This is a genomic window from Actinoallomurus sp. CA-150999 (assembly GCF_050942425.1).
Classification (GTDB): Bacteria; Actinomycetota; Actinomycetes; order Streptosporangiales; family Streptosporangiaceae; genus Actinoallomurus.
Genome location: NZ_CP192063.1, coordinates 5,719,168 through 6,167,866 on the forward strand (window position 1 = coordinate 5,719,168; position 448,699 = coordinate 6,167,866).

445 protein-coding genes and 3 pseudogenes (1 of these 448 cut by a window edge) are annotated in these 448,699 nt (G+C 71.1%); 238 read left to right on the top strand and 210 right to left on the bottom strand.

What is annotated here, in order from left to right:
- Positions 1–566, top strand: the 3' portion of a protein-coding gene (locus ACQP2O_RS26360; protein ID WP_433190470.1) for a VWA domain-containing protein. 382 nt of this gene lie to the left of the window's left edge; 566 of the gene's 948 nt are visible here — the last part of the coding sequence; the start codon falls outside the window, past its left edge; it ends in the stop codon at positions 564–566.
- A 272-nt stretch (positions 567–838) separates the two neighbouring features.
- Positions 839–1,024 (top strand): hypothetical protein, encoded by a 186-nt coding sequence (locus ACQP2O_RS26365; RefSeq protein WP_433190472.1) that lies wholly within the window; start codon positions 839–841, stop codon positions 1,022–1,024.
- Positions 1,025–1,088: 64 nt separating this feature from the next.
- On the opposite strand, the gene ACQP2O_RS26370 is transcribed toward ACQP2O_RS26365, so the two are convergent.
- Positions 1,089–2,459, bottom strand: a complete 1,371-nt coding sequence (locus ACQP2O_RS26370) for an ABC transporter ATP-binding protein (RefSeq protein ID WP_433190474.1) — start codon at positions 2,457–2,459, stop codon at positions 1,089–1,091.
- Between the two features lie 20 nt (positions 2,460–2,479).
- Positions 2,480–4,231 carry an ABC transporter permease gene (locus ACQP2O_RS26375; protein WP_433190476.1) on the bottom strand — a complete coding sequence of 584 codons (1,752 nt, stop codon included), beginning with the start codon at positions 4,229–4,231 and terminating at the stop codon, positions 2,480–2,482.
- A gap of 304 nt (positions 4,232–4,535) precedes the next feature.
- On the opposite strand from ACQP2O_RS26375, the gene corA reads away from it, so the two are divergent.
- Positions 4,536–5,507: a magnesium/cobalt transporter CorA gene (gene corA / locus ACQP2O_RS26380; RefSeq protein WP_433190478.1), complete on the top strand. Its 972-nt coding sequence runs from the start codon at positions 4,536–4,538 to the stop codon at positions 5,505–5,507.
- A 64-nt stretch (positions 5,508–5,571) separates the two neighbouring features.
- Positions 5,572–6,309, top strand: a complete 738-nt coding sequence (locus tag ACQP2O_RS26385) for a PP2C family protein-serine/threonine phosphatase (RefSeq protein ID WP_433190479.1) — start codon at positions 5,572–5,574, stop codon at positions 6,307–6,309.
- A 197-nt stretch (positions 6,310–6,506) separates the two neighbouring features.
- On the opposite strand, the gene ACQP2O_RS26390 is transcribed toward ACQP2O_RS26385, so the two are convergent.
- From ACQP2O_RS26390 to ACQP2O_RS26405, 4 genes are all read right to left on the bottom strand, one after another.
- Positions 6,507–6,956 (bottom strand): hypothetical protein, encoded by a 450-nt coding sequence (locus ACQP2O_RS26390; protein WP_433190481.1) that lies wholly within the window; start codon positions 6,954–6,956, stop codon positions 6,507–6,509.
- A gap of 122 nt (positions 6,957–7,078) precedes the next feature.
- Complete coding sequence (locus ACQP2O_RS26395; protein WP_433190483.1) at positions 7,079–9,112, bottom strand: intein-containing Rv2578c family radical SAM protein; 2,034 nt, start codon at positions 9,110–9,112, stop codon at positions 7,079–7,081.
- 113 nt (positions 9,113–9,225) lie between these two features.
- A complete protein-coding gene (locus ACQP2O_RS26400; protein WP_433190485.1) occupies positions 9,226–11,304 on the bottom strand; it encodes an ATP-binding protein in 2,079 nt (692 codons plus the stop codon).
- Between the two features lie 6 nt (positions 11,305–11,310).
- Entirely contained in the window at positions 11,311–13,626 is a 2,316-nt protein-coding gene (locus ACQP2O_RS26405) for a LuxR C-terminal-related transcriptional regulator (RefSeq protein WP_433190487.1), read from the bottom strand.
- Positions 13,627–13,747: 121 nt separating this feature from the next.
- Between ACQP2O_RS26405 and ACQP2O_RS26410 the strand changes: the two genes are divergently transcribed.
- The 3 genes from ACQP2O_RS26410 (at position 13,748) to ACQP2O_RS26420 (ending at position 16,354) form a co-directional block, all read left to right on the top strand.
- A complete protein-coding gene (locus ACQP2O_RS26410) occupies positions 13,748–15,088 on the top strand; it encodes a purine-cytosine permease family protein (RefSeq protein WP_433190489.1) in 1,341 nt (446 codons plus the stop codon).
- Between the two features lie 94 nt (positions 15,089–15,182).
- On the top strand, positions 15,183–15,677 hold the full coding sequence (locus ACQP2O_RS26415; protein WP_433190490.1) for a sigma-70 family RNA polymerase sigma factor: 495 nt from the start codon (positions 15,183–15,185) through the stop codon (positions 15,675–15,677).
- Positions 15,674–16,354: a hypothetical protein gene (locus tag ACQP2O_RS26420; RefSeq protein WP_433190492.1), complete on the top strand. Its 681-nt coding sequence runs from the start codon at positions 15,674–15,676 to the stop codon at positions 16,352–16,354. Before ACQP2O_RS26415 ends, ACQP2O_RS26420 begins: the two co-directional genes overlap by 4 nt.
- An 82-nt stretch (positions 16,355–16,436) precedes the next feature.
- Here ACQP2O_RS26420 and ACQP2O_RS26425 read toward each other — a convergent pair whose 3' ends face one another.
- Positions 16,437–17,300, bottom strand: a complete 864-nt coding sequence (locus ACQP2O_RS26425; RefSeq protein ID WP_433190494.1) for a hypothetical protein — start codon at positions 17,298–17,300, stop codon at positions 16,437–16,439.
- Between the two features lie 93 nt (positions 17,301–17,393).
- Between ACQP2O_RS26425 and ACQP2O_RS26430 the strand changes: the two genes are divergently transcribed.
- The gene (locus ACQP2O_RS26430; protein ID WP_433190495.1) at positions 17,394–17,996 is read left to right on the top strand and encodes a DUF4865 family protein; all 603 of its coding nucleotides are present in this window, start codon (positions 17,394–17,396) and stop codon (positions 17,994–17,996) included.
- A 193-nt stretch (positions 17,997–18,189) separates the two neighbouring features.
- On the opposite strand, the gene ACQP2O_RS26435 is transcribed toward ACQP2O_RS26430, so the two are convergent.
- A complete protein-coding gene (locus ACQP2O_RS26435; protein ID WP_433190497.1) occupies positions 18,190–18,747 on the bottom strand; it encodes a dihydrofolate reductase family protein in 558 nt (185 codons plus the stop codon).
- A 78-nt stretch (positions 18,748–18,825) separates the two neighbouring features.
- Complete coding sequence (locus ACQP2O_RS26440) at positions 18,826–19,698, bottom strand: LysR family transcriptional regulator (RefSeq protein WP_433190499.1); 873 nt, start codon at positions 19,696–19,698, stop codon at positions 18,826–18,828.
- Between the two features lie 107 nt (positions 19,699–19,805).
- Between ACQP2O_RS26440 and ACQP2O_RS26445 the strand changes: the two genes are divergently transcribed.
- Entirely contained in the window at positions 19,806–20,762 is a 957-nt protein-coding gene (locus tag ACQP2O_RS26445) for a DMT family transporter (RefSeq protein ID WP_433190501.1), read from the top strand.
- Here the strand turns inward: ACQP2O_RS26445 and ACQP2O_RS26450 are convergent.
- Positions 20,707–21,810, bottom strand: a complete 1,104-nt coding sequence (locus ACQP2O_RS26450) for a site-2 protease family protein (RefSeq protein ID WP_433190502.1) — start codon at positions 21,808–21,810, stop codon at positions 20,707–20,709. The genes ACQP2O_RS26445 and ACQP2O_RS26450 overlap by 56 nt on opposite strands.
- 77 nt (positions 21,811–21,887) lie before the next feature.
- Here ACQP2O_RS26450 and ACQP2O_RS26455 point away from each other — a divergent pair, with 77 nt between their 5' ends.
- From ACQP2O_RS26455 to ACQP2O_RS26480, 6 genes are all read left to right on the top strand, one after another.
- Entirely contained in the window at positions 21,888–23,453 is a 1,566-nt protein-coding gene (locus ACQP2O_RS26455; protein ID WP_433190504.1) for a glycoside hydrolase family 10 protein, read from the top strand.
- Between the two features lie 127 nt (positions 23,454–23,580).
- Entirely contained in the window at positions 23,581–23,784 is a 204-nt protein-coding gene (locus ACQP2O_RS26460) for a DUF3040 domain-containing protein (protein ID WP_433190506.1), read from the top strand.
- 394 nt (positions 23,785–24,178) lie between these two features.
- Positions 24,179–24,754 carry an RNA polymerase sigma factor gene (locus ACQP2O_RS26465; RefSeq protein ID WP_433190508.1) on the top strand — a complete coding sequence of 192 codons (576 nt, stop codon included), beginning with the start codon at positions 24,179–24,181 and terminating at the stop codon, positions 24,752–24,754.
- The gene (locus ACQP2O_RS26470) at positions 24,741–25,529 is read left to right on the top strand and encodes a methylated-DNA--[protein]-cysteine S-methyltransferase (protein ID WP_433190509.1); all 789 of its coding nucleotides are present in this window, start codon (positions 24,741–24,743) and stop codon (positions 25,527–25,529) included. The genes ACQP2O_RS26465 and ACQP2O_RS26470 overlap by 14 nt, the downstream gene beginning before the upstream one ends.
- A gap of 108 nt (positions 25,530–25,637) precedes the next feature.
- Positions 25,638–26,756, top strand: a complete 1,119-nt coding sequence (locus ACQP2O_RS26475) for an acyltransferase family protein (protein ID WP_433190511.1) — start codon at positions 25,638–25,640, stop codon at positions 26,754–26,756.
- Positions 26,757–26,840: 84 nt separating this feature from the next.
- Positions 26,841–27,635 carry an SDR family NAD(P)-dependent oxidoreductase gene (locus ACQP2O_RS26480; protein WP_433190513.1) on the top strand — a complete coding sequence of 265 codons (795 nt, stop codon included), beginning with the start codon at positions 26,841–26,843 and terminating at the stop codon, positions 27,633–27,635.
- Positions 27,636–27,674: 39 nt separating this feature from the next.
- On the opposite strand, the gene ACQP2O_RS26485 is transcribed toward ACQP2O_RS26480, so the two are convergent.
- The 3 genes from ACQP2O_RS26485 to ACQP2O_RS26495 all read right to left on the bottom strand — a co-directional run bounded on the left by ACQP2O_RS26485 (position 27,675) and on the right by ACQP2O_RS26495 (position 30,224).
- Positions 27,675–28,430, bottom strand: a complete 756-nt coding sequence (locus tag ACQP2O_RS26485) for a nuclease-related domain-containing protein (protein ID WP_433190515.1) — start codon at positions 28,428–28,430, stop codon at positions 27,675–27,677.
- A gap of 316 nt (positions 28,431–28,746) precedes the next feature.
- Positions 28,747–29,352, bottom strand: a complete 606-nt coding sequence (locus ACQP2O_RS26490) for a MarC family protein (protein ID WP_433190517.1) — start codon at positions 29,350–29,352, stop codon at positions 28,747–28,749.
- 332 nt (positions 29,353–29,684) lie between these two features.
- Positions 29,685–30,224 carry a MarR family winged helix-turn-helix transcriptional regulator gene (locus ACQP2O_RS26495; protein WP_433190519.1) on the bottom strand — a complete coding sequence of 180 codons (540 nt, stop codon included), beginning with the start codon at positions 30,222–30,224 and terminating at the stop codon, positions 29,685–29,687.
- Positions 30,225–30,329: 105 nt separating this feature from the next.
- Here ACQP2O_RS26495 and ACQP2O_RS26500 point away from each other — a divergent pair, with 105 nt between their 5' ends.
- The 3 genes from ACQP2O_RS26500 to ACQP2O_RS26510 are packed head-to-tail and all read left to right on the top strand — an operon-like array spanning position 30,330 to position 34,340.
- Complete coding sequence (locus ACQP2O_RS26500; RefSeq protein WP_433190520.1) at positions 30,330–31,820, top strand: MFS transporter; 1,491 nt, start codon at positions 30,330–30,332, stop codon at positions 31,818–31,820.
- The gene (locus tag ACQP2O_RS26505; protein ID WP_433190522.1) at positions 31,813–33,795 is read left to right on the top strand and encodes a DEAD/DEAH box helicase; all 1,983 of its coding nucleotides are present in this window, start codon (positions 31,813–31,815) and stop codon (positions 33,793–33,795) included. The genes ACQP2O_RS26500 and ACQP2O_RS26505 overlap by 8 nt, the downstream gene beginning before the upstream one ends.
- Positions 33,795–34,340 carry an SWIM zinc finger family protein gene (locus ACQP2O_RS26510; protein WP_433190524.1) on the top strand — a complete coding sequence of 182 codons (546 nt, stop codon included), beginning with the start codon at positions 33,795–33,797 and terminating at the stop codon, positions 34,338–34,340. Before ACQP2O_RS26505 ends, ACQP2O_RS26510 begins: the two co-directional genes overlap by 1 nt.
- A 76-nt stretch (positions 34,341–34,416) precedes the next feature.
- Here ACQP2O_RS26510 and ACQP2O_RS26515 read toward each other — a convergent pair whose 3' ends face one another.
- Both ACQP2O_RS26515 and ACQP2O_RS26520 read right to left on the bottom strand, forming a co-directional pair.
- Positions 34,417–35,232, bottom strand: a complete 816-nt coding sequence (locus ACQP2O_RS26515; protein WP_433190526.1) for an alpha/beta fold hydrolase — start codon at positions 35,230–35,232, stop codon at positions 34,417–34,419.
- 67 nt (positions 35,233–35,299) lie between these two features.
- Complete coding sequence (locus ACQP2O_RS26520) at positions 35,300–35,680, bottom strand: ArsR/SmtB family transcription factor (protein ID WP_433190528.1); 381 nt, start codon at positions 35,678–35,680, stop codon at positions 35,300–35,302.
- A 119-nt stretch (positions 35,681–35,799) separates the two neighbouring features.
- Here ACQP2O_RS26520 and ACQP2O_RS26525 point away from each other — a divergent pair, with 119 nt between their 5' ends.
- On the top strand, positions 35,800–37,035 hold the full coding sequence (locus ACQP2O_RS26525; protein ID WP_433190530.1) for an MFS transporter: 1,236 nt from the start codon (positions 35,800–35,802) through the stop codon (positions 37,033–37,035).
- A gap of 14 nt (positions 37,036–37,049) precedes the next feature.
- Here ACQP2O_RS26525 and ACQP2O_RS26530 read toward each other — a convergent pair whose 3' ends face one another.
- A complete protein-coding gene (locus ACQP2O_RS26530; protein ID WP_433190532.1) occupies positions 37,050–39,617 on the bottom strand; it encodes a hypothetical protein in 2,568 nt (855 codons plus the stop codon).
- Positions 39,618–39,708: 91 nt separating this feature from the next.
- Here ACQP2O_RS26530 and ACQP2O_RS26535 point away from each other — a divergent pair, with 91 nt between their 5' ends.
- The gene (locus ACQP2O_RS26535; RefSeq protein ID WP_433190534.1) at positions 39,709–40,686 is read left to right on the top strand and encodes an EamA family transporter; all 978 of its coding nucleotides are present in this window, start codon (positions 39,709–39,711) and stop codon (positions 40,684–40,686) included.
- Here ACQP2O_RS26535 and ACQP2O_RS26540 read toward each other — a convergent pair.
- Both ACQP2O_RS26540 and ACQP2O_RS26545 read right to left on the bottom strand, forming a co-directional pair.
- Positions 40,667–41,404, bottom strand: coding sequence for an ABC transporter permease (locus ACQP2O_RS26540; RefSeq protein WP_433190536.1), 738 nt, complete (start codon positions 41,402–41,404; stop codon positions 40,667–40,669). The genes ACQP2O_RS26535 and ACQP2O_RS26540 overlap by 20 nt on opposite strands.
- A complete protein-coding gene (locus tag ACQP2O_RS26545) occupies positions 41,394–42,326 on the bottom strand; it encodes an ATP-binding cassette domain-containing protein (protein WP_433190537.1) in 933 nt (310 codons plus the stop codon). The genes ACQP2O_RS26540 and ACQP2O_RS26545 overlap by 11 nt, the downstream gene beginning before the upstream one ends.
- 73 nt (positions 42,327–42,399) lie before the next feature.
- Between ACQP2O_RS26545 and ACQP2O_RS26550 the strand changes: the two genes are divergently transcribed.
- The 4 genes from ACQP2O_RS26550 (at position 42,400) to ACQP2O_RS26565 (ending at position 47,455) form a co-directional block, all read left to right on the top strand.
- A complete protein-coding gene (locus ACQP2O_RS26550; RefSeq protein WP_433190539.1) occupies positions 42,400–43,035 on the top strand; it encodes a TetR/AcrR family transcriptional regulator in 636 nt (211 codons plus the stop codon).
- A gap of 198 nt (positions 43,036–43,233) precedes the next feature.
- The gene (abc-f, locus tag ACQP2O_RS26555) at positions 43,234–44,844 is read left to right on the top strand and encodes a ribosomal protection-like ABC-F family protein (RefSeq protein WP_433190541.1); all 1,611 of its coding nucleotides are present in this window, start codon (positions 43,234–43,236) and stop codon (positions 44,842–44,844) included.
- Positions 44,845–45,002: 158 nt separating this feature from the next.
- Positions 45,003–45,605, top strand: a complete 603-nt coding sequence (locus ACQP2O_RS26560) for a TetR/AcrR family transcriptional regulator (protein ID WP_433190543.1) — start codon at positions 45,003–45,005, stop codon at positions 45,603–45,605.
- On the top strand, positions 45,602–47,455 hold the full coding sequence (locus ACQP2O_RS26565) for an alpha/beta fold hydrolase (RefSeq protein ID WP_433190545.1): 1,854 nt from the start codon (positions 45,602–45,604) through the stop codon (positions 47,453–47,455). Before ACQP2O_RS26560 ends, ACQP2O_RS26565 begins: the two co-directional genes overlap by 4 nt.
- A gap of 76 nt (positions 47,456–47,531) precedes the next feature.
- Here ACQP2O_RS26565 and ACQP2O_RS26570 read toward each other — a convergent pair whose 3' ends face one another.
- Positions 47,532–48,443 (bottom strand): LysR family transcriptional regulator, encoded by a 912-nt coding sequence (locus ACQP2O_RS26570; RefSeq protein ID WP_433190547.1) that lies wholly within the window; start codon positions 48,441–48,443, stop codon positions 47,532–47,534.
- Positions 48,444–48,686: 243 nt separating this feature from the next.
- On the opposite strand from ACQP2O_RS26570, the gene ACQP2O_RS26575 reads away from it, so the two are divergent.
- Complete coding sequence (locus ACQP2O_RS26575; RefSeq protein WP_433190549.1) at positions 48,687–49,118, top strand: tautomerase family protein; 432 nt, start codon at positions 48,687–48,689, stop codon at positions 49,116–49,118.
- Positions 49,119–49,185: 67 nt separating this feature from the next.
- On the opposite strand, the gene ACQP2O_RS26580 is transcribed toward ACQP2O_RS26575, so the two are convergent.
- Positions 49,186–49,584 carry a hypothetical protein gene (locus tag ACQP2O_RS26580; RefSeq protein ID WP_433190551.1) on the bottom strand — a complete coding sequence of 133 codons (399 nt, stop codon included), beginning with the start codon at positions 49,582–49,584 and terminating at the stop codon, positions 49,186–49,188.
- A 263-nt stretch (positions 49,585–49,847) separates the two neighbouring features.
- Entirely contained in the window at positions 49,848–50,258 is a 411-nt protein-coding gene (locus ACQP2O_RS26585) for a RidA family protein (protein WP_433190553.1), read from the bottom strand.
- A 209-nt stretch (positions 50,259–50,467) separates the two neighbouring features.
- Between ACQP2O_RS26585 and ACQP2O_RS26590 the strand changes: the two are divergent.
- Together ACQP2O_RS26590 and ACQP2O_RS26595 are read left to right on the top strand one after the other, a co-directional pair.
- A pseudogene (locus ACQP2O_RS26590) lies at positions 50,468–50,797 on the top strand (IS982 family transposase); the annotation flags it as partial.
- 187 nt (positions 50,798–50,984) lie between these two features.
- Complete coding sequence (locus ACQP2O_RS26595) at positions 50,985–51,863, top strand: arylamine N-acetyltransferase family protein (RefSeq protein WP_433190555.1); 879 nt, start codon at positions 50,985–50,987, stop codon at positions 51,861–51,863.
- A 58-nt stretch (positions 51,864–51,921) separates the two neighbouring features.
- Here the strand turns inward: ACQP2O_RS26595 and ACQP2O_RS26600 are convergent, their stop codons facing one another.
- Positions 51,922–52,389, bottom strand: coding sequence for an SRPBCC family protein (locus tag ACQP2O_RS26600; RefSeq protein ID WP_433190557.1), 468 nt, complete (start codon positions 52,387–52,389; stop codon positions 51,922–51,924).
- Positions 52,386–52,706, bottom strand: a complete 321-nt coding sequence (locus tag ACQP2O_RS26605) for an ArsR/SmtB family transcription factor (protein ID WP_433190559.1) — start codon at positions 52,704–52,706, stop codon at positions 52,386–52,388. Before ACQP2O_RS26605 ends, ACQP2O_RS26600 begins: the two co-directional genes overlap by 4 nt.
- Positions 52,707–53,044: 338 nt before the next feature.
- Here ACQP2O_RS26605 and ACQP2O_RS26610 point away from each other — a divergent pair, with 338 nt between their 5' ends.
- Entirely contained in the window at positions 53,045–54,670 is a 1,626-nt protein-coding gene (locus tag ACQP2O_RS26610) for an MFS transporter (protein WP_433190561.1), read from the top strand.
- Positions 54,671–54,758: 88 nt separating this feature from the next.
- On the opposite strand, the gene ACQP2O_RS26615 is transcribed toward ACQP2O_RS26610, so the two are convergent.
- Positions 54,759–55,523 carry an SDR family NAD(P)-dependent oxidoreductase gene (locus tag ACQP2O_RS26615; RefSeq protein WP_433190563.1) on the bottom strand — a complete coding sequence of 255 codons (765 nt, stop codon included), beginning with the start codon at positions 55,521–55,523 and terminating at the stop codon, positions 54,759–54,761.
- A 230-nt stretch (positions 55,524–55,753) separates the two neighbouring features.
- On the opposite strand from ACQP2O_RS26615, the gene ACQP2O_RS26620 reads away from it, so the two are divergent.
- Complete coding sequence (locus ACQP2O_RS26620; protein ID WP_433190565.1) at positions 55,754–56,803, top strand: phosphodiester glycosidase family protein; 1,050 nt, start codon at positions 55,754–55,756, stop codon at positions 56,801–56,803.
- Between the two features lie 54 nt (positions 56,804–56,857).
- Here the strand turns inward: ACQP2O_RS26620 and ACQP2O_RS26625 are convergent, their stop codons facing one another.
- On the bottom strand, positions 56,858–57,310 hold the full coding sequence (locus ACQP2O_RS26625; RefSeq protein WP_433190567.1) for an Lrp/AsnC family transcriptional regulator: 453 nt from the start codon (positions 57,308–57,310) through the stop codon (positions 56,858–56,860).
- Positions 57,311–57,421: 111 nt separating this feature from the next.
- Between ACQP2O_RS26625 and ACQP2O_RS26630 the strand changes: the two genes are divergently transcribed.
- The 3 genes from ACQP2O_RS26630 (at position 57,422) to ACQP2O_RS26640 (ending at position 59,494) form a co-directional block, all read left to right on the top strand.
- Positions 57,422–58,039 (top strand): LysE family translocator, encoded by a 618-nt coding sequence (locus ACQP2O_RS26630; protein ID WP_433190569.1) that lies wholly within the window; start codon positions 57,422–57,424, stop codon positions 58,037–58,039.
- Positions 58,040–58,078: 39 nt separating this feature from the next.
- Complete coding sequence (locus tag ACQP2O_RS26635; protein WP_433190571.1) at positions 58,079–58,534, top strand: PaaI family thioesterase; 456 nt, start codon at positions 58,079–58,081, stop codon at positions 58,532–58,534.
- A gap of 168 nt (positions 58,535–58,702) precedes the next feature.
- Entirely contained in the window at positions 58,703–59,494 is a 792-nt protein-coding gene (locus ACQP2O_RS26640) for an isocitrate lyase/PEP mutase family protein (protein ID WP_433190573.1), read from the top strand.
- A gap of 71 nt (positions 59,495–59,565) precedes the next feature.
- Here ACQP2O_RS26640 and ACQP2O_RS26645 read toward each other — a convergent pair whose 3' ends face one another.
- Positions 59,566–60,912 (bottom strand): aminotransferase class I/II-fold pyridoxal phosphate-dependent enzyme, encoded by a 1,347-nt coding sequence (locus ACQP2O_RS26645; RefSeq protein ID WP_433190575.1) that lies wholly within the window; start codon positions 60,910–60,912, stop codon positions 59,566–59,568.
- Positions 60,913–61,042: 130 nt separating this feature from the next.
- On the opposite strand from ACQP2O_RS26645, the gene ACQP2O_RS26650 reads away from it, so the two are divergent.
- From ACQP2O_RS26650 to ACQP2O_RS26670, 5 genes are read left to right on the top strand one after another with little or no spacing between them, the layout of a single operon-like run.
- Complete coding sequence (locus tag ACQP2O_RS26650; RefSeq protein WP_433190577.1) at positions 61,043–61,987, top strand: hypothetical protein; 945 nt, start codon at positions 61,043–61,045, stop codon at positions 61,985–61,987.
- Complete coding sequence (locus tag ACQP2O_RS26655) at positions 61,984–62,775, top strand: nitrilase-related carbon-nitrogen hydrolase (RefSeq protein ID WP_433190579.1); 792 nt, start codon at positions 61,984–61,986, stop codon at positions 62,773–62,775. The genes ACQP2O_RS26650 and ACQP2O_RS26655 overlap by 4 nt, the downstream gene beginning before the upstream one ends.
- Before the next feature lie 12 nt (positions 62,776–62,787).
- The gene (locus ACQP2O_RS26660) at positions 62,788–63,726 is read left to right on the top strand and encodes an ABC transporter substrate-binding protein (RefSeq protein WP_433190581.1); all 939 of its coding nucleotides are present in this window, start codon (positions 62,788–62,790) and stop codon (positions 63,724–63,726) included.
- A 7-nt stretch (positions 63,727–63,733) separates the two neighbouring features.
- Positions 63,734–64,684, top strand: a complete 951-nt coding sequence (locus ACQP2O_RS26665; RefSeq protein ID WP_433190583.1) for an amino acid ABC transporter permease — start codon at positions 63,734–63,736, stop codon at positions 64,682–64,684.
- 29 nt (positions 64,685–64,713) lie between these two features.
- Entirely contained in the window at positions 64,714–65,466 is a 753-nt protein-coding gene (locus tag ACQP2O_RS26670) for an amino acid ABC transporter ATP-binding protein (protein WP_433191171.1), read from the top strand.
- Between the two features lie 35 nt (positions 65,467–65,501).
- Here the strand turns inward: ACQP2O_RS26670 and ACQP2O_RS26675 are convergent, their stop codons facing one another.
- The gene (locus ACQP2O_RS26675) at positions 65,502–65,978 is read right to left on the bottom strand and encodes a MarR family winged helix-turn-helix transcriptional regulator (RefSeq protein ID WP_433190585.1); all 477 of its coding nucleotides are present in this window, start codon (positions 65,976–65,978) and stop codon (positions 65,502–65,504) included.
- A gap of 58 nt (positions 65,979–66,036) precedes the next feature.
- Between ACQP2O_RS26675 and ACQP2O_RS26680 the strand changes: the two genes are divergently transcribed.
- Entirely contained in the window at positions 66,037–66,591 is a 555-nt protein-coding gene (locus tag ACQP2O_RS26680) for a carboxymuconolactone decarboxylase family protein (RefSeq protein WP_433190587.1), read from the top strand.
- Positions 66,592–66,600: 9 nt separating this feature from the next.
- Here the strand turns inward: ACQP2O_RS26680 and ACQP2O_RS26685 are convergent, their stop codons facing one another.
- Positions 66,601–67,254 carry a response regulator gene (locus tag ACQP2O_RS26685; protein WP_433190589.1) on the bottom strand — a complete coding sequence of 218 codons (654 nt, stop codon included), beginning with the start codon at positions 67,252–67,254 and terminating at the stop codon, positions 66,601–66,603.
- A complete protein-coding gene (locus tag ACQP2O_RS26690) occupies positions 67,242–68,366 on the bottom strand; it encodes a sensor histidine kinase (RefSeq protein WP_433190591.1) in 1,125 nt (374 codons plus the stop codon). The genes ACQP2O_RS26685 and ACQP2O_RS26690 overlap by 13 nt, the downstream gene beginning before the upstream one ends.
- 131 nt (positions 68,367–68,497) lie before the next feature.
- On the opposite strand from ACQP2O_RS26690, the gene ACQP2O_RS26695 reads away from it, so the two are divergent.
- Both ACQP2O_RS26695 and ACQP2O_RS26700 read left to right on the top strand, forming a co-directional pair.
- A complete protein-coding gene (locus tag ACQP2O_RS26695; RefSeq protein WP_433190592.1) occupies positions 68,498–68,875 on the top strand; it encodes a DUF6069 family protein in 378 nt (125 codons plus the stop codon).
- The gene (locus tag ACQP2O_RS26700) at positions 68,872–70,020 is read left to right on the top strand and encodes an alpha/beta hydrolase (protein WP_433190594.1); all 1,149 of its coding nucleotides are present in this window, start codon (positions 68,872–68,874) and stop codon (positions 70,018–70,020) included. Before ACQP2O_RS26695 ends, ACQP2O_RS26700 begins: the two co-directional genes overlap by 4 nt.
- A gap of 68 nt (positions 70,021–70,088) precedes the next feature.
- Here ACQP2O_RS26700 and ACQP2O_RS26705 read toward each other — a convergent pair whose 3' ends face one another.
- Both ACQP2O_RS26705 and ACQP2O_RS26710 read right to left on the bottom strand, forming a co-directional pair.
- Positions 70,089–70,937, bottom strand: coding sequence for a MerR family transcriptional regulator (locus tag ACQP2O_RS26705; RefSeq protein ID WP_433190596.1), 849 nt, complete (start codon positions 70,935–70,937; stop codon positions 70,089–70,091).
- Positions 70,938–71,008: 71 nt separating this feature from the next.
- A complete protein-coding gene (locus ACQP2O_RS26710) occupies positions 71,009–71,617 on the bottom strand; it encodes a TetR/AcrR family transcriptional regulator (RefSeq protein ID WP_433190598.1) in 609 nt (202 codons plus the stop codon).
- Between the two features lie 87 nt (positions 71,618–71,704).
- Here ACQP2O_RS26710 and ACQP2O_RS26715 point away from each other — a divergent pair, with 87 nt between their 5' ends.
- The 6 genes from ACQP2O_RS26715 to ACQP2O_RS26740 all read left to right on the top strand — a co-directional run bounded on the left by ACQP2O_RS26715 (position 71,705) and on the right by ACQP2O_RS26740 (position 78,126).
- Positions 71,705–72,130 (top strand): nuclear transport factor 2 family protein, encoded by a 426-nt coding sequence (locus ACQP2O_RS26715; protein ID WP_433190600.1) that lies wholly within the window; start codon positions 71,705–71,707, stop codon positions 72,128–72,130.
- Entirely contained in the window at positions 72,127–72,975 is an 849-nt protein-coding gene (locus tag ACQP2O_RS26720) for an NmrA family NAD(P)-binding protein (protein ID WP_433190602.1), read from the top strand. The genes ACQP2O_RS26715 and ACQP2O_RS26720 overlap by 4 nt, the downstream gene beginning before the upstream one ends.
- Complete coding sequence (locus ACQP2O_RS26725; protein WP_433190606.1) at positions 72,963–74,165, top strand: alpha/beta hydrolase family protein; 1,203 nt, start codon at positions 72,963–72,965, stop codon at positions 74,163–74,165. Before ACQP2O_RS26720 ends, ACQP2O_RS26725 begins: the two co-directional genes overlap by 13 nt.
- A 176-nt stretch (positions 74,166–74,341) precedes the next feature.
- The gene (locus ACQP2O_RS26730) at positions 74,342–74,980 is read left to right on the top strand and encodes a PadR family transcriptional regulator (RefSeq protein WP_433190608.1); all 639 of its coding nucleotides are present in this window, start codon (positions 74,342–74,344) and stop codon (positions 74,978–74,980) included.
- 191 nt (positions 74,981–75,171) lie between these two features.
- Positions 75,172–76,374: an FAD-dependent monooxygenase gene (locus tag ACQP2O_RS26735; RefSeq protein ID WP_433190610.1), complete on the top strand. Its 1,203-nt coding sequence runs from the start codon at positions 75,172–75,174 to the stop codon at positions 76,372–76,374.
- A 198-nt stretch (positions 76,375–76,572) separates the two neighbouring features.
- A complete protein-coding gene (locus tag ACQP2O_RS26740; RefSeq protein ID WP_433190612.1) occupies positions 76,573–78,126 on the top strand; it encodes an IPT/TIG domain-containing protein in 1,554 nt (517 codons plus the stop codon).
- Between the two features lie 16 nt (positions 78,127–78,142).
- Here ACQP2O_RS26740 and ACQP2O_RS26745 read toward each other — a convergent pair whose 3' ends face one another.
- Positions 78,143–78,910: a TetR/AcrR family transcriptional regulator gene (locus tag ACQP2O_RS26745; protein ID WP_433190614.1), complete on the bottom strand. Its 768-nt coding sequence runs from the start codon at positions 78,908–78,910 to the stop codon at positions 78,143–78,145.
- A gap of 84 nt (positions 78,911–78,994) precedes the next feature.
- Here ACQP2O_RS26745 and ACQP2O_RS26750 point away from each other — a divergent pair, with 84 nt between their 5' ends.
- From ACQP2O_RS26750 to ACQP2O_RS26760, 3 genes are read left to right on the top strand one after another with little or no spacing between them, the layout of a single operon-like run.
- A complete protein-coding gene (locus tag ACQP2O_RS26750; RefSeq protein ID WP_433190616.1) occupies positions 78,995–79,939 on the top strand; it encodes an ATP-binding cassette domain-containing protein in 945 nt (314 codons plus the stop codon).
- The gene (locus tag ACQP2O_RS26755; protein WP_433190617.1) at positions 79,936–80,754 is read left to right on the top strand and encodes an ABC transporter permease; all 819 of its coding nucleotides are present in this window, start codon (positions 79,936–79,938) and stop codon (positions 80,752–80,754) included. Before ACQP2O_RS26750 ends, ACQP2O_RS26755 begins: the two co-directional genes overlap by 4 nt.
- On the top strand, positions 80,751–81,302 hold the full coding sequence (locus tag ACQP2O_RS26760) for a DUF1707 SHOCT-like domain-containing protein (protein ID WP_433190618.1): 552 nt from the start codon (positions 80,751–80,753) through the stop codon (positions 81,300–81,302). Before ACQP2O_RS26755 ends, ACQP2O_RS26760 begins: the two co-directional genes overlap by 4 nt.
- 48 nt (positions 81,303–81,350) lie before the next feature.
- Here the strand turns inward: ACQP2O_RS26760 and ACQP2O_RS26765 are convergent, their stop codons facing one another.
- Both ACQP2O_RS26765 and ACQP2O_RS26770 read right to left on the bottom strand, forming a co-directional pair.
- Positions 81,351–81,521 (bottom strand): DUF397 domain-containing protein, encoded by a 171-nt coding sequence (locus ACQP2O_RS26765; RefSeq protein ID WP_433190619.1) that lies wholly within the window; start codon positions 81,519–81,521, stop codon positions 81,351–81,353.
- The gene (locus ACQP2O_RS26770; protein ID WP_433190620.1) at positions 81,518–82,372 is read right to left on the bottom strand and encodes a helix-turn-helix domain-containing protein; all 855 of its coding nucleotides are present in this window, start codon (positions 82,370–82,372) and stop codon (positions 81,518–81,520) included. Before ACQP2O_RS26770 ends, ACQP2O_RS26765 begins: the two co-directional genes overlap by 4 nt.
- A 151-nt stretch (positions 82,373–82,523) precedes the next feature.
- On the opposite strand from ACQP2O_RS26770, the gene ACQP2O_RS26775 reads away from it, so the two are divergent.
- Together ACQP2O_RS26775 and ACQP2O_RS26780 are read left to right on the top strand one after the other, a co-directional pair.
- On the top strand, positions 82,524–82,781 hold the full coding sequence (locus tag ACQP2O_RS26775) for a hypothetical protein (protein ID WP_360886687.1): 258 nt from the start codon (positions 82,524–82,526) through the stop codon (positions 82,779–82,781).
- Complete coding sequence (locus ACQP2O_RS26780) at positions 82,778–83,185, top strand: ATP-binding protein (protein WP_433190621.1); 408 nt, start codon at positions 82,778–82,780, stop codon at positions 83,183–83,185. The genes ACQP2O_RS26775 and ACQP2O_RS26780 overlap by 4 nt, the downstream gene beginning before the upstream one ends.
- On the opposite strand, the gene ACQP2O_RS26785 is transcribed toward ACQP2O_RS26780, so the two are convergent.
- Positions 83,172–84,026 carry an NAD(P)H-binding protein gene (locus tag ACQP2O_RS26785; protein ID WP_433190622.1) on the bottom strand — a complete coding sequence of 285 codons (855 nt, stop codon included), beginning with the start codon at positions 84,024–84,026 and terminating at the stop codon, positions 83,172–83,174. The two genes, ACQP2O_RS26780 and ACQP2O_RS26785, sit on opposite strands and share 14 nt — an antisense overlap.
- A gap of 118 nt (positions 84,027–84,144) precedes the next feature.
- Between ACQP2O_RS26785 and ACQP2O_RS26790 the strand changes: the two genes are divergently transcribed.
- The gene (locus tag ACQP2O_RS26790; protein WP_433190623.1) at positions 84,145–84,591 is read left to right on the top strand and encodes a MarR family winged helix-turn-helix transcriptional regulator; all 447 of its coding nucleotides are present in this window, start codon (positions 84,145–84,147) and stop codon (positions 84,589–84,591) included.
- 175 nt (positions 84,592–84,766) lie between these two features.
- Here ACQP2O_RS26790 and ACQP2O_RS26795 read toward each other — a convergent pair whose 3' ends face one another.
- Positions 84,767–86,638, bottom strand: coding sequence for a protein kinase domain-containing protein (locus tag ACQP2O_RS26795; RefSeq protein WP_433190624.1), 1,872 nt, complete (start codon positions 86,636–86,638; stop codon positions 84,767–84,769).
- A gap of 183 nt (positions 86,639–86,821) precedes the next feature.
- Here ACQP2O_RS26795 and ACQP2O_RS26800 point away from each other — a divergent pair, with 183 nt between their 5' ends.
- Positions 86,822–87,757: an ornithine cyclodeaminase family protein gene (locus tag ACQP2O_RS26800; protein WP_433190625.1), complete on the top strand. Its 936-nt coding sequence runs from the start codon at positions 86,822–86,824 to the stop codon at positions 87,755–87,757.
- Positions 87,758–87,841: 84 nt separating this feature from the next.
- Here the strand turns inward: ACQP2O_RS26800 and ACQP2O_RS26805 are convergent, their stop codons facing one another.
- Positions 87,842–88,597: an SDR family NAD(P)-dependent oxidoreductase gene (locus tag ACQP2O_RS26805; RefSeq protein WP_433190626.1), complete on the bottom strand. Its 756-nt coding sequence runs from the start codon at positions 88,595–88,597 to the stop codon at positions 87,842–87,844.
- A 29-nt stretch (positions 88,598–88,626) separates the two neighbouring features.
- Positions 88,627–89,802 carry an MFS transporter gene (locus ACQP2O_RS26810; protein ID WP_433190627.1) on the bottom strand — a complete coding sequence of 392 codons (1,176 nt, stop codon included), beginning with the start codon at positions 89,800–89,802 and terminating at the stop codon, positions 88,627–88,629.
- Positions 89,803–89,985: 183 nt separating this feature from the next.
- On the opposite strand from ACQP2O_RS26810, the gene ACQP2O_RS26815 reads away from it, so the two are divergent.
- Positions 89,986–90,339 (top strand): winged helix-turn-helix transcriptional regulator, encoded by a 354-nt coding sequence (locus tag ACQP2O_RS26815; RefSeq protein WP_433190628.1) that lies wholly within the window; start codon positions 89,986–89,988, stop codon positions 90,337–90,339.
- A gap of 27 nt (positions 90,340–90,366) precedes the next feature.
- Here the strand turns inward: ACQP2O_RS26815 and ACQP2O_RS26820 are convergent, their stop codons facing one another.
- Positions 90,367–91,263: an AraC family transcriptional regulator gene (locus tag ACQP2O_RS26820; RefSeq protein WP_433190629.1), complete on the bottom strand. Its 897-nt coding sequence runs from the start codon at positions 91,261–91,263 to the stop codon at positions 90,367–90,369.
- A 293-nt stretch (positions 91,264–91,556) separates the two neighbouring features.
- Between ACQP2O_RS26820 and ACQP2O_RS26825 the strand changes: the two genes are divergently transcribed.
- The 4 genes from ACQP2O_RS26825 to ACQP2O_RS26840 all read left to right on the top strand — a co-directional run bounded on the left by ACQP2O_RS26825 (position 91,557) and on the right by ACQP2O_RS26840 (position 96,510).
- The gene (locus tag ACQP2O_RS26825; RefSeq protein ID WP_433190630.1) at positions 91,557–92,777 is read left to right on the top strand and encodes a cytochrome P450 family protein; all 1,221 of its coding nucleotides are present in this window, start codon (positions 91,557–91,559) and stop codon (positions 92,775–92,777) included.
- Positions 92,778–92,829: 52 nt separating this feature from the next.
- Positions 92,830–93,855 (top strand): hypothetical protein, encoded by a 1,026-nt coding sequence (locus ACQP2O_RS26830; RefSeq protein ID WP_433190631.1) that lies wholly within the window; start codon positions 92,830–92,832, stop codon positions 93,853–93,855.
- Positions 93,856–94,064: 209 nt separating this feature from the next.
- Positions 94,065–95,258: a YncE family protein gene (locus tag ACQP2O_RS26835; RefSeq protein ID WP_433190632.1), complete on the top strand. Its 1,194-nt coding sequence runs from the start codon at positions 94,065–94,067 to the stop codon at positions 95,256–95,258.
- Between the two features lie 106 nt (positions 95,259–95,364).
- Entirely contained in the window at positions 95,365–96,510 is a 1,146-nt protein-coding gene (locus ACQP2O_RS26840) for a PucR family transcriptional regulator (RefSeq protein ID WP_433190633.1), read from the top strand.
- An 81-nt stretch (positions 96,511–96,591) separates the two neighbouring features.
- Here ACQP2O_RS26840 and ACQP2O_RS26845 read toward each other — a convergent pair whose 3' ends face one another.
- Together ACQP2O_RS26845 and ACQP2O_RS26850 are read right to left on the bottom strand one after the other, a co-directional pair.
- Entirely contained in the window at positions 96,592–97,641 is a 1,050-nt protein-coding gene (locus tag ACQP2O_RS26845) for a LacI family DNA-binding transcriptional regulator (protein WP_433190634.1), read from the bottom strand.
- 48 nt (positions 97,642–97,689) lie between these two features.
- On the bottom strand, positions 97,690–99,837 hold the full coding sequence (locus ACQP2O_RS26850; RefSeq protein ID WP_433190635.1) for a hypothetical protein: 2,148 nt from the start codon (positions 99,835–99,837) through the stop codon (positions 97,690–97,692).
- A 244-nt stretch (positions 99,838–100,081) separates the two neighbouring features.
- On the opposite strand from ACQP2O_RS26850, the gene ACQP2O_RS26855 reads away from it, so the two are divergent.
- The gene (locus ACQP2O_RS26855) at positions 100,082–101,089 is read left to right on the top strand and encodes a nucleoside hydrolase (protein WP_433190636.1); all 1,008 of its coding nucleotides are present in this window, start codon (positions 100,082–100,084) and stop codon (positions 101,087–101,089) included.
- The gene (gene add, locus ACQP2O_RS26860) at positions 101,086–102,015 is read left to right on the top strand and encodes an adenosine deaminase (RefSeq protein ID WP_433190637.1); all 930 of its coding nucleotides are present in this window, start codon (positions 101,086–101,088) and stop codon (positions 102,013–102,015) included. The genes ACQP2O_RS26855 and add overlap by 4 nt, the downstream gene beginning before the upstream one ends.
- Before the next feature lie 43 nt (positions 102,016–102,058).
- Here the strand turns inward: add and ACQP2O_RS26865 are convergent, their stop codons facing one another.
- On the bottom strand, positions 102,059–102,826 hold the full coding sequence (locus tag ACQP2O_RS26865; RefSeq protein WP_433190638.1) for an SDR family NAD(P)-dependent oxidoreductase: 768 nt from the start codon (positions 102,824–102,826) through the stop codon (positions 102,059–102,061).
- Positions 102,827–102,982: 156 nt separating this feature from the next.
- Here ACQP2O_RS26865 and ACQP2O_RS26870 point away from each other — a divergent pair, with 156 nt between their 5' ends.
- Both ACQP2O_RS26870 and ACQP2O_RS26875 read left to right on the top strand, forming a co-directional pair.
- Positions 102,983–104,206: an SLC13 family permease gene (locus tag ACQP2O_RS26870; RefSeq protein WP_433190639.1), complete on the top strand. Its 1,224-nt coding sequence runs from the start codon at positions 102,983–102,985 to the stop codon at positions 104,204–104,206.
- 6 nt (positions 104,207–104,212) lie between these two features.
- Positions 104,213–104,695, top strand: coding sequence for a universal stress protein (locus ACQP2O_RS26875; protein ID WP_433190640.1), 483 nt, complete (start codon positions 104,213–104,215; stop codon positions 104,693–104,695).
- Positions 104,696–104,702: 7 nt separating this feature from the next.
- Here ACQP2O_RS26875 and ACQP2O_RS26880 read toward each other — a convergent pair whose 3' ends face one another.
- Positions 104,703–105,446, bottom strand: coding sequence for a DedA family protein (locus ACQP2O_RS26880; RefSeq protein ID WP_433190641.1), 744 nt, complete (start codon positions 105,444–105,446; stop codon positions 104,703–104,705).
- A 104-nt stretch (positions 105,447–105,550) separates the two neighbouring features.
- Here ACQP2O_RS26880 and ACQP2O_RS26885 point away from each other — a divergent pair, with 104 nt between their 5' ends.
- Together ACQP2O_RS26885 and ACQP2O_RS26890 are read left to right on the top strand one after the other, a co-directional pair.
- On the top strand, positions 105,551–107,020 hold the full coding sequence (locus ACQP2O_RS26885) for an AlkA N-terminal domain-containing protein (RefSeq protein ID WP_433190642.1): 1,470 nt from the start codon (positions 105,551–105,553) through the stop codon (positions 107,018–107,020).
- Positions 107,021–107,039: 19 nt separating this feature from the next.
- On the top strand, positions 107,040–107,618 hold the full coding sequence (locus ACQP2O_RS26890) for a methylated-DNA--[protein]-cysteine S-methyltransferase (protein WP_433190643.1): 579 nt from the start codon (positions 107,040–107,042) through the stop codon (positions 107,616–107,618).
- A 246-nt stretch (positions 107,619–107,864) separates the two neighbouring features.
- Here the strand turns inward: ACQP2O_RS26890 and ACQP2O_RS26895 are convergent, their stop codons facing one another.
- Entirely contained in the window at positions 107,865–109,487 is a 1,623-nt protein-coding gene (locus ACQP2O_RS26895; protein WP_433190644.1) for an alpha/beta fold hydrolase, read from the bottom strand.
- A gap of 135 nt (positions 109,488–109,622) precedes the next feature.
- Positions 109,623–110,480 carry a helix-turn-helix transcriptional regulator gene (locus tag ACQP2O_RS26900; protein WP_433190646.1) on the bottom strand — a complete coding sequence of 286 codons (858 nt, stop codon included), beginning with the start codon at positions 110,478–110,480 and terminating at the stop codon, positions 109,623–109,625.
- A gap of 103 nt (positions 110,481–110,583) precedes the next feature.
- Between ACQP2O_RS26900 and ACQP2O_RS26905 the strand changes: the two genes are divergently transcribed.
- Positions 110,584–111,318, top strand: coding sequence for an SDR family oxidoreductase (locus ACQP2O_RS26905; protein ID WP_433190648.1), 735 nt, complete (start codon positions 110,584–110,586; stop codon positions 111,316–111,318).
- On the opposite strand, the gene ACQP2O_RS26910 is transcribed toward ACQP2O_RS26905, so the two are convergent.
- From ACQP2O_RS26910 to ACQP2O_RS26940, 7 genes are all read right to left on the bottom strand, one after another.
- Complete coding sequence (locus tag ACQP2O_RS26910) at positions 111,306–111,626, bottom strand: YciI family protein (protein ID WP_433190650.1); 321 nt, start codon at positions 111,624–111,626, stop codon at positions 111,306–111,308. The genes ACQP2O_RS26905 and ACQP2O_RS26910 overlap by 13 nt on opposite strands.
- A gap of 67 nt (positions 111,627–111,693) precedes the next feature.
- Complete coding sequence (locus ACQP2O_RS26915; RefSeq protein WP_433190652.1) at positions 111,694–112,548, bottom strand: LysR family transcriptional regulator; 855 nt, start codon at positions 112,546–112,548, stop codon at positions 111,694–111,696.
- Positions 112,549–112,732: 184 nt separating this feature from the next.
- Entirely contained in the window at positions 112,733–113,425 is a 693-nt protein-coding gene (locus tag ACQP2O_RS26920) for a response regulator transcription factor (RefSeq protein WP_433190654.1), read from the bottom strand.
- A 308-nt stretch (positions 113,426–113,733) separates the two neighbouring features.
- Positions 113,734–114,579 carry a TIGR02452 family protein gene (locus tag ACQP2O_RS26925; protein ID WP_433190656.1) on the bottom strand — a complete coding sequence of 282 codons (846 nt, stop codon included), beginning with the start codon at positions 114,577–114,579 and terminating at the stop codon, positions 113,734–113,736.
- A gap of 66 nt (positions 114,580–114,645) precedes the next feature.
- Positions 114,646–115,212, bottom strand: a complete 567-nt coding sequence (locus ACQP2O_RS26930) for a GNAT family N-acetyltransferase (protein WP_433190658.1) — start codon at positions 115,210–115,212, stop codon at positions 114,646–114,648.
- A 78-nt stretch (positions 115,213–115,290) separates the two neighbouring features.
- Positions 115,291–115,719: a nucleoside deaminase gene (locus ACQP2O_RS26935; protein ID WP_433190660.1), complete on the bottom strand. Its 429-nt coding sequence runs from the start codon at positions 115,717–115,719 to the stop codon at positions 115,291–115,293.
- A complete protein-coding gene (locus ACQP2O_RS26940) occupies positions 115,716–116,585 on the bottom strand; it encodes an LLM class flavin-dependent oxidoreductase (RefSeq protein WP_433190662.1) in 870 nt (289 codons plus the stop codon). Before ACQP2O_RS26940 ends, ACQP2O_RS26935 begins: the two co-directional genes overlap by 4 nt.
- Before the next feature lie 93 nt (positions 116,586–116,678).
- Between ACQP2O_RS26940 and ACQP2O_RS26945 the strand changes: the two genes are divergently transcribed.
- Complete coding sequence (locus ACQP2O_RS26945; RefSeq protein ID WP_433190664.1) at positions 116,679–117,137, top strand: Lrp/AsnC family transcriptional regulator; 459 nt, start codon at positions 116,679–116,681, stop codon at positions 117,135–117,137.
- 171 nt (positions 117,138–117,308) lie between these two features.
- On the top strand, positions 117,309–118,358 hold the full coding sequence (locus ACQP2O_RS26950) for an aldo/keto reductase (RefSeq protein ID WP_433190666.1): 1,050 nt from the start codon (positions 117,309–117,311) through the stop codon (positions 118,356–118,358).
- Between the two features lie 19 nt (positions 118,359–118,377).
- Here the strand turns inward: ACQP2O_RS26950 and ACQP2O_RS26955 are convergent, their stop codons facing one another.
- Positions 118,378–119,298, bottom strand: a complete 921-nt coding sequence (locus ACQP2O_RS26955; protein WP_433190667.1) for an SDR family oxidoreductase — start codon at positions 119,296–119,298, stop codon at positions 118,378–118,380.
- A 124-nt stretch (positions 119,299–119,422) separates the two neighbouring features.
- On the opposite strand from ACQP2O_RS26955, the gene ACQP2O_RS26960 reads away from it, so the two are divergent.
- Both ACQP2O_RS26960 and ACQP2O_RS26965 read left to right on the top strand, forming a co-directional pair.
- Positions 119,423–120,007, top strand: coding sequence for a TetR family transcriptional regulator (locus tag ACQP2O_RS26960; RefSeq protein WP_433190669.1), 585 nt, complete (start codon positions 119,423–119,425; stop codon positions 120,005–120,007).
- A gap of 226 nt (positions 120,008–120,233) precedes the next feature.
- The gene (locus tag ACQP2O_RS26965) at positions 120,234–120,977 is read left to right on the top strand and encodes a Clp protease N-terminal domain-containing protein (protein ID WP_433190670.1); all 744 of its coding nucleotides are present in this window, start codon (positions 120,234–120,236) and stop codon (positions 120,975–120,977) included.
- Between the two features lie 270 nt (positions 120,978–121,247).
- On the opposite strand, the gene ACQP2O_RS26970 is transcribed toward ACQP2O_RS26965, so the two are convergent.
- A complete protein-coding gene (locus ACQP2O_RS26970; protein WP_433190672.1) occupies positions 121,248–123,755 on the bottom strand; it encodes a tetratricopeptide repeat protein in 2,508 nt (835 codons plus the stop codon).
- 81 nt (positions 123,756–123,836) lie between these two features.
- Between ACQP2O_RS26970 and ACQP2O_RS26975 the strand changes: the two genes are divergently transcribed.
- Entirely contained in the window at positions 123,837–124,016 is a 180-nt protein-coding gene (locus tag ACQP2O_RS26975) for a tyrosine-type recombinase/integrase (protein WP_433191173.1), read from the top strand.
- Here the strand turns inward: ACQP2O_RS26975 and ACQP2O_RS26980 are convergent.
- Positions 123,947–124,732 carry a MerR family transcriptional regulator gene (locus ACQP2O_RS26980; RefSeq protein WP_433190674.1) on the bottom strand — a complete coding sequence of 262 codons (786 nt, stop codon included), beginning with the start codon at positions 124,730–124,732 and terminating at the stop codon, positions 123,947–123,949. The two genes, ACQP2O_RS26975 and ACQP2O_RS26980, sit on opposite strands and share 70 nt — an antisense overlap.
- A gap of 140 nt (positions 124,733–124,872) precedes the next feature.
- Between ACQP2O_RS26980 and ACQP2O_RS26985 the strand changes: the two genes are divergently transcribed.
- The 11 genes from ACQP2O_RS26985 (at position 124,873) to ACQP2O_RS27035 (ending at position 135,053) form a co-directional block, all read left to right on the top strand.
- Complete coding sequence (locus ACQP2O_RS26985) at positions 124,873–125,067, top strand: hypothetical protein (protein WP_433190676.1); 195 nt, start codon at positions 124,873–124,875, stop codon at positions 125,065–125,067.
- Positions 125,068–125,077: 10 nt separating this feature from the next.
- Complete coding sequence (locus tag ACQP2O_RS26990; protein ID WP_433190678.1) at positions 125,078–125,263, top strand: hypothetical protein; 186 nt, start codon at positions 125,078–125,080, stop codon at positions 125,261–125,263.
- The gene (locus tag ACQP2O_RS26995; protein WP_433190680.1) at positions 125,260–126,225 is read left to right on the top strand and encodes a pyridoxal-phosphate dependent enzyme; all 966 of its coding nucleotides are present in this window, start codon (positions 125,260–125,262) and stop codon (positions 126,223–126,225) included. Before ACQP2O_RS26990 ends, ACQP2O_RS26995 begins: the two co-directional genes overlap by 4 nt.
- Positions 126,226–126,467: 242 nt before the next feature.
- Entirely contained in the window at positions 126,468–127,718 is a 1,251-nt protein-coding gene (locus ACQP2O_RS27000) for an MFS transporter (protein ID WP_433190681.1), read from the top strand.
- Between the two features lie 131 nt (positions 127,719–127,849).
- The gene (locus ACQP2O_RS27005; protein WP_433190683.1) at positions 127,850–128,443 is read left to right on the top strand and encodes a TetR/AcrR family transcriptional regulator; all 594 of its coding nucleotides are present in this window, start codon (positions 127,850–127,852) and stop codon (positions 128,441–128,443) included.
- Complete coding sequence (locus ACQP2O_RS27010; protein WP_433190685.1) at positions 128,440–129,267, top strand: alpha/beta fold hydrolase; 828 nt, start codon at positions 128,440–128,442, stop codon at positions 129,265–129,267. The genes ACQP2O_RS27005 and ACQP2O_RS27010 overlap by 4 nt, the downstream gene beginning before the upstream one ends.
- A gap of 182 nt (positions 129,268–129,449) precedes the next feature.
- Positions 129,450–130,556 carry an NAD(P)/FAD-dependent oxidoreductase gene (locus ACQP2O_RS27015; RefSeq protein WP_433190687.1) on the top strand — a complete coding sequence of 369 codons (1,107 nt, stop codon included), beginning with the start codon at positions 129,450–129,452 and terminating at the stop codon, positions 130,554–130,556.
- 14 nt (positions 130,557–130,570) lie between these two features.
- Entirely contained in the window at positions 130,571–131,506 is a 936-nt protein-coding gene (locus ACQP2O_RS27020) for an LLM class flavin-dependent oxidoreductase (RefSeq protein ID WP_433190689.1), read from the top strand.
- Positions 131,507–131,540: 34 nt separating this feature from the next.
- Entirely contained in the window at positions 131,541–131,999 is a 459-nt protein-coding gene (locus ACQP2O_RS27025; protein WP_433191174.1) for a helix-turn-helix transcriptional regulator, read from the top strand.
- A gap of 5 nt (positions 132,000–132,004) precedes the next feature.
- Complete coding sequence (locus ACQP2O_RS27030; RefSeq protein WP_433190691.1) at positions 132,005–132,412, top strand: VOC family protein; 408 nt, start codon at positions 132,005–132,007, stop codon at positions 132,410–132,412.
- Positions 132,413–132,656: 244 nt separating this feature from the next.
- Entirely contained in the window at positions 132,657–135,053 is a 2,397-nt protein-coding gene (locus ACQP2O_RS27035; RefSeq protein ID WP_433190693.1) for an ATP-binding cassette domain-containing protein, read from the top strand.
- Positions 135,054–135,069: 16 nt separating this feature from the next.
- Here ACQP2O_RS27035 and ACQP2O_RS27040 read toward each other — a convergent pair whose 3' ends face one another.
- A complete protein-coding gene (locus ACQP2O_RS27040) occupies positions 135,070–135,951 on the bottom strand; it encodes an SDR family oxidoreductase (RefSeq protein WP_433190695.1) in 882 nt (293 codons plus the stop codon).
- A gap of 133 nt (positions 135,952–136,084) precedes the next feature.
- Here ACQP2O_RS27040 and ACQP2O_RS27045 point away from each other — a divergent pair, with 133 nt between their 5' ends.
- Positions 136,085–136,615, top strand: a complete 531-nt coding sequence (locus ACQP2O_RS27045) for a TetR/AcrR family transcriptional regulator (RefSeq protein WP_433190697.1) — start codon at positions 136,085–136,087, stop codon at positions 136,613–136,615.
- Between the two features lie 85 nt (positions 136,616–136,700).
- Here ACQP2O_RS27045 and ACQP2O_RS27050 read toward each other — a convergent pair whose 3' ends face one another.
- Complete coding sequence (locus ACQP2O_RS27050; protein WP_433190698.1) at positions 136,701–137,099, bottom strand: MerR family transcriptional regulator; 399 nt, start codon at positions 137,097–137,099, stop codon at positions 136,701–136,703.
- A 247-nt stretch (positions 137,100–137,346) separates the two neighbouring features.
- Here ACQP2O_RS27050 and ACQP2O_RS27055 point away from each other — a divergent pair, with 247 nt between their 5' ends.
- Positions 137,347–138,162 carry an MBL fold metallo-hydrolase gene (locus tag ACQP2O_RS27055; protein WP_433190700.1) on the top strand — a complete coding sequence of 272 codons (816 nt, stop codon included), beginning with the start codon at positions 137,347–137,349 and terminating at the stop codon, positions 138,160–138,162.
- Positions 138,163–138,257: 95 nt separating this feature from the next.
- On the opposite strand, the gene ACQP2O_RS27060 is transcribed toward ACQP2O_RS27055, so the two are convergent.
- From ACQP2O_RS27060 to ACQP2O_RS27075, 4 genes are all read right to left on the bottom strand, one after another.
- Positions 138,258–139,403 (bottom strand): RNA polymerase sigma factor, encoded by a 1,146-nt coding sequence (locus ACQP2O_RS27060; protein ID WP_433190702.1) that lies wholly within the window; start codon positions 139,401–139,403, stop codon positions 138,258–138,260.
- Positions 139,400–139,807 carry a YciI family protein gene (locus ACQP2O_RS27065; protein WP_433190704.1) on the bottom strand — a complete coding sequence of 136 codons (408 nt, stop codon included), beginning with the start codon at positions 139,805–139,807 and terminating at the stop codon, positions 139,400–139,402. Before ACQP2O_RS27065 ends, ACQP2O_RS27060 begins: the two co-directional genes overlap by 4 nt.
- 164 nt (positions 139,808–139,971) lie before the next feature.
- Positions 139,972–140,472: a pyridoxamine 5'-phosphate oxidase family protein gene (locus tag ACQP2O_RS27070; protein WP_433190706.1), complete on the bottom strand. Its 501-nt coding sequence runs from the start codon at positions 140,470–140,472 to the stop codon at positions 139,972–139,974.
- 75 nt (positions 140,473–140,547) lie between these two features.
- Entirely contained in the window at positions 140,548–140,973 is a 426-nt protein-coding gene (locus ACQP2O_RS27075) for a VOC family protein (protein ID WP_433191176.1), read from the bottom strand.
- Positions 140,974–141,363: 390 nt separating this feature from the next.
- On the opposite strand from ACQP2O_RS27075, the gene ACQP2O_RS27080 reads away from it, so the two are divergent.
- The 6 genes from ACQP2O_RS27080 to ACQP2O_RS27105 all read left to right on the top strand — a co-directional run bounded on the left by ACQP2O_RS27080 (position 141,364) and on the right by ACQP2O_RS27105 (position 144,693).
- A complete protein-coding gene (locus ACQP2O_RS27080; protein WP_433190707.1) occupies positions 141,364–141,723 on the top strand; it encodes a DUF2089 domain-containing protein in 360 nt (119 codons plus the stop codon).
- The gene (locus ACQP2O_RS27085; protein ID WP_433190709.1) at positions 141,723–141,974 is read left to right on the top strand and encodes a hypothetical protein; all 252 of its coding nucleotides are present in this window, start codon (positions 141,723–141,725) and stop codon (positions 141,972–141,974) included. Before ACQP2O_RS27080 ends, ACQP2O_RS27085 begins: the two co-directional genes overlap by 1 nt.
- Before the next feature lie 19 nt (positions 141,975–141,993).
- On the top strand, positions 141,994–142,425 hold the full coding sequence (locus tag ACQP2O_RS27090) for an SHOCT-like domain-containing protein (protein ID WP_433190711.1): 432 nt from the start codon (positions 141,994–141,996) through the stop codon (positions 142,423–142,425).
- Between the two features lie 31 nt (positions 142,426–142,456).
- Positions 142,457–143,260 carry an ABC transporter ATP-binding protein gene (locus ACQP2O_RS27095; RefSeq protein ID WP_433190713.1) on the top strand — a complete coding sequence of 268 codons (804 nt, stop codon included), beginning with the start codon at positions 142,457–142,459 and terminating at the stop codon, positions 143,258–143,260.
- Between the two features lie 2 nt (positions 143,261–143,262).
- Positions 143,263–144,018 (top strand): ABC transporter permease, encoded by a 756-nt coding sequence (locus tag ACQP2O_RS27100; protein WP_433191178.1) that lies wholly within the window; start codon positions 143,263–143,265, stop codon positions 144,016–144,018.
- A 75-nt stretch (positions 144,019–144,093) separates the two neighbouring features.
- The gene (locus tag ACQP2O_RS27105) at positions 144,094–144,693 is read left to right on the top strand and encodes a DUF1707 SHOCT-like domain-containing protein (RefSeq protein WP_433190715.1); all 600 of its coding nucleotides are present in this window, start codon (positions 144,094–144,096) and stop codon (positions 144,691–144,693) included.
- Positions 144,694–144,908: 215 nt separating this feature from the next.
- Here the strand turns inward: ACQP2O_RS27105 and ACQP2O_RS27110 are convergent, their stop codons facing one another.
- The gene (locus tag ACQP2O_RS27110; RefSeq protein WP_433190717.1) at positions 144,909–146,075 is read right to left on the bottom strand and encodes an erythromycin esterase family protein; all 1,167 of its coding nucleotides are present in this window, start codon (positions 146,073–146,075) and stop codon (positions 144,909–144,911) included.
- A gap of 90 nt (positions 146,076–146,165) precedes the next feature.
- Here ACQP2O_RS27110 and ACQP2O_RS27115 point away from each other — a divergent pair, with 90 nt between their 5' ends.
- Positions 146,166–146,891 carry a TioE family transcriptional regulator gene (locus ACQP2O_RS27115; protein ID WP_433190719.1) on the top strand — a complete coding sequence of 242 codons (726 nt, stop codon included), beginning with the start codon at positions 146,166–146,168 and terminating at the stop codon, positions 146,889–146,891.
- A gap of 215 nt (positions 146,892–147,106) precedes the next feature.
- Here ACQP2O_RS27115 and ACQP2O_RS27120 read toward each other — a convergent pair whose 3' ends face one another.
- On the bottom strand, positions 147,107–148,351 hold the full coding sequence (locus tag ACQP2O_RS27120; protein ID WP_433190720.1) for a hypothetical protein: 1,245 nt from the start codon (positions 148,349–148,351) through the stop codon (positions 147,107–147,109).
- A 282-nt stretch (positions 148,352–148,633) separates the two neighbouring features.
- On the opposite strand from ACQP2O_RS27120, the gene ACQP2O_RS27125 reads away from it, so the two are divergent.
- Together ACQP2O_RS27125 and ACQP2O_RS27130 are read left to right on the top strand one after the other, a co-directional pair.
- Entirely contained in the window at positions 148,634–149,053 is a 420-nt protein-coding gene (locus ACQP2O_RS27125) for a hypothetical protein (RefSeq protein WP_433190722.1), read from the top strand.
- Entirely contained in the window at positions 149,050–149,502 is a 453-nt protein-coding gene (locus ACQP2O_RS27130) for a MarR family winged helix-turn-helix transcriptional regulator (protein WP_433190724.1), read from the top strand. Before ACQP2O_RS27125 ends, ACQP2O_RS27130 begins: the two co-directional genes overlap by 4 nt.
- A 63-nt stretch (positions 149,503–149,565) precedes the next feature.
- Here the strand turns inward: ACQP2O_RS27130 and ACQP2O_RS27135 are convergent, their stop codons facing one another.
- Together ACQP2O_RS27135 and ACQP2O_RS27140 are read right to left on the bottom strand one after the other, a co-directional pair.
- Entirely contained in the window at positions 149,566–150,213 is a 648-nt protein-coding gene (locus ACQP2O_RS27135; RefSeq protein WP_433190725.1) for a TetR/AcrR family transcriptional regulator, read from the bottom strand.
- Complete coding sequence (locus tag ACQP2O_RS27140; RefSeq protein ID WP_433190727.1) at positions 150,210–151,715, bottom strand: FAD-dependent monooxygenase; 1,506 nt, start codon at positions 151,713–151,715, stop codon at positions 150,210–150,212. Before ACQP2O_RS27140 ends, ACQP2O_RS27135 begins: the two co-directional genes overlap by 4 nt.
- Positions 151,716–152,109: 394 nt before the next feature.
- On the opposite strand from ACQP2O_RS27140, the gene ACQP2O_RS27145 reads away from it, so the two are divergent.
- Together ACQP2O_RS27145 and ACQP2O_RS27150 are read left to right on the top strand one after the other, a co-directional pair.
- Complete coding sequence (locus tag ACQP2O_RS27145) at positions 152,110–153,312, top strand: serine hydrolase domain-containing protein (protein WP_433190729.1); 1,203 nt, start codon at positions 152,110–152,112, stop codon at positions 153,310–153,312.
- A gap of 100 nt (positions 153,313–153,412) precedes the next feature.
- A complete protein-coding gene (locus tag ACQP2O_RS27150; RefSeq protein WP_433190731.1) occupies positions 153,413–154,315 on the top strand; it encodes an aminoglycoside phosphotransferase family protein in 903 nt (300 codons plus the stop codon).
- 3 nt (positions 154,316–154,318) lie between these two features.
- On the opposite strand, the gene ACQP2O_RS27155 is transcribed toward ACQP2O_RS27150, so the two are convergent.
- The 3 genes from ACQP2O_RS27155 to ACQP2O_RS27165 all read right to left on the bottom strand — a co-directional run bounded on the left by ACQP2O_RS27155 (position 154,319) and on the right by ACQP2O_RS27165 (position 156,936).
- Positions 154,319–155,629: an FAD-binding oxidoreductase gene (locus tag ACQP2O_RS27155; RefSeq protein WP_433190733.1), complete on the bottom strand. Its 1,311-nt coding sequence runs from the start codon at positions 155,627–155,629 to the stop codon at positions 154,319–154,321.
- Positions 155,630–155,813: 184 nt separating this feature from the next.
- Entirely contained in the window at positions 155,814–156,239 is a 426-nt protein-coding gene (locus ACQP2O_RS27160) for a DUF4267 domain-containing protein (protein WP_433190735.1), read from the bottom strand.
- Positions 156,240–156,294: 55 nt separating this feature from the next.
- The gene (locus tag ACQP2O_RS27165; protein ID WP_433190737.1) at positions 156,295–156,936 is read right to left on the bottom strand and encodes a hemerythrin domain-containing protein; all 642 of its coding nucleotides are present in this window, start codon (positions 156,934–156,936) and stop codon (positions 156,295–156,297) included.
- Between the two features lie 119 nt (positions 156,937–157,055).
- Between ACQP2O_RS27165 and ACQP2O_RS27170 the strand changes: the two genes are divergently transcribed.
- A complete protein-coding gene (locus ACQP2O_RS27170) occupies positions 157,056–160,319 on the top strand; it encodes a BTAD domain-containing putative transcriptional regulator (RefSeq protein WP_433190739.1) in 3,264 nt (1,087 codons plus the stop codon).
- 115 nt (positions 160,320–160,434) lie between these two features.
- On the opposite strand, the gene ACQP2O_RS27175 is transcribed toward ACQP2O_RS27170, so the two are convergent.
- Positions 160,435–161,343 carry a LysR family transcriptional regulator gene (locus tag ACQP2O_RS27175; protein ID WP_433190741.1) on the bottom strand — a complete coding sequence of 303 codons (909 nt, stop codon included), beginning with the start codon at positions 161,341–161,343 and terminating at the stop codon, positions 160,435–160,437.
- Here ACQP2O_RS27175 and ACQP2O_RS27180 point away from each other — a divergent pair.
- The 3 genes from ACQP2O_RS27180 (at position 161,329) to ACQP2O_RS27190 (ending at position 163,649) form a co-directional block, all read left to right on the top strand.
- Positions 161,329–162,270, top strand: a complete 942-nt coding sequence (locus ACQP2O_RS27180; RefSeq protein ID WP_433190743.1) for an SDR family NAD(P)-dependent oxidoreductase — start codon at positions 161,329–161,331, stop codon at positions 162,268–162,270. The genes ACQP2O_RS27175 and ACQP2O_RS27180 overlap by 15 nt on opposite strands.
- A gap of 81 nt (positions 162,271–162,351) precedes the next feature.
- Entirely contained in the window at positions 162,352–162,567 is a 216-nt protein-coding gene (locus ACQP2O_RS27185; RefSeq protein WP_433190745.1) for a hypothetical protein, read from the top strand.
- An 89-nt stretch (positions 162,568–162,656) separates the two neighbouring features.
- Positions 162,657–163,649: an aldo/keto reductase gene (locus ACQP2O_RS27190; RefSeq protein WP_433190747.1), complete on the top strand. Its 993-nt coding sequence runs from the start codon at positions 162,657–162,659 to the stop codon at positions 163,647–163,649.
- On the opposite strand, the gene ACQP2O_RS27195 is transcribed toward ACQP2O_RS27190, so the two are convergent.
- From ACQP2O_RS27195 to ACQP2O_RS27205, 3 genes are all read right to left on the bottom strand, one after another.
- Complete coding sequence (locus tag ACQP2O_RS27195) at positions 163,646–163,831, bottom strand: hypothetical protein (RefSeq protein WP_433190749.1); 186 nt, start codon at positions 163,829–163,831, stop codon at positions 163,646–163,648. The genes ACQP2O_RS27190 and ACQP2O_RS27195 overlap by 4 nt on opposite strands.
- A gap of 224 nt (positions 163,832–164,055) precedes the next feature.
- A complete protein-coding gene (locus tag ACQP2O_RS27200; protein ID WP_433191180.1) occupies positions 164,056–164,508 on the bottom strand; it encodes a winged helix-turn-helix transcriptional regulator in 453 nt (150 codons plus the stop codon).
- 211 nt (positions 164,509–164,719) lie between these two features.
- Entirely contained in the window at positions 164,720–165,466 is a 747-nt protein-coding gene (locus ACQP2O_RS27205) for a TetR/AcrR family transcriptional regulator (protein ID WP_433190751.1), read from the bottom strand.
- 147 nt (positions 165,467–165,613) lie between these two features.
- Here ACQP2O_RS27205 and ACQP2O_RS27210 point away from each other — a divergent pair, with 147 nt between their 5' ends.
- The 5 genes and pseudogenes from ACQP2O_RS27210 to ACQP2O_RS27230 all read left to right on the top strand — a co-directional run bounded on the left by ACQP2O_RS27210 (position 165,614) and on the right by ACQP2O_RS27230 (position 170,533).
- The gene (locus tag ACQP2O_RS27210; RefSeq protein WP_433190752.1) at positions 165,614–166,747 is read left to right on the top strand and encodes an FAD-dependent oxidoreductase; all 1,134 of its coding nucleotides are present in this window, start codon (positions 165,614–165,616) and stop codon (positions 166,745–166,747) included.
- Between the two features lie 158 nt (positions 166,748–166,905).
- Positions 166,906–167,559: pseudogene (locus ACQP2O_RS27215) on the top strand (ABC transporter ATP-binding protein); the annotation flags it as partial.
- 80 nt (positions 167,560–167,639) lie between these two features.
- Positions 167,640–168,431, top strand: coding sequence for a hypothetical protein (locus tag ACQP2O_RS27220; RefSeq protein WP_433190754.1), 792 nt, complete (start codon positions 167,640–167,642; stop codon positions 168,429–168,431).
- Between the two features lie 33 nt (positions 168,432–168,464).
- On the top strand, positions 168,465–169,877 hold the full coding sequence (locus ACQP2O_RS27225; protein WP_433190756.1) for a sensor histidine kinase: 1,413 nt from the start codon (positions 168,465–168,467) through the stop codon (positions 169,875–169,877).
- On the top strand, positions 169,874–170,533 hold the full coding sequence (locus ACQP2O_RS27230) for a response regulator (RefSeq protein WP_433190758.1): 660 nt from the start codon (positions 169,874–169,876) through the stop codon (positions 170,531–170,533). The genes ACQP2O_RS27225 and ACQP2O_RS27230 overlap by 4 nt, the downstream gene beginning before the upstream one ends.
- 297 nt (positions 170,534–170,830) lie before the next feature.
- On the opposite strand, the gene ACQP2O_RS27235 is transcribed toward ACQP2O_RS27230, so the two are convergent.
- Entirely contained in the window at positions 170,831–171,409 is a 579-nt protein-coding gene (locus ACQP2O_RS27235) for a TetR/AcrR family transcriptional regulator (RefSeq protein WP_433190760.1), read from the bottom strand.
- Between the two features lie 81 nt (positions 171,410–171,490).
- Between ACQP2O_RS27235 and ACQP2O_RS27240 the strand changes: the two genes are divergently transcribed.
- Together ACQP2O_RS27240 and ACQP2O_RS27245 are read left to right on the top strand one after the other, a co-directional pair.
- Positions 171,491–172,264: an oxidoreductase gene (locus ACQP2O_RS27240; RefSeq protein ID WP_433190762.1), complete on the top strand. Its 774-nt coding sequence runs from the start codon at positions 171,491–171,493 to the stop codon at positions 172,262–172,264.
- 33 nt (positions 172,265–172,297) lie between these two features.
- Positions 172,298–172,666: a VOC family protein gene (locus ACQP2O_RS27245; protein ID WP_433190763.1), complete on the top strand. Its 369-nt coding sequence runs from the start codon at positions 172,298–172,300 to the stop codon at positions 172,664–172,666.
- Here ACQP2O_RS27245 and ACQP2O_RS27250 read toward each other — a convergent pair.
- Positions 172,621–172,917, bottom strand: a complete 297-nt coding sequence (locus ACQP2O_RS27250) for an HAD family hydrolase (RefSeq protein WP_433190765.1) — start codon at positions 172,915–172,917, stop codon at positions 172,621–172,623. The two genes, ACQP2O_RS27245 and ACQP2O_RS27250, sit on opposite strands and share 46 nt — an antisense overlap.
- Positions 172,918–173,268: 351 nt before the next feature.
- Between ACQP2O_RS27250 and ACQP2O_RS27255 the strand changes: the two genes are divergently transcribed.
- The gene (locus tag ACQP2O_RS27255) at positions 173,269–174,441 is read left to right on the top strand and encodes an ROK family protein (RefSeq protein ID WP_433190767.1); all 1,173 of its coding nucleotides are present in this window, start codon (positions 173,269–173,271) and stop codon (positions 174,439–174,441) included.
- On the top strand, positions 174,438–175,661 hold the full coding sequence (locus ACQP2O_RS27260; protein WP_433190769.1) for an MFS transporter: 1,224 nt from the start codon (positions 174,438–174,440) through the stop codon (positions 175,659–175,661). Before ACQP2O_RS27255 ends, ACQP2O_RS27260 begins: the two co-directional genes overlap by 4 nt.
- A gap of 67 nt (positions 175,662–175,728) precedes the next feature.
- Here the strand turns inward: ACQP2O_RS27260 and ACQP2O_RS27265 are convergent, their stop codons facing one another.
- From ACQP2O_RS27265 to ACQP2O_RS27280, 4 genes are all read right to left on the bottom strand, one after another.
- Complete coding sequence (locus ACQP2O_RS27265) at positions 175,729–176,790, bottom strand: acetate/propionate family kinase (RefSeq protein WP_433190771.1); 1,062 nt, start codon at positions 176,788–176,790, stop codon at positions 175,729–175,731.
- A 5-nt stretch (positions 176,791–176,795) separates the two neighbouring features.
- A complete protein-coding gene (locus ACQP2O_RS27270) occupies positions 176,796–179,156 on the bottom strand; it encodes a phosphoketolase family protein (protein WP_433190773.1) in 2,361 nt (786 codons plus the stop codon).
- 184 nt (positions 179,157–179,340) lie between these two features.
- Positions 179,341–180,090 carry an HAD family hydrolase gene (locus ACQP2O_RS27275; RefSeq protein WP_433190774.1) on the bottom strand — a complete coding sequence of 250 codons (750 nt, stop codon included), beginning with the start codon at positions 180,088–180,090 and terminating at the stop codon, positions 179,341–179,343.
- 121 nt (positions 180,091–180,211) lie between these two features.
- Positions 180,212–180,415 carry a DUF1918 domain-containing protein gene (locus tag ACQP2O_RS27280; protein WP_433190776.1) on the bottom strand — a complete coding sequence of 68 codons (204 nt, stop codon included), beginning with the start codon at positions 180,413–180,415 and terminating at the stop codon, positions 180,212–180,214.
- 327 nt (positions 180,416–180,742) lie between these two features.
- Between ACQP2O_RS27280 and ACQP2O_RS27285 the strand changes: the two genes are divergently transcribed.
- Both ACQP2O_RS27285 and ACQP2O_RS27290 read left to right on the top strand, forming a co-directional pair.
- Positions 180,743–181,936: a sensor histidine kinase gene (locus tag ACQP2O_RS27285; protein ID WP_433190778.1), complete on the top strand. Its 1,194-nt coding sequence runs from the start codon at positions 180,743–180,745 to the stop codon at positions 181,934–181,936.
- Complete coding sequence (locus ACQP2O_RS27290; RefSeq protein ID WP_433190780.1) at positions 181,933–182,616, top strand: response regulator; 684 nt, start codon at positions 181,933–181,935, stop codon at positions 182,614–182,616. Before ACQP2O_RS27285 ends, ACQP2O_RS27290 begins: the two co-directional genes overlap by 4 nt.
- Positions 182,617–182,848: 232 nt before the next feature.
- Here ACQP2O_RS27290 and ACQP2O_RS27295 read toward each other — a convergent pair whose 3' ends face one another.
- Positions 182,849–183,223, bottom strand: a complete 375-nt coding sequence (locus ACQP2O_RS27295) for a nuclear transport factor 2 family protein (protein WP_433190782.1) — start codon at positions 183,221–183,223, stop codon at positions 182,849–182,851.
- A gap of 136 nt (positions 183,224–183,359) precedes the next feature.
- On the opposite strand from ACQP2O_RS27295, the gene ACQP2O_RS27300 reads away from it, so the two are divergent.
- A complete protein-coding gene (locus tag ACQP2O_RS27300; RefSeq protein WP_433190784.1) occupies positions 183,360–184,358 on the top strand; it encodes a helix-turn-helix transcriptional regulator in 999 nt (332 codons plus the stop codon).
- Between the two features lie 88 nt (positions 184,359–184,446).
- Here the strand turns inward: ACQP2O_RS27300 and ACQP2O_RS27305 are convergent, their stop codons facing one another.
- The 7 genes from ACQP2O_RS27305 to ACQP2O_RS27335 all read right to left on the bottom strand — a co-directional run bounded on the left by ACQP2O_RS27305 (position 184,447) and on the right by ACQP2O_RS27335 (position 190,897).
- The gene (locus ACQP2O_RS27305; protein WP_433190786.1) at positions 184,447–185,370 is read right to left on the bottom strand and encodes an RNA polymerase sigma-70 factor; all 924 of its coding nucleotides are present in this window, start codon (positions 185,368–185,370) and stop codon (positions 184,447–184,449) included.
- Between the two features lie 65 nt (positions 185,371–185,435).
- A complete protein-coding gene (locus ACQP2O_RS27310) occupies positions 185,436–185,819 on the bottom strand; it encodes a DoxX family protein (protein WP_433190788.1) in 384 nt (127 codons plus the stop codon).
- A gap of 123 nt (positions 185,820–185,942) precedes the next feature.
- Positions 185,943–186,926 (bottom strand): NADPH:quinone reductase, encoded by a 984-nt coding sequence (locus ACQP2O_RS27315; protein WP_433190790.1) that lies wholly within the window; start codon positions 186,924–186,926, stop codon positions 185,943–185,945.
- Positions 186,923–188,104: an alpha/beta fold hydrolase gene (locus tag ACQP2O_RS27320; RefSeq protein WP_433190792.1), complete on the bottom strand. Its 1,182-nt coding sequence runs from the start codon at positions 188,102–188,104 to the stop codon at positions 186,923–186,925. Before ACQP2O_RS27320 ends, ACQP2O_RS27315 begins: the two co-directional genes overlap by 4 nt.
- A 44-nt stretch (positions 188,105–188,148) precedes the next feature.
- A complete protein-coding gene (locus ACQP2O_RS27325; protein ID WP_433190794.1) occupies positions 188,149–189,105 on the bottom strand; it encodes a LysR family transcriptional regulator in 957 nt (318 codons plus the stop codon).
- Positions 189,102–190,238, bottom strand: a complete 1,137-nt coding sequence (locus tag ACQP2O_RS27330; RefSeq protein WP_433190796.1) for a sensor histidine kinase — start codon at positions 190,236–190,238, stop codon at positions 189,102–189,104. Before ACQP2O_RS27330 ends, ACQP2O_RS27325 begins: the two co-directional genes overlap by 4 nt.
- Complete coding sequence (locus ACQP2O_RS27335) at positions 190,235–190,897, bottom strand: response regulator transcription factor (RefSeq protein ID WP_433190798.1); 663 nt, start codon at positions 190,895–190,897, stop codon at positions 190,235–190,237. The genes ACQP2O_RS27330 and ACQP2O_RS27335 overlap by 4 nt, the downstream gene beginning before the upstream one ends.
- A gap of 183 nt (positions 190,898–191,080) precedes the next feature.
- On the opposite strand from ACQP2O_RS27335, the gene ACQP2O_RS27340 reads away from it, so the two are divergent.
- From ACQP2O_RS27340 to ACQP2O_RS27350, 3 genes are read left to right on the top strand one after another with little or no spacing between them, the layout of a single operon-like run.
- Positions 191,081–192,016 (top strand): ABC transporter ATP-binding protein, encoded by a 936-nt coding sequence (locus tag ACQP2O_RS27340; protein WP_433190800.1) that lies wholly within the window; start codon positions 191,081–191,083, stop codon positions 192,014–192,016.
- Positions 192,013–193,530: an ABC transporter permease subunit gene (locus ACQP2O_RS27345; RefSeq protein ID WP_433190802.1), complete on the top strand. Its 1,518-nt coding sequence runs from the start codon at positions 192,013–192,015 to the stop codon at positions 193,528–193,530. Before ACQP2O_RS27340 ends, ACQP2O_RS27345 begins: the two co-directional genes overlap by 4 nt.
- Positions 193,527–194,285, top strand: coding sequence for an ABC transporter permease (locus tag ACQP2O_RS27350; RefSeq protein ID WP_433190804.1), 759 nt, complete (start codon positions 193,527–193,529; stop codon positions 194,283–194,285). Before ACQP2O_RS27345 ends, ACQP2O_RS27350 begins: the two co-directional genes overlap by 4 nt.
- Before the next feature lie 10 nt (positions 194,286–194,295).
- On the opposite strand, the gene ACQP2O_RS27355 is transcribed toward ACQP2O_RS27350, so the two are convergent.
- The 3 genes from ACQP2O_RS27355 to ACQP2O_RS27365 form a co-directional block, all read right to left on the bottom strand.
- Positions 194,296–194,796, bottom strand: a complete 501-nt coding sequence (locus tag ACQP2O_RS27355) for a hypothetical protein (protein WP_433190806.1) — start codon at positions 194,794–194,796, stop codon at positions 194,296–194,298.
- An 11-nt stretch (positions 194,797–194,807) separates the two neighbouring features.
- On the bottom strand, positions 194,808–196,085 hold the full coding sequence (locus ACQP2O_RS27360; RefSeq protein ID WP_433190808.1) for an RNA-guided endonuclease InsQ/TnpB family protein: 1,278 nt from the start codon (positions 196,083–196,085) through the stop codon (positions 194,808–194,810).
- 84 nt (positions 196,086–196,169) lie between these two features.
- Entirely contained in the window at positions 196,170–197,036 is an 867-nt protein-coding gene (locus ACQP2O_RS27365) for an IclR family transcriptional regulator (RefSeq protein WP_433190810.1), read from the bottom strand.
- Between the two features lie 140 nt (positions 197,037–197,176).
- Between ACQP2O_RS27365 and solA the strand changes: the two genes are divergently transcribed.
- From solA to ACQP2O_RS27425, 12 genes are all read left to right on the top strand, one after another.
- Positions 197,177–198,310: an N-methyl-L-tryptophan oxidase gene (gene solA / locus ACQP2O_RS27370; RefSeq protein WP_433190812.1), complete on the top strand. Its 1,134-nt coding sequence runs from the start codon at positions 197,177–197,179 to the stop codon at positions 198,308–198,310.
- A 21-nt stretch (positions 198,311–198,331) separates the two neighbouring features.
- A complete protein-coding gene (locus tag ACQP2O_RS27375) occupies positions 198,332–199,333 on the top strand; it encodes a hypothetical protein (protein WP_433190814.1) in 1,002 nt (333 codons plus the stop codon).
- 138 nt (positions 199,334–199,471) lie between these two features.
- A complete protein-coding gene (locus ACQP2O_RS27380; RefSeq protein ID WP_433190815.1) occupies positions 199,472–200,581 on the top strand; it encodes an ABC transporter substrate-binding protein in 1,110 nt (369 codons plus the stop codon).
- Entirely contained in the window at positions 200,574–201,707 is a 1,134-nt protein-coding gene (locus ACQP2O_RS27385) for an ABC transporter ATP-binding protein (protein ID WP_433190817.1), read from the top strand. Before ACQP2O_RS27380 ends, ACQP2O_RS27385 begins: the two co-directional genes overlap by 8 nt.
- A gap of 3 nt (positions 201,708–201,710) precedes the next feature.
- Positions 201,711–202,631, top strand: a complete 921-nt coding sequence (locus tag ACQP2O_RS27390) for an ABC transporter permease (protein WP_433190819.1) — start codon at positions 201,711–201,713, stop codon at positions 202,629–202,631.
- Positions 202,628–203,488 (top strand): ABC transporter permease, encoded by an 861-nt coding sequence (locus ACQP2O_RS27395; protein WP_433190821.1) that lies wholly within the window; start codon positions 202,628–202,630, stop codon positions 203,486–203,488. Before ACQP2O_RS27390 ends, ACQP2O_RS27395 begins: the two co-directional genes overlap by 4 nt.
- Positions 203,485–204,876: an aminotransferase class III-fold pyridoxal phosphate-dependent enzyme gene (locus ACQP2O_RS27400; protein WP_433190823.1), complete on the top strand. Its 1,392-nt coding sequence runs from the start codon at positions 203,485–203,487 to the stop codon at positions 204,874–204,876. Before ACQP2O_RS27395 ends, ACQP2O_RS27400 begins: the two co-directional genes overlap by 4 nt.
- Before the next feature lie 22 nt (positions 204,877–204,898).
- On the top strand, positions 204,899–205,879 hold the full coding sequence (locus tag ACQP2O_RS27405; RefSeq protein ID WP_433190825.1) for a succinylglutamate desuccinylase/aspartoacylase family protein: 981 nt from the start codon (positions 204,899–204,901) through the stop codon (positions 205,877–205,879).
- Positions 205,876–207,348, top strand: a complete 1,473-nt coding sequence (locus ACQP2O_RS27410; RefSeq protein ID WP_433190827.1) for an aldehyde dehydrogenase family protein — start codon at positions 205,876–205,878, stop codon at positions 207,346–207,348. The genes ACQP2O_RS27405 and ACQP2O_RS27410 overlap by 4 nt, the downstream gene beginning before the upstream one ends.
- Positions 207,345–208,316 carry an aldo/keto reductase gene (locus ACQP2O_RS27415; protein WP_433190829.1) on the top strand — a complete coding sequence of 324 codons (972 nt, stop codon included), beginning with the start codon at positions 207,345–207,347 and terminating at the stop codon, positions 208,314–208,316. The genes ACQP2O_RS27410 and ACQP2O_RS27415 overlap by 4 nt, the downstream gene beginning before the upstream one ends.
- Before the next feature lie 20 nt (positions 208,317–208,336).
- Positions 208,337–209,002 (top strand): haloacid dehalogenase type II, encoded by a 666-nt coding sequence (locus ACQP2O_RS27420; protein WP_433190831.1) that lies wholly within the window; start codon positions 208,337–208,339, stop codon positions 209,000–209,002.
- 15 nt (positions 209,003–209,017) lie between these two features.
- Positions 209,018–210,301 (top strand): NAD(P)/FAD-dependent oxidoreductase, encoded by a 1,284-nt coding sequence (locus ACQP2O_RS27425; protein WP_433190833.1) that lies wholly within the window; start codon positions 209,018–209,020, stop codon positions 210,299–210,301.
- Positions 210,302–210,362: 61 nt separating this feature from the next.
- Here ACQP2O_RS27425 and ACQP2O_RS27430 read toward each other — a convergent pair whose 3' ends face one another.
- Genes ACQP2O_RS27430 through ACQP2O_RS27440 form a run of 3 tightly spaced genes read right to left on the bottom strand, consistent with a single transcriptional unit; the run spans position 210,363 to position 213,917 of the window.
- The gene (locus ACQP2O_RS27430) at positions 210,363–212,528 is read right to left on the bottom strand and encodes a xanthine dehydrogenase family protein molybdopterin-binding subunit (protein ID WP_433190834.1); all 2,166 of its coding nucleotides are present in this window, start codon (positions 212,526–212,528) and stop codon (positions 210,363–210,365) included.
- Positions 212,528–213,478 (bottom strand): FAD binding domain-containing protein, encoded by a 951-nt coding sequence (locus ACQP2O_RS27435; RefSeq protein ID WP_433190836.1) that lies wholly within the window; start codon positions 213,476–213,478, stop codon positions 212,528–212,530. The genes ACQP2O_RS27430 and ACQP2O_RS27435 overlap by 1 nt, the downstream gene beginning before the upstream one ends.
- Positions 213,465–213,917 (bottom strand): (2Fe-2S)-binding protein, encoded by a 453-nt coding sequence (locus ACQP2O_RS27440; protein ID WP_433190838.1) that lies wholly within the window; start codon positions 213,915–213,917, stop codon positions 213,465–213,467. Before ACQP2O_RS27440 ends, ACQP2O_RS27435 begins: the two co-directional genes overlap by 14 nt.
- 285 nt (positions 213,918–214,202) lie before the next feature.
- Between ACQP2O_RS27440 and ACQP2O_RS27445 the strand changes: the two genes are divergently transcribed.
- Positions 214,203–214,778, top strand: a complete 576-nt coding sequence (locus tag ACQP2O_RS27445; protein WP_433190840.1) for a TetR/AcrR family transcriptional regulator — start codon at positions 214,203–214,205, stop codon at positions 214,776–214,778.
- A gap of 72 nt (positions 214,779–214,850) precedes the next feature.
- Here ACQP2O_RS27445 and ACQP2O_RS27450 read toward each other — a convergent pair whose 3' ends face one another.
- Positions 214,851–216,344, bottom strand: coding sequence for an MFS transporter (locus ACQP2O_RS27450; protein WP_433190842.1), 1,494 nt, complete (start codon positions 216,342–216,344; stop codon positions 214,851–214,853).
- Positions 216,345–216,529: 185 nt separating this feature from the next.
- Here ACQP2O_RS27450 and ACQP2O_RS27455 point away from each other — a divergent pair, with 185 nt between their 5' ends.
- Complete coding sequence (locus ACQP2O_RS27455; protein ID WP_433190844.1) at positions 216,530–216,901, top strand: YciI family protein; 372 nt, start codon at positions 216,530–216,532, stop codon at positions 216,899–216,901.
- Positions 216,898–218,109 carry an RNA polymerase sigma factor gene (locus tag ACQP2O_RS27460; protein WP_433190846.1) on the top strand — a complete coding sequence of 404 codons (1,212 nt, stop codon included), beginning with the start codon at positions 216,898–216,900 and terminating at the stop codon, positions 218,107–218,109. Before ACQP2O_RS27455 ends, ACQP2O_RS27460 begins: the two co-directional genes overlap by 4 nt.
- A 52-nt stretch (positions 218,110–218,161) precedes the next feature.
- Here ACQP2O_RS27460 and ACQP2O_RS27465 read toward each other — a convergent pair whose 3' ends face one another.
- From ACQP2O_RS27465 to ACQP2O_RS27490, 6 genes are all read right to left on the bottom strand, one after another.
- The gene (locus ACQP2O_RS27465) at positions 218,162–219,124 is read right to left on the bottom strand and encodes a sigma-70 family RNA polymerase sigma factor (protein WP_433190848.1); all 963 of its coding nucleotides are present in this window, start codon (positions 219,122–219,124) and stop codon (positions 218,162–218,164) included.
- Positions 219,125–219,314: 190 nt separating this feature from the next.
- The gene (locus ACQP2O_RS27470) at positions 219,315–220,022 is read right to left on the bottom strand and encodes a hypothetical protein (RefSeq protein ID WP_433190850.1); all 708 of its coding nucleotides are present in this window, start codon (positions 220,020–220,022) and stop codon (positions 219,315–219,317) included.
- A 60-nt stretch (positions 220,023–220,082) separates the two neighbouring features.
- Positions 220,083–220,898 (bottom strand): SDR family NAD(P)-dependent oxidoreductase, encoded by an 816-nt coding sequence (locus ACQP2O_RS27475; RefSeq protein ID WP_433190852.1) that lies wholly within the window; start codon positions 220,896–220,898, stop codon positions 220,083–220,085.
- On the bottom strand, positions 220,895–221,653 hold the full coding sequence (locus tag ACQP2O_RS27480) for an SDR family oxidoreductase (protein WP_433190853.1): 759 nt from the start codon (positions 221,651–221,653) through the stop codon (positions 220,895–220,897). Before ACQP2O_RS27480 ends, ACQP2O_RS27475 begins: the two co-directional genes overlap by 4 nt.
- Positions 221,654–221,799: 146 nt before the next feature.
- Positions 221,800–222,573 (bottom strand): dienelactone hydrolase family protein, encoded by a 774-nt coding sequence (locus tag ACQP2O_RS27485; protein WP_433190855.1) that lies wholly within the window; start codon positions 222,571–222,573, stop codon positions 221,800–221,802.
- A 163-nt stretch (positions 222,574–222,736) separates the two neighbouring features.
- Positions 222,737–223,993, bottom strand: a complete 1,257-nt coding sequence (locus ACQP2O_RS27490; RefSeq protein WP_433190857.1) for an MFS transporter — start codon at positions 223,991–223,993, stop codon at positions 222,737–222,739.
- Positions 223,994–224,054: 61 nt separating this feature from the next.
- Between ACQP2O_RS27490 and ACQP2O_RS27495 the strand changes: the two genes are divergently transcribed.
- A complete protein-coding gene (locus tag ACQP2O_RS27495; RefSeq protein ID WP_433190859.1) occupies positions 224,055–224,645 on the top strand; it encodes a TetR/AcrR family transcriptional regulator in 591 nt (196 codons plus the stop codon).
- A 17-nt stretch (positions 224,646–224,662) separates the two neighbouring features.
- Here the strand turns inward: ACQP2O_RS27495 and ACQP2O_RS27500 are convergent, their stop codons facing one another.
- From ACQP2O_RS27500 to ACQP2O_RS27510, 3 genes are read right to left on the bottom strand one after another with little or no spacing between them, the layout of a single operon-like run.
- Positions 224,663–226,141 (bottom strand): NAD-dependent succinate-semialdehyde dehydrogenase, encoded by a 1,479-nt coding sequence (locus ACQP2O_RS27500; RefSeq protein WP_433190861.1) that lies wholly within the window; start codon positions 226,139–226,141, stop codon positions 224,663–224,665.
- Complete coding sequence (locus tag ACQP2O_RS27505) at positions 226,138–229,038, bottom strand: FAD-binding and (Fe-S)-binding domain-containing protein (RefSeq protein ID WP_433190863.1); 2,901 nt, start codon at positions 229,036–229,038, stop codon at positions 226,138–226,140. The genes ACQP2O_RS27500 and ACQP2O_RS27505 overlap by 4 nt, the downstream gene beginning before the upstream one ends.
- Positions 229,035–230,294 carry an aspartate aminotransferase family protein gene (locus ACQP2O_RS27510; RefSeq protein ID WP_433190864.1) on the bottom strand — a complete coding sequence of 420 codons (1,260 nt, stop codon included), beginning with the start codon at positions 230,292–230,294 and terminating at the stop codon, positions 229,035–229,037. Before ACQP2O_RS27510 ends, ACQP2O_RS27505 begins: the two co-directional genes overlap by 4 nt.
- A 265-nt stretch (positions 230,295–230,559) precedes the next feature.
- On the opposite strand from ACQP2O_RS27510, the gene ACQP2O_RS27515 reads away from it, so the two are divergent.
- From ACQP2O_RS27515 to argG, 3 genes are all read left to right on the top strand, one after another.
- Entirely contained in the window at positions 230,560–232,212 is a 1,653-nt protein-coding gene (locus ACQP2O_RS27515; protein WP_433190866.1) for a PucR family transcriptional regulator, read from the top strand.
- Positions 232,213–232,307: 95 nt separating this feature from the next.
- Positions 232,308–233,336 (top strand): tyrosine-type recombinase/integrase, encoded by a 1,029-nt coding sequence (locus ACQP2O_RS27520; RefSeq protein WP_433190868.1) that lies wholly within the window; start codon positions 232,308–232,310, stop codon positions 233,334–233,336.
- A 159-nt stretch (positions 233,337–233,495) separates the two neighbouring features.
- A complete protein-coding gene (argG, locus tag ACQP2O_RS27525; RefSeq protein ID WP_433190870.1) occupies positions 233,496–234,944 on the top strand; it encodes an argininosuccinate synthase in 1,449 nt (482 codons plus the stop codon).
- Between the two features lie 80 nt (positions 234,945–235,024).
- Here argG and ACQP2O_RS27530 read toward each other — a convergent pair whose 3' ends face one another.
- The gene (locus ACQP2O_RS27530; protein WP_433190872.1) at positions 235,025–235,888 is read right to left on the bottom strand and encodes an ArsR/SmtB family transcription factor; all 864 of its coding nucleotides are present in this window, start codon (positions 235,886–235,888) and stop codon (positions 235,025–235,027) included.
- A gap of 365 nt (positions 235,889–236,253) precedes the next feature.
- Here ACQP2O_RS27530 and ACQP2O_RS27535 point away from each other — a divergent pair, with 365 nt between their 5' ends.
- Positions 236,254–236,691, top strand: a complete 438-nt coding sequence (locus ACQP2O_RS27535) for a hypothetical protein (RefSeq protein WP_433190874.1) — start codon at positions 236,254–236,256, stop codon at positions 236,689–236,691.
- A 105-nt stretch (positions 236,692–236,796) separates the two neighbouring features.
- Here the strand turns inward: ACQP2O_RS27535 and ACQP2O_RS27540 are convergent, their stop codons facing one another.
- Both ACQP2O_RS27540 and ACQP2O_RS27545 read right to left on the bottom strand, forming a co-directional pair.
- The gene (locus tag ACQP2O_RS27540) at positions 236,797–237,234 is read right to left on the bottom strand and encodes a MarR family winged helix-turn-helix transcriptional regulator (RefSeq protein WP_433190875.1); all 438 of its coding nucleotides are present in this window, start codon (positions 237,232–237,234) and stop codon (positions 236,797–236,799) included.
- A 28-nt stretch (positions 237,235–237,262) separates the two neighbouring features.
- On the bottom strand, positions 237,263–237,715 hold the full coding sequence (locus tag ACQP2O_RS27545) for a VOC family protein (RefSeq protein ID WP_433190877.1): 453 nt from the start codon (positions 237,713–237,715) through the stop codon (positions 237,263–237,265).
- 21 nt (positions 237,716–237,736) lie between these two features.
- On the opposite strand from ACQP2O_RS27545, the gene ACQP2O_RS27550 reads away from it, so the two are divergent.
- Together ACQP2O_RS27550 and ACQP2O_RS27555 are read left to right on the top strand one after the other, a co-directional pair.
- Positions 237,737–238,354, top strand: coding sequence for a CGNR zinc finger domain-containing protein (locus ACQP2O_RS27550; RefSeq protein WP_433190879.1), 618 nt, complete (start codon positions 237,737–237,739; stop codon positions 238,352–238,354).
- Positions 238,351–239,559 carry an epoxide hydrolase family protein gene (locus tag ACQP2O_RS27555; protein WP_433190881.1) on the top strand — a complete coding sequence of 403 codons (1,209 nt, stop codon included), beginning with the start codon at positions 238,351–238,353 and terminating at the stop codon, positions 239,557–239,559. The genes ACQP2O_RS27550 and ACQP2O_RS27555 overlap by 4 nt, the downstream gene beginning before the upstream one ends.
- 7 nt (positions 239,560–239,566) lie before the next feature.
- Here ACQP2O_RS27555 and ACQP2O_RS27560 read toward each other — a convergent pair whose 3' ends face one another.
- The 7 genes from ACQP2O_RS27560 to ACQP2O_RS27590 all read right to left on the bottom strand — a co-directional run bounded on the left by ACQP2O_RS27560 (position 239,567) and on the right by ACQP2O_RS27590 (position 245,940).
- A complete protein-coding gene (locus ACQP2O_RS27560; protein WP_433190883.1) occupies positions 239,567–240,079 on the bottom strand; it encodes a GNAT family N-acetyltransferase in 513 nt (170 codons plus the stop codon).
- Positions 240,076–240,660 carry a helix-turn-helix domain-containing protein gene (locus ACQP2O_RS27565; RefSeq protein WP_433190885.1) on the bottom strand — a complete coding sequence of 195 codons (585 nt, stop codon included), beginning with the start codon at positions 240,658–240,660 and terminating at the stop codon, positions 240,076–240,078. The genes ACQP2O_RS27560 and ACQP2O_RS27565 overlap by 4 nt, the downstream gene beginning before the upstream one ends.
- Before the next feature lie 40 nt (positions 240,661–240,700).
- Complete coding sequence (locus tag ACQP2O_RS27570) at positions 240,701–241,588, bottom strand: sigma-70 family RNA polymerase sigma factor (RefSeq protein ID WP_433190887.1); 888 nt, start codon at positions 241,586–241,588, stop codon at positions 240,701–240,703.
- A gap of 166 nt (positions 241,589–241,754) precedes the next feature.
- The gene (locus tag ACQP2O_RS27575) at positions 241,755–243,245 is read right to left on the bottom strand and encodes a PLP-dependent aminotransferase family protein (protein WP_433190889.1); all 1,491 of its coding nucleotides are present in this window, start codon (positions 243,243–243,245) and stop codon (positions 241,755–241,757) included.
- 22 nt (positions 243,246–243,267) lie between these two features.
- On the bottom strand, positions 243,268–243,750 hold the full coding sequence (locus tag ACQP2O_RS27580) for a MarR family winged helix-turn-helix transcriptional regulator (protein ID WP_433190891.1): 483 nt from the start codon (positions 243,748–243,750) through the stop codon (positions 243,268–243,270).
- 71 nt (positions 243,751–243,821) lie between these two features.
- Complete coding sequence (locus ACQP2O_RS27585; protein ID WP_433190893.1) at positions 243,822–244,649, bottom strand: pentapeptide repeat-containing protein; 828 nt, start codon at positions 244,647–244,649, stop codon at positions 243,822–243,824.
- Between the two features lie 97 nt (positions 244,650–244,746).
- Complete coding sequence (locus tag ACQP2O_RS27590; RefSeq protein WP_433190895.1) at positions 244,747–245,940, bottom strand: thiolase family protein; 1,194 nt, start codon at positions 245,938–245,940, stop codon at positions 244,747–244,749.
- 146 nt (positions 245,941–246,086) lie between these two features.
- Here ACQP2O_RS27590 and ACQP2O_RS27595 point away from each other — a divergent pair, with 146 nt between their 5' ends.
- The 4 genes from ACQP2O_RS27595 (at position 246,087) to ACQP2O_RS27610 (ending at position 248,960) form a co-directional block, all read left to right on the top strand.
- Entirely contained in the window at positions 246,087–246,524 is a 438-nt protein-coding gene (locus ACQP2O_RS27595; RefSeq protein WP_433190897.1) for a winged helix-turn-helix transcriptional regulator, read from the top strand.
- A gap of 75 nt (positions 246,525–246,599) precedes the next feature.
- Positions 246,600–247,700: an LLM class flavin-dependent oxidoreductase gene (locus tag ACQP2O_RS27600; protein WP_433190899.1), complete on the top strand. Its 1,101-nt coding sequence runs from the start codon at positions 246,600–246,602 to the stop codon at positions 247,698–247,700.
- Positions 247,697–248,320, top strand: coding sequence for an FMN reductase (locus tag ACQP2O_RS27605; protein ID WP_433169990.1), 624 nt, complete (start codon positions 247,697–247,699; stop codon positions 248,318–248,320). Before ACQP2O_RS27600 ends, ACQP2O_RS27605 begins: the two co-directional genes overlap by 4 nt.
- Before the next feature lie 40 nt (positions 248,321–248,360).
- Complete coding sequence (locus ACQP2O_RS27610; protein ID WP_433169991.1) at positions 248,361–248,960, top strand: hypothetical protein; 600 nt, start codon at positions 248,361–248,363, stop codon at positions 248,958–248,960.
- A 44-nt stretch (positions 248,961–249,004) separates the two neighbouring features.
- Here the strand turns inward: ACQP2O_RS27610 and glgC are convergent, their stop codons facing one another.
- Positions 249,005–250,240 carry a glucose-1-phosphate adenylyltransferase gene (glgC, locus tag ACQP2O_RS27615; protein ID WP_433169992.1) on the bottom strand — a complete coding sequence of 412 codons (1,236 nt, stop codon included), beginning with the start codon at positions 250,238–250,240 and terminating at the stop codon, positions 249,005–249,007.
- Positions 250,241–250,311: 71 nt separating this feature from the next.
- Between glgC and glgA the strand changes: the two genes are divergently transcribed.
- A complete protein-coding gene (gene glgA, locus ACQP2O_RS27620; protein ID WP_433169993.1) occupies positions 250,312–251,493 on the top strand; it encodes a glycogen synthase in 1,182 nt (393 codons plus the stop codon).
- 51 nt (positions 251,494–251,544) lie between these two features.
- On the opposite strand, the gene ACQP2O_RS27625 is transcribed toward glgA, so the two are convergent.
- Positions 251,545–252,735 (bottom strand): hypothetical protein, encoded by a 1,191-nt coding sequence (locus ACQP2O_RS27625; RefSeq protein ID WP_433169994.1) that lies wholly within the window; start codon positions 252,733–252,735, stop codon positions 251,545–251,547.
- The gene (locus ACQP2O_RS27630) at positions 252,728–253,318 is read right to left on the bottom strand and encodes an RNA polymerase sigma factor (RefSeq protein WP_433169995.1); all 591 of its coding nucleotides are present in this window, start codon (positions 253,316–253,318) and stop codon (positions 252,728–252,730) included. The genes ACQP2O_RS27625 and ACQP2O_RS27630 overlap by 8 nt, the downstream gene beginning before the upstream one ends.
- 117 nt (positions 253,319–253,435) lie before the next feature.
- On the opposite strand from ACQP2O_RS27630, the gene ACQP2O_RS27635 reads away from it, so the two are divergent.
- The 3 genes from ACQP2O_RS27635 (at position 253,436) to ACQP2O_RS27645 (ending at position 256,019) form a co-directional block, all read left to right on the top strand.
- Positions 253,436–254,365, top strand: coding sequence for a helix-turn-helix domain-containing protein (locus ACQP2O_RS27635; RefSeq protein ID WP_433169996.1), 930 nt, complete (start codon positions 253,436–253,438; stop codon positions 254,363–254,365).
- Positions 254,366–254,405: 40 nt separating this feature from the next.
- Complete coding sequence (locus tag ACQP2O_RS27640; protein WP_433169997.1) at positions 254,406–254,696, top strand: hypothetical protein; 291 nt, start codon at positions 254,406–254,408, stop codon at positions 254,694–254,696.
- A 195-nt stretch (positions 254,697–254,891) separates the two neighbouring features.
- The gene (locus tag ACQP2O_RS27645) at positions 254,892–256,019 is read left to right on the top strand and encodes an MFS transporter (protein WP_433169998.1); all 1,128 of its coding nucleotides are present in this window, start codon (positions 254,892–254,894) and stop codon (positions 256,017–256,019) included.
- 12 nt (positions 256,020–256,031) lie between these two features.
- Here the strand turns inward: ACQP2O_RS27645 and ACQP2O_RS27650 are convergent, their stop codons facing one another.
- Entirely contained in the window at positions 256,032–256,901 is an 870-nt protein-coding gene (locus tag ACQP2O_RS27650; protein ID WP_433169999.1) for an ADP-ribosylglycohydrolase family protein, read from the bottom strand.
- Positions 256,902–257,077: 176 nt separating this feature from the next.
- Positions 257,078–258,361 carry an MFS transporter gene (locus ACQP2O_RS27655; protein ID WP_433170000.1) on the bottom strand — a complete coding sequence of 428 codons (1,284 nt, stop codon included), beginning with the start codon at positions 258,359–258,361 and terminating at the stop codon, positions 257,078–257,080.
- Between the two features lie 85 nt (positions 258,362–258,446).
- On the opposite strand from ACQP2O_RS27655, the gene ACQP2O_RS27660 reads away from it, so the two are divergent.
- The gene (locus tag ACQP2O_RS27660) at positions 258,447–258,788 is read left to right on the top strand and encodes an ArsR/SmtB family transcription factor (RefSeq protein WP_433170002.1); all 342 of its coding nucleotides are present in this window, start codon (positions 258,447–258,449) and stop codon (positions 258,786–258,788) included.
- Positions 258,789–258,795: 7 nt separating this feature from the next.
- Here the strand turns inward: ACQP2O_RS27660 and ACQP2O_RS27665 are convergent, their stop codons facing one another.
- The gene (locus tag ACQP2O_RS27665) at positions 258,796–259,461 is read right to left on the bottom strand and encodes a GntR family transcriptional regulator (RefSeq protein ID WP_433170003.1); all 666 of its coding nucleotides are present in this window, start codon (positions 259,459–259,461) and stop codon (positions 258,796–258,798) included.
- A gap of 68 nt (positions 259,462–259,529) precedes the next feature.
- On the opposite strand from ACQP2O_RS27665, the gene ACQP2O_RS27670 reads away from it, so the two are divergent.
- Together ACQP2O_RS27670 and ACQP2O_RS27675 are read left to right on the top strand one after the other, a co-directional pair.
- Positions 259,530–259,961, top strand: coding sequence for a VOC family protein (locus ACQP2O_RS27670; protein ID WP_433170004.1), 432 nt, complete (start codon positions 259,530–259,532; stop codon positions 259,959–259,961).
- Between the two features lie 156 nt (positions 259,962–260,117).
- Positions 260,118–260,951, top strand: coding sequence for an NAD(P)H-binding protein (locus tag ACQP2O_RS27675; protein WP_433170005.1), 834 nt, complete (start codon positions 260,118–260,120; stop codon positions 260,949–260,951).
- 21 nt (positions 260,952–260,972) lie between these two features.
- Here the strand turns inward: ACQP2O_RS27675 and ACQP2O_RS27680 are convergent, their stop codons facing one another.
- A complete protein-coding gene (locus tag ACQP2O_RS27680) occupies positions 260,973–261,374 on the bottom strand; it encodes a hypothetical protein (RefSeq protein WP_433170006.1) in 402 nt (133 codons plus the stop codon).
- Between ACQP2O_RS27680 and ACQP2O_RS27685 the strand changes: the two genes are divergently transcribed.
- From ACQP2O_RS27685 to ACQP2O_RS27695, 3 genes are all read left to right on the top strand, one after another.
- The gene (locus ACQP2O_RS27685; protein ID WP_433170007.1) at positions 261,349–261,780 is read left to right on the top strand and encodes an Rrf2 family transcriptional regulator; all 432 of its coding nucleotides are present in this window, start codon (positions 261,349–261,351) and stop codon (positions 261,778–261,780) included. The genes ACQP2O_RS27680 and ACQP2O_RS27685 overlap by 26 nt on opposite strands.
- A gap of 119 nt (positions 261,781–261,899) precedes the next feature.
- Positions 261,900–262,316: a nuclear transport factor 2 family protein gene (locus ACQP2O_RS27690; RefSeq protein ID WP_433170008.1), complete on the top strand. Its 417-nt coding sequence runs from the start codon at positions 261,900–261,902 to the stop codon at positions 262,314–262,316.
- Positions 262,317–262,411: 95 nt separating this feature from the next.
- Positions 262,412–262,846: a MerR family transcriptional regulator gene (locus tag ACQP2O_RS27695; RefSeq protein WP_433170009.1), complete on the top strand. Its 435-nt coding sequence runs from the start codon at positions 262,412–262,414 to the stop codon at positions 262,844–262,846.
- Between the two features lie 85 nt (positions 262,847–262,931).
- Here ACQP2O_RS27695 and ACQP2O_RS27700 read toward each other — a convergent pair whose 3' ends face one another.
- A complete protein-coding gene (locus tag ACQP2O_RS27700; RefSeq protein WP_433170010.1) occupies positions 262,932–263,924 on the bottom strand; it encodes an aldo/keto reductase in 993 nt (330 codons plus the stop codon).
- 120 nt (positions 263,925–264,044) lie between these two features.
- Between ACQP2O_RS27700 and ACQP2O_RS27705 the strand changes: the two genes are divergently transcribed.
- From ACQP2O_RS27705 to ACQP2O_RS27720, 4 genes are all read left to right on the top strand, one after another.
- Positions 264,045–264,647, top strand: coding sequence for a TetR/AcrR family transcriptional regulator (locus ACQP2O_RS27705; protein ID WP_433170011.1), 603 nt, complete (start codon positions 264,045–264,047; stop codon positions 264,645–264,647).
- An 889-nt stretch (positions 264,648–265,536) separates the two neighbouring features.
- The gene (locus tag ACQP2O_RS27710; RefSeq protein WP_433170012.1) at positions 265,537–266,331 is read left to right on the top strand and encodes a hypothetical protein; all 795 of its coding nucleotides are present in this window, start codon (positions 265,537–265,539) and stop codon (positions 266,329–266,331) included.
- 561 nt (positions 266,332–266,892) lie between these two features.
- Positions 266,893–267,183, top strand: a complete 291-nt coding sequence (locus ACQP2O_RS27715) for a hypothetical protein (RefSeq protein ID WP_433170013.1) — start codon at positions 266,893–266,895, stop codon at positions 267,181–267,183.
- 57 nt (positions 267,184–267,240) lie between these two features.
- Positions 267,241–267,645 (top strand): helix-turn-helix domain-containing protein, encoded by a 405-nt coding sequence (locus ACQP2O_RS27720; protein ID WP_433170014.1) that lies wholly within the window; start codon positions 267,241–267,243, stop codon positions 267,643–267,645.
- A 247-nt stretch (positions 267,646–267,892) separates the two neighbouring features.
- Here ACQP2O_RS27720 and ACQP2O_RS27725 read toward each other — a convergent pair whose 3' ends face one another.
- Entirely contained in the window at positions 267,893–269,188 is a 1,296-nt protein-coding gene (locus ACQP2O_RS27725) for an alpha-amylase family protein (protein WP_433170015.1), read from the bottom strand.
- 31 nt (positions 269,189–269,219) lie between these two features.
- Positions 269,220–269,696 carry a MarR family winged helix-turn-helix transcriptional regulator gene (locus ACQP2O_RS27730; protein WP_433170016.1) on the bottom strand — a complete coding sequence of 159 codons (477 nt, stop codon included), beginning with the start codon at positions 269,694–269,696 and terminating at the stop codon, positions 269,220–269,222.
- 65 nt (positions 269,697–269,761) lie between these two features.
- Here ACQP2O_RS27730 and ACQP2O_RS27735 point away from each other — a divergent pair, with 65 nt between their 5' ends.
- Complete coding sequence (locus tag ACQP2O_RS27735) at positions 269,762–271,318, top strand: FUSC family protein (protein WP_433170017.1); 1,557 nt, start codon at positions 269,762–269,764, stop codon at positions 271,316–271,318.
- Positions 271,319–271,436: 118 nt separating this feature from the next.
- Here ACQP2O_RS27735 and ACQP2O_RS27740 read toward each other — a convergent pair whose 3' ends face one another.
- Complete coding sequence (locus ACQP2O_RS27740; protein ID WP_433170018.1) at positions 271,437–271,643, bottom strand: hypothetical protein; 207 nt, start codon at positions 271,641–271,643, stop codon at positions 271,437–271,439.
- A gap of 229 nt (positions 271,644–271,872) precedes the next feature.
- Here ACQP2O_RS27740 and ACQP2O_RS27745 point away from each other — a divergent pair, with 229 nt between their 5' ends.
- On the top strand, positions 271,873–272,493 hold the full coding sequence (locus ACQP2O_RS27745; protein WP_433170019.1) for a YigZ family protein: 621 nt from the start codon (positions 271,873–271,875) through the stop codon (positions 272,491–272,493).
- Between the two features lie 79 nt (positions 272,494–272,572).
- Positions 272,573–272,953, top strand: a complete 381-nt coding sequence (locus ACQP2O_RS27750; RefSeq protein ID WP_433170020.1) for a VOC family protein — start codon at positions 272,573–272,575, stop codon at positions 272,951–272,953.
- 197 nt (positions 272,954–273,150) lie between these two features.
- On the opposite strand, the gene ACQP2O_RS27755 is transcribed toward ACQP2O_RS27750, so the two are convergent.
- Entirely contained in the window at positions 273,151–273,573 is a 423-nt protein-coding gene (locus tag ACQP2O_RS27755; RefSeq protein WP_433170021.1) for a universal stress protein, read from the bottom strand.
- A gap of 204 nt (positions 273,574–273,777) precedes the next feature.
- Here ACQP2O_RS27755 and ACQP2O_RS27760 point away from each other — a divergent pair, with 204 nt between their 5' ends.
- Positions 273,778–274,263 carry a cyclic nucleotide-binding domain-containing protein gene (locus tag ACQP2O_RS27760; protein WP_433170022.1) on the top strand — a complete coding sequence of 162 codons (486 nt, stop codon included), beginning with the start codon at positions 273,778–273,780 and terminating at the stop codon, positions 274,261–274,263.
- Positions 274,264–274,299: 36 nt separating this feature from the next.
- Here the strand turns inward: ACQP2O_RS27760 and ACQP2O_RS27765 are convergent, their stop codons facing one another.
- The 3 genes from ACQP2O_RS27765 to ACQP2O_RS27775 form a co-directional block, all read right to left on the bottom strand.
- Entirely contained in the window at positions 274,300–274,959 is a 660-nt protein-coding gene (locus tag ACQP2O_RS27765) for a response regulator transcription factor (protein WP_360894184.1), read from the bottom strand.
- A gap of 373 nt (positions 274,960–275,332) precedes the next feature.
- Entirely contained in the window at positions 275,333–275,899 is a 567-nt protein-coding gene (locus ACQP2O_RS27770) for a dihydrofolate reductase family protein (protein WP_433170023.1), read from the bottom strand.
- A 25-nt stretch (positions 275,900–275,924) separates the two neighbouring features.
- Positions 275,925–276,524: a dihydrofolate reductase family protein gene (locus ACQP2O_RS27775; protein ID WP_433170024.1), complete on the bottom strand. Its 600-nt coding sequence runs from the start codon at positions 276,522–276,524 to the stop codon at positions 275,925–275,927.
- A gap of 80 nt (positions 276,525–276,604) precedes the next feature.
- Between ACQP2O_RS27775 and ACQP2O_RS27780 the strand changes: the two genes are divergently transcribed.
- On the top strand, positions 276,605–276,745 hold the full coding sequence (locus ACQP2O_RS27780) for a hypothetical protein (RefSeq protein WP_433170025.1): 141 nt from the start codon (positions 276,605–276,607) through the stop codon (positions 276,743–276,745).
- A 33-nt stretch (positions 276,746–276,778) separates the two neighbouring features.
- Here the strand turns inward: ACQP2O_RS27780 and ACQP2O_RS27785 are convergent, their stop codons facing one another.
- Positions 276,779–277,783 (bottom strand): ArsR/SmtB family transcription factor, encoded by a 1,005-nt coding sequence (locus ACQP2O_RS27785; RefSeq protein ID WP_433170026.1) that lies wholly within the window; start codon positions 277,781–277,783, stop codon positions 276,779–276,781.
- Between the two features lie 56 nt (positions 277,784–277,839).
- On the opposite strand from ACQP2O_RS27785, the gene ACQP2O_RS27790 reads away from it, so the two are divergent.
- The 7 genes from ACQP2O_RS27790 to ACQP2O_RS27820 all read left to right on the top strand — a co-directional run bounded on the left by ACQP2O_RS27790 (position 277,840) and on the right by ACQP2O_RS27820 (position 285,393).
- Positions 277,840–279,147: an MFS transporter gene (locus ACQP2O_RS27790; protein ID WP_433170027.1), complete on the top strand. Its 1,308-nt coding sequence runs from the start codon at positions 277,840–277,842 to the stop codon at positions 279,145–279,147.
- Positions 279,148–279,673: 526 nt separating this feature from the next.
- Complete coding sequence (locus ACQP2O_RS27795) at positions 279,674–280,357, top strand: M15 family metallopeptidase (protein WP_433170028.1); 684 nt, start codon at positions 279,674–279,676, stop codon at positions 280,355–280,357.
- Between the two features lie 10 nt (positions 280,358–280,367).
- Positions 280,368–281,420 carry a tyrosine-type recombinase/integrase gene (locus ACQP2O_RS27800; protein WP_433170029.1) on the top strand — a complete coding sequence of 351 codons (1,053 nt, stop codon included), beginning with the start codon at positions 280,368–280,370 and terminating at the stop codon, positions 281,418–281,420.
- 431 nt (positions 281,421–281,851) lie between these two features.
- Positions 281,852–282,523, top strand: coding sequence for a response regulator (locus ACQP2O_RS27805; RefSeq protein ID WP_433170031.1), 672 nt, complete (start codon positions 281,852–281,854; stop codon positions 282,521–282,523).
- A gap of 120 nt (positions 282,524–282,643) precedes the next feature.
- Positions 282,644–283,396: an SDR family NAD(P)-dependent oxidoreductase gene (locus ACQP2O_RS27810; RefSeq protein ID WP_433170032.1), complete on the top strand. Its 753-nt coding sequence runs from the start codon at positions 282,644–282,646 to the stop codon at positions 283,394–283,396.
- A gap of 11 nt (positions 283,397–283,407) precedes the next feature.
- The gene (locus ACQP2O_RS27815) at positions 283,408–284,610 is read left to right on the top strand and encodes an FAD-dependent monooxygenase (RefSeq protein WP_433170033.1); all 1,203 of its coding nucleotides are present in this window, start codon (positions 283,408–283,410) and stop codon (positions 284,608–284,610) included.
- Positions 284,611–284,622: 12 nt separating this feature from the next.
- Positions 284,623–285,393, top strand: coding sequence for a cyclase family protein (locus tag ACQP2O_RS27820; protein ID WP_433170034.1), 771 nt, complete (start codon positions 284,623–284,625; stop codon positions 285,391–285,393).
- 54 nt (positions 285,394–285,447) lie between these two features.
- On the opposite strand, the gene ACQP2O_RS27825 is transcribed toward ACQP2O_RS27820, so the two are convergent.
- Positions 285,448–286,887, bottom strand: coding sequence for a class I adenylate-forming enzyme family protein (locus ACQP2O_RS27825; protein ID WP_433170035.1), 1,440 nt, complete (start codon positions 286,885–286,887; stop codon positions 285,448–285,450).
- A 104-nt stretch (positions 286,888–286,991) separates the two neighbouring features.
- On the opposite strand from ACQP2O_RS27825, the gene ACQP2O_RS27830 reads away from it, so the two are divergent.
- Together ACQP2O_RS27830 and ACQP2O_RS27835 are read left to right on the top strand one after the other, a co-directional pair.
- Positions 286,992–288,620 (top strand): FAD-dependent monooxygenase, encoded by a 1,629-nt coding sequence (locus tag ACQP2O_RS27830; RefSeq protein WP_433170036.1) that lies wholly within the window; start codon positions 286,992–286,994, stop codon positions 288,618–288,620.
- Positions 288,608–288,889, top strand: coding sequence for an antibiotic biosynthesis monooxygenase family protein (locus ACQP2O_RS27835; protein ID WP_433170037.1), 282 nt, complete (start codon positions 288,608–288,610; stop codon positions 288,887–288,889). Before ACQP2O_RS27830 ends, ACQP2O_RS27835 begins: the two co-directional genes overlap by 13 nt.
- Positions 288,890–289,249: 360 nt before the next feature.
- On the opposite strand, the gene ACQP2O_RS27840 is transcribed toward ACQP2O_RS27835, so the two are convergent.
- The 7 genes from ACQP2O_RS27840 to ACQP2O_RS27870 are packed head-to-tail and all read right to left on the bottom strand — an operon-like array spanning position 289,250 to position 296,315.
- Positions 289,250–289,885, bottom strand: a complete 636-nt coding sequence (locus ACQP2O_RS27840; protein WP_433170038.1) for an antibiotic biosynthesis monooxygenase family protein — start codon at positions 289,883–289,885, stop codon at positions 289,250–289,252.
- Between the two features lie 52 nt (positions 289,886–289,937).
- Positions 289,938–290,714 (bottom strand): NAD-dependent epimerase/dehydratase family protein, encoded by a 777-nt coding sequence (locus ACQP2O_RS27845; protein WP_433170039.1) that lies wholly within the window; start codon positions 290,712–290,714, stop codon positions 289,938–289,940.
- Positions 290,715–291,710, bottom strand: coding sequence for a Gfo/Idh/MocA family protein (locus ACQP2O_RS27850; RefSeq protein WP_433170040.1), 996 nt, complete (start codon positions 291,708–291,710; stop codon positions 290,715–290,717).
- A 59-nt stretch (positions 291,711–291,769) separates the two neighbouring features.
- On the bottom strand, positions 291,770–292,942 hold the full coding sequence (locus ACQP2O_RS27855; protein ID WP_433170041.1) for a nucleotide disphospho-sugar-binding domain-containing protein: 1,173 nt from the start codon (positions 292,940–292,942) through the stop codon (positions 291,770–291,772).
- A 44-nt stretch (positions 292,943–292,986) separates the two neighbouring features.
- Complete coding sequence (locus tag ACQP2O_RS27860; RefSeq protein WP_433170042.1) at positions 292,987–294,120, bottom strand: nucleotide disphospho-sugar-binding domain-containing protein; 1,134 nt, start codon at positions 294,118–294,120, stop codon at positions 292,987–292,989.
- A 31-nt stretch (positions 294,121–294,151) separates the two neighbouring features.
- Complete coding sequence (locus ACQP2O_RS27865; RefSeq protein WP_433170043.1) at positions 294,152–295,297, bottom strand: nucleotide disphospho-sugar-binding domain-containing protein; 1,146 nt, start codon at positions 295,295–295,297, stop codon at positions 294,152–294,154.
- 4 nt (positions 295,298–295,301) lie between these two features.
- Positions 295,302–296,315 carry a methyltransferase gene (locus ACQP2O_RS27870; RefSeq protein ID WP_433170044.1) on the bottom strand — a complete coding sequence of 338 codons (1,014 nt, stop codon included), beginning with the start codon at positions 296,313–296,315 and terminating at the stop codon, positions 295,302–295,304.
- Positions 296,316–296,679: 364 nt separating this feature from the next.
- Between ACQP2O_RS27870 and ACQP2O_RS27875 the strand changes: the two genes are divergently transcribed.
- Positions 296,680–297,747, top strand: a complete 1,068-nt coding sequence (locus ACQP2O_RS27875; protein ID WP_433170045.1) for a MupA/Atu3671 family FMN-dependent luciferase-like monooxygenase — start codon at positions 296,680–296,682, stop codon at positions 297,745–297,747.
- 5 nt (positions 297,748–297,752) lie between these two features.
- Positions 297,753–298,301, top strand: coding sequence for an NADPH-dependent FMN reductase (gene ssuE / locus ACQP2O_RS27880; protein ID WP_433170046.1), 549 nt, complete (start codon positions 297,753–297,755; stop codon positions 298,299–298,301).
- A 57-nt stretch (positions 298,302–298,358) separates the two neighbouring features.
- Here ssuE and ACQP2O_RS27885 read toward each other — a convergent pair whose 3' ends face one another.
- Genes ACQP2O_RS27885 through ACQP2O_RS27895 form a run of 3 tightly spaced genes read right to left on the bottom strand, consistent with a single transcriptional unit; the run spans position 298,359 to position 301,174 of the window.
- The gene (locus ACQP2O_RS27885) at positions 298,359–298,646 is read right to left on the bottom strand and encodes a phosphopantetheine-binding protein (protein WP_433170047.1); all 288 of its coding nucleotides are present in this window, start codon (positions 298,644–298,646) and stop codon (positions 298,359–298,361) included.
- Between the two features lie 21 nt (positions 298,647–298,667).
- The gene (locus ACQP2O_RS27890) at positions 298,668–300,152 is read right to left on the bottom strand and encodes a class I adenylate-forming enzyme family protein (RefSeq protein ID WP_433170048.1); all 1,485 of its coding nucleotides are present in this window, start codon (positions 300,150–300,152) and stop codon (positions 298,668–298,670) included.
- Positions 300,149–301,174, bottom strand: a complete 1,026-nt coding sequence (locus ACQP2O_RS27895) for a ketoacyl-ACP synthase III family protein (protein ID WP_433170049.1) — start codon at positions 301,172–301,174, stop codon at positions 300,149–300,151. Before ACQP2O_RS27895 ends, ACQP2O_RS27890 begins: the two co-directional genes overlap by 4 nt.
- 189 nt (positions 301,175–301,363) lie before the next feature.
- Here ACQP2O_RS27895 and ACQP2O_RS27900 point away from each other — a divergent pair, with 189 nt between their 5' ends.
- The 10 genes from ACQP2O_RS27900 to ACQP2O_RS27945 all read left to right on the top strand — a co-directional run bounded on the left by ACQP2O_RS27900 (position 301,364) and on the right by ACQP2O_RS27945 (position 312,957).
- Positions 301,364–302,293, top strand: coding sequence for an ABC transporter ATP-binding protein (locus ACQP2O_RS27900; protein ID WP_433170050.1), 930 nt, complete (start codon positions 301,364–301,366; stop codon positions 302,291–302,293).
- The gene (locus ACQP2O_RS27905; protein WP_433170051.1) at positions 302,290–303,006 is read left to right on the top strand and encodes an ABC transporter permease; all 717 of its coding nucleotides are present in this window, start codon (positions 302,290–302,292) and stop codon (positions 303,004–303,006) included. Before ACQP2O_RS27900 ends, ACQP2O_RS27905 begins: the two co-directional genes overlap by 4 nt.
- 146 nt (positions 303,007–303,152) lie before the next feature.
- Positions 303,153–304,373, top strand: a complete 1,221-nt coding sequence (locus ACQP2O_RS27910; RefSeq protein WP_433170052.1) for a sensor histidine kinase — start codon at positions 303,153–303,155, stop codon at positions 304,371–304,373.
- Positions 304,303–304,908, top strand: coding sequence for a response regulator (locus ACQP2O_RS27915; protein WP_433170053.1), 606 nt, complete (start codon positions 304,303–304,305; stop codon positions 304,906–304,908). Before ACQP2O_RS27910 ends, ACQP2O_RS27915 begins: the two co-directional genes overlap by 71 nt.
- Positions 304,909–305,026: 118 nt before the next feature.
- Positions 305,027–305,974 (top strand): ABC transporter ATP-binding protein, encoded by a 948-nt coding sequence (locus tag ACQP2O_RS27920; protein WP_433170054.1) that lies wholly within the window; start codon positions 305,027–305,029, stop codon positions 305,972–305,974.
- The gene (locus ACQP2O_RS27925) at positions 305,971–306,813 is read left to right on the top strand and encodes an ABC transporter permease (RefSeq protein ID WP_433170055.1); all 843 of its coding nucleotides are present in this window, start codon (positions 305,971–305,973) and stop codon (positions 306,811–306,813) included. The genes ACQP2O_RS27920 and ACQP2O_RS27925 overlap by 4 nt, the downstream gene beginning before the upstream one ends.
- Positions 306,810–309,836: an amino acid adenylation domain-containing protein gene (locus ACQP2O_RS27930; RefSeq protein WP_433170056.1), complete on the top strand. Its 3,027-nt coding sequence runs from the start codon at positions 306,810–306,812 to the stop codon at positions 309,834–309,836. Before ACQP2O_RS27925 ends, ACQP2O_RS27930 begins: the two co-directional genes overlap by 4 nt.
- Before the next feature lie 2 nt (positions 309,837–309,838).
- Complete coding sequence (locus ACQP2O_RS27935; RefSeq protein WP_433170057.1) at positions 309,839–310,603, top strand: SDR family NAD(P)-dependent oxidoreductase; 765 nt, start codon at positions 309,839–309,841, stop codon at positions 310,601–310,603.
- A gap of 15 nt (positions 310,604–310,618) precedes the next feature.
- Positions 310,619–311,803: a nucleotide disphospho-sugar-binding domain-containing protein gene (locus ACQP2O_RS27940; RefSeq protein ID WP_433170058.1), complete on the top strand. Its 1,185-nt coding sequence runs from the start codon at positions 310,619–310,621 to the stop codon at positions 311,801–311,803.
- A complete protein-coding gene (locus ACQP2O_RS27945) occupies positions 311,794–312,957 on the top strand; it encodes a nucleotide disphospho-sugar-binding domain-containing protein (RefSeq protein ID WP_433170059.1) in 1,164 nt (387 codons plus the stop codon). The genes ACQP2O_RS27940 and ACQP2O_RS27945 overlap by 10 nt, the downstream gene beginning before the upstream one ends.
- A 97-nt stretch (positions 312,958–313,054) precedes the next feature.
- Here the strand turns inward: ACQP2O_RS27945 and ACQP2O_RS27950 are convergent, their stop codons facing one another.
- Entirely contained in the window at positions 313,055–313,657 is a 603-nt protein-coding gene (locus ACQP2O_RS27950) for a dTDP-4-dehydrorhamnose 3,5-epimerase family protein (protein WP_433170060.1), read from the bottom strand.
- A gap of 109 nt (positions 313,658–313,766) precedes the next feature.
- On the opposite strand from ACQP2O_RS27950, the gene ACQP2O_RS27955 reads away from it, so the two are divergent.
- Positions 313,767–314,684, top strand: coding sequence for an NAD-dependent epimerase/dehydratase family protein (locus ACQP2O_RS27955; RefSeq protein WP_433170061.1), 918 nt, complete (start codon positions 313,767–313,769; stop codon positions 314,682–314,684).
- Positions 314,685–314,876: 192 nt separating this feature from the next.
- Here ACQP2O_RS27955 and rfbB read toward each other — a convergent pair whose 3' ends face one another.
- Genes rfbB through rfbH form a run of 3 tightly spaced genes read right to left on the bottom strand, consistent with a single transcriptional unit; the run spans position 314,877 to position 318,206 of the window.
- Complete coding sequence (rfbB, locus tag ACQP2O_RS27960) at positions 314,877–315,830, bottom strand: dTDP-glucose 4,6-dehydratase (RefSeq protein ID WP_433170062.1); 954 nt, start codon at positions 315,828–315,830, stop codon at positions 314,877–314,879.
- The gene (locus ACQP2O_RS27965; RefSeq protein WP_433170063.1) at positions 315,827–316,879 is read right to left on the bottom strand and encodes a glucose-1-phosphate thymidylyltransferase; all 1,053 of its coding nucleotides are present in this window, start codon (positions 316,877–316,879) and stop codon (positions 315,827–315,829) included. The genes rfbB and ACQP2O_RS27965 overlap by 4 nt, the downstream gene beginning before the upstream one ends.
- 16 nt (positions 316,880–316,895) lie before the next feature.
- Positions 316,896–318,206, bottom strand: coding sequence for a lipopolysaccharide biosynthesis protein RfbH (rfbH, locus tag ACQP2O_RS27970; protein WP_433170065.1), 1,311 nt, complete (start codon positions 318,204–318,206; stop codon positions 316,896–316,898).
- Positions 318,207–318,339: 133 nt separating this feature from the next.
- Between rfbH and ACQP2O_RS27975 the strand changes: the two genes are divergently transcribed.
- The 9 genes from ACQP2O_RS27975 (at position 318,340) to ACQP2O_RS28015 (ending at position 327,963) form a co-directional block, all read left to right on the top strand.
- Positions 318,340–319,344 (top strand): methyltransferase family protein, encoded by a 1,005-nt coding sequence (locus ACQP2O_RS27975; protein ID WP_433170068.1) that lies wholly within the window; start codon positions 318,340–318,342, stop codon positions 319,342–319,344.
- Between the two features lie 3 nt (positions 319,345–319,347).
- On the top strand, positions 319,348–320,178 hold the full coding sequence (locus tag ACQP2O_RS27980; protein WP_433170070.1) for an aromatase/cyclase: 831 nt from the start codon (positions 319,348–319,350) through the stop codon (positions 320,176–320,178).
- Complete coding sequence (locus ACQP2O_RS27985; protein WP_433170073.1) at positions 320,175–321,581, top strand: NDP-hexose 2,3-dehydratase family protein; 1,407 nt, start codon at positions 320,175–320,177, stop codon at positions 321,579–321,581. Before ACQP2O_RS27980 ends, ACQP2O_RS27985 begins: the two co-directional genes overlap by 4 nt.
- Positions 321,582–321,660: 79 nt before the next feature.
- A complete protein-coding gene (locus ACQP2O_RS27990; RefSeq protein WP_433170075.1) occupies positions 321,661–322,920 on the top strand; it encodes a beta-ketoacyl-[acyl-carrier-protein] synthase family protein in 1,260 nt (419 codons plus the stop codon).
- Positions 322,917–324,119, top strand: a complete 1,203-nt coding sequence (locus ACQP2O_RS27995; RefSeq protein WP_433170077.1) for a ketosynthase chain-length factor — start codon at positions 322,917–322,919, stop codon at positions 324,117–324,119. Before ACQP2O_RS27990 ends, ACQP2O_RS27995 begins: the two co-directional genes overlap by 4 nt.
- A gap of 89 nt (positions 324,120–324,208) precedes the next feature.
- Positions 324,209–324,466 (top strand): acyl carrier protein, encoded by a 258-nt coding sequence (locus ACQP2O_RS28000; protein ID WP_433170079.1) that lies wholly within the window; start codon positions 324,209–324,211, stop codon positions 324,464–324,466.
- Between the two features lie 3 nt (positions 324,467–324,469).
- Positions 324,470–326,137, top strand: a complete 1,668-nt coding sequence (gene accD, locus ACQP2O_RS28005) for an acetyl-CoA carboxylase, carboxyltransferase subunit beta (protein WP_433170081.1) — start codon at positions 324,470–324,472, stop codon at positions 326,135–326,137.
- An 11-nt stretch (positions 326,138–326,148) separates the two neighbouring features.
- The gene (locus ACQP2O_RS28010) at positions 326,149–326,595 is read left to right on the top strand and encodes an acetyl-CoA carboxylase biotin carboxyl carrier protein (RefSeq protein ID WP_433170083.1); all 447 of its coding nucleotides are present in this window, start codon (positions 326,149–326,151) and stop codon (positions 326,593–326,595) included.
- A gap of 18 nt (positions 326,596–326,613) precedes the next feature.
- Positions 326,614–327,963: an acetyl-CoA carboxylase biotin carboxylase subunit gene (locus ACQP2O_RS28015; RefSeq protein ID WP_433170085.1), complete on the top strand. Its 1,350-nt coding sequence runs from the start codon at positions 326,614–326,616 to the stop codon at positions 327,961–327,963.
- A 146-nt stretch (positions 327,964–328,109) separates the two neighbouring features.
- Here the strand turns inward: ACQP2O_RS28015 and ACQP2O_RS28020 are convergent, their stop codons facing one another.
- From ACQP2O_RS28020 to ACQP2O_RS28030, 3 genes are all read right to left on the bottom strand, one after another.
- Positions 328,110–328,910, bottom strand: coding sequence for an AfsR/SARP family transcriptional regulator (locus tag ACQP2O_RS28020; RefSeq protein ID WP_433170087.1), 801 nt, complete (start codon positions 328,908–328,910; stop codon positions 328,110–328,112).
- A 320-nt stretch (positions 328,911–329,230) separates the two neighbouring features.
- Complete coding sequence (locus tag ACQP2O_RS28025) at positions 329,231–330,166, bottom strand: aromatase/cyclase (protein ID WP_433170089.1); 936 nt, start codon at positions 330,164–330,166, stop codon at positions 329,231–329,233.
- A gap of 20 nt (positions 330,167–330,186) precedes the next feature.
- On the bottom strand, positions 330,187–330,975 hold the full coding sequence (locus ACQP2O_RS28030) for an SDR family NAD(P)-dependent oxidoreductase (RefSeq protein WP_433170091.1): 789 nt from the start codon (positions 330,973–330,975) through the stop codon (positions 330,187–330,189).
- Between the two features lie 129 nt (positions 330,976–331,104).
- Here ACQP2O_RS28030 and ACQP2O_RS28035 point away from each other — a divergent pair, with 129 nt between their 5' ends.
- Complete coding sequence (locus tag ACQP2O_RS28035; RefSeq protein ID WP_433170093.1) at positions 331,105–331,593, top strand: nuclear transport factor 2 family protein; 489 nt, start codon at positions 331,105–331,107, stop codon at positions 331,591–331,593.
- A 20-nt stretch (positions 331,594–331,613) separates the two neighbouring features.
- On the opposite strand, the gene ACQP2O_RS28040 is transcribed toward ACQP2O_RS28035, so the two are convergent.
- Together ACQP2O_RS28040 and ACQP2O_RS28045 are read right to left on the bottom strand one after the other, a co-directional pair.
- Complete coding sequence (locus ACQP2O_RS28040) at positions 331,614–332,363, bottom strand: ABC transporter permease (RefSeq protein WP_433170095.1); 750 nt, start codon at positions 332,361–332,363, stop codon at positions 331,614–331,616.
- Positions 332,353–333,234 (bottom strand): ABC transporter ATP-binding protein, encoded by an 882-nt coding sequence (locus ACQP2O_RS28045; RefSeq protein ID WP_433170097.1) that lies wholly within the window; start codon positions 333,232–333,234, stop codon positions 332,353–332,355. The genes ACQP2O_RS28040 and ACQP2O_RS28045 overlap by 11 nt, the downstream gene beginning before the upstream one ends.
- A 60-nt stretch (positions 333,235–333,294) precedes the next feature.
- Between ACQP2O_RS28045 and ACQP2O_RS28050 the strand changes: the two genes are divergently transcribed.
- The gene (locus tag ACQP2O_RS28050) at positions 333,295–333,825 is read left to right on the top strand and encodes a TetR/AcrR family transcriptional regulator (protein ID WP_433170099.1); all 531 of its coding nucleotides are present in this window, start codon (positions 333,295–333,297) and stop codon (positions 333,823–333,825) included.
- 60 nt (positions 333,826–333,885) lie between these two features.
- On the opposite strand, the gene ACQP2O_RS28055 is transcribed toward ACQP2O_RS28050, so the two are convergent.
- Together ACQP2O_RS28055 and ACQP2O_RS28060 are read right to left on the bottom strand one after the other, a co-directional pair.
- Positions 333,886–334,419, bottom strand: coding sequence for a YkgB family protein (locus tag ACQP2O_RS28055; RefSeq protein WP_433170101.1), 534 nt, complete (start codon positions 334,417–334,419; stop codon positions 333,886–333,888).
- A 27-nt stretch (positions 334,420–334,446) separates the two neighbouring features.
- Positions 334,447–334,635: pseudogene (locus ACQP2O_RS28060) on the bottom strand (DUF5999 family protein); the annotation flags it as partial.
- 173 nt (positions 334,636–334,808) lie between these two features.
- On the opposite strand from ACQP2O_RS28060, the gene ACQP2O_RS28065 reads away from it, so the two are divergent.
- A complete protein-coding gene (locus ACQP2O_RS28065) occupies positions 334,809–335,462 on the top strand; it encodes a sigma-70 family RNA polymerase sigma factor (RefSeq protein ID WP_433170103.1) in 654 nt (217 codons plus the stop codon).
- Positions 335,459–335,680, top strand: coding sequence for a hypothetical protein (locus ACQP2O_RS28070; RefSeq protein ID WP_433170105.1), 222 nt, complete (start codon positions 335,459–335,461; stop codon positions 335,678–335,680). The genes ACQP2O_RS28065 and ACQP2O_RS28070 overlap by 4 nt, the downstream gene beginning before the upstream one ends.
- Positions 335,681–335,772: 92 nt before the next feature.
- Here ACQP2O_RS28070 and ACQP2O_RS28075 read toward each other — a convergent pair whose 3' ends face one another.
- The 7 genes from ACQP2O_RS28075 to ACQP2O_RS28105 form a co-directional block, all read right to left on the bottom strand.
- The gene (locus ACQP2O_RS28075; RefSeq protein WP_433170107.1) at positions 335,773–336,612 is read right to left on the bottom strand and encodes a patatin-like phospholipase family protein; all 840 of its coding nucleotides are present in this window, start codon (positions 336,610–336,612) and stop codon (positions 335,773–335,775) included.
- Between the two features lie 180 nt (positions 336,613–336,792).
- Positions 336,793–338,223 carry a PLP-dependent aminotransferase family protein gene (locus tag ACQP2O_RS28080; protein ID WP_433170109.1) on the bottom strand — a complete coding sequence of 477 codons (1,431 nt, stop codon included), beginning with the start codon at positions 338,221–338,223 and terminating at the stop codon, positions 336,793–336,795.
- A gap of 58 nt (positions 338,224–338,281) precedes the next feature.
- Positions 338,282–339,403, bottom strand: coding sequence for an ABC transporter ATP-binding protein (locus ACQP2O_RS28085; RefSeq protein WP_433170111.1), 1,122 nt, complete (start codon positions 339,401–339,403; stop codon positions 338,282–338,284).
- 40 nt (positions 339,404–339,443) lie between these two features.
- Positions 339,444–340,472: an NAD(P)-dependent alcohol dehydrogenase gene (locus ACQP2O_RS28090; protein WP_433170112.1), complete on the bottom strand. Its 1,029-nt coding sequence runs from the start codon at positions 340,470–340,472 to the stop codon at positions 339,444–339,446.
- An 8-nt stretch (positions 340,473–340,480) separates the two neighbouring features.
- Complete coding sequence (locus ACQP2O_RS28095; RefSeq protein ID WP_433170114.1) at positions 340,481–341,425, bottom strand: carbohydrate ABC transporter permease; 945 nt, start codon at positions 341,423–341,425, stop codon at positions 340,481–340,483.
- Positions 341,422–342,354, bottom strand: coding sequence for a carbohydrate ABC transporter permease (locus tag ACQP2O_RS28100; protein WP_433170116.1), 933 nt, complete (start codon positions 342,352–342,354; stop codon positions 341,422–341,424). Before ACQP2O_RS28100 ends, ACQP2O_RS28095 begins: the two co-directional genes overlap by 4 nt.
- A complete protein-coding gene (locus ACQP2O_RS28105; RefSeq protein WP_433170118.1) occupies positions 342,355–343,818 on the bottom strand; it encodes an extracellular solute-binding protein in 1,464 nt (487 codons plus the stop codon). It abuts the gene before it with no gap.
- 177 nt (positions 343,819–343,995) lie between these two features.
- On the opposite strand from ACQP2O_RS28105, the gene ACQP2O_RS28110 reads away from it, so the two are divergent.
- Positions 343,996–344,997 carry a zinc-dependent alcohol dehydrogenase family protein gene (locus ACQP2O_RS28110; RefSeq protein ID WP_433170120.1) on the top strand — a complete coding sequence of 334 codons (1,002 nt, stop codon included), beginning with the start codon at positions 343,996–343,998 and terminating at the stop codon, positions 344,995–344,997.
- A 25-nt stretch (positions 344,998–345,022) separates the two neighbouring features.
- Here ACQP2O_RS28110 and ACQP2O_RS28115 read toward each other — a convergent pair whose 3' ends face one another.
- The 5 genes from ACQP2O_RS28115 to ACQP2O_RS28135 form a co-directional block, all read right to left on the bottom strand.
- Positions 345,023–345,355, bottom strand: a complete 333-nt coding sequence (locus ACQP2O_RS28115; RefSeq protein WP_433170121.1) for a hypothetical protein — start codon at positions 345,353–345,355, stop codon at positions 345,023–345,025.
- A gap of 116 nt (positions 345,356–345,471) precedes the next feature.
- Positions 345,472–346,218, bottom strand: a complete 747-nt coding sequence (locus tag ACQP2O_RS28120) for an ANTAR domain-containing protein (protein ID WP_433170123.1) — start codon at positions 346,216–346,218, stop codon at positions 345,472–345,474.
- Positions 346,215–347,015 (bottom strand): GAF and ANTAR domain-containing protein, encoded by an 801-nt coding sequence (locus ACQP2O_RS28125; protein ID WP_433170125.1) that lies wholly within the window; start codon positions 347,013–347,015, stop codon positions 346,215–346,217. The genes ACQP2O_RS28120 and ACQP2O_RS28125 overlap by 4 nt, the downstream gene beginning before the upstream one ends.
- A gap of 271 nt (positions 347,016–347,286) precedes the next feature.
- Positions 347,287–347,913 carry a LysE family translocator gene (locus ACQP2O_RS28130; protein WP_433170127.1) on the bottom strand — a complete coding sequence of 209 codons (627 nt, stop codon included), beginning with the start codon at positions 347,911–347,913 and terminating at the stop codon, positions 347,287–347,289.
- 67 nt (positions 347,914–347,980) lie between these two features.
- Complete coding sequence (locus ACQP2O_RS28135; RefSeq protein WP_433170129.1) at positions 347,981–348,772, bottom strand: hypothetical protein; 792 nt, start codon at positions 348,770–348,772, stop codon at positions 347,981–347,983.
- A gap of 127 nt (positions 348,773–348,899) precedes the next feature.
- Here ACQP2O_RS28135 and ACQP2O_RS28140 point away from each other — a divergent pair, with 127 nt between their 5' ends.
- From ACQP2O_RS28140 to ACQP2O_RS28150, 3 genes are read left to right on the top strand one after another with little or no spacing between them, the layout of a single operon-like run.
- The gene (locus tag ACQP2O_RS28140; protein ID WP_433170131.1) at positions 348,900–349,904 is read left to right on the top strand and encodes an AAA family ATPase; all 1,005 of its coding nucleotides are present in this window, start codon (positions 348,900–348,902) and stop codon (positions 349,902–349,904) included.
- A complete protein-coding gene (locus tag ACQP2O_RS28145) occupies positions 349,901–350,857 on the top strand; it encodes a DUF58 domain-containing protein (protein WP_433170133.1) in 957 nt (318 codons plus the stop codon). The genes ACQP2O_RS28140 and ACQP2O_RS28145 overlap by 4 nt, the downstream gene beginning before the upstream one ends.
- Positions 350,854–351,801, top strand: coding sequence for a VWA domain-containing protein (locus tag ACQP2O_RS28150; protein WP_433170135.1), 948 nt, complete (start codon positions 350,854–350,856; stop codon positions 351,799–351,801). Before ACQP2O_RS28145 ends, ACQP2O_RS28150 begins: the two co-directional genes overlap by 4 nt.
- A 169-nt stretch (positions 351,802–351,970) precedes the next feature.
- On the opposite strand, the gene ACQP2O_RS28155 is transcribed toward ACQP2O_RS28150, so the two are convergent.
- Positions 351,971–352,936 carry a PLP-dependent cysteine synthase family protein gene (locus ACQP2O_RS28155; RefSeq protein WP_433170137.1) on the bottom strand — a complete coding sequence of 322 codons (966 nt, stop codon included), beginning with the start codon at positions 352,934–352,936 and terminating at the stop codon, positions 351,971–351,973.
- Positions 352,937–353,022: 86 nt separating this feature from the next.
- Here ACQP2O_RS28155 and ACQP2O_RS28160 point away from each other — a divergent pair, with 86 nt between their 5' ends.
- The 3 genes from ACQP2O_RS28160 (at position 353,023) to ACQP2O_RS28170 (ending at position 355,677) form a co-directional block, all read left to right on the top strand.
- A complete protein-coding gene (locus ACQP2O_RS28160; protein WP_433170139.1) occupies positions 353,023–353,721 on the top strand; it encodes a winged helix-turn-helix transcriptional regulator in 699 nt (232 codons plus the stop codon).
- Between the two features lie 66 nt (positions 353,722–353,787).
- Positions 353,788–353,940, top strand: a complete 153-nt coding sequence (locus ACQP2O_RS28165; RefSeq protein ID WP_433170141.1) for a hypothetical protein — start codon at positions 353,788–353,790, stop codon at positions 353,938–353,940.
- 318 nt (positions 353,941–354,258) lie between these two features.
- Positions 354,259–355,677 carry an amidase gene (locus ACQP2O_RS28170; RefSeq protein ID WP_433170142.1) on the top strand — a complete coding sequence of 473 codons (1,419 nt, stop codon included), beginning with the start codon at positions 354,259–354,261 and terminating at the stop codon, positions 355,675–355,677.
- 139 nt (positions 355,678–355,816) lie between these two features.
- On the opposite strand, the gene ACQP2O_RS28175 is transcribed toward ACQP2O_RS28170, so the two are convergent.
- Positions 355,817–356,269, bottom strand: a complete 453-nt coding sequence (locus ACQP2O_RS28175) for a hypothetical protein (protein WP_433170144.1) — start codon at positions 356,267–356,269, stop codon at positions 355,817–355,819.
- A 100-nt stretch (positions 356,270–356,369) separates the two neighbouring features.
- Between ACQP2O_RS28175 and ACQP2O_RS28180 the strand changes: the two genes are divergently transcribed.
- A complete protein-coding gene (locus ACQP2O_RS28180) occupies positions 356,370–356,975 on the top strand; it encodes a class I SAM-dependent methyltransferase (protein ID WP_433170146.1) in 606 nt (201 codons plus the stop codon).
- A complete protein-coding gene (locus ACQP2O_RS28185) occupies positions 356,972–357,511 on the top strand; it encodes a TrmH family RNA methyltransferase (protein ID WP_433170148.1) in 540 nt (179 codons plus the stop codon). Before ACQP2O_RS28180 ends, ACQP2O_RS28185 begins: the two co-directional genes overlap by 4 nt.
- A 15-nt stretch (positions 357,512–357,526) precedes the next feature.
- Here ACQP2O_RS28185 and ACQP2O_RS28190 read toward each other — a convergent pair whose 3' ends face one another.
- Positions 357,527–358,435 carry a DMT family transporter gene (locus ACQP2O_RS28190; protein WP_433170150.1) on the bottom strand — a complete coding sequence of 303 codons (909 nt, stop codon included), beginning with the start codon at positions 358,433–358,435 and terminating at the stop codon, positions 357,527–357,529.
- Between the two features lie 73 nt (positions 358,436–358,508).
- Here ACQP2O_RS28190 and ACQP2O_RS28195 point away from each other — a divergent pair, with 73 nt between their 5' ends.
- Positions 358,509–359,090, top strand: a complete 582-nt coding sequence (locus ACQP2O_RS28195) for a TetR/AcrR family transcriptional regulator (protein ID WP_433170152.1) — start codon at positions 358,509–358,511, stop codon at positions 359,088–359,090.
- Between the two features lie 90 nt (positions 359,091–359,180).
- Here the strand turns inward: ACQP2O_RS28195 and ACQP2O_RS28200 are convergent, their stop codons facing one another.
- On the bottom strand, positions 359,181–359,393 hold the full coding sequence (locus ACQP2O_RS28200) for an EF-hand domain-containing protein (RefSeq protein WP_345429658.1): 213 nt from the start codon (positions 359,391–359,393) through the stop codon (positions 359,181–359,183).
- A 234-nt stretch (positions 359,394–359,627) separates the two neighbouring features.
- On the opposite strand from ACQP2O_RS28200, the gene ACQP2O_RS28205 reads away from it, so the two are divergent.
- Both ACQP2O_RS28205 and ACQP2O_RS28210 read left to right on the top strand, forming a co-directional pair.
- Entirely contained in the window at positions 359,628–360,419 is a 792-nt protein-coding gene (locus ACQP2O_RS28205; RefSeq protein WP_433170154.1) for a glycerophosphodiester phosphodiesterase, read from the top strand.
- Positions 360,420–360,451: 32 nt separating this feature from the next.
- A complete protein-coding gene (locus ACQP2O_RS28210; protein ID WP_433170156.1) occupies positions 360,452–361,813 on the top strand; it encodes an MFS transporter in 1,362 nt (453 codons plus the stop codon).
- 54 nt (positions 361,814–361,867) lie between these two features.
- On the opposite strand, the gene ACQP2O_RS28215 is transcribed toward ACQP2O_RS28210, so the two are convergent.
- Genes ACQP2O_RS28215 through ACQP2O_RS28245 form a run of 7 tightly spaced genes read right to left on the bottom strand, consistent with a single transcriptional unit; the run spans position 361,868 to position 371,014 of the window.
- Positions 361,868–362,998, bottom strand: coding sequence for a Gfo/Idh/MocA family protein (locus ACQP2O_RS28215; protein ID WP_433170158.1), 1,131 nt, complete (start codon positions 362,996–362,998; stop codon positions 361,868–361,870).
- A complete protein-coding gene (locus ACQP2O_RS28220) occupies positions 362,995–363,897 on the bottom strand; it encodes a sugar phosphate isomerase/epimerase family protein (RefSeq protein WP_433170160.1) in 903 nt (300 codons plus the stop codon). Before ACQP2O_RS28220 ends, ACQP2O_RS28215 begins: the two co-directional genes overlap by 4 nt.
- The gene (locus tag ACQP2O_RS28225) at positions 363,894–366,869 is read right to left on the bottom strand and encodes a glycoside hydrolase family 2 TIM barrel-domain containing protein (protein ID WP_433170162.1); all 2,976 of its coding nucleotides are present in this window, start codon (positions 366,867–366,869) and stop codon (positions 363,894–363,896) included. The genes ACQP2O_RS28220 and ACQP2O_RS28225 overlap by 4 nt, the downstream gene beginning before the upstream one ends.
- Positions 366,862–367,767, bottom strand: coding sequence for a carbohydrate ABC transporter permease (locus tag ACQP2O_RS28230; RefSeq protein WP_433170164.1), 906 nt, complete (start codon positions 367,765–367,767; stop codon positions 366,862–366,864). Before ACQP2O_RS28230 ends, ACQP2O_RS28225 begins: the two co-directional genes overlap by 8 nt.
- Positions 367,764–368,699: a carbohydrate ABC transporter permease gene (locus ACQP2O_RS28235; RefSeq protein WP_433170166.1), complete on the bottom strand. Its 936-nt coding sequence runs from the start codon at positions 368,697–368,699 to the stop codon at positions 367,764–367,766. The genes ACQP2O_RS28230 and ACQP2O_RS28235 overlap by 4 nt, the downstream gene beginning before the upstream one ends.
- Complete coding sequence (locus tag ACQP2O_RS28240) at positions 368,700–369,995, bottom strand: extracellular solute-binding protein (RefSeq protein WP_433170168.1); 1,296 nt, start codon at positions 369,993–369,995, stop codon at positions 368,700–368,702.
- A complete protein-coding gene (locus ACQP2O_RS28245) occupies positions 369,992–371,014 on the bottom strand; it encodes a carbohydrate kinase family protein (protein WP_433170170.1) in 1,023 nt (340 codons plus the stop codon). The genes ACQP2O_RS28240 and ACQP2O_RS28245 overlap by 4 nt, the downstream gene beginning before the upstream one ends.
- A gap of 125 nt (positions 371,015–371,139) precedes the next feature.
- Here ACQP2O_RS28245 and ACQP2O_RS28250 point away from each other — a divergent pair, with 125 nt between their 5' ends.
- Genes ACQP2O_RS28250 through ACQP2O_RS28265 form a run of 4 tightly spaced genes read left to right on the top strand, consistent with a single transcriptional unit; the run spans position 371,140 to position 377,518 of the window.
- Complete coding sequence (locus ACQP2O_RS28250) at positions 371,140–371,892, top strand: DeoR/GlpR family DNA-binding transcription regulator (RefSeq protein WP_433170172.1); 753 nt, start codon at positions 371,140–371,142, stop codon at positions 371,890–371,892.
- Positions 371,889–373,244 carry a 6-phospho-beta-glucosidase gene (locus ACQP2O_RS28255; protein WP_433170174.1) on the top strand — a complete coding sequence of 452 codons (1,356 nt, stop codon included), beginning with the start codon at positions 371,889–371,891 and terminating at the stop codon, positions 373,242–373,244. Before ACQP2O_RS28250 ends, ACQP2O_RS28255 begins: the two co-directional genes overlap by 4 nt.
- Entirely contained in the window at positions 373,244–376,393 is a 3,150-nt protein-coding gene (locus ACQP2O_RS28260; protein ID WP_433170176.1) for an alpha-mannosidase, read from the top strand. The genes ACQP2O_RS28255 and ACQP2O_RS28260 overlap by 1 nt, the downstream gene beginning before the upstream one ends.
- 3 nt (positions 376,394–376,396) lie before the next feature.
- On the top strand, positions 376,397–377,518 hold the full coding sequence (locus tag ACQP2O_RS28265) for a glycoside hydrolase family 76 protein (protein ID WP_433170178.1): 1,122 nt from the start codon (positions 376,397–376,399) through the stop codon (positions 377,516–377,518).
- Between the two features lie 122 nt (positions 377,519–377,640).
- Here ACQP2O_RS28265 and ACQP2O_RS28270 read toward each other — a convergent pair whose 3' ends face one another.
- The gene (locus ACQP2O_RS28270) at positions 377,641–378,594 is read right to left on the bottom strand and encodes an alpha/beta hydrolase (protein WP_433170180.1); all 954 of its coding nucleotides are present in this window, start codon (positions 378,592–378,594) and stop codon (positions 377,641–377,643) included.
- 208 nt (positions 378,595–378,802) lie between these two features.
- Between ACQP2O_RS28270 and ACQP2O_RS28275 the strand changes: the two genes are divergently transcribed.
- The 3 genes from ACQP2O_RS28275 to ACQP2O_RS28285 all read left to right on the top strand — a co-directional run bounded on the left by ACQP2O_RS28275 (position 378,803) and on the right by ACQP2O_RS28285 (position 380,682).
- Positions 378,803–379,465 carry a TetR/AcrR family transcriptional regulator gene (locus ACQP2O_RS28275; protein ID WP_433170182.1) on the top strand — a complete coding sequence of 221 codons (663 nt, stop codon included), beginning with the start codon at positions 378,803–378,805 and terminating at the stop codon, positions 379,463–379,465.
- Between the two features lie 422 nt (positions 379,466–379,887).
- Positions 379,888–380,148 carry a hypothetical protein gene (locus tag ACQP2O_RS28280; protein ID WP_433170184.1) on the top strand — a complete coding sequence of 87 codons (261 nt, stop codon included), beginning with the start codon at positions 379,888–379,890 and terminating at the stop codon, positions 380,146–380,148.
- Positions 380,149–380,232: 84 nt separating this feature from the next.
- Positions 380,233–380,682 (top strand): DUF6220 domain-containing protein, encoded by a 450-nt coding sequence (locus ACQP2O_RS28285; protein WP_433170186.1) that lies wholly within the window; start codon positions 380,233–380,235, stop codon positions 380,680–380,682.
- A 45-nt stretch (positions 380,683–380,727) separates the two neighbouring features.
- Here the strand turns inward: ACQP2O_RS28285 and ACQP2O_RS28290 are convergent, their stop codons facing one another.
- The 3 genes from ACQP2O_RS28290 to ACQP2O_RS28300 all read right to left on the bottom strand — a co-directional run bounded on the left by ACQP2O_RS28290 (position 380,728) and on the right by ACQP2O_RS28300 (position 382,565).
- Positions 380,728–381,576, bottom strand: coding sequence for an alpha/beta fold hydrolase (locus tag ACQP2O_RS28290; RefSeq protein ID WP_433170188.1), 849 nt, complete (start codon positions 381,574–381,576; stop codon positions 380,728–380,730).
- A complete protein-coding gene (locus tag ACQP2O_RS28295; RefSeq protein WP_433170190.1) occupies positions 381,573–381,824 on the bottom strand; it encodes a hypothetical protein in 252 nt (83 codons plus the stop codon). Before ACQP2O_RS28295 ends, ACQP2O_RS28290 begins: the two co-directional genes overlap by 4 nt.
- Positions 381,825–381,914: 90 nt before the next feature.
- Positions 381,915–382,565, bottom strand: coding sequence for a hypothetical protein (locus ACQP2O_RS28300; RefSeq protein ID WP_433170192.1), 651 nt, complete (start codon positions 382,563–382,565; stop codon positions 381,915–381,917).
- A gap of 145 nt (positions 382,566–382,710) precedes the next feature.
- Between ACQP2O_RS28300 and ACQP2O_RS28305 the strand changes: the two genes are divergently transcribed.
- The 3 genes from ACQP2O_RS28305 to ACQP2O_RS28315 are packed head-to-tail and all read left to right on the top strand — an operon-like array spanning position 382,711 to position 385,285.
- Entirely contained in the window at positions 382,711–383,367 is a 657-nt protein-coding gene (locus tag ACQP2O_RS28305; protein WP_433170194.1) for a hemerythrin domain-containing protein, read from the top strand.
- A gap of 36 nt (positions 383,368–383,403) precedes the next feature.
- Positions 383,404–384,258, top strand: a complete 855-nt coding sequence (locus ACQP2O_RS28310; protein WP_433170196.1) for an NAD(P)H-binding protein — start codon at positions 383,404–383,406, stop codon at positions 384,256–384,258.
- A gap of 37 nt (positions 384,259–384,295) precedes the next feature.
- Positions 384,296–385,285: a haloalkane dehalogenase gene (locus tag ACQP2O_RS28315; protein WP_433170198.1), complete on the top strand. Its 990-nt coding sequence runs from the start codon at positions 384,296–384,298 to the stop codon at positions 385,283–385,285.
- A gap of 36 nt (positions 385,286–385,321) precedes the next feature.
- Here ACQP2O_RS28315 and ACQP2O_RS28320 read toward each other — a convergent pair whose 3' ends face one another.
- The 4 genes from ACQP2O_RS28320 to ACQP2O_RS28335 all read right to left on the bottom strand — a co-directional run bounded on the left by ACQP2O_RS28320 (position 385,322) and on the right by ACQP2O_RS28335 (position 388,255).
- Positions 385,322–385,843, bottom strand: a complete 522-nt coding sequence (locus tag ACQP2O_RS28320) for a hypothetical protein (protein ID WP_433170200.1) — start codon at positions 385,841–385,843, stop codon at positions 385,322–385,324.
- A 17-nt stretch (positions 385,844–385,860) separates the two neighbouring features.
- On the bottom strand, positions 385,861–386,526 hold the full coding sequence (locus tag ACQP2O_RS28325) for an NAD(P)-dependent oxidoreductase (RefSeq protein WP_433170202.1): 666 nt from the start codon (positions 386,524–386,526) through the stop codon (positions 385,861–385,863).
- Positions 386,527–386,628: 102 nt separating this feature from the next.
- Positions 386,629–387,126 (bottom strand): MarR family transcriptional regulator, encoded by a 498-nt coding sequence (locus tag ACQP2O_RS28330; RefSeq protein WP_433170204.1) that lies wholly within the window; start codon positions 387,124–387,126, stop codon positions 386,629–386,631.
- A gap of 121 nt (positions 387,127–387,247) precedes the next feature.
- A complete protein-coding gene (locus tag ACQP2O_RS28335) occupies positions 387,248–388,255 on the bottom strand; it encodes a helix-turn-helix domain-containing protein (protein WP_433170206.1) in 1,008 nt (335 codons plus the stop codon).
- Between the two features lie 592 nt (positions 388,256–388,847).
- Here ACQP2O_RS28335 and ACQP2O_RS28340 point away from each other — a divergent pair.
- Complete coding sequence (locus ACQP2O_RS28340) at positions 388,848–389,921, top strand: hypothetical protein (RefSeq protein WP_433170208.1); 1,074 nt, start codon at positions 388,848–388,850, stop codon at positions 389,919–389,921.
- 108 nt (positions 389,922–390,029) lie between these two features.
- On the opposite strand, the gene ACQP2O_RS28345 is transcribed toward ACQP2O_RS28340, so the two are convergent.
- Positions 390,030–390,884, bottom strand: coding sequence for a LuxR C-terminal-related transcriptional regulator (locus ACQP2O_RS28345; protein ID WP_433170210.1), 855 nt, complete (start codon positions 390,882–390,884; stop codon positions 390,030–390,032).
- 106 nt (positions 390,885–390,990) lie between these two features.
- On the opposite strand from ACQP2O_RS28345, the gene ACQP2O_RS28350 reads away from it, so the two are divergent.
- Positions 390,991–392,628, top strand: a complete 1,638-nt coding sequence (locus ACQP2O_RS28350) for an AMP-binding protein (RefSeq protein WP_433170212.1) — start codon at positions 390,991–390,993, stop codon at positions 392,626–392,628.
- Positions 392,629–392,636: 8 nt separating this feature from the next.
- Here ACQP2O_RS28350 and ACQP2O_RS28355 read toward each other — a convergent pair whose 3' ends face one another.
- Together ACQP2O_RS28355 and ACQP2O_RS28360 are read right to left on the bottom strand one after the other, a co-directional pair.
- Complete coding sequence (locus ACQP2O_RS28355) at positions 392,637–394,823, bottom strand: SpoIIE family protein phosphatase (RefSeq protein WP_433170214.1); 2,187 nt, start codon at positions 394,821–394,823, stop codon at positions 392,637–392,639.
- Positions 394,824–394,939: 116 nt separating this feature from the next.
- Entirely contained in the window at positions 394,940–397,636 is a 2,697-nt protein-coding gene (locus ACQP2O_RS28360) for a glycoside hydrolase family 2 TIM barrel-domain containing protein (protein WP_433170216.1), read from the bottom strand.
- 407 nt (positions 397,637–398,043) lie between these two features.
- Between ACQP2O_RS28360 and ACQP2O_RS28365 the strand changes: the two genes are divergently transcribed.
- Entirely contained in the window at positions 398,044–399,126 is a 1,083-nt protein-coding gene (locus tag ACQP2O_RS28365) for a LacI family DNA-binding transcriptional regulator (protein ID WP_433170218.1), read from the top strand.
- 339 nt (positions 399,127–399,465) lie between these two features.
- Here the strand turns inward: ACQP2O_RS28365 and ACQP2O_RS28370 are convergent, their stop codons facing one another.
- Positions 399,466–400,455, bottom strand: a complete 990-nt coding sequence (locus ACQP2O_RS28370) for a LysR substrate-binding domain-containing protein (protein ID WP_433170220.1) — start codon at positions 400,453–400,455, stop codon at positions 399,466–399,468.
- Positions 400,456–400,579: 124 nt separating this feature from the next.
- Here ACQP2O_RS28370 and ACQP2O_RS28375 point away from each other — a divergent pair, with 124 nt between their 5' ends.
- From ACQP2O_RS28375 to ACQP2O_RS28405, 7 genes are all read left to right on the top strand, one after another.
- A complete protein-coding gene (locus ACQP2O_RS28375; RefSeq protein WP_433170222.1) occupies positions 400,580–401,932 on the top strand; it encodes an MFS transporter in 1,353 nt (450 codons plus the stop codon).
- Positions 401,929–403,290, top strand: a complete 1,362-nt coding sequence (locus tag ACQP2O_RS28380; RefSeq protein WP_433170224.1) for an acyclic terpene utilization AtuA family protein — start codon at positions 401,929–401,931, stop codon at positions 403,288–403,290. Before ACQP2O_RS28375 ends, ACQP2O_RS28380 begins: the two co-directional genes overlap by 4 nt.
- Positions 403,287–403,625, top strand: a complete 339-nt coding sequence (locus tag ACQP2O_RS28385; protein ID WP_433170226.1) for an AtuA-related protein — start codon at positions 403,287–403,289, stop codon at positions 403,623–403,625. The genes ACQP2O_RS28380 and ACQP2O_RS28385 overlap by 4 nt, the downstream gene beginning before the upstream one ends.
- On the top strand, positions 403,622–405,199 hold the full coding sequence (locus ACQP2O_RS28390; protein WP_433170228.1) for a tannase/feruloyl esterase family alpha/beta hydrolase: 1,578 nt from the start codon (positions 403,622–403,624) through the stop codon (positions 405,197–405,199). Before ACQP2O_RS28385 ends, ACQP2O_RS28390 begins: the two co-directional genes overlap by 4 nt.
- 109 nt (positions 405,200–405,308) lie before the next feature.
- Positions 405,309–406,511: an acyl-CoA dehydrogenase family protein gene (locus ACQP2O_RS28395; protein ID WP_433170230.1), complete on the top strand. Its 1,203-nt coding sequence runs from the start codon at positions 405,309–405,311 to the stop codon at positions 406,509–406,511.
- Positions 406,508–407,599 (top strand): phosphotransferase family protein, encoded by a 1,092-nt coding sequence (locus ACQP2O_RS28400; RefSeq protein WP_433170232.1) that lies wholly within the window; start codon positions 406,508–406,510, stop codon positions 407,597–407,599. Before ACQP2O_RS28395 ends, ACQP2O_RS28400 begins: the two co-directional genes overlap by 4 nt.
- Positions 407,600–407,625: 26 nt before the next feature.
- On the top strand, positions 407,626–408,384 hold the full coding sequence (locus ACQP2O_RS28405; protein ID WP_433170234.1) for an SDR family NAD(P)-dependent oxidoreductase: 759 nt from the start codon (positions 407,626–407,628) through the stop codon (positions 408,382–408,384).
- Between the two features lie 139 nt (positions 408,385–408,523).
- Here ACQP2O_RS28405 and ACQP2O_RS28410 read toward each other — a convergent pair whose 3' ends face one another.
- The 15 genes from ACQP2O_RS28410 to ACQP2O_RS28480 all read right to left on the bottom strand — a co-directional run bounded on the left by ACQP2O_RS28410 (position 408,524) and on the right by ACQP2O_RS28480 (position 421,765).
- Positions 408,524–410,020: a class I adenylate-forming enzyme family protein gene (locus ACQP2O_RS28410; protein WP_433170236.1), complete on the bottom strand. Its 1,497-nt coding sequence runs from the start codon at positions 410,018–410,020 to the stop codon at positions 408,524–408,526.
- 48 nt (positions 410,021–410,068) lie between these two features.
- Positions 410,069–410,389: an EthD domain-containing protein gene (locus ACQP2O_RS28415; protein WP_433170238.1), complete on the bottom strand. Its 321-nt coding sequence runs from the start codon at positions 410,387–410,389 to the stop codon at positions 410,069–410,071.
- A 16-nt stretch (positions 410,390–410,405) separates the two neighbouring features.
- A complete protein-coding gene (locus ACQP2O_RS28420; protein ID WP_433170240.1) occupies positions 410,406–410,783 on the bottom strand; it encodes a nuclear transport factor 2 family protein in 378 nt (125 codons plus the stop codon).
- Positions 410,780–411,181: a hypothetical protein gene (locus tag ACQP2O_RS28425; protein WP_433170242.1), complete on the bottom strand. Its 402-nt coding sequence runs from the start codon at positions 411,179–411,181 to the stop codon at positions 410,780–410,782. The genes ACQP2O_RS28420 and ACQP2O_RS28425 overlap by 4 nt, the downstream gene beginning before the upstream one ends.
- Positions 411,182–411,479: 298 nt before the next feature.
- Positions 411,480–412,106 carry a TetR/AcrR family transcriptional regulator gene (locus ACQP2O_RS28430; RefSeq protein WP_433170244.1) on the bottom strand — a complete coding sequence of 209 codons (627 nt, stop codon included), beginning with the start codon at positions 412,104–412,106 and terminating at the stop codon, positions 411,480–411,482.
- Between the two features lie 160 nt (positions 412,107–412,266).
- Positions 412,267–413,076 carry an enoyl-CoA hydratase-related protein gene (locus ACQP2O_RS28435; protein ID WP_433170246.1) on the bottom strand — a complete coding sequence of 270 codons (810 nt, stop codon included), beginning with the start codon at positions 413,074–413,076 and terminating at the stop codon, positions 412,267–412,269.
- The gene (locus ACQP2O_RS28440; protein ID WP_433170248.1) at positions 413,073–413,846 is read right to left on the bottom strand and encodes an SDR family NAD(P)-dependent oxidoreductase; all 774 of its coding nucleotides are present in this window, start codon (positions 413,844–413,846) and stop codon (positions 413,073–413,075) included. Before ACQP2O_RS28440 ends, ACQP2O_RS28435 begins: the two co-directional genes overlap by 4 nt.
- Positions 413,843–414,619 (bottom strand): SDR family oxidoreductase, encoded by a 777-nt coding sequence (locus tag ACQP2O_RS28445; RefSeq protein ID WP_433170250.1) that lies wholly within the window; start codon positions 414,617–414,619, stop codon positions 413,843–413,845. Before ACQP2O_RS28445 ends, ACQP2O_RS28440 begins: the two co-directional genes overlap by 4 nt.
- On the bottom strand, positions 414,616–415,845 hold the full coding sequence (locus ACQP2O_RS28450; protein WP_433170252.1) for an acyl-CoA dehydrogenase family protein: 1,230 nt from the start codon (positions 415,843–415,845) through the stop codon (positions 414,616–414,618). The genes ACQP2O_RS28445 and ACQP2O_RS28450 overlap by 4 nt, the downstream gene beginning before the upstream one ends.
- A 66-nt stretch (positions 415,846–415,911) precedes the next feature.
- Positions 415,912–416,886, bottom strand: a complete 975-nt coding sequence (locus ACQP2O_RS28455) for a phosphotransferase family protein (RefSeq protein WP_433170254.1) — start codon at positions 416,884–416,886, stop codon at positions 415,912–415,914.
- Complete coding sequence (locus ACQP2O_RS28460; protein ID WP_433170256.1) at positions 416,883–418,085, bottom strand: acyl-CoA dehydrogenase family protein; 1,203 nt, start codon at positions 418,083–418,085, stop codon at positions 416,883–416,885. The genes ACQP2O_RS28455 and ACQP2O_RS28460 overlap by 4 nt, the downstream gene beginning before the upstream one ends.
- 12 nt (positions 418,086–418,097) lie before the next feature.
- Entirely contained in the window at positions 418,098–419,243 is a 1,146-nt protein-coding gene (locus ACQP2O_RS28465) for a thiolase family protein (protein ID WP_433170258.1), read from the bottom strand.
- Positions 419,240–419,641: a Zn-ribbon domain-containing OB-fold protein gene (locus tag ACQP2O_RS28470; RefSeq protein WP_433170260.1), complete on the bottom strand. Its 402-nt coding sequence runs from the start codon at positions 419,639–419,641 to the stop codon at positions 419,240–419,242. Before ACQP2O_RS28470 ends, ACQP2O_RS28465 begins: the two co-directional genes overlap by 4 nt.
- Positions 419,626–420,414 (bottom strand): enoyl-CoA hydratase/isomerase family protein, encoded by a 789-nt coding sequence (locus ACQP2O_RS28475; RefSeq protein ID WP_433170262.1) that lies wholly within the window; start codon positions 420,412–420,414, stop codon positions 419,626–419,628. The genes ACQP2O_RS28470 and ACQP2O_RS28475 overlap by 16 nt, the downstream gene beginning before the upstream one ends.
- Before the next feature lie 205 nt (positions 420,415–420,619).
- Positions 420,620–421,765 (bottom strand): acyl-CoA dehydrogenase family protein, encoded by a 1,146-nt coding sequence (locus tag ACQP2O_RS28480; RefSeq protein WP_433170264.1) that lies wholly within the window; start codon positions 421,763–421,765, stop codon positions 420,620–420,622.
- Between the two features lie 189 nt (positions 421,766–421,954).
- Between ACQP2O_RS28480 and ACQP2O_RS28485 the strand changes: the two genes are divergently transcribed.
- A complete protein-coding gene (locus ACQP2O_RS28485) occupies positions 421,955–422,995 on the top strand; it encodes an NAD(P)-dependent alcohol dehydrogenase (protein WP_433170266.1) in 1,041 nt (346 codons plus the stop codon).
- A 91-nt stretch (positions 422,996–423,086) separates the two neighbouring features.
- On the top strand, positions 423,087–423,842 hold the full coding sequence (locus tag ACQP2O_RS28490; RefSeq protein WP_433170268.1) for a glucose 1-dehydrogenase: 756 nt from the start codon (positions 423,087–423,089) through the stop codon (positions 423,840–423,842).
- Between the two features lie 60 nt (positions 423,843–423,902).
- Here the strand turns inward: ACQP2O_RS28490 and ACQP2O_RS28495 are convergent, their stop codons facing one another.
- The 4 genes from ACQP2O_RS28495 to icmF form a co-directional block, all read right to left on the bottom strand.
- Positions 423,903–425,141: an MFS transporter gene (locus ACQP2O_RS28495; RefSeq protein ID WP_433170270.1), complete on the bottom strand. Its 1,239-nt coding sequence runs from the start codon at positions 425,139–425,141 to the stop codon at positions 423,903–423,905.
- 328 nt (positions 425,142–425,469) lie between these two features.
- On the bottom strand, positions 425,470–426,636 hold the full coding sequence (locus ACQP2O_RS28500) for an acyl-CoA dehydrogenase (protein WP_433170272.1): 1,167 nt from the start codon (positions 426,634–426,636) through the stop codon (positions 425,470–425,472).
- On the bottom strand, positions 426,636–427,502 hold the full coding sequence (locus ACQP2O_RS28505; protein WP_433170274.1) for a 3-hydroxybutyryl-CoA dehydrogenase: 867 nt from the start codon (positions 427,500–427,502) through the stop codon (positions 426,636–426,638). The genes ACQP2O_RS28500 and ACQP2O_RS28505 overlap by 1 nt, the downstream gene beginning before the upstream one ends.
- An 11-nt stretch (positions 427,503–427,513) precedes the next feature.
- Positions 427,514–430,750, bottom strand: a complete 3,237-nt coding sequence (gene icmF, locus ACQP2O_RS28510) for a fused isobutyryl-CoA mutase/GTPase IcmF (RefSeq protein ID WP_433170276.1) — start codon at positions 430,748–430,750, stop codon at positions 427,514–427,516.
- Between the two features lie 172 nt (positions 430,751–430,922).
- Between icmF and ACQP2O_RS28515 the strand changes: the two genes are divergently transcribed.
- The gene (locus tag ACQP2O_RS28515; protein ID WP_433170278.1) at positions 430,923–431,447 is read left to right on the top strand and encodes a MarR family winged helix-turn-helix transcriptional regulator; all 525 of its coding nucleotides are present in this window, start codon (positions 430,923–430,925) and stop codon (positions 431,445–431,447) included.
- Between the two features lie 118 nt (positions 431,448–431,565).
- Here the strand turns inward: ACQP2O_RS28515 and ACQP2O_RS28520 are convergent, their stop codons facing one another.
- Positions 431,566–432,048: a GbsR/MarR family transcriptional regulator gene (locus ACQP2O_RS28520; RefSeq protein ID WP_433170280.1), complete on the bottom strand. Its 483-nt coding sequence runs from the start codon at positions 432,046–432,048 to the stop codon at positions 431,566–431,568.
- Between the two features lie 92 nt (positions 432,049–432,140).
- Here ACQP2O_RS28520 and ACQP2O_RS28525 point away from each other — a divergent pair, with 92 nt between their 5' ends.
- The 8 genes from ACQP2O_RS28525 to ACQP2O_RS28560 all read left to right on the top strand — a co-directional run bounded on the left by ACQP2O_RS28525 (position 432,141) and on the right by ACQP2O_RS28560 (position 439,542).
- Positions 432,141–432,956 (top strand): class I SAM-dependent methyltransferase, encoded by an 816-nt coding sequence (locus ACQP2O_RS28525; RefSeq protein WP_433170282.1) that lies wholly within the window; start codon positions 432,141–432,143, stop codon positions 432,954–432,956.
- Between the two features lie 47 nt (positions 432,957–433,003).
- The gene (locus tag ACQP2O_RS28530) at positions 433,004–433,399 is read left to right on the top strand and encodes a GNAT family N-acetyltransferase (protein WP_433170284.1); all 396 of its coding nucleotides are present in this window, start codon (positions 433,004–433,006) and stop codon (positions 433,397–433,399) included.
- Positions 433,400–433,544: 145 nt separating this feature from the next.
- Complete coding sequence (locus ACQP2O_RS28535) at positions 433,545–434,315, top strand: hypothetical protein (RefSeq protein ID WP_433170286.1); 771 nt, start codon at positions 433,545–433,547, stop codon at positions 434,313–434,315.
- 147 nt (positions 434,316–434,462) lie between these two features.
- Complete coding sequence (locus ACQP2O_RS28540) at positions 434,463–434,867, top strand: hypothetical protein (protein ID WP_433170288.1); 405 nt, start codon at positions 434,463–434,465, stop codon at positions 434,865–434,867.
- Between the two features lie 288 nt (positions 434,868–435,155).
- Positions 435,156–436,421: a four-carbon acid sugar kinase family protein gene (locus ACQP2O_RS28545; RefSeq protein ID WP_433170290.1), complete on the top strand. Its 1,266-nt coding sequence runs from the start codon at positions 435,156–435,158 to the stop codon at positions 436,419–436,421.
- Positions 436,418–437,437, top strand: a complete 1,020-nt coding sequence (gene pdxA, locus ACQP2O_RS28550) for a 4-hydroxythreonine-4-phosphate dehydrogenase PdxA (RefSeq protein WP_433170292.1) — start codon at positions 436,418–436,420, stop codon at positions 437,435–437,437. The genes ACQP2O_RS28545 and pdxA overlap by 4 nt, the downstream gene beginning before the upstream one ends.
- A gap of 16 nt (positions 437,438–437,453) precedes the next feature.
- Entirely contained in the window at positions 437,454–438,749 is a 1,296-nt protein-coding gene (locus ACQP2O_RS28555) for an MFS transporter (RefSeq protein WP_433170294.1), read from the top strand.
- Positions 438,750–438,762: 13 nt separating this feature from the next.
- Positions 438,763–439,542, top strand: a complete 780-nt coding sequence (locus ACQP2O_RS28560) for a DeoR/GlpR family DNA-binding transcription regulator (protein WP_433170296.1) — start codon at positions 438,763–438,765, stop codon at positions 439,540–439,542.
- A 117-nt stretch (positions 439,543–439,659) separates the two neighbouring features.
- Here ACQP2O_RS28560 and ACQP2O_RS28565 read toward each other — a convergent pair whose 3' ends face one another.
- The 5 genes from ACQP2O_RS28565 to ACQP2O_RS28585 are packed head-to-tail and all read right to left on the bottom strand — an operon-like array spanning position 439,660 to position 445,851.
- Positions 439,660–440,556 (bottom strand): carbohydrate ABC transporter permease, encoded by an 897-nt coding sequence (locus tag ACQP2O_RS28565; protein WP_433170298.1) that lies wholly within the window; start codon positions 440,554–440,556, stop codon positions 439,660–439,662.
- The gene (locus tag ACQP2O_RS28570) at positions 440,556–441,455 is read right to left on the bottom strand and encodes a carbohydrate ABC transporter permease (RefSeq protein WP_433170300.1); all 900 of its coding nucleotides are present in this window, start codon (positions 441,453–441,455) and stop codon (positions 440,556–440,558) included. The genes ACQP2O_RS28565 and ACQP2O_RS28570 overlap by 1 nt, the downstream gene beginning before the upstream one ends.
- An 8-nt stretch (positions 441,456–441,463) precedes the next feature.
- A complete protein-coding gene (locus tag ACQP2O_RS28575; protein WP_433170303.1) occupies positions 441,464–442,768 on the bottom strand; it encodes an extracellular solute-binding protein in 1,305 nt (434 codons plus the stop codon).
- 32 nt (positions 442,769–442,800) lie between these two features.
- Entirely contained in the window at positions 442,801–443,874 is a 1,074-nt protein-coding gene (locus ACQP2O_RS28580; protein ID WP_433170305.1) for a pectinesterase family protein, read from the bottom strand.
- Positions 443,875–443,886: 12 nt separating this feature from the next.
- Complete coding sequence (locus tag ACQP2O_RS28585) at positions 443,887–445,851, bottom strand: glycoside hydrolase family 28 protein (RefSeq protein WP_433170307.1); 1,965 nt, start codon at positions 445,849–445,851, stop codon at positions 443,887–443,889.
- A 242-nt stretch (positions 445,852–446,093) separates the two neighbouring features.
- On the opposite strand from ACQP2O_RS28585, the gene ACQP2O_RS28590 reads away from it, so the two are divergent.
- Positions 446,094–447,527 carry a glycoside hydrolase family 5 protein gene (locus ACQP2O_RS28590; protein WP_433170309.1) on the top strand — a complete coding sequence of 478 codons (1,434 nt, stop codon included), beginning with the start codon at positions 446,094–446,096 and terminating at the stop codon, positions 447,525–447,527.
- Positions 447,524–448,531 (top strand): LacI family DNA-binding transcriptional regulator, encoded by a 1,008-nt coding sequence (locus tag ACQP2O_RS28595; RefSeq protein ID WP_433170310.1) that lies wholly within the window; start codon positions 447,524–447,526, stop codon positions 448,529–448,531. Before ACQP2O_RS28590 ends, ACQP2O_RS28595 begins: the two co-directional genes overlap by 4 nt.
- Positions 448,532–448,699 lie beyond the last annotated feature (168 nt).

Here is a 448,699-nt window from a genome sequence, read left to right on the forward strand (position 1 = left end):
TGGGCTTGATCGGTTTCTGCGGCGATGCCTCCGCGGTCGTCGCTCCGACCATCGATCGCGATGCCATCGCGCACGGGATCGACGGGCTTCAGTTGTGCAAGAGCACCGCGATCGGCGAGGCGGTGTTCACCGCCCTGCAGTCCATCCGATCCTTCGACGCGCGCGCCGGTCAGGACCCGCCGCCCGGCCACATCGTGCTGATGTCCGATGGTGACAACACCAGCGGGCGTTCCACGATCGAGGCGGCCGCCGCGGCGAAGGCGGCGAAGATTCCGGTGTCGACGATCGCTTTCGGAACACCGGGCGGCACCGTCACCATCGACGGGGAGACCGTTCCGGTGCCGCCGAGCAAGACCACCCTGCGCAATCTCGCCGTCGACACCGGCGGCAAGGCGTACGAGGCCGAGGCCGGATCGGAGCTGTCGCAGGTCTACAAGCACATCGGCAGTTCGCTCGGCTTCCGTACCGAACGTCAGGAGTCGACCTCGGGCTACTTCGGCATCGCGCTCGTGCTCGCGCTGACCGGCGGTGTTCTTTCGCTGGCATGGTTCGCGCGCCTGCCATGAGCGGTGGGTAGCTAGTTGCTTATTTGCGCAATCGCTTGACAAGGCGCCGATCGCGGGGTCTAGTGGAGATGAAGCCGTGGGCCCACTGGGCCATGACCGCGAGGAGGTGAGCGGAATGAGTCCTGACGCAAGTAACGATCATCGACCGAATTCCGCTGCACCCGACATGCGCGGCCTGCGGCTCGCGGGCTGACCGCCGCGCTGGAACCGGCTCGCCCGGTGCCGACGGGTGCACATTGCGCCATCTCGTCGGCGCGGACGGGAGGTCCATCATGACGATCACGATCAGCATTCCCCAGCTTGCCCTGCCCACGGGTCTGTCCGATGCGCTGCGGTCCCTGCTCCCGTTCCTGGAGCCGGTCGCGGTCGCGATCGTGGGAGCCTGCGGAGCCGGGATCCTGGTGCAGATCGGGCTGGACATCGGGCTGAGGCTCATCCGGAGCACGGTGCAGGCCTGACCGTAGTCGTTGAGTCATCGGTGTCCTCCTCTGCGCAGTCCGCCCGCAGGGGTTTCGCGGTCGTTCAGGTGGACATTCCGGGTTCGTCGTCGTGGCCGAGGCTCGTGGCGCGGGAAGGGTCGAGCATGTATTCCTCGTGGTTGGCGTCGTAGGAGTACAGCTCGGCGTAGCGGCCCCAGTCGGTGGCGACCTCGAGCTGGGTGGTGACCTGCTCGCTGGTGTAGTGGTGGGCGAGCAGGTCACGGAAGAACCCGTATCGCAGACCGCCGTCGACGCTCTTTTCCAGGCTGGTGGTGATGAGCCGTACCAGGGGCACCTCGAGTGCGGCGGCGGCGAAGATCTTCTTCGATTCCTGGACGTCTGCGGCGGAGAACGCCAGCCCTTCGTCGGAGAGGGCGAGGTGCCCGCCGTCCAGCGTGGCGAATCCGAGCAGTTCCAAGGCGTCGACCAGGGACAGCAGGTCGTCGACTTCGAGGCCGAGTTCGTCGGCGAGGGCGGCGATGTCGAGGTGACCATCGTGGCGCTGCAGGATTTCGGCCAGCCCGGCCAGCCCGTCCACTGAGGCGGCGGGGAGCGGGGAGTCGGCGAGCGTGGGCCTGGGGCGCGTGGTCTCCACGCCGTGCGGCGGAAGCGGGGCGGCCTGTTCGCCGCGGCCGGTCATGGTGCGGTAGATCTCGTTGATGAGGGTGGTGAACTGCCGTGCGTCGCGGTCGCGAGGGCGGTCCAGGGTGACGTCATAGCTCGCGCGGATGGTGCCGTAGGGGCGGGAGCCGAGCACGATCACGCGGTCGGCCATCAGCACGGCCTCTTCGATGTTGTGGGTGACGAGGACGATCGCCTTGGTGGGGAACTCTCCGGACTCCCACAGCTCCAGCAGCTCACCGCGCAGGTTCTCGGCGGTCAGCACGTCCAGGGCGGAGAACGGCTCGTCCATCAGCAACACGTCGGGTTCGACGACCAGGGCGCGGGCGAACCCGACGCGCTGGCGCATCCCGCCGGACAACTCCTTGGGATAGGCGGACTCGAACCCGTCCAGGCCGATCAGATCGATCGCCTTCAGCGCCCACCCCCGCCGCTGGGCGGCACCGATGCCCTGGGCCTCCAGACCGACCTCGACGTTCTGCTGCACGGTGAGCCAGGGCAGCAGCGCGAAGGTCTGGAACACCATCGTGGTGCCGGGGTTCGCGCCCTTCAACGGAGCGCCCCGAAAGCTCACGGTGCCCGAGCTCGGCGGGATCAACCCCGCGAGGCAGCGAAGCAACGTGGACTTGCCCGATCCACTCTTGCCCAAGAGCGCGACGATCTCGCCCTCGCGGATCGTCAGGTCGATACCGGCCAGCACGGGCAGTTCCCCGTCGGCGCCGGCGTAGCTCTTGGTCAATCCCCGTACCGAGAGCAATTCGGCCCCGGTACGGGTGCCGATGGTCGTGGTCATCGTCTTCGTCCTCCACGCCCTCACAACGAGTATCGGTTCTCGGCCAGCCGGTACAGCCGCCGCCACACGAGGCGGTTCAGCCCGACGACGTACAGGGACATCACGGCGATCCCGGCGAGGATCTTGGGGTAGTCGCCGTGTTCGGTGGCGTGGGCGATATAGGCGCCCAGCCCCGTGGCGGTCAGGGTCGTTCCGCCGAAGGTGACGATCTCCGCCACGATCGAGGCGTTCCAGGCCCCGCCGGAGGCGGTGATGCCGCCGGTCACGTAGGCGGGGAAGATGCCGGGGATGATCAACCGGCGCCAGCGCTGCCAGCCGCGTACCCCCAGATCGTCCATGGCCTCGCGCAGGTCGGTGGGGATCGCCATGGCGCCGGCGATGGAGTTGAACAGGATGTACCACTGGGCGCCGAGCGCCATGAGCAGGATCCCGCCGATGTTCAAGCTCAGGCCGGTCTTGAGGAAGAACCAGGTGGCAAGCGGGAACAGGAAGTTGGCGGGGAAGCTGGCCAGGATCTGCACCACCGGCTGGGCGATCCGGGTCAGTCGAGGGGAGAATCCGATCTTCACGCCGATCGGCACCCATACCAGCGTGGCCACCGTCACCAGCACGACGACCCGGGTCAGGGTGGCCAACCCGAGGAGCAGCGGCTGAGCGAAGACACCCAGCCCGGTCTGGCCGTGCAGGTAGCCGAGCAGATCCAGCAGACCCCAGCCGATCAGCCCGCACACCACCAGCGCGAAGGCCAGGTCTCCGGCGCGCCGGCGCAGGGGGTCTGCCTGCAGCGGCCGGTCATCGACGCCGAAGACACGCCCGGCCCGGTTGGCGGCCTCCCGCAGCGGGGCCGTGACGCGGCCGAGCGCGCGTGGCCAGTGTGAGCGGCGCAGGAAGTCCAGCACCAGCGACCGCTGTACGTGGACCGCCTCGGATTGTTCGACCTTGAACCGTTCGGCCCAGGCCACCAGAGGCCGCCAGAACAAGAAGTTCACCCCGACGACCATGACCGCCATCGTGATGATCGCCCACCCCACCCGGCCAAGGTCACCGGCGGCGATCGCGGTGCCGGCGTAGGAACCGACCCCGGGCAGCACGTAGTGGTGGTTGGACACGCTGATCAGTTCGGAGGCGACCAGGAAGAACCAGCCGCCGCCGAAGCTCATCATCCCGTTCCACACCAGGTTGATCGCACCGGAGGGCAGCTCGATCTTCCAGAACCGCATCCATCGCGAGAAGCCCATGCTGCGCGACAGCTCATCCAGCTCACGCGGCACCGTGATCAACGAGTGGTAGAACGCGAACGTCATGTTCCACGCCTGGGAGGTGAAGATCGCGAACACCGACGCGCACTCCAGCCCGAACAGCGAGTGCGGGAACAACGCGATGAAACCGGTCACCAAGATCGTCAAGAACCCCAGGATCGGCACCGACTGCAGAATGTCCAGCGCGGGAATCAGCACACGCTCCAGCCGCCGCGAATGCGCCGCCGCGTACGCCCAGACCAGCGTGAAGGCCAGCGACAGTCCCAGCGCGGCGAACATCCGCAACAGGCTCCGGGCCGCGTAGTACGGCAGGCGCGCTGGATCGGTATCGATGCCGCTCACCTTCGACGGAACGAACGACACCGTCGTCCCGCCGCCGACCCGTACCACCACGTACAACCCCACCAGCACCGCGGCGGCGACCACCACATCCACCCAGGAGAACTCCGCCATCCGGCGAGCGACCCGCGCACTCAAAGACGCACGCCCCGGCTCCAGGCGCGGCACACTCATCACGAACCCCCTCGATCATCAGACCAGGAACACAGTGAGGGCAGCTCGCGGGCACACCGTCCCCACCGAGGCGACAACGCCCGGCAGCGAGGGCTCACGACGCGGTGAGACCGATCAACTCGGCAATGGCGACGTCAGCGGTGACTCGCGAGACAGCCGGGACTATGCGGATCGCCACCCATGGCTGCCTCCCTTCCCCTGCAGACGCCGAACCGAGGCCAAGTCTGCACCTTGTTGCGCGAATATGCAAATAGTTCCGGATGCCTGCTCGGGCGCCCGGTGATCGGTCCTAGTGTTAACGCCCATGCCTCGTACTCGTCTGTACCGCAATGGCGTGCTGGAAGCCGAAGGGTTCCCGATCGCCGACGTCTCGGATTACATCGAAGATTCCGCCGTCACGGTCTGGTTCGACCTGTGCCGGCCCACCGCCGAGGATCTGGCCTCCATCAGCGAGGAACTCGGATTGCACCCGCTGGCCGTTGAAGACGCCATCCACGAGCACCAGCGACCCAAACTCGACCGGTACGACTCGCACCTGTTCGTCACCGCGTACGCCGTGCGCCTCAACGCCGACACCGGCGCGCTGGGCACCAGCGAGGTCGCCGCGTTCGTCACCCGCAACGCCCTGGTGACCGTCCGCAAGGACGAGGACTTCGACATCGACCAGGTCATCGACCGCTGGGACAACTCCGCCGACCTGGCCAAGCACGGTGTCTCGTTCCTGTTGTACGGGCTGCTGGACTATGTCGTCGACGGGCACTTCGACGCGGTCCAGCTGCTGGATGAACAGATCGAGGCGCTGGAGGACGAACTGTTCTCCGCCAGCGCCAAGGACAGCGACATGGAGCGCCGGACGTTCGAGCTTCGCAAGAGCCTGGTGATGTTCCGGCGAACCGTGCTGCCGATGCGCGAAGTCGTCAACTCCCTGCTCCGCCGCGATCTCCACATCGTCGACGATGCCATGAGCCCGTACTTCCAGGACGTCTACGACCATGTCCTGCGGGCCACAGAGTGGACCGAGTCACTGCGCGACCTGGTCTCCACCATCCGCGAGACCCACCTGACCATGCAGGGCAACCGGCTCAACGTCATCATGAAGCAGGTTACGAGCTGGGCCGCGATCATCGCCGTCCCGACCGCCGTCACCGGGTTCTACGGTCAGAACGTCCCCTATCCCGGGTTCTCCAAGCCCATCGGATTCTGGGAATCGACCATCATCATGATCGTCTTGTCGATCGGCCTGTTCGCCTGGTTCCGCAAGAGGGACTGGATCTGACCCACGCACACGCCGACCGTGCGATGTCGGCATCCCCGTGAGCGAGATCTGTAGGGTTGCGCGCATGACGATCGGGATCCGCTACGCCACGCGGTCAGATGTCGGGATGCTGCGTGAGGGAAACGAGGACTCGGCGTACGCGGGCCTGCGCGTGCTCGCCGTGGCCGACGGCATGGGAGGCCACACCGCCGGCGAGATCGCCAGTGCGACCGTGATCGAGGAACTGTCCGCGTTGGACGTCGAGATTCCCCCGGATCAGCTCCTCACCACGTTGGAGCAGGCGGTCAACCGAGCCAACCAGAAGGTGCACGGTCTGGCGGAGGCCGATCCGTCGCTGCAGGGCATGGGGACGACGCTGACCGCGATGCTCTGGTCCGGGTCGCGGCTGGCCCTCGTACAGGTCGGGGACTCGCGGGCATATCTGCTGCGCGACGGCGACCTCTTTCAGATCACCCATGATCAGACCCTCGTTCAGGCCCTGCTGGACGATGGAAAGATCAACCAGGAGCAGGCCACCACGCATCCGTACCGGTCGATGCTGCTGCAGGCGTTGGATGGACGCGCCGGCATCACCCCGGATCTGCAGTCGCGTAGCGCGCTGGTCGGTGACCGGTACCTATTGTGCTCCGACGGCCTGTGGAGCGTGGTCACCGCCGAGGCGATCCACAAGGCGCTCACCGGCATCACCGATCCGGAAGAGGTGGTCGGCAACCTCATCGCAGCCGCCAACGCCGGCGGCGGCCCTGACAACATCACCTGCATCGTCGCCGACGTCGTCGACACCGGCTCAGCGCAGGATTGAACGTCTCGCCGTCGATGGTGACGGTGCCGTACGGGTGCTGTTGAGACGGAGATCTCAACGGCCCTGGCCACGGGGGCTTCGATGGTGGATGGAAACCACGCATCGTGGACCCGTGACGCCCGGCCGAGGCCCGGTGACCGGGTTACCGGTGGGGCGATCGACCGGGGCGGACATCACGGATGCCCGCCCCGGTCGTTTCAGGAGGAGTCGCTGGGCAGGGTGTTCCGTACGGCGCGGGCTGCGGCGGCGAGGTTCTCCAGGGAGGCGCGGACTTCGGGCCAGCCGCGGGTCTTCAGGCCGCAGTCGGGGTTGACCCATAGCCGTTCGGCCGGGATCGCCTGTAGGGCTTCCCGGATCAGGTCGGCGGCCTCTTCGGCGTTCGGGGCGCGGGGGGAGTGGATGTCGTAGACGCCAGGGCCGACCTCGCGGGGATATTCGGCGTCGGCGAGTTCCTCGGCGATACGCATGTGGGAGCGGGCGGCCTCCAGCGCAGGTGCCGGCGGGGAGCGGCCTTCTAAGCGCCTCCGCTGGAGCTTGGCGACGTCATCGTTGATGATCGCCTGATCGGCTGCATCACCAAGCCGAACGCCGCTCCCGACTCCGCGAGAAAGGCGGGTACACCGTCCGCTGGCTAACGCAACGCTCACCGTTTCTATAGGCGGGGTGAGGTCGCGTCTAACGGGTTCATAATGGATGAATCTGTGGTGCAGAGTCGTGGGCGGATATTCAGTGCTGCGTTCTGCGCCTCGTGAGTGAGTTCTCCGGTGGTTCAGAGCAGGGTGAGTTGTTCGGGGTCGGGAGGCCGGGTGGGGGAGGGCGTCGGGGTGGGCATGTGGCGGACGTTGTGGTGTCCGCCGATGCGGTATTTGTTGGCGAGGTCTTTGACGCGCTGGGTGATGCGGTGCTGGTAGTCCTTTGGCGCATAGGCGCCGCGGCCGTACAGGCGGGCGTAGGGGGCGATGAGCTCGGGGTGGTGTTCGTGGAGCCAGGCGGTGAACCATTCGCGGGCGCCGGGGCGTAGGTGCAGGACGATCGCTGAGATGGAGGTGGCGCCGGTCTCGGCGATTCGGCGTACGGCGGCTTCGAGTTGGCGTGGGCTGTCGGTGAGGTAGGGGACGATGGGTCCCATGAGCACGCCGCATCCGATGCCGTGCTCGTTGAGTGTCGTGCAGACCTCGAGGCGTTTGAGCGGGCTGGGTGTGCCCGGCTCGAGCAGCCGCCACAGATCCTTGTCGACGAAGCCGACGGAGACCGCCGCGCCGACCTCGGTGCGGTCGGCGGCCTCTTCCAGCAGCGGCAGGTCGCGCAGGATCAGCGAGCCCTTGGTCAGGATCGAGAACGGGTTCGCGGCGTCCCGTAGCGCCTCGATGATGCCGGGCATCAGCTGGTAGCGGCCCTCCGCGCGCTGGTAGCAGTCGACGTTGGTGCCCATCGCGATGTGCTCGCCGGCCCACTTCGGCGTGGCGAGCTCCCGGCGCACCAGCTCCGGGGCGTTCACCTTCACGACGATCTGCGAGTCGAAATCCCGCCCCGAGTCGAAGTCCAGGTATTCATGGGTGCGGCGGGCGAAGCAGTTGTGTGATACGACGCCGTTGGCGATGAAGTCTCCGGTGCCGGTGGTGATGTCGTACATCGGCAGGTCCAGGCCGGTCGCTTCGATGGACCTCACACCCAGCCGGGCGTTGGTCTTGATCGCGAGACCTTCGATGTTCTGCTTCCGGGTGATCGCCGGATCCACGGTATGGAAGAAGCGGAGACGCTCGGCGATGCCGCCCAGAAGCCGGATCACAGTGATCGGCAGGCCCACAGCATTCTTAGGCTGCTCAATCCTGTATTCGAACTCCAGGCGATCGAGGCTTTCCCTGAGGTGCCTGATGATTTCCTGGTCGGTATTCGATATTCGGAGAACGCCGTAGGAGCAGCTTCCTTCTGCATCGAAAATTCCGGCAAGAAAACCTTTGTGCCACGCCGTTGTCGCCTCGGCAGGCCATGCGATGATTCGCCTGATGGCCGAGTTGCCCGCCTTGCTCTGGTTGCAGATGGCGGAAATCTGCCGACGTCCCAACTTGGCGCTCTGGAACGTGAACTCGACCGTCGGAACGCCGAGGCCGTCAAGATAGATGCGTGAGCGGTCCAAGGCCTCCCGGTCTACCAGGGCCAGCCGAAATCGGTGAACATCGCCACTGAGATAGGAATACGAGCCGAGTTGACCGTCGCCTCGGATCATCCCGCAAAGGTAACCGGCCCGGTAATCCGCGTCCTTCTTAGGCGGCTCGGCGAACGACCCGACGCCCATCAGTTTGTTGTTGCGCGTCAGGTGTGGACGCCGGCCGGCACCGCGCTCGGTGCCTGTGACGTACTTCCAGCCGCGATCGCTCAGAAATCTGTGATCGCCGCTCGCGACCAACTCCGTCCCGTCCTCGAGACGGATCCGGTATGCGGGCTTGACCGTGCTCCAGTGTGCGAGGACCTTGGTGACGACATAGCGGCGGTAACTTCCGACCACTTCGGTGCCGTACACCTCGTCGCCGACGCGAATGTCGCGGAGTGGCTTCGTGCGTCCGTCCGCCATGAGGATCGGGGTGTCGCCGGACAGGCAGTACACACATGCATGGCTGCAGCCCCTATAGGGGTTGATGGTCCACTGGAATGGCACGCGGGAGGCGCCGGGGACCTTGTTGATGATCGACTTGGCTCTGATCTCGTGGAAGGTGATCCCGCGGAACTCGGGCGTGTCGATCGTCACGGGGCTTCCGAACAGACCCGGCTCCTCGCCGTCCAGCGACAACGCATCCCAACGCATGCCCCCACCTTAGAACATGCGTTCGATGATCGCCTGTCGGCGGGTCGGGCCGGCAGCGGCACGCGGACGGCCACAGTACGCGCGGTGTCACTTCGGCCCGGGTGTTGATCCGCTCACCTGGGGTCGGCGAGTGCGTAGGTGACGGCTTGGTCGATGGGGAGCCTGGTGCCCTCCTCGAAGGCCTTGCCGAAGGTCTCGTCTCCCAGTGCGGCGCGGGCGCGCTGCTCACAGAGCCGGTGGCCGGCGGCCAGATGCCGCTGGGTCAGGGGCGCGGCGGTGAAACGCCAGATGGCGTGGGCGCAGCCGAGCAGTCGGGCGGCGCGTTCCGGATCACGCTCGCCGGCGTCCCAGGCGAGGACTTCCAAGCAGTGGGCGATGCCCCACCCGTCGATGTAGGGGGAGACCCGCAGCCTCTCCCGGACCAGTTCGATCGCCCGTTCGCGGTCGCCGATGAGCCACTGGGCGATCCCGTACAGCCCCAGCGAGCGTGCGCGGGTCAACGGCGCGGCGGCCGTTTCCGCGACCTCCAGGGATTGCTCGCCGAAGGCAAGGGAACGGTCGGCGTCGCCGAGGAGCGCGGTGGCGTAGGTCAGGTAGCGGAGGGTCATCCATACGTCCGCGCGGTCGTCGAGGGCCCGCAGCCGGGCGAGTGCGTCCTCGAAGAAGGTCACGGCGCAGTGCAGGTCGTCGCAGAAGAACGCGTGAATGCCGCGGAGCATGACGGTGTGGGCTCGGGCCGGCTCGTCGTCCAGGTGTTCGGCGAGCGTGAGGCACTGGTCGATCCGCGACAGCCCCGCGTCCCATTCGGCCAGGAGAAGGGCCGTCCATCCGTCGATCCAGAGGGCCTTGGCGCGGGCCGGACTCGGCTCCGGATTGAGGGTCAGCGCCCGATCGAGCCAGTACCGTCCCTCGCGATGGCGGACCGACATGGTCCAGTAGTGCCGCAGGGAGCCGGCGATCCGTAGTCCGGAGTCCGCCTGGCCGGGCTCGCTGAGGCAGAATTCCAGCGCGGCTCGTACGTTGGCGTAGTCGCGCTGCAGCAGGTCGAACCCCTCGACCTCTCCCGGGCTCAGGAACTGATGCTCCGCTTGCCGGGCGACCTCGGCGAAGTGGTCGCGGTGGCGCGTCCTCACCGCCGTGGCCTCGCCGGACCGAGCGAGGTGCTGGGCGCCGTACTCGCGGATCGCCTCCAGCATCCGGTAGCGGGAGACGCCCTCGGACGTCGTACGGGTCAGCACGGACTTGTCCAGCAGCCCGTCCACGAGCGCGAACACGTCCATGCTCTCGATTCCGGCGCCGGAACAGACCTGCTCGGCGTCGTCGAGGTCGAAGCCGCCGCTGAAGACCGACGCCCGCGCCCACAATCGCTGTTCGGGCGCCGAGCACAGGTGGAAACTCCAGTCGATCGCCGCCCGCAGGGTCTGTAGCCGTGGCATGGCCACCTGCGCGCCCGCGCCCAGGACCTCCAGAGAGTGCTCTTCCAGGCGGGTCAGGATCGCCTCGACGGGCATCGCCCGCACCCGTACCGCGGCGAGCTCGATCGCCAGGGGGATGCCGTCCAGGCGCCGGCAGATCCCGGCCACCTTCGTACGGTTGTCGTCGGTGATGGCGAAGCCCGGGAGCGCGATCGCCGCGCGTTCGGCGAACAACCGCACCGCGTCATCGTGCGCCGGCGGCTGCTCTTCCTGCGGCACCGGCAGCGGCGCCAGCTCCACCAGCCACTCCCCGGTCACGCGCAGCGCCTGCCGGCTGGTCGCCAGGATCCGTACCTGGGGCGCGGCCCGCAGGAGGTCGGTGGCCAGGCACGCGCAGAGGTCCACCAGATGCTCGCAGTTGTCGAGTATCAGCAGCAGATTCTTATCCGCCAGGAACCATGCGAGGGCCTCCGGCGCGGCGGTCCTCGACTCGCCGGGCATCCCGACCGCGTCCCCGATCGCGCGGGCCAGGAATCGCCCGTCCGCGAGTGCGGCGAGTTCCACCAGCCGCACGCCGTCGGTGAATCTGCGTCTCAGCTGCCCCGCCGCCCGTTGAGCGAGCCGTGTCTTGCCGACCCCCGGCCCGCCGGTCACGGTCACCAGCCGGTTGTGCCGGAGTAGCCGTTTGATGTCGCCGATCTCGCGCCTGCGCCCCACGAAGCTGGTCTGCTCCACGGGAAGGTTCCCCGCCGAGGACATCGAGTCCGAACCGGCCATGGCGGCTCACCTCCCCTCTGCCACGGTCCAGGCCGCGATCTGGACCCGGGAGGTGAAGTCGAGCTTGGTGAGGATGTGCTCGACATGGCCTTCGACGGTGCGCTGAGCGATCATCAGGTTGGTGGCGATCTCCTTGTTGCTCATGCCCTGGGAGATGAGTTCGGCGATCTGGGTTTCGCGGTGAGTGAGGGGTGACAGGCGGCGAACTTGTGGTTCCGGCGCGTGAGGCGCCTCTTCCAGCGCGTCGCCGAGCAGGTCGGTGTACGACATCGCCGCCCCTCGTGCGAAGGCGGAGCGGTAGGCGGCGGGGCCGAGGGCGGAGCGTACTCGTGTCTCACACTCGTCGTGGAAGCCCCGCAGGTAGAGAAACGGCTCGCCGCCGAACGAACGCCACAGTCCGTCCAGCGCGCCGAGGAGGGCGGCGGCCCTCTCGGCCCGTCCGTCGGTGGCGGCGACCCAGGCGAGTACCTCCAAGGCGCGGGCCAGGGCCATGGGGTCATCGAACGGCAGGGCGAGCCGGATGCTCTCCCGTTCCGCCGCGACGGCTCCGGTGGTGTCGCCGCATCGCCAGCGCAGGATGCCGAGCACCCAGAGCAGGTTCGAGCTGAGGGTGCGCACACCGGTGCGTTCGCACCATTGGAGTGCCTCCCGGCAGTGGTCGATCCCCGCCTCGATGTCCATGGTGAGCACGGCCAGGATCGCCATCCGGGTCAGGGTGAGCACCACGGCGGGCTCGTCGTGCAGGGCGCGGTGGACCGAGAGCGCCTGCCGGTACAGGGGTCCGCACTCGGCGAGCCGGCCCTCGTTCATGTCGGCGTAGGCGGTGAGCTGGGTCACCCAGGCGCTGCCGCTCTCGTCGTGCAGCCTCTCGGCCAGCGCACCGCCTTCCTTCAACAGCAGGCGCGCGGTGCTCAGCTCTCCCTGCAGGAGCGCGAGCCAGGCGTCGGCCCACAGAGCACTCACGCGCGTGCGGGTCGGGCGGATGTCGAGCGCGAGCGTCTGGTCCAGCCACCGACGCCCCTCGCCGTGGAGGCCCGTCACCTGCCAGTAGTAGCTCAGGCCCGCGGCCATCCGCTGCGCGGTCTCCACCCGATCGGGGTCGGTCAGGCCGTACTCCAGCGCGATGCGGAGGTTGGCGTTGTCCTGGCGAAGCCGGGAGAGCAGGATCAGCTGGTCGGGCCCGAACGATCCTTCTGCCACCTGCCGGGCCAGACGCCGATACCAATCCCAGTGCCGTCTCCGCACCTCATCGGTGTCACCGGACTCGGCGAGGCGGCCGAGGCCGAATTCGCGCAGGGTCTCCAGCATCCGATAGCGGCTTCGGCCTCGGCTCTCCTGCCGGGACAGCACCGATTTGTCGATCAGGCCGCTCAGCGCCTCGAGCACCATGTCCGGATCCAGGTCGCCGTCCGAGCAGACCGCCTCCGCGGCCTCCAGCTCGAACCCGTCCCGGAAAATGGAACACCGCGCCCAGACGCGCTGCTCCGGCGGAGTGCACAGCTGGAAGCTCCAGTCGACGAGCGAGTACAGGGTCCGCTGGCGGGGAGGGACGCCAGGCCATCCGGCCGCGTGCAGCCGGAAGCGGTCCAGCCTGTACAGCAGCTCCTGCGGCGACATGGCACGGAGCCGGACCGCCGCGAGCTCGATGGAGAGGGGGATCCCCTCCAACTGCCGGCAGATCTCGCTCAGCAGCGCGCCGTTGCTCTCGTCGACGGTGAATCCCGCGCTCACCAGCGCCGCCCGGTCGACGAGAAGCCGAACGCTGTCGTACTTGGCGAGGGACCTCGGCGAGACCGGTGGACCGTCCCGGTCCGGGAGCGACAACGGCGGCAGCGGGACGATCCGTTCTCCGGCGACCCCGAGCGCCTCTCGGCTGGTGGCGAGTATCCGCACGTTCTGAGTCCGCCGTAGTACGGCGGTGACGAAGGACGCGCAGGCCTCGAGCAGGTGCTCGCAGTTGTCCAGGACGAGGAGCAGGTGTTCGTCCTCCAGCCGGGCCACGAGCGCGGGCAGGTCCCACCCGCCGGCCTCGTCTCGTAGCCCGAGGGCGGCCGTGACCGTGTGGAGGAGCAGGTCCGGGTTCTGGAGCCGGTCCAGGGCGACCAGCCGGACCCCGTCAGGGAAGCGTCGGCTCAGGTCTTCCGCGGTCTGGAGGGCGAGACGGGTCTTCCCGACACCCCCGACGCCGGTCAGTGTCAGCAGCCGGTGAGCCGCGAGCTGGCCCTTGACGTGCGCCAGTTCGTCCCGCCGACCGATGAAGGTCGTCAGATGCTGAGGAAGGTTGCTTCGATGGCCTCGGCCCCCCGAATCTGCCCGGCCCATGTCGCAATCATAGGCTTGCCGGATAGTGCCCAGTCCGTACGTGAACTGCGGAAACGTCGATAAGGCGGCGGGCGCCACGTGGCCGGTCCGGAGTGATCGGCCCTGCGGCGGGAGGACGGTGATGAAACCCGCGGCGCACCTCGACGAGTCGGCCGCTGCCGAGGATTACTCGCTCCACCGGGTACCGGTCTCGGCCCGTTACTCCTGGTGGTCGGTGGCGACCCAGCGGTTCGGTCAGCTCTCCGCGCTCTCCCAATTCCTGCTCGGGGTGACCTTGGGGCTGGGGATGACCTTCTGGCGAGCCGTGCTCGCGATCGCTCTGGGCTCGGTGCTGCTGGAGATCGTCTCGATCTTCGTCGGCATCGCGGGAACGCGCGAGGGCCTGTCGACGTCCGTGCTCGCACGCTGGACGGGATTCGGCAACAAGGGTTCCGCGATCGTCGGCCTGACGATCGCGGTCAGCCTGATCGGCTGGTTCGGTGTGCAGAACGCGGTGTTCGCCGAAGGGCTGCATTCTCTGCTGGGCGGTCCGTCCGTGGTGGCCTGGTCGCTCATCGGTGGCCTGGGCGTCACCGCGATCGTGATGTACGGCTTTCACGGCATGGCCTGGACGGCGTACGTCACGGTGCCCGCGTTCGTCGCCCTGGCGGTCTGGGCGGTCGGGCGCCAGTTGGCCAGGTTCTCGCTGCATGACCTCATCTGGTCCCAGCCGGCCGGCAGGCCGCTCTCGCTCGCGGCCGGTGCCACGCTCGTCGCCGGTGGGTTCATCGTCGGAGCCGTGATGACGCCGGACATGACGCGCTACAACCGCACCGCAGGGGACGTCATCAGGCAGACCCTGGTCGGGGTCACCGTGGGAGAGTTCTTCATCGGACTCATCGGCGTGCTGCTGGCCCACGCACTGCACACCGTCGACGTCGTCGCGATCATCACGACGACGAGCGGCCTCTGGGGCACCGTCGTCCTGACCGCATCCGTCTTGAAGATCAACGACTGGAACCTGTACTCCTCCACGCTCGGGCTGGTCAACGTCGTCGACGTCCTGGCCGGCCGGTGCGTCAGCCGCCGTCTGCTGACGGTCGTGATCGGCGCCTTGGGGTCGGCCCTGTCGGCGACCGGGCTCCTGCATCACTTCATCGGCTTCCTCACCCTCCTCGGCATCCTGATCCCGCCGGTGGCCGGCATCATGATCGCGGAGTACTACGTGGTCCGTACCTGGCGCGCGGAACTGGACTCGTCCCGGATCCGAGGACGTCTTCCCGCCGACGCTCCCGAGTGGGTTCCGGCGAGCCTGATCTCCTGGGCCGGCGCCGGTGCCGCCGGCTACTTCATCCACGTGGGGATCCCCGCCCTCAACGCGCTGGTGGTGGCCTTCGCCGGCCATATCGCCCTCAGCGAGATGGGTCGGACGCGCCCAAGAGCGCGAGTTCGCGAAGCGCGGAACGCATCGTCTCGACGGTGACACCCGCGCGCTGCCGGGTGGGCATGCCGCGGACGCGGTGAAAGATTCTCGGCACGAAGGTAAGCGGATCGGGCGCTGGAAGCGTGTAGCGGGTGTGAAGCAGCTGGAGTTCCAGGAGTTCTATCGAGCCAGCCGGGACGTGTGCCTGCGGGCGGTTCTGGCCGGCGTGGGCGATCGGCAGCTGGCCGAGGACCTGGTCGCCGAGGCGTTCACGCGGGCCTGGGTGTCGTGGCACCGCGTCAGCCGGCATCCCGCGCCGACCGCCTGGATCGTTCGTACGGCGCTCAACACCCGGGTCTCGTGGTGGCGCCGTCGGCGGCGGGAGGTCGCGCTGGAGCGCGATCACGAGGTCGCCGACGTCTCGGCCGGTGAGGCGGGCCTGGATCCCGCGCTGCTCGCCGTGCTGCGCCGGCTGCCGCAGCGGCAGCGGGAGGTGATCGCGTTCCGGGTCTTCCTCGACCTCGACACCCAGGCGACCGCAGAGATCCTCGGCATCGCCCCGGGAACGGTCACCGCCCACCTGTCGCGGGCCGTCACGACGCTTCGCGGCCATCTCATCACCGTCGACGACCGGGAGGTCGGAACATGAGCAGTCAGGACAAGGACACCGCTGCGGTGCTGGACGAGCTGAAGGGTTCGTTCGAGCAGGTCAGCATGCACACCCCGGTCGAGCGGATCGTGGCGGCGGGGCGCGTACGGCGTCGTCGGCGCGTCGTCGTCGGTGCGGCGGCGGGCGCCACGGCGGTGGCCGGTCTCGCGCTCGGAGTGCCGGCGCTCAGCCACCCGTCGACCGCGCCGCCGCAGGCGAGGCTCACCACCGGCGCCGGGTCGGTGCACATCCGCACCGCCGCGTTCACCCTGGACAGCGACGGACACGGCACCGTCCGCGTGACCTGGGACAAGGCGCGGTACTTCCAGGACCACCAGGGCCTCGAACGGGCCCTTCGCCAGGTCGGCTTCCCGGTGATCGTCAAGGAGGGCGTCTTCTGCAAGGGACCGCAGGACGACGGACGCCTCGATCCCAGCGGTGACGGGCCCGGCGTCCGCCGCGTCATGACGGGGGAGCGGCGGAGCGACGGCAGGGTCACCTTCGTCTTCGACCGCTCGGCGATGCCCGCCGGGAAACAGCTCTTCATCGGCTACCTCACCCCGTCGCAGCTGGCCGTCACGCACGGACGGCCGGGCTCCGTCGAGCGCCTGGTCCCGGTGGGGGTTCCACTCACGTGCACGACCCAGGCACCGCCGCCGGGACACCCCGGGGACTGAGCTCGCGGCTGAGCGGTGCGCATACCGCCGTCGTACGGAGAGGTGAGGGGCGCCCGTGGGGACGGCGTCCCTCACTCCGCGCTCAGGTGAGCTCGCCGTCGGACGTGCGTGGCGGTTCGATGGCGACGGAGGCGAACCGGTCGTCGGCCGGAGCCTCGCGGTAGAGGAACAGCCCGGCGTCGGGGACGTGGACGGAGCCGGCGTGGTGGACGGTGTCCAGACCGAGCTCGCCGAGTAGCCACAGGACGTCACCTGCGGTCTCGCCGAGCAGGTCGATGCCGTCGAGCTCGGCCCGTACGGTGGGGGAGCCGCCCCACCCGGGCGGCCGCATGGCGTAGATCTGGCCGATCCGTTCCACGCCGTCGCCGTGGCGAACGGTGCAGATCGACACCTGGCCGCGGCCGATCCGTACGGACCGGTGGTCCGCCCAGCCGCAGATGAACGACGCGTGCGGCCGGCCGCCCAGGCGGTCCGCGACTCGCGTCAGCACGGACCAGGCACGCGCCGCGGGGGTCTCGAAGAGCAGGTCCGTACCGTCGACGTCCGCGCCCCGGCCGGGCAGGAGACGCACGACGAACGGCGGGACGCGTCCGGGGAAACGGCCCGGGTCCGGCGGGACCAGCGTGACCGTGCCCTCCCACGGTCCGCTCTCGCCGCCCGTCGACCGCCACTCGATGGACGCCTCCATCTGGAACAGGTCGAAGCAGCGGTCGGTGACGCGGAGGTCGAGGTACTCGCGAAGGTGCGCGGCGACCTGGGCGTTCGCCGCGTCCCACCATTCCGGGTCGTGACCGCGGCGGGTGGCCGGCGGCCATCGGCTCGCCGCCATTTCGCCGAGGTCCACGTGCTCCTCGGCGCCGGACCGGTCGGTGATCGTGTACTGCCAGCCGTCCGGTCCGCCTCGCAGGGCGACGCGGACCGGGAGGCGATCGGCCCGGGCTGCCATTCGCCAAAGGTTACGCGGGGTCCCCGCACGATGGATGACGAACGCCTTCTGTACCTACTAGTCTGTACGGGCAGACGATCTGAAGGACGGCTCATGTACGCGATGCAGTACGCGTTCCCCCTGCCCGCCGGCTACGACATGCCCGGTCTCCGCGACCGGATCGGTCTTGCCATGCACAGCCTCGACGACCGGGCCGGATTGGGCCTCAAGGCCTATCTCTTCCGGGAACGCGGGGCCGGTGGTTCGCCGGTCGACGAGTACGCCTGTTTCTACCTGTGGAACGACACCGGCTCGATGGCCGACTTCCTGGTCACCGGCAGCGGCCGGTTCCAGAACATCATCCGCTTCTTCGGCCGCCCCGCCGTCGACCACTGGACCGGCATCGCCACTGTCGCCGGTCCGGCCCGTGGCACCGCGCCGAAGGCCGCTTCACGCCGCCTCACCGTGGTCCCGCCGGCCCCCGCCGCGGATGAGACCGGCCTCGACCTCGCCACCCGCATCGAGCACGAGGTCGCCGAACTCCGCGCCCTCGCGAGCCGCGACGGGGTGCACACCGCCGCCCTCGGCCTCGATCCGCGAGACTGGCGACTGGTCAGGTTCGTCCTGTGGCAGGACACCGTGCCCGCCGACGAGGACGCCACCGAGCGGTACGAGGTGGTGCACATCTCCACGCCCGGCCTGGCCGATCTGCCCTAGGGCCTGTCTCGAAGTCCCCGTCCGTAGCGAGCGGTGTCCAGGCGGTGCCTCGCAAGGCGGAGGAGGGAGTCAGCCTGGTGTTGGCTGGCGACCGACGACAACGCGGCGAGGCGCCGCCTGGGCGCCGCGCAGTAGGACAGCGGGGCTTCGAGACAGGCCCTAGAGGCGCCGCCCGGCGCCGGGCGGCGTGGTGTCATCGTGCCGCTCTCACGTATTGCGTGAGGACGGCGGCGCCGGACTGCTCGGCCGACCGGCACTCGAGGTGCGCGGGCGGGCCGTCGGTGGGAAAGAGCCGGTCGCCGGTGCCGAGGATCGTGGGGAAGGTCAGGAGCCGGTACTCGTCGATCAGGTCCTCGGCCATCAGCGCGCGTACGACGCCGAGGCTGCCGGTAATGATCATGTCGCGCTGCTCGTGCTTGACGACGTCGACGAGGTCGCCGTCGATGACGCGCGAATTCGTCCACGCCGACGCGTCGCTCAGCGTACGGGAGGCGACGAGCTTCGGTACGGCGTTCATCCGCGCGGAGAACGGGTCGTCGCGATTCGGCCAGAGCCGGGAGAACAGCTGCCAGGTCGTACGCCCCAGCAGCATCACCCCTTCGTCCAGCGTGCTCCCGAGCTGGAACTTGTCCCCGGCGACCGTCTCGGGGCCGTGCCGGAAGGCCCAGCCGCCGGTCGGCGTGCCCCCGGAACCGTCCGGATCGGACACGATCCCGTCCAGGGTGATGAACTCGATGACGATGACGCTCACGATGGTGTCCCTTTCGCTCGGTGCTCGCCTGTACATACCGGCGGGATCGGCGGGATTCATCGCGTCCGGCGAAAATCTCTAGCGAATCCCCTCGGCGAATTCCGGGACCGCGGTCACGAGGGCGGTGGCGGCCGGGTGCCAGGGCCGGTCGGCCGGACCGGTGAGGACCAGCCGCCGGGCGATCGGCGGATCCACCGGCACCATCACGAGGCGGGGGACGAGCATCGCGACGGTCAGGCCGGGCACGATCGTGACGCCGATCCCGGCGCGGACCATGGCCAGCAGGGTGCCCACGTCCCGGATCCGGTGCGTCGGCCGGAACGGTACGCCCGCCCGGCGGTACAGCTCGCGGATGTGGCCCTCGCATCCGCCGCAGGAGAGCAGGAAGGGGTCGTCTTCCAGGTCGGCGACGCCGATGGTCTTCTCCTCGGCGAGCGGGTGGTCGTCGCGCAGCAGGGCGTGGAAGGCGTCGTCGGCGAGGGTGACGCCGGGGCCGGGCGGCGGGTCGACGAGGACGGCCAGGTCGACGGTGTCGCCGGTGAGCCAGTCGGCGACCTCGTCGTCCTCCCCTTCGAACAGCGCCACGTCGACCCGGGGCAGGTCGGCCTTCCACCGGGCCATCAGGTCGGGCAGCAGGCCCTGGCAGACGGTCGTGGGGGCCGCGAGCCGTACGGTCCCGGTGGGCAGGCCGTCCTGCTGGGCGGCGAGGTCGGCGATCGCGGTGGTGGCGGCGAGGGCGGCGCGGGCGTGGCCGAGGATCCGCTCTCCGAACGCGGTGGGGCGCGGGCGGCCGTGGCGTGTCAGGACGGCGCTGCCGAGGGCGCGTTCCAGTGACGCGACGGAGTGGGAGACCGCCGACTGGCTCACCCCGAGCCGGTCGGCGGCGGCCCCGAAACCGTCGTGGTCGAGCACGGCGACGAACGCCCGCAGCTGGCTGATGTTGAGGGTCATGAGTTCTTCTCATGGGTCTGGTGCGGTCACTTGTTGGACTCATCTTGCCTGCCGCACCGAGGATTCCGGTGACCGGTGTCCGAATCCGAACGGTGAGGTGGGAGACGATGACGGAGCGGCCTGGGGAGACCGCGCGATGGGTGCCCGGCTTCGTGGTCCTGTCGGTCATCTGGGGGGCGAGCTTCGCCCTGATCAAGGTGGCGATCGAGGCCGGGGTCGCGCCGATGTGGGTGGCGTTCTGGCGGTGTCTGTTCGGCCTGGTGGCGCTGGGCGTGGTCTGCGTCGTCCGGCGGGAGGCACCGCCCCGCGACCGGCGGCTCTGGGCGCACGCGCTGGTGGTGGCCGCGCTGTTGAACGCCGTCCCGTTCACGCTGTTCTCGTACGCGGAGACCCGGGTGAGCTCGGTGGTGGCCGGCGTGTGGAACGCCACGACGCCGTTGACCACGCTGCTGTTCGCGGTCGCCCTGATCCCCGGTGAGCGGCCGACGCTCCGGCGGTCACTGGGGCTGCTGACCGGGTTCGGCGGCGTGCTCCTGGTCCTGGGGGCCTGGCGGGGGCTCGGCGGCGCGACGGCCGGCAGCCTCGCCTGCCTCGGCGCGACCGTGTGTTACGGCGCCGGCTTCACCTACACCCGGCGCTTCTTCTCGGGCCGTACGGAGTCCGCCGCGGTGCTGTCGGCGGTGCAGATCCTGTGCGCGACCGCGGAGCTGGCCGTGGTCACGCCGCTGTGGGCCGGCCCGCCCGCCTGGCCCGGGGCGGGCGCGGCCACGGCACTGGTGGTGCTCGGAGCCGTCGGCACCGGGCTGGCGTACATCCTCAACCTGGGCGTGATCCGGGCGGCCGGGCCGACGGTCGCGGCGACGGTCACCTACCTGACGCCGCTGTGGTCCACGCTCCTGGGCGCGGTGCTGCTGTCCGAACCGCTGGGCTGGAACACCCTCACCGGCGGCCTGGTGATCCTGACCGGGGTGATCGTGGCCCGGTCGAGGCGGCGTCCGGATGTGGGCGTCAGCGCGCCGGGAAGCCCGGAACCTCGCGCGCCAGGTGTTCGAGTTCGCGGGTGAGGTCGTGGGGCGTCACGATGCCGACGAGCCGGTCGCCGTCGAAGACGAGGAGGCGTTCGCGGGTGAGCCGGGGCAGCAGTTCGGTGAGCGGCGTCTCGGCCGTTGTGCGCTCGGCGTCCTCGACGAGCGTGCCGACGGGCGTGTCGGGCGGCTCCTGGCGGATCCGTTCGGCGGTGACGACGCCGCGGACGAGGCCCTCGTCGACCACCGGGTAGGCGGCGTGCCGATGCCGGGGCAGCATCTCCCGCAGGAACTCGGCGACCGGCATCGCGCTCGGCACGGTGAACGGATCGGGGGTCATGATCCGGCGGATCGGGATGCCGTCGAGCCGCGCCCGGAGCCGGGCCTGCGCCGCCTCCAGCCCCGCCGCCGTGATCAGGAACCAGCCGACGAGCGTGAGCCACAGGCCGTCGGCGGTCCACATGGAGAGGTAGAAGCCGGCCAGCATGGTCACCCAGCCGAAGGCGCGTCCGACCTGGGTCGTCTGCAGCGTCGCCTTCACCCGGTCCCCGGACATCCGCCACAGCAGGGCGTGGACGAGCCGGCCGCCGTCCAGCGGCGCGGCGGGGATGACGTTGAAGGCCGCCAGCAGCGCGTTGATCGCCGCGAGCCAGGTGACGCATCCGGCCACCAGGCCGTCGGCCCCGGTGACCAGCAGGCCGGCGGAGACGATGCCGAACGCCGCCGCGAGCAGCAGGCTGACCAGCGGACCCGAGCCGGCGATGCGCAGCTCGGCGCCCGGAGTGGGAGGCTCGCCCTCGTACCGCGCGACGCCGCCCAGCAGCCACAGGGTGATCCCCGTGACGGTCAGGCCGTTGCGCTGCGCGACGATCGCGTGCGCCAGCTCGTGGGCGAGCAGCGAGACGAGGAACGCCGTCGCGGTGAGCAGCCCGCCGAGCACGTACATCAGCGGATGCAGGCCCTTGTAGGTGTGGGGCAGTTGCTCGCCGGCCAGGCCGTACGTGATGAGCGCGAAGACCACCAGGACGGTCCAGTTGACGCCGACGCGCACGCCGCCGATCCGGCCGAGCCGGAGGGTGTCGTTCATAGCCGCCGCCTTGTTGTCGTCCCTGAAGAATGGATACCCGCCAAAGCACACCGAAGTCTCAGGCAGAATGCCCTCTCGTGGGTTCTTCCATCGCCAAGAGGAGCATCGTGGCACTCGCGGCCCTGGCCGTCACGGCCGGTTGCGGCGGCAACGATGATCCGTCCAGGCACTTGCGGTCGCGGGCGGCCGAATGCGGCCAGGTGTCGATGGCGCGTACGGACACGGAGCGGCAGACCCGGGCGATGTGGATCGTGACGGTCGGCAACGGCGACTGGCCCGCCCGGCCGGGGCTGCCGGCGTCGGCGCAGCAGGCGCAGTACCGCGCCCTGCTGGACATGGCCGTGCGGCAGAACCTCAACACCGTCTACGTGCAGGTCCGGCCGACCGCCGACGCCTTCTACCCGTCCCCGTACGAGCCGTGGTCCCGGTATCTCACCGGCAAGCAGGGGCGTGACCCGGGCTACGACCCGCTGAAGTTCCTGGTCGACGAGGCGCACAAGCGGGGGCTGGAGTTCCACGCCTGGTTCAACCCCTACCGCGTCAGCACCGGGCCGAGCCGCAAGGCGCTGGCCGCCGACAACCCGGCACGGCAGCATCCGGACTGGGTGTACCGCTACGGCGACGCGCTGTGGTACGACCCGGGGCGGCCCGAGGTCCGGGACCTGGTGAGCAAGGTCGTCCTGGACGTGGTGCGCAAGTACGACATCGACGGTGTCCACTTCGACGACTACTTCTATCCGTATCCGCTGCCGGGGGAGGAGTTCCCCGACAAGGCGACCTTCAAGAAGTACGGCGCCGGTTTCAAGAGCGTCGCCGACTGGCGCCGGCACAACGTCGACATGCTCGTGCAGGGCCTGTCGGCCGGGATCCACCAGGCGAAGCCGTGGGTGAGGTTCGGCATCAGTCCGTTCGGGGTGTGGCGGAACAAGTCGGAGGACTCGGGCGGCTCGGCGACCCACGCGCTGCAGAGCTACAACGACATCTACGCCGACACCCGTAAGTGGATCAAGAGCGGGTGGATCGACTACGTGGTGCCGCAGCTGTACTGGCCCATCGGCTACCCGCCCGCGGACTACCGGACGCTCGTCGCCTGGTGGTCCCGGCAGGTGGCGGGCACGCGCGTGCAGCTGATCATCGGGCAGGCCGGCTACCAGGTCGGGCACGGCGGCCCGTGGAACGCCGCGGCGGAGATGTCCCGGCATCTGGCGCTCGACGCGAATCACCCCGAGGTCACCGGCGAGGCGATCTTCAGCGCGACCGATCTGCGGCAGGATCGGCGGGGGTTCGCCTCCCGGCTGGTCCGCGATCACTTCGCCCGCCCGGCGATCGCCCCCGCGAGCCCGCGCGCCACCGGTGAGCCGCCGTCGGCGCCCACGCGTCTGGAGGCCAAGGACCGCCGGCTGAACTGGAAGGGCTCCGGGGCCACGGCGTACGCCGTCTACCGCTCGCCGGCCAAGGGCCCGGCCTGTACGTCGCCGGACCCGCGCGAGCTCCTCACGGTCGTTCCCGGGCAGACGACCCAGATCACCGACCACACCGCGAAATCCGGTCACGTCTACACGTACTACGTGACGGCCCTGGACGGACGCCACCGGGAGAGCCCTCCGACCAGGGGCGCCCACATGACCACCGAAGGCGGCTGAGCTGGGACTTCGCCGCGACGCTGCCACATGTGGCCGTAAAAGGCGAGGCTCGATAGCCTTTTGAGGTTTCCCAGGCTTAACAAACAGGGGATGATTCCTGGAAATCGTGACCCCCTGGAGGTGCGGCGTGGCGCTCTCAATGGAGGAGGAGCGAATCCTCACCGAGATCGCATCTCAACTCGGCCAGGAAGACCCTCGCCTGGCCGACCGGTTGTCCAACTTCGGGCGTCTGCGCAGGCGGCGGCGCATCCGTGCCGCCGTGGCGATCGTGGTCGCCGTGCTCGTGATCGCCTCGTTGCTGGCCGCGGCCCTGGCCACCGTACCGGTCTGACGAACGACAACGCCCCCGCGGAGATCCTCCGCGGGGGCGGCGCACGTCTGGGCCGGTGTGGTGGTCGCCTCTCGGCGAAAGGCACAACGCGGCTCCTGCTCCGACCGTAGGCCGGACGGTATTCCACGAAGGCGGAAGGTGCGGCCCGGGGACACATGCCACACCGGCCCCACCAGCCTAACCGATCCCAGCGGCCTGCTCATCCGGTGGTTCGGTCGTGTCGAGCATCTCCCAGGCGCATGGCGAGGGCGGCCGGGTCCAAAGACCATGCGAGCCGCCCGCGTCACTCCTCTTCGCCCTGCCCGCCGGCGTCGTGTAGTGATCTACAATGTAAAGGCGGCAGGATGAGAGCGATGGCCCGCAACCCGATGACCCTGACCGGTGTTCTACGAACGTGACCGAAACCGATATCCGCCTTCCGATCGTCACTGCGCTCGCGGAGGACCTCGACACCGGATTCGTCGCGCTGTTCGACGGCTACCGCAACGTCGTGTTCTCCGCCGCGCTGCGGCTCTGCGGTCGGTGGGCCGACGCGGAGGACCTCACGGCGGAGGCGTTCCTGCGCGCCTACCGCGCCCTGGCCGGCTATGAGCCGCAGCGCATCGCGACGCTGCAGCCGCGTCCCTGGCTCATGACGATCCTGGCGAACCTCTGGCGCAACACCGCGCGCTCGGCCGCCCGGCATCCGCCACCGGCACCGCTCGACGACGCGCCTGAAGCGGTCGACCCAGGGGAGCCGACCGAGCGGGTCGCCGAGCGGTCGGAGACGGGCCGGGAGCTCGCCGCGTTGCTCGGCGAGCTCCCGGAGGAACAGCGGCTCGCGGTCGTGCTGCGGCACGTCGCGGACCTGCCGATCGCCGAGATCGCGTCGGTGCTCGGCGCCCCCGAAGGAACGGTCAAGTCCCACATCTCGCGGGGTCTGAAGCGACTCCGCCTGCTCTACCCGGGGAGGTACGATGAGCGCTCTTGAGCCCACCGATCCGCAGGGCCTCGACCGAAACGACCCGCTGGTCGCCGGCCTGTCCGCACTGGCCGCCGACGCGCCGGCGGGCCTGCTCGACCGGGTCGCGGCGCGCTGGGTGCGCGTCGACGCCGCGATCGGCGGCGTGTACGTCGCGATGACCGACCAGGGCGTCGCCTACCTGCGCACCGGACAGGACGAGGAGGACTTCGTCGCCTCGTTCCGCGGCCGGTTCGGCCGGCCGCTGCTGCCGGGCGGCACGCCGCCTCCGGCACTGCGACGGGCGCTGGAGACCGGGCGTCCCACCGGCGTCCGCCTCGATCTGCGCGGGCTGCGGCCTTTCGAGGAGTCCGTGCTGCGCGCCGCCGCGGACATCCCCCGAGGGGAGCTGCGGCCGTACGCCTGGATCGCCGAGCGGATCGGCCGGCCCAAGGCCGTCCGCGCCGTCGGCACGGCGCTCGGCCACAACCCGGTGCCGCTGCTGATCCCGTGCCATCGGGTGGTCCGTTCCGACGGGCAGATCGGCCAGTACGTCTTCGGCGTCCCCGCCAAGGAGCGGCTGCTGCGCATGGAGGACGTCAACCTCGACGAGGTCGGCACGCTGGCGGCGAAGAAAATCCACTTCGTCGGCAGCGACACGACCGGGATCGTGTGCTTCCCCACCTGCCGCGACGCGCGGCGGATCACCCCGGCGCACTGGCACGGCTTCCGTACCCTGGCACAGGCCGAGAGCGCCGGCTACCGGCCCTGCCTGCACTGCCGTCCGGGAGCCGCCGTGTCCTGAGCGCCCGCCGTGCTGGGCGCGGGCCGTTCAGTCGGTCTTGAGCCTCTGTTCAGAAAGACCATGTTGACTGATCCGGTCAGCCATTGTCCCCGACCAGGGTTACTCGTTTTGAACCTCCGCACCGACGCCGCCCGCACCCGCACCGAGCCTGTCCGCAGCGACCCTGCCGGCCCCGCGTCCGCCCGCCACGATCCGGCCCGCGCCGACCGCGACCCCTACTTCGACAACGCGAAGTTCCTCGCCGTCGTGCTCGTCGTCATCGGCCACGCCTGGGAGCCCCTTCGCGGGGCGAACGTCGGCGGTCGGCTGCTGGAGGCGGCGCAGACGTTCATCTACGCCTTCCATCTTCCCGCCTTCATCGTCATGTGCGGGTACTTCTCGCGCGGCTTCCCGGCGGCCCGCGGACGCACCCGCAAGCTCGTCGCCGCGATCGTGGTGCCCTACGTGCTGTTCAGCGTCGCGTACCCGCTGTGGGCCGGGCTGCTGTCCGGCGGCCACGTCGGCTGGGATCCCCTGGAGCCGTACTACCTGACGTGGTTCCTGCCCGCTCTGCTGCTGTGGCGGCTGTCCACGCCGCTGTGGCAGCAGATCCGGTACCCCGTCGCGGTCGCGACGGCGATCTCGATGCTCGCCGGGTTCGTCACCCTGCCGAGCATGCTCAACGCGGCGCAGGTCCTGTCGTTCCTGCCGTTCTTCGTGCTCGGGCTGACCCTGCGGTCACACCATTTCGCTTTCCTGCACCGCCGGGCCGTCCGTGTCGCCGGCGTGGCCGTGCTCCTCCTCGGCGGCCTCACGGCCTACCTGCTCGCGCTCAACGTCGACCCCGAGTGGGTGCACTGGCGGCGCAGCTTCGGCCAGCTCGGCGTCGGCGCGTCGGCGGGCGTGGGGTTCCGGGTCGTCGCGATGGCCGCGGCGCTGATCCTGACCGTGGCGTTCCTGGCGGTCGTGCCCGCCCGGCGCACGTGGTTCACCCGGCTGGGCTCGGCCACGATGTACGCCTATCTGCTGCACGGCTTCGTCACGCTGTACCTGTCCTACCAGGACTGGTACTACGGCATCTCCGGGGAACAGGTCGCGCTGGTGACGGTCGGGTGCGCGCTGCTGGCGGTCGTGCTGTCCGGCGGCACGGTGCGCCGGGGCTTCCGGTGGGCGGTGGAGCCGCGCCTGGACTGGCTGTTCCGCACGGCCACCGCCCGGCGGCCGGCGGCGGACGGCCGGCCGGACTGAGGCGCGGGCGAGGTCACGAGCACCGGGAGCGGCGGCGCCCGGCCCGACCGGGTTGAGGGGCGGCGGTCGGGAAAGGATGAAGCGATGAACATCGATCTGTCGGGCCGCCGGGCCCTGGTCTCCGGGTCCAACCAGGGCATCGGCCTGGCCATCGCCACCGAGCTCGCCCGCGCCGGTGCCGCCGTCGTCGTGAACGGGCGCGGGAAGGGCAGGACCGAGCAGGCGGCCGCCACCATCACCGATCAGCTACCGGACGCGCAGGTGACCGTCGTGGCCGCCGACCTGTCGACCGCCGACGGCACGGCCGAGCTGCACGAGCAAGTGCCCGAGGTGGACATCCTCGTCAACAACCTCGGCATCTTCGGCGCCAAGCCGGTGCTGGAGGTCGACGACGAGGAGTGGCGGCGCTACTTCGACGTCAACGTCCTGTCGGCGGTCCGCCTGACGCGCACCTACCTTCCCGGCATGATGGACCGAGGCTGGGGGCGGGTGATGAACATCGCGAGCGATTCGGCGGTGGTCATCCCGGTGGAGATGGTGCACTACGGCATGACCAAGACCGCGCTGCTGGCGGTCTCGCGGGGTTTCGCCAAGGCCGCCGCCGGTAGCGGCGTCACGGTCAACTCGGTCATCGTCGGTCCTACGCACACGCCGGGTGTCGAGACGTTCGTCAGTGAGCTCGTCGGAGAGGACCTGCCTTGGGACGAGGCCCAGCGCAGGTTCATGCGGGAGCACCGCCCCGACTCCCTCATCCAGCGGCTGATCGAGCCGGCCGAGATCGGCGCCATCGTCGTCTACCTCGGTTCGGAGTACGCCTCGGCCACGACCGGCGGAGCCGTCCGCGCCGACGGCGGCTACGTCGACTCGATCCTGCCGTGAACACGACCGGCAGGGCGGAGGCGCCCTGCGGGCCGGGGGTCAGCGGACGACGATTGCCTGGCTGCTGATCGGCAGCCGATGAGCCGCTTCAGCGATGGTCGCCACCTGCTCGGGGGAGAAGCGGATGCGCTGGCGCCGGATCCAGCTCGGCAGACGGTGCAGGCGGATGAGTGTGACGCCCTCGGCCTCGACGAGGCCCTTGACGAGGTTACCGCCGTGGATGACGGCGACGGCCTCGACGACGACCTCGCCGCCGAGCCGGTCGGCCAGCATCGCGGCGGTGGCGTCGGCGCGTTCGCGGAGCGCGGCGGCCATCTTGGTGCCGGACCGTTCGTCGACGAACAGGGTGTCCTGGTACGCGGCGATGTCCGTGTCCGGGGAGACGGCCTGGTTGTCGATCAGCAGCACACCGGTCGGGCCGATCACCAGATGGTCGATCTGGCCGCGCCCGGGGATGTTCCTGCCTTGTAGGACGCGATATCCGCGCAAGTCGAGGGTGAGGCGCATGACGGCGGAGGTGCGGCGCTCGCCGCGCTGCCCCTTACGCCAGACGCTGGACCCCATCCGCTGACGCAGGTAGTAGAGACTGTCCGCCAGGGCGATCACCGCGGCGGCCACCAGCCCGAACCAGACGTCGACGAAGACCGTGCCGACCACCAGGCCGAGGGCGGCGAGCCCGCCGCGTACCTGGAGCCGCCGTCGCTTCCCCTGCGCCCAGAGTTGCTCGTGCACCGCCTGGGGCGACCCGCCGATCAACGCCGGGTTGTCCGGAACATAGATCGACCGACCGAACATGGCGCGACCCTTTCGCTCGTGGGAGTTTATTATCCCGTGATCTGGGTGCGCGAACTAGGTAGGTGACAACGTTCAACACAAAAGTAACAAATGAAAATTGCATGAAAGCGTGCGGGTGGGCTTGCATGCAACCTGCAGCTCAGGTTCCAGCTGCGGGGACGGGTGTCGCGGCGTCGATTGCGGTACGGTCCCGAACGGTCGCGACGGACGATGAAGACGAAAGCATACTGCCATTCTGCCCGGCGAATGCAGTGGTCCCGAGATCAGCGGAATATCGCCGTATCTTTACGCCGTCCGCCGCAGATTCGGCGGCCGCTCAGGGGTGAGCCGATCGCGCGATGACGCCCATTCCCTCCAGGCCGACGATCAGCAACTCCACCCCGACGGCCGCCAGCAGCAGCCCGAGAAGACGGCCCGCGACCTCGATCCAGGTGCGCGGCACTCGGTGCAGCACGTACGTCAGGGCCAGCATCGTGAGGAGGTTGCTCACGGCGACGGCCAAATAGGCCAAGGCGACGAGCGCCGACCAGAACCATCCCTTGTGGGTCACCGCGAGCACGATGATCGACGTCATCGCGAGCGGGCTGACGACATAGGGGAGCAGCAGGGCCATGAAGCCGTCGGCCGACGACCCGGCGGGCGTTTCGGTGTGGCCGTCGAGGACGAGCCGCAGGGCGTACACGAAGAAGATCGCGCCGCCGGCGATCTCGACGTCCGCATGCCCGATGTGGAACAGGTGCAGCAACGGGTCGGCCGTCATGGCCACCACGACGCCGCACAGCATCGCGGTGACGGTGGTCCGTACGGCCAGGTGACGCAGTGCGCGGCGATCGTGGCCTTCGGCGAGGCGGGCGAAGCTCAGGATGACCTTCGGGGGCCCGGCCACCGCGATGAGGACGGCGAAGACGTCCCAGAGATCCAAGCGCCACATCCCGGCGTCATGCCTGGTCAGGGATGTGCGCAAACCTTGAAGGCAACCGCCGCGCCGCGCGGACCGGCAACCCGCACCGACCGGCGAGCCACGCGGACCGGTAACCCACGCGGACCGGTAACTCGCACCGATCGGTAACCCGCACCGATCGGCAAGCTGCGCGGACCGGCAGGCCGCTGCGGGCCATTACGGCGAAATCCGCTGGCCGGTCCGCGCGTCGACCGCCAGCCGTTCGGTGAGCGCTCGCGCCCACAGCGGTGCCGGGCCGCGCCCACACCTCGTCACGGCCGGTGGCCGCGCGAGGACGGGTCACGCCTTCATCGTCACTCGCGGGCGTCCGGAACAGAAGACCCCGGCCCGCCTCGAGGCCGGCGAATGTCCGCCCGCAACCTGGCGACCTCGGCTCGCGCGCTCTCGCGTCCCGCCTCGACGAAGGTCAGCAGGGAGTGCAGTTGAGCCTCGTCGAAGGTCGCCAGCAGTTCGTGGGTGCGGTCGGTCAGCCCGGCGTAGTAGTCGGCGATCCGTTTCAGGCCTTCCGGGGTCGGCTCGATGAGCACCTTGCGCCGGTCTCGGCGGTCGGGGCTCCGCCGTACGCAGCCGGCGGCGTCCAGCCGGTCGATCATGCGCGAGACCGACCCCGGTGTCAGGCCGACCCGCTCGGCGAGGACGGCGGCGGTGGTCGGCCCGCCCCGGTTGAGGGCGTGCAGGCAGTGGAGGTCGCTGGCAACGACGCCCATCCGCTCGGCGATCAGGTCGTTGAGCTGGACGATCGCGTCCACCCAGTCCGGCAGGGCGTGCACGATCCGTTCGGCCGGATCGGCGCCGTCCGTCTCGCTGCCGCGGTTCGGTTCCCGCTTGGTCATTTGAAAGCGACTCGATTCTTCGGCTATGTTGCGCGACGCAATCATTGTGCGGCGCAACATGTGTGCGACGCACGCCCATGCTCTCATCCCACGAGGAGCCGGCTCATGCCGACCACGACCGCCCCCGCCCCGCCCCGGGGCGCGCAGGGACGGACCCTGGCCCTGATCGCGCTTCTGCTCGCGGCGTTCATGGACCTCATCGACGTCACGATCCTCAACGTGGTGCTGCCCTCGATCGAGAAGGATCTCGGCGCGAGCCCGGCGCAGCTGCAGTGGATGCTCAGCGGCTACAGCCTGGCTCTGGCGCTGGGCATGATCACCGGGGCTCGGCTCGGCGACATCCTCGGGCACAAGAAGATCTTCCTCATCGGCGTGAGCGGATTCGCGGCCGCGTCGGCCCTGTGCGGCATGGCGCCCGGCCCGGACCTCCTCGTGGCGGCGCGGGTGCTCCAAGGTCTCGCCGCGGCGGTGATGATTCCGCAGGTCCTCTCGCAGATTCAGGTGATGTACGCGCCTCATGAACGGGGTGGCGCGATGGCGGCGTTCTCCGCGCTCTCCGGGCTGGCCGCGACAGTGGGGCCGATACTCGGGCCCGCGCTGCTCGCCTGGAACCTCGCAGGTTTGGGATGGCGCCTGGTGTTCTGGGTGAACGTTCCGGTGGGAGTCGTCACGGTCATCGCGTGCCTCAGGTCGCTGCCCGAGAGCCGTGCGCGTCACGCGGTGCGCATCGATGTCACCGGCGTCATCGTCTCGACCGTCGGACTGATGCTGGTGCTCTACCCGCTCATCGCGGCCTCCGACCGGGGAGACCGGCCGGTCTGGACGTATCCGTCGATCACGGCGGGCGTGCTCACGCTGGCGGGCTTCTGGGCGCATCAGCGCCGTGTCGGCGCGCGCGGCGGAGATCCACTGGTCCAGGTCTCCCTGTTCCGGTTCCGTTCGGTGTGCGGCGGCCTGCTCGTGCAGGCGCTCTTCTTTGTCCCGACCATGGGCTTCTTCCTGGTCGTCACGCAGTTCCTCCAGGTGGGGATCGGAGCCGGGCCGATGACGGCCGGGCTGACTCTCCTGCCGTGGTCGGTCACGGTCGCGGTCCTGGCCGGCGTCTCCGCGGCGGTGCTCCTGCCGAGGATCGGGCGCGCCACGGTGCAGATCGGGCTCGTCCTGCTGGCTGGGGGATTCGCGGCGATCGCCGTCGTGGCCGGCGGGGCCACGGCCCATACCGGTTGGAGCGACCTCATCTGGGGCGTCCTGATCGGTGGCGCCGGCATGGGAATGATCGTCGCGCCGCTGGCCCAGCTGACGCTGGGCGACGTGCCCGTCGGCGACGCGGGGTCGGGGTCCGCGCTGTTCAACACCGTGACGCAGTTGGCGGCGGCCGTGGGGGTGGCGATCATCGGCACGTTCTTCTTCGCCCGTGTCCGCGGGCTGAACGGCGCGAGTCCACGTGCCGTTCTCGCCGAGCGCTTCGGCGACGCGCTGGCGGCCTCCCTGTGGCTGGCGACGGGCTTGCTGGCCATCGCGTTCGCCGCCACCTTCCTGCTGCCGCGCCGGCCGATTGGCGTGGCTCCGAGCGGAGGTGCGCCGTCCGATGACTGATCCGGTGGCCGGCGCGACACGGCGCCCCGACGCGCCCGCGCGGGAGGCGGGTCGTCCTGGCGTCCTCCAGGCGACCTTCATCCCTGAAGAGAGCGCCATGGCGTGGTGGGGCGTGCGGGAGCCGACGGACCTGCTCGCGGAGACCGGACTGCCGCCCGGGCGGCCGGCGGTCGGCCGGTTCGCCGTCCCGGTCACGGACGGCGCGGCGGAGGCGATCGCCCCGCGGGAGGTGCCCGTACGCCTCGCCGACCTCGAGGGCGCGCTTCCGGCGCTGCGCGCGCTCGATCGGCGGCACCGGGCCGAGACCGCTCTCGGCGCGTCCGTATGGGCGTGGCGGGAGGCGGCGCTGCTGGCCGGCGACGACCGGGGCGAGGACGACGCCGGAGTGCCGGGCGGCGACGACCGGGGCGAGGATGCGTTCGGAGCGCTCGCCGCCCGCATGCCCACGGCGGCGCACTGCGTGCTGGACGCGGACGGCACCGCGATCAGCTCGGCGGCGGCCCTGCTCCGAAGGTTCCGGCAGATGGTCCTCACGCACCGCGAGCTGGGTGCGGCGGCGGTGCGGGCGGACCTGCGGCCGTACCAGGTCACCGGCGTCTCCTGGCTCCGGGCGCTGCCCGAGAACGGCGGGGGAGGGGTCCTGGCGGACGAGATGGGGCTAGGCAAGACCCTGCAGGCCATCTGCCTGCTGGCGACCCGGCAGGGACCTCGGGCGACCGGCCCGCACCTGGTCGTCTGCCCGACCTCGGTCGTCGGCAACTGGGCGCGCGAACTGGCCCGTTTCGCGCCGGAGATCCCGGTCATCGGCCACCACGGTCCCGGGCGCGGACTGCCGGATCCGCTCCCGCCCGGCACGGTGGTCATCACCAGCTACAGCGTCCTGCGCGCCGACGCCGCGACGCTGACGGAGATCTCGTGGGACGTCGCGGTGTTCGATGAGGCGCAGCAGATCAAGAATCCGGAGGCCCTCGCGACGAGGACCGCCGCCCGGACCCCGGCCAGGCTCCGCGTGGCGATGACCGGCACTCCGGTCGAGAACCGTCTCGACGAGCTGTGGTCGATCCTCAACGTGACCAATCCCGGGCTGCTGGGCGGCCGGGCGCGGTTCCGGCAGCGGTTCGGCGTGCCGATCGAACAGCGCCGCTCGGCGACGGCCGCCAAGAGGCTTGGCGCGCTGGTGGCGCCGTACGTCCTGCGGCGCACGAAGTCCGACGTCGCCGCCGATTTGCCGCCGAAACAGTTCGTCACGGTCGCCTGCTCGCTGACCGGGGAGCAGGCGCGCCTGTACCGGGACGCGGTGGACCGGGCGTTCGCGGACGGCCTGGGAACGGGGGCGGCGCGCCGGGGCCGCGTGCTGGCCCTGCTCACCTCGCTCAAGCAGATCTGCAACCATCCGGCGCAGTTCCTCGGCGACGACGGCGAGCTGGCCGGCCGGTCCGGCAAACTCGACCGGGTCACCGAGATGCTGTCGGAGATCGTCGAGGACGACGACCGTGCCCTGGTCTTCACCCAGTACCGCGTGATGGGCGAACTCCTTGCCCGTCACCTCGCCGACGTGCTCGGGACACCGGTTCCGTTCCTGCACGGTGGCCTCGGCGTCCGGCGGCGCGACGCACTCGTCGACGCCTTCCAGACCGACGACGCCGCGCCGCCCGTCCTGCTGCTGAGCCTGCGGGCCGCCGGCTTCGGGGTGAACCTGACCCGGGCCGGGCACGTCGTCCACTACGACCGATGGTGGAACCCTGCGGTCGAGGACCAAGCCACCGACCGGGCCCACCGCATCGGCCGGCGCGGACCGCTCACCGTGCACACGCTCGTCACCGGAGGCACCGTCGAGGAGCACATCGCCCGCCTGCACGACGCGAAGCGCGCGCTCGCCGGCGCCGTGTCCGGGGACGCCGCGGCGGCCCTCGCCGAGCTGCCCGACGAGCGCCTCCGGGCCGTGCTGGCGCTCGGCGAGGAGGGGGTGCTCTGATGCCCGCCGAGTTCGGCGCCACCCTGTGGGGAAGGGCCTGGCTGCGGACGGTCGAGCCGACGACGGTCTCCCGGCCGAACCCGCTGCTGCCGAAGGCCCGCAGCCTCGCGCGGAACGCCGCCGTCACCCTTCGTACGGCCGAGGCCGGCCGGCTCGACGCGGAGGTGAGCGCCCGTGGCGTCGTCCACCGCGTCGCGATCGAGTTCCCCTGCTGGAGCGACGAACTGAGCGCCGAGGTCACCGGTCTTGTGGCCGACGCGGCACCGGTGCCCGGGGACCTGCCCGACGGACTCGAAGCCGCCTTGACGAGGCGGGGCACGGACATCGCGGCTCCCGTCGGCGAACGGGTCGCCGACTGCGGATGCGGGGCGGGCGACGGCCCGTGCGCGCACGTCCTGGCGGTCCTGTACGCACTGGTCCAGCGTATCGACGAGACACCCGCGCTCGCCGTCGAGCTGCGCTGCCGCGCGCCCTTCCGCGCGGCGGCCGATCCGGACTGGATCCCACTGAGCGACGTCCCGGTCGAGGGCTTCTACGGCACCTGAGCCGACCGACCGGAGCCGCCCTCCAACAGAACCTGAGCGGGTCAGCCGGAGCCGCCCGGCAACGGACCTGAGCGGGTCAGCCGGCGCTGCCTTCCAGCGGGACCTCGGCCGGCTGGCCGGAGCTGCCCTCCAGGAGCACTCGGGCCACCACCTGCGGGTCGTCGGACATCGGGACGTGCCCGCACCCCTGGAGCCAGACGAACCGGGCGTGCGGCAGCGTCTGCTGGGCGCGGACGGCCTGGCCGGCCCGCAGGAGACGGTCCCGGGTTCCCCAGGCGATCGTCACCGGGACGTCCTGGACCTTGCCGCGGAACGTCGACCGGCGGCCGGCGCGCAGGGTCGGTTCGAACCCGGTCGCGCCGCGCAGCGCGGCGGCGTCAGCCAGCAGCGTGTCGATCGCGATGAGGTCGGGCCGCCCGTAGAGCATCCCGAACATCAGGGTGCGCAGCCGCGGCGAGCGCGCCAGCAGGCGCATCGTCGCGGCGGGAACCCCGGCGCCGAGGCGGCACGCGCGCAGCACGAGCGCCGCGTACCGGAGCTCGAGGGGCGTGAAGAACCCGGCGGGGGACAGCGCGGTCACCGAGCGCGCGAGCCCGCGGTCGGCGGCCTCCAGCGCGAACAGCCCGCCGAGGGAGTTCCCCGCGACGTGCGGGCGGTCGAGGCCGAGCCGTTCGGTGAACTCCCGCAGCACGGTGATCACGCTGTCGAGGTCGTACGGGGTGCCGGGTGGGAGCGGCGGCGACGCGCCGAAGCCGGGCAGGTCCACCGCGATGACGTCGCGTTCCTTGGCGAGCAGGTCGATCACCGGCTCCCAGGCCTGCCAGCGGTGGCCGATGCCGTGCATGAGCAGCAGGGGCGGGCCGTCGCCCCGTCGTTCGAAGACGATGTCCACGCGCCGAGCGTAAGCCCGAAGTTACCGCTTGGTCACTATGACGACGCTCACGTCTAACCAAGTCCGCTCAGCCGGACTCCGGGGTCCAGGCGATCACCAGGTCCACCAGACCGGGGAAACGGGCGTCCAGGTCCTCGACGCGGACGTGGCTGCGGCGTTCGAGGCCGTACTGGCGCTGCCTGATGACGCCGGCCTCGCGCAGCGCCCGGAAGTGATGGGTGAGGGAGGACTTCGGCCGGTCCAGGCCGAACCAGCCGCAGGGGTGGTCGAACTCCTCGCGGTCGAGCAGGAGCTTGCGGACGATGCGCAACCGCAGCGGGTCGCTCAACGCGCCCAGCACCGTCTCCAGGCGCAGGTCGTCGACGGCGGGTTCGGGCAGTGGCGGTGGCGTGCCGGGCGGCTCCGGCATCACCGTCACGGCCGGCCTCGCCTGCGCGGTCACGGACATCGATGGTTCCCCCTTCGTCACGACCGCTTGTACGAGTTGAATCGTACAGCCTGCTAAGTTCGACTCCGTTCGTACAAGTACGACTTAACTCGTACTGATGCTCGGCGAGAGGAATCCCCATGGCAAGGACCCATCCGGAACGCGTCGACGCGGCCCCCGCCCAGGGAACGTCCGGGGGCCCTCCGACCTGGTGGGTGTGGCCCGCGGCGTGGCCGGTGACCGCGGTCTTCGTCCTGTCGAACGCGGCGACGCCGCTGTACGTCCTGTGGCAGCGCGACATCGGCTTCTCCAAGGGCACGCTGACGGTGATCTTCGCCTTCTACATCGTCGGCCTGCTCGGATCGCTGCTGATCTCGGGCGTGCTGTCCGACCGCGTCGGCCGCAGGCCCGTCCTGCTGCCCGCGCTCGCCCTGGCGATGGCGGCGTGCGTGATCTTCGCGACCGCCTCGACGGTGGCCGCGCTGGTCGTGGCCCGGCTGTTCACCGGCATCGCGGTCGGCGCGGTCGTCTCCGCCGGGATGGCCGCGGTGACCGACGTGGCCGGACCACACCGCAAGCGGCTCGCGGCGCTGCTCGCCTCGACCGCGATGGTGTTCGGCGCGGGCCTCGGCCCCTTCCTGGCGGGTGTGCTGTCCGAGACCCTGCCGGCGCCGACCGTCACCGTCTTCATCGTCGAGGCGGCCCTGCTCGCGACGGCGTTCCTCACGGTGCTGCGGATGCCGCTCCGCCGCCCCGCGGCCCCGGCGCCGGGCGCCCGCGCCTGGATACGCGTGCCCGGGGTGCCGCGAGGCGACGGTGTCCGGCTGATGCTCGGCGTCGCCGTGTTCGGCCCCGGCATCACCGCGACGTCCTTCGTGCTGTCCCTCGGCCCGTCGCTGCTCGGCGGGCTGCTGCACACCACCGACCGGGCGCTCGCCGGTGCCATGGCCTTCGGGATGTTCCTGGCCGCCACCGGGGTGCAGTTCGCGGTGCGGAGCCTGCGCCGGCCCACGATCCTGCTTCTCGGAGCGGTGAGCACGACCGCCGCGATGGCCGCGCTCGTCACGGCGGTGCACACCTCATCGGTCCCGCCGCTCATCGCCGCGGCCGTGCTCGCCGGGATGGGTCAGGGCGCGGGTCAGCTCGGCGGCCTGTCACTGCTCAACTCGAGCGTCCCGCCCCAGCGGCTGGCCGAGGCGAACGCGGCGCTCAACGTGGGCGGCTATGTCCCCGCGGGCGTCCTCCCCGTGGCGGCCGGCTACCTCAGCGACGCCATCGGGCTGACCGCCGGCGCGACGCTCTTCGGCGCCGTGCTTGCGGCCCTGGCGACCGCCGGAGGCCTCACCGTCCTCGCCGGCCGCCGCCGGATCCGGTGACCCGGCCACGCACGTCAGGGCTCGAGCTCGGCGGCGACGCCCTGGAAGTCCTCGATGGACAGGGTCAGGGTGTTCTGGCCCTTGAACATGTGGGTCTCCTCACCCGCCTGGCTGAGGTGGTGGTTGCAGGCCCGGTCGAGGTAGGCCTCGACGAGCCGGGCGTTGGTGAGCCGACCACGCCCGCGCAGCGCGGCCAGGTCTCGCCGGGCGACCTGCCAGGCCTCCGGCGCGAGCTTCAGGCGGCGTTCGCCGGCCAGCAGCGCCGCGAGGTGGACGCGAAGCCCGGGGTCGGACAGGTCGGGCAGCCGTACGGTGCGGAAATCGGTGATCAGCTCGGGGATGGCGTCGGTCAGCTCGCGCAGCCGGCCGGGCGCGCAGGTGGCCGCGAGGGTGGTCTCGCTGACGCCCTCGACCCGCGCCCGATACAGCGCGGAGGCGTACGCCGCGCCGCGGTCGTCGTCGAGGACGACCGTGTCCAGACCTTCGATGAGGAGCGTGTGGCCGTTGTACTCGGCGATGCGCTCGCGGAGCCGCCGGGGGTCGATCTCGGCGAGTTCGTCGGCGAGCAGCGTGTGGACCTCGCCGCTGCCCACGCCGGCCTCGGCCAGCGCACGGGCGATCATGCGGGTGAGGCGGCGCTGGCCGCTGGACAGCTCGCCGACCAGAAGCACCGACGGCCACGACGCGCTGGAGACCTCCTGCCCCCGGAGGCTGAGCGCCCAGCTGCCGCGCCGCCGCAGCTCCGTCAGCAGCCGCTCGACGTCGTCGGGGCCGGGCAGGAAGCTGATGCCGTACGCCTCCACCAGCTGGGGGCCGGGATCGGGCCGGTACGCCGCCGCGTCGGGCCACGGCGGCGGCGTCGATCCACGGGCCGCCTGATCACCCGGAGAGATCGAGGTGGGCGGCACCGGATCCGGCGTGATCGAGGTGGGCGGCACCGGGTCGGGCGTGATCGAGGTGGGCGGCGCGGCCGAGAAGGGAGCCGTGGGGTCGGGCGCGACCGCGGTGGGCTCGGGGACCGGGCCCACGGCAGGAGAGGCCGGCGCGACCCCCGGACCGGGTGTCCCGGGATTGGAGGAAGGGCCGGACACCCCGGGATTCGAGGTCGGAGGGTTGGACGACGGACCGGAGGCCGAGGGGAGGGGCTCCGAGGAGGGCCAGGCCGTCGTCGCCGGCTGTGCCGGGGGAGGAGAGTCGGCCTTGCGCTGCTCGGCGAGGTGGGCGCGGGCGGCCTCGATGATCTCCCACGGCGTGAGGGACTCACCGGGGCCCGGATCCGGCCCGGCGGCGATCGTCGTCATCAGCGCCGCCGGGACGGCGAGCCCGGGCCGGGGCGGCGCCACGCCCGCGAGCCGGCACGATGACAGCGCGGCCGCGTAGGACGCGGCCAGCAGACTCCGCAGGATCTGCGGGTCGGCGCCGGAGACCGAGCCGGGCAGCGTGCCGTCGGCCGGCCACAGCTCCCGGAGCGGGTGGCCCGGCTGCCCGATCGTCTGCAGGGTGCGGACGCCTTCGGGGTCGAGCCAGGGCAGCACCGCGGCCGCCGTACCGGGGGCGGCGTCGAGGTCGGCGGCCAGCAGGGCGAAGGCGACGCGCCGGGCCTCCGCCGGCCCGGCCGCGGCGGCGGGCAGCGCGGCCGCGGCGGCGGCGAGGTCGTAACAGGCGAGCCGGAAGTGGTCGCCCGGCGCCGTGTCGCGCAGCAGCGTCACCCGCAGCTCCGGCGGGCAGCGGCGCAGCCACTCCTGCACGATCGCCTGGTCGCCGAACCGCACGCCGGCGTGGTCGCTGGGGACCATCCGCAGGGTGGTGCCGGCCATCGCCGCGAGGGCGTCGGCGCGGGGCCGGAAGGCGGGCTCGCCGCGCAGGGCCTCGGCGGTCTCCCACAGGGCACGCGCGACGTACGAGGCGCCCATGGGGTCGTTGGCACGCAGCCGTTCGGTGTAGGCGCCGATGATCAACGCGAGTGGAGGCTCGAGGAACCAGCGCGGGCCGTGCGCGGCCGGCGACAGGTGACGGGCGAACAGCCCGACGAGGGGATGGTCGGTGTCGGAGGCGGGAGCGCCCGCGCACCACAGCACCGCGAAGAACGACGCCGCCACGGGACTGGGGGTGCCCGGCGCGAAGAGAGGATCCTGCATCGGGAACTGGGCGGGATTCGCGCCCCCTGCCGCGGCCACGGTCTGCTGGAGCCGGCCGAGCACGGCGGGGGCCGGCGGCGCGCCGAACAGGCCGTCGCCGGCCAGCGGACCCGGGGTGAGGTCCGGGCCCGTCGTCAGCAGCGAGGGCGGGGCCGGCGGCCGGCCGGCGCCCGGCGGGGCGGGCATGACCGACTGGCGTGCGGTGGGGTCGAACGGGGGCGGGCACAGGTGCCAGTTGCCGTCCAGTCCGCAGCGATACCAGCGGCCCCAGGCCCCGAACAGCCACCACTCGCCGGCCCCGGCGAGCATCCGCGACGTGATCGCCTCGGCACGCGCTTGTGGCGGCGCGCCCATCCACCAAGGGGAGGAGGTCATGCCGCGCACGTCTGTCTCGATGGCCGCGAACGGGTCGTTCGGGGGTGCGGCCGGGGCCTGCCAAGTCACGATGCGCATCGTAGTGCGTCACATACGACACCTTTGCAGCGCGTAATGACCGTAATGTAGATTGACTCCTGAAATGGAAGGGGGTGGGCGTGTGAACGCTGCGCGACTCAAGGCGTCCGGACTGGGCTTCGCGATCGTGTCGTCGATCGCCTTCGGCACGTCGGGGCCGTTCGGCAAGGCACTGATCAACGCCGGTTACTCGCCGATGCAGGCGTCGTGGACACGGGTCGCCGGCACCACGTTGATCCTGGTGCCCCTCGCCCTCCTGCTGCGCGGCCGTGCCGCCGGGCGCGCCGTCCGGGGCCGATGGCCGCTCCTCCTGCTGTACGGGCTGATGGGCGTGGCGGGCTGTCAGTCGCTCTACTTCGTCGCGGCGTCCCGGCTGCCCGTCGGCGTGGCCATCCTCCTGGAGTTCACCGGGCCCGTCCTCGTCGTCGGGTGGCTGCGGTTCGTCCGGCGGGCCCGGGTGCCCCGGACCGCCGCGGTCGGCGTCGTGATCGCCCTGGTCGGTCTCGCGTGCGTCGTGCAGGTCTGGTCCGGCCTGAGCCTCGACCTGCTCGGGCTGCTCGCCGGGCTCGGAGCGGCGGCCTGCCAGGCCGCCTACTTCCTGATCATCGACCGGGTCGGCGACGAGGTCGATCCCCTCGTCATGACGGCCGCCGGTTCCGCCGTCGGCGCGGTGGCGCTTGCCGTGGTCGCGCCGCCGTCGGGGATCCCGTGGCACGTGCTCACCAGCGGCGTGCCGTTCGGCGACCGCCTGGCCCCCGGCTGGTTCCTGGTGGCGTGGATCATCCTGGTCAGCACGATCGTCGCGTACCTCGCCGGGGTCGCCGCCGTCCACCGCCTGTCGGCCCCGGTCGCGGGCGGCGTCGCCTACCTCGAGGCGGTGGCGGCGGGCCTGTTCGCCTGGATCACCCTCGGCGAGCGGCTGAGCCCCGCGCAGCTCGCCGGAGGGGCGATCGTGCTGGTCGGCGCGTTCGTCGCCCAGCGGTCGGTCGCCCCCGACGAGCCCGTCATGGAACACGTGCCCGCCCTGGAGGGCGCGGGCGTCAGGAGTGCTGACGCGTGAAGGTGCGGGTGCCGACCGCCAGGGCGGCCACGGCGAACGCCGCCGAGACGCCGAGACCGGCCGCGAGCGTCACCGACGCGTAGTGCCCGGCGAACGCCGCCCGCAGCCCCTCCACGCCGTACCGGAAGGGCGTGGCGCGCGACACCGCGTCGAGCCAGCCCGGCGCCGCCGACATCGGCAGCAGCGCCCCGGACAGCAGCAGTAGCGGCACCACGACCGAGCTGGACAGCGGCGCGAACAGCTCCTGCCGCCGGAGCGTCAGCGCGAACGCGTACGAGAGTGCGGCCAGGCCGGCGGCCAGCGGAACGAGCAGCGCCAGGCCGATCAGCAGCCCGGCGAGGGGAACCCGGAAGCCGAACGCGACGCCGACCGCGATCACGATCACGGCCTGTCCGAGGAGGACGACCGTGTTGGTGAGCACCCGGCCCAGGAGCAGGGCCAGCCGTGAGGCCGGCGTGACGCGGAGCCGTTCGAGGACGCCGAACCGCGCGTCGAAGACGATCCCGAACCCGGCCAGCCCCGCGCTGAGCAGGGAGAGCTGGATCAGCACGCCGGGCACGAAGATCTGCCAGCTGTCGTGCCCGAGATAGGTCCCCAGCAGCGGTCCGAACAGGGCGAGGTTCAGGACGGGCTGCAGGACGCCGAAGATCATCCCGAGCCACCCGCCCAGGGTGAGCCGCAGCTGGTGGCGGAAGATCAGCCAGATGTCACGCGGCACGGGCGACCGCCTTTCGCTCGGTGAGGGCCAGGAAGACGTCGTCGAGGGTCGGGCGCGTGTGCTGGATCGACAGCGGCTCGACGCCGGCCGCGTCCAGGGCCCGCGTCAGCTCGATCAGGATGCGGTCGCCGGGCTCGACGGTCAGCCGCAGCGTCCGCCCGGTGACGCGCACCTCCCGGACGTAGGCCAGGTCGGCGAGCGCGGTCCTGGCCAGCCCGGGGTCTCCGGCGATCTCGGTGGTGACGACGTCGCCGGCCAGCCGGGCCTTCAGGTCGTCCGGTGAGCCCTCGTCGACGATGCGCCCCTGGTCGATGATGAGGATCCGGTCGCACAGCGCGTCGGCTTCGTCGAGGTAGTGCGTGGTCAGGAAGACCGTCGTGCCGTGCCGGTCGCGCAGCCGCCGGATGTGCTCCCACAGCGCGCTGCGGCTCTGCGGGTCGAGGCCGGTGGTCGGTTCGTCCAGGAACACCACCGCGGGCCGGTGGACGACGCCGAGCGCGATGTCCAGGCGCCGTTTCTGCCCTCCGGACATCGCTCCGATCGCCCGATCGGCGAGGTCGAAGTCCGCGAGCAGATCGCGGGAGCGGGAGGGCGCGTCCGGTACGCGGTAGAGCCGGGCCTGCAGCACCAGCTCCTGCAGGGCGGTGCACGCGGGATTGGTGCTGCCGCCTTGGGCGACGTAGCCGATCCGGCGTCGTACGCCGGCCGGATCGGCGATCAGGTCGTGCCCGGCCACGGTCGCGGTGCCGGCGGTGGGCCGCAGCAGCGTCGTGAGCATCCGCAGGGTCGTCGTCTTGCCCGCGCCGTTCGGCCCGAGGAAGCCCACGATCTCCCCGGGTCTGACGGCGAGGTCGACGCCACGTACGGCGTCGGCGCTGGAGAAGGACTTGGCGAGGCCGTGCGCCTCGATGACATGGTCCATGCCCGATAGAGTAGCCACAAAATTAGAGTCACACCAAAATTTGTGTGACACCAGCGCGGATACGATGACGGTCATGGCGGAGGAGCTCGGACTACGGGAGCGCAAGAAGCGCGAGACGCGACAGCGCATCGCCGACGTCGCCATGGGGCTGTTCATGCTCCGCGGCTTCGACCAGACGACGGTCGCCGACATCGCCGAGGCCGCCGACGTGTCCGTCAACACGGTCTTCAACTACTTCAAGACCAAGGAGGACCTGTTCTTCGACCGCCAGGACGCCGCCGTCCAGAGCCTCGGCCGCGTCGTGGCGTCCCGGCGCGAAGGGGAGTCGGTCGTCGACGCGCTGCGCCGCGACTTCTATGAGGCGCTGGACGAGCGGGACTGGCGTTACGGCATCGTCAACGGCGCCGACGACTTCTTCGAGATGGTCGTCGAGAGCCCGTCGCTGCGGGCGCGGATGCGCGAGATGGGCGAGCTGCGGAAGGAGTACCTGGCTCAGGTCCTGGCGGAGGAGACCGACGCCGACCCCGACGACCCCACGCCGCGCGTCGTCGCCGCGCTGGTGGTCGCGCTGACACACGCGATCTCCATGGAGTACCTCCAGCGGCTCCGCGCCGGCGAGAGCCACGCGGCGATCCTCCCGGCGGTGCGGACCGCCGTCGAGCAGGGCTTCGAGCTGCTGCGGTCCGGCATCGGCGACTACCCCGCCTGACCCAGGGCACCAGCGCGGGCGGAGTCGGCCGCCCGGTCGGCGGCCGCCGTTGATCGTCATCGGGAAATCCTGTTGCGCTCGGGGAGACCGGTCTGCCATTCTCTTAATGCAACAGATGTTGCGATTAGCCGTGATGGAGGAGAGCAGCAGCCATGGGCCTGGCCCCGAACACCGCGATGTCCGTCTGGAACCCACGCCGTGTATCGGAGGCTCTTCTTGTCAACTCAGCTCACCCTGCGGGGCGTCGCCAAGTCCTACGGTGACCACCGCGTCCTCGCCGACGTCTCCTTCTCCGTACGGCCCGGCGAGCGCGCCGGCCTCGTCGGGGAGAACGGCTCCGGCAAGTCCACGCTCCTCCGGCTGATCGCCGGTGCCGAGCGGCCCGACGACGGTGAGGTGACCGTCATGGCCGACGGCGGAGTCGGTCACCTCGGCCAGACGCGGGAGCTGCCGCCCGGCGGCTCCGTCCAGCAGGCGATCGACGCGGCCCTCGCGGACCTGCGGGCGATGGAGCGCCGGATGCGCGATCTCGAGGCCGACCTCACTGAGGACCGGTTCGAGGAGTACGCCGCGCTGCAGGCCGCGTACGAGGCGCGGGGCGGCTACGAGGCCGACGCCCGCGTCGACAAGGCGATCCACGGCCTGGGACTCGCGCACCTGGACCGGGATCGCGCGCTCGGCAGCCTCTCCGGCGGCGAGGAGGCTCGGCTGGCGCTCGCCTGCGTGCTGGCGGCCTCCCCGGAGATCCTCCTGCTCGACGAGCCCACCAACCACCTCGACGAACCGTCGATGACCTGGCTGGAGGACCGCCTCCGCACCCACCACGGCACCGTCGTCGTGGTCTCCCACGACAGGCTGTTCCTCGACCGCGTCGCCACCGTGATCTACGAGGTGGAGGACGGCTCCGTGGGCCGCTTCGGGGGTGGCTACACCGGGTTCCTCGCCGAGAAGGCGGCGGCGCGCGTCCGCTGGGAGCAGGCGTACGCCGCCTGGTGCGAGGAGATCGAGCGGGTCGAGACCCACGCCGCGACCACCGCGCGCCGGGTCGCGCCCGGCCGGGCGCGCAAGGACGGCAACAAACTCGCCTACGACCGCGACGCGGGCCGGGTGCAGAGCTCGATCGCCGGGCGGGTCCGCCAGGCGCAGGAGCGACTGCGCAGGCTGCGGGAGAACCCGGCGCCCAAGCCGCCCGAGCCGCTGCGCTTCGACGGGCTGTTCCGCGAGGGCGACCACGACGGGACGCTCGCCGAACTCCACGAAGTGACGGTCGGCGACCGGCTGCGCGCGGTGTCCCTCACGGTGGCCGCCGGCGATCACCTGCTGGTCCACGGGCCGAACGGCGCGGGCAAGTCCACCCTGCTACGGGTCCTCGCGGGGGAGGAGCCCGACTCCGGGACAGTGTCTCGGCGCGGCCGCGTCGGCTACCTGCCCCAGGAGGTCGAGTTCCCCGATCCGCGGAGATCCGTGCTGGCGGTGTTCGCCCAGGGCCGGCCCGGTCATCCGGAGGAGCACCGCGCGCGGCTGGTGTCGTACGGGCTGTTCCATCCCGACGCCCTGGCCACGCCCGTCGGCGCGCTGTCGGTCGGCCAGCGGCGGCGCCTGGCCCTGGCCCGGCTGGTGGCGTCGGAGAGCGACCTGCTCCTGCTCGACGAACCCACCAACCACCTGTCGCTGGTCCTCGTCGAGGAGCTGGAACAGGCGCTTGACGACTTCCGGGGCGCGCTGGTCGTCGTCTCCCACGACCGGGCGCTGCGGCGCCGTTTCCCAGGCCCGCGGCTGGAGATGCGCGACGGGCGCATCGCCGCCTGATCGCCCGCTGTTCGACCCTTCTGCCCGGGTGACGGGCGGCTCGCCGCGGGGTGCCGGGCAGGTCCCGGCGTCCCGCGGCGACCGTGCGGCCCGCCGGGAACTTACTTTGTAAAGGGCGTCGGCTGGCGAAAATCTGTAGACCAGTCTATTCTTCCCTCGTGATCACCAAGGGAGAGCGGACCAGCGCCCGGCTGGTCGAGTCGATGCTCGAGCTGATGCAGGCGCGCGGTTACAGCGGCACGGGTCTCAACACGGTGGTGGAGCACTCCGGGGCCCCGAAGGGGTCGCTCTACTTCCACTTCCCGGAGGGCAAGGAGGCGTTGGGGGAGAAGGCCGTCGAGCTGGCGGCCGACCGGTTCCGCACCCTCTTCGCCGAGACCGCGGGCGACGCCGCGAGCCCCGGCGAACTTCTCCGGCGCGTCGTCGACGTCCTGATCGAGCTCCTCACCGACAGCGATTTTCAGCTCGGTTGCCCGGTCTCCGTGGTCGCCCTGGAGATGGGCGCACACAGCGAGCGGCTGCGCACGGCCTGCGCGGTCGCGTTCGAGTCGTGGATCGGGCCGGTGACCGAGTACCTCGTCGGCCGCGGTCACCCGCGTCCCGCAGCGCGCAGCCTGGCCACGGCCGTGGTCAGCGGTCTGGAGGGCGCGATGATCGTGTCCCGTGCCCGGCGTGATGTGGAGGCGTTGCACAGCGCCGCCCAGGTGCTCGGCGATCTCGTCGACCAGCCGCCCGCCGGTGTCGCGAAGGGGAACTCATGAACGGACCGCACGCTCTCGTCTTCGGGGCCACCGGATTCGTCGGCCGGCACCTGATCCTGGCCTTGGACCAGGCCGGGGTCCGCGTCACCGCGGCGATCCGCGAGAGCGGCTCCGCCGCCGGCCTGCGGGCCTGGCTCGCCGAGCGCGGGTGCCGGGCCGTTCCCGCCTGCGTCCGTGTCGACTTCGACGCTCCCGCGTTGCTCGAGGGCGACGCGTCGGATCGATCGGATCGGGCGGATCCGTCGGATCGGTCGGATTGGGAGGACGTCACCGACGTCTACAACTGTGCGGGGGCCTACCGGTTCGGCATGACGGTCGCGGAGGCACGTCATGCCAACGTCGACAGCGTCCGGGCGATCGTGGCGTTCGCGGCGCGGCTGCCTCGCCTGCGGCGCCTCGTGCACGTCTCGGGCTACCGCGTGGGAGGGCAGGACCCCGCGACGGTGCCGTGGAGCGAGGAGGTCGTGCGGCGTACGTATGAGCGCCTCGGCGCGTACGAGGCGTCCAAGGTCGAGTCCGACGCCGTCGTCCAGGCCACCGCCGACCGGCTGGGCGTGCCATGGTCCATCGTCAGTCCCTCCAGCGTGATCGGGGTCAGCGCGAGCGGCGAGTCCGACCAGCAGCTCGGGCTGGCCGCGAGCCTGCGGGACATCTGGCACGGTTCCGTCGCCGCGCTGCCCGGAGACGCGCGAACGTTCGTCCCGGTCGTTCCGGTCGACCACCTCGCGCGTTTCATGACACTGCTCCCGGAGGATCCGGCCGCTCAGGGGAAGGCGTTCTGGATCCTGGACGACGACACCCCGCCGCTGCCGGACCTTCTCTCGCTCGTGGGCCGGCACTACCAGGTGAAGGTCCCACGGCTGAGGATCCCCGTGTCGCTGGTCCGGCGCCTGCCGACCGCGCTGACCAAGGCGGACAAGGAGACGCTGACCTTCCTGTCGTCCGACCGGTATCCCACCGGACCGGCCCACGCGTTCGCCGAACGTCACGGGCTCGAACTCCCCGACACGACTAACTCGATCCTGCGGTGGGCGGACCACCTGGCCGCCCACCGGTTCGGCGCCGTGTCCGCCCGGCGACCCGCGCGGCGGTTCACCCGGCACGCGGGCGTGCGGACGTTCGGCATCGGTGAGCCGGGTGCACGGACCCTGGTGCTGCCCGGTCTGCCGGTCAACGCCGACACCTGGGCCACGGTCGGCGACGCGCTCGGCGACGCACGCGTGGTCGACCTTCCGGGCCTCGGAATGAGCGCGGGCCGCCCGGATGACCTGTCCGCCTGGTCGGCCGCTCTGGTCGAGGAGACCGGCCCGGTGCACCTGGTGGGCCATTCCATCGGCGCCGCCGCCGCTGTACAGGCCGCCGTGGCGCACCCGGACCTGGTCGAGCAGCTCACTCTGGTGTCGCCCTTCTTCCTGCAGGCACGCGCAGGGTTCGCCGCCCGAGTCGTCCCGGTGAGCCGTTGGTATCTCGGCCGGGTCGGCCCCGAGGCCCTGTCGCGGCTGCTCACCGGCGACACCGCCCACGCGGAGAAACTCGCCTCCAGCGTCGAGGACCTGCACCGCGGGCGCGTCGCCGCCCACGTCGCGCGACTGCTGGCCGACGCCGCCCGCGAGCGGTGGCGCAGCGAACTTCGCGCCGGGCTCGAGCGCTACCCGGGGTGCGTGTACGTGGTCGTGGGCGCCGAGGACCCACTGACCGACGAGGGCCGGGCGCTGGTGGACCGGCTCGGCGCACGGGCGAGGGTGACGACGATCGACGGAGCGGGTCACCATCCTCAACTCACCCACGAGGCGCGGTTGGTCCAGGCGATCCAGGACCACGCCCCGACGCGTACCGGCGCGCGCGGATGACCCTTCGCGCAGGCCGTGCGGCAGCGGCCTGCGCGGGGACGCCGGCGGCTGTTCGTATGTCCGGGACGGGGACGGTTCAGTCGGCGAGGTGGGCGGCTTGCTGGCGCAGGGCGCGTGCCAGCGCCTGCCGGGGTGTCCCGAGGGGACCCGGCATGCGCACCAGGCTGACGCGTCGTACCTCCTCCGCGACGCCTTCGACGGGCACGACGCGTACGCCGGGCGGGACGGCGGGCAGCAGCGCCGGCGTGGCTGTGGTGATGCCGGCACCGGCCGCGACCAGGTGCAGCTTGGTCAGCCAGTCGCGGGCAGTGTGGTGGACCGTGGGCCGCCCGGGCAGACCGGGCCAGACGCCGAGCAGCGGCTCGTCTGCGGTGCCGGGGCTGGCGATCCATGGTGCGCCCGCGATCTCCTCGACGCTGACGCTGCCCCGTTCGGCGAACGGGCCGCCCGCCGGCACCGCCACGGCCAGGTGCGCTTCCAGCAGCGGCTCGACACTCAGGGGCGGATCGTCCGTGTCGGGCGAGCGGTGCGGTGGCCGGGAGGAGAGGAGTGCGAGATCCAGGGTGCCGGCGCGCAGCGCGCGCACCAGTGAGGGAGTGGTCCCCTCACGCGTCGTCACCCGCAGGTGCGGGTGGTCCTGGCGCAGCATCGCCAGGGCACCGGGCACGATCACCGCTCCGGCGGTGGGGAAGAATCCGAGCCGGACACGGCCCCTCTCGACCTCCTCCGCTCCGCGCAACTCCCGGTCGGCGGCCTCCAGGGCGTCCAGGGCGACGACGGCGTGCCGCAGCAGGGCACGGCCCGAGCCGGTCAGCCGGACACCGCCGGGGTAGCGGTCGAAGAGCCGGGCGCCGGTCGCCTGTTCCAGCGCGGCCATCTGCCGGGAGACGGCCGACTGCGTGTACCCGAGCGCGTCTGCTGCGGCCGTGAAGGTACCCCGCTCCGCCACTTCGCGCAGCACCCGCAGCCCGACCAGCGTCATCTCCATGAGCTCCCCATGAGTAATCGGCATATCCATTATGCCGAACATTCGCTGGCGGAATGCCCTCCGTATTCCTAGCGTGGAGGGCATGAACGAGCACCCCGCCAACGGAGCTTCCGGATTGGGAGGCCGGTTGCCCCTCCTCCCGCCCGACGCCCTCGATGAAGCACCGCGCGCACTGCGCTGAAGCACCAACGCGTCAGGCGTCACTGGTGACCGACACAGAAAAGAAAAGGAAGGCAAGAGATCATGCCTCTGATCAACATCTACCTGCGCCAGGGGACCACCCCCGAGTACCGCCGGAATGTGTCCCTGGGCATCCACACGGCCATGGTCGACGTGCTGAAGGTCCCCCAGGACGACCAGTTCCACGTCTTCCACGAGGTCTCGCCCGACAACTTCCAGATGCAGCCGGTCGTGTTCGGCCTGCGCCGCAGCGAGCGCGCCATGCTCATCCAACTGTCCTTCAACCACCGCACCCCTGAGCAGAAGGCCGAACTGTTCCAGGCGATCGTCGACAGCCTCCGGCTGTACGCGGACGTCCCCGAAGAGGACATCCTGATGACGATCATCGAAACGGCCAGCGAGAACTGGTGGGCCGCCGGCCGCGTCGTCAACCCCACCACCGGCTACGACGAGCGCATGAACGACGCCTTCACCGGCGCCGAGGCCACGAGCTGAGGCCGGCGCCGACGTCGGCCGTCGTCCCTGCCCAGGAGATCATTAGGGGATCCGATGATTCCGCCCATCACGCCCCGTTATGGGTGTCAGAGGACTCGCGCTCGCGACGGACGTAGTCGAGGTATTCGTCCTGGACCACGGCAAGGTTGACCCAACGGCCTCGCACCGCCGAGGTGAGCTCTTCGGCCAGCGGCATCGCCGCCACAGCATCAGCAGCCCGGCCGATCTGACGGCCGAACTCACCGTCTGGATCAGCCGGAGGAAACTCCCAAAGATCAGCGAAGTGCTCGCCACCTACATCCTCAGCGACATGGAGTACGATCGCGAAGCCGTCCTTGACGAGGTGAACCTCCACCCAACTGATCACCACCCGGCGATCCTTGGCACGACTCGACCCCAGGAACTGCGCGATCGCCTTCCCGCGCCGCAACGCCCCCAGAGCAAACGAGTCCGTCAAGTGCCGCATCGGGATATCGTAATGATCAACGCCGACAGCCCCCACCCGCACCTCATTACCTAGATGATTGATTCCAAGGGATCGCCTGCGCGCGTGTCCTTCGACACTGAAGCCAGTCGTTGTGTCATTCAATCCAGTCGACTGGCAGTTGAGTCGACTGGCGGTTCATGTAATGAGCCGAAGGGCGGCAACGCTCACAGAGGCGGGCTCATCGTTGCCAGGCCTCTTCCGGTCCACGGCCGTGCTCGGCCGCCATGGGATATCAGCGGGTCTCAAGAATCGAGTACGGCGGCGATGGCCTCGATCTCGACGAGTTGGTCCTTGTAGCCGAGCACGGTGACGCCCATCAAAGTGCTGGGGACGTCGTGGTCGCCGAACGAGTCCCGGACTACCTCCCAGGCAGCCACCAGATCCTCCCGCCGGGCTGACGCGACGAGGACCCTTGTACTGATGACGTCCTGGAGTGACGCACCGGAGGCAGTGAGGGCAGCCTGCATGTTCTCGATGGCTTTCGCTGCCTGGCCCGCATAGTCCCCGGTCGCTGCCGTAGAGCCGTCATCGTTCAGCGGGCACGCCCCGGCGAGAAAGATCAGGCGTGACTCGACGGGTGTCGTGGCCGCGTAGGCGTACTCTGCGACGTCGGAGAGGGAGGCGGAGCGGATCAAGGTGATGGCACGAGTCACGGTCATCGTGTCCTTTCGCGTCGGACGTGGAGCGCAGACATCCTGCCAACGCCGCGTTGGTTCCCGCATCCTCTTTTCTTCGCCGACCCACCACGCAATGACTGCCGGCGGAGACCGACCGCGAGGCGACTGCGTTGGATGGCACAACGACTGGCTTCGCTGATCAATGACGGCGCGTGAGGCGAGGCGAGAGAGCCCAAAGTCGTGCTGTGACACCAGATTTGGACTCCCTCGCCACCGCACTGTACGCGCGGATCGACGACCTGTTGAAGCAGTCGCCGCAGTTGACTCCCTACCGGCCGGAGATCGGAATCGAGCCTCAGCTCAGCGATGCGGAGCTGGTCACGCTCTCGGTGATGCAGGCCATACTCGGCTTCACCTCCGAGCGCAGGTGGATCCGGTATGCCCGCTCCCACCTGCGGCATCTGTTCCCGTACCTGCCCAAGCAGCCGGGCTACAACAAGAGGCTGCGTAAAGCAGTGATGGTCCGTGTCCTGCAACGCATCCTCGCACTGACTGCCGCAATCTGGCACAACGACCAGACCGGACAACCCACCATGCGCTCATTGACCGCCTACGACCACTGACCCCTTGGAATCAATCATCTAGGGTCACCGCGAGGTTGGAGAGCGGGACTCAACGGGCGACAGTCGGATACGCGAGCTCACCAGTACGCCCGTCGAGTGATCGGTCGTCGAGTTATGATGCGCGGCGGGGGTGCGTGATATGGCCGGTTTCGACGCGTCGGGATATCTCCGTCGGCTCGGTCTGGCCGACCTCGGGCCGCCGAGCGTCGCCGGCTTGCGGGCCCTGCACGCCGCGCAGGTCGAGCGCGTCGCCTATGAGGCGCTGGACGTTCAGCTCGGCCGGCTCACGTCCATCGACCCGTACGACTCCGCGGAGCGCATCGTGTCCGGCCGCGGCGGTTACTGCTACCACCTCAACGGCGCGTTCTCCCTCCTGCTGGGCGCGCTCGGGTACGACGTGTCCTGGCATCGGGCGGGTGTGCAGGCCCGGCACGCCCCTGAGCCCCCGGGCGTGGAGCTCGCCAACCACCTGGCGCTCACCGTACGCGGGCTGCCCGCCGAGGACTGCCCGGAAGGGGAGTGGCTCGTCGACGCGGGGCTGGGCGATGGGCTGCACGAGCCTCTTCCGCTGCGCGCGGGGGAGTACGTCCAGGAGCCGTTCCGGTTCCGGCTGCGTCCGTCGGACGTCGAACCCGGTGGGTGGCGGCTGGACCACGATCCTCGCGGCACGTTCATCGGCATGGACTTCGGTCTGCGGACGGCGGTCGTGGGGGAGTTCCTCGACCGGCATCACCACCTGTCGACGTCGCCGGAGTCGGGATATGTGCGCACGTGCACGGTGGTGCGGCGGGACGCCGACGGCGTCGACGCGCTCACCGGGTGCGTCCTCCGGCGGATCGGCTCCGGTCCGGATCAGCGGCGCGTGCTGGATTCCCAAGAGGAGTGGTACGCCGTGCTCGCCGACCTGTTCGGCCTGGCGCTGACCGACCTGGACGCCGTCACCCGGGAGGCCCTGTGGGGTCGCGTCCGCCGCGCCCATGAGGACTGGAGCGCCGACCGCGACCTCGTGAACGACTGACCTATATCGAACTTACTATGTAAAGGTCGCGGCCTGGTGGCGATGACGATTCCGTCGATCAGGCGAACGCCTCGTCGATGGCCGTGGTGATCCCGGCGAGGACGCCCGGCCAGCCGCTGCCCATGAACCGGTGCGAGACCATCTGGTAGGGGCTGTCCGGGGCGAATCCGTCGTGCACGAGGAAGAGGCGGGTGCCGGTGCCCTCGGGCTCGAGCGTGAACGTGACGGTGGACTCCAGGTCGCTGGGGTCCTCGGGTGCCGCGCACCAGCTGATCCGCAGCATCTTCTCCTCGACGAAGTCGAGGACGGTGCCGTGGCCGACGCCACCGAATCCGGCCTGCGGGATGGGGTGGGCGTGGAAGGTGAAGGCGTGGCCGATGGCCAGCTTGAAATCGTTGGGCATGAGCCAGCGGGCCATCAGGTCGGGATCCGTCAGCGCTCGCCACACCCTGGCGGGCGGGTGCGGCAGGTATTCGTCGACGTGGATGGCGTACGGGTCGTTCGGGTCGTGCTCGGTGTGGTTCACGGATTCTCCTCGTCCAGGACGTTGCGCAGGGCCGTCAGCCGCTCACGCCAGAACCGCTCGTACGGGTGGAGCCAGTCCTGGAGCTCGACGAGCGGCTCGGCCTCGAGCCGGTAGTGGCGTTCGCGGCCGTTCTTGCGCTCGCTGACCAGCCCGGCCTGCCGGAGCACCCGGAGGTGCTCGGAGACGCTGGGGCGTCGCATCGCGAAGTGTGAGGCCAGGTCGTTGACCGTCCTGGGTCCGTCGAGCAGCAGCCGGAGGAGTTCCCGGCGTACAGGGTTGGCCAGGGCGGCGAACACGTCATCGGTCAGAACAGCCACAACACGTAGGATATCTCCTACCTGTTATAGGTAGGAAGCCCCCTACGCTTTTTGATCGGCCAGGGGCCGAAGGCAGAGCGCTGTGTTAGGCTCCGGGCCGACTTCTCACCGTTGGGCTTCGCGCCTCGCCAACCAGCTTCACCCGGGTCCCGACGACACGGGGAAGGTGGAAGTCGCTCACCACACCGGGAAAAGGGTGTTCTGTGGTGGTGGCGACGTGCTTCGGCCCTCCGGTTCTTTCCGGGCCCACGGGGATCTGCCAGGGACCGCGTTCTGGCGTCAGCGGCCACGTCCGCGTCACCATCCAGCACAGCCGGTTCCTCAGGGAGGTCTCCGGAGTGCCGGAAGTCAAGTCCGCCGAGATACCCGCCACGCAGCGTCCGTGGCCGGTTCTCGTGATCATGTGCATCGGCTTCTTCATGTCGTTGCTCGACGGATCCATCGTCAACGTCGCCATCCCCACGCTGATCCACGGCATCGACGCCTCGTACGACCAGGTGCTGTGGGTCGTCGACGGCTACCTGCTCGTCTTCTCGGTGCCGCTGATCACCACCGGGCGGCTGGGGGACATCTTCGGATACCGCCGGCTGTACGTGATCGGCATCATCACCTTCACCATCGCTTCGGCGCTGTGCGGGCTGGCCGACTCACCGGCCTGGCTGCTGACCGCCCGGGCGCTGCAGGGGCTGGGCGGGGCGCTGCTGTTCCCCCAGGTCATCTCGTCGATCCTGACGATCTTCCCTCCGCAGCTGCGCGGCCGCGCGTTCGGGCTGTTCGGCGCGATCGTGGGCTTCGCCCCGATCGTCGGCCCGGTCGCCGGCGGCCTTCTCCTCACCCACCTCGGCTGGCGCTGGATCTTCTTCATCAACGTCCCGATCGGGATCGTCACCGCCGTGCTGGCGCTGACGCTCGCGCCGCCGATGCGCTCGGGCCGCACCCACCGGCTCGACCTGGTCGGCGTGGCGCTGGCCACCGCCGGGCTGAGCGGCGTCGTGTTCGGCCTCATCGAGGGAGAACGCTATGGCTGGGGCACCATCGCCGGGCCGATCAGCATCGCCTCGGTCATCGTCGCGGGCGTCGTGCTGCTGGTGGTGTTCGTGCTCTGGCAGCACCGGCAGCGGGACGAGCCCCTGATGCCGCCGGCCCTGTTCGGCGCGCGCAACTTCGCGGTCGGTAACGGGGTCGGGTTCGTCTTTCAGCTCGGCATGATCGGCATCATGTTCGTGCTGGTGCTGTACCTGCAGATGGCGCGCGGGTACTCGGCGCTGGAGACCGGCCTGATCGTGCTGCCGAACGCCGTGCTCACCGCGGTCGGCTCGGCGTACGCGGGGCGGCTGTCGGACAGGTTCGGCGGCAAGTACATCCTGATGGCCGGGATGACGCTGCTGGCCGTCGGTCTGCTGGTGCTGGTCGCCATGGCCGGCCCCACCAGCAGTGCGTGGGGCCTGCTGCCTGGTCTGACCGTCATCGGGATCGCCGGTGGCGCCACGTTCGCGCCACTGCAGCAGGCCACCATGGACGGCGTCGATCCGCGGCTGGCCGGGGCGGCCTCCGGCGTCTCCAGCACCACCCGGCAGATCGGCGGCGTCCTCGGCACCGCCGTGCTGGGCGCCCTGCTGTCGGCCCGCCTCTCCTCCACCCTGCGCGGCGAGGCCGAGAAGCGCGCCGGCCGGCTCCCGGAGAACCTGCGCGCCCGGTTCATCGCCGACAGCACCGCCGCCGCCCGGCACTACCGTCCGCCCACGCCGCCCGGCGGCCTGAACCCGGCCACGACCAGCCTGTACGAGCGCGTCACCACCGATGCGTTCGCCGCGGGCTTCGTCCACGCGATGCACACCGCCTTCGCGGCGTGCGCCGTGGTCCTCGTGGCCGCGTCCCTGTTCTGTTTCCTGTTCAGCCCGTCCAACCGGCCGACGAGCACGCGCGCTCCGAGGAGGCCGGCCGAGACCATGCCGCAGGACTGACCCCCGGTGGTCGCGGCCACCCGGCCGCGACCACCGCCCGGCTCCCGTCGGCGACGGTCGGCGGCATCGCCCAGCGATCCCGGCATCGTCACCAGGTCTGTTCGGCGGCGCGGACGAGGACTTCGTTGACCGCCACCCGCCGGTCACGGGTGACGATGTAGGTGACGGCGTCGGCGATGTCCTCGGGGCGGAGCATCTCCATGTCCTCGGTCATGCGGGCGATCTGTTCGCGGATTCCGTCGCGGACGTGCGAGCCGAGTTCGGTGTCGACGGTGCCCGGTTCGACCACGCTGACCCGTACGCGCTCGCGCATGACCTCCTGGCGCAGGGCCTCGGTGAAGCCGTTGACGCCGAACTTGGTGAGGTTGTAGACGGCCGTGCCGGGGCGTGCGACACGACCGGCTGTCGAGCTGATGTTGACCAGGTCCGCGACGCGGCGCGGGGAGTCCTGGGCGGCTTCGCGGAGGTGGGGGAGGGCCGCTCGGGTGACCTCCAGCAGCGCGTTGACGTTGATCGCCAGCATGCGCTCCCACTCGTCGGCGGGGGCGTCCGCGACGGGCCCGGTCAGCATGAGCCCGGCGTTGTTGACGAGGGTGTCCAGGCGTCCGAGTTCGGTCACCACGCGCTGGACCGCTCCGGCGGCCTGGGCCGCGTCGGTGAGGTCGGCCTGGACCGTCAGGGCCGCACCGCCGGCCGCGGTGATGCTCCCCGCCACCTCGTCCAGCCGGTCACGGCGCCGTCCCACGACCGCGACCGCGGCACCCTCCGCTGCCAGGGCGCGCGCGGTGGCCGCCCCGATGCCGCTACTCGCGCCGGTCACCAGTGCGACCGTGCCACTGAGAATGCTCGACATGTTCCTGCCTCACTCACAGCCCCTGAAGGCTCTCGACCGCTACTCCTCACGCTGAGATGCCGCCCTGACCTGCGAACATCTCGAATCGGAGGACCCTCCGGTCAAGAGTAAGCGGAGAATCCTCCGATTAGCAAAACGGGGACTCCGGAGAGCGATGGGCCCGTGAGCGGCGCGATCGCGCCGTGATGTTCGCCTGGTTCCAATACGCCTTGTCTGGCATGATCCACCGGATGGCGGGGGAGCAGTCGGAGCCGGGCCGTCCCTGGTGGGGGATCCTGCGACCGTGGCGGTGGCCGCGACGATGGCGGTGGCTCGTCGCGCTGGCCCTGGTGCCGATCCTGATGGCGTTGTCGGCGGTGACGGTGGCGTACGGGGAGGGCGGCTGGTACGGCGTCAACGTGATGCTGCGTCGCGGCGCCAGCATCTGGGTCGATGTCGCTCCGGACGACCGCCGGCTGTCTCCGGGGATCCGGTTGTCGCTGGCCGGGCAGCGTACGCCCGACGCGGCCGAACCGGTGCGCTGGCGCCGGGTCGCCGTCGGGTTGGATGTCGCCGAACTGCCCGTCCGGGTGGGCGGGCGGCCGGTGGACGCCCTGTTGCTCAGCCGGGTCGACCCGGCCCGTTACCGGTTCCGGGTGCTCAACCGCGCGGCCGGGGACCGGGACGTCGGTGGCTGGATGGCCGCCACGGGAGCGTCGCTGGTCGTCAACGGCAGTTACTACGCCCACGACGGGCCCCCGGACACCCCCGTGGTCAGCGACGGCCGTCGGCTCGGCCCCGCGTCGTACCAGGCCACACACGGGGCGTTCGTGGTCGGCGGGCCCGGTGACCCGGGCGGTGCCCGGTTGGTGGACCTCGCCGGCCTCGACTGGCGGCAGGTCACCGACGGCGCGAACCAGGCGATGGTGTCCTACCCGATGCTGCTGGGAGCCGACGGACACGGCCGAACCGGGGGAGCGGGCGAACGATGGCTGGCCAACCGCAGCTTCCTCGGGCAGGACGGCGCCGGGCGGATCATCGTCGGCACCACCCGTGACGCCTATTTCTCCCTGCCTTCGCTCGCCGCGTTCCTTCCCCGTGCCGGGCTCGACCTGCGTCTGGCCTTGAACCTGGACGGCGGGCCGGTCGCCTGCCAGAAGGTGTCGGCCGGCGGGTACCGGCGGGACTTCTGCGGGCGCTACGAGATGGCCGTGCACGGCGGCCGGCTTCAGCTGCTGCGGTCGCTGGTCGACTTCCGGCGCTGGGCCCTGCCGATGGCGCTGGTGGCCGTCCCGCGCTGACCTGGTGAGCGCCTGGCGGCACGGCCGCAGGGCGGCATCCCATCGGTGGACCGGCTACTCGGGAAGCGGGCGGTCGTGGACGACGTTCTTCATGACCAGGGTGGACGTCAGGCGCTGGACGCCCGGCAGCTTGGCCAACTGATTGTCGTAGAGCTGCTGGAAGGCCACGAGGTCGGCGGTGGTGACGCGCAGGAGGTAGTCCGGTTCGCCGAACAGGCGCTGAGCCTGGATCACGTGGGGGACCGCGGCCACGGCCTCCTCGAAGGCGTCGACGGTGTCGCTGTCCGACCAGCGCAAGGTGGCGAAGACCAGGGCCTCGAACTCCAGGCCGACGGAGGCCGGGTCGACGACCGCGCGGTAGCCGCGGATCGCTCCCTCTCGCTCGAGGTCACGCAGGCGGCGGTGGCAGGGCGAGACGCTCAGCTTCACGCGGGCGGCGAGCTCGGTCACCGTCAGGCGGCCGTCCAACTGCAGTTCAGTAAGGATCTTCCGGTCAAGGGCGTCCATGGAGAAGATTCTCCCTCATACAGCCTGATCAGCGAGTAAGAAGAGCAACACTTTCTGGCGGATCGCGCCTAATCTTCCCTCTTGGAACATGAACGTGAGAGGGATCGATCCATGAACACGACCACGGTGGCCGCTTTCCTGGCGGTGGACCTGCTGCTGGTGTTCACCCCCGGCGCGGACTGGGCCTACGCGATCGCCGCGGGGCTGCGGGACCGGTCGGTCGTCCCCGCGGTCGCCGGGCTGATAGCCGGATACGCGGGATACACACTGCTCGCCGTGGCCGGCCTGGTGGTGATCGTGGCGAGCTCGGCAAGCGTGCTCACCGCGTTGACCGTTCTTGGGGCCGCCTACCTGATGTGGCTGGGCTGGGGGGTACTGAGGAAGCCCGCCGCTCTGGCCGCGGCCGCGGAGGACGCGGGCTCCTCGCGCTGGCAGATCATGCTCAGGGGAGCCGGGATCAGCGGCCTGAACCCCAAAGCGCTGCTGCTGTACTTCTCGCTGTTCCCGCAGTTCATCAACCCGGCGGCCGGCTGGCCCGTCGCGGCGCAGACCGGACTGCTCGGCGCGCTCCACATGACGGCCTGCGCGGTCGTCTACCTCGCCGTCGGCGTCCTGGCCCGCACCGTGCTGACGACCCGGCCCTCGGTGGCCAGGGCGGTCACCCGCGCCTCCGGTGTCATGATGATCGTCATCGGCGGGCTCCTGCTGGTGGAACGCCTGGCCGGCTGACGAACCCGCCCATCCGCTCACTGCCGTCAAGGAGAGCACGTGGAAGACCAGACGCAGCAGGAACAGGCGAGCCCTGAGATACAGAAGCGCATCCGGGCGAGCTTCGATCGCCAGGGGCTGATGGGCCACCTCGGTGCACGCATCTCCCGCATCGCCCCCGGCCGCGTGCAGATCGTGCTGCCCAGCAGGCCCGAAGTCACCCAGCAGCACGGCTACTTCCACGCCGGCGCCACCAGCGCCATCGCCGACAGCGCCGGCGGCTACGCGGCCTTCACGCTGTTCCCCGAGAACACCGACGTGCTCACCGTCGAGTACAAGATCAACCTCCTCGCGCCCGCCGTCGGCGACCACCTGGAGGCGATCGGAACCGTCGTGAAGTCCGGGCGCACGCTGACCGTGTGCCGGTTGGAGGTGTTCGGCGTCCAGGACGGCGAGCGGTCGCTCGTCGCCAACGGTCAGCAGACACTGATCCGTATTAACGGGCGCGAGCAGTGAGTCCGCAGTCGCTTGAATTGGCCTGAACTTACTATGTAAAGGCCATCGGCTGGATAACTTCCAGCCTCTTTTAGGGGAAAATCCTCCGCAGCCCGCCAGGACGTTTCGCCGCACGTCGAAATGTTCCGGCATTAGCGTCGTGGTCATGACGACGCTGGAGGTGATCGCATGACCGTGGACCGTTGTGCCGAGTTCCGGGCGCTGCACCACGCCGCCGCTCCGCTGCTGCTGCCGAACGCCTGGGATCACGCGTCGGCCGCCGCGCTCGCCGACGCCGGGTTCGCGGCGGTCGGGACCACGAGTCTGGGTGTGGCGGCGGCCGCCGGGCTACCGGACGCCGAAGGCGCCACCCTGGCCGAGACGCTGCGGCTGGCGCGTTCGGCGTCCCGACTGCCGTGTCCGCTGAGCGTGGACATCGAGGGCGGCTTCAAGGCCGACCCGGAGGGCATCGCCGCCGTCGTCGGTGAGCTGGCCGATCTGGGAGTCGCCGGAATCAACCTCGAGGACGGCAGGCCGGACGGGACGCTGGCGGATCTGTCGCGGCAGGCCGAGGTGATCAGGGCGATCCGGGCACGGGCTCCCGGCGTGTTCGTCAACGCGCGTACCGACGCGTTCTGGCTGGGGGTCGCCGAGCCGCTGGAGGAGGCGTTGCGCCGGTCGTCGGCGTTCATCGAGGCGGGGGCCGACGGGGTGTTCGTGCCGGGGGTAGCCGCGGAGGAGGACATCTCGGCGCTCGTCGCCGGCAGCGCCGCTCCGGTGAACGTCCTGTTCCTGCCGGGGCGGCACACGGTCGCGGGGCTGGCTGATCTCGGCGTCCGCCGTATCAGCCTGGGGTCGCTGCTGTTCCGTGCCGCGCTGCACGCGACGGTGGAGACGGCACAGGCGATCCGAGCCGGTGAACCGGCGGGCACCGGCCTGCCCGGTTATGCCGACGTCGTCGAGTTGATCAGCCGGTTTTAACGACTGAAACTTACTATGTAAAGGCCGCCGGTTTGTTGAAAAAACCCGAATAAAAAAACCGATAATTTTCCTCAAGGACGGCCAGCCGCGAGAACGACCAGGTCGGCGAGGCGGCGAAGGGATTCCGGGTCGTCGGGGAGTTGGCCGGTGGCGATGCGGATGTGCGGGGCGGAGGGCCGTACCTGGTAGCGGCTGCCGGGGGCGGCCGCCACGCCGTGCGCGGCGAGGGTGACGAGGGCCGCGGACTCGTCGGCGACCGGCACCCACAGCATCAGCCCGTCGTTGTTGTGGGTCACCACGCCCTGGGCGGCCAGTGCCTCGGCCATGCGTTCGCGGCGTCGGGTGTAGACGGTACGGGCGTGGTCGACGGACGCGCGGGCGTCGGGATCTTCGAGGAGATGGGCCAGGGCGTCCTGCAGGATGCGGCTGGTCCAGCCGGTGCCGTAGCTGCGGAGGACGCGGACCCGCTCGATGGTCTCCTCGGCGCCGCCGAGGACGGCGACGCGCAGGTCGGGTCCGTGGGACTTGGAATATGAGCGGATCAGGACGGTCTGGCCGGGCAGGTGCTCGCCGACGCTGACCGCCGGTGTGGTCGAGGCCTCGCCGAGTCCGTCGTCCTCGATCGCGAGGGTGCTGGTGGGGGCGAGCAGCGCGGCGAGTTCGGCGGCGCGTTCCCGGGTCAGGGCGTGGCCGCAGGGGGTGTGGGCGCGGGGCTGGTAGACGAAGGCGGCGGGGTTGGTCGCCAGGGCTTCGGCGAGGGCGTCGGGGATCGGGCCCGCCTCGTCGCAGGCGACCGGGATCACTTCGGCGCCGAGGGCCTCGAAGATGTCGAGCAGGCGTGCGCCGGTGGGGTCTTCGACGGCGATGCGGTCGCCGGGCAGGGCGGCGGTCTGGCAGGTCAGCTGGACGCCTTCGTAGCCGCCGCCGGTGACGAGCCAGGCGCCGGCGGGGAACGGCCAGGTGGGTTCGACGGCGCGGCGCAGGCGCGGGGTGATGGTCTCGCGGGCGTAGTCGTTGAGGCGTTCGGCGTGTGCGGCGGCGGCGAGGGCCTTCTCCAGCGGGGGGAGCAGGGCGGGGTCGGGGGAGGCGATCGCGAGGTCGACGGCGAGGTGTCCGCCGAAGTGGCCGATCCGTTCGTAGCGGACGGGGTGGGGGACGCTGGGCGGTCCGACGACGATCGTGCCGCGGCGGCGTTGCGCGCTGATGGCGCGGTGCCGGCGGAGCGTCGCCCACGCGTCAGCGACCGTGGCGGGGCTGACGCCGAGTTCGGTGGCGAGGCCGCGGACGGTGGGCAGGCGTGTCCCGGCGGGCACCTGTCCGCCGCGGATGAGGTCGGTCACGGCGGAGGCGATGCCGCGGGCGCTGCGGTCGCCGATGTGGTCGGCGAGCCATTGGGCGTCCACCGAGGGCTCGGGCATGGTCCCTACCTGCCGTTCTGTCGATTTCGTTGTGGTAAATCTTTGTGCAGTAACAAAGTGAGTATTGTACTTGCTTCTGACTGAACATATCGTCGGTCGCCATCGAGAGATGTCGAGCGAATGGAGCGATGTGTCGGTTCCACGGATTCGCCTGGCCCTGCGCGACTGGGATCATCTGGTCCCGCTCGTGACCGGCCGGGTACGCCCACGGGACTTCGAGCTGGAGGTGGAATCCCGGCCGGTGACGCCGGACGTGCTCGCCGAGCCTGAGCTGGACGGCGGCGAGACCTCCTTCAGCCGTTACGCGCTGGGGCGAAGCGGCGGCGACGACCGCCTGGTCGGGCTCCCGGTGTTCGTCATGCGCGGGTTCCGGCACCGGTGTGTCCTCGTCCGGCGCGACAGCGACCTGGCGTCGCCGAAGGACCTGGCCGAGGCGCGGATCGGGCTGACGGGCTGGCCGGACTCGGGTAACACCTGGACGCGGGCGCTGCTGCGCGCGGCCGGGGTGGACCTGGACGGCATCGCCTGGACGGTCGGGCCGCTGGTCGCGGGCGAGACGGGCAAGGACCGGGTGGGGCCGCGGCCGCTTCCGCCGAACGTCGCGGTGGCGGCGGAGGGCGAGTCGCTGGTCGAGGGGCTGGCGGCGGGGCGGTTCGACGCCGTGTTCACGCCGTTCATGCCGGATGAGCTGTTCACCGCGGACAGCCGGTTCCGTCACCTGTACGAGGATCATCGCGGCGCCGAACTGGACTATTTCCGTACGACCGGGTTCGTGCCGGGGATCCACCTTCTGGCGGTCAAGCGCGCGGTGGTCGACCGGTACCCGTGGCTGCCGGCGGCTTTGGAGGAGGTCTTCGAGGAGTCCAAGCGCGTCTGGGTGGCGCGGCGGCGGCTGCTGGCCGACACCACGCCGTGGCTGCTCGCGGAGCTGGAGGCGGGCGCGGAGATCTTCGGGCCGGACTGGATGCCGTACGGGACGGCCGCCAACGCCGCGATGACCGCCGCGTTCTGCGACGAGCTTCACCTGCAGGGCATCAGCCCGCACCCGATCGACGCCGAGGAGCTGTTCGTATGAGGATCGCCGTTGGGCAGTTCGCCGTCGCCGAGGACTGGGCGGCCAACCTGAAGGCCTGCCAGGCGCTGGTCGATGAGGCCGTGGCCGGGGGAGCGGACCTGCTGGTGCTGCCGGAGGACTCGATGGCGCTGTTCATCGACGAGCCGATGCGGATCGTCGAGGCGGCCCAGTCGCTGTCCGGACCGTTCCTGAGCGGCCTGCTGGAGCACACCGTCGGGTCGTCGACGACGGTCGTCGTCGGCATGCACGAGCCGGCCGGGGACGGAAAGGTCCACAACACGCTCGCCGCGCTGCGCGACGGCGCGCTGGTGGCGTCGTACCGGAAGGTGCACCTGTACGACGCGTTCGGCGCGCGGGAGTCGGACCGGGTGCGCCCGGGTGGCGGTGAGCCGGTGGTGTTCGAGTGCGCGGGCTGGCAGGTCGGGTTGATGACCTGCTACGACGTAAGATTCCCGGAAATGGCCCGGCTGCTGGTCGACCGGGGTGCCGAGTTGCTGGTGCTGCCGGCGGCCTGGGTGCGCGGGCCGGCCAAGGAGTGGCACTGGGAGGTCATGGTGACCGCCCGGGCCCTGGAGAACACCTGCTACGTCGCGGCGTCCGGCGAGTGCGGCCGCCGCAACATCGGCGCGAGCATGGTCGTGGATCCGCTCGGGATCGTTCGCGGCCGGCTGGCCGACGGGCCTGGGCTGTTGTGGGCCTCCGCGGACCGCGAGGAGCTGGCCGCGGCCCGCCGGAAGCTGCCCGTGCTCGCCAACCGGCGATTCTTCGTCGACCCGTCAATGCGTTAAGGAGTAGATATCGTGTCGAAACGGATCGTCGCCGCGCTGGCCGCGGCAAGTGTTCTCACGGTGGCCGGCTGTGGTGCGAACCCGAGCGAGGTCGACGGCGGCAGCGGCGGCAAGGCGCAGGGTGCGAACGCCGTGGACCTGAAGCAGACCCTGAACAAGGATCTGAACGCGAAGCTGCCGGCGAAGGTGAAGGCCGCGGGCAAACTGATCTCGGTGAACAACGGGTCGTTCCCGCCGTACGAGATCGCCGGTTCGGACGGGAAGACGCTGTCCGGCGCGTCGGCCGATGTCGCGACGGCGCTCTCGCAGATCCTGGGCGTGAAGATCGAGCACGCGACGGTGGACGGGCTGCCGAGTGAGCTGAGCGGAATCAAGGCGGGCCGGTACGACTTCGCGATCGGGCCGATCGGTGACTTCCCCGAGCGGGAGACCGCGAACGACTTCGTGGACTGGGTGCGGGAGTTCGTGGTGTTCGCCGTGCCGCAGGGGAACCCGAGGCACATCAACTCGATCACGGACACGTGCGGGCTGCGCGTCGCGGTGATGGCGGGCGGTTCGGCGGAGGATGTGATCAAGAAGCAGGCGCAGACGTGCGTGCAGCAGAAGAAGCCGGCCGTGCAGGTGCAGTCGTACAAGGACCAGCCGACGTCGATCCTGGCGGTGCGGTCGGGGCGCGCGGACGCGTTCTTCTCCTCGCAGGCGCCGCTGACGTACTTCGTCAAGGAGGCCGGTAAGGCGCTGGAGCTGGCGGGCACGGGTAAGCCCAACGGGTTCGCCGACCTGTACCAGGGCGCGGTGGTCGCGAAGGGGTCGCCGCTGCGGGACGTGCTGTTGGAGGCGCTGCGGGAGTTGGTGTCGAACGGCACGTACAAGAAGATCATGGACAAGTGGGGTCTGTCGGCGAACGTGCTGGGCAAGCCCGGCGTGAACCTCGCACCGAGGAAGGGGTGAGGCTTTCGTGGCTGTGACCGATAAGACGTCCCGTGAGGCGGCGGGTGAGGTGGACGTCGCCGGTGCGGCGCGTACGCGGCATCCGTTGCGGTGGGTGGCGTCGCTCATCCTGCTGGTGCTGGCGGCGCAGCTGGTGCACCTTCTGGTGACCAACGACAACTTCGAGTGGGGCGTCGTCGGCCGGTACTTCAACGCGTCGATCATCGGGCAGGGGATCGCGACGACGCTGGAGCTGACGGTGATCGCGATGGCCGTCGGTGTCGTGGGCGGGGTGCTGCTGGCGGTCGGCCGGCTGTCGGACAACCGTCTGCTGCGGACGACGTGCGGGCTGTACGTGTGGTTCTTCCGCGGGATCCCGGTGCTGGTGCAGCTGGTGTTCTGGTACAACCTGTCGGCGCTGCTGCCGCGGGTGTCGTTCGGAGTGCCGTTCGGTCCGGAGTTCGTCAGCGGGGAGACCAATCACCTGATCACACCGTTGTTCGCGGCGATCCTGGGCCTGGGGTTGAACGAGGCGGCGTACATGGCGGAGATCATCCGTGGTGGGCTGCTGGCGGTCGATCCGGGTCAGACGGAGGCGGCGCAGGCGCTCGGCATGAGCGATGCGCGGACGTTCCGGCGGATCGTGCTGCCGCAGGCGATGCGGTTCATCGTGCCGCCGACGGGCAGCCAGGTGATCAACATGTTGAAGGCGACGTCGCTGGTGAGCGTGATCGCGCTGGCGGACCTGCTGTACACGGTTCAGTCGATCTACAACCGGACGTTCCAGACGATCCCGCTGCTGATCGTCGCGTGCCTGTGGTACCTGCTGATCACGTCGGTACTGTACGTGGGGCAGTCGTTCATCGAGCGTCATTACGCGCGGGGGGCGACGCGGAACGCTCCGCAGGGTTTCTGGGACTTCGTGCTGATGCGCCGCCGGGCGCAGTTGCCGCCGACCACTCCGGAGGTGCCGTCGTGACCGCCGTTCCGCTGACCGACGCGCCGCCGATGGTGCGCGCCCGTAACGTCCGTAAGAGGTTCGGGCATCTGGAGGTGCTCAAGGGCATCGACCTGGACGTGGCGGCGGGGGAGGTGGTCGTCGTACTGGGCCCCTCCGGGTCGGGCAAGTCGACGTTCCTGCGCTGCATCAACCATCTGGAGACGATCGACGGTGGTTCGATCCATGTCGACGGTGAGCTGATCGGGTTCCGTGCGCACGGGGGCCGGGTCCGGCACCTGCACAAGCGGGAGATCACCCGGCAGCGCCGGGAGATCGGGATGGTGTTCCAGCAGTTCAATCTGTTCCCGCACCTGACGGTGCTGCAGAACATCATGGAGGCGCCGACGGGCGTGCGCCGGGAGCCACGCGGGCCGGCGCGGGAGCGGGCGCTGGAGTTGCTGGCGAAGGTCGGGCTGGAGGAGAAGGCCGCGAGTTATCCGCGGCAGCTGTCCGGAGGGCAGCAGCAGCGGGTGGCGATCGCGCGTGCGCTGGCGATGCGGCCGAAGCTGATGCTGTTCGACGAGCCGACGAGCGCGCTGGATCCGGAGCTGGTGGGTGAGGTTCTGGCGACGATGAAGGGCCTGGCGGAGGAGGGCCTGACCATGGTGGTGGTGACGCACGAGGTCGGGTTCGCGCGGGAGGTCGCCGACCGGGTGGTCTTCATGGACGGCGGCGTGGTCGTGGAGTCCGGGTCGCCCGCTTCGGTGCTGGACGATCCGTCCAACCCGCGTACCCGGGCGTTCCTCAGCCGGGTGCTGTAGAGACGGGGGCCGCCGGCCAGGCGGCCCCCAGGTGTTCAGGGTGCGAACCAGCTGACGGTGTCGACGCCGAGGGCGGCGGGGGCGACCACCGAGCGCAGGGTGTCCTCCAGGCCGGCGAGGCGGTCGGCGCCGACGGTGGCCGCCCACCGGGAGCGCAGCTCGTCGAAGATCGCCGCTGACCGGGTGAGTGAGTCGACGCCGCGGGCGGTGAGGCGTACGAGCTTGCGGCGGCCGTCGGCGGGGTCGTCGACGCGCTCGGCGTAGCCGAGTTCCTCGAGCCGGTCGATGGTCTTGCCGGCGGCCTGTTTGGAGACTCCGAGGCGGCGGCCGACCTCGCTGGCGGTGGCGCCGCCGGGGCCGATGGCCTGCATGGCGAACCCGTACGCGGGCCGTACGTCGGGGTGGCCCTGGCGTGCCAGTTCGGCGTGGAGTTCGTCGATGAGCGTGCGGAATCCGGCGATGAGGAGCAGGGGCAGCTCATAGCCCGGCCGGTTGTCAGCCGTTGCGGACATCGTCAACCTGGTTTACTGTTTCGACAACCACGTTGCCGATTTTAGGGGATGATCCCTCATGGCGTTCACCGAGCACACGATCGAGTCCGCACCGCCCGCCGCCCGCCGCTCCATGGAGGCCGCCGCCAAGAAGCTGGGATACCTGCCCGCGGCGGTCGCCCGCCTCGCCACCTCCCCGCAGACGCTGGACGGCTTCCTGCGGGCGAACGCGCTGTTCGAGACGACCACCTTGAGCCCGCTGGCCCGGGAGGTCCTCGTCATGACCATGGCCACCCGCAACGGCTGCCACCTCTGCGTGGCCATGCACACGGCCGGCCTGACCGCGCACGGCGCTGACCCGGACCTGATCGCCGCCCTGCGCGAGGGCCGGCCCCTGAACGACGCGCCGCTGGAGGCGATGCGGCGGTTCGTCCTGGAGGTCCTGGCCACCACCGGCGCGGTCTCGGCCGAGGCCATGGAGGACTTCCTCGGCCACGGCTACACGCGCCAGAACGCCCTGGAGGTCGTCCTCGGCATCGGCGTCTACACCATGTCGACCCTGGCCAACCGCATGACCGGCGCGCCCCTGGACGAGCGGCTGGAGCCGTTCGCCTGGACCGGGCACGCCGCCTGACGCCCTAGGTCAGGCCAGGCCCGCGTCGTGCGCCAGGAGCGCGATCTGGGTGCGGTTGTCCAGGTCGAGTTTGGTGAGGATGCTGGAGACGTGGGCCTTGACCGTCGTCAGGCCCATGGCCAGTTCGGCGGCGATGTCGGCGTTGGTCCGGCCCCGGGCGATCGCGAGGGCCACCTCGTGCTCGCGCGGGGTGAGGGCGGCCAGCGTGGCGCGTGCCCGTTCGTAGGCGCCGGCCTGCGTGACGGTGCGGTCCATGAGCCGCCGGGTGATGCCGGGTGACAGGATCGGCTCCCCCGCGGCGACCCGGGTGACCGCCTCGACGATCTGCTGGGGCGAGGCGTCCTTGAGCAGGAACCCGCTCGCGCCGGCGCGCAGCGCGTACAGGATGTTCTCGTCGGTGTCGAAGGTGGTCAGGACGATCACCTCCGGCGGGCGGGCGCGGGCGCGCAGCCGGCGGGTGGCGGTGATGCCGTCCACGCGCGGCATGCGCAGGTCCATCAGCACGACGTGGGGGGCGTAGGCGTCGGTGGCGGTGATGGCCTCCTGGCCGTCGGCCGCCTCGGCGACCACGGTGATCCCGGCGGCGCCGTCCAGCATCATGGACAGGCCCGCGCGCACCATGGCGTCGTCGTCGACCAGCAGTACGCGGATCACGCGGGCCATGGTAGCCAGGCCAGGAGACGGAACTGCCCGTCGGTGATCTGATGGTCCAGCCGCCCGCCGGCCAGCCGTACCCGCTCGGTGAGGCCGACCAGGCCGAGGCCGCTGCCCGGCGCGATCGGGGCCGGTTCCGCCGCGGGCATCGGGTTGCGGACGTCGATCACCAGGCGGGTGCCCGGGGTGCCGTGCAGCAGCATCTCGACCGGCAGGCCGGGGGCGTGCTTGCGCGCGTTGGTCAGCCCCTCCCGTGCGACGCGGTACGCGGTCCGGGCGGCGCCCGCCGGGAGGGCCGCGGCATCGGTGACCTCGTCGCGGAGCCGTACCGGCTGGCCCGCCTGACGCGCCTCGGCGACCAGGCGGGGCAGGTCGGCCAGCGTGGGCTGGGGTTCCATGCCGTCGCCGGTGTCGTCCTCCTCGCGCAGCAGGCTGATCACCTGCCGCAGCTCCTCCAGTGCCTGGTGCACTCCGGTGCGGACCACCCCGGCGGCCCGGGCGAGCTGTTCGGGGGAGGCGTCCGGTCGGTACTCCAGCGCTCCGGCGTGGGTGGCCACCAGGGACAGCCGGTGGGCGAGCACGTCGTGCATCTCCCAGGCGAGCGTGCGCCGCTCGGCCATTCGGGCCTCGGCGATCCGTCTGCCCTGCTCGGCCTCGGCGCGCAGGGCGCGTTCGCGCAGTGAGAAGAGCAGTGCGCGGCGGGAGCGGGCCAGCGCGCCCCAGCCGACCAGCGCACCGTACGCGGCGCAGATCAGCACCAGCCACCAGCCGAGGGAGATGCCGGAGTTCGGCCGCCACAGTCCTTGGACCACGTGGGCCGCGACGCCCGCCGCCCCGACGGCCACCGCGACGGAGAACCGTCTGCGCTGGGCCACCTGCAGCGCCCCCATCGTCGCCGCCGTCGTGGCCACCGGAAAGGCCACGGCCAGCAGGGTGGCGGTCAGCGTCCCGGCGACCGGCCACCACAGCTGGGCGATCGCCGCGAGCAGGCTCACGACCGCGACGGCGACGTCCAGCCAGGACGTGGAACCGTGTCCCCACATCGACACGCCGGTCAGCGTGCCCACCCCGAGGGTCACGCTCGCCACCGCGACCGGATGCGGGGAGGGCAGCTCGTTCACCGCGCCAGGTTAATCGCCGGTGTGACGGAGCTGGTACCTACTTAAGTCGGACCCGCCCCCCGCCGGAGCAGGACAGGACGCGACCGCGCGCCCGATGCCGCGGCCCCGGCGGCCGGGCGAGGCTGACCGGCATGAACACCTCCATCAACAGACTCCTCCTCACCGCGTTCGGCGCGCCTGCGGCGGCCCTGGTCGTGTGGGCGCTGGCGGTGCCGTTGGCCGGGACCACGCTGACCGTGCGGGCGGGCGGCGGCACCAGCACGGTCGGGCCGGTGCCGGTCGCGGTCGCGAGCCTGCTGGCCGGGCTCGCGGGCTGGGCGCTCCTGGCCGTCCTCGAGCGATCGGCCACCCGGCCGCGCCGGATCTGGACGATCACCGCCGTGGCCGTGCTCGTCCTGTCCCTCACCGGCCCGCTCACCGGTGCCACCGGTGCCGGAACGGCGCTGGTACTGGTCCTGTTGCACCTTGTCGTCGGCACCGTTCTCGTCCTCGGGCTGGCGCGGCGATGAACCTGCCCTACGGGTACCTGGCCGTTCTGGTGCCGATCGCGGCCTGCGCCGTGTTCACGCTGGCCGCGCCGGGCCGGCCCCGGACACTGGCCAGGCTCGCCTTCTTCATCGGCGTGGTCGTGGGCGAGCTGCCCTTCGTGGCGTTCGCGTGGCTCCTGGCCGCCACGGTCCTGGCCGTCGTCCAGGGCGACCTCACCTCGCCCCTCCTCGCCGGGGCGGCCGTGACCACGGCGGGCCTGGGACTGGTGGCCTGGCGCGGCCACCGGGCGCTGCCCGCCGTGCGACGCGCCATGGGGGCGGTGCCGGTCTCGCGCCGTCTGCCGTACGGGCGCATCCTGTTCCGGCCCTTCTTCCGTCGCCGCCGCGGTGTGGAACGGATCCCGGACCTGCCGTACGGCCCGGCCGGCCGGCGCAATCTCCTGGACCTGTACCGCCACCGCTCGCGGCCCGCGGGCGTCCCGGTCCTGATCCACCTGCACGGCGGCGGTTACACGGGCGGCAGGAAGAACAGCCAGTCGCTGCCTCTCCTGTACCGGCTGGCGGGCCAGGGCTGGGTGTGCGTCAGCGCGAACTACCGTCTGCGGCCGCAGGCGACCTTCCACGACCATGTGGTGGACGCCAAGAAGGTGATCGCCTGGGTCCGGGAACACGGCCCCGCCTACGGCGCCGATCCCGACCGGATCATCCTGGCGGGCAGCTCCGCCGGCGCGCACATGGCGGCCCTGGCCGCGCTCACTCCCGCCGACCCTGCCTTCCAGCCCGGTTTCGAGCACGTGGACACCTCGGTCGCAGCGGTGATCGGCCTCGGCGGCTACTACGGCGCCTACTACGACGCGGACGCCCAGACCTCGCCTCTTGCCCATGTCCGGCCCGACGCGCCGCCGTTCTTCCTCGTCCACGGCGACCACGACACCGTCGCCCCCGTCGAGGGCGCCCGGCTCTTCGCCGAACGCCTCCGCGGCCTGTCGACCCGGCCGGTCGTCTACGCCGAACTGCCCGGCGGGCAGCACGCGTTCGACCTGTTCCACTCACTGCGCTTCGAAGCCGTCGTCAACGCCGTCGACGCCTTCGCCGCACATGTCCTGCCGCCCGGTGCCCGGGCGCGCGCCGCCGCGCCGGACCGCGAGATCCTGGACGGCGCGTGACTCCGGCCGTACTCCCGGGGCCATGGCCCGACGAGTGTCGGCACAGACGAGCCGGTGGCGTCGCGCGGTCACTCCCAGATCGCGGACTCCGGGTCGACTCCGTGGGCCGCGGCGTTCGCGAAGATCGCGTCGCGCAGCCAGACGGCCAGGCCCGGTGCGGCCGTGTCGAAGTATTCGGCGTACCCGGGATCGTCGACGAACATCCGCCCGATGCACGCCTGCATCGCGTGCGTGCAGTCGAAGTACCGCGAGAGCAGTGCGCGGTGCCGTTCCGCGAGGGCGTTCGCCTCGCCGGAGCCGGGTGCGAGGCCGGCGCGCTTGGCGGCGGCGAGGTCGGTGTTCAGCGCGTCGGTCGTGGCCGCGATGCCCTTCCAGTCCTCCGGTGTCATCCGGTGGGCCCGCTCGGCGTACTGCGCCCACTGCGCGCTGTCGCCCCAGCGGTCCTCGGCCTCCTCGACCCAGGCGGGCTGCCAGTCGTCGCCGAAGATCTCGACCTGCTCCTCCGGAGTGAGCCGCATCCCCGTCTTCGACGCCTCCAGCATGCGATCGACCGCGCCGACCATCTTCTGCAGGCGGTCGATGCGTTCCATCAGCTGTGACCGCTGCCGGCGCAGGTGGTGGCGCGCGTCGGTGCCCGGGGCATCGAGGATCCGGCCGATCTCGGCGAGTGGAAAGCCCAGCTCCCGGTAGACGAGGACCCGGTGGATCCGGGCGACGTCGTCGCCCGAGTACACCCGGTACCCGGCCCAGGTGCGCTCGCTCGGGCGTACGAGGCCGATCGCGTCCCAGTGGTGCAGCGTCTTCACGCTGACCCCGACGAGAGCGGCCGCCCGGCCGACGGTGAGGCCACCGGGTCCGGCCGGGTCGGCGTCCTCCCCGGCGCGGATCGATCCCTGCTCGGGGGCGTCACTCGTCACCGGCTCAGTATGGCCGGTGGGAAGCAGCGGATGTGCCGGCCGAGGAACAGGGCCGCGTGGTCCATCGGCAATCAGTCCTCGGCGGTCAATCCCTGTAGTGGGTGAGGATCCAGGGTCCTGGTGGTGAAGCTCGTTAGTTGCGCCCGCATTCTTTCGCGCGGCACGCACTCTTGACCGGCCAGGTGTTCGACGAGGTCGGCTCGGGTGGCGGCGAGCAGTGCATGGGCGATGAAGTCGCAGTCGGCCAGACCGGGAATCTGCTCCAGCATGGCTTGGAGCAGGCTGTGCCATCGCTCATAGTGCTCTGCTTGGTATGGGCTGACACTCCCGGTTTCTTCCAGTGCCAGTGCGAGACGGCGATTGTCGAGTTTGAAGCACAGGAGGGCGTCGAGTAGGGCGGGTATGCGCTGAAGCGGCGGGGTGGCGGGCCCTAGGGGCGGCGGACCCGCGTCGACGGTTTCCATGATCGGTTCGAGCCGTGCTTCGTACAGTGCGCGGATCAGCCCGGTGCGGTCTCCGAAGGCGCGGAAGAGCGTTCCTTTGCCGACGCCGGCCGCTGCGGCGATGTCGGCCATGGTGACGTCCTCGGGGCTCTGACAGCGAGCGAAGAGGGTGTCGGCGGCCGCGAAGACGGCCATCCGGTTACGGACGGCATCCTTGCGAGGCTTGCGCTCGGGCACGCGGGTCCTCCTGTTGCGATACGGACTGTGGGTCCGTATTGTGAATCCCGGACCAAGGGTCCGGATTTAATGAGATGGAGGATACCCGTGTCCGCACACACCACCGCGTCGGATCTGTACCGCCACAGCCTGCGACTGCTGCTGGAGAAGAACGTCCCCGGCTGGGTCGACCTGTGGGCCGAGGACGGCGTCATGGAGTTCCCCTTCGCCCCCCAGGGCTGGCCCGGGCGGTTGGAGGGCAAGGAGGCCATCGCCGCCTACATGCGCGGCTACCCCGACCACATCGACCTGCACGACTTCCCCGACGTGCGGATCCACCAGACCACCGATCCGGAGACCATCGTGGTCGAGATGCGCGGCGTCGGCCGCCTGGTGGAGACCGGCAGACCCTTCGACATGACCTACATCGCCGTGGTGACCGTTCAGGACGGGCGCATCGTCTCCTACCGCGACTACTGGAACCCCCTCGCCGTGGTCGAACCCGGCGTCGACTTCGTTGGGAGCACCCGATGACCGCCACCGGCACCACTTTGGTCATCGGTGCCACCGGCACCACCGGTAGCCGCACCGCCGCGCAGTTGGTAGCCGCCGGCCACCGTGTCAAGGCAGCCGGCCGTCACGCCACCCCGGTCTCCGGCGCGGAGCCGGTCCGCTTCGACTGGTACGAGCCCGCCACCCACGTGGCCGCCCTTGACGGAGTCGACCGCGTCTACCTCATACCGCCCCTGGGCGACTCCGACCCGGCCGCGGTCATGCTGCCCTTCCTCCAGCGGGCCCGCACCGCCGGCGTGCACCGCGCGGTGCTCCTCAGCTCCTCGGCCATACCCGAGGGCGGCCCGGCGGTGGGAACGGTGCACCAGGCCCTGCCCGGCCTGTTCGAGCAGTGGGCGGTGCTGCGGCCCTCCTGGTTCATGCAGAACTTCACCGGCACGCACATCCACGCCCTCAGCATCCGTGAAGACGGCACCATCTGGACCGCCACCGACAGCGGCCGTGTCGGCTTCGTCGACGCCGGGGACATCGCGGCCGTCGCCGTCCACGCCCTGACCGACGAACATGCCCCCAACACCGATCTCGTCCTCACCGGACCGGAGGCGCTCAGCTACGACGACATCGCCACGGTCATCACCGAGGTCACCGGCCGACCGGTGGTCCACCGCCATCTGTCCTACGAGCAAATGCGCGATCGCCTCGCGGCGCTGATGCCGGCGGAGTTCGCCGCGATGCTGACCGGCATGGACCGTGCCATCGCCGCGGGTGCCGAGGACCGCGTCACCGACGCGGTCCAGCGCATCACCGGTCGGCCGCCGCGCGCCTTCCGCGCCCTCCTTGAGAAGGAGACGCCATGGAGCAGTTGATGTTCCCAAGCGATCAGCAGTTCTGGTTCGAGACCCTGCGCAATCTCGGCTTGGCCGTCTACGGCGGCTCGGACGTCGGTGAAGTCATCGCCACCGCCGCCCGCGTCGCCCCCGGCGACTACGACGGCTGGCACGACGCCTGGCTGTCCACCGCCAAGCGCTTGGAGACCGAGGCCCGCGCAAGCCACCCTGTCAGCGCGCGCGACGGACTCCTGCGCGCCTCCACCTACTACCGGGCCGCCGAGTTCTTCCTGCACGGCAACCCCGACGACCCACGCATCGACCACGCCTACGAGCGCGGCGTCGCCTGCTTCCGCGACGCCATCGCCCACATCCCCGGCATCGCCCCCGTGGAGATCCCGTATGAGGACACCGCGCTGCACGGCTACTTCTACCGGGCGGCGGGCGAGGACCCGAAGCCGACACTGGTGATGCACAACGGATTCGACGGCGCCGCCGAGGAACTGCACTTCTTCGGCGCCGTCGGCGGACAGGAACGTGGATACCACGTCCTGACCTTCGACGGCCCCGGGCAGCCTGCGGCCATCCACCGCGACGGGCTGACCTTCCGGCCGGACTGGGAGAACGTGGTCGGTCCCGTCCTGGACTTCCTCGCCCAGGACCCGGGCGTCGATCCAGCCCGCATCGCGCTGCTCGGCGTCAGTCTCGGCGGTTACCTCGCGCCCCGCGCGGCGGCCTATGAGCCGCGCCTGGCAGCCGTCGTCGCCGTCGACGGTGTCTTCGACGCCGTCTCCGCGCTGACCGCGCACCTCCCGCTGCCACACGACGAGGCGGTCCAGCGCGCGGTAGCGGAGCACGACCGGGAACTGGACCGGATGATCGCCGAGGCCCGTGAGCAGAGCCCGACCCTGCGCTGGGCCTGCGACCACGGGCGCTACGTCACGGGGACCTCGACCGACCGCAAGTTCCTGGCCGAGTACGCCCGCTACAACCTGGGCGACGGAAGCGCGGAAAAGATCACCTGCCCCGTGCTGGTGTGCGAGGCGACCGCCGACCTGTTCTACTCCGCCACCGAGGAGCCCGACCCGCGCAAGCTGTACCGGCACCTCACGGCGCCGAAGAAACTCTTGAGCTTCACCGAGGAAGAAGGCGGCGACGCCCACTGCCACCCTGGCGCCCTTCGCCTTGCGGTGGCGCGCATCTTCGACTGGCTCGACGACACGATCTGATCTGGCGTATTCCGGCCCCACCTCGACCGGAGACGCCCCGATCCGGGTTCCAGGCGAAATAGCCCGGCTCCCCCGCACACGGTTCGGCGAGCCCTGCGCAGCCTTCAGCCACTGGATGCTCATCACCGATATCCGGATATACTCGTAGGCGAGTATTCGGATGCGAGGTGAGGGCGATGGCGAAGCGGCGGAAGGTCGGCAACCTGCTGGCGCTCGCCGTCCTGTCGGCGGTCGTCCAGCGGCCGATGCACCCGTACGAGATGGCCTCCGCTCTGCGTGCCTGGGGCAAGGACCAGGACATGAAGATCAAGTGGGGGTCGCTGTACACGGTCGTCCAGAACCTGGCCAGGCACGGTCTGCTGGAGGCCGCCGGGAGCACACGGCAGGGCGGCCGTCCCGAGCGCACCGTCTACCGGATCACCGACGCCGGCCGAGAGGAGCTGACCGACTGGGTGCGTGAGCTGGTCTCCACCCCGGAGCCGGAGCAACTGCGGTTCACCGCCGGCCTGTCGGTGCTGGCGGTCCTGCCGCCGGACGAGGCCGTACCTCTGCTCGAACGCCGTCTCGCGCTGCTGGAGGAGGACCTCGCCGGGCGGCGCGAGGACCTGGCGCGTTACGGCCGGGAGGTTCCGCGGCTGTTCCTGATCGAGGGGGAGTACGAGCTGGCCGTACGGGAGGCGGAGACCGCCTGGGTCCGCTCGCTGCTGGAGGAGCTGACGTCCGGGACGTTCCCGGGCCTGCAGGAGTGGCGGGCCTGGCACGAGGCCGGCGGGATGTCGCTCGAGGCGGGGGAGGGAAGCGACACGACGACATAGGAACGGCCCCGGCGAGGTGCGGCAACACCACGCCGGGGCCGTCATCCTCGAACCGAAGCCCACGGAAGGCCCGGCCACGAGGTGGCACTCGAAAGGATAGTCGGGTTCCTCTGTGGGAGCCGGTTCGGACGCACAAGATCCGGATCGATCGGCCGGAGGCCGGGATCGCCCGGCCCCGGCATGGAGGAACCATGACGAAGGTCAAGAGCGCACTCGTCATCGGCGGCGGGATCGCCGGGCCGGTCGCGGCGGTGGCGCTGCGCAAGGCGGGCATCGAGGCCACCGTGTACGAGGCGTACCCGAACACCGCGGACGGCGTCGGCGGCTCGCTCGCCCTGGCGCCGAACGGCGTCGCGGCGCTCCGCATCGTCGGCGCCGACGAGGCCGTCCTGGCCGCCGGCCGCCCGCTACACCGGATGATCATGGCGATGGGCGCCAAGCGGCGCTTCGACGTGCCCATGGTGGCGCCCCTGCACCTGTTGTGGCGCGCCGACCTGCACCGGGCCCTGCACGACCACGCGGTCGCGCACGGCGTCCCGGTCGTCCATGGCAAGCGCCTGATCGGCGCGGAGGAGACCTCCTCGGGGGTGACCGCGCGGTTCGCCGACGGCACCACCGCCACCGCCGACGTCCTCATCGGCGCCGACGGCGTCCGCTCGACCGTCCGCGGGCTCATCGACCCGGACGCGCCCGGCCCGAACTACACCGGAATGCTCGGCTTCGAGACCGCCGTGGACTGCGAGGTGCCCGGCGGTCCCGACAGCATCACCTTCGCCTTCGGCAAGCGCGCGTACTACATCTACCGGCCCCGCCCCGGCGGCGGCGCGGAATGGGGTGCCAACCTGCCGTGGCGCACACCCCTGCCGCTCGCCGAGGCCCGCGCGGTGTCGGCCGAGGAATGGCTGCGCCGGCTCCACGACGCGTACGGCGACGACGACCCGGGCCGGCGGCTGCTCGAGCACACCAGCGCGGACCGGCTGCAGGTCATCGGAGCTCTGCAGATCATGCCGAAGGTCCCGCACTGGCACCGCGGCCGGATGGTCCTGGTCGGCGACGCGGTGCACGCCCCGTCCAACACCTCCGGCCAGGGCGCGTCCCTGGCCATCGAGAGCGCCGTCGAACTCGCCCGCTGCCTGCGCGACCTGCCCGACGCGCCGAGCGCCTTCGCCGCCTACGAGCACCTGCGCCGCGACCGGGTGGAGATGATCGCCGCACGCGCCGCGAAGATCAACCACGCCAAGGCGCCCGGCCCGGTGGCCCAAGCCGTGATGCCGCTGCTCATGCCGATCCTGACCAGGACGGTCATGAACCCGGAGAAGACCACCGGCCCGGTGTACCGCCACCGGATCGACTGGGACGCCCCCGTGGAACCGGCCCTCGCCCACGGACGCTGATCGACCCCCTCGGCTCCGCGCCCCGGCGCGGAGCCGAGGGGGCCCAGCGGTGACCGCGATCCGCGGCCTGGACGACTCCCCATCGTTTGTCACCGTCGGTAGCGGGAACGCTACGGTCCGACGTTTCCGGGCGTGCAAGGTGTGCGCTTATGGATACGGCCAAATTCGGCTCGGTCGCGCGAGCCCGGGGGAGTGAGCATGCCGAACGAACCGCTGCAACCGACGGTGCCCCAGGTGGCCATGACGCTGGCCGCGATCGCGGCGACCGCAGCCACCCCGCGCCCGTCGGGGGAGACGCCGGCGGAGCAGAGCAACAGGATCTTCCTGGGCATCAACCAGCAGCTGGCCGACTCCTGCCTCGCGACCCAGGGCACCTGGATCCTGCAATGGGTCGGGCTGAGCGCGGACAACGCGAACATGGCGTACCTCGCGCAGAACAACGACGGCTCCAACGAGTTCGCCGTGGTCATCCGTGGCACGGTCGCCAACGTGACCGACATCCTCGAAGACCTCGACGTCGGCACGACGGTCCCGTTCACCGCCGTCTCCTCGCCGCCGAAACCGGTCCCGGTCTCGGTCTCCAAGGGCGCGATGGAGGCGTTCACCCAGGTCATCACCATGAGCGCCGTCGATGTCACCCTCGTGCAGGCACTCAGCGACGCGCTCCACCAGGCACCGCCGAACCCGACGGTCTACGTGATCGGCCACAGCCTCGGCGGCTGTATCGCGACCATGGTCGCGCCCTACCTCCAGGCACAGACCTGGCCCGATACGACCCCGCAGTTCGCGCTCCACACCTTCGCCGCGCCCACCGCCGGCGGCCCGGACTTCGCGGCCTACCTCAAATCCGTCTCCGTGGACTGGGTCGCCAACGAGCGCTACTACAACGTCTGGGACCTGGTGCCGCAGGCCTGGGCCGGCCTCGACGAAGTCATCACCCAGAAGTGGTACCCCGATCCCGGCCCGGCGGCCGACGACGATGTCACCGGGGTCCTCTCGGCGATCGCCGGCCTCCCCGGCCCCAACGTCTACGAGCAGCCGGGCAACGCCCTCCCGCTGAACTGCAGCACCTACCAGAACGGGACCTACGACCCGAGCCTGGTCAAGAAGTCACTCCAGGACTTCATGGGCCAGGCCGCCTTCCAGCACGCCAACTCCACCTACCTTGGCCTGCTCGGCGCGCACGATGTCCCGCCAGGTCCGGTGGTGACCACCATCAGCCCCAACGTCGGCGCGGCGGGCACTGAGGTCACCATCACCGGCAGCGGCTTCGGCGCCGACACCGCGGTCGACTTCGGCACGGTGCCGTGCCCCCGGTTCGGCGTCAGCGACGACGGCACCCAGATCACCGCCTACGCGCCCGAGGGTGTCGGCGTCGTCGCCGTCCGCGTCACCACCAACCTGGGCACCTCCCCGGCCGTCCCGTTCGGCCAGTTCGCCTACGGCGGCCCCGCGCCCGTGGTGGTCACCGGCATCAGCCCGGACAGCGGATGGACCGATACCCCGGTCACCATCACCGGCGTGAACTTCAACTCCGGCGTTCCCTGCGGACCGCCTCCCACGGTCTACTTCGGCGACAACGCCGCCGAGCCCGTCCAGCTCACCCCGTCCGGCCAGATCACCGTCACCGCGCCCGCGCCCACCATCGGGTTGGGCAAGCCCATGACCGTGAACGTGACCGTACTGTCGGACGGCTACTCGTCCCCCGCGAGCCCGGCGGACGAGTTCAGCTACCAGAAACCGTCGCAATAGAGATCGCCGGCCGTCGCTAGTCGCGGTCCTGCCGTCCCTGACGGTGCGCCGCCGCCACAGGCTCGGCCGCTGCCGGGAGGGCCGCGGCGATGCAGTCGAGGACGCGCTTCAGCCCGTACCGGAACTGGTCGTCGCGGCTCAGGCGCGGCCCGCGCGCCTTCATCGCGATCTTGCTGAAGATCGGATACTCGTTGCTCTTCAGCAGCTGGGCGAAGTACGGGTCGTTCCGCGCCATCCATTGCGACTCGCTGAGCCCGCTGCGGCGTACCTCCTCGGCCCAGCCGGCCTCGTCGCGGGCGGCGCCCTCGACGTAGCTGTTCAGGATGGCCATGAGGCCGAGGTTCTCGTCGATGGAGACGCGGGCGTCGAGCACTCCCATCACCCGTTCGATCACCAGCAGCTGGTTGGGGCCGAAACTGGGGCGCACCCCGTTCACGGCGGCGATCCACGGGTGCCGCAGCCACATGGCCCGCAGCTGGTCGGCGTAGCGCGATAGGTCCGCGCGCCAGTCGCCGGAGGGAATGCCCTCGACGTCGATCTCGCCCATCAGCCGGTCGGCGATGAGCTCGATCAGGTCGTCGCGGCTCGGGACGTACCGGTAGAGGGACATCGCGCCCGCGCCGATCTCGGCGGCGATCCGCCGCATGGTGGCGGCCTCCAGCCCCTCGGCGTCGGCGATCCGGACCGCCGCCTCGGTGATCTGCGCGCGGCTGTAGGTCGGCTTCGGTCCGCGGGCCGGGCGCTCGGGCCGCATCCAGATGTTCACGTACTCGGCGTCGGTCACCGCTCCACCCTACTTGCGTACGCAGTACCCGGTAACTTAACCTGGCCGCCATAACCGCGTACAAGGTACCCAGTGGAGGAGATCATGGCGGATCCGATCGTGGTCGCCGAGGGGCTGCACAAGTCCTTCGGCGACACCCATGCGCTGCGAGGCCTGGACCTGAGCGTCCCGAGAGGAAGGATCTGCGGCGTGCTGGGGCCGAACGGCGCGGGGAAGACGACCGCGGTGCGCATCCTGGCGACCTTGTCCGATCCCGACGCCGGGCACGCCCGCATCGCCGGATACGACGTCGTCCGCGAGGCCGGCCGGGTGCGGGACAGGATCGGGCTCGCGGGCCAGTACGCCGCCGTCGACGAGAAGCTCACCGGCCGCGGCAACCTGCGCATGTTCGGGCGCCTCTACCACCTGCCCCGGCGCGAGGCCCGCCGGCGGGCCGACGAACTGCTCGAACGCTTCGGGCTGACCGACGCCGCCGATCGTCCCGTCGCCGGCTACTCCGGCGGCATGCGGCGCCGCCTCGACCTGATCACCAGCCTCATCCTGCGCCCCGAGGTGCTCTTCCTGGACGAGCCGACCACCGGCCTGGACCCGCGCAGCCGCGCCGAGATCTGGGACAGCGTCCGCGCACTGGTGGCGGACGGCACCACGGTGCTGCTCACCACGCAGTATCTGGACGAGGCCGACCGGGTGGCCGACGACATCGCCGTCATCGACCACGGGCGGGTGATCGCCACGGGCACCCCCGACGAGCTGAAGGCCACGATCGGAGACCGCCTCGACGTCGCTCTCGAAGACCCCGCCGCGCTGCCTTCGGCGGCGACCGTGCTGAACGCCCTGGCCGGGACCGATCCCACGACGACGGGCACCGACCGGCTCAGCGTCGCCCTGCCCCGCGGCGGTTTCCGGCTCGCCGACGTCGTGCGCGAACTCGACCGCGCCGGGATCGCCGCGGCCGACGTGAGGCTGCGCCGCCCCACCCTCGACGAGGTGTTCCTGCGCCTCACCGACCGTAAGGAGAACGTCCGATGACCGCCCTCACCCCGCCACTGAGCCGCCTGCGCTGGACGTTCATCGACGGCCTGACCCTGGTCGGCCGCGAGCTGGGACGGCTGCGGCAGGAGCCCGGGCAGATCATCGCCGCGCTGATGTTCCCCATCATCATGGTGGTGCTGTTCGGGTACGTCTTCGGCAGCGCGATCGCCGTTCCGGGCGGCGGCGACTACCGCGCGTACCTCATGCCCGGGCTGTTCTCGATGGTGGCCTTCACGGCGGTGCAGGGGGTCATGGGGCGGATGGCCGCCGACGCCTCCCGCGGCGTGATGGACCGGTTCCGCTCCATGCCGATGGCGCGGTTGGCGGTACCGTTCGGGCAGACCGGCGCCGACTCCCTGATCAGCGTGCCGCTGCTGGCCGCCATGGTCGGGACGGGCCTGCTGGTGGGCTGGCAGCCGCACCGCGGCCCGCTCCCCACGGCCGAGGCGTTCCTGCTGATGCTGCTGCTGCGGTACGCGCTGAGCTGGGTGGGCGCCTACCTGGGCCTGGTGGTGAAGAACGAACAGGTCGTCGACCAGTTGGCGCCACTGTTCCTGCCGCTGACGATGCTGTCCAACTCGTTCGTCCCGACCGACGGCATGCCGGGCTGGCTGCGGTTCCTGGCCGACTGGAACCCGGTGAGCGCGACCACCGCCGCCTCCCGGAAGCTGTTCGGCAGTCCGGGCGCGACATCCGCGCACGCGGCCTGGCCGCTCGCGCATCCGGTGGCCGCCGTCCTGCTCTGGTCGGCCGCGCTGCTGGCGGTGTTCGTCCCGCTGTCGGTCCATACCTTCATGCGCAGGGGACGGTGAACGCCCAGGCCGGTGGGCCGGACCACCGGCCGCCACCGATCAGCGACGACGACCGCGACACGGCCGTGCGACGCCTCCAGGAGGCGTACGCCGAAGGGCACATCACGCACGAAGAGCTGGACGACCGCCTCCACCAGGTGCTCACCGCCAAGACGCACGGCGAGCTCGCGTCGGCTCTGGCCTCACTCCCGGAGGAGAACGCCGGCACCACGTCCACGATCGCCGCCGTCGGCGGACGGATCCAGCGGCGCGGCGCATGGCGGGTACCCCGGAGCCTCACGGTCGCGTCCGCACTGGGAAGGGTGCACTTGGACCTCTCCCGGGCGGTCATCGACCACCCGGTGGTCGACATCGAGCTGCGACTCGGCACCGGCGGAGCCAAGATCACGGTGCCCCGCGACGCCATCGTCGACATCGAGGGTCTGCACACCGAGTGGAAGGCCCCGCTCTACACCACCCGGCGCCGCTCCCGCCCCAGCGGGCCGAGGATCCGGATCTCCGGGACCCTGGGCCTCGGACGGTTGAAGATCCGCCACGCGCGGCATTAACGCTGCCCGCAAGGGCGGCTTTCCCGCTGGCCTCCTACCAGGCCGACCTCAGCCACCGTCCGAGGCCGAGGTGACAGCCATCTGAACGCAGTTGCCTTCGTTGCCGCCGCTGCGGCTGCTCTTGCGCCAGACCGCGGCGAGTTCGACGCAGTTGCCTTCATAGCCGCCGCTGTAGGGGCTCTTGCGCCAGACGGCATCGGTCAACTCAGGGATGCTCATACTCGGGACGCTAGCCGTTTGATGAGCTTCAGAGAAGCGTCTTTGTCCAGCGACGCGTTCAACAGCAGGGAGAAGATCTCCTCGTGCAGCGCGATCTCCTTTTCATCCTCGACGAATAGGCTTTTGGTGAGTTGCTCGATGACCGAAACGGTCAGGTTTCCCGGCGGCCGTAGTGACAGAAGATGGAACGGCCCTGCCAGCCACAGGTAGGCGGCGGCTGAGTTCGGCAGAACGTGGAGGGCCACATTGTCCAGCTCGGCCGCCTCGGAAAGCTTGCCGAACTGGGCGCGCATGAGCGCAGCTCCGCCGATCTCGTGGTGGAGCACTGACTCGCTGATCACTGCCACGTAGCGCGGGGGATAAGGGCGTGTCAGCACCTTCTGCCTGGCCATCCGGAATGCCACCAGCGTGCTGGTGTTGCGAACCGGCCGGGCTGGCCCGACCCTTGTGAGGGCTCGAGCGTAATCCGGAGTCTGCAGCAGGCCCGGTACCACGCACGGTTCGAAGTTGTGGATGAGTTCCGTGTCCTCCTCAAGGCCGGCCAGGTCGAGAGCGGCGGCCGAGATACGCCCCTCATACGCGCGCTCCCAACTCTTCCCCGGCTTGTGGGAGGCCAGGTGGAGAAGGGACTCCCATAAGGGGCCGTCCGGCACGCCGTAGAAGTCGAGGAGGTCGGCCAGCTCCTGGCGGTCGACGGAGTGCAGGCCGTTCTCCAGTGTGCTGAGCCAGCCCGTGGACCGGCCGTACCGGCGGCCGGCCGTCTCGATGGTCATGCCGCGGTCCTCGCGGGCCTGGCGCAACGCCGAGCCGATCCGGCGCAGGCGGGCGGACGGGATGTTCCGGGAGGGCATCCGCCCACGATGTCACTTTCCGTGTCTTCGTGTGTACGGAATGACAATGGTTGAAGGTTCATTCGGAGAAGATTCGACCCAGGTCAGCGGGTGTTGCGGCCTGCCGCGGCAGGTCAGGAAGGTGGCTCCGACGAAGCGAAGGGAGCCGTCGGTGCAGATGTCCAAGACGCGGTACGCGCTGCTCGTGCGGTTGGCGTGGGAACTGCGGGCGACGCCGGTGACGTCGTTGCTCGTCGTGCCCGGTCACGGCGAGGCGGTGCTGTGGGTGCTGGGCCGGGGTGGCCGCAAGGAGGCTGTGCTGGCCGTGCCGCGTCCGGACCGGTGGCGGTTGCTGTGGCGCGGTGTCGAGCTGGACGCCGCGTCGGTGCCGGAGGCGGCCCGGCGGATCGCGGCGGCGGTCGCGGCGTGACCGAGGAGGCCGTCGTCCTCGGCGAGATCACGCTGCCGGGCGTGCGCGGTTCGGTCGCGCACGCCCGGGCCTTCCTGCGGGAGTTGTTGCCGTACGACGATCCGGTCCTCGACGACCTGGTCACCGTGGGCAGTGAGACGGTCTGCAACGCCGTCACCCACACCGCCTCCGGGCAGGCGGGCGGGCGGGTGACGGTCGTACTGCTGGCGCGCGGCGGCGCGTACCGGCTGGAGGTCACCGACGACGGCGCCGTCGGGGCCCGCCCGCGTCTCAAGGCGGAGAACGGGGGTGAGAGCGGGCGGGGGATGCGGATCGTCGACGCGCTGGCGGACTGCTGGGGCTACCGGGAGGACGGCGCCCGTACGGTGGTGTGGGCCGAGTTCCCCGCCGCTACCGGGCGGTGAAGGCGGCGGTGTTGCGGGCGCACCAGTCGGCGAAGGTGCCGGGCGCGCGCCCGAGCAGCCGCCGTACGGTGTCGGTGCGGAATCCGGTGGTGTCGGCGCGCATGAGCGTGAACCCTTCGATGATGGCCTCGGCGAGTGCGGGAGGCGCTCCGTGGGGGAACCGCGCGCGTACGACCTCCTGCGGCGTGGCCACCTCGCGGACCTCGAGGGGGCGGCCGATCGCCTCCGCCAGGATCCGGGCCTGCTCGGTGACGGTGAAGGTCTCCTCCCCGGTGAGGACGTACTCCTGGCCCTGGTGGCCGTCTTCGGTGAGGGCGAGGGCCGCGACCGCCGCGATGTCGGCCGGATCGATCGGCGCGAAGCGGCCGGGGCCGGCCGGGTCGAGGATGAAGCCCTCCTCGTGGATGGTGGGCAGCCAGTCGAAGGCGTTGGTCATGAAGCCCCCGGGCCGCAGGATGGTGGCGGGGATGCCGGAGGCGCGGATCGCCTCCTCTCGTTCGTGGTGCCAGCGGCCCATGGCCGGCATCGGATCGCCGAGGACGTTGAAGGATGACAGGTGGACGATGCGGCTCACTCCGGCCGCCCGGGCGGCGGCGATGGCGCGGGCGGTCTGCTCGGTTCCGATGCCGGGCGTGAGCAGGAACAGCCGGTCGACCCCGGCAAAGGCGGGCGTCAGGGTCGCCGGGTCGTCCAGGTCCGCGACGACGCGCTCGGCACGGGCGGGCAGCGCGGCGGCGCGGGCGGGGTCGCGGACGAGGATGCGGACCTCGGCGTCTTGGGCGGCGAGTTGCCGGACGAGCTCTCGGCCGACGTTTCCGGTGGCGCCGGTGACCAGTATCATCGGGATTCCCTAAGGTCGTTTGCCGTCTAACGATTACGCCGCAAGACGTTAGCCGGGAAATGATTAGCCGTCAATCGATCTGTTCGCGGGTCCGCTCCGCGATGCCCCTGGAGGCCCGATGCCCGAGTTCCTGGACCTGCACGGCAGGACGAACAAGGTGGTCCGGGCCGCGGCCGACGCCGCCCTGCGACGCCATGGCCTGCACCTCGGCCAGGACCATCTGCTCGCGGTGCTGTGGGAGCGCGACGGCAGCACCCCCGGTGAGGTCGCCGCCGCGCTCAACGTCACGACCCCCACGGTCGTCAAGATGGCCACCCGCATGGCCACGGCCGGGCTGCTCACCCGGCGCCGGGACGACCGGGACAGCCGCCTCGTACGGCTCTGGCTCACCGAGGCGGGACACGCGCTGCGCGAGCCGATCGAGGCCGAACGCCGGCTCCTGGAAGAGAAGATCACCGCGGACCTCACCGAGACCGAGCGCCGTCACCTGATGAGCGCCCTGGCCAAGATCCACCGGTCGGCGAACGACCTGCTGGAAGGCGCGCCCACCGACACCGCCGGCTGACATGGGGCGTTGACGAGCATCGGAACTGGCGCCTACAACTTCCTCCTGCCGGACCTGGCCCCTGGCAGTGCCGCTTTGCAGCACATCATCGACCACAACGCGTCCGATCCGGCCCAGCGAGGATGAGGAGGTCTCCGCCCACCCGCCCTACGTCCCCGGTTCCGTCGTCACCGGGTCAGACCGGGAGCTGTTTGATGACTTCTTGGGCCATGGTGATTGCTTCCGCCTTGGTCTTGGCATAGGTGAAGTTGGTGCCGTGCAGGGCATCGGAGCCGCGAACCGAGGACGGATAGTCCGCTCCACTCCATTCGATGTCGATGACCACGTTGCGGACCATGACCACGACCTCGGCCCCCGCTATGTAGTACCTTTTCCGGCGCCGCTCGCCCGGGCCCATGTCGACGTAGTCGGTGGTGCGTGCGGCCAGGGCCTTGTCGCCGAGGCCGGACACGGTCTCCTTGCCGCTGTGGAACTTGCGATTCTCGAGGAACTTCTCGTCGGCGGAGAACTGGCTGCCGGCGTCGGCGACGGCAGCGTCCCCGGAGCCGCTGCCGGTGTCGATATCCAGCCTGAGGTAGCGGCCGGTCGAGGTGTTGATGTCCTCCCACTGGCAGTGCTGATGGCCGGCCACGGAGTCCTTGTCCTTCATCGTGATCGAGCGTGCCTCGGACGGCACCCCCGCACCGATCTTGCTGCACATCCCGGACAGATCCGAGACGGTCCTGACCGTCGAGGCGGGGGTCGGCGAGGCTGCCCTGGTCGGTGGCGTGGCGTGGTGCCGGTGGTCGTCGTTGGTGGAGAACACCATGCCGAGCAATGCGATCAACGCGACGACCACGATCGCCACCGGCCCGCCGACCCAGACGAGGACCAGGCCCGACCGGCCCTTGCGGCGGCCCTGCGAGGGCTGTCCCGGCATCTGGCCGGCGGCGCCCTGCCACGGAGACTCAGGTGCGATGGCCGCCCCCATCGGCGCTGCCGGATACCCGCCCGAGTAGGGGAACCCGGGCGGTTGGGTCACCGGCCCCATCGGCGGGATGAGCGTCGGGGGGGTGTAGCCGGACGTGGCGTACTGGGTCGAAACACCGGGCATCGGAATGCCTGCCCCCGGCCCGTACTCCGGTACCGTTCCCAGCGGCCCGCTCTCAGCGGCCTGCGGCGTGCCCTGTGGCAGCGGGGAGACGAACGTCTGCGCTGGCAGCTTGGACGCCCACTGGGCCTCGACCATCTGGCTGACCGCGGTCTCCGGGTCGGTCTCGCCGATGAGGCCGACGAGCAACTGCTCGGCGCCGGGCCGCCGCGCCGGGTCCGCCTCCAGCGCGGCTGTGACCAGTGGGCGCAGGTCGTCGGGTATGCCCGTCAGGTCGTGCTCGCCCTGGTGGGCCCGGACGGCGCGCACCATCAGGGTGCCGTCCCCGTACGGGTGGCGGCCGGTGGCGGCGTAGGCGATGAGAGTGCCCCAGGCGAACACGTCCCCGGCCGTACTGACCTGGTTCTCGAAGACCTGCTCGGGCGGGATCCAGCCGGGGCTGCCGACGATGAAACCGGTCTGGGTGTGCTTGGCGTCGCCGTCGAGGGCCCGGGCGATACCGAAGTCGATGACCCGGGGCCCGCTGGCCGAGAGGATCACATTGGCCGGCTTCAGGTCCCGGTGGACCAGCTTGGCCATGTGGATGGCGGCCAGCGCGGTGGCGATCCCGACGGCCAGCGCGTGCAGCGGCTCGGCGGGCAGCGCACCGTGCTCGGCGATGTAGTCCGACAGTGACGGGCCCTCGATGAACTCGGTGACCAGGTACGGTCGGCCGTCTGACTCGCCGTAGGTCAGCACCTTCGCCGTACAGAACGAGGCCACCCGCTGCGCGTTGGCGATCTCGCTGGCGAACCGGGCCCGGAACCCGGGGTCGATCGCCAGCTCACGGCGGATGACCTTGACCGCGACCGGGCGGCGCAGGCGCAGATCGACACCCCGCCACACCTCACCCATACCGCCCTGGCCCAGAGGCGCCTCCAGCCGATACCGCCCGGCCAGCTCCAGACCACTACGCATCAACTCCTCCCGGCTTGGAAGGCGTGCGCTAGATAGACATATGTGTTCACTTGACCAGCATAGGCACCCGGCGGCATTTCCCAGTCCTTCAGATCCCCTGAGGAGCATCACCAAAGGCTCGGTCTTTCGGCCGAGCAGAACTCAGACCCGTGACCGATGCGCCATCGACCGCCGTTCGCCACTGTGGAACCCACCTGGCGAAAGGTCCTTTTAGTGGCACCGCTGTTGTTCGATGACGATGACGTCCGCGCTCGGCTCGACGCCGTGACAGCGGTCAACGCGATGCGCGCTGCGCTGGTGGCCCACCACGTCGGCGCGCTTCAGGCGCCGGCGCGGGTACGCGCCGACCTGGGGGACACCCGCCTCGTTTTCACCGCGGGTGCGGCGCAAGACCAGGGTGTGTTCGGTTTCCGTGCCTATGACACCGCCGTCGGCGCCGAACAACTGGTCGCCGTCTGGGACTCCATGACCGGTGAGCTGCGGGCACTGGTCCATGGCGACGAACTCGGAATCCGCCGCACCGGAGCGATCGGCGCGGTCGCCATCGACACCGCGGCCAGACCCGGACCGTTGCGTGTGGGCCTGATCGGATCGGGCCGGCAGGCGTGGGCGCAGCTATGGGCGCTGTGCGCCGTACGGCCGGTGGAACAGGCGGTCGTCGCCGCCCGCCGGAAAGAGCACGCCGATACCTTCACCGAACGCTCCGACCGAGAGTTGGGGGTACCGGCACGCGCGGCCGCCACAACCGAAGAAGCAGTCCGCGAGCAGGACGTCGTGATCGTCGCCACCGACAGTGCGACGCCGGTTCTGGACGTCGGCTGGATATCCGAGGGAACCCATGTCACGACGCTCGGCCCCAAAACGATCTCTCGCCACGAGGTGCCGTCCGCTCTGGCCGACCGCGCCGACATCATCCTCACCGACTCCCGCGCCCAAGCCGCCGGATACGGCGAACCGCATGTCCTTCCTTCCGACCAGATGGTCGAACTCGGCGCCGTGCTGGCCGGGGCTGCGGTAGGCCGGTCCGATGCCGACCAGATCACCGTCTTCTGTTCCGTCGGACTGGCCGGCACCGAGGTCGCCGCCGCGGCCGCTCTGCTGCGGGCGACCGACCGGTGAACGATCTCAAATCGAACCACCGCCCAGCGATCCCGCAGCCACGCGTCGGACGATTACGAGACTTCACCATTTTCACCTGCGGGATCAGGCCAGGTAGCCGCCGTCGATGGTGAGGACGGCACCGGTGACGAAGGACGCGCCCGGACCGGCCAGGAACGCGATCCCCGCGGCGATCTCCTCCGGCCGCCCGAAACGCCCCATCGCGTTGGCCGCCCGCTGCACGTCCGCGAACGGCCCGTCGGCCGGGTTCATGTCGGTGGCGACGGAACCGGACTGGACGACGTTGACGGTGATGCCCCGAGGGCCCAGGTCACGGGCCGCCGCCTTGCTGTAGCCGACGATCGCGGCCTTGGTCGCGGCGTAGTCGGCGACCCCCGCGAATCCGGCACGGCCGGCGAGGTGCGACCCGACGGTGACGATGCGCCCGTCGTCCCCGATGACCTGGGCGGCGGCCCGGATCCCCGCGATGACGCCGCCCACGTTGACGGCGAACTGCCGGTCGAAGGCGGCGGCATCGCGATCGGGCTCATCGACTCGGCCGGTGACGTACGCCGCGGCGTTGTTCACCAGGACGTCGAGGCGTCCGAAGTCGGCCGCCACCGACCGTACGAGGTCGCCGACCTGGCGGGGATCGGCCTGGTCGGCCCGGTACGCGGCGGCGCGGACCCCGGAGCGTTCCAGGTCGGCCACCACCGACCCGGCCTTCTCCCTGGAGGCGACGTAGCCGATCGCCACCGCCGCACCGTCGGCCGCCAGCGCCCGTGCGGTCGCGGCGCCGATCCCGCGCGAACCGCCGGTCACGAGGGCGACCTTGCCTTCCAGAGGGCTGCGTGAGGTCATGACGAACTCCTGATCAGAGGTCGGTGGAATCAGGCGGGGACGTGGTCGGCCGGGGCGGCGGCCGCGCGGCGGTCCCGGCGCAGCAGGAGCGCCGCGATACCCAGGCCGGCCACGGTGAGGAGCGCGCCGACGAGGGGGATCGCCCGCAGGCCCGGCCCGCCGTCGATGATCCGCCCGCCCAGCCAGCCGGCGAACGCGGCGGCGAGCTGGAAGCCGGAGGCGTTGACCGCGACCGCGAGCGTGGGCGCCGTACCGGCCGCGGTCACCACGCGCGTCTGCATCCCGGGGATGATGGCGAAGGCCAGCGCCCCGATGAGGAACGTCAGGACCACGGCGGGCGCCTTGAGGCCGCCGACCAGCCAGAACGCGGCCAGGACGCCCGCGAGCACGGCGAGCAGCCCGGCCAGCGCCGGCATCAGCGCCCGGTCCGCCAGGCGGCCTCCGGCGAAGTTCCCGACGACCGCGCCGGCGCCGTAGCCGAGGAGCAGGACCGGGACCATGTCCGCGGCGAACCCGCCGACGTCGGTGAGCAGGGGCGTGATGTAGGTGAAGACCGTCACGACGCCGACGTTGCCCACCGCGGTCAGCGCGATGGCGAGCTGAAGGTCGCGGTTCGCGAACACCCGGAGCTCACCGCGGGCCGACCCGGTCGTGGCCGGGGGCTGGGCCGGGACGAACCGCAGCACGAGCAGCAGGGCGACCGCGCTGAACGCCGCGACCGCGAGGAAGGTCGCCCGCCAGCCGAGGTGCTGGCCGATGAACGTGCCGATCGGCGTGCCGAGGATGATTCCCAGGTTCATCCCCAGGGCCACCTTCGCGACGCTGGACGCCTGCCTGCCGGCGGGGGCCATGGAGATGACCGTGGCGATGGCGACCGCGAAGAACGTGGCGACGACCAGGCCCGCGACGAACCGCGACAGCAGAAGGACGACGTGGTTCGGCGCCGCCGCCGAACCCAGGTTCCCGAGCACCGAGACCGCGATGAGGCCGGCGATGAGCGGTTTGCGGGCGGCCCGCGCCGTGAGCACGGTGACGACCGGACCGCCGACGATCATGCCTGCGGCGTAGGCGGTGACCAGCAGGCCGGCCGCCGGGATGGACACCGACAGGTCGGCGGCCACGTCGGGCAGGATCCCAGCGATCACGAACTCGCCGGTCGTGAGCCCGAAGACCACGAGCATGAGGGAGAACACGGAGACAGGCATGGCAGAACTCGTTCTGTCGGCATGAGGTGATCAGTGACAAGGCGGCGGGCGGGGGAGTGCGCCGCACGCGACGGCCGCCCGCACCGCGGTCAGGCGCGCGTCCGTCACGTGACGATCATCGATGCGATGGTTACGATGCCGCAAGTACCTACCTTTTAGTCAGGTACTTACCTGGAGGTGTGCATGTCAGGGCGCAGGTGCCAGACGTTCGTCGGCGGGCTGGACGCCGCCATCGACGTGGTCGGCGGCAAGTGGAAGGTGCTCATCCTGTGGACGCTGAGCAGCGGCCCGAAGCGGTTCGGTGAGCTCAAGCGCTCGCTGGACGGGGTGAGCGAGAAGATGCTGATCCAGCACCTGCGCGAGCTCGAACGCGACGAGGTGGTGAACCGCGAGGTGCACAACGTGGTCCCGCCGAAGGTCGAGTACTCCCTCACCGCCATCGGCACGACCCTCATCGACGCCCTGCGTCCGCTCGGCGACTGGGGCTGCGAGCACAAGACGCGTCTGGAGGACATCAGGAACACGATTCCGGCCTGATCCCCCGGACGCTGTCGATCAGGCGACTCAGAGCGGGGGTGAAGGGTTCGGCGTACCTTCGGGGTCGGAGGTTTCGGCGAGTCTGCGGCGGCGGAATTCGCGTGGGCTCTCGCCGTAGCGGCCTTTGAACGCCGAGGAGAACCAGGTGGGAGTGAGGCCGGCGCGGGCGGCGATGTCACCGATGCTGAGGTCGGCACAGACGGGGTCCTGGAGTAGGTCCCGGGCGGCTCGCAGCGTTTCCTCGTTGCGTAGATCGCGGTAGGTCGTACCGGCTTGATGGAGAGCGTTGCGCAGGTGGCGCGGCGACCAGCCGAGCGCGCGTGCGACGGTGGTGAGCGGCAGTTTGCCGGCGCCGAGTTGCTGCCGCACGTACCGCCGGACGACCTGGGTGACCTCGGTGAGTTGGGTTTCCGGTGGCCGCGTGTCCTTGAGCGCGGCCATGCAGAGCAGTTCGGCTATCCGATCGCATATCGCGTGGAACTCATGGTCGGACAGGTTGCCCTGTTCGGCATGGGCGCTGCGTACCAGGGCGCTGAGGATGCGGCCAAGACCGGTGTTCAGGTCGAGGACGAGGCGCAGCGGTGCGGGCGCCCCGATGTTGTTGTCGATTTCGGCGCGCGGTGCCTGGAGCGCGTACGCCTGCGACTCCGGGACCGAGAGCAGGCAGGCTTCGTCCATGCCCACCGCCGAGGCGTACCCCGGTGGCGTCCGCGTCTCGTGCTGCCCGTGCGTGACGGTGTACACGCCCTGTTGCGGCAGGACGATCCAGTAGTACTCGTCGGCGGGGACCTTCCGCACGTGCGAGGGCGTGCGGATGCCGATCCGGTCTCCGCTCTGGATCCAGCGCAGCAGCCGGTAGGTGCTGCTCTCCTGGACGGTGAGGTCCGCACGCCATTTTCCCGGGTTCCGGAACCGGTGGTCCATCGGGAGGATGCTGTCCGAGAGATCGCGCCAGGTCTCGGTGTCGTCCGCGGTCCAGGAGTGATACCTCAATGGGCCTGCCTTCAGTGTGAACCCGCCCCTCAGAGGTATGCCCCGTCCACGACGAATGTCAACTCTTGTCCGCCGGCCCAACGGACCTTTGTTTTCGTGACATCCGACTTCTGGTTCGGGGCAGGATCGGCCGGCGGATCTGTCCGGGCGGGCAGCGCCCGGCGATACTCGGGCTCGGCTGCACCCGGAGAGCCGCCAGCGGGTGTGACACGAAGGGAAATCCGATGACGACGAGCCTTCCCCCGTTCCCTGCCATGGACGAGAGTCCACTCGACACCTGCATCCGGCTCCGCGAGATCGCGCCCGTGGTCGAGGTGGAATTCCCCGGTGGCGTGCCGGCCTACCTCGCGCTGACCCACAACGCCGCGCGCGAGATCCTCGCCGGTGACAACAGGACGTTCGTCCGTGATCCCAAGCACTGGCCCGCCCTGCACGACGGATCGATCCCGGAGGACTGGCCGCTGCGTGCCATCGTCCAGGGCGACCATCTGTCCACCAAGGACGGTGACGACCACCGGCGGTTGCGGGGCCTGGTCGGCAAGGCGTTCACCCCCGGCCGGGTGGAGGCGATGCGGTCACGGATCCAGGAGATCGTTGACGGGCTGCTGGACGGAGTGGTGGCCGCCGGCGACGGCGTCGACCTGGTCCCCACCTTCACCGAGGCGCTGCCGATGGCGGTGATATGCGAGCTGTTCGGCGTGCCGGAGCCGGAGCGGGCCCGGCTCCGGAAGTGGACGGCCGCCCTGCTGGCGCACACCACCCCGCCGGAGGAGGCGTTCGCGACCCAGAAGGCGCTCATGGCGTACCTGTACGAACTGGCGGAGCGCAAGCGGCAGGAACCCGGCGACGACCTCACCTCCGGCCTGGTCCAGGCTCGCGACCAGGACGACAAGCTCACCACCGACGAACTGGTCGCCGTGCTGTGGCTGATGCTGGTCGCCGGCCATGAGACCACGGTCCACCTGCTGGGACACGCCATCGTGGCGCTGTCGGCGCATCCGGACCAGCTGGCACTGGCCAAGGCCGAGTACCGCTGGGCCGACGTGGTCGCGGAAACGCTGCGGTACCGCCACTCGGTGATGATGACCAGCTTCCGCTTCACGCTCACCGACGTGACCATCGCGGGCGTGACCATCCCCAAGGGCAACGCGGTCGGCGTCGTGTACCAGGCGAGCGGCATCGATCCGGAGCGGTACGGCGAGACCGCGGACCAGTTCGACATCACCCGCGAGCGGACCGACGGCATCGGCTTCGGCCACGGCCCGCGGTACTGCATCGGCGCCCCGCTGGCCCGCCTGGAGAGCAGGCTCGCGCTCGCCTCGCTGTACCGGCGGCTGCCTGATCTCAGCCTCGCGATCGACCCGGACGACATCCCCTACTCGCCGTCGTTCTTCACCATCGGCCCGCTGTCACTCCCCATCAGGCTCGGCAACGACCGGCCCTGAGCCGTCGGCCTGGCGGCCGCCGTCCACCACATCGCCCCAGGAAGAACCTGAAATGACAACGGTGAAGCCAGGTGTGCACCTGTGCGGCAGTGTGCTGCTCGCCGACGCCGAGACCGTGTTCCGCGCGATCGCGACCGCGCTCGACGGCCGCGTGCGGCGGATCCCGGACGGCGAGCGGGACGACTGCGTCGTCTGGCAGTTGCCGAAGCTGGTGGCGAACCCGGATCTGCAGCTGTCGCCGCCGCCCAGCCCGGAGTACGGGCCGAGCCTGCGGGTCCGTCCGAAGCCCGGCGTCGACCCGGCATCGGTGACCTTTCCACTGCTCGGGTATGCGGCGGCCGCCTTCGACTCGTGGCGGGTGTTCTCGCGCCTGCGCGCGGACGGCGTCATCGCACCGGACGTGCGGTTCCAGGTCAGCCTGCCGACACCGATGGCCGTGATCGCCGCGTTCGTCGGCACGCACCATGCGGAACTGGAGGCGGCGTACGAGGCCCGGCTGCTCGCCGAGCTGGACGAGATCCTGGCCGTGATCCCGCCCGCGGATCTGGCCGTCCAGTGGGACACCGCGGTCGAGTTCGCCGTCTTCGACGGGGTCTTCCCGGCCTGGTTCGGCACCGACTACCCGTCCCGGCTGGCCGAGACCGTGACCCGGCTGGTACGGCTCGGCGCCGCGGTGCCGAGCGACGTCGAGCTGGGCTACCACCTGTGCTACGGCGACTTCGAGCACAAGCACTTCGTCGAGCCCGCGGACACCTCCAGGCTCGCCGCCGTCGCCGGCCAGGTCGCCGCCGGCCTCGGACGGCGCCTGGACTGGGTGCACATGCCGGTACCGCGAGACCGTACCGACTACGCGTACTTCGCGCCGCTGGCCGACCTGTCGCTGCCGGCGGAGACCGCCCTGTTCCTCGGGCTGGTGCACGCGACGGACGGTCTCGACGGCGCCCGCGCGAGGATCGACGCGGCACGCACAACGGTGAAGACGTTCGGCATCGCCACCGAATGCGGCATGGGCCGGCGCCAGGCCGAACAGATCCCCGGCCTGCTCGACCTGCACGCGGCAGTGGCCGACCTGCTCTGACGGCTGGATTCGCGCCGAGTTCCACCACCCCGCGCCCGGCGTACCGGACGTCACGGCTTCGGTCTGAGAGGCCGGCACGGCCGGGCCGGTTGTCGATGGGCGACATCGGAGTCTCGTGACGTTGGCTCCGGTGCTCTGTGCGGCCGCCCGCACCGTACTCAGACTGGACGCGGTGTCGTACCGATGACGGCGGTTCGTGAGGAGACGAGATGTCCGGCAGGAGACTCAGGGCCCTGGTGATCTGCGCGGCGACGGCCGCGGTGCTGTCCGTTCCGGTGGGCCCGGCGGGCGCCGCCGGACTGCGGGACGTGTTGTTGGTCGGCAACAGCCAGACCGGCAGCGTCAGCTTCATCGACGGGCGCACGTACCAGAATCTCGGGTCGTTCGACGTCATCGGCGACCTGCAGCAGCGGCTCGACGAGATGGACCCGATCCAGCGGGCCGGGTACGAGACGGTCAAGCAGATCGAGGGCGGCGACCGGTTCGTCGACGACGTGCAACTGTCTCCGGACGGCAGGACGCTGTACGTCTCGCGCGGCAACCTCGACGACGCGGCGGCCTACGACCTGGTCGCGAAGCGGCAGCTGTGGCACACCCGGCTGGACGGCTTCCACGCCGACCACGCGGCGCTGTCCCCGGACGGCACGAGGTACGTGATCTCGGCGACGACCGCGCAGGTCGCCGAGGTGCTGGACACCGCGACCGGAGCGGTGGTCGGGAAGTTCGCCACCGGCACGTACCCGCACCAGAACGACTACACCGCCGACGGCAAGTACATCTACAACTCCAGCATCGGGGTGACGTCGCTGCCGCAGGCGCTCGAGGGGCTCAAGGGCACCTTCCAGCTGACGAAGGTCGACGCCGCCACCCTCAAGGTCGTCAAGACCTGGAGCTTCCCGCATGGGATCCGGCCGAACCTCATCGCGCCGGACGGCAACACCTTCTACGCCCAGCAGTCCTACCTCAACGGCTTCATCAAGTACGACCTGGCCCAGTCGAAGATCGTCGCGACGGTCACCATGCCGTACAGCGACCACGGCAAGTCGCTCAAGCCGGACGACTACCCGCAGAACTCCGCGCACCACGGCCTGGCGCTGTCCGGGGACGGCTCGAAACTGTGCGACGTCGGCACGATCGACGACTACACCGCGATCGTGAACACCGCGGACCTGTCCACCAAGGGCACCGTCACCTACCCGACGAACAGCCTGCCCTACTGGGGGACCAGCAGCGTCGACGGCAAGCGCTGCTTCGTGTCCCTGAGCAAGGCGAACGCCGTGTCGGTCGTCGACTACGCGACGGCGACGGAGGTCGCCCGCGTCCCCGTCGGGGTCTTCCCCCAGCGGGAGCGGATCGGCCAGGCCGCCCCGGAGGCCATCGCGGCCCTGACCCCGGCGGGCTGATCCGGTCCACACTGGGCGTCACGGGAAGACCTCCCGCGACGCCCAGTGCCAGGGCCGGTCTCGACGTCCCCGGCGGGACTTCGACACCGGCCCTTAGGAGACGAACATGACGGAACGCGCCGTCCTCCGCCGTCTCATGGAGAAGATGCGCGCCGACCCGGGAACCCTCGAAGCCGTCGTCGAGGCCGCCCGCACCGAATCCCCGCCGGTCGCGGCGCTGCCCGTGCAGGAGGTCCGGCGGCACATCGCGGCGCTGCTGGCGGTGGTGTCGGCGGCGTTCATCGACGAGTCGGGGCTGAACGAGGACGACGCCCGGGTCGCCGACCGGCTCGCCACCGACCGGGCGCTGCAGGGGATTCCCCTCGCCGCGCTGCTGGACGGGTTCCAGGCGGCGCGGTCGTACATCCTGAAACGGCTGCTGAACGAGGCCCGTTCGGCGGGGGTGTCCCTCGACGGGCTGATCGAGGAGCTCATGGAGCTCGACGCGTACGCGAACGGGCTGCAGAACCGCCTCATCCACGCGTTCCGGGAGACGGAGCTGAGCCTGGCGCACTCCGCGCACGCCGCCCGCGTGCAGGCGCTGCGGGACCTGCTCGCCGGCGGGCCGGTGTCGGGCGCCGCCGACGCCGGGCTGGACGTACGGCGCCGCTACCACTGCCTGGTCACCGACATCGGCGACCCCCGGGAGGCCCGGCGGGTGGAGGCCGCGCTGGGCCTGCCGGACGGCGTGTCGGGGCTGGTCGACGGGCGGCTGTGCGCGGTGACGACCCGGCCGCCCGCCGAGGCCGCGATCCTGGTGGTGGCCGGTCCGGCGGTCCCACCCGGCGAGCTGGCCGAGGTGTACCGGCTGTGTCGTACCGCGCTGGCGTCGGCACGGCGGCGTGGGCTGGACGGGCTGTGGGAGCTGACGGCGCTGGCGGTCCCGATGGCCCTGGACGCTCATGCCAAGCTCGGCGAGCTTCTCGCCCGGGAGCGCCTTCCGGGACTGGAGGCCGAAGACGAGTTCCACCGGCTCCTGGCCGAGACGGCCCTGGCGTACCTGGAGCACGGCGGGCGCGTCGATCGGACCGCCGCCGCACTGCACGTCCACCCGAACACCGTCAAGCACCGGCTGCACCGCCTGGCCGCGCTGACGTCGTTCGGCGAGCCGCTGCCTCCGGCGGAGACCCTGGCCGGCGCGCTCCGCTGGCACTGGGCGCTGCGGACCTGGCTCGGCGATCGTCCGGCCCAGCGTCGCGGCGATCGCGGATGAGATCCCGGCCCAGCGTGGCGATCGCGGATCGAGATTCCGGCCCGGCGTGGCGATCCCGGACTTAGATTCCGGCCCGCGGCCTCACCGCGGCATCGGCGACCCGCAACCGCAGCTGGCGCGCCGGATCAGCGAGACCGGGAGGATCTCCGTGCCGCCCGGTCGCTCCTGACCCTGCCATGCCCGATCGAGGCTCGCGATGGCCGACCGCGCCATGCGCTCGGCCGGCACGCCGATCGTCGTCATCGACGGATTGGTGAACTCGGCCTCCGGTACGCCGTCGAAGCCCACCAGCGCGATGTCGCCGGGCACGCGCAGGCCGGCTTCGGCGATGGCGTGCAGAGCGCCGACGGCGAGTTCGTCCGTGACGGCGAAGACCGCGGTCGGCCTGTCCTCATGCTCGAGGAGTCTCCGCATGCCCGCGTGGCCGCCGGCCCGGGTGAGGGCGCCACGGGACTCGATCCGCCGGTCGTCCGGGACACCGTGTTCGGCCAGCGCCCGCTGCCATCCGGCGACCCGCCCGCCTACCGGCCCGGCGTCGTCGGGGCCGGCGAGCACGGCGACGCTCTCATGACCGTGGTCGAGCAGGTGCGTGGTCGCCAGCTGCCCGCCACCGTCGTTGTCCGCCAGGACCGCGGCCGAGGGGGTGCCCGGCGGCGCGTGGTGGACGTACACGGCCGGGACCGGTGCCGAGGCGAGGGCGTCGACGGCGCGCGGGCTGTGCCGGGTGCTCACGACCACCAGCCCCTCCGCCCGGGAATCGAGGAAGGCGTGCACGTACGCCTCTTCGCGGTCGGGGTCGAAGCGGGCGTTGCCCACGACGACGAGCCGCCCCGCGTCGAAGGCGGCGGCCTCGATCGCCTGGCCCAGCGACGCGAAGAACGGGTTGGCGGTATCCGGTAGGAGGACGCCGATCACCCCGCTGCGCTTCGCCCGGAGCGCCCGCGCCACTCGATCGGGGCGATAGCCGAGCTCCGCGATCGCCTGCAGGACGCGTTCGCGCGTCGACGCGGCCACCGGGCGCGGGCCGTTGTTGATGACGTAACTCACCACCGCCGTCGACGTCTGCGCGCGGCGGGCGACGTCCGCCAGCGTGACACCCAACGTTCCCCCTGACTTTCGGCGCTCAGGCATCCGATCTCCCAGCGTCGCATCCCGGGCAGGCGTCCGCCAGCCTGACCCTCATCCGACGGCGTGGGCGTTGAGCATGTCCCGCACCCGCGTGACCTCCCACGGGGCGTCCTCCACGGGCCAGCTCGCACTCAGCTCCTCAAGCATGGCGCGATGATCCTCGATGACCTCTTCCCACATCAGCCCCCATGCCGCAGCGGCTTGAACCGCTACCTCGGGGCAGCGTGTCGCCCGGACGAGCGCGTCCACGGCGTTGGTCCCAGGGGACTCGTCCAGCAGTTCCAGTGCCCTGACGCGGTCATTCAACGGCACGGTCTCGTCGCAGGCGACATTCCCAAGCGCTTCGACGAGCCGTAGGTCAGCCTCCTCCGCATCCTTGAACACCGCCTCCACCGCATCGAGAGCCCGCCGGCGCACGTGATCGCCGGCAGCGGCCTCCACGACCTCGGCCAGCAGGGACGACTCTTCCGCTGCCACGACGTCCAGCGCCGACAGTGCGGTGAAGTGCTTGGCCTCGGGCCCGTACGTGCGGCTGAGCGCGGCCGGTGAGGGAGGCTGCCGCAGCGCCTCCCGGATGCGGTCCAGGACGAGTGCCCTTTCTGGTTCACGTGCTTCCTCGCCGCCCCGCTTCACGGCGCCGTCGGGACTCCACCAGTGGTCGAGGGCGATGCCCACGGCCGCCTGGTCGTCGCTTTCGAGCAGCGTGCGAAGCGCCTGGTGATACGACTCGTCCACCGTGGGGGCCCGCAGCCTCTTGTGGGCGCGATACAGGTCCGGGTCCGCCAGCCGGTGTCCTTCCCAGTGGACGCTGTGCGGCTTGCCGAAGATCAGCTCAATGGGGTTCTGGCCCCAGGGGTACTGAGGAGGCTGGTCGTCCCAGCTCTCGGCGACCTCCTCCAGGACGGCGCGGTGCCGATCCAGGCCTCCGGTCCTGACCAGGAAATAGGACGCGTGGGCCTGCACCTTCGGCTCACCCTCGCGGAGCGCTCGGAGGAGAATGTCGTCCGCGTCCGCGCCGAGGCTGTCGGCCAGGACGCGGATCGCCGTCTCCTTCGTGATGTAGAAGCCGACGGACGGGTCGAAGATCAGGTCGCCCAGGGCGGCGATGAGCCTCTCGTTCTTCGCCTCGGCCTCGTCGAGCACGCCGTAGGCCATCCAGATGGCCTCCTTCCGCACCGCGTCCGAGTCCGTACGCGTGAAAACGTCCAGCAGGAGGTCGGCGTCGCCGGGCTCAGCGTGCCGCGCACCGATCACGTTCAGGGCGCTCACCTCGGCCGGAGACATCGGCCGCCGGAGCACGTCACGAGCGCGGGCCAGCACCTCGGGCAGGTAGGCCTCGGCACGTTCCGCGTCCTCCAGGACACGACGCAGCCCGTCCGAGGATTCGTAATGGTCGAGCGCGATCCCCACGGCGACCGGGTCCTCGCTGCGGAGCAGGGTGGCGAATACTCGCAGGCATTCCTCGTCGCTGAGCGGGAATCTCAGCTCGTCATGGGCCTTCCGGAGTACCGGATCGTCCAGCTCGGTGTCTTTCCAGTAGGTGCTGTGGAAGCCCTCGACGGCTTCACGAATGTGCTCGGCCTCCCAACCCGCGTCCTCCGGCCAGGACTCCGCGAGCCGCATGACCCGGTCGCGGTGGACGCGGAGCCGCAGGGGCGTCGCCAGATATCCCGCCGCGTACACCTGGAGTTCCCGTTCGGGCGACTCACTGATGCGAACGATGAGGTCCTCGACCTCCGGGAGATCGAGATCGTCCAGGGCGCGCATGGCGTCCCTGCGATCCCGCACATCGAGGCCCTCGTCCAGCACCATGGCCGTGATCAGAGCCAGCAGCCGCCGGTTCGGCGTCTCGCCCTCCGCGAGGGCGGTGCCGGCCGCGAGAAGCGCGTTCTCCCGCACCTCGTCGTCCGGAGCGCCTACGAGGACGTCGGCGATCAGGTCCGAGTCCTCCTCCTCGGCGAGATGCCACATCACGGTGAGAGCACTCGCGTGGCTGTGGCCGGACGGAGGTTGCCCGAGGAGGTCTCGGGCAGCGAAGCGCACCTCGTTGGCCAGCGGCCAGTAGGGGTTGTCCACACCCCACCGGGTGTCCGCCTGCGCCGACTGGTAATCGTCCAGAGCCCCGCGTACGACGTCGATGTCGTCGCTCTCCAGCCGGGCGCTGAACTCGCCGAGGCGGGACTTCACGTCGTCGCTCACGAGACCTCCTTCGTGATCATCACTTCAGGCTGGCAGAGATGCCCGGGCCGCGCCTCCGCATTTTCCGATCGCCCCACCCTGACACCACATGCCGGAGCCTCCTCGCCCTGGACCTGCGAGAACCCCGCGAACGGCGGTTCCGATCCGATTCATCCCGAGCCCCGGCTGGTCCGCCCACGCTGCCCTCTTCCGTTTCCGCTCCTCGCTCCTCTACCGTATCTAATCGATTAGACAAGGAGATCGGATGAACGCTGATGACGGGACGCCGCGACGGGCGGCCGACCCCCTTCGCCTGGTGATCGACACGGACACGGCGTCGGACGACGCCGTCGCCCTGCTCCTCGCGTGCGCGGAGCCGATGACGGAGATCGAAGCCGTGACGACCGTGGCCGGGAACGTGCCGCTCGACATGGCGACCCGCAACGCCCTGATCGCTCTGGACATCGGGGGGCGAGGCGACGTGCCGGTGTATCCCGGCTGCGAGCGGCCCCTGCGCCGTCCGCTGGAGACCGCGCAACACGTCCACGGCGTCGACGGCATGGGAGACGTGGGTCTTCCCGATCCGGCGCGGTCCGCGCAGTCCGCGCACGCGGTCGAGCGGCTCCTCGAACTCGCCCGCTCCAGGCCCGGGGAGCTCACCCTGGTCACGCTGGGACCCCTGACGAACGTCGCCGCCGCCCTGGTGCGAGACCGTGATCTCCTGCGGAGGTTCCGCCATGTCTACAGCATGGCCGGGGCCGCCGACGCTCATGGGAACGTCAGTCCGGTCGCGGAGTTCAACGTGTGGGCGGACCCGGAGGCCGCCGCCATCGTGCTCGACGCCGGTGGGCCCATCACGTTCGTCGGCTGGGACGTGTCCCGGCGGTATGCCGTGATGGACGCCGACGATCAGGCCAGGCTGCTCGCGATGGGCACCGTCCGCGCCGACTTCGCACACCGGATCAACCGGAGCGTCGCGGAGTGGGCGGCCACGGTGACCGGTCTGAAGGGATACGACCTTCCCGACCCGGTCGCGATGGCGGTCGCCCTGCGCCCCAAGATCACGCGCGAGACCGAACGCGTGCACGCGACCGTGGCAGTCGGAGACGAGGCACGCGGGGCTCTTCTCGTGGATCGGCGGGCGAACGCGCCCGCCGCCAACGTGGACCTCGTACGCGTCGTCGACTCGTCGGCGTTCAAGGAGATGCTCTTCGGGGCCTGCGCGGATGGGGCCCTCCTGGCGGACACCCTGGCATGCGAGGCGGGCCGGTGACCGGGCGAATCGAACTGCACTGCCACCTGGACGGCTCGGTCCGGCCGGCGACCATCCGCCGGCTGGCCGCGGCCCAGGATCTGACGCTGCCGGGGCCGGTGGAGAGCCTCGCGGTGGCCCCGCCCTCGTGCAAGACGTTGCCGGAGTACCTCGGGTACATCGATGTCGCCCTCGACGTGCTGCAGCGACCGGAGGCGCTGCACGAGGTGGCGATGGAACTGGTCGAGGACTGGGCCGGCGACGGTGTCGGCCACGGGGAGGTGCGCTTCGCCCCGCAACTGCACCAGCGGGCCGGCCTCCGGCCCGAGGAGGTCCTGGACGCCGTGGCCGAGGGCCTGGCCGAGGGGAGCCGCCGATGGGGCGTGACCACGAGCCTGATCCTGTGCTGCCTTCGGCACCAGCCGCCCCGGATCAGCGCCGAGGTCGCCCGGCTCGCCCTCGACCGCCGCGATGTCGTCGCGGGACTGGACCTCGCCGGGGACGAGACGATCCCCGGAGCACCGCACCGGGAGGCCTTCGACGCCGCCCACGCCGCCGGTCTTCCCGTGACGATCCACGCCGGTGAGGCCGCCGGCGCCGACAGCGTGTGGGAGGCACTCGACGTGCTCGGCGCCCGGCGCATCGGCCACGGCGTCCGCAGCGCGGAGGACCCGGCGCTGCTGCGCCGGCTGCGCGAGGACGACATCGTGCTGGAGATGTGCCCGACGTCGAACGTGCAGACCGGCGCGGTGCGCGCACCGGCCGCCCATCCCATCGACACGCTCCTACGGCAGGGGATTCCCGTCACCGTCAGCACCGACGCTCGCACCGTGTCGAACACCACCTTGGGCCGAGAGTTCGAGAGGCTTCGCGCGGTGTTCGGGTGGACGGCCGCCCAGGAACGCGAGTGCCAGGACAACGCCGGCCGCGCAGCCTTCCGCACCTGATCACTAGGGGGTCGTATCCGGTCTTCTGGGATCGGACGCCTGGTCAATGGGCGGAGAAGCCTCCGTCGACGAAGATCGCCTGGCCGGTGACGTAGGCGGACGCGGCGCTCGCGAGGAACACGGCCGCGCCGGCGAAGTCGGCGGGCTCGCCGTTGCGGCCGATCAGGGTGCGCTCGGCCATCGCGTCCTGCTTGTCGGCGGGGATGTGGGCGGCCAGCGGCGTCACCACGAAGCCCGGCACGAGGGCGTTGACACACACGCCGTGCGGCGACCAGGCCTCGGCCTGAGACCGGGTCAGGGCGACCAGCCCTCCCTTGGAGGCGCCGTAGGCGCCGCTGTTGCTGAAGGCGCGGAAGGACTGCTGGGAGGCGATGTTGATGATGCGGCCGTGGCCGCGCCGGGCCATGCCCGGGCCGAACCGCCGGCCGAGCAGGTGGGGGGCGTCGAGGTTGACGGCCATCGTCCGGTCCCAGGCGTCCTCGTCCAGGTCGTCCATCGGGGGCCGCAGGTTGATCCCGGCGCAGTTGACGAGGATGTCCGGCTCACCGAACGGCCGGGCGGCCTCCTCGGCGGCCCGCTTCACCGCGGCGCGGTCGGCCAGGTCGGCCGGGACGTACGCGGCGGGGCGGCCGTGGGATTCCAGTTCGGCGGTCGTCTCCCGCAGCTCGGCCTCGCGGCGGGCGACGAGGACCACCCGTGCCCCGGCCCGGGCCAGGGCGGTGGCGATGGCCCGGCCGATGCCGGAGCTGCCGCCGGTCACCACCGCGACGCGGGTATCGAGGGAGAAGAGGTCGTCCAGGAAACTCGTCACGGGCCGCCACCTTAGTGGACGCCAGGGCGGGCGAATTGTGGCGATAACAGCGGTGAGATGCTGATATCTCCAGACTGAGGCGGTTCGCCGGCGGGCCGTACCGTTCCACACCGGGAGGGCGCGCTGCACACCGTCGTCGCCGAGATCGTCTCCGTCGTGCTGCTGGTGGCGGTGCTGGTGTTCGCCGTCGCCCGCCCGCGCGGGCTGCCGGAGGCGGTCGCTGCGGTGCCGGCGGCCGGTGTCCTGGTGGCCGCCGGCGCGGTGTCGCCCGCACAGGCGTGGGCGCAGACCCGCACCCTGCTCCCGGTGGTCGGGTTCCTGGCCGCGGTGCTGGCGCTGGCGCAGCTGTGCGACGACGAGGGACTGTTCACCGCGGCCGGCGACCTGGTGGCGCGCGCGTGTCACGGGCGGCCGGTGCGGCTGCTGGCCGGGGTGTTCGCCGTCGCGTCGCTGATCACGGCGGTGCTGAGCCTGGACGCGACGGTGGTGCTGCTGACACCGGTGGTGTTCGCGACCGCCGCGCGGGTCGGGGCGCGGCCCCGCCCGCACGTGTACGCCTGCACCCACCTGGCCAACTCCGCGTCCCTGCTGCTGCCGGTGTCGAACCTCACGAACCTGCTGGCGTTCGCGGCCAGCGGACTGTCGTTCGCGCGGTTCGCCGGCCTGATGGCGCTGCCGTGGCTGGCTGCCATCGGCGTGGAGTACGCGGTGTTCCGGTGGTACTTCCGGGGCGACCTGGCCGTCGTACCGGCAGGGTCGCCGCCGGTCGGGCGGCCGCGGGTGCCGGTGTTCACGGTGGTGGTGCTGGCGCTGACCCTGGCGGGGTTCGCGGCAACGTCGTTCACCGGGGTGAACCCGGCCTGGGCGGCCCTCGGCGGCGCACTGGTGCTGGCGGTACGGGCGCTGCGGCAGCGGCGGACCACGGCGCGGCAGCTGGTGGCGGCGGCCGGGCCGCTGTTCTGCCTGTTCGTGCTCGCCCTGGGCATCGTGGTCAAGGCGGTCGTGGTGAACGGCCTGGACCGGGGCGCGGACCTGGTGCTGCCGCACGGGTCGGGCCTGCCCGCGCTGCTGGCGGTGGCCGGGCTGGCCGCGCTGCTGGCCAACCTGATCAACAACCTGCCCGCCGTGCTGGCGATGCTCCCGCTGGTGGCCTCCGGCGGGCCCGGGCCGGTGCTGGCGGTGCTGATCGGAGTCAACCTCGGACCGAACCTGACCTACGTCGGTTCGCTGGCCACCCTCCTGTGGCGGCGGATCCTGCGCGAGCACGACGCCGAACCCGGGCTGGGCGACTTCACCCGGCTCGGCCTGCTGACCGTACCGGCCACGCTGGTGGCCGCGACCGTGGCACTGTGGGTGGTGTTGGCGACGATCGGAGGCTGACCCGCCGTGAAAGTGATCATCTGGGTCGCGGAGGGCACCTGGGAGGCCGCCGTCGACGCGGCCCGCGACCTGATCCCCGAAGACGCCGACCTGACACTCCTGCACGTGACCGGTGACGAGATCGCCGCGGCCGCCCACCAGGCGTTCGCCGGCCTCCTCGGCCGGGGCCGCCGCGACCGCGACCCCGGCGCCCGGCTCGAGGCGCTGTCCCAGACCGCCGCCGCGGACCTCCTGGAGGCCGCCGCCGACCGCCTCGGACGCCCCGCGACGCGGCAGGCCGACCACGGCCGGATCGAACGCGAGGTCGTACGGGCCGCCGAGGACGCCGACCTGCTCATCTGCGCGCGCGACGGCGCCCGCGACCGGCTGGGTCCCCGCAGCCTGGCCCCGCCGACGCGATTCGTCGTCGACCACGCGCCCTGCCGTGTACTGCTGGTGTGGCCGGAGCCGCCCCCGGGCCTCGACTCCATCCCGCCCCCGCCCGGCTGAGGGAGGATCAGCCGTCCGCGGCGACCTCGGGCCGGTCGGCGGGCGCGGTGTCCTCGGCGGCGGCGGCCGGTTCGGTACGGGCGTCGCGCCGCCCGCGCACGCTCCGTACGGCCAGGACGGCGACGACCAGGCCGATCGCGATCCAGGTGCCGTACTGAGAAATGGTCTTGGCGACGTCGACGGCGTCCTGTCCGAGGTAGTAGCCCAGGCCGGTGAGCATGCCGATCCACAGCAGCGCGCCGAGCACGTCCAGGATCACGAACGTCACCAGGCGCATGCCCGTCCACCCGGCGATGACGAACAGCAACGCCGCCGGAACCGGCACGTAGTAGGCCAGGACGACGCCGACCCAGCCGAGCCGGTGGCCGAGACGCTCGGCGCGGGCCATCAGCCGCGCGCCCCGGGCGCCACGACCGGCCGCGAGCGTGAGCATCCCCCGGCCCCACAGCCGTCCCGCCCACCAGAAGAACGGGTCGAACATGATCATGCCGGGCACGGCGGCGACGACCGCCAAGGGCAGGGACACCTCCCCGACCCGGGCGAACGCGCCCGCGGTGACGATCGAGGTCATGCTGCCGGTCAGCAGCTCCAGCAGCACCGGGTTCTTGCCGATCAGCAGCGGGCGCAGCGGGATCAGCGCCAGGCCGTACAGGCCGCTCAGCGCGATCCCGGCCCAGCAGATCAGATCCGCGCGCCGCGGCCGCCCTGTCCAGGGCAGACCGGGCTGTGGGCTTCCCCCCGTGACCGACATCCTCCGATGGTAGGCCGTAGACGCTGGCCCCCGGCCCGGCGGCTCGCAGGGTGATGTCGGATTCTCGCGAGCAGAACACGGTGGCCACCGGGGATGCTAGTCGTATGCATGAGGACGTGGAACGCTGCATACGCGCCGTGCAGTCAAAGGACGCACGGTTCGACGGATGGTTCTTCACCGCGGTGATCACCACCGGGATCTACTGCCGCCCCAGCTGCCCGGTCGTGCCGCCGAAGCCGGAGAACATGCGGTTCTTCCCCAGCGCCGCGGCCGCCCAGCAGGCCGGATTCCGGGCGTGCAAGCGATGCCGCCCGGACACCAGCCCCGGCTCCCCGCAGTGGAACGAACGCGCCGACCTCGTCGCCCGCGCCATGCGGCTGATCGCCGACGGGGTGATCGACCGGGAGGGCGTGCCGGGCCTGGCCTCCCGGCTCGGGTACAGCACCCGCCAGATCGAACGCCAGCTGAACGCCGAGCTCGGCGCCGGCCCGCTCGCGCTCGCCCGCGCCCAGCGCGCCCAGACGGCCCGGCTGCTGATCGAGACCAGCTCCCTGCCGATGAGCGACGTCGCGTTCGCCGCCGGGTTCGCCAGCGTCCGGGCGTTCAACGACACCGTGCGGCAGGTGTTCGCGATGTCCCCGACCGAGCTGCGCGACCGGGTCGCCCGCGGGCACCCCGCCGCGACCTCCGGCGCCCTGTCGGTGCGGCTGCCGTTCCGCGCGCCGCTGTGCCCCGACAACCTGTTCGGGCACCTGGCGGCGACCGGCGTGCCCGGCGTCGAGGAGTGGCGCGACGGCGCGTACCGGCGCACCCTGCGCCTGCCCCACGGCCACGGGGTCGTCTCGCTGCGGCCGGCCCCCGATCACATCGCCTGCCGCCTGCACCTGACCGACCTGCGGGACCTGTCCATCGCCATCAGCCGCTGCCGGTGGCTGCTGGACCTGGACGCCGACCCGATCGCCGTCGACGACCTGCTGCGCGCCGACCCGCTGCTGGCCCCGCACGTCGACAAGGACCCCGGCCGCCGCGTGCCGCGCACCGTCGACCCCGCCGAGTTCGCCGTACGGGCCGTGCTCGGCCAGCAGGTGTCGACCGCCGCCGCCCGCACCCACGCCGCCCGGCTCGTCACCGCCCACGGCGAGACCGTCGACGACCCCGAAGGCGGCCTGACCCACCTGTTCCCCGGCATGGACGCCCTGGCAGCACTGGACCCAGAGACACTGGCGTTCCCCCGGACCCGCCGTACGACGCTGACCACGCTGATCGGCGCGCTGGCCCGCGCGGAGATCGACCTGGGGGCGGGAAGCGACTGGGGGCGGGCGCGGGAACTGCTGTCCGCGCTGCCGGGATTCGGGCCGTGGACCATCGAGATGATCGCGATGCGGGCGCTCGGCGACCCGGACGCGTTCGTCCCCACCGACCTGGGCGTGCGCACCGCGGCGCGGGAACTGGGCCTGCCCGTCACCCCTGCGGCCCTCACCCGGCACGCCGCGGCCTGGCGGCCGTGGCGCGCGTACGCGGTGCAGTACCTGTGGGCGACCGGCCAGCACGCGATCAACCGGCTACCCGCCTGACCTCGAAGAAGGAGCACCGATGAAGCACCGGTCGTACACGGTGATGGACAGCCCCGTCGGCCCGCTGACCCTGGTCGCGGCCGACGGCGTCCTGACCGGCCTCTACATGGACCGGCAGCGGTACCGGCCCGAGGAGCACACCTTCGGAGAACGGGATCCCGCGCCGTTCGGCGCGGCCGTCCGGCAACTGGAGGAGTACTTCGACGGCCGGCGGACGGCCTTCGACCTGCCGCTCGCGCTGGCCGGCACGGCGTTCCAGCAGCGTGTCTGGGCGGCGCTGTGCGAGATCCCCTTCGGCGAGACCGTCTCCTACGGCGAACTCGCCGAGCGGATCGGCCGCCCCACCGCCGCCCGCGCCGTCGGCCTGGCCAACGGCAAGAACCCCGTCGGGATCATCGTGCCCTGCCACCGCGTCGTCGGCTCCTCCGGCGACCTGACCGGGTACGGCGGCGGTCTGCACCGCAAACGGCACCTGCTCGCCTTCGAGCAGCGCGCCGGCGCGCACGCCGAAGATCGCGCGCCGATGGTTCTTCTGCCCTCCGAAGCCGACCGGTACGGCCCCGAACCGCTGTTCAGCGTCCACCATCCGGCTCCGTGAGGCCAGAGGAAGAACGGGCCCTGGGCGGTCTGCGAAATCCGGTCCGGCAGAGACGGCTCACCCCGACAGCCTCACGCTCGCCCGCGTCCTGGACGTCCACGGAATCCCGGCCACGGTCTACGAGGCGGAACCCTCCCCGACGGCGCGCACCCCGACGACATGGAGGCCGCACTCGCAGAGTACGAACACACCATGTTCACGCGCGCAGCCGCTGAAGCAGGAGACGACGACATCTACCAGGTTCAGTCAGCTGTACCGTTGCAGCAGTCCGTCCACGTACGCCTCCAGCCGTTCTCCCAGCACCTCGGACGTCAGATCGTCCCGCCCCAGGTCACGCCACGGCCCGGCCAGCTTCGCCGCGTCGGGGCAGTAGTGCAGGGCGTCGAGCAGCCGCCAGTACAGGTGGTCGGGGTCCTCGGCGAGGTCGCGGCCGCCGTTTGCCTCGTACGACTCGCGGAAGTCCAGTCCGTACGCCGGCCCGTGCAGCAGCGCAAGCGCGGTCGAGCAGTGCGCCACGTCCAGGTCGGCAGGTCCCCACGAGGTCTCGACCCAGTCCACGACACCGGTGATCCGCAGCTTGGGTCCGGCTCCCGTGAAGAGCACGTTCCCGGGGTGGAAATCGCGGTGCAGAAAGCAGCCTTCGTACGGCGGCGGGTCACGGCGGATCACGTCCACGGCCCGCTCCCACAGGGGACCATCCGGGGTGCGGACGCGCTCCGGGGACGTCCACGCCTCGTACGTGCGCGGTCTTTCGGACGGTACGACGCCGTGGACGCGGACGAGCTGGGCCGCGAGCAGATCCAGGCGCCGGTCGAGGTCGTCCTCGTCCACGCGGACGCGGCCCGGCAGCGCCGACATCAACAGGGTCGGGTGGTCGCAGTGTTCGGCCGTGGCGTCCACAGCGACGAACCCGGGAGCCGGGATGCCTTCCTGCCCGGCGAGCAGCGCCAGGACGGACGCCTCGCGGGCCAGCAGCCCGGGTCCCTGGTGGCGGAAGAACGGTTTTACGAAGGTCCGTTGCACCAAGGCCGTGCCGTCGTCGAGCGTGAGCCGCCGCATCTGGGAGCTCCAGCCACCGGACAGGAGGCGCAAGTCGGCGACCGAGCGGCCGTTGCCGAGCTGCTTGGCCACCCACGCGCGCGTCGCCGTCCATCCCCGGTCGTCGAAGCCGGTCAGCACCGCCTCGACGAACTCCCGCCGGTCGTCACCGTGATCACGGAACCACATGCCCAGCTGGTGCTGTGCGTTCGGAAGGTCGAACCGCGTGTACTGGGTGCGCGCGGCCAGTGCGTCCTGTACGGCCTCGGTCACCGCGGGCGGGATCACCGTGTCCGTGCCCGGCACGGCGAGCACCGCCCGGCCCTCGTACGCCCGCAGCACCTGAAGCACGGGCGACTCCTGCCAGCTGTCCGGCTGCCGGATGATGCCGCTGAACCGGCCGTTCCCGTCCTCGAAGGGCACGTCCCACGCCTTGGCGGTGTACACGGCGGGCGCGCACAGCCCCAGCGCCGCCACTCGATCCCCGTAGTACGCCACGAGATCGGCCACCGTCTGGCCGCTCATGCTGAAACCCACCAGGGCCAGCGGCCTGTCCGCCCCCGCGTATGCGTCGATCACTGCTACGGCCTGCTCGAACCGTCGCCGTAGGCTCAGCTCACTGAGCTTCCCGGTGCTTTCGCCGTGCCCGGAGAAGTCGAAGGCGATCCCGCGACAGCCGTGGGCGACGAACTCCCGCACCAGCGGAAGCAGCCGCTCCGTGCTGCTGGTGCCTGCGCCATGCAGCACCACGGCGGTGATCCCGGAAGGATCACCGCCGTACACACCACTGAGCCGTTCACCGTCGTGGTCGTGAATGAAGTCGAAAAGCATGCGCCCTATTCACTCACGAAGTGGCCTCCGTCTTTCGGGAGTGGTGACTGCCGGTATCCGACCCCGGCCGTCATCTGTGGTTGTAGAGCGTGCCTGGGGAGATGCCCAGCAGTTCAGCGATCGAAGTGACGGGATTCAAGCCTCCCGGGCGCTCAGGTCCTGGGTGCCGACCACTCTGAGCAGGCGCAACGCCTCATGCGACGGCGTTCCCGGCGCGGCCGTGTAGAAGATCGTCCACTGGTCGCGGTGCGGGTCGTGCAACCCCTCGCAGTCCAGGTCCAGCCACCCGACGAGGGGATGGCGCAGCCGCTTGCTCGCCGAACGGCGGACCTGGACATCGTGCTCGGCCCACAGCTCACCGAACTCCGGGCTGGCCGCGCGAAGCCGCCCGACCAGGCGGCGGATGCCCGCGTCATGGGGGTAACGGGCCGCCGCCGCGCGCAGGTCGGCGACCGACTCCCGGGCGAACCGCCGCGCGCCCTCCTCGTCATGCCGGGCGCGGGCCTCCGGGTCGGTGAAGAACCGCCAGATCAGGTTGCGCTCGCCCGGCGGTAGGCGGGAGAAGTCGCCCAGCAGGGCGGCCGCCATCGCGTTCCACGCCAGGACCTCGTAGGTGGCGTCGCACACCAGCGCCGGGGTGTCGTCGAGCCGGTCCAGCAGGTGCAGCACCCCGGGCCGTACGTCGCGGGCCGGCCCCGCCGGCGGACCGGGCACCTCCCCGCCCAGGTGGTACAGGTGGTCGCGTTCGTCGTCGGACAGGCGCAGCGCCCGGGCGATCGCGGCGAGGATCTGCCGCGACGGCCGCGGGCCCCGGCCCTGCTCCAGGCGGATGTAGTAGTCCACCGACATACCGGCCAGCTGCGCGACCTCCTGTCGGCGCAGGCCGGGGGTGCGCCGCCGCGGCCCGCTCTCCAGCCCGACGTCGGCCGGGCGGACCCGGGCGCGACTGCGCCGCAGGAACGCGGCCAGCTCCACGCGGTCGAGTTCGCTCACGCCCCCAAGCGTGCCCGACCGGCGACGCCGTGACCATGGGACCGCCGGTACCAGCCTCGGCGGGTCTCTCCCGGCCACGCCGAATGGCGGCGACGGTGAGGGCATGACCGACAACAAGATTGTTCTGATCACCGGCGCGAACAAGGGCATCGGCTTCGCCACCGCACGCGAGCTCGCCCGGGCCGGGCACACCGTCCTGCTGGGCGCCCGCGACGACGGGCGCGGGACCACGGCCGCGGACGAACTGGCCGGGCAGGGCCTCGACGTCCGCTTCGTGCACCTCGACGTGACCGACCCGGAGACGATCGCGGCGGCGGCGCGGTTCATCTCCGGCACCTACGAGCGGCTGGACATCCTGGTCAACAACGCCGGCATCAGCCGCGACCGGCCGCACCCGCCGGCCGAAATGCCCGCCGCGGCGTTGCGCGAGGTCTACGAGACCAACGTGTTCGGGGTCGTGGCCGTCACGAACGCGATGCTGCCGCTCCTGCGCAGGTCCCCGGACGCCGTCATCGGCAACGTCTCCAGCGGGCTGGGCACCGTCGCGTTCCTCACCGACCCGGACTCGCCGCTGTGGCAGTACGCGAACCTGCTCGCCTACAACTCCTCCAAGGCAGCCCTGAACGCGATCACCTTGATCTACGCCAACACGCTGCGCGAGACCGGCATCAAGGTCAACGCCCTGTCCCCGGGCTTCTGCGCGACCGACCTGAACGGCCACACCGGTCACATCAGCGCCGAGGAAGGCGGAGCCCACATCGCCCGCCAGGTCACCCTGCCCGACGACGGCCCGACCGGGGTTTTCCTGAGCGAGAACGGCGGCACCTACCCCTGGTGACGCGAGGGATCGCGCGGCGGCGCCGAAGGGGCGAGGCCGGGCAGCGCCCAGCGGGTCGGCTCGATCTCGATCACCTCGTAGGAGACCGCGCCGGTCTCCAGGAACGGATCCTCGGCGATGATCTGCTCGACCGCCGTACGGGAGGCGGCACGGGCGAGGATGACCCCTCCGACGCGGGGTACCCGGCGACCGGTCAGCAGGAAGGTGCCGGCCGCGACGTGCCGGTCGACGTACGCGTAGTGGTCGGGCAGGACCCGGTCGAGTCGGTCCAGGGCCCCATCGCGGTAGTTGAGCATCAGCAGGAACATGCGGCCAGGTAAACCGACGCCGTCGCGGGCGTCCACGAGGCGCCGCCTCACGCGGATGAGGCGGCGCCTAACGGGCCAGGCGGCGGGCGATGCCGGCCGGTCCGGAGTGAGGGACGTCACCCGGCCACGCCAGCGCGTACCTCAGCCGCGGCGGCTCGTCGGCCAGCGGCCGCCACCCGAGCCCGGGCCCGGTGTCCCAGGCCGGCCGCAGCGCGACGACCGGGTCACCGCAGGTCAGCTCGGCGAGCACGATGGCACGGCGGGCTCGTACGATCCGCGGCCGCGGCCGCCACCCCGCGCGATGGCAGGCGGCCAGGACGTCGTCGTGATAGCCGGGCGCCAGGTCCCGCTGGAACCACAGCAGTTCCTGTCCGTCCAGATCCGCCCAGTCGATCACCGTACGGGCGGCGAGCGGGTGCTCGGCGGCCATCAGCACGCCGAGCGGTTCGTCGTGGATCACCGCGGTGACCAGCCCGCCGGCGTCCTCGGCGGGCAGTGTGAGCAGGCAGCAGTCCAGGTCCCCGTTCCGTACGCGGGACGGCTGGTCGCCGCTGGGCAGGTCCTCGAACCGCAGGGGAGCGCCACGAGCGGCCTCTCGGATCCGGCGCGGCAGATCCGGCGGCACCCCGGGCGGGACACCGATCACGCACGCGCGGACCGGCGCCGTGGCCTCGCGGACCGCACGGGCGGCGCGCGCGGCCGCGGCGAGGGTGCGGCGTGCCTCCGGCAGCAGCGCGTCACCGGCCGGGGTGAGCGACATGCCGCCCGGAGTCCGGTGGAACAACTGCGCGCCGAGCTCGCGTTCAAGCGCGCGGATCTGCTCGCTCACCGACGGGGAGCGCAGGCCCAGCCGTTCGGCGGCGCGCCCCAGATGCTGCTCGTCGGCGACCGCGCAGAAGTATCTGAGCTGCCGCAACTCCACGCGGCGAGGGTAGCCGACCCGCCGTCGGCCGAGGTCGGAGCCCGGGTGCCGATGTGTCCGGAGAAGGACGCCGGAGATGTCCACATGAATTCGATGTTCTCGAAATAGTGACGGTGCCTTCTGCGGGGATTTCCGGCCCCTGCCCTCAGTGCTCTTGTCACAGCCTCACGGTGGTTGCGGAGCATCAATTCCCTGATTCCTCGCCTCCCGCGTCTGCTCCGGTGTCGATGCGGTAGCCGACGCCCGGCACGGTGGCGATGATCCAGGGTTCGCCGAGCCGTTTGCGCAGTGCCGAGACGGTGATGCGTACGGCGTTGGTGAACGGGTCGGCGTTCTCGTCCCACGCGCGTTCCAGGAGTTCTTCGGCGCTGACGACACCGCCTTCGGCGGCGACGAGGACTTCGAGCACGGCGAACTGCTTCCTGGTCAGCGCGACGTAGCGGCCGTCTCGGTAGACCTCTCTGCGGAACGGGTCCAGCCGCAGACCTGCGATCTCTCGCACGGGAGGCCTGTTGTGGGCGCGTCTGCGGTCGAGTGCCCTGAGCCTGAGCGCGAGTTCTCGGAGTTCGAAGGGTTTCGTGAGGTAGTCGTCGGCGCCGAGTTCGAACCCGGAGGCCTTGTCGTCGAGACGGTCGGCCGCGGTGAGCATGAGGATCGGCATGCCGCTGCCGGAGGCGATGATGCGTTTGGCGATCTCGTCGCCGGAAGGTCCGGGGACGTCGCGGTCGAGGACGGCGATGTCGTAGGTGTTGACGCTCAGCAGTTCCAGAGCGGTGTCGCCGTCACCTGCGATGTCGGCCGCGATCGCCTCCAGGCGTAGGCCATCGCGGATGGCTTCCGCCATATAGGGCTCGTCCTCGACAATCAGCACACGCATGCTATCGATGCTACGAGTCGGCGCATATCGTCGGCGTATCGGAAACCGCATACGTGCCGGCAACACCATGCCGCCTTGCCGGGAAGCATGAGCGAAAGCGACAAAATCGAGTTCTTTAGCGGCCGGCGTTCCCCCGGAGTACCAAAATCATCTTTTCCGCGAGGCGGTCTCCAAGCACGTCCACCCATGTATGCCGACCCTGTCCAGGCCCCGGGGACGCGGCAGCGACCACCTGCCGGTGGCGGCCGGAATCAGCTGGTGAACCCCGAGAGCCGATGCCTTCCGCCGCTGACCGCGTCACGAGGCGCTCAGCCCGGATGCGGTGTCTCGGCCGCGAAACGCGCGGCGAACGCCGCGCGGTTGGCCGAGTCCGGCTTACGGTCCCAGACCGCGAAGACGACGTGGTCGAACACGGCGCGGAACTCCCCGCCCGCGCTCAGATGCGCGTGGAACGCCGCGGCGACCTGATGCGGATCGTTGCGGAACACCCCGCATCCCCACGCGCCCAGGACCAGCCGGCGCGCGCCATGGTGGGCGGCCACGGCCAGCACCCGCCGCGCCCGGTCGTGCAGCACCTGCGGGAGCCGCTCCCGTACGGCCGGATCCCGGCGCACCGCCTCACCGGCGTTGGGGGCGGGACAGGTCAGGAACGACACCGGATACGGCTCGGCCAGCAGCTCGCCGTCGCCGCCCCGGTGCACCGGCACGTCGGGGGACCAGATGACGCGGTGACTGTAGAGCAGGTCAGGGGACGCGCGGTGCGCCTCGTAGTAGTCCGGGGCCCGCAGCAGGCACGGGTACAGCAGGGAGTGACGGCAGAGGTCCTCCTCCTGCGCGCGGGCGCCGCCGAGGTAGCCGCCGCCGGGGTTGCGGGCCGAGGCGAAGTTCAGCACGGCGATCCGGCCGGCGCCGGCGAGGTGAAGCCGCCGGGCCGCCTGCAGGCTGCCCTCGGCGGTCACCTCGACGCGCGTCCCGTCACCGTCCCGCGGGGGAGGAGGCACGATCCGCGCGTCGGCGGGATGACTCACCGTGCCCGCCATCGCCGCCTCCAGCGCGGGACCCACGGCCACGACCGTGCCGTCCGCCGTGGTGTACCGGCCGTCGGCGGCGATGTGCGCGTTGTCCGTCGCGTACCGGCGCAATCTGCTACTCACGGTCGGTGATCGTACGGCGTGGAGGCAGGCGCGATCGAACCGTTTTCCCGTCGGACGCCCCGCGCGCTACCCCGCCTGGCGGACCCGCCACTCGTCCTCGAGCATCGCGTAGATCACCTCGTCGGTCCACTCGCCCTTGACCATCTCGTTCTGCACCAGGTGCGCCTCGCGGCGCATGCCGAGGCGTTCGAGGACGCGTGCCGAGGCGGCGTTGCGGCCGTCGAGGCGGCCCACCACACGGTGCAGACCCAAGCCCTCGAACCCCAGACGCAGCATCACCACGGAGGCCTCGGTCGCGTAGCCGCGGCCACCGTGGTCGGGGTGAAAGATGTAGCCGACCTCGCCCTGGCGGTGTTCACGGCTGGTCCAGAACAGCACGACGTCCCCGACGAGCGCGCCGGTCTCCGGCAGGACCACCGCCAGCTGCAACGCGTCGCCCTCGTCGGCGAGCACCGACGAGCGGATCTTCTTCTCCAGGGCCTCGCGGACCTCGTCGGGGTCGCGGGCGCCCCAGTACAGGTAGCGCGCCACCTCCGGACGCGAGTGGATGTCATAGAGGGCGTCGAAGTCGTCGAGGGTGTAGGGGCGCAGGTGCAGACGCTCGGTGAGGATCGGGTAGTCGGGTTTTAGCACCACTCGATCTTAGGAGGGCCCTCCCGCCGAATGGACCACCGCCGTGGCTTGGGAACAACAGTGCCGCGCCCGGGGGCGTCATCCGGGGTAGAAGCCCTCGATCGGCACACGGGCCTCGTCGTACAGCGCCGGGCCCTCCTGCGGCACCTGCGGCCAGGCGCCGCCGGGATTGAGCCCATCGAGCTGCTCGGTGGACAGCGCGAACACCACCCGGCCCAGGCCGGAGCGCTGAATGGCGCCGTAGCACATCCCGCAGGGCTGGCAGCTGGTGTACATCGTGGTGGCCGTCGCGGTCGCCGCGTCGAGTTCGCGGGCCGCCCACCGGGCCAGCTTCAGCTCCGGGTGGGCGGAGATGTCGCGGTCCCTCGTGACGGTGTTGTGGTCCTCGGCGAGGACGTCGCCGTCCGGGCCGACCAGCAGCGATCCGTAGGGGGCGTCGCCACCCGCGCGGGACCGGGCGGCGAGCTCGATGGCCCGGCGCAGGAATCTCTCGTTGTCAGGTGTCACGGTCTCTCCGTTTCGTGAGGAGTGCTCAGGTCCCAGCGGTCGGCCACGGTCGCGAGCGCCCGCCATGCCGTCTGCGGATGCAGCGTCTCGGCCGGGTCTCCGCCGAACGGATCGAGGACGACGGTGTCGGCGCCGAGTACGCGCAGTTGTTCGAGGTCGTCGACGATCTGCTCGATGGAGCCCTCCCCGGCGGCGCGGTCCGGGGCGGTGACGGGGGAGTCGGTGAGGCGCAGGAGGATCCGCGGGGTCAGCGCGGGCACCGGGCGGTCCAGCTCGTCGGCGAGGGCCTTCATCCGGTCGGCCGCGTCGCGCAGCCGCGGGACGGTGAGGTCGCGCAGCGGGTGCCACGCGTCGCCGAGCAGGACCGCCCGGCGCATGCCCGCATCGCTGTTGCCGCCCACCCAGATCGGGATCGGGCCGCTGCGGTAGTCGTCCTGGTCCGCCCAGGCGGCGCGCAGGGCCCGCAGGTGATCGTCGGTCAGCCGGCCGCGCCGTTCGAAGGGCACCCCGAGCGCCGCGAACTCCTGGCGCGCCCAGCCCACGCCCACCCCGAGGACGAGCCGTCCTCCGCTGATCCGATTGAGGTTGGCCGCCATTCGGGCGACGAGCAGCGGATGCCGGTACGGCACGATGAGGACGGAGGTCCCGAGCCGGACCCGCTCGGTGACGCCCGCCAGCCACGACAGCGTGGTGAACGGCTCGTAGAACGGCGCCGGATACTGCTCGGCGACGTCCGGCGTCACCGCCACGTGGTCGGAGATCATCAGCAGGTCGAAGCCGAGGGTCTCCACCGTCCGTGCCCAGCGGCACAGCACGTCCGGATCGGTCCCGGGCCCGTAGTTCGGTACGTTCACCCCGATTCGCATGACTCAACGCTATCGAGGCGCTCCGCCGCCTTTGAAGAGATCGTTCACGGCGTGCGGAGCGGGATGCCGTGGATCTGCCGGTATATTCGCCGAATGGCCGAGGATCTCGACGAGACCGACTGGGTGATCCTGAGCGAGCTGCAACGCGACGGCCGGCTGGCGCTCACCGAGCTCGGGCGCAGGGTCAGTCTCAGCGCCTCGGCGACGACCGAGCGGGTCCGGCGGCTGGAGTCGCTGGGGGTCATCGCCGGCTACCGCGCCGACGTCGACCTGGGCAAGGTCGGCTTCACCGTGCTGGCGGTGGTGCGGCTGAAGTACCCCGGCAGCCGGCACGAGCCGCTGCGCCGGCTGCTCTCCGGGCGCACGGAGATCCTGGAGTGCCTGCGGACCACCGGCGAGGACTGCTACACGCTCAAGGTGGCCGCCGGATCCATGGCCCACCTCGAACGCCTCGTCGACGAGCTCGCGCAGTTCGGCAGCACCACCACCAACGTGGTCTACAGCCAGACGCTGCCCTACCGCGGACCCTCCTCGCCACCGTCGGCGGACTGACCTCCACGCTCCAATCGCGATCGGAGATGCCGGACCAAGGAGTTGATCTAGAGCCGACTCTAGCTCCTAAGGTACGGGCGGAGCCGGGCCGCCTGCCGGATCGAGGCTGCCGACGGCTTCGCGATCACCGACGTGATCGCCCTCCCGTACCACCGACAAGGAGCAACGACCGTGCGCTACCGCGTTCTCGGCGGCACCGGCATCGAGGTGAGCGTCCACTGCCTGGGCGCCATGATGTTCGGAGCCGTCGGCAACCCCGACCACGACGAGTGCGCCCGCATCATCCACGCGGCCCTCGACCAGGGGATCAACTTCGTCGACACCGCCGACATGTACTCCGCGGGGGAGTCGGAGGAGATCGTGGGCAAGGCCCTGAAGGGCCGCCGTGACGACGTCGTGCTGGCCACCAAGGTGCACTTCCCGATGGGCGAGGGACGCAACCGGGGCGGCAACTCACGACGCTGGATCATCAAGGAGGTCGAGGAGAGCCTGCGGCGGCTCCAGACCGACTGGATCGATCTGTACCAGATCCACCGTCCCGACCACACCACCGACGTCGAGGAGACGCTCTCCGCGCTGAGCGACCTGGTGCACCAGGGCAAGATCCGCGCCTTCGGATGTTCCACCTTCCCCGCCGAGGAGATCGTCGAGGCCCACCACGTCGCCGAGCGCCGCGGCCTGCTGCGTTTCCGCAGCGAGCAGCCGCCGTACTCGCTCCTGGCCCGGGGGATCGAGGCTTCGGTGCTCCCGACCTGCCGCCGTCTGGGCATGGGCGTCCTGACCTGGAGCCCGCTCGCGTCGGGATTCCTGACCGGCAGGTACCGCAAGGGCCGGCCCGTCGACCTGGCCACCGGCCGCGCCTCCCTCATGCCGGGACGCTTCGATCCCGCGCTGCCGGAGAACGCGAGGAAGTACGAGGCCGTCGAAGCGCTCGTCGAGCTGGCCGCCGACCTCGGCTGCTCACTGCCCGCGCTGGCGACGGCCTTCCCGGTGGCGCATCCCGCGGTGACCTCTGTCATCATCGGCCCGCGGACCATGGAGCAGCTGGAGGAGACGCTGAAGGGCGCCTCGCTCACCCTCGACGACGCGGCCCTCGACCGGATCGACGAGATCACGCCTCCCGGGACCGACCTGTACCGCGCGGACGGCGCCTGGCAGCCGCGCACACTGACCGACACCTCCGTACGGCGCCGCCCCCTCACCGACCGCGCCGCCGGCTGAGCGCCCGAGTTCGGGCACATCAACGTGGTCGGGAGGCCGACGTGGTGAGGTAATCGCCGTGTTCCAGGTCGTCGAGCAGTGTCGGGTGGGTGGGCGACCAGCCGAGCAGCTCCCGGGTGTGAGAGCCGGAGACGGGCACGTCGATGCCGTAGACGGTGGCCATGAACGGGCTCGGGAAGTGCGCGGCGGCCTCGTCCGGGGTCAGCGAGACCGTGGGCAGATCGAGGCCCCGGGCGATCGTCTCCGCGATGCTCTTCAAGGTGACGCCGTTTTCGGCCACTCCGTGCAGCACGCTGCCCGCGGGAGCCTTCTCCAACGCCAGGCGGAACAGGATCGCCGCGTCGAGCCGGTGCACCGCGGGCCACCGGTTGCCGCCGTCGCCGACGTAAGCCGACACGCCGGTCCGTCGTGCGGTGGCGAGGAGCATGCCGATGAAGCCGTAGTCCCCGGGACCGTGGACGGTGGGAGCGAGCCGGACCACGCTCGCGCGTACGCCCCGGGCGGCGAAGCCCAGGCAGGCTCGCTCGCCCACGACGCGGAAGGCGGCGATGCCGGCCGTGTCGGGCTCGTCCTTCTCGGTGCTCTCCCGGCCGGCGGGCATGACCAGCGTGCCCGAGGTGCTGACGAACGGCTTGCCCGTGTGTTCCAGCGGTCGGCCGAGCGTCTCGATCGCGGTCCGGTCGCGCCGCATCATGTCGTCGAGGTCGGTGAAGTCGCCACCGTAGGCCATGTGCAGGACACCGTCGGCGGCTTCGGCGCCGCTCCGCAGGCTGTCGAGGTCCTCCAGGGAACCGCGGTGTGGTGTGGCGCCCAGCGACTCCAGCCGAGTGGCGGCGGCATCCGAACGCGCCAGACCGGTGACGGTGTGGCCGGCCGCGACGAGCTCGGTGACGACGGCGGGGCCGGTCAGGCCGGAACCACCGGTGACGAAGACGTGCATGAGGCCCTCTCTCAAATAACGCCAGTGACTGGCGCTAAGTAGCGCCAGTCGCTGACTCTACACGTAGCGCCAGTCACTGGCGCAATGAAATGTCGGTCACTGGCACATCCGGTAGCCTCGGGGCGTGCCACGGAGCGGAGCAGAAGCGCGCCGCCGCCTTCAGCAGGCGGCCCTGGAGCTGTACCGGGAGCGCGGATTCGACCAGACCACCACGGCAGAGATCGCCGCCCGGGCCGGCGTCAACGAGCGCACGTTCTTCCGGCACTTCCCGGACAAGCGCGAGGTGCTCTTCGACGGCGAAGCCGACCTGCGCGCCGCACTGATGCAGGCGGTGGCCGAGGCGCCCGATGGCCTGGAGCCGCTCGAGATCCTGCTCTGGGCCTTCCGGAAGGCCGGGCGGATCCTCGAGGACAACCGCCCGTTCTCCGAACCACGGCTGGAAGTCATCGCCGTGACGCCAGCGCTCCGCGAACGCGAACTGGCCAAGGCCGCGTCGCTCACCGGCGCCGTGGCGGAGGCGCTGCGGCAGCGCGATGTCGCCGACCGGCTGGCCGGCCTGGCCGCCCAGACCGGCTGGGCCGCCTTTCACCAAGCGGCGCAAGCCTGGATCGACGACTCCTCGCAGAGCTTGGACGCACACCTCCTCCAAGCCTTCGACGATCTGCGCGCCCTCTCCGCGACCGTCCCGCCGGCGCGACCCGAAAGCTGACATCACCCCGCCCGCGGCCACCGATCGTCACGAGCGAACGGCGACACGAGCGCTCTTCAAGGGCGCCGAAGTCCAGGTGAACGTCCGCGCATCCCTCGCGGCAAAACCAGCGTCGGCGGTGCGATACCTCTTCGAGGTTCCATGGGGTTACTTTGCTCTTCCATCATAACCCTCAAGGGGGTATAATTTAACTAACCCCATTCACCCCCCATAGGGAGGACTGGCCGTGCCGAAGATCAACGTGTACCTGCCCGACGACCTGGCGGAGGCGGTCAAGGACGCCGGCGTGCCGGTGTCGGCGGTCTGCCAGCGCGCCCTGGAACAGGCGGTACGGCGCGTCACCGCCATCCGGCAGACCGCACTGAGCGAGCTGTCAGCCGACCACCTGGACGAGCGGCTGCCCGCTTTCACCGCTCGTACCCGAGCCGTGATCAAGCTGGCCATCGACCGCGCTCTCGCCGACGGCTCCGCGAACGTCGGAACCGGACACCTGCTCGCCGGCATGGTCGCCGAGGGCGGAAATCTGGCCTTGCACGTCCTCCGGGCCGTGGACATCGACCCCGCCCAGATCCAGCGCGACCTCGAACGGCAGACGGGCACCGAGGAGGGCGGAGCAGAGGACGACTCGGTGCACTTCAGCACCGCCGCCGCCGGCGCACTCGAACTCGCGGTGACCGAGGCGACGGGGCTCGGGCACAACTACGTCGGTTGCGAGCACCTGCTCCTGGGCCTGGTGACCGAACCCGACGGCACGGCCGGCCAGGTCCTGCGGGAGCACGGAGCCGAAGCCCGGCTGACCCGGCGTGCCGTGACGGCCGCCCTGGCGGGCTACGTTCACCTGCGCGCCCAGACCTCCGCCGCCGATCCCGCCCAGGCCCTGGCCACCGTCGTCCAGCAGCAGCTCCAGCCGCTCATCGCACGCATCGAGCGGCTGGAGGAACGCCTCGGCCCGGTGCCCGAACAGCGGTGACCGCCGTGGTGCAGCACACCGGGACGGCGGGCCCGCGAGCGGACCGAGGCTCGCATGCGTGAGTCTGCCGCCCACGTCGTGCTCCGGTACGCGGCCGTGACCGGATTCTGGCTGGTGGTCCTGCTTCCGCTCCTGTCCGGCGCGCGATGACCCGGCGGAGCGGAGGCGTTGGTCCGCTGACGGCCGCCTGCCCGGCCGACCGCGACGCGGGCCGCAGGTCGTGATGCGGGGGTGCAGCCCACATACGCCATTCTTGGCGAATCCCTGACCTCAGGGTTGAGGGTCGGAGCCCTCGTAGGTCATGCGGATCAGGACGTCGGCTGTGGCGGGGCCGAGGGCAGCGGTCAGGTGTCGTCGGAGTTCCTCTTCTGAGGTTTGTCTGCGCAGCTTGATCAGCGCCTTGAGGCTCCGCTCCACGCCGGGCATGTCGTGCGTCATGGCGACCGTCACGGCAAGGGCATGCTGGCCGGCCGCGGCGCGGATGTCCGCGACGCTCTCGGCAAGTTCGCCCAGCCGCCTGTGGGCGACGCTGGCGCCGAGCCAGAACTCCGTCTCCCGGGCCCTGGCGAGCCCGCGCTGGTACCAGTCCTCGGCACGTGGCACGTCCTGGCGGCTCGCTGCGGCCTCGCCCATCGTCAGGCAGGCGACGACATCGTCGGCTACCCGGCCGGCCTGCTGATAGGCGCGGCGTGCCTCACTGCACAGTTCCTCGGCACGCCGGTGGTCGCCCTGCTGGGTAGCGATCACCGCACGCCGCAGCTGGACCATTGCGGCGCCGTCCTCGTCGCCATTCTCGCGACGGAGCGCCAGGGCATCCTGCAGGAGGTCCTCCGCATCGGTGAATTCGGACGCCGTGCCCGCCAGCGAGGCGAGTTCCTCAAGGACCTCCGCTCTACCACCGAGGTCGTCGACCCGCTCGAATCCGCGCGTCGCCTCTTCCAGCAGGGTGAAGGCCGCGTCGTCCCGCAGCTGGGCCGCCATTCGAGCCGCCCTCAGCAGTGAGAATGCCGCCTGCCTGGCATCTCCCTCCCGAGCGAAACCGGCAGCGGCTTCTTCGTACTTCTTCCGGGCGTGCTCGGGGTCTCTCAGGTCCTCGGCGATCCGGGCTACCTGGAACTGGAAGGTGGCATCCGGCTGACGCATGATGCGCTGATAGGTGCCGAAGGCGTGGTTGACCGCCTCGACGCTGGAAACGGCCTCCCCTAGGCGGCACCTGACCCGTGCTAGAAGCAGCACGTTGTCCGCGACGAGATGACCGATGCCTTCCTGCTGAGCCAGCTCGACGGACCTGTGGTAATAGTCGACCGCCAGTTCCACGTCCCCTCGCTCGCAGGCGACCCAGCCCAGGTGGTGCAGGGCCTTGGCCAGCGGAATCCGGTCGCCGGGGCCGTCCTCATCAGCGGCGGTTACCGCCTTTTCCAGCCATTCCTTCGCCGCCTCCCACTCTTCGCGAGTCTGGTGCACCACGCCAAGCCAGAGACAGCCCAGCATGAATGCCTGGCCTTCTTCGCGAAGCCACGTCAGATACTCCTTGAGCAGTTGCTCGGCCTGGTCCGTCGCGCCACGGCCCAGCAGGACGCGCACCGCCTCTTCAAGGTAGAAAGTCCCGGTGAGGCCGCCGCCGATGTGCCAGTGATGAAGCACTTCGAGCAGCGGCCGCAGCTTGGCCGCATGGTCGAAGACGCCCTCGGCCCGCCATGACCAATAGCGCATCGCCGCCTGATGTGCGAGGCCAAGAGAGCGTCTGTCAGCGAGCTCAGGATCGGTCAGCAGCGCCGCGGTGCTGCGGGGCACCGCCCACATCCGCTCGCCACGGCCGGACGGATCCTGGTACCGCTGGATGAGGTCCACCCGTTCGAGCTGGTCGAGTGCGGTCTCCATACCCTCGGGCAGTACGAGTTCCGGTGCCGAAGCCGCATCGTGTTTTCGGATGAGGTTCCAGGCGGCGGCTCGCTCGTCCAGCGCGTTGCGGAACACCGCCGTTCCGAGCAGCAGGTCTCCGGAGATCCCTCCGAGAGCGTCGAGCAGTTCATGCAGCAGCGCCGCGGCCGGATCAGGCGATGCCAGCCGGTCCGCCACCTCCCCGAAGGTCAGATTGCTGGTCCGCAACAGCCTGTCGAGATATTTAAGGGAGTTCGGGTTCCCGTCCAGCAGATGCCATGCGCGCTCCTGTTGCTCGCGGTCGAGCAGCGGCATGAGGCCGCGCGCATCATCCATCGGCAGCCCCGACAAGGGCCAGAGTTCCAGCGGCACTTCGGCCTGACCGGACAACGTAAACGTGTGACGGCTCGTGACGATCAGCCGTTGTCGCCCGTCGAGAGCAGCCCATGAGGCAATGAATTCCGCCAGCGTGGTGTCCGCGACGGTCCATTCCGCTCCGTCGAGCCGCAGATTCTCCTCAAAGCCGTCCAGCACCAGGACCACAGGGACCCGCTCGACGATGGGCCGCATCGCACGTATCCCGGCATCCCAGGTCGCCCCTGGCTCGGCCAGTACCGTAAGTGACCTGTCACGCTGCGCGTCGGACAGCCCGGGAACCGTCGAGAACCTACGAGCCAGGGTCTGCATGATCTCGTTGGGGCCGTACCCGCCGGTCATCGTAGCGGCCGTCGCCGTCCGGAATTCGGGGGCTCGCAGCAGCTCTGTCACCAGCTCGGTCTTACCCACACCGACACCGCCATGGAGCAGTACGCTCCGCCCACCCTCGCGCAGGCTCGCGCGCAGTCCGGCGAGTTCGGCCGAACGTCCCCTGAAACCACCCGTAACACCCGAGTCCACGGCTGATCAATCTACCGGCGCGGCACCACCCCGTGATAGGCCGATCAGGCGCTGAGATCCGGCACGCGCTCACCACATGCGATTAGCCGCCAACTCCGCCACGCCCACGCCACCGAACTCATCAACGCCGGCGTCTCCATCGGAGCCGTACGCCGCTGCCTCGGCCAAGCCTCCACCCAGACCACCCAGTTCTACGCCGAACTCGACGACGAGATCGACTCAATGTGGGTTTCTGGCGTATGTGGGCTGGAGCTCATGTAGTCGTGCAGGCGGCCGGAGCCTTCGAGCATCGCGGTCGCCTGCCGGTTGAGCGCGTCCCGGCGTTCGTCGAGTGCCGCGCGCAGGGCCTCGCGGCTTCCCGTACGGCGCAGTCCCTCCAGGACCGGTCGGATCCGCGGCAGGGGATAGTGGCTCTGGCGCAGGACCGCGATGAGGCGTGCGTCCCGTACGTCGGTGGCCGCGAAGCGGCGGTATCCGGTGGCCGGGTCGCGGCCTGGCGTGAGCAACCCGGCGGCCTCCCACACTCGCAGCGCGGAGCTGCGCACTCCCAGGCGGGCGGCCACCTCTCCGACGGTCAATCCGGCTCGCGGCAAGGTCTCGGTGTCGGGGCCCTGCCGGGTGAGCGCATCGAGGGCCTCGCTCGCCGCCTCCAGGGACAGTCGGCTCTGGTGCAGCGTCGCGTGTTCGGCGTCGACGAGCGTCAGCGCCCGAGGGAGGTCCTCCGCATGCACCGCACGCATGATCGCCTGCGCGGCACGAGGGCCGTACCCCTTGAGGAGGGCCCGGTAGGTGACCAGGGCGCTGCGGTGCCGCTCCTCGAATCGGCGGTAACCGGCGGCGGTTCGCGCCGCGGGCGGCAGGATGCCCGCGTCCTCGTAGTTGCGGATCTGCTGGGTCGAGACGCCTGCGACCCGCGCCAGGTCGACGGGGCGAAGCCGCCTCTCCTCCCGGAGCGCCGATCCTTGTGCCTCATCCACGAGTTGAAGGTTAGCGCGCGGCGACCGGTCGACGCTGAGGGAGAAGCCTCAACCACTTTCGGCGGGACACTTGAAAGTAGGGAGACCGGCCGGCCGCGGACGCCGCTTCCGGCCGGAGGTCCCTGGATTGACTGAGGGCGGTGACCAGCCCGCCGTGGGAGCTTCGCCGGGACTTCGCCGAGCTGACGGTCGCCAACGAGGTGGACGTCCTGTCCGCGGCTCCCCGCCTGCGGGAGCTGCACGGTCCGGCCCTGCTCGCCCGGTTCGCGGACTGGCGGCCGTTGCTCAGCGCCTCGGCGCGACGTGCCGTCCACGACTTCGGCCGTCAGCCGTAACGTGTAGGCGATGCTGAACGCTGAACTACATCACCCGCAGCCATACCGGAAAGCCGGTCAAGTCGTCCACGGCGCGGCCCGGCAGGTCGCGACCCGGCTCGGCATCTCTCGCGCCTCCGCCTACGACTACCTCGCCGAAGCCCGAGCCGCGTCCTCACCCGACGGCACCGCCCCTCCCCAGAAGGCTGAAGGATGACGAACACACCGCCGGTCACCCTGGACGACGTCCGCGACGCGGCAGCGCGGATCAAAGGCGTCGCGCACCGCACACCCGTGCTGCGCTCACGCACGATCGACGCGCTCGTCGGCGCGGAGGTGTTCCTCAAGTGCGAGAACTTCCAGCGCATCGGCGCGTTCAAGTTCCGTGGCGCCTACAACGCCGCCTCCCGCCTGGCGCCCGAACAGGTGAGCAAGGGCATCGCCGCCTACTCCTCGGGCAACCACGCCCAGGCCGTCGCCCTCGCCGCACAAGAACTCGGCACCACCGCGGTGATCCTCATGCCGGAGGACACGCCCCCGTCCAAGATGGACGCGACCGCGGGGTACGGCGCTGAGATCGTCACCTATGACCGCTACACCGGCGACCGGGTCGCCATCGGTGAGGCGCTGGCCGCCGACCGTGGCCTGGCGCTGATCCCGCCGTACGAGCATCCGCACGTCATCGCCGGGCAGGGCACCGCCGCCCTCGAACTCCTCGAGGAGGTCGGCGACCTCGACTTGCTCGTCACCCCGGTCGGCGGCGGCGGACTCATCGCCGGCAGCGCCACCGCGGCGAAGGGCCTGAGTTCGGGCATCCGCGTGATCGGCGTCGAGCCGGAGGCCGGAGACGACACCAAGCGGTCCCTGGAGGCCGGCCGGCGCGTCTCCATTCCGGTGCCCCGCACGATCGCCGACGGGCTGGCCGCCGACATCCCCGGTGAGCTGACCTTCTCCATCAACCGGCGGCTGGTGGACGAGATCGCCCTGGTCACCGACGACCAGATCCGCGAAGCCATGCGGCTGGCCTTCGAGCGCCTGAAGATCGTCATCGAGCCGAGCGGCGCCGCCCCGCTGGCCGCCCTCCTGTCCGGCCGCATCGCCCCCGTCCCGCGCCGCATCGGCGTGATCGTCTCCGGTGGCAACATCGGCGCCCGGCGTTTCGCCGAACTGTCCGCCTGACCACGACTGACCTCGTCGGCCGCCGACTGACGCGAGAGGGCGGCTCGGCGCGGCGCGGGTGAACGGCCGTACGCCGAGGATCCCCTCCAACGTGGCGCTGCGCCGGGACGCAGATCACGGTACATGCACAACGAATGGTTGTGCCTTCCCGGCGGATCGGTTGTTTGCCGTCGCCGTCCGCCACTCGCTTTGATGCCGAGGTCGCGTGTGGTGGTTCGGGTCGGCCGAGAGGTGCGTTGGGCATGGCGGGTAGGCGGGCGCTGGGTCGGCCGTTCGGGTGGCTGTGGGCGTCGTACGCCGTCAGCTCGTACGGCACGTGGCTCGGGTTCGGCGCGTTTCCCCTGATCGCGATCCTCGTGCTGCACTCCGGGCCGAGCCAGGTGTCGGCGCTGTCCGCCGTGGGGCGGGCGGTCGGGGCCGTGGTCGCGGTGCCGCTCGGTCCGTGGGTGGAGTTCCGCCGCAAGCGGCCGGTCATGATCGCGATGGACCTGACCCGGTTCGCGGCGATGATGAGCGTCCCCGCCGCGTACGCGCTCGGCTGGCTCAGCTTCGCCCAACTCCTCGTCGTCTCCGTCATCGTCGCCGCGGCCAACATCGCCTTCAACGCGGCCAGCGGTGCGTTCGTGAAAGGGCTCGTGCCGCCGGAGGACCTGCTCATCGCGAACGGCCGGTTCGAGTCCACGTCGTGGACCGCGACGGTGATCGGACCACCGCTCGGCGGGGCCGCGATCGGGATGTTCGGCCCGGTGACGACCGTGATGGCCGATGCGGTCAGCTACCTGCTCTCGGCGCTGGGCATCCGCGCCATCGGCGGGACGGAACCGCGCCCCGCGCGGACCGGTGCACCGCGGCTGCGAGCAGGCGACCTGCTCGAGGGATGGCGCCACATCCTCACCCACCCCCTGCTGCGCCCGCTGTTCTTCAACGCGATCGTGTGCAACGGCCTGATCATGGCCTCCGAGCCGCTGCTCACCGTACTGATGCTGGGCCGCCTCGGGTTCGCGCCCTGGCAGTACGGTCTCGCGTTCGCCGCCCCGTGTGTCGGTGGTCTCGTCGGCTCACGTCTGGCGCGCCGGCTCGTGGCGCGGTTCGGGCAGCACAGAGTGATCCTCATCGCCGGGGCGCTGCGTGCGTGCTGGCCGGTCGGATTGGCGTTCGTCCAGCCCGGTGTCCCCGGAATCCTGCTCGTCATCGCCCTCCAACTCGGCCTGGTGACCTGCTGTGGCGTGTTCAACCCCGTGCTGGCCACCTACCGGCTTGAGCACACCGACCACGACCGGGTCGCCCGCACCCTGTCCGCGTGGTCGGTCAGCAGCAGCGCCACCATCGCGGCCCTGACCGCGGTGTGGGGTCTGCTGGCCGCCATCACCGGCCCCCGCACCGCGATCGCGGTCGCCGGAATCCTCCTCCTGGCCACCCCGCTGCTGCTCCCGCGTCGCGAGAACGCGCCCCAGAAGACAAGAGAACAGGCCGCGAGCCTCACACATCCGTGAACCAGCGGGGCTCTGGTCGGTGCGCGCGCTCCAGACCACCAGCGCGGCCGCCAGGGTGACGTCGCTGTTCGGCCACCGCAAACTACTGGTGCTAGGCTATTTCCTAGAGGCTCTAGGAAAGGAGAGTGCCGATGGGGCGCGCCGGTCTCAGTGCCGCGAAGTTGACGGAGGCCGCCGCGGAGATGGCGGACGACGTCGGGCTCGACCAGGTCACCGTCTCCGCGCTCGCACGACGCTTCGGCGTGAAGGACGCCAGCCTGTACTCGCACGTCAAGAACCTGCGGGAGTTGCGCGTCCGGATCGCCCTGCTCGGCGGTGAGGAGATGACCGGCCGCATCGCCGCGGAGGTGGCGGGCCGGGCCGGCAAGGACGCGCTCGTCGCCTTCGCCGACGCCTACCGGCAGTACGCCCTCGACCATCCCGGCCGCTACGCCGCGACCCAGATGCGGTTCACTCCGGAAGAAGTCGCCGACCACGCCGACTCCGCCGGGATGCGCCGCAGCATCGAATTGACGTACGGCATGCTGCGCGCCTACGGCCTGACCGAGCCGGACCTGACCGACGCGGGCCGCCTGCTGCGCGCCACCTTCCACGGCTACATCCACCTGGAGCTCAGCGGCGGGTTCAACCACCCCCGCGACGTCCAGGACTCCTGGGCGCGCTCACTCGACGCGCTCCACGTCCTCCTGGAGAACTGGCCCCGACACGATCGGAAGAACCGATGAACTCGCCCATGACCGGCACGCTCACGGTGCCCGGCGCGACGCTCCATTACGAAAAGCGCGGCAGCGGCCCGGTCCTGCTCCTGATCCCCGGCGGCGGCGCCGATGCCGGGCTGTACGAGGGCATGGCCGCGGACCTGGCCGCCCGGTACACCGTGGTGTCCTACGATCCGCGCGGCCTTTCCCGCAGCCCTCTCGACGGACCCCTGACCGACCAGCGGGTGGACGTGTGGAGCGATGACGCCCACCGCCTGCTGGACCTGGTCGCCCCGGACGACGAGGCCTTCGTCCTGGGCTGCAGCTCAGGCGCCATCGTCGCGGTCGACCTGCTGGCCCGGCATCCCGAACGGCTGAGCCGGGTGGTCGCGCACGAGCCGCCGCTGCTGGAGCTCCTGGAGGATCCCGCCCCGCACCGGGCGCTGTTCGCCGAGGTCCGCGAGATCTTCCGCACCGAGGGGGTCGGTCCCGCGATGGCCCGATTCAGTGAAGGACTGGGGGAGCGGCCGGCCGAGCAGGCCACGGATCTACCGCCCGAGATCCAGGAGATGGCTCCGCGAATGCACGCCAACATGCCGGTCTTCCTCGGCCACGTACTGTGCCCGTTCTCCTCGTCCGTGCCCGATCTCGCCGCACTCCGACTTGCCGCCCACAAGCTCGTGCCGGCGGCCGGGCGGGACTCACGTGCGCAGGTGCCGCTCTACGGCCCGCCCGCCCGGCTGGCCGAGTCGCTCGGGACCGACCTCGTCGAGTTCCCCGGCGGGCACGTCGGAGCCGTCGAATTCCCGGCGGAGTTCGCCAAGCAGCTCCTGGCGGTCCTCGACTCCTGAGGAACACTCGAACGCGGAGAAGCGCGGGCCTTCCTGATCGAGCGTCGCCACGATCAGCAGCGTCCGTCCGCTGATCAGCGTCCCGGAGGCCGTCGGCGGTCGCCTGCCCCGAGGTTGCAGTTCGTAGTACGAACTAATAATGTTCGCACTACGAACTCAACTCTTTTCTGGGAGCAGGACTCATGACTCGTACAGTCGCGGTCATCGGCGGAGGTTATGGGGGATCGGCGGTCGCCAAGGCGCTGGACTCCGAGGCCGACGTCGTTCTCATCGATCCGCGGGACGCGTTCGTCAACGCCGCCGGGTCGCTGCGGGCGCTGACCCAGCCCGACTGGGCGCCGAACATCTTCTTCGCATTCGACACGCTGCTCACGCGGGGGACGGTGATCCGGGACCGCGCCGTCTCGGTGGACCCGGGCGGCGTCACGCTGGCCTCGGGCCGGCGTGTCGCGGCCGAGTATCTGGTCCTGGCCACCGGCTCCAGCTATTCCTACCCGGCCAAGCCCAGCGCCGAGTCCACCGGAGAAGCGCTGGACGACCTCCGTCAGACTCACAAGGAGCTGGCCGGCGCGGAGCGCGTGCTGATCCTCGGCGCCGGGCCGGTCGGTCTGGAACTGGCCGGAGAGATCAAAGAGGTCTGGCCGCGCAAGCACGTGACCATCGTCGACCCGGCCGAGCGGCTCCTGGCCGACTTCCCGCCGGAGATGCGCCAGGACCTGCACCGCCAGCTCGACGAACTGGGCGTCGAGCTGCGGCTGGGCACCGCTCTGACGACGCCGCCGACGACCGGGCACGGTCGCGCCGGGGCGTTCACCGTCACCACCACCGGCGGCGAGGAGATCACCGCCGACATCTGGTTCCGTGCCCACGGCGTGCAGGTCAACAGCGACTACCTCGCCGACGGCCGGCTCACGACCCTCACGACGCAGGGACAGGTCCCCGTCGCCGAGAGCCTCAACGTCCGTGGGTACGACCACGTCTACGCGATCGGCGACATCACCGACGTCGCCGAGGACAAGAGAGCCGGGTACGCGATGAAGCACGCCGAGGTCGTGGCGCAGAACATCATCGCCCAGCTGCGCGGCGAACAGCCCGCGGCGGTCTACCGCCCCGCGCCCGACCCCATGATCCTGCTCCCGCTCGGGCCGCGAGGCGGCGTCGGCCAACTGCCCACGCCCGATGGCCCGGCCATCGTCCCCGCGGCGACGGTCGCCGAGTACAAGGGCGCCGACCTGTTCACCGGCCGCTTCGCCGAACAGTTCGCGTCCGCCGGAAGTAATTCCCGCTAATGGAAGGCAGGACATTGTCCGTACAACACGTCGTCTTCGGATTCGGCGCGCACAGCGGCATCGACGACGGGCCGGAGCTGCTGCGCATGGTTCAGCAGGCCGACCGGGACGGGCTCGACCACTTCTCGCTGTCGGACCATCCCTACATCGGCGGGCGCCTCGACGCCTACGCCTCCATCGGTTTCATCCTCGGCCGCACGCGGCACATCTCGGGCTTCGCCAACGTCACCAACCTGCCGACCCGGCCCGCGCCCATGCTCGCGCGGGCGGTGACGTCGCTGTCCGCGCTGTCCGGCGGCCGCATCGTGCTCGGCATGGGCGCGGGCGGGCTGTGGGACCGGATCGCCGATATGGGAGTGCCGCGCCTGTCACCGGCCGACGCCGTGGACGCCTTCGAGGAGGCCATCACCCTGGTCAAAAAGCTGTCGGGCGGCGGCCCGCCGGTCACCTACCAGGGCCGCCACTACCAGGTGAACCAGATCGAGCCGGCCCCGGTGCCCGCGCCCGCGGTGTGGACCGGATCGGTCGGCCGCAAATCCCTGGCCGCCACCGGCCGGGTCGCCGACGGCTGGATCCCCGGCCATGCGGCGGATTGGCTCAGCGAGCGATACCGGACCTCACGCCCGATCATCGACGAAGCCGCGGCGGCGATCGGCCGTGATCCACACGAGATCCGCACGGTCTTCAACTTCCCCGGCCGCATCACCGACCGGCCACTGCCTGCAACCCGCGACCACGACGGCCGCTGGATCGGCGGCTCCACCGACCAGTGGGCCGAAGAACTGACCGGAGCCGTACTGGAACACGGCGCATCAGGCTTCACGCTCTTCTCACCCGACGGCGGAACGCAGGATGACGTCTCCCTCGGCCGCTGGGCCAAGGAGATCGCCCCGGCCGTACGCGAAGCCATCGCGAAGAAGGGAGCGGACGCGGAAGGGGATGGGGCATAGGTCGCGTTGGCCAACTCCCGTACGACGTGGCACGATTTCGCAGGTGAGCAGCACAACCACCCCGGCGCAGCGGTTGAGCGACCTCGCGCGGTTGCGTCGGGTCCGTGATCGGATCGATCGGGAGTACGCCCAGCCGCTGGACGTCGAGGCACTCGCCCGGGGCGTGCACATGTCGGCCGGGCATCTCAGCCGTCAGTTCCGGCTCGCCTACGGTGAGTCGCCGTATTCGTACTTGATGACGCGGCGTATCGAGCGTGCGATGACCCTGTTGCGTCGCGGGGACCTGAGCGTCACCGAGGTGTGCTTCGCGGTCGGCTGCTCGTCGCTGGGGACATTCAGTACGCGTTTCACCGAGCTGGTGGGCGTGCCGCCCAGCGTGTATCGGCAGCAGTCGGCGGACGCGACGGCGGGGATGCCCTCGTGCGTGGCCAAGCAGGTGACCCGGCCGGTCAGGAATCGAGAAGCGCCGCCCGCCGAGCCACGGCTAGCCTGACCTGCATGGACATCACCATTCACACATGCGTTCTGCCGCATGAGGACCCCGAGGCCTCCGTGGCCTTCTACCGCGACGTCCTCGGTTTCGAAGTACGCAGCGATGTCGGGCAGGGCACGATGCGCTGGATCACAGTCGGCCCCGCCGACCAGCCGGGCACGTCCATTCTGCTGGCGCCGCCGGCCGCCGACCCCGGCATCACCGAGGATGAGCGCCGTACGATCGCCGAGATGATGGCCAAGGGCACCTACGGCTGGATCCTGCTGGCCAGCCACGACCTGGACGGTGTCTTCGAGCGAGTGCAGGCCGAGGCCGAGGTCGTCCAGGAGCCGACCGACCAGCCGTACGGGGTGCGCGACTGCGCCTTCCGCGATCCCGCGGGCAACCTGGTCCGCATCCAGCAGCTGCGCTGAGCCCTCCGGCCACCGCGGCCATGACCCGCACAGACGGCCGCGCGTAGGAGCGCGCGTACGACGTCGGCGGCCGAACGAGCCGCCCGACCGCGAGCTCACACGCGATGGCCGCTGGTCGGTATGCGCGCCGGCCGGGCCGAAGCGGCGGAGAACCAGACGTACCGCTCGAAGCTGGTTAGATCGAGCCAGGCGACGCCGACAACGACCGCGAAGGCGGCCCTCCCCCGTAACAGATGGAGACACGATGAGCATGGCCACGAGCACGGACACGCAGTCGCCTGCGCCGCACGTCGCCGACAGCCACGATCTGATCCGCGTGCAGGGCGCGCGGGAGAACAACCTCAAAGATGTCAGCGTCGAGATCCCGAAGCGCCGGCTGACGGTGTTCACCGGAGTCTCCGGCTCGGGCAAGAGCTCGCTCGTGTTCGGCACGATCGCCGCGGAGTCACAGCGGCTGATCAACGAGACCTACAGCGCCTTCGTGCAGGGCTTCATGCCGACGCTGGCGCGCCCTGAGGTCGACGTGCTCGACGGGCTGACCACGGCGATCATCGTCGACCAGGAGCGGATGGGCGCGAACTCCCGTTCCACGGTGGGCACCGTCACCGACGCCAACGCGATGCTGCGCATCCTGTTCAGCCGGCTCGGGCAGCCGCACATCGGCTCGGCCCAGGCGTTCTCCTTCAACGTCGCCTCCATCAGCGGAGCGGGTGCGGTCACACTCGAGCGCGGCGGCAAGAGCATGAAGGAGCGGCGCGAGTTCAGCATCACCGGCGGCATGTGTCCACGCTGCGAGGGCATGGGATCGGTCACCGACATCGACCTGACCCAGCTGTACGACGACAGCAAGTCGCTCAACGAGGGTGCGCTCACGATCCCCGGCTACAGCATGGACGGCTGGTACGGCCGCATCTTCTCCGGCTGTGGCTTCTTCGACCCGGACAAGCCGATCAAGAAGTTCACCAAGAAAGAGCTCAACGACCTGCTCCACAAGGAGCCGACCAAGATCAAGGTCGAGGGCATCAACCTGACGTACGAGGGCCTGATCCCGAAGATCCAGAAGTCGATGCTGTCCAAGGACGTCGACTCCCTGCAGCCGCACATCCGCGCCTTCGTGGAGCGGGCGGTCACCTTCACCGCCTGTCCCGAATGCGGCGGCACCCGGCTCAGCGAGGCCGCCCGGTCCTCGAAGATCAACGGGATCAACATCGCCGACGCCTGCGCGATGCAGATCAACGACCTGGCCGCGTGGGTGCGCGGCCTGGACGATCCGTCGGTGGCGCCACTGCTCGCGAAGCTGCAGCACACCCTCGACTCGTTCGTGGCGATCGGGCTGGGCTACCTCTCGCTCGAGCGGCCGTCGGGCACGCTGTCGGGCGGCGAGGCACAGCGCACCAAGATGATCCGCCACCTCGGGTCGTCGCTCACCGACGTGACCTACGTCTTCGACGAGCCGACGATCGGGCTGCACCCGCACGACATCCAGCGGATGAACGACCTGCTGCTGCGGCTGCGGGACAAGGGCAACACCGTGCTCGTCGTCGAGCACAAGCCGGAGATGATCGCGATCGCCGACCACGTCGTCGACCTCGGTCCGCGCGCCGGCACGGCCGGTGGCGAGGTGGTCTTCGAGGGCACCGTCGACGGGTTGCGGGCCAGTGCCACGATGACCGGGCGGCACCTGGACGACCGGGCCAGTCTGAAGCCGTCGGTACGGACATCGTCGGGAGCGCTGGAGGTACGCGGCGCCGGCGCCCACAACCTGCAGAACGTCGACGTCGACATCCCGCTCGGCGTGCTGGTCGTCGTGACCGGCGTGGCGGGCTCGGGCAAGAGCTCGCTGATCCACGGCTCGGTGTCCGGACGGGACGGAGTGGTGTCGATCGACCAGGGCGCGATCCGCGGCTCACGACGGAGCAACCCGGCGACCTACACCGGACTGCTCGACCCGATCCGCAAGGCGTTCGCCAAGGCCAACGGAGTGAAGCCGGCGCTGTTCAGTGCCAACTCCGAGGGCGCCTGCCCCACCTGCAACGGCGCCGGCGTCATCTACACCGACCTGGCGATGATGGCGGGCGTCGCCACCATCTGCGAGGAGTGTGAGGGGAAGCGGTTCCAGGCGTCGGTGCTGGAATACCACTTCGGCGGTCGCGACATCAGCGAGGTCCTCGCGATGTCGGTGACCGAGGCCGAGGAGTTCTTCGGCGCCGGCGAGGCGCGCACGCCGGCCGCGCACGCCATCCTCGACCGGCTCGCCGACGTCGGGCTCGGCTACATCAGCCTCGGCCAGCCGCTCACGACACTGTCCGGCGGCGAGCGGCAGCGGCTCAAGCTGGCCACCCAGATGGCCGGCAAAGGCGGCGTCTACATCCTCGACGAGCCGACCACCGGCCTGCACCTCGCCGACGTCGAACAGTTGCTCGGCCTGCTCGACCGGCTCGTCGACTCCGGCAAGTCGGTCATCGTCATCGAGCACCACCAGGCGGTCATGGCGCACGCCGACTGGATCATCGACCTCGGCCCGGGTGCCGGCCACGACGGCGGCCGGATCGTCTTCGAGGGCACACCCGCCGACCTCGTCGCCGCCCGCTCCACCCTCACCGGCGAGCACCTCGCGGCCTACGTCGGCACAAGCGATTGAGGCGAGCGGAGCGGTCTCAGGGCTCGATGTTCTCCAGGTCATCGAGGAGGCTGGGGTGCCTTGGCTGCCATCCGAGGGCGTCGCGGGTGTGCGTGCTGGAGGCCGGCTGGTCCATCGCGAAGATTGGACCGAACGGTCCGAAGTTCTCCTCCGGCACCGCCTCGACCGGCAGGCTCAGTCGCCGGCCGATGACGGTTGCGATGTCGCGTACCGCGTCGCCCTCGTCGGCGACGGCGTGCCAGGACGTTCCGGCCGGGGCCGATTCGAGGGCCAGCCGGAACAGGACGGCTGCGTCGAGTGCGTGCACGGCCGGCCAGCGCTGGGTGCCGTCGCCCGGGTAGCCCGATACCCCGGTGCGGCGCGCTTGAGCGGTCAACATGCCGGCGAATCCGCCCATGCCGTTGTTGTGGACGGTGCGCGGCATGCGGACCGCCGTGGCGCGCACACCGCGTGAGGCCAGCTCCAGCAGCGCGTTGACCGAGCGGCCTCGACCGCCCACCGGTCCCTCGGTCGGCAGCGGATCGGCCTCGGTGGAGGCGCGGCCCGGCGCCCAAGGTGTACCGGAGACGGTGACGATCGGCCGGCCGCTGCCGGTGAGCTCTTCCCCCAGCGCGGCCATGGCGGCGCTCTCCTCGGCGATGGAAGCCGCGAGCGCGTCGGGGTTGCTGTAGTCGCGTCCGAACGCCAGGGAGATGACGCCGTCGGACTTCGCGGCGCCGGCTCGCAGGACGTCGAGGTCGGCCAGTCCTCCGCGCAGCACCTCGGCGCCGGCGTCCTTGAGGGTCTGCTCGGAGCCGTCCGAGCGGGCCAGCGCGAGAACGGTGTGGCCGTTGCCGAGCAGTTCGGAGACGACGGCGGATCCGATGGTGCCGGTGCCGCCGGTGACGAAGACGTGCATGAGGCTCTCCCCAAAGTGATGGGACTGTTGTCTCATCACTCTAGCGGAGTGATGGGACACCTGTCGCATCGCCTACAATGACGGCATGTCTCGATGGCTACCGGGGGTGCGTGAGCGACTGGTCGTCGCGGCTGTGGATCTCTTCACCGAGCAGGGGTACGACGCCACGACGGTGGCGCAGATCGCAGAGCGCGGCGGGGTCACCAGAAGTACGTTCTTCCGGCACTTCTCCGACAAGCGTGAGGTCCTGGTGGCCGGGCAGGAAACGCTGAGCCGGCTCCTGGCCGAGGGGATCGCCGAGGCACCCGCCGGCGCCAGCCCTCTTGAGGCCGTCGCGGCCGGTCTCGAGCGCGCGTCGAGTGAAATGGGACCGATGAACCGCGAGCTCGGCCCCCGCCTCAAGGCGGCCGTCGCAGCCAGCACCGAGCTCCAGGAACGGGATACGCTGAAAAGCGTCGGCCTCGCGAGCGCCATGACGGCCGCGCTCGTCGCCCGCGGCGTCCCCGACCCGACCGCGCACCTCGCGGGCGAGCTCGGAGTTCTCGCTTTCAAGCGCGGCTACGCCCAGTGGTGCGAAGGCGATCGCGATGACGACAAGGGACTCGCGCACCATGCACTGGCCGCCCTGAACGACCTGCGCACGGCGACCGCGTCGCTGGGCTGACCCGTCCTGCGCGACCGCGAATAGGCCGACCGGCTCACCCCCCGAAGACCGACGCGGACCACCTCACCCGTACGGGGCCGTTGTTCTACGGCACCGGCCGATCCGGGTTGGCGAATGATGAGCACTCTGGGCACTCGGCGATGACCGGGTGCCGGCAGGCGGCCACGTGTTCGAGGAAGTGGTCCGTAGCCCGGAGCAGGGCGATTCGGTCGCGGATTTCGGCGCGTTTTGTGTTGATCAGGGCTATCCGGGCGTCGTGTGCGCTTGTTGCGAGTTGCCGGATCTGGCGCAACGAGAGCCCGGCTCGTTGCAGAGTCTGGATCATGCGGGCCTGGTCGAGTGTTTGCTGGTCGTAGGTTCGATGGCCGGCGTGGCTGCGGGGCGGTGCCAGCAGCCCGACGGCTTCCCAATGCCTGAGGACATGCGTCTCGATACCGAGGGCGGCGGCCGCGTCGCCGATCCTCATGACGGTCGGAGCGATCACAGGATCTCCCTTTACTTAAGGTCGACATTAAGTATTAGGGTGCCGTCGATCGGGCCGACCGGCCAACCTGCGGGGAGACTAAGGAGACGCTGAAGTGTCCGATGCGGTACGCGTGCCCAGCGCGCTGGAATGCTGTTCCGCGGCAACCGGCGCTGCGTACGGGCTGGTTCGACCACGACGGGTCGACCAGCGGTTCCTGCGCTCGGTCGTCGACGCCGGCCTGCCCGCCGCGCGGCGTACGGTCACCGTGGCCGCGCTGCCGCAGGTGCCACGATCGGTGCCGACTTTCGCGATCGTGGAGGGGACGTTCGCGCCTCGGCGAATCAAGAACTCGCTGACGTCGTTCGTGATCCAGCATCCGGACGCCACGTTGATAGTCGACCCGAGTGTCTGTCTGGACGCTGAGCATCGCGCGATCGCGCAACTCCCCGCGGTGTTGCGCGTCGCGGTTCGGCCACCCGCCGAAACGATCCCGACGATCGCGGCGCTGCGTCAGCTGCCCAGCCTGCCGAAACCGGACTTCGCACTGCCCACCCACGCCCACTGGGATCACGTATCCGGCTTGTTGGACATGCCCGGACTTCCGGTTCACCTCCACCGCCCCGAGCGCGAGTGGGTCACGTCGGGACCGGTGGCCCCCGTCGGAGGTGTTCGAGATTCTCTACGCGACCGCCCGGTCGTCGACTACGAGCTGGATGGGCCGCCGGTGCTCACCTTCACCCGCAGCCACGACCTGTTCGGTGACAATACGGTCGTCCTGGTCGACCTGGCCGGGCACACGCCCGGCCAGGTCGGTGTCCTCGCCCACACGAAGCGGGGGTGGATCCTGCTGGCCGGCGACGCCGCCTGGCACACCTTGCAGATCGACAAGGTCCGCCAGAAGTCGAGCTACCCCGGCGGTTTCGCGGACCATGACCGCAGCGAAACCTTCCGGACCCTGCATCGACTCCATCTGGCCCGACACTCCGCGACGATCATCCCCACCCACGATCATGACGCCGGCCTCCAACTGTCCGGCGACCGACGCGAAGATCCGCCATCCAGCGCCGCATCGACACGGTGACCATTGCGCGCCGGTGACTTCACTCAAGTAGACGCCTGCCCCAACGGCTGGTGAGAGCGGACACCCTTGCGCGCTGAATGCCTGGCGCGCGCCGCTCAACTGCGCAGTTGCGCGTTGAGCCGGGCGGCCTGTCGCGTGAGGTGGTCGCGTTCGGGGAGGTTGGGCGCCGATCGGGCGGCTTCGGCGTAGAGCCGTGCCGCGGTCACCGGGTCACCGTCACGCTCGTGCAGGTACGCCGCGGCGGCGGTGTGGCGGGGGAGGGCGGGGTCGAGCTCCGCCAGGGCGGCCAGGCCGGCTCGCGGGCCGTCGGCCTCGCCGACCGCGACGGCCCGGTTGAGGCGGGCCACCGGGTTGTCGGTGAGGCGCACCAGTTCGTCGTACCACTCGACGATCTGCACCCAGTCGGTCTCCTCGGCCGTCCGGGCGTCGGCGTGCAGCGCGGCGACGGCGGCTTGGGCCTGGAACTCGCCCAGGCGGTCGCGGGCGAGGGCTGCCTGGAGCACGTCGACACCTTCGGCGATCAGGCGTGTGTTCCACAGGCTGCGGTCCTGCTCGGCAAGGGGCACGAGCCTGCCGTCGGGGGCGGTCCGTGCCGGGCGCCGTGCGTGGTGCAGCAGCATGAGCGCGAGCAGGCCCGCGACCTCCTCGTGGTCGATCTTGGCCGCCAGTTGGCGAGTGAGGCGGATCGCCTCGGCGGCGAGGTCGACGTCGCCGGAGTAGCCCTCGTTGAAGACCAGGTAGAGCACGCGCAGCACCGTGGCGACGTCCCCGGGCTGGTTGAGCCGGACGCCCGAGACGGTCCGCTTGGCCCTGCTGATCCGCTGGGCCATGGTCGCCTCCGGCACGAGGTAGGCCCGCGCGATCTGACGCGTGGTCAGGCCGCCGACCGCGCGCAGCGTGAGCGCGACGGCCGAGGCCGGTGTCAGGGACGGGTGCGCGCACAGGAAGTACAGCTGGAGCGTGTCGTCCACCGCCTCGCCCGGGCCGGGCACGGGCTCGGTCTCGACGCGTATCTCGCGGTGCCGCCGGGAGGTATCGGCGCGGGCGGCGTCGAGGAACTTACGCCAGGCCACGGTGACCAGCCAGCCCTTGGGGTCCCGTGGCGGGTCGTCCGGCCACACGCGTACGGCCTCGACCAGGGCGTCCTGCACGGTGTCCTCGGCCGCCGCGAAGTCGGCTCCGCGACGGACGAGGACACCGATCACCGCGGGCACCAGCTCCCGCAGCAGCGATTCATTCACTCGGTCACCGTGCACGGCTCGCCCATGAAGGGGCGCACCTCGAGCCACTCGTGGATCGGCTTCCCACCCGCACCCGGGGCCGCGGACAGTTCGCCGGCCAGCTCGAGCGCCCGTTCGTAGGTCTCGACGTCGATCACCATCCAGCCGGCGATCAGGTCCTTGGTCTCCGCGAACGGGCCGTCGGTGATCGGCGGCCGCCCCTCGCCGTCGTAGCGGACGAACGTGCCCTCCGGGGAGAGCGACTGAGAGTCGACGAACTCGCCGGTGCCCTCGAGCCGAGCGGCGAAGTCCCGCATGTACTGCACGTGGGCCGAGACCTCCTCCGGCGTCCACTGCTCCATCGGCACGTCGTTGACCGCTGCCGGCCCGCCCCGGTAGTGCTTGAGCAGCAGGTACTTGGCCATCATGTTCTCCTTAGTGCGGTACGGCCCATTGTGGCCGTGTTCACTGCGGGGACGGAGCCGCGCCCGGGTTCTCGACATCCCACCGCGACAAATTCCCGGCGGGCTTCGCAGACTCCGCGTACCGCGACGGGGTTGAGGCGTAGGCGATCCAACGCGGGCAACGCTCAGGCGCGCTGACGCTCCTCCCGCTGCCGGGCCAGCTCCTCGACCGCGCTCGGCAGAGTCGTCTCGAAGTCGATCAGCTTCGCCCACGTCGGGGTCACGACGATCCGGACCATGCCGTCGTGGTAGAGCGAACGCACCTCAGCCTCCCACTCGACCCGTTGCTCGGGCGTCATCTCGTAGCTGCTGGTCGGCTTGAGATATTCGTCGGGGATGCCATCGACGAAGTCCAGCTCGGCCCGGCCCCGGATGAGCAAGATCTTGGGCGGGTGCACCTCGGTGTCGATCGTCAGGGCGACCATCGGGTTCTTACGCAGGGCCGGCAGCTTCGGGGCGTTCTTCGACGTGCACATGACGATCTCCGCGCCGTTCCAGGCGAATGCGATCGGAACATTGCGGGGCGTGCCGTCCTTGGCGACGTAGGCCAAGCGGGTCACGTCGCGGGCCAGCAGTTCCTGACTGATCGGCCGGTTCAGTACCTCGGTGATCTCGTTCGGTTGCACGGTGCCTCCCGTTGTCGTTCGTTGGTCCGCCCAGCGGATCGTTCTGGTTGGTCGTAGGCCGACCGGGGTGGGCCGTTAGCCGAGCTGCTCGGCCAGCCCGACGATGATCCCCTCGGGGCCGCGGATGTAGCAGAGCCGGTGGCTGTCCTGGAATTGCGCCACCTCTCCGACGAGTTCCGCGCCGTGGGCTCGCAGGCCGGCGACGGCGGCGTCGATGTCGTCGACGGCGAACATGACGCGATGCATGCCCAGCGTGTTGTGCGGCGGGTTGTGCGGTCCGGCGTCGATCGCCGTGGGGGCGTGGTATTTCGCCAGCTCAAGCCGGCCGTGGCCGTCCGGGGTCCGCATCATCGCGATGTCGCAGCGGACGCCGTCGAGTCCGACGGCCTGGTCCGCCCAGAGGCCCTCGATCTCCGCTTTGCCCTCCAGCTCCATGCCGAGCTCGGCGAAGAACGCTACGGCCGCGTCCAGGTCGTCAACGACAATCCCGACATTGTCCATCCGCTGAATCGCCATGGTGGTTCTCCTTCTTCGTCTTCTTCGTCGCGCGGCCCGTCGTGGCCACCGGTGTACCAAGGACGGAGCCGGCGCCACATTCTCGACACCCGGAACGTACTTATTTCCAGGGACCTGCTTCCGGCCGTCACCGCCCTGGGGCGCCCACGCCGCCGAACGAGAACCCGCCCGCGTTGGTGACCAGCGAGAGGCACCCGGCTTCGGGAGTCCTGGGCCCGTACGGGAACAGGGCCGTCACGGGGACACGGATCGCGAGCTGGTGGTTCAGATAATTGATGATCGACTTAACAAACTCAAGGTTTCTGCGTTGACGGCTTAATGAAGTCAAGATACAACTAGGCGGCAGGCGCGTCGCCGAGAGTGAGGGGGCCGAGGGTGGACTGGCAGGAACTGACGGACCTGACGCACGGGCGGCCGTTCGTGGTCGAGCGGGTCCGCCTGGTCGGCAGCGGCGTCGTGGTCGAGGGGCAGTTCGAGCCGCCGCAACTGGCTCAGCTCAGCGTCGACGACCAGGTGTTCGTAGCCGCGTTCGTACGGTCGCACGGTTCGATCAAGGAGATGGAGCGGATCTTTGGGGTGAGTTACCCGACGATCAAATCCCGGCTGAAGCGGATCGCCGAGCACCTCGACTTCGTCGACATCGACCCGGCGCCGACCGGCGCCGACGTCGTTGACCGCCTGCGGCGGGGGGAGATCAGCGTCCAGGAGGCGCTGGCCGAGCTGGAGAGGTCCTGATGATCCCGCAGCTGGTGACGGTACGGCATCGCCGTCGCAACGGCCGCCGGCTGCGGCTGTACGTCCCTGTCGTGCCGGCACTGCTGGTGCTGTCACCGCTGCTGCTGCTCGCCGTACTGGTCGCATGCATCGTCTTCCGGGTGAGCCCGGTGGGCGCGCTGCGCGGCGCCGGGCGACTGCTGTGGGCGCTGCCCGGCACCCGGATCGAGTTCGAGCAGGGCCGGACGGCCGTGTTGGTAAGCGTCAGATGAGTCAGAGGAAAGAGCCGCGATGAACGAGCAGCGCCGCCAGATCCTGCAGATGCTGGCCGAGGGCAAGATCACCGCAGACGAGGCCGAGCGGCTGATCGACGCCCTCGAACGAGCCCAGCCCGAGTCGCCGCCGGCGGCCGAGTCCCGCCCGAACCCCCGACCCAAGTACCTGCGCGTGGTGGTGAGCTGGGCGGACGACCCCGGCGGCGACGAGTCGGGCCGGATCAACGTCCGGGTCCCGCTGCAGCTGCTGCGCGCCGGGGTCCGGCTCGCGAGCCTCATCCCTCCGCAGGCGCTCGCCAAGGTCAACGCGGAGCTGGACAAGTCAGGCGTACCGATCGACCTCACCGAGCTCAAGCCGCAGCACATCGAGGAGCTCATCGAGGAGCTCGGCGAGGTCGTCGTCGACGTCGACGAGCCCGACACCAAGGTGCAGGTGTTCTGCGAGTGACACCGCCACGGGCCGACGAAGGGAGATCCCGATGACGACACAGGCGATCCACGTGCAGGGTCTTGAGAAGTCCTACAAGGAACTGCGCGTGCTGCGCGGCGTGGACTTCGGCGTGGCGTCGGGCAGCATATTCGCCCTGCTCGGCTCCAACGGCGCCGGCAAGACCACGGTCGTGAAGATCCTGTCCACGCTGCTCAAGTCCGACGCGGGGACGGCCACCGTCAATGGCTTCGACGTCGCCACGCAACCGGCGGGCGTGCGGGAGTCCATCAGCCTCACCGGGCAGTTCGCGGCCGTGGACGAGACCCTCACCGGCCGGGAGAACCTGGTGCTGGTGGCCCGGTTGCGGCGTGTGGCGGGCCCCGGCCAGGTCGCCGATGACCTGCTGGGCCGCTTCCAGCTCACCGACGCGGCGGGGCGGAGGGTGTCGACGTATTCCGGAGGCATGCGCCGCCGCCTGGACATCGCCATGAGCCTCATCGGGAATCCGCCGGTGATCTTCCTGGACGAACCGACCACCGGGCTCGACCCCCAGGCCCGGGTCGAAGTGTGGAACAGCGTCAAAGAGCTCGCCGGGCAGGGCACGACGGTGCTGCTCACCACACAGTATCTGGACGAGGCCGAACACCTCGCCGACCGGATCGCGATCCTCCACCAGGGGCGGATCATCGCCAACGGCACCCTCGACCAGCTGAAACGGCTCCTCCCGCCCGCCAAAGTCGAGTACGTCGAGAAGCAGCCGACCCTCGAAGACGTCTTCCTCGCCATCATCGGCAACGACGACACCGGCGCGGACGACCCGACTTCGGCACAGACCGCAAAGGAACAACGGTGAGCATGCGTTTCTTCGGCGACACCGCCCTGTTGACGGGCCGGACCATGCGCCACATCACCCGCAGCCTGGACACGATCCTCACGGTCGCGATCACGCCGATCGCTCTCATGCTGCTATTCGTTTACGTGTTCGGCGGCGCGATCCGCACCGGGTCGCATCACTACGTGAACTACCTGCTGCCCGGAATCCTGCTGATCACGATCGGGATGGGCATCTCCTACACCTCACTCCGGCTCTTCACCGACCTGCAAAGCGGAATCTTCGCGCGATTCCAGTCCATGCCGATCGCACGCTCGAGCGTGCTGTGGGCGCACGTGCTGACCTCGGTGGTCTCCAACCTGATCTCGCTCGCGCTGGTCGTGCTCGTCGCCCTCCTCATGGGATTCCGCTCAGGCGCGGGAGCGTCGGCCTGGCTTGCCATCGCCGGAATCCTCGTCGTGTTCACCCTGGCCTTGACCTGGCTCGCCGTCATCACCGGCCTCACCGCCAAGACCCCGGACGGCGCGGGCGCCTTCGCCTATCCGATCACCTTCCTGCCATTCATCAGCTCGGCATTCGTGCCCACCGACACCATGCCCGCCCCGGTGCGCGCCTTCGCCGACAACCAACCCGTGACATCCATCGTCAACACGATTCGCGACCTGTTCGCACAACAGCCGGTCCATACCGACATCTGGACCGCCCTCGCCTGGTGCCTCGGCATTCTCATCGTCGCGTACGCTCTCGCCATGGCCACCTACCACCGCAAAATCGCCTAGGGACAGGTCTCCTTAGACCGACCAGTCAGCAATTTCGGTGGCGCGGTGCCACCACCTCGCCGTCGAGGAGACCGGATGCCGACAGATCCGCCCAGCTCACCCGCGCTGCGCGCGTCCGACGCGGACCGCGACCGGGTCATCGAACTGCTGCGCGCCGCCGTCGCCGACGGCCGGCTCGACCCGGTCGAGTTCGACGAACGGCTGGACGCGACGCTGGCCGCCCGTACCATCGACGCGCTGGCCCCGCTCACCGCCGATCTGATCGCGGTGCCAGGCAGCGCACTCACGCCGCCGATCGCCGGCACGCCGGCCGAGCCGGCCGCCGACCTGCTCACCATCAAGGAGAAGCACGGCACGGTACGCCGCGACGGCCGGTGGACGCTGCCGCACCGGCTGGCGCTGCGCACCGCGTGGTGCGACGTGATGCTGGACCTGACCAACGCGGTGTGCAGCGCGCCCGAGCTGATCATCGAGCTGCGGGTGCGCGGCGGCAACGTGGAGTTGGTCCTCGCGCCGGGCATGGTGGTGGACGCCAACGAGCTGTCGGTGCGGCACAGCGCCCTGGCGATCAGCAGGGACGCGGGCGATAACGCGCCGGAGACGCTGCACGTCCGGTTGGTAGGCCGAATGCGGCACGGCCGGATCGGCACCCGGTGGGAGGCGCCGAGCCGGTGACGCGGCAGGGCCCGAATGCCGCGGTATCGGGCTCTGGTCGGCGGGAGCTGCGCCAACGCGGGCTCACCGGGCTGGACCGGCGGATCGCCCAGACCCAGGCGGCGCGCATCGCGGTCGCCCATAGGCCGGCTTGGCCTACACACGCGGCGGGGGATGGGACGAGGCACTGCTCCACGCCGACCCGTGCCGGCACGGCCTGACACGCACGCGCCCTGTCAGCCGAGCGAAGCCAGCCTGACGGCCTGCTTGAGGAAGACGACGCCGTCGATCAGGTCGAGCTGGGCCGGGTCCAGCGGGAAATAGGCGAAGTCGCGGGAGACACGCCGGGCGGGCTCCGCGACGACCTCGGCCAGGCGGCGGGCGTCGATGAGAGAGTGGTCCCACGGGAGCGTGGACAGGATGCCTTCGACGGTGTCCGGGGGCGGGATGTCGTCGCCGGCCGTGCCGAAGGCTGAGGCCAGGAAGGCGTACCGGTCGCCCAGGTACGTCGCGGTGATCGCTCCCGCGCTCCACCACTCCAGCTGCTGGTCGCCGAACGACATGATGCTCTTGTTCCGCTGCAGGTGGAGGTTGGACGCGAAGACCAGGGCCGGGCCGCGCTCGGCGAGGGCACGCAGGTTGGAGGCCATCATCGCGTCCCGCAGGGCCGACAGCCGGGTCCACCGTGCCGGGGACGCGTCGGCCATCCAGTAGTGGTAGCGGAGCAGGCCGGTGGCGGTGCGCCCGTACAGTGCCGCCCGCTCCCTGTCCTCCGCGCTCAGCCGCGGCGCCTGCGTGTCGAGCAGCGCCACCAGGTCGTCGGCGATCAGTCGCAGCCGCTGGGCGTCGGCGGACTGGCCGATCGACTGGGAGGGATCCATGGCCGTGGCCTCGTTCGACCACCGGTCGTCCGGGCCCAGCAGCGTGTCGAGGGTTTCCCGGGTGCAGGGGAGCGGGCCGTCGAGGAGGGCGTGGAGGGCGGTGAGCGCCTGCCGCGGGCTCGCCGCCCAATACTCCAGAGGACCGTCGAACCCGAAGAACCGGAGCTTTTCGTCATGCTCCTCGTTGTAGGCCCGCATCCAGCGTACGAGCTCGCGGTTGGCCGGTGAGGTGCCGAAGTTGTGGCTGAAGCCGCGTTCCATGACGTCATCGAGCGTGCCCGTGCCCGTCGTGATGTAGTCGTCCACCACGAGGCCCATGAGGCAGTCGCTCTCGATGGCGAACGACCGGTAGCCCTCGCGCTCGACGAGATGCCGGAAGAGCTCGTTGCGCAGCTCGCCCAGTTCCCCCACGAAGTGCCTGGCCTCGCCCAGACCGAGCAGTAGGGGCTTGGCGGGAAGCGACCGGAGGAAGGCTGAGACGCCCGCGCCATCGAGCGGCCGGGCCGTGTCCTTGATATCCATACCTTAAACGGTATCGTTGAACATTCGGTGTAAACTTTCGCCTGGAATTCCCCCTGTAATCGCGACGGACTTTCAATCGGTGATGCATCCATGAGGCCAGTGGACCTGGCGCGCGAGCACGGCCTGTCCACCCAGGCGATCAGGAACTACGAGGAGGCCGGCATCCTGCCCGCCGCCGAACGCACCGTCCACGGCTACCGCACCTATACGCCGCTGCACGCGCAAGCCCTGCGCTCGTTCCTCGCCCTCGTGTCCGGGCATGGTCACCAGACGGCCACGTCGATCATGCAGGCGGTCAACCGGGGTGCCACCGAGGACGCGCTGCGGCTCATCGACGAGAGCCACGGCCAACTCCTCGACGACCGCCGTACCCTCCAGGCCGTCGAAGCAGCGCTCCGCGATCTGGCGCCCGTGCCACAGGAGCACGGCGACACGTTCATCGGCCCGCTGGCCAGGAGGCTCGGCCTCCGCCCTGCCACCCTGCGCAAATGGGAGAACGCCGGGCTGGTCCGGCCGCGCCGCGATCCCCAGACGGGCTACCGGATCTACAGCGCTGCCGACGTACGGGACGTCCGGCTGGCCCACCAGCTCAGGCGGGGCGGCTACCTGCTGGAGCAGATCGCCCCGCTGATCGCCCAAGTCCGCTCCGCCGGAGGCGTCGCTCCGCTGGAGTCGACCCTGCGTGACTGGCAGGCGCGCCTGTCCGCCCGGGGCCGCGCCATGCTCACGGGCGCCGCCGACCTGGACGCGTACCTCGGCGCCCGAGCCACGTCCACCACCGGAACCGGCATGGCCACGGACAGAGACCATGCATGAGTGAACCGACACCGCGAGTTCCGGGCCACGTGCGGCGGTCCCACGTGGTGGATCTAGGGCCTGTCTCGAAGTCCCCGTCCGTAGCGAGCGGTGTCCAGGTGGTGCCTCGCAAGGCGGAGGAGGGAGTCAGCCCGGTGTTGGCTGGCGACCGACGACAACGCGGCGAGGCGCCGCCTGGACACCGCGCAGTAGGACAGCGGACTTCGAGACAGGCCCTAGTCCCGAGCCGTTTCGCCGCCGGCGCCGGGGGAGCCGGGGTCCTCGGGTTTCGACGCGTCCGTCGGTGAGGTCTCGCCGTCGGTGGTGAGCCGATCGCGTGCGGCCAGTTCCTCGCGCGCGGCCCGGGCCTGCAGTTCGGCTTGGGCCGCGCGCTCGCGCTGGGCGGCGGCGTCGGCCCGGGCGGCGTCCCGGTCATCGCGCAGTGCGTCGCTCTCGGCCGCCAGGCGATAGGCCTCGGCGCGGGCGCGTTCGGCCTCCCGCCGTAGCTCCTCGACCTGCAGCGTGAGGGCCTGGCCGTCCCGCTCGGCGCGGTCGGCGAGCGCGGCCGTCGCCGCGGCCTTCTGCTGGGCCTCGGCGGCCTGGCGTTCGGCGGTCTCGGCGCGCTGCCGGGCGGCACGCGTGTCGCTCTGGGCGGCCTGGGTGGCGGTCTGCGCCGCGGTCAGCTCGGCGTGGCACTGGGCCAGGCGGGTGGTGAGCTGCTCGCGGGCCTGTCGTTCCTCCTCCAGGTCGTCGGTGGCCGCCTCCAGGCGCACGGCCAGGGACTGTTCGGCCTGGCGGGCCAGCGCGGCCGCGCGTTCGGCGTTCACAGCGGCCTGCCGGTGGGCGGCGATCGTCTCGGCCGCCTGCTGTTTCGTCTGCGCGGCCTCCGTACGCGCCTGGGCGGCCGCGTCTTCGGCGTCGGCACGTGCCGCCCGGTCCTGGTCACCGCGGGCCTCCGCCTGGGCGGCGCGTTCCTCGGCCTGATCGGCGCGGCGGCACGCGGCCTCGGCCTCCTGGCGGGCGGCCTCTGCCTCGGCTTTGGCCTCGGCGACCTGCGTGGTGGTGACGCCGGTGATGGCCGCGAAGCCTTCGATGGCCTTGGCCAGGACCGCCTGGGTCTCGCTCATCGCCGGGACGGCCTCCTCGGCCACCGCCGCCACCAGCCGCAACGGATCGCTGAGCGCCTCGGCGAGGCGGGTGTCGCGCATGGCCTGCGCGCGCTCCTTGCAGTCCTTGGGCGGCGGGCAGTACAGGCGGCGCCGGCCGCCCTTGTAGCGGCCGTCGGGGCGGCGAACCGGCTCGGGCAGCGGCGACCGGCACACCTGGCACCGCCCGTGCGGGGCCGCCTCCTCGTCTTCCCGGCTCGCCGCGTCGGCGTCTTGCGGGTGAACGCCCGAACCGAGCGGGGGAGCGGGGGAGGAGCCGACGGTGCCGTCGTGGTCCGGCGTGGACTCTCCGGCACTGCTGGAGGCGTCAGTCATGGGTCAACGCTAGCAGACATTCGTTTCGCGATACTCGAATCTTATTTCGTATTAGACGTAACTCAATACGGCGGTGATCGCTGAGGGAATGAGAATGACTGTTATCAACCAGTCGCTCAGCCCTGGCCCGGGGCTGATGCAGCAGGCGAGCGAAAAGGGCCCTCGCTCCCGAACGTGTCCCCAGCCGTCAGGTAGCCGACCCATGCCGTGATTAGGTCCCCCGGGATCTGGACTGTTGTCGCGACTACCAATATTGTAGTTGCGACAACAAAGGAGGGTCTTGTGTACGTCTTCGGCGATGAGAAGATCATCAGTGGCGACAGCGCCAAGGTCTGGGCGGTCTGGAGTGAGGTGGAACGGTTCCCCGAGTGGGACCCGCGCGAGGTGGAGAATCGGCTCCACGGCCCCTTCGCCCCCGGCACCAGCGGCTACTCCAAGCAGCGCGGCAACCCCGGCGGCCCCTACACCATCACCGCCGTCGAGCCCGGCCGCATGTGGACGGCCGAGTCGCCGCTGCCGGGCGGGAAGCTGACCATCGACCACGGCCTGGAGCCGATCCGCGACGGCAAGATCAGAGTCTGGAAGCGTTATGAGGTCCGCGGCCCTCTCGTCCTGCTGTTCCGTCTCTACTACGGTCGCAACGTGCGCCGTGCATTGGCCGGCACCTTCACCGCACTGGAGCAGGAGGCCGCCCGGAGATGATCGACACCCCTCCGCCCCGGGGCCCGCTGATGAGCCCCGGATTCTGGCTGCACCACGCGGCCCTGGCCTGGCGGCAGGCGATGGACGCCGGCCTCCGGCCGATGGGCCTTACCCACACCCAGTTCAACCTGCTGGCGTCGGTCAACTGGCTGACCAACCAGACCGGCCCGCCGACCCAACAGCAGGCCGCCGAACTTTCCGGCGCTGACCGGATGATGACCTCCAAGGTGCTGACGACCCTGGAGGCCCGCGGCCTGCTGACGCGCGTCCCCGACCCGGCCGACTCCCGCACCAAGCGCCTCATCGCCACCGCCGAAGGCCGCGACCTCGTCCGGCGAGCCGTCCAGGCCGCTGCCGAGGTGGACGCCGCCTTCTTCGGCGCCGGTCCGGACCGAGAGGACATGCAGCACAGGCTCCGCGAGATCGCCGAACGCCGCATCGGCCGGTAGTAATCGCGGAAATCCAACGGATATGGCTCAGACCTGCGGAGGTTTGGAGAGTCCGCTCCCTCGTCAGTCCCCATCGCGACTAAGCGGACCCAGGTTGGCGGGCAGTGTGAGGCCTGCTTGACGGAGCAGCCTGCGCAAGTAGCGGGTGATCTGCTGGGGGTGCGGTTTGCCGGGTTCAAGGAGGAGGCGGTGGATTATCGCTCCGGCCATCATGTCGAGCAGGATGTCGATGTCGGCCGTGGGGGTGAGCACCCCCTCGGCCTGAGCCTGGCGGAGCAGGGCGCGAGAGCGCTCCCGTCGCGGGAGCACGTGATGGCGCCAATAGGCCTCCAGCAGCGCCGGGTGGCTGGGCCCGGCGCCGAGCAGCCGCGCGGACAGCGCCCGGTACCGAGGGTCGGCCAGCGCCTCGCCCCACTGCGGCAACAGCGTTTCGAGCAGTTCGGGCAGTTCACCGGCCTCGCGCACCGGTTCCACACTTGGAATATCCTCCCGAACCTTCTCGATCGCGTCCGCGAGCAGGTCCTCCTTCGACTTCCAGCGCTTATAGACGGTTACCTTCGCGACTCCCGCGCGCTTGGCGATGCTCTCCATGCTGGTCTGGTCGATGCCACGCTCGATGAGCAGGTCGACGGCCGCGCGGAGGATCGCGGCGTCGGCGTGGGGATCGCGGGGACGCCCTGGTCCCCTGCGGTGCGGTGTCTCGGCGGTCATGCACCCATCCTGATGTGCAGCGTGTCGGTGAACCATCGACGCAACGCGTCAGGGTCGTCGCCCAGCCAGCCGAGGTGTCCGTCGGGGCGGATCAACTGCGGCGATCGCGGCACGCCGGTATCGAACAGGGCGATGACGTCCTGTCCGAGATGTCCGCGGGCCGTGTCCAGGAGTGCGTCGATATCGGCATCGGGACGAGCGAGCAGCACCCACGAGGGGCACAGTTCGGCATACAGCCGTGTCGGGCTTCCGCCGGCGCGGACGCATTCCCGATCCGAAACGCGATCGCCCGGACGGGGCTTACGGCCGCGGCCGCCGAGCGGACCCCGCCGGTAGCTCACCCATAGTTGCGACGCGGTACGAGTCGCCTGGCGTTGCACCCGGGGTGAGTTGAGGATCGGGACGAAGATCCGGTCCCGGACGAACCGGCCCGCTGCGCCCTCGCCGACCAGGATCCTGGTGTTCGCCGTGGTGGTGCGCAGGACCTCGGTGGCCAGCGGGCGGCGCTCAGCGGTGTAGGTGTCGAGGAGCGCCCGGCTTGCCCTTCCTTGCACGACCAGCGCCAGCTTCCACGCCAGGTTCTCGGCGTCACCGATGCCGGTGTTCATGCCCTGGCCGCCGATCGGGCTGTGGATATGCGCCGCGTCTCCGGCCAACAGCATGCGGCCGTTCCGATAGTCGGCCGCGAGCCTGCGGTGGATGCGGAAGACCGACGTCCAGATCGCGTCGCGGATACGCACCCCCGTCTCACCGGCGCGCTCGGGAAGGAGCCGCTCAAAGCATGCGACGATGTCCGCGTCGTCGAGGCGTCGGCTGAGGGCCGGCACGTCGGCCATGAGCCGCCACCGGTCACCGTCCTCGTCCGCGCCTGGCATGGGGATCGCCAACAGCAAACCGTCGCGATGGAAGAACCCCGCCGAAACGGTCCGGTCCCGGTCCCAGTCGGCATGGACGTCCGCCAGGAGAAACTGCTCCACGACCGACACCCCGGGAAAGTCGATCCCGGCGGCCTCACGCACCGTGCTGTGCGCACCGTCGCAACCGGCGAGCCAACCTGCCCGCACGCGCACACCGTCAGCGAACTCGATCGTCACACCGTCGGCATCCTGCGTTGCCGCGGTGACCGTCATCCCCCACTCGACCCTGCCGCCCAACTCGCTGAGTCGCCGCCGTAGCCGCTCCTCGATCTGAGCCTGGGAGACGAACAACGCCTGCACCGACTCACGGTCATCCGGAGCGAACCGTATCGTCGCGATCGGTCGTGACCGGACATGCATCCGCATCCCGACCGGCGCCAGCGAACGCTCACGCAGGTCACCGACGGCTTTCAAGCGCTCAAGGACTTCCACTCCACGCGCGTGCAGGATGTTCGCCCGCGATGTCGATGCCGGGGCATCCGCACGGTCAACGACACGTACCCCGACGCCCTGCGCGGCCAGGCCGCAGGCCAACGTCAATCCCGTCGGTCCCGCACCGATGATCAGCACGTCCACGTGGTCCATGACCCCTCCTATTTTCAATACGCATACGTTCACGTATTAAATTAGCCGAGTCGATGCACCCGCGCCACCTCTTGACGGCGAACACACTCAGCCCCGGCCCCTTGGGACGCCTGGGCCCGCAGCGCCGGGCGCCTGGCTGTGCGTGGGCCTGCCTGGGGGAGATCCCCCAGGCGGAAGACGGCCGTTAGCCGGGTCCTGCCCCGGCGACCGCGTGGCTAGCGTGATCTTCCGCAGGCACCAACGAGCGGCTTCGGCTCCCGCTGCCGTATCCGTTACGGCGATGCCATCACGCCACGAGGGAATCCCGGGTTCTTCCCGCATGGGGATGCCGCCGCGGGCCGTGTGGGCGTGGGAGTGGTGCCGTGGCATTCGACGTACTCACAGGAGGTATCCGATGGACGCACGTGCGAAGGTCCGGTGGCGGTCCGTGACCGTGTGGGCGGCCTGTCTGGCCGCGCTGGCGGTGCCGATCACTTCGGGCTGCAGCCCGAGCGATCACGATGCCCGTGCCGCAGGCGACCCGGCGCCGGTCTCGTTGGCGCAGGGAGGGCAGCTGCAGCGGGCGCTTGACGCGGTGACGGCCGCGGGGGCGGTGGGAGTGCAGGCCGAAGTGATCGGCGCCGGCGGCCGATGGCGGGGTGTCAGTGGGCACGCCCGGCTGGGCGGCGCGCAACCGGTGCCGCGGCAGGGGCGCTTCCGGATGGGGAGCATCACCAAGTCGTTCACCGCGACGGTCCTGCTCCAACTCGCCGCGCAGGGAAGGGTCGGCCTGGACGACCCGGTCGAGCGGTACCTGCCCGGCCTGGTACCCGGCGGGCAGCACATCACGCTGCGGCAGCTGTTGAACCACACCTCAGGGATCGCCGACTACCTCGATGACACGAAGACCTATCCGATAGCCGGCCGGACGTTCCTGGAGAAGGTGCGGTTCCACACGTTCCCGGCCGAACAGCTCGCCCGCAGCGGCGTCGCGCTTCCGCGGTACTTCCCGCCCGGCAAGGGCTGGCACTACTCGAACACGAACTACGTGCTGGCCGGTCTCATCATCGAAAAGGTCACCGGCCGGTCCTGGCAAGACGAGATCAGCCGCCGGATCGTACGGCCGTTGGGGCTGCACACCACGACCGCGCCCTCCAGCGACCCCGACATCCCCGGCCCGCACGCGCACGGATACATGGAGATCGACGGCCGGGCCGTGGACATCACCCGGATGAACCCCTCGATCGCGGGACCCGCGGGCGCGATGATCTCCACCACCGGCGACCTCGATCGGTTCTACGCCGCGCTGCTCGGCGGCCGACTGCTGCCCGCGACGTGGCTCGCCGAGATGAAGAAGACGGTCCCGATCCCCGACGGCAGCCCGGCCAAGGAGGCGGACGGGCTGGGCATCGACAGTATGCAACTCCCTTGCGGCGTCACGGTCTGGGGCTACGACGGAGGCATCGTCGGTTACGGCAGCAAGAGCCTGCACACCGCCGACGGCCATCGGGGCATCACCCTGTCCGTGACCCTGCGCGACCTCTCCGACCCCCACACCACACAGATCCTGGACGCGATCCAGAGGACGGTCGACACCGCCTTCTGCGGCACCCGCTGACGGCATCCCGAACGTGATGTGGTCATAGAGGGTGCGGCCGGCCAGTCGCGGATCACGAGCGGAGCCAGAGTCGGCGCCTGCCCCAGTACTGTGGCTCCGCATGACCGACTCCGAGATCGAGATCACCGCGGACCTGGTCCATGACCTGCTGCAGGAGCAGCATCCGGACCTTGCGGGGCTGGCCATCCGCGAGGTGGTGGGCGGGTGGGGCAACCAGCAGTGGCGCCTTGGGGACGAGCTGGCCGTACGCATGCCGCGTCAAGAAGGTGCCCCGGACCTCCTGCGTAAGGAGTGCCGGTGGCTGCCCGTCCTGGCCCCGCGCCTGCCGCTCCCGGTCCCGACCCCTGTACGGATCGGTGAACCGTCCGCGCGCTTCCCGAAACCCTGGACCATCATGACGTGGGTCCACGGCGAACCACTGGACTACACCTCGATCAGCCGCGGCGACCACGCGGCCGATGCCCTGGCGGGCTTCCTCAGAGCGCTCCATGTGGAGGCGCCCGCTGACGCGCCGATCAGTGAGGACCGCGGCGGCCACCCCAAGGAGTGCACGGACGGCTTCGACTACTTCTTTCAAGCCGTCGTCCCCGGCGACATCGCCGACGATGTCCGGGCCGTCTGGGATGACGCCGTCGCGGCCCCCGGGTGGGAGGGCCCGCCGCTCTGGGTGCACGGTGACCTCCATCCCGCCAACGTCGTCGTCTCGGACGGGACGCTCTCGGGAGTGATCGACTTCGACGCCCTGTTCGCCGGCGATCCCGCGTGGGACCTCGCGGCCGCATGGGTGATCCTTCCCGCGGGCGCCGCCTCACGGTTCTTCGACGTGTACGCGCGTGCGGACGAGGCGACGATCCGGCGCGCCCGCGGGCTGGCTGCGCTGAAAAGCCTGTTCCTCATGCTCATGGGCCAGAACGGAGATCGGGGCCTTCCTGGCGGCAAGCCGACATGGGGACCCGCAGGCCGGGCAGCGCTCGATCGTGTTCTGAGAGGCGGTCCGATGTAGGGCCTAGACGAGCACCGGGTAGTTGGCGCGGAACACGTTGTGCGGGTCGCGGGCCCGTTTGATCTCTCGCAACCGTGCGAGCGCGCTGCCGGAGAAGGACTTCGCCGCCGTCTCACCAGGAGACAGCAGGGTGTACGGCTTGCGGCCGCTGATGTAAGCCTCCAGATCGGCCACGATCTCGGCCTGCTTGGCGCGCGTCGCATCGGCCACGTGCGGCAGGCCGAGACCCAGCAGGCCCAGCAGGTGCGGCTCAGCCACCGCGCCGCTCGCACCGGCCCCGCCGCCCGGCTCGGAGAGTGCTCCGCCCAGGTGTCTGATCTGCAGGCTGATAAGTGGTTCGACCGGCTTGGCCAGCAGGAGCTCCACCGCGTCCGTGTCCAGGCCGGTGAGCAGCTCGGCACGAGTGATGGTGGGGGCCGGGTCGGTGGGCTCGGCGGTGATGTCACCCAGGTCGGCAACCGGGACGACGCCGCGGCTGTCGGAGATCGGGCCCTCGATCTTGTCGAGGCGAGCCAGCAGGTCCTCCCCCTGCGCCGCCTCACCCAGGTAGGCCAGATCCAGCGTGACCATCGGTGATGCGCCGGGTGGCTGGAGCCGGTTGATCCAGACACTGAGTTCACGCGGCGCCTCGGCGGTGATCTCCAGGAATGCGTCGTATACCTCTCTGGTCCGGTGGTCCGGCCAGATGACGCGCCCGCCGTACACGGTGGGCACGGGGTACAGCTCGAGTTCGAGGGCGGTCACCACCGCGAAGTCCCCGCCACCGCCGCGCAGCGCCCAGAACAGCTCGGGATCGGACTCGGCGGTCACCCGGCCGGGCTCGCCATCGGCGTCCACGATGTCGATGGCCCGCACGCTGTCGGAGGCGAAGCCGTACTTGCGGCTGAACCAGCCGACCCCACCGCCCAGGGTGTAGCCGGTCACGCTGACCCCCGGCGCGCTGCCGGACAGGCCGGTCAGACCCAGCGGACCGGCCGCCGCCAGTACCTGCCCCCACTTCACGCCCGCGCCCACCCGAGCCACACGCTCCTCCGCACGTACCTCCACTTCGTTCAGCAGGCCGGTACGCAGCAGGATCAGGCCTTCCACATCACCGGAGGCGCCATGCCCGCTCGGCTGCGCGGTCACCGTCATACCCGCCCGCCGTGCGTATCGCACGAGCGCCGCCACGTCATCGGCGTCCGCGGCCTCCACCACAGCCGCGACCGGCTGCCTGACGGTGAGGTTCCACGCAGTGGCCGCCTGCTCAAAGCCATCGTCATCAGGCAGGAGCACGCGCCCCTTGAGGACACCGCGCACATCGTTGATCGTCATAGTCGTCTCCCTCTTCAAGTTCTCGGAAATGCACCTGCCGGCCCATGCGGTTCACGCGACGAGCAGGAGCACACTGATCGCCGGCATCACCACGGCGCCGATCAATCCGGCGAGCACGGTGGCGATGTTGCTGAGCATGAGTTGTCCGCTCAATCCCCGATCGGCCCTCGGCGGGGCGATGGCATCAGGCGGGCTGCGGGGCGGGCGTCGCCGGAGCGGCCGCGACCTTGCGGGTCTCGCGCACCATCAGCAGGCCGTTGACCACCATCAGCGTCGCGGTCAGGCCGTGGACGCCGAGCGCGGTGGCCACGGAGCCGTGGTGGGCCAGCACGGTGGTCATGTCGCCGTACGCGGCGAGGGCCTCCACCAGCAGCACCCAGCCCAGCGCCCGGCGGTGGCCCGTCACCAGCAGGACGCCCAGGACCAGGGCCAAGACGACGTCGCGGATTCCCTTGATGATCAGGAAGCCGCCGCCGTCGCCGGACGGCCAGCTCGGCAGGCCGAAGCCCGGCGCGGTCGTCGCCGGGCTCAGGATGAACTCCGTCCCGAACCAGAGGATGAAGAGGATGAAGGCGGCGGCCAGGACGGTGTTGATCTTCTTCAGCGACATTGTTCTTCTCCTTGCGAGTCTTCGGTGAGCCTGGTGAGTCGTGCGTGGGGTCTGGTCAGGCCGCGCGGACGCGGCGGATGTGGCGGGCGTAGCGGGGGCGGCCGATGACGTGCCAGATGCCGCGTACCGGTGCGGGAAGGGCGGAGAGGAGCGTGGCGCGCTCGGCCGGGTTCGCGTCCTCCAGGACGAGGCCGAAGAGCGTGAGCAGGGTGAGCTTGGGTGTGTTGGCCACCAAGTGGTCGCCCAGGGAGGCCCACTCCTGCTCGGTGATGTGCTCGGCCGCGAGCGGAAGAAGGGTGGCCTCCTCGTCGTCGAGGTGTTCGAGCAGGACCGCCCGGTGATCGGCGAGGACCGCCACGAGGGTGTCGCGCTCGTCGGCTCCGGCGGTGGCCTCCCACGCCGGGGCCGCGGCGTCCAGCCTGGTCAGCGTGGCCGCGACGCGCTCGTGCTGGGCCTCCATGCGCAGGACGATGTCCGCCTCCAGGTCGACCCGGGACAGGAGCGGCGGCCACAGCAGCTCGTCCTCGCCCTCGTGGTGGTTCTTCAGTCCGAGCCGGTAGTCGCGGAAGTGGTCGGCGATCACCTTGGCGCGAGCGGTGTCGCCCGGCGCGACCGCCGCGACGAGCTCCATCAGCAGCCGCGACTCGCGGCGGAAGGCGCGGTGGACGATCTCCATGTCCTGGGTGTTGACGCTCATCTGTTCCTGCCCCTTCATCTGTTCTGTTCGGCGTGCTCAAGGCTGTTCCCGGGGGTTTGGAAGGCACTTGGAGCCGACTTGGAACGCGTGCGGCGGCCGCGCGTACGATGTGTCACCTCATGGTCTTGATCAGGGTGTTGGGCTCGTTCGCGGCCGAGGCCGGCGGCGAGCCCGTTCCCCTCGGCGGACCGCGGCAGCGCGGCGTGCTGGCCCTGCTGGTGGCGGCGCGCGGGCAGGTCGTGCCGGTCGATCGGATGGTCGAGGACCTGTGGCGCGGCGAGCCGCCGTCGCGCGCCCTGGCGTCGTTGCAGGCGTACGTGTCGAACCTGCGCCGCCTGCTGGAACCCGGCCGCCCGCCGCGGGCCCCGGCCCGCCTGCTGGTGAGCGCGTCGCCCGGCTACGCACTGCGGCTGCCGCCGGGGGAGGTGGACGCATGGCGCTTCGAGGAGCTGCTCGACGAGGCCCGTACGCTCACCGATCCCCGTGACACCCGCGCCCGGCTGGACGAGGCGCTGGCGCTGTGGCGCGGACCCGCGTTCGCCGAGGTCGCCGACGAGCCGTGGGCCGCCGCCGAGACCGCCCGGCTGAACGAGCTGCGCCTGGTCGCCCGCGAACTGCACATCGCCGCGGGACTGCGGCTCGGCGACCCCGGGGCGGTGGTGCCCGAGGCGGAGGGCCTCACCCGCGACGCTCCCCTGCGGGAGGAGGGCTGGCGCATGCACGCTCTCGCGCTGTGGAGCAGCGGCCGCCAGGCCGACGCGCTGGCCGCGCTCCGCCGCGCCCGCGCCACCTTCGCCGACGAGCTGGGCCTCGACCCCGGCCCGGACCTGGTGGCCCTGGAAGAGGCGATCCTCACCCAGCGCACGGACGTCCTCCGCGCGGCCGTCCCTCCGCCCCCCGCGGACACGCCCCGGCCCCGGGCAACCGTGCCGCCGCCTCCGAACAACGGCCCCCGCGCGACAACGTTCGTGGGGCGGGAGGGCGAGCTCGCGGCGCTGGTGGCGGCCGCCGGGGAGGCCACCGCCGATGGGGCGCGCGTCGCGCTCGTCACCGGGGAGGCGGGGCTCGGCAAGTCGACGCTGCTGGAGCACCTCGGCGCGCGACTTGGACAGGACGGGTGGCTCGTGGCCGCCGGGCGCTGTCCCGAGGTGGACAGCGCGCCGCCCGCGTGGGCGTGGGTCGAGGCGCTGCGGAAGGTGGCCGTGAGCGTTCCCCCAGGAGAGTTCGCGGACGACCTGGCGCCGCTGCTCTCCGACTCCGCGCCGGTGGACGATGACGCGGCGGCCGGGCGGTTCCGGCTCCGGCAGGCCGTGTGGAACTGGCTCGCGGCGGCCGCCGCCGACCGGCCGGTCGCCGTCGTCCTGGACGACCTCCACTGGGCGGACGCCGCCACGCTGGAACTGCTCGGCGGCGGCGTCGGCGTACGGGCCCCGATCCTGGTCGTCGCGGCGTACCGCGCGGACGAGAGCGAGCGCCTCACCGAAACGCTCGGGTCCCTCGCCCGCACCGCGCCCCTCCGGCTGGACCTGCCCGGACTGAACGGCGACGCCGTCGCGGAGCTCGTACGCGCCGAGTGCGAGGCCGACGACGCGACCGTGGCCGGGATCGCCGAGCGAACCGGCGGCAACCCGTTCTATGTGCGGGAGAGCGCGCGGCTGCTGACCGGCGAGGGCGCGCTGGTCGCGCTCTCCGAGGTCCCCGAGGGCGTACGGGACGTGCTGCGGCGTCGGCTGGCGCGGCTCCCCGAGAGCGGCGTGTCCGTCCTGCGGCTGGCGGCGGTGGCCGGCCGGGAGAGTTCGGTGGACGTGCTCGTGCGGGCCGCCGACTCCGACGAGGACGGCGTGCTGGACGGGCTGGACGCGGGCGTCATCGCCGGGTTGCTCGACGAACCCGGGCCCGGGCGCGTCCGGTTCGTTCACGCGCTGGTCAGGGACACGCTGGTCGCCGACGTCACCCGGTTGCGGGCCACCAGGATGCACGCCCGGATCGCCGCCGCTCTGGAGGGCACCGGCGACGTCGCGGCGCTCGCCCATCACTATGCGCGAGCGGGATCACCGAAGGCCGTCGGCTATTGCGTACGGGCCGCCGAGCTGGCCGAGGCGCGCTACGCCCACGACGTGGCGGCCGCGCTCCTCACCGACGCCGTCACCAACTCCAGTGAACCGGACGAGCGCGTCGACCTGCTCGGCAGGCTGCTGCGCGCGCAGATCAGGGCCGGGGCCGTCGCTGCGGCCAGGGACACGCGCGAGCAGGCCGTGGAGTACGCCGAGTCGATCGGCCGCGACGACCTGATGATCGCCGCGTTCACCGCCTGGACCGAGCCCACCCCCTGGCAGGCCCGCACGTACGGCACGGTCGACCGTCCCATCGTCGGCCGCCTCAGCCGCCTGCTCAAGCGGACCGACCTCGCCCCCGACGTGCGGTCCCGGCTGCTCGTCGCGTACGCCAACGAGCTGGTGGGCGAGGACGATCCGACGGTGATGGCGGCGGCGCGGGAAGCACTCGACCTCGCCACCGATCCCCGCCTCCGGGCCGCGGCGCTCCTGGTCCTGGCCGGCGACCCCGGGCAGGAGGAGTACGCCCGCGAGCTGGTGGAGATCGGCGTCGAGCACGACCTGCCCGTCTACCGCGTGACCGGGCTGTTCGACCAGGCCGCGAACGCCGCCGCGGCCAACGACCCCGCGACCATGCGCCGCGTGACCGAGGAGGCGCTCGACCTCGCCCGCGCCTACCGGATGCCGGAGGCGATCAGCGCCGCCGAGATCGCGCTGGCGAGCCTGGTGCTCATCGAGGGCCGGTTCGCCGACGCCCAGCGCCTCTACACCGAGGCCACCGCACGCATGGAACGCGCCGGATCGGTGCACGCCGGCTTCCTCGGCCTCGCGCTGGCGGCGATCTGGCTGAACGACGGCACGCTCGGCGACCACCTGGACGATGTGCGCGCTCTCCACGAGGCGCTCGGCCCGATGGTCGCCGACCTGCTCGCGCTCGCCCTCCACGCCGCCGGCCGCAGCGACGAGGCACGCACGTCACCGAGCCCGATCCGGCCCGACTTCTTCTTCACCTTCCTGACGAGCCTGCGCGCGATGACGATCGTCGCGCTGAACGACCGCGACGCAGCCGCGGAGATCTACGCGGACCTGCTCCCTCACCGCGACGGTCCGCCCGCCGGCGCGGAGAGCCTGTCGCTGGCCCTGCGTCCGGTCGCCCACACGCTCGGCGAACTCGCCCTCCTCCTCGGCCGAGACGACGAGGCCGCCGCCCACTTCGCCCAGGCCGCCGCCATCGCCGACCAGTGGAACGCCCCCCACTGGTCCGCCGACGCCCGAACACACGCCGATCTTGCCCTCGGCGTCCATGCCTCGCCCCCACAGGAACGCTGAAAGCAAGAACGGCATTGAAGTGCTTCAGCTGCGGAGCTGCGGCCGGCCGGGTGTGCTCATCTGCGTAGGAGGTTGCTGATCCGGAAGGGGGGCTGCGCTGAGCGGTGGTGAACGCTCAAACAGTTGCGGGCTGGCAGAGGAGGCTTGTACCGCACCAGTTCTGCTGGTTGAGATGGTCGAGCATGGCCGTCTCTGCCGAACCCGGATTGCGCCGCACGCCGACGAGGACGGGCTCGGTCAGGGAAGGCATTAGCGGGCAGGCCAGTTCTTCGAAGCCTTCGGGGATGGCCGAGGCCGGGACCACAGTGACGCCCAAGCCCTGCGCCACGAGCCGCACCGCAGTGGAAATCTGAGACGCTCGGGCCACCGTGTGCGGGCTGAGACCCGCGTTGGCGAGCAAGCGGGTGAGGTAGTCGTCGAGCAGGCTGGCGCGCCGGAACCGGATCCACCCCTCTGACGCCAGGTCTTCCAGGCGCAGGGCGGCGCCGTCCGAGAGAAACGGGTGCCCCTTCGGCAGGACGGCGACGTAGGCTTCCTCGCCCAGAGTGTGAATGTCGAAGGTGCACCCGGCGGGGAAGCGGTGCACGAGGATCATGTCGAGGGTTCCCTGGCGGACCAGTCGTTCCATGTCCGCAGGATCGGGCTCCTCGTGGAGAGTCACTTGCAGCTTCGGGTGGCGATTGCGCAGCTGCCCCAATACCTGGGGCAGCTGGCGCGCTCCCAGGCCCATGTGGACAGCCATGATGAGTTCGCCTGCCAGTTCCCCGTCGGCGGCGCGGGCGGCCATGATGGCACGCCGGGATGCGGTCGTCGCGATTTTCGCCTCCGCGAGGAAAGCCCGCCCTGCCATCGTCACCGTCACCCCGCTCGGGGTGCGGGTGAACAGCTGCACCCCGAGGTGCTTCTCCAGGGTGCCGATCTGCTGTGACAGAGAGGGCTGAGTGACCCGCAGACGCTCTGCTGCCGCTGTCATGGAGCCCTCGTCGGCGACGGCCAGGGCGTATTCGTATTGACGCAGGTTCATTCGAATCCACCTTCGGCAGGGCATAGGAGATGTCAATGCAGACTATACGTTGCCACTATTTGCCTCTATGTCAGGCCGGTCCTACCGTGGTGCACGCGCAGCGCAGCCACCAGGGCCGGAAAGCTGCCGCCCGATCTCGGCGCGCGCCGTCAGACATCTTTTCTTTTCGAGGAGCACACAATGGATTTCGAGGGCAAGAGCGTTCTGATTACGGGTGCGGGGTCGCGAGGAGGTATCGGCGCCGCGACGGCGCACGCGTTCGCACGCGACGGAGCGTCGGTGGTGATCACCGGCCGCAACGCTGAGCGCGGGGCCGAGGTGGTGGACGACATCACCGCCGGCGGAGGAAAGGCCCGGTTCATCCTCGCTGATCTGAGTGATCTCGCCGACGTCGAGCGGTTGGCCAAGGAGGCGGGTGAAATCGACGTGCTGGTCAACAACGCGGCAAGCTACAGGGCCAGCATCAAGCCGACCCTCGACCAGGACAGCGAAGCGAACGCGGAGTCATGGGACACCAACGTGCGCGCCAACTTCGTCCTCAGCACACGACTCGTCCGGGGGATGATCGAGCGGGGCGGCGGCAACATCGTCAACATCAGCAGTATCGCCGCCGCGATCGCCATGCCGCACATGGCGACGTATGGAGCGCAGAAGGCGGCCGTCGAATCCTTCACCCGCAGTTGGGCCGCGGAGTGGGGCCGGTACGGCATACGCGTCAACGCGGTGGCTCCTGGGAACGTGAACAGCGACAACGTGGTGAACTTCATCGGCGCCGACAAGTTCACGACCTGGTCCGAGGTCAACCCGCTCAAGCGCAACGCCACGCCCGAGGAACTCGCCGAGGTCATCACGTTCGTGGCGAGCGAGCGCGCGAGCTTCGTCACCGGCCAGGTGATCGTGGCCGACGGCGGTCGCCTCGCCGTCTGATCGACGCGGCGACCACCGCCATCGCGAAGGTCTCCGGCCGCCCGTCCGTGTGCGGCCGGAGAATCTGCCGGACCAAAAGCTGTGGCGGATCGACCCGAAAGCCGACTACGGCCCGTTCAACCAGGCCGCGCGCGGAAAATCGACCTGCAGCGGATCACCCGGACCGACGGCGTGGAGGTCCGCGACGACGATGCCGCCCGGCTCTCCCCGTTCCGCCACCGCCACGTCAACATGCTCGGCAAGTATTCGTTCTTCCTGCCCGCCGGCCTCGCCGGCGGGGCCGGTCCGCCGGCTTGACTTCGAGCGCGCTCCAAGTCCTAGCGTCGGAGGCGTTCGTCAGCCCTCGAGGTACCGCCCGGTCCGCCGGGCAGGAGGAGTATCCGCGCATGATCACCCGAACCACGCTCGGCTCGCCCGGTCTCACCGTCAGCGCGATGGGCCTGGGGTGCATGGGGATGAGCGAGAGCTACGGCACCGCCGACTGGGACGGCGGCCTGGCCACCATCAACCGGGCCCTGGAGCTGGGCATCACGTTCCTGGACACCGCCGACGCCTACGGCACCGGGCACAACGAGGTGCTGGTGGGCCGGGCCATCCACGGCCGCCGGGACCAGGTGCAGCTGGCCACCAAGTTCGGCATCGACCGCAGCGCCGGCGACCGGGCACGCCGCATCCGCGGTGCCCGGGACTACGTGCTGCGCGCCTGCGACGCCTCGCTGCTGCGGCTGGGCGTCGAGGTGATCGACCTGTACTACGCCCACCGCCCGCCCCAGGACGTGGAGATCGAGGAGACCGTCGGGGCGATGGCCGAGCTGGTCGAGGCGGGCAAGGTCCGCCATCTGGGCCTGTCCGAGGTCGACGGCGAGCTGCTGCGCCGGGCGCACGCGGTGCACCCGATCACCGCGGTGCAGAGCGAGTACTCGCTGTGGACCCGCGACGTCGAGGCGGTCACCCCGGTGATGGCCGAGCTGGGGGTCGGGCTGGTGCCGTACTCGCCGCTGGGGCGAGGGTTCCTGACCGGCACCCTGGACCGCTCCACGCTGGGCGAGAAGGACTTCCGACGCACCAACCCCCGCTTCGCCGGCGAGGCAGGCGAGGCCAACGAGAAGATCGCGCAGACCGTGCGCGAGGTGGCCGACCGGCTGGGTGCCACCCCGGCCCAGGTGGCGCTGGCCTGGGTGTACGCCCAGGCCGAGCGGCTCGGGGTGGCGGTGGCGACCATTCCGGGCACCCGCAGCCCGGCCCGGCTGGAGCAGAACGCGGCCGCGCTGGAGCTCACCCTGGACGCCGAGGCGCTGGCCGCGTTGGACCCGCTGAGCGACCAGGTGATGGGCGAGCGCTACACCCCCGCGCACACCGCTGAGGTCCCTCGGGGTTAGCCGGTGGGCTCGTTGACGTCGCGCCCACCGGTGACCTCGCCGGTCACGACCAGCCGGGGTCGGGCCAGCGGTGCCCCGTCCTGGACCTCGACGACGCCGAACAGGCCGCGCTCGACCACGGCCAGGCCATAAGGCGCGGCCAGGGCTACACCCTGCGCATCAACGCCTCGCCCACCGTGCATCACCAACTCCTGGGCCGCTGCCACCCCCTCGACGGTGCCACCCCCGCCCGGCGCAAAGCCCGCCGCGAGTACGCCAACCGCGTCAACGCCCTCCCGGCCACCACACCCTGACCCAAGACCACGACCTCAGCGACGGACCCCGAAACACCCGCGACCAACTCGCAGCCAACCGCTGGCGCCTACCGCTGATTCCTGCACTCAGCCTCCTCGCGGGCCGAATGGCGCTAGCGGGCGTCTTCGGAACCGGCGGCGGGGAGGGCCGCGGCCCACTCCGCGGACCACCGGACGAGCGGGCGCAGCGCGCGGTGGGCGCCGTGGCCCAGCTCGGTGAGGGCGTAGGTGGTGTCCGGATGCTGCTCGACGAGGGCGGCGTCGAGCAGCTCGGTCAGCCGTTGCCGCAGCACGCTGGAGGACATGTTGTCGCAGCGCTCCTGCAACGCACGGAACCCGACCGGCCCGTGTCGCAGTTCCCAGACGATCCGCAGAGTTCCCCGCCGGCCCTCTCGCTCGGCGCGTGCGTCGAGATGATGGCCGCGGATCTCGCCGCACTGCGCACGGCAGTCGAGCAGGCCGATCCGGCACTCGTCGGCCGGGGCCTTGACCCCTATCGTGAACCGCCTCTCGGCATGATCGCGCCGGATCAGCGGACGCGTTGCGTGTTCGTGAGAGCCGTGCAGCGGAGAATGTGGGCGAGGACGGCCTGCCGAGGGACGAAGCCGTGGAGCTGCCGCAGGAAAAAGAGCAGCTCAAGCACGCGATGGAGAGCCGACCGGTCATCGACATGGACATGGCCCGTGGTGTGCTGATGGCGGGCTTCGCCTGCGAGCCGGAGGAGGCGTGGGAGATCGGCCTCGCGCGCCGGTACAGACTCGCCTCGGGGTGCGGTGTTCATCCGGTGTCGGATGCCGGTGTCGGCCGGGGCTGGGTGAGGTTGTCCATGATCAGGCCGAGGGTGAAGTCGAACCGGTCGTGTCCGGTGCCGGAGGTCAGCTCAGCGGCATAGCGTCGGGTCTGCGGAAACGTGTCGGCCGGCAGCGCGGTGAACCGGTGGATCAGCTCCTCGCGGCCAAGGACCCATTCCTGGTCCGGGTGTTTGCGCCGCTGCTGGACCAGCGACTGCTCCAAGGCATAGGCGCTGACGTAGAGGGACAGAGCATCGAGCACCCAGGCGGCGTCCTGCGGTTCGATTCCGGCGGCGCGCAGGATCGCCAGAAGCCCTTCCCTGAGCCGCAATGTGGAGAGGTTGGTGGGGACTACGCCCAGCGCGGCACGGGAGACTCCGGGGTATTTCAGGTACTGGTCGCGGATCTGCGCGTACACGTCGAGGATCTGCTTGCGCCACGTGGCCGGGTCCGGTTCGGGCAGCACGACCTCGGAGCAGAGTCGGCCGACGAGCAGATCGTCGATGTCCTCTTTGCTGACGATGTGCGCGTACAGCGACGACGGCCCGGTGCCGAGCACCGCGGCGACTCGGCGGATGGTCAGTGCGTCGTAGCCCTCGGTGGCCACGACCTGCAGGGCGGCGTCGGTGATCCGGTCGACCGTGATGGGCTTCTTGCGTGGTGGCGTCGCTGCGGGCTCCCCAGCGGGCTGGGCGTGGCGAGCTGCTCGGCGTTGCCGGGGATCTGAGGGCATACCGACCACTATAGCTTGACACGAACTAAGTTCGTTGAGTAGATCTTAGATCGTTCACGCAGAACTAAGTTCGCCTCTGTGTGGGTTCGCGTATGCCTGGCTCAGGTACCTGAGCAGGTTCGGAAAGTCCGTTCAGGAGGGTGTGTGATGCGAGTTTCCGTGGTCGGAGCCGGTCTGGGAGGTCTGTGCTTGGCGCAGGGCCTGCGTGGTGCCGGGATCGAGGCCGAGGTGTACGAGCGGGACCCGGCGATCACCGCGCGGTTCCAGGGCTACCGGCTCGTGCTGAGCCCGATGGGGTTCGAGGCGCTGCGCGGCTGCCTGCCGCCGCGCTGGCACCCGCTGCTGGACGCGATCGTCGGTGACGCCTATGCCGAGCAGCTGATCCTGGACCCGCAGCTGAACCGGGTCGGCGAGCTCGGCCCCGGTAGGACCGGGATCGTGATCGACCGGCACGTGCTGCGGCACCTGCTGCTGACCGGACTCACCGTGCACACCGGGGCCGCGCTGACCGGCTACGACGTGCTGGACGACGGCAAGGTCGAAGCCCGGTTCGCGAACGGCGAGCCGGCCACCGCCGACCTGCTCGTCGGGGCGGACGGGGTCGGCTCCGCCGTCCGCGCGGTGCTCTCGCCGCAGACCACCGCGACCGACACCGGCGCCCGGTTCGTCATCGGCCGCACGCCGCTGACCGAGCGCTTTGCCACCCTGGCGCCGGCCTTCGGCTCGAAGATCGCCGGGGACGGGGTGAGCCTGATGCTCGGAGCGATGCGTTTCCGTACCCCGCCGAAGCAGGCGGCCGAGGAACTGGCACCCGAGGTGACCCTCCCCGATATCCGCGACTACGTGCGCTGGGCCATGCTCCTGCCACCGAACGGCTCGCTCGGCGCCCCGACCGCGCAGGAGGCCGCGCTGTCCAGGATGGAGGGCTGGCATCCGGACCTGCAGGCGCTCATCGAGCAGGCCGACCCGGACAACAGCACCCTGCTGTCCATCCGGGTGGTCGAGCCTCGCGAGCGCTGGGCGCCCGGTCCGGTCACGCTGCTCGGAGACGCCATCCACGCCACCTCCCCGACCGGCGGCAACGGCGCGAACACCGCCCTGCGCGATGCCGACCTGCTGCGCCGCTGCCTGATCGAGGCCGTCGAGCACCGCCAGGACCTTCTCGGCGCGGTCGGCGACTACGAGCAGCAGATGTTCGAGTACGGCGGCGAGGCTGTACGCCACAGCCTCGCCGCGCTACCCGCCTTCGTCCCGAACCCGGAACGATCCGAGCCGACATAGGTCCAGACCCCCAGCCACGCCCTCAAGGCCGAACGGCACGCGTGGGCCTGTCTGGGGGAAATCCCCCAGGCGGAAGACGGCCGTTAGCCGGGTCCTGCCCGGGCGGCCCCGTGGCTAGCGTGATCTTCCGTAGGCGCCAACGAACGGAAGGAGTTCGGGTGATCGAGGCGCGGGATCTCACCAGGCGGTACGGACCGACGGTCGCGGTCGACGCGCTCAGCTTCGACGTGCGGCCGGGCACGGTCACCGGATTCCTCGGCCCCAACGGGTCGGGCAAGTCCACCACGATGCGGCTGATCCTGGGGCTGGACCGGCCCGACGCCGGCCAGGTGCGGGTCGGTGGCCGCCGCTACCGCGAGCTGCGCTGGCCGCTGCGCGAGGTCGGCGCGATGCTGGAGGCCAGGGCGTTCCACCCGGGCCGTAGCGCCCGCAGTCACCTGGCCGCGCTGGCGGCCGGCAACGCGATTCCGCGGGGCAGGGTCGACGAGGTGCTCGAGATGGTCGGCCTGGCCGGCGCGGCCGAGCGGCGGGCCGGGAAGTTCTCCCTCGGGATGGGGCAGCGTCTGGGGGTCGCCGCGGCGCTGCTGGGCGATCCGGCGGTGCTGCTGCTGGACGAGCCGGTGAACGGGCTGGATCCCGAGGGGGTCCGCTGGATCCGCAACTTGATGAAGTCGCTGGCCGCGCAGGGCCGCACGGTGTTCGTGTCGAGCCATCTGATCAGCGAGATGGCGCTGACCGCCGAGCGGTTGGTGGTGATCGGCCGGGGGCGGCTGCTCGCGGACACGACCGTCGCTGAGCTGTCGGCCGGGTCGGAGTCGCTGGAGGATGCGTTCTTCCGGCTCACCAGCGCAGCGGTCGAGTACCGGGGGAGTACGGCGAAGGAGGCAACGTCATGACCACGACCGCTGGTACGGGCGGCCGTTACGGGCTGGCGCAGGCGGCCCGGATGGAATGGATCAAGCTGCGCAGCCTGCGCTCGACCTGGTGGACCCTGGTCCTCACGGCAGTCGCGACCGTCGGGATCGGGGTCGCGGTGGGCCTGAACACCCGCAGCGCCTCCGGGGACGTGACCAACAACGCGCTTGCCGGCGTGGTCCCCGGCCTGCTGCTGACGGGTGTGCTCGGCGTACTGGCCATGACCAGCGAATACACCTCGGGAACAATCCAGGCCACGCTGGCCGCCATCCCACGACGCCCCCTGGTCCTGGCGGCGAAGGCGGCGGTATTCGGGGCGGTGACCCTGATCGTCGGGGAGGCCGCGTCGTTCGTCGCGTTCTTCGCCGTGGGGGCCACGCTGCGCCACGGCGTCGCGGCACCCACGCTGGGCCAGCCCGGCGTGCTACGGGCGGTCGCGGTGACCGGGGCCGGCTTCTGCCTGATCGGGCTGCTCGGCCTGGGCCTGGGCGCGATCATCCGGCACAGCGCCCCTGCGGTCGGGGTGCTGGTGGCCGGCGTATACGTGGTCGCGCAGTTCATCGGCTTCATCGCGCACGGCGTGGCGTCGTACATGCCGATCCTGATCGTGGAGAACTCGCTGAGCACGACCAAGCCGGTGTCCTGCGGCACGGACGTCGGGTCCTGCCCGCACTTCCTGTCCGCGTGGGCCGGGCTCGGCGTGCTGTGCCTGTACGCCGCGATCGCAATGACGGTCGGCGGATGGCTGCTGGCCCAGCGAGACGCGTGAGCAGAAGGCCGGGCGGGGATGGAGAATGACGGCATGGGCCTTCCGATGACCACGCCGACCGCGGACCCGCCGGCGGGCGGCCAGGCGCGGGTCAGGAGCCCGTGGGCGGTCGCCCAGGCGGCGGTAGTGGCGCCGTTCACCCGACGTGAGGGCCGCGAACTGTTGTTCTGCCTCGCCGGGCTGCCGTTCGCCGTGGTCAACCCGCTGGCGTTCTTCATTCTCGCGGTGGACATGACCTGGTTGGCGAGCTCAGGCGCGCGAGGTGACCCGTCCCCGGCCGACATGGCCATCGCCTGTGTCTGCGTGGGACTGCTGCTCGTGCTGCTGGTGTCGACGGGGGCGGCCCGCAGGCTCGGCTCGCTGCAGCGCACGCTCGCGACCGGGCTGCTCGGGGTGCGAGTCGAGGCGCCGCCGCCGGTGCGGCGGACCTGGCCCGGCCTGGGCCCTCGCGACGGGGCCGGCTGGCGGGTCATGGCCTACCTGCTGGCCAAACTGCCGGTCGGCCTGATCGAGTTGTACGCCGTGTTCTTCTGGATCGGCGGGCTGGTCAATCTGAGTTACCCGCTCTTGTGGGGGGCGTTCCGCAACCACCCGCCGGGGGCCCGGCTGAGCCCGGTGCCGGTGTACACGCCGCTCGGGCTGTTCGACCAGGGCACGTTCCGCGTCACGACGCTCCCCGACACGTTCGCCGCCGCCGCGGCGGGAGCGGCGATGCTGCTGGCCGCCCCGTGGGTGACCAGGGCCGTCACGTCCGCCGACGCCTGGCTGATCCGCGGCCTGCTCGGGCCCGGGCGGCTGGCGCAGCGGGTCCACGACCTGGAGCTGAGCCGCACGCTGGCCGTGGACGACTCCGCCGCCCTGCTGCGGCGCCTCGAACGGAACCTGCACGACGGCGCGCAGATCCGACTGGCCACGCTGGCCATGAACCTCGGCATGGCCCGCGAGAAGCTCGGCGACGGCGGCGAGGTTCCGGACGCCGCCGCTGTCCGCGAACTGGTCGACTCCGCGCTCCGAGGCGCCAAGGACGCGCTGGGCGAACTGCGCAACCTGGTCCGCGGGATCCACCCGCCGGTGCTCGACAACGGGCTGCCCGACGCCCTCGCCTCGTTGGTCGCCGACAGCGCGATCCCGGTCGAGCTGGAGGTCGGCATCCCGGTCCGGCCCACCCCCGCGATCGAGACCATCGCGTACTTCTGCGCCGCCGAACTGCTGGCCAACGCCGCCAAGCACAGCTACGCGAACAAGATCGCCATCCGGCTGGCCGGACAGCGGGACGTGCTGCTGCTCAGCGTCGCCGACGACGGCACGGGCGGAGCCGACCCGGCCCGGGGCACCGGCCTGTCCGGGCTCACGCAGCGCGTCGCCGTGGTGGACGGCCGGCTCACGATCGCGAGCCCGCCCGGCGGCCCAACGAAGATCACCGTCGAGCTCCCGCTGCACGCATGAGTAGCCGGGTCGTGATCGCCGAGGACGCAGCCCTGTTCCGGGCGGGGCTCACCCGGCTGATCGAAGACCGCGGCCACCAGGTGTGCGCCGCCGTGGGCGACGGCGGCGCGCTGCTGGCCGCGGTGGCCGAGCATCGACCCGACGTCGTGGTGGCCGACATCCGGATGCCGCCGACGCACACCGACGAGGGGTTGCGCGCCGCGCTCGAGATCCGCCGCCGGCACCCCCGCATCGGGGTGCTGGTGCTGTCGCAGTACATCGAGACCAAATACACGGCCCTGCTGCTGGAAGCCAACCCGGCCGGCGCCGGGTACCTGCTGAAGGAGCGGGTGGCCGACGTGGCCGAGTTCGCCGACGCGCTGGAGCGCGTCGCTGCGGGCGGTACGGCGCTCGACCCCGAGGTCGTCGGCCAGTTGCTGCGCGCCGGCCGCCGCACCGACGGCCTGGCGGCGCTCACCGCGCGCGAGCGCCACGTGCTCGCGCTGATGGCGGAGGGGCGTTCGAACGCCGGCATCGCCGGCGCGCTCGTGGTGACCGGCGGAACCGTGGAAAAGCACGTGGCGAGCATCTTGGACAAGCTGGGGCTGCCTCCGGACGAGGCCGACAACCGCCGCGTCCTCGCCGTCCTGCGCTACCTGGGCTCCTCCAGAGGTTGAATGACCGGCGTCTGGTCACGGTGTACGGCGTGATCTTCTTCGCCAGGTGGGGGTCTCGGCACCACCGCCGGTCGGCATGGCTCGCCGATCGCTATCCCGGCATCGGGGAACATCGGTACAGCGGTTAACGCTAAGCCGGTGGTCATGGCGTCTAGCACAGGTGGCAGGTTCGGCGGCGATGTTCGGCGGAGCGGCTCTGGGCGCCGATAGCTTCACGCTCATGCCAGGCGACCCGGACACCCCGGACCTGGACGAGGACGACGACGGGCAGGACTAACACGCCGCGCATTCTTCGGCTCAGGTCGCGCGCGGGGCACCATGGCGCAGGCCGTCGAGGAGGAGGCCGGTGATCTGGCGGGCTTCGTCGAGCCATCCCTCGCTCACGCGCATGGCGCAGATGCCGCCCAGGGCCCGCAACAGGGTGGGGCCGGTGACGTCACCGCGGACGGTGCCGACCGCAGTGCCGGCGTCGAGCAGCCGCGTCAGGGCGTCGCCCATGCGGGTACGGGCGTCGCCGAAGACCGGAGAGTCGGTCGCCATGATGCTCTCCAGCGCGACGGACATCCCCTTGCCCACGGCGGCGTGGTCCACGAGCAGGAGCAGGAAGCGGCCCAGGGCTTCCTCGGGGCTGTGCTGGTCCAGCAGGTCCTCCGGCGAGGCGCACAGGTCGTCTACCTCTTTGCGGTAGACCTCTTCGATCAGCGCCTCGCGGGTTTCGAAGTGGCGGTAGAGCGTTCCGACGGCGACCCCGGCGCTGCGGGCGATTTCCTCCACGTGCGCGTCGGTGTCACCGGCAAGGAACGCTTCGCGGGCCGCGGACAGCAGCGCCTCGCGGTTGCGGCGCGCGTCGGCGCGCAGTGGGCGGGATGCCGACAAGGAGACCTCCATAAGGTGAGTCCGGTTCCGCTTATGTGTATCGTTTCCGGAGTCAGGTTCATCTTATGGAAGGAACTTCCCATGCCGATCATCGGTGAGGGTCTGGACGGCCTGCGGGTCCTGGTCACCGGAGGCAGCCGGGGCCTGGGCGCGGCGACCGTGCGTCGATTCGTCGCCGCGGGCGCGACCGTGCTGACGGCCTCCCGCAGCCGGCCAGAGGAGGACAGCGGCGCCACATTCATGCCGGCGGACCTCTCGACGCAGGAGGGTGTGGCCGAACTCGGCCGCCGCGTCATCGACCACGTGGGCGGCGTGGACGTGCTCGTGAACAACGCCGGCGCAGCGAGCGCCCCGGCGCCGACCTTGAGTCGGTCGGACGCTTCCTGGCAGGCCGACCTGGACATGAACCTCCTGAGCACCGTCCGCCTGGACCGGGCCCTGGTGCCGGGAATGGTCGAGCGGGGCTCCGGCGTCGTCGTGCACGTCTCCTCGATCGCCAGCCAACTGCCCCAGCGCACCGAAGCCTCCTACGCCGCCGCCAAGGCCGCGCTCAACACCTACAGCCGCGAACTGGCCACCGAGGTCGGCGAACACGGGGTACGCGTGCTCTGCGTTCTCCCCGGCTTCGTCGTCACCGACGGCGCCACCGCCCACCTCCGGCACATGGCCGAGGAGCAAGGCGTATCCACGGACGAGGTCACGCGGCAGATCGTGGACCACCTGAAGGTCCCCATGGGGTGCCCCGGGGACCCCGAGGACGTCGCCGAGATGATCGCCTTCCTCGCCTCCAGTCGCGCGAAGTGGCTCACCGGAGCACAGTTCCGCGTCGACGGCGGCATCCTCCCGACCGTCTGAGCATCAACCGGCACGAAGAACAGGACCACCACCATGCCCATCACCCTGACTTCCGTGATCATCGACGCCGCCGACATCGAGACGGAGGGTGCCTTCTGGCACCGACTGCTCGGCGGTTCGATCACCCGCACGCCCACCCACCACTTCATCCAGGCCCCCGGCCTGCCCGTGGTAGTCGTTCAGTCCGCCCCTGGACACCTCGCCCCGAACTGGCCCGACGGCACCTCCCAGCAGATGCACCTCGACTTCGGCGTCGAGGACCTCGCGACCGCCGACCGCACCGCCACCGACGCCGGCGCCACCCGACTGCGGCCCACGGAGGAGGCGACCCCCGAAACCCGCACCGGCAGCCGCGTCTACGCCAGCCCCGCCGGACATCCCTTCTGCCTGCGCGTGGCCTGAGACCGCCACCGTCGTGCCGCGGCGAGGTAGCCCTCCGGGTGCGGCTTGCCTTCGGTGACGACCTCGGCCGTTACGAGGACGTCCGGCACCGGCAGTCCGGCCGCTGTCAGGCGCGCCACCGCCAGGTCCCGTCGCCTCGAGGTGACGGTCGCCCACCGATCCCGGGGCAGTGACGCCAGCAGCTCCACTGCGCCCGGTATCGCGGTGACGGTCTCGGCGTCTTCCGCCTCGAGCGCGTTGATCAACGCCACTGCCTCGACGTGTCGTGACGGCTCGACGAACCGCGCGACGGTGTCCGCCGCCCGCCGGCCGTGCCCGAGCTCACGCGCTCACCGGGTCCAGGTCCGTAGGACGCTCGCGTCGGAGTCGACGAGCACGCCGTCGCAGTCGAACAGCAGGCCCGCGCAGGGCAGCGTCGTCATCGCGTCGACCTCTGTCTCGCGTCGAGCAGCACGGGAGCGAACGGCGGCGGTAGGCCCGGCTCGCGTCGTACGTACCGCCTCGCGGCGCTGTGCCGCACGCGTCGCCGGTCGTAGACCGCCATCGTCTCCATGACGTCAACGATACCCACTTAAACTCGCTGCGCGAGTATATTGGTCGCCATGACATCGGGTCAGGCACGACACTGGCGTTCGGCGGCCGAGGCGCTCGCGGTGCTTCGGCGCGAGGCGCGGGTCACCCGGCCGCAGTTGGGCCGCGATCTCGGGTTGGACAGCGGCCCGATGTCGGACCTCGTCAAGCGGCTGTCGAGCGCCGAGTTGATCTGCGAGCGTCGGGCGACGTCCAATCGACGCGGACGGCCGACGACCACCGTGCACGCCCACCCGTCCGGACCGGTCGCCGTCGTCGTGGACATACGGCACGGTGACTGGCGGATCGGGACGTGCGACCTCGATGGGGTGGTGGGGGTCGTGGCGACCGGTCGGCACGACGGCACGTCTCCGGGGAGACTTCTCTCGCAGCTTCGTGCGCGGGTCGGCGACCTGATACAGACCCTTGACGACCGTGTCGCCGGGATCGGCGTGGCCGTCCCGGGCCCTACCGCCGACAGCCGGCTCGTGCACGCCACCATGCTCGGCTGGCACGACCTGGACGTCGGTCGCGTCGCCCCCAATCCGGACGTCCCGGTCATCGTCGGCAACGACGCGACCATGGCGGCGGTGGCCGAGGCCCGCCTGCACACGCCGCGCCCGCACACCCTGCTGCACGTCGTCGTCGAGGTCGGTGTCGGCGGCGCCTTCGTTGTGGACGGCAGACCCGCACCCAGCGCGCACGGTCTGCATGGCGAGTTCGGGCACCTCCCGTTCGGCGATCCCGACGACCGTTGCCCGTGCGGCGCGCGCGGTTGCTGGACCGTCGCCTTTGACGCGCCGGCGGTCGCCCGCCGTGCCGGTCTCCGCGCTCAGCCGGATCCCCGCGCGTGGCTGCACCGCCTGTACACCGACCCGGACCCATCACCCGACGCCCATCGGACGCGCACCGCACTGGCGGCCGACCTCGGGCGCGGGATCGCCGGGCTGGTCAACGCGCTCGATCCGAATCTCGTCACCCTCGGCGGTCTGGCGGCACAGTTGCGGGACGCGGAATCCGCCGGTTTCGAGCGCGCTCTCCACCTCGGTCTCATGGACGTGCATCGGGACCGACCTCCCGGTTTCGTCGCGGCCCGCTCGGGCGAAGACGCGCCGCTCATCGGCGTCGGCCTGTCGGTGTTCGACAGCGTTCTCGACGCCGAGATGCTCGCGCGGTGGGCGACCCGCGGGCCGGTGGCGACGTGAACCGACGCCGATCTGGAGCCCTCGCCGCCAAGTGCGTGCAGGTGGCCTACCACCGTGACACGGCGACCTGGGTGGCGTTCGCCGCCCTGTTCGCCTTCGGCATCCTCAACGCGGCGCTCGGACCGGTCCTGCCGTATCTGCGACGGATCGAGCACACCTCCTACCTTGTCGGTGCGCTGCACCAGGTCGCCTTCGCGGTCGGCGGTATGACGGCCGGTATTCAGGCCAGCCGGTCCAACGCGCCGCGACGACGCGTGATCATTGTCGGGCTGAGCGGCGCCGCCGTGGCCGGTCTGTTGCTCGGCTACGGCCGGACGTTCTTCCTGACCATGACTGCTGCCCTGCTGATCAGCGTCTTCGCCACCGCAGCGCTCATCCGGGTCTGGGCGCTTCTCGCCGATCTACACCACCGCCACCGTGCCGTGGCGATGACCGAAGGGGAAGTCGCCGTCAGCCTCGCCGGCATCGTCACACCGGCGGTGGTCAGCATCTGCGCCGCCACGGCGCTCGGCTGGCGGTTCTCCTTCGTGATCGCCTTCGCCCTCATCGCCGCCGCGACGGTCAGCGTGGCCGCGACGCGCCTACCCGACTCGGCTCAACGGCACACCACCGACACCACGGAACCCCACGCCGCCGGACACGCGGGTGAGCATCGACACACACACCGACGCACCCTCACCACGATCTTCGCGGTGGTAGGCCTGGAGTTCACCCTCAGTTTCTGGGCCGCCAGCTACCTGCACGACGACATCGGCATCGCACAGGACACCGCAGCCGGCCTGGTGAGCGCCCTCTACGCCGCCAACCTCGCCGGCCGCGTACTCACCAGCCGACTGGCCCGGAAGCTACCGCCGACGACCGTGCTCCGGCTCTCGCTCGCCACCGCCCTCGCGGGCTGTCCGATCCTGCTGGCCACCGGCAGTCCAGCGCTGGCGACGATCGGGCTCGCCGTGACCGGTATCGGGATCGGCGGCACCTTCCCGCTCGCCTCTTCACTACACGTCGCCGCCAGCGGCCGAACGGCCGACCAGGCACTCGGGCAGATCCTCACGATCGCCGGCATCGGCCAGATCACCGGCCCCCTCGTCGCCGGTGCGCTCGCCCAAGCCGCCGACCTTCGCATCGGCCTGCTCGTCATGCCCGTCCTCGTCGTCCTGGCCGCCACCACGACTCTTCCGGCCAGAGCCGGCGATCAGCCGACGGGATCCGCACCGCCCTGATCGCGATCCCGGTGAACACGGCGGCCGTGCTCGCCCAGGACAGGCCCGCATCGAGTGGCGCCGGCGTTCACCGGGCCGCTGCTCGCAGCACGCGACGGGTGGCGGCCGCTATCTCCAGGTCCTCCCGCGCGGTGACGACCAGTACGCGAACGGGCGCGTCGGCCGCGCCGATGTCCGCGTCGGACCGGGCGGCCTCGTTGCGGGCCTCGTCGAGCGCGACGCCGAGGAAACCGAGCCCGTCGGCGCAGCCTTGCCTGATCCGCGGCGCGTGCTCCCCGACACCCCCGGTGAAGACCAGGACGTCCAGGCCGTTCAGGGCGGAAGCCATCGCGGCGATCTGGGCGCGCAGCCGGTGCAGGTAGACCTCCACCGCGAGAACGGCATCGGCGTCCCCGCGGGCGAGGATCCGTCGCATGTCGGCCGTGCCCGCGAGGGCCAGCAGCCCGGACTCGTGCTCGAGCGCCTGGGCGAGGTCGTCGGCGGACAGGTCGGCGTGCTGCTGCAGCCACAGCAGCATGCCCGGGTCGACGCTGCCGGAGCGGGTGGCCATGACCAGTCCTTCCAGCGGCGTGAACCCCATGGTCGTGTCCACCGAACGGCCCTGGGCCACCGCGCACAGCGACGCGCCGGCCCCCAGGTGACAGACGACGATGCGCAGCGCGGCCGGATCGGCGCCGACGAGCTCGCCCACCCTCCGGGTCGCGTACGCGTGGGACAGCCCGTGGAACCCGTACCGGCGAAGGCCGTACTTCTCCCGCCATTCCGCCGGCAGGGCGTACGTCGCGGCGGCGGGCGAAAGCCCGGCGTGGAAGGCGGTGTCGAAGCAGGCGACCTCCGGAACGCCGGGCAGCACCGACCGTACGGCGTCGATGCCGTCGATCGACTTCGGCTGGTGCAGGGGTGCCAGGTCGACGAGGTCCCGCAGCCGGCGTTCGACGTCGTCGTCGATCAGCACCGGGCCGGTGAAGTCCCGGCCGCCATGGACGATGCGGTGCCCGATCGCGTCCGGGGCGGGCAGCCCCCGTACGTCCTCGAGGCTTTCGGGCTCGGCCAGTACGGTGTCGTCCGCGCCGAGCAGCGTCAGTTTCAGGCTGCTGGAGCCGGCGTTGACCACGAGTACGGTGGTCACGGCGCTCACATCCCCCGGCCGTGCGGCCACACCCAGTTCGCCACGTCCGGCATGTCCTCGCCGTGCTCACGGGTGCAGGCGCGGGCGCGAATGCGGCGGTCGGTCATCTGCTGGCGTACGTGCGCGGCCCGGCCGCCCAGCTGCGGCAGCCGGTCGATGACGTCCATGACGAGGTGGAACCGGTCGAGGTCGTTCATCATCACCATGTCGAACGGCGTGGTGGTGGTGCCCTCCTCCTGGTAGCCGCGGACGTGCAGGTTATCGTGGCCGTGCCGCCGGTAGGTGAGCCGGTGGATGAGGTACGGGTAGCCGTGGAAGGCGAAGATCACCGGTTTGTCGGTGGTGAACAGCGCGTCGTACTCCGCGTCGGACAGCCCGTGCGGGTGCTCGGTGTCGGGCTCCAGCCGCATCAGGTCGACGACGTTGACGACGCGGACCCGCAGGTCGGGGAAGTACTGGCGGAGCAGATCGGCGGCTGCGAGGGTCTCCAGGGTCGGGATGTCACCGGCGCAGGCCAGGACGACGTCGGGGTCGGCGCCCGCGTCGGTGCTCGCCCACTCCCAGATGCCGATGCCGCGCGTGCAGTGCAGGACCGCCTCGTCCATCGACAGCCAGGTGAGCGCGGGTTGCTTGCCGGCCACGATCACGTTGACGTAGTCGCGGGAGCGCAGGCAATGGTCGGCCACGGACAGCAGCGTGTTGGCGTCCGGCGGCAGATAGACCCGGATGATCTCGGACTTCTTGTTCACCACGACGTCGAGGAAGCCCGGGTCCTGATGGGTGAAGCCGTTGTGGTCCTGACGCCATACGTGGGAGCTGAGCAGGTAGTTCAGCGACGCGATCGGCTGCCGCCACGGCAGGCGGCGGGTGACGTACAGCCACTTGGCGTGCTGGTTGAACATCGAGTCGACGATGTGGACGAACGCCTCGTAGCTGTTGAACAGCCCGTGCCGTCCGGTGAGCAGGTACCCCTCGAGCCAGCCCTGGCACAGGTGCTCGCTCAGCACCTCCATGACCCGGCCGTGCGGGGCCAGGTGCTCGTCGGTCGGCAGCCGCTCGGCCCGCCAGACCCGGTCGGTGGCCTCGAAGACGGCCGACAGCCGGTTCGAGGCGGTCTCGTCGGGCCCCATGATCCGGAAGATGTCGGGGTTGTCGGCGACGACGTCCCGCAGGAAGCCGCCCAGCACGCGGGTCGCCTCGCTGAACGTCGTGCCCGGCTTGTCGACCGGCACCGCGTACGCGCGGAAGTCGCGCAACGCCAGGTCGTGCAGCAGCAGACCGCCGTTGGCGTGCGGGGTGGCGCTCATCCGCCGCTCGCCCTCGGGCGGCAGCGCCAGCAGCTCCGGGACCGGCCTGCCGTTCTCGTCGAACAGCTCCTCGGGACGGTACGAACGCAGCCACGCCTCCAACGCGGCGAGGTGCTCCGGGTTCTCCCGTACCCGGGCGAGCGGGACCTGGTGGGCGCGCCAGGTGCCCTCGACGGGCACCCCGTCGACCTCGCGCGGGCCGGTCCAGCCCTTCGGCGTTCGTAGCACGATCATCGGCCAGCGGGGGCGGTCCGTGGTCCCGGTCACGCGTGCCGCCTCCTGGATGCGGGCGACGTCGTCCAAGGCGTCGTCCAGGGCATCCGCCAGTTTCCGGTGCACGTCCGCCGGCTCGTCGCCGCTCACAATGATCGGCCGATGGCCGTACCCCTCCAGCAGCGCCACCAGCTCATGCTCCGGGATGCGGGCGAGCACGGTCGGGTTCGCGATCTTGTATCCGTTCAGGTGCAGGATCGGCAGGACCGCGCCGTCGGCCGCCGGGTCCAGGAACTTGTTGGAATGCCAGCCGGCCGCCAGCGGCCCGGTCTCCGCCTCGCCGTCGCCGACGATGCAGGCGACGACCAGGTCCGGGTTGTCGAACGCCGCACCGTAGGCGTGGGCGAGGGAGTAGCCCAGCTCGCCGCCCTCATGGATCGAGCCGGGGGTCTCGGGCGCGACGTGGCTGGGCACGCCGCCGGGGAAGGAGAACTGCCGGAACAGCCGGGCCATGCCCGCCGCGTCGCGCGACACCGGCGGGTAGACCTCGCTATAGGTGCCCTCGAGCCAGGCGTTCGCGACCGCCGCCGGACCCCCGTGGCCGGGCCCGATGACGTACATCAGGTTCAGGTCGCGTTCCTTGATCACCCGGTTCAGATGGACGTAGCAGAGGTTCAGCCCCGGCGACGTGCCCCAGTGGCCCAGCAGCCGGGGCTTGATGTGATCGCGGGTCAGCGGTTCACGGAGCAGGGGATTGCTCCGTAGATAGATCTGCCCGACAGACAGGTAGTTCGCGGCTCGCCAGTACGCGTCGATCCGGCGCAGCTCCTCATCCGTCAGCGGCATGGCGTGATCTCCTCAGGGTCGAACCTGCACGTGGCCAGGGCCGACGGCATATCTCCGCGACCCCTCGGGCCCGGAGACGTAGCCCTTCGGCCGGTTCGCTGCGGCATCCGGTGTCCATTGGACCACGGGTGCTCAGACCCCTGACAGAGACGAAGGTCCTCGAGCGGCGATCGACTCGTACGGGTCAGGGCCGCCCCGCCATGGCGGGCTCTGCGCGAAGCCACAGCTGAGACAGGTCGTTGATCACCACGTCCGCGCCGTGGTCGCGGAGCACCGCGGGTCGGCCGATGCGATCGACTCCCACCACCAGCGCGAAGGCGCCGTACCGTGCGGCCGATACGCCGGCCGGGGACTGCTCGACGACAGCGGTCCGTGCCGGTGACGTCCTCAGCCGCTGGGCCGCCTCCAGGAGAAGGCCGCATTCGGGATGGTCGGGCAGCATCGTCCCCGGGGCCTCCAGGCCGTCCAGCCGCACGTCGAACATCTCCGCGACACCCGCTCGGGTGAGCAACTCCGCGGCGTACCAGTCGACGGAGACCGCGGCCGTACGCAGGCCGCGGCGGCGCACCGCGCGAACGAGGTCGACGCTCGAGGCGAACGGAGCGATGCCATGACGGCGAACCTCGGTGAGGAACAGCTCTTCCGCACGCCCCGCCAGCCCGCGCAGGTCGTCATAGGGCAGTGTGATCTCCCGGGAGGCGAGGAAGTCGCGCACGCCGTCGAGCCGTGGTCTGCCGTGCATATGTTCCAGGTAGTCGTCACGGACCTCGAACGGCCTTACCTCCGCCTCCCGCGTCGCGGCGTAGGAGCGCAGGAACGGGTCCAGCACCGACTTCCAGGCGGCGGCCGCGACCCGGGCGCTGTCGATGACGACTCCGTCGACCCCGAAGATGATCGCCGCGATCTCGTCGCCGAGCACGCGTCGATCGGCCATGGTCTGCATGGCTTTCCCCCGTTCCTTACGCCACCGGTTCGGGAACGTCAGTGGGTGACCCGCGCCGCGTCGGTCCCGACGCCGCGACCGGACCGCCCTGACTTTCCGCCGAGGCCGTTGACTATTGCGCGCCCTGCTTGGCGGGGTGGTGCTCGATCAGCGTGTCGGCGGAGGGAAAGAAAACGCTCTCATGGCCGTCGCTCCAGCGCACGAGGTAAGGCGGCGCTCCGTTCTTTCCGTGCACTTCGATGATCACACCCTCGCGGATCTCATCTCCGACGTGACGGCCCTTCACCACCAGCGCGTCGCCGGCATCAGCATGCATCATTCCTCCTGATTCGTCGTCACTTGATCAACCGCCACCACCGGCCGGATCGCCGTAGCCGAAAGCGGCAACCGGCCCGACGGCTCAGTGTCGAACTCGACGTCCACTTTCATTCCAGGCGCGCCGCATCGCCGGACCGTAGAGGCGGACTTCCCTCGTATTCCAGGACTTCGGTCCTTACCGGCCCGCAGGGCCTGGACATGACGGCGCCCCGGCGGCGTGGGGGCCGTCCGGGGCGGTTGTCTGTTCGGGGGGTTGCGGCGCGTCATCCGCAATCGCCCGGACAGGTCCGTATGCCCCGGCGGACAGGGCGGATACGTTAACTGCGTGCTTCGCTCTCTCACCGCGCGCGCGGGGCCTACGGCCATCACCGGCTCGAGCGTGCCCCCGGTGCTGAATGTCGTACGGACGCTCGTCTTCGTGGTGGTGCTCTTCACGGTCCCCCTCGCGCATCCGCGTCTGGGAGCAGGCGGCAGTGGCAAGGCTCTCGCCGTCGCACTGGTCGTCATCGCCGCCGGCTACGTCGGCTGGTTGGTGCTCGCCCGGCGCAGCGAGCGCCTGACGGTCGCGGCGCTGGCCGTGTTGGGAGCGGCCGGTGGCGTACTCGCCGGGGTGTCTCCGCTCAGTACGGCCGTCGCGGTCGGCTGCGTGGTGACCTCGGCCGCGGGCGTCACGCTGAGCACCGAGGCGTCGCTGGCCATCACCGCGGAGACCGTGGCGGCGTTCCTCGTCGCGGGCCTGGTGACCCGGGCGCCGACCGAGACGCTGCTCGGCTACCCGCTCACGTTCATCGGCCTGTGGGCGTTCGGCCTGACCCGCCATGCCTACCTGCTCAGGGCCGTACAGGCCGAGCAAACGCTCGCCGAGGCCCGCCGCGCACACGAGGCCGAGACCCACGCCGCCGCGCTCGCCGAACGGGCAAGGATCGCCAGGGAGATCCATGACGTACTCGCCCACTCGCTCGCGGCGGTGTCGGTGAACCTGCAGGCGGCCGAGGGACTGCTGGGCGCTCTGCCGCCCGGACCTCCCGAGCTCGCCAAGGCGATCGAGTGCATCGGCCGCGCCGGTGTCTTCACCAGAGAAGGACTGGCGGACGCGCGCCGGGCGATCCTGGCGCTGCGCGGTGACGACGCGCCGCTGCCGGACCAGCTTTCGGCGTTGGCCGAGGAGTACCAGGCCGATGGTGACGCACCCGTCGACTTCACTGTCACCGGGCCGCCGCGCCCGGTCACCGCGGAGGTCGGCCTGGCCGCCTACCGGACCATGCAGGAGGCGCTGACCAACGCACGCAAGCACGCACCAGGGCAGCCGGTCGGATGTTCCCTCGAGTTCGCTCCGATGGAGGTCGTGGTCCGGATCGTCAACCCGCTCCCGGCAGAGACCGGTGCCGGGCCGATCGCGGCCACGGGCGCCGGATACGGGCTCACCGGGCTGCGGGAACGTGCCGCGCTGGGCGGGGGCACGCTAACGGCGGGGCCGGCCGAGGGGGAGTGGCAGGTATGCCTGAGGATTCCGGCATGAGCCCTGAGAATTCCGGTGATGCGGTCAGCGTCATCGTCGCCGACGACCAGTCCGCGGTGCGCGAGGGCCTGGCGGCGCTGCTCAGTACGCTGCCCGGCATCGTTGTGGCGGGTCAGGCGGCGGACGGCGACGCCGCGGTGGACCTTGTCGCGGCGGTGAGCCCGCAGGTCGTGCTCATGGATCTGAACATGCCCGGCTGCGACGGCGTGGCCGCGACGCGCCGCATCACCGCCGACCATCCGGGCACCCGCGTCGTCGTCCTCACCACCTACGCCGACGACGAATCCATCATCGGCGCCCTCCAGGCCGGAGCCCTCGGCTACCTGACCAAGGACGCGACGAGGGCCGAAATCGGCCGAGCCGTGCTGGCCGCCGCGGCCGGTCAGGCGATCCTCGACCCCGGAGTCCAGAAGCGCCTCCTGTCAGCCGCAACCCGCGCACCCGCCCCCTCGACCCCACTCGCAACCCCGGACGAGGGAGATCTCACCCCCCGTGAGGCCGAGGTCCTCCGTCTCATCGCGGCAGGCCAGTCCAACCGCGAGATCGCCCGGACCCTCTTCGTCAGCGAGGGAACGGTCAAGACGCACGTGAACCGCATCTTCGCCAAAACCGGCTCCCGCGACCGCGCCCAAGCCACCCGCTACGCCTTCACCCACGGCTACACGAACCCCGCCCCCTGAACCCCGCCGCCGAACGCGCCGTCCGGGCCATCCGCCGATTCGCCGGTGCGGATCAGGCGGCCATGTCAGACGGGGTGCCCCGGTCAGCGACGCGACCACCAGCCGGATCGTCATCACATGAGCACGGCTCGGGTCGTCACCTCAGCAGTGGACCCGGCGCGATGAGGCCGAGCGGGCCCGGAGCCAGGCCGGAGGCCGGTGCTCGATACGGGCCCGCTGGTGGACGGCCGGGTCAGGGCTGGATCTTGCCTTTGGCCTGGTGCATCGGGAGCAGGTCGAAGACGCTGGTCACGTGCGTGATCTTGCCGTTCTCGACGGTGATGTGGTCGATGCCGCGGAAGTCCTTCAGGAAAGGGGTGTCGGTGGTGTACACCGTCGCCGCGTGGGTGTCATTCGCCAGGACGTCGATGACGGTGGCGCTGATGAGCGAGGTCACGAACGGCTCGAGGAACCCGCGGTAGCCCTCCACCCCCTCGAACGTGCCGGTCGGCGCCTCGCACACGACGTCCTCCGCGAGGAGGCTCAGGGCCTTGTCGACGTCCTTGCTGGTCCACGCGCGGACGAAGTCCTCGGCGACCTTCTGGGCGAGCCCGTTCGTTCCAGTCACAGCATGGTTCCTCTCGTGTTTTGTCCCCTGTACGGCCGGGGACCTGCGGAGCGCCCCCTGCGGGCGGCCCGTCTACCTGCAGCGTCACCGAGGTATATGTCAGGGAGCGTCATATACAGGGGTAATTTTGGGAGGCATGAGAGCCGAGCGTCTGCTGTCGATCATGCTGCTGCTGCAGACCCATGGGCAGCTGCCGGCGGGCGAGCTGGCCGATCGCCTGGAAGTGTCGGTCCGTACGGTGATGCGCGATGTGGAGGCGCTGTCGGCGGCCGGGGTGCCGGTCTACACCGTGCGCGGCCCGCACGGCGGCATCGCGCTGCTGCCCGGCTACCGCACCAACGTCACCGGGCTGACCACCGACGAGTCCCGCGCGCTGTTCGTGCTGCTGTCCGACCGCGCCCACACCGAGCTGGGTCTGGGCCCGGCTCTCGGCTCCGCCCTGCGCAAGCTGATGGCCGCGCTGCCCGCCCCGCACCGGCCCGACGCCGACCTGGCCAGCCGCCGGATCCTCATCGACCCGGTGCGCTGGCGCGGCGGCCCCGCACGCTCCGCCGCTGTCGATCTCGCCGTGCTCCAGCAGGCGGTCTTCAACGACCGGCGGCTGCGGCTGCGCTACCGGCACGGCCGCGACAACCGCGTCCGCTCCTACACCCTCGACCCCTACGGGCTGGTCAACAAGGCCGGCACCTGGTACCTGGTCGCCGACCACCGCGGCGAACCCCGGCTCTTCCGCGCCGACCGTGCCCAGTCCGCCGCCGTACTGGACGAGCCCGTCCGCCGCCGCGACGGCCTGGAACTGGCCGACGTCTGGGACGGCCTGCGTCGCCACATCGACGACATCCCCGTACCGCTACTCGTCACGGTCAGCGTCCGGCGGGAGATGCTCGGCAAATTCCTGCGCATCCACCAGGCCGACCTGGCCGGACCCCCGCCCGTCGACCTCCTGCCCGACACCGAACTCCAACCCGAACGCGTGCCCGTCGACCTGCGCTTCCCCTCCCTGCGTGCGGCGGAGGTGCTTCTGGGGTTCGGCACCGACGCCGAGGTCCTCGCGCCGCTCGAGCTCCGCAGGGCACTGGCCCGCAAGGCGGCCGAGGCCGCCGCCCTTTACGCCGCCGACTTCGGTCCGGCCTGACACGAAGGTCGCCCGGCCGGAAGGGTCCTCGGACAGCGTCCGCGGGATGCGGCCCGGTCGACGGCGCTGAGCGTCACTGCTCGGCCCGTCACTCCGTGGGCCGACGTGCCCGTCTTACTTCGCGGTCGACCGCCCAGGCGTCCGCCACCGGGCCCACGTGCCCGAGCTTGTCGGGGTTGAGCACCAGGCGGATCGCCTGGATCTGCCCGTCGAGTACGTCGAGCGCCAGGGTGTGAAGGACCTTGCCGTCCCGGTCGCGGAAGATCGCGCCCGGCTGGCCGTTGACCTCGTGCGGCTCGTACGTGACGTCGATCCGGGCCAGCCGGGGGAAGACGGAGGCGAGCAGCCGGGCCACGTTCTCGGCACCGACGATTGCCCTGGCCAGCTGCGGGGCCTTGCCGCCGCCGTCGCCGACCATCGATACGTCGGCGGCGAGCAGGTCCTGCAGGCCGGCGACGTCGCCTTCGCGGAGCGCGTCGAAGAACCGCGACGCCAGTTGTTTCCGCTCCTTGCGGTCCGCTTCGAAGCGGGGCCGGCCTTCGGCCATGTGACGCCGCGCCCGCACCGCGAGCTGGCGGCACGCCGCCTCCGAGCGCCCCACCGCCGACGCGACCTCGGGAAAGCCGAAGTCGAACACCTCCCGCAGCACGAAGACCGCCCGCTCGAGCGGGCTGAGCCGCTCGAGCAGCAGCAGGGCCGCCATCGACACCGAGTCGGCCAGCTCCGCCGACCGTGTCGGATCCTCATAAGGGTCGGCGAGCAGCGGCTCGGGGAACCACGGCCCGACGTACTCCTCCCGCCGGACGCGGGCCGAGCGCAGCACGTCGATCGAGATCCGGGTCACCGTGGCCGAGAGGTAGGCCTTGGCCGACCTGGGTCGGGTCGAGGACGCCTCGTAACGCAGCCACGTCTCCTGGACCGCGTCCTCGGCCTCGCTCACGCTGCCCAGGATCCGGTAGGCGATCGAGAACAGCAGCGGCCGCAGCTCCTCGAACTCCTCGGTCTTGCTCATACCAGTTGCTCCTTGACGCCCCGCCGCATTGAGGAAGCAGCGCCCGTTGGTCATCATGCCGCAGGTCAGCCGGTGAAGGACCCGGTGCCGAAGCAGCCCCAGGCGATGAACGTCGCGAGCGCGAGATAGACCAGGTTCAGCACCACAAGCCTGGATTCGCCGCGACGGCCGTGGGTGATCATCGCGCCGACCATCAGCAAGATCCAGCAGACGGCGGTCACCGGCATCAGAACCGGTGCGATGTCGAGCGCGGCGGGCAGGATCAGGCCCGCCGCGGCCAGGAGCTCGAGGACGCCGAGGCTCTTGACGAAAGCGACGCCGACGTCGCCGGTCCATCCACCGCCATGGGCCGCGGCCAGTTTCGCCTTGGGCACAAAGGTCTTGGTGATGCCGCCGGTCAGAGCGACTGCGGCCAGCAGCCCGGCTGCGATCCACAGCGCGAGGTTCATCATCTGCTCCTTGGTCGAGGATTGCCTGCACCCCCTACGACGAGACGGCAACCCCCGCCTGTGACATCTCCGAACATCCGGGCATGGGCATGAGGCCGGGCCCGGCAGGCCCGGCAGAGGAGGTCACGGTCTGATGATGATCTTGCCGATCCCGCTGCCGGTCTCGACCGCCTCATGGGCGGCGGCGATCTCGTCGAGTCGGTGGCGTGCGGCGATGGGGTGGTGGAGGGCGTCCTTGGCCAGCAGTTCGGTGATGTCCTCGATGCCCGACCGCAGCGCGTCCTCGGGCATCACGTACACCAGCACCATGCGAACGACGATGCCGCGCCGCATCAGCGGATAGAACGGCAGCGTCGGCTCCGGTACGGCGTCGGAGGCGTAACCGGCGATGGTGCCGTTGGTGGCGACGACCGTGGAGGTGAGGGGAAGGTTGGCGCCGAACGCCACGTCCACGACCCGGTCGACGCCGCGGCCGCCGGTCAGCTCGAGGATGGCCTCGGCCGCGCCCGTACGGCGGTAGTCGACGACGTGGTCGGCGCCGGAGGCCAGGGAGGCGCGCTGCTTTTCGCCGGTACTGGCGGTCGCGATGACGGTCGCGCCGTGGTTCTTGGCGAGCTGGATCGCGTAGTGGCCGACGCCTCCCGCACCGCCCGTGACCAGGACCGTCGCCCCATCGACCGGGCCGTCGGCGAGCAGGCAGCGGTGCGCGGTCAGCGCCGGGACGCCGAGGCAGGCTCCGGCCTCGAAGGGGACGGCGTCGGGCAGCTCGACGGCCTGCGCGTCCGGCACCACGACGTATTCGGCCGAGGTGCCGAACGGCGAGTGCTGCCCCGCGGCGTACACCCACACCCGGCGTCCGACGCGGTAGGCGGGCACGCCGGGGCCGATCGTGTCGATGGTCCCGGCACCGTCGTCGCCGGGGACGACGCGCGGCGCGGTCATCGTCCGCCCGCCGGCACCGGAGCGCCGCTTGACGTCGGCGGGATTCACCCCGGCCGCCGCCAGCCGGACGCGGACCTCGCCGGGGCCGGGCTCGGGATCGGGCAGTTCGCCGACGGTGAGGACCTCGTGAGCGGCGCCGTTGCGGTCGTACCAGGCGGCCCTCATCGCGGATCGCCATCCGCGGCGACGGGCAGGAAGTCGTCGAGAGCGTCCGCGACCAGTTCGGGCCGCTCCAGGGTCTGCTGGTGCGGCGTGCCGGGCAGCTCCACGTAGGTCGAGCCGGGGATGCGCTCGGCGATCGCGGACATGATCTCAGGGGTCGTCGAGGCATCGACGGCACCGGCCAGCACCAGCGTAGGCACGGGAGAGTCGGCCAGGCGGCCCTGCACGTCGAGGCTCTTGTACGCGCGCCAGGCCGCCGTCCAGTCCTCGGGCAGCATGCGGCGGATCCGCTCGCGCGCGTACCGGACGCCCCAGGCGTTGGCCGCCAGCGCGCCCGGCGTGAACCACCGGGTCAGCGTCGGCGCGACCTGGGCCTCCATCCCGTCGGTCTCGCCGGACCGGGCCCGGTTCTCGAACGCGTCGGTGAACGGGTGGTCGCTGGTGGCCAGCAGCGCCAGCGACGCGATCCGCTCCCGGTGCCGTACGGCGGCGGTCTGCGCGATCGAGCCGCCCATCGACAGGCCCACCACATGGGCCTGGTCGAGCCCGAGCGCGTCCATGACGCCGACCAGGTCGTCGCCGGCCTGGTCCATCGTGAACGGCGCGGGCGAGCCGGCGGCCGAGCCGTGCCCGCGGATGTCGTAGGCGAAGACCCTGCGGCCCGTGGCGAGGCGGTGCATGACCGGCTCCCACATCCGCCAGTCCAACCCCAGCGAGTGGGACAGCAGCACGGCCGGTCCGCTCTCGCCCACCTGCGCCACCACGGTCTCGTGGTCCTCGAGCCGCACCTTATGGAGCCTCGCGGGAGCGGGGACGCCCGCCTCGGCCAGCACCTGGTCGATCACGCTCAGCGCGGTCAGGCCACGCGGGAAACCGGCGTACAGCGCCACGTGCTCGGCCAGCGCCCGCAGCTCGTCCGCTCCGATGCCCTGGCGCAGGGCGGCGCGTACGTGCACGGCGAGTTTGTCGTCCACACCCCCGAGCGCCGCGATGACCGCCACCGTCGCCAGCTCCCGGGCGGCCCGGCCGAGCTCGGGCCGGGCCATCGGCCCGGCGAAGCCGGTCTCGATCATCGTTTCGTACATGTGCGGCGAGGCGGCCCTGATCCCGGCGAGCTGCTCCTCGGCGGAGCCGCCGATGAGTGCCGCGTATTCCCTCAGGCCACGTTCGTTTCTGTCCATGACTCGATCATTTCCGCAGATCGAGTCATACGTCCAATATCTGATCAGCCTCGTGGTGATAGGCCGAGGATATCGCCGTGCTCGGCCACGAAGTCGACGAAGACCTTCAGCGCGGGAGGCGACACCCGTACCGCTGACCAGGCCAGCGACGGCCGCCAGGTCAGCACCGGCTCCAGATCGATCACCCGTACGGGCGGGCCGGGCTCGGCGGCGACCGAGCGCGGCAGCACGGCCGCGGCGAGCCCGACGCTCACCAGCGACCGCGCCGTCCCGTAGTCGCGCGTCTCGAACCGGAACCGCCCGGAGATCCCGGCGTCGGCCAGCGCCCCCGCGACCACCTCCCGTACGACCGACCCGGGCGGATAGGTGACGAGATCGAGGTCGCCCAGGTCGGTCACCCTCGCCCGCCCGCCCGGCGCGAAGGCCGCTTCCGAGAAGGCGGCGTCCGTGTGGGCGGTGGGCGTGACATGCCGTGGCGAGGGATCAGGCGCCACGATCAGTACCAGCGGTTCCTCTCCGAGCGGGTGGGTGGCCAGCCGGGGCTCGTTCCGCGGCACCTCGGCCACGGTCGCCACGTCCAGCCGCCCGGCCAGCAGGCCCTCCACCATCTCCCCGGTGGTCATCTCGCGGAACCGCATCTCGACCCCGGGATAGGCGGCGCAGAACTCGGCCAGCAGCCTGGACATCCCCGCGATGAGTCCGCGCGCCACCCCGAGCCGGATCCGGCCGCGCGTACCGCCGCCCCACCCGCGCATCTCGTCCTCGACCGCGCCGATGTCCGCGAGGATCCGGTCGGCTCGCTCCAGCAGCGCCGAACCGGCCTCGGTCAGCGCCACCCGATGGTTGTCCCGCTCGAACAGCACCACGCCGAGTTGGCGTTCGAGCTTTCGGATCTGCTGGGACAGCGCGGGCTGGGCGATCCGCAGCTCCCGCGCGGCCCGGGTGAAGTGCAGCTCCCTCGCCACGGCCTGGAAGTACTCGAGCTGACGTGAACTGATCACCGCCCGACTATCCCACCGCTCGGATGGTGGAGGTTCGGGTGCGGTGCGTGCGCGAACCGTACGGTGATGGACAGGCCGCCTTCGGGGCGTGCGCCGGCGGTGAGGGTGGCGTGGTGAGCTTGGGTGACGGCGTTGACGATGGCGAGGCCGAGACCGTAGCCGTCGCGGCGGCCGTTACGTTCGGGCGCCAGTCTCTGGAAGGGCTGAAAGAGGCGCTGGATCTGGTCGTCGGGGATGACCGGCCCGCTGTTGGTGACCGTAACGGTCACCTGCGTGCCGGACGTCTGGGTCGTGACCTCTACGTGCCCGTCTGAGCGGTTGTGGCGGATGGCATTGTCGATGAGGTTGCCGATGAGGCTTTCGATCAGTCTTGGATCCCCGGCCGTCACTGCGGGCGATAGGTGTTCGGCGAGGGCAAGGCCTCTCTCTGTCGCTCGGTCGCGGCGGGAGGCGAGCACTCCTTCGGCTACTTGAGCGAGGTCGAGGGTGTCCCGGCGAGAGATTCCGCGCTCGCTGGTGGCCAGGACGAGCAGTGCCGTGACGAGCCGTTCCTGGTGTCCGCCGAGAGCGAGGGCCTCCTGGCAGGCCGAGCGCAGGGTGTCGGTGTCGGCGTCGGGGTCGGCGAGGGCGACTTCGAGGAGGGTGCGCAGCCCGGCGAGGGGGGTGCGCAGCTCGTGGGAGGCGTTGGCGATGAAGTGGCGTTGGGCGTCGAAGGAGGCTTGAAGGCGGGCGAACAGGTCGTCGAGGGTATTGCCGAGTTCGGTCAGCTCGTCCGTGGGCTCGCCGAGGTCGAGGCGGCGGTGGAGGTCGCCGGCGGAGATGATTTTGGCGGTGGCGGTGATGGCGCGCAGCGGGTGCAGGAACCGGCCGGCGACGAACCAGCCGAGAGCCAGGGCGACCGGAATCAGGATGACCAGGGCGACGGCGGATCCCGTGAGGAGCTGGGGCAGGCTGATTCCGTGCCCGGTGAGCACGGGCGCTGAGGGGTCGCCTTGGGGTTTGGTCGACTGGACGCTGGCGAGCGGGACGTCGACGAGTACGAGCACGAAGACCCCAGCGGCGTAGATGCCCGCCGCGTAGGCGAGCGCGAGCCGCGTCTGCAAGGACCTTCTGGCGAGCTGCTGGGAGGTCATGACGATCCGATGCGGTAGCCGCCTTCGCGGATGGTCTCGATCACGGGCGGGTCGCCGAGCTTGACCCGCAACCGGTGCATGGTGTGCTTGACGGCGCTGCTGAAGGGGTCGGCGGCCTCGTCCCAGACGCGTTCGAGTAGTTCCTCGGCGGAGATGACCAGGCCGGGCGCGGCGAGCAGGCATTCGAGCAGGGCGAACTCCTTGGGACTCAGCTCGAGGCGCCGGCCGGCCCGGAACGCGATGCGGCGGGCCGGATCGAGGGTGATGTCACCGCATGCCAGGGTGGGCGGTAGCGGCGGGGTGGCGCGGCGGGCCAGAGCACGGACGCGGGCGACCAGTTCGGCGAACGCGAACGGCTTGGGCAGGTAGTCGTCGGCGCCGAGGCTGAGCCCGTCGACGCGATCCTCGATCGTGTCGGAGGCGGTGAGCATCAGGATGCGGGTCTCGCAGCGGCCGTGGGCGAGTTGCCGGCAGATCTCGTCCCCGTGGACGCCGGGCAGGTCGCGGTCGAGGATCACCACCTCGTAGCGGGTGACGGCCAGGCGGTCGAGGGCGGCGGTTCCGTCCAAGACGACGTCGACGGCCATGCCCTCGCGGCGCAGCCCGGTTCCGATGGAGCGGGCGAGGACCTCGAAGTCCTCGACGACGAGCACCCTCACCGCCGCTCACCGCCGGTCGTCGTACGGGCGGGGCGGCCGAACGGGCCATCGGGTCGAGGTGCCATGCGTCGACGATGCCAGATCCCCGGTTCCAGCCCGGTCGCAGCCGCTGCGACCGGGCTGGAACCGGGTGCCGCGTACAACCGTCGGCATGAATCCGTTTCGAAACGTGAGTTCGCCGCGATGAGCGCCGCAGGGATCGTCGTCGCCGGACTGCGCAAGCGCTATGGGGGGACTCTGGCCCTCGACGGCATGTCCTTTACCGTCCGTCCGGGTGCGGTGACCGGCTTCCTGGGGCCGAACGGGGCCGGGAAGTCCACCACGATGCGGGTGATCCTCGGCCTGGACGCGGTCGATGAGGGCAGCGCGCTGATCGAGGGCCGGCCGTACCGCAGCCTTCGGCACCCGCTGAACCATGTCGGTTCCCTGCTGGACGCGGCGGCGCTGCACCCTGGCCGCAGCGGGCGTAACCACCTGCTCTGGCTGGCGCATTCGCAGGGCCTGGCCGCGCGGCGGGTGGACCAGGTGATCGAGCAGGTCGGCCTGACCTCCGCGGCCCGCCGCAAGGCCGGCGGCTACTCGCTCGGCATGCGGCAGCGGCTCGGGATCGCCGCGGCCCTGCTGGGCGACCCGCCGATCATCATGCTCGATGAGCCGTTCAACGGTATGGACCCCGACGGCATCATCTGGATGCGCGGTTTCCTGCGGTCGCTGGCCGCTCAGGGCCGCGCCGTGCTGGTCTCCAGCCACCTGATGAGCGAGGTGCAGGACACGGCCGACCATCTCGTCGTGGTCGGGCGCGGCAGGGCCATCGCCGACGCCGGCGTGGCCGACCTGATCGCGGCCGCCTCCGAGAACCGGGTGGCCCTGCGGACCACGGCAGGGACGCACGCGATGAGGGTGCTCGCGCACGCCGGCGCGACCGTGGCGGCCACCGGCCGCGACACCATCACCGTCTCCGGCCTGCCCGCGGATCGGATCGTGACGCTGCTCAGCGGGAGCGCGGTGCCGTTCTCCGAGGTGTCGGCGCACCGCGCCACCCTTGAGGACGTCTACCTGGAGCTCACCCGCGAGACGGTCGAGTTCCGCGCCGCGGCGCCCACGGAGGTGTCACGGTGACCCCGACCGTTACGCCTCACCGACCCGGCCAACGGGTCGGGCGGGACGGCTTCTCCCAGTTGCTGCACGCGGAATGGACCAAGTTCCGAACCGTCCGCGGCTGGGTGACCGGCACGATCGCGGCGGCAGTGATGATGGTGCTGTTCGCCCTGCTCACCGGGGCCAGCGGCAACCAGAAGGGCGCACCACCCGTTCCGATCGGACCGGGCGGTGAACCGGTCACCGACAGCTTCTACTTCGCGCACCAGCCGCTCGCCGGAAACGGCAGCATCACCGTCTCCGTCTCCGCGCTCAAGAGCAGCATCCCCAAGCGTCCCGGGGACCTGCGGCCCGGCATCGTGCCGTGGGCGAAGGCCGGGCTCATCATCAAGGAGAGCACCCGCCAGGGATCGCGCTACGCGGCGATCATGGTCACCGGCAGCCACGGCGTGCGGATGCAGGACAACTACGTCAACGACACGGCCGGCCCCCTGGGCGCGGTTCCCCGCCGGCTGCGGCTGGACCGTTCGGGCGACGCGATCACCGGTTATGCCTCCACCGACGGCACGAAATGGACCAAGGTGGGCACCGCGCAGGTGAGCGGGCTCGGATCGACCGCGCAGGTCGGGCTGTTCGTCGCCTCCCCGCAAGCCGTGGGCGGCGGGGGCACGCGCGGCAGCGTGTCCACGGCCACCTTCGAGGATCTTCGGACCCAAGGGGGCTGGGCCGGTGGCGACTGGACAGGCGATCAGGTGGGGGCCAGATCCCCCAGCTTCGCCGGCTACCCGGAAGACGGCTCGGGTTCGGTCACGCGATCCGGCGCCCGGTTCACGGTGACCGGCGCCGGCGACATAGCGCCCGCCGTCCGCGACAGCCTCCCGACCGGCGGCCTCCTCAAGGACATCCTCACCGGCACGTTCGCCGCGCTGATCGCGGTGGTCGTCGTGGGGGCGCTCTTCATCACCGCGGAGTACCGGAACACGATGATCCGACTCACCCTGGCCGCGAGTCCGAGGCGGAGCCGGGTGCTGGTGGCCAAGGCGATCGTGTTGTGGGCCGTCACCTTCGTCGCCGGGCTGGCGGGGACGATCCTCGCGACTCCGCTCGGTGAGCGGCTCGCCCAGGGCAACGGCGTCTACATCTTCCCGGTGTCATCCTCGACCGAATTGCGGGTGGCGCTCGGGACCGCGGCGCTCCTCGCGACCGCCTCGGTCCTGGCCCTCTCCGTCGGTGCCATCTTCCGGCACAGTGCGGGCGCGGTCACCACCGTCATCGTGGCCATCGTGCTGCCCTACATCCTGATCGCCATCCCGTTCCTGCCCGCAAGCGTGTCGAAGGGAGTGGCCACGGCGACACCGGGCGCGGCTTTCGCCGTCCAGCAGACGCTTGTTCCGTATCACCAGGTCGCAAGCAATTACACGCCCTACTACGGCTACTACCCGCTGGCGCCATGGGCCGGGTTCGCCGTCCTGGCCGGCTACGCGGTGGCGAGCCTCGCGGTAGCAGCCGTCCTTATCCACAGGAGGGACGCATGAGGCCGGCGCTGCACGCGGAATGGACGAAGATACGGACCGTCGCCGGCCCCCTTTGGCTGCTCCTCGGTACCGTCGCGGCGACGGTGGCCCTCAGCACCGTGGCGACCTCGGTGGTGAACTGCACGGCCAATGTATGCGGCGGCGACACGACCAAGATCACCCTCATGGGCGTCTACCTCGGCCAGGCGCCGGTCGCCATCCTGGCAGTGCTGATCATCAGCAGCGAGTACGGCTCGGGCATGATCCGCACCACCCTGACCGCGGTGCCGCGGCGAGCCACCGCCTTCGCGGCCAAGGCCATTTCTCTCACCGGCGTCGTGGCCGTCGGTGGAACCGCCGCCGTCCTCGGGTCGGTGCTCGCCGGGCGGCTCATCCTGCCCGACCTCGGCGACCGGGCCCTGTCCCTGGCCGACGGGCCGACGCTGCGCGCGGCCGTCGGGACGGTCCTCTACCTGATTCTGATCGCCCTTCTCAGCCTCGGTATCGCGACCGCCGTGCGGGACTCCGCCACCAGTCTCGGGATCGTCCTCGGCCTGCTCTACCTGTTTCCCATCCTCGCCCAGACGGTCGGCGATCCGCACTGGCAGCGCCTGCTCCAGCAGATCGCGCCGATGAGCGCCGGGCTCACCATCCAGGCCACCACCGACCTCCGTGGCCTGCCCATCGGCCCCTGGGCCGGTCTCGGCGTGACCGCCGGGTGGGCCGCCGCGGCGCTGTTGGCCGGCGGCCTGCTGCTGCGACGACGCGACGCCTGAGCCGCGGACGTCATCGGACCTCCGCCCGCGTCAGCACGCTCCAGGCGGCCAGCGGGGCCAGCAGCAGGGTCAGGAGGCCGGAGATGAACAGGCTGGTGCCGACGCCCGTCAGGGCGATCAGCGGGCCGCCGGCGAGCAGGCCGAGCGGGGCGGCGACCGTCGAGCCCGTCGTCCAGAGCGTGACCACCGGCTGCTGCTCGGCGGGCCGCAGGCCCGTCTGCAGGAAGCTGTACGCGATTGGGGTGAACGGGGCCCAGACCAGGCCGCCGCGGCCGAAGACGACCATGGCCGCGGTCTGATTCTCGATGCCGGCCAGCGCGATCGGGCACAGCGCCCACAGCGCGATGATCGTGATGAGCAGCGGGCGCTGGGGGAGGTTGCGGAGCCGGTCGACCAGGCCGGCGCCCGCGAGCGCCCCGACGCCCAGCGCGGTCCAGAGCAGACCCAGGCCGGACGCGCCGGTGTGCAGCGTCCCCCGCACGTACAGCGGCAGGGCCACCTCGATCGGCATGTAGAGGAGCGTCAGCTTCTTGGCTGTGAGCGGCCGGGCTTGAGGCTCGGGCGTTCACACCTTGTCGCGCTCCCCGTCACGGCTGGCCGTCGCGCCAGGGTCGCATCTCCCTTCACCCCAGGATTGGGGGTCGGGACGGGCATGCTGACGAATGCCCACGCCACGCACGCCCGTTTCCGGATGTTCGCAGCGGCGATGACGTCGGCGGGGCCAGCGAACCCGCACCGACGACAACAAAAAGTATCCCGGTCGGGCCGGTTGGCCCGCATGGTGTGCCCACACCACGGCACCGGACATCGCTGGGAGGTGTAGGCCGGATCCACCTCCACGAACGGCACCCCGGCCCGCAGCGCCTTGTACTGGATGAAGGTCCCGAGCTGGTGGAACGGCCAGGAGGAGAGAGTGGCCCGCTGGTGCCGCCTGAGCCGTACCCGATCGCGTATCCCACTCAATTCCTCAAGTGCGATACCGCGTCCGGTGCGTCGGGCAACGGCCACGATCTGCTTACTGATCTTGTGGTTGTCATTCGAGGCGTGCCGCGCCTCCCGCTGTGACCGGCGGGCAAGACGGCGGGCCGCCGACCGGCTACCCGCGGCTTTCTTGGCCTGCAACTCGGCGCGCAGCCGGGCCTGGCGCCTGCGGTAGCGCTGCAGGCCCTTGCCCTGGTGGTTGTCGCCGTCGGAGGTGGTGGCCAGGTTCACGATCCCCCGATCCACCCCGATCCAATCGGCAGGCTCGAACTGCGGGGCCTCCTCGACCTCACACGTCGCGATCAGAAACCACATCCCATCGCGGCGCACCAGATCGGTCTCGCCCTTGCGGTGCGCCGCCAGAAACTTCAACTGCCCCGGCTCGCCGGTGAAGGCGATGCCCCGGACCCGGCCGTGAGCGGTCCAGATCGAGATGGTCCGGGCGTCCATCTGCCACGACAGGCACCGGTCATCGAACGGCTGAGCCGCATCAGCCCGGAAGACGATTGGCTTGGACTCCGCCTTACGACGCCGACGCGAATCCTCACCACCCAGCAGGCCCGCCTCGATCTGGGCGTGCAGCGTGGTGTAGGCATCGGCGACCTTACGAATTACATGCAACGCCGGCTGCGCCGACAGCCCACGCGCCTTCAACTCCGCGTAGACGAGCTTTTGCAGCTTCTGCCGAGCGAACACCCTCTGCTCAAACGCGACCGCCGACACCTCGCCTGCCAAGGTGTTGCACAGGGGCAGGGTCGCCGCCAGCGCCGCCGCCTGCTCAGGCGTCGGCAGCAGTTTCACCTGCACCACCAACTTCACGACCAGTGACCCTACAAGTGCGCACCGACATCGGGGGCAACTCCACGAATTCAACGGTGACGCCTGGTAGCGGCTGCCGGTCGGTTACATCCCGGTCATTCCGCCGAGGCGGCGGGTGCTGATCTCGGTGGCCGTGTCGGCGATCAGCCGGCCCAGCTCCGACTCCCGGTCCGGTTCGTATCGGGAGTCGGGCATCGAGATGGCGAGGGTGGCCAGGGGAGTGTCGTCGGCGTCGAAGATGGGCGCGGCGATCGCGGCGACGTCGGGCCGGTACTGGTTGCGGTTGAGCGCGTATCCGTCCCGTCGTACGCGCTCGAGCTCGGCGCGCAGCTCCGCCGGGTCGGTGATGGTCGCCTCGCCGTAGCTCTCCAGTCCGTGGGCGATGAACTCCTCCACATCCGCGGTGGGGAGGTGGGCGAGGATGGCGCGTCCGGTCGCGGTGGCGTGGAGTGGTGAGGTGTCGCCGATCTCATGGAAGGTGCGCACCGTCCGGTCGCAGTCGACCCGGTCGACCACGACCATGCAGTCCAGCCCGTCCGGGACGGACAGGTGGATCGTCTCGTTGAGCGCGTGCCGGAGCCGGACCATGGGCTCACGGGCGGCGGCGAACAGGCTCGCGCCCTGCAGGGCGGCCGGCCGGACGGCGAGCACGCGCGCGCCGATCTCCCAGCGGGTCGTGTCGCCCCGGCTCGCCCGCAGCCACCCCGCCTCGTGCAGCGTCACGAGGGTGCGCTGGACCGTCGACTTGGGAATCCCATAGAGCTTCGCGAGCTCTCCCACGGTCACCGGCTGATGCTGAGCCACCGCTTCCAAGAGCCGCAGGCTACGCGTCACGCTCTTCATTTCCACGAGGTTTCCCCAGTTAAATCCCGGTCTCCGGCGAAGAGACCCCTTGACTTGATCTCTGGCAACCCTCAAGCTTGTGCCAAATAATAGCACGGCATGCCACATAGTGGCACGGGCCTTCGGTGACACACCTTCGTCTCCCGGCTCCCCGCGCGGCGAACCCGCGCGCGTTCCCCTTCGAATACGCCTCTCCCCGCCATACGAGCAAGAGTCGGTCCACCCCTCGAGACGAAGAGGAGTCCTCCGTGGTACCCAGGAAGCGCGTCGCCGTGGTCGGCGTCGGGACGATGGGCAGCCAGGCCGCCTGGCGGCTGGCAGCCCGCGGGGCCGAGGTCGTCGGCTTCGACCGCTTCGCTCCAGGCCACGACCGCAGCGCGGCCGGCGGCGAGACGCGGATCTTCCGCAGCGCCCACTTCGAGGACTCGCGTTACGTGCCGCTGCTGAAGCACGCCGACACGCTGTGGCGCCGGTTGCAGGACGAGAGCGGCCGGGAGCTGCGCCGCCTGACCGGCTGCCTGCTGATGGGGCCGGCCGAGCACCAGCAGATGCGCACCGTGCTCGAGTCGATCGCCGAGCACGGGCTCGAGCACGAGGTGCTGGACGCCGACGCGCTCGCCAAGCGGCTCCCGCAGTTCCGGCTCGAGGACGGCGACGCCGCGGTCCTCGACCGCAACGCCGGGTACGTCCGTCCCGAGCTCACCGTCGTCACCGCCGCCCGTGAGGCGGAGCGGCTGGGCGCGCGAATCCACCGCTACACCCCGGTCCGCGAGATCGTGCCCGCGGGCGGCGGCGTCGACGTTCGTACGGACGAAGGCGCCGAGCGCTTCGACGCCGTGGTGGTGACCGTCGGCCCGTGGGTCAACGAGCTGCTCCCCGGCCTGCCGTGGGAGGTGGACGTCCGCCGGCTCATCAACGCCTGGTACGTGCCCACCTCCGACGCCTGGTCCGGCGCCGAACGGCCCGCGTTCATCCGGACCGCGCCGACCCACTGCTACGGCCTGCCCTCGCCCGACGGGATCTCGGTGAAGCTCGGCCTGTCCCGGGCGCTGCACCGGCCGGTCGACGACCCGAACCAGGTGGACCGGACGGTACGGCCGGAGGAGCTGGAGGTGTTCACCGGCCTGCTCCGGCGCTACCTGCCCGACCTGAACCCCGATCCGATCCGGCTCTCGGTCTTCATGGAGGGCTACACCGACAGCAGCCGGCCCCTCGTCGGCCCGCTGCCCGGCGCCTCGAACGTCGTGCTGCTCGCCGGGTTCTCCGGCCACGGGTTCAAGCTGTCGCCCGCGATGGGCGACATCGCGGCGGACCTCGCGCTGACCGGGACCACCGACCAGCCGATCGACTTCCTTTCCACCGTCGGCCGCGCGGCGGCCTGACCCCGCGAGAAGAGGAGTGAGATGACGACCTCAGCGCACGCGACCGGCCACGGCGACCTGACCGTGGGCCCGCTGCGCGCCGAGCCGGGGACCAAGGTCCGCGGCAGCGTACGGGCCGACCTGGGCTCCACGGCCGTGGACGTCCCGGTCACCCTGGTGAACGGGGCGCGGCCGGGTCCGACGGTGGTCATCACCGCGGGCGTGCACGGCGGTGAGTTCACCGGAGTGGACGCCGCGACCCGGCTCGGCGCGCTGGTCGAGCCCGACGAGGTCCACGGCCGGCTGGTGATCTGCCCGGTGGCCAACCCTCCGGCGGTGTACCACGGGCGTCTCGGCGTGTCCCCGCTCGACGGCGTCAACATCAACCGGGTGTTCCCCGGCGACCCGGCGGGAGGGCCGACCGAGCGGCTGGCCGCCTGGGTCTTCGAGGTCCTGATCGCCGGTGCCGACGCCTACGTCGACCTGCACAGCGGAGGCATCGACGAGACGCTCCGCGACTTCGTCGGCTACCGGCTCACCGGCGACGCCGACCTCGACTCCAGGACGCGGGCGATGGCGCACGCGCTCGGGATCGAGGACGTCATCCTCGGCCTGAACGCCGAGGGCGGCAACAGCCACGCGGCCGCCGCCCGTCAGGGCGTTCCCGCCGTCCTGGTCGAGACCGGCTGCCTGGGGGAGCGCGGCCCGGACGTGGCGCGCTCCTTGACCGAGTCCCTGTACCGGCTGCTGGCGCACCTGGGCGTGCTGCGGCGGGACGCGGGCCCGCAGCCGCCGCCGGTCCGCGAATGGGTCTGGGCCGGTGCCGTGACCGCGGAGGCCACCGGCCTGTGGTACCCCGACTCCGGGACGGGGGACGACGTGAGCGCCGGTCAGGTCATCGGCCGCGTCATCGACCCCGCCGACGGCCGCGAGCACAAGGTCACCGCGACGGCGACCGGCCGGATCTTCTACGGCATGCACGGCCTCACCGTCGCACCCGGCGCCGAACTCGCGGCCATCGCCGCCCCGTACGAAGGCGCGTGACCATGGCCCGCTTCCTCTCGGCCGGCGGCCGGTACCCGCCTCCCGCCTTACCCCGCCCGCACGCCATAGGTGACCACGGCAGGGACCACATCGGGGACAGATCGGGACAGACGACAGCACGACCAGGAGGTATCGGCGATGAGAGAAGCACGGATCGACCGGAGGGCGTTCCTCCTCGGAGTCGGCGGAGTCGCGGCGGGCATCACCGCGACGTCGCTGACCGGATGCGGGACCGGAACGAGCCGTTCGGCGGGCGCCGCCGCCGGCGGTGGCGGCGGGAAGAAGACCCTCGTCGTCCGCAACAGCGGCGGCACGTACGGGGACGCGAACCAGAAGGCGATCTACGAGCCGTTCACCAAGGAGACCGGCATCACCGTCCAGGTGGTGAACATCGAGTACGCGCAGATGCTCGCCCAGATCAAGCAGGGCAGGCCGCAGTTCGACGTCATCGACGACTCGATGGCCGACTTCGTGCTGTTCGGCAAGGAGAACGCCCTGCAGAAGCTGGACCAGGACCGGCTGAAGAACTTCAAGGGCGCCGGCATCGCGGCCAACCTCGTCACCCCGAACGCCATCGGCAAGAACTACTGGGCCAGCGTGATGGCCTACCGTACGGACGCGTTCGGCGGGAAGACGCCGCAGTCGTGGGCGGACTTCTGGGACACCAAGACCTTCCCGGGCAACCGGTCGCTGCAGAATCCGGACGCTGACCTGCCGGAACTGGAGTTCGCGCTGCTGGCCGACGGCGTGCCGCTCGACAAGCTGTACCCCATCGACGTGGACCGCGCGTTCAAGGCGATGGACCGCATCAAGGGCTCGGTCAAGAAGTACTGGGACACCGGTGCCCTTCCCGGGGTCCTGCTGGGCCGCAAGGAGGTCGTCGCCTCCAGCGTCTGGCACGGCCGGCTCGACGCGCTCATCAAGCAGGGCCAGCCGCTCGCGTACCAGTGGAACGGCGCGCGACGGCAGAGCAACGGGTGGGGGATCCCGAACGGGGCCGCCAACACCGACGCCGCCTACCAGCTCATCGACTTCTCACTGCGGCCCGACGTGCAGGCGCACTTCGCCACGCTCTACCCCATGGGGCCGGTCGTCCAAGCGGCGTACAAGCAGCTGCCCGCCTCCGTGAGCAACAACCTCGCCAGCTCCCCGGAGCACCTGCACACCGGGTTCGACCTCGACGTCGACTGGTGGATCAAGAACCAGGACGCCGTCATCAAGCGCTGGCGGGGGTGGGCACGTGGCTAAGGCCGGAGTGATGGCACAGGCCGAGTCGCGCGCCGGCGCCGCAACGCTGGCGGGAAGCGGCAAACCGCTGTCCGCCACCGGGCTGCGCAAGACGTACGCGGGCGTCGTCGCGGTCGACGAGGTGTCGATGGAGATCGAGGCGGGGGAGTTCGTCACCTTCCTCGGGTCCTCCGGTTCGGGCAAGACCACGACCCTCATGATGATCGCCGGATTCGTGGAACCGGACGCCGGCGTCATCAAGGTCGGCGACCGTGACGTCACCCGGCTGGCCCCGCAGAAGCGGGGGCTCGGGTTCGTCTTCCAGCAGTACCTGCTGTTCCCGCACATGACCGTCGCGGAGAACATCGCCTTCCCGCTGCAGCTGCGCGGACTGTCCAAGGCCGAGATCCGCCGTCAGGTCGGGCAGGTCCTGGAGATGGCCGGGCTCACGGGTTACGGCCGCCGGCGCCCGCGCGAGCTGTCCGGCGGGCAGCAGCAGCGCGTCGCCCTGTGCCGGGCGCTGGTGTACCGGCCACCGGTGATCCTCATGGACGAACCGCTCGGCGCCCTGGACAAGAAGCTGCGCGACCAGCTGCAGACCGAGATCAAGAACATCCAGCGCGAACTGGGCCTGACCGTCATCTACGTGACGCACGACCAGGAGGAGGCCCTGGTCCTGTCCGACCGGATCGCGGTGATGCGCGACGGCCGCATCGACCAGTTCGACACTCCACGGGAGCTGTTCGAGCGGCCGCGGACCGCGTTCGTCGCGGACTTCCTCGGCGCGGCCAACTTCCTGTCCGGCCGCCTGGAGGAGCACACCGCCGAGCACACCGTGGTCCGGCTCGACCACGGCGGGCTCCTGACCGCGCGGCAGCACTCGTACGCGCCCGGCCATCGGGTCCAGGCCGCGGTCCAGCCCGGCCGGGTGGGCCTGTGCGGACCGGCCGACGGCTTCTGTACCGGCACCGTCGAGACGGTCACCTACGTGGGCACGCTGGTCCGCGTCGGGGTCCGCCCGCACGGCGCCGAGAGCCTCGTACGGCTCGAGCTCCCGGCGGGCCGCGCGCCCGTCGCCGGAGAACAGGTCGGGCTGACCGCCGAGGCCGGCGACGTGTCCCTCTTCGACCTCGAAGAGAGCGGGTGAGCCGTGGCCGGATCCGTTCTCGCCCCCGTGCCGACCTCCGCCGCACCCACCGCCAAGGACCGCCTGCGCCGCTCGCTGCGCAGCCGCCGCACCCGCTCGGGCCTGCTCAACGGCGCGCCCATCGTCATCTACCTGCTGGTCCTGTTCGTCTACCCGATCCTGAGCACGCTGCTGCTCAGCGTCAAAGGCGCACGCGGCGGCCTGACCCTGCACTGGTACGCCGACGCCCTCAGCGGCACGAACCTCGCCGTCCTGCTCACCACCCTGCGGATCTCCGTCGAGACCTCGCTGATCAGCGTGGTCATCGGGTTCCTGCTCGCGTACGCGATGTCGCGGCTGCGTCCCCTGTGGGCCGGCCTGATGATGCTCATCGTCGTCGTGCCGCACTTCATCAGCGCGCTCGTGCGCACGTACGGCTGGATCATCCTGCTCGGCGACCACGGCGTGGTGAACCAGCTGCTCGTCGACCTGCACGTCCCCGGCGCGCCGTTCCAGCTGCTCTACAACGAGATCGGCGTCATCATCGGCACGACGTCCGTCATGCTGCCCTACACGGTCCTGCTGCTGTACGCCGTGATGCGCGGCGTGGACCGGCGGCTGCTCGCCGCCGCCGCCAGCATGGGCGCGGGCCGGCTGGTGACGTTCCGCCGCGTGTACCTGCCGCTGGTCGCGCCCGGTCTGGTCAACGCCGCGGTGCTCAGCTTCATCCTCTGCCTGGGCTACTACCTCACCCCGGCACTGATGGGCGGCACCAAGCAGACGGTCGTCGCGGCGCTCATCGACGACCAGGTCATGAAACAGAACCAGTGGAACAGCGCGGCGGCGCTCGGCGTCATCCTGCTGCTCCTCACCTTCGCGGGGCTGTCGCTGCTCCGCCTGGCCAGGGCGATCGGCGCGAACGCCAGGCAGCGAGGTGCGGCATGATCGGCCTGCGCGGAAGCCGGGCCGGGCGCATCTGCCTCGCCGTGGCCTCCATCGTCATCCTGCTGTTCCTGGCGATGCCGATCGTGGTGATCGTCGTGACCTCCTTCGGCAACGACGCGCTCGGCTCCTTCCCACCGCACTCCTGGACGTTCAACTGGTACCACCAGCTGTTCGCCTCCGGCAGCAAGTGGCCCGGAGCGCTGTCCCTGAGCGTGCTCGTCGCCTCGATCACCACGGTGTTCTCCCTGGTGCTGGGCGTCACCGCCGCGACCGCGCTGGTCCGCAGCGACCTGCCGCTGCGCTCGGCGGTCTACGGGCTCGTCCTGGCGCCGATGGTCATCCCGCAGGTGGTCATCGCGCTCGGCCTGTTCCTGCTGTTCGACCCCGCCGCGATGCTCGGCAGCCCGATCGCGATCGCCCTCGGCCACACCGTGCTGGCCGCGCCGATCGCGGTGCTCATCCTGATGGCGACGTTGCGCGGCATCGACGAGCGGCTGGAGGACGCGGCGGCGAGCATGGGCGCCGGCCGGCTGACGATCTTCCGGCGCATCACCTTCCCGCTCGCCGCTCCCGGGATGGTGGCCGCCGCCGTCTTCTCCTTCATCACCAGCTTCGACGAGTTCTTCATCTCCCAGTTCCTGTCCTCGGTCAACACGACCACCCTGCCGGTGCAGGTGTTCAACGTGCTGAATTACGACGTCGATCCGACGGTCACCGCGATCAGCGCCGTCCTCATCGCCGTCGCCGTGCTCGCCCTCGCGCTGGTCGGCCTGGTGCGCCGGCTGGGCTCGGGCCGGGCGAGCGGTCTGCTCCCCGTCGAGTCGGCCGCGGCCCTCCCCGGAAACGAGGCCCAATGACCACCGAATGGCCGGCCCTGGCAGCCCGGCACTTGCTGCTCAACATGACGTCCAACGGCTCGCTCGGCCCCGACGGCACGCCGGTGTTCGTGCTGCGCCGGGGCGAGGGAGCCCACGTCGAGGACACCGACGGCAGGCGCTACATCGACGGGCTGTCCGGGCTGTACTGCTGCCAGCTCGGCTACTCCTACGCCGGTGAGTTCGCCGAGGCGGCGGGCCGCCAGATCCGCGAGCTGTGCTTCAGCCCGCTGTGGTCGGCCTCGGCGCATCCCGCCGCCATCGAGCTGGCCGAACGGCTCGCCGACCTGGCCCCCGAAGGCGTGGACCACGTCTTCTTCAGCGCCGGGGGAGCCGAGGCCGTGGAGACCGCTCTGAAGATGGCGCGCCGGTACCACGCGCTGCGCGGTGAGCCGGGCCGTACCAAGGCCATCTCCCGGCGCGGCGCCTACCACGGGCTGACGCTCGGCGCGCTGGCCCTGACCGACGACCCGGGCCTGCGGGAGCCGTACGGCGACCCGGCGATCGAGACCCGTTTCGTGGCCAACACCAACCGTCACGGGCTGGCCGGCATGGCCGACGACGCGGCCTTCACCGCCTACCTTCTCTCCGACGTCGAGGCCGCGATCCTGGCCGAGGGCCCGGAGACGATCGCGATGATGATCGCCGAGCCGGTCCAGAACCGCGGCGGGTGCATCACGCCGCCCGCCGGCTATTGGCAGGGGCTGCGGGACCTGGCCGACCGGTACGGCTTCCTGCTGGTCGCCGACGAGGTGATCACGGCGTTCGGCCGGCTCGGCGAGTGGTTCGGCGGCGAACGGTACGGCGTGCGGCCCGACATCGTCACGGTCGCCAAGGGCCTCACCGCCGGGTACGCCCCGATGGGCGCCACGCTCGTCGCGGACCGGGTCGTGGAGGTGCTGAACCGCCCCGGCGCCGTCCTCAACCACGGCTACACCTTCGGCGGCCATCCGGTGAGCGCGGCGATCGCGCTGCGCGCGATCGACATCATGACGCGCGAGCGGGTCCTGGACAACGTGCGTGACCTGCAGGACCACCTGGCCGAGCGGATGGCGGCGCTGTCCGCGCTGCCGATCGTCGCCGACGTGCGCGGCGCCGGGTTCTTCTACGCCGTCGAGCTGTCCGGCGACCAGGAGGACGGCGGCTTCAGCGACGCCTGCCGCGCGGAACTCGTCGGCGACCTGATCCCGCGCGCGCTGCGCGAGTCCGGGCTGCTGGCGAGGGTCTACAACCGCGCCGCGCCGCTGGTGCAGATCGCGCCGCCGCTGGTCGGCGACCGTGACCTGCTCGACCGGATCGTCGACATCATCAGCGACGCCCTGGAACGCGCGTCCGCGCGGCTGACGACCCCGGCCATCCCCATCCACTGACGACGGAACGAGGAATTCGAACATGACGGTGACAGGCGACACCACGACGGCGTACACCATCGGCCCGGTGACCTGCGCGCCCGGTGAACGCGCCGAGGGCCTGATCCCGGTCGGCGTCAGCTCGTACGGCGTCGAGCTCGGCATACCGGTCATCGTGGTCAACGGCGCCGCGCCCGGACCGGTGCTGTGCGTGGACGGCGGTGTGCACGGCGACGAGTACGACGGGATGGAGGCGGTCCGCCGCGTTCTCGCCGAGACCGATCCGGCCACGCTGCGCGGCACGCTCGTCGGCATCCCCTGCGTGAACACGCCCGCCTTCGAGGCCGCCGCCCGCACCAGCGGCCTCGACCACGCCAACCTCAACCGGATCTTCCCCGGGGACGCCGACGGCTCCTTCTCGCTCCGGCTCGCCGCGACCTTCGTCGAGCAGGTCATCCCGGCCGTCGACGCGCTGGTCGACCTGCACACCGGCGGGACGTTCGGGGAGATCGCCCCGCTCACGATCGTGCAGGGCGGATACGAGGAACTGGCGACCCCGATCGGTCTCGCGGCGGGTCACGAGCTGATCTGGAAGGGCGGCTCCTGGGGCGGCACGGCGCGCCTGTCGACGCTGCAGGCGGGCAAACCGGCCATCACCATCGAGGCGGGCGGCGGCACCTACCGGGAGGGCACCGTCGACCTGCACGTCGGGAGCGTCCGCAACATCATGCGCCGACTGGGGATGATCGACGGCGAGGTCGAACTGCGTGACCGCTACACGGAGGTCACCGGGACGTTCGCCCGCTCGGCCGCCGGCGGTTTCTTCCTCGGCCACGCCGGGCCGGGCGACCAGTGCAAGGCCGGCGACCTGCTCGGCCGTGTCGTCGACCACTACGGCCGCACCCTGGAGGAGGTCCGCGCCCCGGAGGACGGCATCGTGCTGTGGCAGCGCAGGATCCGCACCGTCCGCCCCGGCGACGAAATTGTGATCTTCGGCGCGGTGCGCGGGGAGATCCGGCCGTGACCGGCGATACAGGACGCCAGGACGTCCGCGGGCTGCTCATCGACGGTGAGCGCGTCCCGGCTGCGGACGGCCGCACCTTCACGGTCGTCGACCCGTCCTGCGGTGCCCCCGTCGCGGAGGTGTCGCGGGCCGCCGCGGCCGACGTGGATCGGGCGGTGGCCGCCGCGCGGGCCGCGCTGGTCTGCCCGGAGTGGGCCGGGATGCGCGCCGCCGACCGCGGCCGCCTGCTGGCCCGCATCGCCGCCGAGATCCGCGCGCAGGGCGAGGCGCTGGCCCGGCTGGAGAGCCTGGACGTCGGCAAACCGCTGCGCGAGGCCCGCGCCGACGTCGAGGCCGCGGCCCGCTACTTCGAGTTCTACGCGGGTGCCGCCGACAAGCCGGCCGGTACGACCATCCCGCTCGGGCCCGGTCTGCTGGACTACACCGTCCGCGAGCCGATCGGCGTGTCCGGGCAGATCATCCCGTTCAACTATCCGCTGCAGAACACCGCGCGCGGCGCGGCGCCGGCCCTGGCCGCCGGCTGCACCGTGGTCCTCAAGCCGTCGCCGGAGGCGCCGCTGAGCCCCCTGGAGATCGGCCGGATCGCGGTCGAATGCGGGCTGCCGTGGGGCGTGCTCAACGTCGTGCCCGGATACGGCGAGGACGCCGGGGCCGCGCTGGCCGGCCATCCCGGCATCGACCAGATCACCTTCACCGGCTCCGTCGCGACCGGCGTGAAGGTGGCGCAGGCCGCCGCCGCGAACGTCGTGCCCTCCGTGGTGGAGCTCGGCGGCAAGTCCCCGGTCGTCGTCTTCGCCGACGCCGACTTCGACCGGGCGCTGGCCGCGGTGGCGGGCTCGGCGTTCGGCAACGCCGGGCAGACCTGCTCGGCGGGCACCCGGCTGCTGCTGCAGCGCGGCGCGGAGGAGTTCCTCGACCTGCTGGTCAAGCACGCGGAGGCGATGCGGCCCGGCCCCGGCCTGTCGGACCCGGACATCGGCCCGCTGGTGTCGGCCCGGCAGCGCGACCGGGTCGAGCAGTACCTGGCCCTGGCCCGCGAGGAGGGCGCGGTCGTCCGCACCGGCGGCGGCCGGCCGGCGGACCCGGACCTGGCCGACGGGTACTTCATCGAGCCCACCGTCCTGACCGGGCTCACCAACGACGCGCGCACCGCCCGCGAGGAGATCTTCGGGCCGGTCATCACCGTGCTCGAGTTCGACGACGCCGACGAGGCCCTCACGATCGCCAACGACAGCCCGTACGGCCTGTCGTCCTACGTGTGGACGCGCGACGTCGACCGGGCGATGCGCCTGGCGGCCGGGATCCGGGCCGGGCAGGTGTACGTCAACGCCACCGGCGTCGGCACGGGCGTCGAACTGCCCTTCGGCGGCTTCAAGCACAGCGGCTGGGGCCGGGAGAAGGGCATGGAGTCCCTCGCCGGCTACACGCAGGTCAAGAACGTCTGCCTCGGCTTCACGGGAGGGAGGTGACCGTGCGCTACCGGCGGCTCGGCCGTGACGGCCCGCTCGTCTCGAGCGTCGGCCTGGGCGGCAACAACATCGCCTCCCGGCTCGACGAGGACGGCACCCGCGCCATCGTGCACGCGGCGCTGGACGCCGGGATCACCCTGTTCGACACCGCCGACATCTACGGCGCGTACGGCGGCGCGGAGGCCGGCGACGGCGAACGCCTGCTCGGCGCCGCGCTCAAGGGCCACCGCGACGAGGTCGTGCTGGCCACGAAGTTCGGCATGAGCATGGGCGAGGAGGCCGACCGGTACGGCCCGCGCGGCGCGCCGCGTTATGTGCGGCACGCCGTGGAGGAGTCGCTGCGCAGGCTGGGCACCGACCGCATCGACCTGTACCAGTACCACGAGCCCGACGGCGTCACCCCGATCGAGGAGACGCTCGGCGCGCTCGATGAGCTGGTCGCCGAGGGCAAGGTGCGCCACATCGGCTGCTCCAACCTGCCCGCCTGGACGCTGGCCGACGCGGCCTGGCAGGCCCGCACGGCCGGCCTGCCCGCGTTCGCCGCCGTGCAGGCGCGGTACCACCTGCTGGACCGCTCCGCCGAGACCGAGCTGGTGCACGCGTGCCGGCGGTTCGGCGTCGGCCTGCTGCCGTACTATCCGCTGGCCAACGGCCTGCTCAGCGGCAAGTACCGCAAGGGCGAGGCACCGCCGCCCGGCAGCAGGCTGTCGTGGCGGGAGGGCTGGCTGACCGAGGCGGCGCTCGACCGGGTCGAGGCGCTGCGCGCGTTCGGCGCCGAGCGTGGCCTGACGCTCCTGCAGGTCGCCGTGGGCGGTCTGGCCGCGCTGCCCGCGGTCGGCTCGGTGATCTGCGGCGCCATGACCCCCGAACAGGTCGCCGCCAACGCCGCGGCGGCCGACTGGACACCTGACGCGGCCGACCTGGCCGCACTCGACGACATCGTGACCCCCGGCGAGCGGGTGGTCTGACGACCATGAGGACGGAGAACATGCGGCAGATCGTCACCTTCGACGCTTACGGCACCCTGATCGACTTCCAGCTCGGCCCGACCACCCTGAAGGTGCTCGCGGACCGGCTCGACCTGGACGGGCTGAACGTCGAGGAGTTCCTCGACGACTTCCGCGTCATGCGGTTCCAGGCCGTCCTGGAGGCCTACCGCCCCTACGACGAGGTCCTGCACTCCAGCATGGAGAAGGCGATGCGCCTGCACGGCCTGGACTTCCGCCCCTCCGACGGCGACGCCCTCGTCGCGGCGGTCCCGACGTTCGGGCCGTTCCCGGAGGTGCCGGACGCGCTGCGGGCCCTCAAGAGCCGGTACGAGATCGCGATCATCTCGAACACCGACGACGACCTCATCAAGCACAACGTCGCCAACATCGGCGTGGAGTTCGACCACGTCATCACGGCCGAGCAGGCCAAGGCCTACAAGCCCTCACGGGAGACCTTCGAGTACGCCCACAAGGCCATGGGCGTCGAGCCGTCCTCGGTCATCCACGTCGCACAGGGCTGGGAGTACGACCTGATCCCCACCCGCGACCTGGGGCTGCACCGCCGGGTGTGGATCAACCGGTACGGGCGTCAGGGCAGCGCCGACTACCGGCCGTACGACGAACTGCGCGACCTGTCCGGCCTGCCCGCCCTGCTCGGCTGCTGACCTCGGGAGACCCGCATGAAGCAGATCCCCTACTGGCTCGACACCGCCCCGCCGTTCCCCGACCGGTCCGGTGGGGACCTGCCCGACGAGGCGGACGTCGTCGTGATCGGCGGCGGCCTCACCGGCCTGTCCACCGCGCTGCACACCGCCCGCAAGGGCGCCGACGTCGTCCTCGTCGAGAAGGACAAGGTCGGGTCGGGCGCCTCCGGCCGCAACGGCAGCATGTGCACGCAGGGCATCACCATCGGCGTCGGCGAGGCCCGCAAGCGCTACGGGCGGGAACGCGCCCGCGAACTCTACGGCGCCTTCCGCGAGGCCGTCGACGTCGTCGAGAAGCTGACCGTTGACGAGCAGATCGACTGCGATTTCAAACGGTCCGGGCGGCTCGGCGTGGCGTTCAAGCCCGAGCACTTCGCGGCGATGAGGGAACAGCAGCGCGTCCTGGCCGCCGACTTCGATCACCGGACCACGCTGCTCGACCGGACCGAGCTGCGGTCGGAGCTCGGCTCGGACTACTACCACGGCGCCCTGCTCGACCCGCTCAGCGCCGGCCTGCACGTGGGCAAGTACGTCCACGGCATGGCGGCGGCCGCCGAACGCGCCGGAGCGGTGATCCGTGAGCGGAACGCGGCGACCGCCGTGACCCGCGACCCGGACGGCCGGTTCCTCGTGGAGACCCTGCACGGCACGATCCGCGCCCGGCAGGTCATGGCCGCCACCGACGCCTACACCGACCGGTCCATGCCGTGGTTCCGGCAGCGGCTGATCTGCGTCGGCAGCTTCATCATCGTCACCGAGCCGCTGGGGGAGGAGCTCGCCCGCGAGGTCATCCCACGGGCCCGGCTCGTCGTCGATTCCAAGAACATCGGGCACTACATCCGGCTGACCCCCGACAACCGGCTGGCGTTCGGCGGGCGGGCCCGGTTCGCGCCGTCCGACCCGGCCTCGGACCGCAAGAGCGGGCAGGTGCTGAAGCGGGAGATGGCCGAGATCTTCCCGCAGCTGGCCGACGTCCGGATCGACTACGTCTGGGGCGGCAGCGTCGGGTTCAGCTACGACCGCATCCCGCACGCCGGCGAGGTCGACGGCGTGTACTACTCGATGGGCTACTGCGGCCACGGCGTGCAGATGGCGACGTACATGGGGCGGGCCATGGCCGAGGTCATGGACGGCCATCCGGAGGCCAACCCGCTGCGCGGTCTGGGCTTCCCGAAGGTCCCGGTGCCCTTCTACAACGGCACCGCCTGGTTCCTGCCGTTCGCCGGGGCCTACTACAAGGCGAAGGACCGGCTGCGCTGACCACGGCCGGTCCCGGCTGTCGGCTGGGGAAGCGCCGCAATGGCGCCTCCCCAGCCTCCACTCAGGGCAGGAGATCCTCGATCACGATGGGGATGTGACGGACCCGGATGCCGGTGGCGTTGTAGACGGCGTTGGCGACCGCCGCCGCCATGCCCACCATGCCGATCTCGCCGATGCCCTTGGCCCCGACGGTGTTGTGCAGAGTGTCCGGGTACTCCACGAAGTGGACGTCGACATCGGATATGTCCGCGTTCACCGGGAGCAGGTAGCCGGCGAGGTCGGCGTTGGCCGGCCGGCCGTTCTCCTCGATCTCCAGGCCCTCGTGCAGGGCGGCGGACACGCCCCAGATCATGCCGCCGATGATCTGGCTGCGAGCCGTCTTGGCGTTGATGATCCGGCCGGCGTCGAAGACGCCGAGCATGCGGGACACGCGCGTCTCGCGCGTCCACTTGTGCACCCGGACCTCGCAGAACTGGGCGCCGAAGGAGCTGAACGAGTGCTTCGTCAGCTCTTCGCCGGGCGCCGACGAGCCGATCGCGGAGATCGACGAACGATTCACCGTCCGGAGCAGCTCGCCGAAGGTCATCGCCTGGCCGTCCGCCAGCACGCGGCCGTCCGCGTAGGAGACCTCCAGGCCCTCGAAGGGCGCGCCCGGGGAGGACGCCAGGGCCAGCAGCTCGTCGATCACCTGCGCCGCGGCGATCATGATCGCCGAGCCCGCGCTGGCGGTGCCGGTCGAACCGCCCGACATGCCGCCCGGCGGAAAGGCCGAGTCGCCCAGCCGTGGCGTGACCCGGGCCGGTGGGATGTCGAGCGATTCGGCGCCCACCAGGGAGAGCACCGTCAGCAGTCCGGTTCCCGGATCCGCGCCGCTGGTCGCCACCTCGGCCGTGTCGTCGTTGCGCAGGGTGACCTCCACCGAGGCCGGGAAGCGGAGGGCGGGGAACATGGCGGTGGCCGTACCAAGGCCGACGAGCCAGTCGCCGTCGGTGTGACCGTGGGGCGTGCGGTGCGCCCAGCCGAACCGGGCCGCGCCGATGCGGAAACACTCCTCGAGATGCTTGCCCGACCACAGCAGGTCCTTGCCCAGCGGCGCGGTCGAGTCGTTCTTCATGCGCAGCTCGATCGGGTCCATGTTCAGCGCGACCGCCAGTTCGTCGATGGCGCTCTCCAGCGCGAACGACCCGGGGGCCTCGCCGGGCGCCCGCATGAACGTGGTCGGCGGAATGTTCAGCGGCACCATCTTCTGGCTGATGGCCAGGTTCTGGGTGGCGTAGTACTCCCTGGTGCTGTGCGAGGTCGGTTCGACGAACGACCGGTCCATCGGCGTAGCGGACCACGAGTCGTGGCGGATCGCGTTCAGTGAGCCGTCCGTGGCCGCGCCGAGGGCGATCTTCTGGATCGTCGCGGCGCGGGTCGCGGTCGCGGTGAAGACCTGTTCCCGGCTCAGTACGACCTTGACCGGCCGGTCGAGGGCCCTGGCCGCCGCCGCCGCGAGAAACGCCGCGACGGACGTACGGGCTTTGCCGCCGAAGGCACCGCCCACGAACGGGTTGACCGAGTGTACCGACGACGGATCCACATTCAGCGCCTCGGTCAGCTCCATCGCCTGGAGGTTGGCCCCTTGGTTTCCGCTGTAGACCGTGAGTGCGCCGGAGTCCCACACCGCGACCGCCGAGTGCGGCTCCATCGCGGCATGGTTCTGGGTCGCGGTGGAGTACGTGGCCTCGACGACCACCGGGCCGGCCTCCAGGGCGTCCTCGATGGAGGAGACGCCCGGCGCGAGAATGGCCATGGTCGAGGGCGAGCCGTCGCGGCTCGGCGGCGCGTCTTCGGCGGACGGGAGACCGTCCCGCAACGAGGTCAGGGCCGGACGCTCGTGGTAGGTGACCTCCACGGTCATCGCCGCGTCCCGGGCCTGCTCGTACGTCTCCGCCACCACGAGACCGATGGGCTGGCCGTAGTACGTGACCTCCTTGTCCTGCAGGGGAACCCACGTCTCGCCGAACAGGGTGTTCGGTGTCCGCAGGTCCAGCGGGTCGAACGGCGAGTACGCGTCGATCACCCCCGGCGCGCTCCTGGCCGCCGTCAGGTCCATCGCGCGGATCTCGCCGTGGGCGATCGTGCTGACCACGATGCAGCCGTGCGCCATGCCGGGAAGGTTGTTGTCCGCCCCGTACGTGGCCTGGCCGGTGACTTTCAGCGGTCCGTCCAGCCGGCTGGGCATCAGCGACTCCCCTCGATCAGCGCACGAACGACGGTCCGTTTCAGCAAGGACACCTTGAAGCCGTTGCCGGGCAGCGGCCTGGCTCCTTCGGCCGCCACCGACGCGGCGTCCTCGAAGGCCGCTTCCGTCGCGGGCGCGCCGCGCAGGGCCGCCTCGACCGCGGCCAGCCGCCACGGCCTGGTCGCCACGCCGCCGACGGCCACCCGGGCGTCGACGACGCGCGAGTCCCGGATGTCCAAGGCGACGGCGGCGGAGCAGAGCGCGAACTCATACGACTGCCGGTCCCGCACCTTCACGTAGGTGGAGCGTCGGGCCCAGTCCAGCCGCGGAACCACGACCTCGGTGATCAGCTCGCCGGGCCGCAGGTCGTTCTCCACCTCCGGCGTCTCACCCGGCAGGCGGTAGAAGTCGGCCAGCCGGACCGTGCGGGTTCCCGAGGCGCCGGCCAGCCGGACCTCCGCGTCCAGGGCGACGAGGGCGACCGCGAGGTCGCTGGCGTGCGTCGCCACGCACGAGTCGCTCGTACCCAGGACGGCGTGTGTCCGGTTGGCCCCCGAGACGGCCGGGCAGCCGCTGCCGGGTTCGCGCTTGTTGCAGGGCATGGTGACGTCGCGGAAGTAGCCGCAGCGGGTGCGCTGAAGCAGGTTGCCTCCGATGCTGGCCATGTTGCGCAGCTGCTGGGAGGCGCTCTGCAGCAGGGCGCGGGAGATGGCCGGGTACACGCCGGGATGCCGGGCGACGTCGCTCATCCGCTCCAGCGCCCCGATCCGCAGGCCGTCGCTGGTGTCGATGCCACGCAACGGCAGCGCGTTGATGTCCAGGACATGCCGCGGCGTCATGACGTTGAGCTTCATCAGGTCGACAAGAGTGGTGCCGCCGGCGAGGAAGGTCCCGGTCGAGGCGAGGGCGGCCTCCACGGTCGCGGGCGCCGACAGATCAAACGGTCGCATCGGCTCGCCTCGCCTGGTCGACGGCGGCCACGATGTTCGGGTACGCCGAGCAGCGACAGATGTTGCCGGACATGAACTCCCGGACGTCCTCGACGTCCTGCTCGACCGCTGCGACCGCCGACATGATCTGGCCGGACGTGCAGAACCCGCACTGGAGGGCGTCCTGGTCGACGAACGCCTGCTGGACCGAGTGCAGCCGATCGTCCGTGGCCAGGCCCTCCACCGTCGTCACCGATGCTTTGACCGTGGCGGCCAGGGTGAGGCAGGAGAGCACGGGCCTGCCGTCGACGTGCACGGTGCAGGCGCCGCACTGTCCGCGGTCGCAGCCCTTCTTCGGGCCCGTGATGCCGAGGCGTTCACGCAACGCGTCCAGCAATGTCACGCCGGGATCGATGCTGAGCTGTTCGGTACTGCCATTGATTTCGAGGGAGATATCCACCGAATCTCTTTCCCGCGAACCACCGTTGGACTTCCGCGTCGGACGGCTCGGCGGTGTGAATGATCACCAGCCGCAGCGCGGTACCGCCCACGTCGGGGGCCCGTCGCCGAACGGAACCGGATATCTATCCGGTACATGCTCCCGAAGCTATCGGATTCTTATCCGCTTTGCAATGATGGATCCGCGCCCCCGGCGGTCCGCGCAACGCGCGCATCGGTCCAAGCCCGTCGGTGCACTACATTTCACGTGGGCAGACCGCGACGCGCTGCCGGGGAGGGACGAACGATGACGACGGGAGCGGTCAATCCCAGGCGCGCGGACACGCGGCGCAACCACGAGCGCATTCTCGCGGCGGCGTTGGAGTCGCTGACGACGTCGGGCGAGATCTCGTTCAACGCCATCGCGAAGAAGGCGGAGGTGGGCGTCGGCACCGTGTACCGGCACTTCCCCACACCGGAGGTGCTCGTCCTGGCCGTCTACCGCCGCGAGGTGCAACACCTCGTCGACGTCGTGCCGACCCTGCTCGAGACGAACACACCGGAGCAGGCCTTCCGCGCATGGACCGGCCACCTCGCGCGCTACATGATGACCAAGCGCGGTCTGGCCGACGCCCTCCGCACCGCCACGACCTCCCATGAGGAACTGTTCGCAAAGGCCTACGAGGCCATGGTCAGCGCGGTCTCCACGCTGCTGGAGGCCAACGTCCGCGCCGGCTCGGTCCGAGCCGGCGTGGATCCGCCGACCGTGTTGCGCGCGTTGAGCGGCCTGCTGCATCTCAACCCCAGAGAAGACTGGCAGAGCCAGTCGGAGGACCTCACCGACCTGCTCTGGAAAGGCATGCGCGCCGACCAGGGCGAATGACGGTGAGTCTCCGGCCAGGAAGATCGATCTTTGGCGCGTCCGGCCGTCGGCATCGCGTTGGTTGACGCGGCACTATGAGCGGGTCGCCTCGTAGTCGGGGAGTGCGGCCGGGGCAATCCGGGGCGCCGGGCGCATGGTCAGGGTCAGTACGGCCAGCCCGGCGAAGATGACCGCGGCGATGACGCCGGTGACATGCAGGCTCGCGGTGAACGCCGCCCGCGCGGTGTGCAGCAGTTCCGCGCCCTGGCCGGCGGGAAGGCGCCGGCCGGCGGCGACCGCGCCGGCCAGCGAGTCGGACGTGCCGTGCATCAGGCTGCGGTAGACCACCGCGGCGACCACACCGAGCAGCCCGAGGCCGAGCGAGCCTCCGAAGTAGTTGCCGGTCTCCGACATCGACGCCGCCGAGCCGGCGCGCTCCGGCGCCACGGATCCGACGACCAGCCCTGTGCCCAGCGCGAACAGCGGGCCGGTGCCCAGCGCCAGTACGGCGATGCCGATCATCGCCAGCGGGAGGGCGCCCGTACCGCCGACGGCGACCAGCAGCAGGCTGCCCAGCGCCGACATGACCAGCCCGCCGGCGATCGCGGTCGTCTGCTTCATCCGCCGGGCGAGCACCGGCGCGGTCATGGTGCCGGCCGCTACGCCCAGGCCCATCGGCGCGAACAGCATCGCCGAGGCGAACGGCGAGTAGCCCAGCACGCTCTGCAGGTACTGGGTCACGAGCAGGCCCGTGCCGGCCATGGCGATGCCGGCGAAGACCAGCGCCACGATGACGGCCGTGAACGGGCGGTTGCGGAACAACCGCAGGTCCAGCAGCGGCGTCTCCAGCCGCAGCTGCCGGCGTACGAACAGGTATCCGATGACCGCGCCGACGACGAGGGCCACCGCCGGCACGACTCCCACGCCCTCGACGCTCAGCTGCTTGATGCCGTAGACCATCAAGAGCACCGCCACCAGCGACATCCCGACACTGGCCGGGTCCAGCCTTCCGGCCTCGTCGCTGCGGAACTCCGGCAGCAGGACCGGCCCGGCGAGCACCAGCAGCACCATCACCGGCACGGCGGCCAGGAACACCGATCCCCACCAGAAGTGCTGGAGCAGGAACCCGGCGAGCACGGGGCCGAGCGCGCCGCCGGTGAACTGGCAGGTCGCCCAGATCGCGATGGCCTTCCCGCGCTGCTGTTCGTCGCGGAACATGTTGGTGAGCAAGGCAAGAGTGGACGGCGCCAGGGTCGCACCGGCGACGCCGAGCAGCGCGCGCACGACGATCAGCATCAGCGGGTCGACCGCGAAGGCGGCCACGACCGACAGCACCGCGAACGCCGCCGCGCCGACGATCAGCAGCCGCCGACGGCCGATCCGGTCGCCGAGTGTGCCCATTGTGATGACCATGCCGGCCACCAGGAACCCGTAGCCGTCGCTGATCCACAGCTGCTGGACGTTGGTGGCGCCCAGGTCGGCGCTCAGCCGTGGGAGCGCGAGGAGCAGCGCTGTCATGTCCATCGCGACGAGGAATGTCGGCAGCATGAGGAGGGCCGCTCCCAGCCACGCCCGGTTGACTCGCATATCCGAAAACTCCCTGTTCTCTCGACGTTTCGCCGGTTGGTCGGAGCGGTCGAGAGCTTCTTGACATCGGCACGGGGGAGAATCCACGGAAAAGTTCCGGCGGGGGATGTCAAGACGACGGCGGTGGCTCCGACCAACCGGTCGAAGGGCCCGACCGGGGCTCGCGAACCACGAGGGAGTACACGATGAAGTTCCTGATCAGCATGCACATCAACCCGGCCGTCCTGGACGCGCTGACCGACGAGGAGAAGGCGGCGATCGGCGACGGCCACGGCAGGTTCATCGAGGCGCTGAAGGAGTCCGGTGAGCTGATCACCACCCAGGCGCTCGTCGACCCGTCACAGGCCGCCGTGGTGTCCGTACGCAACGGCCAGCCGGTCGTGACCGACGGCCCCTTCCTGGAGGCCAAGGAGTACCTGGGCGGCTTCTACCTGATCGACTGCGAGAACAAGGAGCGGGCGATCGAGCTGGCGGCGCAGATCCCGGACACCGCGATCGAGGGTCTGGGGGTCGAGGTGCGGCAGGTGATGTTCGCTGACGGACAATTGGAAGCATGACCGCACCAGCTATCGAGGACCTGCTGCGTGAGCTCACGCCGCAGGTCCTCGGCGTTTTGGTACGCCGGCACGGCCAGTTCGAAGGGTGTGAGGACGCCGTGCAGGAGGCCGTCCTCGCCGCCACCGTGCAGTGGCCGGCCGAGGGAGTGCCGGACAACCCGCGCGGCTGGCTGGTGACCGTCGCGTCCCGGCGGCTCATCGACCAGATGCGCAGTGACCACGCCCGCCGCGAGCGGGAGTCGGCGACGGCCACCGAGGTGGCGCCCGAGGACGTAACGGACACCGACGACACGCTCGTCCTGCTGTTCCTGTGCTGCCATCCGACGCTGACCGCGGCCTCCCAGACCGCCCTGACGCTGCGCGCGGTCGGCGGCCTGACCACCGCCGAGATCGCCCGCGCGTTCCTGGTGCCGGAGGCCACGATGGCGGCCAGGATCAGCCGGGCCAAGCAGCGCATCAAGGCCGCCGGCAGCTCATTCAGCCTGCCGGACGGCGCGGAACGCGAGGAGCGGCTGCAGGTCGTCCTGCACGTGCTCTACCTGATCTTCAACGAGGGCTACGCCGCCTCCTCGGGCAGTGCACTGCATCGGCCCGACCTCGCGCGCGAGGCGATCCGGCTGGTCAGAATGGTGCACGCGCAACTGCCCGAGGACGGCGAGGTGACCGGCCTGCTCGCGCTGATGCTGCTGACCCACGCCCGCCGGGAGGCACGTACGACGGCGGCCGGCGACCTGGTGCCGCTGGACGAGCAGGACCGGACGAAGTGGGACCGCGCGCTGATCGACGAGGGCGTCGAGCTGGTCAAGGCGTCCCTGGCCGGTCCGGAGCTGGGGCCCTACCAGCTGCAGGCCGCGATCGCCGCGACGCATGCCGACGCGGCCACGGCCGAGGAGACCAACTGGCGGCAGGTGCACGCCCTCTACCTGATCCTGGAACGGATCGCGCCCAACCCGATGGTCACCCTCAACCGGGCGGTCGCGCTCGCCGAGACCGAGGGCCCGCCGGCCGGGCTGGCCCTGCTGTCCACCTTGGACGATGACGAGCGGATGGCCGGACATCACCGGCTGCTGTCCGTACGGGCGCATCTGCTGGAGAAGACCGGCGACCTGGCCGGGGCGTACGAGCACTACCGGCGCGCCGCGAAGTCCACCGCCAGCATCGCCGAGCAACGCTACCTGGAGTCCCGCGCCGGCCGGGTCAGACCGTAGATTCCAATCGAGGCCACCCAACGCAGAATCCGACGGCCCCGCCGTCGAACGCTCAGAGCCCGAACAGTGGAAACAGCCCTGAGCCGTGGAACGCGACGATCCGGCAGACGCGCTCGGTTGTGAGAGTCAGTACGTGCAGCGCATGTGGGTGGTGTGCGCCGTCGCGGCCGCGGGCGTACACCGCGAAGGCGGGTTGTCCGTTGGCGGAGGTGGGGACCAGTGCGGCCGGTCCGATCACTCGCATCTGTTTGGCCAGGAAGGCGAGGATGGTGTCGCGGCCTTCGAACCAGGTCGCGATCGGCGGCATTTCCCATCTGGCGTCCTCGGTCAATACCGCGACGAGTTGATCGACGTCCGCGGTTTCGAAGGCGGTGACGTATCGGTCGAGCAGGGCCCGCTGTCGTGGCTCGGCGGGTTCGGTCAGGTCGTCTTGGCTGAGCGGAACCTGGGCTCGGGCGCGCTGGAGCGCGCTGTTGACGGCCGCTGTCGTCATCTCCAGCAGTTGCGCCACCTCGGCGGTACGCCATTGCAGCACGTCGCGGAGAATCAGCACGGCTCGCTGTCGCGGCGGCAGCTGCTGGAGCGCTCCCACCAGCGCGAGCCGCATGGTCTGTCGTTCCACCACGACCGTCGCCGGATCGGCCGGTGCGGTGGTGAACAGGAAGTCGGGTATCGGCTGCAGCCATGGCACCTCCCGAGCTTGTGCGCCGAGCGCCGCATCCAGGTCTGTCTGGGGGGCGCCGAGATCCGCGGGCAGAGGCCTGCGTCTACTTTTTTCCAGCGCCTTGAAACACGCCCGGGTCGCGATTCGGTACAGCCAGGTACGCAGCGACGACCGTCCCTCGAACGCGTCGTAGGCACGCCAGGCGTCGAGGTAGACGTCTTGCACCACCTCTTCGGCCTCGTCGACCGAGCCGAGCATGCGGTAGCAGTAGGCGAGCAGCTCACGCCGGAACGGTTCGCTCAGGCTTCCGAAATCCTTGTCGCCGGCCGTGGCTTCAGTCATGGTGTGCATGATCCGCCGATTCTGTGGTGGCGGGGTGCGCGGCTCGCCCGGTTGGGCCGTATTCGCCGTGTCGCTTCAGCCACGAATATCGCGGCACCTGGGGGTATCCGTCGGGGGAGTCCTCCCATTCCGCCGACGTGACGACCTTGGGCCCGGTAGGTGTTGTTCATCGTGATATCTCTTGTGAGATGAATTCGGATCAGTGGACGGCGATGTCGGCCATGTCGATGGCGACGAAGACGATCTGGTCGTCACCCATTGGGGCGTAGGCTCGTCGCGTGGCGGGGATGATGATGCCGTCGACGTCGCGGTAGTCGGCGGCGTAAAGCTGCGACTCGACCGTCCGGCCGACGATGTCGATGGTGAAGTCGTGGCGGCGCAGCAACCCGTCCGGGCCGAAGCAGAACACCTGCGTGCGGGTGTGGCTCTTGATGTGGTCGGGGAAGGTCACTTTCAGCCGCCGCCATTTTTCACCGTCGGCCTCGATCGGGGCGATCTCCTCGCAGACGAACCCCGGCCAGGTGAACAGGAACGGCGTATTCAGGTATGTCCACAGTGCTTCCCCGGTGAAGTACGCGAGATGCAGGTCGTCCCACGGCGTCTCGAACTGGTGGCCGTCGAACGACCGTTCCGGGTCGTCGCGTGCCTCGACCACCGTGCCGATCGGTCGTTGCAGGACGACCCGGTCGGGTTCGAAGACCGACCGTCGGTCGTGGCCGACGAAGTCCATGGTCAGCCGTTCCCGCGTGGTGTCCACCTCGAAGCGGACGTTCGTCAGCGCGTCGCCTTGTCCCTTGATCTGCCAGAAGGCCCCGGTGATGGCGGCGTCGACAGCGATCGTGTGGATCCGGTTCCACCGGTCCACGCCACCGTGCGCGGCGACGGCGCTCGCGAGTAGATCGTTCATTGCTCTTGCTCCTCTGTAGGGATGCCCCGGCCGCCGAAACGGCGGCCGGGGCGAGTCGGGTCAGTCGGCGATGATTCCGCCGGTCAGGTTGGCGACGGTGCCGGTCATCGCGGATGCCCGGTCGGAGGCGAGGAACACCGCCGCTTCCGTGAGTTCGGCCAGCGTGGTCGGGCGTTTGCGGTGGCTCATAGCACTCGCCAGCGCGGTGAACTGCTCCTTGGTGATCCCCAGCGCGTCGGCGTGCAGCCCGTACACGACGTCGATGACCGGTGTCTCCACCATGCCCGTGGTGCGGAGGCAGATCGCGCGAACACCGTGCTGGGCCCATTCGGCCGACAGCGCGCGGTTGAGACCTTCCATCGCCGCCCAGCCGACGCTCATGCCGCCCACCAGGGGCAGCGGCAAGCGGGCCGGTTCGGGTGTGTGCATCATGATCACCCCTGATCGCCGGGCGATCATGTGCCGTGCGGCGGATTTCGCGGTGATGAAATGAGCCTGGGCATACGTGGTGATCGGGCGCAGGAAATTCTCGACCGGCAGTTCGGTGAGCGGTATTCCCTGCAATCCGACGGGCGAGATTCCGATCGCGTTGAACGACACGTCGATGCTGCCGGCGTCGGCGACGACCGCGTCCAGGTGCTCGGTCACGGATTTCTCGTCCCCGGCGTCCACCACGGCGGTCTCGACCGCTCCACCCGCGGCGGAGATCTCCTTCGCGACCGTGTCGATGACGTCGAGATTTCGCCCGGTCAGGAACACCCTGGCACCTTCGTGAGCGAAACCGCGGGCCACCGCACGACCGACCGCGCCGCCCGCGCCATAGACGACGACATTCTTGTTTTCCAGCAACATAACCTTCTCTTTCTGGTTGTTCACGCCATCGCGTGAAGTCCGTGGCCGGTGAGCTGGTACACCCGGTGCTCGTCCTGGTCGTCGGTGTCCTGGCACAGCCGCGCGATCTCGGTGCCGACGATGGCCGGCGTGAGAAGCGGTTGCAGTGCCGCCGCGAATGTGTTGGTGTCGATTCCCTGCCGCTGGGCGTATGCGGCGACCCCGGCGGCGCCGAGTTCGGTGGCAGGCGTCAGTTGCGGCAGTACGGTGGCGAAGCCGATGCCGAGCTGGGCGCGGCGGGATTCATCGGCGGCATATCCGGCGAGAAATCGGATCATCGCCTTTGCGCCCGAGTATCCGCCGCTGAGCGGTGAGCCGCGCAGGGCAGCCCCGCTGGATATCGCCACCACCAGGCTGCCTGGCGTCAGCGGGTGGCGCAGTGCCACGCGGATCCAATGGAAAGCGTGTTGGGTGTCGACCTGCCAGTTGCGGCTGAACGATTCCCAGGACTGTTCGTGTACTGGGCCGATGGCGGGTGTCGCGCCCGCGTTGAGCACGAGCAACGTCGGTTGGTGTTGCTCGATCAGGGTGCGTGCGGTCACCGCGTCGGTCGCGTCGGCGACAACCGGGACGAACGCCGCACCCAAGCGTCGGCGCACTTCCGCCAATGCGTCGGCGGTGCGCGCAACGCCGACGACCTGGTGACCTTGGTCGATCAGCGCGGCGGCGATCGCCGATCCGAAGCCGCGACCTGCTCCGGTGACCACCGCCGTGGTCTGTGACTGGCGCGTTGGGCTCATACCTGTACAGAGGCGAGCTCACCGCGAAAGTCATCGCTGGGCTGGGGCCGATACGCCGACCTCGTCCTCATCTACTGGCTGTCGCCTTCAGCGAGGAAGCAGGAGTCGGCGCCCGGCGGGTGGGCCGGACGCCGATACCCGTCAGGTCAGGCCGGTGACGTGCCGGCCCGGTCGAGATGCCGGACCAAGAACTCGTCGTCGACGCCGACCCAGCGCATGCGGCGATGGGTGCCGGGGTTGGCGAGCAACGTCTTGTCTTTCGAGGCGAAGGCGTCGAACAACGCGAGAACGGATTGGCGGTCGACGTACTCTTCGTCCCACGGGAGCAGGAACTGGACCGGGACGGTGATCCGCCTCGCCGCCTCGATCAGCGCCTCGTGCGCGAAGAACCCGCCACCGAAGATCGCGGCGGTGATCCTGGGTTCGACCGCCGTCAGCGGTATCCCGATCGCGGTGCCCAACGACATGCCACCGCCGTAGCCGATCGGCGCCTCGGTGCCGATCTCGGGCAGTTTCTGAAGGGCGTCCAGGGTCGCCTGCCATTCCGGTACGGCACGCTCCGCCAAGGAGGTGCTGTAGCGGACGCTGACCGCCTCGAAGCGCTCGGTCTCGCCCGCCTCCATCGCCTGACTGAGGTCGGCGCGGGCCTGCTCGTCCTCCGCCGTACGGGGGCGGTCGCCGTGTCCGGGCGCATCGATGGCGACCACGGTGAAACCCCACCTGGTCACGGTGTCGTGGGCGCGGGCCATGAGTCCCGGCGTCTTCTTGTGCAGGCCGCCCCCGTGACCCATCAGCACGAGGGGCGCACGATCGGAACCGGATGCGGGCGACCAGAGCACGCCGGCGACCTCGCCCACGACGAAGTCGCGTTCAAGGACGCTGTTCGACGATGTCTCCGCGGTGAAACGCACAGTATGCATAGGTGTTGCCTTTCGGGATTGCCTTGTTGTCGAGGCGCTCCCAGCGACACCTACGTCAATCGCCCGACCGTGACGGCGAGCGGGAGCACCCACGTGCGTACAGCGTTCATGGGTCTCACCTCCTCGCGCGATGTCACGGCGGCCCGCACGTTACCAGCCGGGGTCACGTCCGCCCAACTCTGTTTCCCGCCGACCGCGGCGGGCGCGGGCCATGCGCCGGGCGTCCCCGCCGGCCGCGCCATCTTGTACGGCGTTCGGTAGCGGCGAACAAGGCCAAGGACGCCAGGGCGCTGAAAGCGGCGGTGAGCGGGAGCGCTCCGGAACCGTGCGTACTGAGCAGCCAGCCGCCGAGACCGGCACCGAGTGAGGACCCGAGGTAGACCGCACTGCTGCTGAGCGCCAGGGCCTGGGGTCCGGCGTCTGGTCCGGCCAGCGCGAGGATGCGGGCCTGTACGGGTGGCGGAACGGCCCATGCGGCTGCCGACCAGACCAGCAGGAGGAGCACGATGAGGGGAAGGTACGCCGGCCGAAGGGACCAGCACAGCGCCAGTCCCAGCATGGCGGCGGCGAAGACCACCACCGCGAGAAGGAACGCTCGTGCCGGGCCGAACCGGTCGACCAGCCCACCGCTCAACCGTGCTCCTGCGAGGCCCGCCGCGCCGGTGAACGCCAGTAGGCCACCCAGCATGGCCGGTGTCACGCCCGCGACATCGTGGAGGAATGACGCGAGATAGGTCTGGAACATCAGATTTCCCAGCACGGCGACGACGGCTGCGAGCAGCACGCCCAGCACGGCCGGACGCGTCAGCGGGCTGAGCCGATCGGCCAGGCCGGCGGCATGCGGGGATGGAGTCCGCGGCACGGCGACGTGTACGCAGACCAGCGCCGCCAGGCCGAGGAGCCCGCCGAGCACGAAGGTCGCCTGCCAGCCGAACGCCGCGCCGGTCCAGGTGCCCAGGGGAACGCCGATGACAACGGCGCCGGTCAGCCCGGTCATGACGGTGGCGAGGTGGCGGCCTTGCCGTTCGGGCGGGGAATGCGCGGCGACGACCGCGAACACGGTGGGCAAGGTGATCGCTGCCGCGAGTGCGGCCACGATCCGCAGTGCCATCAGGACGGGGTACGACGTGGCGAGGGGAACGGCGAAGCCGGCGGCGCAGAACAGCAGCAGGCCGCCGATGAGCACATGCCGCCTGGACCATGACGCGGTGATGACGGCGGCCGGCGGCCCGATCACCGCGCACATCACCGAGAAGACGCTCACGAGCTGACCGGCCGCGGCCTCGCTGACCTTCAGATCGCGTGCGATCGACGGCAGTACCCCCACGATGACGAAATCGTCCGTCTGCAGGGCGAAGGCGGTGAGGGCGAGTGCTATGAGCCAGGGCTTGGCGGAAGTGCGGTCCCGTACGACGTCCATGGTCGCGTTAACGTAACATACGTTTCCTTAATGGCGAGTCGACCGCACAAGGAGAGCCACCGTGGCCAGACCCCGCGATCCGCATCGCCGCGTCGAGATCCTCGATGCGGTCCTGGACCACCTCGCCCAGACCGGGATCAATGGATTGTCCCTGCGCCCGATCGCACAGGCGCTGGGACACAGCACGCGTGTGCTGACCCATCACTTCGCCGACAAGGACGCCCTGCTGACCGCCCTGCTGACGCGCCTGGACGAGATTCAGCACGAGCAACTCCACGCGACGGAAGGCTGGGACGACACCGATCGCGGAATCGGGTCGATCGTCCGTGACTCCTGGCACCGCCACATCAAGCCCGCCAACCTCGCGTACACCCGCCTGATCCACGAGATCGAGGGATTGGCGGCCGCCGGGCGCCTCGGCGACCGAGTGCCCACGTTCCTGACCGAACGGGCCGAGTTCGTCGCCGGTGCACTGACCGCTCGCGGGCTCGATCCGCAGGAGGCCCTGATCAAGGCGACCTACCTCAACAGCGCCTACGCCGGCCTGCAGACCGACCTGCTGATCACCGGCGACCACGCACGCGTCGAAGCCGCGCTCGAGGACCTGTGCGTCCTCGCCGACTCTTGGACGGCACCCGGATCAACCGGATGAGCGCGGCGACGCGAGGGTCACTTCGCGGCGCGTACGGGGACGGCCAGGTACTTGTACTCCAGGAACTCCTCGATGCCGACACGGCCACCCTCGCGGCCGAGGCCGGACTGCTTCACGCCGCCGAACGGGGCCGCCGGGTTGGAGACCAGGCCGGTGTTCAGGCCGACCATGCCGACCTCGAGCCGTTCACTCACGCGGATCGCGCGGTCCAGGTCGCGGGTGAACACGTAGCCGACCAGGCCCCAGTCGGTGTCGTTGGCGACGCGGACGACGTCGTCCTCGTCCTCGAAGGTCGTGACGGCGGCGACCGGGCCGAAGATCTCGGTGCTCATCAGCGCCGAGTCGCGGGCCACGTCGGTCAGGACGGTCGGGGGATAGAAGTAGCCGGAGCCCTCGGGGGTCGTCCCGCCCGTCAGGACCTTGGCGTCGCGCCGGACCGCGTCGGCGACCAGTTCCTCGACCTTGCCGCGCCCGGCCGCGTCGATCAGCGGGCCGACGTCGGTGCCCGGCTCGGTGCCGGGGCCGACGGTGAGCCCGGCCATCCGCTCGGCGAACCGGGCGGCGAACTCGTCCGCGACGGAACGGTGCACGAACATCCGGTTGGCCGCGGTGCACGCCTCGCCCATGTTCCGCATCTTCGCCGCCATGGCGCCGTCGACCGCGACGTCGAGGTCGGCGTCGTCGAAGACGATGAACGGCGCGTTGCCGCCCAGCTCCATCGACGTGCGCACGACCGTGTCGGCGCACTGGGCGAGCAGGATCCTGCCGACCGCGGTCGAGCCGGTGAACGACAGTTTGCGCACCCGGCCGCCCCGCAGCAGGGGCTCGACGACGGTGGCGGCGTCAGTGGTGGTGACGACGTTCAGCACGCCGGCGGGGAGGCCGGCCTCGGTGAGGATCCCGGCGAGCGCCAGGCTGGACAGCGGTGTCTGCGGGGCCGGCTTGAGCACCATCGTGCACCCGGCGGCGACGGCCGGGCCGATCTTGCGGGTGCCCATGGCGAGGGGGAAGTTCCACGGCGTGATCAGCAGGCACGGGCCGACCGGCTGGCGCATGACCACGATGCGGTTGGCGCCGTCCGGCGTCGGCGCGTACCCGCCGTCGATGCGCACGGCCTCCTCGGAGAACCAGCGGAAGAACTCGGCGGCGTAGGCGACCTCACCGCGCGCCTGGTCCAGCGGCTTGCCCATCTCGAGCGTCATCAGCAGGGCGAGCTCTTCGGTGCGGGCCAGGATGATCTCATACGCGCGGCGCAGGATCTCGCTGCGCGCCCGGGGAGCGGTCGCGGCCCAGCCCTCCTGCGCCGCGACGGCGGCCTCCAGCGCACGCCGGCCGTCGTCCGGACCGGCGTCGGCGATCTCGCACAGCACCTTGCCGGTGGCCGGGTCGGCCACGGCGAACGTGCGGCCGGACGCCGCGTCGGTCCACGCGCCGTCGATGAACAGCCCCTTGGGCACGTCGGCCACGACGTCGGTCCCGGCGTCGGTGATGGTCATGAGGTCTCCCTTTCCTGCGGGTCGAGAAGTTCGGCGAGGTGCAGGGCCCGGGGGCCGGCGGCGCCGGTGAGATGGTCGATCTGGGTGCTGCAGCTGAAACCGTCGGCGAGCACGACGGCGTCCGCGTCGGCGTCGCGGATCCGGGGCGCGAGCGAAAGTTCCGCGACGGCCATGGAGGTGGTGTAGTGCTCGGCTTCGAAACCGAAGTTCCCGGCCAGGCCACAGCAGCCCGTGGACTGGTCGACGGTCTCCACGCCGACGCGCCGCAGCAGCGCCTCCTGCGTCGCCGCGCCGAACACGGCGCGCTCGTGGCAGTGCGGCTGCACCGTCACCCGGCGCGGGACGTTCCGGGGCCGCCAGTCGGGGTCGGCCAGGTCGGTGAGCGCGCCCGCGAACGTCCGGATCCGCGCGGCGACCCGGCGGGCCGCCTCGGTGCCGAGCAGCGCGGGGGCGTCGTGTTTCAGCGCGGCGGCGCAGCTGGGTTCGGCCAGCACGATCGGGAGGCCTTCGTTCGGGCCCTCGTCGAGGGCGCGGACCGTACGGGTCAGCACCCGGCGTGCGATGCCGAGCTGGCCGGTGCTCAGCCACGTCAGCCCGCAGCACAGGCCGGTGCGCACGGAGGCGGGCACGCCGGCGTCGCCGAGCACGCGCACCGCCGCGCCCGCCACCTCCGGCCGGAAGGCGCGCGTGAAGGAGTCGACCATGAGGACCGCCCCGGCACCTCCCGCGGGCCGGCCGTCCAGCGCGGCCCGCAGCGCGCGGCGGGAGGCGAACCGGGGAAGGGCGCGTTCGGTGGTCACCCCGCCCAGGCGGGCCGCCAGCCGACCGGCCGGGCCGTTCAGCGCGGCGTTGACCGGTCCCGCGACGTACCCGGCGGCAGCGGCCCACCAGGGCAGCCACCCGAGCGTGTAGTGGCTGCGCGGGCGCAGCCGCCGCCGGTAGTGGCGGTGCAGGAACTCCGCCTTGTAGGTGGCCATGTCGACCCCGACCGGGCAGTCGGACGCGCAGGCCTTGCAGGACAGGCACAGGTCGAGCGCGTCACGCACGTCGGCGGACCGCGCGCCGTCGGACAGCACGGCGTCCGGGCCGCCGCGCAGCATCTCCTGCAGGGCGCGGGCGCGTCCGCGGGTGGAGTCGCGCTCGTCTCCGGTGGCCTGGTAGCTGGGGCACATGGCGCCGGTCGCGCTCCGGCAGCGGCCGACGCCGATGCAGCGACGGGCCGCCCCCGCCAGCCCGTCGGCGTCTTCGGGGAACGTGAACCCGGTCCGGGTCTCCTGCGATCCGGCCGGTGACACGACGGTCAGCGCGAGGTCGGCGTCGAGCAGGGCGGGGGCCACGACCATCCCCGGGTTGAGGATCCCCTCCGGGTCGAAGATCTTCTTGTACGCGGCGAACGCGGCGCGGATCCGCGGCCCGTACATGGTGGCCAGCAGTTCGCTGCGGGCGCGGCCGTCGCCGTGCTCACCGGACAGGGTGCCCCCGTGCTTGACGACGAGGGCCGCGGCGTCCTGCAGGAAGGCCCGCATCGCGGCCGTCCCCTGCGGGGAGGTCATGTCGAAGTCGATGCGCACGTGCACGCAGCCGGCGCCGAAGTGCCCGTACAGCACGCCGGTCAGGGAGTGCTCGGTGAGCAGCGCCCGGAAGTCACGCAGGTAGGCGGCGAGGTCTTCGGGCGCGACGGCGGCGTCCTCCCACCCCGGCCACGACTCGCCGCCGCCGACGAGGCGGGCGGCCAGTCCCGCGCCGTCCTCGCGGACCCGCCACAGCGAGCGCCGCTCGGCGGGGTCCTCGACGACGCGTCCGGCGACCATCCGGCCGCTTTCGCGCAGCGCCGCGAGGAGGTCGGTGGCGCGCCGCCCGGCGTCCTCGGGGCCGTCGCCGTCGAGTTCGACGTAGAGCCACGCGTCGCCGTCCGGCAGCCCCGTCACCGCGTCGGGTCCCCGCCGGTGCCGCATCGTCGCGACGATCGCCTCGTCCATGCCCTCCACGGCGGTGGGGCGGTGCTCCAGGATCGCCGGTACGTCCGCGGCGGCGTCGATGACGTCGCGGTAGCCGATCGCCAGCAGCGCCGTCGCCGCCGGCATCGGCTGCAGGCGCACGGTGGCGCGGACCACGATCGCGCAGCCGCCCTCGGTGCCCACCAGCGCACGGGCGGCGTGCCGGCCGCGCTCGGGCAGCAGGTGGTGCAGCTGGTAGCCGGAGACCTGACGCGGGATCCGGCCGAGCTCGGTGCGGATCTCGGCGAGGTGGCCGGTGACGAGGCCGTCGAGGGCCGCGTCGATCTCGGCGACGCGCCGCCCCGCCGTGTCGTCGGCGGGGTCGGCCGGCCGCAGCCCGCCGGCCTCCGCGACGGCGTGCACCCCGTCCGCCGTCACGATCTCCAGGGACTCGACGTGCTCGACCGTACGGCCGTAGCGGACCGAGTGGTTGCCGCACGCGTCATTGCCGATCATCCCGCCGAGGGTGCAGCGGCTGTGGGAGGACGGGTCGGGGCCGAAGAACAGGCCGTACGGCGCCGCGGCGCGCTGCAGGTCGTCGAGGACGACGCCGGGCTCGACGACCGCGGTGCGGGTGTCCGGGTCCACGCGCAGCACCCGGTTCATGTGCCGCGAGAAGTCCAGGACCAGGCCGGGCCCGACCGCGTTGCCGGCCATGCTGGTGCCGCCGCCCCGCGCGGTGATCGGCACGCCGGCGGTTCCGCAGGCCCGGACCGCCGCGGCGACGTCGGCCGGGCCCTTGGGGAAGGCCACCGCCAGCGGAGGCACCCGGTAGTTCGAGGCGTCGTAGGCGTACTGCGCGCGCCGTCCGGCGCCCGCGTCGACCTCCAGGCCCGGCGCGTGGCGGCCCAGTGCCTCCAGCAGGCCGGCGCGCCGGTCCGGAGCGTTCTCCCAGGTCACTGCGCGGAGGTGCCGGCGGCGACCGCCGCCGTCCAGGCCCGCAGCGCCTCGTCGATCTGGTCCTCGGTGACGACCAGGGCGGGGATCATCCGGACCACGTTGTTCCACGGCCCGCAGGTGAGCAGGAGCATGCCCTCGTCGACGGCGGCCCGGTGCACGCGCGCGGCCGTCTCCGGGTCGGGCTCGCCGTCCGCGGTGACGAACTCGCTGGCCAGCATCAGCCCGAGCCCGCGTACGTCGCCGATGCCCGGGTGGTCCGCCGCGACCTTCTCCAGGCCGGCGCGCAGGCGGGCGCCCATCGCCGCCGCGTTGGCGACCAGCCCCTCGTCCTGGACGACCTCGAGCGTGGCGATGGCCGCGGCGCAGGCCACGGCGTTGCCGCCGTACGTGCCGCCCTGTGAGCCGGGCCGGGCCTTGCGCATCAGTTCCTGGGACGCCGCGATGCCGGACAGGGGGAAGCCGCTGGCCAGGCCCTTGGCGGTGATGAGGATGTCGGGGCGGACCCCGAAGTGGTCGTGTCCCCAGAACCGGCCGGTGCGCCCGACGCCGGTCTGGATCTCATCGAGGATGAGCAGGATGCCGTGCCGGTCGGCGCGTTCCCGCAGGCCCTTCAGGAAGCCCTCGGTGGCCGGGACGTAGCCGCCCTCGCCGAGCACCGGCTCGACGATGATCGCGGCCGTGTCCTCGGGGTCGGAGACGGTCTGGAGGAGGTAGTCGAACTCGCGGAGCGCGAAGCGGGTCGCGGTCTCCTCGTCCCAGCCGTAGTGGAAGGCGTTGGGGAAGGGCGTGATGGCGACACCGCCCATGAGCGGCCCGAACCCGGTCCGTACCTTGGTGTTGGAGGTGGTCATCGACGCCGCCGCGACCGTACGGCCGTGGAAGCCGCCGTGGCAGACCACGATGTTCGGGCGCTTGGTGGCCTGGCGGGCGAGCCGCATCGCGGCCTCCACCGCCTCGCTGCCGGAGTTGACGAAGAACAGGCTGTCCAGGCCCTCGGGCAGCACCTCGCCGAGCTTGGCGGTCAGCCGGCCGAGCGGCTCGTGCAGCACCGTCGTGTACTGCCCGTGGATCAGCTTGGCCACCTGCTCCTGGGCGGCGGCGACCACGCGCGGGTGACAGTGCCCGGTGCTGGTGACGCCGATGCCCGCGGTGAAGTCCAGGTAGCGCCGGCCGTCCGTGCCGTACAGGTAGACGCCTTCGCCGCGTTCGGCGACGACCGGGGTGGCCTGGCGCAGGTGCGGGGACAGGTCGGTCATGGTGCTGATCTCCCGTGGGGTGCGAAGCGGTGTGTGCGGTCTCGTGGCCCGGCGTATACGGCCACCTTCGCCACGCACTCCGCCCACGGTCAACGCGCACACTGTGCGGTCGGCGGCCCGGATGTGGACGGTGTGTCCACCGCTCCGGGCGCGGATCCCCACCGTCCGTGACCGCTCCGGTCCGGCGATGATGCCGCAAAGCCCTGCCTGACCAGCGTCAACGGCCCTTGCGGGGATCATGGCCGGTTTGCCAGAGTGGCGATACATGCGGCAGACGCCAGAACCGGGGGAGACGACATCGGTGTCGTCGCCGACCCGGTCCCTCACGATCGCCGACGTGCTGCGGCTGCCGGTCCTCGTCGCGGGACTCCCGGAGGTGGTGTCCGGGGAGCGGCGCCTGGCGCGCCAGGTGCGCTGGGTGCACGTCACCGAACTCCTCGACCCGGCGTCCTTCCTCGAGGGCGGCGAACTGATCCTCACCACCGGCATGCCGCATCCGGAGGATCCCACCCTGCTGCGCGCCTACGTCGATCAGCTCGCCGACATCGGCGCCGCCGGGCTCGTCATCGAGCTCGGCCGCCGCTACCAGCGAGTGCCGGCCGACCTGGTCCGGGCCTGCCGTGATCGGGACCTCCCGCTGATCGTCCTGCACCGCGAGGTGCGGTTCATCGACGTGACCCAGACCGTGCACGCGCTGATCCTCGACGCCCAGGGAGAGCTGCTCCGCCGGGCCCAGCGCATCCAGGACGTCTTCCGGGACCTGACCCTGCACGGCGCCGAACCGGGCGAGATCGTCGAAGCCGCGGCGGAGCTCACCGGGTGCCCGATCGTCCTGGAGAACCTCATCCACCACGCCGTGCACTGCGCGCCCGCCGGCCGCCCGGCCGGGCAGGTGCTCACCTCCTGGCCGCGGCGCTCCCACGGCACGCCGACGCCCGACCGCACCGCGCAGAGCGGGCCGGAGGAGTGGCTCGTCACGCCGCTGGAGCACGGCGGCAGCCGCTGGGGACGGCTGGTGCTCCTGCCCGACGAGCACGATCGGCCGATCAGCCCCGAGCACGTCATGGTCCTGGACCACGCGGCGACCGCGCTGACGCTCGCGCGGCTGGCCGGGCACGCACGCTGGGAACGCGACGCCCACGAGACGGCGCTCCGCAGCTTGATCGAGGGGCGGCACCGCACGGCGACCGAGGCCCGCACCCGAGCCGAGTCCCTCGGCCTGCCGGTCGCCGGACACCGGTTCGTCGCGCTCCTGATCCGGGCCGGTTCCCGGACGGCTCAGGACGGCTTCGGCGACGCGTTGGCGGCCCGGCTCGCCGCCGGAGGCGCGCGTGCCCTGGTCGGCGGGCTGCGTCCCGGAGTGACCGGAGTGCTGATCGCCGTGGCGCGCGCGGGCGCGTGGGAGCCGGTCGCCGAGCGCATCGGCCGGGTCGCCCGCGAGGAGCTCGGCGCCGACGCGGTCGTCGCGGTCGGGCCCGGCGTGGCCGACCTCGGGCAGGTGGTCCGTTCCTTCGCGGAGGCCGAGCAGGTCCTGGAGGCGATCCGGCCCGGCGCCTCCGACCGGCCGTTCCACGTGACCTCCGACATCGGCCTGCCGCAGTTGCTGTACGCGCTGCGCGACGACGTGCGGATCCAGCAGTACGTCGACCGCCGGCTCGGCCGGCTGATCGACCACGACGAACGACATGGCGGCGACCTCATCGCCACGCTCCACCACTACCTGGCCGAGGCCGGCAACAAGTCCGCCGCCGCCAAGCGCAGCGGCCTGTCGCGTCAGGCGTTCTACCACCGTCTCCGGATGATCGAACGCCTGCTGGGCCACGACCTGGAGTCCGGTCCGCAGCGTACGGAACTGCACGTGGCCGTCATGGCGCTGGAGGCCATGACCGGCCGGAGCCCGGAGGTCCTCGACGGATGACGCCGGATCCGACCGGTGGCGCCTCATGATCCGGACCGGCACGGGGCGATACCGTTTCTGGACGGTACCGGGCATTCGGGTGATGGTGGTGAGCGATGGCCGTGGGCGTCGAGGTGGTGACCTCTTCGGCATCGGCCGGGGTCGCCCTGCGGGGCGCGCCGCCGGCCCGGACACCGCACGAGCTGGCGAGCCTCCTGCGGGCGGCGGGAATGCCGGAGGCGGGACTGCGATCGACGGCCATGTGGCTGGTCTCCGGCCGGCGCGAGTCACCGCATACACGGGCCGCCTATGTCCGCGATCTGAGCTGGTGGGTGTCGTGGTGCGCCGCGCAGCGCTGCGTGCCGGCGGCGGCGACCACGGCGGCGGCGGACCTGTACATCGCGGTGTTGAAGGAGTCGGGGCTGGCGCGGGCCACCATCGGCCGGCGGATCGCGGCCGTCTCGTCGTGGTACACCTACCTGCTCCGGGAGCAGTGCGCGGCGATCAACCCGTTCGAGGGCGCCGAGCGGCCCCGGCTGGACGCCCATGCCTCCCGTACGCGGGGGCTGTCGCGCGAGCAGGTCGCCGCGGTCCTCGGCCATGCCGCCGACCATGAGTCCGCCCGGACGTACGCGCTGTTGTGGCTGATGTTCGCCACGGCGGGGCGGATCAGTTCGATCCTGGACGCGCGGATCGAGCAGCTGGGCCAGGACCGCGGTCATCAGGTCCTGGACCTGGCCGTCAAGGGCGGCCGGGTCAAACGGTTCGCGATCCCGCCCGCGGCGCTGGCCGCGGTGCAGTGTTACCTGGAGGAGCGGGGGGATCCCCGGGAGGGGTTGCTGTTCGTGTCGCGCACCGGCCGGCGGCTGACGCAGTCGTACGCGTGGAAGCTGGTCAACCGGGTGGCTCGCGCGGCCGGAGTGCCGCACGCGATCTCGCCGCACTCGTTCCGGCATTCGGCGATCACGATCGCGCTGGGGGACGGGCGGCCGCTGCACGTGGTCCAGGACTTCGCCGGGCACGCCGATCCGCGTACCACCCGGCGGTACGACCGGGCCCGCGATTCCCTCGACCGCTCACCCGCCTACGAGCTGGCCGCGTCGGTCACCCCGGAGCGGGACGGCGACGCTCCGCTCCGGCGGTAGCCGCTCGGGAAGGCCCCGGCCGAAGCCGAGACGGTGACGGTCCGCGCCGGCCGTAGCCCCATCGGGCAGGTCGCCCGAAATCCGGTTTTCGGAAGTTCGTCCAACGGTCTGGCATACAGGGCTTTGCATGGCCATGCATCATCGTGCATACTTGTGCTCGTGTCCAAGGTGCTCACTTCTCTGCCAGTCGGTGAACGTGTCGGGATCGCCTTCTCCGGCGGCCTCGACACCTCGGTAGCGGTCGCGTGGATGCGCGAGAAGGGTGCCGTGCCGTGCACCTATACCGCCGAGATCGGCCAATACGACGAACCCGATATCGCGTCGGTGCCCGGGCGTGCCACGGCGTACGGCGCGGAGGTCGCCCGCCTGGTCGACTGCCGCGCGGCCCTGGTGGAGGAGGGGCTCGCGGCCTTGGCCTGCGGCGCCTTCCACATCCGCTCCGGTGGCCGCACCTACTTCAACACCACGCCGCTCGGCCGGGCCGTCACGGGCACCCTGCTCGTGCGCGCCATGCTCGAGGACGGCGTGCAGATCTGGGGCGACGGCTCCACCTTCAAGGGCAACGACATCGAGCGGTTCTACCGCTACGGCCTGCTCGCCAACCCCTCCCTGCGGATCTACAAACCGTGGCTGGACGCCGACTTCGTCAGCGAGCTGGGCGGCCGTAAGGAGATGTCGGAGTGGCTGCTCGCCCGTGACCTGCCCTACCGGGACAGCACGGAGAAGGCCTACTCCACCGACGCGAACATCTGGGGCGCCACCCACGAGGCCAAGGCGCTCGAGCACCTCGACGCGGGCATCGAGATCGTCGAGCCGATCATGGGCGTGCCGTTCTGGGACCCGAGCGTCGAGATCGCCGCCGAGGACGTCACGGTCGGCTTCGAGCAGGGACGGCCGGTCACCATCAACGGCAAGGAGTTCCCCTCCGCCGTCGACCTGGTGCTGGAGGCCAACGCCATCGGCGGCCGGCACGGCCTGGGCATGTCCGACCAGATCGAGAACCGCGTCATCGAGGCCAAGAGCCGGGGCATCTACGAGGCACCCGGAATGGCGCTGCTGCACGCGGCGTACGAGCGGCTGGTCAACGCGATCCACAACGAGGACACCCTCGCCACCTACTACTCCGAGGGACGGCGGCTGGGTCGGCTGCTGTACGAGGGCCGCTGGCTGGACCCGCAGGCGCTGATGCTGCGCGAGTCGCTGCAGCGCTGGGTCGGCACGGCCGTCACCGGCGAGGTGACCCTGCGGCTGCGGCGTGGTGAGGACTACTCCGTCCTGAACACCTCCGGTCCGGCGTTCAGCTACCACCCGGACAAGCTGTCGATGGAGCGCACCGAGGACTCCGCCTTCGGGCCCGTCGACCGGATCGGCCAGCTGACCATGCGCAACCTCGACATCGCCGACTCTCGCGCCAAGCTCGAGCAGTACGCCGGGCTCGGTATGGTCGGCAGCCGGCACCCGACGTTGATCGGCGCCGCGCAGGCGGCCTCGACCGGGCTGATCGGCGCGATGCCCCGGGGCGGCGCCGAAGCGATCGCCTCGCGTGGAGAGGTGCCCGCCGACGAGGAGCTGCTCGACCACGCCGCGATGGAGTCCGGCACCGACTGATCGGTCGCAGGCGGGTCTCGTGCGACGATGCCACGGCTATGGATCTTGAGAGCCGTCCGGCCCGTTCACGCTGATATCGGCTAGGCGTTGCGGTTCTGCCCGGCGATGAGCTCGGCGCCGAGCGGCGTCAGCGTGTGGATGACTGCGCTGCCGTACCGTCGAGTGGTGATCAGCCGAGCGTTGCGGAGAACGGTGGCGTGCTGGCTCGCCGAGGGCACCGAGATGCCGGCCCGGCGGCCGAGTTCGGTCGTCGTGCAGCCCTCGGCGATGCTGCGCAGAACGGCGGCGCGCGTGCGTCCGAGCAGGGCCTCCAGCGCCTGTTCGGCCCGGGCGTGGCGCACGTCGTCGGAGGCCACGGCCGATTCGTGGTCGATCGGGTAGACGAGAGTCGGGCTCAGGCTGGGATCGGCCAGCGCGACGGGAGCTCGCAGGCAGAAGAACGCGGGGATGAGGAGCAGTCCCCGCCCCTCGAGGTGGAGGTCGCGTTCGACCGGGTAGTCGCACTCGAGCACCGGGGCACGCCACCGCATCGTCGGCGAGAAGCCGGCGAGCATGCCTTCGACTCCGTTCTCGAGTAAAGCGCGTGACCGGCGGCCGCGATCGGCATCGACGGCGCCCTGAACCGAGGACCAGAACGGTTGCAGCGCCATGGCGTGGTAGGAGCGCAGGGCGTTGCCCAGGCGGGCCAGGGCCGTCGTGTCACGGTGGACCAGCTCGGTGGTCCAGCCGGGGAGGCGGCGGTGTCCGCTCAGCAGTCGCAGCTCCGAGCGCATGCGGCGGACCGGTGTCGAGAGCACCGCGTCGATGCCCTCCTCCAGCGCCGTGGTGCCGCCGGACGGTGTCAGGAAGTCCGGGAAGTAGGCGGCGTTGGGCGTGAGCGGCACGAGCTGGCGCGCCCACGTGCCGGGGTTTCCGCGTACCCGACGGCGCCATCCGTCGAACAACGGCGATGCTTGCCGGTGTTGCAGTAGCTGCAGGCTGAGAACCGTTTCCCACATTGGATCCGGCTGGCCCGAAACTCGGATTCGCGTGAGGTCCTCGGTGCGGAAATGGATCCGCAGCATCCTTCCCCCAGAAAGGTGCCCGGCATGATCATCAACGGCAGTCTACAGCCACCCGGCCCGGGATGGTAAACGATTTCCTCCTCCTCGGCTCCGGAGTAACCATCGGTATCACCCGTCTCAGGAGGCTCACACGCCTCTCCGTCCTGGGAGTTTTGGCGACGACTTAAATGATTGACCGGCGATCTCCGAAGAGGCGATATTTCGGTAAATCCTCCAATGGTGTCGAAAGAAGGTATGGGGAGCCCATGAACGCATCTCGTGGAACCTTGAAGCTCGGCCGGCACAAAACCCGCGCCACCGTCGGACTCGCCGCCACCGCCCTGGCGGTCGTCGCCGCCGCCACTCCCGCCGGCGCCGCGTCCGCGCCGTCGACGTCGCCCACCGTGTCCCATACGTACTACAGCAGCTCCTCGAGCATCCCGGCGTGCTCCAGCGGCTACGCCTGCGCGATCGTCTCTTATGGGAGTGGGTACTACGTCTTTAATTTCTACAACTACGGCACGTATTCACTGAGCAATTGGATCGGTCACGGCGGACTGACCAACGCGCAGACCGGCGGCGCGGCCGTCAGAACCTACAATTCCAGCGGTAACCAGATCGGTTGCTATGCGGCGGCGCCCATCACGGCCGAGGTGGACTGGACCCCGGTGTGGAGCATCAAGCTGACCTCGTCCGGCTGCTGACCACACGCCTACGGGCGGGCGCCGGCCTGTGTCGGAGTCATCCGATACGACCAGGCCGGGCCCGCTCCTGTGTTTCCTCCGGCACCGCGATCGATGACGCGGGGACTATGGTGTGCGGCCGAGTTCGGCGAGGCGGGTCAAGGCGGGCAGCGCGCCGGCGAGCGCCTTTCGCTGCTCGGCGGTCAGCCGGGCGATGAGCGGGGCCAGGTGCTGTGTCCGGTCGTCGTGGCGTGACCGGCAGATCCGCCGGCCGGCTTCGGTGATGTGGACCAGGACGGCGCGTCCATCACTCGGGTCGGGCCGGCGCTGGACCAGTCCGTCGCGCTCCAGCCGGGTGACCAGCTGGGTGATGGCGGGCTGGGTGACCTGCTCGGTCCGGGTGAGGTCGGTCAGCCGCATCGGCCGGTCGCTGAACGCCAGGGTGTCGAGGACCGACAGCGTCGTGAACGACAGCTTCTCCAGGGTGGGGAGCCGGATGTAGAAGCGGTTGAAGCTCTCGATCGCCGCGGTGAAGGCGTCCACGTCCAGGTCGGTCTCGTCCACACCACGAACCTATCGGGAACTCCTCAGGCTACGCGGCGCAGAACTCGTTGCCCTCCGGGTCCCGCATGACCCACCAGTGCCCGGCCGGTCCCTTGTTCACCTCCTCGACGCGGGTGGCGCCCAGGGTCTCCAGCCGGGCCACCAGCGCGTCCAGTCCTCCCGGCTCGGCGTGGACGTCGATGTGCAGGCGGTTCTTGCCGGTCTTCGCCTCGGGCACGTCCTGGAAGAGCAGGCGGCGTCCCCGGCCGATCCCGCTGGTCGCGTCGAACGGGTCCTCCGGATGGCGGATCGCGGCGAACCCGCGGAACATCCGCCGGCCACCGTGCTCGATCACGGCGTCCTCGCCGACCTGGCCCGCCGCCAGGAGATGGTCGATGAGCGCCCCGGCGTCCTCCACCTCGTATCCGAGCGCGGCGGCCCAGAAGTCCGCCAGCGCGGCGGCGTCGTTGCTGTCGATGACCAGTTTCCAGTGCAAAGGCATGTAACCACTTATATTGGTTACATGGATTCGTCGGCAACCCCCGGGCTGGTCCTGCGCACCCACTCCGGGGTCGTCTTCCGGTTCGATCCCGGCGCGCTGTGCCTGGAGCTGCTGACCACCGGCGGGCCCGGTGAGGGCCGCAGGTGGGAGGTGCTGCACGAGCCCGCCGACCTGGCGGACTGGGCGGCCCGGTCACGGCTGACTCCGATACCCGCTCTGGAGATCGCCCCGGAGGAGGTCACGGACGCGCGGCGGCTGCGCGACGCGCTGTGGCGGATCGCCATCGCCCGCACGCGCGACGAACCGTGCGCACCGGAGGATCTGGCCACCGTCAACGAGGCCGCCGCCCGCCCGCCGCTGGCACCCGCCGTCGGAGCGGATTGCGAGCGCCGCTGGGCGGGGCCCGCCGACGGCGCGCGGCTGCTCGCTACAGTCGCCTGTGACGCCGTGGACCTGCTGACCGGTCCGTTCGCCGAGCGCATCCGCATGTGCGCCGGGGACAACTGCTCCCTGATCTACGTCGACACCTCACGCCCGGGCCGCCGCCGCTGGTGTTCCATGGAACGCTGCGGCAACCGCCAGAAGGTCCGGGCGCTGCGCGCACGGCGCTCCACCGAGCACCCGAGAGAAAGTGAATGATCGCGTTGGCCGACCAGACCATCCGCCCGTACCGCATCGACATCCCGCAGGCCGACCTGGACGACCTGCACGCGCGCCTGGACCGCACCCGGTGGCCGGACGAGCTGCCCGGAGTGGGCTGGGCGTACGGCGTCCCCCGCGACTACCTGCGCGAGCTCGTACGGTACTGGCGGCACGAGTACGACTGGCGGGCCGCCGAGGCCCGGCTGAACACCTGGCCGCAGTTCACCACCACGATCGACGGCGCGGACATCCACTTCGCCCACATCCGCTCCCCGGAGCCGGACGCGACCCCGCTGATCATCACCCACGGCTGGCCGGGGTCGATCGTGGAGTTCACCGAGGTCGCCGGCCCGTTGACGGATCCGCGAGCCCACGGCGGCGACCCGGCCGACGCGTTCCACCTGGTGATTCCCAGCATCCCGGGCTTCGGCCCGTCCGGGCCGACACGCCAGACCGGCTGGGAGTACCAGCGGATCGCGGCCGCCTTCGCCGAGCTGATGGAACGCCTCGGCTACCGGCGCTACGGCACGCAGGGCGGCGACTGGGGCGCGGCCATCTCCCGCGAACTCGGCCGGATCCGCCCCGGCCACGTCATCGGCGTCCACCTGAACCTGCTCCCGGACTCGGCCGCGACCAGCGAACCGGACGCCGACGAACTGGCGGCGCTGAGCCCCGCCGAACGCGAACGCACGCTCGCCTCCTGGAAACGGACCCGCGAGTGGGAGCGCGAACGCGCCGGCTACGCGGTGATCCAGGCGACGCGCCCCCAGACCCTCGCCTACGCGCTGACCGACTCCCCGGTCGGTCAGCTGGCCTGGATCGTGGAGAAGTTCAAGGAGTGGACCGACTCCCGGGACCGCCCCGAGGACGCCGTGGACCGGGACGTGATGCTCACCAACGTGATGCTGTACTGGCTGACCGGCACCGCCGGATCCTCGGCCCGCGTCTACTACGAGCGGGCGCACGCCGACTACTGGGGCGATCCGCCCGAGCCGTCGACCGCGCCGACCGCCCTGGCGGTGTTCCCCGAGGACAACTTCATCTTCCTCCGGCACGTCGCGGAGCGGACGAACACCATCGTGCGCTGGACGGAGTACGACCGGGGCGGGCACTTCGCCGCCATGGAGGAACCGGACCTGCTGGTCGCCGACGTACGGGCGTTCTTCCGGGCGCTTCGCGAGGACTCCCGCGCCACCGGATGAGGACGGGTCAGCCGACGCGCTTGTAGAAGAAGCTGCAGTCGCGGAGCGCCCCGGCCGGGTCGGCGGCGTAGTCGGGGACGATCCCGTACCGGACCCAGCCGGCGGCGTGGTAGAGGTCCTCGGCGACGCTGCCGGTCTCGGTGTCCAGCAGCAGGAGGGTCGCACCGGCCTGGGACGCCGCCTGCTCGGCGGTGGCGAGCAGCGCCCGGCCGAGGCCCCGGCCGCGCGCGTCCCGGCGGACCATCAGTTTGACGACCTCGGCGCGGTGCCGGCCGTTGGGTTTGGGTTCCAGGGCGAGGCTGACCGTCCCGTCGACGCCGCGCGGGCCGCGGGAGACCCAGACGAGGAGGCCGCCGCCGGCCACGGCGGGGCTGCGCGCGTCCCACCAGGCGACCGCCTCGCCCGGGTCGAACGGGGTGAGGAAGCCGAGGGAGTGGCCGTCGGCGACGACGTCGGCGAGGAGCTCCGCCAGGTCCGGCACGGTGGCGGCGAACTCGGCGGGGGACAGGCGGGTGATCACGGCAGCACCACCACCAGGGCGTAGCGGACCGGGCCGGGGCCGACGCAGCGGAACCGCGAGCGGCCCCACAGCCGGAACCGCAGGCAGTCGCCCGCGCGAACCTCGTGGCCCTGACCGTTCGCGTCCACTCGCAGGGCGCCCTCGAGCACCCAGATGTGCTGCTCCACGCCGGGCACGGGCGGCTCGTCGTAGGAGATGTCCGCGCCCGGGCGCAGGGTGCCCTCGACGACCTCCCCGCGCAGGCCCGCGTGCGGGGGCGACACCGAGCGCCGCACGAAGCCCGACGCCTCGTCGCGCCACAGGGCCTGGTCGCCGGCGCGGACGAGCTGTGGGGGCTCGGACTCGACCTCGGCCAGCAACCGCGACATGGTGCGCTCGTAGGCGGCGCACAGCTTGTTGAGGAGGGCGGCGGTCGGGCTGATCTCGGCGTGCTCCAGGCGCGACAGCGTGGAGCGGCTCACCCCGGTGCGCCGCGCCAGCTCCTCCAGCGACCAGCCGCGCTCGGCCCGCAGCTCCGCGAGGCGGGCCGCCAGCCGGGTGTCCACCTCATCCGGTGCGACACTCGTCGACGACGTTCCCATATACGGGAGGATATCCCATATACGGGAGACATCGCCCGCCTCAGCCGTCCAGCACCGTGACGTCGAGCCGGGCCAGGCGCTCGGGGTCGGCGAGGATGTCGATCGCGGCGATCAGGCCGTTGGTGATCGTGAAGCTCAGGACCGACGTCGGGCGCCCGTCGGCGAGGGCGACGGCACCCGCGGTGCCGTTGACCAGGGCCGGCCGCGTGGCGAACGAACTGGCGGCCCGGTGGAAGGTGGCCATCTGCCCGGAGACGTCCCGTACGCCGCGCAGCTCCGCCCGCCCGCCCGGAACGGCACCACGGTCGGTGCGCAGCACCACGTCGGGGTGGAGCACGGCGACCAGCGCGTCGAAATCCCCGCCGCGCGCGGCGGCGAGGAAGGCGTCGACGACCTCGCGCTGGCGCGTCAGGTCAGGGTCGGGAACCGGGGCCGCGCCCTGGACCCGGCGGCGGGCGCGGCTGGCGAGCTGCCGGGCCGCGGCGGGCGAGCGGCCCACGATCGGGGCGATCTCCTCGAACGGCACCGCGAACATGTCGTGCAACACGAACGCCAGGCGCTCGGCGGGCCCGAGCGACTGCAGCACCACCAGCAGCGCGAGCCCGACCGAGTCGGCCACCAGCGCCTCCTGCTCGGGATCGATCCCCTCGGCGGCGCTGACCACCGGGTCGGGCAGGCGCGCCTCGAGAGGTTCCTCACGCCGGCTGCCGCGCGCCCGGAGCATGTCGAGACAGACCCGGCCGACGACCGTGGTCAGCCAGCCGCCCAGGTTCTCCACGTCGCCGACGTCGGCACGGCTCAGCTTCAGCCACGCCTCCTGCACGGCGTCGTCGGCCTCGGCCAGGGAGCCGAGCATCCGGTAGGCGACCGCCCGCAGGTGGGTACGGTGCGCCTCGAACCGGTCGGCCAGGAACTCGCGTTCGTCCATTCCGTTCACGTCCTTGTCTCGCGTCTCGTCGTACCGATGACGGATCGGAACGCGCCCATGTGACGGGACGGCCGCGCCGAGGGGACGTGGCCGCGACCGACTCGGGGCGTAGCCGCAGCCGTCGCGGCCGGGCCTGCCACGACGCCCCCTGCCATGCCCGCCCCCGTCACGCCCGGCCGCGGAGCAGACCGCGCAGGGCTTCGCCGAGAGCCGCCACACCCTCGGCGATGTCCGCCGGCCTGCTCGCGGCATAGCCCAGCACCAGACCCGGCCGGCCCGGGCGCACGCGGTGCCAGGACAGCGGCTGGACCTTCACTCCGCGCGCGAGCGCCTCGGCGGCGAGTTCGGTGTCGGCGAACCCGTCCGCGAAAGTGATCAACAGGTGCAGGCCCGCGGCGGCGCCGTGTACGGTCGCGCCCGGCAGGTGCGTCCCGATCGCCTCGATCATCGCGTCGCGGCGGTGCCGGTGGCGCCTACGGACCAGGCGCAGGTGGCGGTCCATCGAGCCCGACTCCATGAGGCGGGCCAGCACCAGCTGCGGCACCAGGGCGTTGCCGAGATCGGCGTACCGCTTGGCCTCCACCAGCGCGTCCCGGTACGCCGGCGGGGCGAGGATCCAGCCGACGCGCAACGCCGGCGCAAGGAGCTTGGAGACGCTCCCGGCGTAGCAGACGCGGTCGGGGAGCATCGACCGCAGCGCCGGCACCGGAGGCCGGTCGTAGCGGTGCTCGGCGTCATAGTCGTCCTCGAGGACGAGCCCGCCGTCGCGCGCCCAGTCCATGAGCCGGCGGCGGCGTTCCCCGCCGAGCACCACCCCGGTCGGGAACTGGTGGGCCGGGGTGACCAGGACGCCCGGGGCGCCCTGGGAGCGCAGGTCGTCGACGCGGATTCCGGCCGAGTCGACCGGGACCGGCGGTGTGTCGAGCCCCCAATGACGCAGGTGCTGGCGGGCGCCCAGGGATCCGGGGTCCTCCACCGCCACCGCGCCGATCCCGTCGTCCCGGAGCACCTGCGCGAACAGGCCGAGCGCCTGGGCGGTGCCCGCCACGATGATCACTTCGTCCGGATCGGCCCGGATCCCGCGCGTGCGGGCGAGCCGGTCGGCGACGGCGCGACGGAGGGCGGGCGCTCCCCGCGGGTCTCCGTATCCCAGGTCGGCCGTCGGCAGGTCGGCGAGTACGGCACGCTCGGCACGCAGCAAGGCGGTGCGCGGGAACGCCGCCAGGTCCGGCACACCGGGCGAGAGGTCGATCCGGGCGGGCGCCGCGCGCACGGCGTCGAAGACGTCCCCGCCCGGCGGGGCCGCGAACACCGCGCCCGCCGACGCCGGGCGGGCGGGCCCCGGGATGCGCGCCGGGGGCGGGGCGGCCACGACGACGGTGCCGGCGCGGCCCCGGCCGGCGAGCCGGCCCTCCTCGATCAGACGCTGGTAGGCCTCGGTGACCACCCCGCGCGAGACGCCGAGGTCGGCGGCCAGCGACCGCGTGGCCGGGAGCCGGCTGCCCACCGGCAACCGGCCGTCCGCGATCGCGTGCCGCAGCCGCTCGGCGAGCCAGTCGGAGCGGCCGCCCGCGGGGGCCTCCTCGATGCGCAGCTGAAGGAAGTCCGACCCGGGCGTCATGAGACCGTCCGCCGGGCCCGTACTGGAGTCGGCCATCAGGCCATTGTGGAGTGGCCGCTCAGCGCTCATGCGCGGCGGTGGCCGCCGCGTCGGCCTCGGCGAAGACCATCGGCACCTTGTTGGCCAGGACGACGCGGCCGAGCAGCTCCGCGAGCGTCTCGCGGTCGGACTCCGGCAGATCCGCCGGCAGCGCGTCCACCCTGCGGCAGGTCTCGGCGTAGAACTTCTCCACGACCTCGCTGCCCTCGTCGGTCAGCGCGACGCGGACCGCGCGCTTGTCCTCCGGATCGGGCTCGCGCCGTACCAGGCCGCGCTGCATGGTCCGGTCCACCAGGCCGGTCAGGCTCGACTTGGCCAGCCCCAGCGTCCGGCCCAGCTCGGTCATGCCGTACGGCCCGGGCATCAGCACGCACAGCAGCTGTCCCTGCTGCGCGGTCAGCCCGTACTTCCGGGCCGCCTCGGTGTACACGGCGTTCACCAGGAAAGAGGAACGCACCAGTGCGGCAACGACCCCCATGCGTTCACCGTCGGGCTTTGCCACCTCGCCAGAATACGGCAGCCGCCACGGCGACGAGCGACGAGAACGCACGCACCCGGCGATCGGTAAGGGGATCACCAGTGGGCGGGGCGGGTGAGCGCGGCCGGCAGCCGGGTCGCGGCGTCGCCGCGGGCGGCGTTGACCTGTGCCTGGGTGAGGAAGATGGCGCCGGTCAGGTCCGCTCCGCGCAGGTCGGCGTCGCGCAGGTCCGCGCCGATCAGGTCCGCCGCGCGCAGGTCGGCGTTCCTGAGGTCGGCCGCGATGAGGTAGGCGCCGCGCAGATCGGCTCCGCGCAGGTCCGCGCCCTTGAGCCGGGCGCCGATGAGGTCGGCGCCCCGGCGGTTCTTCGGGCGGCCGGGCACCCCGGCCCGTACGAGCTCGCCGACGCGCAGCAGGAGCGGGTTGACCCGGGCGCGGTGGCCGGCCACGTCCAGCTCGGCGAGCTCGTGGGCGCCGGCGTGGGTGAGGCGTTCGGTGTCCTGCAGTGTCTCGCGCAGTTCGTCGTGGATGGGGCGGGCCTGGGGGAGGGTCAGCCCCTCGGTCAGGTACCACAGCATCTCGTGCAGCTGCCGCATGACGGCGAAGACCGCGAACATCTCCCGGGCGACGCCCGGCGCCTCCCGCCAGTCCTGGCCCGCGAAGGTGACCTGGGAGACCTTCTGCCCGGCGCCGAAGCAGTCGAAGACGGTGCAGCCGGAGAAGCCCTTCGCCCTCAGGTCGGCGTGGATGCCGCAGCGGAAGTCGGCGTGCAGGTTCGGGCAGGGCCGCCCGGCCTCCTTGTCGATCGCGAAGCCGGCCGACGCCGAGAAGGGCAGCGCCACGCAGCACAGCGCCTGGCACCGGCCGCAGTCGGCCCGCAGGTCGGTGCGGTCGGCGCCGTGCGTCTGGTGATCCTGCGGCAACGGCGTGGTCTCCTGCTCAGAGCGGCGCCGGGGTTTCACGGCGCCCGGTGCGGACCCTCCATTGTCCAGGATCGGGCGTACCCCCCGCGCACGCGGCTCAGAGACGTTCGACGATGGTCGCGTTGGCGAGGCCGCCGGCCTCGCACATCGTCTGCAGGCCGTACCGTCCGCCGCGCTGTTCGAGGACCGACAGCAGAGTGGTCATCAGGCGGGCGCCGCTGGCTCCGAGGGGGTGCCCGATGGCGGTGGCGCCGCCGTTGACGTTGACCTTGGCCGGGTCGGCTCCCGTCTCGGCCAGCCAGGCGAGCACGACGCTGGTGAAGGCCTCGTTGACCTCGAACGCGTCGATGTCGCCCAGCGTCAGGCCCGCGCGGTCGAGGACCTTGCGCGTCGCGGGGATGATGCCGGTGAGCATGAGCAGGGGGTCGTCGCCGACCACGGCGAAGGTGTGCAGCCGCGCGCGGGGCCGCAGCCCGAGCCGCCGGGCGGTTTCGCTGCTGGTGATGAGCACGGCGGCGGCGCCGTCGTTGACCGGTGAGGAGTTGCCCGCGGTGATCCGCCAGTCGATCTGCGGGAAGCGCTCCTCCCAGACATCGGCGCGGAACGCCGGCCGCAGCCCGGCCAGGATCTGCGGTGACGTGCTCGCGCGCACCGATTCGTCCTGGGTGACGGTCACGAGGGCGCCGTCGGCCGACGGTGCCTTGAGGGGGGAGACCTCGGCGGCGAACCGGCCGTCCGCCCAGGCCCGGGCGGCGCGGTGGTGGCTCTCGGCGGCGAAGTCGTCCAGCCGTTCGCGGGGCAGCTCCCAGCGCTGGGCGATCAGCTCCGCGCTGATCCCCTGCGGGACGAGGCCGTCGGGGTAGCGCTCGGCGACGCCCGGGCCGAGGAAGTCGCGGCCGGCCGTCTGGCTGCCGATCGGCACGCGGCTCATCGACTCGACTCCGGAGGCGATGACGACGTCGTAGGTGCCGCTGATCACGCCTTGGGCGGCGAAGTGGATCGCCTGCTGGCTGCTGCCGCACTGGCGGTCCACCGTCACGGCGGGCACCGACTCCGGGAGCCCGGCCGCCAGCGCGGCCCACCGGGCGGTGTTGCCGCTCTGCTCGCCGATCTGGCCGACCGCTCCGCTGATCACGTCGTCCACGGTGGCGGGGTCGATGCCGGTCCGCTCGATGAGGGACCGGATCGCGTGCGCGTGCAGGTCGACGGGGTGCATGCCCGACAGGGCGCCGCCGGGCTTGCCCTTGCCGATCGGTGTCCGGACCGCGTCGACGATCACGGCGTCGTTCATGGAGGTGTCCCCTCAGTCGCTTCAGAACCCTACTCACGGGTATATCGTGCAGAGTTGGATTTCACAACCCACTCACAGCGCCGGCAGCGGTAGGTTGGGCGCGCGAGATCATGAGGGGTCCGCGACGGATCGAGGAGGGGAGTCCGATGGCCGCACGCGGCCGTGTGTGTTCCATCGCCAACGCGCTGGCGGTGATCGGCGAGCGGTGGAGCCTGCTCGTCCTGCGCGAGATCCTGCTCGGCGAGCGGCGGTTCGACGGGATCGCCCGCAACACCGGGGCCAGCCGTGACATCCTCGCCGCGCGCCTGCGCACGCTGGTCGAGGCCGGCGTGCTGGAGAAGCGGCGGTACGAGGAGCATCCGCCGCGCTATGAGTACCTGCCCACCCAGGCGGGCCGCGCCCTCCACCCGATTCTGCTCAACCTGATGGAGTGGGGCGACCGGTACGTCACCGACGGCCCCGCGCCCACGGTCTGGCGGCACTCCTGCGGAGCCGAGTTCCACCCCGCGACGGTCTGCGCGCACTGCGGGGGACCCGTCACCGAGGAGGAGATGCAGGTGGTCCGCGTCGGGCCCGTCCACTGAGCCCCCGAAGGGAATCGACGGCCGCGCCCGTACGTTCGCCGCTATAGTTGAACTTTCAATCAGGAGAGGTGGGTCATGCAGTTCGGGATCTTCACGGTCGGCGACGTCACGCCCGATCCGACCACCGGCAGGACGCCGAGTGAGCATGAGCGGATCGAGGCGATGGTGACGATCGCGTTGAAGGCCGAGGAGGTGGGCCTGGACGTGTTCGCCACCGGTGAGCACCACAACCCGCCGTTCGTCCCGTCCTCGCCCACGACGATGCTCGGGTACATCGCGGCGCGGACCGAGCGGCTGATCCTGTCGACCGCCACCACGCTGATCACCACGAACGACCCGGTGAAGATCGCCGAGGACTTCGCGATGCTGCAGCACCTGGCCGGCGGCCGCGTCGACCTGATGCTGGGCCGCGGCAACACCGGGCCCGTCTACCCGTGGTTCGGGCAGGACATCCGCCAGGGCATCCCCCTCGCCATCGAGAACTACGCGCTGCTGCACCGGCTCTGGCGTGAGGACGTGGTCGACTGGAAGGGCCGCTTCCGCACCCCGCTGCAGGCCTTCACCTCCACGCCCCGGCCGCTGGACGATGTCCCGCCCTTCGTGTGGCACGGCTCGATCCGCAGCCCGGAGATCGCCGAGCAGGCCGCCTACTACGGCGACGGGTTCTTCGCCAACAACATCTTCTGGCCCAAGGACCACTTCCAGCGGCTGATCAGCCTGTACCGGGAGCGGTACGCCCACTACGGCCACGGCACGCCGGAGCAGGCGATCGTCGGCCTGGGCGGGCAGGTGTTCATGCGCAAGAACTCCCAGGACGCCGTACGGGAGTTCCGTCCGTACTTCGACAACGCCCCCGTCTACGGGCACGGGCCGTCGCTGGAGGAGTTCACGGACGAGACGCCGCTGACGGTCGGCAGCCCGCAGCAGGTCATCGACAAGACCCTGACCTTCCGCGAGCACTTCGGCGACTACCAGCGTCAGCTGTTCCTCGTCGACCACGCCGGGCTGCCGCTCAAGACCGTGCTGGAGCAGCTGGACCTGCTCGGTGAGGAGGTCATCCCGGTACTTCGCCGGGAGTTCGCCGAGGGCCGGCCCGCCGAGGTCCCCGACGCCCCCACCCATGCCTCCCTGCTCGCCGCCCGCGGCGCCGAGGCCCTGGCGGAGGCGGCCAAGTGAGCCCGCTGAGCCTCGTGGCCGTCTCGGCCGGCCTGAGCACGCCCTCCTCCACCCGCCTGCTGGCCGACCGCCTGGCCGAGGCGGCCCGCGAGCACCTGGCCGAGGGCACCCGCCCGGTGGAGGTCACCGTGATCGAACTGCGCGACCTGGCCACCGACATCGCCTCCAATCTGGTCACCGGGTTCCCCGGCGCCCGGCTGCGTACGGCGCTCGAGGCGGTCACCGCCGCGGACGGCCTGATCGCGGTCAGCCCGATCTTCTCGGCCTCCTACAGCGGCCTGTTCAAGTCGTTCTTCGACGTGCTCGACCCCGACGCCCTCGCGGGCACGCCCGTCCTGATCGCCGCGACGGGCGGCACCGCCCGCCACTCGCTCGCTCTCGAGCACGCGCTGCGGCCGCTGTTCGCCTACCTGCGCGCGGTCGTGGTCCCCACGGCGGTGTACGCGGCGTCGGAGGACTGGGGTTCGGCCGGCGAGGAGCGCACCGGCGACCTGGCGGCCCGGATCACCCGCGCGGCGGACGAGCTGGCCGCGCTGATGGCAGGCCGCCCGGCCGCCGCCCCCGCGGCCGAGCCCGTCGTGCCGTTCGAGGAGCAGCTGGCCGCCCTGCGCCCCGAGTGAGTCACCGGCCCGCTAGGGTTCCCGGGAGTCGAGGAGAGCAGTGGAAACGTTCCGGCAGCACATCGAGCGAGCCGCCGTGCGCGCACTGGCGGAGTTTCCGCCGGAGACGGTGCCCGACATCTACACCGTCACGTTCCGGATCGACAGCGTCGATCAGGATCCCCGGTTCCCGTACCTGGCGATCGGCTACAACACCGACGGCGAGGTGCGGCGGCTGCTGGCGACGCTGGGCCCGTCGGAGGCGTGGGAGGCCCGCTGGAGCTACGCCTACTTCCCGCCGTCCGGGCTGGAGGGCGTCCGCGTCGCCGGTCACGATCCCGAACACGACCCGGCGGGCGCGCAGGCGCATCGGCGCGAGGCGGCGGCCGAGGGACTGTGGTACGAAGACGACGACGAGCTGACGGCAGAGGAGATCGACCGGCGCGATGAGCTGCTCGACCGGCGGTTCCACGAGCTGTGCGTCGACGTGGCGCGCGGGCTCCACACCGGCGGGCACATCGTCGCGGCCCTGGGACGACCCCTGCCGGTGATCCTCTACGACATGTTCGACCCCGACGCGATGTTCGCGCTCACCGCGGCGGCCAACCCGGCGGACCTGATCACGGAGTTCATGACCGAGGACCCGGCGGGCCGGCCTTAGGGCCTGTCTCGAAGTCCCGCCCCGAGACAGGCCCTAGCCAGCCGTCAGCGCGGCACGACCTGGTTCTTGCCCAGGACCCGGACGCCGCTGTCCGTCACGGTGAAGTGCGCCCGGTCGTAGTCCTCATCGACACCGATGCGCCCGCCGTCGGGGATCACGACGTTCTTGTCGATGATGGCGTTCCGGACGACGGCGCCGCGCCCGACCCGTACGGAGTCCATCAGGACCGCGTCGTGGACCTCCGCGCCGGCGTCCAGCTGGACGCCGGGCGACAGGATGGAACGCTCGGCCATCCCGCCCGCCAGGATGGCGCCGGGGGAGACGATCGAGTCGGTCGCGTAGCCGCGCCGGCCCTCCTCGTTGAAGACGAACTTGGCCGGCGGCAGCGGGTCATGGCCGGTGTAGATCGGCCAGTCGCGGTTGTAGAGGTTGAAGACCGGGTGGACCGAAATCAGGTCCATGTGGGCCTCGTAGAAGGCGTCCAGGGTCCCCACGTCGCGCCAGTAGCCGCGGTCGCGGTCGGTCGAGCCGGGCACCTCGTTGTCGGCGAAGTCGTACACCTGCGCGCGGCCGGCCTTGACGAGCCGGGGGATGATGTTGCCGCCGACGTCGTGCTTGCTGGACACGTCGGCCGCGTCCTCCTTCACCACGTCGATCAGCACCTGGGTGTCGAAGACGTAGTTGCCCATGGAGGCGTAGACCTGGTCGGGCGCGTCGGGCAGGCCGATCGCGTCCTTGGGCTTCTCCCGGAACGCCGCGATGGTGACGCCGTCAGGCCCGGTCTCGATCACCCCGAACTGGTCGGCGAGCGCCAGTGGCTGGCGGATCGCGGCGACGGTGACCCCGGCGCCGGAGGCGATGTGCTGGTCCACCATCTGCCGTGGATCCATGCGGTAGATGTGGTCGGCGCCGAAGACGATGACGTGGTCGGGCCGCTCGTCCTCGATGAGGTTGAAGTTCTGCAGGATCGCGTCGGCCGAGCCGGCGAACCACCGCGGCCCCAGGCGCTGCTGGGCCGGGACGGGCGTCACGTAGTTGCCCAGAAGGGTCGACATCCGCCACGTGCGCGAGACGTGCCGGTCCAGGCTGTGGTTCTTGTACTGGGTGAGCACGACGATCTTGAGGTACCCGGCGTTCGCCAGGTTGGACAGTACGAAGTCGATCAGCCGGTACATTCCGCCGAAGGGCACGGCAGGCTTGGCCCGGTCGGCCGTCAGCGGCATCAGCCGCTTGCCCTCGCCGCCCGCCAGTACCATCGCCAGGACATGAGGTCTCGCCATGTCGTGGACCTTAGCCCCCTCACCAGCAATAAAACAGGACGAGCGGGCATATTTCACATACGCTGCCGGGCATGCGCGTCGATCTGCTCACTCGCGAATACCCGCCGGACGTCTACGGCGGAGCCGGCGTCCACGTCGAGCACCTGGCCCGGGAGCTCCGGCATCTGTGCGACCTGCGGGTCCACTGTTTCGGCGGTGACCGCGCCGAGCCCGGCGTGACCGGCTACCGCGTCCCCGGCGGGTTGGAACATGCCAACGCGGCACTGCAGACCCTCGGCGTCGACCTGGAGATCGCCGCCGGAGCCGGGGGAGCGGACCTGGTGCACAGCCACACCTGGTACGCCAACCTCGCCGGGCACATCGCCAAGCTGCTGCACGGGATCCCGCACGTCGTCACCACCCACAGCCTCGAACCGCTGCGGCCCTGGAAGGCCGAGCAGCTCGGCGGCGGCTACGCCATCTCCTCCTGGGCCGAGCGCACCTCCCTGCTGGCCGCCGACGCGATCGTCGCGGTCTCGGAGGGCATGCGCCGCGACGTGCTCACCTGCTATCCCGACATCGACCCCGGCCGGGTCACCGTCCTGCACAACGGCATCGACACCGACGAGTACGCCCCCGACCACGGCACCGACGTCCTCACCCGGCACGGCATCGACCCGAGCCGCCCCTCCGTGGTGTTCGTCGGGCGCATCACCCGCCAGAAGGGGCTGCCCTACCTGCTGCGGGCCGCCCGGTCCTTCGACCCGGCCGCCCAGCTCGTGCTGTGCGCCGGCGCCCCCGACACCCCCGAGATCTCCGCGGAGGTCGAAGGGCTCGTCGACGCGCTGCGCGCCGAACGCGACGGGATCGTGTGGATCACCCGGATGCTGCCGCGCCCCGAGGTCGTGCAGATCCTCAGCCACGCGAGCGTGTTCGTCTGCCCGTCGGTGTACGAGCCGATGGGCATCGTCAACCTGGAGGCCATGGCCTGCGAGGCGGCGGTCGTCGCCACCGCCACCGGCGGCATCCCCGAGGTGGTCGCCGACGGCGAGACGGGCCTGCTCGTGCCGATCGAGCAGGCCGCGGACGGCACCGGCACGCCCGTCGACCCGGACCGTTTCGTCGCCGACCTCGCCGAGCGCGTGGGCGCCCTCGTCGCCGACCCCGAACGCGCCGCGGCGATGGGGAAGGCGGGCCGCCGGCGGGCGATCGAGCACTTCTCCTGGTCCCACATCGCCCGCCGCACCCACGACCTGTACACGACCCTCGTCTGAGGGCCGCAGCCTTTGGCCGGGCCCGGACTGCGTCCGGGCCCGGCCAAAGGGTCAGCCGAACGACGGCAGCTCGGGCGAGGGGGTGGGTTTGGCATCGGACCAGCCCGTCGAGCGGTAGGCCTGGTACTCGATGACGAAGCCCGGCTTCATCTCCGAGTACGGGCCGCCGGGCGTGGTCAGCTCGTTCTGCCGGGACAGCACCGCGCCGGTGTGCTCATCGAAGATGACCACCACGCGCCAGCGGTAGGTCCCCTGCTCGGCCTTTGGCCCGCCGTACTCGCCGGTGACCGTCAAGGCGCTGTCGTCGGAGGCCAGTGCGATCCCCCGGCGGCCCAGCGGGTCGGTGTCGTGGCCGATCGCGTGGATGCCCGGCTGGGTGGCCAGCGCCCGCATCAGGCCGGCCCGTGCCTTGGGCTGGACCGGGCCGCTCAAGATCCCCGCCACCTTGGAGATCTTCAGCTTGGGCGCGGCCTCTTTGAAGCGTCGTTCCGCTTCGGGCGACAGCTTCCTCCCCGGCCGAGCGCCCAGCGCCCTGTTCGTCTCCGTATCGTTCAGGAACATCGCAGCGAGTGCGGCCGGGTCGGTCGGCAGGTTTTGTAGGTCCTTCACCGACTTGCCCATGTAATTCCCGCCGCCATGAGGGTCGATGCCGACGTTCGGACCGCTCGCGGTCCACTTCGTCGCCTTGGCGGGGTAGGTGTAGTAGTGGTCGCCCGACCAGACGTGGAAGCTCGACGGTGACCCGGCCTTGCGCCACAGTGCCGCGTCCTGTTCGGTCAGCGGGTGGGCCGGCAGGTCGCGGCCGTAGTAGGCCTCTCCCATGCCGGGTTTCGCGCCGGACCAGTTGAACGTCTCGTCGGCCGCAGCGGTGATCGCGTACGTCCCGGTGGCGGGGCGCATGATGTAGGACTGGCCCGCGACGACGTCGGTGTGCCAGTAGTTGCCGGTCGGCTGCTGTTCGGCCTTCTGCGCCGCTGCCAGGACCGCCCCTTTGGCGTCCAGGTTCACCGGGCCGGGCGACGCGGGCGTGTTCCCCCCACCGGAGGTGTTCCCCCCGGCGAGGGTGATCGCCACGGCCGCCGCCGCGCCGACCGCGACCAGGCCGCCGCCCAGCCCCCACCGCAGCCGGGGCAGTGAACGGCGCGACGACTCGCTCAGCAGTGCCTTCGCCCGGGTGATGTCCTGGGCGGTGGGCGGAGCGGGCTCGGGGTAGAAGTCCCGGACCATCCGCATCTCATCCATGCTGTTCCTCCAACGTGAGCATCGGATTGGTCCCGCCCAACGCCTTGCGCAGTGTGGTTCGGGCACGGTTCAGCCGGGAGCCGACCGTGCCATAGGAGATCCCCAGCGCCGCCGCGACCTCGTCGTGACTGAGATCGGCCAGCGCCACGAGCAGCAGCACGTCGCGCTGCCCGCGCGGCAGCGACGCGATCGCCCCGGCAAGCCGGCCGCGCAGCCCCTCGGCACTGACCCGCGAATCGACCCGTTCGGTGTGCTCTTCGGTACCCCGGCCCGGGCTGAGACGAGCGTGCGCCCGCAGCGCGCGCGTCTCAGCCCGCTGATGCTTGCCGACCACCTTGGTCGCGATCCCGTACAGCCAGGTGCGCACGCTCGCGCGAATCGGGTCATAACGCCGACGCCCCCGGAACGCCTCCAGGAACGTCTGCGCCGCGACGTCGGCGGCGGCGTCCGGACCGAGCCGTTTGGCCGCGTACCGGTGGATCTCGGCGAAATAGGCGTCGAAGACCTCATCGAAACGCTCGACCGGGTCGGGCGGGGGATCCCCTGTCATGTGGTGCCTTTCCATGGCGCGGATGGCGGTCACATCGGTATCACCCGCCGGCGGCGTTCGCTTTCCCGTTCCCGATTACGAGATTTCCCGGATCCCCGGTCGGCAGGTCCGCGGGAAGACTGGGCCGGGAGCCGTACGGAAAGGCGGTCGATGGTGAATGGCGTCGGGGGAGTCATGCTGGAGTGCCGCGACCCACGGCCCGAGCCGAGGATGGTGGTGGCACGGCCCGGGCCGGCCCTGCGCGGTCACGTCTCCGGTTACGCGGGTCTGCGCGTGGAGACCGCCCGGCCGCTGAACGGCCGTGCCGTGCCGACGTGCGCGGTCGTGCTGTTCATCGACTTCACCGCCTCGGTGCGGCTGATCACCACGCCCACGCCGGCGCGGGTCCAGGCGTCTCACGTCACCGGCCTGCACGACGGTCCCGTGCTGTTCGAGCAGCAGGGCCACCACCGGGGGATGGCCGTGGAGCTCACGCCGCCCGGAGCGTACGCGCTGTTCGGGATGCCGATGCGGGAGCTGTCCAACACCACCGTCGACCTGGCCGACCTGCTCGGCCGCCGCTGCGAACAGCTCACCGAACGCCTGTGGCAGGCACCGGACTGGGCCACGCGGTTCGCGCTGCTGGACCACCTGCTGCCCGCCTGGTTCCGCGCCGGGCCGGAGCCGGCTCCGGCGGTGCTGCGCGCCTGGCGGCTCCTGCGCCGGACCGCCGGAGCGATCGGCATCGGCACGGTCGCCGAGGAGATCGGCGTGACCCGCCGCTACCTGGAGATGCGCTTCGGCGAGCAGATCGGCCTGCCGCCCAAGACCATGGCCCGCATCCTGCGGTTCCAGCGGGCCGCGCGGCTGCTCACCCGATCCCCGGGCGCGACGCTCCCGCAGGTGGCCGCCGTGTGCGGCTACGCCGACCAGGCCCACTTCAACCGGGACTTCCGCAGGCTGGCGGGCTGCACGCCGACCGCGTTCCGCGCCGAACACGCCGCCGCGACCACCACGTCGCGCGGGTCGGCCGCCCTCGGCGATCGGGACGGGGCCGGTCCTTCGCATTCGTTCAATACCTCGGTACGGGGCCGCCCATAACGTCGAGGCGAAGTTCCCCGGAAACGAAAGGGTCCGCTTCATGAGACCACGGAATCTCATCGCGACGGCCGCCGTCGCCGGCGCGCTGGCCGCCGGCGTCGCGCTCGCGTCCCCCGCGAGCGCCGCCACGCCCGCGCCGCACGGGACCGTCACCGTCAAGTGCACCCACCCCTGCAGCGACCCGCCGGGTCCCGGCTGGCGGTACATCGACAACTACTTCTGGGCCAGCGACTGCATCGAGGTCGGCAACCGCGGCATCAACAACGGCTCCTGGTCGAAGTACCAGTGCGACGGCGGCACCTGGACCAATTACGACCTCTGGGTGCTCTGACCCACGGACCGGCGGCGAGCGCCCCCCTCGGCGCTACGCCGCCCCCTCACCACGCCTCGTACGCCGTCCTCCCGGCGCCGGTACAGGTGTGCCCGCACCCGGCTCGCTCTGCGGGGTCCTCCCCGGGTGCGGGCACACCTGTGTCGGTGGCCCATGGCAGGATGCCGCGCGGTCGAGCACGAGGATGGGGGGACGGTGGCGGAGGCGTTGCCGCGCGCGGCCAAGGCGCTGGTCGGCGTCCGGATCCTCAACCAGCTGGGGGCCTACGCGCTGGCGTTCCTGGCCGTGCTGGCCGGGCCGCGGCTCGCACCGGCGGCGCTGGCCGTCTTCGGGGTCGCCGCCCTGGTCTCGCGGTGGAGCGGAGGGCTGCTGCTCGAGCGGCTGAGCCCGCGCGCGACCATCGCGCTGGGACTGTCGGCGACCGGGGCCGCGCTGCTGGCGCTGGCGGCCGCCCGCACACCGGCGCAGACACTCACCGCGACCGCACTGGTCGGGCTGGCGTTCGAGATCTACGAGCCCGCGAGCCAGGAGCTCCTGGCCCGGGTGACCTCCGGCGGGCAGCGCCAGGGCGCCTACGCGCTGCTGGGCACCTCGCTCGCGGCGGCGGGGGCCGTCGGCGGCCTGCTGGCCGCGATCCTGCTCCCACTGGGCGTGCGATGGCTGATCGCCGCCGACGCGCTGACCTGCCTGGCGGCCGCGGCGTCGACCGCCGCGCTCCCCGGCGGAGCGTCCCCACGCCCGGCCGCCACGGTACGACGCCGGAAGCCGCGACGGCCGCCGCCACTGCTGCGCTCGACGGTCGCGGGCACGGCCTTCGCCTACGGCCACCTGGCGGTCGTGATGTTCCTGCCGCTGATCCTCCTGCAGCGCGGCGCGCCGCACTGGCTTCCCGGCCTGGCCATGACGGGCGCGGCCCTGCCCGCCCCGCTCACCGCGCACCTGGCACGCCGGCGGCTGGAGCACCGCGCGCACACGGTGGTCCTGGGGGCGGGCTCGGCGCTGCTGGGCCTGCTCGCCCTGCTCATGGCGGTCGCCCACGGCCTCGCCGTGACCGTGACGGCCTACCTCGCCTGGTCGGCGGTCGGCGGCCTGCTGCTGGGACGCTGGCCGGCGATGATCGCCGATGCCGCGCCGGAGGACGACCGGCCCCGGTGGTTCGCGTTCTTCGGCTCCTCGTGGGGCATCGCCCAGCCCGTCGTGCCCGCGGTCGTCGCGATCGCCGCCGGAGCGGCGGGCGGCGCCACCACGGCGGCACCGCTCACCGCCGGCGCGGCGTTCCTGACGGTGCCCATCGTGCTGGCCGGACGACGCGCCCGCCCGTAGGGACGGAGTGGCTCAGGCGGGCCGGCCGAGCCAGTCCGGGAGCGGCTCGCGGTGCCGCCGCCAGTCGGCCGGTACGCCCCCGGCGCGCGCTCCGAGAACACCGCCGACGATCGCCGCCGTGGTGTCCATATCGCCGCCGGCGGCGGCGCAGCCGCGTACCGCGGTCTCGTAGTCGTCCAGGTGCCGGGCGGCGACCCACAGCGTGAACGGCACGGTGTCCTGCGCGGTGATCCGGGACCCGTTGCCGAGCCGCGCCGCGGCCTGCTCGACCGTGGCGCCTTCCAGTTTCCGGGCCTGTTCCACGCCTCGCCTGACGTAGCCGGGCGCCAGGTGGTCGAGCACCGCGTCGAACAGGCCGGGCCCGGACTCGGCGGCATGGGCGGCGGCGACCGCGACCGCCACGGCTCCCGCGACGCCCTCGGAGTGGGCGTGGGTGACCTCGGCCGAGGCGGCCGCCTCGGCGGCGGCACGTTTCAGGTCGCCGGCGAAGTAGGCGCCGAGCGGCGCGGCGCGCATGGCCGCGCCGTTGCCGTACGAGCCGTTCCCGCCGAAGCCCTCGGCCGACGCGACGCTCCAGGGCACTCCGTCGCGAACCTTCTCCAGCAGTTCGAGCGTGCCCGCGCCGTAGCGGCGGCCGACGTCCAGGCGGGCGGCGAAGGACGCGGCCAGCGCGTCCTGGTCGACACGGCCGTCGCGGATCAGCACGTCAACGACCGAGCAGGCCATCTCTGTGTCGTCGGACCACGCCCACGGTCCCGGCGGGGTCGCGTCCCACGGGTTCAGCCCGCGGTTGGCCAGGAGGAAGAACTGGTCTCCGAAGGCGTCCCCGACCGACAACCCGGTCAGGGAGGCGAGGGCGCGTTCCGGCGCGGTGATGCTCATGCCCCGATCCTGTCGGCCGTGCGCCGCGACGCAAGCGATTGGCCGTGCCCCGCCGGTAGACGCGGGTGCCGGGTGGTGACCAACGGCGAGTCGTCCAGGCCTTCCGGCCCGTTCTTCCCGGAGTCGCCGGGGCCGCCGCGCCTGGCCGGGGTCGGCGCGGCGGTGCCGATCCGGGGTCACCCGGCGGCGGGGCGGCTCCCGGCGGGGCAGGGGGCGGCGGCCGTCACCGGCACCGCAGTCCGGGCGGCCCGGGCCCTGACGGCCCCGGACAGCGCGGCCGTCAGGGCCAGCGCGATGACGATCGCCCCGTACACGGTCGCGGTCGCGCGCAGGCCGAGGGACGGGACGGCGAGCCCCGCCAGGACGGCGGGCACGCTGAAGGCGAGGTAGCTGACCACGTACACCGCGGCGAACAGCTCCGCCCGCTGGGCCGGGCCCGCCAGGGCGGCCAGGGAACGGAACGCCCCGAGGAAGGCGGCGCCGAATCCGCAGCCTGCGACGGCCGTGCCGAGGAAGAACAGCGGGGTGGAGGTGAGGGCCAGCGCCAGGAGGGTCAGGCCGGTCCCGGCGGCGAGCGCGGCCGATCCGGCGATCATTACCCGCTGCGGCGTCCGGTCGCGGAGCAGCGTCGAGGCCACGGCGCCCGCGCCGGTGAGGGCGCTGACGACCAGGCCGCCGACGAGGTGGCTGCGCACGTGCAGGACTCCGGCGCTCAGGGAGCCGCCCAGGGACAGGTAGAGCCCGCCCATCGCCCAGGTCGCGATCAGGCAGGGCAGGGCCGCCAGGAACGGCGCGCGGGCCCCGGCCGGGATCGACGCTCGCGGGCGCAGCGAGGCCAGCGCGCCCGGGCGCGGCGAGACGAGCTCCGGCAGGAACGCCACCGCCGCGGCCAGCAGCAGGAACGCCACGGTGAGCAGGACGAACACCAGGGTGGTCGGCGCCGGGGCGTACTGGACCAATGCCCCGGTGCCCAGGGCGCCGGCGGCCAAGCCCAGGGTGGGCGCCACGCTGTTCACCAGCGGTCCCAGCCGGGCGCCGGGCTGAAGGTCGACCAGCCCGGCGCTGATGGCGCCGGTGGCCGTGCCGGTCGCCAGGCCCTGCAGCGTGCGGGCCACCAGAAGCGTCCCGACGTCGCCGGCCGTCAGGAACAGGGCCATGGCCGCCGTCTCGGCCAGGAGCGCGAGCACCAGGACGGGCCGGCGGCCGATGAAGTCGGACAGGCCGCCGACGGTCAGCAGCGCGATCAGCAGGGCGAGGGCGTACACGGCGAACACGGCCGTGAGCATGGTCGCCGAGAACCGCCACTCGTGCTGGTAGACGACATATAGGGGGGAGGGGGCGCTGGCGGCGGCCATGAAGGTGAGCAGGACGCCGCCGAGCAGCCAGAACCCGGCGGTGCGCGGCAGGCGCCGGCCGGTGGCGCGGCCCGTCGCCGGGGCGCGGTCGTGCACTGTGGCCATTCGGGTGCTCCTCAAAACCGTTCCATGAAAATCGAACTGTTGGAGGCTACCCCGGCCCCGCAAACTGTTCAACTATTATCGAACCATGAGTGGATCCTCGCGGGAGATGCCCCATCCCGACGCCGCGGACCTGGTCCTGACCGACGTCCTGTTCGCCCTCAGCGACCCGGCACGGCTGGAGCTCGCCTGCCGCCTCACCGAGGGCCCCCTGGAGGTCGCGAACTGCCAGCCCGTGGGCGGCGAGATCCCCAAATCGACGCTGTCGCACCACCTGAAGACCCTGCGCGAGGCCGGAGTGGTCCGCAACGAGCCCTATGGCAGGCAGCGCCAGGTCAGCCTGCGCCGCGACGACCTGGAGGCGCGCTTCCCCGGACTGCTGGCCGCCGTCCTGCGCCCGGCCCTCACCGAGGCGTCTGCGCCCCGGTGAGCAGGGCTCAGCCCTCGCCGGCGAGCAGGTCGAAGGCGTGCCGGCGGTGCTCGGCGAACAGCCGCAGCGCCGTCTCGGCGTCCCGCGCCCGCAGTGCCGCGGCCAGCCGGCCGTGCTCCTCGGGGATGTGCCCGAGGTAATCCGGCTCGCTCAGGCCGATCCGCGTCAGCAGGAACAGGTGCACCTGAGAGCGGATCGCCTCCCACGCCGCCCGCAGGCGCCGGTGCCCGGCCGCGGCGTACACGGCGTCGTGGAACTCCATGTCCAGCCGCACCATCGTGTGCGCGTCATCGGCCCGCGCCATCCGCTCGGCGACCTCCGCCACGGCGGCCAGGTCCTCGTCGCCGGCACGCTCGACCGCGCATCGCACGGCCAGGTCCTCCAGGACGGCGCGCAGACTGTGCAGTTCGGCGGCGTCGCGGGCCGACAGGGACATCACCGTGGCGCCGCGATGCCACTCGTTGTGCACCAGGCCCTCGCGCTCCAGGCGCAGCAGCGCCTCGCGCACCGGCCCGCGGCTGACCCGCAGCGCCGCGGCCACCTCCACCTCCCGCAGCCGCGCGCCCGGAGGGTAGACCCCGCTGAAGATCGCCTCCTGCAGGCGGTCGGCGACCTCGTCGGCCAGGCCGCGCCGCCGCGCGGGGCGCAGCGCACCGGCCTCATCGGGACTCATGCGCGAATGTTAACATTCCGACAATGCCGGATTCGCCCGGTTCGCCCGCCCGGAAGGACGCACCGCCCATGAGCACCCTGGACTCCCCGATCCCGCGCTTCCACCTGGCCGTGCCCGTCGACGACCTCGCCGCCGCCCGCACCTTCTACGGCGAGCTCATCGGCTGCGCGCAGGGCCGCAGCGCCGACAGCTGGATCGACTGGAACCTGCACGGCCACCAGTTCGTCACCCACCTGGTGCCCGGCCGCCGCGAGCGGGCGCACAACCCGGTCGACGGGCACGACGTCCCGGTGCCCCACTTCGGCCTCATCCTGACCGTTCCGGAGTTCCACCGGCTGGCCGAACGGTTCCGGGCGGCGGGCACCGCGTTCGTCATCGAGCCCTACGTGCGCTTCGAAGGGCAGCCGGGGGAGCAGTGGACGATGTTCCTGCTCGACCCGGCGGGCAACGCCCTGGAGTTCAAGGCGTTCGCCGACGACGCGCAGGTCTTCGCCGTCTGACGCCACCGGCGGCGTCCGTCCGGACCGCCGGGCACCGCGGATGACGGTCTACCGCGTTGACGTCATCCGTCCGGGGACACCGGCCCGATGACGGTTTCCGGCGATGCCACCCCGCCGGCTGTCGCGGCGCCGGGGCCTCGCGGTGAGATCGGGGACATGACAGACACCAAGGTCCTCGTCTTCGCCGCCACGGGGAACGTCGGCCGCCACATCGTCACCCTGCTTCGGGAGGCCGGCCACGCCGTACGGGCGGTCACCCGCGACCCGCACGCCGCCGGCCTCCCGGCAGGCGTCGAGGTCGCGCCCGGCGACCTGGCCGACCCCGCCACCCTCGACGCGTGCCTCGCCGGAATCGACGCGGTCTTCCTGCTGTGGCCGCTGCACAGCGGCGAGCGACTGCCCGCGGTGCTGGACCTGATCGCCACGCGGGCCCGCCGCGTGGTCTTCCTGGGCACGGGCGGCGTCCCCGACCTGCCGTTCGAGGAGCAGGACAAGCTCGTCCACGGCTGCGGCATCGAGTCCACCGTGCTGCGGCCGAGCACCTTCGCCGTCAACACGCTGTGGTGGGCCGACCAGATCCGGGCCGGCGACGTCGTCCGCGGCGCGTACGGCACGCTCCCCATGTCCTTGATCCACGAGGCCGACATGGCCGCCGTCGCCGTCCGGGCCCTGACCAGGCCCGGGCACGACGGCGTGACCTACACCCTCACCGGCCCCGAGGTGCTCACCCAGGCCGAGCAGGTCCGGGTCATCGGCGAGGTCCTGGGGCGTCCGCTGCGCTGGGAGGAATTGACCCGCGAGCAGGCCCGGCAGCGCCTGCTGGCCGATGAGACGTTCCCCGACTCCTTCGCCGACGTACTGCTCGACGGCTACGGCGCAATGCTCGCCGGCCCGCCGCCCCTCCTGACCTCCACGGTCGAGGACGTCACCGGCGTCCCGCCGCGGTCATTGCGCCAGTGGGTCGCCGACCACCTCGACGACTTCCGCTGACACGCTCCCCGCCGGCCGGGCTCAGGCGTGCCGCGCGGCGTGGAACCGGCGGTGCAGCTCCCGTACCCGCTCCGCGAGCTCGGGGACCTGGCCCTCGACGACGACGCCGGGCACCACCGCGTTGATCGGCAGAGTCCGTACGGGAGGCGGCGGCACGCCCAGCCACGCGGCGAGCTGTTCGGAGGAACTGGCGTACACGATGTGGCCCAGCCCCACCCAGCCGTGCGCCGCGGCGCACATCGGGCAGTGCTCGCCGGAGGTGTACACCCGTCCCGCCGTGGGTGAAGAAGGCCGGGTGCACGCGCCAGGCGGGCTGACGAGACCGGTCCCGCAGGATTTGGCGCATTCGGTTGTAACAATTATGGTTACGACCAGGATCGAGGGAGGTGGAGTCGGCGTGAGCGCCAACAGCAGACTGACCATCGCGGCACACGCCCTGACGTGGATCGGGCTGTATCAGCGGCGTGGCCACGAGGTCGCCACCTCCGAGCAGATCGCGACGAGCGTCAACACCAACCCGGTGGTGATCCGCCGCCTGCTGGCCAAGCTGAGCAAGGCCGGCCTGGCCGATTCACGGCGGGGGGCGGGGGCGGGCTGGATGCTCGCGCGGGGCCTGGCGGCGATCACTCTGCTCGACGTCTACCAGGCGATCGAGCCGGGACCGGTCTTCGCCCTGCATCCCGCGACACCGGACCCCGAGTGCGTCGTGGGCCACGGCATCGGGCCGGCAATGACCGCCGTGTACGACGATGTGGAGGCCGCCCTGCGCAGGGAGCTGGCCAAGACCACGCTGGAGGACGTGCTGCGGGACGTCTTGAAAGCCGCCTGACCTCGGACCGTCGACTTCCCCTGATCGAGGGGATCGCATCCCGCACTCATCGATGTAACCAAAATAGTTACATCAAGAAATTGGAGCGTCTCATGGGACAGCTGGACAGGACAAGGACGATGGCAACAGACACTCAGACCTCGCGGACCGTGGCCGAGAAGTTCGTGGAGCGCCTCGGCAGGCAGGACCCCGACGGCATCCAGGAACTGTTCGCCGAGGAGATCGACTGGCACGTCCCCGGCAGTGACGCGCTGCCCTGGACCGGGCGCCGTACCCGCCGGGAGGAGGTCGCGCCGTACTTCACCAAGATGTGGCCGCACTTCGCGCACGGCAGGAGCAAGGTCGTGCTGGAGCGCTTCATCGTCGACGGTGGTGACGTGGTGCTGCTGGCGGTCTTCACGCACACCGTCGCGGCCGGTGGGAAGGAGTTCACCACACCGGCGGCCATGCACCTGATGGTCGAGGACAACCGGATCGTCCGCATGCACCTGTACGAGGACACGCTGACCGTCGCGGAGGCGTTCAACGCCGGCTGAGTGGAGAGTGCCCAGGGGCCGGGGCGGCGATGGGTGACGAACACCCGCCCGCGGGTGCGGCCCGTGAGCCGGAGGCGGCCCTTACGCTGGACGACATGCCGCAAACCCCATCGGACCTGACGATCGGGCAGGTCGCCGAGCGGACGGGCCTGAGTGTGCACGCGCTGCGCTTCTACGAGCGCGAGGGCATCTTCGTCTCACCGGTCCGGCGCGGGACGGGCGGACGCCGGGTCTACAGCGAGGACGACGTGGACTGGCTGACCGTCTGCATCATCCTGCGCGCCTCCGGGATGCCGCTGCCGGCGATCCGCCGCTACACCGAACTGGTCCGCGAAGGGGCCGGCAACGAGGAGGAACGTCTCGCGCTGATGCGCCGGCATCAGGAGCGGGTGACCGCCCAGATCGCCGACCTCACCCGCTGCCTCGACCTGATCAACCACAAGGTCGGGGTGTACGAGGACGTCCTCGCCGAGCGGACCGGCCCGTGCCATCGAGCGCCCGCGGCCGACCCGGCCGCGACGACGGCATGACCGCCGGCACGGGCGCTGCGGTACGGCACCTTCGACGGGCCGGGCGCTGAACGCCGGGTGTACGACGATCAGAGCCCAGGCGTGATCACCAGGCGTACGCCTCGGGTGCGGGCTTGGCGCCGTTGGGCGCGGGCGGCGGGAACAGCTCGTCCAGCGTGGCGAGCATGTCGCCGTCGAGTGTGATCTGCAGTGCGCGCAGCGAGCCGTCGAGCTGCTCGGCCGTCCGCGGGCCGATGATCGGTCCGGTCACGCCGTCCTGCGCGAGCAGCCACGCCAGTCCGACGTGGGCCGGGTCCTCTCCGATCTCGGCGCACAGCTTCTCGTACGCCTCGACGGAATCCCGCTGCTCGGCCAACGCGGCGGCCCAGAGTCCCGACCCGCTGCGGGCGGCGGTCCCGTCGCGCTGCTTGCGCAGGACGCCGCTGAGCACCCCGCCGTGCAGCGGCGAGTACGGGATCACGCCTAGCCCGTAGTGCCGCGCGGCGGGCAGTACCTCGAGCTCGGCCCAGCGGCTCATCAGGTTGTAGATGGACTGCTCGGCGACGAGTCCGAGGAAGTGCCGGGACCGTGCGGCCTCCTGCGCCTGGGCGATGTGCCAGCCGGCGAAGTTGGAGGAGCCGAAATAGAGCACTTTGCCCTGCTGGCGAAGGACGCTGAACGCCTCCCAGATCTCGTCCCATGGCGTGTTCCGGTCGATGTGGTGCATCTGGTACAGGTCAATGTGGTCGGTCTGCAGGCGCTCGAGAGACGCCTCGCACGCGCGCCGGATGTTCAGGGCGGACAACCCGCCGTCGTTGGGCCGGTCGCCCATCGGAATGTAGACCTTGGTGGCCAGCACGGTCTTGTCGCGCCGGCCACCGCCCTGGGCGAACCACCGGCCGATGATCTGCTCGGTGGCGCCGTCGCCCTGCTGCACGCCGTACGAGTTGGCCGTGTCGAAGAAGTTGATGCCGTGCTCGTGCGCACGGTCCATGATCGCGTGACTGTCCTCTTCGGACGTGCGCGACCCGAAGTTCATGGTGCCCAGGACGAGTCGGGACACCGAAAGGCCACTGCGGCCGAGGCGGGTGTGCTCCACGTGTTCCAACCTTTCAGGAGGTGTCACTAGTCGCATCAACAAGGACGCGATGAAGCTACAACTTGCAACATGAATGATGCAAGTCCGAAGCGAACCGTGACGCTCCCGTATGCTTTCCCCATGAAGACACAGCGGCAGTCGACACCCGCCGGCACCCGTCCGCTTCGTGCGGACGCCGAGCGGACGATGACGGCGATCCTGGAGGCGGCCGAACGCACCCTCAGCCGCGATCCCGGGGCCACGATGGAACAGATCGCCGAAGCCGCCGGCGTCGCCCGCACCACCGTGCACCGGCGCTTCGCCACCCGCGAAGCACTCATCGACACCCTGGCGGTGTGGGCCACCCAGCGATTCGCCGCGGCGGTGGACGCCGCCCACCCGGACACCGCTCCGCCGCTGGTCGCCCTCTACCAGACGACCGCGAACGTCCTCGGCGTCAAGACCAGCTGGGGGTTCGCGATGAGCCGGGCCTCCTCGGCCAACCCGGAGGTGGCGCGCGTGCACGGCGATGTACGGGACACGTGCGAGCGGCTGTTCCGCCGGGCCCGGGAGGCGGGCGTCCTGCGCGCCGACGTCGACATCCCCTGGACCCGCCGCGTCTACTACGCCCTCATCCACGAGGCCGCACAGGTCGGCGACGAGAAGGACACCGACACCCTCGCGACGCTCGTCGTGGACACCCTGCTCCGCGGCGCGGGCACCCCGCACCCCGACCGCCTGTGACACCGTTCCGTCGATAGCCGACCAGGGCGACGCACCGCTGCCCGCGGTGTCTCGTGACGGTGACATCTGTGTCACCGGCGGCGCCGCGAGCGGGGCGACACGAGCGCGCTGCTCAGCCTGCCTCCGGAGGCCACCTGCGGGCACGCCCCGTGACCGGCCCAGGCCAAGACGCGTTGTTCGGAGGCGATTCGGGACGGTGCTTGAATGGTCGGCACCGGCGGATCGACGGCTACGAGAATTAATCGTAGCGAGCGTCCGCGGTCAGCGACTCGAGAGCAATATTGATGACAGAAAATTGCCCGTTGAAGCCATTAGGTGGCCACGCCGAGAATTACTTCATCACGTCGTGATCGGCGATCCTCGATCGCAGCCTGTCGGCGAGCGCCGGATACCTGCGCATCGACAGAGGAGCTCCATCGCACCTTGCAAGGTTGCGATGACGCTCGGCTCGCGCCCGACATTAGTATCCCGCCGCGCCGTCTCAGGGCGTCTCCCTCAGTCCCTCTGTGTCTCCGGCCGTCCCAATGTCGTGTCATTCTGGCCCGTGTCGGCCCACAGCCGGTTTTTTGCTTGCCCTTGGTGGGTAGTTCTTATGACTATCAGCCAGGTGGCTATTTGCGGGACGGCAGGACTGCACGTTTCACGGCGCATGTCTAATTAGATGAGAATTAGATCACTAGTATGCCGGAAGGGAGGTGGCATCGTGAAGACGATGTGGGGAGCGGCTTTCGTGCTGCTCCACGTCGTGGCTGATCGATGGCGTCCTCCCAGGTCGCGGCCTCGCCCGGGCTCCCGCGGCCGCGAGGCGCGGCCGGCGTCGCGGCACGTGGGAATGCTCTGCCGCCTGCTCATCCGGACCGTCGACCGGCGATTCCCTCGGAGGGGCACGATGCAACCGGATCTCAACCGCAGCGTGCTCCTCGCCGTCGACATCGAGGGTTTCTCGGCACGGCGCGACCCTGTCGAGCAGGCGATACTGCAGGCGCCGCTGTACGCGGTACTCACCGAAGCCCTTGGTGCGGCCGGGTTGCGAGGCTCGTTGTGGGAGCCGGGCGCCCAGGACCGCCCATCGCAGTCGTGGACGTGGCTGCCGGCTCCGGAGGACTCCCCGAAGGCGCCGTCACCTGGCCAGGGTTCGGCGCGAGACGCTGATCCCCGGCCGCAGGCATCGACGAAGCTTCACCAGCCCGCCCTGTTCGTCGGGCTCGGTGGCACCGGCTGCGGGGCAGGGGCCGAGCTCGAGCGCAGGCTCCGCGAGCAGCTCTGCGGCCCGGACGACGGCCCCTTCCCGGCTCCCCAGGCGGACCTCTATCCGCAGGTCGCCGTGAACCTCCGGCCGGCAGCCGACGCCGCGAGCGTCTTCGACCCGCGATCACGGGATCGGCGGCGATACCGCTGTAACGAAGCGCGCGACCGCGCCGGATCCGCGAACGCTCGACGAGTTCGGGGACTCGATCCGGTGACAGCGAACTCGTGCCCGGCCCGCGCCGCGGTCGACGCCGGTGAGAGGCGACGCCGATCTCGACGGCAGCGGTACCGGCTCTCGACCGGACGGGTGGCATCACCGCAGGCAGACGCCGGTCCGATCCATACGGCGGGCTTGTGGAGCCTGCTGCCGCCGCCCGGTGGGGGACCGCCAGGTGCTCGCCGACCCGTGACGATCGGTCCGGCTCGCGTCCCGTGAAGTCCGCCTTGTGTGGAGATGGTGCGACGCGCCAGGCATCGGCGGGCCCGGAGTAATCTTCGGGGACCGGAACTCGCCGGCCGCACGATAGATCCGGTGAGGTTTCCCGAGCCACTCGTCTATTTGCCGTGGACAGGCGTCGGGATAAATGGCGGCCTCCTGTTGGCGCGGGAGGCCGCCGTTCTCATATTCGACGGCATCGGCAAGCCATCGCATTAATGGTTCTGCGTCGTATAGAAGTCAGAACGCTTTCTTCATTCCGCGAAGGATTATCGCGGCCGACGCAGACTGTCCCAAAACGGATCAGGACATTCTGGAGCGTTCCACACCGGTCCAGCGCCAGAGAATGGATCCAATCTGCCAGGAGTCCGACCCGCGCGGGCGACTCAAGGCCTTTGCGCGAAGCCGGGTGGTTGATGCACTATTCGGCTAAGTCGGCAGGTGTGGCGCCAAACACACCTCCGGCCCGCGGGACCACCGGTTCCGCAAGTCCCGACAGCCTGTCCACGGCATAGACGAAAGGGAGGTAACCGGATGAATCAGTCCGGGAGTTCTCCACCGATGTCCCCGGTCTGGAAGCTCATGGGCACGGTCGCGATCCTCGCGTGCGTGATGGGCTTCGTCAGCGTGCTCCTGGTGTTCGGCTACAGCCTCGGTTCGGCGATCGTCGCGATCGGGCTGGTCGCCGACATCAGCGTGCAGGTCGCCGCCCAGATGTTCGGCCTGCCCGTCCCGGCGAGGGAGCACGAGCACCTCCGGTTCGGCCCCGTCACGGCGGCCGAGCACGACCAGCCGCTCGCCGGCCCCGGCGACGCGGGTCTGCCCCCGGCCACCGGCCCGCAGGGCCTCTGACCGGCCGATGCTCGGGGAGGCGCTGGCCTCCCCGAGCCCCTGCGGCAGGAGGAGAAGATGACCGGGAGGAACACCGTCCCCGGCCCGGCACAGGCGGAGTTCGGCCGCCAGGTGTGCGGGCAGCGTCTGCTCGGCGGTCAGTTGTCGCTCCGCGACCTGGAGCGCCAGGCCAAGGTGTCCAAGTCGACCATCGACCGGATGCTCCGCGGCCTGACCGTGCCGCGCTGGCCGACCGTCCGCGCGGTCTTGACCGCGATGGAGGCCGAGCAGATCGACACAGTCTGGAAGAAGCGCTGGATGCGCGCCTACAGCGAACACGCGGGGCTGGCCGACGATGTCGCCGACGCCGCCCAGCACCCGGCGCGCCAGGAGACCGAAACCGACGATCACCCGCTCGCTGAGCCGCTTCGCCTCATCGACGGGCAGGACCGGCCCAGGCGGTCTCTCCGCCGGCGGGCCTGACCCGCGCGGCTCGCACCAGATCAGCGGGGCCCCGGCCGATGGCCGGGGCCCCGCTGCACGTCGCTCACCGAACGGCGTTGCCTCGCCGTCGCGAGCCCGGCGACGGACCAGGCCCGCGCGGGCTTGGTCGATGTGACGTGACCGAAGCACCTCGACGGGCGCTCGGAACACGCGGCCGCCGCGCTCGGCGAGGCCGCCCGTCAGCGGTGTCGTGGCCGTCAGCGCGGCTTGCCGTTCCGCTGCTCCGTCAGCCCCGTGTCGCGATCGCCCAGCCGGCCGCGGGCAGGCTCACGCGCGATCCGTCGATCCGCCCGGGTCCGGCGGCGTGCCGCCAGACGCCGGCGGGCAGGTCGGCCTCGGCGGGATCGTCGGCGGTGTTCAGCGCGACGGTCACGCCATGGTCCCCGTCGGCGGCCGTGTAGACCATCGTGGTGTTGGTCAGGGTCGTCACCGTCGTACGGGCGCGGACCAGCCAGGGGTGCCGGCGGCGGAAGCCGATGAGGTCCTGGTGGAGCCGGTAGTAGGGGTGGCCGTGCCCGGCCAGGCCCGCCGGGTCGCCGGGGAACTCCGGGCGGATCGCGTCGTCGCCGCCCTCCCGCTCCTCTTTGACGCCGCGGAACGCCTGCTCGTCCCCGGAGTAGATCGCGGGGATCCCGGCGACCGTGCACAGGATCACCAGGGCGTGCTCGAGGTGGCGTTCGTCGCTCAGGCGGCTGGCGATGCGGGTCACGTCGTGGTTGCCGACGAAGGTGTACGGGACGAACGTCTCCAGCAGCGCGTTGTGCCGGTCCAGAGTCCAGGCCAGTTCGAACAGGTTGCGGTCGTTCAGGGAACTCCAGATCGCCTTCCACAGCTCGTACTGGGTGACCGAGTCCAGCCCGCCGTCGGTGACGTAGGCGGCGTAGTCGCCGTGGATGACCTCGCCCATCAGCCACGCGCCGGGAAAACGCGCGCGGACCCGCTCGGTCACCGCGCGCCAGAACGACAGCGGCACGGCGTACGCGGCGTCGAGCCGCCAGCCGGCGACGCCCCGCTCCAGCCAGTGCGTCATCACCTCGGTGACGTAGTCGGCGACCTCCGGTTCGTCGTGGTTCAGCGCGACGAGACGGTGGTGGCCCTCGAAGGTCAGGTGGCCGCCGCCGGGGGTGGGGCGGAACCAGGAGGCGTACCGTGAGCGCGGACCGTGCGCGGTGACGTCGGCGAAGGCGGGGAAGCTCCGGCCGACGTGGTTGAACACCCCGTCGAGCAGCACCCGCAGCCCGCGCCCCGACGCCTGCTCGACGAGCCGCAGCAGGTCCTCCTCCTCGCCGAGGCGGGGGTCGACGCGGAAGTGGTCGACCGTGTCGTAGCCGTGGGTCTCGGAGGCGAAGACCGGGCCGAGGGCGAGCCCGTTGCAGCCCAGGGCGACGAGGTAGTCCAGCCAGTTCGCCAGGTGGGACAGCCGGGGCACCGGCGGCGCGGACGGGGGGAGCGCCCGGCGTTCGGCGCCGGTGAAGCCCAGCGGATAGACGTGCCACCAGACGGCGTGTTCGGACCAGTGCATCGAACGATCCCGGGGGTGAGTGGTCGGTCGGTCATCCGGCACCGGGGCGGTGCCGCGCGGGGTGGGGCGGGTCGTCGGCGAGCCGGTCCATCAGCGCACCGGCCAGCCGCAGGACCTGGCGTTCGGTCGGCGACAGCCCGGCCATCGCCGAGGCCAGCCACGCGTCGCGTTCGGCCATGTCGCCGGCCAGGGCGGCGGTCCCCTCAGGGGTGATGGCCAGCACGGACTGGCGGCGGTCGCGTTCGTCGCGGATCCGGGTGACCAGTCCCGCCTGCTCCAGTTCGGCGAAGACGCGGGTGAGGGACTGCGGCCGCTGGTGCTCGGCAGCGGCCAGCTCACCGGCGGTGGCCGGGCCGTGCCGGTGCAGATGGCTCAGGACGCCGAGCTTGTTGACGCTCAGCGCCTCGGGGGAACGCTCGGCGCGCAGCCGCCGCCCGAGGCGGATCATGCCCTGACGGACCTGCGCGGCGCCGTCGAGTAGCTCCGCCTCCTCCTGCCTGTCACCCATATTGCTACGCTATCACTTACTATTTGGCGGACATGCCACCGGGCGAATCAAGGAGAACGGCGTCGATGTCGTACGCACTGCGTATCGTTTCCCATGGCCTCACAGGGATACGGCGGCTGGACCCCGGCCTGGCGGGGCTGCGGGCGACCGCCGTCACGATGACCGCGACGCTCACCGCGTACGCGGCGGCGCTGTTGCTCGAGCACGCCGAGCACCTGCACACCGTCATCCTCGTCCAAGCGGTCGCGCTGACACTGACCCTGTCCCGCACCCGCCCCGGCACCACGCCATCCGACCGGATCATTGCCCTGGCCGTACTGCCGCCGGTGGCCGTCGCGGCCGCCGAGACCTCCGCGCTGATGTCCCGCCATCCCACCGCCGGCGACACGGTGTTCACCGCCTTGATCTGCGCCACGATCGCCGTTCGCCGGTTCGGCCCGCGGGCGACCAAGGCCGGCACCCTCGCCGTGCTCCCGCTGATCGCGGTACTCGTCACGCCGCCGGGCGGCCTCGCCCCCGGCCACGATCAGGACAAGTGGGCCGGACTGGTCGCCCTGATCGCCGTCTTGTGCGGCCTCACCGCCCAGTGGACCGCGGACCGTCTGAGGATCACGCGCCCGGCCGCCGCCTTCCCCCCGGCCCCCGCCCCGGCCGGCGGAGGCAGGCGGCTTTCGGCGAGCACCCGCATGAGCCTGCAGATGGGCGGAGCGGTCGGGGCGGGATTCGCCGCCGGCCACCTGCTGTTCCCGCAGCACTGGGCGTGGTCGGTGCTCACCGCGTTCGTGGTCTGCAGCGGGGCACGGGGACGCGCGGACGTCGTCCACAAGGGAGTGCTGCGCACCGCCGGCGCGGCGGCCGGCACCGCCGCGGCCACGATGATCGCGGGTACGTTCGGCCCGCACGACACCCGCTCCATCGCCGTGATCTTCGCGGTCCTCGCGGCCGCGACCTGGCTGCGACCCGCCGGCTACGCCTACTGGGCCGGATTCGTCACCGCCGCGCTGTCCCTGCTGTACGGCTACTTCGGCCAGTCGGCCCCCGACCTGCTCACGACCCGGCTCGAGGCGATCGTCGTCGGAGCCGTACTCGGCATCGCGGCGTCCTGGCTGATCCTGCCGATCAGGTCCATCGACGTGCTGCGCCGCCGCACCGCCGACGCCCTGGCCGCCCTGGGGGAGTTCCTGGCGGCCGCGCGCCAGGAGCCGGGCCGCCTGGCCGATCACCAGGCCAGGTTCGACGGCTGCCTGCACCGGCTTGAGCAGATCGCCGGGCCGCTGCGCGCCCACCGCCGGCTCCGCCGCCGCGCCGTTCCCCATCCCGCCGACGCGATCGACGCCGTACGCCGGTGCGCCGCGCCGGTCCACACCATCGCCCGATGCGCGGCCGAAACGGGCCAGACGCTCACGACACCCGACATCGTCCGCCTGAACGCCGCCGTCACCGCCGACCTGACCCGAGCCCGCCTGGCCGTCGGCCGCCGCCCCCTCACCCCGCCCCGCCCGCCCGCACCGGCGCCCGCCGCGCCAGGCCCGTCGCCGCACGAGCGGCTCCGTACGGCGCTGCTCGAGCTGGACGCCGCCGTACGGAGCCTCCCGCCGATCTTCGCCCCGGCAGACGCCTGAACGGACGAGGCGGTCAGGCGGGGATGCCGAGCGCGACCAGGGCGATGTCGTCGTCGACCGGCTGGTCGAACGTCGCGACCAAGGCCCGCAGGCGGTCCATCAGGGCAGGCGCGGCCAGCTAGTGCGCGGCGATCTCACAGAACGGCAGCTTCGGCAGGGCCGGCGGCAGCAGCGACCGCTCCAGCGCCCCGTCCGGCGCGGCGTCCTCCGGTACGGCGTCGGGGATCAGGTAGCGGCGGACGGCGGCGAGCCGGGCCGGCTCGCCGGAACCGGCCGCCACCGGGATCGGCGGCATGCTCCCGTCCGGGACGTCGAACGATTCCATCAGCCGCGCCCCCTGTGCTCGCCCGCCCGCGGGCGTGACCATCTCGGCCGCCTCGACCGGTGTTTCCCACTATGCCCAACCCGAATTCAGGCGACGCGCGGGACACGACGCGGCCGCCGGGAAGAGGGAAACGCGAACCGGAACGGCACGACACCGGCCGTCATCGAACATGACCACGTCACTTCCGTGACGGCCGACGCCCCCGCCGCCCTCTACGGTGGGAGGCGACATGCGCACCATCAAGCACTCCGGAGTCCATGAGCTGCAGATCCGCCGGTCCCGGTTCATCTGCGCCCTGGCCCGCGTGGCGACGGAAGAGGAGGCGCAGGCGTTCATCGCCGAGCGCCGCCGCGCCCACCGCGACGCCACCCACAACTGCACCGCCTACGTCCTGGGCGAGCACGGGGAAATCACCCGCAACAGCGACGACGGGGAACCGGCCGGCACCGCCGGCCTGCCGATGCTGGAGGTCCTGGGCCGCCGCGGCCTGACCGGTGTCACCGCCGTCGTGACCCGGTACTTCGGCGGGATCAAGCTCGGCGCCGGCGGCCTGGTCCGCGCCTACGGCCAGGCGGTCGCCGAGACGATCGACGCCGTGGGAGTGGTCGAGCGCCGGCCCGTCGTCACCGTCACCGTCTCCGTCGGGCATGAACGCGCGGGCCGGCTCCAACGCGACCTGCACGCCTCGCCGTACCCGCCGGCGGGCACCCGTTACGGTCCCGGCGTCGAGATCGACGTGCCGGTTCCGGAGGCGGAGCTGACGGCCTTCGAGGCGTGGGCCGCGGCCGCCACCGGCGGGCAGGTCGCCATCCGGCGAGGTGCCCGGGCGCTCATCGACGTGGAGATATGACGCCGGAAAGACTGCCAGAAGGTGTCAGGTACCACCGGCATGATGGGATCCGTCACCGACGAATGAAAGGCGGCCATCCATGACCGCGATCGCTTCACTTGCCATGGTCAACCTCGACTGCGCCGACCCTCGGGCGCTCGCCGAGTTCTACCACCAGGTCCTCGACCTGCCGATCACCCACAGCGAGGACGCGTACGCCATGATCGGCGACGGCGTGACCAACGTCGGTTTCGGGCGGGTGGAGGGCTACCGGCCGCCGAACTGGCCGGACACGGACTCTTCGAAGCGATACCACCTCGACCTGTACGCCGACGACCTGGACGAGGCCGAGGCGCGCTGTGTGAAGCTCGGGGCCGTCCGGCCGGAGTTCCAGCCGGGCGGCGACCGCTGGCGGGTCCTGCTCGACCCGGCCGGTCACCCGTTCTGCGTCTGCCGCCGCCCCGGAGACAGCGCCTCCTGAGGAGCAGGCCGGGCCATGCCCGATCGCCGTGTCGCCGGTCCGGCCCATAGCGGCCGGACCAAGGCGGCGCGACGAGGCCGATACGGGCCCGGGGGAGGGAAGGGCTACCGGTCGCGCCCCGCGGCCGGTTTCCCGCCGCCCGTCTCGATCCACCCCAAACCCGCCCCGTGACGGCGGTCAGGGCGCCACGGAGCGGCTCAGGCGTCATGCCGCGAATCGCCCTCACACACGATGACCTCACACGGCGACGCGATCAGGACCGTCGGGACCGTGTCACCGCCGAACGGGTCGCCGTTGTGGGAGTTCAGCCGCGCGCCGACCACAAGCGCCTCGGCCCGCGCGGCGAGCCGGGTCAGCTCCACACCGGGCTCTCCGCGCGCGACCCGCAACCGCGTCGTGACCTGCTGCGAGCGCGGCAGGAGCCGGGCCACCTCATCACGCAGCCGCAACCACGCGCGCCCCCACCGCCACAACCCCTCCGAGGCCGGAACGACCTGTACGACGTCCAGGCGAGCGTGACGACGCCGCGCCTCCTCCGCCGCCCGGCGCAGCGCCGCGACGGAGTTGGGGGATCCATCGAACCCCGTGATCACATACCGGGGTCCCGGGACAACAAGCATGACGACCTCCTCATGTCGCTATCCACGATCGCCGCCGCACCCCGGCCCGGGAGAGAGCCGAGCGACCCCGGCCGGTGGGACCTTCGGCCCTTCTGCACCCGCACCGCCGCCACGGACCCTGGAAGAGCGCCGACGGCGACCCGCCGGCGCGGACACGGCGGGCACGCCACCGACCACCGGACATCGGCGAGAGGATGAACGGACATGACGACGTTGCCGGGAACGGCCCTGACGGCCCACGAGTTCTTCCGGGGCATGCCCGCACGGCACGTCGACCTACTCGCCCGGACCGCCCACTACACCGACGTGCCGGCCGGGCACCGCTTCTTCGAAGAGGGCGGGCGCGCCGACCGGTTCTGGCTCATCCAGGCCGGCTGCGTCACCCTGGACCTGCGCGTGCCCGGGCGCGGCACCGTCGTCGTCGAAACGCTCGGCCGCGGCACCGTGCTGGGCTGGTCCTGGCTGTTCCCGCCGTACGTGTGGCGCTTCGGCGCCATCGCCGCCGAACCCGTCCGCGCGATCGTCCTGGACGGCCGCACCGTACGCGCCCTGTGCGTGACCGACCCGGCCCTCGGCTTCGAGCTCACCCGCCGCTTCACCGCGATCATGCTCGACCGCCTGCAGAACACCCGGATGCGGCTCATCGACCACTGCACCACGGCCTCACCGGCGCACCCGGCTTCGCCGTGACGGGCGCCCCGCCGGCCCTCCGGAGCTCCAGTGACCTCACTCGTCACGGGACTCGTGACCCTCGGCCGCCTTCAACTGGGCCACGAACGCGGCCGCCTGCGTACGGCGGCGCATGTCGAGCTTGGCGAAGAGGTTCGAGACGTAGTTCTTCACCGTCTTCTCGGCCAGGAACAGGCGCTCGCCGATCTGCCGGTTCGTCAACCCCTCACCGATCAGCTCGAGGATCTGACGTTCCTGACTCGACAGGGCCGCCAGGGGATCCTTGCGGGTCTGGCGCTCCCGCAGCCGCTGCAGCATCTGCGCCGTGCTGCGCGGGTCGAGCAGCGACTGCCCGGACGCCACGGTACGCACCGCGCTGACCAGATCGGACCCGTGGATCTGCTTGAGCACATACCCCGCCGCACCGGCCATGACCGCGTCGAACAGCGCCTCCTCGTCGGAGAAGGACGTCAGCATCAGGCACGCCACCTCCGACATGCGCGAACGGACGTCCCGGCACACGCTGACACCGTTCCCGTCGGGCAGCCGCACGTCCAGCACGGCCACGTCCGGGCGCGCCGCCGGAATGCGCGCCAGCGCCTGCTCCGCGCTGCCGGCCTCACCCACGATCTCGATGTCCGACTCCGACGACAGCAAGGCCGCCACCCCACGCCGGACGACCTCATGGTCATCCACCAAGAACACACGGATGGTCATGAACGCCTCGCTTCCCCCTGGCCGTACGACGCCCTGAACACCACGCCCCCGCAGGGACAGGACGCCTCGGCCCTGAAATCAGGCGCCAACGGCCCTTTCAGCCCCGGCACCGATCCCGTCATTCCCCCACAGAACACACCTACGCGGGCGGATAAGTCCAGGCAAGGGACGCCGTCGTCCCCGGACAGCGCCACGAACGTACGCCCCGGGCGCGCGACACCCGGCGGTCACGGGCGTGAGCAGTTGGGGCGCGGGAAATCCCGGTGAGATTGATCTTGCTGGGGCTCGCCTACGCCGTAGGGCCTTCGAGCTGCCGAGAACCGGCGCCGGCGCGCAGTTCCTTCAGGTCCGGCGACCATCAGCAAGCTCCGGGTCACGGACGGCGGATGCGGTAGCGCATGTGCGTGACGTGCTGCGCGAGATCCTCGACCTGCGGCGTGGTCAACCGGCGGACCGCGTCGAGCTCGATGTGCTCGGCGGGCAGGTTGTCGAACAGCCTTCGTCCCTGCCCGAGCAGGACCGGTACGACGTGCAGTTCCAGTTCGTCGAGCTGCCCGGCCCGCAGCAGCGCCTGCGCCGCTCCGGCGCCGTGCACCATCACGTCGCCCTCTCCGGCCGCGGCGCGGGCCTGTGCGGCGCACGTGTGTACGTCGGTGACGTAGCGGACGCTGCCCGGTGGCGGGTCGTCCGGGACGTTGTGGGTCAGGACGAAGATCGGCACGCCGCCGTGGTGGTCGCCCTGCCAGCGGTCGGCGTGTTCGTAGGTGCGGCGGCCGGAGATGACGGCGCGGGTGGCCAGCGCCTCGGCGTAGACCTGTCCGCTGGGTCCCGGGTCGTTGCGCCGGTCGAGCCAGTTGAAAAGGCGGAACCCGCCGATGCCCATCGGGGTGTCCAGGCTGTCCTGCGGCCCGGTGACGTAACCGTCCAGGGATATGGTCATGTACAGCCGGATGAGTGCCATCGCCTCAGCCCGCCGTTCTCACGCGGTAGCGCAGGTGCGCCACGCCGGGCCCGTCCACGGCACGGAGCAGTGCGAGCTCGATGTGGTCGGGTGGCATGTCCTCGAAGAGCGGTTCACCCTGTCCGAGTAGGACCGGGATCAGGTGAATCTGCAGTACGTCGAGGACGCCCGCGGCGAGTGCCAGCCGGGCGGTGCGGGCCCCGTGGACCAGTACGTCCTTGTCGCCGGCCGCGTCCTTGGCCATGCTCACCGCGGCCGTGACGTCGCTTACGTAGGTGACGCCGGGCCATTGCGGCTTGGGATCGGGCTGACGGCGGCTCAGGACGAAGATCGGCACGCCATCGTGGTGGTCGCCGCCCCAGCCGTCGGCGAACTCGAACGTCCGCCGGCCGACGACGACCGCCCCGGTCGCCATGGCCTCGTCCATCACTTCACGGTTCACGCCCGCCAGGTGGCTGCCTGTTCTGTGCTCGGCGTCGGCATCCGGCAGAAACCACTCATGCAGCCGCTGCCCTTTGTCACCGAGCCCGTTGCCCGGCGCCGCGTTCGGCCCGGCCATGAACCCGTCCACCGACATCGACATGTACAGCACGGTCTTACTCACGTTCCCGGTCCTTTCAGTATTCGACGGTGATCATGGCTTAGAGGCTCCCTCTGTGCGGCCCGGCCTGCCCGGGCGGATACATGAGCCGGACTCAGGACCACCTGAAGTCGATCTTCGCCAAATCCGGGACCGGTTCACGCGGCGACCTGATCGCCCGGCTGTTCCTCGATCATTACGCCGTCTCCTTGACGTCGGGAATCGCCGCAGACATGCGGTGGTGATCCAACTGGCCGCTCTCGGAGGCCTCAGCGCCACTAGAGAGACGAGCAGCCCCTCCATGCGGGTGGGCCGGCCAGCCGGTCACCCAGACCGCTCCGCCGATATAGGACCTGCCGCCCGTTCCGCGCCCGGGTGACCAGCCCCGCCGCGAACAGCACACGCAGATGCTGCGACACCGCGCTGGGCGTCACCCCCACACGGCGGGCGAGCTCACCGGTGGCCAGCGGCTCCTCCAGCAGCCCCAGCAGCCTGGCCCGCGGCGCGCCGATCAGCGAGACCAGAGCGGACGCCCCGGCCGCCGGCACCGGAGCCCACAACGTCGCCACGCCGCGGCTGGGATACACCAGCATCGGCGGCTCATCCGGGCCGACCGGGGGAGCGGGCTTGTGCGCGAACACCGACGGCACCAGCAGCAGCCCCCGCCCCGACGCCTCGACGCGGTGCGCGCCCATCATCTTGTCGATGTGCAGCACCCCGTCGTGCCACCGCAGGTTCGGATGCATGTCCGCGAACAGCAGGCGGGCACCGCCCAGGGCCAGCTGCCGGGCACGGTAGGTCATGTCGGCCTCCAGCAGCAGGCGCATCCGCGGCCACGCCGGTTCGATCGCCAGACCCCAGTACCGCCGCAACAGATCACAGATCGCATCCCGCAGCCCGACGACGGCCTCATCATCGCCGGCGGCCGCGTCCCGCAGGACCCGGGGGAGCGGGCCGGGCGCGTGCGCCGCCAGCAGATCACGCCGCACCACGCCCGGGGCGGTCCGGCGGACGACGGCCAGTTCCTCCTCGAAGGCCCGCGCGAACCCCGCGGGCCGCGGGGTCAGGAAGTCCGGAAGGGCGAGCCGGTCCCCGACCAGGGACATCAGCAGACCGGCGTCCAACGCGCCGAGCCCCCCGAGGACGGACCTGCGCCACGGCAGATGCAACGCCGACAGGCCCGGATCCCGCAGCACCCGCAGGCTCAACACCATCTCGGCCACGGGGGAGAGGGCGAAACGCGTGTCGGCGAGATCCTCGACACCGAGCACAAACCGGATCATTAAGCCACACGCTACATCCATCGACGGCCCGGCACCGCTGCCGTGGACTCGGGTCCATGACACCCGCAGCCCACAAGCGACCCGCACCCCACGCGGAGCCGCCCACGGAACCGTCATCCGCCGGCCGGGGGAGCGCGATCGGCCGCCGCATGGTCCTGACCCTGGCCGTCACCTGCGGCGTCGCCGTCGGCACCGTCTACTTCCCGCAGTCGATCAGCCCCCTGATCGCCGCCGGACTGCACGTGCCGCCCGACGCGGCCGCCCTGGCGGTGACCGCCGTCCAGGCCGGATACACGGCCGGGATCTTCCTGCTCGTCCCGCTCGGCGACCGGCTCCCGCCCCGGCCCTTCCTCGCCACCCTGCTCGCCCTCACCGGCCTGAGCCTGCTCGCCGCCGGCTGCGCACCCACCCTGCCGGCCCTGATCGCCGCCAGCGCCCTCACCGGCGTCACCACCGTCGCCGCACCGATCATCGCCCCGCTCGCCGCCGGTCTCGCGCCCGCCGACCGCCGCGGAGCGGTGACCGGCACCCTGCTCAGCGGATCGATCGGCGGAATGCTGCTGGCCCGCACCTTCAGCGGAACGCTCGGCGAACGGCTGGGCTGGCGCGCCCCCTACCTGGTGGCCGCGGTCCTGACACTGCTCCTCGCGACCGTCCTGGCCCGCACCCTCCCGATGACCGCCCCGCCCGCACGCCGCCCGTACCCGGCACTCCTCGCCGAGCCGCTCCGCCTGCTGCGCACCGAACCCGACCTGCGCCGCTCCTGCCTCTACCAGGCGTGTGTCTTCGCCGGATTCTCCGCCGTCTGGACCTGCCTGGCGCTCCTGCTCACCGGCCCGTCCTACGGCCTGGACGCCCAGGCTGCCGGCTTGCTCGCCCTGGTCGGGGGAGCGACCATGCTCTGCGCTCCGCTCGCCGGCCGCCTGGTGGACCGCCGGGGCCCCGACCCGGTGAACCTCGTCTGCCTGCTCGGTGTCCTCGCCGCGGCCGCCGTCCTGACCGCCGGCGCCTGCGGGGGAGCAGCGGGCCTGACCGCCCTGACCACCGGCACGCTGCTCCTGGACGTCGCCATGCAGTCCGGCATGGTCGCCAACCAGGCCCGCATCTTCGCGCTGCGTCCCGACGCCCGCAGCCGGCTCAACACCGCCTACATGACCTGCGCCTACCTGGGCGGCAGCGCGGGCTCATGGCTCGGAACCCGCGCCTACGGGCACGCCGGCTGGCCAGGAGTGTGCGTACTCGTCGCCGCGCTCACCGCACTCGCCCTGGCCCGCCACCTCGTGTCACCGTCGCATCTGTTTCCACCGCTCACGTTCAGCCGCCGCCGAACGGAGCCGGCCGGGCGAGCGAGGGACAGGGCCTGATGCTGCGTTGCCAGACCCTCTACTTGACATAATGTCCATTATCGAGCATCACGGAGAGGCTCGCGGAGAGGGGTCAGGAGCGGCTCGAACATCGCCGCCGCACACTTCACACACTGCCCGTGTACGACCCACGCGACGGGCCGGCGGGAACGGTTTGCTCGGCCGGCGGCGAGCCGCAGGGCCGTCGCCGGCGGAACCAGCCCGGCAAAGCCTCGGGATCGCACTGACGCCGGAATGGTTCCGAGACGGCCGGCCCGGCGGCGGCTTGGACGGCGTCAGGTCAGCCCGCAGCCTCCGCGCGTGCGCCCAGCCACGGAACAGCCCGGGCCGCCGCCGCGCGACCGGAGTCTCCTCGCGTCCTTCCCCGTACCGGCCCGGGCCCACAAGAAGATGATCTATACCCGACAGAAGCTGGATTCTGTCTGGTTTATCCTGTTTGCCCCACTTTGAGACTGTCGGGGTCGACGGCCTCGGCACGGGACGTCCTGCGGAACGCCGCAGTCCCGACCGCTGAAATGATCGGTTCATGAGCGAGATCATCTTGATGTCGGATGCGAGGGTCGCCGCCGTGCCGGTGCGCGAGTGCGGTGAGGGCCTCGTGGACGTCCGTCGTGCCTCCTCGCTGCTGACCGCCGTGCGCCCGGAGGACGAGCCGGCGGCCTATTTCGTACGGGAGGGTGTCCTCGAGCGGCTGGTCAAGGCCCAGGCGTCGCTGCCCGAGGGCGTCCGGCTGCTGCTCGTCGAGGGATACCGGCCGCTGGCGCTGCAACGGCGCTATTTCGAGGGATACGCCGATGAGCTGCGGGCCGAGAATCCCGGCTGGCCCGATGAACGGATCGTCGCCGCCGCGAGCCGTTTCGTGTCGCCGCCGGAGATCGCGCCGCACAGCGCCGGGGCGGCCGTCGACCTCACGCTCGCCGACGCGGACGGCCGTGAACTCGACCTGGGCACGCCGATCGACGCGAACCCCGAGGAGAGCGCGGGCGCCTGCTATACCGCCGCGGGCAACATCGGTGATGAGGCGCGCGCGAACCGGGAGATCCTGGCGGAGGCCCTGACGTCCGCGGGGCTGGTGAACTATCCGACGGAATGGTGGCACTGGTCCTATGGCGACCGGTACTGGGCGCTGGCCGGCGGAACCGGTGCCGCTCTCTACGGGCCCTGTGCCTCCCCGGCGGCGGGCCCGGGTTCTGTCGGAGGGGGGCGGTAGGGTCCGGCGGGTGCGTCCTGCCGAGGTTCAACGGATCACCGTGGAAGAAGCCGCCGACCGGTACGCGGAGATGGTGCGGGCCAAGACGGTCACCGGCGCGCTCGCGCCCAGCACGGCGGAGATCTACACGCGTGACGTGCACACGTTCGCCGTCCTGGCCGGCGTGGACCGTCTGCTGGACGATCTGACCGGTGAGGACGTCGACGAGGTGCTGCTGCGGTTCGCCCGCAAGCCGGACGGGCGGCGCAGGGCGCCGGTGCCGGCCGGCGAGGCCGCTCCCCTGCAGAGCGGCTACTCCCAGGCGCGGTTCCGCCGGTCGGTGTCGGCGTTCTTCCGGCACGCCGCGGTGGCCGGATGGGTGCAGCTGAACCCGATGCGGGCGGTGACGGTCACGGCGCGGCAGCGGGGTGGCCTGCGTCCGGAGCGTCGCGCCCTGACCCGTGAGCAGGCGGAGGGGCTGCTGGGCACCGCGCGGGTGCTGGCGTCGGCCGAGCCGGACGAGCGTAAACGCGCCGATCAGCGCACCGAGTTGCGCGACGCGCTGATCGTGCTGCTGCTGGCGACGGTGGGCCCTCGGGTGTCGGAGCTGACCCGCGCGGACGTGGACCATTTCTTCACCAATGACGGGGTGCGTTACTGGCGGATCTTCGGCAAGGGCGGCCGCACCCGTGACGTGCCTCTCCCCCGTGGTGTCGCGCAGGTGCTCGACGCGTATCTGGCGCAGCGGCGCGCGCGTGCGGCGGAGACCCCGGCGCTGCTGTTGTCGTGGCGGGGGCGGAGGCTGGCGCGCGGCGACGTCCAGGGGGTGATCGACCGGGTGCTGGCGCGGGTCGATCCGGATCGGCGGCGTTCGGTGACTCCGCACGGGCTGCGGCATACGACCGCGACGCATCTGCTGGCCGCGGCGACCGACATGGACGCGGTGCGGCGGGTGCTGGGTCATTCGGACCTGTCGACGCTGGGCCGGTACCGCGACGAGCTGCCAGGGGAGCTGGAGGCGGCCATGCGCGCGCATCCGCTGCTGGGGCCGGAGGAGCCTGGGCCCGGGGGCCACGTCCGGTAGGCGCACGAGGCGGTCCCCCACCGGGCGGAGCCGTCCCCCACCGGTCGGATCGAGGCGTGCCGCCGGCCTCGGTGCGGCGGCTCGCGGCGGCGGGTGAATTGGCCGTCCGTTGAAATTGCGTCAGACTGCGAGTGTCATTGCGGTCGCTCTCTGTATACAAGTCGCGTGTCGCGTTCGATTCAGTTGAAGATTTGATTTGTGCAGTTCGGCCATAGCCGATAACTCTTGCGTTCGCTCACTACTGTGTTAATAATGCGATTGGCTCAATCCGGGTGACCTTCCGAACGCCTCTGGAGCGGTCCAAACTGGGGTTTTCCCTTGGGGACAGGGAAAGCGCTAGGTGCGAGACCCTGAAGGAAAGGTCAAGATCACCTGACGATGAACGTTTTAGTCTGCGTCGAATTCCACAAGCGCAAGGGGCAGGGGGCGCGGTGCGTAACGGTGCTACGGAAATAACAATCCTGCTGGTAGACGATCACACACTGCTGCGTGAGGCCCTCCGCGAGACGCTCGCGGAGGAGGATGGGTTCGAGTTCGTCGGCGAGGCCGGTGACGGGGACACCGCCGTGGCGCTCGCGGCCCGGACCAAGCCGAAGGTCATCTTGATGGACGTCGAGATGCCGGGCGACGACGTCGACTCGCGGCTGCGCCGGGTTCATGACGTGTCGCCGCACTCGCGGGTGATCATCCTGAGCATGCACGACAACGCGCAGCTCATCCAGAGTCTGCTGGCGCACGGTATCCGTGGATACCTGCTCAAGAGCACCTCGCGGATGGAGCTGGTGTCGGCCATCCGTGGGGTCGTGGCGAACGACGAGAGGGTCGTGCTGTCCGTCTCGCAGGGCAGCCTCGCGTACCCGGACGAGCCCGCGGCCGGTCCGCTGTCCGAACGGGAGATCGACGTGCTCGCGCTGGTCGGCGAGGGGCTCAGCAACAGCGGCATCGCCGCCCGGCTGTACATCGCGGAAGGCACCGTCAAGCGGCATCTGCGCAACATCTACACCAAGCTCGGCGCCAACTCGCGGATCGACGCGGTCAACAAGGCGGTCGCGGCCTCGATCCTGTCGCCCGGTGGCACGGCCGGCGGTCTCCCCCGCGACTGAGCCCCTCTCCCCCGGTCGTGAAAGCGCTTCACGGCCGGTAGGGCGCGCGTTCCTCGCCGCCCGTGGTCCGCACGACCGGGGCTCAAGGCGGGCTCAAGCGGGCGGCGGGACAGTCGGCGCATGACGACGTTGGGGTTGGAAGGGCGGATCGCGCTGGTCACCGGCGGGACCCGCGGGCTGGGGCTGGCCACGGCGCGCCGGCTGTGCGCCGCGGGCTGCGAGGTGTCGCTGGTGTACGCACGGTCGGACGCCGACGCGGAGGCCGCGGTCGCCTCGCTGAGCGGTCTGAAGGGATCGGCCCACACGGTGAAGGCGGACGTGTCGGACGCACGGCAGGTGCGGTCGGCGGTCGAGCGGGTGGCGGACCGGCACGGGCGGCTGGACATCCTCGTCCACAACGCGTCGTCGCTGCATCCGACACAGGTGACGTCGCCGGATCTGGACGGGATCCGCCGGGACGGTTCGGTCGTGGTGGATCCGCTGCTGCACGTCGCGCCGCTGCTGCCGCAGGTGATGGGCGGCGGGCCGGGGCGGGTCGTGGCGGTGTCGAGCGCCGGCGGTACGCGGGTGGTTCCGGGCCACGTGGGTCTGGGGATGGCCAAGGCCGCGCTGGAGAGCCTGGTGCGTTACCTGGCGGTGGAGCTGGCTCCGCTGGGGATCAGCGCGAACGCCGTGTCGACCGCGAAGCTCGACAAGGGGCCGGGGACGACGGTGCCGGAGGCGGCCCGGATGCTCGCCCGCCGGACTCCGGCCGGGCGGCTGACCAGGCCGGAGGACGTGGCGGACGTGATCGCGCTGCTCTGCACCGACGAGGCCGCCTGGATCCAGGGCCAGGTGATCACGGTCGACGGCGGCCTGGCCCTGCGGCCCTGAGGGGGAACGTCATGACGACCTTCGATACCGACTTCTGCGTCGTCGGCGGCGGTCCCGGTGGGCTGGCGCTGGCCTTGATGCTCGTACGCTCCGGGGCGCGGGTGGTGGTGGTCGAGCGTTCGGCCTCGATGAACCGCGAGTACCGGGGTGAGATCCTGCAGCCGGGCGGGCAGATGCTGCTCGACCAGCTCGGTGTGCTGGCCGGGGCCAGGCGGCGTGGCTGTCATGTGCACGGGCGGTTCCGGCTGGCGGAGAAGGGCCGGTCGCTGCTCGACATCGACTACCGGCGGCTGGCGGCGCCGTACGACCATCTGCTGAGCATCCCGCAGCGGCATGTGCTGGAGGAGCTGCTGGACCAGTGCCGCGCGTACGCCGGGTTCCGGTATCTCGGGGGTGCGAAGGCGGCCGAGCTGGTCCAGGAGAACGGCGCGGTGCGGGGCGTGCGGGCGGGTGAGCACGAAGTGCGGGCCGGGTGTGTGATCGGCGCGGACGGCCGGTTCTCCAAGGTGCGCCGGCTCGCCGGCATCGAGGGTGACCGGATCGACGTGTTCGACTTCGACGTGCTGTGGTGCAAGCTGCCCGATCCGGACCCGGAGCCGGGAGTGCCCGATGTGCGGATCTTCCGGGACGGCGGCAACCCCGTCATCGTGTACCGGTCCTGGCCGGACAGCGTGCAGATCGGCTGGACGCTGCCGCACCGGGGGTACCGCGAGATCGCGGCGCGGGGGTTCGCGCACGTGAAGCGGGAGATCATGCGGTCGGTGCCGCCGTACGCGGGGCTGATCGAGCGGGAGCTGACGGGCATGCGGCAGCTGAGCCTGCTGGACGTGTTCGCCGGGAGCGCCCGGGAGTGGACCCGTGAGGGGCTGGTGCTGATCGGGGACAGCGCGCATACGCACAGTCCGCTGGGCGCGCAGGGCATCAACCTGGCGTTGCAGGACGCGGCGCTGCTGCATCCGGTGCTGGTCGGCTCGGCCGGCCGGGCGGGGCTGCGGGAGTACGAGAGGGCGCGTCGCGCCGACATCGACACCGTGATGCGGCTCCAGGTGATGCAGGCCAAGGGGATGCTCGCGGGGCGTGGCCCGGCGGCGTGGCTGCGGCCGAAGGCGGCGGGGTTGATCAATCGGACGCCGATCGGCGACAAGATCCTCCGTCGGATCGCCTACGGCCCTCGTCCGATCAGTGTCCGGTCCGACCTGTTCGTCAGCAACTGAGGAGTGCACGCCATGCGTTTGATCGATCTTTCGTCGCCGGTGGACGCGTCCGCGTGGGAGCCGGAGCCGGTCTCCCATGTGGTGACGGATCCGGCGGAGGGCGCCCGGCACATGAGTGCGGAGATGCGGGAGCATTTCGGGATCGAGTTCGATCCGGGTGTCCTGCCGGACGGGGAGTTGTTGTCGATCGACACGCTCACGTTGACGTCGCACACGGGGACGCACATCGACGCGCCGTCGCATTACGGGTCGAAGGCGTCGTACGGGGTGCCGCGCAACATCGATGAGATGCCGCTGGAGTGGTTTCACCGGCCGGCGATGGTGCTGGATCTGACGGGTGCGGGGCGGGGCGCGGTGGGGGCGGCGTACCTGGAGAAGGAGCTGGCGCGGGTGGGCCGTGAGCCGGATCCGCTGGACATCGTGCTGCTGCATACGGGGGCCGACGAGCTGGCGGGCACGCCGGGGTTCTTCACCGACTTCACGGGCCTGGACGGCCCGGCCGTGCATCTGCTGCTGGACTACGGCGTCCGGGTGATCGGCACGGACGCGTTCAGCCTGGACGCGCCGTTCACCGACATGATCGGGCGGTATCAGGAGACGGGTGACCGGTCGGTGCTGTGGCCGGCGCATTTCGTGGGCAGGGAGCGTGAGTTCTGCCAGATCGAGCGGCTGGCGAACCTGGGTTCGCTGCCGTCGGTGGGTTTCACGGTGAGCTGTTTCCCGGTGAAGATCGCCGGAGCGGGGGCGGGCTGGACGCGTGCGGTCGCGCTGCTGGAGGACTGACCCGCTCGAGCCCGCGGCCCGCCGCCCACCGGTCCGGTGGGCGGCGTGCCGTGGTCATGCCCGCAGGTCGCGGCGTACGACCTTGCCGCTCGGTGAGCGGGGTATGGCCGGTACCGCGGTGATGCGGTGGATCCGCTCGTAGTAGGGAACGCGGTCGTTGACGAACGCCGCGATGTCGGCGGCGTCGGCTGCAGGGTCGGCCAGGACGACGAGGGCGTGGGCGACCGCGCCGCTGTGCTCATGCGGGTGGTCGAAGACGACGCAGTCGCGTACGGCGGGGTGGCGTGCGGCGACCCGTTCGATCTCGGCGGGTGAGACGAGCCAGTTGTCGCATTTGAAGGTGTCCTTGAGCCGGTCGACGAGGAACAGGTGACCGTCGGGGTCGACCCGGCCGAGGTCGCCGGTGGAGAACCAGCCGTCTTCGTCGACGCCGGTGTCGCCGCCGAGGTAGCCGAGCATCAGCTGCGGGCCGCGCAGCTGGATCTCCCCCTTCTCCCCCGCTGCCAGGGCCTCGCGGCTGTCGACGTCGACGATGCGGCACTCGGTGCCGGGGACCGCCGGCCCGACCGAGCCGGGTTTGGGCCGCTGCGGCGGGTCGCTGTGGGTGAGCGGGGACGTCTCGGCGAGGCCGTATCCCTGGACGACGGGGACGCCGAAGTGGCGTGACAGGGCCGTCGCGGCCGGGACGGGCAGCGCCGATCCGCCGGAGAAGACCGCGGTGACCGTGTCGAAGGCCAGGTCGCCGGGGTCCTGGGCGAGCTTGGAGAGCCGTACGGGGAGGCTGTAGTAGTGGGTCGCGTGGTACCGGTTGGCCATGGCGACCGCCGACGCCGGGTCGGGTGCGGCGCACAGCACCTGGGTGGCGGCCGCGGCCAGCGCGGAGTTCAGGTGCATCGGGTGGTAGTTGGGCAGGTGGTTGAGCGTCACCGCGCCGGGGCCGAGGCCGTGGGCGCCGGCGATCTGCGCGGCGTTGACGGTGAGGTTGCGGTGGGACAGCCGCACTCCCTTGGGCGGTCCCGTGGTGCCGCTGGTGAACTGCAGGCAGGCGACGTCGTCGAGGCCCGGTTCGTGGCCAGGCGCGTGGGGGGCGCGGCGCAGTTCGGCGGAGCCGGTGGGCAGCAGCAGGTCCAGGGGCGGCATCCGGTCGTGCAGGTGCGGTGGGGCCAGCACGGCGCGGGCGCCCGACAGCGCCAGGACGTGCTGCAGGGTCTCGGCGCGCAGCAGGGGGTTGACGACGGCGACGACGTGGCCGGCGCGGACGATGCCGTAGTAGGCGATGGCGAAGTCCGGGTCGAGGGTGGAGACGAGTGCGACGACCGCGCCGGGCGGGCCGAGCAGGTCGTGTAGCGCCGCGGCGCAGCGGGTGACGGCCTCGTCCAGTTCGGCGAAGGTGAGGCTGCGGTCGCCGGCGCGGATCGCGGTGCGGTCCGGGGCGGTGCGGGCGGCGGTACGGGGCAGCGCGTCGAGTGGTGTCGGGGACGGTGGTTCGGGCATGCGGTTCGCTCCTCGGGTCGGGGTTTCGTTGTACGGCGGGGCGCTCGCGTCGGCTTCGAAGGGCCTGCGAGGTCGCCTTGAGCCGCCCCGCCGATGCTGAGGCGATGAACAGTGATTCGCGGGTGCTGGTGGTGGGGGCCGGCCCGGTCGGGCTGACCCTGGCGCATGAGCTGACGCGGCACGGGGTCGGTGTGCGCGTCGTGGACGCGGCGGCCGGTCCGAGCGCGACGAGCCGGGCGGTGGCGACGCACGCCCGGTCGCTGGAGATCTATGACCAGATGGGCGTCGTTGACGAGCTGCTGGAGCGTGGCCGTCGCATGCGGGCGTTCAGCATGCACCGGCGCGGGCACCGGCTGGTCCGGATGGGCGCGGACTATGGTGCGCTGCCGACCCGGTATCCGATGACGCTGCTGGTGGAGCAGGCCACCACCGAAGAGGTGCTGCGCGGTGCCCTGGCCCGGCTCGGTGTGCGGGTCGAGTGGGGTGTGCGGCTGACCGGGTTCGAGCAGGACGCCGACGGTGTCACCGCCGCGCTGGAGGACTCCGGCGGCCGTGCCGAGCGGGTTCGCGTGCCCTGGCTGGTCGGCTGCGACGGCGGGCACAGCCTGGTGCGCAAGCGGCTCGGGCTGCGGCTGCTGGGCGATTCCAGCGAGACGTGGCTGATCGCGGACGCGATGGTCGACATGGACGTTCCCCAGGACAGCATTCACTGGGTCCAGGTGGAGCGCGGGACGGTGATGGCCGTGCCGCTCCCGGCGACGGGCAAGTGGCGGCTGCTGGACACCGTGGACGTGGGGTACTCCGGTGACGCCCGTGAGGTCGCCGCGCGGTTCTCCCGCAAGCTCGCGAAGGGGTTCGGGGTGCCGGTCCGGGTGCACGAGCCGCTGTGGGTGTCGGTGTTCACGATTCAGCAGCGGATGATCGAGCGGATGGGCGTGGGCCGGTGCTTCGTCGCCGGGGACGCGGCGCACGTGCACAGTCCGGCGTCGGGTCAGGGCATGAACACCGGTGTCCAGGACGCGTTCAACCTCGCCTGGAAGCTGGCGATGGTGGAGCGGGGGCAGGCCGGCCGGGAGCTGCTCGAGAGTTACTCGGCCGAGCGTGTGCCGGTCGGTGCGACGCTCCTGCGCTCGACGCGTACCGCGACCGCGCTGGTGGCGTTGAAGAGCGTGCTGTCCGCTGCGGTGCTGCCGGCGGTGTTCGCGGTGGTGCGCAACGCGCCGCCGCTGCGCCGCCGGATCGAACGCAAGATCATGGCGGCGATGTCGGGGCTTTCGCTGGCGTACGAGGACGGTCCCCTGACGTTGCCGGGCCCGGGTGGGGCGGTGGGTCCTGAGCCGCGTCCGGGGCAGCGGGTCGCGCGGGTGACCGGTGAGGAGGTCGCCCGCTCCCCCGGGTGGGAGGCGCTGGTCACGGAGCTGCGTGATCCGCGCTGGACGCTGCTGGTCTTCGGGGACGGGCCGGTGGCGCGTCCGGCGGAGTCGGAGTGGTTGTCGGTGCGGGTCGTGGATGAGGACCTGCCGGACCCGGAGGGGCGGCTGCGCCGTGGTCTGGGCGTCTCCGGGGAGGGCTGGCTGCTGATCCGCCCCGACGGTCATGTGGCCGCGCGAGGCGAGGGCCTCGGCGCGTTGGATCGCACGCCGGCCTTCGGCTGGTGGCGTTCGCGTGATGAATCTGAGGAACCTGCGGCCGGAGCGCCGCGGACACAGGAGGAGGAAGCATGGCAACGGTGATCAATCGGCTGAAGGTGACCGGCGACCGGGAGAAGTTCGAGGAGATCCTGTCGGGGATCACCGCCTACATGAAGAGCCAGCCGGGGTACCTCGGTCACGAGCTGTTCCGGTCCACGGACGGCGGCGACACCTACATCGAGATCGCGCGCTGGTCGGACGCCGGCGCCCACCGCAAGGCGATGGAGGGTGCGGGCTTCTGGGAGCGGGTGCGGGAGCTCACCGCGCACGCCAGCGCCGAGCCCGGCCTGTTCGAACCGGTTGGTGATTGAGCGGTCGACGGCTCCCCTGCGATGAGAAGGCCGGCCCTGTGGGCCGGCCTTCTGCGCGTCGCCTGAGCCCGGCCCATGGGCGGCGGACGCCCGTACCTCGCGGGGCGGGTCGGCGCCGGGGCACGCGTCGTCCGGGCGGCGGATCGGCCGCGGGGCCGCCGGGCCGGGAGGACGGCAGGTGTAGCGGCTGCCGGAGGCCGTCGCGCCACCGGCGGTGCACCGTCCGCCCGCCTGGCGGCGGGACCGGTGTGGCGGCGGGCGCTGGATACCGGGCGTCCCCGCCGGCTCGAGCGCGGCGCCGCGGGCGGGAACGCGGATGGCCGGCCGCGCCGGAGGGCGGGCCGGCCATGGCCGGGAGGGTCAGGCGGTGGGCGCCAGTGCGGCGCCGATGCCGCTGTCCAGGCGGCGGTACTCGTCGGTGTCGGCGGCGGCCGGTGAGACCTCCAGGGCCGCCGGGGTGTCGCGCCACCAGATGATGCCCAGGTGCGCGTCGATCCCCGAGGAGGGTCCGACGAGGTCCGGGGAGGCGTGGGCGAGCTGGTAGGCCAGGGCTCCGCCGGCCTGCTCGGCCTCGGCGGCGAAGGACCGCTCGAACGCCTCGGCGGTCACGTCCTCGGGGAGGTCGTACCTGCTGAGCGTCACGACGGGGTGCTGGTCGCCCTGCCAGCCGCCGGTGGCGCCGGCCACCACGACGCCGTACACGCGGTCCAGGGTGGCCAGGCCGAAGAACCTGGTGCCGATCTCCCGGAAGAAGTCCGGGTCGCTCATCATCGCCTGTTTGGCCGCGGCGTCGCGCCACCAGGTCAGCAGCAGGTAGCCGTCGGGCCTGCGGGTCGAGCCGAGCAGTTCGGCGCCGAGCGCCCCGTCGTGGCGGGCGACGACGTCCTTGTAGCCGCCGAACGCCTCCTCGAACGCCGCGCCGTTGTCCTTGTGGTTGGGTTTGAGGGTGAAGCGGGCCACCATCACGACCTGGCCCCCGCCGTTCTTCGCCGTCATACGATCACCTTTCTTACGGACCGTGGCTGGGCATCATGCTCGTGGCCGGGGTTCAAGGCCAGGACGAGACCGGCTCGACGGGCGGGCGGCGGCTGTAGGACGGGACGTACCGGTCCAGGACCGTGCGGCAGTAGCCGGGGCCGAAGCCCATCTGCTCGGCGGCGGGCACGAGGCGGCGCAGTTTGTCGGTGCACACCGGCTGGGTCTCGGCGGTGTCGATGAACTCGTGGGCGGCCTGGACGCCGATGCGGCCCTCGAGGTGCTCGACGATCTCCTCGATGGGCCGTGCCTCGCCGGAGGCGACGTTGACGACGTCGCGTGAGCGGCCGGTGGCCAGCAGCGCGTCGATGATCCGGATGACGTCGCGTACGTCGATCAGGTCGCGTCGCGCGCCCCGGTGGATCCGTACGCGGCCGGAGCGGATCTGCTCGGTGAGGGAGGGCAGCAGCTGGTGCGCGGGCTGGCGCGGGCCGATGACATGCGCGAGCCGGAGGATGAGGTAGTCGATCCGGGAGGAGGCCAGCACCGCTTCCAAGGCCAGCTTGTGGCGGCCGTAGGGGGTGGCGGGCAGCACGGGGCCGTCTTCTCGGCCCGGCTCCCCCGGGACCGAGTACATCCCGGCGGCGGCCGTGGAGAAGAACAGCAGCCGTTCGCCGCTGGCCGCGCAGCGGCGGATCGCCTGGTAGACGAGGGTCGCCTCGCGGTCGAAGTCGCGTCCGGAGGTGTCGTTCGCGGCCGACACGCCCGCCGCGAGCACGACCACGCCGGGGTGGGCGGGGGCGATCGGCCGCAGGTGCCCGGCGAGGAAGCCGCGTCCGATGATCTCCATTTATCGTCCCTCCGCCGTGCGGGCGTCCATCGCCTGGCGGCGTACCTCGCTCTGCAGCCCGGCCTGGCGGAGGATGTCCTCGGCGTGGGAGGTGAAGCCGGTTCCGCTGAGCGCGGTGCCGGTGAACGCACCGGCGACGGCCGCGAACTGGTCGTCCGGCGGCAGGGTGACCTCCTGGGTCCGGCCGGCCCGTTCGATGCGGAGGACGGGTGCGTGGTCGGCGGGTGGGGTGAAGGCGCGTTCGAGGCTGATGCGGCCCTCGGTTCCGCTGAGTTCGTAGGCGGAGCGGTAGGCGTTGTCGATGCCGAAGGAGATCTGCGCGGTGACGCCGGCGGGGCTGCGCAGCAGCGCGGCGCCTTCCAGGTCGACGGTGGTGTCGGGGTCGTGACGAAGGAACGCTCCGATCACCTTCAGCCGGGGGCCGAGGAACAGCGACGCGGCGCGCAGGGGGTATCCCCCGACGTCGAGGAGCGCGCCGCCGCCGAGGTCGGCGCGGTGGCGGATGTCTCCGGCGGGCAGGCGTGGGATGGTGAACGCGCCGTAGAACTTACGGGGCTCGCCGATGGCGCCGTCGTCGATGAGGCGCCGTACCGCGGTGTGCTGGGAGTGGTGGACGAACATGTAGTTCTCCATCAGCAGCAGGCCGGCGTCGCGGGCCTGGGCCACCAGCTCCGCCGAGGTGTCCGCGTCGGTGGTCAGCGGCTTCTCGCAGAGGACGTGCTTGCCGTGGCGGAGGGCCTCGCGGGTCCAGTGGGCGTGCAGGCCGGCCGGGAGCGGCACGTACACCGCGTCGATGTCGTCGCGGGTCAGCAGCGGCCGGTATCCCTCGACCGCCTCGCAGCCGAACCGGTCGGCGAAGCGCTGTGCCTTGGCGGGGTCGCGGCTGGCCACCGCGACCAGGTGGACCCGGCGTTCGGCGGCGAGGGCGGGCAGTGTGCGCCGCCACGCGATGTCGGCGCAGCCGAGCACGCCGAAGCGGAGCCTGTCGTTGTTCATGTCGTCACCTTGGTGTCGTGAGCGTCGACTCATGATCCGGGTGCGCGCTGGAAGACCGCTCAAGCGCCGACAGGGAGCGGGACCAGTCCCTCCAGGGTCCTGACGACCTCGGCCGGGGAGGGCATGGCGGCCATGACGTGGCCGAGCCGGGTGGCGGAGGCGCGGTAGCGGGGCTCGGACAGCAGGGCGTCGACGGCGTCGCGGATGGCGGCGGGGTCGTCCTGGCGGACGTCGTCGTCCAGGGCGATGCCGGCGCCGAGCGCGGCGATCCGCTCGGCGTGCCCGAACTGGTCGGCGAACTGGGGCAGGACGAGCTGTGGGACGCCTTCGGCGGTGACGGTCAGGGTGGTGCTGGCGCCGCCGTGGTGGATGACCACGTCGCAGGTGTGCAGGAACCGGTCGAGGGGGGTCGGGGCGACGAGGCGGACGGACGGCGGTACGGGGCCGAGTTCGGCGTGGTGGTCGGGTGCGGCGGTGACGATCGTCTCGACGTCGTCGAGCCCGGCGGCACCGGCGATGATGGTGCGGATCAGCGGGAGCCCGTTCAGGTGCGCGGTCTGGCGGCCGAGGGAGACGCAGACGCGGTGGCGGGCGGTGCGGCGGGCGGCCCAGGCGGGCGCGGGACGGGTGCCGTTGACGGGGATGTGGCGGATCGGGTGTGCGGGGGTGAGGCCGGGGATCTGCAGTTCCGGGGGGCAGGGGTCGAGGATGATCGCCGGTTCGGGGAGGCGGTCGAGTCCGAGCCGGTCGCATTCGGGCTGGAGGAACTCCCGTGCCGAGACGCGGGAGGGGTCGCCGAGGGCGTCCACGCCCCAGCGGTGCTGGACGTACGGCACGCGGAGGGCGCCGGCCACGACCGGCCCGGCGAACTCGAGCGGGTCGGTGATGACCATGTCGGGCCGCCAGGCGCGGGCCAGTTCCAGGTAGTGCGGCAGCATCTGGCGGGCGCGCATGCGCCACATCTCGGCGCCGCGCAGGATGGTCGCGGTGGTGGTCGGGCCGACGACGTGGATGAGGCGGACGCCGTCGGGCAGGTGGCGGCGCAGGAGTTCGTTGACGTTGAACGGCTCACCGACCGGGACGCCGGACAGTCCCGCCGCGTGTGCGGCGCTCATCACGTCGGGTTGGCCGGTGACGAGCACCTCGTGGCCGGCCGCGCGCAGCGCCCAGGCGAGCGGGGTCAGCGGGGTGAGGTGGGAGGGGACGGGGGTGGAGACGAACAGTACGCGCATCGGTGCGTCCTTCAGGCCAAGGGCCGGGGTTTCAGTTCATGGCGTCAGGTCAGGGCTTCGAGGAGGGGTACGGCGGCGGCGGGCGGCGGCATCCGCGTGATGGCGGTGCGCAGGCGGGCCGCCGACTCGCCGTATGCGGGGTCGGCCAGCAGCGTGTCGACGGCCTTGCGGATCGCGGCGGGGTCGTCCTGGCGGGCGGCGTCGTCGAAGGCGATGCCGGCGCCTTGTTCGGCGATGCGCTCGGCGTGGGCGAACTGGTCGGCGATCTGTGGGAGCACGAGCTGGGGCAGGCCGGCGGCGGTCGCGGCGAGGGTGGTGCCGGCGCCGCCGTGGTGGATCATCGCGTCGCAGGTGTGCAGGAACCGGGCGAACGGTGTCGGCGGGATGAGCCGGACCGGGTCGGGCACCGGTTGCAGGTCCGGGTCGGTCGAGGTGACGAGCGCCTCGACGCCGTCGGGGCGGTCGAACGCGGTGATGACGGTGCGCAGCAGCGACAGGCCGCCCAGGACGACGGTGTGCAGGCCGAGGCTGACGCACACGCGTGGTCTGCCGGACCGGCCGGGCAGCCGTCCGGGCCCGAGCGGGGGCCGGATGGGACGTCCGGGGGCGATGCCGGGCAGCTGCAGTTCGGGAGGGCAGGGGTCGAGGATGAGGTCGGGTTCGGGCATCCGGTCCAGGCCGAGGTCGGCGCAGGCGCCGCGCAGCAGATCCTGGGCCGACGCGCGGGCCGGGTCGCCGAGCGGGTCGACGCCCCAGCGGTGCTGGACGGCGGGGATCCCGAGCGCTCCGGCGATCACGAGGCCGGCGCACTCGAGCGGATCGGTGACGATCAGGTCGGGCCGCCGGGCGCGGGCCAGCGCCAGGTAGTCCGGCAGCGCGTCCCGGGTGTGGGTCTGCCACAGTTTGGCGCCCGCCTCGATCGTCTCGGCGGTCGCCGGGCCGGTGACGTGGATCGGCCGGGTGCCTGCGGGCAGGTAGTTCATCCCGGTGTTGCCTTCGTCGTCCCAGAACGGCTCGCCGATCGGCGCGGTGCGCAGGCCGGCGGCGTGCGCGGTGGCGGTGATGTCGGGCCGGCCGGCGACGAGCACGTCGTGGCCCGCGGCCTCTAATGCCCAGGCGAGGGGAAGCAGAGGTGTCAGGTGGGAGGGCAGCGGAGTGGACAGGAACAGTACGCGCATCGGTGCGTCCTTCAGGCCGGGGCGTCGGGCTTCAGTTCATGGCTTTGAGAACCAAGGCTTCGAGCAGCGGTACGGCGGCGGAGGGCGGCGGCATGGCCTGCTGGGAGCGGCGCAGCCGGGCGGCGGCCCGGGTGTGGGCGTCGTCGTCGAGGAGGGTGCGCAGCGCGGACCGTACGCGGGCGGGGTCGTCCTGGCGGCGATGGTCCTCGATGGTGAGGGCCGCGCCGGTGCCGGCCAGCCGGCGGCCGACCGCGAACTCGTCGGACACCTGGGGAAGGACCAGGTGCGGCAGCCCGAATCCGATGGCGGTCAGGGTGGTGCTCGCCCCGCCGTGGTGCACGATCGCGTCGCAGCTGTGCAGGAACAGGTCGAGGGGGGTGGGCGGGACGACCTTGACCGTGCGCGGCACCGGGCCGAGCGTGGCGTGATGTTCGGGGTCGGCGGTGACGACGGCCTCGACGTCCGGGAGGCCGTCGAACGCGGCGATCAGGTTCCGGAACAGCGGTAGCCCTCCCATCAGCGCGGTCTGGCGGCCGAGGCTGACGCACACGCGGCGCGACGCCGGCCGGTCGCCGATCCAGGCGGGTGCCGGGGCGGTGCCGTTGACGGGGATGTGCCGGATCGTGCGGGCCGGGGGCAGGCCGGGTGTCTGCAGTTCCGGGGGCGCCGGGTCGATGATCAGGGCGGGCGGGGGAAGCGGCCCGTCGAAGAACTCGCCGGCGAAGCGCCAGGCGAGGTGGCCGAGCAGTTCGATCCCCCAGCGGTGCTGGACGTACGGCACGCCCAGGGTGCCGGCGATGGCGGCGCCGGCGAACTCCAGCGGGTCGACGACGATCAGGTCGGGCCGGCGGCAGCGCGCGAGGGCGAGGTATCCGGGCAGCGCGTCCCGTGCGTGGGCGAGCCACAGTTTGACCCCGGACTCGAGCGTCTCGGGCGTGCCGGGCCCGAACATCTGGATGGGGCGGACGCCTTCGGGCAGGTGGCCGCTGAGCCATTCGGCGGCGCGGACGGGCTCGCCGATCGTCACCCCGCACAGTCCGGTGGCGTGGACGACGTCCATGACGTCCGGTGGCCCGGCGACCATGACGTCGTGGCCGGCCGCCTGCAGCGCCCAGGCGAGCGGCACCATCGGTGCGAGGTGGGAGGCGAACGGCGAGCTCAGCATGAGAACCCGCACGGTGTCACCCGTCCTTGGCGGCGATCAGCAGCATGTCGTTGCCGATCGTGGTGAGGCGGCGGGTCTCGGCGACGCGGAATCCGGCCTTCTCGGCCCATTCGCGGCAGTCGGCGACGGTGTACTCCGAGCCGCCGGTGGTCAGTGCGACGTTGAGGCTGCCGAGGAGGCTGGGCAGGTCGGGCCGTACGGGGTCGAGCATCTGGTCGTAGACGAGGAGGAGACCGCCGGGGGTGACCGCGTCGTGGGCGCGTTCGACCAGGACGCGGGCCTGGTCGGCGGGCCAGTCGTGCAGCACGTGGCCGAGGATCACGACGTCGGCGGCGGGCAGCGGGTCGGCGAAGAAGTCGCCGCCGTGGAAGCGGACCCGGTCGGCGGTGCCGAGCCGCGCCATGTGCTCGTCGAAGACCGGTTCGACCTGGGGCAGCTCGAACACCGCGCCGTTCAGGTGCGGATGGGCCTGGGCGAGCTGGGCCGCGAGGTTGCCGCGGGCGCCGCCGACGTCGACGAACGAGCCGTGGCGGGTCCAGTCCAGGGCGGCGGCGAGCTGGGGGCCGACGAGGGCGTGGGCGGAGTCCATGTGGGCCAGGAACCGGCGTGCCGCCTCCGGGTCCTGGTAGACCTTCTTGAACGCGTCGGGTCCGCCCACGCGGTCGGCCTTGGGCTCGCCGTCGCGCAGGGCCTCGCTGAGCCGCCCCCACATGGCGTAATGGCGGGCGGCGGCGGTCCGGCAGAGATCGCCGAGATAGTACGCTCCGCCGGGCACGAGGAAGGCCGCCGCCTGGGGGGCGTTGGCGTATCCCTCACCGGATCGGGTCAGCAGTTCCAGTGCGACCAGCGCGTCGAGGAAGTCACGCGACAGCCGGGGATGCAGTCCCAGGCGCTGCCGGATCTCGACCTCGCCGGCGGGGCCGTTCGCCAGCAGCTCGAAGACGCCGAGCTCCACCGCGCTGTGCAGCAGTTTCGCCTGGGCGAAGGCGTTGCTCAGGCGGCCGATCGCCACGGCCTCGGAAGGCTCCATCGCATGGCTTGTCATGTGAGTGCCCTTTCTGTCACCTTGTCAGCGGGCGAATTCTCGCCCTGGCACCTAGAGGACCGCTCAAGTGCGGTTATCGGCGGTTCAGTGGTTCCGTTTGCGAATGACATTGCGGTAGAAGCCGATCAGGAACATGAGCGCGCCGATACCGAGGATGATCCAGGCCATTTGTTCCACTCCCTTACTCCGTGGTTTTCGGACGCTTACATGTTCGCGCGGCGGAGACCACCGATTCAAGGGGGGTTTGTCGCGTTACGCCTAGGACAAATCACCTAAAGACTCTCGAGTGGTCCTCGACCGCGATCCGCGACCGTGAACCTCGCTACGAAACTTTCAGAGGTGGTGGAAAATGCGGCAGATCGACTTCGGCGCGTTCTTCTTCGCTGCGGTCGGGGATCGCGCCGGGGACACCTACCGGCTCATGCTCGAGTGCGCCCGCCGCGCCGACGAGGCCGGATTCGCGTTCGTGTCCACGCCCGAACGCCACTTTCACCGGTTCGGCGGCGCGTTCGCCAACCCGGCGGTGACCTGCGCCGCGATCGCCGCGGCCACCGAGCGCGTCGAGGTCCGGGCCGGCAGCGTGGTCACCCCGCTGCACCCGACCGCTCGGCTCATCGAGGACTTCGCCATGGTCGACGGGATCTCCGGCGGCCGCGTGGCGATCTCGGTGGGGTCGGGCTGGAACGTCAACGACTTCGTCCTGTCCCCCGAGTCCTACGACACCCGCCGCGAACGCGTGATCGCCGACATCCACGCGATCCGTGAGACCTGGCGCACCGGCCGGTGGACCGGCCTCAACCCGCGCGGTGAGCGGGTGGAACTGGACCTGTTCCCGCGCCCGGTCCAGCCGGAGCTGCGGATCTGGACGACCGCCTCCCGCAGCGAGGAGACGTTCCGGCGGGCCGGTGAGCTCGGCACCAACCTGCTCACCCACCTGGAGAACCAGGACGTCGACGCGCTCGCCGCCAAGATCGGCCTGTACCGGCAGGCGCGTAAGGACGCCGGCTGGTCCGGCGCCGGCACGGTCACCCTCATGCTCCACACGTACGTGGCCGCCACCGGCGAGCGGGCCCGGGAGGTGGCCCGGCCCTGGCTCAAGCGGTACCTGCTGACCGCGATCGACCTGGAGGCCGCGGCGGTGCGCTCGGGCGGGCTGATGAGCGGCGGCAAGGCCGGCCGGGACGTCATCGCCGCCGAACAGGCCCAGGCCAGGCTCGCCGAGCTGGGCGTCAACCGGTACCTGGACGGGCGGTCGCTGATCGGCTCGGTCGAGCAGTGCGCCGAAGTGGTCCGCCGGGTCCGGGACGCGGGCGTGGACGAGATCGCCTGCCTCATCGACTTCATCGGCGACGGCGCGCAGGTGCTGGAGGGCTTCGACCACCTCACCGCGTTGCGCGAGCGCGTCGGCGAGGACTGATCACGGTGCCGAACGTCGTCGTCATCTCCGGCAGCCCCTCCCCCACGTCACTGACCGGCGGGGTGCTGCAGACCATCGGCGAGCGCCTGGTCCGCGACGGCCACGACGTGTCGCTGCTGCGCGTCCGCGACCTGCCCGCCGCCGCCCTGCTGGCCGGTGACACCGGCGACCCGGTCCTCGGGCCCGCGCTCTCCCTCGTCGCGGCCGCCGACGGCGTCGTCGTCGGCACGCCCGTCTACAAGGCCGCCTACTCCGGGCTGCTCAAGGTGCTGCTGGACATGCTGCCGCAGCGGGGCCTGGCCGGAAAGGCCGTCCTGCCGGTGGCGACCGGCGGCTCCCAGGCCCACGTGCTGGCGCTGGACTACGCGCTGCGCCCCGTGCTCGTCTCCCTCGGCGCCGAGTACGTGGCCAAGGGCGTCTTCCTGCACTCCGACCACGCCACCCGCACGCCCGGCGGCGGCCTGATCATCGACCCGGAGGCCGAGGTCTTCCTCGACCGGGCGACCGATCAGTTCGGCCGGGCCCTGCGCGCCACCGTCACCGACCCGGCCTGACCGGAACACGTCAGGGCCGCCGCTCCCGGAAGAGGAGCGGCGGCCCTGACACGGCTCTCAGCGCCGGGCCGCGCCGGCCTCCGGCCCGTTGCCGGCCGGCTCGGCGTCGCCGCGCCCCGACTGCAGCACCTGCCACAGGGCGCCGGGTGTCGCGAAGGTAGCGGCGTTCAGCGCGGTGTCGGGGATGACCAGGTCGTACCTGGCCTCCAGCTTCATCAGCAGGTCGATCGTGCCGATGGAGTCCAGGCCGGCCGCCCGCAGGTCGGTGTCGCGGTCCAGGGACAGCTCCGCGGCGGACGCCGGGAGCACGTCCCGCAGCACCTGCTCGAAGTCCTGATCCAGCATGGCGTTCTCCTCCCGGTGCGGTCAGCGGTCGCCGTCCAGCACCCTCTTGTCGATCTTTCCGTTCGGGGTGAGCGGAAGGCTGTCGACGACGTGACAGGCCGCCGGTACCTTCGCGCTCTCCAGCCGGTCCTCCATGGCCCGCAGCACCTGGGCGGGCGACAGCTCGGTGACGGCGAAGACCGTCAGATCGCGCGATCCGTCCGGGGGCAGCACCGCGGCTTCGCGCACGCCGGGCACGTCGAGCGCGGCGGCCTCGATTTCGCGGACGCTGGTCCGTACGCCGCGGCGTTTGAACAGGTCGTCCCGGCGGCCCTCGAAGTACAGGTGGCCGTCGGCGTCCACCCGGCCGTAGTCGCCGGTGTGCAGGGTGACCTCGCCGCTGACCGGGTCGGTGCGGAAGCGCTGGGCGGTCAGCTCCAGCGCCTGCCAGTAGCCCGCCATGACGTGCGGGCCGGCCACGGTGATCTCGCCGACCTCCCCGGCCGGGAGCCGGGCTCCGTCGTCCCCGACGATGCGCACCTGCGTGCCGGGCAGCGGCCGGCCCACCGAGCCCGGCCGGGCCAGGTCGCCGTCCGGTTCCAGGATGGTCACGCGCTTGCACTCGGTGATGCCGTACATCGGGGCGACCCGCGCGCCGGGGAACGCCGCGCGCAGCCCGTCGATCACCGGGGTGGTCAGTGCCGCGCCGGTGCTGGTGAACAGGCGTACCGGCGGTGGCGTGTCCCGGTCGCGGCGGCGCAGCCGCAGCAGCATCTCCCCCAGGGACGGGACCACGGGCACGACCGTCACCCGGTGTTCGCGCAGCAGCCCGATCAGCCGCGTGTGGTCCTGCGGTCCGGACAGCACCAGTTCCGCGCCGGCGAGCGCGGCGAGGAAGATCTGGTAGAGCCCGTAGTCGAAGGACAGCGGGACGGCGGTCAGGACGACGTCGTCGGCGCGGTAGCGCAGCCGCGAGGCGATCGCCCCGGTGGCGAACACCACCGCGCGGTGCGGGCTCATCACCGCCTTCGGCGCGGAGGTGCTGCCGGAGGTGTACATCAGCAGGCCCAGGTCGTCCGGTTCGACCGGGGGCCGTCCGGGGTGTGCAGGTTCGGCGGCGAGGCGTTCGATCTGTGGCCAGATCGTGCTCAGGGCGTGGGTGCGGCCGGTGCGGGGCAGGGCGTCGCCCTCGTCCACGGCCAGGGCGGGCCCGGCGTCGGTGGTGATCGCGGTGAGGTGGAAGGGTTTGGTCGCCGGGTTGACCGGGACGAAGATCGCGCCGTGCCGGACGGTGCCGTAGAGCATCGCGACGAACTCCCGGACGTTGCCGGCCCGGGCCAGGACGCGGTCTCCGGCTCTGACGCCGTGGCGGTCCAGCCAGGTCGCGAAGGCCCGGGCGCGGGCGTCGAGTTCGGCGTAGGTCCAGGTGCCGGTGCGGTCGGTGACGGCGGGCCGGTCCGGATGCGCGGCCGGCGCGGCGGCGGGCAGGTCGTGGATCAGGCGCGGCGCGCGGGCGGGGCCGGTCATGCGGCCCAGTCCGGCAGCTCGTCGATCTCGACGACGGCGGCGCTGAGGGTGTATCCGGCGCCGCCGCCCCACAGCACGACCTTGTCCCCCGGTGAGAGCATCCCGCCGGTGAGCAGGTGAGCGAGTCCGGCGCACTGGTCGCCGGGGCCGATGTGGCCGACCCGCCGGGCGAACTCCCAGGTGGTCTGCTCCTCGGTGAGGCAGAACAGGTCGTGCAGCTGCATCTCGCCGTCGCTCTTGCCCACCGACGGGAACACCGCGTAGGCGATCTGGCTCTGGTCGATGCCGGCGTCGGCGAGCAGGCGGTTGCGGACGGTCAGCATCATGCGGGCGATGCGGCCGGACACCTCCAAGTCGTCCATGTCGTCCTGCTCGGCGCGTGCCTTGAGGTCGATCGGCTCGGTGAGCGCGCGGGAGACCGTCGTGAACGGCTCCTTGCCGCGGGCGCGGCCCTCCAGGGTGTTGTCGGCGGCCGTCGCGGTGGCCAGCAGCCGGGCGAATCCGCCGCGGCCGGACAGGACCATGGCGGTGCCGCCGTCGGCGTAGGCGTTGCCGTGCCGGAGCCGCCAGCGGTCCGCGGCCGGTGCGGCGAAGCGGTCGGCGGTCGTGATCATCACGGCGTCGTCGGTGCGGCCGGCGGTGATGTGGGCGGCGGCCAGTTCCAGCGCCGACACCCCGACGTTGCACCGCTGCTGGACGTCGATCGCGGGGACCGAGCCGCCGACGGTTCGCTGGGCGATGTACGAGGCGGCGGGCCAGATGTCGAGTCCCTGGAACCAGATGCTGCCGTGCAGCAGCAGGGAGAAGTCCTCGGGCGCCACGCCGCTGCGTTTGAGGGCGGAGGCGGCGGCGTGCACGGCCATGTCGGGTGGGGCCGTCTCGTCGGCGATCAGGACGGAGAGGTAGCCGAAGGAGTCGGTCCACTCCCTGCCGCACTCTCCCGCCTCGATCGCCTTCTCGATCGGCGTCGGCTCGGGCAGCCAGGTGCCCAGACCGGCCAGGTGGACGCTGTCCCAGCGCATCGGATCTCCCTCGTCGAAGGGCGTGGAAAGGACGGGCCCATGATGGGACTCGGCGCTAGAGGCGGCTTGGAAGACGCTTCGACCGATACGGCGTCCGATGTGGCCTGCGCAATTCCAGGACAAATGTCCCGGTGAACGCGAATCACCTGTCTCTGTCGGTGAAAAACGCCATTCCGTAGCGTCGTGCACATGAAGGAATCCACGATGGGCGATCCGGCGAAAGGCCCGGCGGTCGTCCTGTCCGACCTGAGAAAGAGCTATGGGGACGTCCGCGCGGTCGACGGCGTGAACCTGACCATCGGCCGCGGCGAGACCGTGGCGCTGCTGGGACCGAACGGCGCCGGGAAGTCCACCACCATCAACATGCTGCTCGGGCTGCTCCCCCCGGACGGGGGCTCGATCGAGCTGCTCGGCCGCAGTCCCCGGGACACGGTGCGGGCCGGCAAGGTGGGGGCGATGCCCCAGGACGGCGGCCTGATCCCGCGGGTGACGGTCAAGGAACTGGTGGGGTTCGTCCGCCAGACGTACCAGGACCCGCCGTCGCTGGAGGAGACGCTGCGCCTGGCGAACCTCACCGAGCTGGCGGGTCGCCGGGTGGACCGGCTTTCGGGCGGCCAGGCCCAGCGGGTGCGGTTCGCGCTCGCGCTGGCCGGCGGCCCCGACGTGATCGTGCTGGACGAGCCGACCGCCGCGCTGGACGTCGCCGGGCGCCGTGACCTGTGGCAGGCGATGCGCTCCTACGCCGAGCGCGGCAAGACGCTGCTGTTCTCCACGCACTACATGGAAGAGGCCGACGACTACGCCGAGCGGGTCGTCGTCATCGCGCAGGGCCGGGTGATCGCCGACGGCAGCGGCGCGGACATCAAGAAGATCGTCGGCGGGCGCACGGTCAGCTTCGACCTCGGCGACGGCTCGGTCGAGGGGCTGGACCGGCTGCCGGGTGTGACCGCCGTGGAGGTCCGCGGCGGGCGGGCCCACCTGACCACGACCGACCCGGACGCCACCGTCGCCGAACTGGCGCGCCGCGGTGACATGCGCAACGTCGAGGTGGTCGGCACGGGGCTGGAAGAGGCGTTCCTCGCGCTCACGGCCAACCAGGAGGAGGGGGTCTCCCGATGATCGCTTACCTGCGGCTGGAGCTGCGGCGCACGATCCGCGACTTCGGCTACCTGATCATGACGCTGGCCGCGCCGCTGGCGCTGTACCTGCTGTTCAACAGCGGGGGGCATCATTCCAGGACCGACGCGGTCCACAGCATGATCGCGATGGCGGGCTTCGGCGCGCTGGGTGCGGTGATGTCGAGTTCGGGCGCGGTCTCGGAGGACAAGCGGGCCGGCTGGCTGCGGCAGCTGCGGTTGACGCCGCTGCGGCCCGCGACGGTCGTGGTGGGGCGGGGCGTGAACATCATGACGCTGGCGCTGCCCGCGATCCTGGCCGTGTGCCTGGTCGCCGGGATCGTCAACGGGGTCGGCCTGGGCGCCGCCAACTGGGCCGGGATGGTGGCGCTGCTGTGGGTCGGCGTCGCCCCGATCGCCATGCTGTGCCTCGGCATGGGCTACCTGTTCGACGCCGCGAAGGCCCAGGCCGCCGGTCTGGTGGTCTACCTGGTGCTGTCCATTGTCGGCGGGCTGTTCGCGCCGGTCGATTCCCTGCCGACCTGGCTGAAGCCTTTCTCGAAACTGACGCCGACTTATCGATACACCGAACTTTCCCAGGATTTGGCCCTGGGTAAAGGGCTGTCGGCGGCGAGCGTCGGCGTGCTGGCCGCCTGGGCTGCGGCATTCGCGCTGTTCGCGGCGTTCGGATACCGCAAGGGCGGGCGCGCGGCGTGACCGGGTAATCGCTCGCCGTCGATGGGTCTCCGCACGGAAATCGAATACCGGCGTAGTGGTAATACGCCGCAGACTTGACTGGTGACTTATGCGAAGCTCGCAAAGGTTGTCATGCTATGTTGACGATTAGCTGGTGAAGGGATGAGATGTCGCGCAGGCAGAAAGACCCGATCACCGCTCTCATCGCCGGTCGTCCAGGGCCGCTGATCTACACTCTCCTCCTCGTCATCGTCTCGGGCGCCGCCATGGACGTGCTCGGCGGCAAGGTCCGGCCGGCTCTGGTGGCCGCCGCGGGGCTCATCGGATTCGTCGGGCTCTACGTCGTCTGCTTCTGGTGCGTGTTCCGCAGCCAGGCGCGGCGTGGCCTGGCTGCGGCGGCGCTGGTGGCGCTGGGCCTGCTGACCGTCGCGCTGGCGTACGGGTTCGGCGGCCGGATGGTCGAGCTGTTCATGCCGCTGTCCATCGCGTGCGGCGCCGTCATGTTCCGGTGCGGTCTGCGGCAGCTTCCCGCGGCGCTCGGCGGCGTCTCCGCATGCGCGGGGCTGTGCGCCTTCACGCGCGGGGACGCCGGCGACGACGCCTTCACCATCGGCTACGCGACGTTGATCTCCGGAGTGGTGATCTACGCGATGCTGCGGATGCTGGCGGTGATCAACGAGCTCCGCGACGCGCGGGAGGAGCTGGCGCACGCGGCGGTGATGCGCGAGCGGCTGCGGTTCTCCCGCGACCTGCACGACCTGCTCGGGCACACGCTGTCGCTGATCGTGGTCAAGGCGGAGGCGGTGCGGATGTTCATCACCCGTCAGCCGGACATCGCCGAGCGGCACGCCACCGACATCGAGGAGGTCGGGCGCGGCGCGCTGGAGGAGGTGCGCGACGCCGTCGCCGGGTACCGGGCCAACCGGCTGGCCGACGAGGTCGACGGCGCCCGGTCCGCGCTCGCCGACGCGGGCGTGGAGGTGGTGGTGCACACCTGCGGCGAGCCGATGCCGCAGGCCGCGGACGAGGTGCTGAGCTGGGTGGTGCGCGAGGGCGTCACGAACGTCATCCGGCACAGCAAGGCCACGTCGTGTGAAATCGAGATCCGCTACGTTGACGGTCTCGCCTCGGCGCAGATCAGCGACGACGGGGTCGGACCGGACCCGGGCTCCCCCGCCGGATACGGGTTGCGGGGGCTGGCCGAGCGGCTGGCGGCTGCGGGTGGCGGTGTGGAGACCTCGGCTCGGCGGGGAGGCGGCTTCTGCCTGACGGCGAGCATGCCCGTCGAGGGCGTTGGATTTGGAGGGGAGAGAGCTCTTGATTCGCGTGCTGCTCGCCGAGGATCAGCGGATGATGCGGGGCGCACTCGCGCAGCTCCTCGATCTTGAACGGGACATCGAGGTCGTCGCCGAGACCGGTAGCGGCGACGAGGTGCTCCCCCTGGCCCTGCGGCATCGTCCCGACGTCGCCGTGCTGGACATCGAGATGCCGGTGCGCAGCGGGCTGGAGGCCGCCGCGGACCTGCGCGACGACCTGCCCGACTGCCGGGTGCTCATCGTGACGACGTTCGGCGGGCCCGGTCATCTGCGCCGGGCCCTGCAGGTGGGGGCGAGCGGCTTCTTGGCCAAGGACGGGCCGGTCGGGCGGCTGGCCGAGGCGATCCGCCGGGTCAAGCAGGGCGAGCAGGCCATCGACCCGGCGCTGGCCGTGGACGCGCTGACTCTGGCGCCCTGCCCGCTGACCAACCGGGAGCGTGAGGTGCTCGTCGTGGCGGCCGACGGCGCCCCGGTCGCCGAGCTCGCCCAGCGCCTGTGCCTGTCCGAGCGGACGGTGCGCAACCACCTTTCGGCCGCCATTCAGAAGACCGGTGCCCGGAACAGAATGGAGGCCGTCGCCAAGGCGCGTCACAACGGCTGGCTGTGACCGCCCGTGGCGCAGGCCCGCGGTTCGCACGCCCCGATCGAGGCTCGAGGGGTATTCGACATCCACTCCTTAGCGTCGGTGCGGTTGATATGACCGACTTTTCGGGAGTGTGCCGCCCATGGCCGATGCAGCGATCAGGACCGTAGGGCTCTCCAAGACCTATTCCAACGGCCGGGTGGCGGCCGTGTCCGAACTGGACCTTGAAATCCCGCCCGGCGAGTTCTTCGGGCTGCTCGGCCCCAACGGGGCGGGAAAATCCACCACGATCGGGATGCTCGTCACCCGGATCAGGCCGACGAACGGCAGCGCCTACGTCGCCGGAATCGACGTCATGCGCCGGCCCGTCGAGGCCAAGCGGCGGATCGCCGTCGTCTCGCAGAACGTCACCCTCGACCGGTCGCTCACCATCGCCCAGAACCTGGAGCTGCGCGGCCGGCTGTTCGGGATGAGCGGCCGGCAGGCCCGCCGCCGCTGCGCCGAGCTGCTGGAGCAGTTCGACCTGGCCGACCGGGGCTCGGCGAAGGTCGGCTGGGTGTCGGGGGGCCAGGCCCGCCGCATCATGATCGCCCGGGCGCTGATGCACCGCCCCGAGGTCCTCTTCCTCGACGAGCCGACCTCCGGCATCGACCCGCAGACCCGCGTCAACCTGTGGACCGCCCTGCGGGCCCTGCACGCGTCCGGCCAGACCATCCTGCTCACCACCCACTACCTGGAGGAGGCCGACGCGCTGTGCGACCGGGTCGGCGTCGTGGACAAGGGCCGGCTGCTGGCCTGCGACACCGCCGACGGCCTGAAGGCCGCCGCCGGCGCGGACACCGTACTGGCGGTCGAGTTCGACGGCGACGCCGAGCCGGTGGTCGCCGACGTGGAACGGCTCAGCGGGACGACCCGGGTCCTCGCCGACGGAAGCCGCCTGCGCGTGCACACCACCAAACCGGACGGGATCCTCGGCGACCTGGTCAACGTGTCCGCCTACCACGGGCTGTCCATCAGGAACGCCGCGGCGACCCCGCCCAGCCTGGAGACCGCCTTCCTCACCCTGACCGGAAGGGAGTACAGCCGATGACCGCGCTCACCGCGCTCGAGGCACCCCCGGAGGCCCCCCGCAGCACCTTCACGCGCACCTTCGGCGTGCTGTGCCGGCGCGACGCCCTGCTGCTGCGCGAACAGCTGGTCACCTTCCTGCTGCGCACCATCATGCAGCCGCTCCTGATGACGTTCGTGTTCGCGTTCGTCCTGCCGAGCGTCGGCTCCGCGCCCCCCGGCCCGGCAGGCGGCGCCATGTCGTTCGCGACCGTCCTGGTGCCGGGGCTGGTCGCCATCAGCGCCACCACGCAGGCGATGAACGCCGCGATGACCCCGCTGCTGATCGAACTCGCCTACGACGACATCGAGGACCGGGTGCTGGCCCCGATACCGGTCTGGGTGGTGGCCGCGCAGAAGATCGTGTCGGCCGGCACCCAGGGGGTCCTGTCCGGCGCCCTGGTGTTCCCGATCGTGCTGACCGTGCACGCCAAGGGACAGGCCCCGCAGGTCCACGTGCACAACTGGCCCCTGTTCGTGGTCGTGCTCCTGCTGTCGGGGATGCTGGCGGCCAGCATCGGCCTGATCTTCGGCACCGCGTTCGACGCGATGAAGGCCAACGCCCTGTTCATGCTGTTCGCGCTGCCGCTGATGATGTTCGGCTGCGTCTACTTCACCTGGTCGGCGCTGCACACGATCCGCTGGCTGCAGATCGCGGTGCTGGCCAACCCGGTGGTCTACATGAGCGAGGGGCTGCGCGCCGCCCTCACCCCCCAGGTCGGTCACATGCCCACCTGGATCCTGCTCCTCGTGCTGACCGGCGGCCTGCTGGGGCTCGGCGGCCTGGCCACCCGCCTGTTCGTACGGCGCGTGCTCGCGTGAGCGGCCACAACCCGGCGCCCCGCCCGTACCGGCGCGGCGGCACCGTGCACGAGATGTTCGGCTGGTGCGCGCGGCGGTGGCCCGGCGCGGTCGCGCTCGTGCACGGGGACCGCCGGGTGACCTACGCCGAGCTGGACGCGGCCTCCGACGACTACGCCGTGGCGCTGGACGCCGAGGGCGTCGGCCCCGGCCGGCTCGTGCCCGTCCTGATGCCGCGCACCCCGGAGTTCATCGCCGTCCTGCTCGCCGTCCTCAAACGCGGCGCGGCGTACGCGGCGCTCGACCGCGGCTGGCCCGCCGGCCGCCTCCGCGACCTGATCACCCGGCTGGACGGCCCGGTCGTCGTGACCACCGACGTCGTGACCACCGGGGATCAGGCCTGGCCGCTGCCGTCGTGGCGGCCTCCGGCGGACGTGTGCGCCGCCGCGGCGGCGCATCGGCGTCCCGAACCGGTGAGCGTCGGCCCCCGCGACCCATCGGTCGTCTACTTCACCTCCGGGACGACGGGCGCGCCCAAGGGCGTCGTCTCCCCGCACGCGGGGACCGTACGGCTGTTCGACGAGTGCGCGTTCGCGCCGCTCGGGCCGGGCAGCGTCCTGGCGCAGGCCGCGCCGCCGCAGTGGGACGGGTTCGTCCTGGACCTGTGGGGCCCGCTGCTCACCGGTGGCACGTCCGTCCTCGTCGACGAGCCGATCGTCCCGCGGACCCTGCGCGAGCTCGTCGCCCGCGACGGCGTCAACGGGGCCTTCTTGACCACCGCCCTGTTCAACATGATCGTCGATGAGGACTCCGGCGCGTTCGAGGGCGTCGGGTGGGTCCTCATCGGCGGCGAACGGGTCTCCCCCGCCCACATCCGCCGGTTCCTGCGCCGCCATCCGGGCGCGACGCTGCACAACATGTACGGGCCGGTCGAGTGCGGCGTCGTCGTCACCGCGCACGACGTCCGCCCCACCGACTGCGACGACCCGGACGGCGTCCCCCTCGGCCGGGTGCTCGGCAACACCGAGGTGCACCTGATGGACGGTGACCGGGTCTGCGCGGACGGCGAGGCCGGTGAGCTGTGCCTGGGCGGGGACGGGCTGGCCCTGGGCTACCTGGGCGACCCGGAGCTGACCACCCGCGCGTTCCCGCAGGTCACGGTGGACGGGGTCACGCGCCGGGTGTACCGCACGGGCGATCTGGGGCACTGGGCGGCCGACGGCACGCTGCGGTTCGGCGGGCGCGCCGACCGGCAGGTCAAGATCCGCGGGCACCGGATCGAGCCGGCGGAGATCGAACGCAACGCCGAGTCCGTCCCCGGCGTCACCGGCGCCGCCGTGCTCCCGGTGCGCGGGCCGGGCGGCGCGTGCAAGGACCTGGTCCTGTACTACGACGGGTCCGGCGCCGAGGAGACCGTCCGCAAGGAACTGGAGCGGCGGGTCCCGGAGTACCTGGTGCCCGGCCGGATCCGCCGGCTGCGGGCCCTGCCGCGGCTGGCCAACGGCAAGCTGGACCACCGCGCGCTGGAGCGGCTGACCAGGCCGGCGGACGCCCCAGCGGGCGGCGCGGAGCCGGTGACCGCCGGGGAGAAGGCCGTCGCGCGGCTGGTCGGCGAGGTCCTCGCGGCGCCGTCGGTCCCGCGCGACGTCCCGGTCTTCGCCCTGGGCGCCGACTCGCTGGACGCCGCGCGCCTGTGCGCGCGGATCGACGCCGAGTTCGGCGTGCCGATCCCGGTGTCGCAGGTGTTCCGGACGCCGACCGTGGCGGGCCTGGCCGGGTGGCTCGCCGGCGTCGAGGCCGGCGCGGGACGGCCGGCGCCGGCGGTTTCGGGCGGTGTGCCGCTGACCCCGCAGCAGCGCGCGCATCTGGACGATCCGGCGAACCTGTGCCGGCTGGTCTGGCGCGTCGGCGGAGAACTGGACGTGGCGGCCCTGGCCGCCGCGGTCGGGGACGTCCACCGTCGGCACGAGGCGCTGCACGCCCGGTACGGGGCCGCCGGGGAGCCGGTCGCGGTACCGGCGGCGGACCCGGGGCATCCGGAGTTCGTGCGGCTGCCCGGGTACCCCGACCCGCAGGCCGCCCTGACGGACGTGCTGTTCCGGCCGCTGGACATCTCGGCGGGCCGGGTATGGCGTGCCGTCGTGACGGGCGAGGGCGACCGCACGCTGGTCGGCGTCGCCGTCCACCACGTCGCCTTCGACGGAGCCGCCGAGAGCGTCCTCGCCGCCGACCTGGGCACCGCCTACCGGGCCCGGCGCGCCGGGCGGGCACCCGACTTCGGCGGCCCGGCGGCGTCCCTGGCCGACCTGGCCGCCGCCTACCACCGGGGCGTCGCGCTCGCCGACACCACCGCCCAGCTCGCCTACTGGGAGACCGAGCTGGCCGGCCTGACCGAAGCGGCGTTCCCCGGGCGCCTGACCTCCGAGGAGGCGGCGGGTCCCAAGCACCGCGCGACCCGCACGGTGGACGCGGCCGCCCTCGCCCCCTGGGAGGAGTACGTGCGCGGGCACGGCACCACCCGGCTGGTCTACCTGGCCGCCGCCTACGCCCGCGTGCTCCACACCCTCACCGGCCAAGGCGACGTCGCGATGGTCGTGCCGACCGCCCGGCGCGGCGGCCCGGCCGGCGTCACCTGCCGCGTCGACTCCCTGTGCCTGCGCGCCCGGGCCGGTGACTCCCTCGACACCGCCCGCGACACCGTCGGGCGGGCCCTCGCCGCCCAGGACGTGCCGTTCGCGGAGGTCGCGCAGAGCCTGTTCATGGCCGGGGACGGCGCGGCGCTGCTGAGCGCGCCGATGCTGCTGTACCAGGACGACCCGCCGCCGTCCCTGGACCTGCCCGGCTGCACCGCCGAGCTGGTGCGCCCCGACACGCCGACGACCTCCGCCGAGCTCGAGGCGGACGTACGGCCCGCCGGCGACGCCCTGACCATCACCGTCACCGTGCGCACCGACCGCCTGCCGGCGCGGTACGCCGATGAGGTGGCCGCCGGGATCGGCCGCGTGCTCGCCGCGGGACCGGCCCCTCTCCTGTCCCGGAGGTGACCGTGGACCTGGGTCTTTCGGACAAGACGGTGCTGGTGACCGGCGCGACCGGCGGCATCGGGGAGGCGATCGCCCGCGCGTACGCCGCCGAGGGCGCACGGGTCGCCGTGACCTACCACCTGCAGGCCGGCGAGGCGGACCGGCTCGCCGACGAGCTCGGCGGCCGGCGGGGCCGCGCGTTCGCGGTGCGGTACGCGCTGTCGGATCCGGACTCGCACGCCGCGGCGCTCGCCGCCGTCGCCGACCGGTGGGGCCACGGACCGGATGTCCTGGTGGCCAACGCGGTCCGCTGGGGATCCCGCCCCCCGCGCGCGACGGCCTTCCCCGACGTCCCCGGCGAGGAATGGTCGGCGTTCGTCGTCGACAACCTGTCCCAGACCATCCGCACGGTGCAGGTCGCCGTGCCGGCGATGCAGAAGCGGGGATGGGGCCGGATCGTGCTGCTGTCGTCGCACCTGAGCCGCGACGGCGGCCACGGAATGGAGTTCTACGGCGCGGTCAAGGCCGGCCTGGAAGGGTTCGCCCGCAGTCTCGCCTGGGACGTGGGCACCGACGGCGTCCTGGTGAACGTGGTACGCCCCGGCGTCACCCTGACCGGCCGGGTACGGGCCAGGCTGCCGGAGGAGGCACGGGCCGCGGAGGTGAGCCGGACGCCGAGCGGGCGGCTCAGCGACCCCGAGGACGTGGCCGGCGCGGTGCTGTTCCTCGGCTCGGCGGCGAATCGCAACATCACCGGCGAGGTGCTGACCGTCAGCGGCGGCCGGTGAGGGACGGAGGAGACGATGCGGATCATCGCGACGGCCATCTGGCCGACGCACCTGATGGCGATGGTGCCGACCGCGTGGGCGCTGCGCGCGGCCGGGCACCAGGTCGTGGTCGCCGCCACCCGGCCCGTCGCCGACGCGGCGGAGGGCACGGGGCTGCCGACGCGCACGATCGCGATGGCGGAACTGGCGGCGCAGCGCCCGACCACTCCGGGGGCGCTCGGCCACCGGCCCGCGGCCGGTGCGGGCGCCTGGCAGTGGTCGACGGAGGTGCTGGCCGAGCGGGCGAAGAAACGCGTCGCGGCGCTGCTGGACGACTTCCTGCGCTTCGGCCGCTCCTGGCAGCCCGACCTGATCCTGTCCGACCCGATGGAGTGGAACGCGCTGATCGTCGCCGGGGCGCTGGGCGTCCCGGTGGTCCATCACCGCTGGGGACCGGACCTTTTCACCCAGGCGGCCCGTGAGGCCGCCGCCGACGTGCTCGCGCCGGCCTGCCGCGACGTGGGCCTGCGCGGCGGGCTGCCGGAGCCGGACCTGGTCGTCGACCCCTGCCCGCCGAGCCTGCAGTCACCGCACCTGCCACCGGCCGAGCCGGTGCGCTACATCCCCTACAACGGGGCGGGTCAGCTGATCGCCCTCCCGCCCAGGCGCCCCGGCGTCCGCCGCGTGCTGGTGTCGCTCGGGATGAGCATCGAGGCCGCCCATCCCGTACTGCTGGAAAGGATCATCCAGGCCGTCGGGACGCGCCCGGACGTGGAGGCCGTCGTGACGGTGCCGCCCCGCCTGCGCAGCCGGTTCACCGACGTGCCCGCCGGGGTCCGGATCGTCGACCCGGTCCCGATCAACCTCCTGCTCGGCGACTGCGACGCCGTCGTCCACCACGGCGGGTCCGGTACCGCGCAGACCTCGTGCGCGTTCGGGCTGCCGCAGCTGTGCGTGCTGCCGGCCGATGAGGGCTCCCCGGCCTTCCCCGCCCTGGCCGTGTGCGCCGACCGCATCGCCGCCACCGGCGCCGGCCGGGTGATCGACGCGCCGCACGACCCCGACGCGATCAGCGCGGGCCTGGACGACATCCTCGGCCGGCCCGGATACCGGGCCGCCGCCGAGCGGCTGCGCGCGGAGATCGACACCCTGCCCCCGCCGGCCGGTCTGGTCGCCGTCTTGGAGAAGACACGAGCGAATGGAGCGAACGTATGCGAGTAATGCTGGGCGCGGTCTGGCCGACTCACCTGATGTCCATGGTCCCGGTCGCCTGGGCCCTGCGGGCGGCCGGGCATGACGTGATCGTCGCCGGCCGGCCCGACGTGACGCCGGTCGCCGAGGCGGCCGGCCTGCCGATCGGCGTCCTCGAGGGCGGTGAGCCGGCCGACCCGCGGGGGGCCGCCGGCCGGCTGGGCAGCAGACGGTCCGGCGTGCACGGCGGCCGCTGGGAGGAGGGCTGGGACAACATCGCCCGCCGCTGGGTGAACCGCGCCGACGACGTGCTGGACGCCTACCTGTCGTTCGCCCGGGACTGGCGGCCCGACCTGGTCGTCACCGACCCGCTGGAGTTCAGCGGCCTGATCGTCGGCGGGGTGCTCGGGGTCCCCGCGGTTCGGCATCGCTTCGGCCCGGAGGTCCTCATCACCACCGGCCGTGACGTCGCCCGGCGGGCCCTGCACGACCACTGCGTGCGGGCCGGGCTGGAGACCGGCCTGCCCGATCCGGCGCTCACGCTGGACCCGTGCCCGCCGAGCCTGCAGCACCCGGACGCGGCGCCCGCCCGCACCGTCCGCTACATCGCCTACAACGGGCCGGGGACCCTGCCGACGTTGCCGGACAAGCGGCCCGGTGCCCGGCGGGTCCTGGTCTGTCTCGGCACGCGTTCGCTCGCCCTGGACGGGCGGCTGTCCATCCTGCGCAACGTGGTCCGCGCCTGCGGTGAGCTTCCCGGCGTGGAGGCGGTGGTCACGTGCGTGCCGGAGTACCACGGGGCGCTGCTGGAGGTGGCGCCGGACTCGGTGCACGTGATCGACCCGACGCCGATCAACCTGCTCCTGGACGACTGCGACGCCATGGTCGTCTACGGCGGCGCGGGGACCCTGCACACCGGCCTGTCCTTCGGCCTGCCGCAGCTGGTCGTGCCGTCGGACCACCACATCCTGGTCCTGGCCGGTGAGCGGGTCGAGGCCTCCGGAACCGGCCGCATGGTTCCCGGGGCCGCCGTCCAGGCCGACCACGGCGCCGCCAAGGACGCCCTGGCCGCCATCCTGGACGACTCCGCCTACCGCGCCGGCGCCCAGAAGCTCCGCGACGAGATCGACCGGCAGCCCACACCCGCGGACCTGGTCCCGGAACTGGAGAGACTCGCCGGCTGAACCCCCGCGGCGGCCGTAGTCGCAAAGACCACGGCCGCCGCGTTCCCGTGCCGGCCGGCGGACGGTGACCCGCCGCCACCCGGCCGGATCAGACCGATTAACCCACCGCGAGCCGGCCGTACAGCTCGCGGCATTCGTCGTAGGTGGGCAGCAGCCCCGCCTCGGCGGCCTCGGCCACGGTCGGCGCGGAGGCGTCCTTGGCGGAGATCACCGGGTCCCGGTCCAGTTCCCACGGCAGGCCCAGCGCCGGGTCGAACGGGTTGATGTCCAGCGGGGTGCCCGGCACGTACGGCGTCGAGCACAGGTAACCGACGCAGGTGTCGTCGGCCAGCGACAGGAACGCGTGGCCCAGGCCCTCGGCGATGAACACCGACGCGCCGGAGTCGGCGTCGAGGCGGTTGACGGAGTACCGCCCGAACGTGGGCGAGCCCAGCCGCAGGTCGACGACCATGTCGAGCACCATGCCGCGGTGGCAGGTCACCATCTTCGCCTGCCCGGGCGGCAGCAGCACGCTGTGGATGCCGCGCAGGACGCCCCGGCGGGACACCGAATAGTTCACCTGCACGGGCTGGAACACGCGTCCGAGAGCGGCCGACAGCTTCTCGGAGCGGAACGACTCGTAGAAGCATCCACGCAGGTCGGGATGTTTCCGCGGCGTGATGAGGAAACTGTCCGGCACTTCCAAGGGATGGATCTCCATGGTCCCGGACGCTACGACGCCTCGCTCGAGGCTCGGGCGATCCTCGGCGGTGCCCGCACGGCCGCAGACCTTCGACGGGGGCTCGAGCGGGCGGTGTCACGATCACTGCATGAAACGCACGGTAGTGCTCGGCGGCACGGGCTACGTCGGGCGTCATGTATGCGCCGCCCTCACCGCTCGCGGCCACGACGTCCTGGTCGTGGCCCGTACCCCCGGCGACGGGGACGGCCTGCGGTTCGCGGCCATGGACGTGGCGGCGGCCGACCCGGGCGAGCTGGTGGAGCTGCTGCGACGGGAACGGCCCACGGCCGTGGTGAACTCGGCGGGCGGCGTGTGGAACGTCACCGAGGCGCAGATGCTCCACTCCAACGTCCGGCTCGTCGAGCACCTGGCGGCCGCGCTGGCCGCGCTGGAGTGGCGCCCGCGCCTGGTCCACCTGGGGTCGGTGCACGAGTACGCGCCCGTGCCGGCGCCGTCGCCGATCGACGAGCGCACCCCGACCGCGCCCGCCACCCTGTACGGCCGCACCAAGCTGCGCGCGACCGAGGTGCTGCTGGCCGCCCGCCACGAGGTGGACTGCACCGTGTTGCGCGTGTCGAACATGCTGGGGCCCGGCGCGCCGCGCGGGAGCCTGCCCGGCCTGGTCGCCGAGCGGCTGCGCACCGCGGCCGCGGCGGGCGAACGGGCCGTGCTGCGGTTCCGGGCGCTCGGCGCGCAACGTGACTTCGTCGACGTCCGGGACGTCGCCGGCGCGGTGGCCGAGTGCGCCACCGCGGAACGGCTGCCGACCGTGATCAACATCGGTCGTGGGGAGGCGACGTGCGCCCGTACCCTGGTCGAGTTGCTGATCAAGGTCAGTGGTGTGCCCGCCGACCTGCTCGTCGAGGAGGGCGAGGGCCCCGACCCTGCCGACCGGCAGCAGATGGACATCAGTGTCGCCCGCGCCCTGCTGGGCTGGATCCCGAGCCACGGCCTGGAGGACTCGGTACGCGCGCTGTGGGGTGACATGGCCGCCCGGGTCCCCTGAGGGCCCGACGCCCCGCCCGGGATGACGCCGGGTGGGGCGCGGCCGACCCTCCCCCGGACGGCTGTCGCGCCCCACCCGCCCCCGAACGACCTGCCGGCCCCCTGGAAGCGATCCGCCCGTCCTCGGTGATTTCCCCGAATGACCGAACGGCCCGTCCGAGCGATGCTCGGGCGGGCCGTCGCGGCGACCGGCTCAGGCGGCCGGCGACTCCCACCAGGACGTGTTGTCGCGGTACCAGGCGACGACGTCGGCCAGGCCCTGCCGCAGGGACACGCGCGGACGGTACCCGAGCTCCGTGCGGATCTTGGTGTCGTCGACGGAGTAGCGCAGGTCGTGGCCCTTGCGGTCGGTCACGTGCCGTACCGCGGACCAGTCGGCGCCGACGAGTTCCAGCAGGCGTTCGGTCATCTCCCGGTTGGTGAGCTCGTCGCCGCCGCCGATGTTGTAGATCTCCCCGGGCCGGCCGTCCCGGCGGACGAGGTCGATGGCCCGGCAGTGGTCGTCGACGTGCAGCCACTCGCGGACGTTGCGGCCGTCGCCGTACAGGGGGACGGTCTCACCGCGCAGGAGCCGGGTGACGAACAGCGGGATCAGTTTCTCCACGTACTGGTACGGGCCGTAGTTGTTCGAGCAGCGGGTGACGCGCACGTCGAGGCCGTGGGTTCGGTGGTAGGAGCGGGCGAGCAGGTCCGAGCCCGCCTTGGACGCCGCGTACGGGGAGTTCGGCAGCAGCGGCCGGTCCTCGGTCCAGGCCCCTTCGGCGATGGACCCGTACACCTCGTCGGTGGAGACGTGCACGATCGGTCCCACACCGGTGTGCAGGCACGCGTCGAGCAGGCTCTGCGTGCCGACGACGTTCGTGATCGCGAACTGGGCGGCGCCGTCGATCGAGCGGTCCACGTGCGATTCGGCGGCGAAGTGCACCACGGCGTCGTGGCCGGGCAGCAGGTCCCGCAGCAGCGGCTGGTCGCAGATGTCGCCGCGGACGAAATCCAGCCGCGGGTGGCCGATCGGCAGGTTCGCGCGGTTGCCGGCGTAGGTGAGCTTGTCCACGACGGTGACGCGCGTCTCGCCGGTCCCGGACAGCAGGGTGCGCACGTAGTTGGAGCCGATGAAGCCGGCGCCGCCGGTGACGAGGATCCTCATACCGCCACCTCCACGCGCGCGTGGTCGCCGACGAACAGCCGGTGGTCCCCGGTGCGCACGTGCGCCCACCGGCCGATCACCGATCCGCGGATGCCCTTGACGCTGTCGATGACGGCGCCGTCGAGCACGATCGAGTCGGCGATGCCGGTGCTGGACAGCGCGCAGTCGCCGCCGACCGAGACGTACGGGCCCAGGTGACAGTCCGACACGACGGTCCCCGCGCCGATGATCGCCGGCCCCTCGATGTAGGACTTGATGATCCTGGCGCCGGGCAGGACGACCACCCCGCCCTCGATGATGCTGTGCTCGTCGACGTCGCCGGCCACGTCGGCGCGCGTCGCCGACAGCAGCATCCGGTTGCAGTCGAGGAGGTCCTCGGCGTTGCCGGTGTCCTTCCAGTAGCCCGGGTACTGCTGCGCGGTCACGGTGAGCCCGCGGTCCAGGAGATCCTGGATCGCGTCGGTGATCTCCAGCTCGCCGCGGCGGCTGGGCTTGATCCGGCGCACCGACTCGTGGATGGCGGGGGTGAAGAAGTACACGCCCATGAGCGCCAGGTCGCTCCTGGGGTTCTGCGGTTTCTCCACCAGCGCGGTCACCCGGCCCTCGGTGTCGAGTTCCGCGACGCCGTACTGGGTGGGGTCGTCGACCTTGATGACCAGGACCGCGGCGTCCGGCCGCAGGGTCGTGAACTCCTCGGCCGCGTCCACGATGCCGCCGTCGAGGACGTTGTCGCCGAGGTACATGACGAAGTCGTCGTCGCCGAGGAAGTCGCGCGCGATGCCCACGCAGTGCGCGAGCCCGAGCGGCGCGTCCTGCCGAATGTAGGTGATCTTGACGCCGAGGTCGGATCCGTCGCCGAGGGCCGCCCGGATCTGGTCGCCCTGGCCACCGACGATCATGCCGATCTCGGTGACGCCGATCTCCCGGATGGTCTCCAGCCCGTGGACGAGGACCGGCTTGTTCGCGACCGGGACGAGTTGCTTCGGAATGGAATATGTGAGCGGGCGCAGCCTGGAGCCGGTCCCTCCCGCGAGAACCAGGGCCTTCATCGTGATGGTCTCCAAATCATCTGTGGCGGGGCCGTGTGGCGAATTCCCTGATCGACGCGATCACGTAGTTGAGCATCTCGTCGGTCAGGCCCGGGTAGACGCCGACCCAGAACGTCCGCTCGGTGATGATGTCGCTGTTGGTCAGCGGCCCGGCGACCCGGTACCGCAGGTCCAGGTAGGCCGGGTGCCGGGTGATGTTGCCGGCGAACAGCAGCCGGGTCCCGATCCGCCGGGACTCCAGGAAGCTCACCAGCTCCGCGCGCTCGTAGGGCGCCTCGGGCAGGACCGTCAGCACGAACCCGAACCAGCTCGGGTCGCTGTCGGGGGCCGCGGACGGCATCAGCAGGCCGGGTACCCCGTCGAGGCCCTCCCGCAGCCGCCGCCAGTTGCGGCGCCTGGCCGCGCCGAACTCCGGCAGTTTGCGCAGCTGGGTCAGGCCGAGCGCGGCCTGCAGGTCGGTGGCCTTCAGGTTGTAGCCGACGTGGGAGAACGTGTACTTGTGGTCGTATCCGTGCGGTAGCTCGCCGAGCTGGTAACCGAACCGTTTCTGGCACCGGTTGTCCTCGCCGGGTTCGCACCAGCAGTCCCGGCCCCAGTCCCGCAGTGACTCCACGATCCGCGCGAACGCCAGGTTCGGGGTGAGCACGCAGCCGCCCTCCCCCATGGTGAGGTGGTGGGCCGGGTAGAAGCTGACCGTCGCGAAGTCACCGAACGTCCCGGTCAGCGCGCCCTTGTGCAGGGAGCCGACGGCGTCACAGTTGTCCTCGATCAGGAACAGGTCATGGTCGGCGCAGATCCGGGCGATGTCCTGCGCGGGGAACGGATTGCCCAGCGCGTGCGCGATCATGACCGCGCGGGTGCGGGGGCCGATCGCGGCCTCCACCCGCTCGGCGGTGGTGTTGTACGTGCCGAGGTCCACGTCGACGAAGACGGGCACCAGGCCGTTCTGGAAGATGGGGTTGATGGTCGTGGGGAAACCCGCGGCGACCGTGATCACCTCGTCGCCCGGCACCAGCCGCTCGTCGCCCAGCTGACGTGACGTCAGCGCCGCCAGAGCCAGCAGGTTGGCCGACGACCCGGAGTTGGTCAGGTGCGCCTTGCGGATGCCCAGCGTCCGGGCGAACTCCCGCTCGAACCGCAGGCACCGGGCGCCTGCCGCGATCTTCATGTCCAGCGCGGCCTCGACGAGGCCGGCCCGGTCGTCCTCGTCCAGCACCGCCCCAGAGGGCAGCACCGGCGTCGTGCCCGGCACGAATGCGGACCGCGAAGCGGCCTCATGATGGTATTTGCGCACCTGTTCCAGGAGCAGCGTCTTGGCCTCGGTCATATGGATGCCTCCAGATCGCCCGGGGCATCACCATGGGGCCGGTTGTTCGAGGGGGTTTCGAGCATCGGCCGAAGACCCCCGGCTCCAGCCCTCGTCGATCCGCCCTTGAGGCGGCGCGACCAGCCTCGTGCCCATGGTGGACAGCGTGAGCCGGGAACGGCTGCTGGAAATGATGACCGCCTTCCGTGCGACGTACGTGCTGCGGGCGGCACTCGAACTGCGGGTCTTCGACGCGCTGGAACCCGGCGCGGCCGATGCCCCCGCGGTGGCCGAGCGGCTCGGCGCCGACCCGCGCGGAACCCGGATCCTGCTGCGCGCGCTCGCCGCCGCCGGCCTGCTCGCCACCGACGGCGAGACGTTTCACCTGCCGCCCGGCGCCGCGGACCTGCTCGTCAGCACCTCCCCGCGGTACTGCGGCGACAACATGCGCGTGGCAGCCGGTGACCTGGAGTGGGACACCATGCGGCACCTCGCGCGGGCGGTGCGCACCGGACGGCCCGTGGTCGAGCACACCGCCGACTCGCCGGACTTCGCGTACTGGGCCGACTTCGCCGCCAACCTCACCTTCGTGACCCGCGCCGGCGCGGACTTCGTCGCGGACCTGCTCGGCGGCGACGGCCCCCTTGACGTGCTCGAGGCGGGCTGCGGCCACGCCCTGTACGGGCTCACCCTGACCGGCCGCGACCCCGGCTCGCGGCTGTGGTGCCTGGACGGCCCGCCGGTGCTGCGCGCCGCCCGGGACCAGGCGCGGCGGCTCGGGCTGACCGAGCGCACCTCCTTCATCGAAGGAGACGTGTTCGAGGCCCCGCTCGGCGGACCGTACGACGTGATCCTGGCGGCGAACCTGCTGTGCCAGTTCTCCCGCGAGCGGTCCGTCGAGCTGCTGCGGCGGCTGGCCGCGACCCTGCGGCCGGGCGGGCGGCTCGTCGTCGCCGGATTCACCACCGGCGACGAGCCGCCCGCGCGGGCGTACCACGCGCACATGCTGGAACTGCTCATGCTGGCCTGGACCAGCGGCGGGCAGGTGCACTCCACCGCGGACCTTCAGCAGATGCTCGCCGCGAGCGGCCTGGCCGGCGCCGAGGCGCACACCCGGCCCGGGCTCCCGGTGCGCGTCGTCGTCGCCGAAAGGAAATGAACGATGCCGACACACGACGGGCTGACCTACGACGGGGTCCTGACCCACCGCATCACCGTGGCCCGGCCGCCGCACGCGGTGTACGACCTGGTCGCCGACCCGGGCCAGGCGGCCCGGCCGGCGGGCGGCGTGGTGCACGCCGAACGCGTCGCCCGCCACGACGGCGGCGACGTGATCCGGCGGTGGGTCGCCGAGAAGGGCGCCATCCGCAGCTGGACGGCGCGCCGGGAACTGGACCCGGACGCCGGCCGGATCGTCTTCGAACACGACCCGCCCAAGCCGCCCCTGTCGGCCATGCGCGGCGAGTGGCGGTTCACCGAGGCCGGGCCGGGCACCACCCTCGTGGAGCTGCGGCACGACTGGGCCGGGCCGGCACCGGCCGAACGGCTCGACCAGGGCATCCGGGCGCAGCTCGACGCACTGAAGTACCTGGCCGAACGCGACGCCGACCTGACCGCGTGCGAGTTCCTGCAGGGCCGGATCCGGATCGTCCCCGGACGTCTGGAGGACGTCGCCGGGCGACCGGGCCGCACCCTGGTCGACGGCGCGCACGCGCGGGTGTGGCCGGCCGGCGACCGCCTCGTATGGCGGCAGATCGGCGACCTTCCGCCGCTGTACCGGTCCCTGCGCGGCCAGGCCGTCCTCACCCAGGTGCCCGGCGGGGTGCTGGTGGAGACCCGCCGCATCGACGTCCTCGACCCCGACGCCGTACGGGACCGGGGCTGGGACGCCGCGCGCGCCCTGCGCCATGTGACCGAGACCCGCAACGAGCACGACATCGACCCGCGGCGGGACTTCGCCGCGGCACGCCCGGCCGAAGGAGCCCTCCGGTGACCGCGACCCTGACCGAAACCCCGACCGAGACCCTCAACGACCGGCTCGCCGCATCGGTGGCGGCCACGCACAGCACCACGATGCCGCGCGGCGCGTTCGACGACTGGTGGCACGAGCGGTGGCGCGCCGGATCCTTCCAGGTGGACCGCATCCCCTTCGCGGGCCTGGACGGCTGGTCGTTCGCACCGGACACCGGGAACCTGGTCCACCGCAGCGGCCGGTTCTTCACCGTCGAAGGACTGGACGTCGACGACGGCACCCGCACCTGGAACCAGCCGATCATCGACCAGCCCGAGGTCGGCATCCTCGGCATCCTGGTCAAGGAGTTCGACGGCGTCCTGCACGCCCTGATGCAGGCCAAGATGGAGCCCGGCAACTCCAACCTGCTGCAGCTGTCCCCGACCGTGCAGGCCACCCGCAGCAACTACAGCCGCGTACACCAGGGCACCAGCGTCAACTACCTGGAGTACTTCGCCGGCACCGGCCGCGCCCGCGTGCTCGCCGACGCGCTGCAGTCCGAACACGGCTCGTGGTTCCTGCACAAACGCAACCGGAACATGGTCGTGGAGACCACCGACGACGTCCCCGAACACGAGGACTTCCGCTGGCTGACCCTCGGCCAGATCGGCGAGCTGCTCCGGCGGGACAACCTCGTCAACATGGACGCCCGCTCCGCGCTGTCACTGCTGCCGCTGCACCGCACCGCGCCGCCCACCGACGAGTTCGGCACGGCACTGGCCGACTCGATGACCGGCGCCGGCAGCGTCCACGGCATCCGCGACATCCTCACCTGGATCAACGACCTGCGCGCCCTGTCGGACCTGCGGACCACCCGCGTGCCACTGCGCCGGCTCGGCTCCTGGCGGCGCACCGCCGAACGCATCCACCAAGAGGACGAACGGTTCTTCGACGTGATCGCCGTCGCGGTACGCGCGGGCAACCGCGAGGTCACCGGGTGGACCCAGCCGCTGTTCGCGCCCCGCGGGCCCGGCGTGGTCGCGTTCGTGGTCCGGCGGATCGCCGGCGTCCTGCACGTCCTGGCCGCCGCCCGGACCGAGGCGGGCTTCCGCGACACCGTCGAACTCGGCCCGACGGTGCAATGCGTGCCCGGCAACCACCCCGGCACTCCCCCGCCCTTCCTGGACTACGTCCTGTCCGCCCGCCCGGACCAGATCCGCTACGACGCGATCCTGTCGGAGGAGGGCGGCCGCTTCTACCACTCCGACAGCCGATACCTCGTGGTCGAGGCCGGTGAAGAGGCCGAGGAACAGGACGGCTTCCGCTGGACCACCCTGCACCAGTTCACCGAACTCCTCTCGCACACCCACTACGTCAGCGTCCAGGCCCGCAGCCTCCTCGCGTGCCTCGGCCTCGCCTGCCCGGCGCCCTCTTTCACGCCTTGAGCCGAGATCGAGGCAGGTCGCCGACCGTGGTCGGCGGCGGCCAGCACCCGCCGGGCCCGCACACAGCAAGGGAGACAGCATGGAACGGCGTGTCGTGATCACCGGAATCGGCGTGGTCGCACCCGGCGCGCCCGGGACGAAGTCCTTCTGGGAACGGATCACCGAGGGCCGGACCGCGACCCGGACGGTCACCTTCTTCGACCCGTCGCCCTTCCGGTCGCGCATCGCGGCCGAATGCGACTTCGACCCGGTCACCGAAGGCCTGACCGCCCAGGAGATACGGCGAATGGACCGCGCCGCGCAGTTCGCCGTGGTCAGCGCCCGCGAAGCGCTCTCCGACGCCGGAATGCTCATCGGCGACCTGCCCGAAGAGCGCACCGGCGTCACCATCGGCAGCGCGGTCGGCTGCACCATGAAACTCGACGAGGAGTACAACGTCCTGTCCGACGGCGGCCGCAACTGGGTCGTCGACCCCGCGTACGCCGTGCCGCACATGTACGACTACTTCATCCCCAGCTCGCTCGCGGCCGAGGTCGCCTGGGCCACCGGCGCGCAGGGGCCGGCCACCGTCGTCTCGGCCGGATGCACCTCCGGGCTGGACTCCGTCGGCTACGCCTGCGACCTCATCGGGGAAGGCTCCGCCGACGTGATGATCGCCGGTGCGACCGACGCGCCGCTGTCACCCATCACGTTCGCGTGCTTCGACGCGATCAAGGCGACCAGCAACCGCAACGACGAGCCCGGCAGCGCACTGCGGCCTTTCAACCGGACCCGCAACGGATTCGTGCTCGGCGAGGGCTCGGCCGTCCTGGTCCTGGAGGAGTACGAGCGGGCGCGGCGCCGCGGCGCGCACATGTACGCCGAGATCACCGGCTTCGCGTCCCGCAGCAACGCCTACCACATGACCGCGCTGCGCCCCGACGGCGCCGAGATGGCCGAGGCGATCCGATCCGCGCTGGACCAGTCCCGGCTCAACCCCGGCGACATCGGCTACATCAACGCCCACGGCACCGGTACCCGCCAGAACGACCGGCACGAGACGATGGCGTTCAAACGCAGCCTCGGCGAGGACGCCTACCGCATCCCGGTGAGCTCGATCAAGGCGGTCGTCGGGCACTCCCTCGGCGGCATCGGCTCCATCGAGGTGGCCGCCTGCGCGCTGGCCATCGAACACGGCGTCGTACCGCCCACCGCGAACCTCGACGACCCCGACCCCGAACTCGACCTGGACTACGTGCCCCTGACCGCCCGCGAGACCCGCCTCGACGCGGTCCTCACCGTCGGCAGCGGCTTCGGCGGCTTCCAGAGCGCCATGGTCCTGCAGGGAGTGGACCGATGAGCGCCGTCGTCACCGGACTGGCCGTCACCGCGCCGAACGGCCTGGACACCGAGGAGTTCTGGGCCAGCACCCTCGCCGGCGCGAACGCCATCGCGCCGATCTCCCGATTCGACGCCGCCGGCTACCCCGTACGCCTCGGCGCCGAAGTACGCGGCTTCGACCCCGCCGAGCACCTGCCGGGCCGGCTGCTGCCGCAGACCGACCGGATGACCCAGTTCGCGCTCGCCGCCACCGGCGGGGCACTCGCGGACGCCGACGTCGACCCCGACCGGTTCGGCGCCTACGACATGGGCGTGGTCACCGCCGGCGCGGCCGGCGGATTCGAATTCGGCCAGCGGGAACTGGCGGCACTGTGGTCCAGCGGACCCGAGCACGTCAGCGTCTACCAGTCCTTCGCCTGGTTCTACGCCGTCAACACCGGCCAGATCTCCATCCGCCACGACATGCGCGGACCCACCGGAGTGGTCGTCACCGAGCAGGCCGGCGGCCTGGACGCCATCGCCCAGGCCCGCCGGCGCCTCCGCCGCGGCACTCCCCTGATGGTCACCGGAGGCATGGACGCGCCACTGTGCCCGTGGGGCATCGCCGCGCAGATCCCCAACGGCCGGCTCAGCCACCGCGACGACCCCGAACGCGCCTACCTGCCCTTCGACACCGACGCCACCGGCTACGTCGTCGGTGAGGGCGGCGCCATCCTCATCCTCGAGGACGCCGGGCACGCCCGGGACCGCGGCGCCCCGCACGTGTACGGCGAGATCGCCGGGTACTGCGCCACCTTCGACCCCCGCGACGGCTCCTCCCGGCTGGGCGCCGCCATGACCGGCGCGCTCGCCGACGCCGGCCTGACCCCCGCCGAGGTCGACGTGGTGTTCGCCGACGCCAGCGGCGTGGCCGAACTCGACCGCGCCGAGGCGACGGCGATCACCGGCCTGTTCGGCCCGCACGGCGTGCCGGTGACGGCGCCCAAAACGATGATCGGGCGGCTGCTGTCCGGAGGCGCGCCGGTCGACGTCGCCACGGCCCTGCTCGCCATCCGCGACTCGGTCATCCCCCCGACCGTGAACGTGTCCCGGCCCGTCCCGGACTACGCCCTGGACCTGGTCCGCGAACCGCGGATCACCCGACTGACCAACGCACTCATCGTCGCGCGCGGCTACCACGGCTTCAACGCCGCCGTGGTCGTACGCGCGGTCCGCTGAAGAACCGCCGCGCGAGGCGCGGCACCGCCACCGAACGACCGGCCGGGCAACGGGCCGGCGCGACAACGGGCTTGTGAGGAGAGCACACCATGCGCGATTTCACCATCGACGACCTCAAACGGATCATGCGTGCGGCAGCAGGCGAGGACGAGACACTGAACCTGGACGGCGACATCCTCGACGTCGCGTTCGACGAGCTCGGCTACGACTCGCTGGCCCTGATGGAGACCGCCAGCCGGATCGAACGCGAGCTCGGCATCGCCCTGCCCGAGGAGGAACTGGCCGAGGTCACCACCCCGGCCGGGTACCTCGACTTCGTCAACGATCGGCTGCCGGCGAGGGCCTGAACCGTGACCGAGGTAACCAGCGAACCGGCGGTCGCAGCCCCCGAGTGGACCATCTGCCCGGGCTGCGACACGCTCCTGTACGCCAAGAGGCTGGCCCGCAGCCGGCAGGTCTGCCCCGACTGCGGGCACCACGGGCGGCTCACCGCCCCCGAACGCCTGGCGCAGCTCCTCGACCCCGGGTCGGCGAGCTCGCTCGGGCTGACCGTCACCACCGGCGACCCGCTCGGCTTCGTCGACGCCAAGCCCTACCCACAACGGCTGCGCGAGGCGCGCGCCGGGACCGGGCTGGAGGAGGCGGTCGTGTGCGTCCGGGGCGCCATCGAGGGCAACCCGGTGATCGTCGCCGCGATGGACTTCCGGTTCATGGCCGGCAGCCTCGGCGCGGCCGTCGGTGAGCTCGTCACCGAGGCGGCCCAGGTCGCGCTCCGCGAACGCACCCCCCTGCTGATCGTCACCGCCTCCGGCGGAGCGCGGATGCAGGAGGGCGCCATCGCCCTGATGCAGATGGCCAAGACCAGCCAGGCCCTCGGCGAACTCGACGAGGCCGGCGTCATGACCATCTCCCTGATCACCGACCCGACGTTCGGCGGCGTCGCCGCGTCGTTCGCGACGCTGTGCGACGTCATCATCGCCGAACCCGGCGCGCGGCTCGGGTTCGCCGGCCGCCGGGTCATCGAGCAGACCATCCGGCAGAAGCTGCCGGAGGAGTTCCAGACCGCCGAGTTCCTCCTCGAGCACGGCATGATCGACCTGCTGCGGCCGCGCGCCGCGCTGCGGCCCACGCTGGGCCGTCTGCTGTCGATCGGCTCCCGGCGGCCCATGGGCCAGCCGATCGGCGTCCCCGCCGAGCTCGTGACCGACCCGGCCGACCTGGCCGCCCGGGACCCGTGGCAGGTGGTACGCCAGGCCCGCGAGCTGGGCCGGCCCACCACGCTGGACTACCTCGCCCTCGCCTTCGACGAGTTCGAGGAACTGCACGGCGACCGGCTGGCCCGCGACTGCCCGGCGATCGTCGGCGGGATGGCGCGGCTCGGCGACGTCCCCCTCATCGTGATCGGCACCCAGAAGGGCCACACCGTCGCCGAGCTGACCGGCCGCGGGTTCGGCATGCCCACGCCCGCCGGATACCGCAAGGCCGCCCGGCTGCTGCGCCTGGCGGCCAAGCTGGGCCTGCCGGTCGTCACCCTCGTCGACACCCCCGGCGCCTACCCCGGCAGGGAGGCCGAGGAACAGGGCCAGGCCGTCGCCATCGCCGAGAACCTGCGGCTGATGGCCGGCCTGCCCGTCCCGATCGTCTCGGTGATCACCGGTGAGGGCGGCAGCGGCGGGGCGCTGGCCCTGTCCGTGGCCAACCAGGTGCTGGCCTTCTCCAGCAGCGTCTACTCGGTGATCAGCCCGGAGGGCTGCGCCGCGATCCTGTGGCGGGACGCGACCCAGGCGGCGCGCGCCGCGGCGGCGCTGCGCGTCGACGCACGTCAGCTGCTCGGCCTCGGCGTCGTCGACGCGGTGATCCCCGAACCGGCCGGCGGCGTCCACCGCGTCCCGGTGGCCGCCGCACGCCGGCTCCGCTCCGCGCTCGCCGCCGGCCTGTACCGGCTGGCGGACCTGGACGGCGCCCAGATCGTCGAAGAACGCCGACGGCGATTCCGCAGCTTCCAAGCCGCGACCTAGAGGAGGAGTACGTGGCACCGAGCGATCCGGACACGGCGCTGACGGTCATCTGCCGCAACGCCGTCGAACTGATCAACGCGGCGAGCTCACCGTTGCGCCGGATGCGCCTGACCATGGGCGACGTCACGGTCGACCTCGAGTGGCCGGAGGCCCCCGAGGGGCGGGTGACGGCGGCGGCCGCGGCGCCGCCGCCGGTGGAGGACACCGCGCCCGATCCCGGAACGCACCAGGTGCGCGCCGAGATGGTCGGCACGTTCTACCGTGCGTCCGAGCCGGGCGCCAAGCCGTTCGTCCGCGAAGGCGACGTCGTCCAGAAGGGCCAGCAGGTCGCGATCCTGGAGGCGATGAAGCTGATGACCCCGGTCGAGGCGGACCGCGCCGGCCGGGTCGTCGGCATCCTCGTCCCGGACGGCACGTCGGTGGAGTTCGGCACACCGCTCGTCGCGATCGAGACCTGACCGCCTGAAGGGGAGAACATGTTCGGCAAGGTACTCATCGCGAACCGAGGCGAGATCGCGCTGCGCGTCGTACGAGCCTGCCGCGAGCTGGGGGTCGCCAGCGTCGTCGTCTACTCGACCGAGGACGAGAACTCGGCGGCGGTGGCCGCCGCCGACGAGACGGTACGGATCGGCCCGGCCCCCGCCCGCCGCAGCTACCTGAGCATCCCGGCCGTCATCGAGGCGGCGGCCAAGACCGGCGCGGACGCGATCCACCCCGGCTACGGGTTCCTGTCGGAGGACCCGGACTTCGCCGAGGTCTGCGAGAAGGAGGGCTTCACCTTCATCGGCCCGCCCGCCGCCGTCCTGGACCGGCTCGGCGACAAGTCCCGCGCCCGCCGACTCATGTCGGACGCCGGCCTGCCGCTCCTGCCGGGCAGCCTCGAACCGCTGGCCAACGCGGACGAGGCCGCACGGCTCGCCTCGGAGATCGGCTGCCCGCTGATCATCAAGGCGGTGGTCGGCGGCGGCGGGCGCGGCATGCGCGTCGTCCGCCACCCCGGCGAACTCGCCGAGGCGTACGCCCGCGCCCGCGCCGACGCCCAGGCGTTCTTCGGCGACGCCCGCGTCTACGCCGAGCGGTTCCTGGACACGGCACGGCACGTGGAGATCCAGGTGCTGTGCGACGCGTACGGAAACGCGGTCTGCCTGGGCGAACGCGACTGCACCACGCAGCGCCGGAACCAGAAACTCCTCGAGGAGACGCCCGCGCCGGGCATGCCGCAGGGGCTGCTCACCGAGATGCGGCAGGCCGCCGTGCGCGGCGCGCTGGCCGCCGGGTACGTCGGCGCCGGCACGTTCGAGTTCCTCGTGTCGGCCGAACGGGACTTCTCGTTCATGGAGGTCAACAGCCGGATCCAGGTCGAGCATCCGGTGACCGAGATGGCCACCGGCGTCGACCTGGTGCAGGAGCAGATCCGCATCGCCGCGGGCCTGCCGCTGGGGTTCGGCCAGGCCGACATCCAGCCGCGCGGCGCCGTGATCGAGTGCCGGATCAATGCCGAGAACCCCGACCGTGACTTCGCGCCGGCGCCGGGCACGCTCACCGAGTTCGTGCCCCCGGGCGGCCCGTTCGTCCGGGTGGACACCTACGGCTTCCCGGGCTGCCGGATCTCCGCCGCGTACGACTCGCTGCTCGCGAAGCTGGTCGTCTGGGCTCCGGACCGGCCGGCCGCGATCGCCCGCATGCGGCGCGCGCTGGCCGAGTTCCGCATCGAGGGGCCGGGCGTGCACACGACCGCCGGGTTCCTCACCCGGGTCCTGGACGACCCGGCGTTCCGCGACGGCGTGCACACCACGTCGCTGGTCTCCGGACTCCTGGCGAGCTGACCGTTGAGGCTCGTTGTGTTGTGGTCTTTGGTGTCCGGGTGATGATCATCACCCGGACCACGGCCTTTACATAGTAAGTTTCGGAAAGGTGAACCGTACGGAAGGGGGCCGCGCCTTGTGGGCGCGGCCCCCTTCCGTACCGCAGGTCAGGCCGTCGGCTGCAGGTCTCGCGACCGCAGCCGGGAGGCGTCGAGGGAACCCCCGTTGAGGACCTCTCGATGGACCCGCTTGACCTCGGCCGACGGGTCGAGACCGAGCTCGTCGTTCAGCAGCGTCCGCAGGCTCTGGTACGCCTCGAGGGCGTCACCGCGCCGGCCGGCCTTGTTCAGGGCGATGATGAGCTGGGCGTGGAACCACTCGTTGTACCGGTGGCTCACCACCAGGCGGCGCAGCTCGGGGATGACCGCGCGGTGGTCGCCGAGCTCCATGTCGGCCTGGACCCGCAGCTCCAGCGCGGTGATCCGCTGTTCTTCCAGGTGGGTGGCGTACCCCTGCAGGAGCGTGCCGTGGTCCACGTTCGACAGCGCGGCGCCCTTCCACAGGCTGAGCGCGGCGCGTACCTGCCGGGCGCTGCGCTCGACGTGCCCGGCGGCCTGCAGCGCCCGGCTCTGCTCGATCAGCCGGTCGAACTCCCGGAAGTCCAGCTGCGCCTCGTCCACGCGCAGGATGTATCCGGGCGGAACCGTCTCTATCATTCGCGAGGCCTGCTGCTCCCCCAGTTCCCGGGCGAACGCCTTACGGAGTTGATAAATGTAGGTCTGCGCCGTGGTGACGGCGCTTTTCGGCGGCTCTTCGCCCCACAGTTCCTCGATTACCGAATCGAGGCTGACGACCTGATTGGCGCGGAGGAGCAGCAGAGCCAGGACCTGGCGGATCTTCGGCGCGCTCGGGGTGCACACGCGCTGGTCGTGGATGACTTCCAGAGAACCCAGCAGATTGAATTTCATGGAATATCTCCGTTCGCGGCCGACCCGTCCGCGTTCGGATCGCGATCGGGGCAGTCGGCCTGGAACGACGTTAAGCAGAACACCGACGCCCCTCAAGAGCGGAACCACGGAATGACCCCCGAAAGGACCGGGAGGCACATCGGGGATGTCCCTTTCGGGGCACGCGCTGGTCAGGGGAGGTGACTCCCCCGGCACACCTCGTGCCCCTTCCCGCGTACGCCGGCACCCCCGCGCCGTTCGCGCCCGGACGGCGAACGCCCTTCCCCCGGACGGGACACCGAAACCGGGGAAAGGGCGTTCGCGGCGGCGGGGACGGGCCGTCACCCGGCCTCCACGAAGGTCTTGGCGTGGCCGAGGGTGGCGGCGCTGTTGCCCCCGGCGGCCTTGCGGATGAAGTCCTTGGCCTGCTGGACGGTCGCGCCGGCGCCGAGCACCGTCTCGACGGCCTCCTCCCGTACCGTCACGGTGTGCCGCGAGGTGGCCAGGACCCCGTCGGCGGTCTTGGCCACGGTCCACTCCCCCACGTGCGCGGTCATCAGCGCCGGCGGGAGGGTCTGCTTGTACACGATCCGCTCGGCGGGGAAGCAGACCCGTACGGACTCGGTGGTGTGCACCGACCCGTCGGCGGCGCGGGTGTCCATCGTCATCACCTGGATGCCGGGGACCTCCTCGCGTACCTTCAGGTCCCCGACGTGCGGCAGCCGGTCCGGCCAGCGGGCGGCGTCGTAGAGGAACTCGTAGACGGCCTCGGGTGCGCCGTCCACCAGGACGGAGTCCTCGAAGGAGAAGGTCAGCGCCGCGGTGCGGTCGTGTTCCTCGGCGAGGGTCTTGATGTTGGCCAGTTCGGTGCGGCTGTTGCGGTCGGTGGCCCGGCCGATCCAGTCCAGGTGCGCGGGGTCGTCGTCGACGGCGGTGAAGTCGTGGGTGAGCGTGAGGCGGGTGCAGCCGTCCGGGCCGGCCTCGACGATCCACTCTCCGCCCATGGAGGCCACCGGCGGGGCGGAGACCTCCTGACGGAACGCCACCTTCCCGGCTTCCCGGTCGACGTCGCGGCGGGACGTCCAGTGCTTGACGTCGTCGTTGGCGGTGGCCCAGATCGACAGCCGCTCGGCCGGCGAGTCGAGCGCGGTCCGGTCGACGTGGATGGTGGGCCCGAAGTGCAGCGGCCAGTCGGCGGCGTCCGCGATGATCTGGAATACCAGGTCCGGAGCCGCACCGATGTCGATCCGGTGGACGGTGTGCTGGGTCGCGGTCACTGTGATCATCCTTCCGGCGGCTAGTAGATCCCCAGCCCGCCGCAGACGTTGAGCGCCTGGGCGGTGATGGAGGCGGCGGTGTCGGTCGCCAGGTAGTCGACCAGGCCGGCGACCTCGTCGGGGGTCGAGTAGCGGCCGAGCGGGATCTTGTCGTTGAACCGGCTCAGCACGTCCTCTTCGGTGGTCTGCCACACGGCGGCGTGCGCCTGACGGACTCGCACCGCCATCGGCGTCTCCACGTAACCGGGGCAGACCGCGTTCACGGTGACGCCGGTGCCGGCCAGTTCCTTGGCCAGGGCCTTGGTGAAGCCGATGACGCCGGCCTTGGACGCCGAGTAGGGCGCTCCGAGCGGGACGCCCTGCTTTCCGCCGGTGGAGGCGATGTTGATGATCCGCCCACCGGCCGCGCCGGCGAGCCCGCCGGCCGCGAGCGCCTCACGCGTCACGAGGAAGACGCTGTTCAGGTTGGTGTCGATCACGTCGTACCACAGGTCGTCGGCGAGCTCGGCGGTCACGCCGCCGCCACTGCGCCCGGCGTTGTTGACCAGCACCGTGATCGGGCCGTACCGCTCGACCGCGGCGGCCACGAGGTGCCGCACGGACTCCTTGGACCGCACGTCGGCCTCCGCGCCGTCCACGTCCAGGCCCTCGGCGCGCAGTTCCTTGACCGTGGACACGACGTTCTCGGTGGTGCGCGCGCAGATGAAGACGCGGAGTCCGCGCCGGGCCAGTCGCCGGGTCACGGCGAGGCCGATCCCGCTGGTGGCGCCGGTGATCAGCGCCACCGGTGCGCCGTCTGTGCTACTCATCAGCCTTTCCCTCCGTCGGTGCTTCCGCATCCGCACAATGGCCGGTCCGCCTCGACGCCGGGCGGATCCTCACTGGAGCCGACCGGGCCTCCAGCGGGCTTCGAAGCGCCGCGGTCATGCTCGCCGCTGGTGCGCGAGCCCACCGGAACCGGAGCGAAGGAGAAGGCCACGATGACCGAGCAGCTGATCGGCGATGTCGCGGACACCCGCGTTTACCAGGAGGTCCAGCACTTCTACGGACGTCAGATGCGCCTGCTCGACGAGGGCGCCGTCACCGCGTGGGCCGAGACCTTCACCGAGGACGGGGTCTTCGCCGCCAACGGGCATCCCGCGCCGTCCGTCGGTCGCGCGGCGATCGAGGCGGGCGCCCGCAAGGCCGTCGAGGCTCTCGTCGAGCAGGGGATCCAGCGCCGGCACTGGCTGGGCATGCTGGAGGTGGCCGAACGCGGCGACGGCGCCGTCGTCGCCCGCACCTACGCGCTGATCGTGAGCACGCCGCGCGGTGGCCGGGCGGCCGTTCACCTCAGCTGCACCTGCGAGGACGTGCTGGTCCGCGAGGACGGCCGGCTCCTGGTCCGCCACCGTGAGGTCAACCGCGACGATCTTCCGCCGCAGTGAGCGGAGCTCTCCGCCGGCGGCTAGGCGGTGCGGTGAGTACGGCGCAGCGCCCCCAGGGCCGCCAGGGCGCCGGCGATGACCGTGATGGCGGTGATGGCCAGGACGGCGCGGGTGTAGACGCCGGCGGGACGCCCGCCGAGGGCGGCCTGGAAACCGCGGACCGCCCAGTAGGCGGGCAGGGCGGGTGCCAGGTCGCCGATCCAGCGGGGCAGGCCGGCGAGGGGGACGAGGGCGCCGCTGAGCCCGGTCGTGATCATCGCGGTGATGTCGGCGATCGCGCCGAGCCGGCCGCGGCTGTTCAGCCAGGCGCCGAGGGCCAGGCCGAGGGCGGTGGCGCAGGACGCCCAGGCCAGCCACAGCAGGGGCAGCCGCCAGGTGCCGGCGGTCAGGTCGAGTCCGTACCACCAGTCGGCCTCGGCGAACAGCAGGGCTTGGAGGGCGAGGAAGACGGTGACGAGCGGCAGGGCCTTGCCGGTCAGGACGGAGACGGGGCGGGCGGGGGTGGCGCGGAGCCGGTCCCAGGTGTGCCAGTCGCGTTCGGCGAGGATCTGTTCGCCGGCGACGTCGAGGGCCAGGAGGGTGAACATGACGGCGGTGCCTGCGGCGGCGCTGGTGGCGCCGGAGACGCCGGGGCCGGCCATCCGCTGGTAGACGGGGTGCAGGACGGCCATGAGGGTGGAGGACATGACCGCGTAGGCGATGAGGGTGCCCGGGTCGCGTACCAGCAGGACGCAGGTGTGGCGGGCGATGACGGCGATGTCACGCGGCATGGGGGGCCTCCGGGGCGGCGAGGTGACGGTACAGGTCGTCGAGGGTCGGCGGGGTGATGTCGATGCCCCGCAGCCGTACGGCGTCGGGGCCCAGGTCGGTGAGGGCGCGGGCGGCGGCCTCGGCGGGCCGGGGTGAGGTGATGAGGAGGGTGTCCTGGTCGTGGTGGCCGGGCGCGGGCCCGTCGAAGCGCAGGCGGGCGGTGCCGGGCAGGCCGTCGAGGAGGGACTGGCGCGGGCCGCGGGCGATGACCCGGCCGTGGGCGGCGACGGCGAGGGTGGCGTCCAGGTCGACGAGTTCGGGCAGGTAGTGGGTGGTGTAGCAGATGGCGGCGCCGTCGTCGGCGCGGGCGCGTACGGCGGTCAGGAGCGCCTGGCGGGTGGCGGGGTCGGCGCCGACGGTGGGTTCGTCGAGCAGCAGGACCTTGGGGCGGTGCAGGAGCGCGGTGGCGGTCTGGACGCGGCGCTGCTGGCCGCCGGAGAGCCGGCCGACGGGCTGGTCGAGCAGGTCGTGCAGGGCCATGGCGGTGGTGACCTGGTCGATCTCGGTGCGCAGGCGGCGGCGGTGGAGTCCGGCCAGGCCGCCGTAGAGGCGCAGGTTGTCGCGGACGGTGGCGGTCGGGTACAGGGCGGGTTCCTGCGGCGCCCAGCCGGTGAGGCGGCGGGCGGTGCGGTGGGCCGGGTCGGCGCCGTCGACGCGGACGTGGCCGGAGTCGGGCCGGTCCAGGCCGCAGGCGATCCGGGCGAAGGTGGTCTTGCCGGCGCCGTTGTGGCCTATGAGGCCGCAGATCTCCCCCGCCGCGACGGTGAGGTCGAAGCCGTCGAGGGCGGTGGCCGTGCCGAATCGTCTGCGCAGCCGGGTGGCGTGAAGCATGGGCACTCCCAACGAAGTATACAGCGTATATATACACTGTATACGGAGGTGGGGTGGTCGATGCCCAGGAGAGGACTGACGCGCGGCGAGATCGTCGACGCGACGTGGGACCTGGCGGCGCAGCGGGGGCTCGCGGCGGTGACGATGCGCGCGGTCGCCGAGCAGCTGGGGGTGACGCCCATGGCGCTGTACCGGCATGTCGGGGACAAGCAGGGCCTGCTCGACGGCCTGGTGGAACGCCTGCTCGGGGAGATCCCCGAGCCGGACCCGGCGCTGCCGTGGCGGGAGCGGCTGCGCGAGCTGGCCGCCGGGATCCGGGCGGTGGCGCGGTCACACCCGGACCTGTTCCCGCTGCTGTTCCACCGCCCGGCGGTGACCGAGGCGGCACGCCGCCCCCGGGACGCGGCCTACGACGCGTTGCGTGAGGCCGGGCTGGCCGGGGACGACGTCGTACGGGCGGAGCGGCTGCTGTCGACGTTCATCCTGGGGTTCGCGGCCTCCGAGGCGGGCGGCCGGTTCGCTCACCTGAACGCCGAGGCGGAGTTCGGTTACGCCGCCGACGCCATCGTGCGCCTGCTCGAGAAGGACTGACGGTCTCCGGCGCCGACGTCGTCGCGTCCGCGAACAGGTGCGCCAGGGACACCGCACAGCTCACCCGACACTCACGATCTTTCGGCCGTGGGGTGGCGCGTTGTTCACGCGCTTCCTTCGGGCGACCTCGAGCGAGTCGCCCAGCGTCCATAGCGCCACGCCGATCAACACGAGGTCCTTGAGGAGAAACTGCCCAGGCTGGGCCGAGAGTACTGGGAACCCGCCGGCGAAGGTGTCGACGACCCCTGGGGTGGTGAACAGGAAGCTCAGCGTTCCCACGAACAGCATGACCGCGAGAGCGCTGCCTATGGCAGAGAGCCTGGGCCAGAGCAGGTGAACGGCGATGAGCACCGCAGCGATGATCTCCATACTGCCCAGAGCGTTCGCGACCGTCCTATAACTCAGGAAGTCGTACAGCCAGCTCAGGAGGGGGCTGTGTTCGACCAGCACTCGGCTTTCCATTTTGACGTACTTGCCCGCACCGATCCACGCCAGGACAACGACTAGCCCATATCGGCTCACCAATCGACCGGCTACCGCGATCCGGCCGCCGGCTCTTTCCAGTGATGCCGGAATATTTGACACGTTCGCCATGATGATTCCTCTCGCCATGGAGCTTGATCACTCAGTGATGATCGAGTCGACTCGACGGTCGGCGACGCGGCCGTCGGGGAGCAGTTCGCCGGTGTCGTCGAAGACGACGACACCGTTGCACAGCAGGCTCCAGCCCTGTTCGGGGTGGAAGGCCACGACACGGGCCGCCGCGCGATCGCGGGCGGTCGCCGCCGGACACCGGGGACGGTGCGGGCACGTGCCCTTGGCTGTTCGATGGGATGCGGATGTTCGCGGCTTCGATGCGGTCCTGCCGCCCAGTGAGTTGGTCATGTCTTGTTGGCATCGCCGCCGCGCGGAGTCTTACCTGCGAATTCTTCGCCGGCGGGTGGTGGTTAGCATGAAACGTATGGGTGACGCCGGAGCGCGCCGTGGATGAGATCTCGGCCACCCGTACCTCTCTCGACGCCGAGTCGGGTGAGTGGCTGCGGGTGCTCACCTGCGGTGGGGCGGAGCAGGAGGCAGCCGTGGGGCGGCTGCATGGACTGCTCCTGCGGGTCGCCAGGAGCGAGGTGCGAAGGCGCGGTGTTCAGCTGCGCGTCACTGGCCCTGAGCTGGACGATCTGGCGTATCAGGCCGCGGCCGACGCGCTGTTGGCCATCACCGCCAAGATCAGAGAGTTCCGTGGTGAGAGCCGGTTCACGACCTGGGCCTACAAGTTCGTGATCCTTGAGGTGTCCGTGAAGGTCGGGCGGCATTTCTGGCGACGTTGCCCCGCCGTGCCGTTCGAAGGTGCCGACTGGGAGCGTCTGCCGGATCGGTTCGGCTTCGACCCGGCCAGGGAGTCGGAGTGGCGCGATCTGCTCGCCGCACTACGCCGGGCCGTGCAGGAGAAGTTGACCGAACGGCAGCGGCGGATCTTCGTGGCGATCGTGCTCAACGGCGTTCCGCTGGACGCCTTGGTCCTCCAGCTCGGTTCTAACCGGAACGCGATTTACAAGACGATGTTCGAGGCCAGGCGCAAGCTGCGGGCCGCGCTCGCCGCGAACGGCTATGTGGACAACGACCTGTCGAGGCCCTCATGAACGGCCGGGCTGAACTGGACCGCTTCCTGCACACCGACCCACAGGACGTGGGGTGCGACAAGGCGATGGCCATGCTCCACGTCTACGTCGAGCTGGTGGCGCAGGAAGCCGGGGCCGAACAGCGCTACCCGGGCATCGCCGCGCACCTGCGCGCGTGCGGCCCGTGCTCGGAGGATTTCGAGGGCCTGCTGGCCGCGGTATGCGGCCGGCCGGACTGAGGAGCCCAGACGCCTCTGACCACGGGCCAGGTCACCGGCATCCGCCGGCCCAGGCGTTCACGGTCATTCTTGCGCGCGCGATGCCAGCCCGGTCACGTAATGGCCGCGGCACCTGGCCGTCCGCCACTATCCCGGTGGACATCCAGCCAGGCGTGAACCAGCCGCTCTCCCTCTTCGATCAGGGCGGGTGTGTCATGGAAGTCGAAAGGGTTCACCGTCTCGAGGCTGGGTCCGGGCAGCATCCAGACTTCATGTCGGGCGCCGGCGATCGCATTCACCGAGGCGTGGCCCAGCAACTGGCTCAGCGCGCGCAGCGCGGTCGGCACCGCGCCCTGCGGGAGGAACTCAGGCGCGCATCGGCCGAGGGAAGGCAGCACGTAGCTGATGTCCGCGCCCAGAGCCTCGGCCTGCAGTACGGGGGTGGCCGCGGCGATCCCGCCGTCGTAGAGCAGCCGCCCGCCGATCTCGACGGCGGGAAACACGCCTGGCAGCGCGCTGCTGGCAAGCAGCGCCTGCACCGTAGTCCCCCGGGAGAGGATGACCGGTTCGCCGCCGGCCAGATCGGTCGCCACCACGTGTGCGGGCAGCGTCAAGCCGTCGAGGTTCGTTTCGCCCAGCTCACGCTCCAACAGCCGCTGCAGCGCCTTCTGGGAGGAGAGCCCGCTGCCGCGGCCCACCAGCGCATTAGCCAGGCTCCACGCCGAGACTGGGAACACGTTCTTGCGCTTCACCGAGTACCACAGCATCTCCAGACGCTCGATCTGGGCCAATGTGGGCTCCAGCGCGAAGCAGACCGCGTTGATCGCTCCAGCCGAGGAGCCCACCACTAGATCGGGTCGGATTCCCGCCTCGGTCAGGGCACGCAACATCCCCACCTGCGTGGCGGCAACGCTACCGCCACCCTCGAATACGAAAGCGGTCCGCCACCGCATGCCGATCTCCTCCCTCGCTTCAGCATCGGTCCGAGTGGTCATGTGTTGTTGGCGTCGCCACCGGGCGGAGTCTTACGCTGCGGAATCCATGTGCACCTCGAGTCTGTGCTGGACGCCGAGGCGATGGTCGACCGGCCACGCGGGAGATCATGGGCCGGCTCCCCTACTTCGCTGAGAGGGTCAGGACCGGCCGGCGAACGCGCGGTGCAGGTGCCGGAGGCCGTCGCCGATCCGCTCGACCGGGATGAGGCCGTAGCCGAGGACCAGTCCCTCCTGCGGCCGCTCGGCGCAGTAGCCGTCGAGGGTCTCGACGGCGACGCCGAGCCGGCGGGCCCGGTCGCGTACTCCCCCGAGGTCGGCGCGGACGCCCGGGTTCAGCCGCGCGCACAGGTGCAGGCCCGCCGTGGAGGGTACGACGGTGAGCCGGTCGGCGAAGTCCTCCTCCAGTGCGGTGGTGAGGCGTTCGCGGCGTGCCGCGTAGATCCGGGCGGCCTTGCGGACGTGACGGGCCAGTTCCCCGGAGTCGATGAGGCGGGCGAGGGCGGCTTGGGCGGCGGGGTCGCCGTGGGAGTCGGCGAGCTGCTTGGCGGCGCGGAGCGCCGGCCGCAGCGCGGCGGGGGCGATCAGGAACCCGGCGCGCAGCATCGGTGACAGGGTCTTGGAGAAGGTGCCGACATAGACGACGCGGCCGGTGCGGTCGAGGCTCTGCAGGGGCTGCAGCGGGCGGGCGGAGAACCGGAACTCGCTGTCATAGTCGTCTTCGACGATCACGGCGCCGTGGCGGGCCGCCCAGGCGAGCAGCGCGGTGCGCCGGCCGGCGGACATCGGCGTGCCGAGCGGGAACTGGTGGGAGGGCGTGACGTACACCAGGCGGGCGTCGGGCGGGAGCGCGGTGACGTCGATGCCGTCCTCGTCGACGGGCACGCCGGTGACCCGGGCGCCGGCGGCGGTGAACAGGCGCCGTGCGGGAGGGTAGCCGGGTTCTTCGACGGCGACGCGGTCGCCGGGGACCAGCAGGACGCGGGCGATGAGGTCGAGGGCCTGCTGGGCGCCCTGCGTGACCAGCACGTCGTCGGCGTCGGCCCGGACCGAGCGGGACACCCCGAGGTAGCGGGCGATGGCCGCGCGCAGGCCGGCGTGCCCGGCGGGGTCGCCGTAGCCGGCGGCGCGGACGGCCGAGGCGCGCAGTTCGCCGGTGAGGAGACGGCGCCAGGTGGCGAGGGGGAACAGGTCGCCGTCGGGCCGGCCGACCCCGAAGTCGTAGGCGGCCGGGGGTCCGGTGGCGTGCGGCATGGGGGTGCGGGCGTCCCAGGGCGGGCGGGGCCGTACCGCGCCGCCGGAGGGAGCGGTCCGGGGGCGCGTGCCGGGGGCCTGCCCTGCCGCGACGAAGGTGCCGGCGCCGACGCGGGCGGCCACGAAGCCCTCCGCGGTCAGGCGCTCGTAGGCGACGCACACGGTGTTGCGGGAGACCTGGAGGCGGCGGGCGAGGTCGCGTGTGGGCGGCAGGCGTTCCCCCGGGCGCAGCCGGCCGTCCAGGATCGCGTCGAGGAGCCCGCGGTAGATGCGGGAGGCCAGGTCGCCGGGACCGTCCAGGCTGATGTGCGGGTCCACGGCCCGACCCTATATTCGCCCATTCGAGCCACCTGATTTCAGCTCATACTCCTACCGATCAGGCGGGCAGGCGGTCGCCGGTGACGGCGGAGAACAGCCGTTCCTTGCCCTGCGCGATCCGCAGCCGGACCCGGTCGCCCTTGGCCGGCGGCGCGTTCGGGTCGACCCGGGCGATGACGGTGTTCTCGGCCAGCGCCGGGTCGGTCGTGTCGGCGTACCGGCCGTACAGGAAGGCGTCCGAGCCGAGTTCCTCGACGACGGAGACGGTGACGGGGAACGTCATGGAGTCCGCGCCGCCCTCGCCTTCGCCGACCACGTCGACGGCCTCGGGCCGGAAGCCCACGACGACCCGGTCGTCGCCCTCGTCGGTGAGCGCCTTGAGGGTCGCCTGCGACAGCCGGATCCGCAGCCCGGCCAGGACCGCGTCCTCCCCCTCGACGCGGTACTCCGCCAGGTTCATCGACGGGGAGCCGATGAACCCGGCGACGAAGACGTTCGCCGGATGCTGGTACAGGGTCAGCGGCGTGGCGACCTGCTGCAGGAGCCCGTCCTTGAGGACGGCGACCCGGTCGCCCATCGTCATCGCCTCGACCTGGTCGTGGGTCACGTACACGGTCGTGACGCCCAGCCGGCGCTGCAGGCCGGCGATCTGGGCGCGGGTCTGCACGCGCAGCTTGGCGTCCAGGTTCGACAGCGGCTCGTCCAGCAGGTACACCTTCGGCTCGCGCACGATCGCCCGGCCCATGGCCACACGCTGCCGCTGCCCGCCGGACAGCGCCTTGGGCTTGCGGTCCAGGAACTCCTCCAGGTCCAGCAGGCGGGCCGCCTCAAGGACCCGGCGGTCGCGTTCGTCCCTGGGGACCTTCATGACGCGCAGCGCGAATCCCATGTTGTCGGCCACGGACATGTGCGGGTACAGCGCGTAGTTCTGGAACACCATCGCGATGTCCCGGTCGCGTGGCGGCAGGTGGGTGACGTCGCGGTCCCCGATGGAGATCCGCCCGTGATCGACCCGTTCGAGCCCGGCGAGCATCCGCAGGGAGGTGGACTTGCCGCAGCCCGAGGGCCCGACGAGGACGAGGAACTCCCCGTCGGAGATGTCGAGGTCGAGGGCGTCCACCGCGGGCCGGTCGGACCCGGGGTAGACGCGGGTCGCCTCTTGGTAAACGACCTGGGCCATTGCTTCCTCCTTACGGTGGGCTCACGACGGTGGCCGCCGTTTACTCCTGCGGCCGTACCACCGCCTTGACCAGCGCGGGGTCGCGGGCGCCGGCGGTGAGCGCCTGCTCGACGTCGGCCAGGCCGTAGTGGCCGCTGACCAGGACGTCCAGCTGGACGCGTCCCGAGGCGGCCAGCGCGATGGCCGCCGGCCAGGTGCCCGCGTAGCGGAAGGTGCCGGTCACCTGGATCTCGCGGGTCTGCACGTGGGACAGCGGCAGTGGGATCTGCTCCCCGCCCATGCCGACCAGGACGACCCGCCCGGCGCGCCCCACGGCGCGGACGGCCTCGGCGATGGCGAGGGGATGACCGGAGCATTCGAGGAGCACGTCGGGTTCGAACCCGGCCTCGGGCAGGGCGGTGTGGCGGACGTCGAGGGCGGCGGTCGCGCCGAGGTCGCGGGCGAGTGCGAGCCGGGCGGGATTGACGTCGGTGACCATGACGTCGGTGGCGCCGAAGGCCCGCGCGGTCTGCAGGCACAGCAGCCCGACCGGGCCCGCGCCGGTGACCAGGACGCGTGCGCCCGGGGCGACCCGCGCCTTGCGGCAGGCCCACACCCCCACCGACAGCGGCTCGATCAGGGCCGCCGCGTCGTCGGACAGGCCGTCGGGGACGGGATGGGCGAACTCCTCGTGCAGGGTGACGTACTCGCAGAAGGCGCCGTCGATGGGGGGCGTGCCGAAGAACCGCATCTTCGGGCAGAGGTTGTAGCGGCCGGCGCGGCACTGCGGGCAGGTGAAGTCGGGCACGCCCGGCTCGAGCGAGACCCGCTGCCCGGGGCGGTGCCGGCGGGCGTCCGGCCCGGCGGCGGTCACGGTCCCGGCGGGTTCGTGGCCGAGGATCAGAGGGGATTCCACGACGAAGTCGCCGATCCGGCCGTGTTCGTAGTAGTGCACGTCGGAGCCGCACGTGCCGACCGCGGCGACCCGGACGAGGACCTCGCGAGGGCCGGGCCGCGGCCGGGACCGCTCCTCGATCGTGATCTTCCCGATGTCGTGGAGGACGGCGGCGCGCATGGTGTGCTCGGCCATGGCCCCTCCTACTCTCCGGTGACGGCGCCGAGGGTCAGCCCGGTGACCAGCCAGCGGCGCACGGCCAGCCCGGCGAGCATCATCGGCACGACGACGATCGTTCCGATGGCGGTCAGCTGACCCCAGTCGATGCCGGTCTGGGTGACCAGCTGGGAGGCCGCGATCGGCAGCGTCTGGGAGTTCGGCCCGGAGAAGACCACCGCGAAGGCGTAGTCGTTCCAGGCGAAGACCAGGCACAGCACGAACGTCGTGACCAGCCCCGACTTGGTCAGCGGCAGGACGACCGTGCGGAAGGCCTGCCAGCGGGTGCAGCCGGACACCAGCGCGGACTCCTCCAGCGACGGGGGCACGTCGGCGAAGAACGCGCTCATCAGCCAGATCGCGAACGGCAGGTTGAACGTCAGGTAAGCCAGCACCAGACCGGGGATCGAGTCGATCAGCCCGAGCCCGCGGAAGATCAGGAACAGCGGGACGACGACCGCCGCGATCGGCGCCATCCGGGTCGAGATGATCCAGAACGCCAGGTGCCGTTTGCCGCGCATCTGGGTGCGGGCCAGGCCGTACCCGGCGAGCGCGCCCAGACCGACCGCGAGGACCGCTGAGATCCCGGCCGCGAGCACACTGTGCCAGATGTAGGGCGTCAGGTTGTTCGAGCCGGTGAACAGGTTGCGGTAGTTCTGCAGGGTCGGGGAGAACACGACCTGCGGGGTGCCCGCGGTGACGTCCTTGCGGTTCTTGAACGACGACATCAGCATCCACACCAGCGGCACCAGCGTCCACAGCAACGCCACCACGATGACGAGCGCGACGCCCCACCGGGACCGCCGGCTCGCGGCCTCCAGCGGGGACTGCGGCACGCCGGGCGGGGCGGCCGGAACCTCGCGCCGCTCCTTCAGCGCTACCTGCCCGGCGCCGCCCGGCCGGGGCGGCGGCGGGGTCGTGGGAGTGCTCATCGCGTCAGCCCCCTGGTGTCCAGTAGCCGCACGAACATCCGGGCGATGAAGATCGAGAAGGCCAGCATCGCCAGGCCGATGGCGGCGGCGTAGCCCAGGTCGAAGAACCGGAACGCGGTCTCGTACAACCGGATCGGGACGATCTTGGTGGCGTCCGCCGGTCCGCCGTTGGTGGTGACCCAGATGATGTCGAAGTAGCGGATCGCGTCCATCGAGCGGATCAGCAGGGCCACCAGCAGCACGTTGGAGATCGACGGGAAGATGATGAACCGCAGCGTCATCCACCACGAGGCGCCGTCGACCGCGGCGGCCTCCCGCACCGCCAGCGGCACACTCGCCAGCCCGGCGAGGGTGATCAGGGCGATCAGCGGCGTCCACTCCCACACGTCCATCAGCACGACGGCCGCGAAGGCGCTGGTGGGATTGCCGAGGATGTCGCCGCTGAACCCGAGGGAGCGCAGCACGAACGCGTACAGCCCGAACGTGGAGTCGGTCAGGTAGCGGCCCAGCAGCCCGACGATCGAGGGCGCGGCGAACATCGGCAGCAGCACCAGGCTGAGCAGCAGGTTACGTCCGCGCAGCACCCGGTGCAGGCACAGGGCGATCGCCACCCCCAGCACCATCTCGAGCCCGACCGTGAGCACGAAGAACACCACGGTCCGCAGCCACGACATCCACATGTCGGCGTCGGTGAAGAACCGCGTCCAGTTCCGGACGCCGACCGGTTGCAGGCGCAGCCCGCCGAGCAGCCGGACCCGGGAGAAGCTCATCGCGATCAGGGCGACGAACGGCACGAGCGACAGGGCGGCCAGCAGGATCAGGCCGGGCGCCATCATGGTGCCCTCGAAGCCGATCCGCCGGTGCCGGGGGGCGGCCTGCGGCCGGGTCGGCCGCTGCAGAACCGGTGAGGAGTCCGCGACGTGCGCCATCTACGCCACCCACCCCCGTGCGACGATCCGGTCGATCCGCTTCTTGGTCGCGCGCATGGCCTCCTCGGGTGACGCCTCGCCGGTGAGCATCCGCGACAGCTGCGTGTAGATCGCGGTGTCGCACTCGTTCCACATCGGGATCTTCGGTCGCAGGCCGATCCGGTCGGGTTTCCAGGCCTGCGTCACCGCCGACGCCGTGAGCATGTTCGGCATCGACGACGGTCGCTTCTCCGCGGCGCGTACCTCCGGCAGCCGGTAGACGGAGGTACGGGTGGGGGTGCCGCCGCCGGCCTTGCTCTTCAGGTCGGCGAGCTGGGTCGCCGGCGCGGTGGCCCACACGATGAACAGCCAGGCCGCGCCCCGCTCGTTCGGGCGGGTGTTGGCGTTGATGGCCACGCCCGTGCCGCCGTACATGTTGGCGGTGCCGGCCGGGCCCTTCGGCAGCGGCGCGTAGTCGACCTTGCCGGGGAGGACCTGCTCGTTGGTGGCCGCGTACTCGTGCCAGTTCGGGCACATCGCCAGGCGGCCGGCCCGCATCGCGGCGCCCAGCCCGTCCCAGTCCCACGTACGGGAGGCCGGGTCGGCGATGCCGAGCAGGCGGTCATAGAACCGCGCGGCGGCGATCGCGGCGTCCGAGTCGAGCCGGCACGGGCCGGGGTTCTCCGTGCCCAGGCGGCCGACCTTCTTCCCGTTGTCGAAGTAGTCCCCTCCGTAGGACCACAGCACGTTGCTGAAGTCGTTCATCAGCGAGTCGTGCTGGCGCGCCTGGTGCCCGGTGCCGTACGCGACGTCCGATTTGGCGTTCTTGTTGAACCACTCGGCGATCTTGAAGTACTCCTCCCACGTACGGTCACCGCCCGGCGTGGGGTCGAAGCCGAGGTCGTGCGCCATGCGGGCGTGGTACTTGTCGAACAGGTCACGCCGGTAATGCCAGATCATCGTCGGCGCGTCGTAGGGCAGCGTGTAGATCGCGTGCGGGTCGACGAACCGGCCGGCGGCGTCCAGCTGGGTGGGGATGAAGTCCCCGACTCCCCCGGGCACCTTCGGCAGGCTCGGGTCGGCCTGCAACGTGCGCAGGTCCACCAGACCCCGCTGGTACGGCGCCAGGATCTGGTACGGGTCGGCGTAGATCACCTGGTATTCCGCGCCACCCGAGGCCAGGTCCAGGGCGACCCGCTGGGTCACCGCGTTCAGCTCCAGCGTCACGATCTTGATGTTGATGCCGGTCAGGTCCGTGAACGGGCGCACGTTCGCGGCGATCGCCGCGGTCGGCGAGGTGTTCTCGGAGATGAAATTCAACGTGGAGCCCTGGAACTGGCGCCACTGGTCGCCGCCCCTGGCGCGGCGGACGTCACCCTGCGCGCCGCAGGACCCCAGGCCACCGGCCACGGTCAGCGCGGCGCCGGCGGCGAGCGCGCCGCGAAGAACCTCACGCCGGCTCGGCGCGGATGAATCGCGATCCACTGCTCCTCCCGACGGTGCAGAAAAAAGCAGACGGAATATCATCCATTAAACGTTGCAATAAACGAGACAGCGGTATGTTCTAGTGAAATCTACGCAGTTTTGGTTTTTGTATTGCTCAGTTGTTTCCGCAGGTCAAGATGGGTTAGCGTGGAAATCTGTCGCCTGTAGGAGCCCCTCATGCGTGCGGCCGTCATTTCCACACCAGGGTCGCTGTCCGTGCAGACCGTGGCGGATCCGGCGCCGGGGCCCGGCGAGGTCCTGATCGCCCCGCGGGCCGTCGGAGTCTGCGGCACCGATCTGCACATCCTGGACGGGGAGTTCCCGCCCACCCCGTACCCGATCATCCCGGGCCACGAGTTCGCCGGCGAGGTCGTGGCCCTCGGCCCCGGTGTGAGCGACGTCGCGCCCGGCGACCGGGTGGCCGTCGACCCGTCACTGTTCTGCGGGCACTGCGTCTACTGCAAGCGGCAGCGCGGCAACCTGTGCCTGAACTGGAACGCGATCGGCGACACCGTCGACGGCGCGTTCGCCGAGTACGTCGCGGTCCCGGCCGCCAACGTCTACGCGCTCCCGGAGGGCATGCCGTACGCTGCGGGCGCGCTCGTCGAACCGCTGGCCTGCGTGGTCCACGGCCTGCGCCGGCTCGCGATCCCCCCGGGCGGCGAGGTGCTCATCATCGGTGCCGGCACCATCGGCCTGCTGCTCGCCCAGGCCGCCGGCCGCAGCGGCGCCGCCCGGGTGAGCATGGTCGACACCGACCCGGCCCGGCTGGCCAGGGCCGCCGAACTCGGCGCGGACGTCGTGGCCACCAGCGTCGCGGAGGTGCTCGGCGGCCGGGGCATCGGCTTCGAGTACGTCATCGACGCGACCGGTGTGCCCGCCGCGACCCAGGCCGCCCTGCCGGCGCTGTGCCGGGGCGGCACTCTGCTGATCTTCGGGGTGAGCCCGGCCGAGGCGCGGCTGTCGGTCTCGCCGTTCCAGGTCTACAACGACGAGATCAGCGTGATCGGCTCGATGGCGGTGCTGAACACCTTCGAACCGGCGCTGCGGCTCATGGGCTCCGGCGCCATCACCGCCGAAGATCTGATCACGCACCAGGTCCCCCTGGAACGCACCACCGAGGCCTTCACCGCGGTCCGCGAACGCGCCGGACTCAAGGCACAGGTCACCGCCGCCTGAGCGAGCACGACGGTCCCTGCCGCCGTTACCCGCGCGGGTCCTCCGTGGCCGGCTGCTCCGGCGGCCGTGCGGCCTCACCATTACCCGAGGAACCGTCGACCGCGGCGGTGAGCACCGTCCGGTGGAGTTCCACGAGAGAGGTGCGAATCTCACCCATCGCCCGCCGGATCCGCCGGGCGGCCTGGTCGCGCCGCCGCGATTGCAGCGCCAGCTCCAGGTCCAGGTTGACCGCGAGCAACCGGGAGATGACCACCGCGCAAGAGTCCGCGGCCTCGGACGTGAGCACGGTCTCGAGGCGGGAGGCCGACCGGTGCCCGTCGGATGCGCCCAGCCGAGACGGGTCGTATCGTTCTGTCATTGCCGTTCTTCTTCCTGGGTCCATCACTCCGTGGATGTCGCCAGGGTCTGGAGCGGCAATACCACCCGTATAAACGTATATTCGGCTCGGGCACCCGAGCGGCCGGTGATCCGCCCTCACTCCTCGGTGTAGTGAACCCGTTCCCGGGACGGCAGCGCAAGCCTGCCGGCGATGATCGCCTCCGCCACCTCCAGCAGCTTGCGGTTGCTCGACCGCGCGCGCTCCCGCAGGATTCCGAACGCCTCATCGACCGAGACGCCCTGGCGCTCGGCGACGAACCCCTTCGCCTGTTCGATGAGGATCCTGCTGTTGAGGGCGCCCTGGAGCTGCTCGGCCACCATCTCGCGGTGGTGAAGGGCACGCTCGTGCAGAATTCCGATCGTCGCCGCGTTCGCCAGTGACTGGCCGAGCTCGATGGTCACGCCGTCCGGAGGCTCCTGACCCGCGCTGAACAGGTTCATCGCGCCGATCAGATCCGTGCGCAGCCGCATCGGCAGCGCGTGCACGCTCGTGAACCCCGCCGCGGCGGCGGCAGGGGCGAAACGCGGCCACCGGACGGTGGCCTCCGCGCCGGCCAGGTCGAGGCAGTGCACCGCCTGTCCACTGTGGTAGGCCTCCAGACACGGGCCCTGGGAACCCTGCAGCTGAAGCAGTTCCAGCAGCCGCGCCCGCTCGGTCGAGGCGGCCAGCAGATTGAGGTTGCCACGCTGATCGACCAGGAGCAGGCCGCAGGCCGTGACACCGAGCAGTTCCACACATCGAGCCGCCAACCGGTCCAGGAAGTCGATGATGTCGAAGTCGTCCACCAGGGTGTCGGCCAGTTCCACGAAGACGTCACGCACCCGCCGGTCCGATACGGTCATCCGATCTCACCTCCCTTCTCTCCCGCAGGTCCATCGCGGGGACCGGTGGTCCCGCCGTCGCCGCGCGGGCCACCGTCAGACCGGCCGTCCGGCCCGAACCGCAGCCGCCGGGCCAGCACCGCCGCCGCCACGTCACCCAACCGCTGATCCTGCGCGTAGGCGTACGCGCGCAGCCGCGCGAGCGCATCCGCGATGCTCGCGCCGATCTGCGCCGCGACCATCCCGGCCGCCCGATGCACCTCCGCCCGGCGCTCGGCGAAATCGCCGGCGAACAGATCGTCCAGGCCGGTTTCGCCGCCATCTCCATGGTCCAACGCCAGCATCAGAGCCGCGTCAGCAAAGGTCAAAGCATCGGCCAATTCCTCATGGGTCAGCAGCCCGCTCCGCGTGCGATACAGGTCCATGACGCCCAGGCGGGCCGCGCCGGCCGCGACCGGGATGGCGAAGACCGCGACGATGCCGCGCTCCGCGATGGCCGGCGCGAACATCGGCCACCGTCGTCCGGCCCACACCGCGGCGACGTCCGGGACCAGCACGGGCCGGTCTCCCGCGTTGGCGTCCATGCACGGCCCTTCACCCAGGGTGAACTGAAGTTCCTCGAGTTCCTGGCTGAGCGAATCGGTGCCGTACACCGGCTCGTGGAGCCTTCCATCACGCGTCATCGACAGGCCCGCACCGGTAGCCTTGATCGCCCGCGAGCAGGCCATGCAGGCGTGCCGGACCGACACGCGCGCGCCCTCCTCATGGGCGACGGCGTGGATGGACGCCCACACCCGGGCATTACGGTCGTTGTTCACAAGGCCCGCTTACTCGGGGCGGGCAGCTCGGCTGACCAGGTCACCCGCATCCCCCTGACCTGTCGCTTATGTACACCACGGTAGATCGCATCGGCAGGCCGTGGCCGGGGACCAAGGTCACGCCTGGACGGGCCCTTCGACCCGTGTGGCAGACGACCGCCCGGCCGGCCGCCGCGCCTGTGGATAACCATCGGTCGCCGCCTCCGGCAGAAACACCATTCCGGGATGTTCGACACCCGAACCTGGGGACAACCCTGTGGATAACCCGCCGCTACCGCGAGTCCGTCACCAGCCGCACCCCCAGGCCGACGAGCACCACACCGGACACCTGCTCCATCCGCCGCAGCACCCGCGGACTGCGCAACACCCGGCCCACGCGCCCCGCCAGCCAGATCACCCCGAGATACCACGCCACATCGACCAGCGCCCACACCAGCGCCAGCAACGCCAGCATGGGCAGCACCGCCACCCCGTGCGGCACGAACTGCGGCAGGAACGACACCGCGAACACCCCCGCCTTCGGGTTGGCGGCGTTGGTCAACAGCCCCAGCCGGAACAACCGCCGATGCGACACGGCCGCCGCCGGAGCCTCCTCCCCCGCCTCCGCGCCACCCCGGCGCGCCCGCCACAGTGCCCTGGCCCCCATCGCGATCAAGAACACCGCGCCGGCGATCCGCATCACGTCATAGGCGATCCGCGAGGCCAGCAGCAGCGCCGACAGGCCGAACACCGCCGCCATCCCCCACAGCAGCACCCCGGCCTCATTGCCCAGCATCACCGCCACGCCCGCGCGACGCCCCGACCGTACCGACTCGCGCACGATCACCGCCGTGCTGGGCCCGGGCACCATCGCCACCACGATCGCCGCCCCGACGAACAAGATCAGACTCTGCAACATGACGTCATCGTCGCCCCCCGCGGCCGGGACGGGCAATCACTTTTCCCTGCGTACCCGCCCGAACAGGTCAGCCGCGCGGGCCCCGGCCGCCCAGCGGACCGGCCGGGTTCGCGGTGTCCTGCCCGCCGCCGCTCGGGGTCGGACGCGGCGTCCGCGGCGTGGACCGGCCCGGCGACGGCGAAGGCCGCGGCGACGTCGTCGACGGCGAAGGCGACGGTTCCGGACTGGCCGGCGTCGACGACGGCGTCTCGGTCGGCTGCGGCGGGGTCGGCTGCGACGGCTCACACGAGAACAACAAGAACACCAGCAGCGCCAGCAACGCCAACAGCGCCGCCAACGACAGCACCGCCGTCGCCAGACCCTTCGAATCCGCCAGCGCCGCCGCCCCACCGGAGACCGGCGGCCCCTCCACACTCACCGCCGGGCCCGCCGGACCCGACATCCAGTACGCCTGGAACTGCGGACCGCGCCGCGCCCGGCCCGTCCACCCCCGCCGCAGCAGCACCGGCTCCAAGAATCGCTCGGCGCCCTGGCGCCCCTCCTCGTACGTCGTGGCCACCCACGGCGCCCCGCCCTCGGTCAGCGCCGCCACCACCGGAGCCGGCTCGCCAGGACCGGGCTCCGGCAGAACCCGCGGCACCGGATCCGGCGGCGGTGTCTCCCGCGCGATCGCCGTGCGGAACCGGTCACGCGCCGCCGCGTCCCCGGCCGCAGCCGTCGTCAGCAACGCCACCGTCACCAGGCGGCCCGACGGATCGGACCCCAGGTAGACGATGCCGGCCGCCGACTCGTGCAACCGGGACTCCAGCCGGAACGGCCCCAGCTCACCCGGGTCGCCGGCCTGCAGCGGCTTGGGCATCCACACCCCTCCCCCCGGCTACAGCCTGTCGCGCGCGACACCCTAACAGGAAGGGGATCAGACGCCTTTTCCCCTGAATCGCATAGGGTCGTGCACGTCGGAGCACGCCCCTGACCCGAGGGACCAGATGACGATCGCCGTAGGAGACATCGAAGAGGCGGCAGCCCTGCTGCAGCAGAGCGTGGCGGAGGTCAAAAAAGTCATCGTCGGCCAAGAGCACATGGTCGAACGCATGGTCATCGCGCTGCTCGCCCGCGGCCACTGTCTCCTCGAAGGAGTGCCCGGCGTCGCCAAGACCCTCGCTGTCGGCACGCTGGCCACCGTCACCGGCGGAGCCTTCGCACGCCTGCAGTTCACCCCCGACCTCGTCCCCTCCGACATCGTCGGGACCCGCATCTACCACCCCTCCACCGAGCAGTTCGACGTCGAACTCGGGCCCGTCTTCGTCAACTTCGTCCTCGCCGACGAGATCAACCGCGCCCCCGCCAAGGTCCAGTCCGCCCTCCTGGAGGTCATGGCCGAAGGCCAGGTCTCCCTCGGCGGCAAGACCCACCCCCTCCCGCGGCCCTTCGTCGTCATCGCCACCCAGAACCCCATCGAGTCCGAAGGCGTCTACCCCCTGCCCGAGGCCCAGCGCGACCGGTTCCTCATGAAGGTCAACGTCGCCTACCCCGGCGCCAGCGAGGAGATGCAGATCCTGCAGCGCATGAGCGTCGACCCGCCCGACGCCACCCGGATCCTCGACCCCGACAGCCTCATCGCCCTGCAGCACGCCGCCGACGAGGTCGCCGTCCACGAGCTCGTCGCCGACTACATCGTCCGGCTCGTCATGGCCACCCGCGAACCCGAGCAGTACCGCCTGCCCGACCTGAAAGGCGTCATCGAGATCGGCGCCAGCCCCCGTGCCACCCTCGGCCTCGTCGCCTCCGCCCGCGCCCTGGCCCTCCTGCGCGGCCGCGACTACGTCCTGCCCGACGACGTCCGCGCCGTCGCCGTCGACGTCATGTCCCACCGCATCCTGCTGTCCTTCGACGCCGTCGCCGACGGCGTCGACCCCGTCGGCATCGTCGAACGGATCCTGGCCACCGTCCCGCCCCCGCGGGTCGTCTGGAACCACCAGCACGTGTCATGACCCGCTCGCAGAAACTCACCCGGCTCGTCCCCGAGCGATCGCTCAAACGACTGGAGCTGAAGGTCACCCGCCGCCTCGACGGGCTCCTGCACGGCGAGCACCTCGGCCTGTTGCCCGGCCCCGGCAGCGACCTGGCCGAAGCCCGCCTGTACCAGCCCGGCGAGGACGACGTCCGCCACATGGACTGGTCCGTCACCGCCCGCACCACCACCCCGCACGTCCGCGACCTGATCGCCGACCACGAGCTGGAGACCTGGGCGCTCGTCGACCTGTCCCCCAGCATGGACTTCGGCACCGCCCGCATGGAGAAACGCGACCTCGCCGTCGCCGCCCTGGCCGCCATCGGATTCCTCACCGCCCGCCTCGGCGACCGCCTCGGCGCCCACATCATGCACGGCGGGCAGATCCGCCGCTGGCCCGCCCGCACCGGCCGCGTCGCCACCTACACCCTCCTGCAGGCACTGCTGGACGCCCCCCGCGGCACCGCCGGCCCGGGCGGGCCCCGGCTCGGCGAAGCCATCTCCGGCCTGGCCCGCAGCCAGGTCAAACGGGGCCTGCGCGTCGTCATCTCCGACTTCCTCGACCGGCAGGAGACCCCCGGCGGGGAACTGTCCTGGGAACGCCCCATGCGCCAGCTCGCCGTCCGCAACCAGGTCATCGCCGTCGAGATCGTCGACCCTCGCGAACTCGACCTGCCGAGCGTCGGACCGGTCATGATGACCGACCCGGAGACCGGCGACACCCACGAGATCATCCTGTCGGCGAAGGTCCGCGCGGCCTACGCCGCCGCCGCGACCGCCCAGCGGGCCCGCATCCGCGACGCGCTCCGCGGCTGCGGCGCCGGCCACCTCACGCTGCGCACCGACCGTGACTGGATCAACGACGTCGCCCGCTTCGCGCTGCAGCAGCGCCGCGTCGCCGGGCGCCCGCAGCCGCGAGGAGGCCGCTCATGACCTTCCTTTCCCCCGGCCGCCTGTGGCTGCTGGCCCTCGTCCCGCTGCTGATCGGCGCGTACCTGCTCATGCAGGCCCGCCGCCGACAGGCCGCCGTCCGCTTCACCAACCTGGCGCTGCTGTCCCAGGTCGCGCCCCGCCGCCCCGGATGGCGCCGCCACGTGGCCGCCACCCTGTTCCTGCTGTCGATCATCTTGATGACCGTCGGGTTCGCCCGGCCGGCCAAGCCCGTCAAAGTGCCGCGCGAACGCGCCACCATCATCGTGGCCATCGACGTGTCCCTGTCGATGAAGGCCACCGACGTGTCCCCGACCCGCCTCGACGCCGCCAAGAGCGCGGCCAAGAAGTTCGTGCAGGACCTGCCGATCCGCTTCAACGTCGGTCTCGTCAGCTTCTCCGGCAGCGCCTCCGCCATCGTCGCCCCCACCTTCGACCGCGACGCGGTCGGCCACGCCATCGACGGGCTGCAACTGGGCAAGGGCACCGCGATCGGGGAGGCGGTGTTCACCTCCCTGCAGTCGATCCGCTCCTTCGACGCCCGCGCCAACCAGGACCCCCCGCCCTCGCACATCGTCCTGCTGTCCGACGGCGACAACCAGAGCGGCCGGTCCGTCACCGAGGCCGCCGCCGCGGCCCGCGCCGCCAAGGTGCCCGTCTCCACGATCGCGTTCGGCACCCCGTACGGCACCGTCGACATCGACGGCGAGACCGTGCCGGTGCAGGTCAACAAGACCACCCTGAAGAACCTCGCGAACGACACCTCCGGCAAGGCCTACGAGGCGCAGGCCGGCGGCGAGCTGTCGGACGTCTACAAGCACATCGGCAGTTCCCTCGGCTACCGCATCGAACGCCAGGAGGCGGCTTCCCAGTACATCTTCATCGCGCTGCTGCTCGCCCTGGCCGCCGGCGGCCTGTCCCTGCTCTGGTTCCAGCGACTGCCCTGACCCGCCGACGGTCGGTCTCGTTGCAGATCCACCCCTGAAACACCGGGGCGATAGCTGGAGGACGTCCCGGTGATGGTGGTGGACTTCGTGCGGCGAGCGGTCGATCTGCCGGAGAACACGTTGCCGGTGTACCGGGCGGCCCCACAACGGACCGATCGGCACCGTGTTCTCAGCGTTGATACATGCTGGTGCTGAGGTACTTCAGACCCGAGTCGACCAGCAGAGTGGCGATCCTGGCCTTCGGCCCGAGACGCTGCCCGACTCGGATCGCCGCAAGGACGTTCGCGCCGGATGACGTTCCGGCGAACAGCCCCTCCTCCCGGGCCAGGCGCCTGGCCATGCCTTCGGCATCGGCAGTCGAGATCGGGACGATCTCGTCCGGGAGCGCGGGGTCCCACATCGGAGGCGTGTAGCCGATGCCGATGCCCTCAATGAGGTGGGCACCGGGCTGGCCGCCGGACAGCACCGCTGACTCGGCCGGTTCGACTGCGATGACCCGAAGCCCCGGGTTGTGGCGCTTGAGGGCGCTCGCTGCCCCGCGCATCGAGGCCGTTGTACCGATCGACTGAACGAAGGCGTCGACCCGCCCGCCCGACTGCTCCCAGATCTCCTCACCCATCGGCTGGTAGCCGGCGATGCTGTCGGCGTTGTTGAGCTGATCAGTCCAGTAGGTGTCCGGTTGCCGGCTGAACTCCTTGGCTTTCTCGATCATGCCCTCGATGAGGCCCTTCGTGATCAGACCCCCCTCACTCGGAATGAGGGTGAGCTCCGCACCGAACGCCGCCATCTGCGTCAGCTTGTCCTGGCTGAACGCGTCTGAAGTGACGATCCGCAGGCGATACCCTTTGGCCGCGCAGACCAGGGCGAGAGACGCGCCGGTACTGCCTCCGGTGTACTCCACGACGGTGCCGCCGGGTCTCAGCCGCCCGTCACCTTCGGCCCCGGCGATCATGGACTGGGCCATGCGGTCCTTCATGCTGCCCGTCGGGTTGTGCCCCTCGACCTTGACGAACACCTCCGCGCACCCGTGGGGCACAACCTTGCGCAGCTTCACCAGCGGTGTGTTCCCGATCGCCTCCAAAACGCTGCCACTGGCGCCCATGATCGAATCAGTCCTTTCGCTGTTCTCACTCACGGTTTTGATCGTCGATCCGGACCATCGGACAGACCAGTTCAATTTTTGAACCGCCATAGCAGCCGCGCTGTACATACCATGCAGCGGTGAGCGGTTACGGACAGTTCTGCGCGGTGGCACGGGCTCTGGACGTGGTGGGCGAGCGGTGGGCCCTGCTGATCGTCCGGGAGCTACTGCTCGGCGCGTCATCCTTTTCCGACATTCGCCACGGGCTGCCCCGCATCCCACGAGCGACTCTCTCCGCGCGGCTACGCGCCCTGCGCGCCGCCGGCATCGTCGACGACGGCTACCGGCTCACCGAGGCCGGCACCGCGCTGGCTCCGGTGGTGCGGGAACTGGCCCGGTGGGCCGTCACCACCGACAGCGCTGCGCTGACTGAGGACGATCTCGACACCGCTGCACTGACCTGGGACATCCAACGCCGGATCGACACCAGCGCGCTGCCTGAACGTACGGTCGTGCTCGCGATCGAGTTCACCGACCGCACAGCAAATGACCGCAACTATTGGCTGCATCTGTCCCAGACAAGCGTCAACCTGTGCCGACAGGACACCGGAGCACCGGTGGATGTCTGGCTCACCGCGCCGACTGAGGCGGCAACCAGGTGGTGGCTCGGCCACCTGTCGTGGGCACAACTGCTGCGACAACCCGGAGTACGAGTACACGGCGACCGATCCCTGCAGCGCCAGATGCACCGCTGGTTCCAGCGCTACGTCTTCACGCCTGAAGCCCTCGGCGTGGCAGGATCTGAGCCGGCAGGCGCCGTTCCGGGCAACGCCGTGTAACTGCCGCCACGCACCCGCACTCTCATAAATGAGTAGTTCTGCGAGACCGGTCCACCCACCCGAGGCGTGTCCGCTTTGGCCCGCGCATTGCGCGCCCAGGGTGTCCCCGTCCCCCAAATCGCGAACAAGCTCGTCATCCCCACCGGCAAGAACAAGGGCAAGAACTCCTCAGTCGCCACCGTCTACCGCGTCCTCGCTGAGGACGAACCAGAGAGCTGAGTAGTCACCCAAGGCTTCAAGATCATCCCACGGCCCCTTTTGGGCTCACCTGGGTCACACCCGTATTTCGATTGACGGTGGGAACCGCCTCTGTGAGGCTGCTCTTGATGTACCGAGCGTAGATACACCTCGATCACTGGCAGGGGATGGTCCCGGAGCCAACGGCCCGGTTGAGACTGTCGCCCTGCCGATGCCGCCTGCCGCGGCAGCGGCTCGGTTCGCCCGACGCTGCCGACCCATGTGAGCGACGAGGGTTCCGGCAATGCGGAACCCTTCTGTGATCGATGTGGGCGTCGATGACGCCGAGAAGGACTTCTCATGGAACTTCACGAGTACGCGCGGTACGACGCGATCGGGCTTCGGAATCTGATCAGAGCGGGAGAGGTCACCGCCGAAGAGGTGGAAACCGTGGCACGCGAGGCCCTGGCCGTGGCGAACGCCGAGGTGAACGGCCTGGCGCTGCCATTGTTCACCGCGGCGCTCGACCATGCTGAAACCGGGCCCTTCGCCGGGGTCCCGTTCCTCATCAAGGACCACGGGCCGGTGGCGCAGGGCATCCCGTTCTCCATCGGGAGCCGGGCCCTGCAGGGCGCCGTCGCTCGGCATGACAGCGATCTGATGGCCCGCTTCCGGGCCGCCGGCCTGGCCACCCTGGGCCTCACCACCGTGCCCGAGATGGCGATCAGCTTCTCCACCGAATCGGTCAGGTACGGACCGACACGCAACCCGTGGGATCCGGAACGAGGCGTCGGCGGATCGAGCGGCGGTGCGGCGGCTCTGGTCGCGGCCGGCGCCGTTCCCGTCGCCCATGGCAGCGACGGAGCCGGGTCCATCCGCATCCCGGCCGCCTGCGGCGGCCTCGTCGGCCTCAAACCAAGCCGGGGCCGCGTCCCATGCGGGCCCGACATGGGAGAGCCGATGCTCGGGATGGCCTATGAGTTCGCCTTGACGCGGACCGTCCGCGACGCCGCTCACCTGCTGGACGCCGTTCAGGGACCGGGCGTCGGCGACAAGTACACCGCACCGCCGCCACGGGGCAGATACGCCGACGACCTGGGAACCGAACCAGGACCGTTGCGGGTGGCGGTGACCACGACGGCGTGGTCGGGAGCGAGGGTGGATCCTCAGGTGGCGGCGGCGACGGTTCGGGTGGGCCGGACGCTGGAGGAGATGGGCCACACCGTGACCGAGGCCGGCCCGGCCCTCGACTGGACCGACGTCATGGAATGCGCCACGGCCACGGCCGTGGCGATCGCCTCGCCACTGCTCATGAGCCCCCGACGGCCCGACCCGGCCAAGCTGGAAGCGGTCTCCAGGCGGCTTCTGGGAGTCGCGCGGGACTACAGCGCGCTGGACCTGATGGCCGCCTTCGGCGCGCAGAACCGCGTGACCCGTTCGGTCGGCGCGTTCTTCACCGAATACGACCTGTTCATCACGCCCACGTTGGGCCGGCTCCCGGCGCCTCACGGCACCCTGCGCTACGACGACCCCGACCACACCCTGACGAGCTGGCTACAGTCGATCTTCGACTACGGCCCGTTCACCATGGTCTTCAACATCTCCGGGCAGCCCGCGATGAGCCTGCCGCTCGGCCAGAGCGACGACGCGCTGCCGATCGGAGTGCAGATCATCGCACCGTACGGCCGCGAAGACCTGCTGTTCCAGATCGCGGGCCGGCTGGAACAAGCGATGCCCTGGAGACATCGAACCCCTCCATTCGCCATCGGAAGGCGCTGAACGGCCGCCGCGGGCCTGTACAACAGACTCGCTACCGAGCGCGGATCATCGGTACGAGTCCGCTCCCGCTGCCCGTAGCCGTCCAACACCTCCGGTCCCACACCCAGCCGGATGTGGGACCGTCCGTGTCCCCCGGTGCTCAGCCGCGCCGGGAGGCCGGGCGGGCGCCGCGCGCGACGTACCCGATGATCCCGAGCAGGACCAGGACGCCGATCCCGTCCGACAGTCCCTCCCAGAGGCTGCCGAACAGCCCCTGCGCCGACAGGAACAGGTACGTCGCGAACACCGTGACCGCCGTGCCGACGGCCGGGACCGCGGCGTACGACCATGGGTGCTGCTGCGCCCACGCCCGCGCGCGGTCATGGCCGCGGCGCAGCAGCGCGCCGCCGGCGCCGATCAGGAAGAACACCGAGAGACCCAGGGCCAGCGGGCCGGCCAGGGTCGGATGCCAGCCCAGCAGGTGCAGGGCGAAGTCGGCCAGACCCACCGCCGCTCCCCCGGCCAGTGCGGCCACCCAGGGACCCTCGGAGGCCGCCGACATGGCGATCCAGGTCGACTCCGAGCGGCGGGGTACATCCGGTTCATACGTCATATCGTGATGATGCGCTCCGGTGGCGGCGAAAGCCATCAGGGATTCCCCCGAGCCGTCCCTGAGGCCGCCCCCACCCTGAACGCTGGTACGGTCAGCCGACGTGGGGGAGCACTACTTCGCGCGACAGCCGCAGACCGACAGCAGACCGGGCACCGTCGACCTCGTCCTGCCCGACCTTCACCTGCGGCTCGCCACCGACCGGGGGATGTTCTCCCCCGACCGCGTCGACCTGGGGACCCGCGTCCTGTTGGAGACCGTCCCGCCTCCGCCGTCCCGCGGCGACCTGCTCGACCTCGGATGCGGATACGGCCCGATCGCGCTGACCCTGGCCAGCCGATCGCCGCAGGCGATGGTCTGGGGCGTCGATGTGAACGAGCGTGCCTTGACCGTCGCGGAGCGAAACGCACAGGCCGCCGGCCTTGACAATGTAAGGTTCTGCTTGGCCGACCGGATCGACCCCGCGCTCCGATTCGCCGCGATCTGGTCGAACCCGCCGATCCGCATCGGCAAGCAGGCCCTGCACGCACTGCTGCAGACCTGGCTGGCGCGGCTCGCCCCCGGCGGCCGCGCCCACCTGGTCGTGCAGAAGAACCTCGGCTCCGACTCCCTCCAGCGCTGGCTGACCGATCAGGGCCACCCCACCGAACGCATCGCCTCCCGCGCCGGGTACCGCGTCCTGGCCGTCGACCCGAAGGACCCAACGTGAACACCGACGCGCGCCGGCAGCTGCGCCCCACCGACGTCAAGCGCCTCAACCGCACGTGGCGGCGGCGCACCGAGGACCGCCTCGGGCTGCTCGTCGAGTCGGTGACCCAGCCGTTCAACATCGGCTCGATCACGCGGTCCGCGGCGGCGTTCGGCGTGGACCACGTGTGGCTGGCCGGCAACGCGACTCCCCCGACCCACCCCAACGCCCGCAAGACCGCGCTCGGCACCGAACGCCTCATCACCTGGGAGCCGCCCGTCCCGGTCGCCGACGCCGCGCGCGCCGCCCACGAGGCCGGCTACCGGATCGTCGCGATCGAGCTGACCAGTGACGCGGTGCCCCTGCACGAGGCGCCTCTCGACGGCGACGTGTGCCTGGCCGTCGGCGGTGAGGACCACGGCTGCTCCCCGGCCCTGCTCGCCGCCGCCGACGCGGTCGCCTTCATCCCCCAGATCGGCCGGGTCGGATCCCTCAACGTCGCCGTCGCCACCGCCATCGCCCTGGCCGAGGCCCGGCGCCGCGAATGGGCTCGCTGACCGTACGTCGTCGCCTTACGCCCGCCCCCGCGACGGGGCCGTGGCACAGCGGGGTGCGGCGGCGCGCGTCCGTTCGGCGCGGACGACGACGACCGCGGCCAGGGCGGTCGCCAGACCGATCGCGGTCCGCACGCCGAACGGCTCACCGAACATCAGGGCGCCCCACACGGCCGTGACCGGGGCGATCAGGAACATCAGCGTGTTGACCTCCGTCACGCCCGAGCGCCGCAGCACGACCCAGTACAGGCCGTAGCCGCCGAACGTCGGCAGCGCGACCAGCCAGCCGACCGCACCCCAGAACGCCGGCGTGGCCGGGGGAACGACGACCCCGGTGCTCAGGGCGAGGGTCGTGAAGAGCAGGGCGCTGACGGTGCAGTGAACGGTCAGGGAGACCTCCGGGGAGACCTCGGCCCGGGAACGGCCCTGGACGAACGTCGCTGTCACCAGGGACAGCATGCCGACGAACGGCACCAGGTAGGCCCACCACACCACGCCGGTACGGGCGGTGGCGTCGGCCGCGGTGACGATGGCGACGCCGGTCACGCCGAGGCACAGGCCGAGCCACTGGCGCCGCGCGACGGAGCGGCCGAGCAGCGGGCCGGAGAGCACCGCGACGATCAGCGGCTGGGTGCCGTCGATCAAGGCCGTGGTGCCGCTGGAGACCCCGAGCCGGATCGCCTCGTAGACGGTGAGGAGGTACCCGCTCTGGGACAGGGCGCCGATCAGCGCCTGGCGGGCCAGCTCGCGGGCCGTCAGGCCGCGCCAGGCGCGGCGGGCGGCGGCGGCGGCGAGCAGGACCACGGCCAGGGGGATGAAACGCCAGGTGAGGATCGTGACCGCGGAGGCGGCACCGGTGCCGAGCTTGGCGCCGATGAACCCCGAACTCCAGCACAGCACGAATCCGGCCGCCAGGAGGATGTTCACGGCATGACCTCCGGTATACAGATCGGTTTACCTCACACCGCGTCACTATACCGATCTGTGTACTCTGGGCAACATGCGCACGACACCGGAGCGGATCACGATGACGCCCGGGGCGCGCCGGCTCCTGGAGGCCGCCGCCCGGCTGTTCTACGAGCGCGGCATCCACGTCGTCGGAGTCGACCTGATCGCCGCCGAGGCGGGGGTGACGAAGAAGACGCTCTATGACCGGTTCGGATCCAAGGACCAGATCGTCGTGGAGTACCTCGCCGATCGCGACGAGCGCTGGCGGGCCTTCCTCGGCGACCGTCTCGGTGCGGCCCGGCCCGACACGCCCGCCGGCCGTCTCGGGGCGGTGTTCGACGCCTCGAAGGAGTGGATGGATGACACCAGCCCCCGGGGGTGCAGCATGGTCAACGCCCATGCCGAGATCACCGACCCGGCCCATCCGGCGTCGGCGATCATCGCGGGGCAGAAACGGTGGATGCTGGAGCTGTTCACCGGCCTGGCCCGGGAGGCGGGCGCGGACGACCCCGGCCGGACCGGCCGTACGCTCATGCTGCTGCACGAAGGCGCGCTCGTCGCCCACGGCCTGGGCGTCTTCCCCGACCCCATCACGCACGCCCGGGATCAGGCTCTCGCCCTGCCACCCGCCTGACATCGCGGCGAGCCCGTTACGGGTGCTCCGCTCGCGCGCGGAGCACCGGGAACCGCGAAGGGCCCGCCGAATAGGCGGGCCCGGTCACGGTCAGCCCTGCGACATGTAGGCGGCGAACTCCTCGAGGGAGATCTCGCCGTCGCCGTCGGAGTCCATCCGGCGGACGACCTCGGCGGCCGCCTCGTCGGTGATCTCCTCCCCCAGGGCCTTCATCAGCAGTTTCAGCTCCGGCGCGGAGACGCGCCCATCCTTGTTCACATCGACGATCTCGAAGGTCGCCGCGTAGGCGCTGGTGTCCGGCACGATCACGAGCCTTCCCGGTCGGAGGTACAGCGGCTCCCCTGAGCCACGCCGGACACACAACTTAGTGGAAGAGATGCCCGGCTTGCGGCGAATCGCCGGTTGGCGGTGTTCACGTCGGTAGATTCGGCCCGTAACCAGGTGGAGAGATCATTGGTTGACCGAGCGCCCGCCTTTACGTAGTAAGGTAGCTACGGTGGAAGGTGGCCTCACCGCCGACGATCCGACAGGTGCTCCGTGTACGAATATCTCGACCACCCCGGCCCTATCCCGTTCGCCCACCGCGGCGGCTCCCCCGACGGCCGGGAGAACTCCATGGCGGCGTTCGAGGGTGCGATCGGCCTGGGCTACCGCTACCTCGAGACGGACGTGCGCGCCACCGCCGACGGCGTCCTGGTCGCCTTCCACGACGCCAGCCTCGACCGGGTGACCGACCGCACCGGCCCGATCTCCCGGCTCGGCTTCTCCGAGGTCGCCAAGGCGCGGATCGCCGGCCGCGAGCCGATCCCCCGCCTGGAGGAGATCCTCGCCGCCTGGCCCGCCGCCCGCCTCAACATCGACGTCAAGGCCGAGGACGCCATCGGCCCGCTCACCGAGGTCCTGCACCGCGCCCGCGCCTGGGACCGGGTGTGCGTCACGTCCTTCTCCTACCGGCGGCTCCGGCACGTCCGCGCCCGCATGCGCCTGCTGTCCGGCCGCGACGTGTGCACGGCCCTGAGCCCGCTGGGCGTGGCCACGCTGCGCGCCCGGTCCGTGAGCGGGCCGCTGGGCCGGCTGGTGCGCCTGGCCGAGCTCGGCGTGCCGTGCGCCCAGGTCCCTCAGCGCGTCGGGCGCACCCCGCTGGTCACCGAGGCGTTCCTCGCGACCGCGCACTCCCTCGGCCTGCAGGTGCACGTCTGGACGGTCAACGACCCCGCCGCGATGGAACGCCTCCTCGACCTCGGCGTTGATGGCATCATCACCGATGAGATCAAGGCCCTGCGCGACGTCATGACCGCCCGCGCGCAGTGGGCCACGGCCACCGCGTAGGGCCGGAGACCACGGGCGGCCGAGGAGGACGCGTGGGCCTGGCCCCCGTCGGCGCCCCCGCCGACACCATCCCCCGGGACCGGCGGCGCGAGCAGCGCGGCTGGTACTTCTACGACTGGGCCAACTCCGCCTTCTACACCACCGTCGTGTCGGTCTTCCTCGGGCCGTACCTCAGCGACGTGGCCAAGGCGGCCGCCGACGCCGGCGGGTTCGTCCATCCTCTGGGCGCCGACATCCGGGCCAAGGCGGTCTATCCCCTCGCCGTCACCCTGTCGGTGATCCTGCAGGTCCTCGTCCTGCCCCTGGCCGGCGCGCTGGCCGACCACACGGGACGCAAACGCGAGCTGCTCGGCGCGTTCGCCTACGTCGGGGCGTTCGCCACCATGGGCCTGTACTTCGTGAGCGGCGGCCGGTATCTCCTCGGCGCGGCGCTGTTCATCGTGGCCAACCTCGCGCTGGGCGCCTCCAGCGTCGTCTACAACTCCTTCCTGCCCGACATCGCCGAACCCGACGAACGCGACGCGGTGTCCTCGCGCGGCTGGGGCCTGGGCTACCTCGGCGGCGGGCTGCTGCTCGTGCTCAACCTCGTGCTGTTCCTGCTGCACGACGACTTCGGGCTGTCCAAGGCGGCATCGGTGCGCATCAGCATGGCCTCGGCCGGTGTCTGGTGGGCGGCGTTCACCCTCATCCCGCTGCGTACGCTGCACAACCGGCGCCGCGCACGCTCGGCCGAGCCGCTGCCCGCCGCCGTACGCTCCGGGTTCACCCAGCTGGCCACGACCCTGCGCGACGTGCGCAACCGGCCCGTCACCCTGCTGTTCCTGCTCGCCTTCCTGGTCTACAACGACGGCGTGCAGACGGTCATCACGATGTCGGCGACATTCGCGACGGAGGAGCTGAAGCTGGGCCAGACGAACGTGATCGCGGCGGTGCTCCTCGTCCAGTTCGTCGCGTTCGGCGGGGCGCTGCTGCTGGGCCGCCTCGCCCAGCGGTACGGCACCAAGCGGGTCGTGCTGGTCTCCCTCGTCGTCTGGGTGATCGTCGTGCTGGCGAGCTACACGCTGCAGCGCCGGTCGGCAGTGGAGTTCCTCGCCCTGGCCGCCGCCATAGGGGTCGTCCTGGGCGGCACGCAGGCGCTGTCGCGGTCGCTGTTCTCCCATCTGCTGCCCCGCGACCGTGAGGCGGAGTACTTCGGCTTCTACGAGATCAGCGACAAGGGGACGAGCTGGCTGGGGCCGCTGGTGTTCGCCGCCGCCCTGCAGTGGACCGACAGCTACCGCACCGCCATCGCCTCACTGATCGTCTTCTTCGTCGTCGGCTTCGGGCTGCTGCTGACCGTGGACGTCCCTCGCGGCGTCCGCGAGGCCGGCAACCCCCTCCCCCGCCGCCTCTGAGGGCCGGCTCCAGCGCTCGCGGACGCGCGGCCGACCCACGGCGGTCGGCAAGGATCACCGCGGCGGGGGCGGCTCCGCGGCCTCGCCGCCCGTGGCGGTCCCCGCCAGGTGGCGTACGGCCAGCTGTGCCGTGACGATGTCCTCGGCCGCCCCGGCGACCCCGGTGAGCGGCGGCACGCCCTCGGTGACCATGGTGTGGAAGGCGAGCAGTTCGTTCTCGAACGACGGCGTCACATCGGCGTACTCCGTGCGCCGTTCGGCTCCACCGTCGCCCTCGACGATGGTGAGCCGGGTGGGTGCGCCGAGCAGGTACGGCGTCGGGAAGACCAGCTCGGCCGATCCGGTGGCGTGGTGGATCGCCACCGTCTCCCGGTAGGCCGGGTAGTCCGCCAGGAAGTGCCAGTGGATCGTGTACCGGCCGCCCGTGCCCAGCGTCCCGGCCAGCTCGATGGACCGCCCGGCGGCGGCCTGTCGTTCGCGGTGGTTGGGCCAGAGCGCGACGTGGTCGATGGTGGCGACCCCGCCGGCCAGCAGGCGCAGGAGCGACAGGTCGTGGCTGATGCTGTTCAGCGTCGTCGTGTAGAGCCTGCGGGCCGCTGCCGGGACGTCGCCGACGGCGGCCCGTAGCAGGGCGTCGTCGGCGGTTCGCAGGGCGGCGAGGGTGTCCGCGGGCACGTCCTGCGGCGGTGCGGGCAGCCGGGCGAACGCCAGCTGCGCGCCGTCGCTCGGATGCAGCACGGTCACCTGGATCGCCTGCGCCTCGGCGGCGGCGTTCGCCGCGACGACGCGCGCGACCGCCGGATCGTACTGCTTCATGTAGCCGACCATCAGCTTCGGCGCCGGCCCGCCGTCGAGCGCGGCGAGCTCCGCGGCCTCGGCCCGGGTGTAGGCCAGCGGCTTCTCGCACAGCACGAAGTAGCCGTGCCGGAGTGCGGAGGCGGCGGCCGGTCCGTGCGAGCCGGAGGTGAGCAGCGCGACCGCGTCGAACCCGCCCGCCGCCAGCATCGTCTCGATGTCGGTGTACCGGCCGGGCACGCCGTACCGGTCGGCCGTTCGTTCGGTGAGCGAGGGCGACAGGTCGCAGACCGCGGTCAGTTCGAACCGGTCACGGAGCCGCTCCAGCAGCGGCAGGTGCACGGTCTGCGCGATGACACCGAGACCCGCGACGGCGATTTTGACCCTCACAGCCCGGCCTTCCGCAGCAGCTCCCGGTTGGCGCGCTGGTCGGCGAGGATGGTGTCCAGGTCCTGGCCGGTGGCGGGCGCGTCCTGTTCGATGACGACCCAGCCGGTGTACCCGGCGTCCTTGAGCGCGTGGGCGAACGCGGGCACGTCGAGGTCGCCCTCGCCCAGCGCGCAGAAGCCGCCGCGGCGCACCAGCTCCGTCAGGTCCGCCTCGTCCGCGCGGGCCTGCTCGTGCAGATCGTGGCGGGCGTCCTTGACGTGCACCTGCGTGATCCGGCCCGCCCACGCCTGCAGCGCCTGGAACGGGTCCCCGCCGGCCAGCATGAGGTGGCCGGTGTCGAGGCAGATCCCCACGTCGGTGAGCTCGAGCAGGCGCTCGACCTCCTCGTAGGTCTCCACGTCGGTGCCGAGGTGCTGGTGGAAGGCGGGCTCCAGGCCGGCCGCCCGGCAGGCGTCGGCGGCGCGCTGCACACGGGCCGCGAACGCCGGCCACTTCGCGTCGGGCACGCCGGGCCGTACGGGGGTGCCGGGGTGGGCGAACCGCTCCGGGTTGCTGGGGCAGGCAAGGGTCGGGCGCGGCGCGAACCACGGGTCGTCCACCGGCGCGGAGTTGAACCACTTCAGGGCGTGGCGGAGTTTTTCGAGGTCCTCGTCGAACCTGTCGGCGTCGCCGTACCGCAGGTCGACCCAGCCGCCGGCCAGCGCGAGCCCGTGCCGGGCGAGCCGGTCGCCCAGCCCCGGCCCGGCGCCGAGGTAGCCGATCGGGCCGGAGTCGGTGCCGTCGTAGCCGTGGTCGGTCATGCTCGCCAGCAGTTCCTCCGGGCCGAGGGTGGTGTTCGACCGGTAGATGCCGAAGTTCACGGGGGCACTGGCCACCCGGATGGTTCGATTCGCCGTCACGTCGTCTCCAGAGTCCAGGACCATCGGTGGGTGCCCGGTCCCACCAGGAAGGCGGGCAGGGTGTCGGGACCGCAGGACGCCGTGCCGAGGCCACGGTGCGCGGCGTCGAGGTGCACGACGCACTCCGGCCGTGGCACCAGCTCGTCGTGGTGGGTCGCCGCCGCGAGGTCGGCCGCGCGGTACCGGGTGAGACTCACCTGGCGTGGCCTGTCGAGCCGAACCCGCAGCGTGTGCGCGGGTCCGGTGAGCGTGAACCGGCGGACTCCGTGCCGGCCGCCGCTCTCCTGCGGCCGCAGGTACGGAGTGAACAGGTCGTCGACCGCGGCCTGGTGGGAGCCGACCGGGCCGCCGGCGCACCGGTCGGCGTAGGTCTCCCAGGGCCCCTGCCCGTACCACGAGACGCGTTCGAACCCGGCGATGGTCTCGAAGACCGTGCCGACCCGCGCGACGTCGGTCAGCGCGTCGCCGAGCACGGCGGTCTCCTCGACCAGGATCCCGTCCGCGATCGGCGTGAACGACTGCTCGTGGACGACCAGTCCGCCGAGGTAGCGCGCGTGAACGGTGATCCGGTCGCCGTCGCGTACCACGTCGACCGGCACGCGGACGAGTTCCGGCAGCCCCTGATCCGCCCAGCGGGCGCCGAGCCCGGCGAGCCGGTCGTTGTCCGTGGGCGCCCGCCACAGGCTGAGCGTCGGTGGCGCGGCGAGCAGCGGGTGGACGAGCAGCCCGTCGTGGTCGACCTCGATCGGAGGGCCGCCCACCGTGCCCCTCGTCCGAAGCGGCAGGTCCCGCCGTTCGGTGCGCAGGCGAATCTGCGGCAGGCACAGCGTGGTGCCGGCCGCCGCCCACGGCTGGTCGTCGCGCACCGTCACCCGCAGGGTGAGCCAGAGCTCGCCGTCACCGGGCAGGTGGCCGATGAGCGCCGCGGGCGGCGTGAGGAGCGCCGATCCGCCGGGCCGGATGTCCGGCAGCTCGGCGGGCGCCGTCCGGACGGCCGCTCCGTCGGCGTCGAGGAGCCACTCGGCGGCCAGCCAGGACAGGTCCCGGAAATGCTGGCGATTGTGCACCCGGATCACGCCGCCGTCGTCCGTCAGGCGGACCGGAGCGGCGAGCTCGCGGTGCTCGTACATCGCCGGTTTCGGTGTGCGATCGGGAAAGACGACGCCGTCGGCGCAGAAGTTCCCGTCGTTCGGCTCGTCGCCGAAGTCGCCGCCGTACGCCCACCGGTACCCCGGTCCGGCCACCCCGTCGGCGTACGTGCCTTCCGGGGCCGGCATACCGTCGTCGATGCGCTGGAGCAGGCCGTGGTCCCAGAACTCCCAGATGAAGCCGCCCTGCAGGCCGGGCGTGGACTCGATGGCCGCCCAGTAGTCGGCGAGGGTCCCGTTGCTGTTGCCCATCGCGTGGGAGTACTCGCACAGGATCAGCGGCCGATCCTGCCGTCCGGAGCGGGCGTAGGCGGTGATCTCCTCGATGGAGGCGTACATCGGGCAGACGATGTCGCTGATCGGACCGCCGTCGAAGTCGTACTTGATGGCGCCTTCGTACTGGACGGGCCGCGTCGGGTCGAAGGCCCGCAGCCAGCCGGCGGCGGCGTCGTGGTTGACGCCGTAGTCGCTCTCGTTGCCGAGCGACCAGACGATGACGCTGGCGTGGTTCACGTCCCGCCGCGCCATCCGCGACACGCGGTCGACGAAGGCGGGCAGGTAGGCCGGGTCGTCGCAGATCTCCCGCGCGTACGCGTGGCTCTCGACGTTCGCCTCGTCCACCACGTACAGGCCGAGTTCGTCGGCGAGGTCGAGCAGCACCGGGTCGTTCGGGTAGTGCGAGGTGCGGATCGCGTTGAACCCGAAGCGTTTCATGGTCACCAGGTCGGCGCGCATGTCCTCCGGGGACACCACGCGGCCGGTCCGCGGGTGGAAGTCGTGCCGGTTGACGCCGCGAATGTAGACGCGCTCGCCGTTGACGAGCAGGTCGCGGCCGCGGACCTCGACGTCGCGGAAGCCGACGCGCAGCGTGGTCTCGTCGGTGACGGTTCCCTCGGCGTCGTGCACCCGCACGACCAGGTCGTACAGCGTGGGAAGCTCGGCCGACCAGGGGCGGACGCCCGGTATGGTCCTGCGCAACCGGACTCGGCCCTGCCAGGCGGAGATCTGGTCGCGCTCGGCGAGCAGCGCGCCGTACGCCGTGTCCACGCCCAGGTCGACCCCGCCCAGGGTCGCGGAGACCCGCCATCCACCGGGCAGCGGGCCGTGCCCGGGAGGTCGGTCGGGGTGGGCCGGGAGGTCGGTCGGGGTCGGTTGGTCGGGGCATGCGGGTCGGGAAAGATACGAGGACCGTACGTCGACGTCCACCCGCAGGTGCCCGCCGCGATGGGCGGTGACCCGTACGTCTGAGAGGTACAGCGGGTCGGTGGAGTAGAGGAGGACCGGGCGGGTGATGCCGCCGTGCCACCACTGGTCCTGGTCCTCGATGAAGGTCGCGTCGGACCACTTCACGACGGTGAGCCGGACGGTGGTGGTCTCCCCCGGCCGGACCAGGTCGGTGACGTCGAACTCGCTTGCCAGGTGCGAGTCCTTGCCGATCCCGGCGGTGACCCCGCCGACCTGGGCGATGAGGACGCTCTCGGCCGCTCCGACGTGCAGGACGATCCGTCGCCCGGCCCAGTCGGCGGGAACGGTGACCTCGCGTTCGTACACGCCGGTCGGGTTGGCCGCCGGCGGGTGTGGGGGCAGGTCCGGCCACGGCATCCGGAAGTTGGTGTACTGCGGCAGGTCGCCGGTACCGCCCATCGTCCAGCAGCCCGGCACCTCGGCCTCTCCCCACTCGGCCGTCACCTCCGCCTCGGGCGAGGGCAGGAGCTGAAACCGCCAGCGCCCGTCCAGCCGTACGGCGGCGGGCCTCCGCAGGGAGTGCATCGGCAGCCGCCGCCATCCGGTGAGTTCCGGTGAGGCCCAGGGGCGCTCAACCACGCAGGGCCCCCTTCATGACATCGCGGATGAACTGCCGGGCGAACAGGATGAACACCACGACGAGCGGCAGGACGGCGAGGAACGTCCCGGCCATCACCATGCTGTAGTCGGTGTGGTGGGCGGTGTTGAGCTGGGCCAGTGCCACCTGCAGCGTGACCTTCTTCGGGTTGATCATCGCGATCAGCGGCCAGGCGTAGTCGTTCCAGGCCTGGATGAACGTGTAGATGCCGAGGAAGGCCAGGGCGGACCGGACGGCGGGCAGCGCGACGTGCCAGTACTGCCGCAGGAACCCGCAGCCGTCGAGGCGTGCGGCCTGGAGCAGTTCGTCCGGGACGGCGCTCTGGATGTACTGGCGCATCCAGAAGATGCCGAAGGCGTTGGCCACCCCGGGGAAGATCAGCGAGTTCAGCGTCCCCGCCCAGTGCAGCTGCACCATGAGCACGAAGCGCGGGATGAGGGAGAGCTGGGCCGGCAGCATGAGCGTCAGCAGCAGGAGCCGGAACAGGATCCGGTTCCCTGGGAACTCGAACTTCGCGAACGTGAACGCCGCCAGCGAGTCGATGAAGAGCACCAGGGCGGTCGTCGCGACGGCCACGATGACCGTGTTGAGCAGCGAGCCGAAGAAGTCGATCGTCTGGAAGACCCGATGGATGTTGTGCCACAGGTGCGTCCCGGGGACCAGCGCCGGCGGGTTGCGGTACATGTCCTCGGTGGTGTTGGTGGCCATCACCGCCGTCCAGTAGAACGGGAACATCGACACCAGCACGCCGACGATCAGCACCAGGTGCAGGGCGGCTCTCTTGACCCGCCGTGCCACCCCGGCCCGCTGGTTCGCCCGGCGGGCCAGGTCCGAGGTCCCGACCACGGGGACGCTCTTGTCTCTCACGGCATGGCTCACGGTGTTCTCCTTCGGGCCACCACGCGCCAGTTGATCGCGGTGAACAGCAGGATGACGAGGAACAGCGCCCAGGCGATCGCGGCACCGTACCCGTACTGGTTGAAGTCGAACGCCTCGCGGTACAGGTACAGAACCGTGGTCAGGCCCGCGTGGCCGGGACCGCCGGTGTCGGGGTTGGTCGCGTCGGTGCTGCCGAACAGCACCTGCGGCTCGGTGAAGGTCTGCATGCTGCCGATGGCCGACATGATGACCGTGAACAGGATGATCGGCCGCAGCTGCGGGATCGTGATGCGCCGGAAGCACTGCACCGGCCCGGCGCCGTCGATGCGGGCGGCCTCGTACAGCTCGGAGTCGATCGCCTGCATGCCGGCCAGATAGATGATCGCGTTGTAGCCCGTCCACTGCCAGGTGATCAGCGACGCGATGACCAGCTTGATCGTGAAGCTGCCGGTCAGCCAGCCGACGGGCGCGATGTGCAGCCACCGGAGGACGTCGTTGATCAGACCGACCTGGTTGGCGAACACGGAGCCGAAGAAGATGGCGACGGCCACGAGCGAGGTCACGTTGGGAATGAAGTACGCGATCCGGTAGAAGCCGCCGAGCCGCACCGCCGAGTTCAGCATGGCCGCGAGGACCATCGCGAGCATCAGCATCGGCACGGTCGACAGGAACCAGATGGCGAACGTGTTGCTCAGCGACTGCCAGAAGAGGCTGTCCTTGACCAGGAACCGGAAGTTCTGCAGTCCGACGAACTGCATGGGCCCCAGGCCGTTCCACTTCTGGAACGCCAGGTAGAGCGAGAACAGCACGGGGCCCAGCATGAACACCGCGAACAGCACGTAGAACGGCGAGATCGCGAGGTACTGCGGCCAGAAGGTCCGCAGCGCCCCCTTCCGGCCCGGTCCCTTGGTGACGGCTCGCGTAGCGGCCATCTAGTTCACGCCCTCGCGCTGGGCGACCTGCTTCGCGGTGCTCACCGCGTCCGACCAGGCCTTCTCCGGATCCTTGTGCTTGGCCCAGACGTTCTTCAGCTCCGACTGGAACGGGTCGGAGACCGCGGCGTCGGCCGGCGCCTCATACTGGGCCTGGATCTTCTGTGCTGCGGGCGCGAAGATCTCGATCGCCTTCTGGCCGCCGAAGAACGGGACGGGCGCGGTCATCGTGGGCAGCGTGTAGCTTCCCGTGTTGGCGGGGAAGTTGCCGTTGTCGACCCAGGTCTGCGCCTCGTTCTGCGGGTTGAGCAGCCAGGTGATGACCTCGAAGGCCAGCTTGTGGTCGCCGCCCTGCGCCGGGATGGCCAGGAACGAGCCGCCGAAGTTGGCCGGCCCGCCCGGCATCGTCGCCACCCGCCACTTGCCCGAGGTCTTGGGAGCGGCCTGCACCAGGTCGAGGTAGTGCCAGGCGGCGCCGACCGAGCTGGCGACCGTGCCGTTGTTGTACGCCGCGTTCGAGTCGGTGCTGCCCGGATCGGCGAAGGGCTGCACGATGCCGAGCTGCAGAGCCTTGATCGACCGGTCCCAGGCCGTGCGGATATGGTCCTGGTCGCCGATGAAGTGGTTGTTCTCGTCGATGAACCGCTTCGTGCCCTGCTGGACCGTGTACGTGAACGGCGAGGTGCCGTCGTCGATCATGAAGGCCTTCGGGTCGGCCTTCTTGAGCTTCACCCCGAGCGCGAAGTAGTCGTCCCACGTGGACGCGGCGGCGTACACCTCGCCCGGCTCGGTCGGCAGCCCGGCCTTGGCGAAGACGTCGTGCCGGTAGAACAGCGCGCAGGGGCCGATGTCGATGGGCAGGCCGAGCAGCTTGCCGTCCTTGGTCGTGGCCTGCTTGAGCTTCCACCCCACGTACTGCGAGGTGACCTTGCCGGCGCCGAGGGTGTTGAGGTCGACGAACTGGTCGGCGTAGTTGCCCTTGAAGGACGCGATGTCCTCGCCCTTGACGCCGGTGATCGACGGCAGGAACGCGCGGCTGGTCATCGTGGTGACCAGCTTCTGCTTGAAATCCCCTCCGATGACGGACGGGGTCACCTTGGTCTGGGTGAAGTGGGCGACGGCCTGCTTGAGGACGTTCGGGCTGATGCAGCCGTCCCAGACCCAGACGGCCATCTTCTTGCCGGCCAGGCTGGCCGAGCCGGTACCGGAGCCGCTTCCACAGGCGCTCGCGGCGAGTCCCGCGCCGGTGAGCAGGCCGGCCTGGAGCAGTCTTCTGCGGGTGAGTTCCATCTTCATGGCCCTTCGAGGGGTGGGATGACGTCGGAGAGGAACGCGTAGTCACGGAGGATCCGCGGGTCGCCGGACGAGGAGCGGGTGGAACGCCACCAGGCGGCGACGCCGGTCCAGCCGGGCGCGGACAGGGAGCCGCCGGGCCGCTGGAGGGACAGCGCGGCGGACAGGTTGGCGAAGCGCAGCCGGTCGGCGAGCGGCCAGCCGGCGAGCGTGGCGGCGACGAGGCTCGCGCCGAACACGTCGCCCGCCCCGGTCGGGTCCACCGCGTCGACGGGGAGCCCGGTCACCGACGCGGTCTCGCCGGTGGTTCCGTCGATGGCGATCACACCGTCGGCGCCGCGGGTGACGACGGCGAGCGGGACGAACTCGGCCAGCCGTGCGACGGCGGCCTCGGGGTTGTCGGTGCGGGTGTAGGCCATCGCCTCCCATTCGTTGGGCAGGAAGGCGTGGTAGCGGGCGAGCCGGACCAGGACGTCCGGGGCCCACTGCCCGGACGGGTCCCAGCCGAGGTCGGCGAAGATCAGACCCAGGTCTGCGCCGTCGAGCCAGGGGATCGGCTCGGGCCCGACGTGCAGTACGGTCGCGCGGGCCGGCGGTGGGGCGACCGGCAGGTCCGGCGGTGTCGTGCCATGGCTGACGAGGGCGCGATCGCCGTCGTAGGCGAGCGACACCGTCACGGACGTGGTCCAGTCGGCGAAGCGCCGGGACCAGGACAGGTCGACCCCTTCGGCCTCGAGGGTCTCCCAGCAGTCCCGGCCGTACCGGTCATCGCCGAACGCCGCCGCCATCCCGACACGCAGGCCTAGGCGAGCGAGCGTGACCGCGAAGTTGGCGATGCCGCCGGGGCCCGCGCCCATGCCGGTGGTCCACGTCTCCGTGCCCGGCTTGGGCGGCCGGTCCAGGCCGGTCAGCACCAGGTCGTGGAACAGCAGCCCGGAGACGAAGACGTCGACACCGTCCGCGGGGAGAGCGGTGTTCGTTCGCGCGGCACGATCCGTTCGCGCAATGCCGGAGTCACCCATCGAAATGACCTTGAAGTGGGGGTACGGGGTTGCGAATACGCAGCATCGTGGCGAACTGCGCAGAAACGCGCAAGAGTTTGAATGAAAATTTTCACTTTTGCGCGAGTACGCACTACAGTGCTCTCATGCTTAGGGATCAACGGCACGAGCTGATCCTGCGCATCCTGCGCACAGACGGCGCCGCCACCGTCGAGGATCTCGCCGCCCGGCTGGATACCAGCCAGGCCACCATCCGCCGTGACCTGGTCCAACTGGATGAGGACGGCCTGCTGCGGCGGGTCCACGGCGGCGCGGTACCCACCGATGACCGCGACGATCCGTTCCTCGACGTGGCCGCCGTTCACCCTGGCGAGAAGGACGCGGTCGCGAAACGCTGCGCAGAACTGATCAAGGACGACGAGACCGTCCTGATCGACATCGGCACCACCGCGCACCGGGTCGCCCGTCAGCTGCGCGGCCGCTCCCTCACCGTCATCACCAGCAGCCTCGCCGTCGCCGAAGAGCTCGAGGACGAGCCGGACATCCAGCTGATGCTGCTCGGCGGCATGCTCCGGCGGGAGTACCGGTCGCTGGTGGGATTCATGACCGAGGACAACATCCGGCAACTCCATGCCGACCGGCTCATCCTGGGCGCCAGCGGCGTACGCCCGACCGGTCACGTCATGGACACCACCGTGATCGAGGTCCCGGTGAAACGCGCCATGCTCGCGGTGAGCGACCAGGTCATCCTGGTCGCCGACGTCGGCAAGTTCCCCGGCAAGGGCATGGCCAAGGTCTGCGGACCCGCGGACCTCGACATCGTGGTGACGAACGCCCCCGCCGATCCGGCGACGGCCGCAGTCCTGCGCGAAGCCGACGTTGAGGTGATCGAAATATGAGACTGACCATTCTCGGCGGCGGCGGGTTCCGCGTGCCGCTGGTGTACCGGGCGCTGCTGGCCGATGAGGGGAAGGGACGCGTCACCGACGTCGTCCTGCACGACCTCGACCCGGCCCGTACGGCCGTGATTCGCCAGGTCCTCGCCGAGCAGGCCGCTGGCTTCTCCGACCCGCCGCGCGTCACCGTCACCACCGACCTCGACGAGGCTCTGACCGGTGCGGACTTCGTGTTCTCCGCGATCCGCGTCGGCGGGCTCGCGGGCCGCGCGGCCGACGAGCGGCTGGCGCTCGAGGAGGGTGTCCTCGGCCAGGAGACCGTGGGCGCGGGCGGCATCGCGTACGGTCTGCGCACGATCCCGGTCGCGGTCGACATCGCCCGCCGCGTCGCCGAGCGCGCCCCGGACGCCTGGGTCATCAACTTCACCAACCCGGCCGGCACCGTCACCGAGGCGATGTCCCGCCACCTCGGCGACCGCGTCATCGGCATCTGCGACTCCCCGGTCGGCCTCGGCCGCCGCGTCGCCGCCGCGCTCGGTGTCGAGCCGGAGAGCGTCTGGTTCGACTACGCGGGCCTCAACCACCTCGGCTGGCTGCGCGCGGTCCGCGTCGACGGCCGCGACGTGCTGCCGAGCCTCCTGGCCGACGACGCCGCGCTGGCCTCCTTCGAGGAGGGGCGACTGTTCGGCGGGGAGTGGCTGCGCGCCATCGGCGCCGTCCCCAACGAGTACCTGCACTATTACTACTTCGACCGGGACGCCGTCGCCGCGGCCCGCGAGGCGCCCAAGACTCGTGGCGCCCTCGTCCTGCACCAGCAGCGCGACTTCTACGCCCGCACCGCGGACACCCCCGGGTCCGCGCTGGAGGCCTGGGACGCCACCCGGCTGGCCCGCGAGACCACCTACATGGCCGAGAACCGCGAGGCCGCCGGGGCGGGCGAGCGCGAGTCGTGCGACCTGGAGTCCGGCGGGTACGAGAAGGTCGCGCTCGCGATCATGCGCGCCATCGCGCAGGACGAGCGCACCACGCTCATCCTCAACGTCCGAGGTCGCGGGGCCCTGCCCGGCCTCGACGACGACGCCGTGGTCGAGGTGCCCTGCCTCGTCGACGCCAACGGCGCCCGCCCCGTCGCCTGCGCGCCCCTCGCCGACCACCAGCTCGGCCTGGTCACCTCGGTGAAGGCGGTCGAACGCGCGATGCTCGAGGCCGCGACCACCGGGTCGCGCTCGGCGGCGCTGCGCGCCCTCGCGACCCACCCGCTCGTCGACTCCGTCGCCGTCGCCCGCCGCCTCCTGGAGCGGTACGAAGACCACTTCCCGCAACTCGCCTACCTGCGCTCGACGGGAGCCCGCTGATGCACGACGACCGCCGGCAGGTCGAGGACCGGATCGACCGCGTCCTGCGCGAACGCATCGTCCCCGCCACGTACGCCGCCCGGCTGCCGATGGCGCTGGAGATCTGGCACGTCCCGGGCGAGCCGGTGCCGGTCGCCGAGGCGCTCACCGCGACGTACGCCCCGTTCCAGGCCGGCACCAGCTGGGGCCGGCCCTGGTCCACCAGCTGGCTGCGCGCCACCGGCACTGTGCCCGCCGAATGGGCCGGACGCCGCGTGGAGGCGGTGTTCGACCTCGGCTTCGTCGGCGACTGGCCCGGCAACCAGGCCGAGGCGCTGGTGTACGACCTGACCGGCCGGCCGATCAAGGGCCTCGAACCGATGAACCAGTACGTCCCGGTCGCCGCCTCGGCGTCCGGCGGCGAGCAGGCCGGCCTCCTGCTGGAGATGGCCGCCAACCCCGACATCCTGGCGAACGGCTTCACGCCCACGCCGCTGGGCGACAAGGCCACCGCCGGAGACGAGCCGCTCTACCGGTTCGCCGCCGCCGACCTGGCCGTCCTCGACGAGGACGTCTGGCACCTGCGCCTCGACACCGAGGTCCTTGCCGGGCTCATGCGCGAACTGTCCACCGACGACCCGCGCCGCCACGAGATCCTGCGGGCCCTCGAGCGGATGCTGGACGAGCTCGACATCCACGACGTCGCCGGCACCGCGGCCCGCGCCCGTACCCACCTGGCGGACGTGCTGGCCCGGCCCGCGCACGCGAGCGCGCACACCGTCTCGGCGACCGGGCACGCGCACATCGACAGCGCGTGGCTATGGCCGATCCGGGAGACGAAGCGCAAGACCGGCCGGACCTTCGCCAACGTCACCGCGCTGGCGCGTGACTATCCGGAGTTCGTGTTCTCCTGCTCCCAGGCCCAGCAGTACGCCTGGGTCAAGGAACACCACCCGGAGGTCTTCGAGCGCATCCGGGATGCGATCAAGGCCGGCCAGTGGGTGCCGGTCGGCGGCATGTGGGTCGAGGCCGACGGCAACCTGCCCGGCGGTGAGGCCCTGGCCCGCCAGCTGATCCACGGCAAGCGGTTCTTCCTCGAGGAGTTCGGGGTGGAGACCCGGGGCGTGTGGCTGCCCGACTCGTTCGGCTACACCGCGGCGTACCCACAGCTGGCCGTGCTCGCCGGCAACGAGTGGTTCCTCACTCAGAAGATCTCCTGGAACCAGACCAACAAGTTCCCGCACCACACGTTCTGGTGGGAGGGCATCGACGGCACCCGGATCTTCACCCACTTCCCGCCCGCCGACACCTACAACGGCACGTTCGAGGCCAAGGAACTCGCGCACGCCGTGCGCAACTACGCCGACAAGGGCGGCGGCACGCGGTCGCTGCTGCCGTTCGGGCACGGCGACGGCGGGGGCGGCCCGACCCGGGAGATGCTGGAGAAGGCCCGGCGGCTACGCGACCTCGAAGGCTCTCCGAAGGTCGTGATCGAGGACCCGAACGACTTCTTCGCCGCCGCCCGCGCCGAGTACCCCGACGCGCCCGTCTGGTCCGGCGAGCTGTACCTGGAACTGCACCGCGCCACGTACACCAGCCAGGCCCGGACCAAGGCCGGCAACCGGCGCAGCGAGCACCTGCTCCGGGAGGCGGAGCTGTGGTCGGCGACCGCCGCGATCATCGCCGGGTCGCCCTACCCGTACGACGAGCTCGACCGGCTGTGGAAGATCGTGCTGCTGAACCAGTTCCACGACATCCTGCCGGGCAGCTCGATCGCCTGGGTGCACCGCGAGGCGGAGGCCACGTACGCGCGGGTCCGCGCCGACCTCGAAACGATCATCCAGGACGCCGTGGCCGCCGTGGCCAGAGAGGAACCGTCCGACGGCGGGCTGGGTGGATGGGTGTTCAACACGAGCCCGCGCGACCGCGCCGAGGTGGTGACCGTTCCGGCCGCCCTCGCCACCGGTCCGGACGCGCAGGTCCTGGCCGACGGGTCGACGGCCGTCTTCACCGCGATCCCGGCCTCGGGCATCGCCCGGCTCGGCGCCGAATCGGCGCCCGCGCCGGTCACGGTGTCGGCCGCCGGCGGCGGGCACGTGCTCGACAACGGCCTGATCAGGGTGGCGATCGACGAGGACGGCCTGCTCGCCTCGGTGTACGACCTGACGGCCGGCCGCGAGGTGCTCGCCCCCGGCGCCCACGGCAACCTGCTGCAACTGCACACCGACCTCCCGAACCACTGGGACGCCTGGGACATCGACCGCCACTACCGGCGGCGGCACACCGACCTGACCGGCGTGGACGCCGTCGTCGCCGTGGAGCGCGGACCGCTGGTCGCCGCCGTGCGGGTCACGCGGACGTTCGGCGAGTCGGCGGTGACCCAGACCGTCACCGTCACCGCGGGCAGCCCCGGCGTGCGGATCGACACCGAGATCGACTGGCACGAGCGGGAGAAGATCCTCAAGGCGGCGTTCCCGCTCGACGTACACGCGGACCGCTCCGCCGCCGAGATCCAGTTCGGGCACGTGTTCCGGCCCACGCACACCAACACCAGCTGGGACGTCGCCCGGTTCGAGGTCGCCGGGCACCGCTGGCTCCACGTCGCCGAATCCGGGTACGGCGTCGCGTTGCTGAACGACTCCACGTACGGGCATGACGTCACCCGCGCCACCCGGCCCGACGGCGGCACGACCACGACCGCCCGGCTCAGCCTCGTCCGCGCGCCGCGCTGCCCCGACCCCGACGCCGACCAGGGGCGGCACCGGATGACGTACACGCTGCTGCCCGGCGCGACCGTCGCCGATGCCGTGGGCGGCGGGTACGCCCTGAACCTGCCGCTACGCGTCACCACCGGCACCGGCGCTCCCCCGGAGCCGCTCGTTCGCGTCGACGGGGACGCCGTCGCGGTCGAGGCGGTCAAGCTCGCCGACGACCGGTCCGGCGACGTGGTCGTCCGGCTGTACGAGTCGCTGGGCGGCCGGGCGAGCACTCACCTGCGCGCGTCGTTCCCGGTCGCCGGTGTGGCGGTCACCGACCTGCTGGAGCGGCCACTGCCCGGTTCGGTCACGGCGATGGGCGACGGCGCGATTCCGCTGACGCTCCGCCCGTTCCAGGTGCTCACCCTGCGGCTGCGCAGGTCTCCGGGCTCCGCCCCCTCCCTTGGAGAGTGAAAGATGACCGAACGCAGGCGTAACGCGAGCAGGGGCCTGATCTGCCTCGTGGCGGCCGTCGTCATGGCGCTGACCGTGAGTCTGCCCGCCCGGGCCACGGCGGGCGGAGGGTCGACCGCGCGCTCCCGGGCCGCCACGGCCGTGTCCGCGATGATGGGCTTCTACGACGAGCCGACCGGCCGCTGGGACCCCGACGCGCCGTGGTGGCAGTCGGGCAACGCGCTGCAGGCACTTCTCGACTACATGGTGAAGACGCGCACGACGCGGTACATGCCGCAGGTGCTGAACACCATCGAACTCCAGCGCAAGCCCTTGCCCTGGTGGCCTCAGGGCGGCGGAGAGTTCCGCGCGGACTCCACCGACGACACCGGCTGGTGGGCGCTGGCCATGGTCCGCATGTACGACCTCACCCACGACCGGCGGTACCTCGACATCGCCAAGACCGATGAGGCGTACATGCGCCAGTACTGGGACGGCACCTGCGGCGGCGGCATCTGGTGGGACCTGCCCGGCAAGACCTACAAGAACGCCATCAGCAACGAGCTGTACCTCAAGCTCACCGCGTCCCTGCACAACCGCATCCCCGGTGACAAGACCTACCTCGCCCACGCGCTCGAGGAATGGCGCTGGTTCGCCCAGACCGGAATGATCAACGGCGAGCACCTGGTCAACGACGGCCTGCAGACCCAGAGCGGGAGCTGCGCCAGTAACGGCGGCACCACGTGGACCTACAACCAGGGCGTCATTCTCGGCGGCCTCACCGAGTTGTACCGCGGCACCCATGACGCGAAGCTGCTCACCGCCGCCGGCCGGATCGCCCACGCCGTCATCACCAGCCCCGACCTGTCCCCGGGCGGCGTCCTGACGGAGCCCTGCGAGCCGGCCGGCACCTGCAACTCCGACCAGTCCGCGTTCAAGGGCGTCTTCGCCCGCAACCTCGCCGAACTCGACAACGTCACGCCGGCTCACCCCTACCGCGGCTACCTTCTCGCCCAGGCCCGGTCGGCGTACGACCACGACCGGAACGGCTCAGACCAGTACGGGCTGCACTGGACCGGACCGTTCGACCAGGCGGACATCGCCCGTCAGGAGTCGGCCCTGAGCCTGCTCTCCGCCGTCCTGTAAGACGACTCGGCCCGGAGGCGGATCCGGCTGATCACGGTCGGGTCCGCCCACGGCCCGCGGAGTGCCGACCGGGTGAGCGGCGCGCGGGTGAACTCGCGGATGGTTTGTGCGAGTCTCGTCGTTCACTCCGGTTTGTGCGTCGCAGAGCCGGCAGTGGTGCCAGCGGAATCGGTCGGTGGCAGATTCAGCAGGTGGCGGCGCAGGAAGGACAGCTCAGCCTCGACGGCCTCCTCATGCCCGCTTAGGAACGGCTGGTAGTGCCCACCCGGCAACCGGACCAGTTCGGCACGGGCAGCGCGGTTGGCCGCGGCGACGGCCGGCCCGGGGAGCGCCGAGCAGTCCTGGTCACAGACCAGAACCAGCAGCGGGCACCGGATCCGAGCCGCGTGGCGGCCAGGCCGGTAGAAGCTGAGGCGCAGCGAGCTGCGGGCAGCGGCCTCCTGCTGCCAGTCCGGATACCGGTTACCGGGATTGAGCGCTCTCTCAGTGTCCTGGGCGTCGGGTGTGGTGAGGAACGCGACGGTGCCCGGCTCGCCGTTAAGGGGCACCAACCGGGGCGCCAGGCCGACCAGACCGCCGAGGGCGTCGAGAATGCCCCGGCCGGTCAGGCGCAGCATCGCCAACGGCGTCTGGTAACGCGCGGCGTTGCGCACGATCGCCTGGCAGTCGGCATTCGGGGTCTGCGCGATCGCCGCCGCGACCCGCCGGTCGCGCGCCGCGACGTGCAAGACGTGGCCACCCGACAGTGAGAAACCCCAGAGCGCCAGTTTGTCCGGATCGACTCCCGGGAGCGTCGCCGCGAACCCGATCGCTGCCTGCCAGTCGGCAAGTTCGTCCTTGATGCGCACCACTTGGCGCGGTCGGCCTCCACTGGCGCCCAGACGGCGATGGTCGAAGGCCAATACCGTGAACCCGGCGTCGGCGAACCGCTCGGCGAACGGATCGGTGCCCGGACCCTTGGTCACCGCGAACCCGCCCGCCATGATTACGCAACCGCCGTTAGTCCCCGGATAATGCCAGGCCGCGCACTCGGTTTCGCCGCTGGCGAACCGAATCGCCTCTCGTCTTACGGACATTTGTCTACCGTCCCTCCAATGGACCGGATTGGTTTCAGGATGAGTGCGCCACAGGTGATGCCGGCGGCGAGGAACACTCCGCCGGCCCATCAGTAGGCCGCCGTGAGGCCGTGCACGAGCCCGAACAGCGCTGATGGTGAGGCCCCCCTCAGGTTAAGTGACTGTAGCACGAAACCTGAGGGGGGCCTCACATAGATATCCTTGAAGCATGCCGCCGCCCGACGAATCCTCAGGCGTGCCCGCTCGACCACGGCGTCGCGACGCGCAGCGCAACCGTGAGCGTTTCATCGCCGCCGCTCATACCGCGTTCGCCGAGCACGGCGTCGACGCCTCCCTCGAACAGATCGCCCGCGACGTCGACCTGGCGATCGGCACGCTCTACCGGCACTTCCCGACCCGCATCGATCTGTTGATGGCCGTCTTCGAACCGAAGCTGCAGGAATTCGTCGAGACCGCCGAACGCGCCCTGGCCATGAAAGATCCGTGGGAGGGCTTTTGCGCCTTCCTTGAATCGTTGTTCGGGATGCAGGCCGGCGACCGCGGGTTCAACGACCTTGTTTCGATGCGCTTCCCGGCCAGTGACCGCACCGAGGCGATGCACGAGCGGCTGTACTACCTCATCGAGGCGAACCTGCGTCGCGCCCAGCAGCACGGCGACGTGCGCGCGGATATCACCGAGGCCGACATCATCACGCTGGTCTGGGCGAACGGTCGCATCCTCGAAGCCACCGGCCACACCGCTCCACAAGCCTGGCGGCGCAATCTGCACCTCATGATCGATGCGTTCCGGGCCACCAACCGGCACGAGTTGCCGGAACCTCCGCTGACCGCAGAACAGCTCTACGCGGCCATGGTCCACCTGAGCGGTTAGCTTGCGACCGGCGGATTGGACACGCCATATCCTGGGCGATCTCTGCTGAGACCGCCGCCCTGCGGCGCTGGGGGAGAGACCGTCGACCTCAATAGCCGGAGACGCGAGAGAGCCGGGACGCGTCGTCCTCCAGCCTGACCGGAGCCCGGTCGACGCATCCCAGAGCTCGCGCCGGCTCAGCCGAGGTGGCCGGCTGCTCCACACCGCGGAACACCGATAACGGCGCAGCGCCCTCCAGCGGACGACACTGGCGTTGCCCAGCCACCTGCAGGCACCAGCGCACCGCCTCGGCCCTCATGCGTTCGCCATCGTCACGTTCCGTTTCAGCTGGTCGACGATGCAATCCCCAAGCCTTCTCGTTCCCTTATAATTTGAGATCCATATGATATGGTTCTCATGTATCATGACAGAAGGGAACGCAGATGCGCCTACGCGCAGCGGTTGTCAGTGTCGGGATCGCCGCCGGAGCGGCTTTCGGGATGAGCACGCCGGCCCATGCGGCCATTCCGCAGAGGGACGCGGCCGCACAGGTCTCATGGACCTACGTCGAGTACTGGGATCGCCAATGGGACTGCATCAACGCCGGCCAGGAATATGAGCGGGAGGGCTGGAGGTACAAGTGCACATACGAGTACAACGGTCACGTCGATGCCTTCGGCTACGACCTTTACATCCTCGAATAGCCTGGCCGCGCAGGAGGCCTCCAAGGAGGTGACCGGCGCCGAGCCTTCCCCCGGAACCCAGTGCATTACCTCTTTGGAGACACAATGACACAGAACGATCAGGCACTGGAAGCTGATGCACCAGTCGCGTCACATGCCGTTCGAGTCATCGGACAGGTGACACTCCTCGCCATCTTCGTCCAGTTCATCCTGGCGGGGCTCGGTACCTTTGACACCGCCCATGGCGGGACGTTCAAGGACTCGAACTTCACGCTGCACGACAGGTTCGCGCTGGTGATCGTCGCTTTGACGGTGCTCATGTTGATCGTCGCGCTGGTCACTCGGTCCGGTCGAATGGTCGTCGGGGAGTCGCTCCTACTCGCCCTCCTCGTAGGACCCGTCCAGCATGCGCTCGCCACGACGGGGACGGACCATGCCCCATGGGTGGGCTCGCTTCACGTGCTCACCGGTGTGCTGATCCTCATTCTGGACGCCCACGTCGCCTTTCCCGGGCGGCGGCGCCGTCCGCAGGCGTCCAAGTCAGGCGCGATCTGACCGCGACAGGACCTGGCCGAGGATGCCTGCGGCTGCGTGACGTGGCTACCGGGTGAGCGGCGCGTGGGTGAACTCGCGGATGGTCTGAGCGAGTCTCGCCGGCTGGTCGAGGGGGATGAGGGTGTAGCTGTCCTCCACCTCGACCAGCCGTCCCCGAGGCAGGAGTTCGGCGAGGCGGCGCCCGTGCTCGGGCGGCATCACACGGTCCTCGCTCGCCCAGACCACCAGGGCGGGGCGGTCGAAGTCCGGCAACCGGTCGGCCGCGGCGAGCAGGAACCCGGTATCCGCCGCCGCCACTCGCAGGACCCGAACGGTGTCGCGGCGGATCTCGGGCCGGGCAAGGAGCGGCTTCATCCATCGAGCGGTGGCGGCGTCTCCCCGCTTGGTCAGCCACCCGAACGCGATGGGGAGCCGCCGGATCGGCCGGAGCCGCATCTGCTGCATGAACAGCCCGAACAACCGGGGCGACAACCTTCCGGTGAGCAGCAGCGTCCGGCCCGTCAGGCCCGGCGGGAAGTTATCGAACGCGTCGCATGAGGCGAGGACGACCCGTCCGATGCGTTCGGCGCCGCCGGCCATCAGCAGCTGAACGAGCGCGCCGCCGGTGTCGTTGCCGACCAGGGTGACGTCGCGCAGATCGAGGCGGTCGAGGAATTCGGTGACCAGCCGGGCCAACCCGTGCGGCGACAGGTCGGCGTCGGTGCGCATCGCGCGGCGGTGCGCACCGAGCGGCAGCGTCGGCGCCACGCACCGGTGGTCGGCGGACAGCTCGGCGATCGGCCCGTCCCACAGCGAGGCGTCCATCAGCAGCCCGTGCAGCAGCACGACCGTGGGGCCATCACCGCCGGTGTCCTCGTACTCGATCGTCCCGGCGGACAGCTCGACGGTCCTCATGCCCGTCCTCCTGGACACGGTGCGGAATCCGCGACGCCGGTGGCCGGGTCGTCCGCTCCCGCACGGTCGGTGCCGAACCCCGCCGCCTGAAGGCACCTCGCGAACGGATCGGTGCCGGGCTCCTTGGTCACCCCACCGCCCGCGCCCATGATCACGCAGGCGCCGTTCGTTCCCGGATAGTGCCGGCCGGCGCACTCGACGCCGCCGCCGGCGAAGCGGACCTTCTCCCGCTGCGCTGAAACCCGCACCCCGACCTCCGATGGACTGGATTGCCGGACTTAAGTGAACCAGATGGTTCACATTGCGTCCATGGGCACCGGCATCCGGGCGGGCGGCGGCTATCCGGCGGCCGCCTCTTCCCGTTCCAGCATGCGGATCAATGCCTCGAACCCCGCGGCGGCTCCCTCGGTGTCCCCGGTGGTCAACCGCTCCAGGAGGAAGCCGCGGAGCGTCGCGAGGATCATCTGGGAGACCTCTCGCCTGCGCCGATCGGGCCAGTGCTCCGGACAGAGCGACTCCAGCACCGGCAGATACTGCCGCGACGCCTCCCGGGCGAGGTCCGAGTGGCGGTCGGGGTCGTACATCGCCAGGCCGATGGCCTGATCGAGCACCCGCCGCAGGCGTGACTCCTCTTCCACCAGAGTGGACCATACGGCCCGGATCCGGGCCGCCAGGGTCGCCTGGCCCGATGCCTCGCGGGCCGCGGCCATCGCGTTCTCGATACGCCTCTCGCGCAACCTGAACACCACCTGCCTGAGCAGGTCCTCGACGCCGTCGAAGTGGTAGAGCAGCACCTTGTGCGTCGTGCCGGCCGCCCGCGCCGCGCGCCGCAGCGAGAAGTCCACGAGCCCATTGAGGGCGACGTCCTCGGTGACCCGGTCGAGCAGTTCCCGGCGTCTGGCCTCGCCGCGCGGCGACCCCGCCGACCGCCGATAGCCCGCCTGCCGTGAAGCCTCATCAGCAGCGAATCCCATGACCACAGCTTCCACCGCACAGAAGCTATGAGTTTCATATAATACGACTCTCATGTATGTTGGTCGCTGGGAAGTCTCCCCCGGCATACGCCGGAAGCACGGCCGCGGCGTGAGCACGCCGGGGCTGGACGACCCCCGCGAACAAGCACGAGGAGCTCCGATGACCAGTAACGACACCGGGCGTCGACGCCCACCGCAAGGCGAGGTCGATTTCACCTTCATGTACGCCGGCCACGACGCGTTCAACCGCGACCTGCGCCGTCTGTCCACGGCGATCCGGGCGGGCCGGGCCGGTGACCCGGCGGTGCGCACCGGGTGGGAGACCTTCAAGCACCAACTGCACATCCACCACACCGTCGAGGACGAGGCGCTCTGGCCGCCGCTGCGCGCGAAGGTGCGCCGGCCGACCGAGGTCGGATTGCTGGACGCGATGGAGGCGGAGCACGCCCTCATCGACCCGCTGCTCTCCCAGGTCGACGCCGCGCTCGCCGTCGGCGACGCCGCCGGGCCGGCGGCGAGTGCCGACGAACTGGCCGCGACGCTGGCCGCGCACATGGAGCACGAGGAGGCCGAGGCCCTGCCGCTCGTCGAGACGTATCTGGGGGCCGAGGGCTGGCAGGCGTTCGGGGCCGCGATCAGGAAGCGGCAGGGCCTGAAAGGCGCGGCCGAGTTCCTCCCCTGGTTGCTCGACGACGCGTCGGCCGAGCTCACCCGGCGCGTGCTCGGCGAGCTTCCCATGCCCGCCCGGCTGCTCTACCGGGCGAGGTGGCAGCCGGCCTACGCCCGCACACCACGGTGGAACGCGGCGACGGCCTGACCTCCGGCCCACGTCCTCTCGCAGAAAGGTCTGATCATGATTCTGGTAACCGGAGCGACCGGCACCATCGGCCGCCCCCTGCTCGAGCTGCTCGCCGGCGCGGGCGCCAAGGTGCGCGCCGTCACCCGCGATCCGGGGACCGCCGGTCTCCCCGACGGCGTCGAGGTCGTCACGGGTGCCCCGTCGCGGCCCGACACGGTCGCCGCGTTCCTGGACGGCGTCACCGCCGTGTTCCTGCACCCGCGGGCCGCCGGGCAGGCCGCCGGCGACCTGCTGGCGCTCGCCCGGGAGCGCGGTGTCGAACGGGTGGTGGCGCTCTCGGCCATCAATGTCGACGACGACCCGGCCGAACAGCCGTCCCGCTTCCAGGGCGACCGGAACAAGGAGGCCGAGGAGGCCGCCGTCGCGAGCGGACTGGAGTGGGTCAGCCTGCGGCCCGCCTCCTTCGCCGTCAACACCCTCCGCACCTGGGCTCCTCAGATCCGCGCGGGTGACGTCGTACGAGGCCCGTACGCCGGCTTCGCCGAACCGCTCATCCACGAACGGGACGTCGCGGAGGTCGCCGCCCGCGTGCTGCTGGACGGCGGCTTGGCGGGCCGGAGGCTAAGGCTCACCGGCCCGCAGTCCCTGTCCCACGAGCAGCTCGTGACCGTCATCGGCGAGGTGATCGGCAGGCGGCTGCGCTACGAAGAGGTCCCTGCGGAGGCGTTCGCGCGGAGCCTGTCCCAGCGCGGCCTCCCGGAGCCCTTCGTCGAGGCGCTGATGGCCCGGTACGCCCGGGGCTCCGGGCCGGCCGAGGCCGTCACCGACGAGGTGGAGAAGATCCTCGGCCGTCCCGCGCGGACCTACGCCGAGTGGGTCGCCGACCATGCCGCCGCCTTCCGCGGCTGACGGCGCCTCCGCGAGCGAAGACATGAAGGAGAACACCATGGCGGGCACCGACACTCACGACGGCGCGTCCACGCGCCCCGCCCCGGTCTCGGGCATGACCGTGCTGCGTACCCCGGAGGAACGGTTTCAGGACCTGTCCGACTACCCGTTCACACCGCACTACGTCGAGATCGACGCCGGCGACGGCGCCGGTACCCGGCTACGCGTCCACTACGTCGACGAACGGCCGGCCGACCCGGCGAAGGCGTCCGGTGAGACGGTCCTGCTGCTGCACGGCGAACCGTCGTGGAGCTACCTCTACCGGCACGTCATCCCGCCGCTGGTCGCGGCCGGGCACCGCTGCGTCGCCCCCGACCTCGTCGGATTCGGCAGGTCCGACAAGCCCGCCGACCGTTTCGCCTACACCTACCAGAGACACGTCGGCTGGCTACGGGAGACGGTGTTCGACCGCCTCGGCCTGCACGGCGTGACCATGGTCTGCCACGACTGGGGCGGCCTGCTGGGGCTGCGCCTGCTGGCCACGAGCCCGGACCGGTTCCGCCGTGTCGTGGCGACCAACACCTCCTTTCCCACCGGAGACCGAGGCCTCGGCGACGCATACGCCACCTGGCTGCAGCTCAGCCAGCGCGCGAACCCGTTCGACCCCGGGCAGGTCGTCGACCGTGGCACCGTGAGCGAACTCGACCCGGCGGTACGCGCGGCGTACGTCGCGCCGTTCCCCGACGAGTCCTACCTTCAGGGCGCCCGGCAGTTCCCGCTGCTCGTCCCCATCGTTCCCTTCGACGAGGCGGCACCGCCGAACCGTACGGCATGGGCCGTGCTCGAAACCCTGAAGATCCCGTTCCTGTGCGCCTTCAGCGACAACGACTACGGCGTCGGAGACGGTGACCGGATCTTCCGCTCGCGCATCCCCGGCGCGGCGGGACGGGAGCACACCACCATCGCGAACGCGGGCCACTTCGTCCAGGAGGACCAGGGCCCGCGCCTCGCCGCCGTCATCGACCGCTTCATCGACTCGACGCGCTGAACCGGCTCCGCCCGCGCGTACGGACGCTCGGCCTCATCAGCTGATCCATTCGAGCCAGAAGAAGGCGAGCGCGGCCAGAGCGCCCGGGGCGCCTGCGCCGAAGGCGACCACCATGGCCTGGCCGATCGCAACGTCGGTCGGATCGACGCCGTCCGACCAGGACAGGCGGGCATCGATGCCGGGGATGTTCCGGAATGGTGAGTAGTCCGCCAGGCGGCCCCGGGCGGTGGCGATGAGCTCGCCATCACGAAGCAGTCGCGCCCGCAGCAGACCGGTCGGCCGCAGCTCGTAGCCGCGATCGCCCGCCAGAACGGTGCAGATGCGCGCCTTGCGGCGCGGGTCCCAGGCGCGGCGGGTGCCCTGCCGGGCGGGCATCTGCCGGCCGTTCATGCTCATCCCGCGGCCGGGCAGCACCGTGACGGCGGGGATCCCCGGCCCGTCCACGAGCGCCAGGACCGATGGCCAGCGGTCATGACTGATCCGTAGCGGTCCGTGCGGACTGTCGGCCATGCGGTGACGCGAGAGCCGGACCTTCCGGCGCTTGGTGAAGATGGACATTGATCGCTCCGGATCCGTCAGTTGGCGATGGCGATCGACTTCCCGATGGTCTCGGGCTGTTCGATCGCGCGGAGCATGAAATGCGCGGCGTCGGCGCGGGTGACGCGGCGGCCGCCGCGAACACTCTGCCCGTAAGCCGTCCGGTAGGTGCCGGTCGGCGGCTTGTCGGTCAGGAGCGGCACTCCCACGGCGGTCCAATCCAATCCGCTGTCGCGGAGGAGATCCTCCATCATCGCGACGTCGGCATAGTGCCGTCCGAGTCTCGCCTTCGCCATCGGACTGAGCACGTTCCGCATGAACCAGCCCATTCCCGGGTCGCGCTTGGGCGGATTCGGACGGCCGGGTGTCGGGATCGTCGAGATGCCCGCGACGCTGATGACGACGATGCGGCGTACGTCCGTCGCCTTCATGGCCTCGATGATCGCTTCGGTGCCCCGAGAGGCGATACCGAATTCGCCTTTGCCTCGGGGGCCGAGGCCGGACAGCACCGCGTCGGTTCCGCGGACGGCGGACCTGAGCACCGCCGGGTCGGGTGACGCCAGGTCGGCGGTGACCGTACGTACGTCCGCGGTCAGCGCCTGTGGGTTCCGTACGACCGCGGTGACGTCGTGCCCGGCGGCGACCGCCTGACCGACGAGCCGGCGGCCGATGCCGCCGGTCGCCCCGAAGATCGTGAGTCTCACCGGCGGCTCCGCAATCAATATGGAATGCATGCATTATTGTTTCCATATTATATTACGTCAAGCCGCCGCCCCACCTGCGGCGGCATGCCGGCTCCCGGTGGGTCAGTCGTTGGCGAGTTGCTCGGTCGCGTGCTGCCCGGCGTCGATGGTGCGCCGCAGGAAGTCGGCGAGCGTCTGGAGCTCGCCGTCGCTGAAGTCCGCGCAGATCCCGTCCATCGAGGTGCTCATCCCGGAGTAGAGCTCGTACAGCTCGGCGTTGCGGTCGCGCAGGGGGTACACGGTGACGGCGCGGCGGTCGACGGCGTCCGGGTCGCGTTGGCGAACGGCCCAGCCGCCACGCTGGAGACGATCCAGGATGCCGGTCATCGTGGCCGGATGCAGGCCGGCGCGGCGGGCGAGGACGCTGGGACTCATCGGCCCGTGCCGGTTGAGCAGGTCGACACAGTACAGATCGACGTCTTTCATATCGACGTGATCGCAGATCTGGTGGTTGAGCAGTGACAGCTGAACGACCAACTCACGCAGGGACTCCTTGATCGCGGCGGTCGTGCGCCGCCGATCCCGCGCTGAGCCGGCGTCCTGGCGCGTCGTGGACGCCATGGTCATACGCTCCTAACCAGATATAATACGTGTCACGTATTTGATGGTCTCCCGACAATGGTAGCGCCGGAGCGTCTGCGCCGGATAGGCGAGGACGTGCGACGGCGCCGGTTCCGACGGGTCAGTCCGCTTCCCTTGGCTCCCAGATGACGGCGTACAGGCGCACCTCGGCCGGGCGGCCGGAGGCGTCTCGCGTGACGGCGTCGATCCGGCAGAGCACGTAGCGGCGAGTGTCCGTGATGAGGCAGAAAAAGGTGCCGGGCCGGTCCAGGGCGGGGGTGACCGGTTCGCTGTAGTTCTGCTGTGCCCCGCATTCCGCACGCGTGCCGTGGCTGCCGGGCGGCAGGATGGTGATGTCGTCGCTGCCGATGCTGTCGAGCGTGCGCTTGTCCGAGGTGAACTCAAGGTCGTACGGGTTGTCCTTGGACGCCTCGGCGGTCGGCCATGACCGGTCGTCGAAGTCGATGATCTGGTTCGTGCGCAGCGTCACGGCGCCTTCGCGGCGTACGGGGCGCGGGCGGCCCCTATTGTCGCGGTCGCGCGCGCCGGCCGCCGCCATTGTCGGTGCGGAGTACGTAGCGGGCCGATGCGCCGCGTGCGCGGCGGGCCGACGCGCCGGGTGCGCCGCAGTCGATGCGGCCGGCAGCAGGGCGGCGACCGTGCCGGCGGTGGCGGCGAGCCCGATCACGACGGCCGCAGCGACCCACAGCCGTCGCCTACCGCGAGCGCGGTCAAGAGCGGACGCCGGCCCGGAGTCGGGGGCGAGCCGAGAGGGGGACGTAGAAGCGGGGACCGGATCGGCGGCCGACACCGGCGGCGCCTCGGTCGGCTCACGCGCTTCGGCCCCCTCCTCCGTCTCGCCCCTCAACTCCCCGCGCAGAGCGTGCCAGCGGTCCTCCCACACCCGGGTGTCCCCGTCGCACGCGGCCACGAAGGCGAGGGTGACGTCGAGTGACGGCAACGCCTTTCCGGACGCCGCCCGGGAGAGCGCGGTGGCGGAGAAGTGGGCCTCGGCGGCCATTCGCCGATAACTCGGTGTCCCCGCCTTGTGCCGGAGGGCGCGTAGGTCGTGAGCGAAGTCGGCCAGCGGTCCCTGTGTCGGGTCCAGCGGCCGCTCGGGTCTTCCCATCGGGGCGATGACCCTCCAAACCTGCACGGACTATTGATGCCAGTCGTCCGGGATTGATTGTTAACTGCGAGCATCGCTTGGAAATCAACCTATGGCCGTCTTCTCTGGTGTCGCAAGACGTCACCGCGCGACCGATGCGGCGGTGACACGGATTCCTTGGCGGCTCTACCGGTCCTCTCCGGACCCCGAAGCCGTCAGCCTGACTCAAGGCAGGGATTTCCGGCCGTTGCTGCGGAACTGGGGTGGTGTGCTCATGGCTGACAAGGATTCGAAGGTGCTGCCGGACCGACCGTGTGCGTTGCCGGGGTGCATGGAACCGGTCATACCTACCGAAGATGGGGTGACCCGGCTGTACTGCTCTCGTGCCCACCGGCATGCGGCACGTCAATTGCGTCGGGCCTCCGCTGCCGCCGCACCTCAGGCGGCGATCAGCCCAAAGTCGGATGACACGGGGCAAAAGGTCACCCGACATTGGCGGCGCACCCCGCTGGGGGCGGCACTGGTCGGCGGAGTCGTGTTCATCTCCGGATCCGCGGTCGGAGTCGCCCGTTTCACCGGCCAACACTCCACTGCACCCATCGCGCGTCCCAGTGTGAGTCCCCAGCCCGTACGCGCCGGCGTCGATGTGACCGGTGGCTCCGGTTCGAAGATCCCAGCGGCCAAGCCGGTGGCGGACACCTCTCTCGTCGTCACGCTGAAGCAGCTGTCGCACGTCCAGTCGTCGCTTCGGGAATTGTTCGCGCTGCCGCCCGGCAAGCGGACTCCCAAAGTGCTGGCGACCATCCACGCACTCGAACAGCGTGAGACAGGTCTGCTGCAGCGTGCACGCACCCTCATGAAAGGCACCGCGGCCAAGTCCGCGAAGCGCCAGCTCGCCGCCGCGATCGCCGCAACCGGTAAACAGTTGAAGGCGACGAACACGGCGGACATCGCGCTGCATCATGTCGCCGATGGCGGCCGATCGCCGGGTCTCGTCGCCGCCGCCCGGGAGCTCGATACGAAGAAGGGCTCCCTGGCCGACCAGAAAGACGCCCTTCAAAGGGCCATCGATCTCCTATCCTCGCCGCTCGCCCCGGTCGCCGAGCCGCCGGGCGATGTTCCGGAAGCTCCCGATAAACGTCCCGGACAGGGCCGACCTCATTGGCCGGTGAGGAGCCCGGGCAGGCACGGCCTGCCCGGTGACCCGCCCAAGGCGGTGGACTCATCGAGAAGTCGCCATGACGACGCGCCCGCCAAGGGGTCACCCACTGAACGTCCGCCGATACTCGGCCGCCCGCCAAGATCGGCTCTTCATCTGGTCTACCCGGTCGGATCCGCGCTCGCCGCCCCGACCGGGCAGGGACAGTCCAGCCCGAGTTCCCAGGACCCGGCGACCGGCACCACGACGATGCCGCGAGCCGATTCGAACACCCCGGACGCTGCTCCACAGACATCCGCGCCGAGCAGCAACAACGACGGTTCCTCCCACGACCACTCGGACTCGAACGACCACGGCTCCAGCCACGACCACTCGCACTCCAGCGACGACCACAACTCCGACCACGACCACTCCGACCACGAGCACTCGGACTCGAAGGACCACCACAAGTCCGACCACGACCACTCCAGCGACCACCACGACTCCGACCACCACCACTCGGACTCGAACGACCACCACGACGACTGACATTTCTTCAGGTCGATGATGTGACCTGAACGCCGGCCGATAACCGGACCGAAAAAAGCTCGGCAGGCGATGGGATCGCGACGCCGTCCCATCGCCTGCCAGTGATCATCACGGAAGGACCCCGGTGCGTCTGGCCGCGATCACCGCGTCCATCCGGCTGTGCGCGCCGAGCTTGTGCATCGCGTTGCTCAGATAGCTCTTGACCGTCTCCGGCCGCAGGCCCAAGCGCCGGGCGGCCTCGGCGTTGCCGCAGCCCACCGCGACCAGAGCCAGCACGTCCAGCTCGCGGGGCGACAACGGATTTTCGAGGACCTGCCGGTCGGTGGATCGGGTCAGGCGGTCGCACACCCGCTGGATACGCTCGCGCAGGACCGGGTCGGTGATCTCCTGGGCGATCGAGCGCAGCTCCGCGTGCGCCTCCCGGACCTGTTCCCACTGCGGTGCGGAGGGTGCTTCGCGGGCGGCCCGCGTGACCGTGGCCGTCTCGATCTCCGCCAGCCGCCGTTCCACCTGCTCTTCCACGGCGAGCTGGAGGCCCACACGCCGGGCGGTGTGGTCCATCGTGTCCAGAACCCGGGTGCCCAGTGACAGCGACTCACGGATACCGCTGTACAGGACGCCGAACACCGACTCGCCGACCATCACGGGCACCGCCGCGATCGCCCGCAGGCCTTCCGCGGTCACCGCCGTGTCGTACTCGTGGCTGATCTTCGAGTCGGCGGCATAGTCGTTGACACTGCCCGGCCTGGCGGTGACCAGCACCCGTCCGCCCAGGCCGTTGCCGGCGCCGATGACAAGGCCGGAAAGCGCGTCGGTGCGGATCCCGACGAACTCGGTGAGCGGCATGCTCCGTCCTCCGGGCACGACCACGCCGCCGAAGGTGACGGGCAGCCCGGTCGCCCGGCACATCCTCTTCAGGGCGGCGCGTAGCAGCACTCCTCGCTGCACCGTCGCGGTACTCATCGGAGGCCTTGCCACAGCCATGCCGTCAGAATGGCATCGCCCGCGTGCGGCGACCACCCCCGAACGGGGGTGCCCCCTCCCCCGTACTGGGACGATGCTTCGGGACATGGGTGACTCACTGCTCTCCTACGCGTCCGGCGTCTCCTCCGCGCCGTTGGTGGGCGAGACGATCGGAGAGAACCTCGAGCGCACCGCGGCCAGGTACGCCGACCGCGAGATGCTGGTCGACGTGGCGGGCGGCCGGCGCTGGACCTACGCCGAATTCAACGCCGCCGTGGACGAGATGGCCCTCGGGTTGCTGGCCATGGGCATCGCCAAGGGCGACCGGGTCGGCATCTGGGCGCCCAACTGCGCGGAATGGGTGCTGACCCAGTACGCCACCGCGAAGATCGGCGCCATCCTGGTCAACGTCAATCCGGCCTACCGCGCCCATGAGCTGGACTATGTGGTCCACCAGTCCGGCATGCGACTGCTGATCAGCGCCGTCGCGTACCGCACCAGCGACTATCGGGGCATGCTCGCCGAGATCGGCTTCGAACCCACGGTGTTCATCGGCGAGCCCGGCTGGGACGACCTGATCGCCGCCGGGCACGGCATCGACTCCGCCGCACTGCGCGAACGGATGGCCGCGCTGGCATTCGACGACCCGATCAACATTCAGTACACCTCGGGCACCACCGGATTCCCCAAGGGTGCCACGCTGTCCCACCACAACATCCTCAACAACGGCTACTTCGTCGGCGAAGGCGTCGGCTACACCGCAGACGATCGGATCTGCCTGCCCGTGCCGCTCTACCACTGCTTCGGCATGGTGATGGGCGACCTCGCGGCCACCTCACATGGCGCCTGCGTGGTGCTCCCGGCACCCGGCTTCGATCCCGAGGCCACGCTGGCGGCCGTGCAGGCCGAGCGATGCACCTCCCTGTACGGCGTGCCGACCATGTTCATCGCCGAACTGGACCACCCGCGATTCGGCGAGTTCGACCTGTCCGACCTGCGCACGGGAATCATGGCCGGATCGCCCTGTCCGGTCGAGGTCATGAGGCGCGTCGTCAGCGAGATGCACATGAGCGAAGTAGCGATCTGCTACGGCATGACCGAGACCTCCCCGGTCTCGACGATGACCCGCCGCGACGACGGCCTGGCCCGCCGCACCCAGACGGTCGGCCGGGTCATGCCACACCTCGAGGTGAAAATCGTCGACCCGGACACCGGCCTGGTCGTACGCCGGGGTGAGCCCGGCGAGTTGTGCACCCGCGGCTACTCGGTGATGCTCGGCTACTGGGACCAGCTGGACCGGACCGCCGAGGCCGTCGACCAGGCCCGCTGGATGCACACCGGCGACCTGGCCACCATGGACGACGAGGACTACCTCAACATCGTCGGCCGCCTCAAGGACATGGTCATCCGCGGCGGCGAGAACATCTACCCGCGCGAGATCGAGGAATTCCTCTACACCCACCCCGACATCGCCGACGTCCAGGTCATCGGCGTCCCCGACCCCAGATACGGCGAAGAGCTCATGGCCTGGATCATCATGCGCCCAGGCGCCGAGCCGCTCACCGCCGAACGCGTCCGAGACCACTGCACGGGTCGGCTCGCCCACTACAAGATCCCCCGCTACGTCCACATCGTCGACGAATTCCCCATGACCGTCACCGGCAAGATCCGCAAGGGCGAGATGCGCGAACGCGCCATCGACCTGCTGGACCTGCACAACGCCGCGAACACGAAGAATGCGTGACGATCGGCTCAGGTGGCCGTGATGACCAGTGCGGCGCGGTCGTCGTCGCTGTCGTCGCAGCCCGCGATGAATGCCCCGAGCCCGTCGGTGATGGCGTCCAGGGCGTCCTGCGCGGTGAGCTCGCCGGGTCCGCGGGCGGTGAGTGCGGCGACGAGGCGCTCGTCACCGAAGAGGTCGCCGTCGGGCGAGCGGGCCTCGGTGAACCCGTCTGTGACCATGACCAGGCTCTCACCGGACTCGAGAACGAGCTTGTGGGGCTCGATGTCGGGGTCGGGACCGGCGCCCAGGAGCATGCCGGGGATGTGGAGAGCCTCGACCGTGCCGTCGGCACGCCGGTGCAACGGGGGCAGGTGACCTGCGCGGATGAGTTCCACGTTCAGCCGCCCGGCGGAGGGACGCAGTTCGCCGTAGACCAGGGTGACGAAGCTCAGTTCGTGCTGGGCGGAGCGTTCGATCAGTGCGGTGTTGACCGCGTCGGCGATGGCGACCAGGTCGCACCGCAGGCGGGCGACGGCGCGGACCGTGTGGCGGACCAGGCCGGTCATCGTGGCGGCCACCGCACCGCGACCGCAGACGTCGCCGATCATGAACGCCCAGCGGTCGTCGTCCAGCCGGAACAGATCGTAAAAGTCCCCGCCGATCTCCAGCCCCTCGCCGGCGGGCTCGTAGCAGGAGGCGACGGTCGCGCCGGGCGGCTCGGGCAGATCCGGCAGCAGAAGGCCCGCCTGCAGGTCATGAGCCAGCTGGACGCGCTGGGTGTACTGGTACGCGTTCGTCGCGGTCGCGGCCGCCCGGAGGGCCAGTTCCTGAGCCAAGGCCACGCTCCGGTCGTCGAGGGGCCGTTCGTCGGTGGCCAGCAGAGTGAGGGCGCCGAGGACGCGGCCGCGGTCGACGAGCGGGACGCACAGGTGGCCGGTCACGCCGAGCCGACGCCAGGGACCGGGGACGGTGGGAGGGCTCTGGATCACCTCGGTGATCCCGCGGGCCAGCAGGCGAGCCATCGTCTTCTCCTCCACGGGACTCCAGGCCGCCAGGAGGTCTTCCTGGGCCTTCGTCCCTGCGGCGGTGGCGGCCCTGACGATCCGCCCGGTGCAGATCACGTCGACGACGCACATCGGGGCCAGGGCGGGTACCGCCAGCCGGGCCAGGTGGTGCAACGTCTCGTCGACGTCCAGGTCACGGGCCAGCTCGGTGCTCGCCTCCAGGATGAAGGCGAGATCGTGGCGGGCGGCCCGTTCCTTGGCCTCGGCCGCGGCGCGCGCCTGCTGCACGCGGTGACGTTCGATCGCCAGCGCGGCGGTACGGGTGAAGGCCGCGCTCAGCGCCAGGTCGACGTCCTGCGGGAGGCAGGGACGCCGGTGGTACATCGCGAAGGTGCCCAGGAGCACGCCGTCGGTCCCGAGGATGGGAGTGGACCAGCACGCGGCCACGCCGGCGGCCTCCGCCACGTCCCGGAAGTCCCGCCAGTCGGGGTCGGTGCCGATGTCGGTGGCGATCACCGGCTCCCGGCGGTAGGCCGCGGTGCCGCACGAACCGACGCCTTCGCCGACGCTGATGCCGTCGATGGCCTCGTTGTAGAAGTCTGGAAGGCTCGGCCCGGTGCCATGGCGCAGGTGCGCGCCGTCGGGATCGGCCAGTAGCACCGAGACGATCAGGTCGGGCGACTGCTCCTCGAGGATGAGGGCCATCCCTTCGAGAATCTGTTCGAGCGGCTGGTCGCGGGCGATCTGTTCCAGCAGGGCACGATGCTCGGCGGTCAGCCGCTGGGCGTTCTTGCCCTGGGTGGTCTCCACCCCGACCACGGTGATGCCGACGACCTCCCCGGCGTCGTCCCGCTGGGGCTCGCAGGTGAAATCGAAGAACGCCTCACGGGACGAGTCGCCGACGACCCGCATGACGCGGGTGTCGGCGGCGGTGTAAGCCCGGCCCGTGCGGTAGATGTCGTCCATCAGCGCGACGAAGCCCTGCTCGGCGAGCCCCGGCATCACCTCGGCGATCGGCACGCCCGTCCGGGCGCGGTCGGACCCGATCGCCGCGAAGAACGCCGGGTTGGCCGCCTCCAGCACGTGCTCCGGGCCGGAAAGTATGCAGAACACTGCGGCCGACCGGCCGAACATGGACATCAGGTCGTCCCAGCGCCCTGATCCCGCAGCCGGCGACGCCGACCACTTCAGTGCTTTATGCGACGCCGTCACCACCCCGTCTCCCCCTGACCTGGGTGTTCGTCTCATCACGGTATCCGACAAACCTCGCAATGCCATAGCGACGCCCTGCCGCCGGGCAGTGCCGGGCCTGCGGTGGATTGAGGCGGCTACAGCCTGGTCACGTCGATGCCGCTCACGACGGCGTGGCCCACCGTCGGGTTGAACACGACCTTCAGCCCATCGGCATTCGTCACGGCGACGGTTCCCTCGAGGTCGTGGGCCGTTCGTGGCCCGGCCACGGCCACCAGGTCGAGGTCGTTCACGAGTACCTGCTCGTTGAGGCGCACGCTGAAGACGCGTTTTCCTCGAGCGTTCTCCGATGGTTCCGCGAACCGGAGCCGCACCCCGTACCGTCCCGCCGGGACGTCGAAACGGTAGGCGGTCATGCCCTCGCGGAACGTCTGGTACAGAGGATCCTCCGACGAGCGGTTCACCCAAGTCCGCATGAGGCCCGTGGTGCCACCGATGGCGCCCCAGCCGCCGTCGGTGTATGCCCGGTCCTCGGCCCACACCAGCGACTGTGGGTCGGTGTACTGCACGATGGCACCGGCTGACACGGCGAGTCGCCGGAACGGCACCGAGGGGTCGCTGAGCCGTGGAGCCTGATAGGTGAACGAGACGCGTACGGAGTCGGTGATCACCTTGCCGCGGGCCACCCCTCGAGCGACGATTTCGTTCGCCCCGTCGACGAACGGCACCTGCCAGGTGGCCGCACGGACGTCGTCCGGCTGCCTGCGGCCCAGCGACCGCCCGTTGATGAACAACTCGACCGAATCCAGGTTGCTGTACACCTTCACCGGCTGCGGCACGGGCCGCCGGCCCGCTCCCCACGGGGCGTCGGGTGCGGTGCCGGCCCGATGCGTCCACTCGTGGCCGGCGATGTGCAGGACGGGCTTGTCACGCCACAGCGCCTGGTAGAGGTAGAAGACGTCCTTCGGGCTCCGGTCCGGGTGGACCAGCCCTTTCTGGTTGACGTGCGGGACGGAGCCACTGCGAAATTCCGACCCGAACTCGAATTGCGCCCACAGGGTCGTGCCCACCAGGAAGGGGCGTTTGTCGATGGCACGGATGTAGACCTCGTGGAAGAGCTGCTGGAACTCGATCGACTGGTCCTGGTAGCTCACCCCGCCCGTCGCAGGGTCGACCGGCAGGTACCCGGCGTCGACGCGGTGCAGGCGGCTGTCGCTGTCCGCCCCGTACTCGCTGACCCACAGCGGACGGTTCGGGTGGTCGGCGTGTTCCTTGTCCAGGTACTGAGCGAAACCGTCCGGGGTGTCGTAGTACCAGCCGTGGTACAGGTTCCAGCCCAGGATCATCGGGACGTCGGCGATGCCGGAGGTGTTGTAGCGGTCGTTGCGGTCGACCGCCATGACGGTCAGTCGCCGCGGGTCCTCCGCACGGGTCGTCTCCTCGAGGCGGCGGGCAAGGTCGACGACGAACCGCTCGTACCCTGCCGGCTCGGGCTGAGGCGGCAGGAGGAGGATCTCGTTCATGTAGCCCCGGAACACGATGCTGGGGTGGTTGTAGTGCTGTCGGACCGTCTCGACCTGCATATTGACGCTGTTCGCGGCGAACTGGTCCGACACGGTGACGGTACTGACCAACGGCACCTCCTCCCAGAGAATCACGCCGAGGCGGTCAGCGGCCTCAAGGACCGCGGGTGCCTGGGGGTAGTGAGCCAGGCGCAGCACGTTGGCGCCCATCGACTTGATGATCTCGAGGTCGCGGAGGTGCTCGGCGTCGCTGAGGGCGTTGCCCTTCCCGACGATGTCCTGGTGACGGTTCACACCGCGCAGCGGGTAGGACGATCCGTTCAGATGGAAGCCGGTGGCGGCGTCCACCGAGTACCACCGGAGGCCGAGGGGCGCGTCGACGCGGTCGCGTCCACCACGGCCGCCGTCCACCACGGTGATGACCTTGTAGAGGTAGGGCGACTCCGGAGACCAGAGGCGAGGGCGGCGGATCGCCGGCAGGGACAGGTCGAAGTCCCCGGTCTCGCCTCGACCGAGCTTCAGCCGCGTTCTGCGCGACGTCACCTCACGGTCACGCGCGTCGACGACCGTGCTGACGACGTCCACCCATGTGGTCTCCGGATCGGCGTTGACCACCCGCCCCCGGACTCGGACGTCGGCCGAGGCCGCGCTCACGTCCGGTGTGTCGACGTAGATGCCGGACGAGCCATGATCGAGCAGGTCGATGTGGACCGGGTCGGTGACGACGAGCCATACGTTGCGGTAGATACCGCCGTAGAACGTGAAGTCGGCCCACAGCGGCGGGATGTCCGGGTTGTAGGCGTTGTCGACGCGAACGGCGATGGTCGCGGCACCGCCGGGTTTCACCCGACGCAGCTGATCGGTGACGTCCGCGCAGAACGCGACGTATCCCCCAACGTGCCGTCCGACCGGCGCGCCGTCGACGAAGACGTCCGCGACCTGGTTCGCGCCTTCGAAGTAGAGGAACACGCGCTTGTCCCGCCAGCGGTCGTCAACCCGCAGCTCTCGGCGGTACCAGCCGGGCCCCCGGTAGTAGCCCGGTTCGTCGTCGATGCTGTCCTTGGCGTTCCAGGTATGCGGAAGAGTGACGGCGCTCCAGTCCGTCCCGTTCGCGTCCGCGTCGGCGGCCGATTTCAGGTCGCCGCGAACGAACGACCAGTCGTCATTGAGGAGGTGGCGTTCGCGTTGACGAATCGCTCTCGGCGGCTCGGCGTCCTGGGCCATCGCCGGGCGACCGAGCGCCGGTACGGCCGCGGTGCCCGCGAGACCGGCCAGCACCATCCGCCGAGTGGGTTGAAAGTCCTGATCCATGGCAGTCCCATCGCCGTAGTGGTGGTGCCTCGCCGGGCTCCGCGCGTGCGACATGTGTCACGGCATTGACGCAGGCCGGGGCGATACGCGGCAACGGGTTGCCACCAGTTGCCTCGGCGGACCGGCGGCGAGCCCGGCCTGCGGCGCTCGGTCCACGCGGGTGCATGGCCGACGACGTCTCAGTGCTCGGGTGCCTTCTTGACTCCGGGCTCGAACGGCAGCGTCAACCGGTAGAAGAACGGATACAGAACTGCGCGACGACGAAGACCCTTGCGGGGACCAGGAACCAGAGCTGCCGGTCGACCCTGGTTCGGCAAGTCGGCGACGTGATGTTATCGGGATATTGCGATGTGCTCACCGTGGTTTTACCCTGATCGTTCGTTGGTAGCAGTGCCGGGAGCGCCGACATGTCCGAACCTGCCAGGTCGCCGAACAAGCGCACCACCATCTATCACGTCGCGCTCGAGGCAGGGGTCGCGCCGTCGACCGTGTCGCGTGCGTTCTCAAGGCCGAGCCGCGTCAACGCGGATACAGCGGAACGGATCCGGCAGGTGGCCGAACGGCTCGGGTACCGGACGAGCCCGCCGGCCCGCGCGCTGACGACGTCCCGGACGCGCATCATCGCGCTGGTCATCGCCGACATCAAGAACCCGGTGTTCACCGAGATGATCTGCGGGGCACAGGAAGCGGCGAACGATGCCGACTACACCACCGTGTTGATCGACGCGCAGGAGTCCGACCGTCTGGAACGCACGGCGCTGGAGCGCGCACTGCCGTCCGTGGACGGCATCGTCCTGGCGAGCAGCCGAATGTCGGACTCCACCATCCGGATGTTCTCCAAGCAGCGTCCCGTGGTGGTTCTCAACCGCGCGATCCCGGACGTCCCCTGCGTGGTGACGGACAACCCCCAGGGCGCGCGGCGGGCAGCCGAGCATCTCGGCGCGTTGGGGCACGACCACATCACGTACGTGTCCGGACCGGAGGCGTCCTGGGCCAACGGGATCCGCTGGCGTTCCCTGCTTCAGGCCGGCATTGAGCTCGAGCTCAAGGTCCGCCGGATCGGCCCGTTCAGCCCCACCGTCGAGGGCGGCGAGACCGCCGTCGACGAACTGCGCAGACGCCCGACGACGGCGGTCCTCACCTACAACGACCAGATGGCCATCGGGCTCATCAGAGGCCTCGACCGGCTGGGAGCCAAGGTCCCGGCCGACATCAGCGTCATCGCCTTCGACAACATCGTCGCCGGCGAGATCGTCACGCCCCGGCTGACAACCGTCGCGGCGCCGCTGTTCGCCGAAGGCGCGGCCGCCACGAAGCACCTGCTCGCCATGATCGATGGAGCGCCGGCACGCACGGGGCAGCCCATGGTGTTGCCGGTCCGGCTCGTCGTCCGCGACTCGACCGCTCGACGCCGTACCGGGCGGCGAGCGACGCGGACGGCATGGAGCGGGCCGCGGCTGCCGGTGGACAGGCTCACCGCCGAACCCTGAAGGTGTACGCCTCGGTTGCCTTGACCAGCTCGTCGATGTCGGACACACCGAAGGTCCACCGGCCGTTGCGGACCACCCACCGCACCATGGTGTTCTGCGCCATCAGCGCCTCCATACCGCCGGGCATCGAATCTGGAACTCGGCACCGACCTGCTGATCGCACCGCTCGCATTCCGCGTACTGGTCATACAGGGCCGAAGCGACGATGAGTATCTGGAGACGCTGACCAACGCGATCGAGGCGGCATTGGGAGCGGCCGTCCGCTGACCGACGGGCGAACAACGGCGCTGGCCAAGATTCAGATGAACAGCCCTGTGGGTGCCGAAAACCTTCCGGCGGTCAAGGTCCGGTCGTTGGCGGTGGTGCCGTCGCAGGCTGCCATTCCCTGGACGGCGGCACGCTCTCCGAAGCCCACCGGACGCCGGCGGGTAGCGGATACGCGTCGGCGTGCAGCGTCTCGAGGAGGTCGAGGAAGTGGCGGGCGGCCGGGGCGGGTGCGCCGCGGTCGGGCAGGATGACGTCGAGTCGTCGTTCGACGACCGGGCCGGTGAGCGGCCGGTGCACCAGCCCGGCGAAGCTCATCAGGGCCTGCACGAGGGCGGGCAGCGCGGACAGGCCGAGTCCGGCGGCCACCAGTCCGCCCACCGTGGCGACGTTGGCCGCCTCGACGACCTGGGCCGCGCTGACTCCGGCGTCGGCGAACGCCGCGTCCGTGAACATCCGCACGCTGGAGTCGGCACCGATGGCGACGAACGGCTCAGGCGCGAGGTCGGACCAGGTCAGCGTCGCCGACTCGGCCAACCGGTGCCCGGGTGGCAGCGCCGCGAAGAACCGATCGAGGGCCAGCGCGCGGCGCCGCATCCGCGGGGGCGCGCGATCCGGGATCGTGATCGCCAGGTCGGCGTCGCCGTCGCGCAGGTGGCGGGTGACCGTCCCGGCCAGGCCGTCGAGGATCCGTACGGTGATCCCGGGGTGCTGTTCGTGGAAGATGGACAGGACGCGCGGGAGCAGGACGGCCGCGACCGACGGCAGTGTCGCGATGGTGACCGTGCCGTGCTCCCCGGCGAGGTAGCGGGCGAGGTCGTTCATTCCGACGCGATGGGCCGCGAGGATCCGGTCGGCGACCGCCAGGAGTTGCCGGCCCTCCGCGGTGAGCGTCACCGTCCGGGTCGTGCGCTCGAACAGTGACACGCGAAGAGTCCGTTCCACGCCGGCGACCGTCCGGCTGAGCGCCGACTGCGAGAGGCGCAGGCGCTCGGCGGCCGCGGTGAAGCTTCCCGCCCGGGCCACCGCTTCGAAGGCCGCGAGCTGGCGCAGCGACAGATTCATGCGTCCAGATCATAAATGGTTGCGATATTGATGTTGGACGCATCTTCGTTCCGAGGTGAACAATCCGCAACACGGCGGCAACGACGCCGCGACCCCCACCGTGTCTCCTGCCCGGGAGTGGCCCATGCCGCGTACGGACGTCACCGAATTCATGAAGGACAGCAGGCTGGGCCGGGTGCACATCTCGGTCGCGCTGCTCTGCGGGATCACTCTCCTGGCCGACGGCTACGACGTCGGCATCCTGGGCGCCGTGATACCGGCGCTGACCAAGTCCTGGCACATCTCCCACACCGCCGCCGGGCTGCTCGGGTCGGCCGGGCTGGCCGGCATGCTGTTCGGCGGCATCGGGCTCGGCACCGTGGCCGACCGCATCGGCCGCAAGCCCAGCCTGATCGTCTCGTTGGCCGTCTTCGGCGTCTGTGCCGGGCTCAGCGCGGCGGCCTCCGGCCCGGTCGTCTTCGACGTCCTGCGGTTCTGCGCCGGGCTGGGTCTCGGGGGCGCGCTGCCCCTCACCGCCACCCTGTCCGCGGAGTACGCGCCGCGCCGCTGGCGGTCCTCCTTCGTGATGTGGACCTCCATCGGGTACGCGACGGGGGCGCTGCTCGCGGCGGCCGTCAGCCGCGCCGCCATCGGCTCGTGGGGCTGGCGCGGCGTGATCCTGACCGGCGCGTTCCCGCTCCTCCTGGTCCCCGTCTTGGCCCTGTTCCTGCCGGAGTCGCTGGAGTGGCTGGTGCGCGGCGGCCGTACGGACCGGGCCCGCCGGATCATGGCCGCGGTGGCCGGCCCGGGACGGGTGGCCGCCGACGCGGAGCTCTACGCCGCGCCGTCGGCCGACCGGGTGCCGATGGTCCGGCTGTTCGAGCGCCGCTACGTGCTGCGCACGGTGCTGCTGGCGTTCGCCTTCTCCGGGTGCCTGCTGATGCTGTACGCCATCTTGACCTGGCTGCCGACGCTGGTCGCGAAATCGGGCCTGTCGGTGGCCGGAGGCCTCACGATGCTCATCCTGCTCAACGGCGGCGGCGTGGTCGGCATCGTCATCAACGGCGCGCTGGCCGGACGCGTCGCGGTCTCCCGCATCGTGCTCGGCTCGTACGCCTGCGTCGCGGTGTCCCTGATCGTCCTTGGATTCGCGCACTCCGACCTCACGATCGGGATGCTGGCGTTCCTGGCCGGGATGTTCGCGTACGGCTCGTCGGTCGCCGAGAACGCCTACTCCACCCTCGTCTACCCCGACGAGCTACGCGGGACCGGCACCGGCTGGTGCCTGGGCATCGGCCGGGTCGGCGCGATCGCCGGACCGTACCTCGGCGGAGCGCTGCTGGACCACGAGGTCCCGCTCAAGCTCGCCTACCTGGTGTTCGCCGCCGCCGGAGTCGTGTCGCTGGCCGCGGTGACGATCGTCCAGCGGCACCGTACGGGTGGCGGAACCCATGGCACGATCGCCGCCGGCGCCGCGCTGGGACCGGTCGAACCGTGACCGTGCCCCGAGCTTCCGCGTCCGGACAGCGGGGGCGGACGGTCCGCGTCGGCTGCGGCGCCGGGTTCGCGGGCGACCGCGTTCAGCCCGCGGTCGGCCTGGTCGACCGCGGTGAGCTGGACTACCTGGTGCTGGAGTGCCTGGCCGAGCGCACCACGGCGCTCGGGCAGCTGCGCCGGCTGGCCGATCCGGCCGCCGGATACGATCCCTCGCTCGACCGGCGGATGCGGCTGCTGCTGAAGCCGCTGGCGCGGACCGGGACCCGGCTGGTCACCAACATCGGATCGGCCGACCCGCTCGCCGCCGCGCGCCGGGTGCTGCGGATCGCCGCGGAACTGGCGGTGCCGGTGAGCGTCGCCGCGGTCACCGGCGACGACGTCCTCGACCGGATCGACGTCACCGCGCCCGCGTGGGAGGACGGCCGGCCGCTCGTCGAGCACGGCGAACTCGTCTCGGCCAGCGCCTACCTCGGCGCGGACGCGCTGCTGCCGGCCCTGCGGAGCGGCGCGCAGGTCGTCATCGGCGGCCGGATCGCCGACCCGTCGCTGTTCGTGGCACCGCTGGCGCACGAGTTCGGCTGGTCCCTCGACGACGTGGACCGGATCGCGGGAGCGACGACGATCGGCCACCTGCTGGAGTGCGGGGGCCAGGTCACCGGGGGCTACTTCGCCGATCCGCCGTACAAGACCGTGCCCGACCTGGCCGGCCTCGGCTATCCGATCGCCGAGGTCGATGAGGGCGCCGCCGGTGTGGTCACCAAACTGCCGGGCACCGGTGGCCGTGTCGACCGGATGACCGTCGCCGAACAACTCGCCTACGAGGTGACCGACCCGCGGGCCTACCTGACCCCGGACGTGACCGCCGACTTCACCACGGTCCGGATCCGCGAGACCGGACCCGACCGGGTCCGGGTGACGGCGACCACCGGCGCGCCGCGCCCGCCGACTCTGAAGGTCAGCGTCGGATACCGCGCCGGGTTCCGCTGCGAGGCGGAGATCTCCTACGCCGGCGCGACGGCGCTGCACCGGGCACGGCTGGCCGGCCAGGTCGTCGCCGACCGGCTCGACGGCCTGATCCCCCGGCTGCGGGCCGACTACATCGGAGCCACCGCCCTGCACGGCGACGACCTGGGCGGCGGCGCCGAACCGTACGAGTGCCGGCTGCGGATCGCCGGCATCGCGCCCACCCGCGACGCCGTCGAGGCCATCGGCCACGAGGTCACCGCCCTCTACACCACCGGGCCCGCGGGTGGGGGCGGGGTCCGCGTCACCACGGAGGAGGTCATCGGCATCGTGTCCACCTCGATCGAACGGTCGCTCGTGGAACCCCGCGTGCATCACCCGGTGGCCGATCGATGAAGGTCAGGCTCGCCGAGGTCGCCCACTCGCGCGCCGGGGACAAGGGGACGCTGGTCACCCTGTCGCTGATCCCGTACGACCCGCGCCACTACCCGGACCTGTGCCGCCTGGTGACCGCGGAGGTCGTCCGGGACCACCTGGCCGGGCGGGTCCACGGACACGTCCTCCGGCACGAGATGCCCAACCTGCCCGCGCTGCTCTTCGTCTGCCGGCGCGACCCGGACGACACGGTCACCGCGTCGCTCTACCTCGACACCCACGCCAAGAGCCTCAGCAGCGCCCTGCTCGAGCTCATCGTCGACCTGCCCGACACACCGGAAGGACGCTCCGCATGACACGACGAGGCATTCGCCGCGCCGTCGCCATCCTGGCCGCCGTCGCTCTCACCGCACCGCCCGCGCAGGCCGGCGCCACGCCCCGGGTCGGTGCCACGCGCACGGCCTGCGCGGGTGTCCGGCACCTGCCCGGAGCCCGGATCACCGCCACCGAGCAGGTCGCGGCCGGTTCCTACACGACCCCCGACGGCCAGACCTTCACCGGCCTTCCGGCGTTCTGCCGGGTCGCCGCGGTCACGGCGCGTACCGTGCGGTTCGAGGTGTGGATTCCGTCCGGCGCATGGTCGGGTGCCTACGAGGCCGTCGGCAACGGCGGCTTCGCCGGCACGATCACGTACGCGGCCATGGCCCAGGCGCTGCGCGCCGGGTACGCCACCGCCTCCACCGACACCGGCCACTCCGCCTCCGACACCGTCGGCACCTGGATCAGTGATCCCGTCCTGCTCGCCGACTGGGGACATCGTTCGATCCATCTGATGACGGAACCCGCCAAGGCGGCGATCGCCGCGTACCGAGGTCGCCGGCCGCACCACTCCTACTTCGTCGGTGGCTCGACCGGCGGTGATCAGGCGATGGAAGAGGCCGAATACTTTCCGCGCGACTATGACGGCATCGTCGCGATGGCGCCTGGAATGGCCTACAGCCATCTCATGATGAGCTTCGTTCACACCGCCCTCCCGTCCGAACGCGACCCCGACGCCTACCTTCCGCCGGACAGGCTGGCACTGCTGAACCACGCGGTGCTGTCGGCGTGCGCGGCCGACAAGGCGGTGCCCTCCGACGACTACCTCACGCGGCCGCAGGACTGCCACTTCGACCCCACGACGTTGCTGTGCCCCGAAGGCGGCGGCGCCTCGTCCTGCCTCACCGCACCGCAGGTCGCCGCCGCGAAGGTCATCTACGCGCCCGTGCGCGACGCACGTACCGGCCGGGAGCTGTATCCGGGGTTCGTCCGCGGCAGCGAGGCCGACCCGGAGAGCGGTGCCGCGTCCAGCGCGGGCTGGTACAGCGTCCAGAGCTCCGGCGGCCACAGCCTGGTCCGGCAGTACGCGCAGCCGCTGTTCGGCCGCGCCGTGTTCGGCGACCCGAACTGGGACTGGACCGGCTTCGATTTCGGCCACGACGCCGACGCGGTCGAGGCCAGGCTCAGCCCCGTCATCGACGCGACCAGCCCGGACCTGCGCGCGTTCGCGGCCCACGGCGGAAAGCTGATCATGACGCAGGGCTGGTCCGACGCCTACAACGCCCAGACACTCCCGATCGAGTACTACGACAAGGTCGTACGGCGGCTGGGCGGCCCGGCGCGCACCCGCTCCTTCTTCCGGCTGTTCATGCAACCCGGCGTCGGGCACGTCGCCGGCGGTCCCGGGCTTGACGGTTACGACGCCATCGGGACCGTCCGTGCGTGGGTCGAGCGAGGGACCGCGCCCGACAGCATCACCGCTTCCAAGGCGTCTTCCGGGCAGACCCGGCCGTTGTGCCCGTATCCGCAGGCGGCCGCCTACAGCGGCGACGGTGACACCCGCGTGGCATCGAGCTTCCACTGCTCGCCCGAAGGCAGGTCTGCACCATGAGATACACCCTTGCCAATTTGAATTCAATTCAAGAAGATATAGGGGTGTTTCCGTAGCGGTACAGACGTCGTCGTACGGCGGATGCCGCATGGCCAGGCCAGGGGTGAGGGTGTCCATCGATTTCGAGATCGACGAGCGGACCGACGGCATCGCGCGGCGCACCACCGCTTTCGTCCGGGATGTGGTGCTGCCCGAGGAACAGGCGTCCGACGGGAACGTCCACGCCGGGCCGGAGCCACTTCGGCGTCGGCTGCAGGAGGCGGCCCGGACGGCGGGCGTGTTCGCTCCCCACGTCGGTGCGGAGTGGGGCGGGCACGGGCTGGACCTGCGCGGCCAGGCCGTGGTGTTCGAGGCGGCGGGGTACTCGCTCCTGGGCCCGCTCGCGCTCAACTGCGCGGCGCCCGACGAGGGCAACATGCACCTGCTCGCGATGGTGGCGACCGAGAAGCAGAAGGAACGGTACCTGCGCCCGCTGGCGGCCGGCGAGGTGCGCTCGTGCTTCGCGATGACCGAACCCGCGCCCGGTGCCGGATCCGACCCCCGCGCGCTCGCCACGACCGCGACGAGGACCGCGAGCGGCTGGCGGATCGACGGCCGCAAGTGGTTCATCAGCGGCGCGGACGGCGCCGCGTTCACCGTCTGCATGGCCCGTACCAGCGGGGTCCCCGGAGACCGCGGCGGCGCGACGATGTTCCTCGTCGACGCCGGCAACCCGGGAATGAAGCTCGTCCGGAACATCGACACCCTGGACCAGGGCCTGTTCGGCGGGCACAGCGAGATCGTTTTCGACGGTTGCGAGGTCGGCGACGACGCGGTGCTGGGCGAGGTGGACCAGGGCTTCCCGTACGCGCAGGTACGCCTCGGCCCCGCCCGGATGACCCACTGCATGCGCTGGCTCGGGGTGGCACGCCGTGCCCAGGACATCGCCCTGGACCGCGCGGCCGACCGCTCGGCGTTCGGCCGGCCGCTGGCCGAACTCGGCATGGTGCAGCAGTTGCTCGCCGACAACGAGATCGATATCGAGACCGGCCGCGCGGTGCTGTGGCGGGCCTGCTGGGAGCTGGACCAGGGGCGCCCGGCCGCCCAGCACACCTCGATCGCCAAAACGTACGTCTCCGAGGCGGTGAACCGGGTGGTCGACCGGGCCGTGCAGGTGTGCGGAGCGCTCGGCATCTCGGGTGACGTCCCGCTCTCGCGGCTGTACCGGGAGGTGCGCCCGTTCCGCATCTACGACGGCCCCTCCGAGACCCATCGCTGGGCGATCGCCAAACGCGCGGTGCGCGCGGCGAGGGAGCGGAGGGCGGCACGGTGACCGGGCCCGGGAGCGACACGGCCGTCGGCAGCGCGGGAACAGAGGGCCGCACGGTGACCCGGTCCGGGAGCGACACGGCCGTCGTCGGCGTCGACGGACCCGCGCTGCAGCGCCACTTCGACCGCCACATCCCCCAGTGTGCGGGTCCGCTCCGGGTCACGCCGTTGCACGGCGGGCGCTCCAACCTCACCTATGAGGTGACCGACGGCACGCACCGCTGGGTCCTGCGCCGGCCGCCGCTGGGAGTGCTCACCCCCACCGCGCACGACATGGACCGTGAGTACCGCGTCGTCGCCGCGCTCGGCCGCACCGAGGTGCCGGTCGCGCGCGCCGTGCTGTCGTGCTCCGACCCCACGGTGATCGGGGCGCCGTTCTGCGTCGTCGACTTCGTCGAGGGGACGGTGCTGCGCGACGGCGACGAGGCGGCCGCGCTGGATCCCGCCGACGCGCGGCGCAGCGCCGAGGCGCTCGTCGACGCCCTGGTGGACCTCCACTCGGTCGACGCCGCCGACGCCGGGCTGGACGGCTTCGGCCGTCCCGAGGGATACCTGGAGCGTCAGGTGCGGCGGTGGCGCGGGCAGTGGGACAAGGTCGCCACCCGCCCGCTGCCCGGCATCGACGAACTCCACGGCCGCCTGGCCCGGGCCCTGCCCGTGAGCGGCGCCTCGGCGATCGTGCACGGCGACTACCGCCTGGACAACGTCATCCTGGCGCCCGGCGACCCCGGACGGATCGCCGCGATCGTGGACTGGGAGATGGCGACGCTCGGTGATCCCCTCGCCGACCTCGGGATGCTGCTCATGTACTGGGAGCCGACCTGCGAGCCGGTGCTGGGGGTACGCCACGTCCCGACCGCCAACCCCGGCTTCCCGTCGGGCCGGGAACTGGCCGAGCGGTACGCCCAGCGGTCCGGCCGCGACCTCGGGGACCTGCACTTCTACCGCGCTTTGGCGTACTTCAAGCTGGCCGTCATCGCCGAAGGCATTCACGCCCGCCACCTCGCGGGCCGGACCGTCGGCACCGGATTCGAACGGGTCGGGTCGGCGGTTCCCGCGCTGCTGCGCTCGGGATTGGAGCTCCTGCCGTGACCGACACACCGAGTGAAGGAGGGCCCGTGCACGGCCGACTGTCCGGACAGACCGCACTGGTCACCGGTGCGACCGGTGGCATCGGGGAGGCGGTCGTACGCCGCCTGGCCGCCGAAGGCGCCGCCGTCGCGGTGACGGACGTGGACGCCGGTCCCTGCGAAGCGCTGGCGACGGAACTGACGGCCGGCGGAGGGAGGGCACTCGCTCTTCCGCTGGACGTCACCGACGAACAGCGGTGGTGCGCCGCGGTCGAACGCGTCGTCGCCGAGTTCGGCGGCCTGTCCGTGCTCGTCAACAACGCGGGCATCGCCGAGATGCGAACCGTCGAGACCGAGACCCAGGAGACCTGGGACAAGGTCATCGCCGTCACCCAGACCGGCGTCTGGCTCGGCATGAAGCACGGCGGGCCCGCGATCGAACGCGCCGGCGGCGGCTCCATCGTCAACATCGCGTCCATCTTCGGCACGGTCGGCGGGTTCGGCAGTCAGTTCTCCTACCACGCCGCGAAGGGCGCGGTCCGCCTGATGACCAAGAACGCCGCCCTGCACTGGGCGGAGCGCGGCGTGCGCGTCAACTCCATCCACCCCGGCTTCATCGAGACTCCGCGTTCGCGGAACCTGTGGCGCGGCACGCCCCGCCACACGGCGATGGTCGAGGGCACCCCCATGCGGCGGCTCGGCCGACCCGAAGAGGTCGCCGGGGCGGTGGCGTTCCTGGCCTCCCAGGACGCGAGCTTCATCACCGGCTCCGAGCTGTACGTGGACGGAGGCTGGACGGCCCGCTGAGTCACGGGCGGGCGTCGGCGTACCGGGCCATGAGCCGCAGCGAGTCCGGGTAGACCCGCGAGCCCGGCAGCCGGCGCGGTTCCACGGCGTGCGTGTAGTGGTCGCGCACGGTGATCCGCCGGCGGGACGTTCCGCCGCCTCAGGCCGGATCGGCCGTTCGGTCGCGCAGCCGGGCGGCCAGGTCGCGAGCCCCGGCCCGGTCGAGCTTGCCGACCTTGGTCTGGGGCAGTTCGGCGACGCTGTAGACGTACTCGGGCCACTTGCTCTTGGACAGGCCGACGCTCTCCAGGTATCCGGTCACCTCGGCCAGCCCGATGTCACGGCCGTCCTCGGTGACGGCCAGCAGCGCGACGCGTTCACCGAGCACCTCGTCGGGGACCGCCGCGACGCACGCCGACGCGACCCGCGGATGGCCGGCGACGGCGCGCTCGATCTCGGTGATGTCGATGTTGCGGCCCCCGCGGATGATGACGTCCTTCTCCCGGCCCATGATGCTGATGGTGCCGTCCTCATGGGTCATCAGCAGGTCGCCGGTGGGAAAGTAGCCGTCCGCCGTCAGCTCGGGCGGCTGGACGCGCCCGTCCCGGGCGTAGCCGAGGAAGAGGGACGGGCCGCGCACCTGCGCCCGGCCGGTCACGCCCGGGCCGGCCACCCGCCCGTCGAGGGTGATCGCGCGAACGTCCGTCCCCGGGAAGGGCCGTCCGTCCCTGCCGAGACGGATCTCCTCAGGGTCGCCGGGACCGGGGGACGTGTGTCCGAGGCATTCGGACATGCCGAAGACACGCAGGATCTTCGTGCCCAGGGACCGTTCGGCGCGGGCGAGGGCCCCGCGGTCCATGGGCCCGCCCCCGACGGTGATCGAGCGGGCGCAGCGGAGGACACCGGAGCCGGCGGCCTCGACGCCCATCTGCAACGCCATGGTCGGGACGCACATGGTCCAGCGGACGTCGGCACCGCCCATCCGCTCCAGCGCGACGGCGCGGTCCCACCTGCTCATCAGGACGAGCGGGCCGCCCAGCAGCAGGGCGAGGTAGACGCCGAAGCAGTACGCCGCCGTGGACGACAGCGGCACGATCGCGGCGACGGCGTCGCCGCGGGACAGGCCGTTGATGGCGATGGTGCTCGCCGTGGCATAGCGCAGGGCCTCCTCGGACTGGACGACGCCCTTGGGACGCCCGGTCGATCCGGAGGTGAGGCCGATCAGGACACCGCCCGACCACCGCGACACGTCGCTCGGCCGGGACGCGGACCGCGCCTGCCAGCCGCCGAGCACCGTGCCCGCCGAGGCCGGCAGCAGATCGTGCACCGCCCATTCCTCCATCGCCGAGGGCTCGGCGACGACGGCGTCCGGGCGGATGTCCTCCCAGGCCGCGGCGAACTCCTGAGGTGTCGTGTGCCGGTTGACCACCGCCAGCGTCCCGCCCCGCAGGCCGACGGCGAGGGTGGCGGCGACGGTGCGCCACGAGTTGTCGGCCTGGAGCATGACGGTGCCGCCCGCGGCGGCGGACACCGCTCCGGCCAGCCGGGCCGCCTCGTCGAGCATTTCCCGGGCCGTGTGGGGGCCCGTGTCGTCGATGACGGCGACGAAGTCGGCCTCCTCGGCCCTCTGCTGGAACTCCCGCGTTACCTGTCGCATCCTGCTTCCTCGCTGGCGCCGTGCCCCGACCTGCGTCCCCCGGAGGTCTCAGGCGGTGAACATCTCCGCCTCGTGTCCCATGACGGCGATACGGCGGCCCCTCATGTCCCCGACCTGTGCCACCGCGTCCGCCCACTCAGGGCTCGCGAGGGCCTTCTTCAGCTCCTCTGGAGAGTCGAAGCTGAGCACGGAGATCCCGTCCCAGCCCTCGGATCGCTGCTCCAGCGCGTCGTCGATCGCGGTGTGCCGCCAGGCCCGCAGTCCGGGCAGGCGGTAGGTCAGGTCCGCGTGGTCGCCCCGCCACCAGTCGATGAACTGCTGGTGGGTCCAGTCCGGAGGCCGGGACGCGAGCAGAATCAGGTTGTACACGACCGTCTCCCTCTGGTCAGTCGAAGCGGATCTCGGACGACCGGCCGATCAGCAGGCGCTGCAGCCGTCCTTCGCCGTTCACCCGCCCGGCGGCGACGAAACCGGCCTCGGGGACGCCCCCGCGCCGTACTTCTCCCAGGAACAGTTCATCCCGGCCGATGGTGGTCGCCGACAGCAGGTGGTGGGTCCGGGTGCCCTTCTCGCGTTGTTCGAGATAGCCGACGAGGGCCGCGCGGCCGCCGGCGAAGTCGGTGGCGTTGCCATCTCCGGTGGAGAACAGGATGGACAGCGCGAAGTCATCGCTGATCAGGTCGAGGATCTTCGACGGCTCGTCACCGTCGAGGAGCTCGAACCATCGGGTGAGGAACGGCGCCGCGGCGGAGGACTCGGTCATGCCCGGCTCCTGTCGGTCAGGGCGGCGGATCCGGGCCGGCCGCCCGGCTCGGTCCAGTCGACCAGTTGGAAGGAGGTGCTGAAGTACGACTGGTAGCGCGCCAGGAGGCCGCCGGGTGAGACGACCGCCGCGGACAGGAACGAGCCGGTGTAGCGTCCGCGCTCCGTCACCACGCCATAGACGATCTCAGTGTCACCGTCTCTGCTGTAGCGCAGGACCTCGTGTGCCCGGTCGACCGGATTGCGCCCGGCGATGTAGGCCGCGAAGTCGTCTCGGGACGTTCCGGTGACCTCCCTGCCCGGCAGGGCGATGAGGAAGCGGAAGTCGGGTTCGAGCAGCTCCAGTGTCCGCTCCGGATGCCGGCTGTCCATGCTCGCCATGTATGCACGCAACGTCATGAGTGTGCGCCCTTTCATCCGGCGGCCGTTCGACGGCCTGGGGGGTGTCGGTCGCCGACGGACCGACGGAGACGCCGCCAGCCGCGGCGAAATACAACTTGAGTTCAGTTCAATTAGGATCGTAACGAGGGGGAAACACACCTGGCAAGGACCATGGGCGGACCGATCGCGGCGGTTCCGGGCGCGGGCAACACCCGGAAGGAGCCGGCGGCGGTCCGCCGGCGAACCGCAGGACGACGCCGAAAAGCCCTCTGGCGGACGTTCGTCCGCCGGAGGGCACGGCAAGGGACCAGAGTCGTCACATGGCGACGATGCGCACGCAGGCGTCCTCGATCAGATCGCTGATCTCCGACAGCGGCGTGGGCCCGGACGGCCGGTACCACCGCCACACGCTGACGATGAGCCCGAGCACGCTCGCGCCGAGCAGCTGCGCGTCACGCAGCGGGAACGCCCCCTGGGACATGCCGCGCACGAGGAGGTTCGTCCAGTCCCGCTCGACCACCTGGACCAGCTGACGGGCCGCCACCCGCTCGGCCTCCTCGCGCTTGGACTTGCGGGCGCCGGACAGCAGATCCATGTGGTTGTGCAGGATGCGCATCTGCAGAACCTCCTGGTCGGAGACGTCGTACGCCGCGCGGACCGCCGAGCGCAGCGCGTCGACCGGGTCGGCGACGTCCGCGGTCGCCTCCGCGAACTTGTCGTGCGACCGCTGCAGCTCCAGCCGCATGATGGTGAGCAGGCAGTGGGTCTTGGACTCGAAGTAGTGGTAGAGCGCGGTCTGCCCGATGCCGACCCGCTCCGCCACAGTGGACCACTTCGTGGCCTCGAAACCCGTCTCACCGAAGCAGTCGACCGCCGCCGCGAGAACGGCGGCACGCTTGGACCTCGGCCCCGCCTCCGGTTCTTCGACGAAGCTCGCCGCCATGACCTGCCTCCTGACCGTGGATCACCCCGTCCGCAACCGAGCGTAGACCCAACCTGAACTCGGTTGCGAATCGACCGAATCACAGACGCTCGAGCATGGTGGCCGGCCGACGGGGATACGGACCGGCTCCGACGATGAATGCTTCCGACACAGGGATCTCCTAGGGGGTTCGGCGGTCAGGGACGGGCGGGACGCGCGTGAAGTCCGGCGTCCGCTTGCCAAGGAAGGCCGCGACGCCCTCGCGGCCCGTGTCGGAGGCGGCCAGGGCGGCGATGGAACGGGCCTCGGCGTCCAGGTGCGGGCCCAGCTCCGCGGTCGGCCCGGCGGCGACGAGCCGGCGGGTGGCGCCGAAGGCGGCCGTGGGCCCCCGGCGCAGCGCCTCGGCCGTACGCTCGGCCTCGGCGGCCAGCGCGTCCGCTGCGACGACCCGGCTGACCAGCCCGATCTCCGCCGCCTCCGTCGCCGGCACCCGGCGGTTGGTCAGCAGCAGGTCCAGGGCCCGCTTTGGACCCACGAGCCGGGGCAGGGACCAGCTCGTCCCGGCGTCCGGTGAATAGCCGATTCCGGTGTACGCCGCGGTGAACGACGCGTCCTCGGCCGCCAACGTCACGTCGGCCGCCGCGGCCAGGCCGATGCCGGCACCGGCCGCCGCGCCCTGCACGGCCGTCACCAGGGGCGCGTCCATGGCGGCGAACGCCCGCAGGGCCTCGTGCAACGCGTCGGTCACCGCGATCAGGTGCTTCTCCAACGCCTCACCCGTGAGCGTGGCGAACTCCCGCAGGTCCCCGCCGACGCAGAAGGACCGTCCCTCACCGGTGAGCAGCACGGCCCGCACGTGCTTGCCGGCGCAGGCGCGCGCCGCCTCCCGCAGCCCGCGCGCCGTCTCCAGATCGATCGCGTTGCCCGCCTCGGGCCTGCGGAGGGTGACGCGGGCGAGGCCGCCCTCGTCGATCTCGAAGCCGACGGTCATCGCGCGGTCCATCCGCCGTCGACGGTCAGGACCTGCCCGGTGCAGTAGGAGGAGGCGTCCGAGGCGAGGAACAGGAGGGCGCCGTCGAGTTCGTGCTCGTGGCCGCCGCGGCGCAGCAGCGTGTTGCGCTCGACCCATCGGCCGGAGCGCTCGTCGCCGAACAGGTCGGCGGTCATCTCGGTGCGGAACCAGCCCGGCGCGAGCGCGTTGACGCGTGTCCCGCCGCCGCTCCACTGGCCGGCCAGCTCGCGGGTCAGGCCGATCAGCCCCGCCTTGGACGCCGAGTAGCCCGCCCCGCCCAGGGGGGCGGTGGTGACCAGGCCGAGGATGGAGGCGACGTTGACGATGCTCCTGCCCTGGGTCGGCGCGGCCGCCTCGGCGGTGAGGCGGGCCAGATGGTACGGGGCGGTGAGGTTCACGGCGAGGAGGTCGGCGAAGGCGTCGGGTGATTCGGCCTCCGCGCGTGTCTCGCCGGGCACGGCGGCGTTGTTGACCAGGACGTCGATGCGGCCGGTGGCGGTCACCGCCGTCTCGACCAGCCGTACGCGGTCGGCCTCTGAAGAGACGTCGCAGGTGACGGGGTGGATGCGCGCGTCGGAGTCGGCGAGCGCCGTGAGCCGACCGGTGCGGCGAGCGGCGGCGAACACGGTGGCGCCGGCCTGGGCGAGGACGGCGGCGAAGCGCGCGCCCAGCCCGGCCGAGGCCCCGGTGACGATCGCCGTCCGGCCCTCCAGCGAGAACAGGTCGGAGGCGGACCCGGGGGCGCTCACTCCTCCACTCCGATCGGCAGGGCGGTCGCGCCGCCGTCGAGCACGAGGGTCTGGCCGGTCATCCAGGAGGAGACGTCGCTCGCCAGGAACAGCGCCGCGTTCGCCACGTCCTCCACCGTGCCGAGGCGCCGCAGGGGCAGCCTGGCGGTCAGGATGGACTCGCGGGCCTCCCACACGGCACGCGCCAGCTCCGTCTTGATCAGCCCGGGGGCGATGGCGTTGACCCGCACCGCAGGCCCGAGTTCGTACGCGAGCTGCCGGGTCATGTGCAGCATCGCGGCCTTGGTGGCGTTGTAGTAGCCGATGTGCGGATCGACGATGAGCCCGCCGACCGACGCGATGTTGACCACGGCTCCCCCGTGCGTGCCCATCCAGGCCTGCCAGGCGAAGCGCGTCCAGGCGATCATGCCGTACTGGTTGACGCGGACGGTCTTCTCCGCGCGCGGCAGGTCCAGGCCGAGCAGGTCGCCGTGGTAGGGGTTGGTGGCCGCGTTGTTGACGAGGACGTCGATGCGGCCGAACCGCTCCATGGTCTGGTCGACGCACGCCTCGGCCTGGTCGGGTTCGCCCGCGTTGGCCACGACCGTGAGGATGTCGCCGTCGCCCTTGACTCGTAGCAGTTCCTCCCGCGCCGTGGCGAGCCCTGCCGCTTTGCGGGCGGCGATCACCACGTGCGCTCCGGCCTCGCGGTAGGCGGTGGCGATGCCGAGGCCGATGCCGCGCGATCCGCCGGTGATGACGGCGACCCTGCCCTCCAGAACGTTGGTGCTCACGTTGTTCCCGCCTTGTCGTCGTTCTTCCGGTACTTGGCCAGTTCCAGGCGTGCCACAGTCCGCAGATGCACCTCATCCGGCCCGTCGGCGATGCGCAGCGCCCGCGTGATGGAGAACAGGCGGGCGAGCACCGTGTCGTCGCTGACGCCGGCCGCGCCGTGCGCCTGCACCGCGCGGTCGACCACCCGGTGGGCCACGTCCAGCGCCGCCACCTTGATCGCGGCGACCTCCATGCGGGCGGCGGCGTTGCCGACGGTGTCCATCAGCCAGGCCGACTTGAGCACGAGGAGGCGTAGCTGCTCGATCTCGATGCGGCTGCGGGCGATCCACTCTCGTACCACGCCCTGGTCGGCGAGCGGCCCGCCGAAGGCGACGCGTTCGGTGACCCGTTCGCACATCAGCTGCAGGGCCCGTTCGGCGAAGCCCACGGCGCGCATCGCGTAGTGCATACGCCCGGGGCCGAGCCGCCCCTGGGCGATCGCGAACCCCTCGCCTTCCCCGCCGAGGATGTTCGCCGCCGGCACGCGGACGTCTTCGAAGAGCACCTCGCCGTGGCCGAGCCGGTCGGTGTAGCCGAACATCGGCAGGTCGCGCACGACGGTGACGCCCGGCGTGTCCCGGGGGACGAGCAGCATGCTCTGCTGCCGGTACGTGGGCGCGTCCGGATCGGTCTTGCCCATCACGATGATCAGCTTGCAGTCGGGGTCGAGGATGCCGGAGGTGTACCACTTGCGGCCGTTGACGACGTACGTGTCGCCGTCGCGGGTGATGCGGGTGCGGATGTTACGGGCGTCCGAGCTGGCGACCTCCGGCTCGGTCATCGCGAAGCAGGAGCGGATCTCGGCGCTCAGCAGGGGCCGCAGCCACCGATCCTGCTGCTCCGGGGTGCCGTACAGCGCGAGCAGCTCCATGTTGCCGGTGTCGGGGGCCGAGCAGTTGAACGCCTCCGGGCCGATGATGGAGCGGCCCGCCAGCTCGGCCAGCGGCGCGTACTCCAGGTTGGTCAGGCCCGCTCCCCAGTCGCCGTGCGTCATGAAGAGGTTCCACAGGCCCTCGGCGCGCGCCTTCTCCTTCAGCTCGATCATCACCGGCGGCAGCGCGTGCGGGTCGTCCGCCTCGGCCAGCTGCCGGTCGTAGACGGCCTCCGCGGGAAGGACGTGCTGCTCCATGAACGACCGCATGCGGTCCTGCAGTTCGCGCGCCCGTGGCGAGAATCCGAAGTCCACGATTGCTCCTGTTCACCGGCGCCCGCGAGACGTGCGGAGCGCCCTGGCTCATGTCGTCGGGCGGGATCAGCCGAGGATGTCGCGCGCCGTGCGGATCATCGCGGCGATGGTGGGCGGCAGCCGCTCCTGATCCGGGTCGTGATGCTTACCCTCGCGGTGCCGGCGCAGGTTGTGACCCATGATCGCGGCCATCTTCATGCGGCCCAGCGCCCGGAACCAGTCCAGGGCGGGCGGCGCGGGCCGGCCGCCGAGGTAGGCGTCCAGCAGCTCCGTCTCCGTGGGCAGGCCCGGCACGGCCCGCCCGACGCCGGGGAAGTTCCGGTGGTCGGTGAAGAGCAGGAACCAGCCGAGGTCGATGCGCGGGTCACCGACGCTCCAGATCTCCCAGTCGATGACGGCCGCGGCGCGATCCGCGACGCACAGCACGTTGCCGAGCCGGAAGTCGCCGTGCAGGAGCACCGCCGAGACGTCGTCGGGGACGTCGTCGGCCAGGCGCGTCAGCAGCTCCTCCGCGCCGGGACGCAGGTCCGCCGGTACGGCGTGCATGGTCCGGCTCCATCGCTCCAGCTCGCCCGCGGCGTCGAGCGGGTCGGGCGGGTCGAGGCCGGGCGTGCGGACATCGGTGTCGTGCAGCCGTCGCAGCACGGAGGCGATGTCCAGCATCCGGGCGCGGGCCGTCGCGGTGGCCACCTCGGGGCCGTCGAGCACGGGCTCGACGGCCTCGCCGGTGACGAACTCCATGGCGAACCACGCGGGCTGGGTCGCGTCCACGGCCATGACGCCCGGCACCGGTACCGCGGACCCGGCGAGCGCGCCGAGCACGCGGGCCTGTCGCAGCACGTCGTTGCGGCCGACCGGCCGCTGTCCGGGAGGCACCGCCTTGACGACGTACCCGGCGTCTCCGACGACGACCGAGTAGGTCAGCCCCGAGTGGCCGCCCGGCAGGGCTCGCAACGCGCCGACCGGCGCGCCGGGGTGCCGACGGGCGAGATGGTCCCGGACCCGTACGGTCAGTTCGGCCGTTCCGGTGAACGTGCTCATCGGGCCGGGTCCTTCGGCAGGCCCAGCACCCGCTCGGCGAGGATGTTGCGCTGGATCTCGTCGGTGCCGCCCGCGATGCTGTAGCCGGGCGCGCCCAGCAGGTGCTCCGTCCACGCGTAGGTGCCCCACTCCTCCGTGTCGGCCACCAGGCGCGGTCCCAGCAGCTCCGACACCAGGTCGCTCGTCCGCCGCATGGTCTCGGTGGCGTAGAGCTTGCCGACGGACGCCTCCGCGCCGGGCTCGTGCCCGGCGACGAGGGCGGCGGTCACCCGCAGGCCGATCAGCCGCTGGACGAGCGTGCGGATGTGCAGGTCGGCCGCCCGCTGTAGTTCACCGCCGGTGAGGGGGCGGGGCAGGTGCCGGGCCAGTTCCAGCGCCCGGTCGGCGTTGTCCAGGCCGAGGCCTCCGGAGTCGAGCCGTTCGGCCGCCAGGACGCTGAGGGTGACCCGCCAGCCTTCGCCGACCGGTCCGAGCCGGTCGGTGTCGGGCACCACCACACCGTCGAGGTACACCTCGTTGAAGCTGGTGCCGCCGGTCATCTGCCGGATGGGCCGTACCGTCACGCCCGGCGCGTCCATGCGTACGAGGAAGACGGTGATGCCGGCGTGCTTGCTCGCCTCCGGATCGGTGCGGCACACCGCGACGCCCCAGGTCGCCACCTGCGCCCCAGAGGTCCAGACCTTGTGGCCGTGCAGAATCCAGTCGTCGCCCTCGCGCACCGCCCGGGTACGCACGGCGGCGAGGTCGGAGCCGGCCTCCGTCTCGGAGAACAGCTGGCAGGCCAGTTCGTCGGTGCGGAGCATGGGCCGCAGCCAGCGCTCCTTCTGCTCCTCGGTGCCCCAGATGCCGATCGCCGGGGCGACGAGCTGCTGCGTCACCGGGAAGATCTCGGTGCGGTGCGGAACGTCGAACGCGGCCTCCTCCGCGCGGTACAGCTGCTCGTAGTACGCGGGCAGGCCGCGCCCCCCGTACTTCTCCGGCCGGTGCAGCGCTCCCCACCCGTGGTCATAGCGGGTGCGCTCCCATTCCTGGACGCGGGCGGTGTGCTCGCGTTCCTCCGCCTCGGTCCAGTTCTCGAACACGGCGACGGAATCGGATCCGCTGCCCCACTCCCCCTCGGCGGCACGTGGACCGGCCACGGTGGCGAGCCACTGCCGGGCCTGCGCGCGGAACCCCTCCGGTCCGAGGATGTCGCTCATCGCTTCCTCCGTTCAGCGGGACAGCACCGTGCACGCGCTGACGCCCGGAGCGCCGTACACGTGGGTGAAACCGACCCTGGGTTCGCCGGGGACCTGGCGCTCGCCGGCCCGTCCGCGCAGTTGCTGGACGACCTCATAGACCTGGCGCAGCCCCGAGGCGCCGATGGGTTCACCATTGGCGATGCAGCCGCCGTCGGTGTTGACCGGCAGCGCGCCGCCGATCTCCGTGGCGCCGGCGGCGATCAGCCGCTCCTGCTCGCCGTCCTCACAGAAACCGCACTCGGCCAGGTGCATGACCTCGGCTCCGCTCTCGGTGTCCTGGAGCTGGCGGACGTCGACGTCGCCGGGGCCGATCCCCGCCTGCTCGAACGCGGCGGCCGAGGCGTCACGGCTGACGCTGGTCGGCTCGCCGACGGGGAGCCACGGGCTGAACACCTCGAACGAGCCGAAGCGCCGCGTCCGTACGACGGCCGAGCGCAGGGTGACCGGGGAGCCGTTCAGGGTACGCGCGACTTCGGGCGAGCACAGGACGAGCGCGGCGGCGCCGGCTCCGGGCGAGCAGAACATGTAGCGGGTCAGTGGATCGTTGACCATCCCCGAGTCGAGGATCTCCGCGGCCGACAGCGGCTTCCGGCGCCACGCCTCAGGAGTCAGCGCGCCGTTGCGGTACGCCTTCTTGGCGACCAGCGCGAGGGTCCGCGAGGTGATCCCGTGGTCGTGCATGTAGCGCCGGATCTTCATTCCGAAGAACTGGGTGGTCACCATCAGGCCGTCGCCGCCGTACTCCTCCCCCAGTCCCCAATCCTCGGGCCGCGGGTCGAAGGCGCCGCGCGGGTGCTTGTCGAAGCCGACGGCGAGGACGACGTCCGCCATGCCCGAGCGGATCGCGTTCACGGCGGATATCAGCGCGCTGCCGCCGGTGGCGCAGCCGTTCTTGACGTTGACGAACGCCAGCCCGGTCATGCCGAGCTGCGCCACCAGCGTGTCGGCGAGCCCGGCGTTGTCGCTGCCGCCGAACGCGGCCCGGACCCGCGACCAGGGGATCCCCGCGTCGGTCAGTGCGGCGTTCACCGCGCCGACGGCCAGCTGCCGGCCGCTCGCCTCCGTCCGGCCGAAGGGGGTGCGGCCGGCACCGCAGATCACGACGTCACCGCTCATGCCCGCTCCTCATCGGGGAGCGCGGGCCGGGCCTGCGGGACGCCGTCGCCGGCGGTCACCGTGAGAGGCATGCCGATCCGGATGTCGTCCAGATCGTCGATCTCCAGTACGGCCGCCACCCGGACGCCCTCCTCCAGCTCGACGTAGCCGACCGCGAACGGCTCGAAGCCGCCCGGCGGGACCCGGTAGGGCGGTGACTTCGGGGCGTACCGCTGCACCGTCCACGTCCAGAGCCTGCCCGCGCTGCTCAAGGCCGCCGGCTCGGCCGGCCCGCCGCAGCGCGGGCAGGTGCCGGCCGCGGGGTAGGCCGTCACCGAGCAGCCCGAGCAGCGCGAGCCGTGGAGCCCGGCGGCCGGGCTCCGCGGAACCGTCGGCATTCCGGTCAGCGCCCCGTCCACTTGGGCTCGCGCTTCTCCAGGAAGGCCGAGACGCCTTCGTTGGCATCCTCGGAGTTGAGCGCCACACCCACGGCGAGGTGCTCCATCACCATCAGCGACTGGGTGTCGGCGTCCAGGCTCCGGTCGATCGTCATCTTGGTGAGCCACATGGTGAAGGGGCTCTTGTCGATGAGGTCGCCGATGAAGTCCTGGACCGCCTCATCGAGCTCCTCTCCCGGGACGGACTTGTTGATCAGCCCGAACTCCGCGGCCTCGACGCCGGAGAGGAGCTTGCCGGTGAGCATCAGCTCCTTGGTCTTCCGGATACCGATCATGCGCGGTACCCGGTAGATCGGGCCCGCTCCCCCGAACAGCGCGCGCCGGATGTGGAAGTCGCCGATCTGGGCGTCGTCCGCCGCGATGGCGAAGTCGCAGGAGATCATGATCTCGAAGCCGCCGGCGGTGACGTGGCCCTCCAGGACCGCGACCGACGGGGTCTTCATCGAGTAGAGGCGGTCGCACACCTTGGCCGACTTCACGGCGACGTCGATGGCGTTCGACCTGCCGACGTAGTCCTCCTTCAGGCTGTCGAGGTCGAAGCCCGAGCAGAAGGTGCCGCCGCGGCCGCGGACGATCAGGACGCGCAGTTCGGGGTCCTCGTCGACCTCCGTGATGATCTCGTCGAGCCGGTCCAGGATCGGAACGGTGACGCAGTTCTTCTTCCACGGGCGGTTGAGCCAGACACGCGCGACATGGCCGTCGCGCTCGAACTGGATCTCGTCTTCAACTGCCATGGCCCCGACCTCCGAGTCCGATTTGAACTGAATTCACTACGAGTTTGGCTATCGCCCGACGGCCTGTCAAGCCCGGACCTCGATCGATGGATCGCCTTCACCGGCGTGGATTCGCCGTCGCGACGGGCGACCGACCCCAGGCACAAGGAGGCCTTGGCTGGCGTTAAATCGAAGTTGATTCACCAGATCTTCGGCCTTCCGTGTCTCACGCGGCCGGCTGCGGGGCGAGGCCGACCAGTTCGGCGAGGCGCGTACGGTTCTGGTCCGCCGTGCCGAACAGCACTTCGTCGCTGCGCGCCCGGCGCACGTACAGATGCGCCGGGTGCTCCCAGGTGAAGCCGATGCCGCCGTGGAGTTGGACGTACTCGGCCGTCGCCAGGCGGAAGGTCTCGGAGCAGACCGCGGCGGCGGCGCTCGCGGCCACCGGGAGCTGCGGCGACGCCGCGGCCACGCAGGCGGTCGCGTACGCGGACGCCGAACGTGCCGCCTCGATCGCGACGAGCCAATCGGCCATCCGATGCTTGAGCGCCTGGAAGGAACCGATCGGACGCCCGAACTGGTGGCGCTGGGCGACGAACTCGACCGTGGCGTCCAGCGCGTGCCCGCTGCCGCCGATCTGCTCGGCCGCCAGCGCCGCCCGTCCGACGTCGAGGGTCGCCGTGACCGTCTCCTCGGCGTGATCCTCCGCGCCGAGGGCGGTGGCCGGGGCTCCCCGGAACTCGACCAGCGCCTGGCGGCGCGTCTCGTCCAGGACACGGCGCGGAGTCCGCCGGCAGGTGCCGGAGGCCGGCTCGCAGGCGAACAGCCGGGGGCCGTCCGGCGTCCGGGACCGCACCAGGATCAGGTCCGCGCCGGCCCCGTCGAGCACGAAGTCCGCCCGGCCGCGCAGCGTCCAGCCCGAGCCGTCCCGCCGGGCCTCGACGGCGGGCGCGTCGGCGTCGAATCCGGCCACGGTCGCGGTGAGCGTTCCGTCCGCGATGCGCGGCAGATAGCGCTCGCACGCGTCCCGGTCGCCGCCCTCCAGGAGGGCATGAGCGGCGAGGACGACCGTGGACAGCAGCGGCGCGCAGTACAGCGCACGTCCGGACTCCTCCAGGGCCACCGCCAGCTCGGCGAAGCCGAACCCGGCCCCGCCGTACTCCTCGGGAATGGCGAGCCCGTGCACGCCGATCTCGCCGGCCAGCCGGGTCCAGAGCGCCTCGTCGTGGCCGCGCGGAGTGGCCAGATGCCTGCGGACGTCCTCGGGCCCGCTGGTCTCGGCGTAGAAGCCCCGCAGGATGGCGCGCAACTGCCGCTGTTCGTCGGTCTCCGACAGCAGCTGGGGATCGATCTCGGGGTGGCGATGGTTCATGGGGGTCTCCGTCGTGCGAGGTGAGGAGGATGCAAGCGAACTGAACTCGATTCGCCACTCTAGGCAGACGATGCCAGCCGAACAACAGGTGCAGACGTGCCATCTTGACACCGGACGCCGCTCCCTGAATCGATTTCACCTCTGTTATCGTGGCGGCCACGGGGTCGGCCGGACTTGGGGTGGGTGACGATGAGAGCGCTGCGGCTGACGGCCTGGGGAGAGCCTCCGGCACTGACCGAGGTCGAGCGGCCCGTGCCGCACGGCGCCGAGGTGCTGGTCCGGGTGGAGGCCGCCGGGCTCTGCCGCTCCGACCTGCACGTCCTCGAGGCGCCCGCGGGTGCTCTCCCCTATCGGCCGCCGTTCACCCTCGGCCATGAGGTCGCCGGACGGGTGGCATCGCTCGGACCCGACACCGACGGGGTGGCGGTCGGTGAACGCGTGGTGCTGTACGGCCCGTGGGGCTGCGGCCGCTGCGATCGTTGCGCGGCCGGCCGGGACAACTACTGCGACCGGCGCGACGCCCTCTCCTGGCACGGGCTCGGCCTGGGCCGGGACGGCGGAATGGCCGGCCATGTGCTGGCGCCGTCCGCCCGCCACCTGGTACCGATCGGCGACCTGCCGGCCGAGCAGGCCGCGCCGCTGTCCGACGCGGCACTGACCTCCTACCACGCCGTGGCCGGCCTACGACACATGCTCGGGGAGGGCACCACCGTCCTCGTCATCGGCGTCGGCGGCCTCGGCCATCTGGCGGTGCAACTCCTCGCTGCGATCACTCCCAGCCGCATCCTGGCGGTCGACGTCCGCGAGGAGGCTCTGGCCCTCGCGCATCGCTCCGGCGCGCACTACGTCACCCTGATGCGGGCGGACACCGATCGCGTGCTGAGGGCGGAGAGCGGCGGTTCAGGGGTGGACGCCGTGCTCGACTTCGTCGGCGGCCCCGAATCGATCGAGCTGGCGGTCGGCCTGCTGCGCGCCGGGGGCGAACTCGCGGTCGTCGGCAGCGGCGGCGGGCACCTGACCGTCCGCAAGCCCGGCCTCCTGCCGCCGGGCTTCAGACTCTCGCTGCCGTACTGGGGAACCCGCCCCGAACTCGCCGAGGTCGTCGCGCTCGCACGCGCGGGCGCGATCCGGGTCGAGACGGAGCGGCTTCCGCTGTCCGCCGCGCCGGAGGCACTGCACCGGCTCCGCGGGGGCCGGGTACGGGGGCGGGTCGTGCTCGTTCCCGACTGATCCTGCCCGCGCGGGCGAGCGCCCCATGGTTCGCATGTCCGCGTGGCACGGCTTCGTGCCCTGATCACCGCGTACAGGAGGGATTCTCGGGATGCGCTTCGACGGAAGAATCGCCATCGTCACCGGCGGGGCCCGCGGCATGGGCGCGTCACATGCGCGCGCGTTGGCCGCGGAGGGCGCTCGGGTCGTCATCTGCGATCTGCTGGACGACGAGGGAGCGGCACTGGCCGAGGAACTCCCCGCCGCCCGGTACCACCACCTCGACGTCACGGACGAGCCGTCGTGGTCGTCCGTGGTCCGCGAGACGGAGGAGGCCTTCGGCGCCGTGGACGTCCTGGTGAACAATGCCGGGATCGTCCATTTCGGCGGTGTGGAGGCACTGTCGCCCGCGCACTTCCGCCAGATGATCGAGGTCAACCTGGTGGGCGCCTTCATCGGGATGCACACCGTCCTGCCCGGCATGCGCGCCCGCGGCCGCGGTTCCGTCGTCAACATCTCCTCGGCGGCCGGTCTCACGGGGTTCGCCGGCGGCATCGGCTATGTGGCGAGCAAGTGGGGCGTACGGGGCATGACCAAGGCCGCGGCGCTGGACATGGCCGGCACCGGGGTGCGCGTCAACTCCGTGCACCCGGGCGTGATCCGGACTCCGATGGGCGACAGCGCCTCCCCCGAGCTGTTCGCGCGTCAGCCGATACCGCGGATCGGTGAGCCCGAGGAGGTCACGCGCATGGTGCTCTTCCTCGCCAGTGACGATGCCTCCTACACCACGGGCGGCGAGTTCCTCATCGACGGCGGCCAGACCATCGGTCTCGGCGGCCACGCCGATCCTTCGCCTCCCGATGTCTGACCAGAACGTCGATGACCGCCGCTCCCAAGTGGGGCGGCGGTCATCGGGTCGCCGACGGATCTACACGTCTTCGCGGACGGTCATGAGGGCTGCGATGCCGATCGCGCAGACCAGCATGACGAAGAACGCCGGAGAGATCGGGTTCCCGGTCCGGTGGACCAGGTAGGTCGCGATGTAGGGGGCCGTTCCGCCCGCGAGAACGGTGCCGATGTTGTATCCGATCGCCATGCCGGTGTACCGGACCCGGCGCTCGAACAGGCGCGGCCACAGGCTGGCCGCCGGAACCTGGACGATCGCGCTGCTCAGCATGAACAGCAGGTACGCCGCGGCGGCCAGGGCGAAGCTGTGCCGCCCCATCAGCGCCATCGCCGGATAGGCGGTGACCAGGAAGCCGAGCAGCCCGACCAGCAGGACGCGCCGGCAGCCGAACCGGGCGGTGAGCAGACCCACCGGCACCATGAGCAGCACGGTGACGAGGACGACTCCGGCACTGAGCCAGAAGACGTGGGTCGGGTCGTACTTCAGATCGGCGGTCAGGTGGATGCCGATGTAGGTCAGTCCGAGGAAGACGGCCCCGCCCTGGGCCATGGCCAGGCCCATGGACTGCAGGAGCGCCTTGCGGTGGGTGGACAGCGCCTCGTGGATCGGAGCCGTGGGGATGTCGTCGTGCCGGGCGGCCTCCGCGAATTCGGGGGTGTCCTCGATCCGCAGCCTGGCCCACAGACAGATCAGGGTGAGCGGCACGGCCATCAGGAAGGGCAGTCGCCAGCCCCAGTCGGCCATCTGCGACTTGGTGGTGAGTGCGGAGACCACCCCGGCCGTGGCCGCGGCGAACGCGAACCCGAGATTGGACCCGATGGGCGTGAACGCGCCGAGGAACGCACGGCGCCGAGGCGGTGCGGACTCATAGACGTAGGTGTACGCGCCGACGGACTCGCCGCCTGAGGAGATCCCCTGGACCATCCGGATGAGGAAGAGCAGCACGGCCGCCGTCACCCCGATCTGGTGATAGGTCGGCAGGAGAGCGGTGACGCTGCTGGCGATGCCCATGGCCATCACCGAGGCGACCAGCGCTTTCCGGCGGCCCCATCGGTCGCCGAGCCGCCCGAAGAAGATGCCGCCGATCGGCCGCACCACGAGCCCTGTCGCGAACACGGCGAGCGCCGCGAGCGTCGAGGCGGTCGGGTCGCTGCTCGGGAAGAACTGCGGAGCGAACGCCACGGCGAGGTAGCCGTAGATGCTGAAGTCGTAGTACTCGATCAGGGTGCCGATGCTTCCGGCGAGAATCGCGCGACGCACTGAACGCGGATCGTGGAGCGTTGGCCCGGGCCCTGGGACGGCCGAACTCTGAGTGGCACTCATGATCCGACTCTCCTTCCTTCGGCGTGGTCACGTACCTGCCGACGTGAAGGAGAGCGTATAGAACTGAACTCAATCCAGCTAGCCTCTAATCGACCCAGGTTGGGGCGATAGCTCGCAGGTTAGCCACAACCGAATCAAATTCATTTAGGAGTGGGCGCTGAACGACCGTCTCCCCCAACGCAACATGGCCCCGGGGCGGCCGAATGCGCCCCGGGGCTGCTCCCCGTGTTGGTGTCCTTGGGCGAGCGAATGCTCGCGCCGGCGATTATTTGAGGAGTTGGCGGGCCATCACCACGCGCTGGATCTGGTTGGTGCCTTCGTAGATTTGGGTGATCTTGGCGTCGCGCATCATGCGTTCGACGGGGTAGTCCTTGACGTAGCCGTAGCCGCCGAGTAGCTGGACCGCGTCGGTGGTGATCTCCATCGCGGCGTCGGAGGCGTAGCACTTGGCGGCGGAGGAGATGAAGGTCAGGTCGGAGACCTTCGCGCCCTCCATCGCCTGTTCGGACTTGGCGGCGGCGGCGTAGGTGAGCTGGCGGGCCGCCTCGAGCTTCATGGCCATGTCCGCGAGCATGAACTGGACGCCCTGGAAGTCGCCGATTGGCTTGCCGAACTGCTTGCGTTCCTTGACGTAGCCGATCGCGTAGTCCAGGGCGCCCTGGGCGATGCCGAGCGCTTGGGCGGCGATGGTGACGCGGGTGTGGTCGAGGGTGGCCAGGGCGGTTTTGAAACCCGTGCCCTCGGCGCCGATGATCCGGTCGGCGGGGATCCGTACGTCGTCGAGGATGACCTCGCGTGTCGGGGAGCCCTTGATGCCGAGCTTCTTCTCCGGTGCGCCGAAGCTCACACCCGGGTCGTTCTTCTCGACCACGAACGCCGAGATCCCGCGGGCACCCTGGCCGGGGTCGGTGACGGCCATCACGGTGTAGTAGTCCGAGACGCCCGCGTTGGTGATCCACCGTTTGGTGCCGTTGAGCACCCAGTGGTCTCCGTCACGCACGGCCTTGGTCTTCATCGCCGCCGCGTCGCTGCCCGCCTCCGGCTCCGACAAGGCGTACGAGAACATGGCCTCGCCGCGGGCGACCGGGCTCAGGTAGCGTTTTTTCAGGTCCTCAGAACCCGAGAGGAGGATCGGAACGGTGCCGAGCTTGTTGACCGCCGGGATCAGCGAGGAGGCGGCACAGGCCCGGGCGACCTCTTCGATGACGATCACGGTGGCCAAAGCGTCGGCGCCCACTCCGTCGTAGGCCTCGGGGACATGCACGGCGTGCAGGTCGGCCTGCACCAGCGCGTCATAGACGGCCTGGGGAAACTCCCCGGTCTCATCCGTCTCCGCCGCCCGCGGGGCGATCTTGTCATCGGCCAGCGAGCGCACCGTCTCGCGGAGCATCCGATGCTCCTCCGGCAGTTCGAAGAAGGGGACGTCGGTCATCACTTCTCCTGGTAGTCGTAGAAGCCGCGGCCGCTCTTGCGGCCGAGCAGGCCGGCGTCGACCATGCGCCGCAGCAGGGGCGGGGCAGCGTACAGGGGCTCTTTGAACTCCTCGTACAGCGACTCGGCGACCGAGACGAGGGTGTCCAGGCCGATCAGGTCGCACAGGCGCAGCGGGCCCATCGGATGCGCACAGCCGAGCGTCATGCCGGTGTCGATGTCCTCGGCGGTGGCGTGGCCCGCCTCGAGCATGCGAACGGCCGACAGCAGGTACGGAACGAGCAGGGCGTTGACCACGAACCCGGACCGGTCGGGCGCGGTGATCGCGGTCTTGCCGAGCGCCTCGGTGGCGAAGACGCGGGCGCGCTCGAGCACGGCCTCGGCCGTGAGCACCGAGGGGATCACCTCGACGAGCCGCTGGACGGGTACCGGATTGAAGAAGTGCAGCCCGACCACCTGAGCGGGCCGGGTGGTGGCACGGGCGACCTGGATGATGGGGATCGACGAGGTGTTGGTCGCCAGGATCGCGTCGGGTCGCTTGACGACGGCGTCGAGTTCGGCGAACAGCGCGGCCTTGACCTGGGGATTCTCCGTCGCCGCCTCGATGACCAGGTCGCGGTCGGCCAGGGCGTCCAGCCCGGTGGTGAAGGTCAGCCGGGCGAGCGCGGCGTCCCGGTCCTCCCCGCCCAGCTTGCCGGCGTCGACGGCTCGCCGCATCGACTTCTCGATGCGGGCGCGCCCGGCCTCGGCCGCGGACTCGTCGATCTCCCGGACGATGACGTCCAGCCCGGAACGGGTGCAGACCTCGGCGATGCCGGACCCCATCAGGCCGCAGCCGATGACGCCGACACGCGTGATGTCACTCATGGGTCTCCCTGTCAGATGCTGCGGCGGTACTGGCCGCCGACCTCGAAGAAGGCGTCGGTGATCTGCTGCAGGCTGCACACGCGCGCGGCGTCCATCAGCGCGGCGAACACGTTGTCGCCGTTCCTGGCGGCGTCCTTCAGGGCGACGAGTGCGGCGTGCGCCTCCTCCCGGTGGCGGTTCTGGAAGTCGCCGACCCGCTCGAGCTGGGACCGCTTCTCGGCCTCCGTCGCGCGGGCCAGTTCGACCGGCCCGGCCGTGGCCGTCTCGCCGTGGGGGTTCCGGAAGGTGTTGACGCCGATGATGGGCAGGGTCCCGTCGTGCTTGCGCCGCTCGTACAGCATCGACTCGTCCTGGATCCGGCCGCGCTGGTAGCCGGTCTCCATCGCCCCCAGCACTCCCCCGCGCTCGCTGATCCGGTCGAACTCGGTCAGCACCGCCTCCTCGACCAGGTCGGTGAGCTCATCGATGATGAAGGAGCCCTGCAGCGGGTTCTCGTTCATCGCCAGACCCCACTCACGGTTGATGATGAGCTGGATGGCCAGGGCCCGACGCACCGACTCCTCGGTGGGCGTGGTGACGGCCTCGTCGTAGGCGTTGGTGTGCAGGCTGTTGCAGTTGTCGTAGATGGCGATGAGGGCCTGCAAGCTCGTACGGATGTCGTTGAAGTCCATCTCCTGCGCGTGCAGCGACCGGCCCGACGTCTGGACGTGGTACTTCAGCTTCTGCGACCGTTCGTTCGCGCCGTAGCGGTCCCGCATCACGGTCGCCCAGATCCGCCGGGCCACCCGGCCCAGGACGCTGTACTCCGGGTCCATCCCGTTCGAGAAGAAGAACGACAGGTTCGGAGCGAAGGCGTCGACGTCCATGCCGCGGGCCAGATACGCCTCCACGTAGGTGAACCCGTTGGCGAGGGTGAAGGCGAGCTGGCTGATGGGGTTCGCGCCGGCCTCGGCGATGTGGTAGCCGGAGATGGACACCGAGTAGAAGTTCCGGACCTGGTGGGCGATGAACCATTCCTGGATGTCGGCCATCATCCGCAGGCTGAACTCGGTCGAGAAGATGCAGGTGTTCTGTCCCTGGTCCTCCTTGAGGATGTCGGCCTGCACGGTGCCCCGCACCGTCGCGAGAGTACGGGCCCGGACGTCGGCCGTCTCCTGCTCGGTCGGCTCGCGGCCCTGTTCGCTCCGGAAGGCGTCCAGTGCCTGGTCGATCGCGGTGTTGAGGAAGAACGCCAGGATCGTCGGAGCCGGCCCGTTGATCGTCATCGACACCGAGGTCGTCGGGGCGGCCAGGTCGAATCCGTCGTAGAGGGCCTTCATGTCCTCCAGCGTCGCGATCGACACCCCTGAGGTGCCGACCTTGCCGTACACGTCCGGGCTCTGCCCCGGGTCCCGCCCGTACAGGGTGACCGAGTCGAACGCCGTCGACAGCCGGGTCGCCTCACTGTCGGCCGACAGCAGTTTGAACCGCCGGTTCGTCCGGAAGGCGTCCCCCTCTCCGGCGAACATCCGCGCCGGGTCCTCGCCCTCCCGCTTGAACGGGAACACCCCCGCCGTGAACGGGAACCGCCCGGGCAGGTTCTCCTCGCGCAGGAACCGCAGCAGTTCCCCGTGGTCGGTGTAGCGCGGCAGCGCGACCCGCGGGATGCGGTTGCCGGACAGGGACTCGCGCGTCAGTCGCGTGCGCAGTTCCCGGTCCCGGATCCGTACGACCTGCTCCTCTCCGGAGTACGCCTCGACGACGGCCGGCCAGGTCTCGATGAGCTCGGCGTCGGCGGGGGCGACGTCGCGGCGCGCTCGATCGAGGAGTTCGGTCACGGCGGCGGCGGGTTCGCCGGTGAGCTCCGCGGCGACCTCGCTCAAGCGCTGTACGCGCCGGACGGCGGCGCACTGACGGGCGGTCTCGGCGTGGTACCCGCGTACGCTCTCAGCGATCTCGGCGAGGTACCGTACGCGGGCCGGGGGGACGATCTGGGCGGCACCGGTCGAGGTACGGCCCTCCACGGGCGGTAGCACCCCGGGCTGCAGGATGAGGCCGTGCTCGGCGAGCAGACCGGTCAGCTGCCGGTAGAGGGCGGTCACGCCGTCGTCGTTGAACGTGGCGGCGCTCGTCCCGAAGACCGGCATGTCCTCCGGGCGCGCGCCGAACGCCTCCCGGTTCCGGATCAGCTGCCGGGACACGTCGCGCAGGGCGTCGGCGGCGCCGCGCCGCTCGAACTTGTTGATCGCCACGACGTCGGCGAAGTCCAGCATGTCGATCTTCTCGAGCTGCGAGGCCGCGCCGAACTCCGGTGTCATCACGTACAGCGACACGTCGACGAACGGGACGAGCGCCGCGTCGCCCTGCCCGATCCCCGGCGTCTCCAGGATCACCAGGTCGTATCCGGCCGCCTTGCAGGCGTCGATCACCGCTTCGATGTTCTCCGGCAGCTCGCGGGCACCGCGTGTGGCCAGCGAACGGAAGAAGACATGGTCGCCGTCGAGGCAGTTCATCCGGATCCGGTCGCCCAGGAGCGCGCCGCCGCCACGGCGGCGCGTCGGGTCGACCGCCAGCACCGCGACCCGGAGCTTGTCCTGCTGGTCGGTGCGCAGCCGGCGTACCAGCTCGTCGGTGAGGGAGGATTTGCCCGAGCCGCCCGTGCCGGTGATGCCCAGGACGGGTACGCGGCGGGAGCCGGCGGCGGCCGCCAGCGCCTCCCGGTCCGTCGCCGGGAGCCTGCCGTCCTGGAGGCAGGTGATGGCGCGCGCCAGCGCATGACGCTCCCCGGCCAGGACGGCCTCGGCCGGGGACGGCTCGGCGGCCTGGTCCACGTCGCAGTCGCGGATCAGCTCGTTGATCATTCCCGGCAGGCCGAGACGCTGGCCGTCTTCGGGCGAGAAGATGCGCACCCCGGCGTCCGCCAGCCGGGCGATCTCCTCGGCGACGATGACGCCACCGCCACCGCCGTAGACCCGCACGTGTCCCCGGCCCACCTGCCTCAGCGCCTGGGCCAGGTACTCGAAGTACTCGACGTGACCGCCCTGGTACGAGCTGACCGCCACTCCCGCCGCGTCCTCTTCCACGACGGCGTCGACGACCTCCTGCACCGACCGGTTGTGCCCCAGGTGGATCACCTCGGCACCCTGCGACTGCAGGATGCGCCGCATGATGTTGATCGCGGCGTCGTGGCCGTCGAACAACGCCGCCGCCGTCACGAACCGCACCGGATGCACCGGCCGATGCAGATCCTCGTTGGTGGATTCGGTCACCATGTCCTCCCCGAGAATCGGATGCCGCAGCGCCGGACAGCCGAGCATGCCAGTTACTTGGACGTCCAATATTTTGAAGTCAAAGTAGGGCGTCGCCCGGAATCGGTCAAGGCGCCGGGCGGCGAACCGGCCGGCCGTCGCGTCCGTCACCGATCTCCCATACGGTGAGCCGGTGCCCGAGCCCTTCGATCCCATCGCGGAAGCCCACCGGCAGTGGACCCGGCGCTGGCCGGAACACGCGGATCACATGGCCGCCGTGACCTCGATCATGCGCGTGCAGCAGCTCCTGCTCAGCCGGATCGAGGAGACCCTCAAGCCGTACGCCCTGACCTTCGCCGCCTACGAGGCGCTGCAGCTCCTGGCCCTGACCCGCACCGGCAGCCTGCCGATGGGCAAGATGGGCCGGCGCCTCATGGTCCACCCCGCGTCGGTCACCAACGTGATCAGCCGACTCGAACAGCGCGGGCTCGTCGAACGGCGCCCCTCCCCCGACGACCGCCGCGTCGTGCTGGCCAAGATCACCGAGGAAGGGAGCGCGATGGCGCGCGAGGCGACGGCCGCACTGAACGAGTCCGCCTTCGGCCTGCCCGGCCTGACGCAGGGAGAAGCCGCCGAGGTCACCGAACGCCTCGTGGCCTTGCGCATCGCGGCCGGCGACCTCTCCCCGGACGCCGGCGGTCGCCCTGAGCGGAGGTGACGTGACAGGCGGTCCCCCGGTCGACCGCGGCTTAAAGGGAATCCGTGGACGAACCCGCAGGGGCGAGCGGCCGCCGGTGACGGCCGATATGACCCCCCTCAGGTCGTCAGCCGGCCGTCTAGCCCGTCTCGCGTTCGGCCGCTTGGAGCTGCCGCCACTTCGCCATCGACTGCTTGATCTCCTCGCGCATGAACGCGAAGAACCGGCGGGTCTCGTCCAGCCGCTGCCCGGCGCGGGAGTCGAGACCCAAGAGCGCAATGCCCTCGTCGGCGCCGGCCTGTATCCGGACCAGCACCGGGTCGGACTGGCTGATGTAGTGGCTCCAGGTGTGCTCGTGGATCCGGCAAAAGTCGTGTCGGGTACCGGGTTCGCGGCCGCGTTCGACCAGCCGTACCTGCACCAGGTACTTGACCGCTGCCGAGATCGCTGACGCGCCGACGTCCAGTCGCTCGGCGAGCTCGGCGGCCGACAGCTTGCCGGAGTCGGTGACCAGCAGCGTGGCATACACGCGCGAGGCCATCCGGGGCATGCCGGATTCGACCATGATCTGCGCGAACCGTTCCCGAAAGTCGGCGATGGCCCCCTCGTCCGATCGCGTCACCCGAAGCCCCCTTCCTCGTCGCGACGGCGACAGTCTAACGCAAATCATTCGCGGACTTCACGAAATCCGTGAAATGCGAGTACTGTCGCCGTGTGGAAGGCACTGAACTCGCAGGAGTGCAGAAGACCCTCAGTCCCGTGCTCAAGGCCAAAGCACTGGACAACCGGCTGCCGGACCCGATCCTCGGCGACGAATACGCCGAGCAGGCGATGCGCCGCCTCGACCCCGACTACGACAACGGCCGATTCGGCACCAGCCAGATGGGCCTCGCCGCCGTGGTGCGCGCCAAGGCCCACGACGACTGGGCCCGAAGCTTCCTCGCCGATCATCCCGACGCGGTGATGCTGCACCTGGGCTGCGGCCTGGACGCCCGGGTGTACCGGATCGACCCGCCCGCCACCGTCGACTGGTACGACTTGGATTACCCCGCCGTCATCGAACTGCGGCAACAATTCCTGCCGCCGCGCGAGCACTACACCCTGATCGACTCCAGCGTCACCGACCTGACCTGGCTGGAACGCATCCCCCGCGGCCGGCCGGCGCTGATGATCGCCGAGGGACTGGTGCCCTACCTGACCGAGACCGACGCCCGGCGGCTGCTGACCAGCGTCGTCGACGCCTTCCCCACCGGCCAAATACAGTTCGACACGGTGTCGGTCTGGGCGTGGCGCACCTCGAAATGGGACCCCCTCGCGCGCAAATACAACGCCCGGTTCCACTGCGGCTTCAACGACCCGGCCGCACTGGCCGATTGGCACCCACGGCTCGAATACGTCGACGAGGCGCCGATGAACGACTCACCGATGCTGATGGCCAAGGCACCCGCGAACGTACGCCGCGTGTATCGCCTCATGAACCTGTTCCCGGGTTTCAAACGGTCCACCCGAATCGTGCGGTTCCGGTTCTAACGCGCCAACGGTCAATACAGGCTGTACAGGCGGCCTACGCTCACGGCATGGCGATCACGTACGAGTGGCGAGGCGACTTCGAGAACACAGCCGTCAACGCCCTTCATGCGGAGGGCTTCGACCATCGGGTCCTGGACATCGACTGGTCGGCGCAGGTCCACCGGCACAGCCTCGGCTGGGTCTGCGCCCGGCGCGACGGCGAACTCGTCGGCTTCGTCAATGTCGCGTGGGACGGTGGGGTCCACGCATTCATCCTGGACACCGTGGTCCGGGGAGACCTTCGCCGCTCCGGGATCGGCGCTGGACTGGTCGCTGCGGCCGTCTCAGGTGCCCGGGCTGCGCAGTGCGAATGGCTGCACGTCGACTTCGATGACCACCTGCAGCCGTTCTACTTCGACGCCTGCGGTTTCAAGCCGACGAACGCAGGCCTCATCGCACTCTGATCGGGCACAGAGACGTGGCGGCGGAGGCTCGATGAGGATTTCCGTCAAGGCGCGGAACCGCAGATCACCGAGCACGGTCGTATCTGGGCGTAAGCCGGAAACATCCAGGCCGCCGACCACGCGTGAGGTAACAATGACGAACTCCGTGGAGACCCTGATCCGGCAGCGGAGGGCCGTACCGCCGGCCACCCTGGCCCGCGGCCTCATGGAGCACCAGGACTGGTACGTTCCCGCCGCCGTGGCTCGCGCCGCCGGTGTCAAGGGCGCGCCGCTCGAGGCTCTGCCACAGGCCGGCGTCCTTGAGGGAAACATGGCCATCTTCACCGCCAAGGAGCACATACGGTTCTTCCGGATAGGCGGGGCGGCCGGTTATACCGGCGGCGTCCCTGGACACCAACTCTTCTCGAGCCTCGACGACCGGCTAGGCTCCATCGAGATCAATCCCCTCGGGCCGGAGGACGAGCGGATGCAGATCACGCGGGATGGTTTCCCCGGACTCAGGTTGTGGGCGCATGGCATCGCCTTTGAGACCCGCCTGCGCGGTACCTCGCAAAAAGACGCCGCAGAGATCCTCCACCGCTATCGGGTCATGCGGGAGTTCGGCCACTACCTCGTCGTCAAATGGACGACGCCGGAGGGCAGCGGTCGCCCCTTCCGGATGGAGATCCCCGATCTGCCAGGGATCAAGTTCGTCCTCGCCTTCAGCGCCCTCGATCGGCTGGACGCTTGCCTCGCGGCGATTCCCGCAGGCGAGAGGAGCCAACTCGACGTCAGCGCCGCCATCGCCGGGGAGGACCTGTTCCGCGGTCTAGCCCAGGCCGATCTCGGCATGCTCCTCAATTTCCCCACGACCGATTCCGCGCTGATGGAGATGGTGGTACCACGGCTTTGGGACACCGTACTGTCCGCAGAGTGACGCCGGCAGATGGGCCGGTAACGGCACTTACCCCTGTTTCCGGCCTGTCGGCGGTCAGGGTGACCGGTGCGCCCGCCGGCACACCAATCCGAGCCGTCCGGCTGTGGCCACTGAGATGCACCCCTTGATCGGTCCTAGGATCACCCCATGGAGAACGCGCTGGGCCCGGAGGAGGTCACCCGCCTCCTCGACGGCATGGGCTTCTTCCAGAAGCGGGCGCTGAAGAAGGCCGGCTTCAAGTGGGCTGGCCTGCACCGGATCGCCGGGAACCGGTACGGCGCCGGCCTGGTCGAGGCCGTACTGGCCTGCCACACCGACCTGCTGGGCCGCCCGCCCCGCGACGACGAGCCCGAGAAGGCCAAGGCGGCTCAGCGCTACCCCGGCGTCAGCGCGGTCACCACCTGGGGCGACTTCTCCGTCTCTGCGAGCGACCGCGGCCGCCTCAACATCGACCCCGACCTGCTCGCCGAACTGGACGCCTCCATCAAAGCCCGCAAGAAGGCGGAGAAGGAGCAGCGCCGCCGCAACCCCAACGGACGCCGACTCCCCTGACCCCGACCTGGCGTGTCGGTGCCGAATATTCGCCCGCAGGCGACGCGAGTTGGTCAGCAGGAACGCGCCGCGTCGTGGCACGGAGAAAGTCCGGCCTACGCCGTCGGGAAAGGGCTGGCCGACACGGCGACATCAAGACCGGGAACCAGATCGTCCTAAGGTCCCCGGATCGCGCACTCGCAAGTTGCACAAAATGAGCAGCTTTACGTCTCTTGACAGGATCCAACCGCAGGACGCATGCTTGCGGCCACGAAGGTGGACATTTCGAGCAGGTTGAAGATGCTCGAGATGAGCAAATCGGAGGGAGGGGGCATGGCGGAGGTCCTGGTCGTCGCCGACGACCTCACCGGCAGCAACGCGACCGGTGCGCTGTTCTCCCGCCAGGGCATGCGCGCGGTCACCGTCAGCGAGACCTGCCACGGGCTGCGGCACGGCGCGTCGGCGGACGTGGTGGTGGTCAACATCGGCAGCCGCCACTTCCCTGCCGAACGCGCCAGGGCCGAGGCCGCCCGCGTCGCCGAGGAGCTCGGCGACGGCGTGCGGCTCATGGTGAAGCGCGTCGACACCACGCTGCGGGGCAACGTCGGCGCCGAGCTGGCCGGGGTCCTGGAGGTCCTGCGTCGCACGGCCCCGCGCGCCCGTGCGCTCTGCGTGCCCGCCTTTCCTGGAGCCGGCCGTACGACCGTGGGCGGCGTCCACCTGGTCGACGGCGTCCCGCTGACCGAGACCGATGCCGCCCGCGACCCGCTGAGCCCGATCGCCGCGTCCCGGGTCGCCACCCTGCTGCGCGGGCAGAGCGATCTCACCGTGGGCGAGATCGCGCTCGACACCGTTCAGGCCGGTCACGATGAGCTGGTCCGCGCGCTCGGCGCCGACCGGTCCGACGCGCTGGTCTGCGATGCGGTGACGCCCGGGCACATGGCCGCACTGGCCCGTGCCGCGGCGGCCGTCGCCGTGGCGACCGGCGAGCCTTGGCTGTCGGTCGACTCGGGGCCGTTCGGCGCCGCGCTCGCCGCCGAGCTGGGCATCGGCGGCGCGCCCCGCCCGATCCTGGTGATCGCGGGCAGCATCACCGCGCGCACCGCCGAACAGCTCGCCGAGGCCCGGCAGATCCTCGGTGCCCGCTACGCGCCGGTGACCGAGCTGGACGAGGACACGCTGACCGCGGGTGTCCTGGCGCTGCTGGACGCGGGTGCGAGCGTCGCCGGGATCGCGATGCCCGCGATCGACTTCGACCCTGCCCTCGCCGAACGCATCCCGGCGCTTCTCGGCGCCGTAGCCCGCCGCGTCGTCGACACCGGGCGGGTCGGCGGGGTGTACGCGACCGGCGGCGACGTGTCGGTCGCCGTGGTGAACGCCCTGGAGGCGGAGGGCTTCGCCATCGACGCCGAGGTCCAGCCGCTCGCCGTCGCGGGACGGCTGGTCGGCGGCCCGCACGCCGGCTTCCCGTTCGCCGCCAAGGGCGGACTGATCGGCGACCGCGAGGCAGCGGTCGCCTGCATCGAGCACCTACGGATGATCACCGTTCAGCAGGAAAGGGAGAGCGACCGATGAGACCACTGCTCGCCGTCACCCTCGGGGACCCGGCCGGCATCGGGCCCGAGATCACCGCCCGTACGCTGGCCGATCCCGAGTCGGTCCGCGCCGCGCGCGGCCTCGCCGTCGGCGACGCGGCCGTGCTGCGCCGCGCCGCCGCGGTCTGCGGGCTGGACGTGGAGATCAACGCGGTCACCGGCCTCGAGCAGGCGCGCTTCACCGAGGGCGTGATCGACGTTCTGGACCTCGGGATCGCCGGTGACGACCTGGCGTGGGGCAAGGTCGACGCGACCGCCGGGCGCTCGGCGATCGCCGCCATCGAGACCGCGACCCGGCTGTGCATGGACGGCGCCGCCGACGCCATCGTGACCTCGCCCATCAACAAGGAGGCGATCTGGGCGGCCGGGTCGAAGCACCTCGGCCACACCGAGATGCTCGGCGAGCTGACCGGATCCACCCGGCACAACACGATGTTCGTCGTGCACGGCCTGAAGATCTTCTTCACCACGCGCCACATGTCGCTGCGGAACGCGCTCGACAAGCTGAGCAAGAAGGTCGTCGAGGCCGCCATCCACGAGGCCTTCACCGCGCTGAAGGTCTTCGGCGAGGGCGAGCCGCGGCTGGCGGTCGCGGCGGTCAACCCGCACGGCGGTGAGAACGGCAACTTCGGTGACGAGGAGATCGTCTCGATCGCCCCGGCCGTCGAGGCCGCCTGCGCCGCCGGGCTGAACGTCACCGGGCCGATCCCCGCCGACTCGGTCTTCCACCAGGGCCTGCAGGGCCGCTACGACGGCGTGCTGTCGCAGTACCACGACCAGGGCCACATCCCGGCCAAGACCTACGACTTCGACGGCACGGTCTCGGTCACGGTCGGGCTCCCGATCCTGCGCACCTCGGTCGACCACGGCACCGCGTTCGACATCGCCGGAACGGGCAAGGCCTCTCCCGGCGCCATGGCCGCCGCGTTCCGCACGGCCGTCGACTTCGCTCCCTACGCCGACCGCATCCGCGCCGAGTACGGAACAGCCCGCTAGCCCGAGAGGAACCCCGATGAGCACCTCCGCGGCCGTCCCCGCCCGCCGCTGGGTGTACGTGATCCCGGTCGCCGCGATCATGTACCTGCTGGCCTACCTCGACCGCAACAACGTCTCGATCATCCTGCCGTACATGGACAAGGACTTCCCGCTGAGCGGCAGCGCCAAGGGCATGGCGAGCGGGATCTTCTTCGTCGGCTACATGTTCCTGCAGATCCCCGCCGCGATCCTCGCCGTCCGGTGGAGCGCGCGCAAGACCGTACTGATCCTGATGATCGCCTGGGGCCTGGCCGCGATGCTGTGCGGCCTGGTGCAGAGCCAGGGGCAACTGTACGTGGCCCGCTTCGTCCTCGGCTTCTTCGAGGGCGGGGTCTGGCCGGCGGTGCTCATCCTGCTCGCGTCGTGGTTCCCGCTGAAGGAACGGGCCCGCGCCAACGCGCTGTGGATGGCGTGCCTGCCGATCTCCTCCATCCTGATGGCGCCGCTGTCCGGTTGGATGCTCGACCACTTCGGCTGGCGGACGGTGTTCGTCGTGCAGGGTCTGCCGCCGCTGATCTGGGCCGCGGTGTGGTGGTTCGCGATCGCCGACAAGCCGTCGCACGCCCGCTGGGTGTCCGCGGAGGAACGGGCGTACGTCGAGGAGTCGCTCGCGGCCGACGAGGCGGCCAAGCCGTCCACCGGCCAGGCCTCCTACGCCGACACCCTGCGCGACCGCCGCGTCCAGCTGCTGGTGCTGGTCTACTTCTGCTGGATCACCGGGTTCTACGGTTTCAACCTGTGGCTGCCCAGCGTCATCAAGTCGATGACCGGCGACGCCTCGGCCACCGAGGTCGGTCTGCTCACCGCGATCCCGTACACCGTCGCGCTGGTCGCCATGCTCTACAACGCGGTGCGTTCGGACCGGACCGGCAACCGCCGCGCGGCCGTGGCGGTCCCGCAGGTCATCGCGATCGCCGGGCTGCTGTGCGGCCAGTTGGTGCACAACGAACTCCTGCAGATGATGCTGCTGTGCGTCGTCGCCGCCGGGGTGTACGCGCCGTACGGCCCGTTCTGGGCGATGCCCGCGCAGGTGCTGCGCTTCGAGGTCATCGCGGTCGCCATGGGGCTGATCAACGCGCTGGGCAACCTCGGCGGGTTCATGGGGCCCTACCTGGTCGGCTGGCTGAAGGACCTGACCGGCTCGGAGAACTCGGGCTTCATCGCGCTGTCCGGCTTCCTGGCCGTCGGCGCGGCGATCTCCTGGTTCTTCCTGCGCCCGGCCGCCGAGGTCCGGGATCATGCGGTTGCCGTGCAGAATGCGCAGAAGGCGTAACTCAGGGGGAATCGTGACCGTTCAGCAGCGCAGGCCGAGGGCGGCGACGTCCGAACGCCGTGAGGTCCTCGTCCGCGAGGTGCGGGACGGCAACGGCAACATCCACGATCTCGCCCGGCGCCTCGGCGTCTCCGCCTCCACGATCCGCCGCGACCTGCGGGACCTGGAGCGCTCGGGCGAGATCACCCGGACTTATGGCGGCGCGGTGCGGGGACCGCATCCGCATGAGCCCACGCTCCGCGAGAAGGAGCATGGGCATCCGCGCGAGAAGGACGCCATCGCCCGCGTCGCCGCCGACCTCGTCGAAGAGGGCGACGTGATCCTCCTCGACGCCGGCACGACCACCGCGCGCCTCGCCTGGCACCTGCGCGAACGCACCGGCATCACGGTGATCGCCGCCGGGATCAACGCCCTCGCCGTCCTCGCCGAGGCGCCGGGTGTGGAGCTCATCGTGCTCGGCGGCCGGGTCCGCCACCCCGGCGAGGGCATCGTCGGCCCGTACGCCGAGGAGCAACTGCGCTGGGTCGGTCCCGACAAGGCGTTCCTCGGCGCCGACGGGGTGACCTCGCGCGGCCTGTGCTGCCCGTCCCTGGAACAGGCCCGCCTCAAGCACGCCATGCTCGAGGCCGCCCGCACGACTTACGTTCTCGCCGACGCCAGCAAGCTCGGCGCCGAACCGTTCGGCTACTGGGCGCCACTCGACCGCCCGCACACACTGATCGTCGACGCCGCCGCCCCCGCGTCCGAGGTCGAGCGGCTCAGCGCATCGGTCCTGCGCGCACATCCCGCCTAGAGACTCCAGACCGCCGAGAGGCCGCTCGCACTACTGCAGTGGCCGAGAACGAGCCGATCTAGCCTCCGACTTCGCCGGAGCGGTCCATCCCTTGCCGGGCGCCCTGCCAGGTGTGGCTCACTTCCCGAAGCCGGCGGTCAGCCCGGCGACGAGTTGGCGTCGGCCGATGAGGTAGGCGGCGAACAGCGGCAATGACGAGAGGACCACCGCGGCCAGCACGGCCGGAACGTCGATCGTGAACTCGCCCTGCAACGTCCACAGCGACAGCGGCAGCACGCGGGTGCGCGGGCTCTGGGTGAGGATCAGCGGGAACAGGAAGCCGTTCCACGCCTGGATCGCCGTGTAGACGCCGACCGTGATCATCGCGGGCCGGGACAGCGGCGCGGCGAGCGACCATAGGATCCGCCACTCGCTCGCGCCGTCGAGGCGCATGGCCTCGAACAGCTCGTTCGGGATGTCGCGCATGAACGCGGTGGTCACCAGTACGGCGACCGGGATGCCGAAGGCGGCCGTGGGCAGGATGAGCGCGAGCAGGCTGTCGTACAGGTGCAGGCGGATGATCAGCAGGTAGATCGGGATGATCACCGCGTGCGACGGCACCGCCAGCCCCGCCAGGAACAGGGTGAACGCGCCGCGGGCGATGCGCCGTTCGCTGCGCACGATGACGTACGCCGCCAGCAGCGTCACCAGGACGACCACGATGACGGTCGCGACGGTGACGATCGCGCTGTTGAGCAGGTAGCGGCCGAAGCCGTTGTCCAGCACGCGGCGGTAGTTGTCGAGCGTCGGGTGGCTCGGCGGCAGCAGTTGTTCCTGTCCGAGGAAGCCCGCCTGGTCGCGCAGGCTGGAGATCACCATCCAGTAGACGGGCACGAGCACGATCAGCAACCACGCCAGCCCGCCGGCGACGCCGGGGACGTTCCAGCGTGGGCGCCGGACGGCCCACGCCCATGCCGGCCGCCGTCCCCGTGCGGCCTGGTGTCCGGTCATGAGGTCGGTGTCGGCGGCGCTCATCAGGCCCCCTCCTGTGTGCTTCGCATGGACCGGAAGCCCGTGACGCGGACCAGCGTGGTCGAGACGAGGAGGCCGAAGGCCAGGAGCACCACGGCGATGGCGCTCGCGTACCCCATGTCGTAGCGCGAGAAGCCGGTCAGGTACATGTGCAGCGGCAGGATGCGCGTGGCGTCGCCCGGGCCGCCACCGGTGAGTACGAACACGATGTCGAAGGACGTCAGTGAACCGACGAGGATGAGGGTCGAGGAGCCGACGAGCGTGTGCCTCAGCTGGGGCAGCGTGATGTAGCGGAACTGCTGCCGGCGTGTGGCGCCGTCCAGCATGGCGCTCTCGTACATCGACCTCGGGATCTGCCGCGTTCCCGCCTGGTAGAGCAGGATGTGGAACGGGATGAACTGCCACGACAGCACGAAGGTCACCGCCAGCACGGCGAGGTGTTCGTCGCCGAGCCACTGCTGGTTCAGCCAGCCGGCGTGCAGCCGCTGGGCGAGGTCCGCGGACAGCCCGAAGTTCGGGTCCAGCATGTCCCGCCACATGACGGAGATCGCCGCCGACGACAGCAGCAGGGGCAGGAAGAAACAGGCCGCCATGAGCGCGCGGTAGCGCGCGTGGCCGGCGACGAACACGCCGAGCAGCAGGCTGACCGGGGTCTGGATCAGCCACGACACGGCCATGACGATCAGGCTGAGCAGCACCGCCTTGTACAGGACGGGGTCGTGGCCGAGCCGTGTCCAGTTGCCGAATCCGTTGAACGTCGGTGTGCCGAGGCCGTCCCACTTGGTGAAGCTCAGCGCCACGACACCGACCATGGGCAGCAGGGCGAAGGCGCCGAAGAGGAGCACTGCCGGGCCGAGCAGCAGCGTGCTCGGCCCAGCGTGCGTCGATGCGGTGTTCTTCATGCCCGCGGTCAGCCGGCGGCCTTGTCCATCGCCGCGGAGAACGCCTGCGGCGACAGTTTGCCGAGGAAGAGCTGGGACACGTTCGTCAGCAGTGTGTCCGCGGTGGCGGGTGGCAGCGCCTGGTCCCAGGACAGCGTGTAGTGCGCGGACTTCTGTGCCAGGCCGTAGACGTAGCTGTTCCAGGCGCCGTCGGGACCGGCGGCGAGCTTGCCGGCGATGCCCGGCACCGGCGGGGTGCGCCCATTCTTGATCAGATCGTCGACGTAGGTCGGCGACATGACCGCCTTCTTCAGGTAGTCCACGCCCACCTGCGGTTTCGCCGACTTGGCCGCGATCGAGTAGTAGTTGGCCGGGTTGCCCTCGAGGCTGCTCGGATCGCCCTTGCCGCCGCTGACCTGGGGGAAGGCGAACCAGCCGAGGTCACCGTTCTTGAGCATGTCGGGGTCGGCCTTCTTGATGCTCGCGTACTCCCAGGCGCCCATCAGCTCCATCGCGGCCTTGCCCGTGTAGAGCAGGGCCGTCGCCTGACCGGTGTCGTACGAGGTGGCGGCGAACCCCTTCTGGAAGCCGCCCTCGCCGACGAGCCTTCTGGCCAGCGTGCTCGCCTGGACCACGGACGGGTCCGACCAGGCGTTCGGCGCGCCGCTGAGGATCTTGTTCACGACGTCCTGGCCGCCGATGCGGTCGATGAGGTATTCCTCGAACATCAGCTCGGGCCACTTCTGCGCGCCGCCGAGCGCGAAGGGTGTCACGTCGTGCGACTTCAGCGTGCCGGCCAGCGCCAGCAGGTCGTCGAACGTCTTCGGCGGCGTGAGGTTGTACTTGGTGAAGATCTTCTTGTTGTAGAAGACCACCGCGGGTGAGAGGCCGTTCATCGGCACGCCGTAGATCTTGCCGTCGAAGGTGGCCGAGTCGAGCAGGCTCGGGATGAAGCGGCTCTTCAGCTGCGGGTCGCCGTTCACGGTGGCGGTGAGATCCTGGACGAGGCCGTTCTTGACCAGGTCCTTCAGACCGCCGCCGCCCCAGTTCTCGAAGACCTCGGGCGGGTTGCCCGCGCCGAGCGACACGCGGATCTTCTCCTTGTACGCATCGCTCTGGAACAGCTGCAGGTTCGCCTTCTGGCCGGCGCCGGATTCGAAGGCGTTGACGGAGTTCGTGTAGACGTCGTTGTAGCCGCCGGTGATCGCCCAGACGGTGATGCCGCCGGATTTGCCGGCGCCGGAGCCGGAGCGGGTCGGTCCTCCCGTGCCGCAGGCGGAGAGGGAGATGGCCAGGGCGGCGGCCAAGCCGGCCGCTGCGTACCGCACCTTCATCGTGTTGCTCTCCTTCTTTCGTCGACCGTGGATCACGCGTGGGGGTCCGCGCGATGATGGGTCCACGGCTTCCAGCGATCGGTCCCGGACAGGTAGCCGGCCGGGGTGGCGGCCTCGGCCTCCGCGTCCGTCAGCTGCGGGCGGAACAGGCTCACTCCCGCGCCCGGCCCGGTGTTGTGGTACTCGCCGAAGCGGGCCGCCGCCCAGGACCACCCGGCCATGTCCGTCCACGGCTGGTCCTTGATGTGCGCGGCGAGCGACGAGTCGCGGACGGTGACCTGCGCGATGGCCAGCGGGTCGCCGAGGTGGTGCCACGGCCGGCCGAGGTAGAACGTCTTGGCCTTGGCGTTGGAGACGAACGTGCTGCCGGTGAACAGGAACCCGTGCTTGTTGGCCAGTTGGGTGCTGGCCGCGGTGATGAAGCCGTTGGTGTCGGTGCTCCCCCGGTCCAGCGCGTCGATGGTGCTGTGGTCGAACACCGCCGTCGCCGGCCCGAAGATGAAGTCGACGTCTCCGGCGACGTAGCTGTCGCGGACGTACACCCGGTCGATGTCGGTCTTGTTCGCGGCGTCCAGGTAGAGGGTGTCCTGGTTGCCGAGGAAGCGCGAGTGGTAGAAGGAGATCCGGTCGGCGAGCGTGCGCAGCGCCACCGCCTGGTGACCGTCCTGCGATGCGTGGGCCTGCTCGTCGAAGGCGTTCTCGAAGGTGATCCCGTCGGCCAGGAAGCCGTTGGCGGCGATGGTCACCGTCGCGCTTCCCTCGGTGCCGTACGTGCCGCCGCCGGGTTTCGGTGTGCCGGCCGAGTTGTCGTAGGTGATGACGACGTCGGCGGGGTCGCCGGTGGCGCCGATCAGGTGGAGGTTCGGCTGGTCCGCGGGCACGGACACGACCTCGTGGTAGGTGCCCTTGCCGACGACGATCGTCACCGGGCGTCTGCTGTTCTTCGGTGCGGCGTCGACCGCGGCCTGGACGGTGGCGTAGGCGCCCTTGGCGCCGTTCTGGTCGACGGTCAGGACGGTGGAGGTTGCGGCGGCCCTGGTGGCGACGGTCAGCAGCGAGCCGGCGAGGATCGTCGCGGCCGTGGCGGTCGGTGAGGTGCGACGCATGGGGGTCTCCGGTCAGCCGATCGCGACGGCGAAGATGTGCAGGCTGGAGTTGGCGGGGAGTTCGAGGGAGGCCGCCGTCTTGCCCGCGGTGAGCGGGACCGCGCAGTAGTAGACGCCCACCGTCCTGCCCCCGTTGGCGGTCGCGGTCGCGACGAGTTCGTCGCCGACCTTGGCCTGGGCGGTCCACCAGTCGGTGGCGGAGATCGTTCCCGTGCTGCTCGTCCCGTCCGTGTAGGTGATGTTCACCGTGCCGGACTGGTCGCCGTGGGTGCCCACGGCGAGGAAGCCGAGCCTGCCGCCCGATCCCGACAGGTTGATCACTTCATCGGAGGCCGCGACGTTGTCGGGCTGGCCGGCTGCGACGTTCGGCCAGGTGAAACCGAGACCCCCGTGCGTCACCGTCGCGCCCGGCGTCAGCCCGGCGGCCGCGAGCGAGTCGGCGGTGTAATAGCGGCCGCCGCCGTCGATGTCGCCCGGTGTGCTCGCGGTGCCGATCGCGACGTTGTTGTACGCGGCGGCGAGGTCGGGATAAGGCTTCGGCGGCGTGGCGAGCGCGCCGTTGATGTAGACGTTGTCGAAGGTCAGGCCGTCGACGTAGCGGGCCACGCTCGCCCGCGACGCGTGCTCGACGATGGTGTTCTCGACCGTGATGTTCTTGATGAGGTCATCGGTGTAACCGACCGCGTACAGCGGATACGCCGCAGTGCCGACGAAGAGGTTCTCGACGTGGATGTCGCGCACCGACGGGTTGAACCCGTGGCCGGGCCCCTCGCCGTAGAAGAAGTCGACGAGGATCGCCGAGTCGGCCAGCTTTTCGATCTTGACGTTCTTCAGGTGGACCTGCTCGATGAAGCCGCCGCGCGCGGAGTTGGTCTTCAATCGCAGGCCCTGGTTGAGGTTCAGGCTGTCGACGCGTGAGTCTCGGGCGTAGAGGTTGCGGACGCCGCCGGTCATCTCGCTGCCGATGGTGATCGCGCCGTGCCCGGCGAGGAACTCGCAGTTCTGGATCACGATGTTCTGGCAGGGCGTGTTCACTCGCCTGCCGTCGGCGTTCTTGCCGGCCTTGACGGCGATGCAGTCGTCTCCGGTCTCGAAGGTGCAGCCGGAGATGACGACATGGTCGCAGGACTCGGGGTCGCAGCCGTCATTGTTCGGTCCGAGGCTGCCGGCCGTCACGTTCTCCACGATCACGTTGGTGCACAGCACCGGGTTCAGCTGCCAGTTCGGCGTGTTGTGGAGGGTGATGCCGGAGATCAGGACGTTCTTGCAGCGGTACGGCTGGATGAACTGCGGTCGCAGGTAGTGCCCGGAGCCGAACACCCGCTTCGAAACCGGCACGCCCTGGTCGGCCATCGAGGCGAGCAGGTCGCTGTCGGCCGAGCTGGTGGGCATGCCGGGCTGCCAGCCGAACTGGGTCTTGCCCGCCCACGGCCACCAGTGCTGGTTGTCGGCCTGCCCGTCGAGCGTGCCCTCGCCGGTGATGGCGATGTCGTGCTTGTCGTACGCGTAGATGAACGGCGAATAGTTCATGCACTCGATGCCGCCGTCCCGCGTGTAGACGACGGGGAGGTACGCCGCCGGATCGGTGCTGAACGCGATGGTCGCGCCCTTCTCCACGTGCAGGTCGATCCGGCTCTCCCAGTGAATGGACCCGGTCAGGTACCGGCCCGGCGGCACGACGACGCGCCCGCCGCCCTTGCCCGCCAGGTCGCCGATCGCCGCCGCGAACGCCTTGGTGCAGTCGGTCTTCCCGTCGCCGACGGCACCGTACTTCGTGACGTCCACACGCCTGTTCGGGATCCTCGGCCTGGGGGTCGTGCGCACGATCCGGTCCGCCACGGACCACGGGTCGTCGCCACCCGGCTGCCCGGTCGTGGCGGCCGCCGACGGCCGCCACCCCGACCCGGCGATCAGGGCGCCGCCCGCCACCAGTCCACCGATCCTCAGGAACTGGCGCCGAGAGGATGCTGCGTCCATTCCTGCCTCCATCCCGCGTCGGCCCGCCCGAAACTTTCGTAACATGCCTGCGAACTTACGACGCGGGGAGGACGGTACAATCCGCCATTCGGCGGGTCAATACCCCTCTTCCCGATTCTTTCGGCACCCGTACACGCTGGTGACAGCTGCTTGACGCTCAGGACTTCACGACTTAGCCTCCCGACTGGCAGCGACAACGAGTCGAAATGAGCGTCGAAATTTCGAACCGAAGGGATCGCCGAATGTCCCAGTCCTCGGACGGCTACCTCCGCGCCGCCGGCCCCCGATTCCTGGACCCCCACGGTGCCGCCGTCCAGCTGCGCGGCGTGGGCATCGGCGGCTGGCTCAACATGGAGAACTTCGTCACCGGCTACGCCGGCACCGAGTCGCTGATGCGGGCCGCGGTCCGCCGGGTGCTGGGCCAGGAGCGGTACGAGTCGTTCTTCGACCGGCTGCTCACCGGCTTCTTCGACGACGCCGACGCGCGGTTCCTCGCCGCCGCCGGGCTGAACGCGGTACGGATCCCGATCCACTATCACCACTTCGAGGACGACGCGCGGCCGTTCGAGATCAAGGAGGAGGGGTTCCGGCACCTCGACCGGGTCATCGACCTGTGCGGCCGGCAGGGCATCTACTCCGTCATCGACCTGCACGCGCTGCCCGGCTGGCAGAACCAGCGCTGGCACTCGGACAACCCCACCCACCTGGCGACGTTCTGGCAGCACCGGCACTTCCAGGACCGGGTGGTGCGCCTGTGGGAGGCGATCGCCGACCGCTACAAGGACGACCGCTGGGTGGCCGGATACAACCCGGTCAACGAGCCGGCCGACGAGTCGCGGCAGGTGGTCGGCCCGTTCTACCGGCGCCTGGTCGAGGCGATCCGCGCGGTCGACCCGCACCACACCCTGTTCCTCGACGGGAACACCTACTCGACCGAGTTCGACGTCTTCGACGTATTCGACGAGCCCCCGGCCAACACCGTCTACGTCTGCCATGACTACGCGATGGCCGGCCTGGCGTACGGCGGCCCGTACCCGGGCCGTACCCGCGGCGTATGGCAGGACAGGGACGTGCTGGAGAAGAAGTTCCTGCAGCGTACGGAGTTCGCCCGCGAGCTCGACTCGCCGATCTGGGTGGGCGAGTTCGGGCCGATCTACTCCGGCGACCCGGCGGTCGACGAGCAGCGCGGCCGGATCCTGGCCGACCAGCTGGACATCTACCGCAGGTACGAAGCGAGCTGGTCGCTGTGGACGTACAAGGACATCGGCCTGCAGGGAGTCGTGTACGCCTCGCCCGACTCGCCGTACATGCAGCGGTTCGCGGACTTCGTGGCGAAGAAGAAACGGCTCGGCGCCGATGCCTGGGGCAGCGACGGCACCGGGCCGGCCGAGGTCACCCAGGCGGTCCAAGATCTCATCGCCCGGGAGTTCCCCGGCTTCGACCCGTATCCTTGGGGGCGCTGGGATTTCGTGCGCACGCTGCTGTTGACCATCACCGTCGCGCAGCCGCTGGTCGAGGAGTACGCGGCACTCTTCGAGGGGCTGGGCGACGACGAGTTGGTCGCGCTCGCCGACTCGTTCGCCTTGGCGAACTGCGTCGTACGCGAACCGCTGCGCACCCAGATCGCGCAAGGACCCGCCGCGCCGAACCGCCTACGGGAGGCTGACCGCCCATGACCGCCGCACCGGGCCCTGGCCGGGTGACCCTCGGCGAGATCGCCGCCGCCGCGAACGTATCGGTGCCGACGGTGTCCAAGGTCATCAACGGGCGGTCGGACGTCGCCGCAGAGACGCGAACCCGCGTCGAGTCGCTGCTCCACGAGTACGGCTACCTGAGGCCCCAGCGCAGGTCTCGCCGCGCCGGACTGATCGACCTGCTGTTCACCGACCTCAGCCCGTGGGCGGTCGAGATCATCCGGGGTGCGGAGGAGGCCGCGCTGGCCGCGAAGAGCCGGATCGCCGTCTCGGTGATCCCCAGCGAGCAGGACGCCGACCGCTGGGTGCGCAGCCTGAGCAGAGGACGCACCGACGGGGTGATCCTCGTGCTCACCGAACTCCCGCAGCGCCACCGCAAGCGGCTGGCCGAGCTGCACGCCGACCTCGTCATCGTTGACCCGGTCGGCCAGCCCGACCCGGACGTGCCCTCGATCGGCGCGGCCAACTGGGCCGGCGGCCTCGCCGCCACCGAGCATCTCATCCAGCTCGGCCACCGGCGGATCGGCACGATCACCGGCCGTCCCCGTGTGCTGTGCAGCCAGGCCCGCCTCGACGGCTACCGCGCCGCACTCGAACGTGCCGGCATCGAGGTCGACCCGGCGCTGATCGCCCCGGGCGACTTCCACTACGAGTCGGCGCTGGAGGCGGCGCGGACGATGCTCGAACTCCCCGATCCGCCCACCGCGATCTTCGCCGCCAGCGACGTGCAGGCCATGGGCGTCTACGAAGCGGCCCGGCTGAACGGCTTGCGCATGCCCGAGGACCTCAGTGTGGTCGGGTTCGACGACGTGCCGATGTCGCGCTGGATGTCGCCCCCGCTCACCACTCTGCGCCAGCCCTTGGCCGAAATGGCCGCGCTGGCCGTGCGCACCCTGGTATCCGGCGACTCGGCCGACTTCAACCACCGCGTAGAACTGTCGACCAATCTCGTCATACGCTCCAGTACCGCCCCCCCGGCCCGCTAGGGCTTTTTAGTATTCGCCGCGGACACGGCGGCCAATTCCATCCGGCGTGCAGCCGGTTTGCGAGTATTGCCATTGTCGGTAGCGGCAGCATGGCCCCGAACAGGTGACATCCGACATAGATAACGTTGACGTAACGTCGTGAAACCACCTTGACCGCCACGATTTCTA

Coding starts and splice junctions, on each gene's coding strand:
- ACQP2O_RS26365 (WP_433190472.1), top strand. CDS start 839: ATGACGATCACGATCAGCATTCCCCAGCTTGCCCTGCCCACGGGTCTG.
- ACQP2O_RS26370 (WP_433190474.1), bottom strand. CDS start 2,459: ATGACCACGACCATCGGCACCCGTACCGGGGCCGAATTGCTCTCGGTA.
- ACQP2O_RS26375 (WP_433190476.1), bottom strand. CDS start 4,231: ATGAGTGTGCCGCGCCTGGAGCCGGGGCGTGCGTCTTTGAGTGCGCGG.
- corA (WP_433190478.1), top strand. CDS start 4,536: ATGCCTCGTACTCGTCTGTACCGCAATGGCGTGCTGGAAGCCGAAGGG.
- ACQP2O_RS26385 (WP_433190479.1), top strand. CDS start 5,572: ATGACGATCGGGATCCGCTACGCCACGCGGTCAGATGTCGGGATGCTG.
- ACQP2O_RS26395 (WP_433190483.1), bottom strand. CDS start 9,112: ATGCGTTGGGATGCGTTGTCGCTGGACGGCGAGGAGCCGGGTCTGTTC.
- ACQP2O_RS26400 (WP_433190485.1), bottom strand. CDS start 11,304: ATGGCCGGTTCGGACTCGATGTCCTCGGCGGGGAACCTTCCCGTGGAG.
- ACQP2O_RS26405 (WP_433190487.1), bottom strand. CDS start 13,626: ATGGGCCGGGCAGATTCGGGGGGCCGAGGCCATCGAAGCAACCTTCCT.
- ACQP2O_RS26410 (WP_433190489.1), top strand. CDS start 13,748: ATGAAACCCGCGGCGCACCTCGACGAGTCGGCCGCTGCCGAGGATTAC.
- ACQP2O_RS26420 (WP_433190492.1), top strand. CDS start 15,674: ATGAGCAGTCAGGACAAGGACACCGCTGCGGTGCTGGACGAGCTGAAG.
- ACQP2O_RS26425 (WP_433190494.1), bottom strand. CDS start 17,300: ATGGCAGCCCGGGCCGATCGCCTCCCGGTCCGCGTCGCCCTGCGAGGC.
- ACQP2O_RS26430 (WP_433190495.1), top strand. CDS start 17,394: ATGTACGCGATGCAGTACGCGTTCCCCCTGCCCGCCGGCTACGACATG.
- ACQP2O_RS26440 (WP_433190499.1), bottom strand. CDS start 19,698: ATGACCCTCAACATCAGCCAGCTGCGGGCGTTCGTCGCCGTGCTCGAC.
- ACQP2O_RS26445 (WP_433190501.1), top strand. CDS start 19,806: ATGACGGAGCGGCCTGGGGAGACCGCGCGATGGGTGCCCGGCTTCGTG.
- ACQP2O_RS26450 (WP_433190502.1), bottom strand. CDS start 21,810: ATGAACGACACCCTCCGGCTCGGCCGGATCGGCGGCGTGCGCGTCGGC.
- ACQP2O_RS26470 (WP_433190509.1), top strand. CDS start 24,741: ATGAGCGCTCTTGAGCCCACCGATCCGCAGGGCCTCGACCGAAACGAC.
- ACQP2O_RS26480 (WP_433190513.1), top strand. CDS start 26,841: ATGAACATCGATCTGTCGGGCCGCCGGGCCCTGGTCTCCGGGTCCAAC.
- ACQP2O_RS26485 (WP_433190515.1), bottom strand. CDS start 28,430: ATGTTCGGTCGGTCGATCTATGTTCCGGACAACCCGGCGTTGATCGGC.
- ACQP2O_RS26495 (WP_433190519.1), bottom strand. CDS start 30,224: ATGACCAAGCGGGAACCGAACCGCGGCAGCGAGACGGACGGCGCCGAT.
- ACQP2O_RS26500 (WP_433190520.1), top strand. CDS start 30,330: ATGCCGACCACGACCGCCCCCGCCCCGCCCCGGGGCGCGCAGGGACGG.
- ACQP2O_RS26505 (WP_433190522.1), top strand. CDS start 31,813: ATGACTGATCCGGTGGCCGGCGCGACACGGCGCCCCGACGCGCCCGCG.
- ACQP2O_RS26510 (WP_433190524.1), top strand. CDS start 33,795: ATGCCCGCCGAGTTCGGCGCCACCCTGTGGGGAAGGGCCTGGCTGCGG.
- ACQP2O_RS26520 (WP_433190528.1), bottom strand. CDS start 35,680: ATGTCCGTGACCGCGCAGGCGAGGCCGGCCGTGACGGTGATGCCGGAG.
- ACQP2O_RS26525 (WP_433190530.1), top strand. CDS start 35,800: ATGGCAAGGACCCATCCGGAACGCGTCGACGCGGCCCCCGCCCAGGGA.
- ACQP2O_RS26545 (WP_433190537.1), bottom strand. CDS start 42,326: ATGGACCATGTCATCGAGGCGCACGGCCTCGCCAAGTCCTTCTCCAGC.
- ACQP2O_RS26550 (WP_433190539.1), top strand. CDS start 42,400: ATGGCGGAGGAGCTCGGACTACGGGAGCGCAAGAAGCGCGAGACGCGA.
- ACQP2O_RS26565 (WP_433190545.1), top strand. CDS start 45,602: ATGAACGGACCGCACGCTCTCGTCTTCGGGGCCACCGGATTCGTCGGC.
- ACQP2O_RS26570 (WP_433190547.1), bottom strand. CDS start 48,443: ATGGAGATGACGCTGGTCGGGCTGCGGGTGCTGCGCGAAGTGGCGGAG.
- ACQP2O_RS26575 (WP_433190549.1), top strand. CDS start 48,687: ATGCCTCTGATCAACATCTACCTGCGCCAGGGGACCACCCCCGAGTAC.
- ACQP2O_RS26580 (WP_433190551.1), bottom strand. CDS start 49,584: ATGCGGCACTTGACGGACTCGTTTGCTCTGGGGGCGTTGCGGCGCGGG.
- ACQP2O_RS26595 (WP_433190555.1), top strand. CDS start 50,985: ATGGCCGGTTTCGACGCGTCGGGATATCTCCGTCGGCTCGGTCTGGCC.
- ACQP2O_RS26615 (WP_433190563.1), bottom strand. CDS start 55,523: ATGTCGAGCATTCTCAGTGGCACGGTCGCACTGGTGACCGGCGCGAGT.
- ACQP2O_RS26620 (WP_433190565.1), top strand. CDS start 55,754: ATGGCGGGGGAGCAGTCGGAGCCGGGCCGTCCCTGGTGGGGGATCCTG.
- ACQP2O_RS26625 (WP_433190567.1), bottom strand. CDS start 57,310: ATGGACGCCCTTGACCGGAAGATCCTTACTGAACTGCAGTTGGACGGC.
- ACQP2O_RS26630 (WP_433190569.1), top strand. CDS start 57,422: ATGAACACGACCACGGTGGCCGCTTTCCTGGCGGTGGACCTGCTGCTG.
- ACQP2O_RS26640 (WP_433190573.1), top strand. CDS start 58,703: ATGACCGTGGACCGTTGTGCCGAGTTCCGGGCGCTGCACCACGCCGCC.
- ACQP2O_RS26645 (WP_433190575.1), bottom strand. CDS start 60,912: ATGCCCGAGCCCTCGGTGGACGCCCAATGGCTCGCCGACCACATCGGC.
- ACQP2O_RS26655 (WP_433190579.1), top strand. CDS start 61,984: ATGAGGATCGCCGTTGGGCAGTTCGCCGTCGCCGAGGACTGGGCGGCC.
- ACQP2O_RS26670 (WP_433191171.1), top strand. CDS start 64,714: ATGGTGCGCGCCCGTAACGTCCGTAAGAGGTTCGGGCATCTGGAGGTG.
- ACQP2O_RS26675 (WP_433190585.1), bottom strand. CDS start 65,978: ATGTCCGCAACGGCTGACAACCGGCCGGGCTATGAGCTGCCCCTGCTC.
- ACQP2O_RS26680 (WP_433190587.1), top strand. CDS start 66,037: ATGGCGTTCACCGAGCACACGATCGAGTCCGCACCGCCCGCCGCCCGC.
- ACQP2O_RS26685 (WP_433190589.1), bottom strand. CDS start 67,254: ATGGCCCGCGTGATCCGCGTACTGCTGGTCGACGACGACGCCATGGTG.
- ACQP2O_RS26695 (WP_433190592.1), top strand. CDS start 68,498: ATGAACACCTCCATCAACAGACTCCTCCTCACCGCGTTCGGCGCGCCT.
- ACQP2O_RS26700 (WP_433190594.1), top strand. CDS start 68,872: ATGAACCTGCCCTACGGGTACCTGGCCGTTCTGGTGCCGATCGCGGCC.
- ACQP2O_RS26720 (WP_433190602.1), top strand. CDS start 72,127: ATGACCGCCACCGGCACCACTTTGGTCATCGGTGCCACCGGCACCACC.
- ACQP2O_RS26725 (WP_433190606.1), top strand. CDS start 72,963: ATGGAGCAGTTGATGTTCCCAAGCGATCAGCAGTTCTGGTTCGAGACC.
- ACQP2O_RS26730 (WP_433190608.1), top strand. CDS start 74,342: ATGGCGAAGCGGCGGAAGGTCGGCAACCTGCTGGCGCTCGCCGTCCTG.
- ACQP2O_RS26735 (WP_433190610.1), top strand. CDS start 75,172: ATGACGAAGGTCAAGAGCGCACTCGTCATCGGCGGCGGGATCGCCGGG.
- ACQP2O_RS26740 (WP_433190612.1), top strand. CDS start 76,573: ATGCCGAACGAACCGCTGCAACCGACGGTGCCCCAGGTGGCCATGACG.
- ACQP2O_RS26750 (WP_433190616.1), top strand. CDS start 78,995: ATGGCGGATCCGATCGTGGTCGCCGAGGGGCTGCACAAGTCCTTCGGC.
- ACQP2O_RS26755 (WP_433190617.1), top strand. CDS start 79,936: ATGACCGCCCTCACCCCGCCACTGAGCCGCCTGCGCTGGACGTTCATC.
- ACQP2O_RS26765 (WP_433190619.1), bottom strand. CDS start 81,521: ATGAGCATCCCTGAGTTGACCGATGCCGTCTGGCGCAAGAGCCCCTAC.
- ACQP2O_RS26770 (WP_433190620.1), bottom strand. CDS start 82,372: ATGCCCTCCCGGAACATCCCGTCCGCCCGCCTGCGCCGGATCGGCTCG.
- ACQP2O_RS26785 (WP_433190622.1), bottom strand. CDS start 84,026: ATGATACTGGTCACCGGCGCCACCGGAAACGTCGGCCGAGAGCTCGTC.
- ACQP2O_RS26790 (WP_433190623.1), top strand. CDS start 84,145: ATGCCCGAGTTCCTGGACCTGCACGGCAGGACGAACAAGGTGGTCCGG.
- ACQP2O_RS26795 (WP_433190624.1), bottom strand. CDS start 86,638: ATGCGTAGTGGTCTGGAGCTGGCCGGGCGGTATCGGCTGGAGGCGCCT.
- ACQP2O_RS26805 (WP_433190626.1), bottom strand. CDS start 88,597: ATGACCTCACGCAGCCCTCTGGAAGGCAAGGTCGCCCTCGTGACCGGC.
- ACQP2O_RS26810 (WP_433190627.1), bottom strand. CDS start 89,802: ATGCCTGTCTCCGTGTTCTCCCTCATGCTCGTGGTCTTCGGGCTCACG.
- ACQP2O_RS26815 (WP_433190628.1), top strand. CDS start 89,986: ATGTCAGGGCGCAGGTGCCAGACGTTCGTCGGCGGGCTGGACGCCGCC.
- ACQP2O_RS26820 (WP_433190629.1), bottom strand. CDS start 91,263: ATGGACCACCGGTTCCGGAACCCGGGAAAATGGCGTGCGGACCTCACC.
- ACQP2O_RS26825 (WP_433190630.1), top strand. CDS start 91,557: ATGACGACGAGCCTTCCCCCGTTCCCTGCCATGGACGAGAGTCCACTC.
- ACQP2O_RS26830 (WP_433190631.1), top strand. CDS start 92,830: ATGACAACGGTGAAGCCAGGTGTGCACCTGTGCGGCAGTGTGCTGCTC.
- ACQP2O_RS26835 (WP_433190632.1), top strand. CDS start 94,065: ATGTCCGGCAGGAGACTCAGGGCCCTGGTGATCTGCGCGGCGACGGCC.
- ACQP2O_RS26840 (WP_433190633.1), top strand. CDS start 95,365: ATGACGGAACGCGCCGTCCTCCGCCGTCTCATGGAGAAGATGCGCGCC.
- ACQP2O_RS26845 (WP_433190634.1), bottom strand. CDS start 97,641: ATGCCTGAGCGCCGAAAGTCAGGGGGAACGTTGGGTGTCACGCTGGCG.
- ACQP2O_RS26855 (WP_433190636.1), top strand. CDS start 100,082: ATGAACGCTGATGACGGGACGCCGCGACGGGCGGCCGACCCCCTTCGC.
- ACQP2O_RS26880 (WP_433190641.1), bottom strand. CDS start 105,446: ATGTCGGTCACGGGGGGAAGCCCACAGCCCGGTCTGCCCTGGACAGGG.
- ACQP2O_RS26885 (WP_433190642.1), top strand. CDS start 105,551: ATGCATGAGGACGTGGAACGCTGCATACGCGCCGTGCAGTCAAAGGAC.
- ACQP2O_RS26890 (WP_433190643.1), top strand. CDS start 107,040: ATGAAGCACCGGTCGTACACGGTGATGGACAGCCCCGTCGGCCCGCTG.
- ACQP2O_RS26895 (WP_433190644.1), bottom strand. CDS start 109,487: ATGCTTTTCGACTTCATTCACGACCACGACGGTGAACGGCTCAGTGGT.
- ACQP2O_RS26905 (WP_433190648.1), top strand. CDS start 110,584: ATGACCGACAACAAGATTGTTCTGATCACCGGCGCGAACAAGGGCATC.
- ACQP2O_RS26910 (WP_433190650.1), bottom strand. CDS start 111,626: ATGTTCCTGCTGATGCTCAACTACCGCGATGGGGCCCTGGACCGACTC.
- ACQP2O_RS26920 (WP_433190654.1), bottom strand. CDS start 113,425: ATGCGTGTGCTGATTGTCGAGGACGAGCCCTATATGGCGGAAGCCATC.
- ACQP2O_RS26940 (WP_433190662.1), bottom strand. CDS start 116,585: ATGCGAATCGGGGTGAACGTACCGAACTACGGGCCCGGGACCGATCCG.
- ACQP2O_RS26945 (WP_433190664.1), top strand. CDS start 116,679: ATGGCCGAGGATCTCGACGAGACCGACTGGGTGATCCTGAGCGAGCTG.
- ACQP2O_RS26955 (WP_433190667.1), bottom strand. CDS start 119,298: ATGCACGTCTTCGTCACCGGTGGTTCCGGCCTGACCGGCCCCGCCGTC.
- ACQP2O_RS26990 (WP_433190678.1), top strand. CDS start 125,078: ATGCTGAACGCTGAACTACATCACCCGCAGCCATACCGGAAAGCCGGT.
- ACQP2O_RS26995 (WP_433190680.1), top strand. CDS start 125,260: ATGACGAACACACCGCCGGTCACCCTGGACGACGTCCGCGACGCGGCA.
- ACQP2O_RS27000 (WP_433190681.1), top strand. CDS start 126,468: ATGGCGGGTAGGCGGGCGCTGGGTCGGCCGTTCGGGTGGCTGTGGGCG.
- ACQP2O_RS27005 (WP_433190683.1), top strand. CDS start 127,850: ATGGGGCGCGCCGGTCTCAGTGCCGCGAAGTTGACGGAGGCCGCCGCG.
- ACQP2O_RS27010 (WP_433190685.1), top strand. CDS start 128,440: ATGAACTCGCCCATGACCGGCACGCTCACGGTGCCCGGCGCGACGCTC.
- ACQP2O_RS27015 (WP_433190687.1), top strand. CDS start 129,450: ATGACTCGTACAGTCGCGGTCATCGGCGGAGGTTATGGGGGATCGGCG.
- ACQP2O_RS27030 (WP_433190691.1), top strand. CDS start 132,005: ATGGACATCACCATTCACACATGCGTTCTGCCGCATGAGGACCCCGAG.
- ACQP2O_RS27035 (WP_433190693.1), top strand. CDS start 132,657: ATGAGCATGGCCACGAGCACGGACACGCAGTCGCCTGCGCCGCACGTC.
- ACQP2O_RS27040 (WP_433190695.1), bottom strand. CDS start 135,951: ATGCACGTCTTCGTCACCGGCGGCACCGGCACCATCGGATCCGCCGTC.
- ACQP2O_RS27065 (WP_433190704.1), bottom strand. CDS start 139,807: ATGGCCAAGTACCTGCTGCTCAAGCACTACCGGGGCGGGCCGGCAGCG.
- ACQP2O_RS27075 (WP_433191176.1), bottom strand. CDS start 140,973: ATGGACAATGTCGGGATTGTCGTTGACGACCTGGACGCGGCCGTAGCG.
- ACQP2O_RS27085 (WP_433190709.1), top strand. CDS start 141,723: ATGATCCCGCAGCTGGTGACGGTACGGCATCGCCGTCGCAACGGCCGC.
- ACQP2O_RS27090 (WP_433190711.1), top strand. CDS start 141,994: ATGAACGAGCAGCGCCGCCAGATCCTGCAGATGCTGGCCGAGGGCAAG.
- ACQP2O_RS27095 (WP_433190713.1), top strand. CDS start 142,457: ATGACGACACAGGCGATCCACGTGCAGGGTCTTGAGAAGTCCTACAAG.
- ACQP2O_RS27100 (WP_433191178.1), top strand. CDS start 143,263: ATGCGTTTCTTCGGCGACACCGCCCTGTTGACGGGCCGGACCATGCGC.
- ACQP2O_RS27105 (WP_433190715.1), top strand. CDS start 144,094: ATGCCGACAGATCCGCCCAGCTCACCCGCGCTGCGCGCGTCCGACGCG.
- ACQP2O_RS27110 (WP_433190717.1), bottom strand. CDS start 146,075: ATGGATATCAAGGACACGGCCCGGCCGCTCGATGGCGCGGGCGTCTCA.
- ACQP2O_RS27115 (WP_433190719.1), top strand. CDS start 146,166: ATGAGGCCAGTGGACCTGGCGCGCGAGCACGGCCTGTCCACCCAGGCG.
- ACQP2O_RS27120 (WP_433190720.1), bottom strand. CDS start 148,351: ATGACTGACGCCTCCAGCAGTGCCGGAGAGTCCACGCCGGACCACGAC.
- ACQP2O_RS27130 (WP_433190724.1), top strand. CDS start 149,050: ATGATCGACACCCCTCCGCCCCGGGGCCCGCTGATGAGCCCCGGATTC.
- ACQP2O_RS27135 (WP_433190725.1), bottom strand. CDS start 150,213: ATGACCGCCGAGACACCGCACCGCAGGGGACCAGGGCGTCCCCGCGAT.
- ACQP2O_RS27140 (WP_433190727.1), bottom strand. CDS start 151,715: ATGGACCACGTGGACGTGCTGATCATCGGTGCGGGACCGACGGGATTG.
- ACQP2O_RS27145 (WP_433190729.1), top strand. CDS start 152,110: ATGGACGCACGTGCGAAGGTCCGGTGGCGGTCCGTGACCGTGTGGGCG.
- ACQP2O_RS27150 (WP_433190731.1), top strand. CDS start 153,413: ATGACCGACTCCGAGATCGAGATCACCGCGGACCTGGTCCATGACCTG.
- ACQP2O_RS27155 (WP_433190733.1), bottom strand. CDS start 155,629: ATGACGATCAACGATGTGCGCGGTGTCCTCAAGGGGCGCGTGCTCCTG.
- ACQP2O_RS27160 (WP_433190735.1), bottom strand. CDS start 156,239: ATGTCGCTGAAGAAGATCAACACCGTCCTGGCCGCCGCCTTCATCCTC.
- ACQP2O_RS27165 (WP_433190737.1), bottom strand. CDS start 156,936: ATGAGCGTCAACACCCAGGACATGGAGATCGTCCACCGCGCCTTCCGC.
- ACQP2O_RS27170 (WP_433190739.1), top strand. CDS start 157,056: ATGGTCTTGATCAGGGTGTTGGGCTCGTTCGCGGCCGAGGCCGGCGGC.
- ACQP2O_RS27175 (WP_433190741.1), bottom strand. CDS start 161,343: ATGAACCTGCGTCAATACGAATACGCCCTGGCCGTCGCCGACGAGGGC.
- ACQP2O_RS27190 (WP_433190747.1), top strand. CDS start 162,657: ATGATCACCCGAACCACGCTCGGCTCGCCCGGTCTCACCGTCAGCGCG.
- ACQP2O_RS27195 (WP_433190749.1), bottom strand. CDS start 163,831: ATGCACGGTGGGCGAGGCGTTGATGCGCAGGGTGTAGCCCTGGCCGCG.
- ACQP2O_RS27205 (WP_433190751.1), bottom strand. CDS start 165,466: ATGCCCTCAGATCCCCGGCAACGCCGAGCAGCTCGCCACGCCCAGCCC.
- ACQP2O_RS27210 (WP_433190752.1), top strand. CDS start 165,614: ATGCGAGTTTCCGTGGTCGGAGCCGGTCTGGGAGGTCTGTGCTTGGCG.
- ACQP2O_RS27220 (WP_433190754.1), top strand. CDS start 167,640: ATGACCACGACCGCTGGTACGGGCGGCCGTTACGGGCTGGCGCAGGCG.
- ACQP2O_RS27225 (WP_433190756.1), top strand. CDS start 168,465: ATGGGCCTTCCGATGACCACGCCGACCGCGGACCCGCCGGCGGGCGGC.
- ACQP2O_RS27230 (WP_433190758.1), top strand. CDS start 169,874: ATGAGTAGCCGGGTCGTGATCGCCGAGGACGCAGCCCTGTTCCGGGCG.
- ACQP2O_RS27240 (WP_433190762.1), top strand. CDS start 171,491: ATGCCGATCATCGGTGAGGGTCTGGACGGCCTGCGGGTCCTGGTCACC.
- ACQP2O_RS27245 (WP_433190763.1), top strand. CDS start 172,298: ATGCCCATCACCCTGACTTCCGTGATCATCGACGCCGCCGACATCGAG.
- ACQP2O_RS27255 (WP_433190767.1), top strand. CDS start 173,269: ATGACATCGGGTCAGGCACGACACTGGCGTTCGGCGGCCGAGGCGCTC.
- ACQP2O_RS27270 (WP_433190773.1), bottom strand. CDS start 179,156: ATGCCGCTGACGGATGAGGAGCTGCGCCGGATCGACGCGTACTGGCGA.
- ACQP2O_RS27275 (WP_433190774.1), bottom strand. CDS start 180,090: ATGGCCGATCGACGCGTGCTCGGCGACGAGATCGCGGCGATCATCTTC.
- ACQP2O_RS27280 (WP_433190776.1), bottom strand. CDS start 180,415: ATGCATGCTGATGCCGGCGACGCGCTGGTGGTGAAGGGCCGTCACGTC.
- ACQP2O_RS27290 (WP_433190780.1), top strand. CDS start 181,933: ATGAGCCCTGAGAATTCCGGTGATGCGGTCAGCGTCATCGTCGCCGAC.
- ACQP2O_RS27300 (WP_433190784.1), top strand. CDS start 183,360: ATGAGAGCCGAGCGTCTGCTGTCGATCATGCTGCTGCTGCAGACCCAT.
- ACQP2O_RS27305 (WP_433190786.1), bottom strand. CDS start 185,370: ATGAGCAAGACCGAGGAGTTCGAGGAGCTGCGGCCGCTGCTGTTCTCG.
- ACQP2O_RS27310 (WP_433190788.1), bottom strand. CDS start 185,819: ATGAACCTCGCGCTGTGGATCGCAGCCGGGCTGCTGGCCGCAGTCGCT.
- ACQP2O_RS27315 (WP_433190790.1), bottom strand. CDS start 186,926: ATGAGGGCCGCCTGGTACGACCGCAACGGCGCCGCTCACGAGGTCCTC.
- ACQP2O_RS27320 (WP_433190792.1), bottom strand. CDS start 188,104: ATGGACAGAAACGAACGTGGCCTGAGGGAATACGCGGCACTCATCGGC.
- ACQP2O_RS27330 (WP_433190796.1), bottom strand. CDS start 190,238: ATGACCTCCCAGCAGCTCGCCAGAAGGTCCTTGCAGACGCGGCTCGCG.
- ACQP2O_RS27340 (WP_433190800.1), top strand. CDS start 191,081: ATGAGCGCCGCAGGGATCGTCGTCGCCGGACTGCGCAAGCGCTATGGG.
- ACQP2O_RS27350 (WP_433190804.1), top strand. CDS start 193,527: ATGAGGCCGGCGCTGCACGCGGAATGGACGAAGATACGGACCGTCGCC.
- ACQP2O_RS27355 (WP_433190806.1), bottom strand. CDS start 194,796: ATGCCGATCGAGGTGGCCCTGCCGCTGTACGTGCGGGGGACGCTGCAC.
- ACQP2O_RS27365 (WP_433190810.1), bottom strand. CDS start 197,036: ATGTGGCATGCCGTGCTATTATTTGGCACAAGCTTGAGGGTTGCCAGA.
- ACQP2O_RS27375 (WP_433190814.1), top strand. CDS start 198,332: ATGACGACCTCAGCGCACGCGACCGGCCACGGCGACCTGACCGTGGGC.
- ACQP2O_RS27380 (WP_433190815.1), top strand. CDS start 199,472: ATGAGAGAAGCACGGATCGACCGGAGGGCGTTCCTCCTCGGAGTCGGC.
- ACQP2O_RS27395 (WP_433190821.1), top strand. CDS start 202,628: ATGATCGGCCTGCGCGGAAGCCGGGCCGGGCGCATCTGCCTCGCCGTG.
- ACQP2O_RS27400 (WP_433190823.1), top strand. CDS start 203,485: ATGACCACCGAATGGCCGGCCCTGGCAGCCCGGCACTTGCTGCTCAAC.
- ACQP2O_RS27405 (WP_433190825.1), top strand. CDS start 204,899: ATGACGGTGACAGGCGACACCACGACGGCGTACACCATCGGCCCGGTG.
- ACQP2O_RS27420 (WP_433190831.1), top strand. CDS start 208,337: ATGCGGCAGATCGTCACCTTCGACGCTTACGGCACCCTGATCGACTTC.
- ACQP2O_RS27425 (WP_433190833.1), top strand. CDS start 209,018: ATGAAGCAGATCCCCTACTGGCTCGACACCGCCCCGCCGTTCCCCGAC.
- ACQP2O_RS27430 (WP_433190834.1), bottom strand. CDS start 212,528: ATGCCCAGCCGGCTGGACGGACCGCTGAAAGTCACCGGCCAGGCCACG.
- ACQP2O_RS27435 (WP_433190836.1), bottom strand. CDS start 213,478: ATGCGACCGTTTGATCTGTCGGCGCCCGCGACCGTGGAGGCCGCCCTC.
- ACQP2O_RS27445 (WP_433190840.1), top strand. CDS start 214,203: ATGACGACGGGAGCGGTCAATCCCAGGCGCGCGGACACGCGGCGCAAC.
- ACQP2O_RS27450 (WP_433190842.1), bottom strand. CDS start 216,344: ATGCGAGTCAACCGGGCGTGGCTGGGAGCGGCCCTCCTCATGCTGCCG.
- ACQP2O_RS27455 (WP_433190844.1), top strand. CDS start 216,530: ATGAAGTTCCTGATCAGCATGCACATCAACCCGGCCGTCCTGGACGCG.
- ACQP2O_RS27460 (WP_433190846.1), top strand. CDS start 216,898: ATGACCGCACCAGCTATCGAGGACCTGCTGCGTGAGCTCACGCCGCAG.
- ACQP2O_RS27465 (WP_433190848.1), bottom strand. CDS start 219,124: ATGCACACCATGACTGAAGCCACGGCCGGCGACAAGGATTTCGGAAGC.
- ACQP2O_RS27470 (WP_433190850.1), bottom strand. CDS start 220,022: ATGAACGATCTACTCGCGAGCGCCGTCGCCGCGCACGGTGGCGTGGAC.
- ACQP2O_RS27480 (WP_433190853.1), bottom strand. CDS start 221,653: ATGAGCCCAACGCGCCAGTCACAGACCACGGCGGTGGTCACCGGAGCA.
- ACQP2O_RS27485 (WP_433190855.1), bottom strand. CDS start 222,573: ATGCATACTGTGCGTTTCACCGCGGAGACATCGTCGAACAGCGTCCTT.
- ACQP2O_RS27490 (WP_433190857.1), bottom strand. CDS start 223,993: ATGGACGTCGTACGGGACCGCACTTCCGCCAAGCCCTGGCTCATAGCA.
- ACQP2O_RS27500 (WP_433190861.1), bottom strand. CDS start 226,141: ATGACCATCACCGACGCCGGGACCGACGTCGTGGCCGACGTGCCCAAG.
- ACQP2O_RS27510 (WP_433190864.1), bottom strand. CDS start 230,294: ATGACCGACCTGTCCCCGCACCTGCGCCAGGCCACCCCGGTCGTCGCC.
- ACQP2O_RS27515 (WP_433190866.1), top strand. CDS start 230,560: ATGCGGCAGACGCCAGAACCGGGGGAGACGACATCGGTGTCGTCGCCG.
- ACQP2O_RS27520 (WP_433190868.1), top strand. CDS start 232,308: ATGGCCGTGGGCGTCGAGGTGGTGACCTCTTCGGCATCGGCCGGGGTC.
- ACQP2O_RS27535 (WP_433190874.1), top strand. CDS start 236,254: ATGAACGCATCTCGTGGAACCTTGAAGCTCGGCCGGCACAAAACCCGC.
- ACQP2O_RS27545 (WP_433190877.1), bottom strand. CDS start 237,715: ATGCCTTTGCACTGGAAACTGGTCATCGACAGCAACGACGCCGCCGCG.
- ACQP2O_RS27550 (WP_433190879.1), top strand. CDS start 237,737: ATGGATTCGTCGGCAACCCCCGGGCTGGTCCTGCGCACCCACTCCGGG.
- ACQP2O_RS27555 (WP_433190881.1), top strand. CDS start 238,351: ATGATCGCGTTGGCCGACCAGACCATCCGCCCGTACCGCATCGACATC.
- ACQP2O_RS27565 (WP_433190885.1), bottom strand. CDS start 240,660: ATGGGAACGTCGTCGACGAGTGTCGCACCGGATGAGGTGGACACCCGG.
- ACQP2O_RS27570 (WP_433190887.1), bottom strand. CDS start 241,588: ATGGACGAACGCGAGTTCCTGGCCGACCGGTTCGAGGCGCACCGTACC.
- ACQP2O_RS27575 (WP_433190889.1), bottom strand. CDS start 243,245: ATGGCCGACTCCAGTACGGGCCCGGCGGACGGTCTCATGACGCCCGGG.
- ACQP2O_RS27590 (WP_433190895.1), bottom strand. CDS start 245,940: ATGAACGACGCCGTGATCGTCGACGCGGTCCGGACACCGATCGGCAAG.
- ACQP2O_RS27595 (WP_433190897.1), top strand. CDS start 246,087: ATGGCCGCACGCGGCCGTGTGTGTTCCATCGCCAACGCGCTGGCGGTG.
- ACQP2O_RS27600 (WP_433190899.1), top strand. CDS start 246,600: ATGCAGTTCGGGATCTTCACGGTCGGCGACGTCACGCCCGATCCGACC.
- glgC (WP_433169992.1), bottom strand. CDS start 250,240: ATGGCGAGACCTCATGTCCTGGCGATGGTACTGGCGGGCGGCGAGGGC.
- glgA (WP_433169993.1), top strand. CDS start 250,312: ATGCGCGTCGATCTGCTCACTCGCGAATACCCGCCGGACGTCTACGGC.
- ACQP2O_RS27625 (WP_433169994.1), bottom strand. CDS start 252,735: ATGGATGAGATGCGGATGGTCCGGGACTTCTACCCCGAGCCCGCTCCG.
- ACQP2O_RS27635 (WP_433169996.1), top strand. CDS start 253,436: ATGGTGAATGGCGTCGGGGGAGTCATGCTGGAGTGCCGCGACCCACGG.
- ACQP2O_RS27640 (WP_433169997.1), top strand. CDS start 254,406: ATGAGACCACGGAATCTCATCGCGACGGCCGCCGTCGCCGGCGCGCTG.
- ACQP2O_RS27650 (WP_433169999.1), bottom strand. CDS start 256,901: ATGAGCATCACCGCGCCGGAACGCGCCCTCGCCTCCCTGACCGGGTTG.
- ACQP2O_RS27655 (WP_433170000.1), bottom strand. CDS start 258,361: ATGGCCACAGTGCACGACCGCGCCCCGGCGACGGGCCGCGCCACCGGC.
- ACQP2O_RS27660 (WP_433170002.1), top strand. CDS start 258,447: ATGAGTGGATCCTCGCGGGAGATGCCCCATCCCGACGCCGCGGACCTG.
- ACQP2O_RS27665 (WP_433170003.1), bottom strand. CDS start 259,461: ATGAGTCCCGATGAGGCCGGTGCGCTGCGCCCCGCGCGGCGGCGCGGC.
- ACQP2O_RS27670 (WP_433170004.1), top strand. CDS start 259,530: ATGAGCACCCTGGACTCCCCGATCCCGCGCTTCCACCTGGCCGTGCCC.
- ACQP2O_RS27675 (WP_433170005.1), top strand. CDS start 260,118: ATGACAGACACCAAGGTCCTCGTCTTCGCCGCCACGGGGAACGTCGGC.
- ACQP2O_RS27680 (WP_433170006.1), bottom strand. CDS start 261,374: ATGGTCAGTCTGCTGTTGGCGCTCACGCCGACTCCACCTCCCTCGATC.
- ACQP2O_RS27690 (WP_433170008.1), top strand. CDS start 261,900: ATGGCAACAGACACTCAGACCTCGCGGACCGTGGCCGAGAAGTTCGTG.
- ACQP2O_RS27695 (WP_433170009.1), top strand. CDS start 262,412: ATGCCGCAAACCCCATCGGACCTGACGATCGGGCAGGTCGCCGAGCGG.
- ACQP2O_RS27705 (WP_433170011.1), top strand. CDS start 264,045: ATGAAGACACAGCGGCAGTCGACACCCGCCGGCACCCGTCCGCTTCGT.
- ACQP2O_RS27710 (WP_433170012.1), top strand. CDS start 265,537: ATGCAACCGGATCTCAACCGCAGCGTGCTCCTCGCCGTCGACATCGAG.
- ACQP2O_RS27715 (WP_433170013.1), top strand. CDS start 266,893: ATGTCCCCGGTCTGGAAGCTCATGGGCACGGTCGCGATCCTCGCGTGC.
- ACQP2O_RS27720 (WP_433170014.1), top strand. CDS start 267,241: ATGACCGGGAGGAACACCGTCCCCGGCCCGGCACAGGCGGAGTTCGGC.
- ACQP2O_RS27725 (WP_433170015.1), bottom strand. CDS start 269,188: ATGCACTGGTCCGAACACGCCGTCTGGTGGCACGTCTATCCGCTGGGC.
- ACQP2O_RS27730 (WP_433170016.1), bottom strand. CDS start 269,696: ATGGGTGACAGGCAGGAGGAGGCGGAGCTACTCGACGGCGCCGCGCAG.
- ACQP2O_RS27735 (WP_433170017.1), top strand. CDS start 269,762: ATGTCGTACGCACTGCGTATCGTTTCCCATGGCCTCACAGGGATACGG.
- ACQP2O_RS27740 (WP_433170018.1), bottom strand. CDS start 271,643: ATGGAATCGTTCGACGTCCCGGACGGGAGCATGCCGCCGATCCCGGTG.
- ACQP2O_RS27745 (WP_433170019.1), top strand. CDS start 271,873: ATGCGCACCATCAAGCACTCCGGAGTCCATGAGCTGCAGATCCGCCGG.
- ACQP2O_RS27750 (WP_433170020.1), top strand. CDS start 272,573: ATGACCGCGATCGCTTCACTTGCCATGGTCAACCTCGACTGCGCCGAC.
- ACQP2O_RS27755 (WP_433170021.1), bottom strand. CDS start 273,573: ATGCTTGTTGTCCCGGGACCCCGGTATGTGATCACGGGGTTCGATGGA.
- ACQP2O_RS27760 (WP_433170022.1), top strand. CDS start 273,778: ATGACGACGTTGCCGGGAACGGCCCTGACGGCCCACGAGTTCTTCCGG.
- ACQP2O_RS27765 (WP_360894184.1), bottom strand. CDS start 274,959: ATGACCATCCGTGTGTTCTTGGTGGATGACCATGAGGTCGTCCGGCGT.
- ACQP2O_RS27770 (WP_433170023.1), bottom strand. CDS start 275,899: ATGACCATATCCCTGGACGGTTACGTCACCGGGCCGCAGGACAGCCTG.
- ACQP2O_RS27780 (WP_433170025.1), top strand. CDS start 276,605: ATGAGCCGGACTCAGGACCACCTGAAGTCGATCTTCGCCAAATCCGGG.
- ACQP2O_RS27785 (WP_433170026.1), bottom strand. CDS start 277,783: ATGATCCGGTTTGTGCTCGGTGTCGAGGATCTCGCCGACACGCGTTTC.
- ACQP2O_RS27790 (WP_433170027.1), top strand. CDS start 277,840: ATGACACCCGCAGCCCACAAGCGACCCGCACCCCACGCGGAGCCGCCC.
- ACQP2O_RS27795 (WP_433170028.1), top strand. CDS start 279,674: ATGAGCGAGATCATCTTGATGTCGGATGCGAGGGTCGCCGCCGTGCCG.
- ACQP2O_RS27810 (WP_433170032.1), top strand. CDS start 282,644: ATGACGACGTTGGGGTTGGAAGGGCGGATCGCGCTGGTCACCGGCGGG.
- ACQP2O_RS27815 (WP_433170033.1), top strand. CDS start 283,408: ATGACGACCTTCGATACCGACTTCTGCGTCGTCGGCGGCGGTCCCGGT.
- ACQP2O_RS27820 (WP_433170034.1), top strand. CDS start 284,623: ATGCGTTTGATCGATCTTTCGTCGCCGGTGGACGCGTCCGCGTGGGAG.
- ACQP2O_RS27825 (WP_433170035.1), bottom strand. CDS start 286,887: ATGCCCGAACCACCGTCCCCGACACCACTCGACGCGCTGCCCCGTACC.
- ACQP2O_RS27830 (WP_433170036.1), top strand. CDS start 286,992: ATGAACAGTGATTCGCGGGTGCTGGTGGTGGGGGCCGGCCCGGTCGGG.
- ACQP2O_RS27835 (WP_433170037.1), top strand. CDS start 288,608: ATGGCAACGGTGATCAATCGGCTGAAGGTGACCGGCGACCGGGAGAAG.
- ACQP2O_RS27840 (WP_433170038.1), bottom strand. CDS start 289,885: ATGACGGCGAAGAACGGCGGGGGCCAGGTCGTGATGGTGGCCCGCTTC.
- ACQP2O_RS27845 (WP_433170039.1), bottom strand. CDS start 290,714: ATGGAGATCATCGGACGCGGCTTCCTCGCCGGGCACCTGCGGCCGATC.
- ACQP2O_RS27850 (WP_433170040.1), bottom strand. CDS start 291,710: ATGAACAACGACAGGCTCCGCTTCGGCGTGCTCGGCTGCGCCGACATC.
- ACQP2O_RS27855 (WP_433170041.1), bottom strand. CDS start 292,942: ATGCGCGTACTGTTCGTCTCCACCCCCGTCCCCTCCCACCTCACCCCG.
- ACQP2O_RS27860 (WP_433170042.1), bottom strand. CDS start 294,120: ATGCGCGTACTGTTCCTGTCCACTCCGCTGCCCTCCCACCTGACACCT.
- ACQP2O_RS27870 (WP_433170044.1), bottom strand. CDS start 296,315: ATGGAGCCTTCCGAGGCCGTGGCGATCGGCCGCCTGAGCAACGCCTTC.
- ACQP2O_RS27875 (WP_433170045.1), top strand. CDS start 296,680: ATGCGGCAGATCGACTTCGGCGCGTTCTTCTTCGCTGCGGTCGGGGAT.
- ACQP2O_RS27885 (WP_433170047.1), bottom strand. CDS start 298,646: ATGCTGGATCAGGACTTCGAGCAGGTGCTGCGGGACGTGCTCCCGGCG.
- ACQP2O_RS27890 (WP_433170048.1), bottom strand. CDS start 300,152: ATGACCGGCCCCGCCCGCGCGCCGCGCCTGATCCACGACCTGCCCGCC.
- ACQP2O_RS27895 (WP_433170049.1), bottom strand. CDS start 301,174: ATGCGCTGGGACAGCGTCCACCTGGCCGGTCTGGGCACCTGGCTGCCC.
- ACQP2O_RS27900 (WP_433170050.1), top strand. CDS start 301,364: ATGAAGGAATCCACGATGGGCGATCCGGCGAAAGGCCCGGCGGTCGTC.
- ACQP2O_RS27905 (WP_433170051.1), top strand. CDS start 302,290: ATGATCGCTTACCTGCGGCTGGAGCTGCGGCGCACGATCCGCGACTTC.
- ACQP2O_RS27910 (WP_433170052.1), top strand. CDS start 303,153: ATGTCGCGCAGGCAGAAAGACCCGATCACCGCTCTCATCGCCGGTCGT.
- ACQP2O_RS27920 (WP_433170054.1), top strand. CDS start 305,027: ATGGCCGATGCAGCGATCAGGACCGTAGGGCTCTCCAAGACCTATTCC.
- ACQP2O_RS27925 (WP_433170055.1), top strand. CDS start 305,971: ATGACCGCGCTCACCGCGCTCGAGGCACCCCCGGAGGCCCCCCGCAGC.
- ACQP2O_RS27940 (WP_433170058.1), top strand. CDS start 310,619: ATGCGGATCATCGCGACGGCCATCTGGCCGACGCACCTGATGGCGATG.
- ACQP2O_RS27945 (WP_433170059.1), top strand. CDS start 311,794: ATGCGAGTAATGCTGGGCGCGGTCTGGCCGACTCACCTGATGTCCATG.
- ACQP2O_RS27950 (WP_433170060.1), bottom strand. CDS start 313,657: ATGGAGATCCATCCCTTGGAAGTGCCGGACAGTTTCCTCATCACGCCG.
- ACQP2O_RS27955 (WP_433170061.1), top strand. CDS start 313,767: ATGAAACGCACGGTAGTGCTCGGCGGCACGGGCTACGTCGGGCGTCAT.
- rfbB (WP_433170062.1), bottom strand. CDS start 315,830: ATGAGGATCCTCGTCACCGGCGGCGCCGGCTTCATCGGCTCCAACTAC.
- ACQP2O_RS27965 (WP_433170063.1), bottom strand. CDS start 316,879: ATGAAGGCCCTGGTTCTCGCGGGAGGGACCGGCTCCAGGCTGCGCCCG.
- rfbH (WP_433170065.1), bottom strand. CDS start 318,206: ATGACCGAGGCCAAGACGCTGCTCCTGGAACAGGTGCGCAAATACCAT.
- ACQP2O_RS27975 (WP_433170068.1), top strand. CDS start 318,340: ATGGTGGACAGCGTGAGCCGGGAACGGCTGCTGGAAATGATGACCGCC.
- ACQP2O_RS27980 (WP_433170070.1), top strand. CDS start 319,348: ATGCCGACACACGACGGGCTGACCTACGACGGGGTCCTGACCCACCGC.
- ACQP2O_RS27990 (WP_433170075.1), top strand. CDS start 321,661: ATGGAACGGCGTGTCGTGATCACCGGAATCGGCGTGGTCGCACCCGGC.
- ACQP2O_RS27995 (WP_433170077.1), top strand. CDS start 322,917: ATGAGCGCCGTCGTCACCGGACTGGCCGTCACCGCGCCGAACGGCCTG.
- ACQP2O_RS28000 (WP_433170079.1), top strand. CDS start 324,209: ATGCGCGATTTCACCATCGACGACCTCAAACGGATCATGCGTGCGGCA.
- ACQP2O_RS28015 (WP_433170085.1), top strand. CDS start 326,614: ATGTTCGGCAAGGTACTCATCGCGAACCGAGGCGAGATCGCGCTGCGC.
- ACQP2O_RS28020 (WP_433170087.1), bottom strand. CDS start 328,910: ATGAAATTCAATCTGCTGGGTTCTCTGGAAGTCATCCACGACCAGCGC.
- ACQP2O_RS28030 (WP_433170091.1), bottom strand. CDS start 330,975: ATGAGTAGCACAGACGGCGCACCGGTGGCGCTGATCACCGGCGCCACC.
- ACQP2O_RS28040 (WP_433170095.1), bottom strand. CDS start 332,363: ATGCCGCGTGACATCGCCGTCATCGCCCGCCACACCTGCGTCCTGCTG.
- ACQP2O_RS28045 (WP_433170097.1), bottom strand. CDS start 333,234: ATGCTTCACGCCACCCGGCTGCGCAGACGATTCGGCACGGCCACCGCC.
- ACQP2O_RS28050 (WP_433170099.1), top strand. CDS start 333,295: ATGCCCAGGAGAGGACTGACGCGCGGCGAGATCGTCGACGCGACGTGG.
- ACQP2O_RS28055 (WP_433170101.1), bottom strand. CDS start 334,419: ATGGCGAACGTGTCAAATATTCCGGCATCACTGGAAAGAGCCGGCGGC.
- ACQP2O_RS28070 (WP_433170105.1), top strand. CDS start 335,459: ATGAACGGCCGGGCTGAACTGGACCGCTTCCTGCACACCGACCCACAG.
- ACQP2O_RS28075 (WP_433170107.1), bottom strand. CDS start 336,612: ATGCGGTGGCGGACCGCTTTCGTATTCGAGGGTGGCGGTAGCGTTGCC.
- ACQP2O_RS28085 (WP_433170111.1), bottom strand. CDS start 339,403: ATGGCCCAGGTCGTTTACCAAGAGGCGACCCGCGTCTACCCCGGGTCC.
- ACQP2O_RS28090 (WP_433170112.1), bottom strand. CDS start 340,472: ATGGCCGAGCACACCATGCGCGCCGCCGTCCTCCACGACATCGGGAAG.
- ACQP2O_RS28095 (WP_433170114.1), bottom strand. CDS start 341,425: ATGAGCACTCCCACGACCCCGCCGCCGCCCCGGCCGGGCGGCGCCGGG.
- ACQP2O_RS28100 (WP_433170116.1), bottom strand. CDS start 342,354: ATGGCGCACGTCGCGGACTCCTCACCGGTTCTGCAGCGGCCGACCCGG.
- ACQP2O_RS28110 (WP_433170120.1), top strand. CDS start 343,996: ATGCGTGCGGCCGTCATTTCCACACCAGGGTCGCTGTCCGTGCAGACC.
- ACQP2O_RS28115 (WP_433170121.1), bottom strand. CDS start 345,355: ATGACAGAACGATACGACCCGTCTCGGCTGGGCGCATCCGACGGGCAC.
- ACQP2O_RS28120 (WP_433170123.1), bottom strand. CDS start 346,218: ATGACCGTATCGGACCGGCGGGTGCGTGACGTCTTCGTGGAACTGGCC.
- ACQP2O_RS28130 (WP_433170127.1), bottom strand. CDS start 347,913: ATGTTGCAGAGTCTGATCTTGTTCGTCGGGGCGGCGATCGTGGTGGCG.
- ACQP2O_RS28135 (WP_433170129.1), bottom strand. CDS start 348,772: ATGCCCAAGCCGCTGCAGGCCGGCGACCCGGGTGAGCTGGGGCCGTTC.
- ACQP2O_RS28140 (WP_433170131.1), top strand. CDS start 348,900: ATGACGATCGCCGTAGGAGACATCGAAGAGGCGGCAGCCCTGCTGCAG.
- ACQP2O_RS28145 (WP_433170133.1), top strand. CDS start 349,901: ATGACCCGCTCGCAGAAACTCACCCGGCTCGTCCCCGAGCGATCGCTC.
- ACQP2O_RS28150 (WP_433170135.1), top strand. CDS start 350,854: ATGACCTTCCTTTCCCCCGGCCGCCTGTGGCTGCTGGCCCTCGTCCCG.
- ACQP2O_RS28170 (WP_433170142.1), top strand. CDS start 354,259: ATGGAACTTCACGAGTACGCGCGGTACGACGCGATCGGGCTTCGGAAT.
- ACQP2O_RS28175 (WP_433170144.1), bottom strand. CDS start 356,269: ATGACGTATGAACCGGATGTACCCCGCCGCTCGGAGTCGACCTGGATC.
- ACQP2O_RS28195 (WP_433170152.1), top strand. CDS start 358,509: ATGCGCACGACACCGGAGCGGATCACGATGACGCCCGGGGCGCGCCGG.
- ACQP2O_RS28235 (WP_433170166.1), bottom strand. CDS start 368,699: ATGGCCGCTACGCGAGCCGTCACCAAGGGACCGGGCCGGAAGGGGGCG.
- ACQP2O_RS28240 (WP_433170168.1), bottom strand. CDS start 369,995: ATGAAGATGGAACTCACCCGCAGAAGACTGCTCCAGGCCGGCCTGCTC.
- ACQP2O_RS28245 (WP_433170170.1), bottom strand. CDS start 371,014: ATGGGTGACTCCGGCATTGCGCGAACGGATCGTGCCGCGCGAACGAAC.
- ACQP2O_RS28250 (WP_433170172.1), top strand. CDS start 371,140: ATGCTTAGGGATCAACGGCACGAGCTGATCCTGCGCATCCTGCGCACA.
- ACQP2O_RS28255 (WP_433170174.1), top strand. CDS start 371,889: ATGAGACTGACCATTCTCGGCGGCGGCGGGTTCCGCGTGCCGCTGGTG.
- ACQP2O_RS28260 (WP_433170176.1), top strand. CDS start 373,244: ATGCACGACGACCGCCGGCAGGTCGAGGACCGGATCGACCGCGTCCTG.
- ACQP2O_RS28265 (WP_433170178.1), top strand. CDS start 376,397: ATGACCGAACGCAGGCGTAACGCGAGCAGGGGCCTGATCTGCCTCGTG.
- ACQP2O_RS28270 (WP_433170180.1), bottom strand. CDS start 378,594: ATGTCCGTAAGACGAGAGGCGATTCGGTTCGCCAGCGGCGAAACCGAG.
- ACQP2O_RS28275 (WP_433170182.1), top strand. CDS start 378,803: ATGCCGCCGCCCGACGAATCCTCAGGCGTGCCCGCTCGACCACGGCGT.
- ACQP2O_RS28280 (WP_433170184.1), top strand. CDS start 379,888: ATGCGCCTACGCGCAGCGGTTGTCAGTGTCGGGATCGCCGCCGGAGCG.
- ACQP2O_RS28285 (WP_433170186.1), top strand. CDS start 380,233: ATGACACAGAACGATCAGGCACTGGAAGCTGATGCACCAGTCGCGTCA.
- ACQP2O_RS28290 (WP_433170188.1), bottom strand. CDS start 381,576: ATGAGGACCGTCGAGCTGTCCGCCGGGACGATCGAGTACGAGGACACC.
- ACQP2O_RS28305 (WP_433170194.1), top strand. CDS start 382,711: ATGACCAGTAACGACACCGGGCGTCGACGCCCACCGCAAGGCGAGGTC.
- ACQP2O_RS28310 (WP_433170196.1), top strand. CDS start 383,404: ATGATTCTGGTAACCGGAGCGACCGGCACCATCGGCCGCCCCCTGCTC.
- ACQP2O_RS28315 (WP_433170198.1), top strand. CDS start 384,296: ATGGCGGGCACCGACACTCACGACGGCGCGTCCACGCGCCCCGCCCCG.
- ACQP2O_RS28320 (WP_433170200.1), bottom strand. CDS start 385,843: ATGTCCATCTTCACCAAGCGCCGGAAGGTCCGGCTCTCGCGTCACCGC.
- ACQP2O_RS28330 (WP_433170204.1), bottom strand. CDS start 387,126: ATGGCGTCCACGACGCGCCAGGACGCCGGCTCAGCGCGGGATCGGCGG.
- ACQP2O_RS28335 (WP_433170206.1), bottom strand. CDS start 388,255: ATGGGAAGACCCGAGCGGCCGCTGGACCCGACACAGGGACCGCTGGCC.
- ACQP2O_RS28345 (WP_433170210.1), bottom strand. CDS start 390,884: ATGAGTACCGCGACGGTGCAGCGAGGAGTGCTGCTACGCGCCGCCCTG.
- ACQP2O_RS28350 (WP_433170212.1), top strand. CDS start 390,991: ATGGGTGACTCACTGCTCTCCTACGCGTCCGGCGTCTCCTCCGCGCCG.
- ACQP2O_RS28360 (WP_433170216.1), bottom strand. CDS start 397,636: ATGGATCAGGACTTTCAACCCACTCGGCGGATGGTGCTGGCCGGTCTC.
- ACQP2O_RS28365 (WP_433170218.1), top strand. CDS start 398,044: ATGTCCGAACCTGCCAGGTCGCCGAACAAGCGCACCACCATCTATCAC.
- ACQP2O_RS28370 (WP_433170220.1), bottom strand. CDS start 400,455: ATGAATCTGTCGCTGCGCCAGCTCGCGGCCTTCGAAGCGGTGGCCCGG.
- ACQP2O_RS28375 (WP_433170222.1), top strand. CDS start 400,580: ATGCCGCGTACGGACGTCACCGAATTCATGAAGGACAGCAGGCTGGGC.
- ACQP2O_RS28385 (WP_433170226.1), top strand. CDS start 403,287: ATGAAGGTCAGGCTCGCCGAGGTCGCCCACTCGCGCGCCGGGGACAAG.
- ACQP2O_RS28390 (WP_433170228.1), top strand. CDS start 403,622: ATGACACGACGAGGCATTCGCCGCGCCGTCGCCATCCTGGCCGCCGTC.
- ACQP2O_RS28410 (WP_433170236.1), bottom strand. CDS start 410,020: ATGCGACAGGTAACGCGGGAGTTCCAGCAGAGGGCCGAGGAGGCCGAC.
- ACQP2O_RS28420 (WP_433170240.1), bottom strand. CDS start 410,783: ATGACCGAGTCCTCCGCCGCGGCGCCGTTCCTCACCCGATGGTTCGAG.
- ACQP2O_RS28425 (WP_433170242.1), bottom strand. CDS start 411,181: ATGACGTTGCGTGCATACATGGCGAGCATGGACAGCCGGCATCCGGAG.
- ACQP2O_RS28430 (WP_433170244.1), bottom strand. CDS start 412,106: ATGGCGGCGAGCTTCGTCGAAGAACCGGAGGCGGGGCCGAGGTCCAAG.
- ACQP2O_RS28435 (WP_433170246.1), bottom strand. CDS start 413,076: ATGACCGTCGGCTTCGAGATCGACGAGGGCGGCCTCGCCCGCGTCACC.
- ACQP2O_RS28455 (WP_433170254.1), bottom strand. CDS start 416,886: ATGAGCACGTTCACCGGAACGGCCGAACTGACCGTACGGGTCCGGGAC.
- ACQP2O_RS28460 (WP_433170256.1), bottom strand. CDS start 418,085: ATGAGCGACATCCTCGGACCGGAGGGGTTCCGCGCGCAGGCCCGGCAG.
- ACQP2O_RS28465 (WP_433170258.1), bottom strand. CDS start 419,243: ATGAGCGGTGACGTCGTGATCTGCGGTGCCGGCCGCACCCCCTTCGGC.
- ACQP2O_RS28475 (WP_433170262.1), bottom strand. CDS start 420,414: ATGGCAGTTGAAGACGAGATCCAGTTCGAGCGCGACGGCCATGTCGCG.
- ACQP2O_RS28480 (WP_433170264.1), bottom strand. CDS start 421,765: ATGAACCATCGCCACCCCGAGATCGATCCCCAGCTGCTGTCGGAGACC.
- ACQP2O_RS28485 (WP_433170266.1), top strand. CDS start 421,955: ATGAGAGCGCTGCGGCTGACGGCCTGGGGAGAGCCTCCGGCACTGACC.
- ACQP2O_RS28490 (WP_433170268.1), top strand. CDS start 423,087: ATGCGCTTCGACGGAAGAATCGCCATCGTCACCGGCGGGGCCCGCGGC.
- ACQP2O_RS28500 (WP_433170272.1), bottom strand. CDS start 426,636: ATGACCGACGTCCCCTTCTTCGAACTGCCGGAGGAGCATCGGATGCTC.
- ACQP2O_RS28505 (WP_433170274.1), bottom strand. CDS start 427,502: ATGAGTGACATCACGCGTGTCGGCGTCATCGGCTGCGGCCTGATGGGG.
- ACQP2O_RS28530 (WP_433170284.1), top strand. CDS start 433,004: ATGGCGATCACGTACGAGTGGCGAGGCGACTTCGAGAACACAGCCGTC.
- ACQP2O_RS28540 (WP_433170288.1), top strand. CDS start 434,463: ATGGAGAACGCGCTGGGCCCGGAGGAGGTCACCCGCCTCCTCGACGGC.
- ACQP2O_RS28545 (WP_433170290.1), top strand. CDS start 435,156: ATGAGCAAATCGGAGGGAGGGGGCATGGCGGAGGTCCTGGTCGTCGCC.
- pdxA (WP_433170292.1), top strand. CDS start 436,418: ATGAGACCACTGCTCGCCGTCACCCTCGGGGACCCGGCCGGCATCGGG.
- ACQP2O_RS28555 (WP_433170294.1), top strand. CDS start 437,454: ATGAGCACCTCCGCGGCCGTCCCCGCCCGCCGCTGGGTGTACGTGATC.
- ACQP2O_RS28565 (WP_433170298.1), bottom strand. CDS start 440,556: ATGAGCGCCGCCGACACCGACCTCATGACCGGACACCAGGCCGCACGG.
- ACQP2O_RS28570 (WP_433170300.1), bottom strand. CDS start 441,455: ATGAAGAACACCGCATCGACGCACGCTGGGCCGAGCACGCTGCTGCTC.
- ACQP2O_RS28575 (WP_433170303.1), bottom strand. CDS start 442,768: ATGAAGGTGCGGTACGCAGCGGCCGGCTTGGCCGCCGCCCTGGCCATC.
- ACQP2O_RS28580 (WP_433170305.1), bottom strand. CDS start 443,874: ATGCGTCGCACCTCACCGACCGCCACGGCCGCGACGATCCTCGCCGGC.
- ACQP2O_RS28585 (WP_433170307.1), bottom strand. CDS start 445,851: ATGGACGCAGCATCCTCTCGGCGCCAGTTCCTGAGGATCGGTGGACTG.
- ACQP2O_RS28590 (WP_433170309.1), top strand. CDS start 446,094: ATGTCCCAGTCCTCGGACGGCTACCTCCGCGCCGCCGGCCCCCGATTC.
- ACQP2O_RS28595 (WP_433170310.1), top strand. CDS start 447,524: ATGACCGCCGCACCGGGCCCTGGCCGGGTGACCCTCGGCGAGATCGCC.